Raw genomic sequence first — 461,373 nt, 5'->3', positions numbered from 1 at the left:
CCGGACATCTCCAAGATGCGGGCGCTCGGCTGGGCGCCGACCGTGGACCTCGACGAGGGCCTCAGGCGCACGGTGGCCTGGTATCGCGAACACCGAGACGACGTCCCCGCCAACGAGCTGATGTAGGTCCGTCAGCTCGAGCGGACGAATTGCGCGATATCCCCGTACTGCGAATGGCTGTGCGTGCCCGCCAGCGGGTTACTGCCGAAGACGTATTCGACGTAGATCTTGTTGATGTGACGGGCAAGTGAGGGCGGGATCCCTTCGATCACTGCCTGCTCCAGCGTCTCGATATCCACTTTCAGCACGTCGATCTGTCCATGCCGGGCGATCACCTCTTCGAGAACCTTGCTCGAGTTCCGGCACATCACGGTCATCGTCTTACCGGTCGCCGCGCCCACCCCGCCGTAGCGTCCCGTCTCCTCCCAACCGAACTCCACCTCGCCTTCTTCGGGACCGACCGCCACCTGCTCCAGCGTGTAGCGGTCGGTGAACCGGACGAGATTGATGTGCAACCGTTCGACGTTGGCGGGCAGCGGTTCGAACAGATACGCATGCACCTGCGGGCCACGGGACAGGAAGTATGCGGCGGAAATACCGATGTTCGAGCCGAAGTCCACGACCACCTTGTCCTCGGCGTCGGCCGGGTAATCCTCCCGGCAGAAGATCTCGTTCACCGTGAGCACATCGTGCGGCGTGAAGCATCGAAGATCGAGCCACCCCGACGGTGTCTTCACCCTGGCGGTGAAGGGGTAGTCGCCGCGCCCCGTCAAGTACCGCCGAAACATGCCCGCGGGCTTCTCGTAGAGCCGCACCATGTTCAGCGCGGCGTGGTAATGCCGGCGGTCGAGGAGGGACTTGGCTACCGTGCCAACGTCGCGGCTACCAATTTGCACGTCGCCAGCATAGAGAACGTCAGCGACTTCGGCTCAATTAGCCCGAAGTCGGCCTACGGGGTTGCCTGCCCACAGTTCCGCGATCGAAAGACCCGCCCGCGCGAGCAGCCTGCGGGTCAGCGGCAAGCCGATGCCGATGACGGACGAGGGGTCCCCATCGATGCCGTCGACGAACCAGCCGCCGAGGCCGTCGAGTGTGAAACCGCCGGCCACTGCCGTCGGCTCGCCGCTGGCGACATAGGCATCGAGGTCGGCCGCCGACGGCCTGCCGAAGCGCACCGTGGTGACCGTGGCGTCCGCGGCGCGGCTGGCAACGGCGTTGTGCCGCAACCGGATCACGCAATGGCCGGTGTAGAGCTGACCCGAGGTGTCGGCCATCTGCTGCCAGCCCGCCCGCGCCTGGTCGGCGGTCGCCGGCTTACCGCGCAGCTGTCCGTCCCGGTACAGCATCGAATCACAGCCGATCACAACGCAATCCGCGCCCACCCGGGGGTCGAGCACCCGCATCACCGCGTCGGCCTTGGCCTCGGCCAGTGCGACGGTGACATCACGGGGAGTGGCGGCGGGATCGAGGGCTGCCGTCACGGCGTCCTCGTCCACCCCGGAGACAATGACCAGCGGGTCGATCCCGGCCTGGCGCAACACCGTGCGCCGGCCGGTCGAGGCCGACGCGAGCACCACCCGGGTCATTTCCGCATGTGCGTCCGCTCCAGCAGGGTCACCCGCTGCCAGCTGAAGGTGGTGTAGCGCAACCGGTCAACCGGGTGGCCCCACAGATTCTCTTCCTGCTCCCGCGGCTCGGCCGGTGCACCGGCCGAGCTCGCCAGCACCGCGATCAGCGCCGCCAGCTCCGCTTCGGTCGGCTGGCCCTTGACGATGTCGATGTGCGACTCGTACTTGTGCTCGTCTTCGCCGGTCACAGCTGCCTGGTCGGCCACTTCTGTTGAATTGTTCGCTCGGCTCACTTCTGTTGAATTGTTCGCTCGGCTCACTTCTGTTGAATTGTTCGCTCGGCTCACAGTGGGATGTTCCCGTGCTTCTTCGGCGGGATCTGGGTGATCTTGCGTTCCAACAACCGCAGGGCAGTGCCGACGTAACCGCGGGTGTGTGACGGCGGGATGACCGCGTCGACGTACCCGCGTTCCGCGGCGATGTACGGGTTGACGAGGGTGTCCTCGTAGTCCTGCTGTAGTTGCAGCCGCAACGCGTCGACGTCCTCACCCTTCTTGGCCGCCTCGTTCAGCTGCTGGCGGTAGACGAAGCCGACAGCGCCGGAGGCACCCATCACTGCGATCTGCGCCGTGGGCCATGCGACGCACACATCGGCACCCATGTCCTTGGACCCCATCACGCAGTACGCCCCGCCGTAGGCCTTGCGGGTGATGACCGTGATCTTGGCGACGGTGGCCTCGCCGTAGGCGTAGAGCAGCTTGGCGCCGCGCCGGATGATGCCGTTGTACTCCTGGTCGGTGCCGGGCAGGAAGCCGGGCACATCCACCAGCATGACGATCGGGATGTTGAAGCAGTCGCAGGTGCGCACGAACCGCGCCGCCTTCTCCGAGGCGTTGATGTCCAGGCAGCCGGCGAACTGGGTGGGCTGGTTGGCCACGATCCCCACCGGCCGGCCCTCGACCCGCCCGAAGCCGACCACGATGTTGGTCGCGTAGCCCGCCTGGACCTCGAGGAACTCGTCGTCGTCGAGGATTCGGGTGATGACCTCGTGCATGTCGTACGGCTGGTTCGGCGAATCCGGAATCAGCGTGTCCAACTCGACATCTTCGTCGTTGAGGTCGTCTTCGATGGACGCAGCTCGCGCCGCGACTTGGTAGCGCGGCGGATCGGCGTGGTTGTTGCTCGGCAGAAAGCTCAGTAGCTCCCGCACGTAGTCGAAGGCGTCCTGTTCGCCGGAGGCGACGTAGTGGGCGGTCCCGGACTTCGCCATATGGGTGTGCGCGCCGCCCAGCTCCTCCATCGTGACGTCCTCGCCCGTCACCGTCTTGATGACGTCCGGGCCGGTGATGAACATCTGGCTGGTCTGGTCGACCATGATCACGAAGTCGGTGAGAGCGGGGGAGTAGACGTGTCCGCCCGCCGCGGCGCCCATGATGAGTGATATCTGCGGGATGACGCCGGACGCCAGGATGTTGTTGCGGAAAATCTTGCTGTACAGCCCGAGCGACACCACACCCTCTTGGATGCGGGCGCCCGCTCCGTCATTGATGCCGATGAGCGGCCGGCCGGTCTTGAGCGCGAGCTCCTGGACCTTGACGATCTTCTCGCCGTAGACCTCGCCGAGACTGCCACCGAACACGGTGGCGTCCTGGCTGAAGATGCACACCTCGCGTCCGTCGATGGTGCCGTAGCCCGTCACCACGCCGTCGCCGAGCGGACGCTTGTCCTGGAGACCGAAGTTGGTGCTGCGGTGGCGGGCGAGGGCATCGAGTTCGACGAACGAATCCTCGTCGAGCAGTGCCAGGATGCGCTCCCGGGCGGTCAGCTTGCCCCGGGCGTGCGTTTTCTCGACCGCGGCCTCGCCGACCGGGTGCAAGGTCTCTTCGGTGCGTCTGCGCAGATCGGCCAGCTTGCCGGCGGTGGTGTGGATGTCGGTCTCGTGTGAGGAGGCCGGCAGCGACGGCTCGGTAACGCTAGTCATGGCGCGATCCTATCGGCCGGCCACCGACCGGGCGCGCCGCCGTCGGCCGGAATCGGCCAGGTATCCGTCTGATGTTTGCCATGACTTGTAACATCGCCCGGTTGCGGTTCTAATGGGAGGGCCTCCATCTGTCGACCATTGGGCGGAATGATTTGCCCCTGGCAAACGAATGACTTTCGGAAGGGTTAATCAGCGTGCGTGTTGACCGCAGAGATGACCGCCTCGACGGTCCGCGTGTGGCGATTGCGCACGACTACCTCACACAATGCGGTGGCGCGGAACGAGTCGTGCTGTCGATGAGCAGGGCATTCCCTGACGCGCCGATATATACCTTGCTGTACAACCCCGCCACGACATATCCGGAGTTCGCCGACCGTGATATTCGTGTCTCGGGACTGAACAAGGTCAGTCCCCTGCGAAAAAACCACCGCCCGGCTCTGCCGGTATTGCCATTTGCCGCGGAGTCAATATTTATCGATGCCGACGTGGTGCTGACCAGCACCAGCGGCTGGGCGCACGGATTTCGCACTCGCGGTCGCAAACTCGTGTACTGCCACTCGCCGGCCCGCTGGCTCTACCTTCCCGACACGTATCTCGGCGATCATGGCGGCTTGCTGAACCGCGCAGCGTTGCTGGCCACCTCCGGGCTCCTTCGGGCCTGGGACCGTCGGGCCACGCGGTCCTGCGATCGATATCTTGCGGTGTCATCGCTGATCAAAACGCGGATCTCGGACGTCTACGGCATCGATGCCGACGTGCTTCCGCCGCCGGTGGCGATGAAATCCAGCGACGCGGTCGCTCCCGTGCCGGAAGTCCAGCAATGGATCGGCGGGGATGCGACTGACTCCTTTTTCCTGGTTGTCTCGCGCTTGCTGCCCTACAAGAACGTCGATGCGATCGTGCAAGCCTTCGCCGGCAGTGATCGAAGGCTTGTCGTCGTGGGCCGTGGCCCGGAGGCCCCGCGTATCCAGCGAATGATGACGCCGAACGTGCTGATGGTGTCGGACCTGTCCGACGCCCAGATGGCATGGCTGTACAGATCGTGCCGGGCGATCATCGCGGCGAGCTATGAGGACTTCGGCCTCACACCGGTCGAGGCCGGCGTGTGGGGTCGGCCGACCGTGGCGTTGCGCTGGGGCGGATTTCTCGACACCGTTCACGAAGGCGTGTCCGGCATCTACTTCGACGAGCCCAGGCCCCGGTCGATTGCCGCGGCGCTGAACCAGTTCGACGACACGTCATTCGATCCCGACAAGATTCAGCGACACGTTGCGCAGTTCACCGAGGAGCGGTTCATTCAGTCGCTGTACGCCGCGGTGGACGAACTGGCGGCTCCGAGTTGTCAGTCTGCGGCGACGTGAGCGCCGGTGAGTACGCCTCATCGGCAATCCGCCAAGTCCGCCAAGGATGTCGTCGGCGCCACGGTTGATGCCGACCTACGACAGGAGCAAATGCGTGTACCCAAAGCCCAGCGAGGCCGACCCCGAAGACGTGGCGAGGAAGAAGCAGGCCGCACCGGGCCTCAAACTGCCGCCGGCTCCGGAATGGGTATTGGGCCCGGACAACCGGGTCGTCGACTACAAGATGCAGGATATGACCTTTGCGCGTAAGGCGCGCAATCGAATTGCCATGCTGCTGTTCAACATGGTCGTCACCTTCATTCCTTCGCACACTGTTCGGCAGACCTTTCTGCGCGCGTTCGGAGCGACGATCGGTAAAGATTCATCGATCATGCGCGGCACCACGGTGATCGATCCAGAGTTCTTGACGATCGGCGATTGCTCCGCGATCGGCTTCCGTTGTCTGTTGGATGCGCGCGCCGGGCTTTACATCGGCAACAACGTCACCATCGCCAGTGACGTGCACATCCTCGGCGGCGGCCACGATGTGCAACACCCGGACTTCTTGCCGGTTCCGATCCCGACCGTCATCGAGGACTACGTCTGGATTGCCAGCCGGGCGATGGTTCTTCCCAGCCTCATTCGCCGCGGTGCGGTCGTCGCCGCGCAGGCGCTTGTCAACAAGGACATCGGCGAACTCGAGATCGTCGGTGGCGTACCCGCCAAGGTGATCGGCAAGAGAAATCCGGACGCGTTGCAGTACAACGGGAAATACCGCCCACTGTTCTACTGATGGCTACCGCACTCGAGGACTACCGGTTGGTGTTCATCGGCCCCGCCGAGGGCCAAACGGCGGTAGGCGACTACTCGCAGAATTTTGTCGACGCAGTAACCCCGTCCTTCGGTGAGGTGGCCCAGCACCGCACCGGGGGCCCAGGCGCCGACAGTGTGGCCGATATCCGCCGTCACCGGAAGGCGGTCGCCGGACTCATCGCCTCGGGACCGCCAGGGCGCGTACTGGTGCACGCCGAGCTTTCCACCGCCGTTCTTGCGCCGTTCTGGTCCATTGCCGGTCTCAAAGGTGTGCCCGTGACCGCGACCGTGCACGATGCGCCGCAAGGTGTGTGGATGCCCGCGCGTACACGCTTCGTCGCCCGGTCACGTCTGCTCACCCACAGCATCCACTATCCGTTGCGTCCAGTTTCGCGGGCGGTGGAGGGACTGGTGAACGGCCGCCGGACCCTATTCGCGCTGACCGAGGCCGGGCGACGTTCCATTGCCGCAACGTACCCGCGCAGCACCGCCATCTATATTCCGCACATCGTCCGGCACCGGCCCACGATCCGGCCCGCCGAGGACAGGCCCAAGGCGGTGGGATTCTTCGGATTGGTCTACCGCGGCAAAGGATTCGAGCAGATCGCCCGGATACGGCAGCACCTGCCCGATGACATTCTCATCCGGGTCGCCGGCCGGGGTACGGAGACGCTGCCCGGCGCCGAGGGCGTCGAGATCGTCGGCCGCGTGGACGGCGCGGCGGAGGACGAGTTCTTCGGTTCCGTGCGCGCGATCGTCGTGCCGTACGGTAAGCGGCATTTCTACGCCGAGTCATTCGCCGCGTCGGGTGTGGTGGCGCATGCCACCGCCTACCGGACACCCGTCGTCGCCACCGACTACGGACCCCTGGCGGAACTCTCGCGGGAGACCGGAGCCGTGGTGGTCCGCACACATGGAGCCGATCCTGACATGGTCGCAAGGGATCTCGCTCACGCCGCCGCAGCGCTGATCAACGATCGGGACACGCTCGCCGAGTTCGGTGAGCATTCCGAACGAACACGTCAGGCGCGGTCGGGCCCGCGCATCGCCGAGCAGTTCGTCGCGGCATGGGAGCAGATGCTGGCCCGTCAACCGGAAGGGGTCTGATCTGTCCGCCACCGCCGCGGCGCCACGAAACCTCGGCAGGACTCTGCTTGCCGCCGTGTGGATGTACGGCGGTCGCGGGGTGGGCATGTTGTGGACGCTCGCACTCATCAGCCAGCTCAGCATCGGTGACTACGGCCTCTATGGCATGGGATTCGCGCTGGCCTCGATCATCGGGCCGCCGCTGGACAATCCTTTCTCCGTTCGCGCGGCCCGGGAGTCGCGGGATCGATTCCTGGTCGAGCGGACGACACGCTATTTGATGGGACTGAGCCTGATGGGCGCCGGAGTGGCGCTGGTGAACGTGAACTACGTCATATGGTTCGGCTTGTTCGTGGCCGGCGGCGAGATCATGTTCAAGTGCTATCAAAGCCAGGCCTTCCCGCGACGGACACCCCGAGAAGGTGTGGCGGATCGACACGGTGCAACGCACGACCGGCGTTGCCCTCGCCTGCGCCTACCTTTTCAGCGTCGAGAAACCCAGCCTGCACGTCGCAAGCCTGCTCTACTGCACACCGTATGCCGCGATGGCGTTGGTCGTCGGCGTGATGGTGGTGGGGCATCGTCCCGGCATGCCGGGGCCGCCCCGCTTGATAGCCGTACTCGTCGGCGAAACGCTCGGTCTGGCCGCCTATATGCAGGGCGACGTGTTGCTGCTGGGCTGGCTCACGAACAACACCACGGTGGGCTACTACACGCTCACCGTCGTCGTCACGCTTGCGATCGCCACCATCGGCCAGTCCTATGGCATGTCCTTCCACGAATCGCTGAGGGAGCACGACGGCGATCCGTCGGCCGGCCCTCCGTTGCGCAACACCCTGTTGATGGGGGGTATCGCCGGACTGCTGGTGGCGATCACCGGGGTGGTGCTGCTCATTTCGCCCGCGCCAACGGAATTGGCGGTGGCGATGCTTCTGATGGCGGTGTTCTGCGCGATGCGCACCGTCAGCCTGATCCTGCAGGTGGTGCTTTATACGCAGCGACGCGACATGGTGCGGTTGACCACCAACCTCGGCCTCGTTCCCGTCAAGCTGGCGTTGGTGGCGGCACTGGCATCCGCAGGGGCGGTCGGCGCGGCGATCGCCACCGTGGTGACCGATGCGGTTCTTCTCGCCATTTATGCAACTGCCGTCTACCGGAGGAAGGCCAAGAAATGACCAAGGTGATGTTCCTGTTGTCGAAGGACCCCGTGACCGAACACGGCGGTGACATCGAACTATCGCGGGTCGCAATGCGTTTGGCCGCTGAGAGTTTCGAGGTCTCCGCCATCACTTTGTCCCCCGAAGAGCCCGGCATGGTGGCGACCGAAGTGGTCGACGGTGGGCTGCCGCTCCTTCGGGTGTATCAGGGTCCCGTTCAGCCTCCCCGGCTGCTGGCGGGCGCGATCCGCAAGAATCGCAGCCTGGTGCATGTGCGTTTTGACACCGACGAGCTGCTGACCGCGATCGAGGACTCCGACGCCGACGTGTACGTCGCCGAACACAGCTTCATGGCCGAGACGTTCCTGCGCAGCAGTCGATACGGCAGAGCGGGTCTGGTGATCAACACCATCAACACCGAGTCGCAGGTGTGGCTGGCCACCCGGGGACTACTCGGGCGGATCGAGGCGCCCCGCCTGTTGCGCGACGAGTTGCGCACCGCGCGGGCGTCTGACGCCGTCGGGTGCTACGAGATCGAGGAAGCGGAGATGTACCGCCAGAACGGTGTCCGTGGTGCACGCTGGCTGGAGGTGACGCTGCCGCCGATCCCGCAGGTCGACGTGGCATCGACGGCTCGCCGGCTGGTGTTCATGGGTGCCCGCGATTGGCCGCCGAATCAGGAGGGATTTCTGCACGCACTACGGCTGTGGCCGCGTATCGCGGAGGGGATTCCCGGTGCGGAGCTGTGTGTCATCGGGGCGAAGAAGCCCGGCGCGAAGGACCCGGCGTACCCCGACGGCGCCCGCGATCTCGGTTTCGTCAAGGACCTGCCCGAATTCCTCGGCTCCTGCCGGGCGTTGATGGCGCCCATCAAGACCGGCGGCGGCGTGCGCGTGAAGCTGCTCGACTCGATCAGGATGGGTCTGCCGGTGATCGGAACAGGGCCGGCCGTCGGCTCGCTCAAATCCCTCTTCGACTTCACCACGTTCGACGACGATGACTCCTTCATCGCCGAGTGCAGGCGGCACCTGCTCGACAGGGATGCCGCGGTTGCGTTGGGCGACAAGCTGTACCAGCTCAACACCGAACACTGGCGTCAGCGCCGTCCGCATCAGGCTTTCGAAGCCCTGCTGCGCGCGGGTACTCGCGTCTAGCTGTGACTTTCCTGCGGGTGCGCCGCCAGTCGGCCCGCGGGCGGTAAGTCGATGGCGCGTCGGATCGGTGGAGCGACTTTCGGGGGCGGCTCGATTGACTGATAGCTGTAGACGAGAAATACCAGGAGAAGCGAGAACGTCATCGCAATCTGCGGCAACGAGGCGACCGGATGATCGAGTTGCAATGCCACGAAGCAGACGCCGATGAAAAGTCCGCCGTACATTGCGGCTGGATAAGTGGGGGAGCGCAAGAGGCGGTAGCTGACAACACAGCCGACCACCATCACTGCGACGAATGCGAGGCCGGTGAAGATACCGCCCCGGTAAACGGTCAGAAGTGGCGTATTGGAGACGTAATTGAGCGTGAAGGCCAATGCGCCGTCCTTCATTTCCGGCCGTCCCCAGCCCAGCCCGAACAGCCAGTGACCGGACATGATGTTGGGGAATTCCCGCAAGGCCTCCGCGCGCGCCCCAGCGCCGGTGTCATCGCTGCCGAACGACGAGAAGATTCGTATGCGGACGGTCGGCACGATCATCGCCACCGCGGCCAGGATGAGAAGCGTCCCGATCGCCAGCTGCCGATCGCGGGCCCGCATGGTGTGAAAGACAAGGACCAGGAGAAAGCCTGCCACGACCGTGAAAATGTCGGCGCGGCTGAGCGTCAGCAGGATGGCGAACAGCAATATGCCCGCCAGGCAGTAACGGCGCCAGCCCTCGAAGACGACGAGGCAGATCGCCAGCGCGATGACCATGCACAGGCCACCCGCGTTCGGGTCGATCCATGTGCCGCCGAGTCGCATATATCGAATCTGGCCTTGATCAGCAAAGACGAATCGTCCGAGCTCCTGCCCGGGTTTGTCCTGGTCGCGACCATAGCCGAAGATTCGAAACAGGCCCAGCGATTTCTGCTGCCGGTCGGCGACGACCATGAAGATTCCGAACAATGCGTTGGCCGTCGCCGCGTAGGTGAAAATCCGTCCAAATGTCTTCAAATTTCTCCGTGGTAATCGCAGCAATGCGATAACCGCGAGAGTCACCGTCGCCCATTTAGTGAATTCGACTATGCCGGCCAAACTCAAACCGCCCCCGACGACCGACACGGCCGCCACGAGCACCAGAACCAGCACAGCTACTTCCACACCCGACCAATGTGTCCTGGCGGACGGATGCACCACGGCGGCCAGCACGGCTCCGAAGGCGAAAGCCAGGTAGACCGGCACGTGCACGCCGGGGAAGTACCCGAAGGGCAACGCTCCCAGGGCAAACGCTAGCCCCCAGTAGAACCACAGCGGATGCCGCATGCCGACATAGACGCCAACTACCAGCGCAAGCACGCCGAGCACGCCCATTGTCCCGATCCGGCCATGGTCCATCGCGAACCACACCAGCAACGGACAACCGACGATCAGGACTGCGTGTACGCTATGCTCGCGGAGCAGATCCCCGTAGGCCCTCACAACGCTCATGGTGCCAGCCCGGCCACCAAAACAGCAACCGCACGAGGGATCGTCGGGCTTGCTGCCCGCTAACTTGGTAGTCACCTGGAAGGCATGCCTTGGACGTAAAAGAATATCTGCGGATACTCCAGCGATACTGGTCTGTAATCGTGCTGCTCACGATCGTCGGAGTCGGCCTCGGATACGCGACGACGTTTTCCTTTGTGAACAGGCATCTGCCTTCGATGTTCTCAACGGAGTACGAATCGACTGCGACGCTATTTGCCGCCACCCAGAACGGGACGTCGGTCAGCGAGGCCTACCAGAACAACCTGTTCTCCCAAGAGCGTGTGGTTTCCTACGCGGCGCTCGCTACCAGCGAACAGGTCGCCGCACGCGCGGTCGATCAGTTGAAGGCGCCGATCTCCGCGGGTGAACTGCGAGGCAGGATCACCGCGACACCCGAGGAGAAGACGGTCCTTCTCAAGGTCGGTGTGAGAGACGCGGATCCGGTGCAGGCCCAGACGTACGCGAACGCGGTTGCCGACCAACTCGTCAGCGTGGTCAGCGAACTGGAGACGTCCCGCCGCGGCGGCACGCCCGGTGCGGGTGCCGTCGTCGTCGACGACGCCAACTATCCGACCAAGCCCATCGGTCTGGCGCTCTGGAAGCGCCTCGCCCTCGGCGGCGGCATCGGGTTGGTGCTCGGCGTCATCATCGCGATCTGTGTCGGTGCCCTGGACAAGCGGCTGCGGGGCCGCGAACCCGTTGAAAGCGCGACAGATTCGTTGACCCTCGGTGGCCTGCCGGTCGACCCTGTGCGCCGCACCACGGATGTCGTGGATCTCGCCGGAAACGGTCTGTATGCGGAGCGAATCCGTGAACTACGGACCAACCTGCGGTTCGCGACGGGCCCGTCGGGGGGTCGGCAGCCCCGGGTCATCGCGATCACCAGCCCCGAACGCGGAGAGGGCCGCACCACGACGGCGATCGATCTCGCTGCGGCGCTGGCCGAATCGGGCCGCTCGGTGGTATTGGTCGACGGTGACCTGCGTGCGCCGGCCTTGGCGGACCGGCTGCCGCTCAACGCTTCGATGCGCGCAGGCTCCGCCGAACGGGGTTTGAGCACGGTGCTGGTCGGTGAGAACCAAATACCGGAGGTGCTGATCCCAAACGTCCCGGTCGGCAACCACATGATTGCGCTACTTCCCGCCGGTCCGAAGGCGCCACGCCCCGGTGAATTGCTGGCCACCGACCGCGCTTCGACGGTGGTTCAGGATCTCGCCAAGGAGTTCGAATATGTCGTCGTCGACACTCCGCCGTTAGGGCCGTACTCGGACGCCGCGATCATCGGCGCGGCATCCGACGGGGTATTGATTCTGGCCAGGATCCGTCAAACCACGACAGGTGCGCTTCGTCGCGCACTGCAAAAGCTCGCCGCGGCGAATGTGACGCTGATCGGTAGCGCGGTCACCTTCGAACCGGTTGGGGTACTGGCCCGGCGGCGGCACAAAAAGCAAGTCAGCCACGATGCCGAACCGGCTACGTCGCAAGCCACGCCGGAAGCCGGCGTTTCCCCCGACGCCCAGGACGGAGACGATCGCACCAACGCGATGCCTGCGCCGCCAGAGAAGCTGGTGGCTTCCGGATCCCCGCCGCGCTCGTCACGGGTTCCACGCGGAAGTAAGTGATCTTGCGATTTCTCGTCGCGTGGCTGATCGCCACGGTGGGCGTCGTACTCGCTGGTTGTACGACAAGCCCACCGCCGCCGCCGCAGGCACCGGGTCCACCCCGGACCCTGGCGCCCGCGTACGCGGGCGCCCCCACACTGCCACCGCCGGACTTGACCGACACGGGCCCCGGCTCATTGGTCTCGGTCAAGCCGGTGGCCAGCCAGATCGTCTTCGATCAGGTGGACGCGGCTGCCGTCCGAGTGGTCTATCGATCAACGTCGGGTGACACCGGTGATCCGACCGAAGTATCCGGTGTGATCGCGGTGCCACCGGGCAAGCCTCCCAAGGGAGGTTGGCCCATTATGGCCTTCGGCCACGACATCACCGGACTGGCGAATCCGTGTGCGCCATCGCTCTCGACGGATCTCGCCGGCTACGCGGGCGTGGTTTCGGTGATCTTGAGCCGTGGATACGTCGTTGCCTTGACGGACTATCAGGGACTCGGGTTGCCCGGGGACAAACATTCGCTTGTAGACGTGGCCGCCCTCGGAAACAGCATGATCGACGTCGCGCGTGCCGCGCGGCACGTGTTCCCCGAGACGAGCACGCGCTGGGCGGCGTTCGGCCTGGGAGAGGGCGGGGTCGCGGCGTGGTCCGCCGCGGAGCGCGCCGAAGGCTACGGCGGCGGACTCGATCTCGTCGGCGCCGCGGCCGTCTCGCCGCTTGCCGACCTGTCTTCTCTTGCCGACGCGGCCGAGAACGGCACCCTGACCGTCGACCAGCAACGGCTCCAGATGCTCGTCGTGGAGAGCCTGGTCTCGTCGCGCGGATTCGACCCCGACGAATATCGATCGCCCGCCGCGAGGGAACGCTGGAACGTGCTCACCGATTGCGCGCCTGCCGATCCCGAGGCGGCGTTGCGCGCGCAGCAGGGCCTGCTGGCGGCCGACTTACGGCCGGCCAGCCCGGCCGCCACCGCGCAACTGCGCCAAGCGCTGGCCGACGCTTCGCTACCGCAGAAGACCGGATCGCCTCTCGCCGCACCGCTATTGGTGGTCTATGCCACCGATGATCCGTTGATTCCGGCTTCCTGGACGAACAGGGCGCTCGCGCGGGCCTGTGCGGAAGGCGATCCGATCGAGGTGTCGAGCATGATCGGCGACACGACCACCAAGACAGAGCAGGTGATGCAGGGGGCGCTGGACTGGCTGCAGGCCCGCTTCGACGGTCAGCGGGTAGCGAGCGTTTGTCGGGGGATCTCATGAGAGCACCCGCCGAAGCGCCGAGATTCTCGGATTACCTGCGGTTACTCGCCGGCTCGTGGATTGTCATCGTGCTGGTCACCGCGTTGTCTGCCGGTGCGGGCTGGCTGGTATGGCACAACGACCAGAAGTACGACGCGACCGCGCGGTTTCTCGTGGTGGCACCCGGAGGCGCGGAGCCCGCCGACGTGTATTACGGCAGCCTCAGCGCGATGGCGCCGAACCCCGACATACCAGCAGTTGGCGCGCAGCAGTCAGGTGACCATGCGGACCATCGACGAGCTGAAGCTGCGACTCACGGCCGAAGAACTCGCGAAAAACATCACCGTCGAGCCGACGAAGTCGGCGATACTCGAAATGCACGTCACCGCCACCGATCCCAACGAGGCCCGCGATACCGCGAATTCCATAGCGCGCAATCTGCTCCAGGTCTCGAACGAGATGGAGGGGCTCGACACCGGCGCAACCGATTTGGTGCTGATCGACTCCGCGAGCGGTGCGGTGGATACGAGGCCGTCCCGTTCGCGGCAGATGCTGTTGGCCGGCCTGATGGGACTGGCAATCAGCGTGGTGCTCGTGCTCGCCTACCGGCTGGCGACAGGCGATGTCATCGACCGCAAGCAGGTCGGCCACATCGTGGACGGGACGATGACGGGGAAGGGCAGAGCATGATCAGCAAGGCAACCCCGACGCGGCCGCGACAACGGTTTCGGCCCATGGCCCTTGCCGTCGCCGTCCTGCTCACCGGCATGAGCCTTGCCGCGTGCGGCGATGACGCGCCCGCGAGTCCCCCTCAGCCCGCAGCGCTCTCGGGCGTGGAATTGCAGGGGGACTTCAGTGGCTCCGGTCCCGGAACGCTGAAGTCTGCAAAAACTTTACCGACAATCGACCGGCGTCTGCGTGCGACGTCATCGGTGGCAGCGCGCGTCACCTACACCTCCACGTCGGGCATCGACAACAGCCAGACCACCGTCAGCGGAACCGTTTTCGCCCCCAAGGGTGCGCCACCCGAGGGCGGTTGGCCGATCATCGCGTTCGGTCATCCGACCACGGGGACCCAAGAAGGGTGTGCGCCGTCTCTGTCGCCGGACCTGTTGACCCTGTCCGTGGTTGTCACCGGTCTGGTGAAGGCGGGGTTTGTGGTGGCGGTGTCGGATTACCAAGGGCTCGGGGTGAACGGGACCTATCACCCCTACCTGGACGCCACCACGGAGGGCTACAACCTCATCGATTCCGTACGCGCGGCCCGCAAGCTGGTTCCGAATACGTCGACGCGCTGGGCCGCGACCGGCGGATCACAGGGCGGGCAGGCCGCCTGGGCGGCGAACGAGCTCGCGGATGACTACGGAAAAGGCCTGGAACTTGTTGGCACAGTGAGTTTTTCGGCGCCAATCGATATCAGCGGGTTCGCTGACGCCGCCGCGTCGGGTCAGTTGACGGAGGACCAGATACCCGTGCTGCAGAGCCTTCTTGCCTCGTTGAAGAACGAACGTCCCGACTTCGACCTCGACGACTACCGACGCGGCCTGGTCAAAGAGCAATGGGACGTGTTGTCGGTCTGTGATGGGCCGGAGACGGTGGAGCGTACCAAGCTGGTGGAGAAGCTCAGCGCGGATGATCTGCGGCCCGCCGGGCCGGCGGCGGTGGACGCGCTCCGTGGCGACCTGGCGCAGAGGAGTCTGCCGCAGCGGCCGGCCAGCGCACCGATGTTGGTCATCTACGGTGGCGACGACCAATTGATCGCGCCGGCCTGGACCGACGGTGCGCTCCGTCGGGCCTGCGAAATGGGTGACACCATCGATATTCTGATGCAGCCCAACAAGGGACATGCCGACGTCGACATCGGCACCGTGGTCCCCTGGCTCACCGACCGGTTCGCCGGCGTCCCTGCCCCCAACAGTTGCAGGTCGTTCCTGGCCCCTTCGCCGGCTGCGGCAGACGAAGGAGATCAGCCGTGAGCCTTGGGCACGATGAATACTGACGGGTGATGGCGCGCACGGTACGCGTGATGCGCCGGGCGGCGTTGTGGAGCTTGGCCGTCGCCGCTGTCCTCGTGATCACCATTGTGTCCGTTGTGGTGGTGCAGTGGCTCGGGCAATTCCTGCTCGACACGTCGAAGACGACCAACGAAAGCCCGACACCGATACGTGCGGCCGAGATCGGCGGCACCACGCCGGGTTCGCTGGTCAGCGCCATGACGATGCCGGCTTTCACGCGAACGGCCGACGGCAAACATCTGCAGGCCGCTCGGGTCGTCTACCGGTCGACCGAGGGAGATACCGGCGCGCGCACCGTCGTGTCCGGCAGCGTGTTCACCCCGCTCGGACCACCGCCGGCGGGCGGCTGGCCGGTGGTCGCCTACGGCCACGGCACAACCGGTATCGACAAACCCTGCGCGCCTTCGTTGTCGGACGCCCTGCTCGGGACGGGCAGTGTCGTGGCCGGCCTCACCGGTCAGGGCTACGCCGTCGCAGTACCCGATTATCAAGGCCTCGGCATCGACGGCGTACATCCATATTCCGACGCCCGCACAGCCGCGTTCAACATGATCGACGCGGTGCGAGCCCTGCGGCACACGTTCAAGAACGTATCCAACCGGTGGGCGGCCTTCGGCGGCTCGCAAGGGGGTGGCGCGGCATGGTCGGCCGACGAACAAGCCCGCGGGTACGCCCCGGAGCTGCAACTCGTTGGAGCAGTGGCGGTCTCACCGGCCGCCGACGTCTCCGGAATCGTCGACAAGGCCCAGCAGGGGACGCTGACATCCGACCAAGGTCCGGTGATGCAGCTTCTCGTGGAGTCGCTGGCCCGCTTGCACCAGGACCTCAACCGAGACGACTTCCGTCGGGGTGCGGCCCTGAAGTACTGGGACGTGCTGTCGGCGTGCTCGGGCGCGGCTGTGCACGACCGCACCGCCGCCGCCAACGCGCTCGGCCCCGATGATCTCAAGCCACGCTCGCCAGAAGCCGCCGAGCAGCTCCGGCAGCTGCTCCGGAAATGGGCCTTGCCGCAGGCGCCGTTGTCAGCGCCGTTGTCGGTGGTGTACGGCAACAAGGACACCTTGGTCGACCCGCAGTGGACCACCGATGCGATCGCACGTGCCTGTGCGCTGGGCGGAACGGTGGTGTGGGACCTGCAACCGGACAAGGGACATGGTGATGTGGATTTCTCCGCTCAGGTGACATGGTTGGCAGACCGGTTCACCGGGAAACCGGTGGCCAGTGAGTGCCCTTAGAAATCCCGATGGTGACGGCCCCCTCTGGCAGCAGTTGCTCATGGAGGCCAAATGCGTTGTGAAGCGGCGGATGGCGCCGCGCGGCACGCCCGTGGTGCCGCCCGAGTCGGGATACCTCGTGGTGCCCGTTCTGGGTCAATCCAACGCGCACGGAATGGGCCTGCCGCTCGATCCGGACGGCGAGGGCCGGCCGCATCCCCGGGTCCACCAATGGGCGATGTGTGGGCCGTCCAAGGGCACGGCGGTCGTTGCGGTGGACCCACTGCTGCACGATGTGCCGACGCGACGGGCCGGCTTCGGTGTCGCGTTCGGTAAGCATCTGGCCGACGCGACAGGGCGCCACGTGCTGTTGATACCCGCGGCGCGCGGAGACACGTCGTTCGCGCCGAAGAACGGCTACACATGGGATCCCGCCGACACCCGAACCCGGGTCAACCTGTATCGCAGGGCGGTCGGCGCGATCGACACCGCCCTAGCTTCGTTTCCCGGTAGCCGCCTGGCGGCGGTCCTCTGGCACCAAGGCGAGACCGACGTGCCGCTGACCAACGGGGCGGTCTATCGGGCCAAGCTGGATTTCCTCATCGACGACCTTCGGCGTCGCTACGGGCCAGATGTGCCGTTCCTGCTGGGGCAGATGGTCCACGAAGAGATGGAGATGAGCCATAAGGACTACTCCGTCATCAACGCCGTGCACGAGGACACGCCGAATCGCCACGCGCGGGTGGCATTCGTACCGGGGCCGCGGGGGATGTGCAACAGTGCGGCCGATCGGCACTACAACGCGGCCGGGTTGCGCGAACTCGCGCGATCGATGTGGGAACACTACCGCCGGTCATGCGGCGAGGACCTGCCGCGAGATGTCGTCTCATAGTCTGCGCACAGCCGCAATTGCCATCTTCTCGGCGACCGTGGCGCTCGTGTTGCTGTTCAACGTCGCCGGCTTCATCATGTTCAACAACGCCCGAGTCGACCCGTTGCAGCGGGCGGACGCGGTACTCGTACTCAGCGGGGAACACGACGGCAGAGAGGACTACGGCATATCGCTCGCCCGCAGTGTCGGGGCGTCGACCGTGGTCATTTCGAATACCTACCCCCGCGACGACGCGGTCATGCAACGCATCTGCTCCGCATCCGCCGAGGGCATCGAGGTCGTTTGCCTGCGGCCGTCGCCGGCGACGACGCGGGGCGAGGCCACGATGATGCGGCAGCTCGCGGTCAGGCGGTCATGGAGCAAGATCATCGTGACAAGTTGGCGCTATCACCTGCCGCGGGCCCGACTCGTGTTCCGGCAATGTTTTTCTGACCGCCCCGACGCCGTGGTGATGACCGCCGTACCCACAAGGTACCGAAACTCGCTACTGCGATGGGACTACGTTTATGCGTGGCAATACGCAGGATTCGTCAAGGCGCTCATGCTTGGCGAGTGCTCCTAACGAAGATTATGATCCATTCACTCAGCGAACTCTTGACAGCAGTGAGATAGTTAATGGACGACCCCCAGTAACGGCTCGATTGCGCAGCTCCAGCAAACGAAGGGTGATCAGGTAGTGACCGCGGCAGAGATTATCGTAGCGCCGCCCAGGAGGACCGTCCGGGAAGTTCGCCCGGTGGTACGGCCCACCTGGCAGAACCGCTACACCAAGGCCCTGCTTGTGTCTGATACTGCCGTGGTGATCGCCTCGGTCGCCGGGGCCCAGTGGCTGCGACTGCAAGGAGCGTATCAAGGCGTCAACGTCGCCTGGATTTACTACACCGTGGTGTCGATGGGTATCGCCGCGATCTGGCTGGCCTTCCTGGCCGCCTACCGCACCCGTTCGCCACGCATCGTCGGCGCCGGCGTAGAGGAGTATCGCCGAGTCTTCTCCGCGACGTTGGCCACCGTGGGCCTGATCGCGATGATTTTGATGATTCTCCGGCCGGAAATCGCCCGCGGGTACCTGGCGATCGCCCTGCCCGTTGGCTTGTTCGGCCTGTTGGTGGGCAGAAATCTGTGTCGGCGTGCACTTGCTCGGCGGCGTGCTGTGGGGCACTGCCTGACGTCGGTGCTCGCCGTCGGCGACGCGTATTCGGTGCGTAACCTCGTTCAGTCACTGGCGCGTGAGCGGGTCTATGGCTATGCGGTGGTGGGTGCCTGCCTCATCGGCCGCGCCAGGGGCGGAACACTGGACGTGCCCGGTGTCGGAGCGCTTCCTGTGCTGGGTGACGAGAACACCGTCGAGGAAGCACTGGCTCAGATGAGGGTGGACACGGTCGCTCTCACCTCCACCCAGCATCTCGGCCAGGAAGGCGTGCGCGAGATGTCGTGGCGCCTACACGACCTCGATGTCGACCTGGTGGTGTCGCCGGGCGTGGTCGACGTCGCGGGGCCGCGGCTCACGGTCCAACCGGTCGCCGGTCTGCCGCTGATCCATGTGGAGAAACCGCAGTACACCGGCGCGAAGCGCATTCAGAAGCGTGCCTTCGACGTGGTGTTGTCGCTGATGGTCCTGACCGCGGCCATGCCGGTGATGTTGGCCGCCGCCATCGCGATCAAGCTGACCAGCAGGGGTCCCGTCTTCTATCGCTCCGAGCGCATCGGACTGGACGGGCGCCCGTTCGAGATGATCAAATTCCGCACCATGGTGGTGGGCGCCGACCAACAGGTGGACAGCCTCACGGCGATCAACGAGAGCGTCGGCGGTGTGCTCTTCAAGATCAAGCAAGATCCACGGGTCACCAAGGTCGGTCGGTTCCTGCGGCGCTACAGCATCGACGAGTTGCCGCAGTTCTTCAACGTCCTCGGCCGCGACATGAGCGTCGTCGGACCGCGGCCGCCGCTGCAGGGCGAGGTCGCCAAGTACGACGACCAGGTGCGCCGCCGACTCCTCGTGTTGCCGGGCATCACGGGACTGTGGCAGGTCAGCGGCCGTTCGGACCTTTCCTGGGAAGACTCCGTGCGGCTCGACTTGTCCTACGTGGAGAACTGGTCGATCACGAACGATTTGCTGATAGCTATCAAAACGGCGCGAACAGTGTTCGGTGCAGCGGGTGCCTACTGATCGGTAGGTCGACCGGCTCAGTTTGCCGTGTACAGGCGGCTGGTGTGCCTCCCACTGCAGAATGCCGGGGACGGACTGAACCCGGTGTGGGCGTGGCCGTCGCTAAGGGGGCGTGGTGGCCCCCAGCCTGGCATTTCCCCGGCCGCGCGCGGCGCCCAACGGGCTGGTAGCGTGCACCTCCCAGGACGGCGTCCGTGCATTCGGCCACCAATTTGCTCTCAGCAAACATGTTGCGATCCAATGTTCGCGTCTACCGCATAAACAAACAAGATCAACTCCGCAAATCTCTCGGGCCGGCTGACAGGCCGTGGCGATTTCTCGAACGAGTTCCGACATATGCTCGGGGCATGTCCCGCGACATGCTTAGAACGCCACTGGACGCAGCCCTGTTGCGCATCGGCGCGATCGGGGCGGAGGGACCGTGGCGCCGCCTCGATGTGGTGGCGCAGACCGGATCAACCAACGCCGACCTGCTTGCCCGGGCCGCTACCGAGGACATCGACGGCTCGGTGCTGATCGCCGAACACCAGACCGAGGGCCGCGGGAGAAACGGACGGACGTGGACGACGGTGCCGCGGGCTCAGATCACCCTGTCGGTCGGCGTGAATGCGCATGGTGTGCCCGCCGACGCCTGGGGTTGGGTTCCGCTGGCCGCCGGGGTGGCACTGGTGGATGCCGTGGCCTCCGGAACCGGTGTCGAGTGCGGCCTGAAATGGCCGAACGATGCGCTGGTGGGCGGCAAGAAGCTTGCAGGCATTCTCGCCGAGGTTGCGCCGACGAAGTCCACCATCGTCGTCGGAGTTGGCCTGAACATCACCCTGAGCGCAGAGGATGCCCGCAATCCGTCGGCGACGTCGCTGCTGGACGTCGGCGTCTCGGCACCCGACCGCAATCGGCTGGTCGTCCTGCTGCTCAGCGAGTTGGGCAGTCGCTTCGAGGAATGGCGCGCGTCCGGTGGTCCGGGGCCGCGCCTCATCGCCGACTACCGGAAGCACTGCATCACGGTCGGCTCGCCGGTGCGGGCGATCCTGCCCGGCGGTCGCGAGGTGGTGGGTATCGCGCGATCGGTCGACAACCAGGGCAGGTTGTGCGTCGAGACCGATGGACGCACCGTGCCGATAGCGGCAGGCGACGTGACACATGTACGTCCGGCTCGGTAGCCCGGCCATTAAAGTCAGACCGTGAGCTACCCGGAGAACGTGCTGGCCGCCGACGAGCAGGTGGTGCTGCACCGCCACCCGCACTGGAAGCGACTGATCGGCCCGGTGCTGCTCCTGATGGTGGCCACCGCGTTGGCGGCGTTCGGCGCGGGTTTCGTCAATCAGACCGACTGGCAGCCCACGGCGCGCAACGTCGTATTGCTCGTCATCCTCGCGGTGTGGCTGGTGGTGATCGGGTGGCTCTCGGTCTGGCCGTTCCTGAATTGGTGGACAACGCATTTCGTGATCACTGACAGACGGGTGATGTTCCGTCACGGCCTGCTGACCCGATCCGGTATCGACATCCCGCTGGCGCGGATCAACAGCGTGGAGTTCCGGCACGGAATCCTTGACCGAATGCTGCGCACCGGGACGCTGATCATCGAATCAGCGTCGCAAGATCCCCTCGAGTTTCATGACATTCCGCGAGTGGAGCGGGTCCACTCGCTGCTGTATCACGAAGTCTTCGACACCCTTGGCTCGGAGGAATCGCCGAACTGAGCCAGTCGCCTGGCGCGGCGGGTGGTCGGGCGCAGCGGCGTCACGGTCCCGTCTTCCACAACCGGATCGCGTTGGTCCTCCATGGCCTCGGCCAGGCCGCCCGCGGTCAGCGATTCGACCGCCTTGTCCGGGTTGCGGGCGAACTCGTCGGGGAACACCCAGCGACGGAAGGCCCAGAACCGGAACGCCATCTGCAGCATGTTGCCGATCACGTAGGCGGCGACGAAGTCGGAGATGTTCTCCACGGTCAGGCTGACTTCCGGGACCCGCAGCATCAACACGTAGCTGGAGAACCACAGGGGCGCCATGGAGAGCAGCACGCCGACCCCACTGAAAGCGAAGAACATCAGCGCCTCGTGGTGACGCTCGCGCCCGCCTCGATCTCGGAAGCTCCATTCCCGGTTCAGGATGTAGGACGCGATGACCGCGACAATGCCCGCGATGATCTTGGCCGTGACGGGTTTGGGCTCCAGCACCGTGAGCTTGAGCGTGTAGAAAACCGCCGAGTCGATGATGAAGGTGGACGCGCCAACGATCGCGAATTTGATGAGTTCATGATGTCGTTCGAAGTACGGCCGGATCGGGCTGGGCAGCCGTGCGATCGTGGCATCGGTGAAGGACACAAGACGGGAGTCTACGGAACAACCTGGCCAACGCTTACTCCCGCAGGTCAAGGCACCCGACGCGGTGCCCGAGCGCCATGGCAACATAAGCGGGTGACCAGCACCTCGAACGGTCGTCCGGTGGTGACCATGATCGGCGGTGGTCAGCTGGCCAGGATGACCCATCAGGCCGCGATCGCGCTTGGGCAGACGCTACGGGTACTGGCGGTCAGTCCTGACGATCCGGCCGCCCAGGTGACACCCGACGTGGTGATCGGCGCGCACACCGACCTTGATGCGCTGCGCCTCGCCGCCGCAGGCGCGGATGCCTTGACCTTCGACCACGAACACGTGCCGACCGAATTACTGGAGAAGCTGGTCGGCGACGGGGTGAATGTCGCCCCGCCGCCGTCGGCGCTGATTCACGCCCAGGACAAGTTGGTGATGCGCCGCAGGCTAAAAGAGCTCGGCGCTCCCGTGCCGCGCTTCGCTGAGGTCACCGAGCTGGCCGACGTGGACGCGTTCGCCGCGCGGATCGAAGCGCCGATCGTGGTCAAGACCGCCCGCGGCGGCTATGACGGCCGCGGCGTGACGCTGGCCCGCGACCTGGCCGAGGCGCGCGACGTGGCCGGCCGGTACCTGGCCGACGGCGTGGCGGTTCTGGTCGAGGAAAAGGTGGCCATGCGCCGCGAACTGGCCGCGCTGGTGGCGCGTTCACCGTTCGGACAAGGCGCGGCGTGGCCGGTGGTGCAGACAGTGCAGCGGGACGGCATCTGTGTGGAGGTCATTGCGCCCGCGCCGGGCCTCGACGCGGAATTGGGCAGCGCCGCCGGGAGACTCGCGCTCCGACTAGCCTCCGAGCTGGGTGTGGTCGGAGTGCTGGCCGTCGAGCTGTTCGAAACCGTCGACGGCACGTTGCTTGTCAACGAGCTAGCGATGCGGCCGCACAACTCCGGACACTGGACCATGGACGGCTCACGTACCAGCCAGTTCGAACAGCACCTGCGGGCGGTGCTGGACTATCCGCTCGGCGACACCACGCCTATTGCGCCGGTTACGGCAATGGCCAATGTGCTTGGCGCGCAACAGACCCCGACTATGAGCATGGATGAGCGGCTGCATCATCTGTTCGCCCGGATGCCGGAAGCCAACGTTCACCTGTACGGCAAAGGCGAGCGGCCCGGCCGAAAGATCGGACATGTCAACGTCATCGGGGCGGCCGGTGGCTCGCTCGACGACCACGGATATGTCGCGGATGTCCGGGAACGCGCCACCCGCGCCGCACACTGGTTATCGCACGCCGAATGGACGGACGGGTGGCACGAGCATGGCCCATGAGCGCTTGCGCGATGAGCAGACGGCGTCATCGGCACCACAGCCGCGGGTTGGCGTGATCATGGGCAGCGACAGCGACTGGTCGGTGATGGAGGATGCGGCGCACGCGCTCGCCGAATTCGACGTTCCGTTCGAAGTCGGCGTCGTCTCCGCGCACCGGACCCCGGCACGCATGCTCGACTACGCGCGCACGGCCGCCGGCCGCGGTATCGAGGTGATCATCGCCGGCGCCGGCGGTGCGGCGCATCTGCCGGGCATGGTCGCCTCCGCAACCCCGCTTCCGGTGATCGGGGTGCCGGTGCCGTTGGCGAAGCTGGACGGATTGGACTCGCTGTTGTCGATCGTGCAGATGCCGGCCGGGGTTCCGGTGGCCACCGTGTCCATCGGCGGTGCCCGCAACGCGGGCCTGCTCGCCGTTCGCATCCTCGGTTCCTCCGACTCGCGGATGCGCGACCGGATCGAGGACTTCCAGCGCGCGCTGGAACGAATGGTGCTCGACAAGGACGCCGCGCTGCGTGATCGTCTCGTCGGCGATTGACGCGGCGTGGTGCGGGCGGCCCCTCCTCGGTGAGTGCTCGGGGCGGACCGCCGGCTCGTACCCGCCGGAGGGTAAAGTTACCGGCGAGTAGCAAGGAGACCCCATGGTTGGTTTGACGGGTAATTCGTCGTTCGATGCGTTCAAGCTCCCCGACGAGCATCAGGAGTTGCGCGCGGTGTTGCGCGATCTGTGCGAGAAGGAAATCGCCCCGTACGCGGCCGATGTCGACGAGAAGGCGCGCTATACCGATGAGGCGCTGGCGGCGTTGACCGCCTCGGGTTTTGCCGCCATCCACATTCCCGAGGAGTACGGCGGGCAGGGCGGGGATGCGGTGGCCGGCTGCCTGGTCATCGAAGAGGTCGCGCGGGTGTGCGCATCGTCGTCGCTGATCCCGATCTGCAACAAGCTGGGCACCATGGGCATGTTGATGCGGGGCAGCGACGAGCTCAAGAAGCAGGTGCTGCCATCGATCGCCTCGGGCGAAGCCGTCGCCTCGTACGCGCTGTCCGAGCGGGAAGCCGGCAGCGATGCCGCGTCGATGCGCACCCGTGCACGCGAGGATGGCGACGAGTGGGTGCTCAACGGCGCCAAGTGCTGGATCTCCAACGGCGGGCACTCGACGTGGTACACGGTGATGGCGGTGACCGACCCGGACAAGGGCTCGAACGGGATCTCGGCGTTCGTCGTGCACAAGGACGATCCGGGCTTCGTGGTCGGGGCCAAGGAGAAAAAGCTCGGCATCAAGGGGTCGCCGACCACCGAGCTGTATTTCGAGGACTGCCGCATCCCCGGCGACCGGATCATCGGCGACCCGGGCACCGGGTTCAAGACGGCGCTGGCCACCCTGGATCACACCCGCCCGACGATCGGTGCGCAGGCGGTGGGTATTGCGCAGGGCGCGCTGGATGCCGCGATCGGATATGTCAGGGAGCGCAAGCAATTCGGCAAGCCGATCGGCGACTTCCAGGCGGTGCAGTTCATGTTGGCCGATATGGCCATGAAGCTGGAGGCCGCCAGGCTGTTGGTATACACCGCGGCGGCGCGCGCCGAACGCGGCGAGCCCAACCTGGGCTTCCTTTCCGCGGCGTCGAAGTGCTACGCCTCCGATGTCGCGATGGAGGTCACCACCGACGCGGTCCAGCTGTTCGGTGGCTACGGCTACACCACCGACTTCCCGGTCGAACGCTTCATGCGCGACGCCAAGATCACCCAGATCTACGAGGGCACCAACCAGATCCAACGGGTCGTCATGTCCCGTGCCCTGCTGCGCTGACCGTCAGCCAGGCCGGGCCGACGCTCAGTTGAAGAGCGTCGGAATACCCTGCATCCCCGCTCCGGGATCGACACCGAGCACATTGGACAGAAGCGACGGGGCGACGTCGAGGACGTCGACCTCTTTGCGGGACGGTTCTGGGGAGATGCCCTGACCGTAGGCCAGCAGAATTCCCTCAGGGACGTGATAGGCGGTGTTGTCACCGCCGATACGTGCCCGGAAGCCGAGGCCGAGGTCGTTCAGCGCTCCCACTGCGCCGGGCTGCTGCCCGGCCGGCGTGTACTGCAGGCGGGTGGACTTGCCGGACTCCTCATCGGCCTTCTCGACCGCGAAGTTGTCGATGGCGAACGACAGTGTGCGGCCCTCGGGCCGGAACCGGGTGAACAGCGGACCGCCACCTTCGGCGACCACCGAAGCCAGGGGTCCGACCGCGGCCGCGGCGTCGGCTTCATCGGCGAAGATCAGCGACAGCATCGGATACATCGCCAGACCCAATTCGGCCGGCTTCAGGCCGAGTTGGGATACGAGCCGCTGGTGGTCCTCCAACACGAACAGACCACGATCGGTGAACCGGATCTCGATCGGGCCCTGCCCCATGCTGGCGGCGACGACAACCACCGTCTGCGGATGGGATGCCATGTACTTGTGGATGCGACCCAACTGCTGGTCGGTGAAATCCATCGCCGCGACGATGAAGCTGCCGTACACGTCGTCAGCGACGTAGTTGTGCTTCTCCGTGTAGCCCGGAATGGCATCGCCCCAGAATCGGTGCATCATGCTCGCGACATGGTTGGTGAAGAAGATGCTCAGCCGCGGTTCGATCTTGCGGTGTAACCGCCAGTAGAGGTCGAAGCTCGGCACCACCTGAAGCGACGGCCGAAATGCCTTGTAGCGCGGCTCTTTGCGTTCGCGAATCAGATGGGTGGCGAGGGTGGACGCGGACCGCGGAGTCAGGCCCTGCCGCACCAGGTCGACACCGGTCGCCAAGAACGTCTTCAGGTCGAGCGGCGCATCCGCCGAGAAACTGTTCTCACTTGTCATCGCGAGGTTGAACTGCTGGAACCGCTGCATCTGCGGCGGATAGGTCTTGCTGTCCTTGCTGAAGGTGTCCGGCACGTAGAAGCCGCCGTGGGCGAACTGCCGCGGCGGCCAACTCTGCAGCGGCCCGAAGAGACCGACGCTCAATCCGGCGTTCTCGGCCACATCCCAGATGGCCTCGCCGCGAAAGGTGGCCGGGTCCTGGCCCAGGTCGAATGAGTTGTGGTCATACGAGGAGGTGTGCAACGACGGCCAGGTGCGCCACGGCTGCAGGCCCTGCAGCTTTTCGGAGTCCTCGTGGATGGTGGTCAGCGATTGACCGCCATTGATCAAGGCTGCCAGGTTCGATTCCGGTCGCCGTTGGACGTAGTAGTCGACGACCTCCCACGGCACTTCATTGAGCTCGTAGAGGATGACATCCCGGTTACGGCTAGGCATCGTGGCGGCGCCCCCTTTAGGTCCTTCGAAGATGCGTGTCCGGCGGCGCCCCGCGGGCACCGCATACGATTTTGCCCGAACACGTTCACGCAAATGTGCGCGGCACCCGCCTCGTCATCGAGGCAGTCGTCAATCGGTCAAGGGACCAGTTTCGTGTACTCGGTGGCAAACTGCAAGTATGGTGAGCCGCGGACCGTCGAGGTTGTTCGGGTAGCGTCTTCGCATGGCCAGGCGGGCGGTGAGCATTCTGACGCGTCTGACCGTCTGCGTCGTCCTCGTCGGGGCTCTGTCCGCCGTGCAGCCCGGTGCCGTTGCCGCCCAGTTGGTGACTCCGGCCCAGGGCTACGGCTTCGGCCAGGGCGCCTCGATGCAGTGGATCAGCCCTGAGGACATCAGCCGCACCCTCGACGCAGTTTCGAAGACTTCGGCTTCCTGGCTCCGGGTCCTCGTCGACTGGAGCAGGATCGAGCCGGTCAAGGGTCAGTACGACTGGAGCCACCTCGACGACGTGGTCAACGGAGCGAGCGACCGCCATCTCGAGGTGCTCGGTGTCATCGCGTACACGCCGGATTGGGCACGAGCCCCGGATACCTACTTCACCGCGCCGCCCGTCAACCCCGCCGATTATGCCGCCTTCGCCGGAGAGGTGGCCCGCAGGTATGCGGATCGGGTGTCGAGCTGGGAGCTGTGGAACGAGCCGAATCTGCCTCTATTCTTTGGTTTCATGCCTCACAACGCCGCGCCCTACACCGGACTGCTCAAGGCCGCCTACCCGGCCATCAAGGCGGTGCAACCCAGCAGCACCGTGGTGGCGGCAGGGCTGAGCCGGTTGATCGGAGACGAGTCACCGCCGGCTTTCCTGGCCCAGATGTATGCGGCGGGCGCCAAGGGCTATTTCGACGCTGCGGCTGCGCACCCCTATGTATCCCCGGACGGGTTGGCCGCGGACCCCGAGAACGGCTGGTCGGACGTCGGCCGGATGAACGCGGTGATGGTCGCCAACGGCGATGGCGCCAAGAAAATATGGATGACCGAGATCGGTGCGCCGACCAGCGACAGCATCGAGGGCGTGACCCAGCAGGAGCAGGCCCGCCAGATCGTCGATGTGCTGGCCGCGGCGGCGGCCACCGGCTACAGCGGACCGGCGTTCATCTACAGCATCCGCGATGTCGACACCGCGAATCGGGGCGATCGCGAGGCCAATTACGGCGCGCTGCTGACGTCGGACTGGCAACCGAAGTTCGCCGCCGGCGTGTTGGCCAGGTAGCGCCGAAGTAGCTCTCGGCCGGCATACTCGACGAAGAACGCCATCCCGTCTCGAGGTGATAGGTGTTGTGGCAGTAGGTGATCCACCGGCCGGGATTGTCGGTGTCGAAGTCGACCCCGACGGTCTGCGCGGGCGGCACGAGCACGGTGTCGTTGCGCGCCTTCGGCACGTCCGCAGCCATCACCTGGAAGGTGTGGCCGGGTGGATGAAACGGGTGGAACATCATCGACTCGTTGATGAAGCGGATCCGCACCCGCTGTTCGCCTTCACCGCCACCTCCGGGGCCGGTGACAGGGTGGCGCTCGCCGGCGAGCAACTCGCCCAACACGGCGCGGACGTGGTGGTGACGCGCCCCGGACCGTCGCCCTCGCAGACGATCTCCGCGATCGGCTCACGATCGGCGCCGAACAGTGTCAACGTCTTCTGCATCCGACTGCTGCGCAAGCGTGGTCGATATCGTCGAGCGAGCGGGCGACCGGATCCGGCATGCTCATCCGCGGGTGACCTTCTCCATCTGCCTCCGCCGGTCCAGGGCCGTCGGATCGGGATTCGCCACCTGGACAAGCGAGGCACCGATCGCGAAAACCGCCGCCAGGTGGTCGATCAGCTCATCGGCGTCGTCCCAGCCGGCCATCGACATCACCCGGTCGCCGGCAGCGAAACCTTGCCTGGTCGCGGATGTTCGGGCGTCGGCGAGCACATCGGCGACCGATCTGCCGTCCAGCGCCAAGCCCGGGTTGCGCTCGGGCGAGATCTGATCGCCATGGACCCGCACCGCGGTGGCGTAGTCGGTCACGCCGACGGGCAGATCCGCCACGGGCTTGCCGAAGGGATCCAACGACAGTACCGCGATCTCGCCGGCGCCGACGGCATCGTCGGCTTCGGCGAGCCGGCCTGCGGTGCACAGCCCGAGGTCCGCGGACGTCCCGTCGAGCACGACTTCCGCACCGATCCACCAGATTCCGAACAGCACGGCGGCGGTCTGCCAGTGCGCCGGCAGCAGCACGGCAACGCGGGTGCCCGGCCCGGCGCCCAACTCGTCGCGCAGCAGGTTGCCGGTCTTGGCGGCCCAGTTGGCCAGCGTCACCGTCGAAAGCTCGATCCGCTCGCCGGTGGCGTCGTCGTAATAGGTGATCCGCGGCCCGGCGGGATCGGAGGCCATCAGCGGATCGAGTACCGCCGAACTGACTGTGGTCACGTCTAGTTCACGCAAGCGGGGTCGTTGGACCCTGCGGTGAGGATCGGCGATGGCGGAGGTGGTGCTGAATCGGCCGAATCATCCGATCCGGAGGCGACGGGGTCGGCCGTCGAGAGTGTCGGGTCGCTGCCGTCCAGTCCCGAACCCGGGCCGGTGTAGTCACCGGCCAGCACCACCCGGACCGAACCCGGCGTCACCGACGGATCGGCGACGACCGGCAGCCCGCCGAGCTCCTTGGAAACCGCCTGCGCCCCAAGGTCATCGGCCTTGGCGGCCTGCACCTGACTGCCATCCACGTGGCCACCCTCGTTGTTGCCGGTGCTGCCGGTCGCGAATCCCTTGGTGGTCAGCAGGTGCGATACCGCGGCGGCCAGGCCGTTGATGTCGGTGTCGTTGACGACGTCGGCTGTGGTGTTGCCCGGCGAGTAGGCCAATTCCTCGGTCTTGCCTTCGTCCTGGTCGTGCAGCAGACTCGCCACCCACTGCTTGACCTCGCGGGGGTCGACCCGCACCACGCTCTGCATGCCGTCGTCGCTCCAGCCGGCCTCCTCGAGAATGGGGATGGTCGCGAACGCCACGCTGCCGGCCGCCAGCGCCTGCAGCTGCTCGACGAAATCCATGATGTCCCAGCCGTCGGAGAGCACCACCGAACGCTGGACGGCGTCCTGTAGCCGGTTCAACGTGGCGGGGCTGGACAGCGTCTTGCCGGAGATGACCTCGTGCGCAAGCGATGCCATCACCGCCTGCTGTCTGGTCACCCGGTCGAGGTCGCCGCGGGGGAGGTCGTGGCGCTGCCGGACGAAGCTGAGCGCCTGCGGGCCGTTCAGTGTCTGCCAGCCCGCCGGGAAATCGGCGCCCGAAAGAGGTTCGTAAACGGCATCTTTCAGGCACACCTTGACACCGCCGAGGGCGTCGGTGATCAACGCGAAGCCGAGCAGTCCGATTTCGGCGTAGTGGTCCACCGTCACGCCGGTGAGGTTGGCGACGGTCTTGATGAGCGCCTCTCGACCGGCTTCGGCCGCCTGCGGCTCCGCCTGTGCGGGGTCGACGCCTTGCTGTTCGACGAGCTTCTTCAGCTTCTCCAAGTGCACCGAGCCGTAGACGCCGTTGATCTTCAACTTGCCCACGCCGGGGGCTTCTACATAAGAGTCGCGGGGAATGGAGATGGCGGTGGCGGATTTCCCGTTGTTGGGGATGCGCACCAGGATGATCGTGTCGGTGTTGGTCGAGACATCGTCGCCGGCCCGCAGCGTCGCCAGTTCCTCCTCGGAGAGGGGGTTGCCGTGGGCGTCGGTACGGCTGTCCATCCCGACCAGCAGGATGTCGATCGCACCGTCGTCGCCCCCTTCGCCGAGCGCGATCGACGAGATGTGGTTGATGCCGGATTCGAACGACCGGATCTTGCCCCACGCGACGCCGGTGCCGACCACGATGGCCAGGGCCACCGCCACGGCGATGACACGTGACATGCGAGCGGGCATCTGCCCAGGCTACTTGCGAGACGGGCGCAGACCGGGTAGCCGAGATCGGCGTGCCAGACTCGTCGGGTGTCTTCGCAGAATTCGGGCCGAATCGTCATCTCGGGCGCCGGCGGCATGCTCGGACGTGTCTTGGCAGATCAGGCGCGTCAACACGGACGTGACGTACTGGCGCTGACGTCGTCGCAGTGGGATATCACCGATGCCACGGCGGCCGAGCGTTTCATCGGGCGCGGCGACGTCGTGATCAACTGCGCGGCCTACACCAAGGTCGACGCCGCCGAGACCGATGAGCAGCGGGCCCACGCCGTCAACGTCGCCGGGCCCGAGAACATCGCGCAGGCGTGCGCCCGCGCCGGCGCCGAGCTCATCCACGTCTCGACCGACTACGTATTCAGTGGCGAATTCGAGGACGGCCAACCGCGTCCGTACGAGATCGACGACGAGACCGGTCCGTTGAGCGTGTACGGGCGCACGAAACTGGCGGGCGAATTCGCGGTGCTCGCCGCGCTGCCCGACGCGCATATCGTCAGGACGGCGTGGGTTTACCAAGGGGCCGACGGCGCCGATTTCGCCGCGGTGATGCGCCGGTTGGCGGCCGGCGATGGGCCGGTCGATGTGGTGGCCGACCAGGTCGGCTCGCCCACCTTCGTCGGTGATCTGGCCGGCGCGCTGCTGCAGGTCGCCGACGGAAACATCCGCGAACCGCTGTTACACGCCGCCAACGAGGGCGTGGCGAGCCGCTTCGACCAGGCCCGGGCGGTGTTCGAGGCGGTCGGTGCGGATCCGGAGCGCGTGCGCCCCATCGGCACCGACCGTCATCCCAGGCCCGCGCCGCGGCCCGCATACTCGGCGTTGTCGGGCCGGCAGTCCGCCGCGGCGGGATTGACACCGCTGCGGCCGTGGCGCGAGGCGTTGGCCGCGGCGCTTTCTTCAGCGGGGCCGTTAACCTCGACGCCGTGAGCGACGAACTGATGGTGGTGACAGTGACGTACTCACCCGGACTGCACCTAGATCGTTTCCTGGCCACCCTGTCGCATGCCACCGACCGGCCGGTGACGGTGATCATCGCCGACAACGGTTCGACCGACGGTGCTCCCGAGGAGGCGCTGGAGCGGTACCCGAACGTCCGGCTGCTGCGCACGGGCAGCAATCTCGGTTATGGCACCGCCGTGAACCGTGCGGTCGACGAATACCTCAGGGGTGGAGACCGCGCCTCGTACGCGGATTTCTTCGTGGTCGCCAACCCCGATGTGCAGTGGGGTCCGCGCAGCATCGACCTGCTGCTCGAGGCCGCTGCCCGCTGGCCCAGGGCCGGGTCGCTGGGGCCGCTCATCCATGATCCGGACGGTTCGGTGTACCCGTCGGCGCGGCACCTGCCGAGTCTGATCCGTGGCGGTATGCATGCGGTCGTCGGACCGGTATGGAAATCGAATCCGTGGACGGCTGCCTACCGCCAGGAACGGTTGACGCCCAGCGAACGTCCCGTCGACTGGCTGTCCGGCTCTTGCCTGTTGCTGCGCCGGGCGGCGTTCGATGAGGTGTCGGGCTTCGATGAGCGCTATTTCATGTACATGGAGGACGTCGACCTGGGTGATCGTCTCGGCAGGGCGGGCTGGCAGAACGTATACGTGCCGTCGGCGGAGATTTTGCACGACAAGGGACACGCGGCCGGCCGGGATCCGGCCCGCAACTTGGCGGCCCACCATCGGAGCACCTACACTTTCCTGGCAGATCGCCATGCCAGGTGGTGGCAGGCGCCTCTGCGATGGACGATCAGGGGCGCGCTCACCGCGCGCGCGAGCCTGGTGGTCCGGCACACTCGACGCAGGCGGGCGAAAGGACGGCTCTAGTGGTCAACCCGGCAGAGGTGGACGCCGTCATTCTGGTGGGTGGGCAGGGGACCCGGCTGCGGCCGTTGACGCTCTCGGCGCCCAAGCCGATGCTGCCGACCGCCGGCCTGCCGTTTCTGACCCATTTGCTGTCACGAATCGCCGAGGCCGGTATCGAACATGTCGTGCTGGGTACCGCCTACAAAGCGGGGGTCTTCGAGTCGGAGTTCGGCGACGGGTCAAAGCTCGGACTGCAGATCGACTACGTCGTCGAGGACGAGCCGATGGGTACCGGTGGCGGCATCGCGAACGTGGCGCGGAAGCTGCGTCACGACACCGTGATGGTGTTCAACGGCGACGTGCTGTCCGGCGCCGACCTGGGCGCGCTGCTGGGTTGCCACGAGCAGAACGGCGCCGACGTCACGCTGCACCTGGTTCGCGTCGGCGATCCCCGCGCCTTCGGCTGCGTGCCGACCAACACCGACGGCGTGGTGACCGCCTTCCTGGAGAAAACCCAGGATCCGCCCACCGACCAGGTCAACGCGGGTTGTTATGTGTTCAAGCGTGAGGTGATCGAAAACATCCCCACGGGCCGGCCGCTCTCGGTCGAGCGCGAGGTGTTCCCGCAACTGTTGTCGGACGGGGCGAAGGTGTGCGGCTACGTCGACGCGACGTATTGGCGCGATATGGGCACACCCGATGACTTCGTCCGCGGCTCGGCCGATCTGGTGCGCGGTATCGCGCCGTCGCCGGCACTCAGCGGGCAACGCGGGGAAAAGCTGGTTCACGACGGCGCGGCCGTGGCGCCGGGCGCGCTGCTGATCGGTGGCACGGTGGTCGGTCGCGGCGCCGAGATCGGCGCGGGCGCCCGCCTGGACGGCGCGGTGATCTTCGACGGCGCACAGGTCGGGGCGGGCGCGGTGATCGAACGCTCGATCATCGGGTTCGGCGCCCGCATCGGTCCGCGTGCGTTGATCCGCGACGGTGTCATCGGCGACGGCGCCGACATCGGGGCGCGGTGCGAGCTGCTGCGCGGGGCGCGGGTCTGGCCGGGAGTCACGATTCCCGACGGCGGCATCCGCTATTCGACCGACGTCTGAACACATCTCGCCGAGACAGAACCCAGGGTCGCCGAATCTGCCTGCGTGTTAGCGACGGGGAATGCGGTTTCGGCGAGATTGGGCGGCCGACGCGAGCTGGGTAAGTCCGAAATCGCTGTCGTCCGGCAGTGCGTCCAGCGGCCACCAACGCAAATCCAATGACTCGTCACTGCAAGCGATTTCGGCCTTCGCCGGGGCGTGGGCGATGAACTGCATGTCGAGATGGCGGGTGGGCACGCCCAGTGAACACGTCACCGGGTGGACGTGCAGCGCGGCCAGGTGTGGATCGACGGTCAGCTCGTCGATCCCCGATTCCTCGGTGGCTTCGCGCAGCGCGGCGGCTCGAATGTCCGTGTCGGTGGTCTCACAGTGGCCGCCGAGCTGAAGCCACCGCCCGACCCGCGGGTGCAGCGTCAACAGCGCCGCGGTGCCGGTGTGGTCGACGACGAGGGCCGACGCGGTGACGTGGCCCGGGACGCATTCCCGCAGGCAGGCATCGGGGCGCGCGGCCAGATACGACAGCACCGCGTGACGCAGCGTGTCCTGGCCCGGGTCGGGAGCGGGCCATTCGGTCAAGATGTCGACCGCCGAGCCGTGCAGACTCACTTGCGTACCAGTAGGCCGTCGGTCGGTACCGGTTCGCGCGGCCCGGACGGGCCCGCACCGTCGTCGGGATAACCGATGGCGATGGCGCCCAACGGCTCCCAGTCGGCGGGCAGCTCCAGCTCGTCACGGACCAAATCGGCGGCGAAGATCGTGGAGCCGATCCAGCAACTGCCCACTCCCCGGACCGCGAGTGCCACCAGCAGGGCTTGGACGGCCGCGCCCACCGCGACGGTGAACATGGTGTGCTCGGCGGCGGTGCGGGCCGGGTCCGGATAGCTGTGCGCACCCTCTGGAACCATGAATGGGATGACCAGTTCTGGTGCCTGGTAGAGGATTTCGCCGCGAGCGACCCGACGCTCGACGTTCTCTGCCGGCTTGCCGTCGCCAATCAGGTCGGCACGCCACCGGTCCTTCATCCGGTCGAGCAGCCGAACTCGCGCGGAGGTGTTCTGCACCCACACGAACCGCACGGGTCGGGTGTGATGCGGCGCCGGAGCGGTCAGCGCCTCGGCGACGGCGCTTTCGATCAGCTCCGGCGCTACCGTCTGCGGGCCGAAATTGCGCACCGAACGCCGCAGCAGCTGCGCCTGGCTTCGGCCGAGTGCCAGCGCCTCCTCGGTGCCCAGCCAGAACAAGTCGTCCTCGCCGGGCCGGAGCAACGTGCGCGCGTTGGATCCGTCGTCCCGCAGTCGCAGGCCCCGCACCACCGCGACCGGGATGTCGGTCAGCTTGCCCTTCACCAGATCGGCCGCCGCGGCGATCTCGTCGGCGACGGCGATCTCGGTGACGATCAGGTCGTTGCCGTGCCTGTCCTGAGCCCCCGCGTACCCGTGCAGCACACTCAGACCCGCCGCGCCGATCGCGAAGTCGGTCTGGCCGTTCCGCCAAGCCCGGCCCATCGTGTCGGTGATGACGACGCCGACCGTCACGCCGAGCCGGTCCAGGAGGTCGGCCCGCAGCGCAGCCGCGCTGGCATCGGGGTCGGTGGGCAGGAGGGCGAGTTCGGCGCTGTCGACGTTGGAACCATCGACGCCCGCCGCGGCCTGCACCAGCCCGAGCGCATTCTCGGTGATCAGGGTCCGTCCCTTGCGGGCGAGCACCCGGACAGCCTCGGCGTCGATCAGCTTGCGCCGTAGCGTGTCCCGCTCCTGCGGGTCGATCGGCGCATCGACGATGCGGCCTTCGCACTTGGAGACCACCTTGCTGGTGATCACGACGATGTCGTCGTCGCGTAGCCACGGTGCGGCACCGGCGAGGGCCGCCGAAAGGTCGTCACCGGGCCGGAACTCGGGCAGGCCGGTGACCGGAAGCAGTTCGACGGAGGCGGCGGATCCGTGTTCGGTCATGCTCGTCCCAACGTCAGTCCGGCTAGATCGAATCCGGCGCGCACCATTTCGGCGGTGGTCGCCGGATCCGTCATCAGCAGCGGGACCGCCCGCACGTCGACACCGTCGATACGCGCGTCGTCACCCTCGTGCACCAGCCAGCCGTCGAGGATGCCAGTGGCCGAGCGCGCACCGAAGTGCGCCCCGACGGCTTCGGAGGTGCTCGCGACACCGATGACCGACAGGCATTCGTCGGCCATGCCGCGCAAGGGCTTTCCGGCAACGATGGGGGAGTAGCCGATGACGGGGGCCGCGGTCGAGCGCAGCGCCCCGCGGATACCCGGGACGGCCAGGATCGAACCGATGCTCACCACCGGGTTGGACGGCGCGAGCAGCACCACATCGGCGGCCTCGATCGCCTCGGTGACGCCCGGACCCGCCGAGGAGGCCTCGGCGCCGACGAACGCGAAGCTATGGGTCGGCACCTTGGCGCGATAGCGCACCCACCACTCCTGGAAGTGAATCGCGCGCTGCTCGCCGTCGTCCGGATCGGTGATGACGACGTGGGTTTCGCTGCGTTCGTCACTGGCCGGCAGTAGTCGTGCGCCGGGCGACCAGCGGTCGCACAATGCCTCGGTCACCTGTGACAGCGGATAGCCGGCCCGCAGCATCTGACTGCGCACCAGGTGGGTGGCCAGGTCGCGGTCGCCGAGGCCGAACCAGTCGGGCTGCACACCGTAGGCGGCGAGTTCCTCTTTCGCGTGCCAGGTTTCGTCGCGGTGGCCCCAGCCGCGCTCCGGGTCGATCCCGCCGCCCAGGGTGTACATGCACGTGTCCAGATCCGGGCAGATCCGGACCCCGTACATCCACGCGTCGTCGCCGATGTTGACGATGGCGGTCAGATCGTTATCCGACTGTGTCCCTGCGCCGAACTGGCCGAGCCCCAACAGGCGCTGTACGCCCAGCAGGAAGCGCGCGCCCCCGACGCCGCCGACCAGTACCGTCACCTTCACACCGACCGACATTAGGCCGTACGCCTCCAGCGGGTTCACTCTGGTCACCATCGAGACACGCCGACGCGTCGACGCGCCGAATTCCTGTCACGGAATGATATGAATTTCTGTTCCAGCGCTTGACCCCGGCAGCTAACACGTGTGTAATCACTCCAGTGTCATTTCCTGGTTGGACGGCCGGTTTCGGTGGCGCAGACCGAGATTCGATCACATGTTCGAATTGAGATGGCCACACATCGCAATAGTGGGGCTCCGTTTAGGTATCTACGAAACCAGGTGAGGAGGCGGAACATGGCTTATGAGCACGTCGATTTCGATCGTCCGATCCCTTTTGAAAACCGGGCACTCGGCTCGGTCGGCACTGCACCGCACACCCATACCGGACCGACACCTTTGGGGGCCACCGGACGCCCTCAATTGAGTTTGGTTCCCGAGCGAATTGAGGTTGCTCCGGCAACTATCGATCCGGACGCCGAGGACCAATGGCAAGAGCGCGCTTTGTGCGCTCAAACCGACCCCGAGGCGTTTTTCCCCGAGAAGGGCGGCTCGACCCGCGAAGCCAAGCGAATCTGCCTGGGTTGCGAGGTGCGCGACAGATGCCTCGAATACGCGCTGGCCCATGACGAGCGCTTCGGCATCTGGGGTGGTCTGTCCGAGCGGGAGCGGCGCCGCCTCAAACGCGGCATCATCTGACGCTGGACGCTGGATCCCGCAAGCGCTCATTGCAGCGTGAGCGGCGTGTACGTTACTCGTCGTCGATCGTCGGGTCGATGACCGAAGGCTCGACGCCCAGATACGTGGCGACCTGAGCCACCAACACTTCATGCAGTAGCTCGGCGAGTTCGACGGTGTCCTTCGCCCGTCGCTCGATCGGCTTGCGGAACAATACAATTCGCGCTCTAGTCGCATTGCCTCGGACATCGACGCCTGCGGGGATCAGGCGGGCCAGTGCGATCGGCCCGTCGGCGATGACCTCCGGCGGCCACTGCACGCTGTCGGGGTCCTTCGGAGAGATCCGCGGGATCTCGTCGACAGCGACATCGAGGGTCGACACCCGGTCCTGCCATCGCCGCTCGATCGGTTCGTAGGCCTCCAGGACCGCCATGTCGAACAGCTCGGCACGGCTGCGCCAGCCCGGCACCGTCGGCGGCAGAAGCACGCCCCGCATCTCCCTGCCGTGGCGCGATCCCCGCATCTTTTGCTCGGCCACGTCCAAGATCGTAACGGTTGGAGATCGGGGTCGGAGTGGCTGCGCGTGTCCGGCGGCTCGCGGGGTTGGTGCGCGATAGCCTCTCGCTGTGAACGTTCCCCGTCGCTGCTGCAGGCCCGGGTGCCCTCACTACGCCGTCGCGACATTGACCTTCGTGTATTCGGATTCGACCGCCGTCGTGGGTCCGTTGGCCACAGTGTCCGAGCCGCATTCGTGGGACCTGTGTGTCATCCATGCCGGCCGGATCACCGCACCCCGCGGCTGGGAACTCGTTCGCCACGCAGGCCCGTTGCCCTCCCACCCGGACGAGGACGACCTGGTCGCGTTGGCCGACGCGGTGCGGGAGGGACGAGACGGCGCCGCACCGATCAACGGCGTCGTGGCAGGATTCTCCGATCCGGTCACCGGTGTGCACGGAGGCGCGTTGATGGCTCCGGCCGCGCCGCGACCGGAGACGAATGGTCGGCGACGCGGCCATCTGCGGGTGTTGCCGGACCCGACCGACTAGGCGTCTGGTCGGCGTGTGGCCGCCGGCCGACGGTTAGGCTGGCGCCAACGGTCCCCTTCGCAAGGAGCTCTATGTCACGGCCCGCCGCGGCTGTACACCGCGTCATCAAGGCGTATGACGTACGTGGTCTGGTCGGCGAGGAACTGGACGAGGCGTTCGTCGCCGACGTCGCCGGCGCATTCGCCCGGCTCGTTCGTGACCACGCCTCCCGGGTGGTGATCGGCTACGACATGCGATCGAGCTCGCCGTCCTTGGCGGCGGCGTTCGCCGAGGGCGTGGTCGCGCAGGGGCTGGACGTCGTCCGAATCGGACTGGCCTCGACGGATCAGCTGTATTTTGCGTCAGGGCTGCTGGACTGTCCGGGCGCGATGTTCACCGCCAGCCACAACCCCGCCTCCTACAACGGGATCAAGTTGTGCCGGGCGGGTGCGAAGCCGGTCGGCAAGGACACCGGCCTGGACACCATCAGTGCCGAGGTCATCGCCGGTGTGCCCGGATACGACGGGGCGCGCGGCTCGATCTCCGAACGCGATGTGCTCGCCGGCTACGGCGAGTTCCTGCGGTCGCTGGTCGACGTCACGCAGTTGCGCCCGCTGAGGGTTGCCGTCGACGCGGGGAACGGCATGGCCGGTCACACCGCGCCCGCCGTGCTCGGGCCGATATCGTCGGTCACTCTGCTGCCGCTGTACTTCCAGCTCGACGGCACGTTCCCCAACCATGAGGCCAACCCGTTGGAACCTGCCAACCTGGTCGATCTGCAGTCTCACACCGTCGACTCCGGCGCCGACATCGGGCTCGCCTTCGATGGCGACGCCGACCGGTGTTTTGTCGTCGATGAAACGGGGCATCCGATCTCCCCGTCTGCGGTGACCGCATTGGTGGCGGCGCGGGAGTTGAACAGGGAGATCGGCGCAACGGTGATCCACAACTTGATCACCTCGCGCGCGGTACCGGAACTGGTCGCCGAGCGGGGTGGTACTCCCGTCCGGGCCCGCGTCGGCCATTCCTATATCAAGGCACTGATGGCCGATACCGGCGCCATCTTCGGCGGCGAGCATTCCGCCCACTATTACTTCCGTGACTTCTGGGGCGCCGATTCGGGGATGCTGGCGGCGCTGTATGTGCTGGCGGCACTCGGGGAGCAGGACCGGCCGCTGTCGGAGCTGATGGCCGACTACCACCGCTATGAGTCTTCCGGCGAGCTCAACTTCACCGTCACCGACGCCGAGGGTTGTGTCGACGACGTCCTGTTGTCCTTCGGTGCTCGGATCCAGTCGATCGATCACCTGGACGGTGTCACCGTCGACCTGGGCGACGGCAGCTGGTTCAACTTGCGGATGTCCAATACCGAACCGTTGCTGCGCCTGAATGTCGAGGCCCGCAGCGCCGAAGAAGTCGACGAGATCGTCGGCGTGGTGGCCGGCCGAATCGCCGCCCGCAGTGAGGCGGCGACGTGAATGCCGGATCTCGCTCATCGGCTGCCATCGTCGACCTCGACGATGTCAACGGCTTGCTCGACGCCGACCGCGACGGCCTGTTACGGGCGGCGTCGATGGCGGGCGCGCAGGTGCGTGCCACCGCTGCCGCCGTGGACGAGGGAGACCTGGACGCACTGAAGTCCGACCAGCCGCCGCGCACGGTGATCTGGGTAGCCGGCCGCGGCAATGCCGAGTCGGCCGGGGCGATGCTGGCGGCGGCGCTGGGCGGGTCGACGGCGGCGCCGATCGTCGAGGCGTCCGAGGCGCCGCCGTGGATCGGTGCGCTCGATGTGCTGATCGTTGCCGGTGACGACCCCGGCGACCCCACACTGGTCGCCGCGGCGGCCACCGGTGTGCGGCGCGGGGCGCGCGTCGTGGTGGTCGCGCCCTACGAGGGCCCGCTTCGCGACGCGACCGCCGGACGCTCGGTCGCCCTGGCGCCCCGCGTCTGGGTCCGCGACGATTTCGGTCTGGTCCGCTACCTGGCCGCCGGCCTGGCCGTGCTGCAGATGGTGGATCCCGGCGCACGCGTGGATCTGGCAGCGCTGGCCGACGAGCTGGACGCGGAGGCGTTCCGCAACAGCGCAGCGCGCGAACTGTTCACCAACCCCGCCAAGTCTCTCGCCGAGCGCATGTCCGGCCGCGATGTCGTGCTCGCCGGTGACAACGGGGCGACGCTGACGCTGGCCCGGCACGCCGCGGCCGTGCTTCTGCGGGTGGGCCACCAGCCGGTCGCGGCGGTGGGGCTGGGCGACGTGATGGCCGCGCTGCGCAGCGGCATGGCTGCCACCACGTCCGGCGCCGATCCCGGACAGTCGATATTTCATGACGAGCAGATCGACGGCCCGTTGCCGAGACACATCCGCACGTTCGTGGTGACCACCGGCGACGAGCGAGCCGTGGTGGCTGCCCGGGTGAGCGGTTTCGGCGACGTCGACGTGATCAACGCCGACGATGTGCCGGAGACGATGGATGCGATGGATGGGACGGATGGGTCGCTGGCCGCCGCGACGCCCGTGATCGGGCGCCCGGAGCAACAACTGGCGATGCTGGCGGTGCGGTTGGAGATGACGGCCGTATACCTGCGACTGGTTCGAGGTTAGGCGAGTGCATCTGTTACGCGGTGCGGTGCGGACCTACGCATGGGGTTCGCGGACGGCGATTGCCGAGTTCACCGGACAACCCAGTCCCACAGCGCATCCCGAGGCGGAGCTGTGGTTCGGCGCGCACCCGGGAGATCCCGCCTGGCTGGAAACAGATGACGGCGAGCAGTCGCTGCTGGACGCGTTGCGCAAGGATCCGGAGGGGCAGCTGGGGCCGGCGGTGCGCAGCCGCTTCGGTGACACATTGCCGTTCCTGCTCAAGGTGCTCGCCGCCGACGAGCCGCTTTCTCTGCAGGCCCACCCCAGCGCCGCTCAGGCGGTGGAAGGCTTTGCGCGCGAGGAACAGCTGGGCATCGGGTTCTCGGCGCCGACGCGCAACTACCGAGACCGCAGTCACAAGCCCGAATTGCTTGTTGCACTAGGGCAATTCGAGGCACTGGCCGGCTTCCGTCCAGCGGCACAGAGCGTCGAACTGATGCGGGCGCTGGCGGTGGCCGACCTGGATCCGTTCGTCAACCTGCTCTCCGATCAGTCCGACGCGGACGGCCTGCGGGCGCTGTTCACCACCTGGATCACCGCGCCCCAGCCCGACCTCGACCTCTTGGTTCCGGCGGTGATCGAAGGGGCGATCAACTACCTCCGTTCGGGCGAGAAGAAATTCGCGGCCGAGGCCAAGACCGTGCTCGAACTCGGCGAGCGGTATCCCGGCGACGCGGGCGTGCTGGCTTCGATGCTGCTGAACCGGATCTCGCTCAGCCCGGGGGAGGCCATCTACCTGCCCGCCGGAAATCTGCACGCCTATCTGCAGGGCGTGGGTGTCGAGGTGATGGCCAACTCCGACAACGTGCTCCGCGGCGGACTGACCCCAAAGCACGTCGACGTGCCCGAACTGTTGCGAGTGCTGGACTTCACGCCTGCGATCGACATCGTGTTTCGTCCCGAAACCGCGAAGGACGGAACGGAACTCGTTTACCACACGCCGGCGCCGGAATTCGCGGTGTCGGTGCTGCACATCGCCGGTGACCAGGTGGGCCACGAGATCGACGCCCCTACTCCCCACGACGGCCCGCAGATCCTGCTGTGCACGGAGGGCTCGACGGTGGTGCACGCCAAGACGACCGCGGTGACACTCGAGCGCGGATCGGCAGCATGGGTGGCCGCTGACGACGGCCCGATCCGCCTACTCGCGCAGGATCCGACGAAGCTGTTCCGCGCGACGGTCGGCGTCTAAGCGGCGTCCGACTTCGCAGGCGCCTCGTGCTTCTTGCCGAACGGCAGCACGCTGACGATCGCCACGACGACGGCTCCGACGATCAAGCCGATGACGGCGGACGCCGCGGTGTTGACGAGCCAGGCCAGCAGCCCGCCGACGCCTTGGACGGCGTGATGGACGAACTCCTCGGCGTGGTGGACCAGTCCGTACGGGGCGTGCCAGCCGACTGTGTCGGTGCCGACCAGCAGGATGTGGCCGCCGACCCAGAGCATCGCGACGGTGCCGATGGCCGAGAGCGCCGACAGCAGTTTGGGCATCGCGGCGACCAGGCCGCGCCCGACCCGCTGCGCAAAACGTGACGAGCGCTGGGCCAGGCTCAGGCCGATGTCGTCCATCTTCACGATCAGCCCCACCACGCCGTACACCGCGGCGGTGATCACGATGGCGACGGCGACGAGGATGATCAGGCGCGGCCAGAACGACTGGTCGGCGACCTCGTTGAGCGCGATCACCATGATCTCGGCCGACAGGATGAAATCGGTGCGGATGGCGCCGGCCGTCATCTGGCGTTCGGCGTCGCCGCCCGCGGCGGTGGTGGGCGCCGCGTGTGCATCGTGGCCCCTCAAGCGACCCCACACCTTCTCGGCGCCCTCGTAGCAGAGGTAAGTGGCGCCGACCATCAGGATCGGGGTGAGCAGCCACGGCACGAACTGACTGAGCAGCAACGCGGCGGGCAGGATGAACAGAAGTTTGTTGCGCAGGGATCCGATCGCGATGCGCTTGATCATCGGCAGTTCGCGATCGGCGGTGATCCCGTGCACGTACTGGGGCGTCACCGCGGTGTCGTCGATCACGACGCCCGCCGCCTTGGCGGTCGCGCGTCCGGCGGCCGCGCCGATGTCGTCGACCGATGCAGCCGCAAGCCGAGCCAGCGCGGCGATGTCGTCGAGGAGCCCGAACAGACCCGCGCTCATCGCGTCCCCGTCATGGCAACGAACCTACCCGACGAGATCGCGGTCACGCGCCGTCGGATTCGCCGCGTGTGCTCCGCCAGCCACAACAGCATGTTGTGGCGGACCGTACGGCCGACCAGCCGTGCCGACGGCACCATGTACAGGCTGTCGAGCAAGCTGAAGCGGCGCAGGAACCATTCGGCCAGTACGGGATCCGTCTCCGCGGCGCCGAGGAACTGATCGAACAACCGGCCGACCGGCCGGTACCACCACGGCTTCGGCCCGCTGGCGCGGTGCAACACCAGGTCGCCGATCGCGTTCATCGTCCACACCGGATAGGTGGTCTTTGCGGCAGCGTTGTTGAACTCGGTCGGCAGGTCGGCACCAGGCGTCTCGAGCGCTCGACGCAGGTGACCCGCGTGCAGCGAGGTCATCGTCATGCCCTGGCCGAAAGTCGGGTTGAAGCTCGCCACCGCGTCACCGAAGGCGATGATGCCGCCAGGGAACGGGTCGAGTTTGTCGTAGCGACGCCAGCGGCTGGTGGGGTATTTGTGGAACGCGATGTCGCCGATGGGCTCGCCGCGGCGCACCGCGGCCGCGATATGTGCGGGCAGGATCGCGTCGGCGAGCGCACACATTCCCGAAAAGTCATGCGGTGGCTCGACTTTGGCCACGCCGAAGGTCGTCAGCCCCCAGGTGCCGTCCTCGTAGCAGAGCATGCCGAGGCCCAGCGGCTGGTGGTCAGAGGCGCCGGCCACGATGACCTTCTCGGCGATCAGGCCATCAGGGATGCGCAACTGATGGGTGGCGTATCCGATGCCAACCTCGACAGCGTCCTCGCGGGGACGTTCGAATCCCCACTGCGCCAGCCACACCGGCAACCGGGTGCCTCGGCCGGCCGCGTCGACGACGAGCTCGGCCTCCACCACTCCCGACTCGAGGACAACGCCGGTGACCCGTTGCCGCGCGGCGTCGAATCGCGGTTCGGTGACCGTGCCGTGCACGAAGTCGACATTGTCGATCGACGCGACCCGGCGCCGGATCTGCCATTCCAACTGGGGCCTGCTGGGTACGTAGGCGGTGAATTCGTCCTGCAGTCGATGCCGGGTGCCCAGGACATGGCCGGCGGCGCCGAAGTGGATGCAGTCCGGGCGGTTCTCCAGGATCGGCACACCGGCGGCGACCATGTCGTCGAGCAGACCGGGGAAGTGTGCCTCCAACTCCTGCGCACCCCGGGCCATCAGCAGGTGTACGTGTCTGCCCTGCGGGACGGCGGCACGGTTGGCCGGTCCCGCCGGCAGCTCGTCGCGCTCGTAGACCGTCACCCGGTCGTAGAAATCAGACAGTACCCGCGCGGCGCACAGTCCCCCGATGCCGGCGCCGATGACGACCGCGTGATGGCCCTGCCGCCCCATGAATACCGACAGTAGTGGGTATCCAAACCGACAACGGCGCCGCAGGCGCGGCCGGAGGTCAGCGAAAGGACGGTCCCGTGGGGCGGCGAACCAAGTCTGTCGAGCAGTCGATCCAGGACACCGACGAACCCGGCACCCGGCTCCGCAAGGATCTGACCTGGTGGGACCTGATCGTGTTCGGGGTGTCCGTGGTCATCGGCGCAGGCATCTTCACCATCACCGCCTCCACAGCGGGCACCATCACGGGCCCCGCCATCTCGATCTCGTTCGTCCTCGCGGCGGTCGCGTGTGGGCTGGCCGCCCTGTGCTACGCCGAGTTCGCGTCGACGGTGCCGGTGGCGGGCAGCGCATACACGTTCTCCTATGCCAGCTTCGGTGAGCTGGTCGCCTGGATCATCGGCTGGGACCTGGTGCTCGAGTTCGCGGTCGGCGCGGCGACCGTCGCCAAGAGCTGGTCGACGTACCTGGGCGAGGTGTTCGGATTCGCCGGGGGCGAAGTCCATATCGGCGGCCTCGGCGTCGATTGGGGAGCCGTGCTGATCGTCGCGGTCGTCACGACGCTGCTGGCCCTCGGCACCAAACTCTCCTCGAACGTCAGCGCGGTCATCACGCTCATCAAGGTCGCCGTCGTCATCCTGGTCATCATCCTCGGCGCCTTCTACATCAAGGCGGCCAACTACACGCCGTTCATCCCACCGGCCGAGTCGGGCGGGACCGGCGGGTCAGGGGAGCAGTCGCTGTTCTCCCTGCTGACCGGCGCGGGCAGCAGCCACTACGGCTGGTACGGGCTGCTGGCCGGCGCGTCGATCGTGTTCTTCGCGTTCATCGGTTTCGACGTGGTGGCCACGACCGCCGAAGAGACCAAGAACCCACAGCGCGATGTGCCACGCGGCATCATCGGCACCCTGGTGATCGTCACGGTCTTGTACGTCGCGGTCGCCGTCGTGCTGTCGGGCATGGTCCGGTACACCGAGCTGAAGAACGCGGGCGAGGACGCCAACCTCGCGACGGCGTTCACGGTCAACGGCGTCTCGTGGGCGGCCAAGGTGATCTCGATCGGAGCCCTCGCCGGTCTGACGACGGTGGTGATGGTCCTGATGCTCGGTCAGGTCAGGGTGCTGTTCGCGATGTCGCGCGATCGCCTGTTGCCCTATCAGCTGGCGAAGACGGGCACGCACGGCACGCCGGTACGGCTGACCATCCTGGTCGGGGCTCTGGTCGGCCTGGCGGCGGCGTTCTTCCCGATCACCAAGTTGGAGGAAATGGTCAACGTCGGCACGCTGTTCGCGTTCGTTCTGGTCTCGGCGGGCGTGATCGTGCTGCGACAGAGCAGGCCTGACCTGAAGCGCGCATTCCGCACACCGCTGGTGCCCTGGTTACCGATCGCGGCGATCCTCGCGTGTACGTGGCTCATGCTCAACCTCACCGCCCTGACCTGGATCCGGTTCCTGGTCTGGATGGCGCTCGGACTGCTCATCTATCTGGTTTACGGACGCCGTCATTCGGCGGTGGCCAACAGGGAACCCGAAGCCGTGCACTGACCTCGAGCGGCTCTGCGGCTTTACAAAGCACCTTATTATGTCTAGACAACGGACAAAGTCGCTCCTATAGTCAACCTCAGACGTCGTGACGGCACGCACTGAGGAGATGCAATGACCACCGAACTCTCCGAGATCGACATCGATCAGTGGCGCGACAAGAAGCGTCATCTGTGGCTGATGGGCCTGGTCGCGCCCACGGCGCTGTTCGTCGTGCTGCCCGTGGTGTGGGCGTTCAACCAGTGGGGCTGGCACGCCGCCGCGCAGACGCCGTTCTGGATCGGGCCGATCCTGCTGTACGTCGTGCTGCCGGCACTCGATCGGCGCTATGGCCCGGACGGGCAGAACCCGCCCGACGAGGTGATGGAGCGCCTGGAGAACGACAAGTACTACCGCTACTGCACCTACATCCACCTGCCCTTCCAGTACGCCAGCGTGGTCTTCGGCGCCTATCTGTTCACCGCATCGGAGGTGAGCTGGCTCGGCTTCGACGGATCCCTGGGGTGGCCCGCCAAGATCGGGCTCGCGCTGTCGGTCGGGATGCTCGGAGGGGTGGGCATCAACACCGCACACGAACTCGGCCACAAGAAGGACTCCCTCGAGCGGTGGCTGGCGAAGATCACGCTGGCGCAGACGTGGTACGGGCACTTCTACATCGAGCACAATCGCGGGCACCACGTACGGGTGGCCACTCCGGAGGATCCGGCGTCGGCGCGGTTCGGCGAGACGTTCTGGGAGTTCCTACCGCGCAGCGTGTGGGGGAGCCTGCGCTCGTCGTGGGAGCTGGAGGCACAACGGATGCGCCGATTGGGTAAGAGCCCGTACGACATTCGCAATGATGTGCTCAATGCGTGGCTGATGTCGGTGGTGTTCTGGGGCGCGCTGGTCGCGCTGTTCGGCCCGGTGTTGGTCCCTTACATGGTGATCCAGGCGGTGTTCGGCTTCACGCTGCTGGAGACGGTCAACTACCTGGAGCACTACGGTTTGCTCCGGCAGAAGACCCAAAGCGGCCGGTACGAGCGGTGCGCGCCGCAACACAGCTGGAACTCCGATCACATCGTGACCAACCTGTTCCTCTATCACCTGCAGCGGCACAGCGATCACCACGCCAACCCGACCCGCCGGTATCAGACGCTGCGCAGCATGTCCGGGGCGCCGAACCTGCCCAGCGGGTATGCGTCGATGATCGCGCTGACCTACGTTCCGGCGCTGTGGCGCAGGGTGATGGACCACCGGGTGCTCGAGCACTACGACGGCGACATCGCCCGGGTGAACCTGCATCCGCGGGTCCGCGACAAGGTTCTCGCGAAGTACACCGCCGACGAGCGCTTGCGCGTGGGGGTACTCCCCTCGCAAGCGGTGGTCCCACCCGCCCGAAGGGCAGGGGGAGAGAGGAGGACCGACGAGCGCTTGCGCCTGCGCGTGGAGCAGAGGACCGACCAAGGGGCAGCAGGAGTGTCCCGGTGACCGCCTACCGGTGCCCCGGCTGTGACTACATCTATGACGAGGTGAAAGGCGCGCCGCGCGAGGGATTTCCCGGGGGTACGCCGTGGCGCGACGTTCCCGAGGACTGGTGCTGCCCCGATTGTGCGGTGCGCGAGAAGGTCGACTTCGAAGAAATGGGAGTGAGGAATGGGAGTGAGGCAATGAGTATGAGTGACTACAAGCTGTTCGTCTGCGTGCAGTGCGGATTCGAGTACGACGAGGAAAAGGGCTGGCCGGAGGACGGTATCGCACCGGGCACCCGCTGGGATGAGATCCCCGAGGACTGGAGTTGCCCGGACTGCGGCGCGGCGAAATCGGACTTCGAGATGGTGGAAATCGCCCGGCCGTGACGGCGGCATCGGCCAGGGAAGCAACCGGAAAAGATAAGGTCGCGCGTGTGACCGGCCCTCGCGACCCGCGAACCGCGCAGCGCGTCCCCTACGCCGAGGCGCAGAGGGCGTTGCTGCGCGATTCGATCCTCGACGGCATGCGGGAGTTGCTACTCACCCGCGACTGGTCGTCGATCACACTCTCGGACGTGGCGCGTGCCGCAGGCATCAGTCGGCAGACGATCTACAACGAATTCGGGTCTCGGCAGGGTCTGGCGCAGGGGTACGCCCTGCGGCTGGCAGACCGCCTCGTCGACCAGATCGAGCGTGCCGTCAACGGCAACGTCGGCGACGTCTACGCCGCCTTCCTGCAGGGCTTCCGCGACTTCTTCACCGAGTCGGCCGCCGATCCGCTGGTGATTTCGCTGCTCACCGGTGGCACCAAGCCCGACCTGCTGCAGTTGATCACCACCGACAGTGCCCCGATCATCACCCGGAGTTCGGCGCGGCTGACCGAGTCGTTCATGCAGAGCTGGGTGCGCGCCAGCGAAGAGGACGCCGGAGTGCTGGCCCGCGCTATCGTCAGGTTGGCAATGAGTTATGTCTCGATGCCGCCCGAGGCCGACCACGACGTCGCCCGAGACCTAGCCCGTCTCATGACGCCGTTTGCGGAACGCTACGGTGTGATCGAGCAGAACTAGGGGCGACGGGGTCCGAGCCACCCGTGACCGACTCCACCTAATATGTAACAAGGCTAAGTAATGTGACGCGCGCACGAGAAGGAACCCCCATATGACGACGACTTCAACTGTTTCCGGGCAGGGGCTGACCGCTGATGTCTCGAACGGCATCGACTACAAGGTGGCCGATCTGTCCCTGGCCGATTACGGCCGCAAGGAGATCCGGCTGGCCGAGCACGAGATGCCCGGGCTGATGTCGTTGCGGCGCGAGTATCACGATGTGCAGCCGCTGAAGGGCGCACGGATCTCGGGTTCGCTGCACATGACCATTCAGACCGCGGTGCTGATCGAGACCCTGGTGTCCCTGGGCGCTGAAGTTCGATGGGCGTCGTGCAACATCTTCTCCACCCAGGACCACGCGGCTGCTGCCGTCGTCGTCGGCCCGCACGGCACCCCCGAAGAGCCCAAGGGTGTTCCGGTTTTCGCGTGGAAGGGCGAGTCCCTCGAGGAGTACTGGTGGGCCGCCGAGCAGATGCTGACGTGGCCTGGCGAGCCGGCCAACATGATTCTCGACGACGGTGGCGACGCCACCATGCTGGTTCTGCGCGGCGCGGAGTTCGAGAAGGCCGGCGTCGTGCCGCCCGAGGAGGACGACGACTCCGCCGAGTGGAAGGTCTTCCTCTCCCTGCTGCGTGCGCGCTTCGAGACCGACAAGACCAAGTGGACCAAGATCGCCGAGTCGGTCAAGGGCGTCACCGAGGAAACCACCACCGGTGTGCTGCGGCTCTACCAGTTCGCGGCCGCGGGCACGCTGGCCTTCCCGGCGATCAACGTCAACGACTCGGTGACCAAGTCCAAATTCGACAACAAGTACGGCACCCGGCATTCGCTGATCGACGGCATCAACCGCGGCACCGACGTGCTGATCGGCGGCAAGAAGGTGCTGATCTGTGGCTACGGTGACGTGGGCAAGGGTTGCGCCGAATCGCTGGCCGGCCAGGGCGCCCGGGTGTCGGTCACCGAGATCGATCCGATCAACGCGCTCCAGGCGCTGATGGACGGCTTCGACGTGCGCACGGTCGACGAGGCGATCGGCGAGGCCGACATCGTCATCACCGCCACCGGCAACAAGGACATCATCACCCTCGAGCACATGAAGGCGATGAAGGATCAGGCGATTCTGGGCAACATCGGCCACTTCGACGATGAGATCCAGATGGCCAAGCTCGAGCGCTCCGGTGCCAAGCGGCTCAACATCAAGCCGCAGGTCGATCAGTGGATTTTCGACGACGGCACGTCGATCATCGTGCTGAGCGAGGGCCGGCTGCTGAACCTGGGTAACGCCACCGGGCACCCCTCGTTCGTGATGAGCAACAGCTTCTCCAACCAGGTGATCGCCCAGATCGAGCTGTGGACCAAGAACGACGAGTACGACAACGAGGTCTACCGACTCGCCAAGCATCTCGACGAGAAGGTCGCGCGCATCCATGTCGAGGCGCTGGGTGGCACGCTCACCAAGCTCACCAAGGAGCAGGCCGAGTACATCAACGTCGACGTCGAGGGCCCGTACAAGCCGGAGCACTACCGCTACTGAGCTTCCTCGAGGTGGACGGCCCCCGGCGCAGCGTGTGTCGGGGGCCGTCTCTCGTCGGGAGCGCATGGCGTGGGTAACGCTGAATTCACTATGTGGGAAAGCGCAAACGCGCTCTGTTGAACGGCTTGGGGGACACGACCGTCGGAGCGGGTGTCGGCCTTTGGTCGCCGATGCCGTGCGGGGGCTCCCTTGCCCGGCACACCGTTCGAGGAGCGCCGAAATGTCCAAGCGTCTGATTGTGTGCTGCGATGGCACCTGGGAAACCACGAATGTTCGGGATCTGACGAACGTCGCGAAGATCGCGCTGGCGATCGCTCCGGAGGATTCGGCAGGGGTGGAGCAGCGTACCTACTACCAACCGGGCGTCGGAACCCGGTGGTTTAACAAATATGCGGGAGCGATCTTCGGCCTCGGTGTGTCACCGGATATTCGCAACGCGTACCGGTACATCGTCCAGAACTTCGACCCCGGCGATGAACTCTTCCTGTACGGGTTCAGCCGCGGCGCCTTCACCGCCCGCAGTCTTGCGGGCTTCATCCGGAACTCCGGTGTTCTCCGTCGCGAACACATCGACCGCCTGGATGAGGCTTACGCGCTGTATCGCAGCCGCAAGGACGCCGCGCATCCCAGAAGCGTCGAGGCCCAACTGTTCAGGCGTGCCTACTCGCATGAAACGCGCATCCGCTTCATCGGTGTCTGGGATACGGTTGGCGCCCTTGGCATTCCGCTCACCGGGCTGCCGTTGGTCGACCTGATCAACGACCAATCCCGGTTTCATGACACGGATCTCAGCTCAACCGTCGACGCCGCATTCCATGCGCTGGCGATCGACGAACACGCATCGCTCTTTCGGCCCACGCTGTGGACGCCGCAAAAGCATGCTCCCGCACATCAGCGAGTCGAACAGGTCTGGTTCGCCGGAAGCCACAGCGACGTCGGCGGCGGCATCCGCGGCCATGGTCTCAGTGACGTAGCTCTGGCCTGGATGGTCGAACGCAGCCGCGAATACGGTCTGGCGTTCAGTCCGGACGATGCGGCCGCCAGCGAGAAGTCCGGTGCCGCAACGGACATCTCTCCAAACCCTTTGGGTCGGCTGCATACCGGCCACGTCGGGATTTTCGGCCTTCTTCCGCAGCGATACGTCCGGCCCCTCGGCGCCGTCGACGCGGCGCACGAGTACCTCGCGTCGACCGCGCAGGAACGGCACCGACTCCTGCCGGACTACGCACCGCCGAACCTGGTTGCCTATCTGAAGCGCGGCGCTCGAGAGATGACGGTGCTGCCGACGACGCGCGTGCGACCTGTCACGGGCTTGGTGGCTGACCGCAGCGGTTCTTGATGTCGAGCAGCGGTTGCCGGATGCCGGCCATATCGGCTTTCTCGTCGGGATGAGAAGCCATGTAATCCTTGACCTTTGACGCGATCTGTTCCCGTGACAGAGCCTTCAGGCTGGACATGAAGTCGTTCAGGTCGGGGTGCGTGAACAAGTACGCCGACGTCGATGCGGACACTCCCGACCGGACTCCCTCGAGGTCGGCGGCGCTGCAATTCGGGGGATTGGCGGCGGGATCTTGATTGGCGTTCGCGATCGGCGCGGCAGCGAACAGAGCTGCGCCGACGATCCCGCCACTACAAATCGCGGCGGCGAGAGTTCGCGGGTTCACGGCAGGCAATTTCATGGCTCACAGTTTGCGGGCATCTGGTATACCGGCGTCCGATGTCAAGCGCATTCACAGATGACTCCGTTCGGCTTCACAGCTGGGTGTGGGCACAACGCGGCAGCACCCGCCGGATCGCGTCCCCGGCCCGGCACCGCGATCGTCGCCCGGTTGTCGGCGCCTGGTGCGGGCGGGGCCCGGTACGCTCGCCGCGTGCTCATCGTCATCGAGGGTGTCGACGGCGCCGGCAAGCGAACGCTGACAACCGGCCTGCGGACGGCCTTCGAGGCCGACGGGCGGTCCGTGGCGACGCTGGCGTTCCCGCGTTACGGGCGCTCGGTGTCGGCCGACCTGGCCGCCGAAGCGCTGCACGGCGGTCACGGCGACCTGTCGTCGTCGGTGTACGCGATGGCGGTGCTGTTCGCGCTCGACCGCGCGGACGCGCGTGAGGAGATCAACCGCCTGCTCGCCACCCATCCGGTGGTGATCCTCGATCGCTACGTCGCATCCAATGCCGCCTACAGCGCGGCGCGGCTGCACCAGGGCGTCGACGGTGAGGCGGTGTCGTGGGTGCGTGAGTTGGAGTACGAACGCCTGCGCCTGCCCGCGCCGGACTGGCAGGTGCTGCTGGACGTGCCGACGGAACTGGCCGCCGAGCGCGCCGTCAACCGCGCCAGCCAAGACGCCGACCGCGCCCGGGACGCCTACGAGCGCGACGACGGACTGCAGCGCCGGACCGGCGAGGTGTACGGGGAGCTGGCCGCGGGCGACTGGTGCGGGCGGTGGGTGGTCGCGGGCCCGGCCGTCGACGCCGCCGATCTGGCCGCGTCGCTGACTCACTAGCAGACTCGCGGGCGCGCTATCAGCGATTTGTCGCGATTCGGTGACACCATGGACACCATGAGGCAAAGGATCCTGGTCGTCGATGACGACCCTTCGTTGGCCGAGATGCTCACCATCGTGCTGCGGGGGGAGGGCTTCGACACCGCGGTGGTCGGCGACGGCACCCAGGCGCTCACCGCGGTGCGTGAACTTCGGCCCGATCTGGTGCTGCTCGACCTGATGCTGCCCGGCATGAACGGCATCGACGTATGCCGCGTGCTGCGCGCCGACTCCGGTGTACCGATCGTGATGTTGACGGCCAAGACCGACACCGTTGACGTGGTACTCGGTCTCGAATCGGGTGCCGATGACTACGTGATGAAGCCGTTCAAGCCCAAGGAGCTGGTGGCCCGTGTGCGCGCCCGGCTGCGCCGCAATGAAGACGAGCCCGCTGAGATGCTCTCGATCGGCGATATCGAGATCGACGTGCCCGCCCACAAGGTCACCCGGCAGGGCGAGCAGATCTCCCTCACTCCGCTGGAATTCGACCTATTGGTGGCGTTGGCGCGCAAACCGCGGCAGGTGTTTACTCGTGATGTGCTGCTCGAACAGGTGTGGGGGTACCGGCACCCCGCTGACACCCGTTTGGTGAACGTGCATGTCCAACGTTTGCGGGCCAAGGTTGAGAAAGACCCGGAGAATCCGCAGGTGGTTTTGACTGTCCGAGGAGTGGGATACAAGGCCGGACCCCCGTGATCTGGAGCTCGAGGCGACGCATTCATCGGCGTTCTGCACCACTTTTACGCGGATTGGGTGCGTTGGGTCGGGCGATGGGGCTTGCCTGGCGACGGTCGCTGCAGCTGCGCGTCGTCACGTTGACACTCGGCCTGTCGCTGGCCGTCATCCTGGTGCTCGGCTTCGTACTCACCAGCCAGATCACCGACCGCATCCTCGAGGTCAAGGTGCGCGCCGCGACTGAGGAAATCGAGCGAGCACGCAACACCGTCAGCGGCATCGTCGGCGGCGAGGAGACCCGTTCGCTCGACAGCAGCCTGCAACTGGCGCGTAACACGCTGATCGACCGCAAGGCCGACTCCGGCGCGGGGCTGGCGGGCGCCTTCGATGCGGTGCTGGTGGTTCCGGGCGACGGTCCACGCGCGGCGACCGCGGCGGGACCCGTGCAGCAGGTGCCGAAGGCGTTGCGGGATTTCGTGAAGGCGGGCCAGGTCAGCTATCAGTACGCGACCGTGCACACCGACGCCTTCTCCGGTCCGGCACTGATCATCGGCAGCCCGACCACATCTTCCGCGTCGACGGTGACCAATCTCGAGCTCTACCTGATTTTCCCGCTCAACAACGAGGAAAGCACCATCGCGCTGGTGCGCGGGACGATGGCGACCGGTGGTGTGGTGCTGCTCGGGCTGCTGGCCGCGATCGCCCTGTTGGTGGCCCGCCAGATCGTGCTGCCCGTGCGGTCGGCCTCGCGGATCGCGGAGCGGTTCGCCGAAGGGCATCTGACCGAACGCATGCCGGTGCGCGGCGAGGACGACATGGCCCGGCTGGCCGTCTCGTTCAACGACATGGCCGAAAGCCTGCACCGCCAGATCACCCAGCTGGAGGAGTTCGGCAACCTGCAACGGCGGTTCACCTCCGATGTGAGCCACGAACTGCGCACACCGCTGACCACGGTGCGGATGGCCGCCGACCTGATCTACGACCACAGCGAGGACCTCGACCCGGCACTGCGGCGCTCGACCGAGCTGATGGTCAGCGAACTGGACCGGTTCGAGACGCTGCTCAACGACCTGCTGGAAATCTCGCGCCACGACGCCGGCGTCGCCGAGTTGTCGGTCGAATCGGTGGATCTGCAGTCGACGGTGCAGAGCGCGCTTGACAACGTCGGGCACCTGGCCGACGACGCGGGCATCGAGCTGATCGTGGACATGCCCGCCGAGGGCGTGATCGCGGAGGTCGACCCGCGCCGGGTGGAACGGATCCTGCGCAACCTCATCGCCAACGCCATCGACCACGCCGAACGCAAGCCGGTGCGGATCCGGATGGCCGCCGACGAGGACACCGTCGCGGTCACCGTCCGCGACTACGGCGTCGGACTGCGGCCCGGCGAGGAGAAGCTGGTTTTCAGCCGGTTCTGGCGGTCGGACCCCTCGCGGGTGCGCCGCTCGGGCGGCACCGGCCTCGGGTTGGCCATCAGCATCGAGGACGCCCGACTGCACCAGGGCAGGCTCGAGGCGTGGGGTGAACCGGGCAAGGGGGCCTGTTTCCGGCTCACGCTTCCGCTGGTCCGCGGCCACAAGGTGACCACGAGCCCGTTGCCGATGAAACCCGTTGGCCCCGAACGGCCGCCGCGGCCGAGCTCCCGCGAACGCGCGCCGGCCCAGGAGAGCGTGTGAAGCGGGTCCTGGCGGCGTTGTCGCTGTTGGTGGTTGTTCTCTCCGGCTGTGCCGGTGTGCCGAGTTCGTCGGCGCCGCAGGCGATCGGAACGGTCGACCGGCCGGCACCGCCGAGCCTGCCGAAGCCGACGCCGGGAATGGACCCGGACGTGCTGCTGCGCGAATTCCTCAAGGCCACAGCCGATCCCGCGAACAGACATTTGGCGGCGCGGCAGTTCCTCACCGAATCCGCCTCACAGGCATGGGATGACGCCGGCAGCGCGCTGTTGATCGACAACGTCGTGTTCGTCGAAACGCGTGGACCCGACCGGGTGTCGGTGAGCATGCGCGCCGACATCCTCGGATCGTTGTCCGACGTCGGAGTGTTCGAGACGGGCGAGGGCGCGCTGCCCGACCCGGGGCCCATCGACCTGATCAAGACGCCTGGCGGGTGGCGCATCGACCGGCTGCCCAACGGCGTCTTCCTCGACTGGCAACAATTTCAGTCCACCTACAAACGCAACACGCTGTACTTCGCGGACCCCACCGGAAAAACTGTCGTGCCTGATCCGCGCTATGTCGCGGTGTCCGATTCCGACCAGCTGGCCACCGAATTGGTGAGCAAGCTCATCGCGGGTCCGCGCCCGGAGATGGCCAACACGGTGCGCAACCTGCTGGGGCCGCCGCTGAGGCTGCGCGGCCCCGTGACGCGTGCCGACGGAGGCAAAACCGGCGTGGGGCGTGGTTACGGTGGCGCCCGGATCGACCTGGAGAACCTGTCGACGACCGATCCGCACAGCCGGCAATTGCTTGCGGCGCAGCTCATCTGGACGTTGTCACGAGCCGGGATCAACGGGCCGTACGTCATCAACGCCGACGGTGCGGCATTGGACGACCGGTTCGCCGATGGATGGGAGACCTCCGATGTGGCGGCCACTGATCCCGGCGCGTTCGAGGGTGCCGCCGCCGGCCTGCACGCCTTGATCGGCGGATCATTGGTGTCACTCGACGGTCAGCGGGCTCCGCGGGTGGAAGGCTCGTTCGGCCAGATGCCCGACCAGGTGGCCGCATCGTTGTCGCGGACGGGGCAGGAGGCCGCGTCCATCGTGACGTTGCGGCCGGGTGCTCCCGACCAGGCGTCGTCGCTCTGGGTGGGGCCGCTCGGCGGCCCGGCCGCGCAGGCCATGGACGGCCGCGCGTTGTCACGGCCGAGCTGGTCACTCGACGATGCGATCTGGGTGGTCGTGGACGGCATCAACGTTGTGCGGGCCATCCAGGACGCGTCCGGTCAGCCGGCCCGCATCCCCGTCGACTCGACGGCTGTGTCGACACGATTTCCCGGCGTGATCACCGAGATGCAGCTGTCGCGTGACGCCACGCGCGCGGCAATGGTCATCGAGGGTCAGGTCATCCTCGCCGGAGTCGAGCAGACACCCGGCGGCGGGTTCGCGCTGACCTATCCGCGGCGGCTGGGCTTCGGGCTCGGCAACACGGTGGTGTCACTGTCCTGGCGCACCGGCGACGACATCGTCGTCAGCCGCACCGACCCACAGCATCCGGTGTCCTACGTCAACCTCGACGGCGTCAACTCCGACGGGCCGAGCCGCAATCTGCTGATGCCGGTCACGACGGTCGCCGCGAGCCCGTCGACGGTGTACGTGGCCGATGAACGCGGCGTGCTGCAGCTGGCCGGGTCGGCCGCCGAGGACGATCCGGCCTGGGCCGAGGTGCGCCCGCTGATGGCGCCCGGCGCCCTTCCGGTGCTGCCGGGCTGATCCGACCCACCACCGGCGGTCAGCGGACGAATCTGGTGCGGCGCAGTGTCACCGAAGGAACTTCGCCGAAACGCTCCGCGTGCGCGGTGGCGAACCGGCCGAGGTTGTTGAACCCCCATTGGCAGGCGATGGAGGCGACGGTGGCGACCGATGGGTCTGATTCCTCCAGAGCGCGGTGCGCGCGGCGGAGCCGAACCTCGCGCAGATACGCCATCGGCGACATGCCGAGATGCCGGCGGAAACTCTCCTGAAGGCTGCGGACGCTGACATGACTGCGCGCCGCAAGCGCGGACACCGTCAACGGCAGATGCGGCTCGGCCTCGATGACGTCGACCGCGACCTGAACCGTGCGAGGGGCGGCCGGTTTCGCTTCCGCCTCCACGGCGTCGCGGTGCGGGTGATCGGCGGCGAGCAGAAGCCCACGCACCAGGCCGTCGACGAACGGCAGCCCGACCATCGGGCGTGTGAGCACGCTGTCGGGCCGGAACAACTGCTCGGTGAACATCAGCAGCATGGCGACCCAGCTGCGCGCGGCGCCGGTCATGGTCGACATGACGGGGTGAAAGTCGATCTGGGATGTCACCGGCCGCTCGAGCGCCTCACTGAGCGCATCGTCGACGGCACCACGGTCGATCTTGGTGGCGATCATTCTGCTACCGGCCGCCCATCGGGCTGCAGCGTGACCCTGCGGCGAGTACACAGTCGTGCTTCCCGGCCCAGCAGTGAGAACCGACCCCCGAAGTACCGACTCCAGGTGACCGGACCGCAGCACGTTCACCCGATAGGCGCTGCAGATCTCGCCGCAATCAAGCGACATGTCGGAGCCCACCACGAGTTCGCCGATGGTGACCGGACCGACCTGGGCCACCCGATGCACGAGTGACAGCGAATCGGGGTCGCTCAACAGGTTGATGTGCGGCTCGTCGCAGCACAGCACCGCGAAGTCACCCAAATCAGAGGCGCTGACCCACGAGGGGCCGGCGTGGCACGTGCGGGCCTCGGTGAAGGCATCCATCTGCCGTTACCAACGTCGATCGGCGCGGCCGCATGCGGTGCACCGGATAACTGTGATCTAAGTCACAATCGATGGAGACTGGCCGGTCTTGGAGTTCCACCCGGTACTTCTGTACTACCCGACGGGGTCAGGGCGTTCGGCCCGGGGCCGGCTTACACGGATTGATGCGCACCATTGCCATCGAGAACAGTGCCCATGGAATCACCGCCAACGTCGTTGCTGCCCGGCATGATCGCCACGCCGAAGGTGATGGCGTTGTCCCAGGCCGATCAGGATGTATCCGCGCTGCAATTCTGAGCGATCGATTCGGCCGTCCCGAGGAGGTGGCCGATCTGGTGGCCTTTCTTTCCGGCGACGGCGCCGGGTACATCACCGCTCAAGAGATCGGTATCGACGGCGGCCTGGGACTCAACAGTCTGTTCGTCGGGCCCACCCAGTGACGTAGCCGCAACGGCGGCGGTCGTGCGCAATACGGCCGAAGCCGTGCGCTCACTGGCTATTGATGCCGCCAGTCTCCGACGTAGCTTGTCCACATGATGGCCTGCGCGCGGACGTTCATGTCGATCCAGCATCTACGAGACATGTTCTAGGACATGCGATTTGGCATTTCGACGTTTGTCACCGACGAAAGCATGGCTCCTGGTCCACTTGGGGCCGCGGTGGAAGAGCGTGGATTCCACTCCTTGATCGTCACTGAGCACTCACACATGCCGGTCGCCTACGATGCGCCGTATCCAGGGGCCGGTGACCCGCCCAGGGAATTTCACCGAACGCTCGACCCCTTCGTGGCCCTCGCCTCTGCGGCCGCGACGACGAGGACACTCACGCTGGCCACCGGCGTCGTCCTGCTGCCCCAACGCGATGTGATCTACACGGCCAAGGAAGTGGCCACCCTGGAACTGGTGTCCAACGGCCGGGTGGTCCTGGGGGTGGGGGTCGGCTGGAACCGTCACGAGATGCGCCACCACGGCCTCGATCCGACGACGCGAGGCGCCAAGCTCAACGAACAGATTCAGGCACTCAAACAGATATGGGCCTCGGATATCGCCGAATTTCACGGTGCTCACGTTGATTTCGGCCCCATGTACTCCTGGCCGAAGCCGGTGCGGCGGCCACATCCGCCGATCTACGTGGGCGGCACCAGCCGGGCGGCGATGCGGCGAGTCTGCACGCTCGGCGACGGTTGGCTACCCCCCGCCGGGTTGACGGTCGACGAGATTCTCACCGGCCGGCAATGGCTCGCCGACAACGGCCGCCCCGACGTCCCGATCACCGTCTACGGTGCCGGGCACGACACCGAGACATTGGCCGGATACGCGCACGCCGGCGTCGACGAAGCGGCCCTGGCGCTCGCGTCGCTTCCGGAGTCCGCGGCACTACGCGAGTTGGACGAACTTGCCCACCTGGCGGAATCACTCGGCACATGAGGGAGAGCAGCCTACGAATCACTACCGATGACTGCGTCGCTCACAAGGAGATCGCCATGCCGGATCAGAAGTCGGGCTGGGCCCTCAGCCCCGATGTCCATCACCGAATGACGGACATGATCTTCGGCTACTGGGTCAGTCAGACGATCCGGGCCTTCGTCGACCTTTCGGTAGCCGACCATCTGGCCGAGGGCCCGCTGACCACCGACGAGCTGGCCTCGCGAGAAGGCAGCGCCCCGCAGGCGACGTTTCGGTTGGTGCGGGCCGGTATCGCGCTGGGGCTGGTGACGGTCGACGCCACCGAACACGTTCACACCACTGCACTGCTGGACACGCTGCGGGCGGACGCCCCGAGATCGCTGCGCGGATTGGCCCTGGGTTTGACCAACCGGTCGCACTGGTTGCCCTGGGGCGAATTCGTGGCGGCCGTCCGAGACGGCTGCAGCCATTCACGTGATGCGCTCGGAATGACCCTCTACTCGTACCTTCAGCGCAATCCGTCCATCGCCGAAGAGTTCACCGCTGCAATGGAAGCCGCCACGACACTGTGCGCCCACGACGTCGTCGGCGGCATCTCGACGAGTGATGTGGCGGTGGCCGTCGATGTCGGGGGTTCGAGCGCCGCGCTTCTTCGACAGCTTCAGAGGGCGAATCCCAGACTTCGCGGAATCATCTTCAATCGACCGGACGTCGCTGAGGCGGTGACCGCAGAGCTCGAGCGGAGTGACCGTGCGGGATGCATTCATGTCATCGGAGGCGACTTCTTCGACTCGCTGCCCGTCGCCGATCTGTATCTCCTGAAGTTCATCCTGCATGACTGGGACGACGAAGCCTGTGTCCGGATCCTGAGACGCTGCCGTGAGGCCATGATCCCCGGGGGCCGCATCGCCATCATCGAAATGCTCATCGGAGATCGCGGCAATCCCGGCGTCGTGGCGCTGATGGACCTGAACATGCTCGCGGTCACCGGTGGCCGGGAACGCTCACTCGGCGAATATGACGCGCTGCTGTTCGCGGCAGGTCTGCGGCGCATCGCGGTCTGGCGAGCGGACTCCCCGCAGAGTGTCATCGAGGCGGTGGCGGTCTGAACCGGTCGCTGTTCAGCGGCTCGGAGGCGCGTCCGGGTTCCGGCCGGGGAAGCGTCCTGCGGTCGCTCGTCCGTCGGCGGCGGGTTGCTGCTGGTCATGTTGCCCGAGTTGTAGAAGATCGGGAATGATCCCGGCCAGCCCGCTTCCCGCGCTGATCAACGGCTGGGCCAATTCGACGATAGATCCGATCGAATCACCCGGCGTACTCGCTTGCTTTGGTTGCGCCAGTCCAGGACTGACGGACGGTGTCGTGGGTGTCTGCATGCCGGCGCCGGTTGGTGTGGAGACACCGAGCTGCCCACCGGGTGGCGTAAGGTCGATCGGCCCCAGCGCGTGCAGAGCGGCAACCGACGGTGTCCTACTGATGCCCGGGTCGCTAAACTGTGGCGTCAATGTCCCGGAGCTATCCGATGGCGTCGGTTCAGCCGGTCCAGGACTGACGGACCGTGTCGCGGGCGGCTCTGTGCCATCCGGGGTCGGTGTCGAGCTCGTCGGCGGTTCCAGCGGCGTCGACGTCGTCATCGGATCGAGCGGGTCAGTCTGGTGCCCGCAGGATCGAGCGGGGACACCGACGGGGTTTGCTTTGATGGCTGGTGTGGCTCTGATCTCCGGCTGGAGGGCGGCGTGTTTGGCCCTCGGAGCGTCGGGCGGGGCTCCCGACGGCGTTGCTTTGACGGCCTGCTTCGTTCCACTCCGCCGTTTGGCAGGTGGTCGATCCGAGGTGCTCGGGTCAACCAGGTCCGAATTCGTCCCCGGGCCGTTCGAGCCGCCGCCCGTATCCTGTTGTTCCAGCGTGTTCGCCGCTGTCCTCATGCCATCGGAATAGCCGTCGAGCAGACCGGATTTCGCATCAATCGAAGTGTGCACATAATCCACCTGCGCGATATACCCGGCGGCCCCGTCGGCGAACTGCTTACCCAGATGGTCATCACCCCATGGCGCACCGGCGCCGGCCAGCCCGTCGCTCAGCGATGCCAACACCTGCTTCAACCGCGAACTGGTTTCAGCGATGATCGGCCGCGGCCCTCAGCTCGTCCGGGCTGACACCTAGCGGCTCTGACATCGACTAGCTCCTCACGGTCGGCTCAGGTGAAAAGTCCTGTCTCGCTGGGCGGCCGGTCCACCGCGCCCACAGCGACTTCTTGCTCAACTCTGGACCACGAAGCCGGTTCTGACCACCGATGCGATGCGCGATATGAGATATGTCATTCGAATCGTCCGGTGCGGACAGGTCCCAGCTTCCGGTAAGCGATGATCTCGAGACGTAGGGTCGCCGCCTGCGTTGAACCAGGACTTCGCGTTGCCCGTTGTGGGGATGAAACACCGCCTACGGTGTTTGCTCACAGCCAGGAGTTGATGATGAAAATTCGTGGTCCGCTGGTAACTCTGGGTGCAGTCGCAGTGCTCGGGGTCGGCATCTTGCTGGTGAATATCTCCAAGCAGGATGACAGTGCGCCCGCCGTGGCGCAGTCGGCTGTCACAACGCTCACCGTCGCCGCGCCGCCGCCCCCACCGACCACTCCACCGCCGCCACAGTTTCCGGCCAAAGCCGACTACGTCGGCAAGATCCCGACTGCCACCGGCCACATCACGGTCGAGATCACCGTTCAGGGCGATAAGGCGGTCGGCTATGCCTGCGACGGCAACAGGGTCGAGTCGTGGCTGTGGGGCAGCGCCCGCGCCGGTGCGGTCAGCCTGACCAGCAAGGACAAGTCGAGCCGACTCGAGGGCCACCTGGCGGGGACCGCCATCGACGGCACACTGTGGATCGGCGAGAAGAAGTGGGACTTCACCGCGCCCATGACGCAGCCACCTGCCGGTCTGTACGTGTACCAGAACGCAGGCGTTCGCAACAGCTGGATCGTCGACCCGAGCGGGGGCGTGACCGGTGTGCAGCGCGCGGCCGACGGATCGACGGCGCCCGCCCCTCGGCTGACCAGCGACGGCATCGCGGTCGTCGACGGCATCTCCATCAAGGCGATTCGGGTGCAGGGGGACAGCGATGTCTGACGCCGATGCTCCCACTGTGGCCGTACCTGTGCGGTCGGCGCGCGGCGATGTCGCAGTACTGATCGCGGTCGCCTTCGGCGCGGCCATCGCCGTCGCTCTCGGCGTGTTCGGCAAAGTCCATGATCCACAGTATTTTTCGGTCAGCATCGCCGGATTCTCCAGTGGCCTGGCGGTGAAGTCGTGGTTGGCGACGGTGGCGATTGCGCTGGCGGTATTCCAGTTGGTGTCCGCATTCGCGATGTACAGGCTGATCCCGGGCGGGAAGGCGCCGTCGTGGATCGGCACCGCGCATGTCTGGTCGGGGCGGCTCGCGGTGCTGGTCAGCGTTCCCGTGGCGGTGCACTGCCTGTATGCGCTCGGATTCGAGTCCTACAACACCCGCGTGCTGTTCCACTCCCTTTTCGGGTGCTTCTTCTACGGGGCATTCGCGACAAAGATGGTGCTCCTCACGCGCAAAGGCCTTCGCGCCTGGGTCATTCCGGTCGCCGGTGGATTGGTGTTCTTCACGTTGGTCTACGTTTGGTTGACGTCGGCATTGTGGTTCTTCCAGACCAGCGGTATCACGTTCTGATCCAGCAGCCCAACGAAGAGAGGTCCAAGTGAACATCCAAGAGTTCCGTTTCCCACGACAGAAGATGATCATCGGCGCCGGACTCGGACTCGCCGCCACGCTGCTCGCCGCCTGCTCGTCCTACGGCAAGAAGTCCGACGCGACCGGCGAGGCGAGCACGTCCGCGGCGCAGACCCCTGGATCCTCCGCGGGTGCCGCGCCGGCGAAGAGCATCGCGAAGACGTCCCAGGTGCCCGTGGGCTCCGGCGTCATCCTGGGCGAAGTGGTGTTGACGCAACCGTCCGCCGGAGTGTTCAAAGGTTTCTCGTCGACCTGCACCCACAAGGGCTGCACCGTTGACAAGGTGGCGGACGGAACCATCGACTGCCCGTGCCATGGCAGCAAGTTCAACCTCGACGGCAGCGTGGCACACGGTCCTGCGACGAAGCCGCTGGAGCCGAAGAACGTGACGGTGCAGGGAGACGAGATCGTCTTGGCGTGACGGGGGTCAATCCGACATTGCGGCGACGATCTGGTCCGGAGTCAGGGGCAGGGCGCGTACCCGGATCCCGAGCGCGTCGGACACCGCGTTCGCGATCGCGGCGGCCGTCGGCCCCTGAGCGCATTCCCCGACGCCGAGTGATGCGTTTTCGGCACCGGGTAGGAACTCGACATCGACCGCGGGGACTTCGGAGAAACGCAGTATCGGATAGGTCTCCCAGGTGTCGCTGGTCACGGTGAACCGGTTGAACCTCACCCGTTCCTTCAGCGCCCAACTGGTGGCCTGGATCGCTCCTCCTTCGACCTGGTTCGCCGCACCGTCGGGATTGACGACCAGTCCGGCGTCGACGGCGACTGACAGACTGCGGACACGGATTTCCGCGACCGCCTCGACCTCGGCGACGACCGCGCAGTAAGCGCTGGAGTTCTTGTACCGCGCATACCCGATCCCGCGGCCGACCGCGTCCGACGGCCGTGTCCAGGCCGTCCAATCCGACTGCCGGGCAACATTTTCCACCACAGCCCTGGCCCGCGGGTCGGACAGGTGCGCCAGCCGGAACTCGACGGGATCGCGGCCGGCCTGTTCCGCGAGCTCATCCATGAACGACTCGGCGGCGAAGACGTTCAAGAACGCGCCGAGGGAGCGCAGCGCAGATGTCCGCAGTGGCATCGTCGTCAACAGGTGATTGACCACCTGAACGGACGGAAAGTCATATCCCGGCACCGCATTTCGGCTGGCGCCGCCGCCACGCTCCTGGGGTGGTTCACCGGCCGACCGGATCTCCTCACCGCCGGCGCGGTGGCTGGTGGCGAGGAAGGCTGTGGTCGGCGTCATGCCGGGACGGCTGATGAAGCTGCCGCTCCAGATCTCGTGCCGCCACGACAACACGTCGCCGTTCGCCCCGCAGTCGGCCGAGATCCGCGCCACGCCGGCAGGGCCGAGGGGAGACCAGCTCAACTCGTCGGGCCGCGACCACACCACCTGCACAGGTCGTTCCGGCACGGCGATGGCCAGAACCGCGGCGTCCATCGCGGCGTCGTCGGCGCCGTTGTGGCCGTAGCATCCCGGGCCTTCGACGTGACGGACCATGAGTTGGTCCGGCGTCATTCCCAGAGATCGCGCAATCTCGCGGCGCAGCACGTGCACGCCTTGGCTGTGTGTCCAGATCTCGAGACGGTCACCGCGCGCGACCGCAACCGCGCAGGATGGTCCGATCGACCCGTGCGCGAGGTACGGGCGGTGGTAGGACGCCGTGTGCGACCGGACGACACCGCCGTGTGGCGGCGAACCGACGTCCGCGATGACGGTGGTGTCCGTCGGCGCCGACGTGAGGAAGGCGGGCAGCCCGTCCTCATCGGGCAGCGTCGGATGCTCCTCCCAGTCGGCATCGCGGCGTAGCCGATCGGCCGCGCGCAACGCGACCTCCTCCCGGTGAGCAACGACGGCCAGGAATTCGCCGTCGTGCACCACGGTGATCACCCCCGGCAGCGCGAGCGCCGGTGCGGTGTCGACGTCGCGCAACGTCGCACCGCGCGACGGCGGTCGCACCACGCGGCCGTATGCCATGCCGTCCATCGCCAGGTCATGGACGTAACGGGGCCGGCCGGCGAGCTTGTCGGGCAGGTCGAACCGTGCGACGTTGGTGCCGACGACGTGGTAGGCCGATACGGCTTTTGGTGCCGCGTCACCACTGGCGGGCCTGTCCAGCAGGGTGTCGTCCGCCAATTCCCAGTAGCTGGTGGTCGCGCCGTCGGCGCAGCTGATCCGCCCGTCCTCGATCGTGAGGTCTTCCTTCGGCACGGCGAACTTGTCGGCCGCGATCGCGATGTACAGGTCCCGGACCTCGGCGCACACCTGCCGAAGTGCGGCACCGGAATGCTGGACGGACATGCTGCCGGCGGTGTAGCCCTCATCGGGGCTAAGATGCGTTGCCGCCGCCGTCATCCGGATGCGGACCACATCGACATCCAGCTCCTCGGCGGCGATCTGTCCGAGCGCCGTGAGCACGCCCTGGCCCAACTCCACCTTGCCGGAACGGATTTCGACGGTGCCGTCGCCGACGATCCGCAGCCAGTCGCCGAGGCGGGGATTGGCCGCCAGCGACGGCGGCAGAGCTCCGACGGTCACGAGGCGGCCGTGCGCATCTCGGCGGCGGCCTTCAACACGGCCCGCACCACCCGGTTGTGCGCGCCGCAGCGGCACAGGTTGCCGTCCAGTGCGGTGCGAACATCCGATTCGGACGGGTCGGGGTTCGTCGCGAGCAGGCTTGCCGCACTGACCACGATCCCCGACATGCAGTAGCCGCATTGCGCGGCCTGTTCCTCCACGATCGCGCGCGCCACCGGGTGCTGCCCGTCGTCGGTGCCGAGACCCTCGACGGTGGTCACCGTCTTGCCGGTCACCGACCACACCGGGGTGTCGCATGAGTACACGGGCTGGCCGTCGACCAACACAAGGCAGGCGCCGCACACGCCGATCCCGCAGCCGAAGCGGGTTCCCTTGAGGCCCAAGTGGTTGCGCAACACGTAGAGCAGGGCGGTGTCGTCCTCGGTGCGGACGTCCACCGGGCCGCCGTTCACCGTGACGGTGCGCATGGGTGGCGGGTCTTCACGTGGATGTGACATTGGGGATCCTCCCTTCCCGAAACGCCTCGACGAAGTGTCGATGGTCGTCGCGCACGTCGGCGGCGTACTTCAGGCCGAAAGACACCATGTCGGAGACGAACTCGTCCTCATCGTCTCCGATCGCCGCAACGATCGCATCTTCGGTCTGAAAGTCGACAAGCGATTGATCGCTGTCGGTGTCGCTGACGCAGTGCACCTTGGCCACCGCCTGTCCGAGTTGCTCGATCACTTCGGTGATCTCGTCCGGCTCGGTCAGCTCGCTCCAATCCAGATCGGCGTCGTACGGCGAGATCTCGCTGACCACATAGCCCACGCCGTCGATGTCGGTGTAGCCCAGAAGTGGGTCGGCATGTGCCTGCAGTGCGCGCTGCGACACGGCCGTGCGGTGCCCGTGGTGCTTGAAGTACCCGTGCACGTCGGGGTCGTCGACGATGCGACTGGGCGCGGCGACATTGCCCTGCTTCATCGACAGCACCACGTCGTTGTCCAGCGCCTGGTTGAACCCCTCGATCAGGACGGTGTACGCGGGCAGTCCCGCGCTCCCGATGCCCATTCCGGATTTGCCGATCACATCCTTGACGTCGTAGGTGATCCCGCGGAACCGCTTGGTCTCGGGGATGGTTTCGAGGTAGCGCCGGAAGGCGTCGAGCACCTTGTCGCGTTCCCCGTCGTCGAGGCGGCGCACCCCGGCCACCTCCCGAAAGCACCGGTTCCAATCGTCCACCGTGGTGATCCGGTCGAGCATCTGTTGGCGGGTCGACAGCCGCGCCGACTGCAGCGCCGTCAGCACGGCCCCCCGAGCGGTGTCCAGGTTGAGCGAGAACGTCGAGTCGTCGTCGACCTCGACGAACCAGCGCACCTGTCGCACGTAGGCGCGGACGAATGTCTCGATGAGCGTCGTGATCTCCTCGTCCGAGATCGCCTTCTGCCAGCAGATCAGCGCGATGCTCGCGGCGAAGCGCTGCAGGTCCCAGGTGAAGTGCCCGACAAACGCCTCGTCGAAGTCGTTGACGTCGAAGATGAGTTTCCCCGAGCCGTCCATGTAGGTCCCGAAGTTCTCGGCGTGCAGGTCGCCCTGGATCCACACGCGGGAGGTCCGCTCGTCGGCCCAACGGTCCTCGCGGTCGGCGACATCGGCATAGAAGACACAGGCACTGCCGCGGTAGAACGCGAACGGATCGGCGGCCATCTTGCGGAACTTGGTCCGAAACGCGCCGGGGTTCGCCTCCATCAGGCCGGAGAACGCGGCGACGAGGCACTCCACGATGAAGGACTCCCGATCATCGTTCGCGTCCGACGCGGCCATGTCGTCGAAACTACGCCCGCGCAGGTTCCGACATCACCTGTGGCACCCTGCGGCTCCACCGACGTGTCGGTCGCCGGTGTGACTCTGCTCATGTGCTCGATCTGGTCCTGCCGCTGGGGTGCGGTGGCTGCGGCGCGTCGTCGACGCGTTGGTGTGAAGCCTGCGCCCGCGAACTGATCGTGAGGGCCGATGCGCCGCAGGTGATCGCGCCGCGGTTGGATCCGGGTGTGCCCGTCTTGTCCCTGGGCCGCTATGCCGGCGCCCGCCGCGAAGCGATCGTGGCGGTCAAGGAGCGCGGTCGCGCCGACCTCGTCAATCCGCTCGCCGTTGCGCTGCGCACCGGGCTCGAGCGCCTGCTGGCCTGGGGTGTCGTCGACACCCCGCTCACCGTCGTTCCGGCGCCGACGCGCCGCTGGACGGCTCGGCGCCGGGGCGGTGACCCGGTCACCCGGATAGCAACCGCCGCCGCGGCTTCCCAGGGTGAGATCGCCGTGGTCCAGGCGCTGCGGATGCGCGCCTTCGCCCGCGACTCGGTCGGCCTGTCCAGCGTCGACCGTCAGCGCAACATCGCGGGTCGGGTCCGGGTGATCAAGCCCGTCGTCGGCGATGTCCTGCTCGTCGACGACATCGTCACCACGGGGGCGACGGCATGTGAATCCACCCGCGTCCTGCAAACGGCCGGCGCCCGGGTGCTCGCTGTGATGGCTGTCGCGCACGCCTGACCCGTCGCCGTGACGCGCCCGGCAATTTCTGCGGAATAAATCCAATCCGAAGAACTGGAAACAGGTCTTGAATTTTGGTGGCACGACCGGGTGAACACGGACTACCGTCGGCCCTAACAACCCGTGAATGCTTCACGGCGGCGCCGTCTCGATGACGCGCCACGATCGCCGACTCCAGCGGTAGGAGGTGAGTAGTCGACACCTTGCACCGGCGAGCGGCGCAACCCCGCATGCCCCGTCGGCGCGTATCCCTGACGACCCGGGCACGCTGAAGCGTGCGGACGCGAAAGAGAAACGAGTTGCCAAGCATGTCAACCCATTCCGTGGACTCTGACCGCACCATGGTTATCGAGGACGAAACGCCCGAAGCCGCGCCGAATGCCGAGGTGGTCGTGAAAGGCCGCAACGTGGAGGTGCCGGAACACTTTCGCATCTACGTCTCGGAGAAGCTGTCTCGGCTGGAACGTTTCGATCGCACCATCTACCTCTTCGACGTCGAACTCGATCACGAGCGCAACCGCCGCCAACGCAAGAACTGTCAGCACGTAGAGATCACCGCGCGCGGGCGTGGACCCGTTGTCCGTGGTGAGGCCTGTGCGGACAGCTTTTATGCCGCCCTGGAGTCGGCGGTTTGCAAACTCGAGAACCGCCTGCGTCGCAGTAAGGATCGTCGCAAGATCCACTACGGAGACAAGACCCCCGTGTCGCTCGCCGAGGCCACCGCCGCCGCTCCGGTGCCCGACACGGCGCCCGTGGACGACGCGCCGCCGCAGGTGGACGGGATGGAGGTCGACGACCACGAACCGGGGCGGATCGTGCGCACGAAGGAGCACGAGGCCAAGCCGATGACGGTCGACGACGCCCTCTACGAGATGGAACTCGTCGGCCACGACTTCTTCCTCTTCCACGACAAAGAGAGCGATAAGCCCTGCGTCGTGTATCGCCGTCACGCCTACGATTACGGTTTGATCCGCCTGGCCTGAACCAAGCGGGCTGATCGCCACCTGGCCTGAGGCGCTCCGACAGCGTCGACCAGGTATTTCGACGAGTCACTTACCATGGACCTCGTCGGATGCCTGACGAGAACCATCAACCCACAGGGGAATAGCGTGCTGTCGAATTTGCTTCGTCTCGGTGAAGGCCGCATGGTCAAGCGCCTCAAGGGGGTGGCCGACTACGTCAACACCCTGTCCGACGACGTCGAGAAACTCTCCGACGCCGAACTGCGGGCCAAGACCGACGAGTTCAGGAAGCGCATCGCCGATGGGGCCGACCTTGACGACCTGCTCCCCGAGGCGTTCGCGGTCGCTCGCGAGGCGGCCTGGCGGGTGCTCGACCAGCGCCACTTCGATGTCCAGGTGATGGGCGGCGCGGCGCTGCACTTCGGCAACGTCGCCGAGATGAAGACCGGTGAGGGCAAGACCCTGACCTGTGTCTTGCCGGCCTACCTCAACGCGCTCGGCGGTAAGGGGGTGCATGTCGTCACGGTCAACGACTACCTGGCCAAACGCGACGCGGAGTGGATGGGCCGGGTGCACCGATTCCTCGGCCTCGACGTCGGGGTGATCCTGTCGCAGATGACCCCCGAGGAGCGCCGGGTCGCCTACGCCTCCGACATCACCTACGGCACCAACAACGAGTTCGGCTTCGACTACTTGCGCGACAACATGGCCCACCGCATCGAAGACTGCGTGCAGCGCGGCCACAGCTTCGCGATCGTCGACGAGGTCGACTCGATTCTCATCGACGAGGCCCGCACCCCGCTGATCATCTCCGGTCCCGCCGACGGAGCGTCCAACTGGTACACCGAGTTCGCCCGGCTGGCGCCGATGATGGAGAAGGACGTCCACTACGAGGTGGACATCAAGAAGCGCACCATCGGCGTACACGAGCTGGGTGTCGAGCTGGTCGAGGACCAGCTGGGCATCGACAACCTCTATGAGGCGGCGAACTCACCTTTGGTCAGCTACCTCAACAACGCGCTGAAGGCCAAGGAGCTGTTCGCCCGCGACAAGGACTACATCGTCCGCGACGGTGAGGTGCTCATCGTCGACGACTTCACCGGCCGCGTGCTGATCGGCCGCCGCTACAACGAGGGCCTGCATCAGGCCATCGAGGCCAAGGAACACGTCGAGATCAAGGCCGAGAACCAGACGGTCGCGACGATCACCCTGCAGAACTACTTCCGGCTCTACGACAAGCTCGCGGGGATGACCGGCACGGCCCAGACCGAGGCCGCCGAGCTGCACGAGATCTACAAGCTCGGCGTCGTGACGATCCCCACCAACAAGCCGATGCAACGCGCCGACCAGGCCGATCTGATCTACAAGACCGAAGAGGCCAAGTACATCGCGGTCGTCGACGACGTCACCGAACGCTACGAGAAGGGCCAGCCGGTCCTGATCGGGACGACCAGCGTCGAGCGGTCGGAGTACCTGTCGCGGCAGTTCCAGAAGCGCCGCGTTCCGCACAACGTGCTGAACGCGAAGTACCACGAGCAGGAGGCGGGCATCATCGCCGAGGCCGGCAGGCGCGGCGCCATCACCGTGGCCACCAACATGGCCGGCCGCGGTACCGACATCGTGCTCGGCGGCAACGTCGACTTCCTGGCCGACAAGCGGCTGCGCGACCAGGGTCTGGACCCGGTCGAAACCCCCGACGAGTACGAAGCGGCCTGGCACCAGGTGCTGCCTCAGGTGAAGGCCGACGCGGCCGAGGAGGCCGAGGAGGTGATCCAGGCGGGCGGCCTCTATGTGCTCGGTACCGAGCGCCACGAGTCGCGTCGTATCGACAACCAGCTGCGCGGCCGCTCCGGCCGTCAGGGCGATCCCGGGGAGTCGCGGTTCTACCTGTCGCTCGCCGACGAGCTGATGCGACGGTTCAACGGCGCCACCTTGGAGTCGCTGCTGACCCGGCTGAACCTGCCCGACGACGTGCCGATCGAGGCCAAGATGGTCACCCGCGCCATCAAGAGCGCGCAGACCCAGGTCGAACAGCAGAACTTCGAGATCCGCAAGCACGTGCTGAAGTACGACGAGGTGATGAACCAGCAGCGCAAGGTGATCTACGCCGAGCGTCGCCGCATCCTCGAGGGCGAGAACCTCGACGAGCAGGCCCATCAGATGCTGATCGATGTCATCACCGCCTACGTCGACGGCGCCACCTCCGAGGGTTACGCCGAGGATTGGGATCTCGAGTCCCTGTGGACGGCGTTGAAATCGCTGTATCCGATCGGCATCAACCACCGCGACCTGTTCGACTCCGAGGCGGTCGGCGAGGCCGGTGAGCTGACGCGCGAGGAACTGCTCGAGGCGTTGACCGCCGACGCCGAGCGTGCCTACGCCGAACGCGAGAAGGAGCTCGAGCAACTCGCCGGCGAGGGTGCGATGCGGCAACTGGAACGCAACGTGCTGCTCAGCGTCATCGACCGCAAATGGCGTGAACACCTGTACGAGATGGACTACCTGCGCGAGGGCATCCAACTCCGCGCGCATGCGCAGCGCGACCCGGTGGTCGAGTATCAGCGCGAGGGCTACGACATGTTCGTCGGCATGCTAGACAGCGTGAAGGAAGAATCCGTCGGCTTCCTGTTCAACGTGACCGTCGAGGCGGTGCCCGCGTCACCGGCGGCCCAGGTCGCACCGATCGCCGCACCTTCCGGCCTGGCCGAGTTCGCGGCCGCCGCGGCGCAGGGCGGTCAGAACGATCAAGGCAACGGAACAGGCAATGGTTCTGGCCATGGCGCCGGCACGGTGGCCACCAAGGAACGGGACGAACCCGCTCCGGCGGCCCTGCGGGCCAAGGGAATCACCGACGACGCACCGCCGCTGACCTACAGCGGGCCGTCCGAGGACGGCTCGGCCCAGGTGCAGCGGTCGGGCGGTGGTCCCAAACACGCCGCACCGTCGTCGTCGGGTGGTGGGACGCGTCGCGAGCGGCGCGAGGCCGCGCGTCGAGCGAGCAAGGCGACCAAGACCCGGCGCGGCTAGGCAGGCTTCCACAGTCACAGCCGGCCGCCTCAGCCGATCTGCAGGGCGACAATCCGCCAGCCATCCCCGTGCCGCTCGACGCGTGCGGCGATGGCATGGACGCGCTGCGCCCTGGTGTACGTCGCGAACACCTCGCCGGCGGTGACGTTGGAATCGTCGACCAGTCTCAGCCGTACCCGGCGCAACGTGGCGGCCGCGGTGTGCGGGCGCCGTGCCAGGGCCACCACGGAATCGATGAGCACGGGGGCAAGCAGTGGCCGTAGCTGCGCGACGGGCCTGCGCCGGTCGATGACCTCCAGCACGCGGCGCAGTGCCGCGTCGGCGAACGCGACGGCGGCCCGGGGTGGCTGCGGCTCGCGTGCCGGATCCGCCGCAACCGGCCGGAGCGGTCGCGGTGTGCGGCGGTGCAGTGCGGCGGGCGACGGCGGCGGGCAGCCGGCCAGTGCCGCGCGCCGGGGGGCGTCGCTGACCGGTGGTGGCTCGTAGTCGATGATCGGCGAGGTCACCGGGGCGGGCGGGGACGGGGTGCGGGATCGGGTCATCGTGCTCTCCAGCGATTGGCGCGGGGGGAACCGGCATCTGCCGGAGAGTCGCAGACAGCTTCATGATCGCACGGGTGGCATGGCCCCCGTTGCACCCGTGATGCGAGTGGGCGGAAGCGGCCGCTAAATTGACGGTGGCTCAACTGAAAGCGACGAGCGAATCGAGCCAAGGGGGAGGGCGGGGCCGCAATGGTGACCCGGTTGTCGGCGTCGGATGCGGCGTTCTATCACCTGGAGGACACGTCGACACCGATGTATGTCGGTTCGCTGTCGATTCTGCGCAAGCCCCGGGCCGGGCTGAGTTACGACGCCCTGCTGGCCACCGTTGAACAACGACTCCCGCAAATCCCGCGCTACCGCCAGAAGGTGCGTGAAGTGGCGCTGGGCCTGGCGCGACCGGTGTGGATCGACGACCGCGATTTCGACATCACCTACCATGTCCGCCGCTCGGCGCTGCCTTCGCCGGGCAGCGACGCGCAACTGCACGAACTCATCGCCCGCCTGGGTGCGCGGCCGCTGGACAAATCGCGGCCGCTGTGGGAGATGTACCTGATCGAGGGGCTGGCCAAGAACCGCATCGCGATCTACACGAAGTCCCATCAGGCGCTGGTGAACGGTATGACGGCGGTGGAGATCGGCCATGTGATCGCCGACCGCACCCAGAAGCCACCCGAGTTCGGGGAGGACATCTGGATTCCCGGCCGTGAGCCCAGCGACCGCAGGCTCGTTCTCGGCGCACTCGGCGAATGGGTCACCCGCCCGGCCGAGCAGATCGTGGCCGTTCGTTCGGCGGTCACCGAGGTGGCGACGAGCGCGAGCCAGCTGATCCAGGTGGGACGCCGGACCGTCGACTTCGTCCGGACCGTCGCCCGCGGGACCGCGCCCAGCAGCCCGCTCAACACGACGGTGTCACGCAACCGCCGGTTCACCGTGGCCAGCGCCCGACTCGAGGACTATCGCCTGGTGCGGGCCCGCTATGACTGCGACGTCAACGACGTCGTGCTCTCGGTGATCGCGGGAGCGCTGCGCAACTGGCTGCTGTCGCGCGGGGAACCGGTGGGGCCGACCACGGCCGTGCGCGCGATGGCCCCGATGTCGGTCTATCCCGACGCACACCTCGACCAGAGCGGGCCCGGGCAGGCGATCAGCGAGGTGTCGCCGTTCATGGTGGATCTGCCGGTGGGGGAGGGCAACGCGGTGGTCCGGCTGTCGCAGATCGCACACGCCACCGAGGCGCATCCGACCGCGGCCAGCCTGGTCGACGCGCGGACCATCGTGACATTGTCGGGCTTTGCGCCACCAACATTGCATGCCATGGGAATTCGTGTCGCGACGAGTTTCTCGGCCCGGCTGTTCAATTTGCTGATCACGAATGTGCCTGGCGCGCAGAGTCAAATGTACGTGGCGGGCACGAAACTGCTCGAGACCTACGCCGTACCACCGCTGCTGAACAACCAGGTGCTCGCGATCGGCGTCACGTCCTACAACGGAATGGTGTACTTCGGCATCAACGCCGACCGGGATGCCATGAGCGATGTCGGTGTCTTCCCTGCGCTGTTGCGGGAATCGCTCGACGAGCTACTCGACGCCGCGCTGTAAATCCGCCGTAAAACTGTGCGTGTTTTCGTTATCTGGATTGACTGTGTCACGACGGCGGATATCGGATGGTCGAACCATGACAATCAACGAGAAAGCCGATGAGTCTGAAAAGGCCGGGGCTGAATCCGCCAAAGTCGACAGAAGAGCCCGGGCCGCCAAAGCCGGGAAAGCAGCGCTGAAATCTCCCTCCGAAGGTGTTGTCCCGCACCCGGTGCTGGACGTGCCGGTGCGGGAAGCGGCCTACACCCGGTCCACCGGAATGGACTGGGTGGTCTTCGGTGTCACCGCCGTGATCGCCATCGGTTTCCTGGGGTGGGGCTTCGTCAGCACCGAGTCGCTGGCCGGTGCGTCGAGCGGCGCACTGGCCTGGGTGATGGACAACACCGGCTGGCTGTTCGTGCTGACGGCGTCGGCGTTCGTGCTGTTCGTGCTGTGGCTGGCGCTCGGCCGATACGGCAACATCCCGCTGGGCCGCGATGACGAGGAACCCGAGTTCAACGGCGTCTCGTGGGTGGCGATGATGTTCAGCGCCGGCATGGGCATCGGGTTGATGTTCTTCGGGGTCGCCGAGCCGCTCACCCATTTTGCCACGCCGCCACCGGGAACCGGCCCCGAGGGCAATCCGGAGGCAGTCCAGACCGCCATGGCCACCACGCTGTTCCACTGGACACTGCACCCGTGGGCGATCTACGCAGTGGTCGGACTGGCCATCAGCTACGGCGTTTACCGCAAGGGCCGCGTGCAGCTCATCAGCGCGGCGTTCGAGCCGCTGCTCGGCTCTCGCGCGAACGGCCCGGCAGGCAAGGTCATCGACATGTTGGCGATCTTCGCGACGTTGTTCGGCTCGGCGGCTTCGCTCGGTCTGGGTGCCCTGCAGATTCGCAGCGGCCTTCAGATCGTCACCGGAATCGGCGGCACCGGTAATACCGTGCTGATCGTCATCATCACGATCCTCACCATCGCCTTCGTGCTGTCCGCGGTGTCGGGGATCGCGCGCGGCATCCAGTGGCTGTCCAACATCAACATGGTGCTGGCCATCACCCTGGCGATGTTCGTATTTGTGGTCGGCCCAACAATTTTCATTCTCAACGTGTTGCCCACCTCGATCGGCAGCTATCTGGCCGACCTGCCGATGATGTCGGCACGCACGGGTGCCGAAGGTTCCGATGTCGACACCTGGCTGCAGTCGTGGACCATCTTCTACTGGGCCTGGTGGGTGTCCTGGACGCCGTTCGTCGGCATGTTCATCGCCCGGATCTCGCGGGGGCGCACCATCCGGCAGTTCGTCGCAGGCGTTCTGCTGGTTCCGAGCCTGGTGTCGCTGGTGTGGTTCGGGGTCTTCGGGGGGGCGGCGATCAGCGTCCAGCAGGGCGGTGTCGACCTCGCCGGTGAGGGCAGCATCGAGGCGCAGCTGTTCAGTCTGCTCGACCAGTACCCGATCGCGACGATCGCCAGCATCCTCGTGATGGTGCTGGTGGCCATCTTCTTCGTCTCCGGAGCGGACGCCGCATCGATCGTGATGGGCGCGCTGTCCGAACGCGGCACCATCAAACCGAGTCGCGGCACGGTGATCTTCTGGGGTATCGCCATGGGAGCGGTCGCCGCGGTGATGCTTCTGGTCGGCGGTGAAGACGCCCTGAACGGCCTGCAGACCATCACCATCATCGCCGCGCTGCCGTTCGTGCTCGTCATGATCGGGATGGCCGTCGCGCTGGTGAAGGACCTTCGCCATGATCCGTTGGTGGTACGCAAGCGTTACGGCGCAGAAGCGGTGGACAGCGCGGTGATCCACGGCGTCACCGAACACGGCGACGACTTCATCATCTCGGTCGAGAAGGATCCCGCCGTCTCGGTGGAAAAGGATCCGGCCGCGGACTAGTTGTTCCAGCGGTTAACCTCGGCTGATGCACGTCTATGTACCCGCCACGCTGGCCATGCTGCAGAGGTTGGTCGAGGACCGATCGCTGCACGCCCTCAGCGGAACGGCGTTCGCGGTGACGCCGGCATTGCGGGAGGCCTACGCCGCGGGCGACGAGGATGAGTTGGCGGAGGTGGCGCTGCGCGACGCGGCGCTGGCATCGCTGCGGCTGCTGGCCGCGGAGGGGCCGTCCGAGTTGCCGCCCCGGCGCGCGGTGGTGGTCGCCGATGTCGAGGATCTCACCCTGCGGTCCGACCTCGACGACGCGGTGGTGCGGCTGGCCGGGCCGATCTCGTTCGATGATGTGGTCGCGGCATACGTGGACAACGCCGATGCGGAGTCCGCCGTGGCGCCCGCGATCGAGGCCGTCGACGCCGCCGACCTGGGTGACGAGGACGCCGAATTCGTCGTCGGCGACGCCCAGGACCACGACCTGGCCTGGTACGCGCCGCAGGAACTCCCGTTTCTGCTCCAATTGCTCTGAGGACTGGATACGGGACCGTAGGTTACGGTACCGTAGGTTGTAATCCTGCGGGTCGGAACACCGCATCAATGCACTGAGTGAGCAGGAGCAGTCGTGGCCAAGAACACCATCAAGGTCTCGGCCAAGGTCGCCGATACCGTGCGGCCGACAATCGCCGGCGCCAAGAAGCATCCGGGGTGGAACGCCGTGCGCACGATCGCCGGGCGGATCACCACGCCGCTACTGCCCGACGATTACCTCAAGCTCGCCAACCCGCTGTGGTCGGCACGCGAACTGCGCGGGCGCGTGGTCGAGATCCGCCGCGAAACCGTCGACTCCGCGACCTTGGTCATCAAGCCGGGCTGGGGATTTTCCTTCGACTATCAGCCGGGTCAGTACATCGGCATCGGGGTGCTCGTCGAGGGTCGCTGGCGGTGGCGCTCGTATTCGCTGACGTCGAGCCCGGTCACCGGGGCCGCCGAGCCGGCGAAATCAGGCATTCGGGACCGTCGAACCATCACCATCACGGTCAAGGCCATGCCCGAGGGCTTCTTGTCGTCCCATCTGGTCAGCGGGGTGGCGCCCGGCACGATCGTGAGGCTGGCCGCCCCACAGGGCAACTTCGTGATGCCCGATCCTGCGCCGGCCTCGGTGCTGTTCCTCACCGCCGGCTCGGGTATCACACCGGTGATTTCCATGCTCCGCACCCTGGCACGCCGCGAGCAGGTCACCGATGTTGTCCATCTGCATTCCGCCCCAACGGAATCCGATGTGCTGTTCGCTGCCGAGCTCGCCGAACTCGGGCGCAGGCACGGCGGGTACCGCCTGCGACTGCGCACGACGCGCACCGAGGGCCGGTTGGACTTCGCGCGGCTGGACGAGGAGGTGCCCGACTGGCGGGAGCGGCAGGCGTGGGCGTGTGGTCCCGAGGGCATGCTCAACGGCGCGGAGAAGTACTGGACGGCCGCCGGGATCGCCGACCGGCTTCACCTGGAGCGGTTTGCCGCGACCAAGGCCGCCACGCACGGTCAGGGCGGCACCGTTGAGTTCGCGCGCAGTGGCAAGACGTTGACCGTGGACGCCGCAACGTCGTTGATGGATGCCGGCGAACAGGTCGGGGTCCAGATGCCGTTCGGATGCCGGATGGGCATCTGCCAGTCCTGTGTGGTCGGTCTCCTCGACGGGCATGTGCGCGACCTGCGCAGCGGCGTCGAACACGAACCGGGTACCCGGATTCAGACGTGCATCTCCGCGGCATCGGGAGACTGCACACTCGACGTTTGAGGTTTACTGGCAGGTAACCTACGGAACCGTAGGTTACGGTAGAGTAGGAAGCCGAAGGGAGGCAGAACAATGGCAATTACCGACGTACCGGAATTCGCGCATCTGACCGATGCCGACATCGAGAGCCTGGCTGTCGAGCTGGACGCGATCCGCCAGGACATCGAGGACTCCCGCGGGGCGCGCGACTCGCGCTATATCCGCCGGACCATTGCAGCCCAGCGGGCGCTCGAGGTGGCCGGCCGGGTGATGTTGGCCGCGGGCTCGCGGCGGTCGGCGTGGTGGGCAGGCACGGTGACTCTGGGCATCTCCAAGATCATCGAGAACATGGAGATCGGCCACAACGTCATGCACGGCCAATGGGATTGGATGAACGATCCCGAGATTCACTCCTCGACGTGGGAGTGGGACATGAGTGGGTCGTCCAAGCACTGGCGCTTCACCCACAACTTCATGCATCACAAGTACACCAACATTCTCGGCATGGACGACGACGTGGGCTACGGCGTCATTCGAGTCACCCGGGACGCGAAGTGGAAGCCGTTCAATCTGTACGGCAACCTCCTCTTCAACACGCTTCTGGCGATCGGCTTCGAGTGGGGTGTCGGGCTTCAGCACCTGGAACTCGGCAAGATCTTCAAGAATCGTGACGACCGTGCCGCCACGCTGGTGCGCGTGCGCGAGTTCGGCGTCAAGGCCGGTCACCAGGTGGCCAAGGACTACATCGTCTGGCCCGTTCTGACGTCCCTGTCGCCCGGCGCGACGTACAAGTCGACGCTGCGGGCCAACGCGGTCGCCAATGTGATCCGCAACGTATGGGCCAACGCGGTGATCTTCTGTGGTCACTTCCCCGACGGTGCGGAGAAGTTCACCAAGACCGACATGGTGGGCGAGTCCAAGGGGCAGTGGTATCTGCGCCAGATGCTGGGCAGCGCCAACTTCGAGAACGGTCCGCTGTTGCGGTTCATGAGCGGCAATCTCTGCCATCAGATCGAGCACCACCTCTACCCGGATCTGCCGAGCAACCGGCTGCACGAGATCTCCATCCGGGTCAGGGAGATCTGCGACAAGTACGACCTGCCGTACACGACGGGCTCGTTCCTGGTGCAGTACGGCAAGACGTGGCGGACCATCGCCAAGCTGTCGCTGCCAGACAAGTACCTGCGCGACACTCGTGATGACGCACCGGAGACCCGCAGCGAGCGGATGTTCGACGAACTGGGGCCCGGCTTCGCTATGACCGATCCCGTCACCGGACGGCGGCGCGGGCTCAAGACCGCGATCGCCACTGTTCGCGGCTGGCGGCGCACCAAGCGTGCCGAGAAGCGCCAGGATCTCGCCGCTTAGCTCAGGCAGTCTCGGAAGCTTCGGAAGCGAAAAGCCCTCCCCGCCCGGGGAGGGCTTTTTCGTACCGCGCGCACGCCGTTCCCCTGACAGCGGTCTACCGCCGCTGATCAGACCCGACAACGACGAGACCCTCCCCAACCGGGGAGGGTCTCGACGGTTTCGCTCACTTAGGCCATCTGGGCGAATCAGTTGACGCCGACAACCTCCTGGGCGATCTCCGCCACCCGCGTCTGGGCGGCCGAGACGACACGCTGTCGATTCTTGTGCGCCTCTTCGTAGGCGATGATCGCGCGGATGTCGGCCGGGTCCGTCAGGTCTTTGACCGCGGCCACCGCGTCCGCAACGGTCAACTCATCGAAGTCGACGATCGGGAGTTCTTCGGCGTCGAGCACACCGCCTGTCGTCCGTGCGGCGTGCAGGGCGTCGGCGGCGCCGTCGGCACCTTCGGCACGAACCACTGTCTCGGCGCTGTGCAGTGCCGCGTCGCGCGATGCGGCAGCCGCCTTGACCGCCACGTCGCCGGCATGCTGGGCGCGGTGTACGAGATCGTCGAAGGCCGGGCTCGCCGACCGTACGGCTTCGGCGAACCGTTCGACGGCGCGTGACGACCAGTTCCTTGGCAGGTTGGCCAGCTTGACGGCGGTGCCGGCCGCGGCTTGCAGCGGTGTGCACCGCAATGCGGCAGGACCACCGAGGGCCTCCTCGGCCAGCACTGTCGTCAGCCAATTCACCGTCGCGGTGTGCGCGGTGATCAGGCGTTCGGCCAAGGCCTGCACGTCGGCGTTCTTCGCCGCCACGGCCAACGCCTTGATGTAGCGCGCCCGGTCGACAAGCTGGTCCTCCAGCGCCAGGTCACCCAGCAGTGCCTCGTCGAACGGTTGCGCCTGCTCGGTCAGCGCCTTGACGGCGGCCGCCGCGCGGCCGAGGAAGGGGGCGACGGTGTCGGGAAAGCCGCCCAGATCCCGGATCGCCTTCTCGATCGCCTGGGCGCGAATTCGGCCGTTTTCGGCGTTCTGTGTCAACTCGCGCCGCACGGCCTCGGTGAGGGCTTGGGCCATCCGGGTTTCGGCGATCTGGATCTCGGTGTGCGTCAGATCAAGCACGGTCCGCAACTGCGTGACGAGGGTCGCTTCGGTAGTGGTCGTGGTCATGACGGATTCGCTCCTTGTGCGTTGACGATTTTGGTCGGCACTCAAGGCACCTGTTTCGTCGGCTACCCCGAGTGCGGGGTGGGCTGAACGAATACCGCGTGTGACATGGGTCGCAATCCGCTGGCTGTCCCCCGATCGGGGAGGGGCGGTTCCTCCCGGAACGCGCCGATCTGCGGACATGCAACCCGACACGCAACGGGCAGGGCTGAGTTATCCGCGGAGACCGCCGGAGTTAAACGAAAATTCAACTCACACAGGAGATCTGAGACCAATGAGCAAGAACATCGCCCGCACCTTGACCTTGTCCGTCGGGTCGGTCGGCCTCATCGGCGGCGCCGCCCTCGCGATGGCGGGCGTGGCCAATGCGACGCCCACGCCGCCCCGGAGTCAGTGCCGGGCTGGCACGGTCACCACGGAGTCTGGCACGTGCAGAACGTGCAGCCGGGCTACCACCGCTGATCAAACACCGAACCCCTCCCGCAACGGGGAGGGGCTCAGTCGTCTGCGGCCGAATTCAGTCGGGGATGTAGTCGAACTTGTCGGGATCCGGGCCCCGCCGGCCCGCCTCGCCCTTGTTCAGCGACGTCAGCGCGTCCATATCGGCGGCGCCCAGTTCGAAGTCGAAGAGTTCCAGGTTCTCTTTGATCCGCTGTGGTGTGACGGATTTCGGGAAGACGATGTCACCGCGTTGGATGTGCCAGCGCAGCACCACCTGCGCGGGAGTCCTCTCGGCCGCCTTGGCGATACGCTCGACGATCGGGTCGTCGAGCACCGCGCCCTGCGCAATCGGCGACCACGCTTCGGTGGCGATGCCGTGCTTCTGACCGTAGGACCGAACTTCTTCGTTGCCGAAGTACGGGTGCACCTCGATCTGATTCACGGCCGGTACGGTGTCCGTTTCCCGGGCCAGGCGCTCCAGATGGGCGGTCTGGAAGTTCGACACCCCGATGCTGCGGGCACGCCCGTCTTTCTTGAACTCCTCGAGAACTTCCCACGTCGAGACGAAGTCGCCGTCGTACAGCGTCGGCAACGGCCAGTGGATCAGGAACAGGTCGACGTGGTCGAAACCGAGCGCTTCGAGCGTCCCGTCGAAGGCACGCCTGGCGTCATCAGGTTTGTGGTACCCGTTGTTCAACTTGCTGGTGATGTACACATCACCGCGGTCGATGCCGGCGTCCCGAATTCCACGGCCGACGCCTTCCTCGTTTCGGTACATCTCGGCGGTATCAATATGACGGTAACCGGCCTCCAGCGCCGTCTTGACCGCGTCGGCCGTCTCCTCCGGATCGATCTGGAAGACGCCGAACCCCATCTGCGGGATCTCGGTGCCGTCGTTCAACTCGATCGAGGGTACTTTGCTCACTCTCTTGCTCCTTCCGCCGCGTATCAGCATGCCCGATACCCAAGGCGGACAAACGCCGCGCGGTGCCGATTCCTTCCCCTGATCGGGGGATAGGTGATTCATCCGGTGGAGGGGCTGATCGCCCGACAGACCGGGGGGCAGTCTTGAGTCATCGCCGGAGAGTACCGGCGCAACACGAAAAACGAACTGACACAGGAGATCTGAGAATCATGACGATCAACATCGTCCGCACCTTCGCGTTGTCCGTCGTATCGGCCGGCATCGTCGGTGGTGCCGCGCTGGGGATGGCCGGGATGGCGAACGCTGCTACTGCGACGCAACCGAGCGGTCGGGGTACTCGTACTCGCCGCAGGTCAAGGCGCATCCGGCACTGGAAGCGATGCCGGGTTGGCACGGTCATCACGGTGTGTGGCGCGTCCAGAACGTGCAGCCGGCCTACCACCGCTGATCAGCCAACGACAACGAAGAGGCCCCTCCCAACCGGGGAGGGCCTCCGCGCGTCACCGCGCCTTGACTGAGGTGCAGTAATAGTTGTCACCGAAGGCCGCTTCGCCGTCGACCTCGGGAACCTTCGGCAGGCCGGCAGCAACGAGCAGATCCTGCAACCGGGTCTGGACCGAACTCCAGCCCCGGCCATCGAGATACTCGACGACGTCGTGTCGCTCATCCGAATAGCCGAGCTGCCCGAGCTCGATGTCGAATCCGTGTTCCTGCCAACGCTTCGTGACTTCATCCATGGCATCCCACAACTGGTTCCCATCTGTGGAGTTCGACATCACCGCCACCTCCGAAGCCAGCCGGCTGTCGTCGGCGCTCAGCGCGGTGATGTTGTCCAGCAGACGGTCCTGGGCAGCCGACGGGAGAAACGGCAGCAGCCCCTCAGCGGTCCACGCCGTCGGTTTCCCGGCGTCGAAGCCGGCCTCGCGCAGGGCGGCGGGCCAGTCCTGGCGAAGATCGATGGGAACCGTCTGCACCTGGGCGGTCGGCGAGGCGTTCAGCTGCGCCAGCGAGGTGGCTTTGAACGCGAGGACTTCCGGCTGATCGATTTCGAACACCACCGTGCCTGCCGGCCAGCCAAGCCGGTATCCGCGCGCATCGAGACCCGAGGCGAGGATGACGACCTGGCGGATGCCCGTAGCGGTCGCATCGGTCAGGAATTCGTCGAAGTACCGGGTCCGCACGGCGAGCAGGTCGGTCATCTGCTGCATCCCCCAGAACGAACCGGGAACGTCGACGTCGGCGGCGGCGAGTTCGCCGGTCGCCCACCGAGTGAAGAAGTCGACGCCGACAGCCCGCACCAGGGACTCGGCGAAGCGGTCATCGATCAGGCCGGCTCTGGTGGCGCGCGCCCTGCCTGCGGCGACCAACGTGGCGGTCGCGCCGACGCTTGTCGCCAGGTCCCACGTGTCGTCAGGTGTCCGTTCAGCACTCACTTAGTCGATTTAACTCTTAGCCTAGTTAACGAGCAATGTGCCGAAGGAGACTCTCAGGCTTCCCGCAGCGCCGCCAGGCTAGCTGACGCGTGTCACCGGGTTGGCTCCATGGCGACGGCCGATGACGTTCGACGCCGAGAACTCCAGGGTCCATAGGTTGCCGTGGTACGGACAATTTGCGGCCATGGCAGACACCAGATCGTCGACGGTCTCAGCGGCTCCCAACGCGGTAGCAAAGTCCTGAATGTACGAACGTTATTGGGCGATCATGGAATCGGCCGCGTAATCGTCACCGTCGGGGCCGCCGGGGGCCGGCGGTGACCATTTCGGGTTGCAGATTCTCGATCAAGTCGAGGTGCTCAGCCAGTCTTGCCACTCCGAGGGCGTGGAAAGGCCGAGCATCGCTGCTGGGCTGATATCTTCCTGTTTGACATCGATGATGTGCAAAGGTGATCTGTCGACGAAAACCATGTCGCCCTCGATCGGTTCGGGCAATGGCCCTCCCTTGAATGTGTTGGTCGATCACGCGTGTCGCGTGGTGTCGACGAAAGTCGGCGACACCGCGCGCGACGTACCGGCGGCAGCTAGGGTCAGACCGCCTCGTAGGGGACCGGCCGGTTCTCTCGAGCCCACAGTTTCTCGGCTTCCGAACTGGCCCGCGGCGGCACCAAACCCTGCACCTGCCACAAGTCAAACGGCGTTTCGTCGACGTGAATCTCCCAGTCGTATCCGCGATCCTTCACAAAGGGAGCGATCTTCGCTTCGACGCGCTTCATCGCCGCCCTGCGAAGTTCGGTGGTCGGCAGATGTCGGGCGATGTGTTCGCCCACGAGACGCACGAAGTTGTTCCGCGGCTCGGCGCCGATGAAGAAGTCGCCCTCGGGCATCTCGTGGAAAAGCACATTGACATAGAACTTCGGCAGGCCCGCGTCGACGTAGGGGCCCATCAGCGCGGCTGACAGGGCCTTCTTGTCCTCGGCGGAGTACGCGCCGACCGGAGTGTAGAGATGCCAGAGGGGCATGGGTTAGCTCCTTTGATTGGTGGTGTTCGGTTCTCACGCAAGCCTACGAATCCGATTAGTTAACGCAACCACTTGTGATATTGGAGCAGATTGGCACCGTGCTGTTAGACGGCTTTCTTCATATCCCTGAAATGATCGATCGCGGGCCGGGAATCGTTATGGCACATACTTTCAACGACGTAAGGCTTCTTCGGGGCATCTGATGCTCGCACTGACACAACTGAAGTTGACGTGACCGTCCGGCGGCCCGAAAGGCTCATCGCGCATCCTGGAGTCACTTGGGCGCCAACCCAACACATTCGATGTGGGATGTGCGGCACGCGACTGCTGAGCTCAACACGTGCCGGTCAAGGCGTCCCAGCCCGACTGCTGGTTGTAATCTGCAATCAGTGTCCGTGACGTCGAGACATCCGAGAATGAAGGTATCCGGTGGCTACAACTGGTCGCTCAATCTGTCCGATCAATCTGACCGTCGAACTGCTGGGCGATCGGTGGAGCATTATCGTGTTGCGCGACATCATGTTCGCCGATCGGCGCCACTTTCGCGTACTCCTTCAGAACTCCGAGGAGAAAATTGCCTCCAACATCCTCGCTTCTCGGCTGCGAAACCTCGTCGAGGGTGGCCTCCTGAGCGCGGCCGAAGACGACAGCCATAAGCAGAAAATTGTCTACAGCCTAAGTGAGGCGGCCATCGATTTTCTGCCCACGATGATCTCGATCGGCACCTGGGGCAACAAGCATCTGCCGGCCAGTCCGATTACCGGACCCTTTTTTACTTACGTACACGATCAAGGTCCTCGGATATGGCAAGAACTCGCCGACGATCTTCGACATCGCCACATTGGTGCTCCGGCGCCCAAGTCTTCTGCAGCGACGATGAACTCGATGATGGTTGCCTACGGTCGACAGCTTCGAGCGACCAGACGGCGCTCGTCGCCCGAGTAGCCAAAAATTCGCACTGCCAGCGGTTTCGCGTGGTGTGCGCTTGGTGATCAGGCTTCCCGCAGCGCCGCCAGTAGCCGGCGGGCGGCGGCGACGCGACCCGAGGCGGGTCCGGTCAAGGTGTCCAGAGCGCACTCCGGGTCGGCGGGCGGGCCCATATGTCCGCAGCCACGAGGGCAATCCGTGATCGTCTCGGCCAGATCGGAGAAGGCAAGCAGGACGTCGTCAGGCGCGATATGGGCCAGCCCGAACGATCGGATGCCGGGCGTGTCGATAACCCATCCGCCCAGGCTCAGCGGCAAAGCCACCGACTGCGACGACGTATGTCGGCCTTTCCCCACTCCCGATACATCGCCGGTGGCTCGATCGGCCTCTGGTACAAGACGATTCACGAGCGTGGACTTGCCGACACCGGAATGGCCGAGAAGCACCGTCACCCTATCTCTCAGCAGCGGGGCGACGACGTCGAGTGGGTCGTCGCGGCCCGCGATGGTGATCGTGAGGTCGAGGTCGGCGAACTGCTCGGCGAACGGTTCCGGAGGGGCGAGATCAGTTTTGGTCAGACACAGGATCGGCTCGAGCCCACCGGCGTAGGCGGCAATCAGCGTGCGCTCCACCAGGCCGGTGCGGGGCGGCGGGTCGGCCAGAGCAACCACGACGAGGAGTTGGTCGGCGTTGGCGACGATGACGCGTTCGGTGGGATCGGTGTCGTCGGCGGTGCGCCGCAACACGGTTCGCCGCTCACCGCGCCGGACGATGCGGGCCAGGGTGTCCGTTTTCCCGGACAGGTCTCCGACGATGCCGACGTCGTCGCCGACCACGATCGGCGTGCGGCCCAATTCACGCGCCCGCATCGCGGTGACGCGCTGGTCGGGATGGCGGCCCACCGCACAGCCCCACCGTCCGCGATCGACGGTGACCACCATGGCCTCGCGGGCGTCGGCGTGTTCGGGTCGGGTCTTGGTTCGCGGCCGCGAGCCTCGGCCGGGGCGGACCCGGACATCGGACTCGTCGTACTCGCGAGGGCTCAAGACCTTGGTTCACCCTCGGGTCCGGACTGGCCGGCGAGCATGTCCTCCCACATCCGCGGAAAGTCCGGCAGCGTCTTGGCGGTGGTACCGATGTCTTCCACCTCGACGCCGGGCACGCGCAGCCCGACGATGGCGCCCGCGGTGGCCATCCGGTGGTCGGCGTAGGACCGCCAGAGGCCACCGTGGAGCGGTTGCGCCGTGATCACCAACCCGTCGGGCGTCTCGGCGCATCGGCCGCCGAGGCCGTTGATCTCGGTCGACAGCGCCGCGAGCCGGTCGGTCTCGTGGCCGCGCAGGTGCGCCACGCCGCTCAGCCGTGAAACGGACCCCGGCGACGCCAGAGCCGCGAGCGCGGCCACGGCGGGTGTCAACTCGCCGACATCGTGCAGGTCCACTTCGAAGCCGCCGTAAATCTGGGCGCCCTGGACTTCGAGATAAGAATTGGCATGGCGCACAACCGAACCCAATTTTTCCAGGATCGCCATGATGGCATCCGCGGGCTGGGTGCTGACCAGCGGCCATCCCGTGACCCGTACCGTCCCGCCGCTGGCAACCGCCGCGGCGAGAAACGGCACGGCGTTGGACAGGTCCGGCTCGATGACCCACTTCCGGGCCGCGACCGAGCCTGGGGACACCCGCCACCGGTTGGCCTGAACATTGTCGATCTCGACGCCCGCGTCGCGCAGCATCGACACCGTCATAGCGACGTGTGGCGCCGACGGCACGGAGTCACCGGTGTGCACGATCGTCAGTCCGTCGGTGAAGGCGGCACCGGACAGCAGCAGCCCGGACACGAACTGCGACGAGGCCGACGCGTCGATCTCCACCGTGCCGCCGGTCACCGATCCGGCACCCCGGACGGCGAAGGGCAGACCGTCGCCGTCGATGTTCACGCCGAGCCCGCGCAGCGCGTTCAGCAGCGGAGCGATGGGCCGCACGCGGGCCTGTTCGTCGCCGTCGAAGGTGATGGTCCCGGTGCTCAGGGCGGCCACCGGCGGGACGAACCGCAGCACCGTGCCGGCCAGTCCGCAGTCGATGCGGGTCTCCGCCGCCGGGGCGATGGTGCCGCTGACGGTCAGCTCGGTGTCGTCTGTCCTGATGTGCTCCACGGTGACGCCCAGGGCGCGGATCGCGCCGATCATCAGATCGGTGTCACGGCTGCGCAGCGCGCCGCTGATGGTCGACGTACCGTGCGCGGTGGCCAGTGCCGCCAGTACCAGGGCGCGGTTGGTCTGCGATTTCGAGCCCGGCACGGTGACCGTGGCGTGCACCGGGCCGACCGTCGAGGGTGCCCGCCAGTTCAGTCCTTGCTCCTCGCGTTCCGAACTCACGGCCCCTATCCTGCCTTGTCGGCACTTTCTGCCACCATGGGTTCTATGTGTGGGCGATTTGCGGTGACCACCGATCCGGCGCTGCTGGCTGAGAAGATCCACGCCATCGACGAGAGCAACGCGGGCACGGCGGCAACGTCGTCGCAGAAGGACGCATCGAACGCGAACTACAACGTCGCGCCGACCACAACCATCAGCACGGTCGTCAAGCGCCACAGTGAGCCCGACGACGAATCGAGCCGGCGGGTGCGGTCGATGCGCTGGGGTCTGGTCCCGCCGTGGGCCAAGACGGGCGAGGATGGTGGACCCGACACCAAGGGCCCACTGCTCATCAACGCCAGGGCCGAGAAGGTCAGCACCTCGCCGGCATTTCGGAGTTCCGCCAACAACAAGCGGTGCCTGGTGCCGATGGACGGGTGGTACGAGTGGCGGCCCAACGGCGAAGCCGCCTCGGGCAAGAAAGCGCCGAAGACGCCCTTCTACATGTACGGCGGTGACGGTGAACTGCTGTACATGGCCGGGCTGTGGACCACATGGCGGCCCAAGAGCGCTCCCAAAGATGCTCCGCCGCTGCTGAGTTGCACGATCATCACCACCGACGCGGCCGGTCCGCTCGCCGAGATCCACGACCGGATGCCGCTGACCATCAGCCAATCAGACTGGGACCGATGGCTCGACCCCGACGCACCGATAGACGAGGGTCTGCTGCGTGGCCACGGCGATCTGGACCGCATCGAGATCCGTGAGGTGTCGCGGCTGGTGAACAGCATCCGCAACAACGGCCCCGAGCTGATCGAGCCTGCCGATCCGGAGCCCGAACAAGCCACCCTGCTTTGACGGAACCGCTGGCACCCTCCTGGCCGCTGCAGTCGGGCGCCGTCGTCGACGCCCTCGCCGCCGATCTGCGGTCCGCGGGTTACACCAATGATGGCGTCACCGACCTGCTGGGCGCCGATGCCGGCGTTGCCTTCAGCTCGGGACGGTGGTGGTCGGCGGTGCGCGCCACCGAGCGCGCGATACCGGAGCGGCAGCAGCTGGCCGTGCTGGTGCGGCTGTTCCTGCTCGGCGCCGACGAAACCCGCGACCGCCTCGCGCGGGCGCTGCCGACAGTCGGTGTGGATGCGCTGGTCACCAACGGCGTCGTCGAGACGACATCGACCGGAACGCTGCGTGCGGCGCTGGATATCCGTCCGCACAGCGACGGGGTGCGCGACTTCCTGGTGGTTTCCGATCTGGACGCCGCGCTTCGTCCCGGACCGGTGCGCCATGATCACGTCCTCGGTATCGGTGGTGCGTCGGTGTCGTTAGCCCACGCCGTGGTTCGCAGCCCGGTCGGTCGCGCGCTGGACCTCGGCACCGGCTGCGGCATCCAGGCGCTGCACCTGAATGCGCACTGTGATGCCGTCGTGGCCACCGACACCAACGAGCGGGCGCTCGCGGTGGCCGCGGTCACCGCCCGGTTCAACGGCATGTCATGGGATCTGCGCCGCGGCAGTCTGTTCGAGCCGGTGGACGGCGAGCGGTTCGACCTCATCGTGACCAACCCGCCGTTCGTGGTGGGTGCCGGAACGCTGGACTATCAGTACCGCGACTCGGGTATGGCTGGAGATGCGTTAAGCCGCAACATCGTCGAGCAGATCGGTGATCATCTCGAACCGGGCGGCGCGGCACAGATCATGGCCAATTGGATCGTGCGCGACGGACACGACTGGCGCGAGCGCGTGTCAGGCTGGCTGGCCGGTACCGGCCTGCACGCGTGGGTGGTGCAGCGTGAGTTCGCCGACCCGGTCAGCTACGTGTCGCTGTGGACAACCGACGCGGGGGAGCTCCCGGAGGAGGCGGCACGCCGCGGCGGGCGGTGGCTGGACTGGTTCGAGGCGGAGGGCATCGCAGGGGTGGGGATGGGCATGGTCACGCTGCGCGCCCCGCGTGGGGATGAGCGTCGCCCGCCCGATGTGGTGCTCGAGGAGATCGTCGGCGCCGACGAGGCGCTCACCGGCCCCGAGGTGGACGCGTTCTTCGTCCGTCGCGAATACCTGCACGACACCACCGACGACCAGTTGCTCGCCGCGCGGATATCCACCGCGCCGGTGCTTCTCGAAGAGCACGCGTTGCCTGGCCCCGACGGTTGGCAGACCGTCGGATCCGCGGTGCGCCGCCCGGGCGGCCCGGCCGCGGTCGTCGGCGTCGACGAGGTGTCCCGGGCGCTGTTCGCCGGCTGCCGCGGCGAGGTGCCACTGGGCACGTTGATCGACCTGCTCGCCGCATTCCATGGTGTCGACGCCGCTGCACTGGCCACCGCGGCGTTGCCCGTGGTCCGAGAAGCGATCGGACGCGGAATTCTCTACCAGGCGGACTGAGTCAGGCCCGCTACGTGTCACGATGACGAGGTGACCGGCACACCCGACCCGCCATCGTCGCTGACCGGCTATCCGGTGAGCGCTCCGCCGCTGCCTCGTCCGGTGTTCTTCGGCCAACACTGGGCTGACGCCGCCTTCATTCACTGGCCGGTGCACCCGGACCGCGTCGCGCAGCTCTACCCGCAGGGCACGCGCCCCGATGTCTTCGCCGACGGGCTGACGTACGTCGGCTTGGTGCCGTTCGCGGTGCGGCGCACCGCAGTGGGCGCGGCGCTGATGCTTCCGTATTTCGGCAGCTTCGCCGAGACCAACATCCGGCTGTACACGACGGACGACGCCGACCGCCACGGTGTGCTGTTCCGTTCGCTGGAGACATCCCGGCTTGCCGTGGTGCCGCTGACCCGGATCGGGCTCGGCGTGCCGTACACCTGGGCGAGAATGCGGATCGATCGCTCCGGTGACGTGATGACCTACGACAGCGTGCGCCGTTGGCCGCGCCGCGGTCTGCGCAGTCGACTGTCGATCCGCATCGGCCGTCGGGTGGACGCGACGCCGCTGGAAACGTGGTTGACCGCGCGCTGGGGTGCTCATACGCGCAAGGCGGGCCGCACCTGGTGGATTCCGAACGATCACGAGCCGTGGCCGCTGCACGCCGCCGACATCGTCGATCTGGAGGACGACCTACTCGCGGCGAGCGGTGTGGTGCCGGCCGGCGACCGCCTGCGCGCGCTGTTCTCACCGGGAGTGCACGTCCGGTTCGGGCGCCCCACGCCGGTGAACTGACTGAAGTCGGGTATGCGAATACTCGACATTCGGAGTGTCAACAGTGTGACGCTGCTACCCATGACCGATCTGCACGCCAAACCGCAGCTCACCACCATCGAAGTACGCAATCCCGCCAACGGGTCTGTCGTCGGCTCTGTCGCGATCGATTCTCCCGACACCGTTGCCGCCAAGGCACGCGAACTGCGCCTCTATCAACCGGAGTGGGCAGCGATAGGCGCCAGAGGCCGCAGGACCTGGCTGCAAAAGTTCCAGGACTGGATCCTCGACAACGCCGAGCACATCACTGATGTGGTGCAGTCGGAGACGGGTAAGCCGAGGGCCGAGGCGTCCATCGAAGCGCCCCTTTCCGCCGATCTGTTGAATTACTTTGCCCGCAACGCCGAGGCTTTCCTGGCCGACCGTCACCCCAAGCCACACAGCCCGCTGGCCAAGATGAAGCGACTCACCGCGGTGAATCATCCGTACCCGGTGGTCGGCCTGATCATCCCGTGGAACTTCCCGTTCATGAACGCCCCTGTCGACGGAATTCCGGCTCTCGCCGCCGGCGCTTCCCTGCTCCTCAAACCGTCGGAGGTCACCCCGCTCAGCGCGGTCGAATTCATCAGGGGTTGGACGGAAATCGGCGCTCCGCCGGTGATGGCTCTGGTCAATGGTTATGCCGAGACCGGTGCCGCCGTGATCGCCAACTCTGATTACGTGCACTTCACGGGGTCGACAGCGACGGGCCGCAAGGTCGCCGTGGCCTGTGCGGAGCGCCTGATCCCCTACAGCCTGGAACTCGGTGGCAAGGATCCCGCTCTGGTGTTGGCCGACGCCGACCTGGAGCGGGCGGCCAACGGCATCGCATGGGGCGGGATGTTCAATTCCGGTCAGGCGTGCGTCTCGGTCGAACGTGTTTACGTCGAGGCGCCGGTGTACGACGAGTTCGTCGTCAGGCTCACCGAGAAGGTGAGCCGGCTGCGCCAGGGCCAGGACGACCACCGCTACCGGTTCGACGTGGGAGCGATCGCCACCGTGGCGCAGCGCGAAATCGTGCGGCGTCACGTCGACGAAGCGGTCGCCGGCGGGGCGCGGGTGACCACCGGGGGCAAGCCGACCGGCGTCGGCACCTTCTTCCAGCCCACCGTGTTGGCCGACGTCGACCAGTCGATGTCGTGCATGAAGGAGGAGACGTTCGGCCCGACCTTGCCGGTGGTCAAGGTCGCCGACGAGGAGGAGGCCATCCGGCTGGCCAACGACTCGACGTACGGCCTGTCGGCGACGGTGTGGACCGGGGACAACGCGCGGGGCGAACGGGTGGCGCGTCGACTCGAGGCGGGCGCGGTCAACATCAACGATGCGATGGCCAACGGGTTCAGCTTCGCCCTGCCGATGCCCGGCTGGAAGAACTCCGGTATCGGCTCTCGCAACGGCGGCGCGGACGGGTTGCTGAAATACACACGTCCGCAAGCGATTACGACGCCACGGATTCCGACGCAGTCTCGTGAGCTGCTCTGGTACCCCTACTCGAAGGGCAAATTCCGCGTCACGATGGGCATCTTCCGGGTCGCCGCCGCCCACGGGTTGCGCCGCGTGGGCATTGCGCGGGGACGCCGCGGATGAAGTGTCGGGCGGCGATCCTGCGGGGAGTCGGTAAAGGACTGGGACATCGACGAGGTCACGCTCGACTGATGACAGCGGTTCCGAACTGGAGGTGATATGGTCCCGCGGCAATCATCGAGTTCGCCTGAGCGAGGTCGAGCGGCCGCCGGTCAAGGAGCGGAGTAGCCCGGTGGATTCGGGGTGTCGACCCACAGGTCGACCTGAAGCTGCCCGCCGGGAACGCAGTCGTAGACCGACAGATCGGTGACGCCGGATTCGACCAGGACGTCCTCGCACAGCAGGCTCTGCCCGGTGTAATCGCGGGCCGGCCGGGCGAGGACGGCGTAGGCCGCGTCGGCATACACCTCGGGCTTTCGCGCCTTGCCCATCGCCTCGTCGCCGCCGAGCAGGTTCTGCACGGCCGCGGTGGCGACCAGAGTGCGTGGCCACAGCGTGTTGGATGCGATTCCCTCGGCGCGCATTTCTTCGGCGATCCCCAACGCGCACAGCGTCATTCCATACTTGGCCATCATGTAGGGGGTGGGCTTGAGCCATTCGGATTCCAGCCGGACCGGCGGCGAGAGCGTCAGGATGTGGGGGTTCTCCCGGCCCTTCATATGTGGGATGCACGCCTGCGAGACGGTGTAGGTGCCGCGGACCTGGATGCCGTTCATCAGGTCGAACCGTTTGAGCGGCACCTCCTCGATGGAGCCGAGGTTGATCGCCGATGCGTTGTTCACGCAGATGTCGATGCCGCCGAACTGCGCGACAGCCTGACCGACCGCGTCGGCCACCGAGGCGCCGTCGCGGACGTCGCCGACGATCGGGAGCGCCTGGCCACCAGCCTCCTCGATTTCCTTGGCAGCGGTGTAGATCGTCCCCGGCAGCTTGGGGTGCGGCTCGGCGGTCTTGGCGACCAGCGCGATGTTGGCGCCGTCGGCCGCGGCTCGCTTGGCGATCGCCAGCCCGATGCCGCGGCTCGCGCCGGAGATGAACATGGTCTTGCCCGTGAGCGACATGGTCCACACCCTATGACGCGCGAATGTCGGCGGTCACCGCGTTCGTCAGCCCGATCAGGTCCTGCGGATGCACCGCGACGTCCCAGCCGCGTTTCCCCGCGCTGCACAACACTCGGTCCCAGCGCAGCGCCGAGGCGTCGACCACCGTGGGCAGCGGCTTGCGCTGCCCGAGGGGGGAGATTCCACCGATCACGTAACCGGTCGAGCGCTCGGCGGCCGCCCGGTCGGCCATCGTCGCCTTGGCCACGCCCAGCGCCGCAGCGGCGGTCTTCAACGACAGCTTGGTCCCGACCGGCAGCACCGCAACGGCCAGGCCCTTCGGCACCGCGATGACCAGGGTCTTGAACACCTGACCAGGGTCAACGCCCTGCGTTCGGGCGAGTTCCTCGGCGGCCTCCTCCCCATACGATTCGGCCCGGGGATCGTGTTTGTACTGAAGCACCTCATGGGGAACGCCGGCTGCCAGCAGGGCCGCGATAGCCGGAGTTGCTGCACGCGCCACGGGCCCAGCGTATGCGGGGAACAACCCCGGCCGGTCGCACTGTTACTGACGTCAGTAGTGGCCGCGGTAGGGCGTAGCCACCGGGGTCGTGTCGGTTTCAGCCTCTAGGATCGAAGGAGGGTCTAGGTGCCAACCCTGGCTATGGAACGTCCGGTGGCTTTGCCGGACCGCTACGGTGGTGCCGCAACAGAAGGGACGGTGTTCCCCACGATGACTGACATCGACGGGTCGGCGCCCGATACGGCGGCTGAGACGTCTGCCCTGGATAGAGCAGATGAGTCTGACGCAGATCTGACCGCTCGGTTCGAGCGCGACGCGATCCCACTGCTCGACCAGCTCTATGGCGGTGCGCTGCGGATGACGCGTAATCCGGCCGACGCCGAGGATTTGCTTCAGGAAACCATGGTGAAGGCTTACGCCGGTTTCCGGTCGTTTCGCGAGGGAACGAATTTGAAGGCATGGCTGTACCGGATTCTGACCAATACGTACATCAACAGTTACCGCAAGAAGCAGCGTCAGCCGTCGGAGTATCCGACCGAGGAGATCACGGATTGGCAGCTGGCCGCCAATGCCGAGCACTCATCGACCGGCCTGCGCTCTGCGGAGGTGGAAGCTCTCGAGGGGCTTCCGGATAGCGAAATCAAAGAAGCGCTCCAGGCGCTGCCGGAGGAATTCCGCATGGCGGTGTACTACGCCGACGTCGAAGGCTTCCCGTATAAGGAGATCGCCGAAATCATGGATACGCCGATCGGCACCGTCATGTCCCGGCTGCACCGCGGTCGGCGCCAGCTCCGCGAACTGCTGGCCGACGTGGCGAGGGAGCGCGGTTTCATACGAGGGCAGCAGCTCGACGCGCCCGAGGAGGTCTCGTCATGAGCGACGACGGAGCACGTTGGTCCCCGCCGGTCGGTCCCGTGGATCCCGAGCATCCCGAATGCGCGGCGGTGATTGCGGAGGTATGGACGCTTCTCGACGGCGAGTGCACCGCCGAGACTAGGGACAAACTGCGTCATCACCTCGAAGAATGCCCTGCGTGCCTGCGCCATTATGGCGTCGAGGAGCGGGTCAAGCGGTTGATCGCCACCAAATGCAGTGGCGAGAAGGCCCCGGAGAGCCTGCGCGAGCGGCTGCGGATCGAGATCAGCCGCACCACGATCATCCGCCGCGGTTAGCGCACTGCCTTCGAACCGGCGTTGGGCCGCTTTCCGTGGTTGGCCTTCGAGTGCTTGCGGTCGCGCTTCTTACGGCCACGCTTGGCCATGGTGATCCTCCGAGTCGTCAGCGGCTAGTGGGCCCGCCATCAGCGGGCGCGTTGACACCATTCTCGCATGGCCCGGCAACACGCCCCTCGCCCCGGGGTTGTGGTTCGATAGAGCAGCAGGCAGCACGAGCCGGAACACCGGCGGACGGAGCGGCCGGCGACATGAGACTCCGACGAAGTGGGGTGTAGATGGCCGAGGATGTTCGCGCCGAGATCGTGGCTAGTGTGCTCGAAGTTGTCGTGCACGAAGGCGACCAGATCGGTGAGGGCGACACCCTGGTGCTGCTGGAGTCGATGAAGATGGAGATTCCGGTGCTGGCCGAGGTGGCCGGCACCGTGAGCAAGGTGAGTGTGTCCGTTGGCGATGTCATCCAGGCGGGCGACCTCATCGCGGTGATCAGCTAGGCGCAGGTTTCTCGCCCCCAGCCGGAGTAAGAACCAATGTCAACCCTCGGTGATTTGCTCGCCGAGCACACCATGTTGCCCGGCAATGCCGTCGATCACCTGCACGCGGTGGTCGGTGAATGGCAGTTGCTGGCCGATCTGTCGTTTGCCGACTTCCTGATGTGGGTGTGCCGTGACGACGGAGTGCTGGTGTGCGTCGCGCAGGTTCGGCCGAATACGGCGCCGACCGTGCTGCTCGCCGACGCCGTCGGCACCATCACCGATGCCGGCGTCCTTCCGTTGGTCACAGCCGCGTTCGAGTCGGGCGCCATTGGTCGGGAAACCCCTATGGGACAACAGGATTCGCCCGGCCTGAACGTGGAGGCCGTTCCGGTGCGCTACGGAAACGAAGTGGTGGCGGTGCTGACCCATCAGACCGCGCTCGGCGCCCGCAAGGCCAGCCCGCTGGAGACCGCGTACTTGGATTGCGCAGGCGATCTGCTGCACATGCTTTCCGAGGGCACGTTTCCCAACGTCGGCGATGTAGCCATGTCCCGGTCGAGTCCACGCGTCGGGGACGGGTTCCTTCGGCTGGACGAGGCCGGGGTCGTCACGTTCGCCAGTCCCAACGCGATCTCGGCTTTTCATCGGATGGGCTTCACGGCCGAGTTGGAGGGGCACAACATGGTCGGCGTCACCCGGCCGCTGATCTCCGACCCCTTCGAGGCGCATGAACTGGCCAACCATGTCCGCGACTCGCTGGCAGGCGGGTCGAGCATGCGGATGGAGGTCGACGCCGGCGGCGCCACGATATTGCTGCGCACTCTGCCGCTGGTGGTGCACGGGGCGGCCGTCGGTGCCGCGCTGCTGATCCGCGATGTCACCGAGGTCAAGCGCCGGGACCGGGCGCTGCTGTCCAAGGATGCAACCATCCGTGAGATCCACCATCGCGTGAAGAACAATCTGCAGACCGTCGCGGCGCTGTTGCGCCTGCAGGCCCGCCGCACGAACAACGCCGAGGGGCGTGACGCGCTGATTGAATCGGTGCGACGGGTATCGTCCATCGCGCTCGTGCACGATGCGCTGTCGATGTCGGTGGATGAGGAGGTCAACCTCGACGAGGTGGTCGACCGGATCCTGCCGATCATGAACGACGTCGCCGTCCCGGACAACATGGACATGCCGATCCGCATCAACCGCGTCGGTGATCTGGGCGTACTCGACGCCGACCGGGCCACTGCGCTGATCATGGTGATCACCGAACTGGTGCAGAACGCCATCGAGCACGCCTTCGACGCCACCACCCAGCAGGGCAACGTGACGATCCGTGCCGAGCGGTCGGCCCGGTGGCTGGATGTGGTCGTGCACGACGACGGCCGTGGGCTACCCGAGGGGTTCAGTCTGGAGAAGTCCGACCGGTTGGGCCTGCAGATCGTGCGGACGTTGGTGTCGGCCGAATTGGACGGGTCGCTCGGCATGCACGACGTGCCTACCGGCGGCACGGATGTGGAGTTGCGGGTGCCCATCGGCAGGCGGGCACGGCTCGCGCAGTAGTCGTGCGCGACGCCTCAAATTGTGACCGAATACGCAGAATGACCTTCACTGACGCAATTCGGACAAAATTGTATTTGCACAGAGTTACGGCCCCGACATTTAGCCGGGGCCGTAACTCTGGGTTTGCTGGTTAGGGTCAGACCCCGCTGCGGGCCTTCGTCCGAGCATTGCGGCGCTTCAGCGCGCGCCGCTCGTCTTCGCTCATGCCACCCCACACGCCGGCGTCCTGGCCTGAATCCAAAGCCCAGGTGAGGCACTCCGTGGTCACCGGGCAGCGGTTACAGACAAGCTTCGCGTCAGCGATCTGCGCGAGCGCCGGGCCACTGTTTCCCACCGGGAAGAACAGTTCCGGATCCTCGTCACGACACACCGCCTTGTGGCGCCAATCCATTGTTCTAACTCCTTACCGTGTGCGCAGCAAGGCGCACGAGCTTTTCTTCGGCTGTTAACGCGTGCACACGAAATGTTTCTGCACTGTTGCATCCGATGTTTTCACAGACTGAACAGATGTCAATAGAACTAAGTTCACACGTGCGCTATCTCACTAACAGGGTCGGTTCGAAGACCCAGTACCCGTTTGTACTAGCCTGAACACAGCTACGCCCACATTTCATTCCAGTTTCTGCATCAGCGCAGGTCAGCTGCGGCAAGCGCGGGCGGTGCGACAACGCCCAGGGCATCCGGAACCGCTGTGAACGTCATGACGTTGCGCGGACCGAGGTAGTCGCCGTCGATCTGACACGCCGCCGGCGCGTCGCTTGTCACCCGCACCCACGGCAGATCGTCGTCGCGGATCAAGTGCTTGGCCGTGAGGCGCGGCGTGCGCGACATCATCTGCCGCACCAGGCGAAGGTTGGTCCATACGTTCATGCTCGTCGTCGCGAAGACGCCGAGGCCGGTCTCGAATGTGGTCGTTGGGTTGGTCCACACCGGACGTGTGTTGGCGTAGGTCCAAGGGCTGGAATTGGACACGAACGCGAAGTGCACACCGGCCACCGGGTCGCGATCGGGCAGGTGCAGTGTCAAGGTCGGCTCTTTGCGGGCGCTGGCCAGCACTTCGCGGGTTGCGACGCGGATATAGCGGGCGGCCGTCACACTGCGGCCCTTTTCCCGCTGCGCTTCGACGGCGGCGACCACCTCGCCGTCCACCCCCATGCCGGCGGTGAACACCGCCCAGCGTTCGCCGCAGTCCATCAAGCCGATGCGCCGCCAGCTTCTGCGCCGCCGATAGTCACTGAGCAGGTCGACAAGTTGGTTGGTGGCCTCGATCGGATCCGAGCTGATGCCCAGTGCGCGGGCGAACACGTTGGCCGAGCCGCCGGGGACCACTCCGACGGCCGGCGCCGGGCCGCGGCCGCCCGTCTCGCCGAGGATCCCGTTGGCGACTTCGTTCACCGTGCCGTCGCCGCCGTGCACGATCAGCACGTCCACGCCTTCGCGGGTCGCCTCGCGGCCGATCTCGATGGCGTGACCGCGGCGGTCGGTGTGCACCACGGTCAGCTTGACACGGCTCTCGAGGGCGTGCGCCAGCAGATCGCGACCGGCGGGGGTGGTCGACGTCGCGTTCGGGTTCACGATCAGCACGGCGCGCACGAGCAATGAGCCTAACCGTGCGCGCCGTGCCGTTTGTTCAGTGCGAACCGATCCGCGACGTGACCGTCGTCAGCCGTTCACCATAACCTTCGTCGATTCTGGCACCCTGCCGCCGAGCAGCGGGGTGGGGACTTACTTGGTTTCCCCGGCGGTGGCCGCCGACGCGCAGGCGATCACACAGACCACGGCGGTGAAGATGCCGATGACCACCCAGCCGCCTTCGCGGACACCGCCCGGGGCGCTTCGACGTTCGGATGGTCGGCCGCCGCGACGATGCGCCAGGCATGGCGATAGTCGGTGTATGCCTCGACAGCTTTCACGTACTCTCCCGCGGCGACGACCCAGCGGGCATAGAGGAGATCCCGGCCGACAAGATCTTCTACCTACAGCTCGCGGACGCGCCCGCGTTGAGCATGGACGTGTTGTCGTGGAGCCGCCACGACCGACTCTTCCCTGGCGAGGGCGCCTTCGATCTCGTGGGTTTCATCCCGCATGTGCTGGCCACCGGTTACGACGGCCCCCTGTCGCCGGAGGTCTTCAACGACACGTTCCGCCAGACCGACCCGGACCGCACCGGGGTGCACGCGCTGCGGTCGCTGCTCTTGCTGCAGGACAAGACCGCTGGTCACCATCCGGAGGGTTGGCGCCGCGACCTTGCCACGCTCACCGAGGCCAAGCCGCCCACTGGATTCGACTTCGTCGAAATCAAGGCCGAGGACACCAGCGAGGTGGAGGTACAACTGCAGCGTCTCGGTTACACATCCGGTGGTCGCCATCGCACCAAGCCGGTATCGTTGTGGGCGGCCGGGACCGCGCGAGTGGTGCTCAACGAGCAGCAGGGCCGCGACCAGATTCCTCATGTGGCCGCCGTCGGTCTTCAGGTGCCAGATGCGGCGGCGACCTCCCGTCGCGCAGCCGAACTGATGGCGCCAGCCGCCTACCGCAGGACTTACGCGACCGAGCAGGCCCTTGGCGCCGCCGTCGCCCCCCGACGGCACCGAGATGTTCTGGGTGACTGAACCGGCGTGGGTCGAAGAGTTCGAGAACGGCCTGCCCCCGGCGCCGACGCCGGTGCTTGGCATCGACCACGTCAATCTCTCGCAGCCCTGGCAGACGTTCGACGATGCGGTGTTGTTCCTGTCCAGCGTCTTCGGGTTTACGGCCGATGTGCCAACCGAGGTGCCGGGTCCTAACGGATTGGTGCGCAGCCAATCCACGCGCACCGCGGACGATTCGGTGCGATTGCTGCTCAACGTCGCGCCGCATGTGCTCGACGGCGCCGGCATGCCGCAGCATGTGGCGTTCGCGTGCTCCGACGTGATCGGGTCGGCCCGCGCCAGGGGCGCCGAGTTTCTGCTCGTTCCGGACAACTATTACGACTATCTGTTCGGCCGGTTCGGACTGGAGGAAGTGATGGTCGGCGAACTGCGCGATCTCGACCTCCCTTATGACAGGGACGCAGGCGGCGCGTTCGTCCACTTCTACACACGCACGGTCGGCACGGTTTTCTTCGAGTTCGTCGAGCGGCGGGGCCGCTACGACGGGTATGGCACCGACAACGCTCCGGTGCGCTGGCTGCCCAACGCGGCCACCGGGTCGGTACCGTACGGGCGTGACCGATCGGCGCGCCCGCGAGTACGTGTCGTGACGGTGCCGTCGCCCACCACCGTGCGCCAGGCCGCCGTCCTCGTGGCGCTCGAGGGCGTCGCGGGTCTGCTGGCTGCGGTGGTCTATGTGGTGAGCGCCTTCGGCGGTACAGACGAGCCAGGGCTCAACAAGTTCGGTACGGCCGCGTGGTTCGTGATCATCAGTGGCGGCGTACTCGTAGCGGGCTGGGCGTTGTGGACCGGCAGGCGCTGGGGCCGAGGCCTTTCCGTATTCGCGCAACTCCTGTTGCTGCCCGTGGCGTGGTATATGGCTGTGGGGTCTCACCAATGGCTCCTCGGGATACCAGTCGGGGTCGTAGCGCTGATCACGCTTGCGCTGTTGTTCAGCCCTTCTACCCTCCAATGGCTCGGCGCCTCGGACACTGACGGCAAATAGGTCTCGTCTTCGGTTACTTTCCTCGAATTCGGATTGCCGCGAAGGCATCGGCCTGCCACGTCTGATGTGTCCGTGGCCGCAACCGCACTCCTGCAATTGATTTGAGAAGTTGAATGCGTTGCGATCACCTTCGCCCAACCCGGCCTGAGCACACCGTCGGGGGACATCCGCCTGATGCCGGTCACCGACCGGCTCGTCCGGCTCGCCGGACAGCCTGAGTTTCGGCCGCAGTCCAGACCTATGTCGCGGGCAGCATTCCCTTCAGTACCGCCAGCGATGCGCCGCCACCACATCCTCCGGGAAGTTGCCCTGTGCCCAGGCATGGTCCGATGCACGCACAGCGGCGAAGGCGCCTAGGAACTCATCGCCAGTGCCTCGCGTATCCGGACGTGTCACACGGGAGACGGTCGACGCTCCTGGCCGTGAAGCTTGCCCGCGGCTCCCTGCCAAGCTCGCTTGAGGGCCGCATCTGGAGTTGCCGAAGCGCTAGCCAACATCCGATCGTGCACACGCGCAGCCCACTCAGATGTGTTGCGGATGCGACGGCGCCTCCCACGTTGCATGAAATCTCGAGGCTCGGACGTTATCGGAATTGTGCGATCGATCAGAGACCGCTAGAGCGTGAACGCCGCCGAGGCCATATCTGCGGTTGCGGAGCATGTCCGAACCGCCGAACTGGATTACCCCACTGAGAGTTTGACCGCAGACCGATTCGACACCGGTTGGTCGGTGTATGCCTCAGGTTCGGACAATGCAATGCGTCCGTTCGTGCGACCGACATTCCTGGTGAGCGATACCGGTGCGATCGAGCAGGTGTCGGTGCTCCCGCACGCGTCCGGGGTGTCGTCGCTGTCGTCGAACAGCACGCTGCCGATGTACCAGTTCGGCCGTACCTCGGCGGCTGACGGTCGCGGTGAGGTGAACAGTGAAGAAGAGGCAGCCGTTGCCTCAGAATTGCTTGACCTCATTGCCCAGCAGTTAACTTCCTTCGCGCCGGATGACTGGCTGTGGTGCAGGGCAGAGTTCGCCCTGACCGTTGTGGACGAAACAGCGTATGTCTGGTACGAGACCCCTGATGGCAGGCAATTGCAACTCGCCGAAGTTCCGGAGAACATCACCTCGCTGGTGCGTGAACAACGAGACATCAGCGGCGGGGCGCCGGCCGGACCCTGGTGGCGACTGGTTTTCGACATCAGCAACGAGGGCGAGACCGTCATCGGCTACGACTACGGCGACGATCCCTTCCCCGAAGACCAGCTACAGCCGGCCCAGAACTATCTGGACGACATCGCCGCCTACCCAAGGTCGTCGCTGCCTGTGTGGCTGGCCGCCTACCTTGCGGACCCTGACGTCCAGACGCGTGATGTCCCTACCGCTGAGGCGGCAGTGGCTGCTGACCTCGCGGCCGGTCGGGCAGCAACGCCGGCGGATGACATCGCACATGTTGCCGATATGTGGGCTAGGTGGGCCGTTCTGGGGGCGCTGCACATGGGCGTCGAATCCGAGGACGGACCGAGAGTCACGCCAGGATTGGGTTGGTATGAGTCTCAAACCCGCAGCGGGGCAACGTTGGTTCTCTTACCAGGCGACCGGGCCGTGTTGTCCGGAGGACGGTGGGAGTCGCCGCTGTTGGCGGCCGCCTATCTCGAGGATGAACCGTTACCGGATCTGTTCGCCGGTGCTCCGGTGTGGGTGAATGAGGCGGTGCTCAACATCCGTTGCCAGCATGGCTTGTTGAGCTTCTGTTACTGGTGGGCAGATGGACGTTGGTGGCGCGGCGCGACGGACACGGATGACGAGCTCGACATGGCGCTGCCACCTGTCTGGGCCGCTGAAGCTCAGACGCTGGCGGAAATGGTCGAAATCGCTGAATCTGCCGAAGAATCCGCCTGCGAATCATTGCTGACAGCCGCCATCGATGGCGCGATCACGGTGGACCAGGTAATCGCTGTTCTCGCGGGCGAACCGAATTGGGACCTCACTGCGGCACTGAACCAGTTCGCTGCGGCCGGTTTGATTCGGTGAGTACGGTGCGGGAGGCAGTAGCTGAACAGAGGCGAGCCGTCGCCGGTCAAGTCATTCGATGCTCTGTGAAGCCTTCTCGTATAGAGTGTGCATTGCACCACAAACTATGTCCTGCAATCGATGTGAACGGTTTAACTCTAGGTAAGAAATCACTCGAGAGAGGTTCGGTGAGATGGTCCTTTCGGTTGTTCCAGTAGGGCTGCAGGCTTTCTCCAGTGCGAACACTGCTGCAGGGGAGATGATCTCGGATGCGGGTTCGGCGGATGCGGGAGCGATGTTCAGTGCCGCCGTCGCAGCAGTTGGACCGATCGGCGCCAATTTCCTCCTTGCATACGCTCCCGCGCAGACCAACAACCTGTTCAGCACCCTCACGGTGGGCGCAGTTCACGGTGCGATTGGCGGAGCCACAAGCGCCTCGAACGCCGCGTATACAGCCGCCGACGACGTGTGATAGCGAATATCAATGGCCGTCGCGCAGCAATCAGCAGCGAACAGTCCATCAGCGCACACGATTTCACCACACCATCTGCAACAGGCGCAGCCTGGTTTTGACCCCGAGCAGGTCATCAATGCCCATGAGACGAACCTTGCGGACTATCTGAATCAGCCGGTTCAGGACATTCTGTCCCGCATCGGATTGCCACCGATACCCTCCCACGCCCTGCCGCAGGACGGTACGGACAGCCAAACGCGCTCAGGCGCAGCGAATCCCCTCGATCCGACGCAAATGATCAAGCCCGCCACCGATGCTCTGGGAACATTGGGGACGGGTCAGTTCAACAAAGGCGCCGACCCGACGCAGATGTTCCAGGGAATTGCGCAGGCGTTCGAGTCGGCTGCGGAGCCGCTGGCGCAGGGTGTGTCTCAACTTGCGAGTGTGTGGCAGGGGGTTGCCGGATCCGCGGCAGGAGCCGCGACCTCGGCAGCAATGGCCGACGGAAGCAAGGTGGCCAGCCAGTCGGCGAGTCTGGGCCAGAGCCTGTCCACGGTTGCCGCGACCGTCAGCCAGGCCCAGGCCCGACTGATCGCCATCATCAACGAGTTCATCGCAAAAATCATCGCGATCGGACCGAGCATCATCTTTCCCTGGGGAATGGCTCAGGCCATCCAAGCAGCGACTGAAGCTGTCACGGAAGCCGCGGAGGTGACCACCGAAGCGCAGGGAGCCATCGGTGAACAGGCGGCGCAGGTTGGAGCGGTGGGTGCGCCGGTTCCCATGTCCGCCTCAACGTCCATGCTGGCGGCGGCACCCGCAAGCGCGGCCGCCGCACCGGCAAGCCTGGCCGCCGCACCTGGTATCGGGGCGGCTACACAGTTTTTGGGCCCGTCGTTGGAAGTGGGGACAAGCCTGATCTCGCCGGTGATGGAGGGTGTGAGTGCCGCCACGCAGACGGCTCAGGCCGGCGCCGGAGAGCCTGGTGACCGCGACCCCAACGACCCAGCAACCGACCCTGCTCCCGTAAACAAGGCTGGGTTGGCAAAACCAGGCGGCGGCGCAGGGGCTGCGGGCGCGGCGAAAGGCGTGTCTTCAGGGTTGGCCAATTCGCAGTTGGCTCCTCAAATCCCAGCGGTGCCCAAGGCCGGTGCGGACGGTATGCCCTTGCAAGGCTCAACCGCAGCCGAATCCGCCGGAATGGGCGGTTCACCAATGACGGGCGGTCCGATGGGTGGCGCAGGAAAGGCGGGCGCCACGGATGGTCGTCACAACCCGGCGGCGTTCCTCCACACCTCGAACGATCAGATCGTCGGCGATCTCGGCAACGCTGCCCCGCCGGTGCTCGGTCAGATCGATCCAGCCGAACGCCCGGATATCGATTTGCGAATCTAAACAAGGAGTTTCAGCATGACGAACAATTCAGAATTCTCAATGCAGCCGTCCGATGTCATGGAGGCGGCCGGGCAACTCGATGCATTGGCCGACCGCATCGACAAGGTCATGGAGGTTGAAGCGCAAAACTTGACCGTTGTGGCTGCCGGGCGCGATGAGGTTTCTCAGCGAGTCGCAACGACTCTCAATGATGTGCATACGGGCTTTGTCCAGTCGGCGGGGCAGGGGTCCAACGAGGCGCGAGAGATCGCAGCGACCTTGCGGGCACACACACAAAATGTCCTGGACGCTGAAAGCGACTTCACTGTCTAGGCATTCATCACATATTGCGAGCTAGCCCGGGCACGGCACAGTCGGGCCGGGCTAGCTGCGTATTGACGCGCGGATGAGTTGTTGGCATGCGGTAGTGGGACCAATCTGGGGGTGACGCACAATTATGTTATACCGCAGTAAGTTTGAACCAAACACGATGCGTGCAGGTTATATGTGTACCTCGTGCGCGATGCGACAACCTCTACCCTGTTCAGTCGATTTGTCGTCTCTGACACGAAAAGTCACTCGTACGGTATCGAAATCGCTACGCCGTGCGCTTGTAACAAATCAGACTTAGACTTTCGGCGCCGAGCTTCCGCGGCGAGGCTGCGGCGTCGGCCTTAGAGCATTTGGTGTTCTTCGTGAAGGGAGGTCATCGCATGGGCTTCACTAATGTGGCATGGGAATCGCGCAGCACCGAGCAGCTAGCCCGAGACCTCACCGAGGGTCCAGGTCCGCGATCGGTCGGTCAAGCCGGTGCCGCCTGGGTCCGCGTTGCTGACGAAATAGTCTCTGTCGCTGAGGACTACGGCAACCTGCTCGAGCAGCTGCGGGCATCGTTCGCCAGCCGGGGGGCGGACGTCGTGGCCAACAAGCTCGAACAGTTCGGCGGATGGCTGCAGGCGATCAGTCTGAGTGCCGCCGCGAACGGTGAGCGAGCCGAAGAAGCAGCTACAGCGAACGGTGTTGCCGTCTTGGCCATGCCGAGTCTGCCCGAGGCGGTCCAGGAACGAGTCGCGCGCGACGTGATGGATTCGCTGGCTGCCTATAACGGCGCAATCCTCAACGGGCGCTTCGCTGAACTGGATGATGCGGCGTCGGTTAAGCAGGCCGACGCTGCATCAGTCATGTACCAATACGAAGAGTCGTGTAGCGCTTTCGCTACGCCGTGGGACCAACCGACTCCGCCTGATGTATGCAGAGGTGATTCCCTGCAAGCGGAGCGTCGTGCCAAAGCCGCTGATGACGACGCTGACGGCGCCGGTACCGCGGGGGGAGCCGTCAGTGCAGCCGCGGCGCCGACCCCACTCACGCCATTCACAGCCAACCAAGCGAAGTCCAGCGCCGATCGCAAGGCTCTGCGCCAGGTCACTTCTGGCGGCGCTGGAGGCAGCTCGAGCGGCGGGATGGACGGATATGGGCCGATGGGTGCGGGTGCCATGGCGCGAGCAGCCGGCGGACAGCGCGAACACGAATCAATCTTGCCTGCAGCAACACTCGATGGCAGCGGCGAGCCAGGTGCCGGATTGTCTGATGCATCGGCGTCCTGGCTGCCTGCCGCCCAGCAGAGCGACGCGGCATTCACAGTGTCCAGTGTCAGTTGGGGCCCGAGCACATCGATATTCGATGAACTCGGGCAACCTGACCACTCCGACGTACCCGCCTACGCCGAGGAGCCCGAGGCGACCCTGGAGCAGGTGTCCAGTCAGTGGGCGGCCCCGGCGGTAATCGGGATCGACAAGGGCTTGACGCTATGACCGCGACGCTGTCACATCACATCAGCCTGACCCACGACGAACTTCAGGCCGTGGCCGGGCAGATTGGCGTCTTCGATCTACCCACAGTGTTGAACGTCCGCCCGCGCTACGCCACGATCGCGGATCGAGAGGCGGCTTTCGAACGCGCCAGGCGCAATCTGGCGGCCCGCAACATGATCGCCAATGGCGAGGTGCACCCGGTTCTGAGCGTGGCGCTGGAAACCTTGCATCGGCCCGACCTCCAGTGGGCGATGAGGGTGGTGACACCAGACGGCACGGCGCGGGTGGCCGTTGCGCGGCGTGGCCCAACCGGCGTGCTGGCCCGTCGTATTTCGGAGGTCATTTCTCTACGGCCGTTGGGGGATGTCGTCGAAACGCTCTCGATGGCCACGGCATTGGTGAGTGAACTCCCGCACTCCAAGCCAGCCCCCGTGGAACCGTTCGCAGCCCCGCTGCCACAGCTTGCGGAATGCCTCTGCGGCACAGACGATCCCGTGGCCCTGTCGGACCGGATACGCAGTCTGGGCGCCGATCAGAAAACGGCGATGTCGCTGGGTGCCGCGCTGGCATCCCGGCAAGCGTTTGCCGAGATCGTCGTCTACGCCTTGGTTGCCGATGAGGACAGGATTTGTCGCGCGCCGGCGGCTGCGGGTGTGTTCTACACGAAACGTGGGCGAATCGTCGCTGCACCGAGCGCGTCGCCGACCGGGGAGATATGGACCACGGTGAAAGCGGGCACCGACCACGCAATCGTTCAAGCGATCACGCGGCTCGCCGAGCTGACAAATGCCGGAGGGGGTGACGGGTAGCGCCAACCAACGATCCATCGATTACCCTTGTGCAACAACCGATTACATGCACGATCATCTATTTAAGGAGGAAGCGCAATGCCAATCGTGGGTATAAGCATTGAACAAGCCAGGGCCGATTTGCAAAAGGTCACTGACGCTCAAGCCAACGCCAAGGACCTGAAGACCCAAATGGACAGCGTGGCGCAGGATCTGACCTCGACGGGGTGGCTGGGCCAGCAGTCGCAGAAGTATCAAAACGCTTCCAATGAGCTGATGGCGGACCTCGACACAGTGATAACCCACTTGGATTCGCTGGCAGAACAAGGGAAGTCAGACCTCAACCAGTACATCGCGCACGAAAGCTAAGGAGTAGATCAATGAGCGACGTTATCCACTACAACTTTGGTCAAATCGCTGACTCGTTGGGTGAGATTCAAACGCGGATCTCGCAGTTTCACCAGCTACAAGATGACGTAGCCCAGGTCGTCAATGCGATGGAAGACGCCTACAAGGGCTCCGCCCCCGAAGCCATGCAACAGCAAATGGCCGTTATCAAGACAAAGATGGACGACGCGGCACAGCAGCTCGACCAGTTGCAGGGCTCCGGGCACGAGCAGGCGGACAGCATGCAGCACCTCGACAAGCTTCTCGCTTCTCGTTATTAAGCAGGCGGGCCCGGGCTTGTCGGTGACAAGCCCGGGCATCCCTTCTCAGTACCCGAAAGAGAGTGCACAACAACGATGGCGACTTCCGATTCAGATGACGGCGATTCCGGCAACGGCGGCGGCGGCTCCGGTAACTCAGGTGGTTCCGGCAACTCAGGCGGCGGCAACGGAGGCAGCGGAGGCAACTCAGGCGGCGGCAATGGTGACAAGTCTGACGACTCAGGCGGGGGTGGCGACACCGGCAATCCAAACGGCACCTCGCTTACCGACTTGACGGGTGACCTCAAGAAATACGCGGATGCTGGGTCGCCCAACTTGAACTTCACGCCAGAGTCGCACAAGAAGCTTGTCTCTCTCATCACGACGTACAAAGGGCAGCTCGAACACACGCGGTCATATATGGATTCGATCGACGAAATGGGCAACGAGGGAGATCTCACCTCGGCACACGCGACTAAACGGAATCTGCTGTATGACATCAACGGCCCGGGCGGCGCGAAGGACATGATGCAGAAATGCATTGACTATCTTGAGGCGCTGGGAGACGCAGTAGGTAAGTCGGGCACCGCCATCGAGAATCACGGTTAGCGTGGGCGGTATCGCATGGAGCACATGGGCCCTTTGGATTACCAAACCCTGACACTCTCAGTTCGGCGATCCAAACGAAGAATGATTTGCTCGACGATATGAATGGCCCGAGGGATCAGGGACACGCTCGAAAAAATCCATCCAATATTTCGATGAGCTCGAAACTACCGTCAAGAAAGCCGCTGACAGCCTCATGCGCGCCGGCTAACGTCAGGATATCCAGCGATGACCGATGTATATGAACCGAATTACGGTGACCCAAACGAGTTCCCGGACGTCGGGCCCGATGGCAAGCCAAAACCTGGTCCGGTCACCTTCGGACATAACGCGGCGACCGATGATGGGACGTCGGATGATCCGCTGAAGGATGTCAACGGCAACACGGTTTATCACGTCAACCCCGATGGTTCACAAGGCGCGGTGTGGACTCAGGGTGAGCCGCGGCCCTTGGGTTGGAATCCGGATGGCGCTGACCCTACAGGGAGCGATGTCGCAGATGCGATCGAGGCAGTTGGGAATAATCCCGACGCCATAAAGGCCTGGCTGGGAGGTCGCAATTTCCACACCGACAAGATCCCGCCTCCGGACTTCACGCCGAATGTTGACGATGATTTCGATCCTCCGCCCAATGGGCTCGATGGCCTGGGCGCAGTGGGCGCAACCAAAAATCCGACCTCGGTGGTACCCGAAGTGCCGGAAAACTTCACCTTTGACAAGCTGCGCAACGCTTTCACAAATGTCGCGGTCGAGACGCCAATCGATCAACATTTCAGCGATTTGTGGATTCAGTTCGGTAACGACCTCGTGCACAACACACAAGACTTTGCGACTCAGTTCGTCGCCGTTGACGGTTGGGAGGGTGAGACCGCTCAGGCAGTGAAGAACAATGTGCTGGCGTTCACCGATCTGACCCAGGGCCCCATTTCTGATATGTCGAAAGGACTGCAAGCCCTAGGCATTCTCGAAGCCGGCTTTTCGCGGATGATGATGTGGATCGCGCTGGACATACACAACGACGCGATGCTGCTGGACGTGCTACTCCAGCATTACCCGCACCACGTCAATGACATCAACAGCCAATTCGATAGCCACGCGCAAAGCGTGATACGGACTGTTTACAACCCGGTGATCAAGGACATCGCGCAGGGCAATCCTTCGTTCGGCAAGGCGCCTCCGGTCAGTGTGGATCCCAACAATCCGAAGGGCGCGGGCGGCGCGGGCGGCGGTGGCGGCGGCGATGACGGCGGCATCGGTGACGCAATCAAGAAGGCTTTGGGTGGTGGTGGCGGCGGCGGCAAGGGCGGGGGTGACGACTTCGACCCCAACGCCATCGACAAAGACCTGAAGAATCTGTTCAACGGTGGCGGCGGCGGTGGCGGCGGCGGTGACACGTTTGACCCCAACTCTCTCGTGAATGCGCTGAAGAACCCGAATGGCGGCGGTGACACGTTTGACCCCAACTCTCTCGTGAATGCGCTGAAGAACCCGAATGGCGGCGGTGACAACTTTGACCCCAACGCGCTCTCGAACGCGTTGGGGAACGTGGGAGCCGGCGGCGGCGGGGGAGACGGGTTTGATCCCAACGCTCTGTCGAATGCGTTGACCAACCCCAACGGTGGCACGGTCGATCCCACCACTCTGGCGAGCCTGTTGAGCGACCCGAATTTGGCCAACCTCCCACCGGCCGCGCTGCAGGCCTTGGCAGCGAATCTCCCACCGGGGATGACGCCCGCAGATCTACAGGCGCTGACCGGTAACAACTTCTCGGCCCGGCCACCAGGCGCCGACAGCGGTTTGGGCGCCGACAGCGGATTGGGTGCTCTGAGCGGATTGAGTAGCGGTCTCAGTAGTGGTCTGAGCAATGCCCTGGGCGCAGTAAACAGCGCAGGAAATAATTCGGCAGGAACTGGCAAGAGCCTGCTGAGTAATCCCAACCAAAATGGCGCCGATGGCGCCGGGCAGGCTGCCGATGTTGCAGGCAAAGCCGCCGATGCCGCTCAGCAGGCACTGGGTGCGTTGCAAGGAAAGGGTGGAGATCCCCACGGAGCAGGGGGGTTTGACCCCAAGAATCTCAAAGCTCTCGACAGTGCCGGAGGCGGCGGTGGCGCCGGTCTCGGGGCGCGCAGTGGCGTGGCAGGCCTCGGACCGGCCGGGACACCAGTAGCCGCAATGTCGAAGGCAGGACTTCCCGCCATGGCGACAGGCGAGCGAGCGCTGGCAGGTTCGTCGGCTGGGGCAGGCGGAGCTGCTGGCGGCGGCAGCGGGAGCGGCGGCGGTGGCGGCGGTCAGCGTGGCGCGACGGGCAAAGAGCACAAGGCCAATAAGGCATTGCGCCGCAAGAAGAACGGCGAGGAGATATTCGGCGACATCGACGCCGTGGTGCCGGTGCTGGGCGCCGATGACGGCGAACCGCACACCGAAACCGACGAAACCGCTCAACAACCCGCGCGGACAACAGCCGCGGAGCGACGACACAGTCAGCCTCAACGCGACCCACGTCTCGTTCCAAATGTGATGCCGGGCCAAACAATCGGAGGCAGGTGACACCGTGACCCACTTCCGACACCACAACCAGCGTCTTGGCGAGCTCAATTACCACACGGAATTGCAACCGCTGGACACGATCGACCTGTACGACCTCAAGGTGCTTAACGAAATCCACGCCTACAACTTCTTGCCGTATCCGTTCATGCACACGCGGCCTGCAGATTTCGGCACCGTTGAAGACGTCGCCAAGCACTCCTCGGCGGTGCGCGAGAGGTACGCCGGTGGCGACTTGAAGCACCTCGACAAGTACATGGCGAGCTATGCGGGCGCAGACATCTGCGTGACGTTCAATATCCAGTACATTCCGAACGACACGCCAAGTGTGCGGATTGTGGCGCATCGGATGGACGAGCAAGGGTTCCTTGCCGAACAGAGGCCCGACGCCGACCTTGTTGACGTATACCAGCTTTCGCCGTACGAACTTGGGGCAGCCATATCCCAGAAAGCTCCTATCGACAAGCCGGGGCAACATGCCGCGATCGCCGTCAACGAGTACCTGTTGCCAGACCCGAATGTCTATGACAGTGGCGATTTCGCCGTCTCTGAAACGTTTGTCGCGAGAATGGAAGTCACCGTCCCACAAGAGGAGGTGACTGCCTATGCCACTGTGCAGAGCCATTGGCGTCGGCGGGCGAAGTGGGGACGTGATTGGGAGAAGGAGACCCTGGTGTGGATCCAGGTACGAGACGACGGTGACTACATCTTTGCGCCGGATATGGCGAGCGCTCAACCGATGACGAGGTCGCTGCTTCACGAACGAATCGACCGGCTCATCGCTGATGACGTGGCGATCCTGCGGGAGAAGCGTCGCACCGTGGCTGACGTCGCTAGGAATTAGATGCTTCGACGCAGAAGGAAGGCAGTGTAGTGGAAGACCAATTAGGTATAGAGGATCTCGGCGGCATGATGTCGCTGCTGCACGAGCAGATGCGAGATCTGGCAGCTCTGCAGGAGAAGCGTACGACGCTGGTAGCCAAGGCGACGGCTGCTGAGGGCGCGGTGGAGGTCACCGTAGACGTGCAGGGTGTGGTCTCCGAGATCGTGATCGAAGAAACCTATCTCGATGACAATGAGCTGGCCGACCTCGGCGGTCACATCGTCAGTGCGGTTCGAAAAGCAGCACAAGAGGTCGGCCGCCAGTCGGCCGCCCTGCTCGAACCGATGACTCAGCGCCGACAGACGATGCGGTCGATGACCGACATTGCCGGCGAAATGCCCGATTTCTCTGAGGTTATGTCGTTTTTCAATCCGCCCACCACCCCGCCGAGTGAGCCTCGAGTCGAAGACGACGAGGAGAATTCGGCGTATCCCAACGTAAGGAATGTCTGATGGCTAAAGAAGTAGCAGTGACCCCGGGCGGCTTGCGACAAGTTGCGAAAGAACTCAGCGATCGGTCCGCCGATGCGAACGTCGTGAAGGATCTGGCGTTGCACAATAAGGACTCAAACGGTACGCCGTGGGGCACGGATAAGATGGGCAAACAATTCGCCGAGGTATCCGGTGGCTACAAGGATCAGGTCAAATATACGACCGACATCCTCCAAAACCTCACGGACATTCTCGACTTCTATGCCGACGGATTGAACACCGCGGCCGACACCATGGAAAAACACTCTTAGGCGCAGTTGGTGTGCTCTGCCCTAATTTCCTAATTCACGGCGTGGTGGGTTTGTGACCATTCAGATGCCGCCTGAGCTGCAATGGTTGGCGGTGATCGCCGGCCAGGAGTGGCCGAATGGTGATGAAGACGCCATGTATCGTCTCGCCGACGACTGGAAGCAGTCTGCCGACAAGCTCGAAGCGCTACTTCCCGGGCTGGAACAGGTTCGCGACGACACGCTCGCGGTGCTCGTCGGTGACACGGCGACGGCCGCAAAAGCGCAGTTCGACGACCTGTTGGATGGTGACAACTCGATCGCCCACGAGGTCGATGCACTGAGGGCGCTGAGTTCGCAGGCGCATGACTTCGCCCAGCAACTCGAATACGCCAAGGTGAACATCATTGCCACGTTGGTGATGACGGCGCTCGAGATCGCTTATGCGATCGCGACCTCATATTTCGACTTCGGCATTTCTCTGAGTTGGATACCGGGCTTCGAGGCCGTCATGGAGCTGCGGTGGGTCCAGACAATTGTCAAGGCTCTGCGGGGGATTGACGAAGCTGTAAATGCCGGAAAAGGCGTTGTAACTATCCCCAAGCTCATCAAATATGGCGGGAAAGAGGCGTTTCAAGAACTCTGGCAAAGCGTGCTTCAGGAAGTCGCGGTCGAGGCATACCAGCATGACAAGCGGGGCACCGGCTTCAGTTTGGACAATATCAAGAAAGCCGCGATCGGTGGTGCTGTCGGTGGTGCGGTCGGTGGCGCACTTCACCATCCGATAAATCATATTGTCCCGCCGGCCAAGAACACAGTAATGAAAATGGTGAAAGGTGCCGCGACTCACTACGCCATTGGAGTACCGGGCAATATTGCCGGAGCGTTGGCTACCGGCAGTGACATCACTGCCTTATCAGTATTCGGCGGGGCAATACCCGGCGCGATGACTGGAGCGATCCACGGCCTGAAGGACAACAATCACGGCAACGCGCCCCCACCTCCGCAGGGCGGGTTCGATCACGATAAGCCTCTAATAGATGGCGGGCCGGGCAAGGATTCCTTCTCGACGGAGGGTTCAGACCTGGGGAACGAGCCACCGCCCAACTCGGGGGGTCCTTACGGCACCACCGGCGGGCAGACGTGGTCAGCGTCCGAAGAGACACTTGTCGGTGACGACGGCGGCGGTGGCAACTCGACCGGAGCGGACCGCAGCGGTGCCACCGCCAATGGTCAGAACTCGGGGACTGGCGCGCAGCGTGGTTCGGCGAGTGGGCAGGGCACGGCCAATGGTCAGAACTCGGGGACCGGGGCGCAGCGTGGTTCGGCGAATGGGCAGGGCACGGCCGATGGTCGGAACTCGGGGACTGGCGCGCAGCGTGGTTCGGCGAATGGGCAGGGCACGGCCGATGGTCAGAACTCGGGGACCGGCGCGCAGCGCGGTACCGGGAACGGGCAGGGTTCTGCGTCGGCCAATGGGCAAAATTCCGGGACCGGGGCGCAGAGTGGTTCTGCGACAGGGCAGGGCACGAGTACGGCCAATGGTCAGAACTCGGGGACCGGGGCGCTGAGTGGTTCGGCGAATGGGCAGGGTAATGCGTCGGCCAGCGGTCAGAACTCGGGCACGGGTGGGCAGGGTACTGCGTCGGCCGGCGGTCAGAACTCGGGCACGGGTGGGCAGGGTACTGCGTCGGCCAGCGGTCAGAACTCGGGCACGGGTGGGCAGGGTACTGCGTCGGCCAGCGGTCAGAACTCGGGGACCGGGGCCAAAAGTGGTTCTGCGACAGGGCAGGGCACGGGTGCGACTAACGGTCAGAGCGCCGGGGCCGGTTCGTCGACAAACGGCTCAGCGACAGGACAGCAGACTGGCGCTACGGCGCCGGCGCAGAGTAATGGATCGGGCACCCAAAGCACCGGCGCCCAAAACACCGGTACCTCGGGTGCATCAAACAATTCGAGTGCAAACCCAGGGCAGGCCAAAGGAGCTGTCGACGGGCAGCCGTCGACTCGATCGGGTCAGCGCGCCGACAGTTCTGGGCAGTCGGGGCCGCGACCGGCAGCCGCAGGAATCAGTGGTCGTGGTTCCACGGGCACGGGATCGGCGGCCACGCCGCAGGTCGGGGTCAGCCAAACCTCAGCTGCGGCCAATTCGACGTCGACATCCGAAAGCACTTCAGGTACACGGCAAGTAAGTCAAGCGTCGCAGGCCAGCCAAGCGCAATCAACATCAATCCCGCCGAAATCGACGAATCCGTTCCGATCGGCTGAGCCGTCAGCGGCATCCAAAGACGGTGCGGGCAAGCCGAATAAAGGCAAGTTGTCACCCCAGGAGACCCAACGACTGGTACAGGACGCCCTCGCAGAGTATCGCCAGTCCGGCCCGGATTCTGAGATCGTTTTCAACGGCGACAGCGATACCGACAAGAGGTTCAGCCTCACACGCGACACCACCGGTAAAGCGAAGGTCGAAGTCGACACCAAAGCCGTTGCGGGCAAGTCGACTAGACCCAGGTTGTCGCCGCAGGAGACCCAACGGCTTGTCCGAGAAGCCCTCGCGCAGCACAGTCAGTCTGAGCAGCCGGGATCTGATGTCAACGAACCGATTGATGCCAGCGTCGAGTCGCGATCGATCTCCAGCGAAGAGCGCGGCAGCGACGACGATGAGATCACCCCCCGCGGTGACAGCGACGTCGACCAAAAGTTCAACCTCAACCGTGGCAGCGACGATGATCTCGACGAATCCGCGCCTGATCGGCACCGATTGGCGCCAGTGAATGGCGACGGTGGTGTGGGCAGTGGTGATCGCTTCGCTGATGGCACGACCTGGCATCGGGATGCCAACGGCTGGTTTGTTGCCGGGCAGGGTGGTCACATCGATGTCGGGCCCAGTTTTGGTGGGGGGACTGTCGAGCTACCTGGTGGGGCGCGGGGGGTGTTTGACAGTAACGGTGTGCTGCAACATGTTGTCTTGGGTGATGGCACCAGTCATGACCGCGGGCTAGATGGGACCTGGTCGCGGGCCCGGGAGAACCCGGGCGAGGTGCAGGTGGTTAAGACGGGGCTTGGGGATGTTCTTGCTGGCGATAACGAGAAAGTGATCGACACCAAGACCGGGGACACGATCGCCTACCGTCAGATCAAGGATGACAACGGCCGCCGCCTGTCGCAGCCCAAGGTGCTGCTCCCGGATGGACAGGGGGGGTGGAAAGAAACCCCGGCGCCGGTGGACACGGTCCGTTATGAGGCGTGGCTAGCCGGTGCGAACAAGGCTCATGACACCGCGCGCACGATGTTCGATATTGCCGGGCGATCTGATGCGAGCATTCCCGAGCACGAGCGGTTGACCCATCTGGGTACCGAGGGGCTGAAACAGTTGCTGGGCGGCACGCCTGATGATATGAAAGCCGCCCTCTATGAGGCGGTGCGGCGCACCAAGGGTGTGACATTACGGTGGACGCAGCTGTCGGCCGGCAGTGCCATGGAGCGCGGTGATGTGGTGAATATGGCTGCCGGGGAAGGAAAGTCGTATTTGTTCTTGATGAGTAACGCGCTGGACGCGGCCAAGTTGGCTAAGGCCGGCGAGGGCGGGGCGGTGCACATGCACACCACCCGTGATGTGCTGGCTGAGCAGTTGGAACCCGATTTTCGGGCGGTAATGGAGCCGTTGGGGTATGCGGTGCACCGGTTGAATTCCGATCATCCCCCGCCGGCGCCTCAAGCGGGTCAACCCACAGTGTATTTGGGTACGAGTCAAGACGCGGCGTTTACGTTCCTCAAGCACGGGTCGGTGGGCGGGCGTTCGGGTGTGGGGCCAGGGTTTAACGCCGAGATCGACGAGATCGATGAGGCGCTGGTGTATTCCAACGGCCACTACATTTTGTCGGAGGGCACCGCTGCGGACGCGGCGCCGGCGGTGGCTGACCCGATCAAGGGGATGCGCAAGTTTTTGTCCGACAAGTTGGCCAGCGGGGAGCTGACCGAGGCTGATTTCGGGCGCGAACCCGACACGGTCGGTGGGCCAGCGCATTTGACCGAGGCCGGGGTCGCCAAAGCCACCGCACTGCTGAACCCGAACGGCAAGCTGGCGCCCGCCGAGGTTGATGGTCAGCTGGGCAAGCTGGGGATGGCTGCTGCGGCGCATTGGGAGTATGTCGAAGACGTCCACTACGTGATCGATGACAAGACCGGCAAGCTGTACATCATCGATCAGATGACCCACCAGGTTTTGTATGACCCGCGCACGTCGTCGGAGAGCCGGTGGAACGGCGGGTTGGCTCAGGCGCTGGAGGCCAAACACGGGCTCAGTGTGCGTCATGACTCCGACGGCGATAAGAAGGTGACCTCACAGGGCCTGTATGAGAAGTATTCGACGGTCGTCGGCGCGTCCGGGACGGCTAACGGGAAGAACGAGTTGTTCGCCAAGCAGGGATTGTCGTCGCAGATCGCCGATGTTCCGCGGTATTACACCTCGGGGTTGACCACCCACGAGATTGAGGTGAGCGCCAATCTGAAAGACAAGCTGACCACGATCGCCGACGATGTCCAACAGATGCAGGCTCTGGGGGACGCCGCGCGCCCGCAGTTGATTTTGGCCCACCGCAACGACTTGGTGAACCAGATCTCCGCGCAGCTGAATGAGCGCAATGTCGAGCACGTCAGTATCGACGCGAAGTGGTTTTTGAAGCAGGGCGTGGATCGCGATGAGGCATTCAAGGAGGTGGTGGCCCAAGCCGGAAAGCCGGGCAAGGTGTTGGTGATCAACATGCAGGGCGCGCGCGGGGTGGACATCCCCCTCGATGACGCGGCCAAGGCGCTGGGCGGTCTGCACGTGGTGGTGACCGGGCATTCGGCGGTGTCGAAAGACATCGACATTCAGGCCGAGAATCGCGCGGCGCGCAGCGGGGACCGCGGCAGTGTGAAGTACTACATTTCGCCCGATGATGACCTGTTCCGGTTGTCGAATAATCCGCAGGTCCAGCTGGCCGTAATCCAATACCGGGCGGCGCTGCACACCGGTGTCGACGTGACTGGCTCACAACAAGGGCTACGCGATGCAGTACCCGTCTCCCAAAACGACGCCGCACTGCGGATGGGAATCCGGCAAGGCCCGCTATCGCGCGCCCCGCCGTCCCACACCGATGACAGATCATCAGATGGTGCACACGACGCCGACAGCGAAGCGTCGAGTCGCCCCAAACCCGACTCTGACGAATCAGACAGCGACCAGCACTCGGTAGAGACACAACATCTTTCCGACGACGACGCATCTAATCGTGAGGATCACGGTGCTGAGCCTGGTCGAAGTGTTGACGCCTCCGAGGATGGCGGGCCTGCGCGTCTGCCTGGGCGTGACGGGGTTGTTGATCGTGCTGGTGGGGCTCAGTTGCGTGGGGAGGTGGGGCCTGGGCGTAGCGGTGCGTTGTCGGTGTCGGAGTTGAACGCGTTGATGGGTCCGGATTCGGTTGCGGCGTTGTTTGGGGATGGTCATGGTGATTTGACCGAGGTGCAGTGTGAGTTGTTGGCGGGGTGGTTGATTGGTGTGTTGCATCCCGATGGGGTGCGGGGTTCGACGGTTGACGACTCTGTGGTGGGTCGTGGTGGGGTGGCTGGTGCTCAGGGGCGGGTGCTTGCTGGTGGTGGGTGGGGTCGGGTTCGTGATTTGTCGGCGTTGATGAGTGCGGTTGAGGGTGAGCCGGGTTCGTCGGCGGTGGTGATGTTCAGTCGTGGTGGCGGCCAGGTGGGGCATGTGCAGGCGTTGTTTTCCACTGCTGGGCAGGGGTTGCAGTGGGTGGATCCGCAGCTTGGCGAGCACAAGGTTCTTGCGGCAAGAGACGCCAAGGGGTTGGCGAATATTCCGCCGGGGGTGGCGATGTCGGCGGTGGTGCTTGATCCGCGTGGGCGGGTGGTGTCACCGGATGAGTGGGCGACGACAAAGGTTCCTGTTCACGAAGCACTGCTGGATGCGCCACTGAACCATGAATTCGGCGCGACCGGACTGGGTGATCAGCCTGACGAGAGCTTCTTGGATTTGTCTCCGGAACCCGGCGGCGTTCGGCCCGATGAGAGTTTCTTGGATTTGTCGGGTTCAAGCACTCGGGGCCCGTTGTTGGTGGGTGGTGGGGCCGATCCGAGTTTCTTGAGTTTTTCTCCGGAGTCCAGTGGCGGGGATGGGCTTCCGAGTGTGGGTGGTTCTTCACCGGAGCCGGGCAGTCCGGTCGGATCGAGTGGCGACGACGTCGACCACGCCGGTAATGACGACATAGCCAGTTCCGTTTCGGGGCAAGGGCCAGATCACCTGAATGCGGGGCCGGGTCCGCGTTCTGCCCATGATGTGCAGGAAGCGGAGGGCGTCGATGTCGATGATTGGCGCAATGATCTGGCGGGTCATGTCGACTTGGGAGAAGTCGGCTCTCGGGCGCCGACACCGGACCGCGTCCCCAGCGCACAAATCGGCCCGCCAATCGATCCCGCTGACATCCACGGTGTGAACCCGAGTGCGGAAAACCGTGACGGTGCTCTGAAATATCGCAGAGACCGCAAGCCGTTGTACCGTTTCGACCGGCGTCCACCGGAGGTGGTTTTCAGACACGGGTTCACTCCGCCCAACCCGACTGATCTTGACTTGGGTGAGCACATCCAGTCGGGCAACTCCGGCTTCATATCCACAACACGCGACCCGAACTTTGACATCCTCGCTCCCACGGCGGCGCTCGGGATTCGGGTCTACCGGTACCGCATTGACGCGCTGGGCGGCATCGATATCAATGCGACGTTCGGCGGGGGCGGCCACACTCATGAGGCCGAGGTCGTGTTCGCCGGCGGCATTCGAACGGAGAACATCAGCGGAGTCGAAGAGATACTCACCGCCGTCGAACGGTCCGCAGACGAGGGTCCGCTCCGGCCGGGTGCGCGGTGGAATGTCACCTATGGCGAATTCGTCGAAAACCGTCACTTTGATCCAAACATGCCCAACGATGGCACCACGCCGCCGCCGGGGGGACAGAACGAATCTGGCGCACACCCCTCGGCGCACCAGCCGCCGTCGTCGATTCCACCATTCGTACGGCCGGGTCCGAACCCCACCGCCCTAAAGGGCGCTGGCCAGGGGGTCGGCAGCCATGGAGCCCGGCTCTTCAGGGACCCGGCTACAGATGAGCTCTGGCTCATCAAGGCTCCAGATCAGGGTGACGAATTCGTATCCGCTGTGCAGGAGGCCACCGCCCGCCTGCAGATAGCTGTGGGTATCCAGGCTCCGGAGACCTACGTCTTCCTTCAAGGCAAGGTGAGTGCTCAACGGTGGTTTGCGGATTCGCAACCGCTGGACACCGCCAACCTGTCGGCGCAGGATCTCGTCACGCTGCAAAAGCACCATGTCCTGGACTGGCTGATCAGCAATCATGACGCCCATCAGAAACAATTTCTGCGTATGCCGGACTCGACCATTGTCGGGATCGACAAGGATCAGGCGTTCCGATATTTCGGCCGTGACAGATTGGATTGGGATTTTCATCCCAACGCCGTCATCGGTGAGTTCGAAAGTGAACTCGACCCGGTCTACAACACCTTGTGGCGCGACTTCCATGAAGGCACAAGGCAGCTGAGTGATCCGCGTAGCGGCGAGCTCGCGGAGTTCATCACGCAGGTGCAAGCGATCCCGGATCACGATATCCGCGAGCTGTTTCGTCCATATGCCACGGGGGCTGCGGCTTCGGGCAAGCTCGCAACGTCCGACGAGGACGAGGACGATGAAAAACTGGGCCTGGGTCCGCAGCGGCTGCCTTCGAACGATGTCGAATCCTTCTTGTCTGCAATCGTGCAACGCAAGAACAACCTGGCAACCGACTTTGCCGCACTTTACGACCGAGCAACAGGCACACTTCCGCCGCTGAGCACGGATGTTCACACGCATGTTCCTGATTCAGCGCCGTCGACCCCCCATCCTCGCAGCGATGGCATGGCGCTTCTTCCGCCACTGCCAGACGAGCAACGTGCAGCGTGGAGTGCAGACCTCGATGAGCTTGCGGTCCATAGTGATCGGACGACGACCGGTAATGCTCGGCCAGAGGACATCACGGCCGGTCGGCTCGAGGCCTGGGATCGCTATTTCGACGCGTTCAACGCTCATCGGACCGCGCTTTCCCTCGGAGGGCCGGCAACCGTTTCGACCGAGCAGGAGCTGACTGCGGCACGCGACCAACTCGGCGATTGGGGTCTTGACCCCGACTCACTGACGGACGTTTATCGCGCGGGCGACGGCGAGGATCGGGTGACGCTCGAGGACGGTAGCCGACGTTTTGGCCGGTACGGCGGGGCCGGGGTGCTCCTACGTACGCAGAACCCAGACGGCTCCTGGGCTGTGCTGATGCAGCAGCGAGCGGGCGAGACCTATCGCGGTCAGTGGGGCCTACCGGGCGGGGCCCGCCACCTTCACGAGACCGCCACGCAGACAGCGCTTCGTGAGTTGCAGGAAGAGACCGGCGTTAAGGGCAGTGAGCTCAACGTGCGCGCGCAGAACATCACCGACACGGCGCGCGTTCGCGGCGGCTACGACTGGACGTATACGACGGTGATCGCCGATGTGCCACACCAGCTGCAGACCAGCGTCGATGACGAGAGCCTGCAGTTGCGGTGGGTCCCAGAAAGCGAAGTGGGCGATCTGTCGCCACTGCACCCAGGGTTCGCCGCCAGCTGGGCGGGGCTGCGGGCCGACATGGCCAATCATCCACCGATCGCTGCGGGACACGGCGATACGTCTGGCGGTGGGGAACGGCACGGCGCCTCCGAGGATGGCGGGCTTGCGCGTCTGCCTGGGCGTGACGGGGTTTTTGATCGTGCTGGTGGGGCTCAGTTGCGTGTGGAGGTGGGGCCTGGCCATCGCGGTGCGTTGTCGGTGTCGGAGTTGAACGCGTTGATGGCTTCGGATTCGGTTGCGGCGTTGTTTGGGGATGCTCATGTCGAGTTGACCGAGGTGCAGTGTGAGTTGTTGGCGGGGTGGTTGATTGGTGTGTTGCATCCCGAGGGGGTGCGGGGTTCGACGGTTGACGACTCTGTGGTGGGTCGTGGTGGGGTGGCTGGTGCTCAGGGGCGGGTGCTTGCTGGTGGTGGGTGGGGGCCGGTGCGTGATTTGTCGGCGTTGATGAGTGCGGTTGAGGATGAGCCGGGTTCGTCGGCGGTGGTGATGTTCAGTCGTGGTGGCGGCCAGGTGGGGCATGTGCAGGCGTTGTATTCCACTGCTGGGGAAGGGTTGCGGTGGGTGGATCCGCAGCGTTCGGGAGGGCGGGTCTTTGAGGCGGGTGCGAAAGACGATGAGGGGTTTGAGAAGGATTTGCCGCCTGGGGTAGCGATGTCGGCGGTGGTGCTCGATCCGCGCGGACGCGTGGTGTCACCGGATGCGTGGTCGACAACGGAGGTCCCGGTTCACGAGGCGCTGCTGGATGCGCCACTGAACCACGAATTCGGCGCTCATGCAGAAGAAGTCGAGTTCTATGGCGTCGGGCTCGAAAAAGCTGACGGCACCTCATTACATGTGAAGGCGCATGTTGCAACTTCGGTCGACGGTCTTATCAAGGTGTCCACCGACCTTCGCATGGTCTTCGTGGGAAACGATGGCAAGCATTACGCGGACCCGCCACCCGGTGTCGATCCGGACGATGCCGGTTACTGGGACGTGATTCTGGTACCAGAGGCCGTCACCGTACCTGGCCGCACACTAGACGATGACGTGACTCAGGATTCGCTCACGGCGGTTGAGGCGCGACGGTCGGATTTGATCGGGAGGCTGCAGCAGGCGGCGTCGAGCGAGCATGAAGCACTTCTGTCTGACGTGCTTGGCGATGAATACCGGGTTGAAGCCGGATTCGAAGGCACGTGGGTCACAAGTTACCCGGTCCGGGTGGCGGAAGCACCGATGCATTTCCAGTTCACCGAGGATGTGCCGCTCGCCGGTATCCACCCCTTCCTCGTCAACCTCGCAGAACATTCACGGCCGGGCAGCGGACTAGACGATCTGCGCAAAGGCATACAGTTCGGGCGCAAAGTTGCGGCAATAGTCGCGGCCCATCTGAGAGGGCAGCGAGACTCCGAGTTCGGCCGCAACGCTGCAGCCGCGCTGGCGGACGAGGATCTGGACCTGCTGCTGGATCCCACAGCGCGCGCTGTGATGGGAGTGATGGCGCTCGCTTACGTGATGGACTCCGGGTACGCGACCAAGCACACCACCGTCGATGATCGCAAGGTAACCAAGGACTACATGTGGGTTGTGCCCCGGGTACCCATGCGAGGCCTGGCTGAAGCCCTGGGTGGCGAGGTTCAAGAGGCCCTCGAGCATCGTGCAAGCGAGATCCACAAGCTGTTCGAATCCGACTTCCGCAGCGATCATCCCGACTTCCCCAAAGGCGGGCCGCTCCGGGAAATGGTGCTCGATCCGAAGGATGCGACCGAGATTCGCGTCGGATTCGTGCTTGATTCGGTTCTCAAAAGTCGTGAGCCATTGCCCGACGATCACCGCGACGAGCTGCGTAGGTTCGGAATAACCAGCGTCGGCTCCACGCCCACGCCGCGTGGCAACGGACGGCTACCGGTGGTGCCTCTGGAAGCTCGCAACCCTGGAAAGCCCCTATATGACGATCCGGTCTTGGGCTTCTACAGCGATGAAAAAATGTTGCAAGCCGCCGCCGACCAGCTCATAGAAACGACGCGCAACATCGACCGAGATGTCTCCGTCGCCCATGCGGTGCACCGTGATCCGCTCGGCAGGGCCGTCATTGATGCATTGACCGACAGGGTGCTTGGTCAGCAGGACAACGAGATCAATCCACTGCGGACGGCTATCGCTCACTACGTCGTCGAAAATCCGAATATGACAACCGCGTTGAAGCGGTTGCTTGCCCCGGCCAGCAGGCGGATCGGCACACAGCTGGTCCCGTGGGACGCAGCCATCGGCTTCGCCGAGGAGGCAAAGGCGCCGCTGGACCGGGGGCAGGAAGATCAGATCAGGGAATTCGCCGCTGATCTGGTCGACGAGGCGCAACGCCGGCAATCAGACGGCGGGCGCAGTCTGGTCATACACGTGCAGGGTGGCGGAAACGGAGGTCGCTTCAATCGGTCTCAGGCCGTGGTCACCGGCCAAACGCGTGCTGACATCACCCGCGAGAAGCTGCAGGAAGAGGTTTCAAAGCTACTCGACGAGCGCCGGCTTCCCCAAGGAATTGTGGAATTCCCCGACGCGGAGACGCGTGGCCATGCGGTCCCCGAGGGTGTCGTAGTGTCGTTCGGCGAAAAGACAGATGCCGCGGCACGACGAATGGTGGTCGTGCGGATCGAGGACGGACGTGAATTGCGGGCCGCACCGGAATCAGGTGGCCACCGCGACTCCGACGATGCCGCTGAGTCCCGGCGCGGTGTTGACGATTCGGATTCGTCGGATACGGCTTCGGAGTCGCATTCGAACGAAGACGCGGAGTCTATCCACTTTGAACCCGAACGCATGGCCGCTCGCCAAATACGCAGCACTTTCACGGGATCGGCGCCGCCGCCCGCGGAAGGTCGACTCGCGGATGGCATTTCGGGCACCGGTGAGTCGCGCAGGTCGGACGTCGAGGTGGACTTTGACGACGTTTACCTCAGCCGTGCTGAGTATGAGGCGAAATACCCGGATGATCGCGTCGAGATCCGTGACGTCGGTGCCAAGGTCGTTGTTCCGGACATCGAGCCAACGATGTCGCTGCCGTCAGAGGTGGACGTTCCGTTCGCGCTGGACAGGGGAGCAGCCGATGCCAATGATGCAAGCCCGATGCCGACAGATTCGCTGAGTCGAAATGCTGTTGGGCCGCTGACTGGCGAACCCTCAACCGAGGGCCAGCCGAGCGGCGACGAGGGACCGCCCGATGAGACCAACACCACGGATCCATCGGTCGACTCTGTCACCTCGGACGCGTTGCCGGACCATGCAGCACTTATCGACGCGGCGCTGCGGTTCAGGACAGCGGTCGCGGCCCAGCATCACGTTGAAGCGATGGAGGACCGATTCACCCGCGCCGAATCGAGGCAGATTTCAGCCTTGGGTGCCCTGAATCGGGCAGACCGCGCAGTGAAAGGCGCGACGGCATCGAATCCCTTGCCCCCAGACGCGAAGCGCACTGCTGAGCAGAAGTTGGTGTCGGCCGTAGCGTCGCACCGTGACGCACAACGAGAACTGGATGAGGCACGGCAGAGTTTGGTTGCAGCAGAGCGGCGGCTGGCTGATGCGCAGCAGGCGTTGCAGGGCTCGACCCGCACGGCGGGTGAACCTGGGCCAGCTGACACCGGACCGCGAACTGGCATTGCGGCGATCCGGCAGCCGTCAGGGAGTAAGCAGCGTGCCGTTGACACCGCTCAAATTAACGCGCATTGGTGGGCCGGTCTGTTAACCGCGCAACACGAGGCGTTGATCAGAACCCACCCCGCAGATGTTGGCAACGCCGAAGGAATCCCGCCCGCAGTGCGTGATCGTGCCAATCGTGCTGCGTTGCAGGCCCAGCTGGGTCGGCGTCGCCTGTTCGATTGGTTCAACCATGCGGCACTCAAGTCCCTTGCTTCTGAGTTGAACGGTCCTCACGGCGGAAGAATGAAGCTGCTGTCCTTCGATCCGAATGCCCGCGGCGGCGGCCGGCTGATGCTCAGTGTCGGTGGTGATCCATACCAGGGAACCGTCAGGTGGCGAGGGCCCGGCGAGGGCGGCAGCCTCCAGCATCGACTGGGTGAGGCGCTCAACGATGTCGGTACTTCCGACGATAGGGCGACCATCGTCTGGGCTGGCAATGAATTGATTGGGTACCCGCGCCCGCTGGTGCGGAGCCCGGTTCGCGCCGATCAGTTCGATATCGACCGCGCGGCGTTCGAGGCGGGGCAGATTTCAACAGGCCAGCCTGATGTGTTCGATCGCCTATTCAGACCGAGTAGCGATGACGATACCGAATCGACTTATACGACAGACGATTCGGATGATTCGGGTCTGCCGCCACTCCGCGACCAGTTGCGGGGGCCATTCACTCCGGTTGTGTCAGACACTGCGACCGATCTGGCGCGCTTCCAGTCTGCGGTTGTGGAAGGGCAAGACGGGCTTACTGACGGCGAGACGCAGGTCATCCGCAATGCGACACGGTCGGCCGAACCGGAACCAGAGCCGGAATCCAATCCGGAACCGGCTGAGAATAAAGGTAACTCGGTTGATCCGTCTGACGCTTCGGGCGTAGGTCGTGACGACGCGGCGCGTAACGCTCATCTGGCGCCGGAGGCGGCCGCGGAGTTGTGGTTGCACGACGTCGACTGGCGAGACAGTCATGGTCTTGACTGGTTGATGGCCCACGATGAGGCGTGGTTGGCGGCCCATGATGCGGCGTGGCTGGAGACGCGTTACGTACCGCCTCGCCGGTATCTCGATGCGCTGGACCGATGGGACGCCGGAGATCGCGGGTACGACGATCTGCAGACCCAATGGCAAGACCGTCTGCTCTTCCGCCAACTAGCACGTACCAATTTGGACCCACTCGGTGCACTCGAAGATCCCGACGAACCAGAAGAGTTCGATCGGATTCGACTTGACACTCTCCGCGTGCTTGCTGAAGCGACCGCCCACGACGCTTCGATGCTCGGCACAGGCGACGAGCGTGAGGGCGCGCCCCACAACGGTGATCCAGACCCTCAGTTGCCGGCCCGTATCGGCCCCAACCTCAATATCGGTGGCAGCGATGTGGTCGAGAAGTTCGACTCGGATAACGCAGCTTTCGACCACATCAAGCAGTTGGTGCTGAAGCACGGTGGTGAGAAAGCGTGGAGGAACAACAGGGAGCAGATCGAAGGACTGTACTCCGATGCGGTTCTCCGCGCGGAAGCCGGCGGCCTGTTGCGTGGCGGTCGGTCCGTCAAGCATGTCATCCGACTCGGCTTCCAAAAGAGCCTGAGCGTGGTTCTGTCTCTGGACGGCGCGGATCCGGAATCCGAATTGCATTTCAAGGAGCATGTGGCGAAGCTCGAATACGAGCACACCGCCGATAACACCAAGTCCACAGGCAGATCGGCCCTCGATCGCGGTGTCCTGACTGCGGGTGGTCAGGTCAACGCCAGCCATCCCAACACGAGCTTGAACGAGGCCGCGTTCGGGTCCCACACGAGCGACTCGATTCACAACGAGGTGCTGGCAGACCGCCAGATCAGTGGTGCTCAAACCGACGAGCCGAGTGTGCGCTTCCACGGCAAGGTCAAGGCCGTCGTCAACGCCGAGCTGAGGGTGCCCTGGCTCACACGCAAAATCAAACCTCTCGACATCGACTTCCAAACCGAGTTGGTCGTTCCGAAACGCGATGTCGATGATGACGGCAACGACGACATCGATGGCGACGCAACCGAACTCACTGGGCCGCCAAGCATTCTCGAAACGCGTGCGCTCACCGGCACCGATACCGTCACCAACCTGTGGCTGATGCCCGATGACGGAGACCAAGACCATTTGCACGATCGCAAAGGTAAGCGGCGGGCAGCTCAGGGTCCCGACGTGTGGTCGGTCTCCAACTTCGTCACCAGCGCCGACATGCGGAAGGCTTTCAAGAAGGCCTATGGCAGTGCACATATCAAGGCGCTCAACGAGACTGACAACTGGCTGACCGTTGAGCGCCTGCAAGCCAATTTGCCCGGAATGACGAACAAGCAGCCCTTGGTCTTGCACTTCGAGAACGTTCCCGGCGCGCGGCTGGAAGTGCACGCGTTTGTCGAACCGCTGAGCACTCCGTCCAAACCGCACCTTCAGGGCGAAGCTTCCAAGAGTCGGCTGGCCCAGTGGAAGCAGTTCATGCGGCTGACAGGCAAGACGAAAAAGACCGAATTCCATGCCGGCACGGAGATAGACACCTCACTGGTACGGCAGGAAGCCAGTACGTGGTCGTATGAAGTACCAGTCCCCGGCCGTGTACGTGCTCAGGACGCTACCAGCTCCGCCACCTTTGAAGGCGGGATGGATGGCAATTACATCCACGGGCGCACAAAGATCGACGTCGATAGTCGCCGGGTCCGCACCCGCAACACTGCCAAGCTTCCGGTGGGAGGGGAGAGCTGGCATGGACAGGTGCGGCTCCGCATTGAGATGCACGGTGCCAAGCCTCCGTCGCCGGCGTGGCGTGGAGCGTCGTTCAAGGGTCGCGCGGTGGTCGAGACACGAGCCCGTTTCGACGCGATGGTCGAAGGGTGGAGCAAGCCGCTCGCCTCCTATCTGAACGAGAAGGTGTGGGCGCCCCCGGCCCGGATCTGGGGTGACGACGAAGCGACGGGTATGGCCGGTATGGCCGGTATGGACAAAGTCTTCAACCTGGACCTCGGCGGTTTTCACGGCGCGATCGACTCGCTGGGCCGCCGGGCGTTCGGTGATGACTGGAAGAACGTCGCCAGGACGGTGAAGTCTTCACTTCACCTGAACGCAGTACGCGATGGCCTGGCCGCGATGACCCAAGGCGGTCCTCTGGTCAGCTCTCAGCTGTCGGGGCCGGGTTCGCACACCAAAGCCTCGCTCACAGCGGACTTCGATCGACTTACCTTTCAGCGGGTCATCACGCCGCTTTCCAGCCCGAGCACGGAATTTGTCGAAGGCTCGTCGAAGGTAGTCGAGCACAATAAGCAGACCACTCCACAGGTCGCGTTGGGCGGCCGCAATATCGACATCGACGGAGTCGAGTTCCTGATCGAGCCGATCGTGGGCACCCGCTGGACCACCCGCGATCGTGAAACCTTCGGAGAACAGCAACGTCACGTGGTGGCGTCCAAGGTCCAGCAGGAGATGGCCATCTTCACCGGCCAGGTGCTGATAAAGGCCGAAATGGTTGGATCACGAGCCACAACCCAACAGACCCTCCCCATGGCGGTGACGATCGGGATTCCCGTGTCCGAGCTTGGAGGCTCCCGCAAACATGACGACCATCTGCCACCCACGTTTGACAAGAAGAGCCCCACCGGCTTCATCGACAGGCCGCCGCCCAAGCGGGCTTCCGACCCCGTCGAGCCGCCGAAGCCCAGAGATCCCAATGCGCGTAAAGCATTCGGCCATACTGGTCGTTCACCGGATGGACCGGGCAAACTGCGCAAGGCCAGGCCGGCCAATGTGGCAGTGGCATCGCGTTTCGGTCGCGCCGCGGTGCAACGCCACAAGTTGGAGCCACGTGACGGCAAGCTGCGCAAGGAGAAGCCAGCTGAGGTTCACAGTCATTCGCTTCCGCCGGCCAACGGCAAGTTGCGCAAGCGCCCGCCGCCTAAACCCGAGAAGTATGTTTGGAACGCGCAGCGATTCCTGAAGGACATCAAGGACGGCCACGAGCCACCGCCAGCCCCTCCGCGCGTTACGCCGCAGTGGCAGTGGGACCTGCCGCCACGGAACCCGAATCCACCTGAGCCGCCTGCACATGCGTCGCAGAGCAGCTGGCACGCGTCCGACCTGATCGTCGGCCTCGACCGGGACACCGCCGTGCAGGAGGCCATCCGCCGCGACCTCGCTGCAGTGTTGCCCAGCGGGGCGCTCGAGCATGCGATGGAAGGGGTGTCGCGCCACTTCGGACCGCGCGTGCTTCGTGGTCGGCTCACTCACCAGTCAGGCAGGCAGCTGCGCCACGACGTCCCCGTGCCCGGCGGCAAGGTCACAATCAAGATCCGGTTCGACCGCGAGCCGGACGCCAAGCACGTTGGTCCGTCGGAGAGTCTCGAGGTCGACACATCCGCAGAGTTCGAATCGTCGTTCACGCATACCCACGGTCTACTCCGGCGCAATGTACTCGGTGGCCGCATCCAGGTTCCCACCCCGTGGGTGACGCTGAGTTCCCAGGTCACCCATTACTGGACGCAGCGTCCAAGCGCGGATCCCACCGTTGAAGGCGTTCATGGCATTTCGCACTTGAGCGACGTGCGCCACGCGAACCTCTCAGGTGAAGCCGACCACCGGCAGCCCAACAGGGTGCGGGTGACCGAGCCCCACGAGCTATTCCGACACCAGATCCGCTTCCACATCAGCTACGAACCGAGCCGGGGCGCCAAGCTGGTGTCGAAGGGCAAACAGCGGCTTTGGAACCGCAACCTCAAACCGATAGAGGAGGTTGGAAAAGAGTCGCAACCCGTTCGGCTCGGTGCAGTCTTCGCTTACCCCCGAAATACACCGAAACCCAAGGTCTCCAAGGTCCCCCAGCACGACCTCGACAATGCCGTCGCCGGTCCGAGCACTCGTCCCGATGAACCGACGTCCGAAGTCCAGCAGATACCTGCTCCTCACGATGAGCACGACATACAACCCCTGCGGCTCGAAATTGGTCAGGTCGTTCGCGAGGTACGGCCGCCGGTCGATGGGCCTGCCCCGGGCAGTGCGAAAGCGAGCATCGAAACCGACGAACGGACACCCGACGAAGGCCCGGTGGCTTCGCATCTGCTGAACTCCATGGCCGCCACCGGCGAGGCGGTCTTCGGCGCCGATTGGCCCGCGGTGCGCGCTGAACTCACCGAGGACCTGCAAGACGCCAGCATCGAGCGCCGACTCGGCGACTTCAGCCGAGGTGGGCACAAGGTCATCAAGCTGAAATCGGTGAAAGGCGGTGAGGTCGAGCTACGCGCTCACATCGACAACCTGCAGTTGTCGGATTCAGATGCACAAACCGAGATCTACAGCGGCCCTGGCAAATTCTTCAACGCACAGACCACCAACACCCAGTCGCACGAAACGCAGGGGCTGGTCCAGGCGCAGAGAGACCTCCTGCCCGGCGTGCCCCACGTCAACGTGACGGCTCAGGGTCAGATCAACGCCTCACTCGGCAAAGAGACGACCCATACCCACGTCTCTGCCGCCTCCTCCAACACGCTCTTCCGCAAGAAGGGCAGCAGCGTCACACACCTCGGCACGGCCACGGTTTCGGCAGCCATGAGCCGACCACCCGGACGATCCGAGGCCGCTGCGATCAGCGATACGGCATCCGCACAAATCACGTTCCTCACCCGTGAATTACCCAAGGATGAACAGGTTCACGGCTGGTTTGAATTGGCTGAGGGAAGCCGACTCAGCCCGGCGACCCTGGTTCGCAAGATTCTTGATGGTCGACAGTTCCGCGACGAAGCCATCCGAAACATAAGTGCCATGTTCGGCCTTCGGCAACACGAACTGAATGCCGTCACGCCTTACATAGAAGCATCCCTGCGTGATTCCGTATTGGAAGACAGCCTTACCGAAATGACGCGCAAGCAGGGCGGGTGGCGCAAGCTTCAATGGAAGGACATCCAGGACGGCCGAAAGGAACAGAGGCCAAAGAAACTCACAAAGCGCGTATGGGCAGGAGACTACCCGAAGACGACAGACGACGAGCGCATGAATGGCGTCACGCTCCTGACGCACGAGAAGTACTTGATCACCGCGAGCGCGAAGGTCGGACCATCCGTCTTCGTGGGGGTTGAACACGTTGGCGCCAACGCGTATCTGCAGAACGACGTGAGCCAGGGTAGGCAGACGCAACAATCGAGATCCCGCCAGGGGGGTGGACGGTTGCTGATCGGCCCACACCTGAAGATCCTGGGGATCGACTTTTCGGCGCTGCTGGGCGGCGGCGGATCTCGCCAATGGACCCGCGGTGTGATGTTCTCGGACAACTCACGAGTATTGGCCAGTGCCAAGGTCCCGCGCGCGTACGGCGTTTTCAACGTTGAGACTGAAATCACCCTGATCATGCGCCACGGCGGGGACACCGTCGAGTTGCCCCCACAGACGGTTCATGGGCAAGTCCTGATCCCGCTGTCCGAACTCGAGGCGGCAGCCAAGGCGGCACCGGTTCAGCCTGGTGCTGCGATGGCCGGGGAGGGTCGGCGGGTGGCCAGGCGTCGCGGCGTGTCCGCGAACGCAGTGCGTTTCAACGAGTTTGGTGATGTGAACGACCATCGTGCCGCGGAAATGGTGGCGGACGTCACTGCGCGTCTGACACAGGAGAAGACGCCGCGTCCTGTCGCGAGGGTGTGGGCGGCCTATGACGCGTTGCCGGCTGAATTGCAACGACATGATTGGCGCCGTCAAACACCGGCGATGCGCGACTTCCTGTACAACCAAGTTCTGACCGGCCATCCCTATGTGCGCCTGAAGGGTGGCGCGCCCGGCGGAAATTCAGAGGATCGGGCGGACACTGCCGGTGCGGGACCGTCGCAGCGGCAGCCTACCGCCGCGAACCCCTCCGCAACACCCCATCCGTGGCCGCAGCGCTTGGCGCTCACACTTCAGAACGAACTTCGGCAAGCCAGTGCCAGCGGAGAGGTCTCGCTTGGGCTCACTCATCTGAAGACTTTGCAGCGCCTCCCGCGTGAACAATTCCAGCTGGTGACCGATGTCCTCAGCGAGAAGCCCGACTACGCTGCGGCATTCGCGAAGCATGCGAAGACCATCGCGATCGTCATCAACGAATGGCCGAACGTCTTTGATCGACTCACCATAGGGCTCTCGTCCGACGAGCTACTAGACGCCGACCTTTCGTACTTCGTCAACCACTCCGACGCAAAGGGACTTTTCGACCGGCTGGAGAGCGACGCTGAGGCCCGCAAGTTGTTCTTGACCAACGATGGTTTGGCGGCATCGCGCGCACTGGGTCCCAAGTGGGGGGCGCTGCTCAACCAAGGTCGGTCGGTTTACGGATGGATGAGTGCGCTCATCAGTGAGCTGCCTGAGCTTGGTCCGGCGATCCGCGACAGCGTCGACCCCGACACGAGCGTGCAGAAGCTGAGAGACACGCCCGGACTGATCGACATGTTCAACACGATGCGGTGGAATCACACGATCGGCCCGGGCGGGTATCGGGTGGGTCCCGTGTGGAGCCGAGAGCAATACGCCAGCTTGTTCGCCGCCGAAAATGCCTGGCTGTTCGAGGGTTTGCGTCGTCATCCCGTGCTGGCGTGGGCGGTGGTGAACGTGGACGGGGTGTTGGAGGGGGTGCTCGGCGGCGGCAAGACCGGACTCGGACAGTGGGTCTCCGTGCTCGACGGTAATCGTGCGTTGGTCGACGTGCTGTTGGACAGCCCGGCGTTGAGCCGTCAGCTCAGTGGTGACCTACGACTGTTCGAGAAGGCGGCGAGCAACCCGGCGGTGGCCACGGTGTTGTCGGTTGATCCGCAGCACTTCGACAATCTGGCCGATGATGACCTGGCGGTGCGGTTCGCGGACGCGGTCGATCCGGATCCTCCGCCGGTGCCCGACGGTGTGCTCTCCTCCGCGGTGAGCCAAGCATTGGCGGCGCACGAGAACTTGCGTCTGGCCGCGCTCGGTGATCACCGTCAGGGAGATCCGCACCCCAAAGTCGTCGAGCAGACGTGGAAAGCCTTGACCGACCCAGCTCGCGCCGATCTGGTCAATGTGCTGGCCCAGCTGCCTGGGCTGTCACCGCACGAGTACCGGCACTTGCTGACCAGTGCTTCCTACGGCGGCGACCCCCGTTCAATGCTCGAAAATCAGGTCTTCGCCGACGATCTCGGCGACTCCGCCTCAGCTGGAGGCATCGGTCGTCGCACGGTGCAGGCGGTGCTGCCTCAGCTGGTTCCTGCGATGCTGCGAAGCGCTGGCCTGGCCCAGAACCTGGCGACCGAGGCAAACAGTGGTCGTCCGGGTGACGAGACCCGGCGGGTGCTCTGGGAGCGTGCGGCGTCCGGTTCCAAGATCGGCGAGGCGCTGCAGTGGAGCGCCAGACTGCGTTTCCAGATTAGTTCGGCCTTGTTCGAAACCCCTACCCGACAGATCCTGAAAACGTCGGAACTCATCGACGTCTTGGCCAGCGACGAGTCGGCCATCTCCCTGGCGCAGCCGTCGGCAGTTGCCTACTTCAACATGCTCACTGAGGTACCGGAGTTGGTTGCGGCGTTGACCGCCAATGACCACGTGTTGGCGCGGGTGATACGCGCCCACCCGGGTCTGCTGGATCTCGTTGAGAACCAATATGACCGAAGTTCACGAAACGAGGATTATCGGACGTTCGCCGATCCCCTCGTGAAACTTGCCGCCGGTGACGGGAACAACCTGAAGTTATTGTTCGCGAACCCGAATGTCAAGCTGACGGCCAATCATTGGCAACGCCTGCTGCATACGCCGGGATTCGTCGAGGCGTTGGCCGGTGATCGGGTCTTCGCCAAGTCAGTGACCCAGAATACGAAGCTGTTGGTGGATATCGCCGGCAGTGCGCTACCGGAGACGACCTCGCCGGCTCAACTGTTTGGACCTGGGGACTCGGAAGAGGCGGCGGCGACAGATGGGCACCGCCAGGAAAATTTGATCAAAATACGCAAGGCACGCCTGACCACCCTGATGGAGGGTCAGGAGCAGGTCCTGCTCGACGATGGTGTCGAGGTGGCACCCGGGGAGGCCACGCAGGTGGACTACCTGCTGAGAGCCGATGTCAAAAAGGCGGCCAAGCTGCTCGATGAGGTTGCCCCGACGGACACCCATGCCGATCTTCGGGGCAAATTGGTGGACGCCCGCAAATTCCTTTCGCAGCACCCGTCGATCCTCGGGCCGGCACGAAAGAGGCCGGGTCTGGCGCGGGCGGTGCTCAAGGCACCTGCGCTGGGCGATTTCCTGGCTGAAAGCCCCGAACTGGTGGCAATGCTCGACCGGCCGGATGCCGCCGTTGTCATCGAGACAATGAACGTGTCACCTGATGTGTTCACCGCACTGAAGAACCATCCGCCGTTGTACCGCAACTACGTGAGCGATGCCATCCACCGAGAGAATCTCCGGGTACGCGCCATAGCGGAGACGACGATCGCCAACCCCGCGTTCCCCACGCTGATCGACTCCCAGCAGCAGCTGGAAATGCACTTGCAGGGCGACGAGACGGCCTTACTGCTCGCCGAAAAGAGCCCTGCGATCACGGCGGCGCTGGCACGTGATGGCCTGGCCGCGGTCAAGACGTTATTGACCAGGACCGCGGGCGCGGACGGCTCCAGGCGGGTGAGTTTGGCGTCCCGGTTGCAAAACCGGAACGAGAGTGTTTTGGCTGCAGTAGCCAGCAGCTTGGCGTCTCTACAGTTCTTCTCCGGTGCTCGTGGCGGTACGGGTGATCCGATTGATGACCTGGCGAAAGTGCCTCGTCTGGCCGAGGTGTTCGCCGAGCGTGCTTTCGAGCTCACCCCCCGGCAGTACAGGGCGGTGTTGGTTGCGGTCGGAAAGTATCCCGAACTGGTCGACCAAGTCTTCGCCTCGGCGGAGATGGTGAAGTTGGTGGCCGAGAATTCGGGCCTGGCACCGGTGATGAATCGGGTCGTGGGGCTCGGTGCCGTGTTGGCCGTCGACGCCAATATGCGGCAGTGGTTGGAAACGTCTGATCGCACGGTCCTGAGTGCGATAGCTATTGGTGGCCCGAAGCTGTTGGGAGCGTTGCGGACTCAGCCGGCGCTGCTGACGTTCCTTGCCGGTGACGACGGCACGCGTCTGCGGCATCTGGCTTCGCATCCGTGGTTGATAGATGTGCTCCGCAAGAACCAGGTAATCGCGCTGGAATTGGCGAATACCTCGACCGTGTCAGGTCGTGGTGACCCGGACTTGTGGACCGTGCTGACAGAGCACCATGCGTTCGCCCTCACGTTGCGGCCGGCCGATCTTCGGGCGTTGATGCGCCGCCAATCACTGCTGACCGTGTTGTCGACTGTTTCGTCGGACGACGCAGCGGGCACGCCCTGGCGCGCGGTGTTGAGCAATGGCAACTTGCTCGAGTTGGCCAATGCTGAGCCGGATTTCGCGCGACTGTTGTTCACCGACGCCGAGGTTCGGACGCTCTATTTGCGCGATCAGCGAGTGTTCACCCTCGCCGCGCGTCGGGTGCAGACCGAGGGCGGCGTCCTCGACGTGGCCGGGCTGCGCCGCGCGGTGCAGGCCGAGGCAGCACTTGCTCAGCCCGCAGCCAAGCCGCCGGTCAACACGACTGAAGGCAGCGGTGAAACACCCACGGCCACGCCGCCGGCCAGCACCACGGATAGGCCGCCGCGAGGCGGTGGTGGCGGACGTAAGCGTGGGGGGCGGGGTGGCCGTACGGCCGCCGTGGCGGCCGGGACGGCCCGTCCTGCCGAGTCGACCCAGGAAGCTGGGTCGGTTGGGCTGGGCGGGTTGCCGAAGGTTGCCGCAGCGGATCAGAGACTGCTGGCCGGGCTCGGTGGGTCCGAGGATCTACGGCTGTTGTTGGAGAGCCCCGGTCTCGAAGAGGTGTTCAAGACATTGGTCGACGAGCCACATGTGTTGGCGCTGTTCGAGGCTCGGCCCGACATCGTGGCAGCGGTGATCGATGACCCACAGCGGATCGAGGCTTATCGGTTCGGCGCTCACGTCCGTGGCGATGGCGAGCGGGATTTCGAAACCGCCTTCGCGGACTTCATTTCCGAGCACGACTTGGAGTTGGAGGGCCCGGCGTTCGCGGCGGTGCATGATCAGGCGCGGGTGTCGTGGTCGAAGGTGCGTGAGCAGCATCAGGCCGAGCGGCTGAAGACTGAGCAGGAGCGTCAGTCTCGGATCGCGGATTTGAACGCCGGAGATGAACGAACGTGGCACTTCAGCGGTAAGGAAATCCGCTACGGGAAAGGTCTTGGCAACAAGGATTTCACCAATAAGCAATTGGAGGTACTCGGCGACGTTGCCCGCGGTCAGGGTGTGCGGGAGGCGCGTAATGGTCGCATTCGCCTTCATGCCCCATTGCACGCCCATCTCGACGGTGGTGACCAGGGAGTCACGTTCACCTATGTGCTCAATGCCGACGGCGAGGTCGAGCCCTTGGTTTATGCGGTCAGTAAGGGACGGAGCGACAACAAGTATCGGTGGGGTGGCGGCGTTTTCCGGGATGGGCCGGCACCGCTGCTCTGGATCGACGATCATCCGTCGTTTGTCGCTTCGGAGGCGCTGCTGGCTGACCGTCGCCTGAGTCCTGCGCCTGCGATGCAGGAGATCGCTCACACCGGCGATGAACCGGTTATTGACTCGTTGGCACCTGTGCGGCAAGCGATCCTGGATTACTATGTTCTCCGGCACAAAGAGTTGCCACCGGCGCCGGCCACGGCTTCCGGGTCGCGCGGCGGTAAGCGCAACACCGGAAAGAAACCCGCAGTGGATCCGCGCGCGGCCCAGGAACAAGCCGTGGCTGAGGCCGGCGCCAAGCTACGCGGATATGGTCTCGATGGGCTACTGCCTGACGCCGGATCCGCCACACGTGCGGGAGAAGGCCAGCCGACAGCGGATGCCGCCGGCCTCGTGACCCAGGTGTGGCGTGTGGATACGTCGCAATCGAATCCGCGTGGTACACAGAGGCTTCTGGCTGATCTGTGGAAGCAGTACTTGCTTGGCGATCACGTCAACGCGGTGAAGCTGGGGCAGTTGGCCCACCAGATCAAGCTGATATCGGCGGCATTGACATCCTATTTGCCCTCGCCGCTGTCGGGAGCGGTTGATCTGGCTTCGGATCAGCGTCAGACGGATCATGTGAAGTCGGCGCCATCAGTCAGTGATGTTCGTGTCGAAACGGCAACGAAGACATCTGGAGCCGATCACACGGACACTGAAAAGTCGGCTTCCGCGAAGCCGATGTCGCGGGGCGCGTTGTGGCGCCGTGAAATATTGGGTGACGGTGTCGAACCGCCGGCGATCACGAATCGTCGGACATTGACCGATGTCGTTGACAAGATCGTCGATGCCCACGCTGTGGGGAGGCGGCCCGATGATCCTCGGGATGACCTGGCTGCGTGCACGATTCTGCTGGGCGAGGCGATGCGGGCCTTGCATCCGGAGAGGTTTGCCGGAGCGGCCGGTGTTGGTAAGATCCTTGATGATTCGGTGATCGACGGTCGACCGGTGCGCCGATTGATAGGTGGTGCCGAGCCGACGCCGGTGGCGTCCTGGGATGAGGTGGATCGTCGGCTCGCCGAGGTGGCCGGTTCCCATGGGCGCGCCACGGCTTTGATTCTGGTTTCATATCCCGACGCTATGGGTCATGCGATAGGTGCGCATCGGTTCGCGGACAATACGGTCGCGTACTTCGATTTGCATGCGGCGCAGGGTAAGCGGGTGTCGGAGGCTCGACCGGACCTGAGCTTAGCGCGGGCCTCAGTGGTGATCCTCGATGGTGACGGTCGCGCGATTGTTCCGTCGTCGTCTGCACGGGACTCGCATCAGCGGGCGATGCTGGATCCGCTCATCGATCCCGCCGGCGACCGGCGGTACGGGCGCGGAGGTGTGGAGGCCGAGTACCACGGCGGGTACTTGAAGCTGCCACCCCGTTTGCAGAATCTTCATCCGGATCCGTCGCTGCACGCCAACGCGCTTGAAGAGCGTGTGCCGTGGTTGGCAAGGAACGAGAAGTACGGGATCACCGTGGTGTTCGATCGCGGTGGCTTCGACATCCTCGAAAGCGGCGGCGTAGCGATGCGTCCGATGGAGTCGATCGCATGGGCACCCATCGAGGAAGAAGACGTCGAGAAGGAAATTCTCGAGTTCGTGGCCGACCCCATTCCGGAGTTGCGTAATGATCCGAGAACGAATTCCAGGGCGGCGCTGGACTTTCTGCAGCAGAGGTTGAGCCGCCTCCGTGGTATATCGCGGCAAGTGGGCTTAGAAGGAATAGCGAGCGGGATACCGCTGCCGGAAATTCTCCCAAGTTCAGAGGGCTGGGAACTACACCCTGAGGCCCTCGACATCCAGTTCGTTCCCGCGTACGTCGGAAATCACGAGACGGTCGCTACACACAACACAAAGGGGGTCATCTTCGACGCGATACTTCCATTCATGCGCGACATCTCCCCGCGCATTGCATCCGAGTACAAGCAGGCTTTCCATACAGACGGCGACGCTTTCGCCAGCGTAATCGTCGGGTCGTACAAGAGGTGGTCCGCCGGTCAATCCGACAGCAACCCGTCTACCAGGTCCGAGCTTCATCGCCTGGAAACGGCGATGTGGCTGATGTCCGTACACGGAGCCGGACTTGCGATCTCCGCGATGCGGATGGACCTGAACGGTGGTAAGACCTACAGCGCCGTCGCGATGCGGCAGAGCCTGCGCACTATGCGTGCTGAGCTCTCCCCGCAGGTCCTGAAGTTCCTGGACGAAAATGCAGAAGAGATCAAGACCAAGTGGGAGCAACTGTTCCTTCGTCGCATGGCCAAGCTTGGTCAGGATTTCAGTGCCAACTACATCGGAGCACTCAACGACTACAGCGCTCGTCACCAAAGGACGCCGTGGTTTCACGAGGCGCCGACTCGACTTCCTGTCGGCCGAACAGTCCGGCCGGCGGATGCCGTGCGGTACGCGCACTTATGGGAGACGCACGGCAAGCACACCTTGAAGGTGGGCGACTATCTCGACACGGTGTTGCTGTATCACCCCAGAGAGACTGTCAACCAGTCGCAGGCATTCGGTGTCGACACGATCTTCGCGGACCTGGACCGTGAGAGAGGGGAGCACGAGGCAGCGCTGTATCTGCTGGAGTTGCGGGACGACGACAAAGACTTCGTCCATCCGGAAGAAGTGCCTCAACAGTACGACGTGCTCGCTCAGATGGTGCGTCAACGGGTAGCCGAGGCCGAAGCGCCCGTGGCTGGAAGTTCATCCTCGAATACCACCCCCGGCTCTAAACGAAGTTCGGCAGTCACGTCATCAGACCGGCCGTCGCGCAGCAGTGATCAGCGCCATGGTTCTCGACGGGGTTCGGCTGTCCGGACGTCGTCAGACGAGCCGTCGCGCAGTAGTCATCAGAGCCATGGCACGGATCGTCGCGGCTCCCGGCAACAGCAACTGGTCCCCGAATCCCGCCACGGCTCGAGTCGCCGGGTCTCTCACCGCAGGGTCCCGGAGCGAAATCATCGGCTGCCGATGTTGTGGGAGTTGGCGCAGGCGGCGAAGATCCAGGTCTTCTTTGAACGCAAGTCCGACAGGATGGAGGCTGGGTCGGATATGCAGAGTCGGCGGATCGCGAATCAGATCATTGCCCTGGCTAGCGGGTTCACCGGCCAGGGCGACCCGCGGCGGATGCGGGTTCGGATTGTCGGGTACGGCAATGGAGGTTTCACCGGCGACGCGACGGCACGCGGTGCGGAACGCGCCAGAGCTGTCGAGCGGGAGGTACGGAAGGCTCTTGGCGAGCGCGCACCGGCGCTCGTTCGAAACGTCATTTTCGAGCCGGTTACCGTCGGTCGCGGAGGCGAATCCGGCAGTGGCGCAGTCAGGCGCCGCGCCGACGTCTTCGTCGAGCAGGTGGTCACGGATGGCGTGGGGCGTCCCATTCCTCCATCGATGCACTATCTCGACGGGCTGCCCGCCCCCCACACGACCGCGGCAGGCCGGCTGAGCCCGCCTGGTCAACCGATGCCACTGAGCACCGTGCTGGACCGTCGCAACTGGTGGCGGCTGTACATCAATCCAGTGGATCACCCCATGGCCCAGATCAGTAACCCAAACGATCCGGGCGGCCTGTACGACACGCAGAGATCGCGCGGCTTCCAAGGGAACATGACCTCGGTATACGAGAGTCAGCTCGAGACCTCCGGGCGCACATTCACCAATCTGGACTGGACGCGGTACGAGAACCTGCACCAGCAGCTCACCTGGAACATGCGAGGTCGGTTCCAGACTGGCTCGGCATTCGTGGCCACCAGGCACCATTTCCGTGACGGGATGGTGCCCGACGCGGACACGCTGAACGAAACCATCGCCGGGCGACCGTTGATGGCTGCCGAAGGCACTCCGGCCGCTGCAACGGCGCTGAGCGTGTACTCGGACCCTGCGCTCGGTCCGGTAACGGTCAGCAGCAACTTCCAGGCGCGAGAGCTGCCCCGCGTGGTGAACGCGATCTTCGATACGTTCCGGGCCGATATCGCGGCCGCACGGACGGACCACGAACGGCTGCTCGCGATTGCCAGAGTGGTCCGCAACCTGCACACTTTGCACGTCTTCGGGGACGGCAACGGCAGGCTGAACGTCTTCCTGGTCTTGCCGAAGCTGATGATGGAGTACGGATTCACCCCCGTATCCGGTGATCCGCATGGCGCGAGCCGACAGCTCGACACCATCGCGAACCTGATGAATGAGCTGTTCACCGGTGCCTACTCCCTCGATCGAATTGCGACTGCGCTCTGGCATGGTCAATCGGTCGATGAAGCGACGCGTCTCGCGGCTTCGGCGGATGCGAAGCTTTTCAACGAGTTTGGTGGTGCGAACGATCATCGCGCTGCGGAGATGGTCGCTGATGTCCTTAAGCGTCTGGCGCGGAAGAAGACGCCGCGTCCTGAAGCTGACGTGTGGGAAGCCTACGCTATGCTGCCGATTCAGCTGGAGCGGCACAATTGGCGCGACCAGACCCCGACGATGGTCGACTTTCTATACAACCAGGTTCTTACTGGTGATCCCCTTGTCGGCTTTGGCGGTGGGGCGCCGAGCGGACATCCAGAGGATTCGGGCAGCGACGGCGCTGGACCGTCGGCAACAGCGAAAGGCAAACAGTCGGCGGCCTTCGAGTCTCATGAGGTCGAACTCCAAGTCAGCGTCAAAGCCCGCGAACGTTTCTCGGCGGCAGAGCCCGACGATGGAACGGAGGCGACCGGCAAGGGGAAAGCAAGACGGGTCGATCCAACTGACGATTTGGACGCCGATCCCAATTCTGCGGCGTGGCTGGCGGTTGATGGCCACCTACAGCCAAAGGCGGCCGCAGAGTTGTGGTTGCGCGATCCTGACTGGCGAGATACTCACGGGATCGCCTGGCTGACATCCCGTAACGATGCGTGGGTGGCAGCGCATGACGAGGCATGGTTGGCGGAACGCTATGTGCCGCCTCGGCGGTACCTTGATGCACTGGATCGTTGGGACGCCGGAGATCGCGGGTTTGGTGATCTTCAGACCCAATGGGAGGACCGCCTCCTCTTCCGCCAACTGCGCCGGTCGAACCTGGCACCACTTGATGCGCTTGAAGATCCCGATGCGCGAGGAGCTTTCGAGCAGATACGGATTTTGGCCTTCCGCACGCTCGCAGACGCGCTGGCCACCGACGAGGAGCTTGGCCTGAGCCCCAAGGGCGACCCTCGCGCTACTGGGGAGAACCACGATTCCCAATTCGACGAGATTGATCGCCCCGAGAGCGAAACCAACGAGCCCGAAGAGCTCGAGCTGTTGGCGCGCGCGGGGGCCTGGGATCAGATCGCAGCAGACCATGCGCCCGCGCGATCACCCGAAGAGCGGAAATTTCTCGCTTCGCTGGATCATTGGACTGAGATCGGTGACGAGAACGCGCGTGTTCGGTCGTGGCTGGAACAGCTTGCCTCGAAAACAACCGAATGGGCGAATGTTTCGCAGGGCGCACCGATTGAGCTCAGCACCGTAGTTGATCCTCAGAGTTGGTGGCGGCTGTATCTGAACAGCGACGATCACTTCGCTGCGCTGGCCGCACACCCGGACAATCCCGGCGCAGCCTATGAAGGTGTACCCGGCGGGTTTTCGCACGCGGCCATGGAAGCTGCATACAACCTGGTGCTCGATGATCGCGCTGTGCTCAGCCGGCCGATGGAATGGGCCTGGTACCGCTGGATGCGTGCCCTGGTGACCGGACCCAAGAGCGATGTGGTGCTGGGCGGCTTGGAGACCGCGGAAGAGAACCCCGAAATCACCTTCCAGCGAGCCGGTGCCACGCAGCTGGCACACGACATGGCAGACGAGCGCATCGGTGACCGCCATTTGACGGTCGTGCTGGACGAATCCGTAGATGAGGAACTCGAGGAGGTAGCTGCACGGGGCATTGTGATCGCCGTGAGTCGGGCCGGACAGATCGGCTTGGCGCCTGTGTACTCGTCTCGGGAATTGCCGGATTTGGTCAATGCGGTGTTCGCGCAATATGACTCCGACATCGCCGCAGCCACGTCAGAGCATGCGCGGCTACGTGCGATCGGACGGGCGGTGCGCACACTGCAGGTGCTCAAGGCATTTCCGGATAGTCACGGTTGGCTGAACACGCACCTCCTGCTGCCGAAACTGCTGCTGACAAACGGTTTTCGTCCGGTGATCGTACCCGCAGCAACCTACTTGTTCTCCGGCGGATTCTCGTTGGACCACATTGTGACAGCGTTGCGGTGGGGCCAAGACCGCGACCTGACCCGAAGCCACGACGATGATTTCGATTCTCTACCGTTGCGTGGATCTCGGGGACTGCTCGGCGAGGACCACCCTGCGACGACGGCCCTGAACTCCAATACTCCTGTGACGTTCGACGTCGACGGGCGGCACGAGACGCACCCAATCGTCGTCGACCTCAGTGAGTCAGTTCAGCGGTGGTTGGACACGATGGGCGTCGACACGACGCCGCGCGCTCCGCGCAGCGGGCCCCTCACCCTCAGCAAAGTGCTGGCACCTCAGCGGTGGTGGCGGCTGTACTTGGATGAGCGTGATCACGCGGACGCGCTGGAATACGACCCGTCAAATCCGGGCGGCTTGTATGACGGCGACGAATACGCTGGTTTCCAAGCAGATATGGAATCGGCGTACCGCTCGGTGCTCGATGATCCCGACGTGGTGCGACGAAAGATCGACTGGTCCGATTACGAGTGGATGTACCGGCGTGTCACCGCGCACACTCGCCAGTCCGCAGGTAAGGCGGGGTTCTTCGATACCCGCCGCGTACATCGAAACTACACGGCCGTCCACTCCGTCACGCTGACGGAGTTGGCCGATGACCTGAACGAGATCGTGGACGGGCGCCCGCTGGTGACGCGCGTGAACTGGGTGACCCCTCATGTCTTCCTGCGCCCCGACGTGCTGGCCGTAGCGTATCCCGACGGCGATGACTTGAAGCTCGCACTCCAGCTCGACCCTGATCGGCTACCGGGTATGGTGGACGAGGTTTTCGCGCGGTACTACGAAGAACTCGGTGAGGCCCGAACAGAGCACGAGCAGTTGCGCGCGATCGCGCGGGTGATGCGCACAATCAGCATCCTCCACCCGTTCCTGGACGGCAACGGTCGGCTTCACATGCATCTGTTGCTGCCAAGGCTGTTTCTCGCCAATGGATTTCAGCCGGTCGTCCTGCCCGCGTTGCTCTATCTCTTCAATGGTGGTTTCTCGCTGGATCAGATCACGACTGCGTTGCAGTGGGGGCAAGATCGCAGTCTGGTAGCGGGGTTGGACGACCTGCGAGGACGCGAGCCCTGGCATCACCGCGGCGGCGGGGATGGCACAAGCGCGGCGACTCCTGTTGCGAACGCCGAGACGTCGGAAGTCGAGCCTCATCCCTCGCCGAGTGCGCGACCGGAAACGCCAGCGACAACGGAGCCGGATCAGCCCCGTGTGATCGTTGATGCCGGCAACTCCGCGTCGCCACAGTCGCCGGCACGCCCGGTTAGTGATGAGGATACGCTCGACAAGACCGACGTCGGGCAAACGCTCAACGATCGCGCACCGAAGGTCGGCCTACCGCTTGCGGGACCCGGCCGCGAGCCCACAACCGCCCTCACGATCGTCCACGCCGAGGGCGTCATGGCGGTGCCGAAGTCGGGGGGCTCGACGGAACCCCATTCGTCGGCGACTGGCGGCGCCGAAGCAGTCGCGGTTTCCCGGGATGCGGATCCCGTGGGGATGTTTGGTAAGTCTGATTCTGGTGAGGTGTCAGACGCGGATCTGGCCTCGAGTCTGGCTGCTTATCAACAAGACTCGGCCAAATCGCCGGTATACGCCGGTGATGAAGGGCGGCCGACTGACCGGCCTGCCGGTAAAGACCCCGATTTGAGCTGGATTCCGTCTCAGTGGGAGGCGGTGAGGAGGGATGCGGAGTCAGACGACCCGACGGTGGCGAAGGCGGGGGAACAAGAGTTCAGGCGGCGCCTAGAGACTGTCTATCGGTGGTTGTCGCCGGCGCATCGGGCAGTGTCGCCGAGCGAGGCCGTCCTGACCGAGGATGAGTATCGGTTGGACTCGCATCACGATGCTCCGGGTGCGCAGGCTGCACTGCGTGTGTTGTATATGTGGCACCGCTCAGATGAGCTGACGGCGCAGCGTTTCGCGGATCGGCAGCGTGTGGTGCTGCGCCTTCGGGGTGGATCTTCCCCGGAAGGGTCCGATCCGGTTCGCGGTCAGCCGGCGCCGGACGGCGCCGCGACGCCGCTGCTAGAAGCGGGAACCGCGCACGTTGACAGTGAGATTCCGCTGTTCGATCAGGCCCGGTCGGCGGCTACTGCAGCGGAGTTGCACGCCCTGCTGGAGCAGTTGGAAACCTCGCCAACGCACGTGCTCCCGGAGGGAATGTCAAAGACCCTCGATCTGGTCCAGCTCGGTGCGATTGAGCTGAGTTCCGACGAGGTCGCAAGGTTCAAGCTCCTGAACATATCTGTGCCGTCGACGGTGCGGCATCTGCCCGTTTCGCTGTCGGCCACCGAGAACGCGCCGACCACGAGCGCAGAGAACGCGCCGATCGCGAGCCTGTGGGACGTCGTTAGCGGACTGGGTCGGCTCTGGCGCTCACGGCTGGACGGACTGGTGGCGGCCTACCACAAGATCGCGCCGGGTCTGTCCGCCGTGGTTGAGCGGCGGCCTCTGCGAAACTCGAAAGTTGCCGAGGCGCCGCTCATCTCATATCTCACCAAGTTTCAGCGCCGGGATGACGGGCAGCTTTCCAACGCGGCCGTAGTCGAGTTGTTGCGGAAACGACAATCCCGCCTTCATGAAGAGCTCGCGGACATCCGCAAGAACGGCGGGATTTCCGTCAGCGGTGTCGACGACGAAGGCCTGCGGACGTTGATCAGCGCCAAGCCTGAACTTCTCGTCGACATTCCCGAGCTACAGCTGTTCTTGGATCGCCCAAACCCAACGGAGAATCCTCGCTCTGACGGCAACCCGCAGTCGCCGTGGGTGCTCGACGAACTCGAGCACGCCGGGGTTCGGGTGACGTTCTATTCGATGGTTGGCGACGACACGCAGGCTCGCCGAGACCTTGTCGTACGGGCCTTATCGCTGCTGCGCACAGGCGGATACGTGCTCCCGCCCCGCCTGCATGTGCACTTACCTCGTTATCACCGGTCACTGGAGATCACTGGAAAGCCTTCAACACGTGGGCATGACGAGAGACTCGCCTGGTTCGAGGCACCTGATGAGATCGTCTTGACGTCAAGGCAGACCCAGGCCCGCCCACTTAATTACGCAAAGCAAACGCCCTACGCGGTCAATCACCGCTTGGAAGACGACGCCCTGGGCGCTGTTCTGCACGAGCTGGGGCACTGGCTGCACCTGCACAACTCCCCGCGAATTTTTGCCGATATTGGTCAGACCAATTTCCGAAATTCCTTGCTCGCCCTGGTCCGTAAGGTCAGTGGATACGCCCTGCACAGCCCGCGTGAGTTCGTCGCTGAGTACCTGGTGTCCAAGTTGTTAGGGCGCACGTTCTCACCACACGAGGATCGTCAGCTGGCGCAATTGAATCGGCGTCTGGGCGGGCCAGAGCCCACAGAAGCGGCTCAGCCGGTGGTGGCGCCGCCGCTGACGGGACACAAGCTTGAATTTGTCACTGCTTGGGTCCGCCAAACGCTTGGCGTAGCGCAAGTGACCGAGGGTCAGGTTGCGCGCGCCGAGCAGCGGCTGGCGCCGTTTGACCGGTGGCGCAATCTGCCGGCGACGTCCGGTTTGATAGCCGACGAGCTGCAAGGCCATATGAAACGGCTTGATAAGGAGGCGCGTCGAACTAAGCAGTTGTATGGCGCGCGTCCCTCGGACGTCGTGGAGGCATGGGCCACTCTCTCCGATGCCGATGAATCGTTTGATCACTCCGACATTGCTGCGCAGGTGACGCAGATCGGTGCCCTGCTGGCCGAACGGCGGACTGCCGGTCCGACGAATGCGGGCCCCCTGGCGATGCCCCGTTCGGAAGGCGCTGCCGGGCTGTCGGATTCGTCGGTGGCTGTGGATGGTGATAAGAGCGCGGAGTTGGCTGCGTTGCGGGACGCCGTCGAGCGGGTTGGGTCGGACGACAACCATGTTGACTGCGTGAATTTGTTGGTGGGGTTGCGTGATGAATTCCATCCCGCCGGTGTGTCTTCCGGTGTGGGTGGGGTGCGTGCGGGTGGCACGGTTGATGAATCGGCGATGGTGGATTCTGCGACGGCGGTGCGGTTGGTCGATGCCGGCGGGTGGTCGCGGGCGGCGGAGGTAGACGTCGGTGGGCCGGGGTCGGTGTGGGTGGGTATCGGTGATTGGGGGGTTGCGGAGGCTGCTGCGCGCGCGGCGGGGCCCGGTAGCACAGTCTTTGTGTTGATGAGCCGGCTGTCGGGTGAGGGACATGCTTTTGCGTTGCGGCACACCAATGATGGGCAGTTGTTCTGGATTGACGCGCAGCGTCCTGTGGGCCAGCAGTTGTTAAATGCCAGCGTTCGGCCGACGTCGCCTGAGCAGTGGGTGCGGGACGGCGGAGATCGCCTTGAATCCGCTTTTGCCACACGGATTTTGGTGGTGGACAGCGACGGGAGGGCTCGTCCGGAACTTGTTGTGACGGCGCCGGAGTCGGGTTCGACTGCTCGGGCGCTGATCGATGCGCCGACTGATTCTCGTTATGGCAGCCTGCGTAACGGTGGGGACACCTCGCGTGGTTGGACGACGGCGGACAAGGCCGACGCGCCGGCGTCCAATGCGGACAACCGTGTTGAGGCGACGTCGCAGCCGAGGCACGACACAGGGGCCACGCCGAACAGTTCGACGTCGCCTGCACCTGTCGGAACCGCGGATTCGCCGACAACCCACGCTGCTTCGAGCGTCCACCAGGCTGGGGTCGACAGGCCGACCGGTTCCCAGCAGGCCGCCGACGCTTCCCCCGCCGTTGCGAGTGAGGCGCCCGACCCGTCCCGGTCGCTGCCCGTCCGATTCGAAGACAAGCTTGTGCTGGGCGGCATGGACGTGATGGAGAAGTTCGCCTCCGGTAACCGAACTCTCGCAAACATCGAAGCCTTCGTGAGGCAGCAAAGTGGCGGGGAGGCAGCTTGGGAGAACCACAAGTCGCAGATCGAAGAGATGTTCAGCGACGATGCGCTTCGACCGGAGATCACGGGATTGTTACGCGGCGGACGTCCGATAATTTACGTAATCGACCTGGAGAGCGACGCAGTTCTTCCGTCGCCGAGTAACAGAACCCTGACGATCGAATTCAGGGTGGATGGCCGCCACACCGACTCTCGTCTGCGGTTCAAGAACACAGAGAAGGAATACGAGTTCGAAGGCATTGCCGACCCTTCGACCACCACCGCCTCGTTTGGCGGACGCCGTGACACGTCCTTCCTCGGCATCCGGGGCAACCTCGCCCAAATCCGCGACAGGATCGCCGACACGCCGTACTTCTTCAGAACGTGGGGCAACGACTCGAGGTTGACCGGCCAACGAACCGATCGACAAGTCAGTCGGCACAAAACGGTCGAGCCTGCAACGCGCTTCGAGGGAGATCTCCACACAACGACTACCTACCGTATAGACGGAGCGCAGAGCCACACCGACGACGTCCTCTACCGCATGCGGGTAGCCGTTCCGAGTCGTGACGTCGTACCGACTGCCGTAGCGACTTCCGATTCCCCTGCAATGCGGAGGGTATCGACAACTCGCGCGTTGACCGGTGCCACCCACGTCACCAACTTGTCGTTGATGCGCGATGACGACGCTGATGGCACTCATCCATCTGGATCGGAAGCGGGTCAGTCACGACGACAGCGGATAACGATCGAGGAGTTTCTGGCCAGCCAGCCGATGCTGGAGGCGTTTGTCAAGGCATACGGCGCCGACAGCGATTTGGCGCGAAGCGAAGTCGAGCAGTGGCTGGCTGTGGAGACGCTGCAGGCCAATCTGCCCGGGATGACGAACAAGCAGCCCATGGTCTATGAATTCCAGGGCATTCCAGGCGCCCGAATCGAGATCCATGCATTCGTCGAGCCGCTCGACACCCCCTCGGATACCAGTGCGTTGCGTCAATCGCCGTCGGCGGGACGCGTAGAGACTTCGCCTGATACGCAACCCGAGAAGCCGATTCTGGAGGTAACCGGGGAGACCAAGAAGTCCGAGTTCCACTTCGGAACAGAAACCGATATTGTCCGAACCCGGCAGGTCACACGCAGCATTGCGAAACAGAAGCCGACGCCTGGCCGGTACCGGCAGCACAACTGGGTTGAGGATGACGCCGGTGAAGATGATGGCGCCGAGGACGCAGCCCTAGAACTTTGGGCAGACGGCGAAGACGGAGCCTTCGAGGACGGAGCACTCGAGGACGGAGCCCTCGAGACAGGGGCGCCCGAGCTTGGTCCTCTCCAACCCGGTGCCGTGGTCACCGGACTGAACGGGGTCCGTACCGATACTCAGACCGAGGGCGACACAGACAATCGCCAGTACCGCAGTCGCATCAGTATGAAGCTTCCGGTCCCCGGGCAAGCTGCTAACGGTCAGGCGCGGTTGCGCTTCGAATTGCACGCGCCCCCGAGTGATGGGCACCAGGTTCAGGGCGCTGTACATGAGACGCGTGCGCAGTTCAGAGCGTTGATGGAGGGCCCGAAGCCAAAGCCAAAGTCTGGTAACCCCGAGACCGAGCCAAAATCCGGTAACCCGCAGACCAAGCCGAAATCCAATTACAAGGGCGAAGAGGTGTGGGCGCCCCCCGAACGGATTTGGGGTGACGGGCCGCAACCGGACCGCAATTCGGTGGACAAACCACCGACGTGGCCGACCTCTGCGCGCAGCGGTTTGCGCGGACTGGGCAGCATGGACCGGGTCATGAACCTGGATATCAGCGGATTCCGTGGCACGCTCGAGTCAATGGGCCGCAGAGTCTTCGGCTCGGGATGGACGCCTGACGTCCGGTCGAATGTGTTGGCGCGATACAACATCGACGCTCTGAGCAGTGCGTTGCCCGCCATGAGCCAACACAGCCCGCTGAGCCACCTCGACTTCGCCGGGGCCGGATCCAAAGCTTTCGTCACCGCCGACTTCGAGGAATTGACGTTCGACCGGGTGGTCGAGCCGCTGTCGAGCCCGAGTTATGAATTCACTGCCGGTAAGGCGACCGCTGTCAGCACAGCCAAACAACATTCGAGCCAGGGAGTGCTCGGCCGACGCGACGACAATCTCGGCAGACCGGTGTCTGAAATGAGCCACGGCCGCACACAGACCACCTACGGCGACGGCGACCGAATGCGCCGTCAGGAACGGGTCGCTGTTACCGCGAAGTTCGATCAGCCGATGGCGGTATTCAGTGGCTGGGTGCGTTTGGACGCCTGGATGACTAATTCCAACAAGACCGTTCACGAGTCTGGGTTGTTCTTCGTCGATATCGCAATTCCGCTCTCTGAATTGCGAGCGCCACAAATACACGAACACGTGTTGCCGCCGACCTTCACCCGAAGCCACCCCGGAGGTTTCGTTGAAAGACCGCGACTGAAGGTTGCCCCAGACCCGGTTGACAAAGCGCCGCTGCCAAGAAATCCGTTCTCCCCGAGAGCATTTGGGAGTGAAAATGGCCCGGGCTGGTTCGAAAAGGTCCTCGGCCTGCGGTTGTCTCCACCCGGCCTCGTTCGACCGGTCAGCGCTGGAGGCGACCAAGCAAGCAATAGCAGAACCCCATTGCTCAGCAGGCCTCAGAACAGCTACGGCACCTTCGCTCCCGTCTTCCGACCCGCGGCTTCGCACATTCTGCAGCTGCGGGGGGAGTGGAAAGACCCTGAGCCGCCGAGAAATCCGCCGCAACCTCCCGAGCGGGCCTCCCTGCCTTACTGGCATCCGTCCGACATGCTCGTGGGGCTCGATCCGCAGTCAGGTCTGCTGGAGGCGATGCGCGATGACCTCGCGCCAGCACTGGGAAGCGATCTCGACGCGGCGATTGCTGACCTGTCGCAGCATTACGGCCACGAGGTGTTGGCTGCGCGGCTGACCCACGAGTCGGGTACGGAATGGACTCACGGAGTTCCAGCGGGCGACGGCACGCTCACCGTCAAGGTGCGTCCTGTGCGCGAGCCCGGTGCAGACTTCGTCAGTCGGGCAGCGACATTCGAAGCGGATTTCGTCACCGAATCGCAGTCATCCGCGACGCACACCTACGCCAATCAGACGGATGAAGTCCGTGGGGTCCGAGACCAATTCAAGATCCCGCCCGTCTCCGTGACGGGCCAGGTGTTGACCACCCAGTCCGTCAAGCCCGGTGCGCCGGGCTTGAGATCGAGCGTTCCGCGGGTGGGAGACCCGCGTGGTGCGGCAATCGCAGGCGGCGGTGAGATCCGCGCACCGGAACGCGTGAAGACGACCGAGCCGCACAACTTGTTCCGGCAGCCGATCCGTTTCGACATCACCTACGAGTACTCGGGCACCGACCGGCCGGCGCTACCGCTCGCTCCCGCGCCGGTACGACTCGCCGGTGTCTTCGCGTATTCCGAAAATGATCCGACCACAACCGTCGACGCCTCGACCGGCGCCGTGACGACAAGGCCGCAGCTGAGCGCCACGCAAGTGGTCGCCAAGGTCTGGCCTCATCGATCATCGGACCCATCGGCAGACGATGAGCCCGGATCCAGCGTCCAACGACGCCTTGCTCCGCGCGGCGGAGCCGTGGGTGACCACATCTTGGATTCGATGGCCGCCGAAGGCATTGACGTTTTCGGGGACGACTGGCCCGCAGTGCGAGCCGAGCTGGCCGACTACATCGCGACGATGGATGTCCACCGCGCTCTGGGTCGGTTCAGTCGCGGCAGGACCACGACCATCAACTTGAAGTCGGTGGAGGGCGGCAAGGTCGTGGTCGGTGCCAACATCGACTCGTTGGCCAGCGCGGATTCTCCTGCGAGCAGTGAGTTCTACTACGGTGGCGTAGACATTCACAACGCCGGCGTATCGAGTGGTTCCCGACAGTCCGGGCAAGGCTACGTCCAGGGCCAGGTTGAACGGTCCCTCGCGGACATCCCTTTCATACCCGCGGCCGTGACCAACTATCTGTCGGAACTCCTCGGTGACTACGTGGCCGACGCAGCGGCTCTCCTATTCGGTCGCACGGACATCGGTGGCGGCTCCGAGACGCGAAACACTCGCGCCAATAACACAACTTCGGGTCGCTACCTTCGGCTGAAGGGCAAGCAGCTGACCCAGGTGGGGACGGCCACCGTCCACGCCGACATGAGTCGACCGCTCGGTCAGTCGGGAGAACGAATCCGCGGCGTCGGCGAAGCTCGAGTCAACGTCATCGTCCGGGAAACGCAGACAGGCACGCAAGCCCATGAACGACGCGTGCCGCGCGCCGGGATCGTTCAAAGGAGCCACGATCGGAGCCCGTCTGGCTACGGCGACGACGGCCTGCCGTTGCGCGGGCTCAGCGATGATTCCATCGTCGGCACGATCATGGGCGAATCGTTCCGTCGGCGAACCCTCGATGCGCTGAATGACGATCCCACTTCCGAGATATACCAACACGTTGCACGGGTCCTCACCGGCGCCCAACCACATTTGCGCCACATGCAGCTACGACAGCATCTGCCAGCTATGACCAGAGGTGAAGAGGTCGAGCTGCTGCGCCTCGGGTCGCTCCGTATCACGGGCACTGCCCGTGTTCGCCATCTCGGCCGCGCGCTGACCGAGTATTCAGGTGCATGGGTCAACGTGCTCAATGAGGTCAACCGGATTCAGACCACTCAGACGAGTACGACCTTCGACTTGGGCTGGCGGACGCTGCTCGGCCTTCAGGTCAAATCACCCGCATTCAAAGGCGTCGTGCTGGCGGGAGGTGGTATCGGTCGACGTTGGCGCTCCGGTGCGTCCCATTCCGAAGCCGCAAAAGTCGCTGCCCACGGCAAGTTCCAGCTCGGCTATGTTGCCTTCGACGCGACCTTCGATATCGAACTAACTGTCCACGACGGGGACGACAGCAAGGTGCTGCCGGAAGTGGATGTCCATGCGCCGCTGCTGATCCCGGAGTCGGAGACGCGGGTTGTAGACAGTGATGACGCGCATGCCGGGCTGATAATACAAACTGAAGTACCAGCCCCACGCGCTGGTGATCAATCTGTTTCGCAGGGAGCAACTTCCAAGCATGGGACGGTCATCCAGCATTCCGAATCGTCATCGGTGCCGGATCGGCGCACCGAAATCACAGAAACCAACGCGGTGTCGGTATCCCCGGCTGGTGACGGCACTTCGGCAGACCATGCCGAGACCGGGGGCGCCCACCGGGCGGCGAACGAAGATTCCGAGACTTCAGGCGAGGGGACGGCGATTTCTCCTGTCGCAGAACCCGATCCGGTCACCGGACCTCCAACCGATATCAAGAGCGTTGGTGTCGATCGCGCGACCGACACGACTGCGCCCACTCAGGGTGACATTTCGGTTGACGACGCTACTGTGGCCGGGCCGAGCCGTGTGCGGGCCGCGGGGCCGGCGGGTGAGCGGTTGGCGGTGCTCGGCAATGGGTGGTGCTTGTTGTATTCGGTGGTGATCAGTACTCCGCCGGAGCAGTGGCCTGCCGAGTGGGTGGGGTCGATGGATGCGCACAGCGCGCATGCGGCCATCGTGGCGGAGGCCCGTGCCGGCGGTTTGTGGGGCGGTGAGCCAGTCGGGGCCGGAAGGCAGGCGCTGGATCACGCCGTCGAGGCGTTGCAGGCACGGGTGATCTGGTCGTTGATGGCCGGCGGTCGGGACGGGGTGCCCAGCGATGTCGCGGCCACGGTTCGCGGTACCCAGGACGTTCGTCAACTGGATCGCTGGTTGGCCCGTGCCAGTGAGGCGCAGTTGCGGGCCAGGCTCACCGAGCTGGGACTGGCGGACGACCATGTGATCGAGGACGAGAACTGGCTGCCCGCAGGCGCGCTGCAGAGACGCTACATCGACGAGCGTATGCGGCAACTGACCACAGAGGGCGACGCGTCGACACGGCCATCAGTGGTGCGTGCGATAGTGCGGGCGCGAGCCGAGGCGGGTTTCGGTGCTCAGGGGCGTAATGATGGCAACGCGTTGAGTTTGCGTTCCCAGTTCGAGTATCTGCGGGACCGCGGGGTGGTGCCGACGGTGGGACAGTTGCGCCCTGCAGAGTTGTCGACGGCGGTGAGGGAGAGCAGCGCTCACCGGTTTACGGAGCAAGAGTACTCGGAACTGCTTGCGGCGGTGCAGGAGTGGTCGGGCGAGGGATGGAGAGGGCGCTACGGAGACACGTTTGCCGTCTTGATTGCCCACGCCCTGCAGGTTCAGGTGCAGGTGCACCGAAATGGCAGTCAGTCCTCCCCGGTGGGCCCCGAGGGTGCACGCAACATCAGCGTGTACTACAACGGCCACAACCATTACGAGGCCAGCCTGCCGCCCGCCTCCGAGCCGACAACCGAACTCCCCCGAGAAGAGCAGGCGGCAAACTCCAATAAGGCAATGAAAATTGCTGAAGGTGAAAATGATTCGACTTCCGGAGCGCCGTCTGATGTGACTGGCGGAGCTAGCGGGCATCGTGATGAAACCGGCTCGCCCCCGACCCGCCGCGCCGAGTCCACAAGTTCCGCTCACGTCGAGGATCGTGCGGATGCTGTTGGCGATCCTAGTGATTCGGTGAATGTGGATGCGATGGCCGAGCATCCCGTCGTTGATCAACGATCGGATTCCGGCGGTGGGGACACCGACCTCGAGGGCGCTGGCCCTGATCGCGCTCGCTATGCGCCACCCCCCAGCGGCCAAGAACCGGTGTCCCGATCCGGCCGTGCGCGCATCGCCGCTGCCATCACCAGCGCGACGACGACCACCGCCGCCACTACAGCACATGACGTGTCCGCCGGGCTCGCGCCACCGCCGCGGGGAAGCGCCGAGATTCAGCTCGATGATTTCGTCGGAGTTCCGCTGTCCGGGGTTCGACGCACGCCGCATATTGAATCGACGCTGGCCGCCGCGCTGGCGGTGTTGGAGGCATCGCGACCGGTGTCGACCATGCCGCACCCGCTGGCACTTGGTATGACGCCCGCTGACATCTCCGATCCGACCATCACGCCTGCTCACGTTTCAGCTGAGCTGGATGTACCGCCGGCAGGCAATAGCGAGAGCACGCTGCGGACTGTCGGTGCAGCAGCGCCCGCCGATGCGACATTGGCCGCGGGTGATCACGCCATGGATGAGAGCGCTGACATTCAGCGCGGCCGCCCTGGCCCTGACCCCAGCGATGGCGGCTGGAACATCACCAGGGCGACAACGACTCTGGATACCACGTATGAGCCCGCCTCAGCCGAGCTGGGGGTGCCACCGACGAGAAGCGCAGAGGTTCAACTAGAGGCATTCCGTGGCCATCTGCTCCCCGATGTTCACCGCCCGACCGATGTCGAAACCACGACGCCGACCACGCCGCCGGAATTGTCTCCGGACATGCTGGAAGTTCTGGATTTTGTTCAGTGGGGTGTCATCCAGCTGACCGATGCTGAGCGGCAGCGGTTCAAGGAGCTCGGAGTCTATGTGCCGCCGACGGTGCAGTGGCTGCCTCGTCGGCTTGCGGCCGCGGACGGCGCAGTCCCGTCATTGATGTACCGATCTGATGATTCGGATCCACATGAATCGGCGTACAACGAGATTGCGCCGGGGTTGGAACGGCGAGTCTCGCGTGACCATCCGAACCAATCCGGACTGCGCTATCACGACCCGGAACTCGACTTCCTGACAGGTTTTGAGCGTCAGCCCGATGGACGGCTGTCGGACGAGGCGTTGGTTGTATATCTGCGCCAGCAACAGTCGAACTTGCGGCAGGCACTGGTGAATTTGCGCTACCGCGGCGGTGTCACGCTTACCGGCTTTGACGACGACGACGCCATAACCGCCAATTCTTTCACCCCTGAGCAGCTTTCGGACCATCCGGAGCTATCGATGTTCCTGCAGCGTCGAGCCCACGACGGTGGATTGCATTCGGACGGCAATCCGGACTCGCCGTGGGAGGTGGAGGAGCAGGAGTACGCCGGGGTGCGCGTGCGGTTCTACTCCATGGCCAGTGATGACACCGCCGCGGGCCGCCGCGAGTTGGTCGCGCGAGCGTTGTTGCTGCTGCAAAAGAGCGGCGTGAACCTGCCGGGCCGCCGGAACGTGATCAATGTGCATCTGCCCCGGTATCACCGCGCCGTGTCCGTCCAGGCCGGCGACGCCGGATCGAACCCGAACCCGACAGTAAGGGTTCGACGCACCGCCGGCGCCATCACGATTGGGGCGCGCGAAGCTGAGTTCTTTGCGCCCGGCGATCTGGTTTTGACCTCGGGGTTGGTGGCGCCTCGTCCGCACGGAAACCCTCTCTGGAACCAGGCCCGCCTTGCCAACCGCATGGACGACGATGCTCTGGGCGTGGTGGCGGGGGCCTTGATGCAGTTGGCACACTGGTCGTCCTCACCCCACGAGTACGCCGATCTGAGCTTTACACGGTTGCGAATTGCCGCCAGCCGAATAGGGAACAGGCTCGGCGAACGTGCTGGCAAGAACGCGATGCACTACGCCGCCGAGTTCGGCTTGAACAACATCCTCGGAGAAAGGCACCAGCCAGAAGAACGTCGGACTCGCGGCCGATTTGATCGCCGCGCCGGCGACACCGAAGAGCTTCAGGAACTCAATCGCGACGTGGGTGGGCCTGCGCCGGGGCTGCCGGTGACCGCACCGACGCTGAGCGGTCAAATGCTCGAGGATGTAATCAGTGCGGTACGCCGAAACGTCGTATTAGGCTGGGTGACTGCCGAGCAGGTGCAGCATGCCGAGCAGACATTGTCGCCGCCCGGGGTCCGCTGGCTGCCTCTGCCGCATCGGGTCGGACTGATCATCGACAGACTGACCAACCACTTCGACCGGCTCTTTGAAGGCGTGCGCCAACACCCGGGCATGGGCAACCTGTTGTTCGAGTACGTGGCCGCGGAGTGGGCGGAGCTGTGGAAGACCGGAGCCACGTGGTCTGATGATCCATCGAACGTCGATCGGCAGGTGGCCCAGATTGTGGCGGCGATGGCCGCGCGGACCACCCCGCTCATCGAACGTCATTGGCGGCACGCTCGGACCGGCGACGGCGGACCAGATCCCTCAGGCTGGGCTGGAGTCTTTGACTCCGGGCCAGCGGCGCGCAGAACTCGAGCGGCTACTTCAAACTCCGTCCGCCTCGTGGAGTCTTCGTGAACAGCACCATGACGCCGATCCCGAAACCGGTGCCAAGCAGTCGAATTGGGCGGATCGGTGGACTTCGGGCGCAGCGGACGCTGCGCACGACCTGGATGTGCTGGTTCGCGCGATCCGGCCTGCGTCGGCGTTGAGCAGTGACGAGCTTGATGTTGTGGTTGAGCAGGTGCGCCAGCAGGTGGGGCTGGCGTGGGTGACTGCCGAGCAGGTCCGGCATGCCGAGCAGTCGTTGCAGTCTCAGCTTCGGTGGATGGATTTATCGACTCGGGCGGGTCTTGCCGGCATCAGGTTGGGTCAACACCTGGACCTGCTTGTTGCGGGGGTGCGCCAACACCCGCAGTTCCGTTACGTGGCTTTCGAGGACGTGGCCGCGGAGTGGGGGGAGTTGTGGAAGACCGGTGCCACGTCGGCGGATCTTCGCTCGGGTGTTGATGAGCAGGCGGCTCAGATTGTGGCGGCGATGGGCGCGCGGACCACCCCGCTCATCGAGCGTCATTGGCGCCACGACGGACCGGCGACGACGGAGCCGATTCAGTCGGATCGGCCGCCCAATGAACTGGATTCTTCTACTCCTGCCGGACGCAGCGAAGTCATTGGCGGGCGTGATCGGAGCCCAACACCAGAGCAGATGAGCTTGGGTGAACTGGCGGAAAAATGGGCCGATCGGTGGAGCTCGGGTGTGCCGTCGGCAGCTCGCGAGCTGGATGTGCTGATTCGGGCCGGTCGGCCCCTTGCCGGGACCCCTGCGGCCCTCCAGCTCATCGGTCCAGAGCCCGACGAGCACCACGATGAGCCCAGTTCCGTTGAAGAGTCCTCGGTTGGGCGGGTGGAGGCGGCGGTTGAGTCGTTGGGTCCGTGGGAGGGAGACCTGGCAGATTGCGTGGTTCGGGTCGATCGCGCTATCGCGAATCTGTTGGGTGGGGATGTGACGGCGATGAGTTCGCCACCGCGACATGATGTGGGGGCTGCGCGGTCTATCGACGGTGATATGCGGCCCGTTGACCGGCTGGCTGCGCGGTTGGGTGGGCGGTTCGAGCGGGTGGACGGTGTCGGTGGGCTTGCCAGCCTGCGCCGGGGTGCGGTGACTCCGGTGTGGGTGGACCGGCCGGGACAGCCGATGCACATGGTTCTGGTGTCGCGCCGGGAGCACGACGACGGCCTGGTGATGGTGGAGACGCAGTACCGCGGCTCTGCTGTTCCGATCGTTGATTTCGTTGAGCGGACAACTGCGGCGTCGTTGCGGGCAGGTGATGGGGGATTGCCTACGCAGCTTGAGGGTTCGTTGCGTGTGCTGGTTGATGATCGAGGGCGGTTGCTTCAGGTTGATCTGGGTGACCCGGCGCGGGTGGTGGTTACGGCGGGTGATGTTTCGGTGCACCCGGGATCGGGTGTGGCGGGGCTGTTGGATCCGCCGACAACCACCACACCCGGAATGGCGCAACCGAGGCGCCAAGACCGCGCACGTGGGGGAGTTCATGGGGCGGGCTCGGATGAGGCGCCGCTCGACGCGGCCGAGAATCCCGACGACTCATGGACGCCTGACAATGATCGCCTCGGTAGTGGCGCCGACGCGGCCCAAAAACGCCGTCGTTTAGAGGCTCTGGCCCGGCGACTGCACAGGCTCGGCACCACGGTTCTCGGCGACGACGAGCTCGTCACCGAAGGGCGTGGCGATTTCACCGGATGGACCTCATACGATGCCCGGAGCGCCGGTACTCGTGACACTTCCTGGTTCCAGGTCCTTGCCGACAATGCGCGCGTGCAATCCTGGCTGGAGTCACTTACCCCGGCTGACCCGCAAAATGTGCCGCCACGAAATCCAGTTCGGCTCAGTCAGGTATTGGATGCGCACCATTGGTGGCGGTTGTATGTGGACAGCGACGACCACGCCGCTGCGCAGCACAAGAACCAGGACGATCCCGGTTCGGCGTACAACCACATCCCCCAGGGATTTATTGGTGCTCGAATGGAAGCGGCCTACCGATCGGTGCTCGACAACCTCCAAGCGCTGACGCAGCCGATCCGATGGCGCGGGTACCTCTCGATGCATAGAGCGGCGACTGGCCACGACGGCAATATCTCGACAGGAGGCCGCGAGAACCCCGCTGCGCTGGATACCGGTACTACCGCGCTGGCCGACGACTGGGCAAATGAATCCGTCGGCGACCGATTCGTGGTGATGCCTGTCGCTTCACTCAGAGACGTCCATCGAGCCGAAAAACACAGCCTTGTCGTGGCCGTCGAGTTCGAAGGACGGCTCAGTCTGGTACCTGCATACTCGTCACGCGAGTTGCCGAAATTAGTGGATGAAGTCTTCATCCGCTATCACAATGACATCCGCGCCGCGACTTCTGAACAAGCACGACTACGTGCCATCGCCCAACTGGTGCGCACACTGCACGTGATGCAAGTCTTTCCCGATAGCCACCCTTGGATCAACGTCCACCTACTTCTGCAGAGGTTGTTGCTGGCCAACGGATTCCGCCCGGTCATCCTGCCTGCGACGTCATACATGTTCTCGGGCGGGTTCTCGTTGGAGCACATCGCCACAGCGTTGGCTTGGGGGCAAAACCACGATTTGACGACGTCTTTGGACGACACTTTCGGTCTGGTTCCGATGCGGCAGTCCCCGGGATGGCTGGGCCAAGCCGTACGCGCACCAGCACCGTCAAATTGGAATACGCCACGGTCGTTCGATCTTCCCGAGGCGCGCGAGACGGCTAAGGACATTCTCAACCGCAGCCGAGCGGTTCGTAGCTGGCTGGAACGCCTGGCCGCTGAGACGGAGCCGGAAGAGGGACCCGACCGCTGGGCACGATGGCTGCCGGTGGGAACGACGGCGAGCAGCATCTGGAACAGGTATTGGGATCCCGCGCCAGTTCCCGTGCCGCTCAGCGACGTGCTGCCCCGGGGAAGGTGGTGGCGGCTCTATTTGACTGCGGTCGATCACAAAGCAGCGCTGGAGAATGATCGGTCCAACCCGGGCGGACTCTATGACATCGATGAGTTAGCCGGCTATCAGGCAGATTTGGAGTCGGCGTACAGCTCGGTGCTGGACAACCCCAATGTCCTGAGAAGAAGACTTGACTGGGACGAATACAGCCGGATGTATGCGCGCGTCACCACGCACACATCGCAGTCCGCTGGTCGCTCCCCCTTCGGCGTAGGCGGTACTTCGGATCCGGGTCAGTACTTCTACCACTGGGTCACGCTGAACGAGCTGGCGGATGACGTGAGGGAGATAACGCTCGATGGGCGACCGCTGGTCACACTCGCCGAGCCCCACCAAAAGAATGACTTCATTGCGCGCGACGACCTAATCGCCGTGGCGTATCCGGTCGAAGACGGTGAGCTGCAGCTCGCCCTCAGATTCAAACCAGAGCGCTTGCCGGCGATGGTGAACGAGGCGTTCGGGCGGTACTACAAAGAACTCGATTTGGCGTATTCAGAACAGGCACGGTTGCGTGCGATCGCGCGGGTAATGCTCACTTTGAGCGTGCTGCACCCGTTCAAGGACGGCAACGGCCGACTGCATAAGCATCTTCTCTTGCAAAGATTGTTACTCGCCAACGGGTTTCGCCCAGTGATATTGCCTGCGGCGCATTACCTATTCAATGGCGGGTTTTCACTGGATCAGATCACGGCGGCGCTGCGGTGGGGACAAAGCCGCAATTTGGAAACCGGATTAGACGATCTGCGGGGATCCGAACCCTGGTTTAAATCCAGCAGCGATGTTTCTCGTGCGCCGTCCCCCGATGCGCCGGGGGAGGCGCCCGCAGACGAGCCTCCTCGCCCGGCGATCCCCGCCCTAGACGGATCTCATGCCGCTGACACAACGACTAGCCAAGCGACCGGACCCGATGACATCGGTTCCGCCGGACAGCACCCGAGGGTGGCCTGGCGGTCCGGTGAGCTCGTGGCGATGCCCGAGGATGGGTGGGATTTGTTGTACTCGGTGGTGGTCGGCACACCGCCCGAGCATTGGCCGGCCGCATGGGCGCCGGGGTCCGATGCCCGCCGCGCACATGCAGCCATAGTCGCGCAGGCCCGCACCGGTTCCTTGAGCGCGGACGGGCCTGGTAGAGCGGCGCTGGACCTGGCCAGCCAAGCACTGCATGGCCAGGTGTTGGACTTCGTCTTCGATCGCGGACGCGCCGGATTACCCGGCGACGTCGCAGCAGTCTTCCGGGGCCATCAGCCTGCGGGGGCACTGCAGAGCTGGGTGGCCAGCGCTTCCCGGACGGACCTGGTGAACCGGCTGGATGAATTAGGCGTGAATTCAAATGATTCGGTGCAGCAGCCGATTTGGTTGGGTAGCGATGGCTTGCATGCGCGCTACATCGAGGAGCGCGTCAGTCAGTTGACCCAGGATGGCGACGAGTCGGCGCAGCCACCGTTGCCGCCGATGAACCGTCGGGATGCGCGTCGTCAGGCGCGGTCGGAGGTGGGCCTCGGCGGGCACGGCCAAGTCGATGGCGATCCGCCGCGGGGCACGCTGGCTCAGTTCGTGTACTTGCAGAATCGCCATGCGGTGCCAATGGTCAGCCAACTCAACGAGGCGGAATTGCGTGCGGCAGTGCTTTCCGTCAGCCAGCATCGTTTCACATGGGATGAATACACAGACTTGCTTCTCGCGCTTGGTGATTGGTCAAACGAGCAGGTTGGCTGGCGCGGACCGTTCGGTGACACTTTTGCGTTGTTGGTGGCTCACACCCTCGGGGTGCAGGTGCACCAGGTCGGCCACGCGTTACCCCACGTGGGCCAAGAGGGCGGCCGCAGCATCAGGGTGTTTTACAGGAACGGAAACCACTACGACGCCAGCTTCCCCGCGCTTGAGGGCACCGCTACAGGGCAAACACGCCTCAGTCCCGATCGCGGCGAAGGCCTCCCTCGGGCAGGACTGCACGGCGCCCCAACAACCGCGGCAACGATTGCGAATGCCGCGGCCGTCCTGGACCCACCGCCTTCAGGAGACGCCCGACGTCGGCTGCAGGCCTTCACTGGCAATGCTGCGGCAGTGGATGGCGGATCGCGAACAACTGGTGGACCGCGTGTGAGAACGCGGGGTGGGGCGCCTCCGATACGGCAATCACCCCAGAGCGAAGGCGCTAACGGTGCCGGTCTGTCTCGGCACAGCACCGCAGGAGACGGTGTCTCGGGTGGCACCACGCCATCGCGATCTCCTGATTAGGGAGGGGTTCGGCCCCCGATCAACAGAACGGCATGGCCGCCGAGTGATGCCGATGTGGACCCAGGAATGGCCGCGGCGCTGTGGTCTCAGGACACGGACTGGCGCGACAGCCATGGGATCGAATGGCTTAGCGCGCATGATGAGTCGTGGTTGGCCCGCCGTGATGAGGCGTGGCTCGCAGCACGGTATGTCCCACCCAGGCGATACCGTGATGCGCTGCACCGGTGGGCCGACGAGGATGCCTGTTCCCGTGACGATAACGCGCAGACCCGGGTCGTGGTACCTCCCTTTGTCGGTGCATCGCGAGGCGGCGGCGCGGCCTCGGTGAGTTCGACCTCGCACGCCCACCCGTTGGACGGCGTTGTCGCGGGGTCGGTGCAAGCGCCGAGACCCACGCCCAACTCCGCCGTCGCTGTGGTTGGTGCGCTGGCGGTGTCATGTCGACGAGCCCAGTGTTTCATCGGTGGACTCAGATGACTCGGGGTTGGAGTACCTCGACGATCCCGTTGAGTGCGCGGATGTTGCAGGTCTGACGACGATCATTGAAAGCGCCGCTGGGGTGGAGCGGGTACGCCCGGCCAGCGACCCACATACCGATCCGATGGCGTGTGTGAGCTTGTTGAGTCAAGTTGCGGCGGTATTGTATCCGCGTCGGTGGCATGGCTGGCCTGCGCTGTCCTTCATATCGCAACAGGTCGGCACCGTGACGACTCGGTCCTGGGTGCGCGTCCGGTGGACCAGTTGACCGCTGGTACTGAACCGGGGCGTGTGACGTCGTGGTTTGATCGGGTCGATTGGTCGGATCACGCCGCGAGTGGACACACGGAATCTGCGACCTCCTCCAGTACGGCTCTGATTTTGCTGCAGCGCGGTGTGAGTGTGGGGCATGAGGGGGGTGTGCATCGGTTCGCCGACGGACACGTCGTGTTTTTCGACCTGCATGCCAATCCTGGTCGGCGGGTGTTGTCATGGGAGCGTGGCGATGCCGGTCGACTCGTGGGTGAGCAGAGTGCTGGGGTGAAAGTTTGCGTTGCGCACGGAGTCTGAGTTGGCGACGGTCAACCGGAGCCTGGGTGGGCGCGAGCCTGCTGAGACCGGGCGTCCGGCCGCGGCGCCGGAACTGCGTGGTCCGAAGCTTCACGAGATGGTCGATCTGGTACGCGAGGAGACGGGATCCGATCTGGTGAGCCCGGGGCAAGTCAAGTGGGCCGACCAGCGGCTGGAGCCATTCGATCGGTGGCTCAAAAGCCCCACTCGCGCCGCTGCTATTGGCCGCGAGATATACGCCCATCGAGACCGGCTCATTGCCGACGTGCGTGGACGTCGGATGCCGGAGCCCGTGTCGATCAACGACCTAGTGTCGGCGTGGGCGGATTTGGCGGATGCTGAGAGCTCGTTTCATGAGTCCGACATTGCCGAGCAGGTGTGGCAGATTCTTCTCGAGCTGAATGAGCGGCAGCGCACCGGCGGAGAATCCCGCGACATCAGCGCGATGTCCCCCGTCGCGGCCAGCGTAGAAATCAGGCTGAAAGGCAGACCGATTGCATCAAGATTGAACGCGGCCACATCCCTGAGCAGCGGGCCGAGGTCGGAGCGATCGAGGGACGCCGCTGAAGGAGCGGGCGCGACGCTGCGAGCGCCATCGTGGCGGCTCCTGACGGGTGCCAATGCGGTCGCAGTTAGATGATGTTGCGACACCAGCACCGATACCGGGAATGGCTGCGCGGTGCGCGATCGCGCCACGAGAGCGCACATCGAGATCGCCTACGACTGTAGCGGTGTGCTCAACGAGGGACGCCAGAACGTTGGCTTCGGCGGTACGGAAGGTACGCATCTTGGCATTGAGTTGCGAATCAGCGGCCAGCAGGCGCACTTGAGTCGACTCCACACCCGGCAGGGGAGTGGCGATGTTCGGGACTGCCGAGACGGCAGCGACAATGCTGGTGGCGGTGAAACCGGCGAGCAGATACGGGCGCGTAGCAAGTTGCACGATTCTCCTTGGTTCATAACTGATTACGAATCTGTTCGGGGGTACAGCGTCCTATCCGTTGCTTGCTATGCATGCTCCTTGACTGCTCGTAGCGCACAAGCGCACATCCGGCGGGCGTGTACAGCACCAAGTTGTATAGATGACCAATGGATCGATTTCTAGAACGTCAAACGACACAGAATGGGCATACCGATCCCGCCGGTGATTATGGCCCTTGTCACATGTCTGGGACGATCGACATGCAGCTCTCTGACCTTCGGCAGACCCGGATACAGGGTCCAAATATGCTGTGGTGCAGATTATTTACCAGTTCGCCCTTCGGCTGCCCAAGCGCGCACATGAACCTGGAACGGGCCGTCGGCAAGCAGTTCGGTGCATCGAGGCCGGAGTGCCTCGCGGCCCGAGTCGGTCAGTCCGGCAACGTAGTCGCCGGCGGACCCGACCCCGAGCGTGAGCGGGTGCCACCATTCGTCGAAGCGCGGTATCCGACCAAGACCGTAAGTGCTGTCGTCCGCAGCTGAGTCAGTCCAGCGGCAGTGAACAGTTCGGCCAGATGCCCCTCACGAGTCCCGGCCCGCTCGCCTTCGCCGTCCGACGTCGGGTCGACATCTCGCACCGCCGACCACAAGACGCTCAGCGGGCCCGCCTGACCGCCGTAGTCCCAGACAGTCGCCGCGACCGTCCTGCGTGCCACACGTCCCATCTCCCGTAATCCGGCCACTGGATCGGCCATGAAGTGCACGACCAGCTGTGCCAACGCGACGTCTACGCTTTGCTCGCCGAGCGGCAGCTTTTCTCTGCGGCTCCCTGCCGGACGTCGGCGCGCCAGGGCGCCGATGTCGCGTCGCTGCGACGAACGATGCCGCCCATTCGACGAAGGCGTCCGCAAGCGGCTCCGAGTACCGCCCCATGAACTGCCCATAAGCATCTGCCCCAACATCGATGCCCATCGTGTCAAGGCCGAGGCTCATTCGGTGCCCGCAGTCGCGAGAACTTCTCCGACACAGCACCGGCAAGATCAAGATAGGCCTGTAACGTCGCGGGTCTCAGTAGGCTGAAGTCGAAATCGGCGCCTTCGGCGAGGTGCGGCTCGAACGGAATCACGTGGATCGATCCGCACCGTGTCTCGAAGTGCTCGTAGACCTTGTCCAGTTTCAGGGTGGGCGAGCTCGGATGCGACTCGCTGAGTACCACTTGCGCTTCGCGGACCAGATCGGCGTGGTCATGCTGCTCGAGCCAGTCCAATGTCGCCGACGCACTGCGTGCGGCATCGATGGCCGGTGAACTCACCAACACAATGGCGTGCGCCAAATCCAGCACACCTGCCATGGCCGAGTGCATGATTCCGGTGCCGCAGTCGGTGAGGATCACGTTGTAGTAGCTGCGCAGAATTTCCACCGTGCGTCGGTAGTCCGCTTCACCGAAGATCTCCGCCACCGCCGGATCCTGTTCGCTCGCCAAGACTTCGAGCCGGCTTGTCGCCAATCGAGTGTGATGGCGCACATCGGCGTATCGCCTGATATTCGGATCGCGAAGTAGGTCTCGCACAGTGGACATCGTTGACGTGTCCGTCACGCGTTCGGCGAGGGTTCCGCGGTCAGGATTGGCGTCGATCGCGATCACACGATCGGCCCGAACCATGGCCAACGCCGAGCCCAACCCCAGAGTGGTCGTGGTCTTTCCGACACCTCCTTTGATAGAGAGCACCGCGATCCGGAAGTCGCCGACGATGGGCTGTCGAATCTGCTCGAGCAAGTCCTGAAGCTCACCCTCTTTGCGGGATACTCCGGGATTGAGCCGACCGCCGGTGACCCTATGTATCGCACGTCGCCAACCGGATGTCGGTACGTAGTGATCGCGAGCGAGGATTTCAGCGTCGTCGAGTGACGACGGTTCTTCAAACATCGGCCGCGCGGAGAAGTCATCGGGAGGTGGGTAGGATCGCGCGCCCAACTGATCAACAGCGTGGCGACCTCGGCGCGGCACGTCCCCGGCGGGTCGCGAGTCGTCGTCGACGGCCTGTTGCGCCGCATCGCGTGGTGGATAACCTGGCCAGCCCTGTCCCGGCGGAGCCATCCACGGCGGTGGCCCCTGCCAGCCGGGCGGCAGGGGAGGGGGCATCATCGGCGGCCAACCTGGTTGCGGCGCTTGCCAACCAACGGGTGGCGGCGGCATCCCGGCTGGCCATCCCGGAGGTGCCGACGGCACGGGACCATGTGCTTGCTCGTCACTGACCTCCGGCTCCCCATCGTCATCCGGAGAATCCGCGTCGGTCAGCCTTTCGACGAAATCAGGACTAGCATGTACCGGCCGGCGCATCGAGGTACCCGGTGTCTGCCAGGGGGGCGTTGCCATGCGTCGTGTCGAACGATGCCTACCCCGGGTCTCAGATAATGCGCCGTTGTCAGGTTCAGGCGGTTCAGGAGTGATCGATTCGTCGGCTTCAGTGCCGGTGCTATCGTCAGTGGCTGGCTCAGCGGCCTCGAGATCGACTGCCTCGAATTCGAATTCGTTGGTGCTGGCAGGCGGGTACTCGAGTTCGGGCTGTTTCTCCGTGTGGAAATCCTCATCCGGTTCGGCAGGCTCTGCTGCCACCCTCTTCGTCCGTCGGGCAGCGATCTGTGCCATCAATTTGGCCGCTCTGTCGTCGATGTCGTCCAGATCCGATCGTGGGGTGTGCGAATCATCGTCGGGCCACTTACTTGTCGCCACTGTCGTACCTCAATCCTTCTCGGCATTCATCATTGAGCCGGCCTCTTGATCACCGCGACCGCGATGGCGGCCAGTGCCATACATGTACCGATTGCGCCGAGCACGATATTGCGGATGCGGCGACTGCTCGGATCCTGAGTCGGCGGACCGGAAATCGGTTGGCCGGCGAGAGGAGCGTCCATGCTGGTGGCGGTCGGTAGCTGATAGGTCAACGCCGCGATCGGGTCGATGACGCCGTAGCCGGTCTCCGCGTTGGGACCCGCCTGGGGTGTATGAGCAGTTCGTTTGACGAGGTCCATCACCTGCGCTGCCGACAGGTCCGGGAACCGGGACCGAATCAGGGCGACGACGCCGGACACGAACGGAGCGGCAAACCCAGTGCCGTTGAGCGGTACCAGCCCGCCCTGTCCGTCCGGGAACGCGTTGACAAGCCCGAGACCACTGGGGTTCAGCGAGGACACTCTCTCGCCGGGTGCCGCTACGTCGACCCATGGGCCGTGGAGGGAGAACTCACTGGGTCTGGCATCGGGTGTAACGGCACCGACAGTCAGGACATAGTCGCCGAACCACGCCGGGCTGGCGATTGTGCGCGCCGTGCGCCAGCCGTCGGCTAGGGGGAGGTTCGGATCTCGGACTTCATTCTGCGCGCTGCACAATCCCTCCGAGCCGAGATCGCCTGCGGCGGCAACGACGACGACGTTTCGCTCGAATGCATACCGGACTGCTTGGCCGACTGCGGCGTCATCCAGGCCGGAACCAAATGGTGCGCAAGCCACCTCGGAGAGATTGATGACTGTCGCCCCCAGGTCAACGGCGTGGACGATCGCCAGCGCCAGTGTCTGTGTATTACCGTAACCCGGCGAGGTGGCGTTCGGGTCATGCTGCCTCGCACCGGTTCCCTGCGCCGAATAGGCACCGCTGGCCTGTCGTATCGACAGAATGGTTGCGTCGGGCGCCACTCCGGCGAATGCATCGTCGGGGCTGGAAGCAGCGGCGATCAGTCCGGCCACCAGTGTGCCGTGGGCATCGCAGTCCACCAAGCCGTCTGACGATGAGACGTAGTCGCCGCCGGGCTGGAGTCCTGGAAGCCGGGGATTGGGCATTACACCGGTATCGATCACCGCGATCTTCTGTCCGGCGCCGCGCGAAAATTGCCATGCGCCGGTGTAATCGAGCATCGAGTCGGCGATCGTCTGGTTCTTGAACTGGCTACCGGGAAACACCGCCCCCGCCCCGCAGACGGCCTTCTGTTCGGTTGGTCCCGGGGGTGCTACCGGGCCAATCGGTGGTGGGCCTGGCGGCACCTGCGGAGGCTCGATCGCCACTGCGCAGGCCGGGGCTATCGCCCCGCTTGCGGTGAACAGCATGACGAGCAGTAGCGACGCCCAGCGCATCACGTGATACCCAAACGCGCGTAGGCGCCCACTGCCCAGAGTGCCGACGGAATCACGGCGGCCGTGGCGAGATACGTCATGTAGTCAAGAGCAGTCCGGGCCCGCCTGGCTAGTCGTTCGGTCGGCGGCTTCGCCGCGACGACGGCGGATGCGACGGTCGCGACGAGGAGCACCGCGAATGCGACAGGTGGCATGGGTTGGCGACCCGACTGAGCCAACGCGCAAGCCAAGACGGTGACGGCGAACGCGGGTATGACCAAGGCCGCCCGCTCGACTGCCGTCGTCGCCCGTTGGGCGTAGATGCCCAATGCTGCCGCGCACACAGAGGCGAACACCACGCTGGGCCACTCGATTTCAGCCAACGACGTCATGACGATCGAAGCACCGACGGCAGCGGAGCTGGCCAGGCCGGCGTACATCCCTGCGCGTGTCAACGTTGTAGTCCGAACGCGCTCCCAAACGTTCGTTGTCGCAGCAGGTGAGTCTGCAACCGCCTGTTCGGGTTCGTCTTTTTCGTCTGGCGAGAAGGGGTCAGCTGACCGCCCTTTGTCACGCTGCTCTCCGGCTGATGGGCTGAGACGAGCTGATCGGGTTTTCAGCAGAGGTACGGCAAGGCAGCACAGCGTTGCGACGGCTGCGCTTGCGGCGCCGACGACGGGCGCGGGGACGCCAACAGCATGCGCGGCAAATACACCGGAACCGCTGGCGAAGAAGAGGCCGGCACCGAGGTAGCCCCAGTGGCCAGTGCCGATCGCCCGAAACACCGCGTAGCAGACAACCACCATTGCCGCGCTGCCGGCGGCCAATCCGTAGCTGCCGGTTCCCGACAGCGCAGCCCAGCCGACTCCCGAGAATATCGGGATCGCAGCCCATCCCATCACTGCTCCGATATCCGATTGCCCATAGGAGCGGTATGCCAATGCAGCCACACCAACCAGTGACAAGGCCACCACGACCGCGAGGCCCATCAAAGCCGGACGATTCGGGCGTAAGGCCTGACCGACCAGGAAATACACCCACATTGCGGACGCCAAGTACACACCGGCGAAAGCCATCCGCCGGGCGGCCGTTGCGCTCCAACTCGGATAGCCGGCTTTGTTAAGGCGCGCAGCTGCATCCACGACATCGTCGTAGAGGGTGGGCGGCGACAGAGCGCGCTCGGACGTCAGACGCAACAGTTCACCGTCGGCGATCTCCGCCTGGCGCAATGTGTTTGTGAGTTGCAGGGGTGCTTGTGCACTCAGCCGGATCAGTGACCAGACGGTGCGGTTGGCGTCTTTGGGAAATGCGCCCTCCGACAGATTTGCATCGGTGGTTTCGCGGGACCGCACCAGCCTCATCAGGTCCGGCAACAGGATGCCGATCGGCACATCCTGCGGAAGCGAGACGTCTACCTGAGTACGGGCGCCCAGGATTGACAGGCGCACTCGTTCCGGGGCGGCCGAGACTCTCTGAGAGCCGTTCAGGTCGGCCATTTCTCGCATGCCAGTCACTGGTCGGGCATGTGATTGAGTTGAATTACGTCACTTCCCAGGATCCGGGAGATGAGCATGCCGCGTCCCGCTGGCATTGGTTGAGCTCTGTAGCCGAAGATTGAGCCTTCTTCCTTCGATCCATTCATCACCAGGCCATTGCACGAGAGATCTTTGAGTCGCCCGATGATCGGATCCATCAACGCGCGTCCCGCCCCGCCGATTCGGCGGGCGATGACAACACGCAGGCCGATGTCCCGCGCCTGCGGCAGGTATTCGATCAACGGCTGGAGTGGGTTGCTCAGCGAGCCTCCGGAAACCAGGTCGTAATCGTCGATCAACACGTACAGATCCGGCCCGCTCCACCACGATCTTTCCTTGAGCTGCTGCTGTGTGATGTCGCTCGGTGGGAGACGCTCCTTCAACGCTTCCCCGAGCGAGGTCAGCAGCTCGGTGCACGACGGTGCTGCGGTGGCGTAGCCGCCGAGATAGTCGTTGTCGACTACTCCAAGAAGAGTGCGGCGAAAGTCGACGAGAATGATCTTGCACTCCTGCGGGGAGTTGTTTTCCATCAAGCCGGTGGCGATGTTGCGCAGGAGGCCGGTCTTGCCGCATTCGGCGTCACCGAACACCACCATATGGGGTTGGGTGTCGAAATCGATTACCACCGGTGCCAGATCTGCCTCACCGATACCGATCGCGACCTTCGCGCTCCCGGTAGCACCGGCCTCACGGGCGGCCTCGACGACTATGGTGCGGTCGATCTTGTGTGGCAGCATCCGGACTGGCTCGGCGCGGCGGTCACCATATTTTTGCCGCACCGCCTCACAGGCGTCTGCCACTCCTGCCGGCAGATCCTCGATATCGGAACTCGAATCGAGACGCGGTAACCCGACCAGGATGTGTAAGTGCTGGGCGTTCATTCCGCGGCCGGGACGTCCGACCGGGACGAGTTCTGCGAATCTGCGTCCGATTTCGCTGTCAATGGGATCTCCCATTCGCAGCTCGACACGGCTACCGAGCATGTCTTTCACCGCGGGGCGAATCTCCATCCAGCGGCTTGCGGTGACGGCAAGGTGGATGCCATACGAGAGGCCGCCGATAGCGATCGCCTGCAACGCAGGTTCGAGCATGTCGAAATCGCTTTTGATCGAGGCCCATCCGTCGACGACCAGTACGACGTCGCCGAACTTGTCCTGGCTGAGGGGGTCTCGTTCGGCCTCGTCCGGTGGCATCGCTGACAACCTGGCCTTGCGCTGACGGAAGTCGCGCATCGATTCAATTGCCAGGTCCCGGAACCGTACTTCACGATCACGCATCAGTCCTATGACCTCAGCCACGGTTCGACGAATCCTGTCGGCGTCCATGCGCCCGGCGACACTGCCGACGTGGGGCAGGTTCGCCAGGCTGGCCAGCGTGCCTCCACCAAAGTCGAGGCAGTAGAACTGTATCTGTTCGGGAGTGTGAGTAGCAGCGGCCGCCATGATCAGCGTGCGCATCGTGGTGGATTTGCCTGATTGCGGGCCCCCGACGACCGCGATGTTGCCGCTGGCGCCGGACAAGTCGACCAGCAACACATCTCGGCGCTGATCGTAGGGGCGGTCGACGACGCCGATCGGCAGCCGCAGTCCCCAGTTGAGGTTGTCTTGATTCTGCCAGATTCCCTCCGGCAGTAGTGCATTGACCGCAGGACTGGCGTCCAGCGGTGGTAACCACACTTCATGGGCGGGTCGGCCGTGTCCTCGTAACCGGCCGGCGACCACATCGAGCAGCGTGGTCTTTGTCGGTGAAGCCGACACTTCGGGCTCGTCGATCTCTTCGGCGTCGATGACCGGCACAACCGGTGCGGGGTCCTTCTCAACAGGCGTGGCGGTGAATAGTTTGGGTGCTAAAGCGCCCAGCTGCGAGGTCCTGCCTGTGCGCGGCGCGAGACGCGGCTTGACGTATTCCCCGGAGACGTACGACGCGTTGAAGCGGATTGGTTCGTCGGCGTCACATTTCAAGAATGCTGAGCCGGGAACGCTCGGCAAGTGATACGCGTCCGGTACACCGAGCACGCTACGTGACTCGCCTGCAGAGAAAGTCTTCAGGCCGATACGGTACGACAGGTGCGAGTCGAGGCCGCGGAGTTTGCCCTCCTCGAGACGTTGGGAGGCGAGCAGTAGATGAATATGCAGTGAACGGCCGAGCCTGCCGATCATGACGAATAGCTCGGCGAAGTCCGGCTTTTGCGAGAGTAGCTCGGAAAACTCGTCGACGACAATGAAGAGTGCGGGAAGAGGATCCAGCGCAGCACCGTTCGCACGTGCACGTTCGTACTCGGTGACGTTTGGGAAGTTGCCCGCTGCGCGCAGTAGCTCCTGTCGACGGTTCATTTCGCCTGCGAGCGCGTCGCGCATGCGGTCGACCATCGTGAGCTCGTCTTCGAGGTTGGTGATGATCGCGGCGATGTGGGGGACACCTTCCAGTCCGAGGAACGTCGCCCCGCCCTTGAAGTCCACCAGCACCAGGTTCAACATTTCCGGCGAGTGTGAAGTGATCATCGCCAGCACGAGGGTGCGCAGAAACTCCGACTTCCCCGAGCCGGTGGCGCCAATGCATAGCCCATGCGGACCCATGCCGCTTTCAGCTGATTCCTTGATGTCCAGTTCGAGAGGTTGGCCGGACGGGGTGTAGCCCACGGGTACTCGCAGGCGCCCGCGCGGGCTCGGCTTGCGCCACAGTGTCTCAGGAACGATCTCAGCGGCATCGGGAATCTTCAGCAATGCCATCAGGCCGGGATCGCTGGCACGGGTTTCAGATTCCAGGTTCACGATGTGGGCGGCGCCGCCGGGACGAAAACGACTGAAGGCCCGTGCGGTAGCTTCTGCCTCAACGAGTGTCATGCGGTCGGGGCTGGCAAAGCGTTCGGTGCCGGCAGCCGTGCGTGCCCCGATGGAATCGCCTTCGACTACTAGCTGAAGACCGCGCCCCGCCGCGGTGGCTGCTGGCGTGCCGTTGAGGTCGAGGACTGTGACACTGTCCAATCCGGCATCGGTGACAAGTCGTTCACTGCCGGTGACGTACCCATCATCGATGATGACAACCAGCTGCTTGACTCCCTGTGTCGGTTGGGCATTACGGGCGAACCGACCGCGTTCGGCGAGATCTGTGGCCAACGAACTTTCCAGGAGCTCCAGCGACGGGTAGAGCATGCGCATGGTCCCGCAACCGTCCTGTGTCGAAGCGTGCTGTGCGTGTGGCAGCCATTTGACCCAGTTCCAGCTCTCGCCATCGGGATCGGACGTCACCACCGCGACCTGAAGGTGGTCCGGGCCGTGAAATGCGCACAGCTCCAGAATCATCGAGCGAACCAATTGCTGACTCAGGTCACGGTCCCCGTTGAGCCAGATCGCTGGAAATGCGCGTAACGACACCGCTGTTGGCAGGGCATGAACCACCGAATGCGCGGTCACAAACCGTCGCAACGCGACGGTCGACACCGGCTCCAAGTCCTCGGGCGGACCGGTCTCGGGCGCCATGAGCCGGGTGGCCAGCCGGTGAGTGCCAACGCCAACCCGCACATGGCAGAAGTCGTGGTCGGTCGGACGACGCTCCCACATTCGGCGTGTGGCTGCTACTTCGATCAGAGTTCGTGGGTCCGGATGACTCCACTCCAGGGCGGCGCGTTGCGCCTCGGCGGTGTCGTTGGCGTCATTGCGCAGGGTGGCGAGGTAGCTGAAGAAGTCCTTGCGTTCTTCGTCCAACTCGGCTGCTGCTTTGCCGCCTCTGCCGCCGCCGCTGGCGAACATGCCTGCCATGGACATGATCATCATCATCGGGAAGATGAGAAAGGTGGGGTTACGGGTGGCGTCGCGGCCTCCCACCGTGAGCATCAAGGCGACCATGCCGACGACGGCGACCAACATGACAATCGGCAACAGCTTTGCCAACAGATTGCCAGGAATGATGCGCGGTACTTCAGGCGGAGACTGCAGTGTGACTTCGCCGCCGGGCATGCGTGGCGGCGCTACTCGAAGCCGCCGGGCGAACCCCTGCCTAGCCAAGCCGCCTCCCGCGTTGATGTGGACTTCAATGTCGACCCGATACGGCCTCCGCTCAACTGGCAAAACTCATTCGACGGCGCGAGTAGTCGATCACCTGAATATGACGCTGACCACATTCCCGGTGTGGTGCGCAGATGCGCTAGCGCAATCCTCACGTCCGGATGTCCAATCGGCGCATCGGTACTGTCGCAGCGTGACAATCGCGAAGCGGATCGGCGAGATCCGATGACGGCACCCGCGGCCCGGCCGGGGCTTGACGCCGAGCCCGAAGACGAACTCGAGTTGAGCAGGATCACCGTTCTTGTAGGGGGTTTGCTGGTCGACGTCGGGGTGCCATCGCGTGTGAGCATCTCGGCAGTCGTCAACGACGTCATCGATCTGGCAAACCAGCAGTTGATCAAGCGAGACGGTGAGCATGAGTTCGAAAACGCCGAAGGCAGAATGACTTTCGCCAGACTGACCGGAGTCGCACTCGACCCCGGTCGGTCACTGGCCGAGGCCGGCGTATTCGACGGTGAGCTGCTCGTCGTTCACGAGATCGGCGCGAATGAATCGTCGGTTTTGGTCGACGAATTGGAAGGCACGGCAGGCGCTGTGGGCAGGCACCTGGAATGGTTCACTGGACACGGCTGGATGGCGGGATGGTTCGCGCTCGGCATCGCGCTGTCGGTCACCGCGGCGGTACTGCTGCCCAACGTCACGGTTGCCTCGGTGGCGGGTGTTTCGAGCGCTGCGATCGCTGCCCTTGTGGTCGCGCTCGGTTGCGTTGCCGCAGCATGCATCCTCCCGTATCGATCCGGCGATCCCGGTGTTGCGGCCCTGCTGGCTGGCATTTCGATGCCGCTGACCTTCGGCGGAGTACTAAACATCCTGCCCGATGGTCATGGGGTGCAGGCACTTCCGATGGCATTTGCCGTGGTCGCCCTTTTCGCCCTTGTGCAGCTGTTGATCACTGGCCGGGGCCGGACGCTGTACAGCGGGGTGATTGCCGTCGCCGTTCTCGGCGCATCGGGCGCTTTGGCGCATGAGGTGTTTGGTCTGAGCGCGCGGTCTGTTGCAGCGGTCCTGACGACCGCTTCAGTGATTGTCGTCTATATGGCGCCGAGGGTCACCATTCTGCTGTCCAGTGTGCCCGTACCTCGGGTTCCGACGGCCGGCGAACCCCTCGGTGACATCGAAACCCAAGGCGGCACTGCGGTGGAGGGTGTGAACGCGATCGGCAAGCAAGTGATCCCCAATGAAGAGGGCATGACCGACCGAGTGTGGCAGGCGACCGAATATCTGACCGGAATCATGGCTGCCGCTGGGCTGACCGCGGCTGTCGGTTGTTATCTGGTGGCGGATGTCGACAACGGCTTTTACTGGCAGGGCACAGTGTTCGCGTTCGTTGTTGCGACGGTGCTCTGTCTGCGTGGACGTAGCCACCACGGGCTAGTTCAGTCGGCCGCGCTGATCGCATGCGGCTTGGCGATTCCGTTGGCAGTCATCGCGAAGACGGCAACCTTCGTCAACAGTTGGCAGGTCAACGCTGCAGTTACGCTGATTGCCTTGACGGTTGCAGTCGTCCTCTGCGGCATTATCGCTCCTGGTCTGGAGTTCTCGCCCACGATTCGGCGCCGCGTCGAGATCGTCGAATACATCGCCGTTGGCTTGGTGTTCCCTTTGGCATGCTGGATTCTCGGTATATACGCATATTTCCGGGGTCTGCGGATCTGATATCAGCTTGCCGGGGCGGCGATCTTGGCTCCGCCCGGATCGGCCGCCATCCCGTCATGGGCGATCATCGCCGCCTCTTGCGACAACCTTGGCCCCGCAGGCAAGAGAGATAGCACAGGCCACGGGGCGACTTGGGGAACGTCGCTCTCTCCGGGTTTCCGGACGCCGAGCGCCGAAGCCGTCGGGATATCGTTGATCTGGTACCGCACGCCGACGTCACTGACGTAGAACAATTGACCTGAAGCGCGGCTGCCCGGAGCATCGCCGGTCGCCTGCACGTATTCTCCGGTACCGGGTTTCACGTACACACTGTCGAGCCGGGGACCGTTACCGTCTGCAGACGCCAACCTCACGGGTTCGGCATCGCCCGGCATTGGAAGACGGTGACCTATCAGAAGTCGACCATCCGCCTCAGCGGCCCCGGCGCCGCGTTGCCACAACATGCACACCACCTCACTGGATTCCGCTCGAACGAAATTCGGCGACGTTGCGGGGTAGTGCTCCACCGGCAATGAGTGCACGATAGGGGCAGCGCTGATTACCGTAGGAGAAATACTCACCGGCTCCGTTGTGGCAGGCGAGCGCGGATTGCCGTACCGAATGATGTCCGCTGTCGCCTCGGACACAGGCTGCAATCCGTTCTGCAGTACGACGTAGGTGTGGCTCCCACGCGAATCAACAGTCCTCAGCATCGAACCCACTGGGTACATGGATGGGAGATAGCTGGTGGCTTCACCGGTTCCCTGAATCTGGATCGGTGTAATCGGCTCGACCATCGGGAAGGAGTTCAGAAGACCGGGTGACATCTCGCGGACCACGCCATCATCGAGTCGCAATGCGCCCCGCAAGACCGTATCGTCAGGATCGATTGGAGCGCGCACCCCGTCGTAGACGAGGTAGGTGATGTCACCACTCGCCGCAAGGATCATCTGGTCGGGAGATGCGGGGTGTATGTCGTTGCCGAGCGGAGGGTCGTTGGCCAATACCGTCGTCTCGATCGTGGAATCGCCGGCCTGTGGGTCAACGGAGGGCCGTCGTGTGGTGTCGCACACCGTCCACGAGGACATCGACATGTCGTCCCCGCCGTCGATACTGTTCGGAGCGCCGATGATGCCGACAGCCGGGCCGAGGGGGACGGTGTTGAGGAACTTGTCGTCGACTTGCTGTGGAGGATCAGCCTTTCCGGCGATCAATCGTGCCGACGCCAAGTTGAGCGCAGGGTGCAGATGATCACCGATCCGCACGAAGAGGCCGCCATTGGCCTTGCTCGTCATGATTGCCGAATGGCCGAAGTCCGGTGCGGGCTTGAAGAAGGCAAGCATGGTCGCCGCACCCGCGACGAGCATCGAGATGACCACGCCAACCAGAAGTGCGCGAATCTGACCGCGCATCGGGTCATGGATCATCCTAGAGTCGCCACGGATGAGTGCATGTTCCAGTCGACGGATGAGAAACCGATACCCGTTGACCTGTGCGCGCGTTGTGATTTGCGCTGGCATCCCTGTCCCCTATCGACGTCAGATGGATGGACGCGGTCACGATCAGCGTAACTGTAAAGGGGAGTGTGAGAACTCACCCGAACCAACGATATGCATCAGGACCACGAAAGGGCGATGGCGTTGACTCGTCGTGGAAGCTCCCGGCGCCTAACACCTTCCACGTCCTCGGCGTCGCCGGCATTTCCGGGATTCTCCACAACCGCGGCCATCATTCCGCAGGGGGTGGTACCGATCGCCGGCCTTCTGGCGTTGGAATGCTTTGGGACTCTGGGACTGGCGATTGCGCTGGTACTCGGTCAGCGCGGTTGGTATGGCGTTGCGGCCGGCGTCGGCGTTGCGTTGATCTTTGTGGTGCGCGTCCGAGGCCGGACAACCGCGAAGCTGCTACTGAACCGGTTTGGTTTCTGGTGGGCGCGACGCCAGCGGAGCGACACGGCGCCACACTTCGAGCCGTTCGACTTCCAGCTCAGCGACGGGTCGTTGATCGGGTTCCACTGGGACGGCAAGGTCCTCACGGCTTCAATGCGCATTCAAGAGAAGCCGCATGCCCTGACTGTGATGGATCGAACGGGAACAGTCTCAGGCGATGTGATTTCGGTCCGAATGCTGGCGGACTGCCTCCGTCAGTTCGACATAACGCTCGATTCCATCGACGTCATCAGCCAGGGTGCCAGATCGCGCGGTCACGGTCAGCTCGCGGCGACCTACGACGCCGTGCTGGGACCACTGCCCGCAATCGCCACCCGGTCAGTGTTGGTGACTGTTCGGTTGGACCCGACGCTGTGCCCGGAGGCGGTACGCAATCGCGGCGGTGGATGGGAGGGCATCTTACGAACCGCGGCCATCGCCACCAGGCGGGTTGCGAACAAGCTTTCGGACACCGGACTTCGACCCCAGATTCTCACGGCCCGCGAAGTGAGCCTGGCCACAGATGAATTGTTGGACGGATTGGGGCTTTCCGCCCTGGAAGAGCAGTGGTTGGTCTGCCGACGGGGACCGTTCCAGTTGCGCACCTTCGCGCTCAAGCCGGCGTTGTTCACGACAGCAGGTCTGGCTCGATTGTGGGCGGTACCGAGTTACTCGACGACCATGTGTGTTTCGCTGCGTCGCGACGAACGCACCGGTCTGGTAATGCTTCGCGGGCTGACACGATTCAGCAGGCACGGACGAGTTCGAGTTCCGTTGCGAGGACTCAATGAGTTGCGGGGCTCGCAATATGCGGCACTGGTGTGCAGTTTGCCAGTGCCGTCGCCAAGACGATCAATCAAGCAATGGCTGTTCGGGAAGCACGAAGACGCCATCAAAGACCTTGCACTGCCCGCCTACGGATGCGGTCAGTTGGTGGGCGCTGACGAGAACGGCCGAGCGGTGGCGCTGCCGCTGTTCGGGTCAAATGTTGGCCGCGTGGAGATGTACGGCACGTTGCACCTGGCTCAACAGGTGGTGCTGCGATCTTTGGCGCTCGGCGCGCGAATTCGGGTCCACACCAACCGAACAGACGGATGGCGTGCGATGGTCAGACAAGTCGGCGACGACAGTTTCCTACGTATCGGCGATCATGGCCGCGGCGCCACGTCCGAATTCTCGGTGGAGCTGTTCGACGGCGTCGCCGAACAGCCTCTCAGGACCGGAGTCACCACGATGGTCATCAATCCCTCGCAGGCCAGACCGTCACAGAAGCCTGACGTCACCATGCATCTGCTGGACGCGGATCGCGATACGGTGCACGTCGAAACGGATTCCGGATCTGCGACGGTGACGATGGTCACTACCGATGACGAAATACGTTACTTGCGATCATCATTCACCATGAGTGATTGAGATCCGGATCTTGCTCGCAGGTACATCCGGGCGGGAATCACGTGGACGATCAGGGAGCAGCCATGAAAGCAGATCTAAATCACACGTCTTACCCCGGCTACGGTGTGCCGGCTGGTAACTACAGTTGGTACGCGCCGGCGGCCGAGAATCCCACCGACGCTCCGAGCCGGATTGGTCGTTTGCTGTGGGGGATCGTAGCTATCCTCGGTGCCGCAACCTTCGGGGTAAGTGTCGGCTCACCACTGGGTACCGGGTTCTTGGTGCGCCTGGCCGTGCTCGCAGCGGTCATTGCCGCCGTCGGTCTTCTGCCGCGGCAACCCGGCCGGGGCTGGATCGTCGTCGCCTTCGCGGTCACCGGGTTGCTGGACGCCCTGGCCACGTGGGTCCCGGCGAGCAATTCAGATTGGGTGCTGCCTGTGGTTGTCGTGCTCAACGCGTTGCAAGCCTTGGCCGCGGTCGGAGCGCTTCTCAGCGAGACCGGCACAAGCCGCTCGCCATCAGTTGCCGCGCAGCCGTATGCGGCGTATGCCGATTTTGTTGCAGCCTATCAGGGTTATGTGGCCCAGTATCAGCAGTCGCCAACGCAGTACTACGCATCCGGGCAGGCGGCTGCAGATGCACAAGCCGAGGGGGAACTATCGGCCGAGCGCGCCGCCGATGCAGAACAGAAGTCAGAGGCGTTGCGCGCCAGATACGCCCAGTACGATCCATTCTCCGCTGGTGGAGGCGGTGCCGATAGATCCGTCGATGGATCAACATCGGATACGGCTCGAGATCCTGGCCTGCCAGGGGCAATCCGTGGGCGGAATCAGCCTCAGCGCACTCAGCGCGGACGCTCGGGCGAGAGGCCGTCGACCGAGCCTGGCCGCTGACCATTGTGGTCAGTGAAGACCAGTATCGCTGTCGCCGAACGCATCCGCCACTGAGGTGGCAAGGGTCATGTATGCCTGCCGCGCTTTGCGACTGATCAGGTCGAGGGAGATCTCGCCACCCTCGGCAAGGTGGCCGTCGTAGGGAATGACGACAACTGACCGCACGCGCGCCTGAAAGTAACCTGTCAACTTGTCCAGATTGATCGGCATTCCACCTGGACGAGCAGAACTGACAACGACTGATGCCGAAGAAGCCAGCCGGGCATGTCCGTGATGCCGCAGCCAATCGAGTGTCGCCAGGGCGCTGCGTGCAGAGTCGACCGCAGGCGACGCGACCACAACTAGTGCGTCAGCGGTGTCGAGGACGCCGTTCATCGCCGAATGCGTCAGCCCCGTTCCACAGTCCGTCAGGATGATGTTGTAGAAGCGGTCCAGGATCTTGTGTACAGCTCGATAGTCGGATTCCGAGAATGCTTCGGAAACAGCGGGATCGCGCTCTGAGGCGAGTAGCTCGAGCCGGCTGGAGCTCTGCGACGTGTGCCTGCGGATATCGGAATAACGATCGATGTGTTGATCAGCGAGCAGATCGCGGACTGTCGAAGGGGTTTCATTCGGTCCTCGCTGGGCGAGCGTCCCGAAGTCCGGATTGGCGTCGACCGCGATCACCCGGTCACCTCTCCACGAAGCGAAGGTGCCGCCCAATCCGATGGTCGTCGTGGTTTTGCCCACCCCGCCCTTGAGCGACATCACTGCAATGCATTTCGCTCCGCGGCCATGCCTGCTGATCCGGTCGGCAAATGACACGTCGATCGGCTCTGACGTCGACGCAGGAACTGTTCCACCGCTGATGTTGTTCAGCGTTTTACGCCAGCGGTGGCGCGCGAGTGGCTTCGAACGGCGGTGCAATCCGAGTTCCTTCGCGGCCGGCGTGTCCAACAGCTGCTTCCAGATCGGCGTATCGGGTTCGGCCGCGGTGAAGCTTGTGCCGATCGGTGCCGGTGGCGTCGACGGTCTGTAGTACAGTCCGCGAATCGGCCCCGTGACAGGATCACCCGACACGTCGGCTTCTTCGAAAGAGGTCATACGGCGTCAACTCCTGGCGGCCGGATGTGGTTTGGCGAATCCCCGTCAAGCCAAGTTGAGTGTCTGCAGAATGCTGCTCAGTGCCGCATTCACGTCGCTCGACTCGATGAGCCTCAAGGCATCCTCATCGAGGCTGTTCAGAGATTCTTCGTTGGTCTCGGTGAGTCGGAACGCCCGTTCCTCCTCAGCCGCCTCGATCACGTTACGGACAAAGCGGCCATTGCCGGCGAGGTCAATGCTGGTGCGGACGTTCCCCTCCCTGTCAGTGGACTTATCGTCGCAGAGGCGAGTGCACACCGCGACGAGCGCGTCATAGGCTTCAGACGTCAGTTCGGAATCGCGGTACCTGGCCGTCAACCGGGCGATATCGCCGAGCTCAGTTGGTGTGTACGAAGGAAAGCGAATTCGCTTGGTGAACCTCGACGAAAGACCTTCGTTGGATGAGAGGAAGCGGTCGATCTCGGCGTCGTAACCGGCGATGATCACCACCAGCCGGTCGCGGTCGTTCTCCATCCGCGCTAGCAGAGTGTCAACAGCTTCACGACCGAATGCGTCGCCGCCCGACAACCCCGTTTGGATCAAGGTATACGCCTCATCTATGAACAACACCCCGCCCAGCGCGGTATCGATCAACGCGTCGGTCTTGATCGCCGTGCTACCCAAGTGTTGACCGACGAAGTCCTGCCGTTTCGCCTCGACGACATTCAGCGTTTCCAAAAGTCCCAGACCGCAATAGGTCTGCGCCACTATACGCGCGATTGTCGTCTTACCTGTTCCCGGCGGACCAGTGAACGCCAGATGAAGACTTCTCGACGCCGTGCTGAATCCCTTGTCTTCGCGGAGTTTTGCCAACCGCACGGCCGACCGCAGTTTTGCCACCTGCATCTTGACGTCTGCGAGGCCGACCTGGCGGTCGAGTTGCTCTTGAGCGGCGCGTAAGTGCTCGTCTCCTCGCTCGGCCGCACCTACTGCGTCGACACTCGCCGCTGTCGGTGCGCTGGCTGGATCCCATTTGTCGACACGGGATTCGATGACTTCCTTCGTGGTGACGACGAGCCGATACTTGAGGTCACGCAAGGCCGAGTAGTTGGCTTCGAAGCCTGGGTCTTCGCTGTAGATGCGTTCGAAGATGCTACGAGCATCGTCTTCGTTACCCATCTCCCGCAAGGTCAACCCTTTGCAGAACTCGGCTGCCCGGCGGGCGGTCGGGATCGGGCCGCTGAGCGCCTGGTCAAGTCGGCGCAGTCCCTCACCGAACAACCCCATCTGCGCACAGGCCGAGCCCACCATGAGATGCGCACCAGCCGAGATGTACGCATCGGCGAACGATGCGGAATCGGCCAGTGCGGTAAGCACATCAGGCCAACGCTGGGTGGTGAAATGCAAGATTCCCCGGACATATGCGCAGATCTCATCGCCGGTAACGTCGTCGCCTGCGGCTACCAAGTCATCAAGGATCCGCTCGGCTTCATCGTAGTCCTGGCCTTGGATCAGACTAGCTGCATATGCCAACCTGATCTCGGTGATCGAGCTGAGGGTGTAGTCCAGATAGAGACCGGTTTCGAAGCGGCCCGTGAGTGAACGGGGGGGCAGCCCCAGTCGACGCTGTTCGCGGCCGAGTAACTTGCTGGTCCGGTACAGGTGGTGCACAACCTCGGGGGTGTTCTCGCCCGCGGCGGCGCGGCCGAGCCATGCATCACACATGTCTGGGTCGTATTCGGTTGCTCGCTTGAAGGCCAGCCCGGCGTACTCGATGTCGCGTTCGACCTCCAATCCGTCGAGCGGAATGCCCAGGGAAAGCACTCCCGCGTCGAATACGTCCTGCGCATCCACGTTGACACCACCCATCAAGCCGTCAACCTCTTTCATCGGGTATGAACCGCTGGAGCTGCTCCGCTCAAGCGGGATTCGCCGGACAGATCACCAGAGCCGGATTCTCTCCCTTGTATTAAGGTCGGAGTCAGACATTTTCGTTCGTTTCGAGTGAGGATTTGATCTTGGACATTACTGACCGTCTCATTTCCTGACGATATTCGGCGAGCCCGGACATCGCCATCCAAGCTTCGGCGAGTGTCGATGTCGCGTGCCGGTTGAACGCTGCTGCCGCTAGCGAGATTTGATGGTCTTCATCGCGATATGGGATCGAAGGGAGTGCCGACGGTTTGTCCACATACAACCGATGTCGCAGACTTCGTCGACACGCTCCAGCGGATCGCGAAGGGACCTTGGTCATTGACCCGGCGCTTGTTCAGGACCTGGTCTCCGTGCAGCGGCGTGAGAAACCTCTGGCGGCGCTCCCTACGTGTGAACAGCAGGTGCTCACATTCATGGCCGAGGGACGCACCAACGCCGGCATCGCGATGTGGTTTGGGGTGACGCAGGGGACAGTCGAGGAGCATGTCTCCAGCATTCTGCCGAAAATGGGCCCGCCGGAGACCGATGATGATCACCGCCGGGTCAGAGCGGTGATCACCTTCTTGGACGCTCAGTAAGTGGCTTGACCTTGATAATGGCGCCGTCCATATTTATCTCGCAGAGGGAGCAGCGATGTTCGACCTGGCCAACCCGCATATCGACTGGGTCGATATCGCCACTGGCATGGGTGTCGAGGCAACACGCGTCACGGGCGCCATGAGTCTGGCCGCGGCAGTCAAGTCCGCCTCCGCAGACCGCGGTCCGCGACTCATCGAGGCGGTCATGCGACCGTGTCGGCGAATTCCCAGCGATGCCTTGTGAATCAGCGTCGGCGTCCTTCTACTGTCCAGGCGCGCACGGCTACCTCGAACGGCCGTCGTGGAGCAGTTCGGCGCATCGAGCCTGAGCGCCTCCCGGACGGTATCGCCGAGTCCGGCGACATAGTCCCCCCGCTGGCCCCACTCCGAGCGTGAAGGGGTGCGACCACTCCTCGAAGCCCTCGTAGGCGACGGCGACTGTGAGCACCGTCGTGCGGATCTGCGTCAATCCTGCCGCGGCGAACAGTTCGGCCAAGTGCCCCTCACGAGTCCCGGCGCGCTCACCCTCGCCTTCCGACGTCGGGTCGATATCCCGGACCGCCGACCAGAAGACGCTCAGCGGGCCGGCGTTGCCGCCGTAGTCCCAGACCAGTGGCGGCCACAGTCCACACCGTTTCCGCGTCGCCGCGACGAATGACTCCGAAGGGTCGACTGCGCGCACACTCTCTGGGCCCAATCTGTCGGCACGTCGTTGGGTCAGGGGCCCAGCGCCGCAGCCCACATCGAGCGCCTCGCCGGAACGTACACTCGCCCATTGGACGAAAGCATCCGCGAGGGGCTCGGAGTACCGGCCCATGAACTGCCCATACGCATCCGCGCCAACGTCGAAGCCCATCCAATCGCGATAGGCCCGTGTCAGATATCGCCCGGCCAGAAGCCGCGGATACCTGCAACTCCGTGCGCGCCGCGGTTGAGGGTGTCTGGCAGATCCGCTGGGAAACCCCGCCCGAGGGGTATACAGGTAGCCGGCACTGCGAAACCAGTCACGGAAGCGGTGCCATCCCAACGGTTCTGCGTCTGGGTGAGTGGCCGTTCGTGCGACAGAGGAAAGCGTCACGAAATCAAGGCCGATTTCGACCGCCCGGTCGAGCTGGGCGATGTTGTGGCAGCTGCCTGAGACTGCTCGCCCGGGGACGATCGGGCGGGTCGTCATGGACATCAGCTGTGCTGATTTCAGGAGTACCCCGATTTCGGTCCTGGCGCTTTGAGTTCCCTGAACTCAGCATTCAGAAGGATCCTGACGATGCCCGCTCGCTGGTCGGGACGCCACGGTTTCTGCCAATCGCCGGACGAGTGGGACCGGCCACATCGGTAGGCGAAGCTGGATCATCGACGGTTCATCTCGTGACGAGGCAAGTGACGCTAGAAGCGCTGCGTAGCGCTGTGGCGGCACGTCTGCAGGTGTGATCCGGTACAGCCTCGGCCATCCAGCTTCTGTTTCAGCGGGGGTCGCTTTTTTTGTCACCACTCACTGATCGCTCCTCAAGCCTCTTTCGATCGATTCACTCCGCGATGCGTTATGACCTGAAGCGTGGGTTTGTTCGGCACGTGATGCCAGGCGGTACCCGCGCGAATGTATTAAGTTCGGAATTACAGATTTTCGTTCGCCCCGAGAGGGTCGCCCATGACCGACGAATGGCTGCGCTCACCGAGCGGGGGTATTCGCATCCAAGCCACTGAACGTGGCCTGCCAATCGCCGTCAAACTGGACGAGCGCGAGCTATCAAAGTCCCCAACGCAATTGGCGCGCGAGATACTTTTGCTGTGTCAGCTAAGCGCCACGCGTGCACAGGTCGCCCGGCGGCGCGAGCTGGTTGCTCGCGGCTTCAGTCCCTCAGTTATCCGCGGACTGAACTTGAGCACCGAAGAACAGTTGGCAAACGCGGAGAGAGAAGTGAGCGGCGCCGATCCGGACGCTCTCCCTGACACCTGGATGAATCCCGTATGAACAGTGGGCTCGCGGATTCGGTGATCGCCAACATCATCAAGCAACGCGACCTGATGACGGCGATGCATGAGCATTGCAAGTCCATATCGGCGCGGGTGACGAGCCGCGACAAAGCGGTCAGTGTCGAGGTGGACGGGCTCGGTGCGATGACGGGGCTTTGGTTGGGCGAGCACGCCTATCGCAACGGCGCTGACGCACTCGCCAAGCTGATAGTCGACACCGCCGACGCCGCAGCGAAAGTAGCTCTGGCGCGGCAGAACTACCTGCTCAAGGAGTTCACCGAACGGCTGAGTGCGCTGCAGCAGGCACCGCTCACCCGCCACGACGGCAGCATTTTCGAGCCCGATGCGCCGGAGAATCGGTGATGAACTGAGTCACTCCTCTGCCGAAAACTGAACTGCTCGACCACCTCCTGCGTCAATCTAAGCGAAACAGGGGGTGATGCATGAGTCGGCTGGTCGAGGACGATCCCGGTATCTGGCTACAGAAGTCGGCCCGCGAATGGCAGCGGGTTCAGGTCGCGGTATTGGGATTCGTCGGATTGTGCGGCATGCTTCGCGGGGATTCCGGCGAGGATCACCCACTGTGGCTACAGAAGTCTGGCGGGTTGGCCGCAGTGGCTGCGCTGGTGACGGCGATCCTGGCGGTAACGTTCATCGCGACCATCGCCCAGCCTTTCGGGACTCGGTCGATTTCGTTGGAAACCGCCCACCGTCGACTGCGGATCGGGATCGGCATCACCTTCGTCGCCTTGGGCCTCACGGTGATCTCGGCACTGAGCATGTGGTGGCCGCACGAAGGGAACAAACTCGCCGGCAGTTCGGGCGAGTATCTGGTCGTCATCACGAACTCTGGTTCGAACTGCGGCACCCTTGCTGGCAGCGCGCCCGGGTTGCTGGAACTAGAGGTCGCGGGGAAACTTCTGACATTGCCGCTCAGCCGCGTGGTGGCGATTCAATCCGTTACCACATGTTGATGTCATGACTGACGAGGGCAATGAAGGCGGTGCCCGGTACCGGCGATGTGTTACCCGTTTCCCACTGACCCCGGTTGGGGTCGGCGCTCAGGACTCGGCAAGCTCCAAGAGCGCCGACCCCGACACCCGGTAGGTGATCCACTCGTTCTGCTGCACGCCGCCGACCGCGTCATAGAGCGCGATGGCGTCGACGTTCCAGTCCAGCACCGCCCACGACAGCCTGGTGTACCCGCCCGCGACACATTCACGCGCCAGGGTGGCCAGTAACTTGCGGGCCAGCCCCCGACGGCGAAACCGCGGACGCACGTAGAGATCCTCGAGGTAGATACCCGCCACGCCGTCCCACGTAGAGAAGGTGTGGAACCAGAGCGCACCCGCGGCGGCCTCACCGTCCACCTCGACCATGTGTCCGAACACGGTCGGGTCTTCGCCGAAAAGTGCTTTCCGGAGATCGCTTTCGGTCACCGTGCACTGCTGCGCGGCATGTTCGAACTCGGCCAGCTCATGAATCATCGCGGTCAGCTCCGCCTCGTCGCCGGGTTCGGCGCAGCGAATGATCTCAGTCATGGCTCGACATCCAATGCGGTCAGGATCGTGTTGAATTTCGTTGTGGTCTCGGCGACTTCGTCGTCCGGATCGGATTCGGCGACGATGCCTCCGCCAGATCGGGCCTCGGCCGTGCGGCGATCTGCGGACAACTGTGCGCACCGGATCGACACCACCCAGCGGCCGTCGCCGCGCTGATCACACCACCCGACGGCACCCGCATAGAAACCACGGTCGCCCTCGAGGTCGTTGATCAGCCCCGATGCCGCATTGGCCGGCACGCCGCCCACGGCCGGTGTCGGATGCAGGGCGAGCGCCAAATCCAGCGCGGTGGTTGACTTTTCCCGTATCCGGGCGTGAATCAACGTGTACAAGTGCCATACGGCGGCCGTCTTGCTCAAACGGGGCTCGGAATCTATCTCGATATCGGTGCACAGCGGATCCAACGACTCGCGGATCGCGTCGACAACCAGTTGGTGCTCGTGGCGATTCTTCGCCGACGCGGCCAGCTGCGTGCCACTGGCCTCGTCGGCGACCGGATCGGCCATCCGGGGCGCGGAGCCCGCGAACGGCCCACACAACACCTCGTCGCCTTTCCGCGCGACCAGCAGTTCGGGGCTGGCACCGATCAGCGCCGACCCCGAGTATCCGCCGCCGGCGGCGGTCAGATCGACCAGGTATGTGTTGGCCCCGGGGTCGGCGGCGACCAGTCGCTCGACGATCGTCCGCGCATCCAGCGGGCCGTCCGCGACCAGCCGCAACGCCCTCGCCAGAACGACCTTCTGCAATCGGCCGGCCGGGTCCCTCAGCCGTTGCACCGCGGCCACGACCCGCGCGCGGTGCTCGTCGGGGTCCGGCATCGTCTCGGCGATGTGCACCGACGGCAGTTGTCGCTGCGGCCACGAGGGTAGGGCGTCGAGGAGCTGAACCGACTGCGGCCGGATCAGCGCCGCCGGCTTGGTGATGTCAAAGGGCAGAGCGCCCAGGATGATCGGCGCACTGTGCGATGCGAGCGCCGCCCGCGCGTCGGACAGTCTGGGAAATGAGGTGTGCACGCCGTCGGCGACCACCGCGCCTCCGCCGGAGGCGAGGATGAAGACCGGTTCGCGCGTCACGCGGGGAGACACGGGTGGCGGTGGCCCGTGAGTCCAAGCGCGACGACCTGGCGTATCCCGTGCTCGAAGCCGCACACGCCGATCGACGCGGCCACCATTGCAAATCGGATGCCCTCGGTGATGGGTAGCTCGGCCCAGCGCGTCATCATCGCGCGGGAGAAGTGCCCGTGTCCGACGAACAGCACGTCGCGGCTCTGCATCTGCTCGAGCGCGTAACCGATGGCGTGGTCAGCCCGGTCGCTGACCTGTTGCAGGTTCTCTCCGCCCGGGCAGCCGTGCGTCCATACCAGCCAATCGGGCACTTGCTCGCGGATCTGTGCCGTGGTGAGGCCTTCGTAGTCGCCGTAGTCCCATTCGGCCAACAGGGGAGACACCTCGTCGACACGCAACCCCGCCAGTTCCGCCGTCACCTGCGCGCGTCGTCGCGGGCTCGACACCACGAGGAGGTTGTCGAATTCCAGGACTGCCAACGCGTCGGCGGCGAGCTTGGCCTGCTCTCGCCCGGTTTCGGTGAGATCGAGTTCGGTGCGGCCGGTGTGCCTGCCGGATTTCGACCACTCGGTCTCACCATGACGAAGCAGAATCAGCCGGTGCCGCAAAACGCCCACAGTCAGTGATTCTGCCGCACGTACCGTCGCGATGTTCGCGCGCGTGCAACGATGAACACCGTGACGCGGGTACTTGCGGTCGCCAATCAAAAGGGTGGGGTTGCCAAGACGACGACGGTTGCGTCGTTGGGTGCGGCGATGGAGGAGATGGGTCGACGGGTGCTGCTCGTCGATCTCGACCCGCAGGGATGTCTGACGTTCTCGCTCGGACAGGATCCCGACAAGCTGGTGGTGTCGATTCACGAGGTGTTACTCGGTGAGGTCGAACCGGATGTGGCGCTTGTCGATACCTCGGAGGGAATGGCGCTGCTGCCGGCCAACATCGACCTGGCCGGTGCCGAGGCGATGCTGTTGATGCGGGCCGGCCGTGAGTACGCGCTCAAGCGTGCGCTCGCCAAGGTCGGTGGCACCTTCGATGTGGTGATCATCGACTGTCCACCGTCGCTCGGCGTGCTCACGCTCAACGGCCTGACCGCCGCCGACGACGTCATCGTGCCGCTGCAGTGTGAGACGTTGGCCCATCGCGGCGTCGGGCAGTTTCTCCGCACCATCACCGACGTGCAGCAGATCACCAATTCGGACCTGAAGTTGCTGGGCGCGCTGCCCACGCTGTACGACTCCCGCACCACCCACAGCCGCGACGTGCTGCTCGACGTCGCCGACCGCTACGACCTGCCGGTGCTCGCGCCGGCGATTCCGCGGACGGTGCGTTTCGCCGAAGCCAGCGCGTCGGGCGCGTCGGTGCTCGCCGGCCGGAAGAACAAGGGCGCCCACGCCTACCGCGAATTGGCCGAGGCGCTGCTCGAGCATTGGAAGAACGGCAAGGCACTGGCCACTTTCGCGCCGGAGGTTTAGCCCAACGCCACGAGTTCGTCGCCGCGCTGTTCCAACAGCGTCGACCCTGCCACCGCCGGAACCACAGCCGCCGTGCCGGGCGGCCGCTGCACCGGAATATGGCTTTCACCACGGCCGCTGGCCGGATCGAAAACGTCGTAGCCGCCGGTGACGGGGACGAGCAGCCGCCCGGCCATCATCACCGCGGGACCCACCGGAATGTTCCCGCCCGCCGCGGCGACGGTGTATCGGTAGCGAAGACCGTTGTCGGAAAACACCATGAGGCTGTCGCCGGTCCACCAGGTGATCAGGTCCCCGGCTCGCGACATCGTGGCGTTGGGCGAAGGAGGGGTGGCCACCAGCGTGCTGGCCACCGTGGTGCCTGTCTCGTCGACGACGTTGACGGTCGGCTTGGGGGTGGGCACGTACACGGCGGTGGTGGTCTCCGAGACGGCAACCACCCGGGCGCCCGACTCGGGGGTGACACCGGGCTGCGGCACCGACTTCTGGTCGGGCTGGTCTTCCTCGTCGGCCGGACGCAGCAGCGTCAGGCGCAGGTCGGGTTGCTTCGGGCACGACTCGAGCACCGACACAGCGGCAGAACTCGCCGCCGCCGACACCAGCCGGCAGATCGGAAAGGTGGGCACGCCCGGTTTGATTCGCGCGTCGAGCGCGCCGTAGGACAGCATCCGGACCATGTCCGAGCGCCACATCTCCATCCGGGTGTCGCCGGCCGACAGTACCGTCGTGCCATCGGAGGAGAGCTTGACTTCGGGGTCGGCGTAGCTACTGCGGCTCGCCCCGCGCATTCCCGTCTTGGCGTCGATCGTGCTGACCTGACCGCAACCACGGTCGTCGGGGTAGACCGCGACCACGTAGTTGTACACGTACGTCACACCGCACAGATCGAGGTCCCTGGAGTAGCTCCACAAGGTCGCGCCGCTCACCGGATCCCTGCCCTCGACGTCATGACCATTGCCGGTCACCACGGCACCCGCGACGACGACGGGCGCGCCGGTCCGCGGGCTGGGCGCGCTCCACAACTGCCGCAGCGACGTGGGCACGGATTTGGCGGGCGTCAAGGTGGGCACTGGCATTGCGGCCGGTCTGCTGATGGTCGCTCTGGCGTCGCTGGTCCACCAGATCAGCGCCGCGACGACAGCGACGACCACGACGATGGCCAGCGCCGCCACCACGTCAGCCCGGGTGCGGCGTTCGGGTTTCACCATTGCGTGGTGGCGACCCTCACCTAGCTGGCGGTGGTCGCCGCGGCCTTGCGCGGGCGACGGCGTCGGCGACGACGGGGTGAATCCGACGACTCGGATGCGCCGGATTCGGTTCCGTCCTGCGCAGCGGGCGTGGTCTGCTCGGCGGCATCGACATGTCCGTCGGCCGACTGACCGCCACGGGTGCGCCTACGGGCCCTGGTGTTGCGGCGGGCGGGCTTTTCGCCCTCGCCAGTGGTGACCCGCTTGGACTCCTTCCTGGCGGGTCCACTGCTGGCCCGTGCCGGGCCAACCTTGCCGGTGGCCTCCGTGGGGATGCTCAGCTCCTCGTACAGATGCGGAGAACTGGAATATGTCTCGGCGGGGTCGGGGCAGCCCAACCCGAGCGTCTTGTCGATCATCGTCCAGCGGGGAAGCTCGTCCCAGTCGACGAGGGTGACCGCGATGCCGGTCTTGCCCGCGCGGCCCGTGCGGCCGATGCGGTGCACGTAGGCCTGCTCGTCCTCGGGGATCTGGTAGTTGATGACGTGGGTGATGTCGTCGATGTCGATGCCGCGGGCGGCAACGTCGGTGGCGACCAGCACGTCGACATCACCGGTGCGGAAGGCCTTGAGGGCCTTTTCCCTGGCACCCTGGCCCAGGTCACCGTGCACGGCGCCGACCTTGAAGCCGCGCTCTGCCAATTCGTCGGCGACCTTCTGCGCGGTGCGCTTGGTGCGGGTGAAGATCATGGTCGCGCCGCGGCCGTCGGCCTGCAGAATGCGGGTGACGAGTTCTACTTTGTCCAGCGCGTGCGCCCGGTAGGCGAACTGCTCGGTGGTGTCGTGGGTGGCCGCCGAATGCGGGGCCTCCGCCCGGATATGGGTCGGCTGGTTCATAAAGGTGCGGGCCAGCGTGATGATCGGGTCCGGCATGGTCGCCGAGAACAGCATGGCCTGCCGCTCGACCGGGATCTGCTTCAGAATCCGTTCGATGTCGGGCAGGAAGCCGAGGTCGAGCATCTCGTCGGCCTCGTCGAGCACGAGCATCGACAGCCCGCCCAGCTGCAGGTGGCCCTGTTGGGCCAGGTCGAGCAGGCGCCCCGGCGTACCGACCACGACGTCGACACCCTTCTGGAGCGCTTCGATCTGCGGCTCGTAGGGCCGACCGCCATAGATCGAGGTGACGGTCAGCTTGCGATCGCCGGCGGTGAGGTACTTGGCCGCGGTGGCCAGATCGCCGAACACCTGCAGGCACAGTTCGCGGGTCGGCACGACGACCAGCGCCCGCGGGATTCCGCTGAGCGGCCGCTCGGTGTCGGTGGTGATCCGCTGCAGCATGGGCACGCCGAATGCCAGCGTCTTTCCCATGCCGGTGCGGGCCTGTCCGATGAGGTCTTCGCCGGCGAGGGCAAGCGGAAGTGTCAGTTCTTGGATGGCAAACGGATGTTCCTTGCCGTCTTCGGCGAGTGCGCGCACGATTTCGTCGCGAACTCCAAGTTTGGCAAAGGATAGATGGAGTGCAGTCATGCTGAGTAAACGTGGCCTTTCATGGTCAATTCTCGCGTCGTCTACGCGCGCACGAGTTTGACGAAAAAAGCTCCGCGGGGCCCAGTCCGTGAGGCGGCGGGCCAACTGCGTGCACACACATTTCTCGGTAGCGGCTGAGTCTGATGAGGTGGCCGTTTCGGTCACTTCGAGGCCACTGCCTAGGTTCATCATAGCGGGCGGGGTTTGCCCGGCGGTCGACGCGCCCGTCGGCGTCTACAGTTGGGCCATGAATGCCTCGAATCCGGCGCCGTCGGTTCCCGCCGAGCATCTGACCAATTCGGTGTCATCAGGCATGTCGATCGGCCATCCCGGTGTGAACGAATTGTTCGCCCTGCTGGCCTACGGCGAGGTGGCGGCGTTTTACCGGCTCACCGACGAGGCGCGGATGGCGCCGAATCTCCGCGGGCGAATCAACATGGCCAGCATGGCCGCCGCGGAGATGAACCACTACGAAGTACTCCGCGACGCCATGGAGCGCAGGGGAGTCGACGTGGTGCCCGCGATGACGAAATACGCTTCGGCACTGGAGAATTACCACCGGCTGACCACTCCGAGCACCTGGCTGGAGGCGCTGGTGAAAACCTACGTCGGTGATGCCATGGCGGCCGACTTCTATCTGGAGATCGCCGATTCGATGCCCGACGAGGTCGCCGACGTGGTGCGTGCGGTGCTTTCGGAGACCGGGCACTCGCAGTTCGTGGTGGCCGAGGTTCAGGCGGCCGTCACGGCCAGCGAAAGGCAGCGGCACCGTCTGGCGCTGTGGTCGCGGCGGCTGCTCGGTGAAGCCATCACCCAGGCCCAGTACGTGCTCGCCGACCACGACGAGTTGGTCGACCTGGTGATGACCGGCGGCGAGGGCCTGACGCAGATGACCGAGTTCTTCGATCGCCTTCAGCGCACCCACAGCGCGCGGATGCAGGAACTGGGTCTGGCCTGATCCCTACTTGGTGCAGGCGGTGATCATCGAGTTGCTGTTCTGCTGGGTGATCAGCGCGCCGCTGGCGTCGGTGATGCTGCAGTTGAGTTGACCGGTCAGGCTGGTCGCCGTGACCGAGGTGAGTTCCACCCCCGGGTCCAGTACCACGGTCTTCGTCCACGGCAGCGCCACGTTCAGCTCGGTCTGCAGCGCACCCTGCTGGTCGGTGTAGATGACGGTCACCAGGTCGAGCAGCGGCCGGTTGCCGAACACCCGGTACGTGACCGTGCGCGGCGCCATCGCGTCAGTGGGTGGTGCGGCGATCGGCGGTGCGACCGGCGGTGCGCTTGCCGTGGCGCTCGGAGTCGGCGTCACGGTGGTCACCGTTTCGGGCGGTAGGGTCGCGGATGGCGACGGGGTCGGAGCCGCCGGCGGTGCAGACGTGGTCGCCGCCGGCTGGGGGGTGGTGAGCGGGGGAGCGGTGGTCGACGACACCGATCCACTGTCGCCGCCCCCGAGGATGACCACGGTGCAGATCACCGCGACGAGCAGGATCGCGCCGGCCACACCGGCGACCCACATCCACCGACGATCGATCGGCTGATAGTCGTCGTAGTCCTCGAGGTCCTCGAGGTCCTGGTAATCGTCGTACGCGCCATCGTCATCAGACTCGACGAAGTCTTCGAAGTCGTCGTACGTCGTGTCAGCGGTGTCGTAGTGCAGGTCGTCGGCGGCGCCCGGGCTGTCGCCGCGGGTGCTGCGGATCTGCTCGGTCGGAGTCAGCGAATACGGTGAGTGCGCGGTAAAAGGCCTGTTCATGCGGCTATCCCTGAGTTTTCGGTCATTACGCGCCCGATGTTATCGAGACAGAAGTGACGAATGAGGTTGACGCGCGACGGTCTTGGTTACGGTCCAGACTCGGTTCGACGTCGGCGCCGAGACGCAATCGCCGGCGGTCCGATACCCGACGGCCGCAACTCGGACGGGTCTGACCGTTTCGCTACCCGCGAAGGGCCCGACGGGGCGCCGCGCCGGTGTCGTCCACTAGCCTTCTTACCGAAGTGCATTCGAACGGAAAGGGTTCAGCGTGGAGGTCAAGATCGGTATCGCAGACAGCCCACGCGAGTTGAGTTTCAACAGCGCGCAGACACCCACCGAGGTGGAGAAAATGATCGGTGACGCGCTGAGCAGCGACTCGGGCGTGCTGAGCCTGACCGACGAGAAAGGTCGACGCTTCCTGGTGCAGACCGCGAAGATCACCTACGTCGAGATCGGCGCCGCCGACGTGCGACGGGTCGGCTTCGGTGTCGGAGCGGTGGGAGCAGTGGGATCGGAAGCGATCAAGACCGGGTGAGCGGCACGTGCGACAGGCCGCCCCAGATGAACTGCACGGTGCCCTCCACGGCGTCCTCTTTGGAGACCGGCCGTTCGTTGTTGAGCCAGTAGCGCGCTGAGTCCACGCTGATGCTCACCAGCCCGACCGCGATCATCCGCGCCCGATGCGGCTCCAGCCCGGAATCGTGGCTGATCAGGTCAAACACCGCATCGGTGCACGCTTCGGTGGCGACTCTCACCTGAACCGCCACCTGAGGCTCGGTCACGTAATCGTTCTCGAAGATCAGCCGGTAACCCTGACCGTCGTGCTCGATGAAGTCGAAGAACGCCGCCACGGCGGCACGCACCCGCTGCCGGTTGTCGGTCGTGGTCCGCAGCGCTTGCCGCACGCCGGACACCAGGTTCTCGACGTGTTGCGCCAGCACCGCCAGGTAGAGCTCAAGCTTGGACGTAAAGTGTTGGTAGAGAACGGGTTTGCTTACGCCCGCCCGATCGGCGATTTCGTCCATGCCGGCGGCGTGGTAGCCGCGGTCGACGAAAACCTCGCTGGCAGCGGCGAGTAACTGTCCGCGACGCTCGTCGCGCGGCAGTCGGTTGCCACGCCGGTTCCCGCCGGAGGCGGCGCGCGGCAGCCTGTCGCCGGGGCCCGGCTGCGCGCCTCTCTTCTCGGCGGCGTTGGCGAGATCGCTCATTAAGTCCTCAAATTGCGATTGCCGGCTCGGCGCCGGTTGTTGACTGCGTTTCGCCACGACACTACTACCGTCGGCGGGTTATGCGGGACAGGTCGCCGACTCGGTGCAGAGGTGGCGCGCCGCCAAGTGCAAGTCCTTGCCTCTGTGCCATTCTGATTCGGTGACCTACGACTCGGGGCGTCGCGGGGGTAGTCGCGCACCCGCTCTGCGCAACGAGTGGCGAGAGCCGCTGCGTGCGCAGCGCGACCCCTTGACCGAAGACTCAGGTCGCGTCAGATCCAACCGCGACGAGCGCCGGCAATGGCGCAAGCAGAGTTGGCTGGGACGGTTCATCTCCACCTACGGCTGGCGCGCATATGCGCTGCCGATACTGGTCGCGGTCACCGCCGTCGTCGTCTACCAGACCGTCACCGGGGCCAGCGCGCCCGCGGCCAAGGAGGCCGAGGGCCCCGTGCAGGGACCGCCGACCATCGGCATGGCGAGCACCGCGATCATCGGTGCACCACCCAAGGGGCTCACCCAGTTCGACGCCAACCTGCCGACCGGGATCCTCCCCGACGGCGGTGTGTTCCCCGAGGCGGGCGCCAAGACGTGGCACGTCGTGCCCGGCACGACGCCGAAGGTGGGCGAGGGCACCGCCAAAACGTTCACCTACACCGTCGAGGTCGAGGACGGCGTGGACAATACCGCGTTCGGGGGCGACGACGGATTCGCCCGGATGGTCAGCGAAACGCTGGCCAACCCCAAGAGCTGGACCCACAATCCGCAGTTCGCGTTCACGCGTGTCGACAGCGGCGACCCCGACTTCCGCGTGTCACTGACATCTCCGATGACGGTGCGCGAGGGCTGCGGCTACGACATCCAGCTCGAGGCGTCGTGCTACAACCCGGCATACGCCGAAAGCCAGCCGCGGGTGTTCATCAACGAAGCCCGATGGGTGCGCGGTGCCGTGCCGTTCCAGGGCGACGTCGGCTCCTACCGCCAGTACGTGATCAACCACGAGGTCGGCCACGCCATCGGCTATCCGCACCACGAACCGTGCGCCGTCAACGGCGATCTCGCGCCCGTGATGATGCAGCAGACCTTCTCGACCAACAACAACGACGCGGCGCGCTTCGACCCGGACTCGGTCAAGCCCGACGGCAAGACCTGCCGATTCAACCCCTGGCCCTATCCCATCGCCTGAGCGCAGCCGAGGGAAGTAGCGTGGCCTCATTGCTGTTGATAGCGGTACCTGCTGTGATGGTCAGTAGTCGTGGAATCAAGGCGATCAAGGAGACACGGTGTCGACACCGTTGCCGCCGCTGGTAGAACCGGCGGCCGAACTAACACGTGACGAGGTCACGCGCTACAGCCGTCACCTCATCATCCCGGATGTCGGGATGATCGGGCAGAAGCGGATGAAGAATGCGCGGGTGCTGGTCATCGGTGCGGGCGGGCTGGGCTCGCCGGCGCTGCTGTACCTGGCCGCGGCCGGGGTGGGGACCATCGGGATCGTCGAATTCGACGAGGTCGACGAGTCCAACCTGCAGCGTCAGATCATTCACGGCCAGTCCGACATCGGCCGGCCGAAGGCGCGCAGCGCGCGGGATTCCGTCCTGGAGATCAACCCGCTGGTCGAGGTGCGGCTGCACGAGTTCCGGCTCGAGCCCGACAACGCCGTCGACCTGTTCAGGGAGTACGACCTGATCCTCGACGGCACCGACAACTTCGCGACGCGCTACCTCGTCAACGACGCCGCCGTCTTGGCGGGCAAGCCGTATATCTGGGGTTCGATCTATCGTTTCGAAGGTCAGGTGTCGGTGTTCTGGGAGGACGCCCCGGACGGACTCGGGTTGAACTATCGCGACCTGTACCCCGAACCGCCCCCACCGGGGATGGTGCCGTCGTGCGCCGAGGGCGGCGTGCTCGGCATCCTGTGCGCCTCCATCGCCTCGGTGATGGGCACCGAGGCGATCAAGCTGATCACCGGTATCGGCGAGCCGCTGCTGGGCCGGCTGATGGTCTACGACGCGCTCGACATGAGCTACCGCACGATCAGGATTCGCAAGGATCCGGCCACGCCCAAGATCACCGAGCTCATCGACTACGACGCGTTCTGCGGTGTGGTCTCCGAGGCGGCGGCCGAGGCCGCGGCGGACGCCACCGTCACCCCGCGCGAACTGCGCGAGCTGATGGATTCCGGGAAGCCGCTGGCACTGATCGACGTGCGCGAGGAGGTCGAGTGGGACATCAACCACATCGAGGGGGCCGAGCTGATCCCGAAGTCGACGATCGAGGCCGGCGACGGTCTGGCAAAGCTGCCGCACGACCGAACACCGGTGCTGTACTGCAAGACCGGCGTGCGCTCGGCCGAAGCGCTGGCCGTGGTGAAGAAGGCCGGCTTCTCCGATGCGGTGCATCTACAGGGCGGAATCGTGGCATGGGCGAAACAACTCGAGCCCGACATGGTGATGTACTAACGGCCCGTTTGCTCCATGGCCGCTTAGGCTGAGGTGGTGACTGCCGAACGACCGCCTGATCATGTGCTGGCGGCTTTCGGATTGAGCGGTGTGCGGCCGGTGGCGCTCGGCTCGAGCTGGGAAGGCGGCTGGCGCTGCGGCGAAGTCGTCCTTTCGATGATCGCCGATCATGCGCGTGCGGCGTGGTCGGCCAAGGTCCGAGAGACGTTGTTCGTGGACGGCGTGCGGCTGGCACGGCCGGTGCGGTCGACCGATGGACGCTACGTGGTGGCCGGCTGGCGCGCCGACACCTACGTCGCGGGCACCCCCGAACCACGCCACGACGAGGTGGTTTCGGCCGCGGTGCGCCTGCACGAGGCGACAGCCAAGCTGGAGCGGCCGCGGTTCCTGACCCAGCCGCCGGTCGCGCCGTGGGCAGATGTGGACGTCTTCATCGCCGCCGACCGCGCGGCATGGGAGGAACGGCCGCTGCACTCATTGCCGCCGGGTGCCCGGGTATCGCCCGGCTCGGCGGACGGACAGCGTTCGATCGAATTGATCAACCAGCTGGCGTCGTTGCGCAGGCCGACCAAGAGCCCGAGCCAGCTGGTGCACGGCGATCTTTACGGCACCGTGCTCTTCGCTGGCACTGCGGCACCAGGCATCACCGACATCACTCCCTATTGGCGGCCCGCGACATGGGCGGCCGGCGTTGTGGTCGTCGATGCCCTCTCGTGGGGCGAGGCCGACGACGGACTCATCGAACGCTGGAGTCCACTGCCCGAGTGGCCGCAGATGTTGCTGCGCGCCTTGATGTTCCGGCTGGCCGTGCATGCATTGCATCCGCGGTCGACCTCGGCCGCGTTTCCAGGTCTGGCTCGCACGGCGGCACTCGTCCGTCTGGTGCTGTAGCGGGCGAGCCTGCGCCGAAACAATATTCCGGGTCGTAAATCCGCCTGCTCGACGACCCTGGCGTTTGTCTCGTCGCTCAGAACTCGTGGCGCACTTGCGACAGCCGGATCCGGCCGTCGGTGGCGAGGACCCCTTCGGCGCGCAGCAGCTCCAATTGTTTGGTGGTCAGGTGGGGGGCCGGGCGGCCGGAGGCCCGGATGACGCGATGCCATGGCAGGTCCGACGAGTCCGTGCGCATGATCCAGCCGACGATCCGCGGACTGGAAAGCCCTGCCGCATCGGCGATGTCACCGTATGTCGAGACCCGCCCGGCGGGTATCGAGGCGACCAGTGCACGCACCGCCTCGACCTGCTCGTCGGTGATAACGGCCATCGCTATTCCCGGGTCAGCTGCGTGCGGATCAATTCCGCGGTGTCGGCGGGTCGGGCCTGGGGGACCATGTGATCGCAGTCCCACTCCAGGACTGTGAAGTCGTCGCCCAGGCGGTCGTGCAGCGCGGCGATCAGCTCATCGCGTGCGTATGGCGGATCGGTGCGGGTGGCCCGAACGAGCGTGGTCGGAGTGCCGGTGGGTGGCAACGCGATCGGCCTGGCCAGCTCGCTCCAGTACGACAGCATGGCCGGAATGCTGATCCGCCAGCCGGACCGGCCGTCGGGCAGTTCGATGAGATGCTCGTCGAGTTCTCGCTCGATTTCTTCGGCGTCGACCTCTGCCCATGACCCGTTGATCTTCTCGGCGCGCGCCTCGTCGCGATCGGTGTAGTCGGGCGAGGCGAACATGTCGTCGGCGATGTCACGCATCCATTCGCCGTCCAGACCGACCGCCGGATCGAGCAACACCAGCGAGGCGACCAGATCCGGTCGCGCGGCGGCCAGATTCAGCGCGAGCGCCCCGCCGAAGGAGTGCCCGACCACCACGACCGGGCCGTCGGCCTCGGCGTCGGCCAGGTCGGCCAGCGCCGCCACGTTCGCATCGATGGTCCACGGGGCCGCCCACGACGACCGCCCGTGTCCGATGAGGTCCGGCGCGACGACGGCGACCTCGGGCAGGTACCGGGTCGCCAGCGTCTGCCATCGCTGTCCGTGTCCGGTCACGCCATGAACGGCCAAAATCCCGGCGGGCCCGGCGGGCCCGTAGCGGTGCACGTGCAATCCCTGCGTGTCGACGGTCACGGTTAGATGCTGCCAGCAGCCGGTGGGCACCGAATGTCGGACCCCCGTGGTCTCATGCTGACATGTCCGCACCGCACACCGATCTCTCCACGACTGCGCTCACCGATCCCGGTATGCGGGGTGCGGTCCGTGTTCTCGGCGGGCCGGGAACCGGCAAGAGCAGCCTGCTGATTGAGACCGCGACCAAACACATCGGTGCCGGCATCGACCCGGAATCGGTTCTACTGCTGACGGGTTCGGCCCGGCTCAGCACGCACGCACGCGCGGCTATCACCTCCGCTCTGCTGTCGGCGGGCAGCCGCGCCGTCGTACGGGAACCGGTGGTCCGCACGCTGCATTCCTATGCGTTCGCGGTATTACGACTGGCTGCGCAGCGCAATGGGGACCCGCCACCACGGTTGATCACCAGTGCCGAGCAGGACGGCATCATCCGCGAATTGCTGGCCGGCGACGTCGAGGACGGCGACGATTCTCCGGTGGCGTGGCCGGCCGAGCTGCGGCCCGCGTTGAGCACGGTCGGTTTCGCGACCGAACTGAGGGGTCTGCTGGCCCGCTGCACCGAACGCGGTGTCGATCCCGTTGCGCTGCAACGCATCGGGCGCATCGCAGGTCGACGTGAATGGCTGGCCGCAGGACAGTTCGCCCAGGCCTACGAGCAGATCATGCTGCTGCGTTCGGCCGTAGGGATGGCCGCGCCGCAGGCCACGGTGCCCGCACTGGGCGCTGCCGAACTCGTCGGCGCCGCCCTCGAAGCGTTCGCGATGGACCCCGATCTGCTTGCCGCCGAACGGGAACGCATCGAACTTCTCCTCGTCGACGACGCGCAGCATCTTGATCCGCAGGCCGCGCGGCTAGTGGAGGTGCTGTCGGCAGGCGCCGGGCTCACCGTCATCGCCGGTGATCCCAAACAGTCCGTGTTCGGTTACCGGGGGGCCGATCCCGCGCTTCTGCGGGGGGACGTGCCGGCGATCACCTTGACGCGGTCCCATCGGTGCGCCCCGGGCATCGCTGATGCCATCGCGGGCATCGCACGCCGGCTGCCGGGCAGCGACCAAGTCCGCGCGTTGACCGGTGCCGGCGTGGAGGCGGGCTCGCTTGCGGTGCGGATCGCCGCGTCGCCGCATGCGGAGTCGGCTTTGATCGCCGATGCGCTACGGCGTGCGCATCTCGTCGATGAGGTGCCGTGGTCTCAGATGGCGGTGATCGTGCGGTCCGTCCCACGCGTGGGCTCGTCGCTGGGCCGTGTCCTGATGTCCGCGGGCGTACCCGTCGACTCGCCGTCACCCGGCGCGGTGCTCTCCGATCAGCCGGCGGTGCGGCGCGCTGCTGACGGTACTCGACGTCACCGAACAGGGTCTCGACGGCGGGAAGGCGCTCGCCCTGTTGACCGGGCCGATCGGCCGGGTCGACCCGGTATCCCTTCGTCAGCTGCGGCGGGCTTTGCGCCGCGCCGATTCCGGGAAGTCTCCGCGCGAGTTCGCCGAACTGCTGGTCGAGGCGCTCGATCACGGAACCGATCGGCTGGCCCCGGCATATGCGGGGCCGCTGCGCCGGGTGCGCGCGGTGCTGTCCGCGGCGCGCCGCAGTGCTGCTGCCGGTGATGATCCGCGCTACACGCTGTGGCAGGCCTGGCAGCGGTCCGGCCTGCAACGGCGCTGGCTGACGGCGAGCGAGCGCGGCGGCTCCGCCGGCGCCCAGGCCGATCGCGAGCTCGATGCCGTCACCGCACTGTTCGACGTCGCCGAGCAGTATGTCGCCCGCACCGCGGGGGCATCGCTCCGCGGCCTGGTCGACCACGTCACGGCGCTCACGCTGTCCGCGACGCCGCATGACCATCGCGCCGATACCGACGCGGTCACGCTTCTGAGCGCGCATTCGGCGCTTGGGCGAGAGTGGGAGTTCGTCGTGATCGCCGGACTGCAGGAAGGCCTGTGGCCCAACACTGTTCCGCGTGGCGGCGTACTGGGCACCCAACAGCTCGTCGACGTCATGGACGGCATCGTGGAACCGGGCGCTCAGGTCTTGTCCTCACGGGCGCCGCTGCTCGCCGAAGAGCGGCGGCTGCTCATCGCCGCGATGGGCCGGGCCCGAAACCGACTGCTGATCACCGCGGTCGACAGCGACTGCGGTGACGAGTCGATGCTCCCGTCATCGTTTTGCCACGAGTTGGCAGCGCTGCAGACCGACGAGGGGCCGGATCCCGTCGTGCCCATCCAGGCGCCGCGGGTGCTGGCACCGCAGGCACTGGTCGGGCGGCTTCGGGCGGTGGTGTGTGCACCGCCGGGCTCGGTCGACGACGAGTCGCGTGCCTGCGCGGCAGCTCAATTGGCACGCCTCGCCGCAGGCGGGGTATCCGGCGCTGCTCCGGAGCAGTGGTACGGCCTGACGCCACTGTCCAGTGACGAACCCCTCTGGTGCGGCGACGATCACGTCGTCACGTTGTCGCCCTCGACGCTGCAGACGTTGACCGATTGCCCGCTGCGCTGGCTGCTGGAGCGCCACGGGGGCACCGACGGCCGCGACGTGCGATCGGCGGTCGGGTCGCTGCTGCACGCCCTGGTCGCCGAATCAGGCAAATCCGAGAATCAGATGCTCAACGAACTCGAAAAGGTCTGGGAGAATTTGCCCTTCGATTCTCGGTGGTATTCGGACAACGAGTTGGTGCGGCACCGGTCGATGTTGTCGACGTTCGCGCAGTGGCGGGCTCGGAGCCGGCACGAGCTCACCGAGGTGGGCACCGAGATCGACGTCGACGGCGTGATCGGCGCGCAGGACGGCCCGGGTGTTCGGGTGCGCGGGCGTCTGGACCGGCTGGAACGCGACACCGAGGGGCGGCTGGTCGTGGTCGACGTGAAGACCGGTAAGAGCCCCGTCAGCAAGGACGACGCCCAACGCCACGCGCAGTTGGCGCTGTACCAGGTGGCGATCGCGGAAGGTCTACTGGCGCAGGGCGATGGTCCCGGCGGAGGCCGCCTGGTGTACCTCGGCAAGACCGGTGCCGGTGGCGCGACCGAGCGGGAACAGGACGCGCTGACCGCGGGCGCCCGCAGCGAGTGGCTGACCCGGGTGCAGCAGGCCGCAGCCGCGACCCAGGGCCCGGAGTTCGTCGCAAGGATCAACGACGGTTGCACGCACTGCCCGGTGCGGCCGATGTGCCCGGCCCAGGAGAAAACGGGTGGGCGGTCATGATGGCGCGTTACAGTCCGGCCGAACTCTCCGCCGCACTGGGCCTGTTCGCGCCGACGGAGGAGCAGGCGGCGGTGATCGCCGCACCGCCGGGACCGCTGGTGGTGATCGCGGGTGCCGGCGCGGGCAAGACCGAGACCATGGCCGCCCGCGTGGTCTGGCTGGTCGCCAACGGCTATGCATCGCCAGGCCAGGTGCTCGGACTGACATTCACGCGGAAGGCGGCCGGGCAGCTGCTGCGGCGCGTCCGCACCCGGCTGGCGCGGCTCGCGGGAGCGGGACTGGTGACCGACGGCAGCCCCACCGGTGTCGTCGACGATCCGGCGACGGTGAGCACTTACCACGCCTTCGCGGGCACTCTGTTGCGCGAGCACGGCCTGCTGCTGCCGGTCGAGCCCGGTACCCGGCTACTCAGTGAAACTGAGTTGTGGCAGCTGGCTTTCCGCGTCGTGTGTGAGCATCCTGAGCATCTCGACACCGAGAAGACACCGGCCGCCGTGACGGCCATGGTCCTTCGTCTGGCGGGCCAGCTGGCGGAGCACCTCGTCGACACCGATCAGTTGCGCGACACGCACGTCGAACTGGAGCGTCTCGTGCACAACCTGCCGGCCGGTCCCTATCAGCGCGACCGCGGGCCCAGCCAGTGGCTGCTGCGCATGCTGGCCACTCAGACCGAACGCACCTTGCTGGTCCCGCTCATCGATGCCGTGCACCACCGCATGCGTGAAGAGAAGGTGATGGACTTCGGCATGCAGATGGCCTCGGCGGCGCGACTGGCCGTGGGGTTTCCTCAAGTGGGTGAACAACTGCGGCAGCGCTATCGGGTGGTGCTGCTCGACGAGTATCAGGACACCGGCCACGCGCAACGCGTCGCGTTGTCTTCGCTGTTCGGCGGTGGGGCTGACGATGGCCTGGCCCTGACGGCGGTGGGTGATCCCATTCAGTCGATCTACGGCTGGCGCGGTGCATCGGCCACCAACCTGCCGCGCTTCACCACCGACTTCCCGCACTCCGACGGGACGCCTGCGCCGACCTTGGAGCTGCGTACCAGTTGGCGCAATCCGCCGCAGGCCCTGCACATCGCCAACGCTGTCTCCGCGGAGGCCCGGCGGCGGTCGGTCGCGGTGCGTGCGCTGCGCCCCCGGCCGGACGCCGGGCCGGGCGGCATCCACTGCGCACTGCTGCCGGACGTGGCGGTCGAACGGGATTGGGTCGCAGACCATCTGGCGCAGATCTACCACAAAGCCCGAGACAACGGCCAGTCCGCGCCCACCGCAGCCGTACTGGTGCGCCGCAACGCCGACGCGGCGCCGATGGCTGATGCGCTCACCGCGCGCGGAGTTCCGGTCGAGGTGGTCGGACTCGCCGGTCTACTCGCCATCCCGGAGGTCGCCGATGTGGTCGCCACGCTGCGATTGGTCGTCGACCCGACCGCAGGCGCGGCGGCGATGCGGGTGCTGGCCGGGCCGCGCTGGCGGTTGGGCGGTAAGGACATCGCCGCGTTGTGGCGCCGCGCCGTCGAACTCGACCGACCCGGCAGGACCGACGACACTTCGGCCACCGAGCGGATCGCCGCGCAGGCCGCACCCGATGCCGACGCCGCCTGCCTGGCCGACGCAATCTGTGACCTCGGCACTCCGGAGGCGTACTCCGCCGCCGGGCACCGCAGAATCGTCGGGCTCGGACGCGAATTGACCGCCCTGCGTACGCACCTCACCTACCCACTGCCCGATCTGGTGGCGGAGGTGCGGCGGATGCTTGGGGTCGATGCCGAAGCGCGGGCGGCCCAGCCGGTTTCGGCGGGATGGACCGGCACCGAACATCTCGACGCCTTCGCCGACGTGGTGGCCGATTTCGCCGGCCGCCCGTCGGCGACCGTCGAAGGACTGCTGGCGTTTCTCGACGCGGCCGAACAGGTGGAGAACGGTTTGGCGCCCGCCGACGTGCCGATCGCCAGTGATCGTGTCCAGATCCTCACGGTGCACGCGGCCAAGGGTCTGGAGTGGCAGGTGGTGGCGGTGCCCCACCTGAGTGCGCGGGTGTTTCCCTCCACCGCGTCGACACGAACCTGGCTCACCGACGCCGGAGATCTGCCCCCGCTGCTGCGCGGCGACCGGGCGACCGCCGCCGATCACGGTGTCCCGATTCTCGACACCTCCGACGTGAACGATCGAAAGCAACTGTCGGACAAAATTTTCGACCACAAGAGCAGCCTCGACCAGCGCCGTGTCGATGAGGAGCGCCGACTGCTTTACGTGGCGATCACCCGCGCCGAGGGCACGCTACTGCTATCCGGACATCATTGGGGTGCCGCCGAGCTGAAGGCGCGCGGACCGTCCGAGTTCCTCTGCGAACTCAAGGACATCATCGAGGAATCAGCGACCGGTGGCGATGCGTGCGGCGTCATCGAGCAGTGGGCGCCGCTACCCGCTGCCGGTGAGCCGAACCCGTTGCGGGACAAAGCAGTGGAGGCAGTCTGGCCCGCCGACCCGTCGGCTTCCCGCCGAAGCGACATCGACCGGGGCGCTGTGCTGGTGGCTCAGGCGATGTCGGGCGGTATCGAAGACGGCGTCGCCGACGTCGAAGGGTGGGCCGCCGACGTCGACGCCCTGCTGGCCGAACGCGAGCGTGTCGCCGAGCGTCCCGTCCCGCCGTTGCCGCTCCAGTTTTCCGTGAGCACGATGGTGCAACTTCGCCGTGACCCGGGAGCGGCTGCGCAGCGGCTGGGCAGGCGGCTCCCGGCGCGGCCGGATCCCCACGCCTTGCTGGGCACCGCCTTCCACGATTGGGTGCAACGGTTCTACCGCGCCGATCGGCTGTTCGACCTCGATGATCTACCGGGAGCCGTCGACCGCGACGCCGGGGACGGCGACGAACTGGCCGAGCTTCAGGCGGCGTTCGCGTTGTCCCCGTGGGCTGCCCGTACACCCGTCGACGTGGAGGTGCCGTTCGACATGGTCATCGGCGGCCGCGTGGTACGGGGTCGCATCGACGCGATCTTCGCCGATGACGACGGCGGTGCCACCGTCCTGGACTGGAAGACGGGTGAACCGCCGGATACGCCGGAAGCCGAGCAGCATGCGGCTGTTCAGCTGGCGGTATACCGGCTGGCATGGGCGGCGTTGCGGGACTGCCCGGTGGAATCGGTGCGGGCGGCGTTCCACTATGTGCGGTCCGGCCGGACGGTGATGCCCGAGTCGCTGCCCGGCGCCGATGACCTGCTCGCGTTGCTCGAGCAGCCAGCGGCCTAGGATTCGTCGGGCTCGGCAGGGGCGAGATTGTGCTCGGCGATGAGGATCTCGGCCGCCCGCTCTCCGATGACCACGCACGGCGCCTGGGTATTGCCGGTGGTCACGCGGGGCATGATCGAGCGGAGTCGGTCTATTCCGTACACCTTGAGGTCGCCGTCCACCACCGACATCGCGGCACGGCCCATTTCGGCGGTGCCGGTCTGATGCCAGTAGCTCGAGGCAGCGTCACGGATGAACCTCTCCAACTCCGCCCCTTCAAATTGCCCGGCATGACTTGGCGCTTGGTGAACGGCCGCAGCGCGGCCGAGTTACCGACCTCCCGATACAGTTCGACGCGCGCGATCGCGGCCTTGACGTCGTCGGGGTGGGACAACGTGTTGGCGTGGATCTCGCCGAGATCGAGTGGGGTGGGGACCGGTCAACCGGATTTCGCCGCGGCTTTTCGGCTGAATGAGACCACCGAAGAGGTTCCATCCCGCCGCCGGCGGATTGAAGCGGCTGGTGTTCTCGGCGCTGGATGACTTGGAAAACTCGGCCTGACACGTCTGTATGTCGGGGCAGTCCATCCCGGGGCCGCTGGTCCAGAAAAACGCGCCTCGACCGCGGTGTGGCGCGCCGGCATAGGACGTTCGTACTCCCACACGCAGTCGAAGCCGACATGGTCTTGCAGGTTTCGGCCCACACCGGACAGATGCTGGACCACGAGGATGCCATGCCGCTGAACTTCGGCCTGGTCACCGATACCCGATTGCATGAGCACCTTGGGTGTGTTGATCGCACCAGCGAGAGCACCACCTCATTGGCGGCACCGACCCGGTGCAGCGTTCCGTTGTGCGCGAACTCCACCCCGGTGGCCTTGCTGCCGTCGAGGGTCAACCGCGCACCAGCGCGCCGGTGAGAACGGTCAGGTTCGGCCGCTCCAAAAGGGAAAACATAAGAGCGGTAGACGCATTGACGGTAGCCGCCGCGGGCCCGGATATCGGCTATCGAGCTGCCACCTGAGCCCTCCATCATTCTGCCGTTCGGGTTGTCGAACGCGGGGATGCCCGCCGAGCAGGCGCCGTCGATCATGGCGGGTGCGATCGGGTGTGCGTCGGGTGCTGGTTGGACGAAGAGGAGGCCACCGGAACCGCGGTATTCGGGATTCGGCGCGCCATGCCAGTCCTCGATGCGGTGATAGATCCGCAGCACCGACTCATAGTTCCACCGGGCGTCACCGGCTTGGGCGGCGAAGAAGTCCCAATCGCTGCGGTGTCCGTGCGCCCACAACATCACATTGATGCTCGAACCCCCGCTGAGCACCTTCCCCATCGACAACGGCATCGATCGGCCGTTGACGTGCGGCCTGGGCTCGGCCCGAAAGTTCCAATCCCGTTCGGTGCCGGGATTGAGCGGCCACTGGTCGGCCTTCATGATGGCGGGCACGTCGTCGTCCCCGCCGGCCTCCAGCAGCAACACGCTGACATCTGGGTCCTCGGCGAGTCGACGGGCCCCCACCGATCCCGAGGAGCCCGACCCGCAGACCACGAAGTCGTAGCCCGTCCGCACCTGAGCACTGAGTTGGTCGACGAATTTCGTTGAGGGATGCTGTCCATCCGACTAGGCCTCGACTGGCTGCAGACCGAGTTTTGAACGCAGCCAGCCACCCATCTCGCCAATTGCCTGGTCGACTTCGGGTACTCGGCCGGCGCCGATGATGAATGAATGTTGGCCTGCGGGAACGGATCGCACGACGATGTCATTGCCTGCAGCGCCGGCACGACTGGCAAATTCCACCGCCTCGCCGGCGAGCAGCTCGTCGGTGCCGTGGTATACCGCGATCGGCGGCAGACCGGCGAGGTCGGCTTCGAGAAGGTTCACCCGCGGGTCGCTCCATTCCACGCCGGTGCCGTCCAGCCAGCACGACCGGAAGAATTCGAGCAGGGGGCGCGACAGGAGCTTGTCCAGTTCGGCGTTGCCGTCGATGGTTTCGTTGGTCAGCGTGGCGTCGAACAGAGCAGAGATGGCCAGGATGGCCCCGGGCAGCGGCGCGCCCTGATCGCGTAACCGCAGGGCAAGGCCTACCGCGAAATTGCCGCCGATCGAATTCCCGACGCTGGCGATGTTCTCGGCTCGGTAGCCCTGGGCGAGGAGCCAGGCATAGGCGCTGTTGACATCTTCGAGCTGGGCCGGGAACTTGTGCTCCGGCGAACGTCGGAAGTTCAGCACCAGCGAGCGAATGCCGGCCGCTTTGGCGATGTGCGCGGCGGCTTTGCGTTCTGAATGCATGGAAGTGACGACGCTGCCGCCCATGTGGTTGTGGAGAAGCGCGCGATCGGGGTCGCTTCCGGCCGGGATACACCACAGCGCTTCCACGCCGCCGGCGTCCACTTCGGCGTAGCTGACGTCTTCTGGCTCCTTCGTCGCCAGGTGCATCGTCTCGACGACGTCTCGGACAGTGGACAGGTCGAACTCGGGGTTCCCCGACCGGGCGCTCAGATCGGCGTAGAAGTTCGCGAACTCCACTGCTTGCTGGCTTGTCATGGGGCCGCCTCTCGAATATTAAAATATCGATCGTTATATATCGGACGCTATCCTACACTGACGATGTAGGCAACAGTGCGAATGGAAGGCAGAGTGAGATACCCGCCGGATCAGAAGGCCAAGGCGCGAAAAGCGCTCATCGACGCCAGGCACGATCACTGAAAACCTGTGGGTTCAACGGAGTTGGCGTGGACGCGCTCGCGGCGGCGGCGGGCGTGACATCAGGCGCGTTGTATTCGAACTTCCCCGAACCAGGAGGCCCTGCTGGAGGCGGTCATCGACGCATGCGTTGGCGAGCCCTTCCTCGCCCAGACCGAATCCGGGACACGCCCGCAACGTCGCGCACAGCGCGAGAGTCTTCTCGACGACTACCTCAGCGCCCACCACAGCGCCGACCCCGCCGGGGGGCTGTGCGATGCCCGCCTTGAGTGCCGACGTCTCTCGGGGCACAACCCGAAGTGAAGCAAGCCGACGAACATAAGCTCACCGCGCTGGTCGAGCGGATAGCCGACCTGCTCGACGGTGACCGCCCCCGAGCGGAGCCGACGTGCGTGGAGCACTGTGGCATGCCCGACGGCAGCAAGTCCCGAAGTGCGGCTGTCGAATCCGCGCGCAGAACGGCCGACGCGCTCGTAGAAACGAGCGACTGAAGCGCGCGGCCTACGAGGTGCGGTAGATCTTGTAGGCCTCGCTGACCATCGGGATCTGCAGCGGTAACCGGGCGAAGGCGCCTAGGCGCATGATCAACGGCTTGTTCTTCCACAGACGGCACATGTTGACGTTGGCCGGGAACACCGACGCGAACAACGCGATCGCGGCCAGCGCACCCAGACGACGGGTGCGCGGCGCCAGCAGGAGGCCCGCCGTTCCCAGCTCGGCCACTCCCGAGGCGTAGGTGTAGAAGCGCGCGCTGCCCGGCAACTCGGCCGGGACGATGCCGTCGAACGGCTTGGGCGCCACGAAATGCAGGGTCCCGACACCCAGCAGCATGGCCACCAAGCGGTACACCCGCGTGGCGCGGACAGTCTGCTGCAGTTCGGGTGGGGAAGAGGTCATGATTACATTGTGCGGGTGCGGCGGCGCGATGCGATGACAGGCCCTCGTGGCTAAGGGAAGACTGCGACGTCGGCTCAGCAGGTTCGACGAGTCGCTGGCCGATCGTCCCATTCACGCGATCACCGACCGGGTGCAGATTCCCAGCGAAGAGGTCAGCCCTGCCCGGCGTATCACCACCCGGGTCATCTACGCCACGGCGGCGCTGTTCGCCGCCGTGCTGATCGTCTACCTGGACCGCGATGGCTACCGCGACGTCCAGGACAACCAGCTGTCGTTCCTGGACTGCCTGTATTACGCGACGGTGTCGCTGTCGACGACCGGATACGGCGACATCACCCCGTTCAGTCCCGAGGCTCGCCTCGTCAACGTCTTGGTGATCACGCCGCTGCGCATCGCCTTCCTGATCGTGCTGATCGGTACGACGGTCGAGACGCTCACGACGCAGTCGCGGCAGGTCTACCAAATCCAGCGATGGAGGAGAAGAGTGCGCAACCACATCGTGGTCGTCGGTTACGGCACCAAGGGGAGGGCCGCGGCAGCGGCGATGGTCGGCGACGAGGTGGCGCCGGCCGACATCGTCGTCGTCGACGAGAACCCGGTCGCACTCGAGCGCGCCAAGAGTGCCGGGCTGGTCACCGTCCGCGGTAGCGCGACCGACTCCGAGGTGTTGCGGCTGGCCAGCGCGCAGCACGCCAAGGCGATCATCGTGGCGACCAACCGTGACGACACCGCCGTGCTGGTCACGCTGACCGCCCGCGAACTTGCACCCAAGGCGAAGATCATCGCCGCGGTCCGGGAGGCCGAGAATCAGCATTTGCTGGGCCAGTCCGGCGCCGACTCGACCGTGGTGACCTCCGAGACCGCCGGCCGCATGCTGGGCATAGCGGTGCAGACCCCGAGCGTTGTCGAGGTCATGGAAGATCTTCTGACCCCGGACGCCGGATTCGCCATCGCCGAACGGGAAGTCACCCCCAAGGAGGTGGGTGGTTCGCCGCGCCACCTCAACGACATCGTGCTCGGCGTGGTCCGCAACGGAAAGCTGCTCAGGACAGACGACCCCCAGGTCGACGCGGTGGAACTCGGCGACCGGCTGCTGTACGTGCGCAGCGCGGATGCCGACCGATGACATCAGGATTTCAGCTCCGCAAGGTCCCGCTGCTGTCCCGGGTCGGTGCCGACCGCGCCGACGCGCTGCGCACCGACGTCGACGCCGCTATCACCGGCTGGCCAGACGCCTTGGTGCTGCGGGTGGACCGGCGCAGTCAGGTTCTGATCGCGGGGGGCCAGGTCGTACTCGGCAAGGCCGCCAAGATGGGCGACAAACCGCCCGAGCACGCCGTCTTCCTGGGTCGGCTCGCCGATGGGCGACATGTGTGGGCGATTCGCGCCGCGCTGGAAGGCCCCGACGATCCGCACATCGAAACCGAGGTGCTCGACCTGCGCCGGGCCGGTCAGATCTTCGACGACGTCAGCGCGCAGCTGGTCGCGACCGCGACGGCTCTGCTGAACTGGCATGACAGCGCGCGATTCAGCGCGGTCGACGGCGCGCCGACGAAGCCCATCAAGGGCGGCTGGTCGAGGGTCAACGCGACCAACGGACACGAGGAGTTTCCCCGAATCGACCCGGCCGTGATCTGCCTGGTGCACGACGGCCACGACCGCGCCGTGCTCGCCCGCCAGACGGTGTGGCCCGAGCGCCTGTTCTCGCTGCTGGCCGGCTTCGTCGAGGCGGGTGAATCGTTCGAGGGGTGCGTCGTTCGCGAGATCGCCGAGGAGGTCGGGCTTACCGTGTCGAATGTCACCTACCTCGGCAGCCAGCCGTGGCCCTTCCCGCGCTCACTGATGGTCGGTTTCCACGCCATCGGCGACCCGGAGCAGGAGTTCTCGTTCAACGACGGCGAAATCGCCGAAGCCGGCTGGTTCACTCGGGCCGAGGTCCGCGACGCGCTCGCCGACGGCGACTGGAGCACCGATTCCCCGTCGCGGCTGCTGCTGCCCGGATCGATTTCGATCGCCCGCGAGATCATCGAATCGTGGGCGGCACTGGACTGATCAGCCGGCGAGCTTCGCCTTCACCTGGGCCCCACTCGGGTTGGTCAGGGTGGTGCCGTCGGCGAACTTCAGCGTCGGCACGGTTTGGTTGCCACCGTTGACCGATGCCACGAACTCGGCCGCAGCGGGGTCGGTTTCGATGTCTACCTCGGCGAACGGGATGCCTTCGGCCTTGAGAACCTTCTTCAGGCGGAAGCAGTAGCCGCACCACGAGGTGGTGTACATCGTCACGCCGGAAGACTTCGCAGCACTCATAGGCCGTTCAACATAACGGACGGCGCCAACATGCCCGCGGCCGCGCCCCGGATTTGTCGGCCCGCGCTGACATGATGGAGCGCATGCCGGTAGGGGCCCTTGGTTCGTCGCGACTTCTCGACGATCTCGACGACGAGCAGCGCGAAGCCGTCCTGGCGGCCCGCGGACCGGTGTGTGTACTGGCCGGTGCGGGCACCGGAAAGACCCGCACCATCACCCGCCGCATCGCCCATCTCGTCGCCTCCGGGCATGTCGCCGCGGGCCAGGTGCTGGCGGTGACGTTCACGGCGCGGGCAGCGGGGGAAATGCGCGGCCGACTCCGCGCCCTCGGCGAGGGAGGAGCCGGGGTGTCCGCGGAATCCGTGCAGGCCATGACGTTCCACGCGGCGGCCCGCCGCCAGCTGCAGTACTTCTGGCCGCGTGTGGTCGGCGACACCGGGTGGCAGTTGCTCGACACCAAGTTCTCGGTCGTTGCACAGGCCGCCAACCGCGCCGGCCTGTCGACGAGCACCGATGACGTGCGGGACCTCGCCGGTGAAATCGAATGGGCCAAGGCGTCTTTGATCAGTCCGGAGGGTTATGCCGGGGCCGTGGCGCAGATCGGCCGTGACATTCCGTTCGACGCCGCCAAGATCGTGGCGGTCTACGCCGGATACGAGAAACTCAAGGCCCGCACGGACGGTACGGCCCTGCTGGACTTCGACGACCTGCTGCTGCACACGGCCGCCGCGATCGAGAACGACGCTGCCGTCGCACAGGAGTTCCGCGACCGCTACCGCTGCTTTGTCGTCGACGAATACCAGGACGTCACCCCCCTGCAGCAGCGGGTGCTCGACGCGTGGCTGGGAAACCGTGACGACCTCACCGTGGTCGGTGACGCCAACCAGACCATCTACTCGTTCACCGGCGCCACCCCGCGATACCTGCTCGACTTCTCGCGCCGGTTTCCCGACGCGGCGGTGGTGCGCCTCGAGCGTGACTACCGTTCCACGCCCCAGGTGGTCTCGCTTGCGAACCGCGTCATCGCTGCCGCCAGGGGCCGGATGGCGGGCAGCAAGCTGCATCTGGTCGGCCAGCGTGACGCCGGTCCCGAACCGACCTTCGCCGAGCACGCTGACGAGGTGGCCGAGGCGACCGCGGTGGCCAAGAAGATCAAGAACCTGATCGAGTCCGGCACCGCGGCATCGGAGATCGCGGTGCTGTACCGGATCAACGCCCAGTCCGAGGTCTACGAGGAAGCGCTGACCGAAGCCGGCGTCGCCTTTCAAGTGCGCGGCGGGGAGGGCTTCTTCAGCCGTCAGGAGATTCGTCAGGCGCTGCTCGCTTTGCAGAGGGCGGCCGAACGCGGTGCCGCCGAGGAAGCCGCCGTCGTACCCGAGGTCGTCCGCGCGCTGCTCGAGCCGCTGGGACTGACGGCCGATCCACCCGCGGGTACCCGGGCCCGTGAGCGGTGGGAGGCACTCGTGGCGCTCGCCGAACTCGTCGACGAAGAAGTGGCGGCGCGGCCGTCGCTGGACCTTCGCGCCCTGGTCGCGGAATTGCGCCAGCGCGCCGACGCGCGACATCCCCCCGTCGTGCAGGGCGTCACGTTGGCCTCCTTGCACGCAGCCAAGGGCCTGGAATGGGATGCGGTGTTCCTGGTGGGACTGGCCGACAACACGCTGCCGATCTCACACGCGCTGGCGCACGGCCCCGACAGCGAGCCGGTCGAAGAGGAGCGTCGGCTGTTTTATGTCGGAATCACAAGGGCACGAGTACATTTGGCCCTCAGCTGGGCCTTGGCCCGTGCTCCGGGGGGCCGCCAGACCCGGCGGCCGTCGCGGTTTCTCAACGGCATCGCCCCGCACTCGCAGCGTGGGGACGCCCCGAACCGGCCGCGCCGAGCGCGGGGTGCCACGCCGCGCTGCCGCGTCTGCAACGACACGCTGACCACGCCCGCCTCGATCATGTTGCGTCGCTGCGAGACGTGTCCGTCCGACATCGACGAGGGGCTGCTCGCCGAGCTCAAGGACTGGCGGTTGCGCACGTCGAAGGAAATGAGCGTGCCGGCCTACGTCGTGTTCACCGACAACACGTTGATCGCGATTGCCGAGACATTGCCAGTCGACGACGCCGGGCTGGTCGCCATTCCCGGCATCGGTGCACGCAAGCTCGAACAGTTCGGCCCCGATGTGCTGGCCATGGTCAAGGGCCGCCAATCATCGTAAAAATCGCGCCAAAACCGCAGGTCAGAAAATCGTTTGTCAGTGCAGCCTGTTAGGCTTAGCCTCAAGATCACACCAGCTGTGTGTTTGTCATGGGAGAGGAGGGGCCCGAGATCATGTTGAGCATCAATGCGTTCACCGGCGTAGGCGTTGCCGGCATGTCGCGGACCCCGCACACCGCCGCCGCCGCGGCGCATCCCGCCTTCATGGTGCACGCCGCCGCGGGTGCCGCCGCCGCCATTCCGCCGCAGCCCAAGCGCCGCACCACCACCGCGACTGGACCGTCCGTGGATCGGGGCACTATCTAGAGAGCCCCGATTTAGCCCAAAGGCCACGGAACCGCAGTCAAGGATCCGTGGCCTTAAGTCATTCGGACACCGAAGACCTGGTCAGGGATCCATCAGAAGACAGATGGACGACGAACAACGACCAGGAAGCAGAGGTACGAGCCATGTCAGTTGCGATGAGCGCTCCGGCGAAGAGCGTCCCATCGAGGACATGTCGTCAAAGGCTGGCGGTGCCGTGTCACATCGGCGATCCGGACCTGTGGTTCGCCGAGAACCCCGTCGACCTCGAACGCGCCAAGGCGCTGTGTACGGATTGCCCGATCCGGCGCCAGTGCCTGGCCGCAGCGCTGGAACGCCAAGAACCGTGGGGCGTCTGGGGCGGCGAGATCATCGAAAGAGGCATGATCATCGCGCGCAAGCGCCCGCGGGGACGGCCGCGCAAGAACACCGAGGAAAATCCGGCAGCCGCGTAAGCGCTGCCGGGCATTCCCCGGCAGGGTGCTGCGTCCGTCAGGCCGCTTCGTCAGCGAAGCCCGGGATCAGTTCCGTGGCAAGTCTTTTGGTCGGGATGTGCGCGTCGAGCTGACACGAGATCGCGACATTCGACGCGATGACCCGCATCGGTATCGCCAGCTTGGCGGGAATGTCCATCTGTCGCGCGGCCTTGATCTGCGCCACCGACCTGTCCATGTTGACCGCGGTCATCTTCTGCAGCCATTTCCGCGTGTAGTGGAAGACCTCGACCTGGAGGGGTTCGACGTACTGGCGCATCATGTCGTCCATATCGCGCTTCGACACCTGCTCACCCTTTTGGATGAACCCGATTTTCTGCATGGTCGTCAGCAGGTTGTCATAGTCGTCGTTGAGCGCATAGCGCGTCGCCTGGCCGATTTCGACCGGGATGCCGCCGGGCATCGGTGCCACTGCACCGAAATCAATGACACCCATTTTGTCGTCGCGCAGCAGCATGAAGTTCCCGGGATGTGCGTCGCCGTGCATCATCTCGAGCCGCCGCGGCGCGTCGTAAGTCAGTTCGAACAGCCGGGTACCCATCAGATCGCGCTGTTCCTGGGTGCCGTCACGGATGATGTGGGACATCGGAATGCCCTCGATCCACTCCTGGACCACCACCTTGGGTGCACTGGCCACGATGTGGGGCACCACGAAATGCGCGTGGTTCTCGTAGGCCTTGGCGAAGGCCCGTTGATTGTCGGCCTCCAGCCGGTAGTCCAGCTCCATCTCGGTGCGCTCGATGAGCTCGTCCACCACGCCCTGCACATCGGCGCCAGGGGCCAGCTGCTTGGCCACGCTCACCATGCGCTGCATCGTTTTCAGGTCGGCGCGGAGCGCCTCGTCGGCGCCCGGGTACTGGATCTTGACCGCGACCTCGCGACCATCCGACCACACGGCCTTGTGCACCTGCCCGATGCTGGCCGACGCGACCGGGGTGTCGTCGAACTCGGTGAACCGCTCGCGCCACTTGGTGCCCAGCTGCGCGTCGAGTACCCGATGAACCCTTGCCGCGGGCATCGGCGGAGCCTCCCGCTGCAGCTTGGTCAGTGCCTCGCGGTAGGGCTTGCCGTACTGCTCTGGGATGGCCGCCTCCATGACCGAGAGCGCCTGGCCGACCTTCATCGCGCCGCCCTTGAGCTCACCGAGGACGGTGAACAGTTGCTGGGCGGCCTTGTCCATCAGCTCGGCGCTGACCTCGTCCTTGGACTTGCCGGTCAGCCGCTTGCCGAAGCCCAGCGCGGCCCGACCCGCCATGCCGACGGGCAGGCTCGCCAGCTTCGCGTTACGAGCGGCCCGGCCCCGTTTGATGTCCGTCACCAGACCATCATCCATGACGTTCCTGACCGCGCTCCAACGTCTTGGACACGATCGATGTCACCGGTTGCACTGCGGGCATCTGGGATGTCGTGACCAGCGGCGCGCGACCACGGCACCGACATCGACGTCGAATTCGAGCGTGGTGTCCAGCGTGGCCGGCGCCTGCTGGTGCCGGTCGGCGCCGGTGCCGGATACCGCATGGATCACCCGGTCGACCTGGTTGAGCGCCAGTGCAGCGGTCGCCAGCAGGGTGGCACGGTCGGCGGTACCGACCGAGTGGCGCAGTTGCGCCGCGACCGCCGGCCACGCCGCGTCTCGGTCACTGCGGTGCAGGTCCGCGCAGCCCAGGCAGCTCGTCACGCCCGGAATGACCAGTGGGCCAACCAGGCCCGATCCGTCGCGAACCCGGACCGGCAGGTGCGGGATGCCCGCGCCGTGTACCTCGCGCACCACCCGCGGGTCGGCCACCAGATTGTCCGACAGCACGACCAGATCCGTGTGCTGAGCGGAGGCGCCCGCGTGGGTCTGGCTGCTCTGGGTGATCCGGGCACCCGAACAACGCAGTGCACTGGCCAGCAGATCCGACAGCGGCCCACGGCCATGGATGCGGATGGACGCGGAGCGGCCACGCCTGTGCCCGACGATCCGGACCAGACCGCTGTCGACCAGCGAGGAAATCAGCGCGGTGATCGCGGAGTCGCCGGCCAGTCCGCGAAGGCCCGCCGCCGCCTTGAGGTCTGCCAGCGTGGCTCCCGACTGTATGGTGCGCAGCAGGTCGGCCAGCGTGGTGGCGGTCAACCCCGGCGGCGGCTGCACCAGTACCGCACGGCGCGGGTCCCAACCGACCTGGACTGCGCCATCGGGCCGTAGCAATACGGGCGTCGCCGGATCGAGCGCGTAGCGCGTCATTCGACGACTGTGCCATCGATCCCGATGAGCGCGGCCAGGTTATCCACAGGCCTCAGGCGGCGATGGCCTCGATCACGCTCTGGGGCGCGCCCGTCGTCCGCACCCCGGTCCGCCGCAGACCGGCCCGCTCCAGCAGCACGTCGAACTCCTCCAGCGACCGTTCGCGGCCATTGACGCACGCGAGCATGTTGAGGTCCATCATCGCCGCGGTGCCCGGGTTGTTGTCGTCACCGATGATCAACTCGATAATGGCGATCCGGCCGTCGGGTGCCATCGCCTCGCGGCACTTGCGCAGGATCTTGACGCAGCTCTCGTCATCCCAATCGTGAAGGATGAACTTGAGCAGATAGAGATCACCAGATGGCACCGACTCGAAGAAATCGCCACCGACGACGTCGGTCCTCGACGCGTAAGCGCTCTCTGCGATCATCGCTTTGGCGCTCTCCGCGATGTTGGGCCGGTCGAACACCACGCCCTGTAACTCGGCGTTGGCTTCCTGAAGCCGGGACAGGAGTGCGCCGTTGGCCCCGCCGACGTCGACGGCCCGTCGGATTCCGGTGGTGTCGATGGCGTCGGCGAGATTTTGACCCCACATCGCGGTGCCCGCCGACATCCCGGCAGAGAACTCTGCGGCCTGCGCCGGATGCTGCTCCAGATAGTCGAAAAAGCTCATCCCGAGCGCGTTCCGCGCCTGGCTGTGTCCGCTCCGCACCGACTCTCCAAAACTGTTCCAAGTCAGCCAGTGTGCGGAATTGGTCATGGCCATCACCCAGTTGCGGATCGAGCGGGGCGCATCGCTTCGCAACGTATCCAGCAGAGGTGTGCCGTGGAACCGGCCGTCGGAATCGGCGGTGACCAGTCCGAGCGTGACGCAGGCACGCATCAGTCGGTAGGTGGTGGCGGGCGCGCTGCTTTCCCGTTCGGCGACCTCGGCAGCGGTCAGCGGCCCCTCGGCGAGGTGGTCGGGTATCGACAGTTCGATAGTGGTGCGGATGGTCTGGCTGACCATGTACCCCCGCGCCATGGCCATCATTTGCTGATGCAGGTCGGTGTTGTGGTCGCCGTCAGATTGGCTCTGCGAAATTGCCTTCTCCTCTCGAGCGGAACGGGATCGGTTCACCGCGATTGAGAGAAACGGCGCTTGCGACGGAAATGGTTCAACCGCGAGGTCGGGTCATTCCTTGGAGTCGCCGGTGGGGCCGTCGGTAGCGCCCCCGCCTTCTTCGTCGCCCTTTTGCAGATCGGCGATCGCTCGATCGATCGCGTCGTCCATGCCGCTGGTGTCGCCGCCGACCATTCGGTCGATGAAGCCGGCGGGCTCATCGAGGTCCTCGGAGCGGGGCAGCAGGTCCGGGTGCTGCCAGACCGCGTCGCGCGCGTCGGCGCCGACGGCCTGCGTCAGCCGCTCCCACAGCACCGCGGCCTCACGCAACTTGCGCGGCCGCAGCTCAAGGCCGACCAGCGTCGCGAACGTCTGCTCGGCGGGCCCGCCAGTAGCGCGCCGCCTGCGGAGCGTCTCGCTCAGCGCTGCGGCGCCCGGGAGGCGCTCTCCCAGTGCGTCGGCGACAACGGTCTGCACCCAGCCGTCGATGAGCGCCAGCAGTGTCTCCAGCCGGTCCAGTGCTGCAGTCTGCTCCGGGGTGGCCTTGGGTTCGAAAATGCCCTGATTGAGCAGCTGCTCCATCTCCGAGGGATCGGCCAGCGACGCCGGATTGAACCCGCGCGCGAACTCCTCGATGCCGGTCATGTCGATCTTCATGCCGTTGGCGAAGCTTTCGACGGCGTTGAGTAGCTGGCTGGCCAGCCAGGGCACGTGGCTGAACAGCCGGTGGTGGGCGGCTTCGCGGGCCGCCAGGAAGGTCATGATCTCGCTGCGGGGCTGTTCGAGGCCCTCGGCCAGCGACTCGACGGCCTCCGGCATCAGCGCGGCGACCCCCTTCGGACCCAGTGGTAGCCCAATATCGGTGGAGGTCAATACTTCTCGTGACAACTTGCCGAGCGCCTGACCGAGCTGAGAACCGAAGGCCATGCCGCCCATCTGCGACATCATCGACAGCAACGGCCCGGCCATGCTCCTGGCTTCCTCGGGCAGTGCCGAAGCCCACGCTGTCGAGATCTGTTCGGCCACCGGATCGCACAGCCGTTTCCAGGTGTCCAAAGTGTTGTCGATCCAGTCGGTGGGCGTCCATGCCACCGCCTTGGTGGTGCCCGCGGGCAGTGGGGTGGCGCCGTCCAACCAGGTCTCGGCAAGCCGCACGGCATCCGCGATCGCGGCGCTCGTCTTCTCAGGAACCGGAGCGACGAACCCGATCGCGCTCGACGCCAGCTGGCGGGCGAGGTCGTAGTTCACTGGCCCGGACTGCTGGCCGCCGCCCATCACGTTGCCCGCGCCGCTGAACATCTCCCCGAGCTTGGTGAAGATCTGACCCAGCTCGGACATGTCGAAACCGGCGCCGCCCGTGCCGAACGGGTCAGAGCCCGAATCGGGGTCCTTTTTGCCCTTGTCGTGCTCGGGGTCGTCCCCGGAGGAGAAGCCGAAAGGCAGGTCAGCCATACCCCCAACGGTACTCACAGGTTGCCCGCACCGCGGGCAAGCGGGTCACGCTGTGAGTGAACCCCATCGCCAACATTTACTGTTGGCGGCGTGAACAGGCGGATTCTGACGCTGATGGTTGCCCTGGTGCCCATCCTGGCCTTCGGTGTGCTGCTGTCATTGGTGACGGTGCCGTACGTGTCCCTGGGCCCCGGTCCGACGTTCAACACCCTCGGTGAGGTGGACGGCAAGCAGGTCGTCGACATCGAGGGCGCCGATCTGCATCCGACCTCGGGACACCTCAACATGACCACGGTGTCCCAGCGCGACGCGCTGACCCTGGGCCAGTCGCTGGTGCTGTGGGCGTCGGGTCGTGAGCAGCTGGTTCCCCGGGATCTGGTTTATCCGCCCGACAAGTCGAAAGACGAGATCGACAAGGCCAACACGACCGACTTCAAGCAATCGGAGGACAGCGCCGAGTACGCGGCGCTCGGCTACCTGAAGTACCCGTCGGCGGTCACCGTGGAGACGGTCAGCGATTCGGGCCCCTCGGCGGGAAAGCTGAAGCCGGGCGACGCGATCGACGCCGTCAACGGCAAACCGGTGGCCAACCTCGACGAATTCACCGGCCTGCTGAAGACCACCAAACCCGGTGATTCACTGGTGATCGATTACCGGAGGAAAAACGCACCGGCGGGGATCGCGACCGTCACGCTGGGCACCAACCCGGACCGCGACTACGGATATCTGGGGGTGGCCGTCCTCGATGCGCCGTGGGCACCGTTCTCCATCCAGTTCAACCTGGCCAACATCGGCGGGCCGTCGGCCGGGCTGATGTTCAGCCTCGCGGTCGTCGACAAGCTCACCACCGGCGACCTCAACGACGGCAAGTTCGTCGCAGGCACGGGGACCATCTCCAGCGACGGAAAGGTCGGCTCGATCGGCGGCATCGCCCACAAGATGATGGCCGCGAAAGAGGCGGGTGCCACCGTGTTCCTGGTGCCCACCGACAACTGTGACGAGGCCAAAGACGCGCACGAGGACGGCCTGGAACTGGTCAAGGTGGATACCCTGGGCGCGGCGGTGGACGCCCTGCACGCGATTTCCGCCGGTGGCGAACCTCCCCGTTGTTGAGCCGACCCCGCACGGGCGATGCGTAGAGTTGTCTCACGTCAACACGACGTTGGAGAACCGCGAGACTGGAGTTAACGAGTGGGTATGCGGCCCGCGGCGAGAATGCCGAAGCTGACACGTCGTAGCCGGGTACTGATTGCAGTCGCCCTGGCCGTCGTGCTGCTGTTGCTGATCGGGCCACGCCTCGTCGACGCCTACGTCGACTGGCTGTGGTTCGGCGAACTCGGCTACCGTTCGGTGTTCACCACCAAGCTGGCCACCCGCCTCGTGGTGTTCCTGGCCGTCTGGCTGTTCATCTCCGCGATCGTGTTCGCCGGTCTGGCGCTGGCATATCGCAGCCGGCCGGTGTTCGTCCCCACCAACGGTCCCAATGACCCGGTCGCCCGCTACCGCACCGCGGTGATGTCGCGGCTGCGCCTGGTCGGCATCGGCGTTCCCGGTGTCATCGGTTTCTTCGCAGGCGTCGTTGCGCAGAGCTACTGGGTGCGCGTGCAGCTGTTCCTGCACGGCGGCAGCTTCGGAATCACCGACCCGCAGTTCGGTAAAGACCTCGGCTTCTACGCGTTCGACCTGCCCTTCTACCGGCTGGTGCTGAGCTACCTGTTCGTGGCGGCGTTCCTGGCGTTCATCGCAAACCTGCTGGGCCACTACCTGTTCGGTGGCATCCGGCTGTCCGGGCGCAGCGGGGCGCTGAGCCGCGCAGCCCGCATCCAGCTGATCACGCTGGTCGGCACGATGATGCTGTTGAAGGCGTTCGCGTACTGGCTGGATCGCTACGAGCTGCTCAGCCACACCCGCGGGGGCAAACCGTTCACCGGGGCGGGCTACACCGACATCAACGCCGTGTTGCCGGCCAAGCTCATCCTGATGGCCATCGCGGTGATCTGCGCCATCGCGGTTTTTTCCGCGATTGTGTTGCGTGACCTGCGGATCCCGGCGATCGGCGTGGTCTTGCTGCTGCTGTCGTCGCTGATCGTCGGTGCCGGCTGGCCGTTGATCGTCGAGCAGATCAGCGTCAAACCCAACGCGGCGCAGAAGGAAAGCGAATACATCAGCCGAAGTATCGCCGCGACCAGGCAGGCCTACGGGTTGACGGAAAAGGACGTCACGTACCGCAACTATCCGGGTAACGCCCCGGCTACCGCACAGCAGGTGGCCTCCGACCGCGCGACCACGTCCAACATCCGGCTTCTCGACCCGACCATCGTCGGCCCGGCGTTCACTCAGTTCCAGCAGGGAAAGAACTTCTACTTCTTCCCGGACCAGCTGGCGATCGACCGTTACAACGGTCCCGACGGCAACCTCCGTGACTACGTGGTGGCTGCGCGCGAGCTGAACCCGGACCGGCTGATCGACAACCAGCGTGACTGGATCAACCGGCACACCGTCTACACCCACGGCAACGGCTTCATCGCCTCACCCGCCAACACGGTGCGTGGTATTGCCAACGACCCCAACCAGAACGGCGGATACCCCGAGTTCCTGGCCAGCGTGGTGGGCGCAAACGGCAGCGTAATCTCGCCGGGTCCCGCGCCGTTGGATCAGCCGCGGGTCTACTTCGGCCCCGTGATCGCCGGCGCGGCGGCGGACTATGCGATCGTCGGCAAGAACGGTGCCGACCGCGAATACGACTACGAGACCAACACCGAGACCAAGAACTACACCTACGGCGGGGCCGGCGGTGTCCCGATCGGTAACTGGCTGACCCGCTCGGTGTTCGCCGCCAAGTTCGCTGAGCGGAATTTCTTGTTCTCCAACGTGATCGGGTCGAACAGCAAGATCTTGTTCAATCGCGACCCAACCGAGCGGGTAGAGGCCGTCGCCCCGTGGCTGACCGCCGACACCAGCGTGTATCCGGCGATCGTCAACAAGCGGATGGTGTGGATCGTCGATGGCTACACCACGCTGGACAATTACCCGTATTCGGACTTGACGACGTTGTCGAGCGCCACGGCCGATTCCAACGAGGTGGCCGTCAACCGGCTGGCGCCCGACAAGCAAGTCTCCTATATCCGCAACTCCGTCAAGGCGACCGTCGACGCATACGACGGCACCGTGACGCTGTACGCCCAGGACGAGCAGGATCCCGTGCTACAGGCGTGGATGAAGGTGTTCCCGGGCACGGTCAAACCCAAGAGCGACATCACGCCGGAATTGCAGCAGCATCTGCGCTACCCCGAGGACCTGTTCAAGGTACAGCGCTCGTTGCTGGCCGAATACCACGTCGACGATCCGGTGACGTTCTTCTCCACCTCAGATTTCTGGGATGTTCCGCTGGATCCGAACCCCACCGCGAGCAGCTACCAGCCGCCGTACTACATCGTCGCCACAGATCTTGCCAACGAAGACAATTCGGCGTCCTTCCAGCTGACGAGCGCGATGAACCGGTTCCGTCGTGACTTCCTGGCTGCCTATATCAGCGCGAGCTCGGATCCCGACACCTACGGCAAGATCACGGTGCTGACCATCCCGGGCCAGGTCAACGGTCCGAAGCTGGCCAACAACGCGATCACCACCGATACGGCGGTCAGCCAGGACCTCGGCGTCATCGGCCGTGACAATCAGAACCGGATCCGGTGGGGCAACCTGCTGACTCTTCCGCTCGCCGATGGTGGTCTGCTCTACGTCGAGCCGGTGTACGCCTCGCCGGGCGCCAGCGACGCGGCATCGTCGTATCCACGCCTGATCCGCGTGGCGATGATGTACAACGACAAGGTTGGATACGGCCCGACCGTGCGTGATGCGCTCAAAGAGATATTCGGTCCCGGGGCAGATGCCACGGCGACGGGTCCGGCGCCGACGGATCTGCCGAACGGCCCGCCGGCCGCCGCGCCATCCGACGGTCAGCCACCGGCGGCCCAGCCGCCGGCGAATCAGGCAATACCGGAGGTGCCGACGCCGGCTGCCGTGCCCCCGGGACCAGGCGGGCCGGTGCAGTTGTCGACGGCCAAAGCCGCCGCACTGCAAGAGGTGGAGACCGCGTTGAACGGTGTGCGCCAAGCCCAGCAGAGCGGTGACTTCGCCGACTACGGGCAGGCGCTGCAGCGTCTGGACGACGCGATGAACAAGTTCCGCAGCGCCAAGTAGTCAACAGCGCCGAGTAACCTGCGCCCCGCCGTGGCTCGATTGCCTCGGCCCGCGCAGCTACTGACGGCACCTGCCGACGGCCTTCGCCGTCCGTCGGCCACGTCGCCCGTTGCCGCCTGCGGTTGCCAGCAGGCATGATCGCCTTTTTCGGCCACACGACGGGTGTGCGTGGTCCAAAGTGGATAGGAAAGGTCTCGCTGGAACGGCGGCGGTATGGCGGTGAGCGACGTACGGACGACACGTCCGGCAGGGATGCCTCGACGGCAGCCGACTCGTGGCCAGATTGCGGTTGGCGCGATTATCCCGGTGCTGGCAATCGTCGCTGCGGTGTGGATCGGGCAAAGCTGGGGCGGTGCGTTCGCCACGCACCTCGTCGGCGATGTGGCTTCGCTGATGGGTGCGCTCATCGCCGCCGGATGCACCGGATGGGCGGCTCGATCGTCCGGGGCCCGCGAGCGCCGCGGCTGGCTCGTTCTCACCGCGGGTCTGTTGGTGTGGGCGCTCGGCGCGGCCGTCTGGAGCTACTTCGAGACCTGGTTGGGAATCGATCCGTTTCCCGGCCCGTCGACCGCGGACGTCGCGTTTCTGCTCTTTCCGGTCTGCGCGGTGGTGGCGTTGCTGTGGTTGTGGTTGCCCACCGCCATCAGCCGAAAGGCGCGAATCCGCCAGGTCCTCGACGGCCTGATCGTGACCATCTCGGTGATCATCCTGGCCTGGGTGGCTCTGCTCGAGCGCGTTTTCCACGCGGGCAACCATTCGAGCCTGACCATCGCCGTTTCGCTGACCTACTTGATCGTCGACGCCGCGGCCTTCGCGGTCGCGACCCTGGTGTTCGCCGGCGCGGTGCCGGCCCGCCGCCCGAGCCTGGTGTTCCTGGCCACGGGCGTAGGGCTGATGGCCGTCGCCGACTTCGCCCTGACCTACCTGGCGATGGTGGACGGGGCCCGCGCCGACCACATCATCGATCTGGCGCGCTTCGTCGCCTTCGGGTTGGTGGCGCTCGCGGCGCTGTCGGGTGTCCGCGAACCCCGCGGCCAGTCGCTGCCGATAGCACCGCGCGTGCGCCTGTGGCTGCCGTATCTGCCGCTGGTCTTCGCGGTCGGTATCTGGTTCGGTCGGGTGCTCCCCCAGATCGGTTTCGTATTGCTCATTCTGGCTTTTCTTCTGGTCACCATCACGCTGGTACGCCAGTTCGTCGTGCTCGACGAGAACCGGCACCTGCTGTCCGATGTCGCCGAACTGGCATACCACGACCAGCTGACGGGCCTGCCCAACCGGACGGAGTTCCTGGACCGACTCGAACGCGCGGTGCGCCGGCGTGAGGCGGGCCCGCTGGCGGTGCTATGCCTGGATCTCGACAACTTCAAGACCGTGAACGACGACCTCGGCCATCCCGCGGGCGATGAATTGCTCGTCCGGGTCGCCGGACGGCTGTCGAACTGTCTGAGTGCGTCGGAGTCGGTGGCCAGGCTCGGCGGCGACGAGTTCGCAGTGCTCGTGGAGGCCTCGGTGGACCAGGCGCTGGCCGCAGCCGACCGGATCCTCGATGTTTTCGGCTCGCCCATCGTTCTGGACGGGGTCGCGGTAACGGTGCGGCCCAGCATCGGACTGACCCTGGCCACTGACGATCCGAGCCTGACGACCGTCGACGACCTGCTCAGGCAGGCCGATCTCGCGATGTACGCGGCGAAGCGCAGCGGCGGTGGATGTGTCCGGAGCTTCGTGCCGGGCCTGCCCAATCCGTGCGAGATGCCGGGACGCTCGGCACCCCCCGATCGGCCACCCACCGACGACATGCCGGTAGCCCAGGACCAGCCCACGTCTACACCGCGCGGGCAGCGACTGCCGTCGGCGGTCCGGTGGGCACTGGCTGTGCTGGCGATCGGTCTGGTCGTGTTCACGATTTCGACATTCCTCCGCGACCATCCGGGTCGCAGTGTGCTGCTTGACAGTTGGTTGTATGACACGTTGATGTTGGCGACGGCGGCGGTCGTCCTTGCCCGGGCGTGGCGAGTCCCCTACGAACGGTGGGCGTGGGCCCTGATCGGGGCGGGGATGGCCATCTCGGGCTTTGGCGACGTCGTGTATGCGCTGTGGGTACCCGAGGGTGCGTCGCCCTCGCTGGCCGATCCGCTCTATCTCGCGTTCTACCCGCTCGGTTACGCCGGACTACTGCTGCTGGTGCGGACAAACCTGCGGAGGGTGCCGACCGCGATCGTGCTCGATGGCCTCGTCGTCGGATGCACGGTCGCGGCAATATCCGCCGCGCTCACATTCGGCCCGATCAGGGCCGTTGCTGTCGGGTCACCGGCGACCGTCTACGTCGGATTGGCCTATGCGGCGGGCGATCTCGTGATGCTTGCCCTCGCAGGCGGTGTGCTCGCCCTCCTCGGCTGGCGCACCGACCTGCGGTGGGGATTGCTGGTGGCGGGATTCGTCGTGTGGGCGGTCGCCGACGCTTTCTACCTGTTCCGGACCGCCGAGGGTGCCTATGTGGAGGGCACCTGGATCGACGCGGGCTGGCCCGCGGCGTACCTGTTGTTGGCGTTGGCCAGCTGGAGCCCGTCGGCGACTGCGGTATTGCGCGCGAAACCGGGGCTCGGGTCCTTCGCGGCCCCGGTGATATGTGCCGTCCTGGCGCTCGGGGTGTCGGTCTCCGCCTTCGGGGATCGCCTGTCGGTGGCGCTCGCCGCCGTGACCCTGATCGCGGTCGCCGTCCGTTTCGCGGTGACGTTCCGCGACGTCAGCGCCATGGCACAAGGCCACCAGCAGGCCATGACAGACGAGCTGACCGGGCTGGCCAACCGCCGGGCACTGGCGACCGCGCTGACGGCAGCAGCGTTCGAGCGCGCGCCCGAAGGCAGCGAGCTGCCCCGGTCACGGCTCGGCCTGCTGCTGTTGGACGTCGACCAATTCGGCGAGATCAACGACTCGCTCGGCCGTGGTATCGGCGACGAGTTGCTACGTCGCATCGCGAACCGGTTGTCGAATTCAGTCCGTCAGGGAGACTTGCTCGTTCGCACGGGCGCAGACGAATTCGCTGTCCTGCTGACGGGACCGCTGGACCTGACCACTGCCAGGGCTCACGCGGGTTGTCTGGTCGAGGCGCTTCGTGAACCTTTCGCCCTCGACCACATCACCGTGCGGGCCGACGTTCGCGTCGCGATCGCGCTGTGCCCGGACCATTGCGCGCAGCCGGAACAACTGCTGAGCAGGGCCGAGGCCACCATCGTGCACCCGCGCACGTCGGTCGGCAGGATCGCTGTCTACCACCAGGCCGTCGACCTGCCCACGAACAGCGGTGACCGACTGGTCAAGGCGTTGCGGACCGCCCTGCACACCGACCAGCTGATCTGTCACTACCAGCCCAAGATCAGCGCCGCCGACGAGCAGGTCCACAGTGTCGAGGCGCTTGTGCGGTGGAATCACCCGACTCGCGGACTGCTGCTGCCCGACCAGTTCCTACCGGCCGCTGAGCGAGCGGGGCTGATGCGGCCGGTGACAACACGGGTGCTGGACATCGCGCTGGCGCAGATCCGGGCGTGGCGCGACGACGGTATCGCGCTGACCCTCGCTGTGAACCTCAGCACAACGAACCTGCTCGATCTCGACCTGGTGGGCACCATCACACGGCTGTTGCGCACCCATCAGATTCCTGTCGAGACGCTGATCCTCGAGATCACCGAGAGCACGCTGACGACGGATTCGCACCGCGCCCGCAACACCGTCGCCGCATTGCGACAACTCGGAATCCGGCTCTCGATCGATGATTACGGAACCGGTTGGTCATCGTTGGCGCGGCTCCAGGACTTGTCCGTCGACGAACTCAAGCTCGACCGGGTCTTTGTCGCACGGCTGGCCAACGACCCACGATCGATCGCGATCGTGCGGTCGACGGTGGCCCTTGCGCACAGCCTCGGTGCCGATCTGGTCGCCGAGGGCGTCGAGGACGTGGACACCCTCAATGCCCTGCGGATGTACGGCTGCAATATCACTCAAGGCCACGTCCACAGCCCGCCGCTGCCCGCCGATGTACTCAAGGAGTGGCTCGACAACCGGATGCACGACCCGCAATTTGGAGTCGGCGCCCGCGTTGGGTAACCTTGCGTTTACCGACGCGGGGTGGAGCAGCTCGGTAGCTCGCTGGGCTCATAACCCAGAGGTCGCAGGTTCGAATCCTGTCCCCGCTACTAAAGCAGTGGTCTCTGACCAGGGCAAATGGCCGCCAGTGCAAACTGGTGGTCATTTTGGTTTGGGAACGTTGAGAACGGTTTCGGGAACGACGCCCTGAGTTCCTGTACGACGTCGAACACCTCGTCACAAACAATCACGTAAGTGAAGGTCTGGCCGAACCGATCTACGTTCAACTGCCCGGTGCACCCCACACCGAGGCACGCGTAGTCCGCCGTGACCCTTTGACCGATCTGAGGGGCGTTCGCATAGATCCACAATCCACTACGCCGCTTGATATTCGTCCGAGGGCGCCCGGCTTGGCGAACTCTGTTCGCCTCCGAACGATTCGGTAGGACACTGGCCGGTCGCCCTGGACCACAACCAACTCACCTGTGCACTGGAAGCCGAGGCGGCGGGTGAGCCTCAGCTTGCGCTCGTTCCAGCTCTGCACGACTGCGCGCAACGTGACCCCGGGATGGTGGGCGGCGAGGCAATTGAGAACGGTTTGGCGGAATCGAGCACCGTTTCCGCGTCCGACTAGCTCGCGGTTCATTCCTATTCCGACGTCGAGAGTTGCTGGCTCCTCGTCCATGCCAGCGATTCGACCATTCGAGACTGTGATCGCTAGGTCGTCTCCCTAGTGGGCGCCGCTCGTGATACTCCAAGCCGCCTCTAGCGATCGCCTCGGATGACACTCAGCCGCGACACGCACGCACCGTGACCGATGAACTCGAGCCGCGGGGGAAGAATGAACACGGGCCGAGCAGGGTATCGACGCCTCGGCTTGATCGCACATGAGGAGGAGCACCGGTATGGCAGCGAAGGGGACCAAGATGGAAGCCGGGACGGAGAAGCCGACCACCCGCCGCGCACCGTCGAAGAAAGCTGCGGAGCAGGGGGACAAGCCAGCGAGGACGAAAAAGCCGGTCACCGGCAAGGCGACGAAGAGCGCCATGGTGCCGATGTTCTCGCACGAGATGATCGCCGAACGCGCCTACCATATCTCGCATTCCGGAGAAGGCGGGACAGACCAGGAGAATTGGCACCGTGCCGAGGCGGAACTGCGGCAGGGCGTATAGCGCGGAACGCAACGCTTCGGCTGAACCGATACCGGCGCGGCACCGTGGTGAACCGCCCGGCGCCGCGGCGTTAGGGTGCGCCTGGGCTTATCCCATCAGCTATCCAAAATTCCGGAGGCTGCGATCAGCCCGGCGAGCTCAGTGTCTTTGAGAGCAAGCACTATAACGCCCTTATTCGTAAACACTACGAGGTCGACGTCCGACCGCAGGCGGCTCATGCACATTAAGGGTTCCGAGCGTCGCGGATCTACCCTGGGTGAGGCCTCCTCGAAGTTGTGACGCCGATCGAGAGCTGGCGGTCGGTAGCTCTCGGCAGTCAGGGGTAACGTCCACGCGTTTGAGGATTGAGCGCGGTACTCACCCCAAGAGTCGGCGGCCACATGAACGCTACAAATCGCCTGCTACGGAATAAAGCACGTTTCGGCCCTGGAGGTCATCGTGCGGGCGGGCGGGCTCGCCGGGGTGGCACGCTTGCCGTCGCGGCCTTCGGTGGGGACCAGCAGCGGCTGCCAGTAGCGGCGGATGCCTTGTTCGATGCGATGGATCGTCTTGTCGGCGAGGGGCTTTTTGCGGTCACCGATTCGGGTACCGGTCAGTGACCAGTCGATGATGTCGGCGGCGGGCCGGAGGGCGGGCTCCACGGTCTGGTTGCGGCATTCGAGATGTAGGAGGCCTGGCGCTGATCTCGGCGTGCGCGGGAATGCCTATCCAAGCTTTCCGCAACCGCATCGCAACATCGTGTGGCTAGGGCCGGTCCTGGTGTTAGCCTGGCCACCCCGGCCCACACGGTAGGTGTTGTCGCAGCCAGTCGACCGCGATCAATCGGTTGCGGTGATGACTTTTTTAAACCCAACGTCGAAGAGCAGAGACGTCATCGTTGCGCCCAGCGGCACGGCGATCAACGGTGCACCGGATGGCCGACGTCGCTGGTTACACCGTCTGCAACCCGGGATTAGGCTGTCTCTATCGCAACGGAAATGACGCCGCGGCGTCGGGCTTTCGGTGCTTCACATAAATGCAGCCTTGAGAGGTTGGGATTGTCATGCACCGGCGGGGGAGCGTCGCGGCTATGATCGCGATGTTCGGGGTCCTGTGGGCGCCGTCGGTTGTGGCGTCGGCGGAGCCGACCACGCCCGGGAATGCCCAACAGACCATCGGAGAACTCAAGTCCGAGGGTTACAACGTCGTCATCGACCGCGTCGGCAGTGGACCACTCAACGACTGCACCGTTATCGATGTCCGAAATGCGCGGACCATCACCCAGACGATCGTCACCGGGCATGACACCAACCGTAAGGTCGAAACTGTCGTGCTGAGCAAGTCGATCACGGTTTCGCTCAACTGCGACACCTAACCCACCCGCCACTGCACCATTCTTGCTGCCCGCGGATTCGGGGCGCGTTCAACCTTCTCGGTGGCCTTGGCCGTTAGCCCATATGCGTAGCTTCGAGACTGTGCTGGGCCCCAAGGTTGACCGGTGGCTGATCTGCACCGTTGCCGGATTGATGGTGAGCATCGGGGCCACGCAGATATCCGCCACCGCCGACCCGGCTAGGTGCGGCAGGCCCGTCGGATCGGAGTGGGTTGCGCCGCCACCTTGGGCATCGTCGACCTGGTGTACGTGGCAGAACGACGGATCAGCCCGACGTATCTCATCGACGCCGTAGCCGAGGCGGGATGGCTTATTGCGTGGGCAACCAATAGGGTGTCCGCGCAAAACGTGCATTCCTAGAAAACAACACGGCTGGCGCGATCAGAACACCGCCGCGATGAGCCCCGTCTCCCGCGTCTTGACCGGGCTGACCAGGTACCCAATCGAATGCGATGCGGGCACAGGCAGGCAGGTAAGGGCACAGGAGTAGGGGTGTGCAGGCAGGGCACTAGGTGCAGGAAGCGGGCACAGGCAGGGCAGAGGAGTAGGTGCGCAGAGGGTGTGGGTGGGTGCCAGGCCACTGGGTTGGCCGGGTGTGTGGGTATCGCCCTCCGAATGGGGTATGTCCGCGTTGTCGCAGGCAGGATCCAGGAAGGGATACCCACCCCAGGCGGTATTGACCGACTCGAGCACCCCCCGGCGCGAGCGACCTGCGCAACGGGATCACTCCCGCGCATGCGCGCCTATTGCACGAACCAGTCGAGTGCTCGCCTCGCGCGGTCGGTGGGCACCACGTGGCCGTCCGGGAATTCCTCATAGACCACGCGATGGCCATCGCGCTGCAATCGAAGGTGCAGCCGGCGACTGGTCCGGTCGATGGGCAGCACCCGATCATAGACTCCGTGAGTGATGAAGATGTCCGGCTGCCCCACCGCTTCGCCTGGCGCCGCGAAGCCCGGCGAGAAGGCGATCACATGCGTGAAGAGGTCGCCGTTGGTCAACCCGACCGAGAGCGCATACGAGCCCCCGTCCGAGAAGCCGCCGACACCTAGGCGGGTCGGGTCGACGGTGTAGCGGGCGAACACGTGGGCAAGGGCCCGGTCGATGAACGTGACATCTGGCCCGAAGGAGCCCACGATCACGTCCCACGTCGTGTCACGACTGTCGGGCGCCAGCAGGAGCAGTCCAGCTTCATCGGCGAAGGGCAGTAGCGGGTCGATGCCGCCGCGGGCGTCGCCGCCGGCGCCGTGCAACAGCACCATGAATGGCGCCGGATTGGCCGGACGGTAGGTGGTGGGCACGTAGAGCAAGCCGTCACGCCCGCCGCCGAAGTTCAGCTTATGCAGCCCCGGCGGAGCCGGCGGCACGGTTGGCGGCTGTAACCGAGACTGCAACCGTCCGGCCGACCGATCAGCCGGCGCGGTTACGCGTCCGGCCTCCTCGCGGTGCGGGCGATCACCCGGCCCAAACGCGTCCATGCCGCATGCAACCGCGAGAAGAAGAAGAACGACGAGAGCCGCGCCGTTGCGGAACACCCATCCGTACTACCCTGCCACCGCGCCGCTATTCAGCGATTGTCTGGCCTCGGTGAACGCCAGATCGGGGATTCTGCGCGCCGTTGTCTTGCGCCTTCGATATCAGGTTCCCGTCGGGACGGCGAATCAGTCCGCCGCGTCGGCGGATGGATGCGTCGCGGCGGCGGCCGCTGTTATACCGTGCGGCGCTTCGACAGTCGGGGGGTGCGGCGCGAACGCTCAGTGGCGCTTCGCGACGCGGTGCGCAATGGCTGGGACCCGTCGGCAGTGCAGGCGGCGCTGCTCGGCGACCAGCCGACGCCGTGGTGAGCCGGGTCTCCGTTGCCGCCCGCGCGACACGCGATCGGCAGGGGCGTCCAGCGCGGCGCTGTGCGGCCGGATCCGGACGAACACGGGCCCGGCGGTGCAGCGCACATCCGAAGACACGAGCTCGCCGACTCGCGAGACCTCCCGCACGCCACCGTGACGACTCAACCAAGGAGAAGTAGGCCAATTGTCATCTGCACCCATTGCTCCCCGCTCTATCGCGGCATTCCGAAGGACGCAGTGTCGCGGTGACTGGTGCTGCGCGGGGAATCGGTTACTCCATCGCGCGCGGTTTCGCGGAGTCAGGCGCTGCGGTGTTCTTGATCGATCGCGACGACCGCGTCAAGCAGGCGGCTAAGGCACTTCGTGAGGACGGTTTCGACGCCCACGGTTCGCAAACGGACGTCACCGACGACGAGCAGACGGTATCTGCGTTCGCCGTGATCAACGAATCATGGGGCCGGCTCGACAGCCTGTCAACAACGCTGGAATCATCACCATCAATGAGCCTGAGAACACCAGTGTTTCGGACTTCAAAAGGGTCTGGACGTCAACACGACCGCAATGTTCCCTGCCACTCCACAGGCTCTCCCGCTGCACACGGCCGCCGGGGGCGGAAGTGTTCTCAACGCCGCGAGCGGCCCGGCCAGGCAGGGCTTCATCTACACACCTGCTTATGCGGCAAGCAAATTCGGCGTCGTCGGGCTGACCCAGTCACTCGCCAAGGAGCTCGCCAAGGACAACATTCGGGTTAACGCGTACTGCCCCGAGATCGTCAAGACCGACATGTGGGGATACAACGACCGTGAATGGGGCAGGCGGCTAGGCGACGACAAGCTGGGGGAGTTGATCGCCAAATGGATCGAAGACATCCCGCTGAAACCTCCCGCGAGCGAATCCTATGTCGCCAATGCGGTGCTATTCCTGGCTTCTGAGGCGGCGCAGTACATCACCGGACAGGCCGTCAACGTCGACGGTGGAATGTTCATGAACTGACACCAAAGTGGATGCTCGCGCGATGTGGCGTCGTGCGTCGCCGGATCCTGACCGACGATCAGAACCCGCGCCGAACCATCCAGCCGCCCCGGTGAAAGACCGGACCCCACTCAACACGAAAAGAATCCAGCGGATAAACCGACTCAAAATGTGAGAATTGACCGGAATCGCCGCCAAAGGGACGAGGTATCGCAAACTCGGGTGGCGTTCAGCGATCCAGTCGATTCCACTCAGCAAAAGCGCAACGACACCGGTGTGGTAGGAGTGACCGTAGTGGCAGCTCAGCACACGATGCGAAGGAACCCGCGGCCGGGTCTGCACCATAGGGACCATGGGCACCGCTGACACCACCGCGCACGTCGCCGCTATTGGGACGCTGGTGAGCATCGGCTATGAGGGGAAGACCGTCGTCGATCTCGTCGCCCAGCTGCTCGAACAGGGCGTGCGCGTGTTGGTGGACGTGCGCCTGACCCCGTTGAGTCGCAAGCCGGGGCTATCGAAGTCCAAGTTGGCCGAAGCCCTCGCGGCGGTCGGAATCAGCTATGTGCACCACCGCGCGCTGGGCAATCCGAAGGACAATCGCGCCGGGTTCCGCGCCGGCAAGCCGGAGTCCCGCGCCCGGTATCGCGGCGTCCTCGAGACCGCCGCGGCGACCGACGCACTGGCCCACGTGTCCGAGCTCCTGGACGGCGGCGTCGTCGCACTGCTGTGCTTCGATCAGGATCACGCGGCGTGCCACCGGGACATCGTGGTACGCCAGCTGATCATGGCGCGCCCGGACGCCGCCGTGGTGCACGTCTAGACAGGGCCTTTTCGAACTTTAGCCGGGAGCCAGCGCAAATCGGCGGTGCTGGTCAACGTCGAAGGTGCGGATCGGCAGCTTTCACCTGGTGCTCTTAACCGAGCCCAAAGCCACATGGTGCGGTCGGTGGCGTCGGTCCTCGCGATGGTGACTGTCTAGTACTTCGTTAGCGACTGATCACGCCCGCGTGGGACGCTCAGCGCGGCAAGGGGGAACCTACTACTGAGGGCAATTGAGGGTTACCGCACCGTCGGTAGCGCCGGGCAAAGCGCATGTATTGGGGAGGTGAGAGAGATGGTGCGCTCACCGCGGCAAACGGTGCCTTAGCGTGGCAGTGAAGGGTATCCCGGAGTATGGAAATACTTGATATTCGTAGATGCCCAGGCGCTGTGTGAGACCTAACGTGTGAAGTAGCCACCGCGCGTCGTCTTCGGTTGCAACGTCACTCACTCGCGCGCCGTGTGAGGTGACGATCTCCCACACCGTCAGGAGTCCTTGTCACACTCGTAGGCCCACTGTTCGCAGCGCCGCTGAGCCGAGTCCACGACCCAGGCCATGAATCCTGCGCTGGTAAGTACCCATACCCATGTCATCTGTGACTCACCTCACTTGCCGTTCGCCTAATCGTCGCGTGGTGGGGCATCCATGTCGTCACAGCTGACACCCAGAACGCCCGATGCCAGCTGCCATCTTCGACTGGTGGCTGGCTGGTAGTCCTGAACGTCGGCGTGAATGTGGCGACGCGTCGCGCCGAGATGAATGTCGCCCGCGCAAGACCGGGTACAAAGCCCCAAGCTCGATCGCCAACGAGGAGGAGCACCGATATGGCGAAGGAGACGAAGATAGAAGCGGTGGTGACGGGGAAGCCGACCACCCACGGCGCGATGTCGAGGAAGGCGGCGGCGCCGGAGATCACGCAGGAGATCATCGCCGAGCGCGCCTATCACATCTCCCAATCCGGAGACGGCGGGACTGATGAGGAGAACTGGCACCGGGCCGAGGCGGAGCTGCGGCAGGGCTCCTAGCGCTAGCACGGCCCGGCCGTCGCGGCGACCCATCCACTAATGCGCGAGGGCTTTTTCGGCGATGCCAAACGTCCGCCTGCGACATTTACGCCGATGTTCGAAGCGCCTTCGCGCGAGGCCCGACGCGCGGTTACGCCCTTGGCTGCGCGCTGCGCCGATTACAACGGCGCCTTGTGTCAAGCAGCCAATGACAACCTCCGATTCGCTCAATCTCGTCGATCTGCCACTCAAACTGGCCGCCGTCGCAACTCGTTGCGCAACACCGTTTGGCCGACCCCGCGTTCCCGTTCGGCATCCATCCCGATCCTTCTGCCCAGCTCTTTCGAGTGCCGCACCACCACCGAATACTGAAATCCCCTGTGGTGCAGAAGATGTCGACTCGCCGCTTCCAGGCGATGTGCGAACTGACTGATCGGTTTGCGTCTTGCCGCCATACGAGGTCGTGGCGTCGATTTCAGTAGTGGCGACGTAACGTTCTTCGGCGCCCAGCTTCGGCCCTGCAAGCAGCGGGTGCCGAGGCGCATGGATGTGGGCACCTTCAACGGCGAGCGGTTCGGCGTAATGGCCGGCGTCGCCTTGATGCGTTGATGATCGAGGATGCCTCGCGGACCATGAAGGACCGCCTCGGCCGCGTCGCCTACGTCTACACGGGTGTAAAGAACCTGAAGAAAGCCTCGGTGCACGCCGAGGTGTGCGTCGATGACCGGCTCTGGATTAGCGGCTCGACGCCGTGTGTGCTCGTCGCTAACGTCGGTGACCTGTTCGGCGGCATCACCCTGCTCCCTCGGGCCGATCCAGCCGACGGCCGTTTTGACATCGGCGTGCTGCATGCCGAACGGCTCAGCGACTGGGCGCGGCTTGCCGGCCGCGCGGTACGGGGCGAGGCCGATCAGTCCCGGTTCCTGTCGACTACGTCGGGCCGGCGCATCGACGTTCCCTTGTCCCCTCGCATGCCCTACGGACTCGATGGGGGCGCCCGGGGCACGACTAGACAACTGAAGGTCCGCATCAAGCAGCAGGCGATCACTGTCTGGATGCCCGACCCAGACAGCACCACCGATGAGCAACGCAGCCGCGGTGCCTGAGGCCACGAACACCGAAGGATGGAGCCACGCAGCGCGACGTCATGCCCCCGGTTGCGCAGCTCCGCCAACAGCACGCCGATCGGGAAAGAAGTGACCCATCGCAGGAGTCTGGTACGCGAGTATTCGTGCCAGCAAGGCCTTTCATGATTAGCCGGATGACCTGGCGAACCTTCCCAGCGGTGTTGGGTTTACTGGATGGGCAGCGCGCCGGTGACGAGGCCGAGGCCGCGGTGTGGCAGGCTGCCCGGATGTCGGGGTCGCCCCCAACAGTGCGCCGGGGGCGCGCCCTAGGTGCGCTAGGGGGTGAGCGCTGTCTGGGTAGAGGACCTCGTTTGCGTCGCAGGCTCGATGAGGTCAGTGATGATGGCGACGTGCGGGTCGTCGACGGCATAGGCCCGATAACTCTGGCTGTTGTCGAACAACGCCACGATTCCAAAGTCGGCTGTGTTCTCGCGCAGCCCGAGATCGCTTCCTGCCCGGAAGAACAGGAGCCCGGGGACGGTGGCGGCGTAGGTGTTGAGCGCGCTGGCTACGCGCGTGGCGTGCGCGTCGTCGATGCCGGGTTTCCAGGTGATGTGGACACTGTGAAGGACGGCGTCAGTGCTAGCGGCGGACGGCGGAAAGTCGGTCATGAAGATTCCTCGTTCAGAACTTGGACTGGTTCGGCGGCGGTGGCCGACGGGTCGGGTTCCTGGCCTGCCCACGCCTGGGTGAGAACCGTGTAGACGTCGGCCGGCGTGATGGGGCGGGGGTTGTCAGAGAGCGTGGCCGTTACTTGTCGCGCGACCTCGGTCGGATCGCCGTGGCGTAGCCCAAGATCGGACAAGGCCGTCGGCATCGGAAGCCTTTGCTGAAGCCGCCAGAGTGCCGTCCACGGGTCACCGTCGCCGAATGCGCCGGTCAGTCCCTCGACCATGTCGGGTGCAAAGGGCGCGTTGAAGGCCATCACGTGGGGGAGCACGATTGCGTGAGTCTGGGCATGAGGCAGATCGAAGCTGCCTCCTAGAACGTGGCACAACTTGTGATGCAAGGACATCGTGGTGGCACCAAGGACGGCGCCGCAAAGCCAGGCGCCGTAGAGCGCTTCGCTACGAGCGCCCAGATCGTGGGGATTGCGAACGATTCTCGGCAAGGCCGCGGCCACCGCGCGCGCACCCTCCCGTGCCATCAAGGACACGATGGGGGATCGGTCCGGTGCATACAAACCTTCCATTGCGTGAGCGATCGCGTTCATGCCGCTAGCGATGGAGATCGATACGGGGAGGTCGACGGTCAGTGTCGGGTCGTACAGGACCGCGCGCGGCAGGACCGCAGCGTCCCGACCCGTTGTCTTCACGCGGTTCTCGGTGACACCCCAGACGGGAGTCATCTCCGACCCGGCATACGTCGTCGGGATGGCGATCACGGGTGCCCCGGTTCTCAGGGCAAGTGCTTTAGCCAAACCAATCGCCGATCCACCTCCCACGGCGATGTAGCCGTCGCAACCGAGATTGCGGCACCGCCGCTCGGACTGATCGACCACCGCTACCGGTACATGCATGACGGCTTCACCCAACACGTCGATGACGGCGGATCCGATGGTGTCGGCGACTTTACGGGCCAACGCTGTCCGGCCTGGTGTGGAAATCACCACTGCCCGGCTCACTCCCAGCTCCCACACCTGTTCCCTGAGCGGTTGCAGCCCTCGTCCGAACACCACGCGCATCGGTTGCGCGGTGTGGGAGAACGAGTCAGCGAACATCTAGGCCGCCAACTTGATCGGGTGCCAGGACTAAATTCACTGTGGCTGAGAGGGTTCCGGGTTTGACGCCGAATCGTGGTGCGTCGGCGGCGTCGACGGTACTCAAGTATCCGATCAAGGATTGTTTGACGGCGAAGACCGCGTCGGAGTCCAGGTACGGACTCTCGGGTACGAAGATGTGCGTCGTCAGTGGGCGATGCTCTGCGGCGTTGGCGATGAAGTGGACGTGGGCGGGCCGGTAGGGATGTCGACGGGTCGCGTGGAGCAGCGTGCCCACCGGGCCGTCGGTGGGAATGGGATAGTGGCTCGGCTTCACCGTGCGAAACCAGAACCGACCCTGGGCGTCGGTGGTGAATAGGCCGCGCCCGTTTCCGGGAGGCTGGGTGTCGGGTTGCTGGACGTCGTAGAAGCCTTCCTCGTTGCACTGCCACACATCGACGGTGGCATGCGCGAGGGCTTGGCCGGTGGTGCTACGGACCGTTCCGGCAACCACCAATTCGTGAGGGCTTCCGACCTCGTCGATGGTGTCGCCGAGCTGGCGCCGTGGGGACTCGGTCATGTGAAATGGGCCGAGCACGGTGCTGTCCGTAGCCCCCGGTGCCTGCTGGTCGTTGATTGTCTCGACCAGCATCGATACCCCGAGAACATCGGATAGAAGGACGAATTCCTGTCGGACGGGGTCGCATTTCCGGCCAACTTCGGTCAGGAACCCGATCGCGGTCTCCCATTCCGCGAGGGAGGGTTCGATGTCTCGGACGAAGTCGTGCAGATGGTGCACCAGCGACGTCAGGATGGCCTTGGTTCTTGCATCCGGCGTGTTCTGAAAGGACCGGATCACCTCATCGGTGAGGGCGTGAGCGTCGTCTCCGACATGAGTGGTAGTCATACGGCAGTGTCCTCGATGTGAATCACCTGGGGTGTCTCGACGAAGTAGTGACCGATCGCCGCATCGAGCCGTCGGCCGTTGACCGATACCGCGAAGCGCTCGGTGTGATCTTCGACGGAATCCCACGCGACGCGCAGTAGGTACAAGCCCGGTCGGTCGACGCTGCGGACGATCTGAGCGGTCTTGCCGCCGTCGGCGTCGAGAAGGTACTTCTTGGCGTCGGCGAACGCCGCCTCGGATTCGACGACTTTATCGACGTCGACTGTGACATAAGCATATTCGTAAACCATGGCGTTCTTCCTTCGCGTGAATGTTGTCAGCGGCGGTTCAGGGTCGTCAGGCGCTCAGCAGGTGGTCGAGATTGAGAAATGTCCCCTGGTGATATACGAGAGGAAGCTCTTCTCGGAAGACCTGGAGACGGCGCACCTCGCCGACGATCTGGATGTGGTCGCCCAGGCATTGGGTGGAGTGCTTCGTGCATTCGAATACCACTGATGCCTCGGTGAGTATCGGGTCGCCGTCCTCGGAGGGGTTCCATTGGATGCCGGCGAAGCGGTCGGCGCCCTTGCCGGCGAATGATCTGCACCGCTCACCCATCCCGTGGCCGAGAATGTTGAATGCGAAGGTTGCCGAATCATGCATTAGGGGCCAGGTGGTCGACTGCTTGTCGACGAAGAACGTGACGAGCGCGGGTTCGAGCGACACCGACGCGAACGACCCGACCGTCAAGCCAACCGGTGTCGTTCCCACCGTCGTCGTCACGATGGCGACCGCGGTGGGAACGTGGCGCATCGACCGGCGGAACGCTGCTGGATCGACCGGTCCATGGGAGGTCGGGGGTGTGTTCGGGGCCATGGCGCTACACATCCATCGTGAGAGCGTCGTCGGCGCCGATCAGCAGGCGTCCGTAGACCTCCTTGCCGACCTCGGGTGTGACGTAGGCGTGGCGTCCTGCGATCTCGGCATCCCGCCAGATCTGGCTGAGCACATTGGCATCGGCGAACGATCCGGCACCGTTGGTGGTCATCAGGATGTCTATCCCGTCCTTGACGAGTTCGGCGATGATGCCGGTGTTGTTGCGGATACGTCCACGGGTGATCAGGTCGGGCAGCTCACCGCGGGCAGCTGCGTTGTCGATGTCGGCGGTCGCCTGCTGCATCAACAGCTCGGCCAGGTTGAATTTGGTGGCGGCGGCGGCCACGCCGAGTTGATGTGTCGGTGAGTTCTTGGCTGCCTTGTACTTCGTGTAGGCCACCATCTTGTTCGGAAGCTTCTGCAGGGTCAGCTCCATCGCGTGGCGGGCCAGCCCCAACTGCGCACCGACCAGGATCAACGCGGCGACGGCCATGAAGGCCATGTTGGAGTTGCGTTCGGTTGCCCTGTGTGGCGTGGCGTAGTCCGCTTCCCGCATGGCGACGAACCGCTGGACTCGGTGGTCGGGAACGAAGTGATCCTCGACGACGATGGTGTCGCTGCCCGAGCCCTTCATACCGGCAACGAACCAGGTCGGTTTGATGGTCCACGCCTCCTTGGGAATGAGCGCCAGCGCCCGGGGATCCTCGCCTTCCTCCACATCGAGCGCCAGACCGAGGACGCCCCAGTCCGCGGCGAACGATCCCGAGGAGTAGCCCCATTGGCCGCTGACCCTGTAGCCGCCGTCAACCCGCACCGCCTTGCTTCCGGGTGTGAATATCCCGCAGCACTTCGCGTCCGGGTTTGCCCCGAACACGTCATCCTGGGCCTCTTGTGAGAACGTGGTGGCAAACCACGTGCACACGTTGAGCAGCGCGACTGCCCATGCGGTGGATCCATCACCACGGGCGACCTCCGCGACCGTCTCCATGGCGGTGCGCAGGTTCTCTTCGTAACCGCCGTACCGACGTGGGACGAACACCTTGAACAGGCCCTGGGCTTCGAGCGCAGCCATTACCTCAGGGGCCACTTGCCGGTCGGCGGAACTCTGTTCGGCGTACTCGCGGATGAGCGGTATAAGTGCGCTGGCCTTTGCGACGACCTCGCGGTTCGGCCGTGACGCGTCGGTGCCGATCAAATCGACCGACGTCGTGGCTTCGAGTATCTGAGTCATGGAATTCTCCTCTATGCAGTGAGATACGTATGATCGGCGCCGCCAGGCGACCGGCGCCACTGCAGTTGACGATATTGAGAGTTGAGAGGCCCCAGAAATCCGCTTTACGCGATCGGGTGTCCGCTAGCGGAAACGCGTGGGGCCTCATGGCGGGTATCCCATTGAATGAGGTCGACGACGAAAGATTTAGTGCCCAGGTGGTGTTGAAGGTGATGTGAGCGCCCACCTGTCGGTTCCCGTCCAGGGCGATGCCAGCACGCACTGCATCACCGAGGACATCGACGAGTTCCGGACAAGTCTCAACAGCGTGTTCTACCCCGCACACGTCGACCTGATAGGCGGTCAGAACCGGGTCTCTTCCGCGGAGCTCTCCGCGGCCCGGTTGAAGTATCTGACCATTGGGCTGGCTCGGCCCGGGACCGAGGTCTCCGTCGATCCCGGTGATCTAGGCGCCTATCACGTAAACGTGCCAGTCTCGGGCGAGGTGGTCTCCTGGTGTGGTGAGCAGCAGATGGTCGCGACTGCTGAGCGCGCCGCCGTGTTCACGCCTCACCAGCACACGGTGCTTCCACGCTGGGGGGCAGACGCGACGCAGGTCTGCATCAAGATCGACCGCGCCGGACTGGAAAGCGAGTTGGCGCACATCTTGGGTCGCCCCGTCGACAAACACATTCGCTTCGACCTGGAGATGGATCTGACGAGTCCGGCCGGGGCTCGGTGGCTGTCGATCGTCAAGCTCCTCATCGAGACCCTCGACGATCCGCACGTCGTCGCGACCAACGGGCTTGCGTCACACGTCGAATACCTGGAGAAATCGTTGATCTCGGGTCTGCTCGTGCAGCAGCCGCACTCGATGACGTCACAGGTTTACGCGCCGGCCGAGGCCCGCAACCCCAGAGCAGTGCAGAAGGTTCTCGATCACATCGAGTCGGTGCCCGGGTCGCAGTTCACGATGGGCGATCTCGCCGTCGTCGCGGGGATCAGCTCACGCCAGTTACAGAACCTGTTCCACGAACAGTTCGGGATGTCGCCGATGACCTACGTGCGCCAGACGCGACTCGACGGAGTCCGTGCGGACCTGCAGCGTGGTGTCGACGGCACCAAGGTCAGTGACGTTGCGTTCAGCTGGGGCTTCAATCATCTAGGACGGTTTGCCCAGAACTACGAAGGCAAGTTCGGCGAGTCGCCGTCGCAGACGTTGCGTGCTGCCCTGACGTCGTAGGACCACCCCAGCCGCGAACCACGGTTGCTGACCGCCGGCGGTAACCTCTAATTGCGCTCGCGCGCTATGCATTTGACACTTGCATCTGACACCGTCCGACTGCGTGTCAGTCGCCAGGATGAAGCGCGTCCCGGACGAGACACGCCACAAGGGAACCCGAAGTACGAACCTCGATATTGGACTCGTCAGGTAACCATGGCTCCGTCGCGTGGAACGCGACGGTCATGGAAGGTTCGTGAATGACGGTCGCGGGTCTTCACGAGGGTGCCGGCGTGGAGACCGGCCGCGAAACGGCTCGACGGCATGCTCGATCCCGCCGATCTATCCGGTGGCGCAGCGAAGTTCCTCTCGCAACAGACCCTTGCATCGCGACCCCAGCCTTTGGACTCGTCACGACGACAACCAAGTCTGATCTCGTACAGCGAACGACCCCAACCCCGAATGCGCCTCAGAACTAGGGGGCTCGGCACCGAGTAAGGCATCGGCATCCCGCACGCCGCTACGAACCGCCTCGCGCGGCAACGCCCCTGACCCACTCACTTTGACGCACATCGGATTGTTGCATCTGTGTGGCGCGCGTTGTCGGCATCCACAGTGCCATTGGTCGACACCGCGAGCGCATATCGCATGGCCGTCCGCACAATCCGATGCCCGCACGGGTGATGAAACTTACTGACAAATTCTCGTATTCGATCTTGCCCTATTCCTGTTCGAGCACCGAAACCTGTACGCGAGCACCTACTCGGGTCGCCGTCCCCATCTGCCGACCACAGTCGGCAATGAGAACACCGCGTTCGCCGACGTGAAGGCCTCGCCCAGTCGCAGCTCGAGCGTGTCCAGACCGATCTCCTCCTCGGTCGCGACACCGGAGTTCACTATCGCGTCTTTCATCGCGCGCACAACACCGACCATGTACGCCACTGCGCGTGAGCTTCTCGGCGGCCAGTAGGCCCGTAACCCGAGGGTCCCGGCGTCCCGGAAGCCCGCCTGCTCGAAGAGCAGGGGAAAGCGCATCCCGACGAACAGGTCGGCGTGTGCGTATTCGAAGCCGGCCTTCAACCATTCCATCAGGCGTGAATACAGCTCGACCTCGGGCAGCGCGCGCACACCAACCACGTCGTAGTCGATGGCGATGAAGACACCGCCGGGACGCAGGTTGCGCATGTGGTGCGCAAGGATGTCGACAACGCCGCGCAGGTGCACCAGCAGCAGCCGGCAGACGGCGGCGTCGAACGGTTCCTCATTGAGGAGTGTGCGCGCGTCACCGTGGCGAAAGTCGACATTGCGGAAGCCGAACCCGTCCCGACGCTGCACGGCGACGGCGATCTGAGCGGGATCCTGCTCGATGCCCACCACGGATCCGTCGGACCCGACCATCTGGGCGACCTGAAATGCGAGGTCGCCCGGCGTGAGCCGAGGTCGAGGACCCGCATGCCAGGCCGGATGCCGCCGCGCTGAAGGAGCAGAGTCGTCGGTTCGGCGATCAGCGAGGCCTGTGTCTGCAGACGCGCGATCCAGTGTCGTCGCTGGCGAGAGCGTATCCGGGTTTGGTCATATTGCTAACTAACGCCAGGCATGCGGCTTTTATATCAACGACGTTAACACGAAATGGTCTCCGCCACCGCCCCGCCTGTCAGCAAGGCGAAAGGACCTATCCGGGAGTAGGTCGCCGGTGTGGGTTCGGTGACCGCGCCGCCTACCGTTGAATGCAGGCCGTCGGCTCCAATCACGATGTCGGCCTCGACGCGCGTGCCGTCGGTGAAGGTCAGCAGCACCAACGACGACTCGACGCCAGTACGCAGTTCGTCGTCAGCTGCGGCGAAGGCCGCCCGTCCGGAGCAGCGGCGTCGTGATGGTCGCCGTGCGCCGTGGGAAGGCCACGCACCGGCGAGTGGCTTGACAACCCAGAATCAGGATTCTTAGTATCTAGGTTATGCGATTGCCTGCGGGAGTCGAGTGGGCGGTGCACGCCCTGCTGAATCTTAGTTGGGCCGGAGGCGACCAACCAGTCTCGACCGCAACCTTGGCGTCGGGCCACGACCACCCGCCTCCCTACCTGAACAAGCAGCTGCAGCGATTGGTCAAGGCGGGCTTGCTTACATCGGAGCCGGGAGCGCAAGGTGGGTTCCGGCTGGCACGCGGCCTGGAGTCGATCACACTGTTGGACGTTGTGGACGCCATCGAAGGTAAGGATGGGTTGTTTCGCTGCAAGGAGATTCGTCAGTGCGGAACGATCGCCGCTTGCCATGGTGATGTCGACTACTCGCCCCCTTGCGCGGTAATGACCGCGATGGGGAGGGCCGAAAACGCTTGGCGTGCAGCGCTAGCCGCACAGACGCTGGCTGCTGTGCGAGCGGAAGCCGACGCGCACGCCCCGGAAGTGGCCGGCGCCGTACGCCGCGCATTCGGCCGCATGTAAATCGATCTTTTTTTGTAATCCAAAATGAGTACTAGTAGGAGGTTCGATCTAGATGATAAATATCCTGGTTCTGGGGGGTGGGTTCGCCGGTGTGTGGAGCGCCGCGAGTGCCGTCCGCGCTGCGCGCGACGGCGGCGTACACGCCTCTGAGTTGCGGGTGACGTTGGTCAGCGACGGCGACGACATGGTGATCCGCCCCAGGTTGTACGAGCGCGACCCAGCGCAGATGCGTGTGTCACTCGATCGGGTGCTTGGGCCCATCGGCGTCGAGCGGGTGAGCGCGACGGTGATCGGGATCGATACATCCGCACGCACGGTCGAGGCGGTCAGCAGCGAGGGACAGACGATTACGCTCCCGTATGACCGGTTGGTGCTGGCCACCGGTAGCCGCGCGCGGCAACCCAACTTGGCCGGGGCGAAGTTCCTGTTCGACGTTGACACCATCACAGCTGCGGATGCCCTCGAGCGCCATCTGGGCAAGCTTGCAGACCAACCAGATCGTGAAGGCCTCTTCAGCGCGGTCGTCATCGGCGCCGGATTCACCGGCTTGGAGGTCGCCACCGAACTGGGGTGCCGCCTACCCGAGTTGGCCGGCTCGGGTTCACGCGCGCGGGTCGTGCTGGTTGACCGCTCGCAAGCGGTGGGTCAGCAACTCGGCGATGGCCCGCGGCCTCAGATCATCGCCGCGCTTGACGCACTCGGGGTCGAAGTCCGGCTTGGGGCGACGGTGGAGGAGGTCACCGACTCCCAGGTACGACTCGCCGGCGGGGAAGTGATCGCGGCGTCGACGACTGTGTGGACCGCCGGCATGTTGGCCAGTCCGCTGACCGAACAGATTCCCGGCGAGCGAGACCCACTGGGCCGCTTGATCGTCGACGAGTTTCTGCGAGTCCCATCTGTACCGGAGGTGTATGCGGCCGGAGATACCGCCGCGGCGGCCGCAGAAGACGGCCACGTCGTCATGCAAAGTTGCCAGCACGCGGTACCGCTGGGCAAGTTCGCCGGGTACAACGCCGCCGCCGACCTACTCGGACTTCCGCAAGCACCCTTCGCCCCCACCCCGTACGCCACGTGCCTGGATCTCGGGGCCGCGGGTGCGGTGGCCACCAATGGCTGGGACCGGGAAGTGCAGATGACTGGCAACGAGGCAAAGACGTTGAAACAACAGATCAACGCTGAATGGATCTACCCACCACTCGACGACGCCGAAGCCATCCTGAAGCACGCCGACTACCACCAGACCTGGCCGACCGCCGAACTCTTCGGATGATCGGCCCTTCCCCGAGCGCGCCATTTGCCCGATGTCTCGTTGGGCAAGCAGGCTGCAGCGAGCGACCGGCGGCGTTGCACACGCATCGTGCTCGGTCGAACTCTGTCAAGATTGTCACTGTGCGTGAAGATTTCCCTGCGTGCGTGCCGCAATTGCGGGGTACTGCGCTGCTTGGGAACGGATTTGGGAACGAAATGCGGCGCAACGACCGTGATGGCATGGAACCTGACGCGATGACTTGGACGCGTAGTTCGTCGTGAGCTGCAAGCTTGGGACGCGGGAGGCGGCGTGAGACGGCGACCGGTTAGCTCGTAACCCAGAGGTCGCAGGTTCGAATCTTGTCCCCGCTACTAGAGAAAGTGGCCCTGACGGAGGCAAATGGCCCCCAGTCAAACTGGTGGCCATTTCACTTTGGGAACGTTGGGAACGGTTTTGGGAACGACGCCCTGGTTCGTCGCCCAGTATCGGGGCGTTCGCGGATGCCAAAGCGCCTGGATCAGAGCACAGAAGACCATTCGAGGCTGTGATCGCTAGGTCAGGTCCCTAGCGGCGCTTGACTGCTCGCCGGTCCGGTTTGGCTGCGTTTGTGCACAAATCGGTTCGACGGCGGCCCGCCTGCTCGATCCGCCGGCGTATGTGTCGACGATCTGCTCGGCGATGATCCGTACCGGTGTGTTGGTGTTTCGATGGCGGCCACACCCTCATTTCGAAGGCACGCACGGTGGCAACCGAAAGTGTTCATCAGAACGCCTTGGCTTGTCCCATCAGATCGCGGCTTGCCAGTTCAATGAGATGGGTGACGAGTGGGTCTGTCGGTGCGACGGCGCAAAGTTGGCCGTCTTGGATGAGCATGACGGCGGCGTGGTCCACGCCGTCGATGAGCTTGACCGCCGATGCGGTCACCCGGCCAAGGGCGGCCGCCCCATCGTCGCTGGCGGTGATGAAGTTCGGACTCAATGCCAGCCAAAAGCTGCATTAGCCGGTGTGTCACCTTTGCGATCGGTAAGCGAGACGGGAGCGCCGCCAGAGCGTCCCGATTTCGGGTCCACCTGACTCATTCAGCGGGAACACGCCAATACGGCTCAACGGGCCGTGACGGTGCCGGTCAGTTCAAGTGCGTGCCATGGGGTTGTCGGCGTTTCGGTCAAGGTGCCTGGCATCGCCGGCCTGACAGGGCGCAGTGAAGGCGAGAAGCCCGGTCGCAAACCTCGATACTGTCGAGCGGGAGTCCTACTGAGCGCCGTCAACGCTGCGCACCGCGTGTGTACGAAACCCAGGGGACAATGACTGGGGACATCACTGATGTCGATTTCACGTTGCAGCGGTCATAGTCAAGACACAGCTTGTTGCGGTCCCACCACCACCACTTCCGCGACATGATCGGCGAGCGAGTCGCCGGCCTGCTTCGGGATACTTGTGAGGAATGTGAGTTGAGCCTTGTCGTAGCCGGTTCCACTTCGGAAGACCCGGCATCGACTCAGGGTGGTGCGCTCTTCGTCCCGGCTGGGGCCGGACTGACCAAGTAGGTGTCTGGCGATGTTTACACGCTGAAGGCGACCGCTGAGACGACCAATGGTGCACTCGGATTCGTCGAAGCCTCCGTGCCACCCGACGGTGGCCCAGCAGCGCACGTCCATTTTGGCCCCGAAGAAGCATTCTACTTGATCTCCGGTGAACTCGAATTCCTCGATGGGGAATGGACTTTCACCGCTAGCACCGATGACTTCGTATTCGTGCCACGCGGTACTTGGCACCGCTTCACCAACGAGGGCCTGCACACAGCGAAACTGCTGTTCCTGTTCAACCCCGCCGGCGTAGAGGCGTCCTTCTCCGAAGGTGGCGACGACCCTGAACCCGGTGTCACGCCACCGCCTTGGGACATGGCCCGTTTTGCGCATCTACAGGAAGTCATGGACCGGCTCAACGTGGACACCCACTTCATACCTGAAACGGATTGACCGAGTTCGACCCGTCGGCACGATCCGGAACCTTAATCGTGGGTTCCGAGCGGCCAAGGCGATTTGACTGCAGTCGGTGAACTAGTCCGCCAGCATCATGGTTGGCCGACGAGGCGCTTGCCTGAGGGCTGCTTCTGGCGCTGCGGCCGGTGCGCAGGTATCCGGCACGTAACCGGGCGGCAAGAGCGGCAATAGATGGTCGTCGACATCGTGATCCTGCGACGCGTGGACTGGTGTGCTGGATCGGATTGATCCGTCGTGTGTCGAGTACAAGCCGTTGAGCCCCAACATGATCGCGACGACCACACTGACGACGGTGACGAGGCCGGCGGCAAGGTAAACCTTCGTCCGGATGTGTAGCCGGGTGCGCCGTGGCCGAGGTGCAGCCGCATACAGCCGGCTTGTATGACCGTCAGAGCCGTGAGATTCGTCCATAGCAGCGCCACGCGAGATCAACTCTGGCCCTTCACATATGTTCGTCCCGCAGTGCAGAAGCGAAATGTGGACGAATGCTGCAAGACATCTGCATGAGTCGACTCACTCATATCACCTGTGGCAATTCGGTTCTCGACGAAATGGCGAGTTTGGTATAGATCTTGCGCAGGTGATATTCGACGGTGCGTGGGCTGATGAACAATTGACCGCCGATTTCGGTGTTGGACAGCCCATCTCGGGCAAGTCGCGCGATCTGCGCTTCCCGAGAAGTCAGTTCCCCTGTGGACTCTTCGCCGGCAGCGGCCGCGCTGCCACCGGTCGCTTTCAGCTCCCGCAGGCTGCGCTTGGCGAACGCTTCGAAACCCATCGACACAAAAAGTTTGTGTGCGATCGCCAACTGCGCGCGGGCATGGATTCGGCGTCTGTGGCGGCGTAACCATTCGCCGTAGACGAGGTGTGCGCGGCCGAGGTCGGTGTGCGCTCGGGTTCGACTGAGGTGATCGATGGCCGCGGTGTAAAGAGTGTCGGCACGTGCGCTGGCGGTGAGGAGCGCCCGCGAGCGGGCCTCGATTCCGAGCGCCCAGTGGGTGCCGCTGGCCTGGGTGGCTTCGGCGAGGCGCTGAAGCGCATCTGCGGCGCGGTTCGGCTGGCCGTTTCGGGCGGACGCCTCGATGAGCTCAACCAAGGCCCAAAGGCTCAGCCCGACTTCGCGACGACTGCTGGCCCGTTCGGCGACGGGGATCGCTTCGGCGTACCGACCCGAAGCGTTGTAGTGCACGGCGGCGGCCCATTCGACGATGGTCAGGCCGCTGCCTTCCCCGCGGTGCTCAACGCTGTTCGCGCTGACATTCACCAGCGGCCCGATGTCCTCGACTCCTCGCCAGGCCGTCAGCACCACGGCACCGTAATTCAGCGGTTCACTGCGCGTGAGTTGTGTCAACGCTTGCGACTCGTCGTGCAGCATGGTGGCGGCGTCGAGCTTGCCGCTGCTGAGCTCGAGACCGACGCGGGCGCGCAGCGCGATCGGCAGCACGCTGAGTGCACCAATCTGGCGCGCGCGCTTGATCTGCCGCGCGGACAGCAGATCCCAGGCCTCGTCGTCCCACAACTCCATGGCCACCCGAGAAGCGAGCCATAGCCAGCGCAGGTGAGGTAAGTCGGCGATGTCTTCGCTGCGAAGTGCGCTCAATGCCTGCTGCAACCCTGGCGCCGCCGCCTTCGAGCCCTCGGTGATCAGCAGGGCGAGCCCGTCCAGCAGATGATCGAACGGGGTCGGCGGTGATGCACAGGGCTTCGTAACCCGCGCGCATCCGGCAATGCGTTGCAATGCGTCGTCTCCGGCCAGCCGGCCGGCGAACAGGGCCGCGACGAAAGCGTCGAGCAGCGTGTAGCGGGTCATCGCCGGGTCCAGACGACTGAACCGGTGGGCGGCCTTCAGCAGGAGCTCTGGCGCATCGCGGCCGCGATTCATCACGAAGGCGAGCCTGGCTCGGATCAGTTCCGCGTTGGCGCGGTTCAGTTTGTCAAGGCTTGCTGTCTCCGCGACGCGCAGCATGGCCGTGGCTGTGTCTGGATCTCCCGCGTCTTGCTTGGCCGTAGCGGCTGCCAACGCCCGTTCAGCGCGTCGGTTCAGATCGGTTGTCAGTTCGACCGATTTGGCCAGAAACGCGGCGGATGCGGCAATTCCTCCTCTCGCCTGGGCCAAGGAGGCCGACGCTACGAGTTCGTCGGCGATCGCATCGTCGGGGCCTGCCACTCCCAGGGCCCGATGCCATACCTGTCGGACCGGGTCCGATTCGGGTTCAATCACTTCGGCTAGCGCTCGATGGACACGCAGGCGTTTCTCGAGGGTTGCCGTGCGGTAGGCCGCCAACCGCGCAAGAGGATGACGAAACCGAACCCGTGCGCCGAATTCGAGTAACCCTGCGGAGACGGCCGCCGCACCAGCCTGCCGGTGAATACCTAACCGCTCGGCGGCGCGCCACACGGTGATCGCGTCGCCGGTCGACTCGGCGGCGGCCACCAGCGACAGTAGTTTCGACTCGGACGGAAGCGCGTCGAATTGCCGACGAAACGCTTCCTCGATGTCGGTCGACGGCCCTGACGCGGCCGGCATACCGAATCCGCCGGCAAGCTCGGCGGGTGACATCGCCTTGGGCAGTTCCAGCAGGGTCAACGGGACGCCTTGCGTTTCGGCGACGATGCGCTCGAGCACTTGCTCGTCGAGCGGTGCTCGCAGCGCGCACGTCAACAAGGCGCGGGCGTCATCATCGCGCAGCCCCGTCAGCTCCAGTTCGGGCAGTCCTTCTAGCTCAGGACCGGATCCGCTGGTGGCGAATATCATTGCGACCGGGTCGTCGCGCAACCGCCGGCCGACGAACGCAAGCGCTTGCGCTGATGCTTGGTCCAGCAGGTGCTCGTTATCGATGACACAGAGCAGGGGCTGCTCGGCGGAGGCTTCCGAGAACAGCCGTGACGTCGCCAGTCCGATCAATAACCGGTCGGGCACATCGCCGGTCGTCATGCCGAAGGTGAGTCTGAGCGCGTCCTGTTGGGGCTCTGGCAGCCGGTCCAGCTTGTCGATGATCGGTGTACACACCTGATGCAGCGCTGCGAACGCCAGCGCCGATTCTGATTCGGAACCGGTGGCCCTGATCACCTTGAACCCGCGCGCGGACGTGACGGCATAGTCCAGCAGTGCGGTTTTACCAACGCCCGGTACGCCTCGCAGCACCAGTACTCGGCTCGCACCGCGGCGCACCACGTCGAGCATTTCGTTGAGTTGCCCGCATTCACGGGTCCTACCCAGCAGCAACTGAATTCCACCTCCTTTCGGCCTATCGCGTTTTGACGCGTCACCGTTCAAATCATGACCAAATTTGCGGACCATATGCCGACCTACTGGGGCGCAGCGGTGGAAACTGGTGTGTCACTGGTGGTCTGGACTAGGGCTATTACGGATGCGCCGACTGGGCCGAGTCGTGGCAGTGTGGCGTTGCCCGATCGCCTATCGCACCTGCGCCCGATTGGGCCGACCCCCGGCATCGACGCCGGAGCCGATGTCCGTGTTCGAGGTGTCCGAGAAGATGCGGACTGAGGCGAATGGCGCCTGCGAGACCGCTAAGACAGAAAATTCGGTGAGCGCTACGCAGCGCCAAGGATGGAGTTGACTGCCAGTGATCGAGACTGAGCACGCTGTACGAAAAGCCGCCCGCACCAAAGCGTCTTCGCTGAAGTATTCAACCGGGTTCGGCAATGAGCACAACAGCGAGGCGCTGCCGGGGGCACTGCCGATTGGCCGCAATACGCCCCAACGGCCGCCCCACGGGTTGTACACCGAGCTTCTGTCCGGCACTGCTTTCACCGAGCTGCGGCAGAACACCCGCCGCACGTGGCTCTATCGGATCCGGCCCTCAACGCTGCACCCGCCGTTCGCGCGCATCGACAATGGGACCCTGCTGGCACCACCATTCAGTGAGAGCCCGGTGGACCCGAATCGGCGATACTGGGCACCCCGACCAGCACCGGTGGTCGGAACTGATTTCGTGTCAGGCCTTTGGACCTTGGGCGGCAATGGCGCCCCGGCGCTAAGACATGGCGCAGCGATACACCTCTACACCGCCGACACTTCAATGACGAACCGGGTGTTCAGTAATGCCGACGGTGAAATGCTGATCGTCCCCGAGCTGGGCAGTTTGCTGATATACACGGAACTCGGCGCGCTCAGTGTGGAGCCGGGCTCGATCGCCATCGTGCCGCGGGCGATCAAGTTCCGCGTCGAGATTCAGGCGGGTGACGACCCCGAGGCGTCCGGGTTCGTCCGCGGCTACGTGTGCGAGAACTTCGGTACGGCGTTTTCTCTCCCCGAACTCGGGTTCATGGGCCAGAGCGGAATGTCGAACCCGCGCGACTTCCGGGCGCCGGTCGCCGAATACGAGGAGACAGCGGGACCCGTTGAGGTGGTCCACAAGCTCGCAGGAAGTCTATGGAGCTCGACGTACGATCACTCACCGCTCGACGTGGTCGCGTGGCACGGGTCCAGCGTCCCTTACGTTTACAATCTTCGAGACTTCCAGGTGCTGGGCAGCGTTACCTTCGACCACGCCGACCCATCCCGCTACACGGTGCTGACTTCAGCCACCGCCACACCAGGACTTGGAAATGTGGATTTCTCCGCTGTGGTTCCCGAGTGGCTGGCGAACGAGGACACTTTCCGCCCACCGTACTTCCACCGCAATGTCAGCTCGGAACTCGTCGGCGTCGTCGAGGCCTCCGCAACTGTCCCCGGCTACCAGCGCGGCATGGTCGCACTGACCAACATGCTGAGCGCACACGGCATCGGCGCAGCCGCCTGGGAACTGGCAACGAACGCCGACCCAGTTGCGCCGATCAAAACCGACGGCATAATCATCATGTTCGAGACCCAGTGGCCCATCGCCGTCACTGCGCAAGCTGCCGCGGCCGTCGGCGTCACCGATGAAACGCGCAGCGACGCGCAGAAGCTGGAAAGCCACTTCCGACCTGATGCCAGGACGCCGCGATGAACAGGCTTCTGCACCAAGGGCGCCAGTGTCCACCCGAGGGAGGATGGGCACCACGTGCTGGTAGACCACTCGGTTGAGACCTTGCTGGGGTCGGTGCGAGTGCAGGTTGGCGGCAGCGGCGACGCGATGTTGTTCTGGCCGAGCCTGCTCATGACGGGTGACATGTGGGCAGCGCAGGCCGACCACTTCGGCACTGGCCATCAAGTAATCCTCGTCGATCCGCCCGGCTTCGGTGAAAGCCAGAAGCTCACGAAGACTTTCACTTTCGAAGAATGCGCCCGCTGCATCGCCGACATTCTCGACGGCCTCGGCGTGAAGCGCGCGCATTTCATCGGCAACTCGTGGGGCGGCATGATCGGCGGCACGTTCGCAGCCACCTACCCCGATCGCGTGGGCAGTACGGTGCTGCTGAACGGCACGGCGTCGGCTGCGGGCATCTGGCAGAAACTCGAGTACGGCTTCATGCTGCGGATGGCCGGGCTGCTCGGCGGGATCCGGCCGCCGCTGACCCGTTCGGTGCTCAAGGGGTTCCTCGGGCCGACGACGTTTCGCACCCGGCCCGATGTCGTGGCATTCGTGCGCGACTCGGTGCAGCGATTCGACCTGCGGTCGGGCGGGTGGGCGGTTCATAGTGTGGTGCCGCGACGGCCGGATCAACGGGCGCTTCTGGCCACGGTCAAGACGCCCGTGCTGGTGGTCGCCGGCGTCGAAGACGCGACGTTTTCCGTTGAGGAGACGATGGCGATGGCCGAGGCGATTCCCGGCGCGGCCGTGTCCGTGCTCGAAGGGGTCGCCCACCTGGCCGCGCTCGAGGACCCGGCCCGCATCAATTCGTTGATCACCGAGTTCCTCGCGACGGGTCGCGTCGTTGCACATTAGCCGCGGTGAGCAGAGCGACCGCACCGACTGCTCCTGACGAAACGCGCGACACTGGCGTTCTTCAGTATCCGATCGAGGGAAGGTAGGGGCCACGCGGCTGCCCATACAGCCCAGTGACATCAAGTTGAGCAGGTAGACGATTTGGAGTCGTTGTTCGCGACACCAGCGCAATAGCTCGTCGTTGGCGAGGGGCACCAGAAATTCAGTCCAGGTGAAGGTGTCCGTGCAACAGTAGTGTCCTCACGTCAGGCGGCGCGGTGGCCGCGCAAGCCCTCTACACGCCTCGCAAGGGTGGCTGACAAAATGAATACAGCTGTGCGCAGGGAACGTCGGCCTTCAAGATGGCCGACGGTCGACGATGAGTCGACGTGAAGACATGACTATTGAACCCGGTACATCCAGATGAGGTTGCTCTTGAGTTCGCCGTCCGAGGTCCACTGGTACTGGCGCGCCACCCCCTGGCCTTGATAGTTGCGGATGAAGTCGAGCATGGCCGGCCGTGTGAAGTGGCCGGAGTCGATGGCCCTGAGCATGATCGTGGCGAGATCATAACTTTCGGCACTGTAGGTACCGGGCGGCTGGCTGAACATGCGGCTGTATGCATCGGCGAAGGGGCCTGCTGATGGAGCGCACGGGCAGGACAGGATTGCGCCGGCCGATGACTCACCGGCTTGTTTGACGAATTCGACGTCGTTGGCAGCGTCTCCGGTGGCGAAGGTAGCGGTTACGTTCGCCGTTCTCAATTGTGCAACCAGCAGTGCCGCCTCGGCGTAATACCCGCCGTAGAAGATTGCGTCCGGCGCCGCGGCCGAGAGTTGGGCCACCGCGGCAGAAAAGTCCTTATCGCCCCTCTTCACTTCGACGTTGCAGGCAGAGTCGGCAGCTCCGAGCGTTTGACGTACCGCTTGAGCCAGTCCTAGGCCGTAGTCGGTGCTGTCGTCGACGACGCATACCTTCTTGTCACCCAACGCTTTCGTCAGATAGTTGGCGACCGACGGCCCCTGCACCGCATCGTTGGCCAAACCGCGAAAAAATGTCTTCCAGCCCTCGTTCGCCAGGGTGACGTTGGTCGCCGAGGGCGTGATCGCAGCCAAATCCGCCTGATCGAACAATGCACCGGTGGCCTTGGTCTCTCCCGAGTTCCCTGGGCCGATCACACCGATGATGGCGGGGTCGTCGATCATTTGCGGTGCGATTTCGACCGCCTTCTGTGGGTCACCCTCGCTGTCAAAGGATTTCAGCTGCACCACGCAGTTCGGGTTGTGCGCGTTATGTTGGGCCACAGCTAAAGCGACACCGTCTCTGACATTGATTCCCAAGGCGGCATCCGGGCCGGTGAGTGCGGCCGTCATGGCGATCGACAATGGCGGGCATGCCGCATTGCCGCCCCCGCCGGGATCAGCCGGAACGACACTGACTGGCTTGGAGGCCTGACTGCCCTGTTCGTCGATCTGCGCAATACCGACGATTTTCAGCTCGGTATGCGAAGCATCAGGCACAGACTGCTGGCAGCCGGTCAGCGCCGTAAGGAGAATCGTCGAGCTCAACGCCACTATCGACCTCGCCGCTACAGCTGACATCGTCACCTCCACATAGTGTCTCAACGTCTTCGCTTGTCCCGCATTATTGACAAGGCCTGGCGGGCAGAAATCGATGCCGATTTTTGGGTGGAGAAGATCCCCGCCTGCGCCGACTTGCTGACAAGATGCACTGGGCGGTCGTCGGCGACTAGCACAACGCCTGTCCCGCTTGTCGGTGTACGCCGCGGGTTCGTGTTCACTTCGCGGCAGGCCCCACATTGCAGGCGGCTCGAGGACCAGGGAATCCGTGAGCACCCCAGTCCCTACCCCAGCGTCCGGCTTCCTTCTTCTGCGACACAGGAGCTCTCGCTTGCCGTGCTCGGTCACCAGGTTGACCCGGGTAGCTGCCCGGGACTATCTCTTCGCCGAGCTGGTCACTTCGGACGGTGTCCAGCCCAGTTTGGGTCCGAGTTTTTCGGCCATATCAGTGGTCATCTGCAGATAGTCGTCTTCCTCGAAGTCGAACGGCAGCGCGAAGGCCGCGTCGTCGGCCCGTTGGAAACCGGCGTGTGCCTGCAACTGGTCGGCGAGCTCGTCACAGGTTCCGACGAGGTCGGGGGAGAACAGCACCTGCCGGGGTCCGTGGGACGCCCGGGTCCGGTCGAGCCGCGCGTCTGCATAGGCTCGGTATTTTCGAACCTGCGCCGGCGACGCCGAATCAGTGGGGATCACAACCAGGCTCATCGTCACCGTGGCTCGATGTGGTGCCGGGTGTTTCGACCGGAACTCGTCGATCAACTCCGCCTGTATGCCTGCCGAATCGCTGCCCTGTGTGCCGTCTCGACTGACGAGGTTGCTGAGGAGGAAATTGCACCCCCGCTCACCAGCCCACCTGGCCGATGACTTGCTTATCGCGCCGTACCACACGCGGTCGGCCAAGCCCGGCGACTGCGGTTGCACGGTGTGCATGAACTGGTCGATGCCCACCGTCCCCTCGAAGTCGCTGACCGGTTCACCGCGCAGGCAGTCCAATAGCCGCACCACCCGGTCTTTGGAGAAGTCCTCGACGTCGTGCGTACCGGGATACAACTTGGTTTTGTAGTGCTCGTAGAGGTGCGGCACACCCACGGACACTCCGGCATTGATGCGACCACCGGAGAGAAGGTCGACGGTGGCGAGATCCTCTGCCAGGCGCACCGGGTTCTCCAGGCCCAACGGGATAACCGCGGTGCCGATCTGTATTCGGGTGGTGCGCTGAGTCGCTGCGGCCATCACGGCGACCGGCGAGGAAATGCCGGCCTGCAGGTGCCGCTGACGCACCCATACGGTGTCGAAACCCAGCGTCTCGGCCTGCTCGATGAGCCTCAGCGTCTGTTCATGTCCGGGTCTGGGATCAGCTGGGTCGAACCGGCCGATGGTCAAAAAACCCAATCTGGTTAATGGCGTGGTGCGCATGGCCATGACCTTCTTTCAGTGGTCGATGAGGTCGACACTATCGTCGGTCATACATGACCCTCCGGATCATGCTGTCTACCAGTGTTACTCGAGACGGCCTCATTGGAAGTGGCAATTGCAGGGGTAACTGCGATCAACACCAGGGTGCGAACTGGGGATGTCACGGATGCCCAGTGCGGTAATGGTTGGCGAAACTGACGGGATTGATCTCGCTGATCGCATGGAGACTATATGGGCATGACATCCGTGGCCCGCCGGCATACCATGCCGCCGAAAGCAGTCGTCGAGTATTTCCAGCGATACCTTAGGGTATACGAAATATTCTGTTAAGAAGGAGAGTTCATGATTGGCTGCGTCAAACCGGCCTGGGCAACAAACGATTAGGAAGTTCGGCTTCTCACACATTGGATAACTCCCGGTGCCCGCAGCGTTGAAGGACGTGAACCAGTTGATTCGGCGGACCGAATCACGATGCGTCTCCGCGACTTTAGGGCGTTGGATCTTCGCCGAGTCGACGATGTCCGTGCAGTCAGCAATAAGCGTTCCGCGGCAAGAATGTCGATGGGCGACCGACGGGATCGGAGCTAGACAAGTGAGACAAACGCGAGCCAGGTTTTCGCGCCCAATCTTCTTGCGCGATCTGGAGTCCACGGCCATCGCACTCGGAGCGCCGTACTCGATACCCGTCGCCAACAGGGTCATTGACGCCTATGCCGGAAGTTTCCGAGAGGGCGCCGTGCTGTGGCGGGCTACGAGCCGACCAGGTGACGCGATCAACTACCGCTTCTATGAACGTCACCCGACCGACACAATCGGAAAGGCCATCAGGGCCGGACTGCTCGACGAACACAGCAGGATGGCGGCGTTGGCCAGGCAATGGAGCGCGCGGTATCCCGAAGCGGTGGAACTCTGCGACTTCGATAGTGAGCGCGGGCTATCAAAGACCTGGATCTATCTGGGTTCGGAACGGCCCCTTTCCGACATCCTGCGCGTGGCCGATACACCTGAGCCCGTGCGTCGTACGGGCCGCAAGCTTCGCCGGCTTGGTTTGGAGTCGGTGAGACACACGGCGGTCAACTATCTCGATAACACCATGAATTGGTACTTTCCCGTGGCCGGACCGCTGGATCAGCTGCGGTGTTCTCAGCTTGTTGCGCTAGCCGACGGCGAGCCACCGTCGCGATCGGTCTTCGGGGATATGAGTCGGTTCATACCGTCGGAGAGATTCACCTTTTCTGTCACGCTGACCGAACACGGTGAGGTGAAGCGAGTTGGCTTCTACGCCCTGAAATTGCCCAGCGGAAAGTGGCCGGCCATCAGCGGTCGGCTGATGAAGTTCTTTCAGACAGCACCATCCCGCGACATCGAGGAGATGAACGCACTGGCTTGGTCATTCGGCCGCGGTGGCGACAACTACATGAAGGCTGAACGTAGCTACAGTGGCCGGTTGGTCGAACTCATGAGGCAGTGGAACTCCCCGATGACCGCTACGACTGCTGAACTCGTTGGAGCCGAATGACTATGACATGTGATGGAACAAGCGAGGCGATTGACAGAACCGGGTCTGCGCCGCGCATTAGACCTTAGGAAGCACCGCCGGACGACGGCTATGCACTCGGTCGCACAGAAGTCGAGTACGAGCGGCTTGCGTTGCAGTCAAAGATCATCGAGCCGATCACGGCCCGGTTGCTCGATGCAGCTGGTGTCGGTCCGGGCATGCGTGTGCTGGATATCGGCACTGGCGTCGGCGATGTAGGCATACTCGCAGCAGAAAAAGTCGGTTGCTATGGGGAAGTCGTCGGAATCGACTGCGATCCCCAGGTGCTGCGCATCGCGAGGCGACGGGCGGCTGAGAGGCGCTACGCGAATGCGTCCTTTCAGGTCGGCACCGAAACACAACACGAAACCAGTGACGCTATGACTTCGTCACGGCCCGTCTCGTGTTGTGCCATCAGCCCGATCCAGTTCAGTTTCTGCGCACCGCCGCGTCGCTCGTGCGACCAGGTGGAGTGCTCGCCATCCATGACTCCGTTCTGCACGCGCCCCCGTTCTCGCAACCCCAATCGTCGGAATGGGATTACGCTATGAGTCTCGCGGCGCAGGTCCTAGGGGTCGTTCTGCCAAATCCCGACGCCGGCGCTCAAATGTTCGAGTTGTTTCGACGCGCGGGTTTGTCTGAGCCATCGGTTTCGTGCGAACTTCCGGTGGACGGCGGTGAGTCGTCGCCGTTCTACGAATGGTGTGTGCGGCAACTCTGCGCAGCTTGTTGCCTCACGGCGAAAGGCTTGGCGTCTATTCCGGGCGAGACCTGGAGAATCTGGCGCAGCGAATTCGTGAAAGCGTAGTTGCGGCCGGTGCGCAGATCGCTGGGCCACACCAATATTGCGGCTGGGCACAGATGTGATCGCAACAGCGGACGAGAACTTGAAGCTGAGTTCGCTAGGGTATTCCTAGGGTTGCCACGGATGCACTGAAAGCGGTGTGGCCTGCACTCTGACAGAGGCAGAGATGAATCGCCCCGGAGCTGGGGCTCAATCATGGGGGTCGATCAGCGCCTGGATGATCGTCGCGGCTCATCTCAGGCTGCTGCTGTGCGCCGGCATTGTCCCGCGCCCTCGATCGACGACTCGAGGTGTTCAAACATCTGGCAATTGGGACCCACACGACGAAAGAGTTTGATAGCGATGCAAATCACCCTGATGGGTTTGTTGGACAGTCGCCCGGATCGTTCGGCTGTCGACATCTACATTGACGAGCTCACCGCGGCTCGCGACCAAGGTTTCCGCCGGATGTGGACCACGCAATTGATGTGGGAACCGGATCTGCTGACGGTGATGGCCGCCGCGGTGGGGCAGGTCGACGGAATCGAGGTCGGAACGGCCGTGCTTCCGGTACAGGTTCAGCATCCGACACTGCTGGCGCAGCGCGCCCTTGTCGTCAACCAGGTCGCCGGCGGGCGGCTGCACCTGGGGCTGGGGGTGAATCATCCCGGTATCACCGAAGAGATGTGGGGGATACCGTTCGCGAAGCCGGTGCGGCTGATGCGCGAGTACCTCGACGGGTTGCTTCCGCTGTTGGACGGCAAGCCCGCAGATGCGGTCGGCGAACTGGTCACCACCCGCGCGACATTGCAGATCCCGGGGGCACCGGCACCGCAGGTGTACCTGGCGGCTCTGGGCCCGCAGATGTTGAAGCTGGCCGGGCGGCGTACCACGGGCACGGTGACGTTGTTGACGGGCCCCAAGACGTTGAGCGAACACATCGGGCCGACGTTGCGTGAGGCCGCGGAGGCCGCGGGTCGACCGGCGGGAGCGGCGCGGGTGGTCGCGGTGTTGCCGGTGAGTGTGACCGACGATGTTGATCCCGCGCGGGCGCTGGCAGCCGAGGAGTTCGCCATGCACGGGCAGTTGCCGTCCTATCGGGCGGTGCTGGATCGTGAGGGTTTCGCCGGACCTGAAGACGCCGCCCTGATCGGGGATGAAGCCACGGTGCTGGACCGCATCGCCGAGCTACGTGCAGGCGGAGTCGACGAGCTGGCGGCATATCCCCTTGGCGAGTCAGCCGAAATGCTTGATCGCACAAGAGCGCTTCTGCGCACCTGTCTGTAGACGTCCGTCACATCCTTCAGGATGCTGGCGACTCCGGCTAGCTCAGCGGTATTCGCGACAACGCGGCTCGTGACGAGATACCCAGCTTGCTGTACACCTTGCGCAGGTGGTATTCGACGGTGCGCGGGCTGATGAACAGCCGACCACCGATATCGGAGTTGGACAGTCCATCTCTGGCCATCCGGGCTATCTGGCCTTCTTGGGCGGTCAACTCAGGCGCCGGATGCTCCGCGGTCGCCGCGGGAGCGCCACCTGCGGCGCGCAATTCCCGCGCGCAGCGTTCTGCGAACCCGTCTAACCCGTTGGCGGCGAACATCTCATGTGCGACACGCAGATGCTCGCGCGCATCCAGGCGTCGTTTCTGGCGGCGTAGCCATTCCCCATACAGGAGATGCGCCCTGGCCAGATCCACCCGCGCACGCGTTTGGCTGAGCCGTTTGATCGCCTCCCGGTACAACGAGTCGGCCTCGGAGTCTCCGCTGACCAACGCGCGTGAGCGGGCGGCCAGTCCCAGCGCCCACTCGGTGCCGCTGACTGTAGCGGCCGTCGTCAGCCGATCGAGTGCTGCGGCGGCACGGACGCCGTCTCCATTGCGGACGTCGGCTTCGATCAGTTCGGGCACCGACCACATCGAGAGGCCGATTTCTTCGGGATGGCCGCAGGCCCGGGCCGCCGCATCGGCAGCCTCCGCGTATGACCCGATCCCGTTGTACATCACCGCCAATGCCCAGTCGATAACCGTCAGCCCGACGCCTTCCTCGCGCTGCTCGAGGTCTGCGCGGCTGGCATCGACACGCGTGCGGACGTCATCACTGTGGCCTCGCCAGGCCGCGAGCACCAGGGCGCCGTAGCCTTGTGGCTCGCCACTGATGATTTGCGTGAGCGATTCCATCTCATCGGCCAGCATGGTGGCCGCCTCGAGTCGGCCCGCAGTCAGTTCGACCACGAAGCGACTCCGAAGCGCAACGGGTAACACATTCAACGCGCCGACTTCGCGAGCCAATTCGATTTGCAGACCAGACAATTCGTACAGGGTCGCGTCGTCCCACATTTCCATCGCGACTCGCGAGGCCAGCCACAGCCACCGCACCTGCGTGGACGGCGAATCGCAGGCCACGGTCCGGAAAGTTTCCAGGACCCGTTCAACGTTCGCGGCTGCGGCGCGGTGGCCCTCGGTGATCAGCAAGCCGAGACCGTCAACAAGGAAGTCCAATACGGTGGACTCCGTCGCGCGGTGGGGCACCTGGCGCGCCGCCTCTGCCACCTGAACCAGGCCGGTGTCACCGGCCAGGCGGCCCGCGAACATGGCCGCGATGAATGCGTCGAGGATGGTTTGCCGGGCAAGCTTTGCGTCGAGCGGCCCGAGCCGGCGCGCCGCCTTCAGCAGTGACACCGTCGCGTCGCGGCGACGGTTCGTCGCGAAGGCCCCCCGCGCGCGGACCAGGTCGACGCGAGCGAGGTCGAGATCGTCGAGCGGCGCAGCCTGCGCGATGCCCAGCAGCACGCTGGCGGCCTCCGGGTCGCCGGCGTCCTGTTTGGCACCGGCTGCGGCCACGGCACGGCGGCCGCGCTGCGCGACGTCTTGGGTGAGCGCGACCGATTTCTCCAGGAAGGCGGCGCCGGCGGCAAGTCCGCCGCGAGCCTGGGCCACCGACGCTGACTCTTCGAGCTCGGCAGCGATCTCGTCGTCTGGCCCGGGGCTGCCGAAGGCCCGATGCCACGCGCGCCGAGCCGGATCGAGTTCGGGATCGATCGCCTGCGCAAGCGCCCGATGTGCACGCTGGCGTTCAGCCGGTGAGGCCCCCCGGTAGGCGGCCGACCGCGCCAGCGCGTGGCGAAAGTTCACGCGTGTGGAGATGTCGAGCAGTCCGGCGGTAACCGCCGGTGTCACCGCCTCATGCTCGATCCCGAGTTGCTCGGCCGCCCGCCACACCAGCGACGCATCACCGGTGGCCTCCGCGGCGGCCACAACTGCGAGTTCGCGTGTCTGCGTAGGCAGAGCGTCGAACCGCTGGCAGAAGCCGGCCTCGATCCGCGTGGCTACCCCGGCGCTGCCAGGCACACCGAAGCCGCCGGCGAGTTCTGCCGGCGTCATGCTCTTGGGCAGCTCCAACAGTGCGAGGGGATTTCCCCTTGTCTCGGCGATGATCCGGGTGGCCACGTGCGGGTCGAGCGGCCCTGAAAGGGCCGACTGGAGAAGGGCCCGTGCATCCTCGTCCCGCAGGCCGGTGACGTGCAGTTCAGGAAGGCCGGTGAGTTCGGCGGTGAGTTCTGAGGTGGTGAAGACCATTGCGACAGGCTCGGCCAACAGCCGGCGAGTCACGAAGCCCAGCGCCTGGCCGGAGGCATGGTCGAGCCATTGGCTGTTGTCGAGGACGCAGAGCAGGGGGCGTTCGCCCGACGCCTCGGAGAACAACCCGAGAACTCCTAGGCTGACGAGGAAGCATTCCGGGCTGGGGCCCGTCGTCAGGCCGATCGCGACGCTGAGCGCTTCGCGTTGCGGCTCTGGCAGTCGCGGCAGGTACTCCAATAACGGTGCGGTGAGCTGCTGCAGGGCCGCAAAGGGGAGTCCGCGTTCTGACTCGGATCCACCTGCTCGCAGCACGGTGAAATCCTGGGCGTGGTCGACAAGGTAGTTCAGCAGGGCGGACTTCCCGATGCCTGGCTCCCCGAGGATGATCAGCGGTTGACTCTCACCCCGGCGCACGGCGCCGAGCAAGTCTTTCAGCACGCCCAACTCACGGGCACGCCCGCGCAACATAACGGCACCTTAACGCTTGACCAGCGGCATCACACCGGGTTGTCACGAGGTGCCTGCCGGCGGAACTGCTGGGCGGCGGCTATGACAGGACTGTGCGCTACTGCACTGGGCAGGCGCCGGATGAGCACGGATATCAACCCGCGGATCGGGCGACAATCGTACTTGCACGCTTCCGCCGTCCCCCCGGTGGACCTACCAACCGCGGTCAGTGTCGTAAATTCGGCCGTGGCCCTTCGGCCCCAATCCGTTGGCCGGCAGTCGGGCTCGGCTCATATCAACACGGCCGGCCCGACCGGCGCTGCCCAAACGCATTGCGTCCCTTCATCGATTCGTTGACGATGTAGTCGGCGACGTTCGAATCAGACACCGTTCGTCGCGAGGGGGAAATGCACACCCGCTTCTGAAGTCGTATGCCCCTAGTGGCGCGGCGACGAAAACTGAAATCCCCGGCCAAAGCCGTGCCCTTCTGGGGGTGTCTTTGAAAGACTGACGGACATGGGCAATAACAGTGTGAGGATCGGCGGGGCCACTGTTACCCGAGTGGTCGAGCTGGAACTCGAATTGCCCCGCGCGCTCTTCCCTGATACCCCCGCGCCCGTGTGGCAGGAGAACGCCGATCTGTTGGTGTCTGAGTTCTGGCGTCCTGACACCGACACGTGGCGCATCGCTGTACAGACCTGGGTGGTCGAGGTCGACGGACTGACCGTGGTCGTCGACACCGGCCTCGGAAACGACCGCGACCGCCCCCAGATGCCGGCAGCCCACCAGCTGAGCACAGGCTTTCTGGACGCGGTGCGGTCCGCTGGTTTCGATCCAGCCGGCGTCGACGTCGTGATCAACACCCACATCCACACCGACCACGTCGGCTGGAACACCATGCTGGTCGGTGATCAGTGGGCGCCGACCTTCCCGAACGCGCGTTATCTGGTTCCTGAGGCCGACTACCGGTACTTCCACCCCGACAACGCCGACCAGCTGCCGCCGGCCCGCACCGAGGAGGAGCGCGCGCGACTGAATGGGATCCAGATTGTGTTCAACGACAGCATCATTCCGGTCGAATCGGCTGGACAGCTCGAAACATGGTCTCAGGATCGCCAGCTCAGCGAATCACTGCGGCTGCGCCCGGCGCCGGGCCACACCCCGGGGTCGTCGGTGCTGTGGCTGGACGCGGGATCGCCCTCGGTCTTCGTCGGCGACCTGACGCACTCGCCCCTGCAGCTTATTCGGCCCGATGATCCGTGCGCGTTCGACTTGGACTACCGCGCCGCGACGGCGACTCGCAAGCAGGTCCTCACCGAGGCATCGCACATGAGTGCCATCGTGCTGCCCGCGCACTACCCCGGTCGGGGCGGCGCCTCCATCGCGACGCACGCCGACGGGTTCACGGTGGGCGACTGGCTGGAGCTGTCCTCTATCTGACGCACTCAACGCTAGTGGCGTGTATTGAGCCTCAATACTTTTCGTACAGACGCCGAGCGTCGACGCCTGCGAAGCATGTGAACCGGCCTTTGTGGGATGGGATCAACTCTTGTTCCTCTCGGCTTCGACGCGCTCGCGCACGGCAGGGGCCACCTCTTCGGCGAAGAGTGCGAGGGCAGTGGCTGACGCGGCCTGGAAGAGCAAATAGACGCTGATGCCGTGGGTGAGCGTCAACTCGGCGAGTTGCTCAGCGCACGTACTGGGCGGTCCTTGTAGGAAGCCCGTGGCGCCGGTGCCGAAGTCGACCGCGATGTTGTAGGCGCGGCGCACCGCAGACGGCGATCTTCCAGCCGCGAGGGCCGCCCCATCGATCAGCTGATTACTGGTCGCCAAATCCTCCGGGCCGCAGAAGGGAGAGCTGACTATCCACCCGTCGGCGACTCGACCGGTGAGCGAGAGCATTCGCGGCTTGTAGGCCCCGATCCGAATTGGGATTTCGCTGGGCACTGGGCTTGGCGCGGCGCCGGGTAGGCGGTAATGCTCACCGTGGACGTCCGCGCTCGGGGTTCGGGCTCCATACGGTTCGGATGACCTGCACGGCTTCCTCGAGGGCTTGCACCGACTGGCCCGCGCTCAGTCGCGGCCCTCCCTCGGCGACGATGTCGTCCCACAGCGCGCCGGTCCCGAGCCCGAGTTCGAATCGCCCGTGACTGGTCAGGGACAACGCCAGCGCGGTACGGGTCAATGAGATCAACGGCCGCAGCGGCAGATTCGCCACATTGCAGAGCAGCCTGACTCGGCTGGTGCGTGCGGCCAAAGCGGCGAGCAGGGTGAAGGTATCGAGCCGGTGAGGCCAGTAAGGATGGTCGGCGAGGCTGACAATGTCGAGCCCCACTCGCTCGGCCACATCGGCCAAGCCGAGGGCCGTGAGCGGACGGTCGACGGGAGCTTCAAGCATGGCGCCGAACACCATGGGGGGTCAGTCATTCCGAATGATCTCCTAAATGCTCTGTGGTGATGGTTTTGCTTTCCTGTTGGCCCGGCGAATTGAAGGCCCGCAAGCCTCCCGCCTCGCGATTCGCATCGTGTGACAATACTTTGACCTATCGCGTTGGATCGGTCAGCAAGCTTCGACTGAAATGCTAGGAACGCGACTGGGGTCATCACGGATGCGCTCGCCGGGTCGCTGCAGGGACTGTGGACGGTGACGCCGATGTCGCCGGACGACCAGAGAAGGGAGCCGAATGGTGAGCGTGCTCGATACCCACAGTGCCGCAGACGATTCGTGTCAACCAGCACTTGATGCCGACGCTGAGCTTTTCGACGGCCGAGAGATGGTCATGGTCCATCAGGTCATGCGTCGAGAGTTCGGTCTCCTGCCCGGCGCTGTCGCCGGCATCGCACCTGAGGAGCAAGGCAGCGGCGGAGCAGAAGCGATCGCGCGGCATATCGCCTGGCTGATCAAGTTCTTGCATCAACACCACAGCAGTGAAGATCACGTTCTATGGCCGCTGCTGGTCCAACGTTGCGGCCAGGAAACGCTGACGGCTCGAATGCAATCCGAACATCAGGAATTGGCCTCATGCCTGGACACGGTGGTGCAGGCCCTGCAAGTCTGGGACGACGAACGCACGGCCGCTTCCCGCGATGCGCTCGAACACGCGCTGCGACAGGTCATTACGCCGCTGAATGCACATCTCAACGACGAAGAGCAGCACGCTGTCCCGTTGCTGGAGCGCTACGTCGGAGCCGAAGAGGTCAGACGCGCCGTCGAGGCAGGGCTTGCCCAATTCACGCCAGACGAAGTGACCCTCGTCATCGGCATGCTGATGTATGAGGGTGATCCCGAGATGATCGACCACGTTCTGGAAGCCATGCCGCCTGACATCGGTGCCGCTCTCCGGGTGGCTGGTCCCCGTGCGTTCGCCAGGCACAGCGAACAGGTGCACGGCACCCCTACACCGCCGCGCAGCACCGAGTTGGCCGGTAGCGCCGGGACTCAGTGATCGCCAACGACGTTGCAAGCGAGGCGATTGGTTGTCATGCCGGTTGCCGGAACGGATCCGCTTCACACATGACCAGTGTGGCCGGTCCCAGAAGCGTGTATCGCTTCCTCGCGGGTGTGACCTGCACTTGTTAGCCATTGTCAGATAGGTCGAGACAGCAGTGCATCCGTGCAGTGCATCCGTGGCTCCGATAGTGCCGACCCCGGTCGGGCTTTCTGAACAGGTCGCCCGCTGAGGCATGCAACCGCCGATTAATGCCATTGGTAGATGCTCGGGTTGAGCGTGGCGATGAAGGGAAGGTCGCGGTAGCGATCGGCGTAGCCGAGGCCGTATCCAACGACGAACTCGTCGGGGATGTCGAACCCGACATAGGCCAGGTCCAACGCGGCCCAAGGTTTACGTAACAGTGCACATGCTTGAAGTGAGCGCGGCTTTCTGGTGGCGAGGTTGCTCATCAGCCAAGACAGTGTGCGGCCGGTGTCGGCGATGTCCTCGATGATCAGCACGTCTCGGTTAGTGATATCCAGACGCGGGTCTTCGTGGACGTCGACGACCTCCGATGACGACATCGCGGAGCCGTAGGAGCTCATCGCTATCCAGTCGAGTTGGGTAGGCAGGGGAATCGCTCTAGCCAAGTCGCTAGCGAACATGACGGCGCCTTTAAGCACGGCCAGCAGCAGCAAGTCCTGCCCGTGGAGGGCAACGGTGTGGCGGTAGTGGCGAGCGAGTGACTGTCCGAGTTCCGCTACGCGAGAGCCTATCTGGGCCGCCGAGATGAGGGTCGACGTGATCTCGCCCGGATACATTTCGACCGACTCCGCAGACATCACCGAAGCGTCGCATGTCAATTACTTTACTACCAAGGTGATCTCGGCAACACCACTATCGCCGCCGACCTTCATCGCAACCGTGGTCACCGAACCGTACTTCGGCGCGCGCACATCAGTCGTCGGCGATCGAAAGAACGACTGAGTGGTGCGCTAGCGGCAGTAGGAGTGGGTCGCGTACGCGAGCGCGGGCTGATACAGCGCATCGAGTCTGCGTGCCGTGACTACCGCATCGGCGGATCCCGTTTTCGTAGAGGTCCTTATCGAAGTTGATGATGATCCGGATCGATGCCGAAGCATAGATGCTGCGCACGGCGACCGCCCGTCCGATCGCCACAGGTGCAACCAGGGCAAGGCTAGGGACAACACTGATTCGCCCACACGGTCGGACGAAGACCATTGCCTTGGACTGCGACGCCGCATGTCGCGCTCGCAGAAATGAGGAGCATTCGATGAGTATTGCTCTGCCGAAACCCGATCCGGCATACCAGGAGACGGTGCCCTGTTGTGCCTGTCGGCGCTGGCATTACCAAATGGGTGTCGGGTGACGGCGTAACCGTCAGACCAGCTCTATGGACTAGGGCCGTGTTCGCCGGAGATGGCCTGCAACACAACCGTATCGATCCACAGAACACGCCATGTCACATCCCCTCGATTCGCCGCAGGCGCGCCAGGACATCCGCCTGGACATCACTGATCTGTACGTCTTCCGCGGAGCAGCCGTGCACCTTTCAGCTCGAGATTGATATGGCGGAAGCTCGGGCTTGCGCCGTTGTCAGCGGCGATCATCGTTCGACGAGGACGCGCTACTTGGAGTAACGCGTGGGACATTGAAATATGCTTACTGCCTCGATATTGCGCTGCTCAGCCACTTAATCCAGGGGTGCCTGTCAGTACATCCGTGACAGATGCTGTCGCGCGCTTCTTTCGCGGCGGAGACTTCTTCGGCCGTCAAGCGCCGGCTCGACCGGTCGACGGTGAGGAGCTGCTAGGATCCGAAGCACCACAGTGCCAGCCCGCGGTGTATAGCGGAATCCAGCACCCGCCGGTGCTTTCCCAGTGCTATCGGCATGGCGTGACTTTGCGCCGGGGTCTATATGCGCGAGCCATTACCCGCGCTGAGGATGTCGTCAACCACCGCTTGGGCGGCGGTGTAACTCCCCGGCCGACCACTCTGCTGCCGAAGTCAGCGACCACCGTCCCGCTTCTTTGGCCTCGAATGTGGCCACGATGAATTCCCCGTTGTTCAGCAGGGGTTGCGCTGTGCCGACGAGAACGCCCAATGTCAACCGAATCAGGGTGCCGTGTGCGACGACGATGAGTGACTCGCCAGGGTAGCGCTCGACCAGATGGGTCAGCGCTCGTGCCCCGCGTTCGCCGACCTGGGTCCGCGCCTCCGAACCAGGAATCGATTCCTCCCGTGGCCACCGGCGGCGGACCTCGGTTTGGAGCATTCCTTCGGCCACGCCGCCGTGTTGCTCGGTGATCGCCGCGTTGACAAGAGGGTCGGACAGTTCGAGACGAGCAGCCACTGCGGCTGCGGTCTGGAGTGCTCTCTGTAGCGGTGAGGCAATGATGCGATCCCAGCAATGGTGCGCCGCTAAACGGTCGGCGGCCTGTGCCGCCTGGCGATGTCCGAAGTCGTTCAAGGGTGCATCGGTTGTGCCTTGCCAACGCAATTGAAGATTGAGGTCGGTCTGACCGTGCCGTACGAGCGCGATGTTCGTCACTGGCGATGAGGAAGATTTGTGTTGCGGGATTGCCCTACGCGTCCCGACGCCGCGTTCCCTGCTCGCGTCAATTGGTCACCAAGCCGCCATCCACGATGAGATTCGCACCGTTCATACCGCCGTTGTCGAGCAGAAACTCGACCGCGTCGGCAACTTCATCCATCGTGACCAGACGTCCGATAGGCGTTCGCGCGATATGCGGGTGGATGTCTCGTACGTCCAGCCACTTCGGGCTGTCACCGACGACGCCGGGATGGATGGCGTTGACCCGATGCGGCGCCATCTCTCCCGCGAGCGTGTTGACCATCGTGGCGATACCGCCGTTGAAGGTAGTTACCACAGTCGATCCCGGATACGGGCGATCCTTCGCCAATCCGCCAAACAACACCACCGACGCATCTACTGTGAACCGGTCGCGCAGAGCCCGAATCGTCGCCGTGTACCCCACCAATTTAACCGTCATAGCCTCCACGGCCTGCGCAATGTCGTACTGCGCGAACGTGTTGAAGTACTGGGGAACAGCGCTGATGACGAGATGATCGACTTCGGTCACAGCCGTCAGCGCGTCGACGATCGTGTGGGGCTGTGTCAAGTCGATAGCGAGTCCGGTTGTCTTGCCCCCGATCTCAACTGCCACAGTGTCCGCCTTGGGCGAGTCCCGGCTGGTGACGAAGACGTTCTCACCTCGATCGGCGGCCCGCTGGGCGAGGTGACGCCCGATGCCACTACTGCCACCTACGAAGACTGATGTGCGCAATTCACTACTCTCTACTTGGTATCGGCTGGAATTCATTTCCGGCGTTGCGTCGGCGAGCGGGTCGTCCGGTCTCCGGGAATCACGAGAAGTCGCAGCCCGGATTCGGCACGCCCTCTGACGTGGGCGCTCCTGCTGGGTCGATGTAGAGCACCTCGAGCACGACCGGTGTGGAGCCCAGGTTGCGGCCGATGTGTACGTGAGCCGCACCGGTGGGGTCCGTGATCGGTTGCCCCGCGTTGTAGACGCCGTCCTGACGGCATCTGGAATCGTTGTGCATCAGGGTGCCCGTCTTGACGATGCCGAAGATCACACCCTGGTGGGTGTGCCAGCCGGTGCTGCCGAATGGGGCAATGGTGATGTCGCTGACGATGTAGTCCTTGCCATCGACGGTTTGTTTAGATAGCGCGGCAGCGCTTACCCCCGCCGTCGGCGTCGCAGAGGCGGGCGCAGGCGACAACGCAGGGGCGACCGACAAGAGCGCCGCGACGGCCATCGGGGCAACATGTCGCAACGAGCCGGCGTTCCTGTAATCTCGAATGTGCTTCAACGGCTTTCCTTTGGAATCTGACCTTAAGTGGCATATGAATTCTCCAATCAACGTGTAGACAACTGGGATCACAGGCTCAACAAGGCGCTGGCGGAGCTCACATCACCGCCGCGACGCCGAGAACGAGAAGAGTCAGCAGCAGCAAGGTAGCCGTGATGAGTGACTGGACAATTCTTCTCTGGTAGAAGATCGGTGTGGGCGGGGCCCACCGGCCTCGCCCACCGGAGGGATGCGGCGTCACAAGCGATCCCTCAGGGCAGTACGCGTGCTTGGCGCGTCCCAGTGCCGTCGACTGCTGTCTCTTTGAAGTGTCATTTTTACCTAAGTTCTGCTTTTGCGCCTTGACGTGCCGCCGTGCCTGGCTGGATCCATGATCAGAGCCATGAGCGGCTATCGCCAAAACGTTGATTGGCTGGCAACTACAGCGATTGATTCGGTCCGTTGGTATTCCGTGCTGCCGATGGTCGGAGTCGGTAATACCACCGTGCCGGTCAATGCATGGCTACCGAATCCGTTGCGACCCCGGTACCGCCCCCAGTCCCGGTCCGGGATCATCTCAGAACAGGCGGCAGGCCGCTGCGGCTCGTGCGTCCAGCAACGCGGCGACCGGCGCCTAGGTTCGATATCGTGCGTTGACTGGCTGCAGAGCTTCGTAGAGTGCGCGAAAATGGCCGAACTTGTCGTCGTAGTAGCCGCGGTTTGCGGCCTGCGGCTCAAAGACGCGGTCGAACGTCACCAGGTCTCGCACCGCTTCCCGCAGCGTCGTCACCATACCGCAGCCGAGTCCGGCGAGTATGGCGGCGCCAAGCGCCGCAGCGTTGGGCACCGCGGCGCGGCGCAAGGCGAAGCCGAGTGTGTCGGCGCGGATTTGGCACCACACGTCCGCCCGAGAACCGCCACCACCGATGTTGGCCACTGATAGCGACACGCCCGACGATTTCTGCAGCGCCTCGAAAACCCACCGCGCCGAGAAGCTGACACCTTCCATGACACTGCGAGTCATCTCGGGGCTGCCGGCGCGAGAGTCCATTCGTGCGAATGCACCACGTGATGCCCCGTCCCAGACGGGTGCTCGTTCACCTTGTAGATGCGGCAGGAACAACGGCACGGCGTCAGAAGGTGACGCCTGGCTGGCGAGGAGGGTTGCTTGGGCAGGAGTCATGCCCAGTAGCGTCGAAAACCATTCCAGCGCAGCACCACCCGATTGCGTAGGCCCGGCGTGCAACACGATGTTCTCGTACGGCGGAAACAAGATGACGCCGGGCGTCGCAAACACAGCGGAGGACACGATTCCAAGGATCTCGCTGGTGCCGCTTTGGTACATCGCGTCACCGTCGTCGACAACGCCGACGCCGAACATTCCGGCCCACGCATCCATGGCGCCGACCACCACCGGTGTGCCCGCGCACGGCAGACCCTCGAGCACGCGGCCCGCGATGTGATGGAGGCCGTGCAGCGCTGGGAGCAGTTCGTGCGCACGCGGCACAAGGTCGAGCAGTTCTCCGACATAGCCGTTCGGGCCGGCGAGCCCCACGGCGGCGATGGCATCAGCCGTCACGGCACCGGTCAGGCGCAACACGCAATAGTCCTTGGGCAACAGCACGTGTCGTGTCTTCCCGTACACGTCCGGATGCATACGGGCCACGTAAACCATCCGTGCCAGGGCATGACTAGCATCGATCGGAATCGGTCCGCCGAACCACGCCGTCTTCTGCGCGGCACTCACTTGCGCATCCAAATCCGCGGCGTCATCCGCGCAGCGAGTGTCCTGCCAAGTGATCGCCGGGATCAGGGCGTCGTTGTTGGAGCCGACGAACACATGCGTGTTCACCTGCGAGCAGACACCGATGCCGACGAGCCCCGACAGGTCGTACCGGGATGCGCATTCCGTCAGCGCGGCGATGACCCCGCGGATCCAGTCGTCAGGATCCTGCTCCGCGCAGCCAGGGCCGGGCCGCGACATGGGCACCGGTTGCCGGACGGCGGCGAGCTGAGCACCCGCGGCGTCGATGAGGATCGCCTTGACGGCAGTGGTTCCGATATCTATGCCGAGCAGACATGTCGGCGCGTCCACGTCAGTGGCGCGCCGAGTCAGGCAGCGCCTCCAAGACGATCAGCGGAAACGTGCGGGTCGTCAGTATCTGATAGGTAAGGACCTCGGGCCAGTATTCGGCCAGCGCGCAGTGCAGGCGGTCCCATTCCGGCCCGTTCCGCAACACGGTCGGCTTCGTTGTGATTTTCTTGTCACCCACTTCGACGACGACCTCTGACATGGCAACGACGTTGGCCACCCACTCGGGCTCTTTGGCGGCTCCGCCGTTAGACCCCACCAACACGTAGGCGTCCCCGTCCTCGACGTATAGCAATGGGGTCACATACTGGTTACCGCTATGCCTTCCAACAGTGTGGAGCAGCAGCAGGTGAATGTCCTTGAAATGGCCGCCCATCGCATTGACCACGCGCCCTGCATTAGCCCTGAATTCCGCGACGACTTTGGCGTTGAGCTCATTCATGTTTGGCACCTTCAGGACACCCCTTCGGTGGATGCTTGGGTGCCCAGCACCAGTTCGGCGGCACGCTCGGCCAGTGCGTAGACAGTCGCCGCGGTGTTGGTCGAGGGCACCGTTGGAATAACGGAGGCGTCTGCGACACGCAGCCCATCGAGCCCGTGCACCCGCAGTTGCTCATCGACAACCGACAGGGCTGTGTCACCCATGGCGCAAGTACCGACCAGGTGGGTGTACGAGGTGGCGCTCTTCTTCACGAACGTCCGAAGCTGCCCATCGCTCACCAGTTCAGGGCCCGGTGAGACTTCCTCGGCGCGCCAGCCGTTCAGCGCCTCAGCCATGCCGATCTCACGGGCGATCTGTATACCCTTGATCATCGTCTGCATGTCGCGGTCGTCGCCGAAGTAGTTCGGATCGATGACGGGACGGTGCTCCGTTGCGGACAGGCGCACCGTACCCCGACTGAACGGCTGCACCATGCAGACGGCAATGGCGTAGCCGTCGGTCACACCGTCGAAGCCGACGAATTCCTTTGCGCTGGAGTCGGAAAAGATGAACTGCAGATCCGGTGGTCCGGTCTGCCCGGTGCGGACCAAACCCGTCACCTCACCGTGATTGTTTCGACCAGCCGGAACCGGCCGCCTGGCGCGGAACGTGACCATCACCCATGCATGGTCTTGCAGATTGCTACCCACACCGGGATGGTCCATTTGCACGGGAAGGTCCACGTCGCGCAGATGTGATTGAGGGCCGATCCCGGACATCATCAGCAACTGCGGTGATCCAATGGCGCCCGCCGCCAGAATCACCTCACCGGCTCGAACAATTATTGTGCGGTCTTCGTCCGTGATGCGGCACTCAACCCCGACGCAGCGGCTGCCTTCGAAGACCAGGCGGTGAACGACTGCGGTAGTCACCATCTCCACATTCGACCGCAGCAACGCCGACCACAAATACGCGTCGGCGGCGGACTGGCGGCGGCCGTTGACGATGTTCATATCGACCGGGCCGAAGCCCAACTCGGTTCCCCCGCTGATGTCCTTCGCACGGGAGAATCCCGACTCGATAGCAGCGGACAGCCCTGCGCTCTGTAGCTCGTTCAGTGGGTCGGCAGGTGCGACGGCCAGCGGGCCGTCGGTGCCGCGCAGTGCGGGATCGTGGCGGCGTGCGGTCTCAGTGCGCTTGAAGTACGGCAGCAGATCGTTGTAGGACCAGCCGTTGGCACCGGCCTCGGTCCAAGCGTCGTAGTTGGTGTGGTGCCCGCGCATGAAGATCATTCCGTTGATCAGTGAGGAGCCTCCGGCTCCACGTCCGCGCGGAACCGCAACGCTAGTCCCCGTTCCCGATTGGACCGTCGAGAACTCGCCCCAGTTCCATTCGGTCGTTGAGAGCGTGGGCCAAATCGTCGGGTCCCAACAGTAGGGGGGTGAGGTCGAACTTCCCGCTTCAAGCACAAGCACGCGGGCGTCACCACGCTGGGATAGCCGTGCTGCCAGTACAGAACCGGCGGCGCCGGCGCCGACGACGACGTAATCGTAAAAGGGTGCTGGGCTTGCCATGGTTGTCCTTTCTGCGCTTTCCGCGTTTGCGTCGAAGTCCTGCTTCGAATGCCACACCGGTGGCCGCCCAGCGTTCACACTCATTCGCGGCGGTAGTACCACGATGCCCGCGTGTTCTCAGAAGTGAATCCGTCACGCCCCCAGTCGATCCACTGGTGGCGGCGCACTCGGTAGACCTAGGGAGCGAAACTAGTGCCGTGACCGATTCGGTGGCAGGCGGCAGTGGGCAGCCTGGCTGTTGACTGCCACGCGGCAGGCGGCTGTGAACCGTGCAGCAGATGCTTCCACCCAGAATCGATCACAGGAGCGAGCAAGCAATGAGACAAGTGATGATCGCCGGCGCCGGACCCACCGGAATGATGCTGGCGTGCGAACTGCGCCGCGCGGGGGTGTCGGTGCGGCTGGTGGATCGCGCTGATCGCCGCCGCCCGGGCTCTCGCACCGCGGGCATCCATCCCCGCACATTGGAAGTGTTCGATCAGCGCGGCATGGTCGAGGAATTCCTGGCGGCCGGACGCCCTATCTTCGCTCCGCACTTCGCCGGCATCGCCGTTGACTGGTCGACGCTGCCCACTCGCTATCCCTACATGTTCGGCCTACTGCAATACATGACAGAAGCCATCCTGGAGCGCTGCACCGAACGGATGGGCGTGAACATCGAATGGTCCACCGAGGTGGTCGGCTTGGATCAGGACAGCGAGGGCGTCACCGTCGCACTCCGGGGCCCCCACGGCACGGTCAACGAACGCCTGCCCTACCTGGTCGGCTGCGATGGTGCGCGCAGCGTAGTCCGACGACTGTCTGACATCCCGTTCGATGGCTCCGACGGTGACTCGGTGACCCTGCTCGGCGACCTGGAAGTCGGTGAGACGCCGCCAGGCTGGCAAATCGTGCAGCGTCGCCCCGCCGGTGTGTTCAGCACGATGCCGCTTGGTGGGATGGTGGGACAGTCGTGGTGGCGCGTCATGGTGGCTGAGTATGGAGACGAACAGCCAGATGAGCCGATGACGCTCAACCGGTTACGCGAGGCCCTGATCCGAGTCGCGGGCAGCGACTTTGGCGTACACACACCGATCTGGTTGTCATCGTTCAGGGACGCGCGGCGACAGGCACGCCAATACCGGAGCGGGCGAGTGCTTTTGGCAGGAGACGCCGCCCATATCCATCCGCCGACAGGTGCTCAAGGGATGAATCTCGGTATTCAGGATGCGGTCAATCTAGGTTGGAAGCTCGCGTCGGTGGTGGACGGGCACGCATCGGAGGCATTACTCGACACTTACCATCAAGAGCGTCACGCAGTGGCGTCCGACGTCCTGGCGAACACGCGGGCGCAGGCCGCTTTGCTCGGACCCGGCGACGACGTCACCGCCATGCGGTCACAGTTGGCGTCCTTGCTGTGCGGCGCGCAAGCCAACGAACAGCTTGCCGCGGCGATGTCGGGCATGAACGTCTGCTACGTCCACGATGCGCCCAATCCTCTGATAGGCAGACGCATTCCCGATGCAGAGGTCATCACGCAGAAGGGGACCGTCCGAATGTTCAGTCTGCTACACACGCAGCGGACCGTCCTGCTGGACTTCGAAAACCTCCCGGAGCGGGCAACTGCGGCGTCCGAGACGATCGACTATGTCGGTGCGCAGAAGACGGTGCGGCAGTGGCGGCTGCCGGTGGTGGGGTGGGTCGATGTGCCTTCCGCGCTTCTCGTCCGACCGGACGGCCATGTCGCCTGGGTGTCGTCTGATACCGACTCACATGGCTTGACGGAGGCACTCGATGCCCTCAAAGGATCGACATACGCTTTCTCGACTACGGCAGGGCGGCCGAACACGCAGTGAAGCGGAGCATCTTGTTCGTCGGAAACGAGGTGCCGCCGCCGCCGATGGCGAGATGGACGGTGCCCTCGCTGGTGTCGAGCGAATAACCGTGAGAGTCAGCGGAATTCGGTGTCAGCGTGTCGGTGGGAAGCGTGCCCCGAATCGCGTGGGTGCGTTCGTAGTGGTGCTCGTGTCCGCAGACCACGACGTCGACGTTGTAGCGGTCGAACAGTGGCAGCCAGTTCGCCCGAATGCCGAGGTCTGCACCGTTGACGTGATTGGCGGTCGATACAGCGGTCTGGTGCATGCACACCACGGTCCAATCGATTGCCCGGTCTGCCCGAGTTCTGTCGAGTTCTTGTTCGGGTCAACGTCGTTGGGCGCCGCCTCAATAGCCGCTCACGTATGAGTTGCCCCCGTCCTGATAGCACACGTCGTCATTGGCCAGGTTGACCACCCGCACCGAGCCCGCGGTGAACGCGTACCACAGCCCGCGCAGTTCGGGATTCGAACCGTGGTCCGGCAACCCGAAGTAGGTCTGGTAGGCGGCGTAGCCGATCGGGCCGTTGGCCAACTCGTTCTCATGGTTTCCCGCCGCGGGCATCCACGGCCGGTAGCGAGCGGATCGGGAGTTGTTCTCGAACCAGTCCGACCACGTCCTGACCCGGTCGTGGCACAGGTCGCCGTAGACCAGGTGGAACAACGGTGCGGCACGCTCGATCGCCGCGGTGATGTCACCTGTCGACGGCGATCCGAGGTGATCGCTGCCGAAGGCGCTGGCCACCACGGCGTCCAGCATCGGGGTGGACTGAACGCCGAAGCCGGTGAAGCGTAGCGGTGCGCGGCCGCGCGGCGCGGTGCGTGCGGTGCCCAGTTCGGGATGGGCGCCGTCGTGGACGGCCGCGTAGATGTAGTCGGTGTCAGGGGCCAGACCGGTCAACCTGGTGTGGTGAACCCTGATCTCGGTGCCCGATGCGGCGTCGCGGTAGGTGACGGTGTCCGCGGCGGCGGTACGGCCGAACCCTTCGCCAGGCGTGCCGAGCATGACACGCGGGTTGTTCACCGCGGCGGCGGTATGCCACGACACCACGACCTCCGACGACGCATCAGAGCCGTACTGCAGGTGCAGGCCGCCGATGGGAGGCGGTCACTTCGGTCCGCGCGCTGGCACAGCGTCGCACCCGTCCGATCCCCTGTGGCGAGCCTGGTGGCTCCTGCTTCAACGCCAGCGCCGACGATCGCCGACGTTCCTCCGACAATTAATGTTCTACGACTGACATCCATATCCCCTTAACGACTCAACCGATTTAACCAACTCTGTTTCGGTCGATCTCCACGCTTCCGACGTACAGCGGAGTAAATGTTGGCCCTCCGCTTGTTGTTCGCCGCATGAATGAAATAGACGTCACCCGTCACGCGGGTGCTGTCGGCGGCGTGCCCGGCCTGGTGCTGCCAGCTGCGACGGAATCAGTGAGGCCGTTAGTCGTGCGGGTGCCCCAGCCGGCTATCGACGACCTCGAGCGCCGGCTGGCAGCCACCCGATGGCCGGATCGGGAAACTGCTGGCGGTTGGTCCCAGGGGGTTCCGCTAGATCGAGCTAAGCGGCTTGTTGACTACTGGCGAGATGGCTACGACTGGCGTCGTTTCGAGAGTCAGATCAATGCGCTGCCGCAGTTCCGCACCCGCATCGATGGACTAGGCATTCATTTCATTCACGTGCGCTCCGCACATCCCAACGCCCTTCCAATCATCTTGTCGCACGGTTGGCCCGGCACATTCGTCGAATATCTAGACACCATCGATCGGCTGGTCGATCCGCCGAAGTACGGCGGCACACCCGCTGACGCTTTCGATGTCGTGGTGCCGTCCTTGCCGGGGTACGGGCTGTCCGACCCACCGGCCGGACCAGGTTGGGACGCCGAACGCACTGCCCGAGCGTGGACCGCACTGATGACTCGGCTGGGTTACACCAAATGGTTTGCGCACGGGGGCGACTGGGGTTCAGCTGTTACGCATGCGCTGGCGCGACAACGACCCAGCGGCCTTCTCGCCGCGCACGTCACCATGCCCCGAGTGATTCCGCCGGTGCTGCCGGCGCAACTGACGCGAGACGAGCGGAGCTTCTTGGGCGAACTGGGCTCATTCAGCGCCGATGGCTTCGCCTACATGGCGATTCAAGAGACGCGGCCACAGACAATCGGTTACGGATTGACCGATTCCCCGGCTGCGCAGGCGACGTGGATCTACGAGAAGTTTCACGCATGGAGCCACAACGACGGCGAACCTGAGGACGCGCTCTCCCGGGACAGAATGCTCGACATCATCTCACTGTTTTGGTTTACCAATACGGCCACGTCGGCGGCACGCTGGTACTGGGAGATGGCCCATAGCGACAGTGATTACCCAGACGTCTGGGGCGGTCGAATCGAATTACCGATGGCTGCGACGATCTTTGGCGGTGACACCTTCCGCCCACCGAAGTCTTTTGCAGAGCAGGCGTGGCCGAACCTCTTCTACTGGAACGAAACCGACAGGGGTGGTCACTTCGCGGCCCTCGAACAACCGGCGCTGTTCGGCCAAGAAATGTGGACTGCCTTCCGCCACCAACGGACATGACGGTCGGAGGATATCGAGCTAACCGCATCTGACTCTTCGCCGAGGTGTGACTGGGGCCGTGACTGGGGCCGCGACGGATTCGCCGGTGGCCATTGAGGACGAAAGTGGTGGTCGTAGCCACGAACCGACCACACAGATGAGGACTTTTCAATGGCCACCGCGGTTGGCGCACCAGAGCCGGCCCTCGCCGAGGAACCGACCACCATCGAATTCGACGCTGATGGTGTGCTGCTGCGCGGCCTGTTCTTTCCCGCCGCCGGAGGCGATGGACAAGCACCGTGCGTCGTGATGGCCCACGGCTGGGCTGGCGAGGTCAGTCATTTCCTTCCGGATTTCGCTCGGGTCTACTCTGCGGCGGGGATCGCTTCGGTGGTCTTTGACTACCGCGGGTGGGGAGAATCCGATGTGGCTCCCGGAAAACCTCGCCACGAGAGTGATCCGTGGGAGCAAATCCGCGATTACCAACACGCCATAAGCTATGCGCAGAATCGCCCTGATGTGGACGCAGAGCGGATTGGAGTCTGGGGATTCAGCTACTCGGCTGGCCACGCGTTCGTCGGCGCTATCGACCGGCGAGTGAAAGCCGTCGTTGGGCAAGCTCCGGTAATCAGCGGACGCCGAAATTTCCAGGGGCTGGTTCGGGTCGATCTAGAAGCGGCGACCCACCGCGAGTTCGAGGCCGACCGCCGCGCTCATGCCGCTGATGAGTCGCCGACGGTCATCCCGGTCGTCGCAAAGGACCCTGCTCAGCCGGCGGCATTACCGGCCGTCGATGCGTACGAGTATTTCTGTGGTCTCGGCGGTGTGATCGAGCGTGACCCTGGATTCTCCAACGAGATAACTGTGCGAAGTATCGAGTACCTCTACGGCTACGAGCCCGGATGGTATGTGCCGCGCATCACGCCCACGCCGCTGCTGATGATCGTCGCGCGGCAGGACTCCCTTGCGCCGTCCGATGTGGCGCTGCACGCCTATGAGTCGGCCGCCCACCCAAGCACCTGGTCACGATCGATGGTGGGCATTTCGACCTGATTCGCGGCCCGGCGGCGCAGGTAGCGCAGGCTGCCGCCCGCGATAGGTCCGTCCAACATCTACGGGATGTTTCCACTACCGCACCATCGCTGGGTTAGTCCGAATTAGGGCTCGGACCAATCGAATTCGCATCACGACGTACCAAGGAGGCTCCATGTCAGTGCTCACCGAGCAGAGTACGCTGATCCGCCCGATCGGCTCACTAGAACGTCTCTTCTTCCGTTACAGCGAGCGCCATCCCGCGCACTTTCTGCTGGCTGCAGAGTTCGACGGAATCCTTGACGACGAGCAACTGCGGAGCGCATTGGACTCGGTCCAGCAGCGTCATCCGCTGTTGTCGGTCCACGTCGAGGATCATCCGTCGACGCGTCTCGGTTTCTATCGCGCGCCGGCGACCGCCCCCATACCGCTGACGGTGCACCACGGGCGCTCTGACTGGCAGCCGCTGGCGGCCGCGGAACTCGCAATGCCGTTTGACCGGTCCGTCGCTCCGCTGTTGCGCGCCACGCTGGCCACGACGCCCTCGGCGTCGGTCGTCATCCTGACGTTCGACCACACGATCGCCGATGGCATCTCCGCGGTTCATGTTCTCGATGATCTGATTGCTGCGCTCAACGGCCGCCAGCTGGTGAATCTGCCGGTTCCTCCCGCCATCGAGGATCTAATCGACCTTTCGCTGGAAGGCACTGCAACGACGGTAATTCCGGAGCCCGATGAGCGAATGGCGGAGCCGACAACGCAGCGGCCGTTCGACGGCAGTGCCCCCTTCTTGCACACCGTGGCGATGACCGAGGCCGACACGGCTCGGCTGGCTGTGCGGTGCCGCGCTGAACGCACCACGGTGCACGCGGCCATCCTTGTCGCAGCTTTCCGTGTTCGCGGTCAGCAGCTCGGTGACGCCTTCGTCCGAGCACTCAGCCCAATCGACATCCGTGAACTCACGCATGCCGGCACAGACTGCGCCGCATACTTCACCGGCACATGCACAGGTCTGCAGCCTGACGATGGAAGGTCGTTCTGGGACCAGGCCCGAGCGATGTCGGCCGACCTCGACGTCGCCCGCTCCGCCTTCGGTGTCATCGCTGGTTCGCAGGCGATCCGACAGGCCGTACCGGCAGACGCGACGGCCGATAACGCCGAACAGGTCTTCGGCAACGCCTTCGCGTGGGAGTTGTTGACCACCAACCTGGGTCGCCAAGACCTCACCGACACCGGCCCAATCGCACCGTCGGCGATCTGGGCACCGATCGTTCAGTCACACATGACAGACGAGTACGTCCTCTCGATCATCACCTACCGAGGCCGCCTGCGGATGGCCTGCACGGGGTACGCACCCACCGCTGATTACGCGCAGGCGGTAGTTGACACCTTGGTCACGGAATCGAAACAGCGAAGGGCAAGTTGAAATACCTGACGCGGGTGACGGGCCATTAGTGTGAAGTTCGGTATTTCGGCGTTCTCACTGATGAGGGCATCGGCGCCGGAGCGCTCGCGGCCGCTGTCGAGCAACGTGGGTTCAATTCCCTTTGTGTCACTGAGCACCGCACATTCCGGTCGCGCCGAAGGAGCCGGTTCCGGGGACGGGCAGGTGCCGCGCGAATATCACCGCACACTGGACCCGTTCGTAGCACTGGCCACCGCGGCCGCTATCACCGGCAGCCTTCGGCTGACCACTGGGATCCTGCTGCTGCCACAGCGTGACGTGATCTACACCGCCAAGGAGATCGCCAGCCTCGACCTGGTTTCCGGAGGTCGCCTCGACGTGGGTGTGGGCGTGGGCTGGAACCGCGACGAAATGCGCAACCACGGCCCCACTCCGGCGACTCGCGGGGGACAAGTTGAACGAGCAGCTGGCCGCGCTCAAACAAATCTGGACCCAGGACGAGGCTGAGTTCACGGTCGCTTCATCGATTTCGACCCGATCTTCTCCTGGCCCAAGCCGGTTCAGCGGCCACACCCTGGCGATCTATATCGGCGGTGAGAGCCATGCCGCCCTCGAACGGCTACGGACCCCTCGGCGACGGCTGGCTACCCCAGGCCGCGACAGCTCCCGAGAAACTCCGTGAGGTACGTCAGTGGTTGGCGGACAACAAGCGCACCGACGTGCCCTTCATGATCTGGGGCGCCGGGCGAGACAGGGCGACACTGGCCGGCTACGCCGAGGTGGGGGTGGACGAGGTGTCTTTCCTGATCCCGACCGTGCCGCAATCGGCTACGGTTCGCGACCTCGACGAACTAACCGACCTCGTGCGAAGCCTTTCATGACACCACCGAGCGCCCCTGCCGGCGCCAGTGATTCATTGACCTGCGGTGTCGGTCGCAGGCCCATCATCTGCGTGGCGCGATCAGTAGCGGCTTGCGGCCTAAACACCGCCGAGGAGTTGATGTTTCGCCACGCTAGAGCGCTGTCACCACCGACTTGGTCTCGAGGTAGTTTTCCAGCACCTGCGGGCCCATCTCACGGCCCCACCCGGACTGCTTGTAGCCGCCGAACGGCATCGCGGCATCGAAGACATGGTAGGTGTTGATCCACACGGTGCCCGCGCGCAACAGCTTGGCGGTGCGATGCGCCTTCGAGATGTCTCGGGTGAATACACCCGCCGCCAATCCGTAAGGGGTGCCGTTGGCCATCGGTACAACGTCCTCCGGGGTGTCGAACGGGATGGCACACACCACGGGCCCGAAGATCTCCTCACGCACAACCTTCATGTCCGGCCTCGTGTTCGTGAGAATCGTCGGCTGCACGAAGTAGCCGCGGTCGCCTTGGCGGCCGCCGCCGATCACAACCTCGGCGCCCTGCGAACGTCCGGATTCGAGGAACCCGAGCACTTTGGTGAACTGCTCGTCGGAAATCAGCGGCCCCATCTGGGAGTCGGGGTCGGTGCCCGCGGCGAGCTTGATCGACTTGCCAATCTCGGCCACGCCGGCGACGACGTCGTCGAAGGCCTCTCTCTGGATAAACAGACGCGAGCCTGCGTTGCAGGCCTGCCCCTGGTTGAAGAAGATGCTGCTCGCCGCAGCCGGGATCGCCGTGCTGAGATCGGCATCGGCGTACACCACGTTCGGCGACTTCCCGCCCAGCTCGAGCGAAACCTTCTTGACGTTGTTCCGCGCGGCCTGCACAACGAGCTTGCCGACCTCGGTGGAGCCGGTGAACGCAACTTTGTCGACATCGTCGTGCGCGGCCAGCGCCGCACCGGCGTCACCGAAGCCGGTGACGATGTTGACCACGCCGTCGGGCAGACCGGCCTGGTGCAGCAGCTCACCCAGTCGCAGCGCTGAGAGCGGAGTCTGCTCCGCGGGCTTGAGCACGATGGTGCAGCCGCATGCGAGCGCCGGCGCCAGCTTCCAGGCCGCCATCAGCAATGGAAAGTTCCACGGGATGATCTGGCCGACCACGCCGACCGGCTCGCGCATGGTGTACGCCAGATACTCCCCGGGAGCAGTGAGCGCGGATATCGGCACCGTGGTGCCGTGGATCTTGGTCGGCCAACCCGCCATATAGCGGAACAGATCGGCTGCCAATGGCACGTCGGCTGCTCGGGCGACTGCCAGGGGCTTGCCGTTGTCCAGCGATTCCAGCCTGGCCAGCTCGTCTGCGTGCTCCTCGATCAGTTCTGCGATCCGCCAGATGATCCGGCCGCGGTCAGAGGCGTTCATCCGCCGCCACGGTGAGTCGTCGTCGAACGCCCGGCGGGCAGCGCGCACCGCCCGATCGATGTCCTCCACCTTGCCATGCGCGACGTCGGCCAGCGTCTCCTCGGTAGCGGGGTTGATGGTCGCGAACGTCTGGCCGGAGGCCGCCGCGACCCATTGGCCGTCAATCAGCAGCTTATGAGGCGCCGCGGCGAAGATTTGGGCCTGATCCGACGTGGGAGATGCCAGGGACATAACCGATTTCCTTTCCTTGCGCGCAGCGCTGCGCCGTGCGTGCCAGTAGTGGGTTCTCGTTGTTTCGAAAGTCAGTGGCCAGCGCTCTGGCCGCCATCAATGTGCAGTATCTCGCCCGTCACGAAGGCTGCGCACTCGAGGTACAGCGCACCGTGGACCACGTCAGCGACAGTTCCTATGCGGTTCTGGGGATGCATCTGAGCGTACACACGGTGGGCGTCGACGCCGGCGTGCATCGGAGTGTCGATCACCCCCGGCGATATCGCATTGACCCTGATCCCTTGCGCCGCATACTCAATCGCGAGCGATTTGGTAGCGGCGACGATGCCGCCCTTGGTCAGCGCCGTCAGTACCGATGGGACCGCCGTCTGGCCCTGCTCGGCGAGCGTGGTAGTCACGTTGATGATGTGTCCGCCGTCGCCCTGTGCGAGCATTTGTGAAATCGCGGACTGGGTGGCGTGGAAGAAGCCGAACGTGTTCACAGAGGTGATCGATGCGAAGTCCTCGGATGAGTAATCGGTGAACGGCTTGGCAAGGAACACGCCGGCGTTGTTGATGAGCGTGTCCACCCGGCCGAATCGCGACAAGGCCGCGTCGACGAGTCGCTCCGCTGTGCGCGGATTGGCGATATCACCTGTCACAATGACTACTTGGGGACTGCTCGATTCGCCAATGGTGCGCGAGTTGGCGATCACTCGGTACCCGAGCTTGCAGTACGCGTCCACCAGAGTTGCACCGATACCACGTGATGCACCGGTAATGATCGCGACCTTGCCGATGTGCTGGTCCTGCATTCTTGTCCTTTCGAAAGGGCCGAGTCTCAAGCCGCCAATTCGCGCACGATGTCGACGGCCAATCCCGTCTTCGCGTCCTTGAACGCGGTGCCCGCCCACAAGCTGGTGCCATGCGGGTCACCGTTTCTCACCGCGGCGGCCAGTATCGGGCCGGTAATCCTTGCCACCGCCGGAAAGCCGATGATGGCGTCTCGGTCATGCTCGTCGATGAACCGGTTCCGCAAGGATCGCGCGTACCGCCCGGTGAACACTCCGGTGATCACCGTCTGGTCGAATTGAGGGTCGCGCAGTGCCGCCCGATGTACGGGGTTGGTTCCGGCTTCGTCGGCGAGTAGTAGCGCCGTTCCCACCTGCGCTGCCACCGCGCCGATCCCGGTCAGCCGTTTCACATCGTCTGCTGTCGAAATACCCCCGGCTGCCACCACGGGGCAACCAAGTCCAGCGGTCAGCGCCGCTATCAGGTCTTCGAGCGGGGCGATCGAAGGCATTACACATTGGTCGAACGTCGCCCTGTGCCCGCCGGCGCTTGGGCCCTGAGCGACCAGCCCGTCGACCCCGTAGTCGAGCGCGATCACCGCTTCCTCGAACTGGGTCACGGTGGCGAACGTCGAAATACCCGCCTCAGCCAACCGTCGACAGTCAGCGGCGGTGGGTGAACCGAACGTGAACGAGACGACTTCTGGGCGCAGGTCACACACCACCTCGAGCTTTGCGGCCCAGTCGTCGTCGTCATGCATCGGCTCGCCGGGTGCGACGCCGTAGTGTGCCGCAGTCCCGGATATAGCCTCGGCGAACGCACCGAACTGCTCGGCGTTGCCGTGGAAACGTTGAGGCACAAACAAATTCACCGCGATCGCGCCGGACGTCAGCCCTCGGGTCACAATAATGGCCTCCGCCAACTGCGTTGCGGACAACATGCCGCCCGCAAGGAAGCCGAGTCCACCAGCGTTGGACACCGCCGCCGCGAGCTGCGGCGTCGAGGGTCCACCAGCCATGGGTGCCCCAACGATGGGAATGCTCATGTCATTCAGGGAAAATCGGGCAACCACAACATACCTCCAATGCGTGACACCGCTCTGGGAGACCGGCGAGTGACCGCATGCGTGCTCACCGCGTTTCGTCCTTGCTCTGTCGGGTAGAAGCTCTGAAGACCAGCGTGCAGGCGTGCGCCGAGCCTCGAATCCGTAGTTGCCCTAGCCGGACCCCCAGTCGCGCAAAGACAGCATGCGGCGCGCAGCTGTCCTCTAGTCAATTGTCAGACAACAGAAGTCGCGCGGTGAGCTCTGTCACAGAATCGTCCGCCGGTAAGGCGCATGCTGCATGCGCCCAAAAGTAATACGACCGGTCGAAGCGCCGGCGCTTTCCATCATGCCGCTCCTCGCCTCGATGGACGCATCCGTGACAGCACTGGTCTGTCCCGTGTCCATCCCCGGTTCCGTACTGGTGTCCCTAGTAAGCGACTGACAGCAACGAAAAGCGGGTCATCATGGACTAGGGCAGTGGTGGCGGCCGGCCCAGATATACGCTGCAACTGCCGAATGCGCTTGTAGAGCAATAGAGTCAAGAAACATCGCCACTATGCGTGCGTTGCGGCCTACAGCGTCGGTTGATACCTGAACGCGATTTCAGGGTTTGTTCTCAGATAAGGGAGACATATTTATGTGCGGCATTACAGGATGGGTCGATTTCGCTCGCGACCTGGTTCAGGAGCGCGACGTGATCGGTGCGATGACGTTGACAATGGCCTGCCGCGGTCCCGATGCCTCGGGAGTGTGGTCGGAGCGACATGCGGCACTGGGGCATCGCCGGCTGTCAGTGATCGACCTTCCTGGGGGTGCACAACCGATGTCTGTGTCAACACCTCGTGGCGATGTCGTGATGGTGTACAGCGGCGAGGTCTACAACTTCACCGAACTGCGGACCGAGTTGGAGGCGGCCGGTGAGCGCTTCGATACCTCCAGCGACACGGAGGTGGTACTGCGCGGATATCTGTGTTGGGGCGAAGCTGTGGTCGATCACCTCAACGGAATGTACGCATTCGCAATATGGGATTCGCGCAAGCGCAAGCTCGTGATGATCCGCGACCGCATGGGCGTCAAACCGTTCTACTTCTATCCCACGCCCAACGGGGTGCTGTTCGGCTCAGAACCCAAAGCGATCCTGGCCAACCCGCTGGCGAAGCGGGTGGTCGATATCGAAGGCCTGCGCGAAATGCTGCTCCCGGTCAAAACTCCGAAGCTCGCCGTGTGGAAGGGGATGCGCGAGGTCGAGCCCGGCACCATCGTCACGGTCGACGAGCACGGCGTCCGCGATCGGGAGTATTGGCGGCTGGAATCATGGCTGCACACCGACGATCAGGACACCACAGTGGAAACGGTGCGCGGTCTGCTCGACGACATTGTGCACCGGCAGCTGGTCGCGGATGTGCCCCAATGTGTGCTGTTGTCCGGCGGGCTCGACTCAAGCGCCATCACTGCCTTATCAGCGCGTGAATTGGCTGAACCGGTTCGCAGCTTCTCGGTGGACTTCGCCGGACAGGCCGACAATTTCACGCCCGATGAGTTCCGGCCGAGCCTGGACGCCCCGTACGTGCGCGACCTGGTCAACCACGTCGGCTCCGACCATACCGACATCGTCCTTGACCCCAATGATCTTGCCGACCCTGACATCCGCCGCAAGGTGATCACCGCGCGTGACCTGCCGGTGAGGGTCCTCGGGGATATGGACGCCTCGTTGTACCTGCTGTTCAAGGCCATCCGCACGCAATCCACAGTGGCGCTGTCCGGGGAATCGGCCGACGAGATCTTCGGTGGCTATCGCCAGTTCCATGACCCGCTGATCCAGCGGACCGACGCATTCTCGTGGATCGCCATGGAAGACGGCACTCTGTTCGACACCGAGGCCAACTTGTATACGCACCAGGTGCGCACGGCGGCCGACCTGAAGACCTACCTGCATGATCGTTACACAGAGGCGGTCAGTGAGGTAGCCAGGGTCGACGGCGAAGACGACTTCACCCATCGGATGCGGGTGATGAACTACCTGCACCTGACCCGCTTCGTGCGGATCCTGCTCGACCGTAAGGACCGGATGAGCATGGCGGTGGGCCTGGAGGTGCGGGTGCCGTTCTGTGATCACCGATTGGTGGAATACGTGTACAACACGCCTTGGGTGATGAAGAGTTTCGATGGACGCGAGAAGAGCCTGTTGCGCGCCGCCACGCGCGATGTATTGCCCGAATCGATAGTGCAGCGCGTGAAGAGTCCGTATCCGTCCACCGCTGACCCGAAGTATGGAGCCGAAATTCAGCGGCAGACAAAGGATCTCCTGACAACGGACAACGACGCGCTGTTCGCCCTCGTCGACCGGTCAGTGCTGGAGGATCTGACGAACCTGGACTCCGAGACAATGCCGCCGGCGGCGAGGCACCGGATGGAGCAGGCCCTCGACCTCGCCGTCTGGCTCGACATCTATCAGCCCGAAGTCGTCCTGTGAAATTCGCCAACTGCCGATTACCTTTACATTTCGCCGAGCGGGTATGAGATCAGTTCCAGGCGGGCTCCGTCTGGATCTTGGAAGTAGATCGAGACGTCCTCGTGCTGGTGCAGCTCGACGCCTGCCGCGGTCAGCTTGTCGCGCAGATGTTTCCAACACTCGGGCTCGACACTGATCGCCACATGGTGCAGCCCGCCGAGCACTTCCTGGTAGGGGCCAAGATCCAGGCCGGGGAAGTCGAAGAACGCCAGGAGATTGTTGTTCCCAATGTCGAAGAAGAAGTGAGATGACCCACGGTAATCGCGGTTCTCAGCGATCGCAGTCAGCGGAAACTCAAGTAGCTCCTGGTAGAACTGCACCGTCCGCTCGACATCGCTACTCAGCAAAGCCATGTGATGTAGACCTCGCGCTGATGTTGCTGGGCGCGAGTCGGAGCCACGCAAGTATCGCTCGCAGACGCGGCGTCGCCGCAGCTCGAACTGTTTGGATCTTTCATGTTCTGAGAGTTCTTTCACACCAACGACGTTACGCTCGAAGTGATCGGCCACCGAGACATGTCATGGCCCTAAGACACCGTGTGACTCGGGTTGATCAACTACCGCGTAACACAACTGGTGACACAAATACAGAATCACGTTGGTTGTACTGATGCGCGACAGGATGGCGTCGTGATTACTGGAACTAGCGACCTTGGGCAAACACTCGCCGACTCACACCGAATCCAACTCCGCCCAGTCCACGAAGGAGACACCAATGACGACCGCAGTTGTGGCCCCGCAGGTTCCGGTCGCCGAGTTCCACGACCTGGCCGAGAAGACCGCGGTGATCACAGGCGGTACCAAAGGAATTGGTCACTCCCTTGTGGCGCGGTTTCTCGCCGGCGGGGCAACTGTGCTGACGGCAGGAAGATCGGACCCAAGTGATCTGCCCGATGGCGTGCATTATGTCCGTGCGGATTTGTCAACTCTCGAAGGAGCGCGGGTCCTCGCGCACAGCGCTACAACGTTGCTTGACCGGATAGACATTGTGGTCAACAACGCCGGCGCATCTACGCCGCATATGGGCGGTGTCCTCGATATCGACGACGACGAATGGCTTAACGATCTCAACATCAACTTCCTCGCCGCCGTGCGCCTGAACGCTGCGCTCCTACCGGGCATGTACTCCAGAGGTACGGGCGCCATCGTCAACATCTCCTCGGTGGCTACCCTGAGCCCAGCACCCGTGATGTTGCACTATGCCGCAGCCAAGGCGGCGTTGGCGACCTATACCCGCGGTCTCGCCGCGGAGGCCGGTCCGCGTGGTGTCCGAGTCAACACGGTGACGCCGGGCGCTGTGACGTCGCCGGGCGGTGATGCTGTTCGCTTAACTCTCAACGGGGCGTCGGGCGCAACCGAACCAAACAGCGCATCGGCCGTACCGCTCAACCGGCTCGGCACAGCCGGCGATATCGCGGAAGCTGTTGCGTTCCTTGCGTCGGACCGCGCGGCCTGGATCACTGCCTCGGAACTCGTCGTCGACGGCGGTCAATTTCAGACGGTATGACGCACGATCGGGTTTACTCTTACGGCACTTCACACGACCAGCGGTCAAGGAACGGCAGCCAATGCGCTCAAGCGAATACGACACCACGTTGTTCCGAAATGTCCGGATTTTCGATGGCCGCTCGCCCAGTTTGTCACCGACCTCTGACGTTCTTGTCCGTGGCGCCACCATCGAGCGCATCGCCACTGACCCAATCGGAGTAGCCCACGGCGAACGCCGGCAACAGATCGACGGCGACGGGCGAGTGCTCATGCCGGGCCTGATCGATGCTCACTGGCATGCCATGATGGCCAGCCTGCCGCTGACAACAGCTTCGACGGCCGATACCGGTTACCTGAACCTGGTTGCGGGTCAGCAGGCGAATCGCACGCTGCATCGCGGATTCACTACTGTTCGCGACGCCGGCGGGCCGGTGTTCGGCCTCAAGCAGGCGATTGACGACGGCATCATCGAAGGGCCACGGATATTTCCCTCAGGCGCGTTCATCACGCAGACATCCGGTCACGGCGACTTCCGGATGCGCCATGAGCTTTCGCACGGCAGCTGCGGCCACCTGAGCCATATCGAGTCAATGGGTGTATCGACGATCGCCGACGGCGTCGACGCGGTTCTGCGCGCCGTACGTGAGCAGCTCATGCTGGGCGCGACGCAGATCAAAATGATGGCCGGCGGCGGCGTGGCATCGTCTTACGACCCCGTTGACGTCACCCAGTACACCGACCCCGAGCTGCGCGCGGGCGTCGCGGCGGCCGAGAACTGGGGCACCTACGTCATGGTGCACGCGTTCACCCCTCGGGCGGTGCAGCAGTCGCTTCGGGCTGGGGTGCGATGCATCGAGCACGGCTTTCTGCTCGACGACGCGACCGCCGAGATGATCGCCGAGCGCGACGCGTGGTGGTGTCTGCAACCCCTGCTCGACGACGAGGACGCCATTCCGTTCCCCTATCCGGACCAGCGGGCGAAATTCTTACAAATCACGGCCGGGACTGATCATGCCTTCGGCTTGGCCAAAAAGCACGGCGTCAAGATTGCGTGGGGGACCGACATCCTGTTCGACGGGAAACTCGCCGATCGACAGGGCGCCATGCTGGCAAAAATGTCGCGCTGGTTTCCTGCGGCCGACGTTCTGCGGCTCGCCACCTCGGAAAACGCCGCGCTGTGCGCGATGTCGGGTGCCCGTAACCCGTACAAGGGTCGGCTTGGTGTCGTCGAGGAGGGGGCACTGGCAGATCTGCTTCTCGTCGACGGTGACCCCCTGGCAGACCTGGCCCTGCTGGCCGACCCCGACCGCTCTCTGGTGGTGATCATGAAGAACGGGAACATCTTCAAGGACAACACCGGCTCACAAAGTTGAGGTTTCGAACAGCTGTACGACGGGAAATTCCCCTGCATGAGCAATGAGGTGCCATTCGGGTGATCGCGGTGGTCGCGCACTCTGCGGCCATCAGCTCGAACCGGTCTACTTCGGTTGGCTGGCGGCAAAGTACGCCGTTTCAGGAACCCGATGTCCTTCTCCTGCTCGGCGACCTACTTGCGCAGCCGCGCCAGCTCAGCGCGCTCCACCGGCGTCAACGGCACGTCGTCCCGGGCTGCGGCAGCCTCCACACGGCGGCGCTCCTCAGCAACCCACCGTCCCAGCAGACCCACGATCACGCCAAGCCCGTGAGCGACCTCAGCGATCGTGCGGCCGGAATCGATCACCCGATGGGCGGCCTCGACCTTGTACTCGGTCGTGAAAGACCGGCGGGCTCGGGACATAGTGACATCCTTCCAGCGGGACCATTCATCCCGCTATCTCGATGTCCACCATTCGGGGGGAGCCTCACGGGCACGATGGCGCTGGTCGCGAAGGTCGCTGAGGCAGCCGCCCGAATCATCTCGGTCGAAATTCTGTAGGCCGTGGAGGTACTGCAGGTGCTTCGTTTGGAGGAAGGCGGCCACTGTCCGGTACCGCCGCAATCGGTCGGGCCTTTCTGCCGGCGATAGAACCCAAACTGCCCGGGCGGCACCAATGAGAGCTGTTCTGCATAAAGTGAGGTGTGCGAGTGAAACAGTTGGCGCGCTTCGAGATGTCGACGGATGGCGCTTAAATGGTCCGTTGCGGCCACGAGGCCCATCCAGGCGACCATAGATACGGGCATCGGCGGCCAATCCTGATCATCACTCGCGAGTTCACTAGCTGATTCCGGGGGCGGTATGCGGCGGCGACCCGCTCCTGCCATTTCGAGAGTGCCGGGAAGGTCTTCCAGATAGCTTCTTCCGACTCGTCCTCCGCAGACTTATCCGTCATGCAGTTGATGGCACCTCTCCATAGCGAGATCGAGGCCGCGTCGCCTGTGCCTGCTTCCAGTTTTGGCTTGAGGGTAAGCCGCGCCATCGGCGGATGGCAGCATTCGGCCTACTTACGTCCCCGGCTGTGCGTCTCCGAGTAACGTCGTCGTCGCCGTAGTGAGCGCACAAGCCCGATAAGGTGGGGCGCCCCTGTGATGTATACGGTGACTCCGACGCAGTTGCTGTGGACCAGCTTCGGCATCATCACGCCCGAGAAGGTGATTGAGCTCGGCGGCAATCTGGAGGGGATCACTGATTGGAAGCCCGCGGACAGGCCTGTTTACGACTCCGACTTCGCGTTGCCGCTGCGGTATGGAATACCGCTCACCCCATGGCATCGTCATGGATGCCATTCACATCCCCAACCCTGAACGCCACGCGAATTGCGTGAAGTCCACGAGCGGACAAAGCGATCGCATCAACATGCGTCAATCGGAGCGACGAGGGATTGCATCGATAAGTACCTCGCGCCCGGGTATCAGCAGGAGAGCGTAGAAATAGATTTAAGCGAGCGGTCGTCAGTTCAATCCTGACAGGGGGCTCCACCGAAATTGCGACCGCCTCTTTTGCAGCCCACTCCCCGGGATCGTCACAGTCAAGGCCAAGAACCCTGTGCCGTCCCCCTCACCGGTGTTCTTTCATTCGATCGCCAGGACGTCCCAGAACCTGCGCTGTGGCCGTCCGGTCTGACACAGTTCAAAATCGTTGTGCCACAAAGTTATCGATGCCTGTCCCATTCTTTCGAGGCGGATCACGCACCTTAAGGCTGGGCCAGTAAGGCGGTCGGTCGACGTCTGCGGTCAACCCACCTGAGAAATTGTTAGACGGTCGATCTAGCAAAGTTCGCGGCATGACAATCACGATCAAACAGTTGTAACCATGCAACAATGACCCTGGGTCGGGTCGCCCGCATTCGGACCCATGCATACTCGTTAGGTTGGGCGGCTCACGCCTCCATGATTCCCGTGTCAACCACTCAGCACCGTCGCGCGACAGTCTTTAGCTGCGGATCTTCGCTGTGGGCCCCAGTACAAAGCGAAAAAACGCTCTCAGCAGGCTCTAAGGTTATCCGGAACACGGAAGCGGTGGTTCCGGACTAGTTCCCCTGGCAATCTTTGGGTACGACCCTGAACTTTACGGTTGACCGCAGAAATAGCAAATGCCTACCATGGGCACAAGCAGGAGGGGAACGATCAAGTGGGGAGTTATCAGAGGGGAAGCTAACGGGGCTATCAAGCCATTGGCCCGTGCTGGTGCGGAGCCGAAAGGCTCCACTCCGGCCGGTGATGGTCGAAAGCGCCTTTATTGGCCTGTCACCGCGCGTCGGCGGCTGTCAGGCAGTGGGCGAGCGCGAATGCGCCCTGAGACGGTCAACATCAATCGCGTGGATCATGGAGTGGAAGCAGACGTAGTGGTTCAGGTACAGCGTACGACGGGCAGCGCGCGACACCTTTCCAGTGTCGGTCGCCAACACGACGTTCATGGAGACCGCGGCGAGTCTCGTCCCGTTGCATCAGCAGTCGACATCACGAGGCGAATCGGTGGGATGGCGCCACGGGGACCACTAGGGGATCAAGCCTTCAACGGTTGGCAGCTGATACATCACGTAAATCCATCAGCTGACATTGCTGTGACGGAATGGAAGGTGGATTGCCTAGTGCCACATCCTGACCCAAAATGTCTCATTATCGACGACTGCACACTGCACCGCGAAAACCTCGCTGCAGTTTTTGTCAGGCATGGGCGTTCGAGGCCGGCGGTGGCGTGGGATGTGCCTTCGCTGTTCACTGCTTTACGTGACGCCATCCCGGACATCGTTCTCGTCAACATGGACATCCGCGATAGCGTGGCAATGCTTCGTCTGGTGAAGCAGCACTGCCTGGAATGCAAGGTGATCGTCGTCGCAGTCGACGAGGACGACGAGTCGGAGATTATCAAATGTGCTGAAGCGGGTGTTGACGGGTACCATCTGAAGACGGAAACTTTGGACGACCTGCTGGCCCTCATGTCGCGAGTCGCTAGTGGCGAATCCCTCTGTTCTCCAAGAGTTTCCGCAATTCTCTTGAAGAGGCTTTCTGCGCTCGCCGCGCAACGGAACACGAAATCAGACGAAGTACCACTGACCACCCGCGAGATCCAGATCCTCGGGATGCTGGAGACGGGATTATCGAATCGCGATATCGCCGACCAGCTGTGTATCGCGCTGCACACTGTCAAGAACCACGTACACAGCGTGCTCGGAAAGCTCGGAGTGAGTTCTCGGGCGGAGGCAGCTGCGTTGTCTCGCTCGACACACCACGCTGTGCACGAAACGAGGTCAGAGTACGAGCCACCTATTCGCATGTCTGCAAGACTGGAGAAAAGGAGTAGACCGCACGTCGGAGGTAAACGTTCGGGACGCGCTTATTAACTGAGCGCCGACGAAAGATTGAGATCCTGAAGTCGACATGTGACGGCGCCGTGACGGCTCTTCTGTTGCGGGATCAACGAGCTTTCGATTTGTTCGACGAAAAACATCGGCAGCTCCGATTTTCTTCCGTCTAGAGCAGACGCGTGCATCGAGCGGATCTAGCTAAGCTATCGGCCCATGTCCTTTGCGGGCCTTTGCCTGGGATGATACGAGCTGCAGCTGGCGGTCGAATTTAATCTGGTCGAAGCCAACTTTCCTCCGTGTTGCTCCGTGGGATGGCCATCGTCGGTCACACAAAGGCATCGCCTGCTTCCGGACTAGTTCTTTTTCGCTCGACCTAGACCTTGCCAACGCGGGATCAGAAACACATCTATGACGTGCCGCGAACCCGCATCAGCGTCTCGATTCGGGTTCGGAGCCATACCGGACAGCGCATGTCGTCCAAGTGATGTCAGAACGCACAACTTGAGGCCGAGACGTCGGAGCACGTCAGTTCACCCTACGCAGCTATCGGAGATGCGCTGAACCTGCGGTGTACTAGATCCCGACCCATCGAAAGTTAGTTCCAATGGCCCATGTACGACGCTGTTGCGGCACTCGATAGTGAGTGGGTGCTCCAACAATTAGCTCTGCGCCGTGACTGCTCGCTAGCGACCGACCTGCCCCCTAGAGCTCAACGCCGGGTTCTCCGGTGGAGCGGGACATCTGAAGGCACTGGTTATGAATTTCGGTAGGACAAAGCGCTGAGCTTCCGGGGGAATGATCGGAGATCGAAATAACTTGGGGGGCCTCGACCATATGACTCTCGACGTGTTGGACGTGGATACGTCAGCCGTGACGGTTGACCCGGAGCCACGTCGACACAATCGAATGCACCAACTGTTCGAGCATAGCTGCGCGTCGGATCCGACACGCGTAGCGATTGATCACGACGGTGGAATTCTTACCTATGGAGAGCTCGATAAACGGGCGAACCAATTGGCCCATCACCTACGCCGACGAGGTGTGAAAGCCGGTGCACGGGTTGCGGTGTTCCTGCCTCGGTCCGTGTTGACGTATGTGTCCTTGCTGGCAGTGGGGAAGTCCGGTGCGACGCTGGTGCCGCTCGATCCGGCTGCGCCACAAGATCGCGTCGCTTACATCCTCAGCGACGCCGGTGTCGACGCGGTGGTTACGTCGTCGGAATTGGCTCCGTTGACGCAGGGAGCGCCCTGCATCGTGGTCGAATCTGACACGGAGGCGGACACTATCGCTGACGCCCCCGTGACAACGCCCGATCTGGACCCGGCCACTCCCGACGACGTGGCGTACATCATGTACACCTCGGGATCGAGCGGTCGTCCGAAGGGAGTGATGGTCACACACGCCAGCATCTGCAATTTCCTGTCGGTGGTGCCCGAGGTGTACGACGTCCGGGCAGACGACCGGGTTTATCAGGGAATGACGATTTCGTTCGATTTTTCGATCGAGGAGATCTGGCCGACATGGGTTCGCGGCGCCGCACTGGTGGTGGGACCCACTGACTCCCGTCGGCTGGGCGCTGAGCTAGCCGATTTCCTCGAGCAACGGTCCGTCACTGTTCTGTATTGCGTACCAACGCTTCTGGCGACTTTACCGCGTATGTTGCCGAGGATCCGATCGGTCCTCGTCGGCGGAGAAGCGTGCCCGTCGCAGCTGGTGACCCGGTGGGCACAACCCGGACGGCGGATGCTCAACACCTATGGACCCACCGAGGCGACGGTCACCGCGACTGTGGCGGAGCTGGTGCCGGGCCGTACTGTCACCATCGGACGGCCCCTGCCGACATACTCGGTCGTGTTACTGGACGAGCAGCGTCGTCCAGTCCCGGATGGCGAGATCGGCGAAATCTGCATTGGCGGTCCTGGGGTTGCCGTCGGGTACGTGGGTAGACCGGATCTGACCGCCGACCGCTTCATCGAACATGAGCTCGCACCCCGAGGGGGCCGGCTGTACCGCACCGGTGACCTTGGTCGCGTCGATGCGAATGGTGAGATCGAGTATCACGGCCGCGCCGACGCCGAAGTGAAAATCCGGGGGCACCGCATTGATCTCGGCGAAGTCGAATCGGTGCTGATGGAAGACCCGATGGTCGCTGAGGCGGTTGTCAATGCCGTCGTCGCCGAGAACGGGGCGGCCGCGGAAGCCTTGGCGGCTTATGTGGTGTGCGCTGCGGAGATCGACCACAACGAGCTGGCGCAGCGACTCCACGGGAGAATGCGGCAGAAACTTCCGCCTTACATGGTCGCGGCGACAGTGGATGTGCTGCCGGACCTGCCGACCATGCCGAGCGGGAAGGTCGACCGTAAGAGACTTCCCGCACCCGTCGGCATCCGCTTCACGGGTACCGGACCCGTGATGGCCGCGGTGACCGAGACCGAGGAACGTGTCGTGGCCGCCTGGGCGCAGACCCTCGACGTACCACCTGAGTCGATTTCTGTGGAGGCCCACTTCTTCCGAGACCTCGGCGGTCACTCACTACTCGCAGCGCGAGCTGTATCTCGGCTACGTGAGGCCGGGTTCGTGTCAGCGGCCTTACGTGACGTATACGAGCATCCGAGTGTTCGCGCCTTGGCGACGTATCTGTCGAATGTGACACCGGCCGTTGTCTCGGGACGACCGGAACCGTTGCGGCATTCAACGCCGGTCGTGGCGGTCGCTGGGTGTGCGCAGGCGCTTGTGCTTTACCTACTGCTCTTCGTGATTACGGTGCCGGTCGCCTTCGTTTACACGGTCAACGACGGCTATGCCTCGGTGTTGGTGCTCATAGAGCTGATGGCCGCGATCCTCATCACCTATGTTGCGGTGAGGTGGGTTCTGCCGTTGATGTTCGTGAGGCCCCTCTTGGCGGGAATCCGGCCTGGCCGTTATCCGCTGTGGGGAGTGACGTATCTCCGGATCTGGTCCGCCAGCCTGTTACTTGCCATCGCGCCGCTGCCTGTGCTGAGCGGTTCACCACTCGCCCCGGGTTACTTGCGGTTGCTGGGGGCGAAGATCGGGCGTGACGTCCACCTGGGTTCGAGCTCGTTGGGCATGCCGACGATGCTGCGCATCGGTGACGGCGCTTCCGTCGGTTACGGAGCCACTCTGCGGCCGTGGCGGGTGCAGGACGGTTGGGTGCTCGTCGAGCCGATCACAGTCGGGGCCGGCGCCTTCATCGGTGCTCATGCCGTGCTTGATCCGGGCTCCACACTCGAAGCCGGTGCGGCCCTCGGCGAACAATCGATGCTTCAGGCGGGCGAAAATGTGCCATCGGGTGACCGGTGGGCGGGGTCACCGGCCGTCCCGGTACAGGCGCTTTCGGCCGCCGTAGAAAAGGTCTTACAGACCGGGGCGAGTACGACATCATGGTCTGTACGACTGCTCGTTGCGGTTCTCGTCGGTCTTACGGTCCTCGAACTCGCGGTCATTGCCATGATCGCGCCATCTGTCATCGTCGTCTGGGCGGCGCTCCTGCATTGGGGGATCCTCGCCGGATTGCTCGTCACCCTACTCGCCGGCCCAATCTTCGTCGTCACGGTGTGTTTGATCGTCGCCACTGGCAAACGGCTGATTCTTCCAGCAATGTCTGCAGGTCTGTACCCGGCCCGCTCGGGCCTCGGGGTCCGGAAGTGGATTGCGGACAAGCTGCTCGAGATCAGCCTGACCTACACGAACTCCCTGTACGCCACTCTTTACACAGTGCCATGGCTGCGCCTGCTAGGAGCGAAAATCGGTCGAGGCTCGGAGATTTCGACCGCCGCCCATCTTGACCCCGACCTGCTCCAGCTCGATGAAGAAACATTCATCGCGGACATGGCGAGTGTCGGCGCTGCCACATTCGCCCATGGGTACTTGATGGTCGGGCCGACGGTGGTTGGTCGGCGGTCATTCATCGGCAACGCCGCAGTAGTGCCTGCCGGGGCGTCGATCGGCGAAAATAGTCTGCTCGGCGTCGGTACGGTTCCGCCCACGGGTGGTGTCCCGCCCGGGACATCGTGGCTTGGGTCACCTGCGATGTACTTGCCCGCGCGGCAGGACAGCGGCAATTTCCCCGAATCGGAGACCTATCGACCGTCGAGAGAACTGATAAAGCACCGGCTTGCAATCGAATTCGTGCGAGCTACCCTGCCCGCTTCACTGCTCGGCATCAGCACCTACATGTTCCTCTGGGTGCTGTCCGAACTGGCACGCGGGCGGGATCTGCCTATTCCCGCAGTGCTGTCGCCGCTGATCGCCGCGGGGTGCGCGGCCGCAGTGATCGGCTATTGCGCTGCGGTGAAGCGCAACCTCATTGGTACCTACGTGCCCAGGGTAGAGCCACTCTGGAGCAAGTACGTTCGTCGATCAGAACTGGTAACCGGACTGTACGAGACGGCAGCCGTCCCTGTCGGATTGGGATTGCTGATGGGCACACCGATGCTTCCGCCGGTGCTGCGCTGGTTCGGCATGCGCGTCGGTCGGCGGGCATGGATTGGGACTACGTACATGACGGAATTCGACCTCGTTGACATCGGAGACGATGCCGCGATCGGCGTAGACGCATCGCTGCAGACACATCTGTTCGAGGACCGCGTGATGAAGATGTCTAACGTCACCATCGGTGCGCGCGCAAGCGTTGGCAACCGCACAATTGTGTTGTATGACAGCGTTATTCATCGTGATGTCGCGCTGGATTCATTGTCACTGCTGATGAAGGGCGAGCACCTCGCAGTCGCAACTCACTGGGGCGGAATACCTGCGCAACACCACGGCGACACGGCAGTTGCTGGGCCGGTCACCCAGCGGCGGCATCAACTCCATCGACAACGACGGGATCACCGCGGCGAGACGCACCCGCGCATCACGTCGGCCACCGGTGCCAAAACGGTAGGACACCCTATGGCCGCCCGCGCCGAGCAGTCGACACCCCTTGACGAGCGCTCTGTTTCGTGCTGACAGATGACCATGTTCAGTGAGCGGGAGGGAAATTGATAAATCAAAATTTATTGATGTCGGACACCCGTCATTACCGTATCGATTACGAGATCAATCCGTACATGTCAGTCGGTTCGCAACCGGACGCCGCGTGGGCGGCCACCGAACATGAATCGATCGTCACCGCTCACCGTCGAGCCGGCCGTACCGTCGAGTACCTTTCCTCGGCGCCGGAGTGCCCCGACATGGTGTACACCGCTAACACGGCGGTGGTGATCGGCGACCGCGCTGTGCTTGGTCAGCCGCCAGGTCCGCGCCGCCCGGAGATCCCTTACGCCAAGGCGTGGCTGGAAAAGCGTGGTTACGACGTCATCGAAGCCCCGTACCCTTTCAGCGGGCAAGGAGACGCACTGCCCTGCGGCCCGATGCTCCTCGCCGGTTCCGGGCAACGCACGGATCTTCGAATGCACGCCATGCTCGAGGACCATCTCGGCGTGCAAGTCGTTCCGCTGTGTACCTCTGGCCCCCTGTGGTACGACCTTGATCTTGCGGTCGCGGTGATCGATGCGCCCGACACCATCGCTTACTGCCCGGAGGCGCTCGACGAGGCCAGTGTGAACACTCTGCACGGGCTCGGCCTTGACCTCATCAAGGTGACCGTCGAGGAAGCCGCCAATTTCGCGTTGAACCTGATCAGCGACGGCACTACCGTGACGATGACCACTGGCGCGCCGATGCTCGCCGCCGATCTGCGCGACCGAGGGCTGCACGTCGTGGAACTCGACACCACCGAACTGCGGAAGGGCGGGGGCGGAGTGCGATGCACTGCGCTTACCCTCGGTACGAAGTAGGCCGCCAGATGACAGCGCTCGATCAGCTCATCGCCAGGCGAGGCCGTCTGAAGGTGCCATGGGACCGCCATACAAGTGCCCCTGCACGCCGTTCTCCGAGCCGGCTCGCACTGGTCTACCGAGGCCCCGCATCTCTACCGGGATGCCCCGAGGCTGTTGCTGAACTGCTGTCCGCGAGCGCGCTCGGCTTGCGGGTCGACTTCGTCGGCCCCGACGAAGCCCGGCGGCTTTCTGCCGCATCGCTTGCCGGCGCGATTGTGTACGCGCAACCCGGTGGCGCCGACCTCGATGATGCGTACCGCCACATGCGTCCACACCGCAAGACCATTCGGCAATTCGTCTCAAACGGAGGACGCTATCTCGGATTCTGCCTGGGCGGTTATCTCGCAGGATCCTCTCCAGGTTTCGATCTGCTTCCGGGCGACAGCGAGCAGTACATCGGTTCGACGCTCTCGACCGTTCACACAGATCAGGACACGGTGGTAGAAGTGAGCTGGCGAGGACGTCGACGGCGGCTGTACTTCCAGGACGGCCCGCTATTTCGATTCGATGCCGGTGCCGAGGTCGGAGTGCTGGCAACGTATCCCAATCACACCGTGGCGGCGGCGGTGACGCGCTTCGGTCGCGGCCGTGTCGGTGTGGTCGGCCCTCACCCTGAGGCAGAGGCTGATTGGTTCACTGATTCTCATCTTCTTGATCCGGCTTGTTACCAGCCGGACCCGGCGGTTGCCCGAGGACGCGACCTCGGTCTCGATCTCCTCGATGAGGTGATGCGACCGTGACGGCCACAGTCATCGCTCCGCCGCCCACCACGGCTCCGGCCATAGCGAAATCGCTCAGCTCCCCCGTTGCCCGCAAAAGGACCGTCCGGCTCGAGGGAGTTGACGCCGCGCGTGGACTTGCGTTGATCGGGATGATGGTTATTCACGTCCTACCCGACGCGAATCCGGCGACCGGCGGTCCGGCATGGACGTACGTCATCTCGGCAGGGAATGCGTCGGCGTTGTTCGCACTGCTCGCCGGTGTCTCCATTGCGTTCACTACCGGCCGTGCACGGGTCGGTCGAGATCGGGCGATGGCGACGGTGGCGTCGCTCACCTCACGGGCCATCGTCATCGCCGTCATCGGCTTCGCGCTTGGCTACACCGACGCGGAATTGGCCACGGTGATTCTGCCCTATTACGCCGTGATGTTCCTGTTCGCCATCCCTTTGGTTTTCCTCCCCACGTGTGGGATTGCGCTGGCCGGGGCGGCGGTTGTCGCCGGAGCTCCGCCATTGACGTTCCTGTTGCTGCCGCACCTACCACCCCCAACGGAATCGACGTTTAACGCCGGCTTCGGGGATGCCGTATCGAGACCGCTGGGCCTGCTGTCGCAATTGGTTGTGACCGGAGAGTTTCCGGCGCTTACATGGGTGGCGTACGTGTGCGCGGGTCTGGTCATCGGTCGGCTTACGCTGTCGTCCGCCCGCACCGCGTCCCGAATGCTCGTCGCCGGTTCCTTCGCGGCGGCTTTCGCGCAAGTGGCTTCCAGCGTATTGCTTTATCAGTATGGCGGTCTGCAACACATCTGGGGCGCCGCGGACACGGGCGCCGCCAGCCAAACGATGGATGTTCTGCACTTCGGGGGCGACGGGGTCCTGCCCGGAACAACGTGGTGGTGGCTGGCGCTAGTCGAACCCCACAGCGGAACACCGCTCGATCTACTGGCAACGATCGGTATCGCAACAATGGTTCTCGCTGCGATGTTGCTGACCGACCATGTGAGGCAGCCGATCGCCGACCGTGTGATCGGGCTGGCCAAAATGCCGCTTGCTGCCGCCGGAAAGATGACCCTCACCTTCTACACCTTGCACGTCATGTTCATCAACTCCATTCACGACACGTACATTCCTACAACGAGTTTCATTCTGCAGGTGGTGGCGGCGTTGGTGCTCGGCGTGGCATGGCAGGCCAGTGCCGGTCGTGGCCCTCTGGAGGCGCTAACGGCGGCGGCGACCCGTCGCGCACGTCGGATGGCCACTCACATGGGCGCAGCATCATCGCCTCGGCGCCCTGCCACCGAAACGGGAGAGGCTTAATATGATCACCCGACGCAAGTTCCTCACGGGCGCTTCGGCCGTCACTGCTCTGGTAGTGGGCGCCAGTGTTGGAACCTTCGCAGGAAATCTCTCTGCGTCACCTGCACGTGCTGCGGTGTATCGAGGGCGTGGCGCCGGCTCGTGTGACGGCTGTAGCGAAGCAGTCGCCCGCCTACTGGGCAGTAGTCCCACGGCATTCGACGTAGAATTCATCGGACCGGGTGAAAGCCGACAGGTGACCCCCGAAACACTCAGTGAGATGCTGATTTACGCGCAGCCTGGCGGCGGCGACGTGGCAGCGGCCTGGCCTCACATACGTGCCGATGCCGACCATATCCGGAGCTACGTGGACAACGGCGGGAATTACATCGGGATTTGTCTCGGTGCCTACCTGGCCGGCTCTAACCCCGGGTTCAACCTTTTCCCCGGCGAGGTGTATCGCTACATCGACTCACCGGACGCCGAGGTGAGCTCTGCTGACTACACCACAGTCGAAACCGATTGGGGTGGGCAGCGTCAGGAGATGTACTTCCAGGACGGAGCCGCTTTCGCGTTGGCTTCGAAGGCACCGGCAACGGTACTGGCAACGTATCCAGGCGGCGAACCTGCCGCCGTCATCGCATCTTTCGGTCGCGGTCGGGTTGGTCTCATCGGCCCGCACCCTGAGGCGGACCGTGGATGGTTCGACTCGTCGGTGCCCGATCCGAGCGCTGCGATACACCCCGAACTGGGCCATCGACTGATCGAGCAGACCATCTACCTGTGATGATGCCCTCTCGGGCGAGGCAATCGCCGCGCACGGTAACGATTCGAACGCCACCGCGGTAAGAGTGACTGCCGGGCATCGGCCCAACGTGTTGGAAGGTCCCCCAACGGATCTCGTAGATCCGTGGGCTTAAATCACTCCGCCCCACCGCGCGATGACTACTCGGAGCCGTATATCGGCGCGTTCCCAGAGGGTGGTGAAAGCGTGTCCAGCAAAGTTTTCGCGTCAGATTTCCCTTGTTCCCTGGTGTCATCTGTCTCCGTGTAGCTGCCTTGAGCAATGTGTGTCGCCTTGGTCCGGAAGGGCTCGATCATCCACTGCTCTGTGCATGCGCAAGCCATTGACTCACAAGATATTTCCGGCGGCAATGAAATTTCCATCGAGCCTCCATGGGTACATGAATCAATTCACGTATCCATCGTGACGACGACTTGTCCCAACGCGTGGCGAATCGTCTTGACGATGTTTCAGCAAAGAGATAATCTGACACCATAGATTTGAGCCGTGCGGCCCAGCATCAGCCGGACCGCTCAAATCAGGGGGAGCCACGACTTTCGTAGACGCCCACTGATCTGGGGAGGCGATGGTGGTTAGTCAGGCGTATGGTTCGGCATTCGGCCGGTCGCTGACACCGCCGGCGACACAGCCATCTGACGGGCGTGGCGGCTTCGATATCATCCTGATGGCGGGAGGCCTTGCCCTCACAGCGTCGCTCGTAGTTTCCGCCCTCGATGGGACGCAGCCGACCTTCTTCACAGAGCGTCCAATGATCGGGCCGTACCAGGACAATGTCGGCTCAGGTGAGTCTGTGCTGGGTTCGGACGATGAACAAGAGGATGAACAAGAAGTATTGGCTTCCTCACAGCTGGCTGAGGATGTGCTGAAAGTGCTGTCCGAACAGCACAGTCCTTTTATGTCGGAGTTCGTTGACTTCGTGAAGAACGGATTTTCTGCACCTGCCGCGACGGGAAGCGCCTCTACGACAGGTGTGTCGCGAAGCACCGGAATGCTGAGCGTAATGTTCACGCCTTCCCAAACCATGGGTCCCGTATTCGCATACAGCAGGGGGGGCGGCGGTGGTGCGTCGTCCGTCGGAGTTCCGCCGCCGCTGACCGTCGAGTGGCCGTCATGGCTACCCTTGCCGCCGTGGCTGATATTGACGCCGCCGCCGGAGCCAGCACCAATGCCGCTGGCGCCGGCGCCACCGTCGTGGCTGACCTTGCCGCCGCCACCGTCATTCGCAGCATCACCTCTGGCGCCGCCGTCGCGGCCCGAATTGGCGCCGCCTTCGTGGCTGAAATTGGCGCCGCCGTCGTGGCAGACATTCGCGCCGCCGCCTCCGCCCCCTCCGCCAACGTATTCGGTCAAGGCGATGCCGGTAGAGGTAAAGCCGTCGATGTCAGCGGCGGTGCCGCCCAAACCGCCGTCACCGTCGGCGGTGCGGGCGTCGGTAGACGTCCCACCGCCACCTCCGTCGCCAAAACCGAAGATCAACACTCCAGAGTCCAAGCCAACAAACACAAACTACCCGACGAGGAGCTCGGGTAGCACGGACTCCGGCAAGAGGTTCAAGGTGGGAAAGACCGAAACCGACGTTGAAAATAAGGCGTCTCAACCCAGAGGCGGCGTAAAGGCGGCGAACACCGGGAGCAATCGGCCTGACGGCGCGACCAGTACCCGCGGATCGGACAGGCACTCGAATAATCAGCGCAAAGGACGACACGGGGACGACGACGAATAGCTAACCGTAGTCGGGCGATCCCTGCAACGTCGCACCCCCGCGCCATACTTGGCCCCATAGAACGGCGAATGGCCGATCTGGTCGACATCTCGCCGCGGTGGACATCCTCGACGCTCGCGATCGGGCGAAGCCATTGAACGCGCGACGCCACCTGCAACTCTGCCGGCAGGCCGGCACTGGCGGCCAGCTCCTTGAGCGTATCGATTTTGACGATGACTCCGGACTTCCAGCCACTTATTCGAATGCGTTGTCCCGATGCAAACCCGCGAAATATGGCGGAGGCTCACTGCGGGTCGTGGGCATCTCGTGAATCGTGCGGAGAAGGTTCGACGCCACTCAGCTGCCCTAAGGTCTGGTTCAGCGCCTGCTGCCATAGGAGCCGCGTCGTTCTGCCTCAATAGGCGGGAAGCGGTGAGCACCGGGAGGCGCTGTTTGCTCAACACCTCAGTTGCGGCCGGCGACCACCTTGAAACAGGCTGCCAGACGCACCAAATCGAGCCCGTTCCCGGGTCGAGTGATACCCAAGGCGTTTGAAGTGAACCATTATCAACGGTCGGATGCTCTGCTGGCGCCCACGGGGTGTGATAAGTGCTGCCGCGCAAGACCCAGTTCGCTCGCCGTCAGTCTGTGGTGTGGGCCCACGCCCGGATCCAACCAGCCTCAAGGAGCGCGTCGAGAAGATATGTCTTGCTAATAAAACCTTTTGCGACATACAGGGCTTCGATCGCGCCCAGCGTCAGCGCTGAACCGACGCCAATGCGGCGAGCTTGGCGGATACTCGCTGGGTCAGCGATGGTGGCTAGCTGCGCCGCTCCAATGCATACCATTAAGCCTGCGACGGTGTAGACAAGCCAGCGATCGGCTTTGGGACCTAGTGGTGTGTCCTGCTTTTAGCTGACTTTTTCGAGTGTGATCCGGCCGCGTGCGACTTTGGCCAGGATGGACTCGGCGGTGGCGGTCCACACGTAGGGTTTGGGGTCGTTGTTGTGGGCGTCGATGTATTCCTGGATGGAGGCGACGAGGTCCGGCACTGAGTGGAAGACCCCGCGCCGCAACGCTTTGTCGGTCAGTTCCCGGAACCAGCGTTCGACGAGGTTGAGCCAGGACGACGATGTCGGGGTGAAGTGGAGGTGGAACCGGGGGTGTTTATCCAGCCACTGGCGGACATCGTCGTGGGTGTGGGTGGCGTAGTTGTCCAGGATCAGGTGGATCTGCAGGTCCTTGGGGACCTGCCGGTCGATGCTCTTGAGGAATTTCAACCATTCCTGATGCCGGTGCCGGGGCATGCACTGGCTGATGATCATGCCGGTCAGCACGTTCAGAGCGGCGAACAGGGTGGTGGTGCGGTGGCGCTTGTAGTCGTGGGTCATCGTCTCGCCCCGCCCCTTGACCATCGGCAGCGATGCCTGGGTGCGGTCGAGCGCCTGCACCGAGGACTTCTCATCGGCGCACAAGACGATGGCCTTCTCGGGGGGATTCAGATAGAGCCCCACGACATCGACCAGCTTCTCCTCGAAGTTCGGATCGTTGGACAGCTTGAACGTCTCGACCCGGTGCGGTTTGAGGCCCCGGGCCGACCACACCTGCTGCACAGTCGATTTCGACACCCCGGTAGCCGCGGCCATGGTCCGGCAGCTCCAATGGGTTTCGCCCTCGGGACGGTAGTTCAGTGTCAGATCCACGATCTCATCGATCTTGTCCTGGGGGATCGTCTTCTTGCGACCCCGGCCCTCGCGGACTTGGGCGGACTTGACCAGCCCCTCCTCGGCGAACCGGGCGCGCCAGCTGCTGACCGACCCCGGCGACACCGACAACGATTCCGCGATCGCCGTGTTCGCCCGACCGTCGGCCGCCATCAACAACGCCCGCGCGCGGACCACCTCGCGATGCGGCGCGGACTGCGACCGCGCCACCGACTCGAGAACCTCACGCTGCCCTGTAGACACCGACAGAGCCGGAACGGGTTGCCTCATGGCGTGAAGCCTACCAAGGAATCATCAATTAATTACAGGACACACCACTAGCACCGCCTTGAAGCTGCCAATATGCACAATCGGCCAAAGACCACCGACCGTATTGAAAGCCCCCTGCAGCCGCGCTATCACCAATGCCCTGCGGACCTTCATCACCGCCATAGTATGCGTCGCTGCAAACGCCGCGGCATACGTCGGTCACGAGCAGAGTTGGGGCTGTCAGATAAACGGTGGATCTGATCTTGGCATTGGTTAGTTGCCAGTCGGAGTGATCCGGCCGTTGAAGGTGATCGCGAACGCATTTAGTGCGGGCTTCCACCTCATTGCCCATCGTGCCTTACCGCGGCCGGTGGGGTCTAGGGATCGGGTCACCAGGTAGAGACACTTCATCGCGGCCTGTTCGGTCGGGAAGTGCCCGCGGGCCCGAATCGCCCGCCGATAGCGAGCATTCAGTGATTCGATCGCATTGGTGCTGCAGATGACACGGCGGATCTCGACGTCGTAGTCCAGGAACGGCACGAACTCGCTCCAGGCGTTCTCCCATAGTTGGGTGATCGCCGGATACTGAGCACCCCATTTCTCGGTGAACTCGGTGAAGCGTTCCTTGGCCGCCGCCTCAGTAGCTGCGGTGTACACCGGGCGGATGTCCCTGGCGATGTGGTCCCAATACTTGCGCGACGCATAACGAAACGTATTGCGCAGCAGATGAATCACGCACGTCTGGACCACCGCCCGCGACCACACCGTATTGATCGCGTCGGGCAGCCCTTTGAGGCCGTCACAGACCACGATGCACACATCGACAGTGCCGCGGTTCTTGATCTCAGTGAGCACTGAGAGCCAGAACTTCGCACCCTCGCCACCGTCGCCGGCCCACAGCCCGAGGATGTCGCGCTCCCCGGCGCAGGTCACCCCGATCGCGACGTAGATGGGCCGGTTGGTGACCTGGCCATCGCGGACCTTGACGAAGATTGCGTCGATGAACACCACCGGATACACCGATTCCAACGGCCGGTTGCACCATTCGGCCAACTCCTCAATCACCTTGTCGGTAATCCGGGAGATGGTGTCCTTGGAGACGGTGGCCCCATAGACGTCATCAAAGTGCGCCGCGATCTCCCCGGTGGTCAGACCCTTGGCCGTCAGCGACAACACGATCTCATCGATGCCGGTCAACCTGCGTTGCCGCTTCTTGACGATCACCGGATCGAAGGTGCTGTTGGTGTCCCGCGGCACGTCGAGCTCAACCTGGCCGATCTCGGTGAACACCGTCTTCGATCGAGTGCCATTGCGGGAGTTTCCGCTGCCGCGCCCCGCGGAGTCATGCTTGTCGTAGCCGAGGTGCTCGGTCATCTCGGCACCTAGCGCGGTCTCGAGGACATTCTTGGTCAGTTGATTGAGCAGGCCGTTCGGACCTACCAGTTCCACACCTTGTTCTTTGGCCTGCGCGAGCAACTGCTCGGCGAGCTGCTTGTGATCCACATCGATCGCCACGGATTTCAGTGTTTCGGACATCATCAGTCCTTCCCGCCAAGCTCACGCCCGGCGTGTCAGACCAAGACCAGATCAACCGCTATTCAGACAGTCCCGCAGAGTTTCAGTGTGCTGGACGGTGAGTGGGTCTGCCTAAATTGCCCTCTCCTTGTGGTGCATGTCGGCGGCGGCTGAAAATTGACCCTTTGGCGGCAGGGTGGGTTCTAGGGGCGGTCGCAACAGTTGATGGTCTGGTGAGGTTAGCAGCGCGGTGAAAAGTTCAGTGGGAGTGCGGTCTCCGAGGACGCGGCGGGGCCTGTTGTTGATCTCGTATTCGACAGCCCGTAGGTGGTCGGGTGTGTAGGTGTTCAGGCTGGTGCCTTTTGGGAAGTACTGTCGCAGCAGACCGTTAGCGTTCTCGTTGCTGCCACGCTGCCAGGGTGAGCGGGAGTCGCAGAAGTAGACCGCTACGCCTAGGTCTGCGGTGATGTCGGTGTGCCTTGCCATTTCGATGCCCTGATCCCAGGTGATCGATCGGATCAATGTGGTGGGCAACCCGCTCATGGTCGTGGAAATCGCGATGCGCAAGGTATCGGCGTCGCGAGTGGGAAGGTGCATCAGCCGGATCATGCGGGTCTGCCGCTCGACGAGGGTGCCGATCACCGAGCGTTGATTCTTGCCGACGATGAGGTCACCCTCCCAGTGGCCTGGCTGGCCGCGGTCGGCCGGATCGAATGGCCGCTGATGGATCGACAACATCGGATGGGCGAACCGCGGACGACGCCGGCCAGGCCGCTGGTGAGCGCGGCGATGACTTCGGCCCGTGCGCAACGGGCCGCGGTGTGGTGACCTGACCTGCGGCGAGCGAATCAAGCGTGATTGGGGCTGGTAGACCGCTTGATAGATACTTTCGTGGCACAACCACATCGACTGATCCTCGGCGTACTTGCGCCGCAGATGCCGAGCGATCTGTTGCGGGCTCCAACGTTGGGCGAGCAGCTCGGCGATCAGTTCGCATAGGACGGGGTTGTTGTCGATCCGCCGCCGATGACGACGCGCTCTGCGTTGGACTGCCCAGCCGTGAGCTTCAAACGGCCGGTAGGTGCCGTCGCGGCGGCTGTTGCGGCGCAACTCCCTCGATATGGTCGATGGTGCCCGGCCAAGCTCGGCGGCGATCCCCCGGATACTGAGCCCCGAGCGGCGTAGGTCGGCTATGTCGATCCGCTCTTGTTCGGACAAATACCGATCGCTGATTTGGCGCACAGTCAAACGATCAAGCGCGGGCACGAATCCGACGGCTTCGCCACGCCGATAGGTTTTGTAACCTCGCGCCCAGTTGTTTGCTGAGGTACGGGACACCTCGACTTCGCGCCCCGCCGCCGAGATAGACCAGCCCCGGGCACGTAGCTCCATAAACCGCTGACGCTTGGCCGATTGGGGCCGGCGGCCCGGGCCTTTCTTCACGCGACGCGACGATGACAACACAACCTCCAGAATCTAGAGAAGTGTTGCGACCGCCCCTAGAAACCACCTTGCCGCGCCGGGGTCAGATTTCACGTGCCGCCGACAGTGCAGAGTCTCCCGCATCCAAAGCCGCCGGCGTGAAATGCAGTCGCAGCGACCCCACCTTGGCGATTCGCCACCCACCATGGCGTCCCATCCGCGAAGGAATCCTCATTTAGAGGAAGCCTCCGAACGTAACCGCTGCCATTTGGGCAACTTCAGCTGTCCTTGATCGCGATGTCCACTTGAGTCGGCGTAGCACCGTCGGCCGCCGATGTTGTACGCGTAGCGATCAGGTCGCTAGTTATAAGTCGAATGGAGCCTTGCTAACCGAGCGGCGTCGTCGTCGGTTCCACGGCGCTCTCTCGGGCGATGGCCTTGACCCGATGGAGAGGGTCTCGGACAGGACAACGCCGTGTCCCGGTTCTCATCGTGGGGCTGCGGGCCGTCCCGCTGGTAGCCGATGGTGATGATCACATGAGGTCTGGCTGTTCCCTGGGGGAATAAGTAGCCCATGGGTGTGGAGAGGGAGTGCAGCGTCGTCGGAGGTGGCCCGGCCGGTCTGAGTGCTGCGCTGGTGTTGGGCCGGGCGCGTCGGCGAACGTTGGTGATCGACGCCGAGGCGCAGAGCAACCGAGTGTCCCCGGTTATCGGAGGGCTGCTGGGGTCTGACCAGGGCCCACCGGCAGAGTTGTATGCCGCCGGGCCACAGGAGTTGTCGTCGTATCCGAGCGTGGAGTATCGGCGAGGCAACGTTGCCGGTGGCCGCCGTGTCGACAATGGCTTCCTGCTCGAGGTGGATAGCGGCGAGCATATCCACGCGCACCGGGTGCTGCTGGCGACCGGCATGCAGTATTGCCCGCCCAAGCTGCCCGGGCTGGCCGAGCTGTGGGGGACATCGGTATTTCAGTGCCCGTTCTGCCACGGCTGGGAGATGCGCGGTCAGCGGTTGGCGTCGCTGGCCACGGGGGATGAGGCGGTGCATTCGGCACTGATGCTGCGGGGGTGGACCGATGACGTCGTGTTGTTGACCGACGGGCGTAGTGATCTAACGTCTGCCGACGAGCACGCGCTGCGGTCGGCCAACGTAACTGTTGATGATCGTCGGGTCGTCGAATTACATGGCTCCGGCCGTCATTTGACCGAGATTGCCTTCACCGACCGCACGCGGATGGCACGCGACGGGCTGCTGGTGGAGGCGCCGCTGCGGCAGCGGTCACGGCTCGCCGAGCAGCTGGGCGCGACGTGCGGCCCTGGACCGGTAGCGGCGGACGCCGTTGCCGTCGACCAGATTCATCGAACGAACGCGGACGGGGTGTTCGCAGCGGGTGACGTCTGCACCGAGCAGCCGCACCTGGCGGGCGCGATCGCCGCGGGCTCGCAGGCGGCGATGATGATCGTGCAGAGCCTGCTGGCCGATGAGTGTGTTCCCGCATGGCGAAGTCATCGACGATCGGCCACCAGCGGTCGGGTGTATTCGCGCATGCGTTGACCGATGGTGCGATCCGCGTGGCCACGGGCCAGGTTGGCGAGCATCCGGCAACATTTGACGAGTCGTATGTCGCCGCGGTACTCGTAGAGGCGGTGGTGATTGAACCAGTGAACCCATGCGGCGGTGACCACCTCGACATCCTCGGTGGTGCGCTACGGCTTGCGGGGTTTGATCAGTTCGCCGACACATCCGTAATAAGCGACCGATCGCGGATCTCAATTCGCAGCCAAGGCACCCCGGAGAGCGGGGCGAACATTCCCGGTTAGCGACCACAGCGCAAGGCGATCTAGCCACACCCGGCCCTCCTGGGCCGACAACAGTCTTACGGAGGGTGATCTGATGGGCCCTGAACCGCTCCGCGGTCGGCACCCTCGTCGAGCGGACCAGCCGACTCACCGCGCTGCTACATCTGCCGCGTAAGGGCGGCTACCGCACAGCCACAGCGGTCAAGAAACGGGCCAGCGCTCTCGGGGTACGGATCGGAATCGGTACGCGACGCGCTTGCGGCTGCGCTGACACCATTACCGAAAAATCTGAGCAGGTCAGTGACGTGGGACCGGGGCAAGGAAGTGGCGCGTCACGCCGAGCTGACTGCAGCAACCAGCATCAGAGTGTACTTCTGCGATCCCTCCCACTCAGCCACTGACGGCTAAGACGGGCAGGTCAGGTACAGCGGCCCCGACACCTCACGAAAGACCCAGCAGGCCAGTCATTTGCGGGCCTGCTGGGTCCGGAGAGCCGTTACTTACTTATTTTCCGTGGTGGCCATCGTGCGCGCCGCGACCGGCATGGGAGCCGCCGCGACCGCTCGCGCCGACGCCCTTGTTAGCATCGGAACCGCCCGCATGCGAGGACGCACCAGCCGCGCGGTGTTTAGCCACGGACGTGCCGGACTGCGCCGTGCTCTTCACCGCCGACAAGCCCGTAGTACTGTGCCCGGCATTCGACGCCGTCGACGTTGAAGAAACCGTCGACGTGGAAGGGGCACTCGCCTTCCCAGTGTCAACCTTGGCGCTATCAGCCGTCGTCGTCTCACCCTTGGTGGTGTCAGCCGACGCCGTGTCACCCTGGGAGGCGCCCGGTTGGGTGGTGTGGCCGTGCGGGGCGTCAGTTTTTGTGGTGTCGCCCTTGACAACCGGATTGGCGTGCACTGCACCTTGCTTGGTCAGCGATTTCGTTGCCGCGCTGGCCGAGGACCCTGTGCCAGCCACAGCGCTGCTAGCAGGTGCTTGCGCAGCAGCAGCACTACCAGAACCGAGCGAGTCTCGAATCGCCGCGACATCCTCCTGCACACGCGCCATCGCGTCGGCGAAGTCTGCCCGAAGGCTCGCCTCGATGCTGTCCATGCCCATTTTGATGGCCCCCGGGAAGTCGGTTTGCCCCGTGGACAGCGCGAAATCAGCATTACTGATGTCGAGAATCACGTCGGCCATGGCTTGGTTCGCGTCGCCGAGAACATCCAACCCAATGTTGACGACAAGCGCTGGGGCGGCGATGATCCCGATTATGCCACCCGCGGCCGCGGTCGATGCCGCGGTCGATACTGCTGCGGAACGCGGTTGCACCACAGCGGCACCCGCCGCGGGCTGAGTGCCCCGGCTGGCGTGCACGGCGCGGGCAGCGTTGGCTAGCACGCTGAGAGTTTCCGTCTTTGCGTCGGGTGTACTCGCAGCGGCTGCCGCTGGCTGCGCAGCTGGTGATGCAGACGCCGAATCGCCATGCGCCATCTGCTGGACCTTCTCAGCGTCGGCCACAGTCTTGACCACCAAACCCGCGACCGCCATCTGGGCTTTCGGCAACGCTGTCTCAGCGCTTGACAGTGCGACACTCGCCGATGAGAAGTTCGGAAGATGGATGTGCCCCTGCGCTGCCATGAGACCGATCATCGCCGGTCCCGCCATCGCGGTAGCCAACCCAGCCGCCACATACGACCGCGCCGATATGCTCGTCACACATACTCCTCGATTGTTTTGGTTTCATTACGAATTCGAGATGGGAGCCAAACGCTGCCTCGAAATCCGATCTCTGCAGTCTTAAAATGTTGTTTGTCCCAAGCGTTTCCACAACGTAGACCACGACTGTCACTTAAGTTAACATTGCCAGCCTGAGCGATACGCGGAACACAGTGTCAGCTGCTCATGCTGTACCGGTGTGTAATCTTCACCACGGATGCATCACCGCCTAGGGCCGAAGCAGTTTCCGAAGTGGAGGGGAAACGCATCTCAGGACCGCCCCCGCCACGTGGCACGGATGGCTGCTCTTGCGGCCGCAGGTGGGAAGGCTGCACTGGCTGTCTTGCCGGGTGTCGCAAACACGGACACCCGAGTAGCGGGCCGACTCCGGACAAGTCCTGCAGCGTCGCTCAGAAGACTGCGGACACCAATTTGAGCACGTGGTATGGATTCTGGAGGAGAGCAAGGACTTTGGGCAGGTGAACGGTTCTCCGGATGCTCCTTCGTCAACATGCTCGCCGGATTATGCGGTGAGGCAACCAGCCATAAAGCGCCCTCGCATCCCAGCCTGCCCAACTACATCGGCATGACATCCGATTCCACGCAGGGGATTACCGAAGATGCGGAACCGTCGGCCTACCCGCTCAACGCGGACAGGATCTTTTCCCAGCTCAACGGCGACTGGCGGCCCCTCAACGAGTCGATGCGGACCAACTGCGATCAGCAGAGCGACGGCATTTACCTGGCGCGGCACAACCCGGCCACGTACTACTGACCGGCAGGGTTTCCCGGCCGTGTGCCGGAAGAATGATCACGCTTGACACGCCATCGAACGTGACGCCCGACCTCAGCGCGAAATCGACCGTCATCACCCCCAACGTGTGCGATGACATGCACACCGCCTGCTCCGGTAATGGCACGCCCATTGAAATACAGGTCGGCGGCACGTCCAGTGAAATGCAGACCGGAGGCAAGTACCTGTCCACCCTCATGCCGATGCTGATCAACAGCCCCCAGTACAAGTCGGGTAACACAGTCATCTTCGTCGCTTGGGAGGAGGGCGTCAGCACGGACAACCAGGTCCTCACCGAGGTGTGGCCGCCACCGCAAGTAGGCCACGCCACGGTCGAGATTCGCGGGCGCAGGTACCCGTGGTGGATGCGATGGGCACAATCCCCTCTGTGGGCAGCGTGGGTGGTCTTGTCTGCCTGGTCCGACCTGGCGGGCACGCTCGAAGCGGGCCGCCGGTTGGGCTGGAATTCGCGGCAGCCATCGGGCGTCTGCTGTCGACCGGGTGACTCTCGAGTGCATCCACGGCCGGGTTCCTGCGCCGCAGCGCCTAGCCCCCTAGCCTAGGTCCTGGACTCGACTAGCTCGGGCAGGATCTCGGCGAGTTGGTCCACCGACATGAGGTGCGTAACCCTGTCGAAACCGACCAGGGCACTGAGCGATTGATTGTTTCGCGTGATCGGCATTTCTGTTTGGCTTCGTTGCGTTGAGACTTCCCGAGGAACTGCAATCACCCCCTTCGGTGCGCGCTCGTCGGAAACCCGAGCCCTCTTGTGCGCGATTGGCGCTTCATGTCAATAGCACTAACACGGATGTGATGAACGAGACAAAAGATGCTGATGTGACTGGTGAGACAAATGTTAATGCAAGAGACAACTGCGATCTACGCTGTGGAAGCGACCGGGACAGAAGACATTTCAAGAATGCAGAGGGCCGGATTCGAGGAACCGTCCGGCTCCCACCTCGAAAGGAATTGGAAATGAAGACATCTCAGAGCCGCCACGGCCGGGCGGCACGGATGGCGGTTGTTGCGGCTGCAAGTGTGATCAGCATCCTGGCTGTCATGCCGGGCGTCGCAAACGCCAGCCCGCATAACCCGCCGACCCCGGACAAGCCGTGCGGGGTCTCGCAGAAAGACGCCAGCACCAAATACGACCACGTGGTGTTTATCTTGATGGAGAACAAGCCCTTGGCGCAGGTGGAGGGTTCTCCCGATGCCCCCTATATGAACAAGCTCGCCGGGTTATGCGGTGCGGGACACAACGACCACGGGACCACCCATCCCAGCCTGCCCAACTACATCAAACTGACATCCGGTTCAGACCAGGGAATCACCGACGACTCGAACCCGTCGGCACACCCGCTCAACGTGGACAGCATCTTCTCCCAGCTCAACGGTGACTGGCGTGGCCTCGACGAGTCGATGAAGACCAACTGCGAGCAGCAGAACGACGGCCATTACGCGGTGCGGCACAACCCGGCCGTATACTACGTGAAGGATAATTTCTCGGCCGTGTGCCAGCAGAAGGACATCCCATTTGCCTTGGGTGCCCACACGACGCCGGACCTCAGCGCGAAATTCACCTTCATCACTCCGGACACCTGCGATGACATGCACGACAACTGCGCCGGCACCGGCACGTCCGGTGAGGTGCAGACCGGAGACAAGTACCTGTCCACCCTCATCCCGGCACTTATCAACACAAAGGAGTACCAGGCGGAAAACACCGCCATCTTCATCACCTTTGACGAGGGCGCAGGCACTAACAACTCAGTTTTCACCGAGGTGATCGCACCGACGGTCGTCCCGGGCACCAAGGCGGACGATCCCTTCACGGATTACTCGCTGCTTCGCACCGCCGAGGACGAGCTCAGCCTTCCGCCGCTCGGCGCTGCGGCGACGGCGACCAGCATGCGCGACGCGTTCAGCATCTGATCCCGGCGCACCAGTAGCGGCGGGGCGACGACAGTCGCCCCGCCGCTCATGCGTCCGAGGCAGGGAGCGCATGTATCCGCCGGCGACACCCCGGACAAGTGCGACACTTTTGTGGTTCAGGACGTCTCATGCCGATCGAGGCGACGGCACGTGGATCAACACAAGCGTGACGAGTGCAAGCACGACATTGCGGAATGCGGGGCGGAGTCCGTGTTTTCAGCTGATCGCCACATCTGAAACTACTCTCCGCCATACCGATGAATCCACTTAAAGAACAGCAGGACAACCATTAACTGTCCGATGTGAAAAGGCCGCGCGCACTTGGCTTGTCCATTGTCCGTTCGAGGACCCACAACACCTCCGCGCCAACCAGTCCAATGGCCGCGGCCAACTCCCAGATTAGCAATCTACAAGTCTCGGCAGGGTGTCGTTGTATGCTGAACGTGTCCGAACGGCAAGCGAACTCGGTATTTCGTTGTGCTTGTTATGGCCGAAGGATCCGGTGATTCCCGTACATCTTAGACGAATAATCGGCAACTGGAGCCGCGCCACCAAACGGCGGGGAGACACGGCGAAGACTGCTGCGGGCTGATGGTCTGGCGGCGTGAGCGAAAGCGACGCGCCACGGAAGGATGCCGTTCGCCCACATGGTCGACTTCGTCCGCTACCTTGAAGGTAAACCCCTCGCCGGCGCAGACACGCTCCTCGCTGTTCCCGATCGCCAGTGAGAAGCGGCCGCAGAGGTATTGCCGATCCCCAGTCGCCTTCGCAAGTTGCAAATCGCGGAACGCCCCGCCCCTGAACCGCCAAAGCCGCCGAGGCGCTATTGCGGCGAGAACGCATTCCGACAGACCAACCGTGCAGCATCGAGGATTGCCTGAGTAGCGCCGCATTCAGGACGCGCTCGAAGCCAACTTGATGCGACGCCGACATCACCCGAAATTAGCGACAAGGTGGGATTGGCCGCTCGAAGGCTTTACCCACCCCCAGAATTGGCAACTGACGGAGTGTCTGACTTGCACCGTCCAGGCGCACTATCGCTTCGTCTATACCCTCGAGAAGAACAGGTACGGTGAGCCGACTTGCCGCGCCTGCTACTGGCGCGGCTGGGCGAACCACTCGCGACATCTCCAAGGAGCATGGGCGAACATACAACCCGTTCCCTTGGAGAAGCCAGGGCGATCGCTGAGGAACATGGGTTCGACTACCTCGGGCCCCTAACGGCTCCATCCCTTCCGGACGATCCCCACCACACACGCTGCCTTAGGTGCGGCAAGATGAGCGCTGAACGTGTGGGCGACATCGAGTTTGGCTGCCCAAGCACCTAAACCACCGACGCAATGTTCGTTGATTGGGAGAGTTATGACCACTGACCAGACACGTCCGGACCGGGGCCCTACGGGATATCAACGCCGCCGGTAAGTAAAAGGGTGTCGTATTGGGCACTTGCCGCGGCAGTGGGAATTGCGCTCGGGGCTCCGGCTTGGTCATCCCGCGAGCCGTCGCGGACGATTCGGTGTGTACTTCAGTGAGCTCAATACGGGTGTGCGCGCGCGGCCAGATTCTGTGTATTGCAAGACGGTCGACCCGCCGCGGGCAGTCCAGATGCACGTCACGGGGTTTTTCGTGCACGGGCGTAAAGCTGCCTTGGCGATGCAGCACAAGGGATCCCTACCCTTGCATATGGCCAGACGATGGCGTTGGGGCCATTCAAATGCTTGTCAGAGCAGAACGGCGTCACCTGCACGGTTGCCGCTGGCCGCGGATTCAGGATCTCGACTAGCCTCGATGTTTCGTGAAGGTGGCGGGTTGACTGGCGTGTAATGCACGGAAGTGCCTGTCCTGCTTGAGAAAATTGGCTTGTCTAGGGTCAATTCGCTGCAAGCGGGAAGGCACTCCGTAGGTGAAGGGTAGCCGGTGTGGTCAGTTTCGGGTGGAGTCGGGTCGCCAGTCGCTGATTTCGTCGACTGGTGGGTCACTGCTGTTGCAGACTGCGCAGGTCAGCAGCCTTGCTCGGGAGTTGTCCACGGCGTTGGAGCCCGGGCGGGCGGTGCGTTCGATCCACGATCCGGGTAAGACGGTGCTGGATGTGGCCGTCGCGATCACCCTTGGTGGTGACTGTCTGGCGGATGCGGCGTTGGTGCGGGCTCAGCCGGAATTGTTCGGTGTCGTGGCCTCTGATCCGACGATCAGTCGGCTCGTCGATGCGCTCGGTGATGACTCGGGCGCGGCGATCGCCGCGATCCGGCGGGCGCGGGCGGCCGCCCGCGAGGCGGTGTGGCAGCGGCGTGCCCGATCGCTTCTGCTGGTGAGGTGGTCGTCGATCTGGACGCCACCTTGATCGGGGCGCACTCGGAGAAGGAAGGTGCGACGCCGAACTTCAAGCGGGGATTCGGGTTTCATCCGATGCTGGCGTTCGTCGATCACGGCGTTGGCGGCACCGGGGAGCCGCTGGCCGCGATGCTGCGTCCCGGGCGGGCCAATGCCAGCGACGTCGCCGATCAGATCGCGGTACTCGATGCCGCGTTGGCCCAGTTGCCCGAAGCGGTGCGTCCCCGGGTGCTGGTGCGCGGGGACGCTGGTTCGGGGGTCAAGGAGTTCCTCTGGCACATCCACCACCTGGGCTTGTCCTACTCGGTCGGTGTCTACGGTCGCCAACCGGTGCTCGACGCCTTGGCCGCGCTACCGCGTCAGGTCTGGCGCCGAGCACTGGATGCCGACGGGCGTGCCCGCCAGGGCGCCCAGGTTGCCGAGCTGACCCGCTGGCTACCGGCGACCTTTGTCGGCCGGCCGCCCGGGATGCGGGTGATCGCCCGCCGGGAATGGCCCCATCCCGGTGCCCAGCTGCGCATCACCGATGCCCATGGCTGGCGCATCACCCTGTTCGCCACCAACACCACCGGTGGCCGTCTTGCTGACCTTGAGGTCCGCCACCGGATGCGTGCTCGCGCCGAGGACCGCATCCGCACTCTCAAAGACACCGGCCTGACCAACCTGCCGCTGCAGGCGTTCGGCACGAACGAGATCTGGCTCGAGCTGGCCGCCCTGGCCTAGGAACTGATGACCTGCACACAACTGCTGGCCTGGCCCGACCACCCTGCCCGCAGCCGGGAACCCAAACGACTACACCTGCGCCTGCTCAGCGTGGCCGCACGAATCATCACCACCGCACGCCGCCGCATCCTGCGCCTGAATGGCGATGGCCCTGGTCAGAGCTGCTGATCAGCGGTCAACGAAACATCGCAGCCCTCAACTGAATGCACAGCATCACTCCTTCGACCGAGGACCCTGGAGAACCCCCACGCCCAAATCACCCCACCGAAGAAAACCGACCCAATCCACCACGACCAGTCACCTCACGAAACATCGAGGCTAGGGGTATTGCAACGGCTGGCTAAGGCGTGTGCGACTTACCGAGACAGGTCAACATCACCCCGCAGATCACCTGCAACACAACGACAGCAACCCGCGCAACTGACGTAACAGACTCTCGTGACCTCGGCCTTCATGCAGACCACGGGTAACTTACTGGACGCGTCGGCACTATCTGCGAGGTCGGAAGGTTGTCGCGCTCGAGACCGAGACCCGTGCCCGTATACATCATCCCCGCCGTTCTAGTGGTGTGTCCTGTAATTAATTGATGATTCCTTGGTAGGCTTCACGCCATGAGGCAACCCGTTCCGGCTCTGTCGGTGTCTACAGGGCAGCGTGAGGTTCTCGAGTCGGTGGCGCGGTCGCAGTCCGCGCCGCATCGCGAGGTGGTCCGCGCGCGGGCGTTGTTGATGGCGGCCGACGGTCGGGCGAACACGGCGATCGCGGAATCGTTGTCGGTGTCGCCGGGGTCGGTCAGCAGCTGGCGCGCCCGGTTCGCCGAGGAGGGGCTGGTCAAGTTCGCCCAAGTCCGCGAGGGCCGGGGTCGCAAGAAGACGATCCCCCAGGACAAGATCGATGAGATCGTGGATCTGACACTGAACTACCGTCCCGAGGGCGAAACCCATTGGAGCTGCCGGACCATGGCCGCGGCTACCGGGGTGTCGAAATCGACTGTGCAGCAGGTGTGGTCGGCCCGGGGCCTCAAACCGCACCGGGTCGAGACGTTCAAGCTGTCCAACGATCCGAACTTCGAGGAGAAGCTGGTCGATGTCGTGGGGCTCTATCTGAATCCCCCCGAGAAGGCCATCGTCTTGTGCGCCGATGAGAAGTCCTCGGTGCAGGCGCTCGACCGCACCCAGGCATCGCTGCCGATGGTCAAGGGGCGGGGCGAGACGATGACCCACGACTACAAGCGCCACGGCACCACCACCCTGTTCGCCGCTCTGAACGTGCTGACCGGCATGATCATCAGCCAGTGCATGCCCCGGCACCGGCATCAGGAATGGTTGAAATTCCTCAAGAGCATCGACCGGCAGGTCCCCAAGGACCTGCAGATCCACCTGATCCTGGACAACTACGCCACCCACACCCACGACGATGTCCGCCAGTGGCTGGATAAACACCCCCGGTTCCACCTCCACTTCACCCCGACATCGTCGTCCTGGCTCAACCTCGTCGAACGCTGGTTCCGGGAACTGACCGACAAAGCGTTGCGGCGCGGGGTCTTCCACTCAGTGCCGGACCTCGTCGCCTCCATCCAGGAATACATCGACGCCCACAACAACGACCCCAAACCCTACGTGTGGACCGCCACCGCCGAGTCCATCCTGGCCAAAGTCGCACGCGGCCGGATCACACTCGAAAAAGTCAGCTAAAAGCAGGACACACCACTAGGTGGCGGCCGCGTCGACTTCAGGCGAGGCCGATGTGAATGGCTGTTGACGACTTCCGTTGCTGCAGAGCGCTCGTCACGGATCGCGGCGTACGCGCGGCAGCAATGAAAATCCCCTCGCGCGAACTGAACTGTTCACCTGAAACGACGCCACCTCTCGGGTGCTCGGGTGTTCGCGGTCGCCGCATAGCCGTACGACGGGCAGTCGTGCTGGCCGCTGGCTCGGCCGCCGATGGAACGGACTGCGGGCGAGGCTGGTCCAAGCCTGGGGTCGCCAGCCTCGGGTGGCATTCAGTCGGCCGCGTTGAGTTGATCGCGCGCTCGCGTGCGTCACGACGAGGCTCAACTCTCGCGCTTCTGAAAATGACACGAAGTTGAGACGAAGCTGGAATGACATCTTCGAGAGCTATACTGCTGCTTACGCTGCGGTGTAGCCGGCAACCCCTCAGAAATTGGTATCGGCGCAGAGTCACCGCTGGTGTGTAGGAGTTCCGGTGTGGTCGCACGCCGGAATGATCTGCACCGGAGAGACCGACAACGACTACGTGAAGCTGACGTTCGCCAAGGGCGCCACGTTGGCGGACCCGTCCGGCCGCTTCAACTCCAGCCTCGAAGGCAACACCAGGCGTGCCGTCGACATTCGCGCGGATGACGCACTCGATGAGTCGGCGTTCAAGGCGCTGATTCGCCGGGGTGGCACCGAACACGTGCTAGGTGCGTAAGGGGGGCAGAAGGCTGGTTGACGCATAACGGTATGCGGCCTACCGTAATGAGTCATGACCGCGGTGACTAATGACAGCTCGGGGGTGAGGCCGCGGCTCGGATCTGGCTTGATCTTCGCGCTGTCGTCCTCTGCAGCGTTCGGCCTCTCGGGCCCGTTGGCCAAGGGTCTGGTCGAGGCGGGCTGGACCGCAGGCTCCGCGGTCACCGCCCGCCTGCTGATCGCTGCCGCCGTCATGCTGCTACCGGCCGTGATCTCGCTGCGCGGAAGGCGGGGGCTGGTGCGGAAGAACCTCGGGCTGATCGTCGCGTATGGCGCGTTCGCGGTCACGGGGTGCCAGCTGGCGTACTTCAACGCGGTCAACTACATGGAGGTCGGGGTCGCGCTGCTGATCGAGTTCACTGCGCCCGTGGCGGTGATCGGCTGGTTGTGGTTTCGGCACGGGCAGCGCCCCGGCAGACTCACCATGGTTGGCGCGGTGATCGCCGCGGTGGGCCTCGTCCTCGTCCTGAATCTGGTCGCGGGAGCCCACGTCGAGCCGATCGGGGTGCTCTGGGCGCTTGGTGCGATGACCGGCGCCGCGGTCTACTGGCTGATCTCCGCCGACGAGGGGAACGGCCTGCCGCCGATGGTCCTCGCGGCGGGCGGCCTGACCTTCGGTGGAATCCTGCTGCTGATCGCCGGACTCATCGGCATCATCCCGTTCGCCGCACCGCGAACCGATGTCGCCTTCGTCGGTGCGACGGTGCCGTGGTGGGTTCCGATCGTCGCGCTCGGAATCGTCACGGCCGCCGTGGCGTACGTGCTCGGCATCGAGGCCAGTCGCCGGCTCGGTTCACGTCTCGCGTCGTTCGTCGGTCTTGCCGAGGTGCTCTCGGCGCTGACCTTCGCGTGGCTGCTACTGGACGAGGCGCCCGCGCCCGTTCAACTCGCCGGGGGAGTGCTGATCCTGGTGGGCGTCATCGTGGTCAGGCTCGGGGAGCCGCAAGTGGCACACCGGGATTGCGCGGTGGAGCCGGCCTGATGGTATTCCGTTCAGCACCAGCCGATTTGATGCCGGTGGTAACGTCCTAACATGCTGTTGACCCATGACACCGAGATGGGAATGCGGGCAGCGGTCACCCTCGTCAACTCAGCGGAGGAGCCGGACACGCTCGTCACCGTCGAACAGCTGGCGAACTTCTACAGGACGTTCGAGTACACGGGTCGGTTCGACGGCGATCAGGCTGAGCTGAGCGCAGTCCGAGCGTTGCGGCCCGTGCTCCGTGCCTTGCTGACGAGCACTCGTGACGAGGCAGTGGACATGGTGAACCGGCTTCTCGACGAAGCCGACGCGCGCCCCCGCCTGGTGCGCCACGGAAATGCCGACTGGCACCTGCATGCCGTCACCCCCAAGCAATCCTTCGCCACCCGCATCGTCGTCGAAACCGCCATGGCGATGATCGACGTCATCCGGCTCGACGAGATGAGTCGGCTGAGCGTCTGTGCGGATCCTGGTTGCGAGGGCATGGTGTTCGACCTGTCGCGGAACCGTTCCCGTAGGTTCTGCAGCACGGCATGCGGCAATCGGACGGCGGTGGCGGCATACCGGGCACGCCATAACACGGTGCCTGGCGCAGCTCCTTGACCTCTTTAGCGGCGTCGGTGTCCATTCCGCCGTAGGTGCTGTACAAGGTGGCCGGCGACATGCCCAGTGGCGAGTCCCCGAGCATGAGTCAACCCGGTTTTAGAGCTGGTCGCTGATCCCGCTCACCGCGGCCAAGGCATCGGCTGCGAGCTGGTCTGATACGCCGAACGCTGGAGTCGCAAGCAAGGCTCGACACGATGCGGCTCGAGGTGCTGGTGCCGCAGCAGTGGTCTCATCCGAGCAAGGAGTTCCTGGTGCCATGGTGTACCCGCGTCGGCTACCGCCCGGTGTGGACCGGGCAGTTCGAGGAGTGCTATATCCCGAGCTCGCGCCGGCTCTTGCGACACCCTGCGACTTTGTCATCTGTCACAAAGAGCTTGCCGACCTTGCCGTCCCGTGAGGATCGGGACAAGGTCATTGTTAGTCGGGGCCCCTCAACACTCACTTCCAACCGAGGGCGGATAAGCGCACACTTGGCTTTGGCGGGTTTTCGTGAAGCAGAACGCGGATCAGAGCCTCGCCCCGAGTTCGCTCTAACCGATTCCACACTGCCTTAGACCGGGGAAGTCGTCTCAATGAGTGCCGCGCGTCAGTTGTCACATGAAACCCTGAGCCACGATTTATACCGGCTCCCCATCGAGTTGGGCCAGTTGGCCTAAACCATGCCCGGCGGGCCCGGGTCATCGCAGCGTGGTGGCAGCGAGGAGGCTGTCGATGTCTGAGATTCGCGGTATCGACGGTATGTCGCGGCCTCTTGAGGCGAAGGACATCCGCGGGCTGGCCGGCACGTTGAGCGGTCCGGTTCTGGAGCCTGTTGATCCGGGTTACGACGAATCGCGACGGATCTTCAACGGGATGATCGATCGCAGGCCGGCCCTGATTGCCCGCTGCGTGGACGCCGCCGATGTGGTCACTTCCGTCAACTTTGCCCGCGCCACCGGCGTCGTTGTGTCGGTGCGAGGCGGTGATCACAGCACGGCAGGCAACGCGGTGTGTGAGGGCGGGATGATGATTGATCTCTCGCTGATGAAGGGGCTGAGGGTCGATCCCGAGGCCCGCACCGCCCACGCCGAACCTGGCTTGCGGTGGGCGGAGTTCGACGCCGCCACCCAACGGGACGGGTTGGCGACGACCGGCGGAACCAACTCCGATACCGGAATTGCCGGCCTGACCTTGGGAGGGGGTCTCGGCTGGCTGGCCGGTCGCTACGGGTTGGCCTGCGCCAATCTCCTCGAAGCGGAGGTTGTGACGGCGGATGGACAGCTGTTGCGAGCCTCTCAGAGTGAGAACCCTGATCTGTTCTGGGCGTTGCGGGGGGGCAGCGGCAACTTCGGGGTCGTCACGACCTTTACATTCCAGCTCCATCCCGTCGGACCGATGGTGGTGGCCGGCCTGGTGGCGCACCCGATGGAGCGGGCCGTCGATGTGCTGCGTTTCTACCGGCAGTTCGTGGAGACGATCCCTGACGAGATCAACACCATCGCCGGATTTCTCACCACCCCCGACGGCGTCAAGGTGGTGGTCGTGGCGGCGTGCCATTGCGGTGGCATCGACGAGGGGGAGCAGGCGCTGCGGCCCCTGCGCGAGTTCGGTGCACCCATACTGGATGAGATCGGCCCGGTGCCGTACACCACGTTTCAGCAGGCGCTCGACGCGAGCTTCCCCAGGGGTCGCCGCTACTACTGGAAGTCGACTCTGGTTCGCGAGCTGTCCGATGGCGCGATCTCGCAGCTGATCGAGCTGTTCGACTCCGTTCCGTCGCCGATGACTGCGATCCTGCTTCAACAACTGGGCAACGCGGCGAACCGCATCCCACCCACAGCAACCGCATTCGCCAACCGCGACGCCCGCTGGGACGGCGTGCTTCTCACCAGCTGGGAGGACCCCGCCGAGGACGCCACCCAGATCGAGTGGACGCGCGAGGCGTGGCGTTCGCTGCGACCGTTCTCGACTGGCGGGGTGTACGTGAACGGTGTTGCTGACGGCGACGCCGAAGAAATCAGTGGCGCGTTCGGCAGCCACTATGCGCGATTGGCAAATCTCAAGGCGAAGTACGACCCGACGAACCTGTTCCGCGGGAACGCCAACATCACCCCGAAGCCGACCGGGAGCCTCGGCTAAGTGCATGTGCCTCGTGGGCGATCGACAACAACACGCTGAGCGTGTTGATGCCGTAGCGATCCACCCCCGGAGACTTGGGGCGCGGGTCCAGCACTTTATCCAGCAGTCGCGCCTCGCCTCGATTACTGCGAAGGGCGCAGTGCCGCACCAAGCTTGGGAAGGGATTTGGGAACGAAATGCGGCGCAGGTGCCGAAATGGCGTGGAACGTGACGTGATGACTTGGACGCGCAATTCGTCGTGGGCTGCAAGCTTGGGACGCGGGAGGGGGCGTGAGACGGCGACTGGTTAGCTCAAACCCAGAGGTCGCAGGAGGGTCCGAGAAGATCGGAGGGGTTGAAGGCCGTCAACGAGTTGCCCGACGCTCCGCCCCCGTGGACGATGATCGCGATGCGGGCACGACGAACGCGACGATCTCCAGTGCCACCAGGATTCCCAGCACCTTGACGCTGAGGTCGCCGCCCAATGTCACGAGACAGGTCACCGTGGCGGGTGCGATGAACAGGATCACCCAGGAGGGAAGCTCGACTCCGAGCTTGTCGGCTATCAGAGATCAGGCGAAGACCCAGAATTGGGACCATAGCGCGGACTGCAAGGTGCCGTAGAACAAGATGGCGAGGGCGGCCCCGGCGGTCGCGGTCCGCGTGCCAAGGTCCTGGGCGATGTAGGCGACGAAGCCGCCGGCGTTGGTGATGTGGCGGCTCATTGCGACGTAATCAACCGAGAACACCACGAACAGCAGTGCCCCCAACAGGTAGACCATGAGCGCCGTGGCGCCTTGGGCGGAGAACACGATCGGTGATGCGCCCACGAGGGCCGCCATCGGAGCCATCGCGGCGACGACGAAGATGATCGCCCCCGCCCCGAGGTGTCCGGGCCGCAGGCCCGCCCGGTCAGAGGGCGACGGTGAAAGCGGCTGTGCGCCAGGATCTTCGCTGGAGGGTAATGCTTCGCGGTTGGACATTGACGACTCCGGGGTAGGGGGTGTGGAGCGAGGGTTTCTGGGCGGCTGTGGGAGCGGGTTGCGGTTCAGTGAGCGTGGATGGCCGACCGGGCCGGGCCTCGCTGATCGCGGGTGTGCGTTCGAATTCCTGGGCGCACGAGCCCATCGTGATGTTGACCAGCTCTCCGGTCACCTGATCGAGGGCGAACTGGATGCCGACCGTCCGATGTGCCGCCAAGTCGATGAGGACCATCCCCTCGATACCGAGGTTCTTCTCCAACCACGCGAACAGACAGGTGTTGTTGCGCAGCTTCCAGTAGGTAGAGCTTTCGGTGTCTCCGCAGCCCAGTTCGGTGCCTCCGACGCAGAACCAGGTGAACAGGTTCTCGTTGAGGTACACGTGGTCGTAGACGTCGCTGCTGCTGTAGGCGTAGCGCACGCGGCGGCCGATGAGTTCGTCGGTGACGGTGTGCGCGTCGTCCTGGGACGCTGCGGTGCCCGCGATCGTTCCCTGGAACCAACGTTGCCGCGCCAGATGGGGATCGGGCATCAGCCCCAGTTGGGCGATCGCACCGGTCACATGCCCGCCGGTGAGGTCGAGCGCGGCGCTGATGACGACGGGATGGTCTTCGACGGATCGTTGGCACGTCACCGGTACCACCCATCGACTCCGCGACGGACAGTTCGGATCCCGCGACCAGATGTGGAAACACATCAGCGCCCACATCACCTCACCAGACATCGACCCTGAAGTGGGGTCTGCTGCACGGATAGGTGACACCCGAGATCGCTTGCCCAGGATGGACGAGCTGAAAGGATGTCACCATGGCAAGGCCGTATCCGAAAGAGTTCCGCGACGACGTGGTGCGTCGCCCGCAACCGTGAGGACGGTGTGACGATCGAGCAGATCGCCGCCGATTTCGGAGTGCACCCCGTGACGCTGTCAAGTGGCTACGGCAGGCCGATATCGCCGGCGGTGCCGTACCGGAAGGACGACTGGGGAATCGGTCGAGCTGCGGGAATTGCGTCGCCGAAACCGGCTGCTGGAGCAGGAGAATGAGGTGCTGCGCCGGGCGGCGGGCGTGCAGGCTTACCGCGCCAACGCCTTGTTCGACGTCCACCGCGGCGACCCGGAGTTCGGCTACCGCTTCCTGGTCGCCGAGGCCGACGACGCTGGGCAGCCGATGGCCGAGCACACTGCCTGGCGGATCTGTTCCAGCAATGGCTGGTGGAGTGCGTTCAGGAAGCGCAAACGGGGTAAAAACGGGAAGGTCGGCCCACCTGTGCACGACGATCTGGTGGGCCGGAACCTCACCGCTGATGCGTCAAATCAGTTGTGGCTGGCTGACATTACTGAACACCGCACCGCTTGGGTTCCAGTAGTCGTTGCAACACTTCACGAAGGGTGGCGATGTTGTCGGGACCGAAGTACAGCAAGGAACAGAAGGCGCAGTTCTTTGAGCTGCTCGACAGAGATGGCAGTGTAAGGGCGGCCGCTGATGCGGCAGGGGTGAACGTCCATGCGGCATATAGCTGGGTCCGACAGGCCGGGCTGGTGATGCAGCGGCGTGCACCACGCAGGTACACCGAACAGGAGAAGGCCGAGTTTCTACGGCTGGTAGCGGAGCGGCTAAACATCTCGACCGCTGCTCGCGACACGGGGATTCATCGCCCCACGGCGTACGCCTGGGCGCGTAAGGCCGGGATCTTCACCAGTGAGGCCCGCAAGGTCAATCCGCGCCGGGAGGAGTTTCTGCGGCTTCGCTCCGAGGGGCTCACGCGGCGCGAAGCCGCCAGGAAGGTCGGTGCCGTAAACCGTTCGGCTACCGACTGGGACAAAGGCATCACGATCATCCATCGTGGCCGGGTCTACCCGGATGGTCGCATTGTGCGCGCTACCCGGAGCCGACAATCACAACCATGAAGCCTGCACGTCCCAAGCGCCACATCGGCGGCACCGTCGACTTGAACCGGGTTGAAAAGGTTATTGATCCGCGTTACTTGAGCCTGCTCGAGCGCGAGCACCTCAAGGACCTACACTCGACGGGTATCTCGATCCGCAAGATCGCGGCCGCGATGCAGCGGGCGCCGTCGACGATCAGCCGAGAATTGAAGCGCAACACCGTGTCCAAGTCCGGGTACCTTCCACACACCGCGCATCGGTTGTCCGCGCAGCGCCGGATTCGCGAGCGCCCGCTGAAAGTGCTTGCCAGCACTGAGCTGCTGGCCTACGTCAAGGCCAAACTGAAGAAGAAGTGGTCGCCGGAGCAGATCAGCAATCGGCTGTCCAGAGACTTCCCTGACCGGCCGGAGATGCAGGTGCGCACCGAGACGATCTATCAGGCGATCTACGTGCATGCCCGCGCTGAGCTCAAGCGCGAGTTGGTGAGCGGGTTGCGTCGCGGTCGCGGAGTCCGTAAGCCGCAGAGAAGATCCGATGCGCGTCGGCCCCGGTTCGTCGACCCGATGAAACCAATCAGTGAGCGACCGGCCGAGGTTGGCGATCGCGCCATCCCGGGCCATTGGGAGGGCGACCTCATCATCGGCGCCAACCAAGGATCAGCGATCGCCACTTTGGTTGAACGGTCCAGCCGCTTTGTGATGCTCGGGCTGGTTGGGCGCGACCGCAGCGCCGAGATTGTTCGTGACACCCTCATCACGACCGTTTCCCGGCTGCCCGAAACGCTGCGCGGCACGCTGACCTGGGACCAAGGCGCCGAGATGTCAGAGCATCGCGCATTCACCGTCGCGACCAACATGGATGTCTATTTCTGTGAGCCGGCGTCTCCCTGGCAACGCGGCAGCAACGAGAACACGAACGGGTTGCTGCGCCAGTACTTCCCGAAGGGACTTGACCTGTCGCATCAGTCCGTCGAGCATCTTGAGGCGGTCGCCGACGAACTCAACACCAGGCCACGAAAGTCACTCGATTGGCAGACCCCAACGGAACGTCTTGCTGCTTTAATGAACGCGTCATAATGCCGACCGTTGCAACGACTGCTGGAATTCAAGCCGGCGAAGGCAAGCTCTACGTCTGTGCGATCAAGGATGTGTTCTCCAACCGCATCGTCGGCTACAGCATTGATTCCCGGATGGAATCTCGGCTAGCCATTACGGCGTTGGTCAGTGCAGTCGCTCGACGCGGTGACTGTCGCCGGGCGCGTGCTTCACAGCGACCGCGGCAGCCAGTTTCGGAGCCGGAAATTCCTCCATGCCCTCGGCCGCTACGACATGGTCGGGTCGATGGGACGCGTCGGCGCTGCGGGTGACAACGTAGCGATGGAGAGCTTCTTCAGCCTGCTGCAGAACAACGTCTTGGATTTCGTCACAATCCACCATTACGTCACAACGAAACGTGGACATCGGACTAGAGGCTAGTGGCACTAAGATGTTGGGATATCGAAGAACTGGCCGTCACAACCATCTGTTTAACACGTCACTAAAGTCATTGATGCAACAAGCACATGCATATAGTGTTAAGGCGAGCCGAAGCAGGTCCCGCAGATGAGATACGGATCAGTACAAAGGAGAATTGCATGCGCGTACGCACAACGGGATGCCACCACATGGCTTTCGTCACGAACAACATGGACGAGACGGTTAAGTTCTACAACGGGATCCTCGGATTCCCCGTCGTCGTTACACTGAGCTTGCCCAATCCTGACCCCTTTCCTGGCGCAGTACCGGGTAATCTTGGTGGCAGTCGGCACTACTTCTTTCGCATCAGCGAACAAGACACGATCGCGTTCTTCGAGTTCCCGGATGTCGTTATACCAGCGGATAACTCACTCTTGGGCGCCGGCAACCATCTCGCGATGACGGTACCGTCCGAGGGTGAACTACAGAAGGCCAAGAACCACCTCGAGGAGAACGGTATCAAGATCAAGTCGGATCTTGATCACGGCTTCTGCCACTCGCTTTACTTCGATGATCCCGTCAACAACATCGCGCTGGAGTTCGCGACGTGGACTCACGCGTGTGACGAGGAGGAACCATTCCTGCAAGATCCCAATCCGGTGCCAGCAGCGATGGAGGCAATCGGCGCAGAGCGTTACCGTCGCTATCAGCTCAGCTACACCCCCGATGGTCACGGCGGGGAACGCTGAAAGCAGGGTCGGCACGGCCCCGGTCGGTTGCGACTGACTAACTTTGGCGGGCAGCCTGGGGGACCCTGTGGAACAACGGATTGTTCTGCAGGGTCCCCGACTTCTTGGCTGCAAGCTCCAACCCCCCGTCAGTCTGCACTCCCAACACCCCCGCCGGCAGGTCGGGTGCCACCGCGTCCGCCGACTATCACTGACCACACCGCGGCAGTGTCTGATCGCGACTACGACCACCGTTACGGCAGTGTTGGAATCCGAGTTGGTATGAGCGCGCGGCTTCGGCCTGCCGCGTGGTGTCGAGCTGGCCGGCACCGCAAGCAGCGGCAGGCCGGTGCTCACGGCGGCCGCCTTGCCTAGTCCGATCGCGCTTCCACCACCGATCGTGATCGGGATGTCAACGTCACGGTCGTGCGCCGCATCGGTCGCGCGCTGTGCGAGCGCCGCCGCGCATGCTGTCGGATTTGCCTCCAGGCCAGCGCCATACGCCCTGAGGGCATTTCCTGCGCCTGCTACGTCGCCGGCGCGTGGCGATTCAACGCGATCAGCATCGTGCGATTTCTCCCCAGCAGATCCAGCTCTCGTCCCAAGTTGCTGAATGAACCCCATGAACAAGATTCGTCCGGACTGTGTCTCCCTGCAAAGGCGGCTAGCATGCCGGTGACTTCAACAAAGGGTTTCGCAGGACATCGGGGCTCGCGAAATTCCCGCCGCGCGGCCGCACGGCAATGCCACCGTTGTCGTAGGCCATCAGTGGCGGCCCCTTTCGTGCAAGGTGAGTCTCGAGTGCGCCGGTTCAACGTGGGCTGGAATGGCAATCATCTGCGTCGAGGAGCGATCGCAAGATCTCTACATCCACCATCCCGGCGAGATCAGGCCGGGCCGCCCACCGGTCGGTGAGCGTCGCGAGATCGGGACTTGGGCAGACCTGGTCGAGTTCGACTGCGAAGCCCAGGCTCCGCGCAAATTCGCGAATCAGATCGGGTGTCTTGCCAGGACTGCCCACGTTGCGCCCAGCCGCGACGTTTCGTCCGATCTTGGGCGCTAGGCATGCCACCAGGGCGCCATGGTTGCTTCCGTGGACCGCACCCAGTTCTTCAGCGAGCAGCTGAGCCGACCCCGGGCCGGTAGCTTCAAGAGCGCGGCCAGCGAGATGCGCGCCCTGAAATGATTCAATCCGGTCGTCTTCGTGCGCCCGTCCATCGACCAACCGTGGAAGTGTCTTCCACAGCAAGTTCAGACCACGTTCGGCGTCACAGGCCTTGCCGCTACTCCCACTGGCCAGGACTTCGAGGCACGCGCCGATGGCGCTCATTCCGCTCGAGGCCAGCACTGGCCTTGGCACCGTTACCAGGAGGTTGGGATCATAAACGACTGCGCGGACTGCCGCCCGCGTTGACCAACCAGACTCCTTGCCGAGCTCGGTGGTGACAAGGTAACGCGTGGTCATGTGAGCGCCACTCAAGGTGGTAGGAACCGCGATCCATGGAAGGCCTAGCGCCAACGCTATGACCTTGGCGTATCCAGCGCTCGAGCCGCCCCCGATAGCAATCACGGCGTCCGCGTGTACCTCTTGGGCGCATGCCACGGCGAGGTTCGCTTGCCAGGCTGGAACGTGCGTGACCGCATCGTTGAACGAGCCACTGACCCGACCGCTAAGTAGGGTTTTGATTCGATCGGCCAGCGACGTATTGCCGTGGCCCAGGACCACGAGTGGACTGTAGAAACCGAAGTCGTCGACAATGCGGGGTAGTTCCTCGATTACCCCCGCCCCGGAGACCACATGTGGTGAGTGTGGTGGTTGCTTGTCGTCGGCCGTTGCCGCCATTGCTACTCATGCTCCTCGGTCACGCGGGTCGCCGGACGGCCCCGTCGGCCCGTGATCAAGGACATCATCCGGTGCATCGAATTCCTCTAGCTGGAGTTGGCGCACCCGCGGGTGTACGCGTCCGAGCAAGGCTGTGCCCTCAATACCCCGAGCTGTCTATTGCTGGCTTGTCAAGTTCAAGCGCTTACTGCGCTCACACTAGCGCGAGCTGATTGCCGCGTCAACGAATATGGGGGGCCTGCGCCCTAGGATGACGCCTCCCTTACGCGCTAAGAACGATATTCGACGCACAACGGAGCACCACGCGTCTGTGACGAAACGTTAACCTTCGATGCCTTCGCGGGCGGCTGTAAGGCTGCTATTGAAAGGATGCGACCGTGACGTAATGTGGTTGAGTGGATCTTTCGTCACAACCGCACCGAACGGTCGTCTCTACTTGCTTGTCATGCCAGAAGGCGCTCGAAGTGCGTCAGCGGGGCCGCCCACCTCGGTACTGCTCACAGGCATGCCGGCAAGAGGCTTACAGAGACCGTCAGCGCAACCCCGTGTCGAAGGAGTCCGGCCCGAAGAACGAGCGACTTCCCGAAGGGCCTAAAGTGCCCCACTTGAGTAGGCGCCAATTGCGAGCCTGGCGTGGGTTTCTCGAGACGCGGGCTGCTCTGCTTCCAGCCTTGGAGGCGGACTTGAGGAATCGAACGACTTTATCGTTGAGCGAGTTTGACGTCCTTTACCAACTCTGGCGCAGGCCTGAACACACTTTGAGGATGACCGATCTGGCCCGCGCAGTATTGGTAACTCCGAGCGGAATTACCCGCATCGTGTCTCGTCTCGAACGCCGGGGCATCGTTGAAAGGAACAGCGCGTCTGGAAGGCAGGCCGTGACCACCCGGTTGACGGCGCTTGGCGAGAAGGAACTGCAATCTGCAATGGACGTCCACTTTGCCGGCGTGCATAGGTTATTCATCCGGCACCTGACCAGCTCCGACGTTGACCGCCTAGATGAGCTGTGGGAGCTGATCACCGGCGCGTGCTCGCAATGATCACCTGGCTAGGTCTCGTGATTCGCGAAGGCCAAACGCCTGAAGCCCACGAGGTTGGCTTGGTTGCATCCATGCATCGTGTCCCTTTAGCCAGTTGAGCGCACTACCGCTTGACCGCGGCCAGTCGCCGGCGGACCGCCTGCCCGCTGGGTTAGTCACGGGTCCCCGGGCTCGTGCTGTGCGCGGCTCGGAGGTATACCTGGACTCCAGAGTCACTGGACCGAGCGCCTAGGTCTCGCCCTCGGATGCTAAGGACCGCCGCCACCTCAATTTCGCCATAGCCGGGGACCAAGCTCAGGCGAGGCGGCGATCAGACCTGCAGCGCATAACTCAGGTGAGTCCATGGCCGTGACGAAAGTGTCTCTGCACGGATTAAGTCACACGTATCGTTTAACGATGGGTACCGTGATAACGCCGTGCTGCCTTGGATTTGACGATCCATTGGCAACTTGCAGCATATTCACAGTTGTTGACAAGACAACTCGGGCGCGCTTAATCTCACCGGCGTCACTCACCGGCGGAGGGGCGAGACAGTCACTTCAATTCACATCAACTGCTGGCTCGGCGGTTTCCCCATTGATGCCAGCTCGCCCGCGTAAACGGTGGCGGCGCTTCCCATTAAGTCGGTCAGGGGGCAGTGCGTTGGTTGCGAGTAGGTCAGCGCGTTCGCGTGCCCTCCACGCAACCCCTCAGTGTTTCCCGACGGGACTTCTGGCAACTCGTGGCCTGCCCGAGGCCGAGGCAACGAAAGTGAGAACGAAAGCACATGCATAAAGAGGACGGCGTGGCCATTATCGGTGCCGGGCCAGTAGGTCTGATTGTCGCGCACGAACTGCTCCGCAGGAACGTGCCTATTCGCCTTGTCGAGAAGCGGCCGGGACCGTCACACACGACCCGGGCCTTCACGCTTCACGCGCGTTCGATGGAAATGTTCGAGCATATTGGCGTCGCTCACCGCTTGGAAGAGGTGTCGCTGCCATGTCCCGGCAACGTCTACCACTTCGAAGGGCTCTCTGACGACGAAAAGCCGAGGACGGACTTCAGGAAGCTGTCGACACGATACCCCTTCTACTACAAAATCAACCAAAATGATTTCGAGCAGGTCCTTCGCGAGCATCTTCGCGCTCAATACGGAGTCATCCCCGAATACGGCAGCGAATTAACCGACCTCAGCCAGGATGCCGAAGCGGTGAAAATATCAATTGCTGATAGTCGAAGCGGTCGAACGGAAATGGTGGCCTTCGATTGGGTCGTCGGCTGCGACGGCGTTCGCAGTCGAGTTCGAGACAAAGTCGGGATTCCCTTTCACGGCGAGCGACTCGGCGTCATGGCCATGATGGATGTTGAGATTGCGGACTTCCGATATGACGACAGCTGGGTGAATTACTTCATCGGTGACTCGGTCTTCATGTTGGTCACTCGGCTGCCCGGCAATTTGTGGCGCGTCTATCTGAGCGATGCGGGCGCGATGACCCAGTCGGATGACCCACGACGATCATTTCAGGAAGTCGCGGATGCCATCGGAATCGGAATGCGGATCGGTGAGCCACAATGGGCCTCACAATGGGAGATTCGAGATTGCCAGGCAGAGTATTACCGGAAGGGGCGCGTTCTGGTCTGTGGCGACGCCTCACACGTTCACTCCCCGGCGGGTGGCCAAGGAATGAACGGATGCATGCAAGACGCATTCAACCTCGGATGGAAGCTGGCGTCCGTTTTCGGTCGCGTAGCACCGGACTCACTGCTCGACACGTATGAAACCGAGCGGCGACCGATCGGCGCTCAGATCACCGCGGGCGCGAAAGCGACACATGACCTCATGATGGCGTTTGGTGAAGGCATGGCCGACCGGATCGCGATTACCCGTCAACCGGGATGGCAGGATCGCACAGTGGGTCTGATTTCGGGGTTGGCGCACAACTATCGAGACACCGTCGTCGTACCGCCTGTAGAGCGTGTGCCTGGACCACAAGCAGGCGACCGGGCTCCCGATGCTCAGTTGACTGTCGATCCAAGCAAGCGGCTCTATGACGTCCTGCGCCATCCTGGGTTCACACTGTTGCTGGTGCCTCGCACGGGCCGACCAGCCGATGTTGATCTGGCGCGGGATGCCGCGACTGCTGCCGTAGAACGCTACGGTCACCAGGTGCAACCCGTGCTTGTTGCACCGGCCGGGGGGCAGGGTTTCGACCAGGATCACACGGTGGCGGACCAGCTCGGTGAACTGGCCCAGCGCTATGCGATCGACTCTGACGACGCTCGCGTTGTTCTGATTCGACCCGATTTGTACGTCGGCGCCCACAGCGTCCTCGAGGATGCCGGTCGAGTCGTTGATTTCATCGAGACATGGCTGACTTCAGCGCAATCCACGAAAACGCTGCTTTGATCCAGTGAACCCTGGCGGCGCCACAAGAAACGCGTACCCGGCGCTACCGGAGAGTTCGCCAGCCCGCACGGTGCACTGAATTGATTCCCCGCCACGCGGTCCATGTCGCAACGTCGAATGGTCGCGTCCGTCAGCACGATGATCGGCTCACCGGAGCGCTCAATGCCATCGACAAGACAGTTGGCAAGCGCAATTGGCCGGCGGCGGCTCCCTCTGCGCGGGATGTCCGCCGCGGTCACGCTTCGTAGTGATGCCACCCCCGGCGGGGTGGTCGGGCTGCTCAGTGGCGTGAGCGATATGCGCTGCTGTGCGCCCACTGGCGCCGCATCGCCACCCGCAATGACAAGTACGCCTGATAGTCCTCGGCGCACTCACAGTCGCCGCCGCTCGTCACCTGCCACCGCATCGAAAAGCTAACACGCTCAGAGGGTGACGACCTCGTAGCCGCCGAGTTGGCCAGCCAGTACGTGCCGCCGATCCCCGCCGGAGGCGAGCGTGTGCTCGATGGCCGTCAGCCGCGCCGCGTAGTGCCCCACTGGACACTCGGCCGTCATCCCGATACCGCCGTGCAACTGGATGGCCTCCTGGCTGATGTGCCTGCCGGGCAGCCCGATTGCAGTTTGGCCCGCGCCGCGAGCACGGGTCGAGGTCGCCGTCGGCGATCGACCTGGCAATCTACATGCTCATGCTGGGCGCAGTTCGAGTGAGGGGCGTACATATCGACGGCGCGCTGCGTGAGCGTCTGGAACTTTCAGGGTGACACCGAACTGTCTGCGGCTCTTGAGGTAATCCGTCGTCAGCCGCAGCCACCTCTCCCATCGCGCCGAGCGCATCGGCGCACAGCGCGGAGTGAACCCGCACCAGTGCCCAGGAGATCGCCTCGGACGCGCCGCCACCGTCGCCCAGCGGTTCGTCCGCGGCGCTGTCGAGCTCACCGGCATGCGCCGGCGGCTGGACTGTTGCTGACGAGATCTTGGGTGTTCTTCGATGACCGGGCGGTACTAGGCGTCGAGGACGGGCTGAGCGCCGTCGCGGGCGGCCTCGATGCGCTCGACATACCCGTCGGCCGGTTCGGGTCTAGTGACGACGGTCAGGCGGCAGCTTCATAGGCTGACACGCTTCCATCACCGCGATAATCGATTCCGTCCCCGGGCGGGCAGCCACCACCCGCACGATGGCGGTGTCCAAGCCTTCGGCCAGACGGCGGAAAGCGGTGGCGGCGCCGGAGGCGGGCCCGAAGTACCCCACGAGTTCGGCCAACTCTATCGGGAACGCGTCGATCAGTTCCTCGTCGGAGGCACCGCGATCGCGGCGATCCTCCAGTTCGGTCAACGCCGCGTCGAAGCCCATCCGCGCGAAGTGTCCTCGGTATCCCAACACCTTGTTCGCTCCAGGGGGAGCCAGGGCGTACCCCATGAGTGCCTTGGTGTAGGCGCGGCGGGCCGCCTCGATGTCATCATCCACACAGATGCGGATGTACTCGATCATGGTGATCTCGCTCGGATCGCGACCGGCTGCCTGCGCACCCTGCGTCACGGTCGCGCGGCTGACCGCCACCTGCTCGGGCGTGCACCAGTTCAGGGCGGCGCCATCCGCCGCCTCGCCGGCGAGGGACAACATTTTTGGGCCGAGGGCACCTATGGCTACTGGCACTCGCGGCGGCGGCGTGCCGAGATTGATGCCGTGCAAAGCGAAGGCCTTGCCCTCGTGTTCCACCGTCTCGCCGGCAAGCAGGGCGCGCAGCGTCACCAGCCACTCGCGCATGGCGCCGATAGGCCGCAGGCCGTCGTCCAGGCCGAGCGAGCGCCGGAAGGCCGGACTTTGAATAGCGCCGGAGCCGATTCCCAGGACAAATCTGCCGCCGCTAATCTCAGCGACCGTGGCCGCAGCGGATGCCAAGGCTGTCGGAGACCAGTAGCCGATGGGGATCACCGAGATGCCGGTCCCGATACCACCCGCCACCACCTCGGCGGTCGCCACCGACCACTGCGCACAGACGTGTAGTGAATCGCGGCTGATGGCAGCGTTGGTCCAAATGCTTTGGTAGCCAAGATCAGCGGCGTATCTGCCGAGTTCGCGATACTGACCCCAGGACAGTCCCAGGCCCCGATCAAGCCCGACAGCGATCTCCATGTCACCCTTCCCTATCTGTCACCCGCTATGCACCTTCGTTCATCCCCCTCAACGGCAAAGTGTGCCAGCCAGAACGCACGCACGAGACTACCTTCTGCTGCTGAGCGCGATGGGCACCGCGAACATCTTCTGGCTGCAGGCGGCGATCACCATCGACGCCATGGCCTACATGGCCCGCACCGTGCCAGAGACCAAGGGGCGCAGCCTGACCGAGATCGAGGAGGAGCTAGCCGAGCGGATGAGCAGCGCCGCGTCACTCGGCAATGTAGGACATGAATTCCTGGTGCGGTGTGCGCTGCCTGTCCCATTGCCTCCACTGCGGCAGAGCCGTTGGGCGTGTGGGGTTTCGGCAGTGGTAAGTATCAAGCGGTGTTTGGCGCGGGAGATGCGAACGAAGAAGACGGCGCGTTCCTCGTCGAGCTGGGCCCAGAAGGTCTCTTCCTCCACGGCTAAGAAGATCACCAGTTCGAATTCCAGGCCCTTGGCCTTGTGCACTGTGAGCAGTCGGATGGCGTCGGCCTCGGCCAGTCCTCGCAGCGCCCGCGCTGGTGAGCAGCCGGCGTCGAGGTTGTACTGGTAATGGATGAGGCCGGCGTTGATGAGGTCGGTCGCCCGGGTGCCATAGCCGTATTCGGGCGACCACCCGCGCAACGCGTCGATTCCGACGAGCTTGATTTAGCTGTCGATGATCCCGTGTACCGAGTCCATTCGGCTGCAGTCGATCTCGCCGAAGTCAATCCGTGCGGAGACGTCGCGCAGGTATTCGGTCACGCGGGCGAGCACGGCTTCGGTGTCTGCGCTGTTGCCCGCGAGTCGTTCGGTGCTGGCTAGCAGGCGCCGGTAGGAGTCGGGTCATGATGCGTTGTTTGGTGTCGCCTAGCGCGGTGATGCGGGCCTGCCCCCGGCGAAAAGGTACCGGATGAGGGCGTAATGGTTGGCCGTGCAGTCCTGGAACTAATCGGGAAGCACGTAGGTGTAGGTCTGCCGCACGGAGGCCCGCACAGTGGGCTCGTGTTCAACGATTGTCAGGGCCAGCGGAAGGAAGTCGTCGAAGCGGATCGTGCGGTGCTGTACGCGGGCGGCGGCCACGGTGTAGTCGGGGTCGAGCGCGTTAATGCCGGTCAGCACGACACGGTTGCGGTCGATTACGCGTTTGGCGAAGGCGTGGAAGGTGTGGCTGTCCAGGCGTGCGCCAGATCGGGTCCGCAGCGCTCGCTGACGCGTCGCGCCAGGTTGCGTGCGGCATCAACCTTGAACGAAATGGCCAGTATCGGTTTGGGATAGCGGCAGGCTGGTGTGCATCAGGAAGTCGGCTCGTAGGGCCAGCAGCTCGGTCTTACCGGCGCCGGGCCGGCGGTGACCGCGGTGTTGCGGATGGTTTCGCGTACCGCGGTGTCGGCGTCAGGTTCCAGGTCGATCCCGCCGGCGGGTGTCCACATGCGGGCACGGTGGCCAGCAGTTCGCCGACACGGATCACCAACCGCCGCAGGGCGGCCGCGGTCCCGTCGCGCAGCTCGTCATCGGACAGGGCCGTCGGTCCGAAGGACTGGAAGTCACACACCGCAGCCGAACGAACTTCATTGGGTGGAACCCCTCGAGTGTCGGGAACCTCTCGCCATGTGGACTGCCCGCAGCGCTTCTCGGTGCTCGACACGACCACCGGTTCCACGGCGATCTTGGCCGGACGGCGATCGAGCCAGTGAAGCGTTGCTGTGGGCGTCAATGAGGTACGTCCCTGCCGCCGTGCCGTGGATCGAAACAGCGGGGACAGATCAACCCGGTTTTAGAGTTGGTCGCTGATCCCGCTCACCGCGGCCAAGGCATCGGCTGCGAGCTGGTCTGATACGCCGAACGCTGGAGTCGCAAGCAAGGCTCGACACGATGCGGCTCGAGGTGCTGGTGCCGCAGCAGTGGTCTCATCCGAGCAAGGAGTTCCTGATGCCATGGTGTACCCGCGTCGGCTACCGCCCGGTGTGGACCGGGCAGTTCGAGGAGTGCTATATCCCGAGCTCGCGCCGGCTCTTGCGACACCCTGCGACTTTGTCATCTGTCACAAAGAGCTTGCCGACCTTGCCGTCCCGTGAGGATCGGGACAATGGTCATTGTTAGTCGGGTTTCGGGACGGACCGCCATGGATCGAGGGATTCGACCGCTCAACGTCACGCTGCTGACGCTTGTGGTCACGGCCACCATCAGTGGCGTCGTGGCGTTCGGGGCTGGATTCCCGGGCCCCGGGCGGTGGGTCGTCGCCGTGCATGGGGCATCCGGATTGGGGCTGCTGCTGCTTGCCCCGGCCAAGATCGGCGTCGCGCGGCGGGGGCTTCGGCGGCCCGGACGATGGCGGAAGGTGATCAGCCTGACGTTCACCGTGCTTGTGCTGGCGGCGATCGGCAGTGGGCTGCTGCACGCGGTCGGCGGATGGCGGCCCTACCTTGGGCTACTCCCGATGCAGCTTCATGTCGGTGCGGCGGTGGGGGCGGTGGTGCTGCTGGTTGCGCACGTGGTGATGCATCATCGGAGCGCCCGTCGCCGGTGGCGGCCATTGCTGCGCCGCACCGACCTGACACGGCGGCGAGCGCTGCTCGGCACTAGCGTCGTCGCGGGATCGGCGGCGCTGTGGGTTATCGCACCCGGGTTGCCGCGTCGCGAGACCGGATCGCACGAGGTCGGCTCGGGGAACATCGCGAACGTTCCCGTCACGCAGTGGATGTTCGACCCGGCGCCGGACATCTCGGCTGCGGCCTGGCGTCTCCGAACCCCGGACAGATCGTTTGACTTAGCGGCCATCGCTGCGCTCCCGCAGAGCACCGTGCGCGCCGTGCTCGACTGCACGGGCGGCTGGTTCACCGAGCAGGAGTGGCGCGGGGTGCCGCTCTCAGCGCTCGGGTTGCGGCAGGGGGCGTCGATCGAGGTCGTGTCGACGACCGGCTACCGCCGCCGCTTCCCCGCCCGCGAAGCCGGCACGCTGCTGCTGGCGACGCAGGCCTCTGGCCGTCCGCTCTCGGCCGGCCACGGTGGTCCGGCCCGGCTCGTCGCGCCGGGGCGGCGCGGGTTCTGGTGGGTGAAGTGGGTGGCATCCATCGAAGTTGTCGACGAACCGTGGTGGTGGCAGCCGCCGTTTCCCCTGCAATGACCCTCATCCCGGTGACCGGCGAGGTGTTCCTCAATATTTGAATCGGCGCAATGGTTCGTCGACCTGTCCCTGGCACCGCCAAACTCTGCACAATCGACGGCGCACGGATGCCACCGTTCCAGCGCGCGATTCGGCAGGCCTGGCTGACCGACCAGATCCGCGCCGTGCACACGGCGTCTCGGGGCACTTACGGTGCGCGGCGGGTGCACGCCGAGTTGACTCTCGGCCTTGGTTTGGCGGTGCGGCACGGCCAGGTGGAGATGTTGATGGCCCGCGCGGTGATCAAGGGATGCTCGGCACGCGCCGGCCCAGGCCTCGGCACGAGACGCCAACGGCGGTCGATCTTGTCACCCCCGGCCCGACTGCGGGCGGCCGGCACGCTGACGCTCCGCGTCGATCGCCCGGTGGTCGGGATCGCACCGACGACAAATCGGAGCCGGCACCGAGGCAGTGGGCACACTCGGGATCACCACCGTGGCCGACGGGATCCGGCTCGTCGACCGGTCGGTATACGTGTTCGACGACGACATGCTGCTGGCGGGGACGTTGCGCGTTGCCGTTGAGTGTGTTTGGTGACACGCCTGGGTCGGATTCCGGCGAAGTGCCAGGTAGGAGCGTGTCTGTTGTGAGATCCTGCGGGGGTGTCCGCTGACCGGGCGGCTGCTCCTTCGGGGGTGGTGACGTTTTTGTTCACCGACATTGAGGGTTCGACCCGTCGGTGGGAGGCCGATGCGAAGTCGCCAAGGCCACCTACCGCGACATCCTGGAACGGCGGGCTCGGGAGAACGCCGTCGACTTCATCCATGGCGTGGGCACCGCGCTCACGCCCACTGCCTTCTTCGAGACGTTCATGGTGAAAAGTTGTAGGACCATTGTCGACTCGGGCACCAGGGTTGATGTGAACACCGGCATCGTCGCAGCGAGTCGGCTCCAGGCCGTGACCGGGTCCAGGGTCGATATCGCCGAGATGGTGGCAAAGATTCCACGGCGCTGGCCCGATGTGCATGAGCAGCGCGCCTGGCGTGTGTTCGCCGACCGCACCGGCATCGGCTGGACTGTCACTGGTCACCGTTTCAGCAATGGGCAGTTCGGATTACGTAGATGAACGTCATCCTGTTCGTGTTCGCCGGCCGCAAGCAGAACATGGAACTCCAGCTCCCGCTAGTCAGGCGCATCATTACTGAGCATCCCAATGTCCAATATCACGTGTGGAATCTGTCGCGTAATGACGACGACAATCTTTACGTCCGAGCTATCGAGGGTGAACGCATCACCGTCTTGAATGACTATTTTGGCATCGCCCCGTGGCTGGGGTTCAATGCCGTATATCGTCACTACGCTTACAACCCCAAGTACCGGGATCACCTATTCGTGAAGGTGGATGATGATGTCGTTTTCATTGAAACGGGCCGGTTCGGGGAGTTCGTTGACGCCGTGAACGGCAATCGCGCGTCAGTGGTGACCGCGAAAGTCGTCAACAACGGGGCATGCACGCCCACCGAGCCGGGGTTGTGGAGCGGCTTCGAAGCCCTTTCCTTGCCGTTGTTGGATGTTCACCTCAGCGGTGAGTACGCCGTGATGAGCCACACCTACATGTTCAAGCACTGGCGCGAAATGGTCGGCCAACCAGTTAAACTCATCAAGACCCGCGACTGGTTGTCGATCAACACGATTGGCTATGACTGGCGTATGGTCCGCAAAATAGTGCGCCGCGTCGGAACGCCATCGCCGGGGGATATCGCGGGCCGCAGCTTCACCCCCAGAATCAAGATCGGCGATGAGGGCATGGTGAACATGCTGCCGCGCTTGATTTTTCAAGGGTTTCTGACCGCTCATCTTTCATTTGGTCCACAGCACGCCCATCTGACCGATGCCCAGTTGTCACTGTGGCGGAAGCGTTACGCCGCAATCGGAGAGCAGTATCTCGACGCATGAATGTCGCCATCGTTATCCCTTTCAGAGACCGCGGTAATGACCCACTGCGCCCGGCCAATCTGAGGCGCGTCATCGAGCATTGGGACGGCTGCGATGTGCCTGTCTGGCTCAGCGACGACGGGCGGGTGGGAGACGCACAGTTCAACAGGTCGCAGGCCTACAATCGCGGCGCCCGGTTCGTAGATGCGGATGTGGTCGTGTTCGCAGAGGCCGACATGCTGGTGTCCTACAGCCAGATACGGCAGGCCGTCGCGATGGCGGCAGCGGCCCAGGGTCTGGTGGTGCCGTTCATCCAGTACCGCTACCTCACACCCGAAGACTCCGGCCGGATCCGCGCGCACGACATCGAGCCCGGCGACTGCATCCCGGAATCCACCATGGACAACGGTGAGAGCATCGGCGCCATCAACGTCGTCAGTCGCGAGACGCTGTCCGCGATCGGCCAGTGGGATGAGGTCTTCGAGGGGGCCTGGTACGACGACGTGGCGATGAAGATCGCCTTCGAGGTGTGCGCAGGCCCCACCCGGTGGGTCGATGGGTCAGCCTGGCACCTTTGGCATAAACCAGGTTTGGATGGGTCGCATCTAACCGCAGAAGACAAGGCCGCGACTGCCCACAATAAAGCGCGAGCAGAGCTGTATCGACAGGCCACCGCCCCCGAGCGTATCCGCGAGCTGACGGCGGGTGGGCACTAGCGTCGCCTGGGTGTCGATGAAGGTGCAAAGTTTGGTCATGTCCAGCGCCAGCCCGGTCCGGTCGAGCCCGAACTCGGTGACCATGCGACGGGAAAGCCGGGTCTCGATCTCGCGCAGCTGCCCGTCGCAGAGGCGGTCCATCGGGTCTAAGAACCGACGGTGATCCACCCCGGCTCGGTTCAGCCGCACCCACCGCGGGGTTGCTATGAGGGCATGCGGTGAAGCTACTGCTATCCAGCGGGGACTGCGTCGGCTATCGCGGATCGGCCTGAACGCCGACCTTCGGGTGCTGAAAGTGCTTGCCGCGCAGACTGACAAGCGGCTAGACGGGATTAGACGCGGGCGAGTTCGCCGCCTTCCAGCCTGCTCAGCCGCCACTCGCCACCGCCGAGCAGTTCCAGATGCTCCACGTGATGCTGGCCGACAGTGCTGCGGTGGGTGACACTGACCAGGACGGTGCCCGGGAGCTCGGTGCGCACCATGTCGTACAGCATGAACTCCAAGCCCTCGTCGAGCGCGGACGTCGCCTCGTCGAGGAATGCGACCTTGGGTTTGGTCAACATGATCCGGGCGAAGGCGATGCGCTGCTGCTCGCCGGGTGAAAGCACCTTGGCCCAGTCGGCCACTTCGGAGAGAAGCTTGGCGCACTGCGGCAGCGCCACCTTGTTCAGCACCCGGAAGAGTTCCTCATCGGGAATCTCGCCGGGCTCCTTGGGGTAGGACACCACCGCACGCAGGTCACCGAGCGGTACATACGGCATCTGCGAGAGGAACATCGTCTCGTTGGTGCCGGCGGGGCAGCGCAGCGTGCCGGTGGTGTACGGCCACAGCTGGGCCAGGCTGCGCAGCAGCGTCGTCTTGCCGGCGCCCGACCTGCCGGTGATGATCAACGTGTCGCCGAGGTTCAGGCGCAGATCCAGCGGCCGGATCAACTGCTCGCCGGCCGGGGTGCGCACCTCTACGTCGTCGAGTTCGACCAGGCAGTCCCTGCTCGGCGTGACGGTCAGCGACGGCAGCGCGCGGCCATCCTCATTCGCGACCACCAGGCCGTGCAGGCGGATGATCGACGCGCGCCAGCCGGCGAAGCTGTCGTAGGCGTTACGGAAGAACGAAAGCCCATTCTGGATGTTGCCGAACGCCGTCGCGCTCTGCGTGACGTCGCCGAACTTGATCTGCCCGGCGAACAACCGGGGCGCTTGGATCAGCCACGGCGGCAGGACGATGATCTGACTGATTGAAAAGTTCCAGCCGAAGAAACGCATCATGCGGTTGATGTAGCGCTTGTAGTTCGACACCACCGGTTGGAATCGCCGATGCAGCTGCAACCGCTCCGCGGCTTCGCCGCGGTAGAAAGCGACCGACTCGGCGGCGTCCCGCATCCGCACCAGGGCGTAGCGGAACGCGGCGTTGTACTTCTCGTTGTTGAAGCTCAGCCAGATGATCGGGCGGCCGATCCAGAATGCGACGATGGACGCGAGGATGACGTACGCGAAACCGATCCAGAACATCGCCCTGGGCATGGTGACGCCGAACAGCGTCAAGTTCCCGGACAGGTGCCACAGGATCGCGGTGAACGAGATCACCGAGACGACGGCGTCGATCGCGCCGAACAGCAGCGTGCTTCCGGTGGTGTTGTTCGGGGTGTTGGGCAGCGGCCCGACTCCGGCGGTGAAGATGTCGATATCGGACTGGATGCGCTGGTCAGGGTTGTCGATCCGCTCGTCGATGAAGCGCCCGCGGTAATACGCCTGGCCGGTCAACCAATCACCGGTCAGCCGGTCGGTGAGCCAGACCCGCCAGGCCAGCATGAACCGCTGCATCATGAACAGGTCGAGCATGACGCGGGCGACGTGCACGGCGGCCAGGATCGAGAAGATGCCCAGCGAGGTATAAAAGCCGTGCTTGCCAGACTCTTTGACCGCTTCGTCGCCTGCGCCGATGCCGGTGAACGCGGCCTGCGCCGCCGACATCATGTCGTTGCCCTGATAACTGAACAACACGTTGAGGCGCACCCCGACGATCACCGACAGCAGCAGTGCCGCCAGCCAAAGCCACACCTTGACGCTGTGCGGGCCGGTGAAGAAGGCGCCGGTGATGCGCCAAAACTGCCGGCCCCACGTCGTATAGCGAGCAATCAGCACCAGCACCACCAGGGTGCACACCGCGGCGATCGCCCACGCCCTGGCGATCCATATCGCCGAATCGAACAGCGCGCGCCCCCAATCGATCGAGAACGTAAACAGAACGATCACCAGTGACTTCTCCTACCCCGGGGTTCTCCCGTATTGCGCAACGCTGCGGCGGAGCCACCGCAGCGACCGCTCGCGACGACGCCGCGCAGCTTTCAGCGGAACGTCGCCTTCAGGTGGCGCACCAGCTCGTCGGTGTCGACGACGCCGCGCGCGGCGATACCGAGGTAGCCGTCGGGACGAATGACGAACACGGACGTGCCAGAGACATCGTAGTTGGGCGCGCAGTCACCGTTGGCGTCGCGGATCAGGGGCAGCACGTACCTGCCATGTCCGCGTCCGGTGCCGCGACCAGGTAGACGTCCATCTGCCCGTGCGCGGCCTGCAGCACAGCATCGGCGGCCGTTTCCAGGCCCGCGACGTCGTCCGCGCCGGCGGCGTTGCCGGCACAGAGCAGGGTGGTGTGATCGCGGCCCAGCAGGGTGTACAACCGCATGGGGTCGCTGACCGCCTGGCGGGTCAGCCCGCTGGCGTCGAGCGCGCGACCGTTCCGTCAGGCCCGACGATCGGGCTGTCCGCGTAGGAGATCAGCAGTTGCGCCTCTCGACGGATGACGAAGCTGGGATCCGTTGAGTCCGAACCGCTTCCTCGCGGGCACTGCGAACCGTGCGGCCGACCATTGCGGCATGGACATTTTCAAGACCGCACGTGACGCGGCCGTCGCCGCCCAGCGGAACCCGGTCCTGTGGCCAGGCGCTGACCAGCGGTTCACCGGTTACGGCGTAATGGGGCTGACGTTTCGCAGCGGACACTATCTGGCGATGCGGCACATACCCGCGTCATCGATCGGCCTCGAGTAGAGAACCAGATATCGCCTCGAAATGGGATGGACCGCACTCGTTGCGGGTAACCGTGCCCGACATGCTCGATTGGCGAATCGAGCTAGGATCACCCCCGCTACGGTGATGATGACCGCATTGTTACACCGGCTATCCCAATCGCCCGGCGCACCAATGCTTTCAGCGGGTGGTGAATGCGGTCGCCGCAGCGCTGTTGCGGGCTGGACGCGTCGGTATGCGCGGCACAGCCTCGTCGGGCGCGCTGAGCTTTGAAACCGGAAGTCGTGCCTGGTGAAGGTAGCGCGCCTCGACGATGGGGCTTCGTAAAACTGCGCGCGCCAGCACTGTTACGCCGCGTAACACGCGGATGCATATCCGAAGTACACCGAGCGGTTGACGAGGATCGCGGAGTGCCTTGCACAGATCAAGAACCACGTCAGTGTGCTGCTGAGAATGCCAGCCGAGATCACCAAGTGGCGTGTTCCCGCTGAATGAGTCCACCTGATCTGCCCCCGCTGTTTCGAGGCCTGGTTATGCGGCTTGAGGGATCGAATAGGTGGACGTCCAGAGCGTTTCGAACTCTGTTGGGCTGATGTTACCGAGGTAGCTGTGACGGCGTTCGGCGTTGTAGAAGTTGTCGATGTAATCGGCCATGGCGGCGGCCAACTCGATGGTGGTGGCCCATCTGCGGGTATTGAGCAACTCGACCTGCATCCGTGCGGAGAACGACTCCATGGCAGCGTTATATCGAAGCAGTCGATGTCCAGACGCTCAGCGCTGGGCTACATGACGCCGGCCGAGTCCTCTACATACTGCAAGTGCACCCACACCCCGGTTTGCCTGCAACATCAACTAAATCTGGATCAAACCAACCCGACTCTAAAAACAACTCTAAAAACGGGTGAAATCTGCAACGGGGACTCGCCAAGACCCCCCGCGAGCCGGTGGCGAGAGCGACTTTTCGGCGGCGAATTTGAGCTCATGGGGTATGCCGGCAGGCTTGGGCACGATCTTCCCCTTCGGCTCGGCGCGCGTCATAATCGGAGCGTCTAAAACGGGGTAATTTGCGAGTGAATCTCTCTGACGCGGTGGAGAGGGGGCGAGGGCGATGGATATCCAAGCCTTGAAGTCCACATTTCATGGTGAGCTGTTCGAGCCTGCGAGCGCCGGCTATGATGACGCCCGGCAGATCTGGAACGCGAGCGTCGACAAACGTCCCAGACTGATTGCCCGTTGCTCCGGCGTCGCCGATGTGGTTGCCGCGGTGAACTTCGGGCGCGCGAACAATCTCCTCACGGCGATCCGCGGCGGCGGCCATAACGTCGGTGGTCGCGCGCTCTGTGACGATGGTCTTGTCATAGACCTTTCCCGCATGCGCGCCGTACATGTCGATTCGGCAAATCAGAGCGTTCGCGTGCAGGGTGGCGCGACCCTCGGTGATCTGGATCGCGAAACCCACGTCTTCGGCCTTGCGGTCCCGTGCGGCATCGTGCCCAACACCGGTATCGGGGGCCTCACCCTGGGCGGTGGCGTGGGCTGGCTGCTTCGCAAGCACGGCATGTCGATCGACAATCTGTTGTCCTGCCAGACGGTTATCGCAGACGGTCAAGTGCTCGGCGCCAGCGCTGGCGAGAACGAGGACCTCTTCTGGGGTCTTCGCGGCGGCGGTGGGAATTTCGGCGTTGTCACCTCGTTCGAATTCAAAGCGCACCAGGTTCATACCGTCCTGGGCGGACTCTTGCTCTATCCTCGAGACGACGCCGTCGATGTCATTCGTCATTTTCGTGACTTCATCGCAGCCGCTCCTGACGAACTGACGGCGTACGCCGCGCTCCTGCATGGTCCCGATGGTGCGCCGCTCGTCGCGGTGATTCCCTGCTACTGCGGGGCGATCGCGGCCGGGGAACGTGTGCTGCAACCGCTCCGCTCGTTTGGCAAACCGGTTCTTGATGCGATCCAACCGATGCCGTTCCCTGTGATGCAAGCCCTGCTTGCGCCCTCGTTCCCGGACGGCACTCACAACTACTGGAAGTCCACCCTGCAAAGACAGCTGTCGGATGACGCCGTCGCGGCCATTGTCGACCATGCAAACCGTATGGTTTCGCCACTCTCGGCAGTCGTTCTCGAATATTATGGCGGCGCCTTCAGTCGGATTCCCAGAGACGCCACCGCTTTTCCACATCGCGATCTTCCGTGGGACATTTTGTTCATGGCGCAGTGGACCGATCCGGACGAGACGCGCGACCACCGGGATTGGGCCCGCGCGGGTGAAGAAGTGCTTCGGCCCTTCTCTGCGAACGCGCATCTTCTGTCTGCGCTCGACGTCGAAGCCGAAGAGGTCATTTACAGTGCCTTCGGCGACAACCTTCCGCGCCTGGCCGCCGTCAAGGGCAAATACGATCCAGCGAATTTCTTTCGAGCCAACCACAACATCAGACCGCAGCTGGCACAGGCAGGCGCGTTCGAATAAGAAACGTGTACCTCGATGTGCCCCTCGGCGACGTCGCGAATAGGCGCGACTAGCTACCGCTCGCCGTACGATCTCTGCGTGGGGAGGAGGGCCATGGCGCTCATCGATACGCAACAGACGATGGATGCATATTTCCGCGACCTGCTCGATCGGGGCGACTACTCGAGGCACTACAGCGACGACGTGGTGGTCGAAGTCCGTGGAACAGACCAGCTGTATCAGGGCCGTGAAGCCGCGAAGAACTGGGTCGAAGGTATTCACGCAGTTGGCGAGATCAAGGTGCGCAACGCGTTGATGGGCGAGACGCACGCGGTCGCTGAGGCCGAGCTCGTCCGTAAGGATGGAATCTCGGTGCCCTACTCGGTGATTTACGACGTGGCCGCTGGCAAGATCACCGCACTGCGGCTCTACTTCACTGGCCCCGCTCAGCCGTAGCTGCCGACACCCTTGCAGCCCGGGGCGCACAGGCTCTGGTGGGCCGAACGACGTGCTCGTGTCCAGCACGCTGCGCGTCCTCGCGATCGGGGCGGGGCTCGAATTCGACGACCGCGGGCTCGCTAGCTCAAACGCGTGCCCGGCGAATGGCATCTCTTCACCGTCACTACGTAACGGCCTGCGACACACAGTAAACGGTGCGGGCTGGTTACGTTCGGCTACGTGGTCGTTGTTGAGTCGGCGTTCGGCGGTGATGGTATCGGCGCGGTTCTGGACGATGGGGCGGGGTCGCACCCGAAACGCCAGTCCGGCGGCGAGCAGGCATGCCGCCGCGCCGACGACCGACGATCGTCGGCGACACCGACCGGGGTTGTCAGCGCCGCAGTGACCTACTTCTTCTAGTTGGGGGCGGGCAATCCTAGCGGTTCGGTAAGCTCGCCGCGCACGCGCTGCGCGTTGGTGATCTTGGGTTGCCGTTCACTGCTTGGTGGCCACGAATGTCTCATGGCCACAGTTTGTAGTGACTACGCCGTCGCGGATGTCGGTCCGGCCGCCTCCGGTGGAGAAAATGCCCCGTATCGTCTCGTTTTCATTGCTGGTCGAGAAGGATGCATCGGCGTTCAGGGAACCGGTATGTGGTGATCCATAACTGCTTATAGTCAGCGTGCTGCCCTGATGGGTAAAGGTCGTGGTGCCGTCAGAAACCTTCCCCGCAATATCATTCCCGCCGCAGACGTAACTGAGGTAGTGCCACAGGTAGGTGCCTTCGAGATGACCTGGAACCAAACCGTCCGGACGGTGAGTCGATCTCGCGTCGCTACCGAACTGAACCGATTCCTGCCCATATGCCCATCACGCACGGTCCGCGGATCGCGTCGGCGATTACTATGACCCCGTGGCGGAGGTCATCGTCTGCGGCGCGGGTGCGGCCGGGCTGGCAGCCGCGGCAACCCTGACCCGTGCAGGCGTCGGAACGATCGTGCTCGAACGAAGCGACTGGGTGGGCGCGAGCTGGCGAGCCCGTTACGACGGACTGCGGCTCAACACGCCCGCGTGGATGTCGACGATGCCGGGGTATCGTGCGAGCCACCGTCGTTACGGAGAATATCCGGCCCGTGACGACTGGGTCCGGTACCTCCAGGACTACGTAGACCATCATCGGATCGATGTGCGGTTCGGCACGCCGGTTCACAAGGTGAGTGCGTCGCATGGTGGCTGGCGAGTGGAAACCAGTGACGATGCGCTACAGGCACGCTTCGTCGTCATCGCGACCGGCCACGACCACGCCCCTGACCTCCCGGACTGGCCGGGGCGCCCCGGATACGCGGGTGAGCTGATTCATTCCAGCGCCTACCGCAACCCGAGGCCGTACCGTGGCCGCGACGTTCTGGTGGTTGGGCCTAATGTGACAGGCTCCGAGGTTGCGAACCAGCTAGCCAGGGGCGGTGCGGCGCGCGTTCGCGTCGCGTGCCGGACCGTGCCGAACCTTGTTGCCCGCAAGTTCCTGGGCGTGACCGTCAATGTCCCCGGGCTCGCCTTGAACCACCTCCCGTTACGCGTAGCCGACGAGGTTGCATGGCTAATGCAGCGAACCTTGTTCGGCCGCCTCGACCGGTACGGGCTCCCACGGTCGCCCGAAGGGGTCGCGACCACGATGGCGCGTCGGCACCAAGCACCGGCGTACGACGACGGGTTCGTCGAGGAGCTCAGGGCCGGGCGCATCGAGATTGTCGCCGCGGTCGTCGGCTTCGACCGAAGTGATGTCGTGCTGGCGGACGGTGCCCGCATACAGCCCGATGCGGTAATCGCGGCGACCGGCTACCGCCGTGGCCTCGACGAGTTGGTCGGCCACCTGGGTGTCCTCGATTCCAACGGCGTTCCGCTGGTGAGTGGGGGGCAGGAGCATCCCTCGGCAGCGGGCCTCTTCTTCATTGGTTACCGAGTCGACCTCAGCGGTCAGCTGCGACTCATGCGGATCGATGCTCGTGCGATCGCCAAAGCGGTTCGACGCCAGCGCGCCGCCTGAGACGTAGTTGTGGAGTGGATCGACTGTTTGACACTTTCATGACGGCGGCCGTCAGCGCGTCACGTACAAGTGACTACTGGCAAGCGCGTAGGGCCGTATTTCGTCATCATGGCGGGTCGTGGTCGTGCCAAAGCTGTTCCGTCGCCTCGTCGACTACCTCCACCTTGGGGACGAGTCGATGGCCGGCTTCCCCGCCTTCCTCGATCAAGCCGCCGACAAGTTCTTCATCCTGTCCACAGGACACTCAACCAATGGGCTGGACGCCATTGCTGGCAGCGTGCGCTTCATCGACACCGATAAGTTCCCGCTACTTGACACAAGACGACCGCATCGAAATCGCCGACGGGCTCGCTGCTGGGGAGCCGGTGAAGGCGATTGCCGAGCGGATCCTCCGGACCTTCCAAAGTGTGTATCGCGGGATCGCCAGAAATCGGAAGCCGGACGGGACCTACCAGAGCCCTGGTATTCCCACGCCCAGGCTTATCAGCGTCACCGCCGGCCGAAACGCGTCGCCGCCGATGAAGGGCTGCGATTGGCGGTGGCAAAGAAGCTGGCGAAGAAGTGGTGTCCTGCCCCGATCAGTCGCTGGCTGCGGCGCCGATATCGTCGTCGGCCGGCGTGGCATCTGTGCACTGTGGCGATCTACGAGGGTGTTTACCGAGTTGTGTCAGCGCGCCGTCACGAGACCGCCCACGCCCGCGCCGGTCGGCGGCCGCGACGCTAGTGGAACGAAAGATGTGTCTAACACTGCTGATTCGACTGCCGGATGGACACTCTGCACAGCAAGTCGGGATGCCCTGATCGCAATGTTCACCCAACTTCCGCTCAAGCTGCGCAGAACCCTGACCTGGGACCAGGGCAACGAAATGTTTCTTCACGAACGTATCGAGGAGGCAACAGGGCTGAAGATCTACTTCGCCGATCCGCACTCACCTTGGCAGCGCGGCAGCAACGAGAACTCCAACGGGCTTGTGCGCCAAGACTTACCGAAGGGTACCGACCGCAGCGTCTGGAGCGACGACCAACTCCGGCAGATCACCGACGAACTCAACGACCGCCCACGATTGTGGCTGAAGGACAACACCGCGGCCCAACTTCTGCGACGATGGGAGCGCCAGTCCATACTTCGCTGATTCGCAACGGTGACTGGAATCCGCTCGGGTTACCCGACCGGAATTTGCCTCTCCTGTCACGACAAGTGCGGCCAGGCTTAACCATTCGGGGGCGGTTCATCGCAGCTCCCGTCGCGCGACTCAGATCGGCGAGCTCAGAGCTGCGATGAACCGCGCCCTCGGGTTACCGTGCTTCGGGTGCTGTGGGCGCCGAGCTCATGCCCGCCGGGACGCCGTCTCGGCGGACACGGCCCATCGCGACGCCCAGGCCGATCATCGCTACCGCCAAGCCCAGGTGTAACCAGTTGTCGGCGTCGTTGACCGGGACGAAATTCATTGAGCTGTCGTGATCGATGACCATTCCGTAGAGAAACAGCAGCAGGTAGATGACCCCGCCGCCGATGAGGTATCCGCGAGCGGCGTTAAAGGTACGCGCCACTAGCACCCCGGCTACACCAAAGGCCAGGTGCACGATGTTGTGCAGCACCGACACATGGAAAATGCCCAGCAGCGCGGCGTGGGAATGGTGGCCGGCGAAGGTCAGCTGGTCGTAGTTCGTGGTGACGCCGGGAACAAATCCCAGCGCTCCCACCAGCAGAAAAGCTATACCGACGGCTAGGGCGGCTTTCTGCACTGGTGAGCGCATTGTGGAAGCGAATTTGGCGCCTCGGTCAGGAGCGGAGTAATCCGATGTGGGCATCGTGGGCCTTTCTTCGGTGATGGATTGGTCGACGATTCCCAGGGGCTGCAGGCCCGACCACGCGCATGGGTACCCTCCGGGTGACCGCCGAAACATGCTGCGCGTTACCCGGGTGATTGCCCGCTATGGACCTAGTGGAAGGCACCGTGGATGGACGCGTCCGAAGGCAACCACAGCAGGTGAGCGGTACGGCTTTGGTCTGCCCGGAAAGCGGCAGGGCTGGCGGACGACAAATGGGCGCGCGTGCCGTGCGGGCAAGAACCCGTTCCTCGACGAGTGGTGGCCTGGGGAGGTTTGGACGTTGCGATGTCGCTCGGGGGCTTTCGCAGGCCCAGGACCGAATCACCGGGGCGTGATCAGGTTGGCGTCTAGATGAGTATCGGTGATCACAAGCAGTGCGGGGAGACCGAATACAAGTGCGGCGATCGCCGCGACTATCCACACCATCGACAACGCGGCTCTCAAGCGCTTAGACACACGGTCCGACATTAGCCCGTTGAGCGTCAAAGCCAATAGGCTCGCTGTAACGCCGTTCGGAATCCATGGATTACGGCACGGGGCGGCAGGGGCTCAGACGTTATTTTCAGTCCGCACTTGACTGTTCGATCCTGCCGAGGACGAGTTGATCGCCGTCCGGAGCGCCAGTCACACCAGCGCCACGTCGTACACCGGAGTGACAAGTAACGCACAGGCAGTTCCCTTGGCACCCCAACCGTTCGCGAACACGCCGGACAACGATCCGACACTCGGCCCCGACTGCGGTGGAGGCGCTTGCTTCTGAACTTGACTGCCGAACGCGACGCCCCTCACACCGACGATGCCCCCACCGCCGGCCAGGTAACCGAAGGCACGTCGCTGGCCATGGGCAAGATGCACCGTTTCCGTTGTGCGGGTGTCGAAATGCTCGACGCCCGTTTCTCAGGAAGGACGAAGGTTCAGGCCCCCACAACCTCGTGCTCGCTGGGGCCGGTCGGCCGACGGTTGTCAACGCCGGTTTGTCTAAATCGACATTCGACAGGCGCTTCTGGCGCCGGAGATTCGATTTGCTTGCTGAATTCGCTGGGTTTGCGCTGCGACTACGAGGGTATTGCGGTTAGCGATCGCAGCGGCCATTCCGGTCAGGGTCCGACCTCTGCCGCCGAGCAGAGAGCGGCACCGCAAATCCATGAGTGGGGCTCACGAGCCTCGTAAGCCGCATGCCCTGATCAATTGAGGGAGAACAATGTCAGTGAAAATCGTGTCAGTAACTTCAGTACTCGCAGCCTGCGTCGCGGGTGCCGCGATCGCGTTCGGGCCGGCCGCATCGGCTGAAGAGCCCGACGATTGCGCGTTGGGCGGTACTGCCATGGTGTGCAACCCCCCAGCGTTCCGGCGCCGCCGCAAGGGGATACCGGTGGTCGGGGCCCAGGCGGGACGAATAATCAGAACGGCGCCTACGGGCCGGCGGGCGACGCTCCTCCGGTCGGGGGCGGTCAGTAGGTCGTCGTGGCACAGTCGCGGGGACGCAGCGTGATTTAGCGTCTCCGTAGCTTGTCGTAGGAGCGACATCAGGCAATGGAGCACATGGCCTTGGCGAAGGCCCAGAGGCGCCGTTACCACCACCACCCGTCGTCCGTTGCTCATTTCCGCTGCGCCCGACGCCACCTGAGAACCGAGTTGACCGATTCGTCTCCGGACTGGATGGCTGCGGTGGTGCCCAAATGCAGCGTGTCATCTTCGACTCTTACTCGGCGCGGCTGTGTTTAGCCGATTCAGTTGGGAAACAGCGAGACGAATATCGAGCTTCCTCATCGATGTCGAATCAGGCGCCTCGCGAGGCCTCCCAGCTGGCTGGGGTGACGGGCAGCGTCCGCTTGTGTCCACTTACTACGCAAAGGGGGTCTCCTTCGTCCGTCCGGAACTCGTTGGTGAGGTCCGCTACAGCGAACGCACCCCCGATGACCACCTTCGCCATCCGAGTTGGCGAGGCTTGCGCCCGGACAAGGAACCCGACGAAGTCGTGTGGGAGTAGCTGCCTCCGATGACCTGTGCGCGAGAAGCATCGATAACCTCCTGCCTGCCCCTGGTCGCCAGGACGTCAGCCAATTCGTTGTCGGCCACGCCCGAATGTCCCTTTACCGAGAACCACTCGACCCGGTGGCGCGCGCAACCATCTGAAGCTCGGCCCTGCGCCGGGCACGCCGGAACTTGCCGGCTGCAAAAGATCGGCGATAGTCCAGAGCCGACTTGTCTTGGCCCTTCTTCAAGGTTTCGCTTCAGCGTCAGCGGTAACTACTTCGGCCGTATGGTGCACAGCATCTTCGCAGGAAGGCAGTCGCAGCATGATGGGACTAGGACTGCTAGTGGTGTGTCCTGTAATTAATTGATGATTCCTTGGTAGGCTTCACGCCATGAGGCAACCCGTTCCGGCTCTGTCGGTGTCTACAGGGCAGCGTGAGGTTCTCGAGTCGGTGGCGCGGTCGCAGTCCGCGCCGCATCGCGAGGTGGTCCGCGCGCGGGCGTTGTTGATGGCGGCCGACGGTCGGGCGAACACGGCGATCGCGGAATCGTTGTCGGTGTCGCCGGGGTCGGTCAGCAGCTGGCGCGCCCGGTTCGCCGAGGAGGGGCTGGTCAAGTTCGCCCAAGTCCGCGAGGGCCGGGGTCGCAAGAAGACGATCCCCCAGGACAAGATCGATGAGATCGTGGATCTGACACTGAACTACCGTCCCGAGGGCGAAACCCATTGGAGCTGCCGGACCATGGCCGCGGCTACCGGGGTGTCGAAATCGACTGTGCAGCAGGTGTGGTCGGCCCGGGGCCTCAAACCGCACCGGGTCGAGACGTTCAAGCTGTCCAACGATCCGAACTTCGAGGAGAAGCTGGTCGATGTCGTGGGGCTCTATCTGAATCCCCCCGAGAAGGCCATCGTCTTGTGCGCCGATGAGAAGTCCTCGGTGCAGGCGCTCGACCGCACCCAGGCATCGCTGCCGATGGTCAAGGGGCGGGGCGAGACGATGACCCACGACTACAAGCGCCACCGCACCACCACCCTGTTCGCCGCTCTGAACGTGCTGACCGGCATGATCATCAGCCAGTGCATGCCCCGGCACCGGCATCAGGAATGGTTGAAATTCCTCAAGAGCATCGACCGGCAGGTCCCCAAGGACCTGCAGATCCACCTGATCCTGGACAACTACGCCACCCACACCCACGACGATGTCCGCCAGTGGCTGGATAAACACCCCCGGTTCCACCTCCACTTCACCCCGACATCGTCGTCCTGGCTCAACCTCGTCGAACGCTGGTTCCGGGAACTGACCGACAAAGCGTTGCGGCGCGGGGTCTTCCACTCAGTGCCGGACCTCGTCGCCTCCATCCAGGAATACATCGACGCCCACAACAACGACCCCAAACCCTACGTGTGGACCGCCACCGCCGAGTCCATCCTGGCCAAAGTCGCACGCGGCCGGATCACACTCGAAAAAGTCAGCTAAAAGCAGGACACACCACTAGGTAGTAGCGGCTTCGGTGTGTCAGCCAGTCGGCATGGGGGAGGCAGAAACCGACGGCCCGGCATCGCCATCGCGGTGTCCGATCACCGTCGGTGCCCGCCCTCTCAACGAGATGACCTCCAACACGTTCCGTCTGTCGGGGCTGCACATGGTCGCGGCGCTCCTGGCGCTGGGGGATATGTGCACATCATGGAAGGCACGACGGCATGGGCGACCATCATCTCGTCGAATTAATCGGTCCTATTTTTGCAATACCACGTCGTCAAGCAGTTTCACCGCAGCGTCCCCGGGTATCACCTGAGCCCTTTCGGTATAACACTAGGAGTTGCCATGGCCCGTGCCACCATATTTCACCAGATGCATGACCTCGGCCTGGGCGCGTGGTTCGGCGGCACACTGGCCAACGCCGTCGCGCTCAATCCGGCCGCCTCCGCTGGCGGTTACTCCTCGCGCGTCGGTGCGGTCGCCAACGCCGGATGGGATCGTTGGACGCCGGTGAACGCGGCCGCGATCGGCCTTCACCTGATCGGTGCCGCCGGGCTGCTCAAGCACGACCTCGGTCGGGCCGCAGCGCAAAAAGGTGTGCCGGCTATGGCCGTCACCAAGACGGCCCTCACCGTCGCCGCGGTGGGCGTGACGGCCTACAGCCGGCTCCTGGGAAAGAAGGTATCCCAGCATAAGGATGTTCCAGCTTCCGACGGCACCACTCCCAATGCCGCCACCCCACCAGAAGTCGCCAACGCGTAGAAACAGCTCGCGGTCCTTCAGTGGATGGTGCCCGCGCTGACCGGAAGTATCGCGGCCATCGGCGCCTATGCGGCCGAGCAGTACCGACCCGAAGAGGTGACCAAAGGTCTGGTTCAGCGCCTGCTGCCTTAGGAGCCGCGTCGTTCTGCTTCGATAGGCGGGAAGCGGTGAGCACCGGGAGGTGCTGTTTGCTCAACACCTCAGTTGCGGCCGGCGACCACCTTGAAACAGACTGCCAGACGCAACCCAATCGAGTCCGTTCCCGGGTCGAGTGATACCTAAGGCGTTTGGAGTGAACCGTTATTTTCAACGGTCGGATGCTCTGCTGGCGCCCACGGGGGGTGATAAGTGCTGCCGCGCAACACCCAGTTCGCTCGCCGTCAGTCCCCGTGGTGTGGGCCCACTCCCGGATCCAACCAGCCTCAAGGAGCGCGTTGAGACGATATGTCGTGCTAATAGGACCTTTTGCGACATACAGGACATCGATCGCGCCCAGCGTCAGCGCTGAACCGACTCCAACGCGGCGAGCTTGACGGATGCTCGCTGGGACAGGCGATGCAGTCCGCCACGCAAGCGCTGCTGCAGGCCGACCTGGAGCGGGCCGAACACGTCATCACCGACCATGGTCAGATCACCGCGCGCTTAGTGCGTTTGGAAGAGGACGCATTCACCTTGCTGGCCCTACAAGCACCGGTGGCCGGCGAGCTGCGCGCCGTCATCGCCGCGATGAAGAATGTCGCCGACGTCGAACGCATGGCCGCTCTGGCACTACACGTTGCCAAAACCGCCCGTCGACGCCATCCAGCCCACGCGCTTCCCGAGGACGTCAACGGATACTTCGCCGAGATGGGTCGCATTGCCGTCGAAATCGGCGATACTACAAAACGCGTTGTGCTTGAGCGTGATTCACATCAGGCGACAGACGTGCGAAACGACGACGACGCCATGGATGACCTGCACCGCCATTTGTTCACGGTGCTGATGGACCGCGAATGGACACACGGAGTTCCCGCCGCTGTCGACGTCACCCTGCTGGGCCGCTACTACGAACGTTTCGCCGACCACGCCGTCGAGATCGCCCGCCGCGTCATCTACCAAGCCACCGGCACCACCGACATCCCCGACTAATGGAGAGTCGATTCGCGTGGTGTTTACGGGCTTGAGGTGCTTGCGCGGGGGATGCTGATGGTGGAGCCGCTGGCCGGTGAGCACCGTCTCTCACCGCAATGAGCGCTGATCACACAACCGGCGAACTGCTTGCCGATCGTCGATGGTGAGAGGGCTTTGTGACCTTCGGTGCGCGTTCGGTGTGCTGTCCAGTGCCCGTCAGAAGGTGCTCACTGATGATGTCGTCGCCAGGGCGGTATTTGCCAGCAGCGTCTCTTGTTCGAGAAAACTTTCAGACGCTTCGGCAGGATGAACACACTGAGTTCTCCAGCGCCAGGTGCTGCCCGCAACTGGGGCAGCTGAAGCCGGGCATGGGCAAATTCGGTCAGTGAACGACTTTGGGCCTCCAGCGGTCGTGGCGCCACCCAAGTCTGCCGACGCGCCACCGGCCTCGCACCCCTGGGCGGACACCCGTCGCAACCCAGGCAGGGAACGTTCTCTCTCACGACTCACACGGAAGCCTCCTAAATGAAGCGCGAACACCCGATGACCGGGAGCGGCTGGGTTCGAGCCTGACCGCGCTGGGGCTTGGGCGATGCCGCCGGGACGCAGTTGGCGCCGTCGCGGCTGTGTGGCGGCCGCGCCGGCTCTTTCAGAACCGACGCGGCCTGGACGGGCGAGGTTACCGGTCACCTCCCCCGTCCTGAGGATGCCGGTACCCCCTCATCGGTGGACGAAACGCGGATGGGTGTTGAAGCGGTTGGGCTGCAGCATATTTCACGCGCAAGACAATTTGCCGCGGCAGACCGGGTCGGCGATGTCGTGTCGAGGCGCCGCCTCGCCTCCAGGACTCTGGCTTGTAACCGCGCTACGGTCCTCGGCTGCTGGGTCTGCGTTGCGGAAGTTGGTCACGGATGCGAGAGGCGATGTCGCGAAGCTTGACGTTCTCCCGCTCGACCGCTCTGAGCAACGCGAACGCCTCGTCGGCACTGCCGCCGTAACGGGTGCGGAGCACTCCTTTGGCTTGGTGGTCGAAAACCGCGATGTAGCTGTGTGCATGACAATGCACCTGAAGTAAGCACTCGTATCGCCATTGCGGTCGGCGCCTCGGCCCGGCATCACCGCACCTTCCGCATCGACGTAGCTCTGCACAAGTACGCCTTCGAGGTAAGTGATGACGACTGCGTCGGCATAGTCGTGTGGACGACCGCGTGTCGGTGTGTTGGACACGGTGACGGCACCTGTGGGCCGGACACCATGCAAAGTGTGTGCCGGCCGGGCGGCGATGAGGGCGGGTTGTTGGTTGATCCCTGGCCCGTCGCCTAGTGCTCACCCTCAGGATGCTGGGCTTCGACCGGGGACCCTTTCGGATGGTGGCACGACTACTTGTGCCTGAACAAGCTCGGTATCGGCGGTTTGCGAACACGCCCGCAGCGACGTTGCCTTCGTTAAGTTTGGCGCGGGGGATCTGGAAGATCGTTCGGGGAGGGGAGGGCGAATGAACCTCGAGAAGGTGGTCTTCGGATTCTTTGTGCTGTTCGCCGCCACGCTGAACTTCGGCTTCTTCATCGGCGACATCGGCGACTCCGCGTTGCACAACAGTTACGAGCTCTACGCGGCGGTGGTCGTCAACCTCATCGCGACCGTGCTCAAGTTCGGTGACCGCACGCAGATCGGGGCCGTGCACCTTGCCACGAGCCTGGTCGCCGACCTCCAGCTGATTGCCGCAGCGCTCGTCTGGGGATTCGCCTCCTACGTCGCCGCCGAGGGCCTGACCCGGGAGGCGACCGCCAGTGTGGTCTCCCTGTCCGGCGGCGCGCTGATGGCGAACATTGTGTCGGTGGTGCTGTTGGTGGTCGAGACCGTATCGTTTCAGCGCCGTTAGGGGAATCAGCCGTGAGTAACCCGCTGCTGCTGTTCTGGTACCGGTTGTTCGCCACCGAGCCGGTGCGCCGGTCGCCGCGCTGGCGGGTGCCGATGTCCAGCTCCCGGAAGGCCTCGGCCACAATCTTTTTGGTCATGCGCCGGATGCGGGTGCCGCTGATCGTCCTGATCGTGATCTTCGCAATCAGTACCCTGGGTCTCACGCTGATCCCCGGCCAGGATGCGCAGGGTCGCCCGTGGCGCATGGGCTTCTTCGACGCCTTCTATGTCATGAGCTTCACCGCCTCCACGATCGGCTTCGGCGAGATCCCGTACCCGTTCACCTACAACCAGCGGATGTGGTTGACGATCTCGATTTACCTCACGGTGGTGGGCTGGGCGTACGCCATCGGGTCGCTTCTGGCCCTGCTGCAGGAACGCGGCTTCCGGCAGGCGCTGGCCCTGCAGCACTTCACGCGCAAGGTCGAGCGGATGCGGGAACCGTTCCTGCTCATCGTCGGCTACGGGCGCACCGGCGAACTCCTCGCCCGCTCACTGGACGCGCTGGGCCGGCGCTTCGTAGTGATCGACCGGGACGACGGGCGCATCGACGACCTCGACCTCGACTCCTATCATGCGGACGTGCCCGGCCTTGTCGCCGATGCTAGCGACCCCGGGCACCTTGCCGTTGCGGGCTTGGACCTCCCTTCTTGCGAGGGGGTGCTCGCGCTGACCGACGACGACGAGGCCAACCTCGCCGTCGTGCAGGCGGCGGCGCTGCTGCGGCCGGATCTCCCCGTGATCACCCGGGCGGTCTCACCGACCACAGCCGAGCGGATGCGCGCCTTCGGTACTCCCACGGTCGTCAACCCGTTCGACCGGTTTGGCGACCACCTCCGCGTAGCGCTGCGTGCACCCGCGTCCTATCAGCTCATGACCTGGCTGGAGAGCGGTCCCGGCGCTGCGTTGCCGCCCCGAGGATCACCGCCGTCACACGGACACTGGGTGATCTGCGGGTACGGCCGCTTCGGGCGGGAGGTCACTGAGGACCTGCAGGCGGAGGGTCTCGACGTCACCGTGGTGGAGCCCTCGGACATGGCGGAGCACCACCCGGACGCCATCGTCGGTTACGGCTATGAACCGAGCGTGTTGGGCCGCGCCGGTATCGAACACGCGGTTGGCTTCGTCGCAGGCACGGACAACGACACCACTAACCTCTCGCTGATCGCGGCGGCCCGGCGGGCCAACCCGACGCTGTTTGTCGCGGCCCGGCAGAACAAGGCGGCCAGTGCGCCGCTGTTCGGAGCTGTCGAGGTGGACTCGATGCTCGTACCCGCAGACGTCGTCGCACATGAGGTGTATGCCCAGCTGTCCACACCCCTGATGTGGCGGTTCCTGCAAGAGGTGCCCAGGCGCGAAGACGCCTGGGCCGCCGCCGTCGTCAGCCGCCTGACGCAGCTGTGCGGCGAACACCTGCAAGCGGTATGGAAGGTGCGGCTGACGGCAACGGAGGCCCCGGCACTGCAGGCGTGGCTCGCCGAGGGCGGGGCCCTTCTGGGGGATCTGCTGCGTAACCCGGACGACCGCGACGAGCCCCTGCACGCGGTCCCGCTGCTGCTCGCCCGTGCCGGCGAGGGTGACAACGGCGCTCACGTCGAGGTCGCCCCTGACGACGACTTCGAGCTGGCCCCCGCAGATGAGCTGCTGCTCGTCGGCTGGCCGTCCGCGCGTCGCCTGCTTGACGCCACTGTCCTGGTCGACGCCACCCGAGAGTACGTCGTGCACGGACGGCATGTGCCCTCCAGTTGGGTCTGGCGCAAGCTCACCCGCAGACCCGCCTGAGTTTCCACCGCCGGGAGATCGGCCCATCTGGGACGCGGACCAAGGCGCGCCTTGCTTTCCTCTACGAAATCGCCGCCTGCCACCAAAGACCGTCGCGGCGTCGGCTAGAGAGCGGACGACCCTGACCAGCTTGGTCGAACTGTATCGACGTGCTTTGTCTTCGCGTCTGAGTTTGTCGATGATCCGGTAATACGTTGGTTGGACAACTTCCGCCCGAGCGGCCACCCATCCGGGCTTCACGGCATGTTGTCGACGCGGCAAGCACTCTTGCGGGCGCGGTTATGGACCAACGCCGCGGCGTCGTCGACAGACCGGCGAACGCACTTGAGCGTGCAGAACACCCCAGTAGCCCGGCCCGCGCCACGGTGGCACTTTGGGCCGCTTGCCCTCGTGTCATAGGCCAAGAAACCGCGTCTTCCGGAAGCGTCGATCCGCGGGCAGACACAGGGGAGCAAAGATGGAAATTGCCGCTTTCATTTGCTTCATGGTCCTTTGATTGCGTTGCCGGACATTTTCATGGTCCGGTAACCGGCACGCGGGCTGAGCACCACGGCGTAGACGCGTGGGTACGGAAGACGCCCCGGCGCCCGCAATGTTCAACTCGAGCGCAGCGGCCTCAGGCTCGACGGGCTTGTCGGGAACGGTTAGGGGTGTGGACACCGCAACTGCCTTCGTTGATTGCTGGTACCAACAGAGCGGCCATATGTAGGTCACGAACACGATTTTCAGGCCCATAACCAGCTAGGCCTGACCGACGAGGGCGGCACGACCGGTGCGGACCTGCCCGCGATCCGCAGCAGGCGGCGCGCGGTGACTTTGCTGTGACGACGCGCGGCGCCCGAGTGCAGATGGTCTGAGCTCAGGGGGTAGTTTCACGATCGTTCATCTGCGCGCGCACGTCGGCTCGTGCAACAGCCTCCGGCAGTTCGATGCCGGTGCGCTGCTTGTACTGCTCGATCATTGATGCGACCGCCTCGTCTTCGGTCAGACCCGCCGGTATTTCGGTCCTCACGTCATATTGCTGGGCCTCGCGGCAAACCGCATCGTCAAAGGCATCGTTGAATTCCACCATTGGCCTGTCTTTCATCGTCGGGTCCAGCGGGCGATCTCATCATGCTGTTGGATGACGACAGGCAGGTCAACACTGTTCGGCCGATGAAGACCTCGCTCGGGGACGTCATCGCGCGGCCAACTTGGGGTCGCAAAGCGGCGATACAAAGCAACTGGCGGTCGCAGGTCACAAGTCGTGTCGCTGATCCGAACCGGTGTGCCGCAGTCGAATTCAATCGACTCGTGATCAACGGCTTTCCCCACTTCAAAGCAGGATGCCGCGAAGGCTGCGGCTTTCATTTGCTTCGCGCCCGCTTCCGCTGCTCCCCAGTAAGGCTGACGTGGCAGGAGTGACAAAACTATTGCGACATCGGCCGGATCACTGAGTAGCTCGATCCGTCCGGTCCATTGCGCCACTCCTGTGATGGTGTATCCCAATCCCACGCGCGTAACCTTTCGCCTTAAGACCACGGAGATGTTAGGGGAGTCGTTGGTGAGATTCCTTGGCCCGCAGCATAATCCTCGTGTAACAGCGAGTTTCTTCACGGCATAATGTCGGTTCGGGCCGACTTCTGCGATATCGCCGGCGGCGACACGGTCGCGGTGTGGGGTGCCGGCGCCGTCGGGCTGATGGCCGCGCGCAGCGCCCTGCTCAACGGTGCGGGCCGGGTGATATCCATCGACAGGATTCCCGAACGCCTCGCTCTCGCCGAGCAACTCGGCGCCGAAGTCATCAACTACGCCGAGGTCGACAGCGTGCAGGAGGTGCTGGGAGAAGCGACGGGCGGCCGCGGTCCCGACGCGGTCATCGAAGCCGTCGGCATGGAGGCACACAGCACCGGCGCCCAAGAAGTCTACGACCGCGCCAAGCAACTCCTGCGGATGGAAACCGACCGCGCCGCTCCGCTGCGCGAAGCGATACTGGCCTGCCGGAAGGGCGGAGTCGTCTCGGTGCTGGGAGTCTATGGGGTCACCGACAAATTCCCGATGGGTGTCCTGATGAACAAGGGACTCACGCTGCGCACCGCGCAACAGCACGGCCAGCGCTACATCCCGCAGTTCTTCGACTACGTCGAACAGGGCGACCTCGACCCGTCGATTCTGATCACCCACGACCTGCCCCTCGAAGAGGGCGCGCGTGCCTACGACATGTTCAAGAACAAAACCGACGGCTGTATCCGGGTTGCCTTGCGGCCCTAGCCTTCACGTCGGCGGATACGGCAGGCCGAACTCGTCGGCCAACAGGCTCTGCACGATGATCATCGCCGCCTGCGAACCCGCCGCGACCGCGCCCGCCAGGTGCGGCTGCTGGGCGCAGGTGTCCCCGGCCGCAAACACGCCGCCCGCGCTGGTGCGGTGGATGTCATCGATACCGATCGCGTCGACTGCCAGCGCTCCGGGCGCACATGCCGCCCCGAGCTGCTCGGCAAGCGGTGCGCGCTGGCGCAGCGGAGTTTCGACGAGCAATCCGTCGCGCGCCAGTCGGGTGCCGTCGGCGAAGGCGACGTCAGTCAGTTCGCCGTCGTGACCGATCAATTCGACGATGCGGCGGTCATCGACGATCACGTCGGCCGAGCGCAGGGCGTCGACGTCGGCGTGCGACAGATCGGATCGCCCGTCGGTCAGAGCCACGACGTCGTCACTCCACCCCCGCAGCAGCAGCGCCGCGTGCACGGCCTCCTCACCGGCGGCAAGCACCGCCAGCCGTTTATCGCGCATCTCCCAGCCGTGACAGAACGGGCACTGAAACACCGAGGTGCCCCATAATTCGGGCAGTCCTGGTATCTGCGGCGGACAGTACAGCATGCCGGTCGCGAGCAGCACTCGTCGGGCGCGGATCGATCCACCGTCATCCACCTCGAGAACGAAACCGCTGTCGCAGCGATGGCCACGTCGCACCTGCCCGCGGCGATAGTCGACGCTCGGATACCACGACAACTCCCGTCGGCCGGCGGCATACAACTCCGCCGGCGGGCGCCGGTCATAACCGAGGAAACCTCCGATGACCGGTGACGCGCGGTTGCTCTGCTCTTCGGCGTCGATCACCACCGTTCGCCGACGCGCCCGGCCCAACACCAGCGCGGCACTCAACCCGGCCGCCCCGCCCCCGACGACCACGCAGTCCCACTCTTCAGGCATGACCTTTGATTCCCGGCGTCGTGGCCGTCAAACTTGGATGTCCGAATTAGTCGGGGGACCGGGCCGAGGACACCTCGGCGTTGGTGACGCAGGTGGCGTTCAATTTCTGTGGGATCCGCGTTGAGAATTTTGGCGAACGCCGTTTTGGCATCATCAAGGACTGCCATTTCGGTGTGGGTCTGAAATGCCGACACCACGCCATCAAAGACGCCTTTCACCAAGTTGCCCAGCACTCTAACGCCTACGGCAGCCTTCTCGTCAGCAGCCATCCGAGCAGCAGAGCAAGGGCAACCATGATGGCCAGCTCTAATGCATCTGCCAGCCCCACCGGAGTTCACCTGCCTGCGTTCATTCTACGAGGTCAAGGGCTGTTCAGCGGGTGAGGACGCCACCTCCCGTGGGATCGACGCTCACATTGCGGCAGCTGCCCGTCACCGCGCGGCGCGCGACGCCAACCTCGCGCGGGTCAGCAAAGGTGACGTCGCGCCAGGGGTAACCCCCGGCGCTGCGCAGCGGACACCCACGGGCCGAGGGCGCCTCGACCTCGCGCGGGTCAGAGGATCAATCACCTAGGCCATTCCTCGTTGCCGATTCTGGTCGTCCCCCGTCGGGCGTCAAGGTTTGTTCTCCTCGCTGCACTGCAGGGACCCACCTTGACTCTCCTCCTCGACGACGACAGGGCGGCGCGGCAAGGAACGAGGAATGGACAAGATCGCCTTAGCAAACCGTGCTGTGTGCAATGCGAGTGACGCCTAACATCACCTACTCTTGATCCGAACAGGGACAGTCGACCTAGCAACCACATCGAGCGTTGCAGCCCCGGTTGCTGCGTCGGCTGCCACCGGCATGCCCAGACCGGCAAGCGGCAGGCCCACCGGCACTTCGCAATCTCGTGGGAACGCTGTTGAACGGACAGGATGGTTCGGGCGTGTCGATAAGTACAGATGTTTACGCGTGTTGCTAGCGTCCGGTCCGCTGGAAGGCGAGGTGAGCGGCTCATGAGGGGTCAGGCGTTGGCGGAGGCGGCATGAGGACGGGACCGGTCAGGGCCAGCTCCGAGTGGCTGAGGTTGCGGGAGCCCGCCGACGCGGCCGCCCGGGCGTGCGAGCTCGCCGAGAAGGTCCGGTCGTACCTGCCGACCCACGGCGTGGCGACCATCCACGACCTCGGTTGTGGCACCGGGTCGATGGCCCGCTGGCTCGCGGTGCGGCTTCCCGGACCCCAACACTGGGTGATGTACGACCGGGACGACGAGCTGCTCACCCTCGCCGCCGCAAACCCGCCCGACACGGCCCCCGACGGGGCGCCGGTCACTATGGTGACGCGTCGGCGCGACATTACGCGGATGGAGCTCGTGGAGCTGGCGGGCGCAGCGCTCATCACCGCCTCGGCGCTGCTGGACATGATGACAGCCGAAGAGCTCGAACGACTCGTCGTCACCTCTGCCGGGGCGGACTGTCCGGTGCTGATCGCCCTCAGCGTCACAGGCCGTGTCGAGATCACGCCGGCCGAGCCGTTCGACCAAAGCGTCACAGACGCGTTCAACGCCCACCAGCGACGCACCACAAGCGCCGGAAGGCTGCTCGGTCCCGACGCGGTCGGCGCCGCGGTTGACGGCTTCACCCAGTTGGGCCTCGAAGTCCTGGTCCGCCCGAGCCCGTGGCGGCTCGGCGCCGGTCACGCCGCTCTCGCGGCCGCCTGGTTCACTGGCTGGCTGGCCGGAGCATGTGAGCAGCGACCTGAGCTGCGGGCGCATGCTCGGTCGTACGCAACGCGACGCCTGGCCGAGGCATCCGCCGGCGACCTGTCTGTCACCGTGCACCACCAGGATGTGTTGGTGCGGCCGAGATGACAGCTCAGAAGTCGGCAGTCGCACCGCTCGCTCCCGAGGACGTCGCCGGTGAAGCACACGCCGTGGATCCGGACCAGCGGCGGGACCTCCCGTCCGCAGACACCACCGCCGCCGGCCAGGCCGAGGGCGAGCTGCTCGCGGCCGTCGGCGAGCCAGTCGAACGTGTAGGCCCGCGCGGTCGTGCCGAATCCGTCAGCGAACCGCGGCAGCAGCATGACCTAAATACCGATCATCACCGCGAGCAGGTACATCGTGTCCGCCATCAGTCCTGGTCGAAACGATCCGAGAGCGCGTAGCGCAGGAGTACCACGTCGCCGAGCCGGTGCACCTCCGCGAGTTTCGCACGGTGGTCAGGGTTCCACGGGTAGCTTCCATCGCCCACGAACCGCTTCGCCCGTGAGTCGCCCACGAAGAAAGGCGCCACGACCAGGTGCAGCTCGTCCGCAAGACCGGCCGTGAGGAACTGGGTGAGGACCTTCCCGCCCCCCTCGACCATCAGCCGCCTGACACCGCGGGCGCGCAGGTCCTCGCTGATCCGACACATTTCGATCGGCCAACCGCCGTCGACGACCGTGGCGACCGCCCCGAGCCGGCACCGAGCCTCCACCACGGCGTCGGTGAGACAGTAGACCAGCTTCTCGATGTCACCGGTGACGAAGAAGGCTGCGCACGGGTCCAGCTCAGCGCGACTGGTGACGGTCACTTTGATCGGGGTTGGCGGCAGGCCGTGGGCGACGCGCTCGGCCCGCCGCGATGACGCCCGCACCAGCAGCCGGGGGTTGTCGTTGCGGACGGTTCCGGCGCCAACGAGGATCGCGTCGCTATCCGCTCGCACGGCGTCGACCCGGTCAAGGTCGGCATCGTTGGACAACACGAGACGTTCGTCGGTCGCGGTGTCGATGTAGCCGTCGATCGACATGCCGCAGCTGAGCAGTGTGTACGGGCGTTCAGGCATGTACGACACCCTCGACTCGCGCCGCCTGTGCCCCAGTCGGCTCGCACGCGCCGTCCCGACGGCGCGCTCGCCCGGCCACCAGCATGACGGCACCAGGCAGGGCGGCGACGAGCGCGAGCACGCCGTACACCACCGCAACGGTGACGCCCTGAGCAGCGCTCAGCCCGACCGCGCCGAACACCCACGCGGCCGCCCCCTCGCGCGGGCCCCAGCCGGCGATGTTCGCCGGTACAGCCGAGGCCAGCAGCACGATCATTGCGAGTGGAAGCAGCCGACCCGCCGGCAGCTCCGTCCCGCTCACCTGCACCGCGACCACGAACACCGCGATGTGGCCCATCACGGCGACGACGGAGGTGAGCACGATGCCCGGCCAGGCGCGCCTCGAGAGGACCGAGCCCCGGAGGTCGCTGGTGACGGCGCGCGCGATCCGGGTCGGAAGGTGCCCTGGCCTGCCCTGTAGCAGCACGACGACCAGCACGATGCCGGCGATGGCCGCGACCATCCAGACGACGACGAGACGAAGAGAGGCCCCCGGCAGGGGCAGCAGGAGCACGACGGCTACCGTCAGCAACACCTGCACTGCCTGCCCCGACACACGCTCCCACGCGACCGACCGCAGGCCCCGCCCCAGATCGCCGACGGCACGCCCGTGGAGCACGCCCCGGTGCACGTCGCCCAGCACCCCGCCAGGAAGCGTGGAGTTGAGGAACTGGGATCGGTAGTAGGCACTCACCGCAGTCCGCAGAGATACATCGACGCCAAGTCCGCCCGCGACAAGGCTCCACCGCCACGCACAGCACACCGTGGTCAGCGACGTGATCGCCACAGCAGCGGCAAGCGCCCAGGCCGTCGTCAGTCTGAGCCCGTCCACGAAGGGGCCGGCGCCCACCCGCCAGACCAGAACCGCGAGGATCGCAGCGCCGCCCAACATGCGCGCCCAGGTCCAGATGCTTCGGCTGATGGCGATGCCTCCGAACTCCTCGTTGTATCCCCCAACAGTGGCACGGGGGCCACCTGGCTGCTGGTTTATCCGGTCAACCGGCGACTTCGGACAGCACGGCCGACAGCTCGCGCGAGGTCTGCGCCCAGTCCGAAAGTCTCTGTCGCCGGGACCGGGCCGCCGCGCGGAGCCGCTCGCGCTCCCGCGGGTCACCAAGCCACCAGCTCAATGTCTGCCCGAGAGTCTGCGGGTCGCCGGGCGGGACCAACAGGCCGGGCCGGCTGCCGTCGGCTGCGTGGCCGAGGGCCTCGGGTACGCCACCGACCTCTCCGGCGATGACCGGAAGCCCGCGGGCAAGCGCCTCGGTGACGACCATGCCGTAAGTTTCTCCGCGCGAGGCCAGCACCAGGACGTCCGCCTCTGCGTACGCGCGGTCGAGCTCGTCGTCCGTGAGCGGGCCCGTGAAGCACACACGATCACCGAGGCCCCTGTCTTCGGCCAGCCGTCGCAGCCGTCCGACGAATTCCACGTCGAGGTCGAGCGCGCCGACGCAGACGCATCGCCAGGCAGGGTCGTCGACCGTGGCCAATGCGTCGAGCAGGAGATCATGGCCCTTGAGCGGGGTGACGCCTCCGACGCAGAGCAGCCGCCCGCCAGACGGGGTACCCGCCGCCACTCCGGCTGCGTCGACACCTGGCGGCACGACGTACACGGGATTGCCGGGAAGCGAGTAGTGGTCGCTCAACCACTGTCGGGTCCACTCGCTCGTGGCCACGATCGCGGACGCCACCGACAGTGCTGCGACCTCGCGCGGCTCGTCCCGCGGCATGTGCAAGAGTACGACGAGGCGCAGCCGGCCGGCTTCCGGCTCGAGCACCTCCGGCACCACCGACGCGACCAGGCCGTCGACGAGAACCACTGAGCCAGAAGGCACCTGAGCCAGCGCCGCAGCAACGGCCGCCCGGGCCGGCGCATCGGGCAGGGGCCACCGGCCGTGCACGGCGTGCTCGTGGACCGACCAGCCAAGCGCAGCAAGCCCGCGACAGGCCCGGCGGTCGTACACGTTGCCGCCGCTCGGCCGCCGTGGGTCGTCGATCCCGTCGGGGACCACGACGTGCATCTCGTTCACAACGATCTTTCGTAACTCGCCCGCGCGATGTGCGACTCGCGCAGCGTCACCTTGATCCGGGCCAGCCCACTCGCGGAGTTCCCAAGCTCGCCGCCCTCGACACGGCCGGCGAGCCGGTCCGCGATCAGCCTCGCGAGGACCTCGGTGGTTGTGTTGCGCCCCGCGAGCTCCGGCACCTCGTCGAGGTTGCGGTAGTTGAGGTCCGCCAGGACGCCACGCAGCCCCTCAGTGGCCGCGCCGATATCCACCACGATGTCGTCGGAGTCGAGCTCGACCCGGGAGAAGGTCGCGTCCACGATGTACGTCGCTCCGTGCAGGCGCTGCGCGGGCCCGAACACCTCGCCGCGGAGGCTGTGCGCGATCATCACGTGGTCGCGGACGGTGACGCTGAACATCGGTCCTACCCTTCGTCGTAGGTCAGCGTGTGGCAGAGCGCGCGGAGCCTGCCGTCGGACAGTCGGGCCATCACGTCGGGCAGCTCGTCGAACGTGGATGTGCCGGTGAGCAGCGCGTCGAAGGCCGGATCCCGAAGCAGGTCCAGCGCGAGCGCGCGTCGCTCAGCCGTGGTACGCCGTCCGCGCCGGGCCGCCGCGACATCGCCGACCTGGCTGGCCCGGATGCCGAGGCGTCCGGAGTGAAAGGCCCCACCGAGGAACAGCTGGACCGACTGGTCGCCGTACCAGCTGAGGTCGACCACCGTCTCGTCCGCGGCGAGCAGGGCCAGGGACAGCTGCAGCCCGGCTGACGTCGCGCTGGCGTGGAACACCAGGTCCTGACCGCCGAGGGCGTCCTCGGGCAGGGCGAAATCGACGCCGAGGGAGGCCGCGATGTGCGCACGCGTGTCGTCCACGTCGACGAGCGTCACCTGCGTTCCCGGCACCCCACCAGCCAGCCGGGCGACGCAGCACCCGACCATGCCCGCGCCCACGACCGTGATCCGGTCGCCGACCAGCGGCGCGGCGTCCCACAAGGCGTTGACCGCAGTCTCCGCCGTGCCGGCGAGGACGGCACGCTCCGGCGGGACCTCGTCGGGGACCACCGCAACGGCGTCGGCTGGCACGACGTACGCCGTCTGATGGGGGAAGAGACAGAAGACAGTGCGCCCCCGCAGCTCGTCGGGACCGCGGTCGACGACGCCGACGTTGAGGTAGCCGTACTTCACCGGGCCCGGGAAGTCGCCCTCCTGAAACGGTGCCCGCATCACGTCGTACTGGCTCTGCGGGACTCCGCCACGGAACACTAGCCCCTCAGTGCCGCGGCTCACCCCGGACCGCAGCGTGCGCACCAGCACCTCGCCCGGACCCGGCTCCGGCAGCGCGACCGTGCGAATCTCGCCCCGGCCCGGTTCGCGGATCCAGAACGCGCGCGCTTCCGTCGGCACCCGCACCCTCCTCTTCCCGCCCGGATGAATCGAAGCGTCGCCTTTACCGTATGACTGTTCGTACCCCTGCGATACGAAGGCACGGTGCGTCGGATGGGTCGAGTGCGTACCTGGGTCCCGACTGGCCCGCTCACCGGCTTCGTCTGCCTGCTCGCGCTCTTCGGTGTCCTCGCGGCGACTACCGGCCTCGGCGCGTCCGGCTGGTTGGCCGGTGTCGCCTGCGGAGCCGGCCTTGCCGCCCTGCTTGCTCGCGCGATGACGTGTCACCGCCAGGTCAGACTGGGGCCGGCGGACAGGGTGACCCTGGCTCGCGCCGTCCTCGCCTGTGGGGTCGGGGCGCTCATGGTCGATTCGTTCGGGCGCCAGGCGCCTGCGGCGATCCTCGTGGCGATATCGACGGTGGCGCTGGTACTCGACGGTGTCGACGGCCGGGTCGCTCGGCGCACCGGCACCGCCTCGGCGTTCGGGGCCCGCTTCGACATGGAGGTGGACGCCTTCTTGATCCTGGTCCTGAGCGTGTACGTCGCACGTGAGTCGGGCTGGTGGGTGCTCGCGATAGGGCTGGCCCGGTATGTGTTCGTGGCCGCCGGTTGGGTGCTGCCGTGGCTGCGCGGTCCGCTGCCGCCCCGGCAGTGGGCCAGGGTGGTCGCCGCGATCGTGGGTGTCGTGCTGACCGTCGCGGCGTCCGACATCCTGCCCGATGCCATGACCACCGCGATGCTCCTCGTCGCGCTGGGCCTGCTCATCGAGTCGTTCGGCCGTAGCGTCTGGGGGCTCTGGGTCTCAGAGCATCTCTCCCAAATCTGCCGCCGCAGCCACGGCGCCGCATCGCGACCAAACGGTGTTCTTGGCCCTCGATGCGTCACGCCGCGCTCTGGCACCTTCCCCTTGCCGGATCGGGCGCGGACACCACGGCTGCTTCCCGGCATCCTTTCGAGACGCATCCTCACCGGGAGCCCATCCCGGGCTCGCGCCACCGTGACCTCGGCCCTGGCCCTGCTCCTGGTCTGGGCTGCGCTCGTCGTGCCCGACCGCGTCGAGGACCTGACGCCGAGTGCCTTCCTCCGGATCCCGGTAGAGGGCCTACTCTTCGTCGTCCTCGTCCTGGTGCTGCCAAAGGTCGCACGGATCCTCGCGCTCTTCGGCGGGCTCGGACTCGGTGCACTGACGATTGTGCGGCTGCTCGACATGGGCTTCCACTTCGCCTTCGACCGCCCGTTCCACCCCCTCTACGACACGGCGTATGCCGGCTCCGCGGTCGGGCTGCTCGGTGACTCGATGGGCCGCGCGGGTGCCCTCGTCGTCGACATCGGAGCCGGGCTGCTCACCGTCGCGCTGATCGCCTTGCTGCCGCTGTCCGCGGTGCGCCTCACCCGGCTCGCGGCGACCCACCGGCTGCCGTCGATCCAGATGCTCGCCCTTCTGATCGCGATCGCGATGGTCACCACGTTGTCCGGTGCCCGGCTGGGGCCGGCTGGACCAATCGCCTCCACCGCGTCGGCCCGGCTCGCCTACAACCACGCCACGCAGGTCCGTGACGACCTCCGCGGCCAGGGGGAGTTCGCGCGGGCGCTCGAGCAGGATCCTTTCCGCAACACGGCGGATGACGACCTGTTGACCGGACTGCGGGGCAAGGACGTTCTCCTGATCTTCGTCGAGAGCTACGGACGCACGGCGCTCGACTTCCCCGTGATTGAATCTGCGCTCGGGGCCGGGGAATGGCGGCTGCAAAACGCCGGGTTCTCATCGCGGAGCGGCTTCCTCACCTCGTCGACATTCGGGGGCCTTAGCTGGCTCGCTCACATCACCCTGCAGTCCGGTCTGCGGGTGGACAACCAGCGGTGGTACGACCACCTCGTCACCGTCGACCGGCTCACTCTCACCGATGCGTTCGGTCGTGCCGGCTGGAGAACCGTCGCCGACATTCCAGCCGGCAAGGAGGACTGGCCGGCGGCGACGACGTACTACCACTACGACCAGGTCTACGACCGCCGGAACCTGGGATATGCCGGGCCGCGGTTCAGCTATGCCTCGATGCCGGATCAGTACACCCTGGCCGCGCTCCAGCGCCTGGAGCTTGAGCGGCCGAACCGGGCACCCGTCATGGCCGAGATCGACCTGGTCTCCAGCCATACCCCGTGGGCGCCGCTGCCCCGGCTCGTCGACTGGAGCCGGGTCGGCGACGGCTCGGTCTTCGACCCGATGCCGGCCGAGGGCGAGTCACCGGAGGAGGTGTGGCGGGACCCCGACCTGGTCAAGGCCGCCTACGCCAAGTCCATCGCCTACTCACTCGACGCGGTGACCTCGTTCGTGCAGCAGCTCCACGACCAGGATCTGATGCTCGTAGTCCTGGGCGATCATCAACCGGCGAGCATCGTCGGCGGTGCAGGGGTGAGCCACGACGTGCCGGTGAGCATCATCGCCGCCGACCCGGCGGTCATGGATCGCGTGGCGGATTGGGGCTGGCAGAAGGGGCTGCGGCCGGACGCCGGCGCACCGGTCTGGCCGATGGATGCCTTCCGGGACAGATTCCTCACCGCGTACAGCCCCCCGCCGCCCGCGCTCTCGTCCCCGGCGCATCACTAAATGCGCCGAACCCATGATCAGCGCCCAGGGAGTCACCACACCGCCGCCGCTGGCCGTGCTACCAGTTCGCAAGTGTACGAAGGAATCCCATCACCTTGCGCCAACGTGCTCGGCGTGGTTGGCGCCAGATACGATCCCGTCCAAAACGAAGAGTCCTGCGCACTACTGGACTCCCTGGTCGATGAGGGCCGAGCACATTACGAAACAGCCGGCGCTCCGCGAGGGGGCGAGACCTTTGTCACGATGCGGCTACCCGAGGCGCTGACGGTGCGCGGCATGCTCGGCAGACCGGTTGCAGCGCGCTGCAGATGGACGGACAGGCCACCGCCCAGACCCGCGAGAAACCGAAAATGCGATTCACCCCGGTTTCGCAACTGGGCCAACGACACCGCGTGACGCTGGCCTAGCTGAAAGAGGACGCGAGATCGAATCGTCCACTCTTGGAGTCTGATCCGACACGGCCGGGCCTATGTCGACTCAAGCGCATTTTTCACTGCGTACCGCCTTTCGATTCGCGAAACCTCAAGGTTCGCCTATGGATTCGCGCACGCGAAGCGGCATCGCGAAAATGGAGATCGGGCGGAAGCTATCCCAACCACCCGTCATCGCTCACCACCTCTGCCGCGCCCCCAAACCGCCAGACACTCGTCCGTAAAGAGTGACGCGCCTCCGCGCACCAGTTCCGCCACCGCCAAGACTGACACTGGCCCGCGGCGCCGGTGTGGGATTCCCCTCCGGAAACGAATCGGAATCCGCTACGTCGGTTTCCGCATCACGCCGGACCGGAGTCGGTGCGGATTCGGACACACGTCATCGCGATGAGCTGCGCGCCGCAGCCGTCCCGGCAATACGTGCGGGCTACGTGATCGAGGCGCCGTCTGAACCCTGTACTCCCCGGGAGGCGGGCGGTTTTTCGACTCGCTTAAGTTGTGGGCGTGGCAGCTCGCGCAGTCCTGGTTACCCCACTGTCAGGGCCGCTGGCCAGATTCGGGAAAGCAGGGGCGAGCGCCCTTGCGCTCTGGGCCGACCGTTCCGGAGTAAGTCTGGAGGTCATCGACGCTCACCCCTCTGCGGCGTCCGCGATACGGGCCGCCGAAGCTAGCGGGCCCGACGTGGTGTTCGGGCCTTACGGATCGGGGCCCGCGCTCGCGGCCGCGGCCGCCAGCAACGGGGTCGTCTGGAACCACGGTGGCGCCACCGCCCAGCTGGCCCGGCCGGCATATCCGCGTGTCGTCAACATGGAGTCGCCCGCTTACCGCTATCTCGCCGCAGTGCTCGAAACCCTTGTCGCCGAAGGTCTCGTTGAGGGGTCGGAGGTGGTAATAATGCACGTCGACACAGGGTTCGGCCGCGAGGTGGCCGAAGGGGCAGCGGTGGCGGCGCGGCGACTCGGTCTCCTGCGGCAGTCGGTCACTTTTCGGCCAGGCCGGGCGAGAGACGTGCTGGCGCAAGTTCCGGCGGGCGATGTGCTCTTATCGGCCGGTTCCTTCGACGATGACGTCGCCATCGCGCAGTGGGCCAGCCAATATCGTTGGCGTGCAGTTGGATCGGTCGCCGCGGGGGTCGGTGAGCTCCGGAACGCCATCGGTGATCGCGTTGAGCGGCTTTACGGACCGTGCCAGTGGTTCCACGACGGGACAGATGATCCCGCGGACGGACCCAACAGCGAGTGGTTCAGCCAGTGTTACCGTGACGCGAACGGTACTGAGCCACCGTATCCGGCTGCTGCGGCCTTCGCCGCGGGTGTCGTTTGGCATCGCTGCGTGAAGGAAGCCGGCACCGTTGAATCCTTGCCGGTGCTGGCCGCGTCACAACGAGTCGATACCACCACCTTGTTCGGTCGGTTTCGTGTCCACCCGGTCACCGGCGTGCAAACCGGGCACCAGATTCGCGTCGTTCAGTGGCGAGACGGACAGCGGATACTGGTTGATCGGCCGCGTCGTCGGACGTGAGCGTCAAAGATACATCAGCTCGTGCATGGGCCGGTATCTCGGCGGCGGGTCATGCCTCAGCTAGCTAACACCGCGCTGCCGCACTTCACCCCGGCGTCACCCCGGCGACTGCGGCTGCCTCAACGGCAGTGACAGCAGGCTTGCGGCTAGTACCAGTAGCGCCGCCCGCCGACTGGACGACCCGACTGGCCCAGGATCAGCAGCACCACACCGATGATCAGGACGATCCAGCCGATCGTGGCGAATCGCCGACCATCTCTTCGACCCGCGGCGATCGCCGCGATCCGGCGGGCGCGGGCGGCCGCCCGCGAGACGGTGTGGCAGCGGCGTTGCCCGATCGCTTCTGTGTCTCACGCTAACGCCCGTACCAATGTGTTCGCTCGTCGGCTGATCGTTGAGCGTGTCGCCGCCGGTTGGCCGGCCGCGCACGTGGCTGATTCGCGAGCAACGGTGTACAAGTGGCTGCAGCGGTATGCCGAGGGCGGGATGCCGGCTGGGCGATCGTTCGTCACGAGCCATCGGGTTGAGCAGAAGGTCTTCACCGCCCGGCGACGCCGTAAGCGCAGCGCTGTGGTGCTCGCCGCCGAACTGATCTGAATCCGTCGACGGTGGGACGGATCCTTGGCACGCCACCAGGTGCCACCTCTGAGTGCGATCGACCCGATCACCGGCGAGGCGGTGCGCTCATCGCGGCGCAGCCCCCACCGCTACCAACACCCCACGCCGGGGGTACCAACACCCCACGCCGGGGGCAATGGTCCATGTCGACGTCAAGATGCTCGGCGGCATCCCCTCAGGCGGGGATGGCGGCTGCACGACCGTGCCGCTGCGGTCTCAGTTGCCAACCGGTACAAGAAGTTCAAGATCGGCTACGACTACGTCCACACCGCGATCGATGACTACACCCGGCTGGCCGATAGCGAAGTTCTCCCCGACAAGAAGGACCCGACCTGCGCTGGCTTTCTGCACCGCGCAATGGTCTGGTTCGCCGCCCACGGCGTGCGTGTGTGTCGGCTAGTGACCGACAACGCGTTGGTCTACCGGCGCGGCACCAACTGGGGCTGGGTGTGTTCGGCCTGGCAGCTCAAAGTGGGCCTACCCCTGGACCAGCAACAGCCTGCGTACACGCGGTCTTGACCAATTCCTTCACCGCTATAACACTCGACGAGGCCACTCCGCCCTAGGCGGACGACCACCAATCAGCCGGCTCGCCGCCTGACAACAACGTGTCAGGTCACGACACAGCAGTGTCCCCGCACCTTGTCGACAGGGCGTACTCGAGCCAACACCCCGGTGCGGTAGCCATTCCGATATGAGTCGAGCCAGGGCCGAACATCGAACACCGTACGTCCACGTTCCGTCGTGCACGGCGAGATCCGCCCCGGCGCGGGGATAAGGGTGGGCTAGTGCACGTTGTTCGTTGGCGGCCCGCCGCCCGCATCAATGCGAGTCCAGGTTCAAGTCCACGGCCCTGCGCGACTTGGCAAGCCTCTGGTTGAACACGTCATGCAGCGGGTAGGTAGTCCCATGATCGAAGGACCCCGCCCCTTGTTAGCTCCAACAGGTGGTCCGGTATCGGACCGTAGCCGTAGTCGTCACGTGCGCGGCTGTTCAGGTGGCCGGGTCCGAGATCCCCTGAGGCCTGGTAACTCTCGTCTTCTGGCGATAATGGCCGACCGTCCGGCTGTCGAGCCACGGGCTGGCGTCGACCACGCTCGCACGACGCGACGAGTGGTGAACCAGCGCCGGGCCGATCTCGTGCTCATCAGTGAAGACCCCGACCGCTTCGTCCAGGGAGGGATCATGCTCCAACTTCGGTGGAAAAAGATGATGGGGGGTCTATTGCGTTGGGGCTGCGCTGCAGGTGTGTGCGTGCTCGCAGCGGGCCTGCTGATGTGTGCCGGGCGCGCGGTAGCTGTTGCCGATCCCAGTTCCAGCGGTACTGCTGCGCACGGTGATCACAAAACCGATGCTTCAGGCCAGCAGCCCGCCGCCGCCAAAACGCCGAAGGACGCGCCCGGCGGCACGGACACCAAGGATGCTGGCTCGCTTGACTCGGGCAGCCAACCAGACCAGCAGCATTCCACTGCCAGGAAAAAGCCGAAGGACGAGCCCGGCGGCACGGACACCAACGACGGGACAAAAGACGGCTCGAACCGCGGTGCCACGGTTTCTGATCCGGGCGACGCGGTGGCGAACGAGGTCGCCCCGGTTCCTGGTGCGGTGGCGCCGGTCTCTGATCCGGTCGACGCGGTTACGGACGAGGTCGCCCCGGTTCCTGGTGCGGTGGCGCCGGTTGCCGAGGTGGTCGGGCCACCTTCTGCGGTACGCACGGCGGTTCAGGAAATGCTGACCTCGGTTGCTGGTGCGGTCGTCCCGCTCACGCAGCTACAGTGCGACCTTTATTCCTTCTTGTTGGGCATCGCCCAGGGGGCGTCGGTTTCTGATATCGGCGCATTGGTTCACGACATGCTCAGCTCGGTTGTCGGTGCGGTCGTCGTGCTAGCGCAACTGCCCTCCGATCTTTTTTCCTTCTTGCTGGGCATCGCCGGGGTGCGGCCCGTCGTGGGCGGACTGGTAGGCAGCCACGACCTAAGGCTCTCGGCGGCCGCGGGTGCGTCGGTGGTGTCGCGATTGCCGATGAGTCTGACGCCCTTTTGGGGCCGCCCCTTGCCGGTGCCTCGCGCCTGCCGGTCATTGGCGAGGCGACTGGCGCTGCAACGCTCGATGTGTTAGCGCTGGGCCGTGCGTCAGGAGTGTCCGGGATCGCACCCCTAGCACCCGCTGCCGCGCCCTCGATCGGTGCGGGCTCATCTTTCCGGCATGTGTTCGGCGAACTTCTGCTACCCCTTTCACTGTGGGCGCTGATCCTTGGCGCTTTGCCGGGCGTCGGCGGCCTTGTGATCTTTTTCTCGACCGGGACGCGCCTGGGATACCGCCAGGCCAAAGCCGGTTTCGCCTTACGTACAGCGGGCATAGCGTCCTTCGCCCGTTCGGGGGCCGTTCCGTTAGGTCTCGTTCGTTCGGGGTCGTTGGATGTCATCCATCCGAGGGCATTGCGCGTCGTCCGTCGCGGGGCGCTAAGCGCCGAACATCGTCTGAATAAGGTTGCCTAGCAGCCGGTTCACCCGGGCGATCATCAATTGGTGGTACTGCATCGCTTGCGCCCAGCGGCGGCCAACAACGATGTGGCACAAAGGTTCTACGAGCCAGCGGGCTTCACCACCACATTCGTCCAGATGCACCGGCGGCTCGGCCCTCATTAGAAGCCCCAATGTCACTACCTTCGCCGCAGGACGCACCCCTTCAACTGACGACGACCCCACCCAACGGCGACGTGCCCAGTCTGAACACCAACCGGTCTAGCGGACCATCACCCCTCCTCTGGTGGCGGGTCGATGTACTCGTCGCTTAGGGTCTCCTCTATTGCGGCGGCGTAGGCGTACCGTCTGACTATGTTTGCCGGATAGCCCTAGTCGGCGTCGTGTTAATGGTTGGTGCGCCGGTCGCGCACGCTGACAGCCAGGATGATCGGTACTTGGCGGCGTTGGCTGGCCAAGACATCACAGGTCCGCCGGACCAGTTCATAGCTGACGGTCACTCTGCATGTGACAACTACGGCACACCCGCTCTGGTCGGACAGATGCTCGGATTGGAAGGGCGTGGGTTAACGAATATGCAGGCGCCGAAGCTGCTGGTGACCGGGGTACGCGGCCTACTGCCCGGAGAAGAGTCCGCTCGGTCCGCTCAGCTAAGGCGCTCGACTGTGATGGGCGAGCTGGTGTTGACGACGGCGAGGCTTAAGCCCAGACGGTGAGGCGCTCCAGTGTGCTTCACACCGGAACATGATGACCACGAGGTTGCCTTATTTGGGCAAAGATCGGGCATTCGTACGTCATGGGGGCATCGACTGTTCTTGTTGCGTTAGCTGGAGTTGGCTCATTGTTGGCTGCGGTTGCAGCGGGGGTGGTCATAGTTGTGGGTCGACGCGGCCACGAGTCGCGGCTGTCGCAGCGCGCGCGGCGGTTCCTTGAATGGCTGCGTGACGACCTTTAGTTCATCGTGAACCCACGGTCCTCCGATACCTCTCCGATACCACGGAGCCACCTGACGGGCGGGATGTCCGTCAGCGACGGCGTACTGGGCACCATGTGGTCAGGGTTTTGGGTGAACCAGGACCTTCTGGTACCTGTAGCGACCACACCGCGCCCACGTCCACGTCCATCCCTTAATGGCCATGACGGCATCCTCCTTGTGTCGATGCGCGGTCGCGGTTATCGGTCAGGTGCGGCCCTGAAGGTCATCCCTCGCCGCCGAGTTCGGTTTGGTCCCGCTCGGTCTCGGCGGTGTCCTGGGTCATCACCGACTCGTCGAGCCACTTCTGGATATCGCCGCCGAGGCGGTCCGCGGACAGGTGGGCGAAGTCGAGGGCCTGTACCGCCATCGCTGCCAAGACATTCATGGCCCGTCCGCTGCGGTGGATCTCCGCCATCAGCGCACCCAGCGCCTGATTGTCTTCAGTGCACAACGCCGACAGGTAGCGGCGGGCATCCGCGAACTCCTGGTCGACGTGGGCCATCTTCCTCAGGTACTCGTCGGGCGACGGCAGGTCGTCGGGTGTGTCGGTCATGGGTTTCTCTTTCGGTGGTGGACCAATCCCATTTTGGGGTTCGATTGTCCCGGTCATTACTTTGTGGGCCTATTGTCCCGGCACGCGCAGTTCGCCCGGCAGGACCAATACGGGTTCAGCGCCCGTCAGAGTGGAGCACGTGGGCAAGCATCCGGAGCCTACAAGCTGTGTCCCAACGTCGGGCAGCCCCGGCGAACGTGTTGACCAGGCACGGCGTACTTGGTCTCCGAAAATGAGCACGTTCGGCGCAGCTGCGCGAAACGAAACCGCTGCTCACAGCATTGAGTCCCGAGCATTCGAGTGCCAAACCACTTCAGGACGTCGTGGGATTGACCCGGCCGGCCGCCCATGTTCGGCTGAGATCGTTGTCGGCGAACAATTGCTGGGTCGTTGGGTGCGCCTGGCGCGGGAAGCGGCCGCAGCTGGCGATACTGGCGCGGTGCTCGATGCTGATGAACGCGCAGAGCTAAAGCGACTGCGCCGGGAAAATGCCGAATTACGTTTGGACCGTGAAGTTTTTGAAAAACCCGCGCCTTCTCCGCCTCCGAGCACAACCGGTAGAGGCCTACCGGGTGATCGAGGCGGAGAAGGCCACCTGCACGGTCAGGCGGATGTGCGATCTACTGCAGGTGTCACGCTAAGGGGTTCTACAAGTGGCGGGTGCGTCGCGACCGGGGTCCCAGTCCGTTGCCGCGGCGACGCGGCGAACTCGACGCCCATGTGGCGGCGCCGCACGCGGCTTCCGACGGCGTGTACGGGGCGCCACGGGTCCTGGCTGACTTGCGTGCCGACGGGCGCCGGGTGTCGCGTAAGACGGTCGCCGCCCCGCGGCGATTTCGCGCCGGCCACCACGGTGGTCGACCTGGACGCGCCGGTGCCGACCGACCTGGTCAGACGCCGGTTCGACAGCGGTGCGCTGGTTCGGGTATGGACGTCGGATATCACGTATCTGCATACCGGGCAGGGCTTGGCTGTATTTGTGCGCGGTGCGTGACGGCTGTTCGCGGCGGGTGATCGGTTGGGCTATCGATGAGCACCTGCGCACCGATCTGGTCGAGGCCGCGCTGTCGATGGCGGTCACGATGCGCGGCGAGGTGGCCCAGAAGGTGATTCTGCACGCCGACCGTGGCTGTCAATACACCTCAGCGCAGCTGGCCCGATTCGGCCGCCGGCACAACTTGGCCCGCTCGGTCGGCCGTACCGGTGTGTGCTGGGATAACGCTGCGGCCGAGTCCTTCTAGGCGACAATGAAAGTCGAGTTCTATGATCGATACCTGTGGCCCAGCCGGGCAGCCGCTATGCTCGCCGTCGGCGACTGGATCGAGCGGGTCTACAACCGGCGCAGACACCACTCAGCCCTGGTGCGGTCGTAGCGTGTGTTGTGTCGCCATTGGCACCGGTCATCTTTTAGGAGATGAAGCGACTCGTGAGACAAACTGCTGTGCAGTCGTCGTGAGACAGATTGGGAACGTCCAGGTCAGCCGGTCGAGCAGATGAAGTTGAACACGAGAACCAATATCCGCCGGTGCCGGCGTATTCGGACCGCCAACCGAGCTTGAGTCGAACACGGCAGAGGGCAGCGCTACTTGGACTGACCGGAACCGGTTGTGGCGCGGGCACACACGTTGACACACGTCAGACAACGGCCTCATGATCGGCGGGTATTTGCTGGTGAAAGTATGGTGGGCGAAGTGAATGTCCGTCGGCGCGTACTGGCGGCCGTATAGGTGCAGGCTTGCTTACGTCAACGCATAGCGGGCCTCGCTTGGCGTGCTCGTCGGACGGGACAAATGGCGGGCGTCGTAGACTTGCTGGCGATGATCGTTTCGAAACGCAGATCGTCGTCATGGCATCTGAATCGGATGCCGTTTCTTGGTTGCGTCTTGGTGGTCGCTTCGTGTTCGGCGCACATTGCGTCCGAGACCGCACGGGCTCCTCTTGTGCGTTCGGCTTCAATACGAACTGGCGGATGCGGTCGGACCTACGGCGTCAACGTTGCTGTCACCAGTGTGCGAGCCCGCAACGTCAAATTCGACATCACGGTCGACGACCAACCAAAGCCCTGATATGACCCTGTCTCCACCACCACGCGCCGAGGTCTACTTGGTGGAGAACCGCCTCAACCCGATCTCAACGCGAGCCGCGCTCGAACTCACCGATGACAATTTGCGCTGCACAGTCAAGGAGTACTCGAAGTGGGTCGAGAAGGCCTTGGGGATGTCAGATCTCAGGTCTCGGCTTCAAGCAGGCGAGGCGGTTGCCGCGTTCGATTTCCGGCGTGATCAGCTGAAAATCAAGTGGCTCAAGCGATTTCTGAAAGCGGGGTTTTCCGTTAGTGAAGGCAGCTCGCGCCGTTGGCTGGTGTCCCTCGTTTATCCCACTGGAATCATGGCATTGGTGGAGGTGGTGGACGGCTGGGACGTTCACAACGAATGGCGGCGGGCTCTGCCTCCGACCTGACACCCAGGTTCCGAAACCAACCACGACCCCGCAGCACGCGTCAAACTGGGGACCGGATCTAACTACATAAGATGCGACTTCGGCGCCTCGCCGAGAGCGATCGTGCACGTCAAGGTCGTATCACGATAGTGGGGTCGCCTGGCGGCACTCGGCACAATCGCGATGGACGTTGCTCGTTCGGTTTCGAACCACGTCGCGGCGCGCTCTGCTGAAGTGGACAATTTCTTGGTCGTTTCGGACACCACCGCAGTCAGCCATTCGACTGCGGTGCCCACCCTAGGAGACACCGCAGCAGTGACCGCAAATACCGGTAAAGCTCCATTCAATTCCGCGCCGCATTGGTCGGCGGGGGAGTGGTGCGGGGAGGTAGCTGATAGGTCATGAACCGTAACCGACGGACTCTTGTGGAAGTTCGATCAGAGGAGGCGATTTATGTCGATGTTGGGGGTCGTGCTTGATCCAGCGACGGTGATCGGCGCGGTGGATCCACGCAAGGTGTTTATCCGGGTGTGGGTGAGTAATGGGAAGCGTGCGCGCACGCCCTCCGATCTGGTTCATGAACTCCCGAGGGCCCACTTCCTCGCCGAGTCCGTCCCCATCGGACCAACGTTGCGGGAGATTCCGTTCCAGCTGTTGATGGGCGAGGGTCACCCCGAAGTCCCCGCGTGGGTTTCCCCCGCACCGGTTGTCGCGACACCAGAACAGATCGACCGGGTGGCCGAAATTCTCGTGGGCGCCACCAACCCCATCATCATCACCGAACACGGTGGGCGAACCGACAATGACCGCACCGCGTTGACAAACATCGCCGAGGCGCTTTCGGCCCCCGTTTTCGAATTCTGGAATCCCGCCTATCACAATTTTCCGCGGTCACACCGGCTGTACGGGGCGGGACCGGTGGAAGCGGTGCTGGGAGAAGCCGACGCCGTCCTGCTGGCCGGGTGCAACGGGCCATGGCATCCGCCCTATGCGGGCCTACGTCCGGGATGTGCTGTCGTCCACCTCGAGCAGGACCTGCTGCGCCCGCGCGCCGCCTATTGGGGCTACCCCACCACAGAGGCGGTCGCGGAGACCTCTCGCTCAATCTGGCTGCGCTCGCGGCCAATCTGCAAACGCGATCGGCATCACGGCCCGAAGCTGTGGATCGGTGGGCCGGCTACACGCAAAGCATCCGCGCCGCGGGCATCGAAGAAGCCGGTGAGTTGTCTTCGCAGGCGACCGATTTCGTGTCCGCCGCCGAGCTGTTCGGCGCGTTGCACGACGCACGGCCCGAGGACGCAATCTGTGCCGATGAGATCACGTCCCAAGTGCCGCAGATGATTCAATTCCTCTACGCCCGCAAACCTTTCCAGCAGTATCGCGGGTGGGCAGGAGCACTGGGTACTGGGCTGCCCGCCAGGGCTCAATGCCGCGGTTGATTTGTCCACCCGGTTGCGCGTACATCAGCATCAGTCATAAGGAGGGATCGAATGTCTTACATCGTCGATAGTCACCACATCACGATGTCGGTGAACGGAGCCCGGGAGGACGTTGATTTCCACGTCAAGGTGCTCGGGCTGCGGCTGATCAAACGAACCGTGCTGTTTGACGGGACGATCCCGATCTATCACCTGTATTACAGCAACGCCGACGGCGACCCGGGCGCGGTGCTCACCACGTTCCCTTTTGGCCAGGCCGGGATCTACGGCCGACGTGGCACCAACCAGGCACGTGAGGTATTGCTCGCTGTTCCTGCGGGTTCACTGAACTACTGGTCCTCCCGGTTGCACGAGCGGGCCGCGGACTCCGGGACGCGACCGTGTTCGATCGCCGCCGTGTGTTGTTCCGGCATCCGTGCGGCATTGAGTACCAGCTGGTCGAGGTTGACGACGACCCTCGTCGCGGTTGCAGCGGCAACGGGATACCAGAGGAGTACGCCATCCACGGCATTTACGGCGTCGGTGTACACGTGACGGGGCCGGACACCGCCGTCGAGTTCGCCGCCAATCACCTCGGTGCCCGCGAGGGCTTGACCGAAGGTGACCGGTTCGCGTTGGAGGCCGGCAAGGCCGGCGGTCGAGCTGGTTGTCAATTGCACAGATGAGCCAGGGACGTGGATCTACGGCGCGGGAACCATCCACCACTTCGCTTGGAATGCAGACACTCTCGAGAATCAGGATGACCTGAAATTCGAGATCGAGGCTGCGGGCTATACAGATATGTCGGAACTCCGAGACCGCAAGTACTTCAAGTCGGTCTACGTCAGGTCGCCCGGCGGTGCCCTCTTCGAACTGGCCGTGACACACAACGAAGGCGGCTGGGACTGCGACGAGTCGCCGACGGAGCTGGGCAACCGATTCCAGCTGCCGGAGCAGTTCGAGGCACGCCGCGAGGAAATCCTCGGCCGCCTCGAGCCGATCGGGCTCTGAGGTACAGCGTCCGAGGGAGGACGGCCGCGGTTAGCTGACGGCTCAAACGCCTGCGTCACCAATTTCGATCATTCACGCGGACTTGCCATTCGGGGGCGCGACGAACTTACGCCCGCTATACCCCGGTGCTACGCAATATCACCGATGGTCTGCCCGCCGTGCGGATCGCATAGTCGACCCGTTTCGATTCCCCAGGAGCCCACCATGAACAGACCCAACCACACCAGACGCACCCGGATGCATACGTGAGCCGGGTCGAGGCGGGACCAATCTCGCTGACAAGTGCCGAAACCGCCGATCTCGCAGTGGAGTCGCAGGCCCCGTGTTGCTGCCGGACGACGACCGTTACGCCGCCGAATGTGCCACGTTCAACCTCCTGACCCCGGTACGGCCCGCCGTCGCGGTAGGAGCGACTGGTGTGGCCGATGTCCAGGCCGCGGTCCGGTTCGCCGCTCAACGGGATCTCCCGATAGCGGTCGTGGCGACTGGGCATCAAATGGTCGGCCCTGCCGAGGGGTCGGTGTTGATCAACATGTCCCGGATGAACACGCGATATGTCCATGCGCGACGCCACATTGCCCGCGTTGAGGGTGGCGTTCGATGGCAGCAGGTACTAGGCCTCACTGATAGGTACGGGCTCGCTGCGCTCAGCGGCTCCTCGCCCACCGTGGGCGTTGTCGGCTATCACCTCGGCGGCGGCGCAAGTCCGGTCCTCGGCCGCACCTACGGCTACGCCGCCGATCACGTACAAGCGATCGAGATCGTCACCGCCGACGGTCAGCTGCGCTGGGTCACCGCCGGTTCTGAGCCGGATCTGTTCTGCGCGCTGCGCGGCGGCAAGAGCAACTTCGGCGTGGTCACCACCCTGGAGTTCACGCTCTTTCCTGTCAGGTGCGTCTACGGGGGCGGCCTGGTGTTCGCCGGCGAGCACGCGTCGCGGGTGTTGCACGCATGGCGGCAGTGGGTGCCCCATCTGCCAGAACAGATGAGTTCCTCCATCGCGTTCCTGCGGCAGCCCCCGCTGCCGACGGTGCTGGAGCCGATGCCGGGGCGGTTCGTCATTCAGGTGCGGTTCTCCTCGCTCGGGCCGCCCGTGGAGGCCGAAAGCGTGCTGGCCCCGTTGCGCGGGGTCGCGCCGACGATGCTGGACACCATCGAAGCGATGCGTTATCGCGACGCCGATTCGATGTTCTTGGCTCCGCCGGTGCCCATCTCGTGGGTCGGACGCTCCACAGGGTTGCAACGCTTTCCGACCGAGGCCGCCGACGCGCTGCTGTCCGTGCTCGGGCCCGATTCGGGCAGCCAGTTGGCCTTCGTCGAGTTGCGCGCCCTCGGCGGCGGGCTGGAGCGTCCGCCTGCGGTACCGAATGCGGTTCCCGGTCGAAACGCGCGCTGGTCGCTCTCCGCCTCGGCTTGCAGCCGCCCCGACCTCGTTCCCCTGTTCGAGGAGCAGCTGACCACCTTGGTCGACACGATGGCGCCATGGGCGCAGGACGAGATGATGCCCAACCTCCTCAGCGCCCGGCAGGGCACCACACCGCTGGACCTCCGCGCCGTATACGGGCCACAGCGCTACGACCGGCTCGCCGCGATCAAGAAACGGTACGACCCAGACAACCTGTTCCGCGTCAACCACAACATCGTGCGCACCGAGGATTGCACGAGAACTTCTCGCCCATAACCCGATTCAGTACAAACTCAACAGACGACAACAGATGACATCCGATGGCGAATTCGTGCGGGTTGAACGCGAAGACGTCCTACCTGGCCCGGGCCGAGAAGCGTATCGGCGTCGCGGCATGTGGCGTATGTCACGGCGTCGACGTGACGAACCTGCGAGCGGTGATGCAAGGGCGATTTCGCACGGTCAATCACTACCAGTCCCCCCAGCCAAAATCGCGAGTCTCGATAGTCACTGAGACCGCCGCCCTGACATCCATCAAGTTCTGACGACCCCAGAGTAAGGAAGCTCAGATGAACACACCCGCAGCGGATGATGCCGGCAAGGTGCTGGCTGACCCGACGGCGTACGCCGATGACGAGCGCCTGCACACGGCGCTGCGGTACCTGCGCGCAACCAATCCGGTTACGTGGGTGGACCATTCGCCGTATCGGCCGTTCTGGGCGATCACCAAGCACGCCGACATCATGGCCATCGAGTGACAACGACCGGTTCATCAGCGCGCCGCGCCCAATACTCACGCCTGCCGATGCTGATGATCTGCTCAAGGCTCAGCAGGAGGCCGGGATCGGTCTGCGCACTCTGGTCCACATGGACGACCCTCACCACCGCAAGGTGCGCGCCATCGGTGCGGACTGGTTCCGCCCGAAGGCCATGCGCGATCTCAAGGTGCGCGTCGACGAACTGGCCAAGCGGTATGTGGACCGCATGCGCGAGGTCGGTCCCGAATGCGACTTCGTCGAAGAGGTCACCGTGAACTTCCCTCTCTATGTGATTCTTTCGTTGATGGGTATGCCCGAGTCGGACTTCGGCCGCATGCACAAGCTCACCCAGGAGATGTTCGGCGGTGACGACGAGGAGCACCAGCGTGGCGAGACCACCGAGGACATGCTCGCGGTGCTCGCCGACTTCTTCAACTACTTCTCGGCGCTCACGGCGTCACGGCGCGAACATCCGACGGCGGACCTGGCGTCGGCGATCGCCAACGGCCGCATCGACGGCGAACCACTGACGGACATGGACACGGTGTCGTACTACGTGATCATCGCCAGCGCCGGACACGACACCACCAAGGACGCGATCTCCGGCGGACTGCACGCGCTCATCGAAAACCCCGGCGAATGGCCCGACTGGGGCAGAACCCGGACCTGATGCCGACCGCGGTGGAGGAGATGATCCGGTGGACCACCCCGGTCCAAGGAATTCATGCGCACCGCCGCCGAGGACACCACAGTGCGTGGCGTGCCCATCGCAAAAGGGCAATCGGTCGTGCACGGTGACATCTTCCCGGCGTGGTGCCATTGAGCATCATGCGTAGGCCTTCGGGCGTGGGCTCAACATCGAACCCGTAATGCATTGGTCGTAGAGCTGGAGATAAGCCGCGGCCATGACGCCCGGAGCGAACCGGCGTTCTGCCGCTGCGCGGCAATGGGCGGGATCGAGCCTGTCGATATCTGGGATCAGCTCTGCCAACGCGGATTCATCGCCGGCCTCGGCGAGTAATCCGGTGCCGGGTTCGACAAGTTCGGGCAGACAGCCACGGCGGTAGCCGACCACAGGTGTGCCAAGCGCCAGTGATTCGATGACTGCGGTACCGCCCGGTTCCTCCCAGCACAGCGGAAACAGCGTTGCGCGCGCGGTCGAGACAAGGTCGTCACGCTCAATGCCGGTCACATTCCCGATCCACCGCACAAGGTCACCGTCGATGTGCGGGGCGACTTCTGCGCGCCAATAACGGACATCGGCATATCGATCAGCATTCGGGTCGGCGTCGAGATGCTCCGGCGCGGTGAAGGGTCCGATCGGTCCGGCCAGCACCAGCTCCCACCCATACCGCTGTGCCAGCCGCGCGGCGATGTGTTGCCCCTTTCTACGGTTGATTCGCGCGACGAGAACTAGATGGCCCTTTTTGGCCGGGGCAGGCCGACGTGTGGCGTGGTGTGCCAGCGGGGTGGCCAGATAGACGTGCCCGAGACTATGGTGACGAAGCGTTTCGGACGCGCGCTGCAGCTGCGCGGCGGAGACACCGTTGACGTAAAAGCAATCGTGGTTGCCGAACCCGCTGTAGAAGGCGCGGTGTTTCGTGAGGTCCCAATGCAAGGTATGCAGCACTGTCGGCCGATCGGTGCCCATGGCCGCGAGCATGCTGGGCCCCAAGACCTCCATATGGTCGTGAACCAGGTCGATATCCGAACGGCATCGCAACTCGGCGACGATGCGCTGCAAGTGCGCGGCTGCGACACCGACGACGTCGTTGTAGGGCTCGGTGAGGTGGGCGAACTGCGGCTCGTCGAATACGTGTATCTGTTCGTCGACGTCGATGGTGCTCTGACCGACGGTGGCCAGGATGACGCGCACGCCGCGTCGGCGTAGCTCCGGAATCAGCGTTGCGATGATGTTCTCGATTCCGCCGTAGCCGACCGGCGGAACCGTCAGCCACGGTCCAGCATTGATCAAGACCGTCGGAGTCATGGCCGCTGGTTCTCGAGCGGCCAGGAACCGGCGCTAGGAGCGGCGGCGAGCAAGTCGCCAGCGGCGCGGACATCAGCCAGAGGCGGTCTCTCCTGCACAGCGACGTCGTAGACCATCAGCTGGTGGTGCACGGGTGTCGTCGTGTCGTGGCGAAACTGTGTGAGCCATCTCGATGTCGGCGCTTCGGTGACACCGCGGTGCTCGCGCTGGAGTCGCACGCTGGCGGTTTGCAAGATCTGAGCCGCCATGCGCGCCAACGCTTCGATGTCGTGGTGACGATGGGTGCGCGTGCCCAGATCGACCTGGGCGAGCGCGTCCAATCCGACAAGGTTGACCAGATCAATCAGCATGGCGAATTCCACGCCGTAGCCGGTGGCGAACGGAATCTTTTCCAGAACGTCTCGGTAACCCCCGTACTCGCCTGCCAGGGGCTGTACAAAGCCAGCCAACCGCGGCCAGAACATGTTGATCAGGGGCCGGGCGACAAGTTCGCTGACCCGACCGCCACCGCCGGGGACGGTGACCTGATCGGTCGTCAATGGGCGCAGGTAGTGCGCCTTGACGAACACCACGTCCGCTTCACACAGCAGAGGGCCGAGCAGTCCGACGATGAACTGCGTAGTGAAGTCGCGTAGGTCCGAGTCGACGAAGAGCACGATGTCGCCGGTGCTGGCAGCCAGCCCCTTCCACAACGCATCGCCCTTGCCGCCCATTCGCGGTTGGTCAGGCAGTATCTGGTCCTGGTGATACACGGTTGCCCCGGCTGACGCCGCCACAGCGGCCGTCGCATCACGCGATCGGGAGTCGATGACGATGACCTCGTCGACCAGGCTGACGTCTTCGACGAGCCGGCGCCGCACCTGCGCGACGATTTCCCCGACGGTCTGCTCCTCGTCACGGGCGGGCAGCACCACGCTGATCCGCCTAGCGCCCTTGGCCCGTACGACCCGTTTTAGCGTCCACGACGCCCCGCGGGTGCTGCGCCGTGGCAACCAGTGCCACACCTCGGGGTCCACCCCGACCGGAATCTGTTCGTCGCTGTCGCGCATGGCACTCGAAGTACCCCTTACGTCACCGTCAAAATCCACCCCAAAGGGTGGCGTATTTGCGGCGGGTCGGGGTATCCGTAGGCCGTCGCCGGCCCGGGAGAACGGACTTTGGATCACTGCAAGGTTGGATTCGTGGGAGCCGGTGGCGTTGCTATGCGCCACGCGCGCCATCTCACCGAGCTGAGGGATGTACGGATCGTCGCCGCAACAGACCCGAATATGACGGCTGCACGATCATTCGCCGAGGTGACGGGCGCCGCCGTGGTTTCGGACCTGGAAGCACTTCTCAACACATCACCGGATGCGGTGTATGTCTGTGTTCCGCCCCATGCCCATGGCCCCATCGAGGAACAGGTACTCGGTGCAGGCAGCGCGTTGTTCGTCGAGAAGCCGTTGGCCCTGGATCTGCCGACCGCCGAGCACATCGCCGACACAGCGCGCAAGGCCGGCGTCGTAACCGCGGTCGGTCATCACTGGCGTTATTCGCCGGCCGTCGATCTCGTCCGGGAGCTTCTCGATGGCCGACCCGTTCGGCTGGCGGTGGGTTCATGGATCGACCGCGTGCCGCCGGTGCCGTGGTGGAGCACGCGGGCGCTGTCGGGCGGTCAGATCGTCGAGCAAGCGGTGCATGTACTGGATCTGATTCGGCTGCTGTGCGGCGACGTCGTCGAGGTCAACGCGTACGCCAACGCCGCACCGCCGGGCACCCCGGACGCCGATGTCGACGGAGCCACCGTCGCGATCCTGAAGTTGCAATCCGGAGCGGTGGGAACTGTCGCCGCCGCATGCTGCGTGGATTGGAAGCATCAGACGGGTCTTGAACTGCACGCCGACGGCCTGTCGGTGATGATTCATGAAGACGGCATCATCGCGCGGACGGCACAAGGACCCGTGCGGCGCAGCCTGCAACCCGATGATGCCAAGATAGCCGCAGATCGCGCGTTCATCGACGCCGTGGTCGGCAACAGGGCGGCCCGAAGCGGGATTCTGGTGGACTACGAAGAAGCATTGCGGACCCACCAATTAGCCTGCGCCATAGCGGGTTCGGCTGTCCACAACCGCCCTGTGAGGCTCCATGGCTGACCGCAGCTTCACTGTCGTGGTCGAGCGCTGCGGCATGGTCACACTGCGTGATGAACCGTTATCGCAGCATGTGCACGATGGCCAATTCGACGTAGCGACAATGTTCAGTGGGTTGTCGACAGGGACGGACCTCAGCTGGGTGAAGGGCACCAACCCCGCCCTGCACCGCAGGTGGGATCCAGAGTTGGGCCTGTTCATGCCAGGCGCCCCAGACGTGGCTTATCCGATCGACAAGTTCGGTTACATGCAGGTCGGCCGGGTCACGAAGAGTGCGACTCCTGCCGTGCGGCCAGGCGACGTCGTGGCCATGACCTACGGCCACCGCAGTGTTTACCGCGCCGATGCGCTGACCGACCGTTTCGTCAAACTACCGAAGTCACTCGAACCGGTGCTGGGCATCTACGCCGCACACATGGGACCGATCTGCGCAAACGCTTTGTTGCATGCTGCCGCCGACATCCACGGCACCGATGTACGCGGTCTCGCCGATGGGGTGCGCGGTCGCCGGATCGCGATCACCGGTGCCGGCGTCGTGGGCCTGTTGACCGCGTTGTTCGCCCGCCTGCACGGCGCAGAATCCATAGTGCTTGTCGAGCCCACGCCGTCACGCCGCCAAGTCGTAGCCGACCTCGGACTGGAGGTTATCGACCCTGACGATGTCGACCCGGCCGTCGCGTTGAAAAGCCGATGGCGTCACGGGCCCGGGGACCGTGGAGCCGATGTCGTGTTCCAATGCCGCGGTCAGGCCAGGGCTTTGGCTCTCGCCTTACGCATAGTGCGTCCCCAGGGCACGATCATCGACTTGGCGTTCTACCCGGGGGGATGCGAGGAGGTACGACTGGGGGAGGAGTTTCACCACAACGGACTGAGCCTGCGCTGCGCACAGATCGGACGGGTGCCGCGCGGAACCAGCCATCTGTGGGACCGCGATCGCCTCAGCACCGAGACATTGGCGCTTCTGGCCGCCTATGGTCGGGACATCGTCAGGCATGTCATCACCGACTACGCGTCCCTGTCCGCGGCGCCGCAGACTCTGATTCGACTGGCCAGTAACCGGCACGACGCCCTTCAAGTTGTATTTACCTGAGCGGACATGGCCCATCGATGCTCGATGACACGTAAGTAACCGTCCGGTTATAGGACATCACCCCCGCTCCAATCGGCGAGTGTTCGTAGTTAGGCGCCTAATTCGGTGCAGCCGCGGCGATATTGCGAGACAAAGAAAGCAGACAAATCCGAGGGACGAGCTCAGGCCGGGCTCAGCTGCGGGTCCACTGTTCAGTCTGAGTGAGCCACAGGAGATATCCCAGGCTGGGCAGGACGATGACGCCGGCCAGGGCGACCACGATCAACAACGCCTGAAGGGTTGCGGCGGCGCCGGCGGCTTGGCTGATCGTCAGCGTGTCGACGAGCATCCATGGGTACTGTCCGACGCCCCAACCGGTGATCACCGATGCGACCGCCGCAGCGGCCGGGAGCCGTGCCGTCCCGAAGCGCCGATGGGAGACCAGCACAAGGGTGGCTACACCGGCCACGAGTGCGACGGCCAGGACCGGAAACGCCTGGTTGCGTAGTCCGGCGGCCAATGTCGGAGCGTCGTGGCTGACGGGATACAGCCCGGCGAACACGGTGAGGCCGGTCACGCCGCCAATGGCGAGGGTGCGCGCACGCAGGCTGTCGGCCAGCGAGGTGTCCCCTGAGCGGGACGCGTCGGCGGTGAGGAACACCCCGGCGAGAAACACGCACGAGGCTACGGCCAGGCAGCCGCCGACCAAGGAGGTCGGATTGAGCCACGAATCCAGTCGGTTGCCGTATCCCTGCGCCGGCACGCGGCCCGACGCGATAGCGCCGGCGACGGTGCCGAGGAAGAACGGGCTAATCAACGACGAGCCCGCGAACACGGCGCCGAACAGCCGCGCTTGGGGCAGGGTGGCCGCGTACTTCCGAAAAGCGAAAGTCGCTCCGCGCAGCACGATTCCGGCTAGAGCGAGCGCCATCGGGATGAACAGCGTGGACATCGCCGCGGCGAACGCGGTCGGGAAACCGGTCCACCAGATGACCAGGATGTAGATCAACCACACATGGTTGGCCTCCCATACCGGGCCGATGCTGTGATCGATCAGGGTGCGTACCCGCGCGCCGCGCTGCGCGTCGCCTGCGGTCAGGTCGTAGAAGCCCGAGCCGAAGTCGGCGCCGCCTAGCACGGCGTAGATGACGACGCCGAGAAACATGGCCATGGCCACCAGCGTGGCCATACCTACCTCACCGACTCCGTACGCGGCGGTCCGTACGGGCTCGGCAGATCGACCTCGCCCGTCCTCCAGCGACGCGCCATTGATGTCAGCACCACCACCGCGCCCACGGTCATACCGACGTAGATGATCAGCACCGCGATGTAACTCCACCACAAGCCGCTGCTCATACTCGCGGCGTCGGTGGTGCGCAGCACCCGCCACACCGTCCACGGTTGGCGGCCTACTTCGGTTGCAACCCAACCAGATTCGACGGCGAGGATGGCAAGGGGTCCCGCTACGACGGCGACACGAAGAAACCAGCCATTCGAGGACAGATCACGCCCACGCCAACGAGCCAGCCAGTAGACCACCGCCATGGCCGCCAGTAGCGTCCCGATCCCCACCATGGACTGAAAGGCCAGGTGGGTGACGTTGACCGGCGGCCATTCCGATGGCGGCACACCGTCCAGTCCGGGCACCGGGGCATCCCAGGAATTACGGGCGATGACCGAGCCCAGTCGTGGGATGGTCAGCGCCCAACGGACCTCGCCGTCGACCAACACGCCACCGAGCCGCAACGGCGCAGGGCCCTCGGTGGTCTGGGCGAGTTCGAACGCGGCCAGTTTCGCCGGTTGCGAGTCGTGGATCCGCATTCCGAGGACGTGGCCGATGAACGGCTGTGCGACGGCCGCGACGGACGCGAACGCGAACGGCACGGTGAACCCGAGGCGGTGGTGGGCGTCGACGCGCCCGCGCAGCATCCCGAACGCATAAACCCCCGCGACGACCAGGCCGACGAGCATGAACGCCGCCACCCACATGTGCAGAAACTGCAACCACACACCGTCGTTGAACATCGCCCGCCACGGGTTGATGTCGACCACCTCGCCATCGCGGATCCGAAAACCAGTGGGAATGTTCATCCACGCGTTGACAGATATGACGCAGAAGGTGCCGACGACGCCGGAGACTCCCATCGGAATCAGCATCGCCAAATGGCGGCGCGGCGGCATACGGTCCCAGCCGTAGAGGTAGATCCCCAGAAAGATGGCCTCGACAAAGAAGGACAACCCTTCGAACGCGAACGGAAGGCCGAGGACGTCGCCGAAGCGGCCCATCAGGCCGGGCCACAACAGGCCCATCTCGAAGCTGAGCACGGTTCCCGAGACCGCGCCGATCGCGAACAGCACCGCAGACACCTTCCCCCACCGTCGCGCCAAGTCGAGGGCCACCGTGTCGGCGCGCACGATGCCGCGCCGGTGCACCACGAAGATCATCGTCGGAAAGGCCACCCCGAAACACGCCAGCACGATGTGCCAGCCCAGTGACACCGCCATCTGCTGGCGCGCAGGCAACAACCCGGGCGGTTCTCCGCTCGAGGCCAGCACCAGCAGTGCGTCGTTCAATCCCATCGGTGCACGAACTACCCTGCCACCTGCCGGACAAACCCGACGAAGTGACGTCGGGCAGAGCGCCAGACTGGGCACTGTCAGAACATCGGCGGATTTGATCTTGGTCTGCCACGCCGAGCGGGACTGTCTGAATAGCGGTTGATCTGGTCTTGGTCTGACACGCCGGGCGTGAGCTTGGCGGGAAGGACTGATGATGTCCGAAACACTGAAATCCGTGGCGATCGATGTGGATCACAAGCAGCTCGCCGAGCAGTTGCTCGCGCAGGCCAAAGAACAAGGTGTGGAACTGGTAGGTCCGAACGGCCTGCTCAGTCAACTGACCAAGAATGTCCTCGAGACCGCGCTAGGTGCCGAGATGACCGAGCACCTCGGCTACGACAAGCATGACTCCGCGGGGCGCGGCAGCGGAAACTCCCGCAATGGCACTCGATCGAAGACGGTGTTCACCGAGATCGGCCAGGTTGAGCTCGACGTGCCGCGGGACACCAACAGCACCTTCGATCCGGTGATCGTCAAGAAGCGGCAACGCAGGTTGACCGGCATCGATGAGATCGTGTTGTCGCTGACGGCCAAGGGTCTGACCACCGGGGAGATCGCGGCGCACTTTGATGACGTCTATGGGGCCACCGTCTCCAAGGACACCATCTCCCGGATTACCGACAAGGTGATTGAGGAGTTGGCCGAATGGTGCAACCGGCCGTTGGAATCGGTGTATCCGGTGGTGTTCATCGACGCAATCTTCGTCAAGGTCCGCGATGGCCAGGTCACCAACCGGCCCATCTACGTCGCGATCGGGGTGACCTGCGCCGGGGAGCGCGACATCCTCGGGCTGTGGGCCGGCGACGGTGGCGAGGGTGCGAAGTTCTGGCTCTCAGTGCTCACTGAGATCAAGAACCGCGGCACTGTCGATGTGTGCATCGTGGTCTGTGACGGCCTCAAAGGGCTGCCCGACGCGATCAATACGGTGTGGTCGCGGGCGGTGGTCCAGACGTGCGTGATTCATCTGCTGCGCAATACGTTTCGTTATGCGTCGCGCAAGTATTGGGACCACATCGCCAGGGACATCCGCCCGGTGTACACCGCAGCTACTGAGGCGGCGGCCAAGGAACGCTTCACCGAGTTCACCGAGAAATGGGGTGCTCAGTATCCGGCGATCACCCAACTATGGGAGAACGCCTGGAGCGAGTTCGTGCCGTTCCTGGACTACGACGTCGAGATCCGCCGTGTCATCTGCAGCACCAATGCGATCGAATCACTGAATGCTCGCTATCGGCGGGCGATTCGGGCCCGCGGGCACTTCCCGACCGAACAGGCCGCGATGAAGTGTCTCTACCTGGTGACCCGATCCCTAGACCCCACCGGCCGCGGTAAGGCACGATGGGCAATGAGGTGGAAGCCCGCACTAAATGCGTTCGCGATCACCTTCAACGGCCGGATCACTCCGACTGGCAACTAACCAATGCCAAGATCAGATCCACCGTTTATCTGACAGCCCCCGCCGAGCGTGAGCGTGGCGGGAATGACTGCCATGCCGGAAGCACTCGTTTCCGTGGCGATGGGGGATTGGATCATCGCAGCGGGCTGAGCAGTGCTGCCGCAGGCGAAGGAACAAGGGCTCGAGTTGACCGGGCCCAACGGTTTGCTCAACCAGTCGGCGGTCGATCCGTCGACGGCACCACCAATTACTTTTACGGTAGGCGTATTGGTCGGGGCCCAAGTCACTCACTTCTCCGTGATCGGAGTGACAGTCGGTTTGAGACGTGGGCAAAGTGAATTCGTGGGTTGACCGGCTACACGAGATCTGCGACGGAGGTGGTCGGACATCATTCAGGATGCCACGCGGTCTAGGAGCCGTAGCTGAGCGTGATGGTGCCGTCGCGGTTGACGTTGGTGCCCGGCGGCGGGTCTTGTTTGACGACTCGATTTTTATTTCCGTCGGGGCCTGGGATGTCGCCGCCGTTGAGTAGGGCTCCTATATGTCCGAGGCCTTGTAGGAAGGGCACGACTTCGACATAGGTCATGCCGATCAGGTTCGGCATCGGCATTTGGTTGGCCAGCGACACCTTCAGGGTGATCGCCGATTGGACGGAAAGGTTGGTCCCGGCAGGGGGATCGATCGACACGACTTGCCCAGCGGGAAGGTTACTGTTGACGGGTCCGGTGAGGATGATCTGGAAGCCCGCGGTCTTGAGGTTCGCGGTGGCCTGAGCGACGGTCTGCCCGGACACGTCGGGTACGCGCCGTGCTTCGGGGCCGCTGCTCACATGGATGGTGACGGTGTTGGTGACGGCCGAGGTCTGGCCGGCTGGCGGATCGGTAGCGGTCACCAGATTCTGCGGTGTTGTCGCCGAGGCAGTCGGCAATGGCTTGGGGTGATTGAATCCGGCGTCGGCGAGTATGCGCACGCAATCGTTGACGGGCAGATTCGCACAGTTCGGCACCTGACGCTGGTCGGGTCCGGAGGACACGGTGACGGTGATTTCGTCGCCGCCGGCAAGGGCGGTATCAGCGCCCGGTTCGGTGCTGATGACGTAGCCGATCGGCACCGAGGGGTCGGGGCGTTGTACGGGGCCGCGGATCTTGAATCCGTGGCTCTGTAGCGTCGCGATGGCGTCCTGTTGCGTCTGGCCGTGGACATCGGGCACCCGCACCGGATGGCTCCCGTGGCCGACGGCGTTCACCCCGATAGCGACCGCAACGCCGAGGACCGCGAGCACGGCAATCGTGATCAGCCACGGTCGGAGCGATCCGCCTGGCCGGGAGTCGGGGTAGCTGCCGAAGCGGTGCGAGCGACCGCGCGGGGCGTCCAGGGCGTTACGGTCGGCGTCGGTAAACACTTTGGGAGCTTCGGGTGTTTGGCCGCTGTGTACGCGGATCAGGTCAGCGTGCATGTCCGCGGCGCTTTGGTAGCGATTTTCGGGGTTTTTTGCCAGGGCTTTAAGCACTACCGCGTCCAGCTCAGGGGAGAGGCCGTCGCGGCGGTTGGAGGGCGGCACCGGATCTTGGCGCACATGCTGGTAGGCGACGGCAACGGGGGTGTCCCCGACGAAAGGTGGCTCGCCGGTGAGGATTTCGTAGAGGACGCAGCCCAGCGAGTAGATATCGGAGCGGGCGTCGACGGTCTCACCGCTGGCCTGCTCGGGTGAGATGTACTGGGCAGTGCCGATGACAGTGGCGGTTTGGGTCAGTCTGTTGGTGCTGTCGGTCAGGGCGCGGGCGATACCGAAGTCCATCACTTTCACCGCGCCGGTTTTGTCGATCATGATGTTGGCCGGTTTGATATCGCGGTGGATGATGGCGTGGTTGTGGCTGAAGTTCAGCGCCTGACAGGCATCGGCGATGACCTCGATGGCGTGGGCGGGTTCCATCGGGCCGTCGTGGGCCACGATGTCTCGCAGTGTGGCGCCGTCGATGTATTCCATGACGATGTAGGGCAGCGTGCCGGTGGCGGTCTCGGCTTCGCCGGTGTCGTATACCGCGACGATGGCTGGGTGGCTTAGTGCCGCGGCGTTCTGCGCCTCGCGGCGAAACCGCAGATAGAAGGTGGGGTCTCGGGCCAGGTCCGCGCGCAGCACCTTGATCGCCACGTCGCGGTGCAGCCGGTTGTCACGGGCAAGGCGAACCTCTGACATGCCGCCGAACCCCAGGATTTCGCCGAGTTCGTAGCGGTCGGACAAAATCTGGGGGGTGCTCATCGCAAACCGATCGATTCTCATCGCACCGGGTAGGCATCGGCACGGCTGAACACCCCTACGACGGTGACCCGCCGATGCTGGTCGTCGACTTGGTAGCTCACACGGTAGGTGCCGCGGCGAGCATGGTGGCGGTCAGCCAACGGTGGCCGTAGCCGCCGGCCGGCACGGTGCGGGTGCTCCAGCAGCGGGCCGGTGATGAACTGATATGCCGCCAACGCCACCGCGTCCGAAAGTACCTCCGCCAGCTGCCTTCTCACAGCCGGCGCAACGAGTAACTCGTATGGATGTCGGGTCATGGCCCGATTTGACGTGCTCGCATGGCCGCGGCAAGCGCGTCCTCGTTTTCTGCTTCGCCGCGAGCCAATTCCGCGTCAGCCTCGCGCAGCGCCCGTAACGCAGCCGTATCAGACAACACCGCAATCGTTTCCTCAAGCGATTCCAGATCCTCCACGGCAAGAAGCACCGCAGTCGGACGTCCATGGACAGTGACCGTGATCCGCTCATGTTGCCCACCCACCCGAGCCACCAACTCCGAGAGATGGGCCTTCGCGTCGGCCAGCGAACAAATTTCAGTCATGGTCACAAGTATGACCAATTGGCGACACTGTCCTCAAGCTCGTCGCGACCCAGGATGGCGACCATGTAGTAGTCCGCGGCCACGGTGCCCGAATCGATGAGGTCTCCCAGATCCTTCACGGGTGGCCGGTCGACCCCATATTGAACAGGCGGCATCGGTTCTGCATCGATTGCGCACCGTGGGGACTATCTGCGCCGACTGCCGTTCGTCCCTCTCCTCCTGCCGCTAGGAATGGGTCACCATGACGAATGTCGTGGTATACCCCTCTGTAGGACGCAAGTCGGCTCGGCGCCTTGGGACCTGACGATGGATGGCGACGGCAGAGATGAGGCAGAGGCAGCTTGTGGTTGTGCCGTCGATCGCTGCTTGGGTCGCCGGCGTGACGGTTGGCTGTCGTTGGTCTCGTTTGCGTGTATCCAGGTTCTCCACGTCCTCTGCGCCGACGTCCGTGTTGGCCGCGCGCGCCGAGATCGCGGGCAACCTACTCGAGTTCAACAGAAGCCGAGCGATATCGGGCAAGTGAGGCGAAACGGTCCTCCGGGGAGGCTGCACTAGGTGCAACGGGCGGAAGTCGGTCCCCTTCAATCCCTGCAGCAACCGGCGCTGAGTACGATGAGCAAACTTGCACGCGCCTCCAGTTCGCATCGCTTTTGCATCGTTGGTTACCCATGCCGCTGATGGGCATTCGCTCAGAGGGGCCGTTGAGCGGTTGTTTCTAGGCCTCACTGATAGCGGGATGCCGGGATACAACCCTGACGTTAAGCAGCTAGCGCGGCCCGGATCTTCCCCACACTTCGAACCGCGTTCCTTGCGGCCGCTGTTCAATACAGTGTTGATCATGATGGCGGGCGACGAGTTTGACGGAACGCGGGTCGAATAGGCACTGGCGGGCGGCACTTCACAGCGGGTGGGCTGGTATGTCTTCTACTTCGCCGATGAGCGCTGGGGAATGGTCGCCCGAGGTCAAAATCATCCACGGCTACGAGCCGCTGAGATGATCGACGTCGCTCGATCGTGTTGGTCCGCGACAACGCCACACTTTGGTGAGGCTCCTGATCACCACCCAGGGAACCATGGTGTTGGCGCCGACCGCCGATATCGAGTCGCGTCCCATTTTGGCCGTGCCGACGCCAGCGTGGTGGTCGGCGGGTGCGGTTTGCTGACTGGTTGCGTCGCCAAAAATGCTCTGCACCACCAATTTTGGTCGGTCGCGCGGCCGTAAACGCCGTCGCTCCGCGTGGACCGCGGTGTAGCATCCGACCTGTGAGGCGATGTGACCGGGGCCTCACCTCGATCTCGACAGGGAGTGCCTCGATGGCGACAGCGACCAAGGTGCATGTGCTCGACTGCGGCGCGATGAGCTGCGACCTGACCTGGCTGCTGCTCAAACCCGGTAGAAGCATCCGTCCGCGGGCGGAGAAGGATCGACCGGTCGAGTGGTACCCATGCACCAGTCACGCGGTGGTGGTGGAGACACCGGAGGGCACGTTGCTTTGGGATACCAGCATCCCTCGGGACTGGGAGACCCGCTGGGTACCAACTGGGCTGCAGGAGTTCTTCCCGTACGACCAGGTTTCCGAGGAGCAGTATTTGGATTCCCGGCTGCGCCAACTGGATCTCGCCCCGGGTGACCTGGACTACGTCGTGCTGTCCCATCTGCACTTCGATCACGCCGGCAACATCCGCCCGTTCGTGGGTGCAGGGCCGCGATTGGTGGTCAACGAAAAGGAGAAGGACTGGGCGTTCGGGTACGACGGTGCGTTCAACGGCGCGCACCTGAAGTCCGACTACGACGGCATAGACTTCGAAACCGTTTCCGGCGACGTAGAATTCTTGCCCGGGGTGAGCCTCATCGAGGCACCCGGGCACACGCCGGGAACAATGGCGATGAAGGTGGACCTGCCCGAAACCGGCACCATCATCTTCACCTCGGACGCAATCTACATGGGCGATTCCTACGGGCCGCCCGCGACTCCCGCCGCAATCGTCAATGACTTGTCGGCCTGGTACTCGTCGGTGGAGAAGATCCGTGGTATCGCGGAGAAATCAGATGCAATGGTCGTTTTCGGCCACGACGCGGAGCAACTGCGGTCCATGCGGCGGGCTCCCGACGGGTACTACGCGTGAGGAGCTGAGATGGCCACAAACGTGCCGGCGAATCCGGAAGCGATTTTCACCTACGGGGCACCACAGCTCAAGTTCGGTCCCGGCGCCAGCGATGAGATCGGATATGACCTGAGCCAGTACGGCGCCCGCCGGGTGCTGGTCATCACCGACCCCGGCGTCGCGGCCACCGGCAACCCGGCGCGAATTGCTGACCAGATGACCAAGTTTGGCATCGAGGCGCAAGTATTCGACGAGGTCCACGTCGAACCGACCGACACGAGTCTGGCGGCCGCGGTCACCCACGCCCGGGACTCCGGGCCGTGGGACGCGTTCGTCGCCGTCGGCGGCGGCTCCAGCATCGACACCGCCAAGGCGATCAACCTGATGCTGACGAACCCCGGCGAGTTGATGGACTACATCAACGTCCCGGTGGGCAACGGCGCATCGCCGGTCAATCCCCTCTGCCCGCTCGTCGCGGTGCCGACCACCACGGGTACCGGCGCGGAGAGCACGACTGTGTGCGTGCTGGACGTGCTGTCACTGCATGTGAAGACGGGTATCAGCCACCCCCGGCTGCGGCCAACGCTGGCGGTGATTGATCCGCAACTGACGGTGTCCCAGCCCGCCGGCGTGACCGCGTCGGCAGGCATGGACATCCTGTGCCACGCATTGGAGAGCTACACCGCGCGCTGGTATACGAGCTTTGAACACAAGCGCCCCGAGCAGCGGGTGCCCTACTGCGGCTCTAATCCGATCTCCGACATGTGGTCGGAGAAGGCGCTCCGGTTACTGGCCGGCGCTTTCCGCACCGCCGTGCGAGAGGGGGACGACCTGCAGGCACGCACCGACATGGCGGTCGCCGCGACCTTCGCCGGCATGGGCTTCGGCAATGCGGGGGTACACATCCCCCACGCGAACGGCTACCCGATTGCAGGCCGGGTCAAGGACTTTCACCCCAAAGACTATCCAGGCCAGGAGCCGCTGGTGCCGCACGGCATGTCGGTTGCACTCACCGCACCCGAGGCCTTCCGGTTCACGTTCGACGCCGCGCCGGACCGGCACGTCCGCGCCGCTGAATTGCTGGCCCCAGATGCCGACCGGCCCGACGATGCCGCCGAGTACCTGCCGTCGGTGATGATCAGTCTGATGCGCGACATCGACATACCTAATGGCGTTGCCGCCGTCGGATATCACCACAGCGACATCGCCGACCTGGTGGAGGGCACGATGAAGCAGCAACGCCTGCTGGCGACCAGCCCGAAGGCAGTCACCGAGGACGACCTCGCCGGAGTGTTCAGCCGGTCAATGGAGCTCTGGTAGCGCGGTGGCCATCTATCTGCTGCGCTGCGGCGACGGGCATGACTTCGAGGTGATCCAGTCGTTCACCGCGGCACTGCCGACGTGCCCCGAATGCGGTGCTGCGACAACAAAGATTCCCGTCCCGTTCGGAATCGGCGGCCGGGCGGCCCGGTCCCTTCCGCCGCCGCCGGAGACGATGCCGCAGACCTGGCGCGCGACCTATCACGGCAACCGCGAGTACGTCACCGAACTACGCAAGACCGCGGATCGGCGCAGGGGAATGGAGGACCGGCACCCGGAACTCGCCAGTGACCGGCGACCCGTCCTTGCGCACGAAGGCAAGTATGCGGCGACACCGCTGCGGGCCGGTGACGCCCCGGCGCCGGAAAATCGGTGCACCAGTTAGCTCATCGCTAGGGTGAACCTCACCGAGCGCCGATTCAAGAACTCACCGAGACTAGCGCTTACGCCGCAGCGTGTTCACCAGATTGCCGAACTCACCGTTGCGATCACCATTTTGGGCCCCGCACTGGAACATCAGCCCCAGACCTTCGTGGGGGGAACCACCGATGAAGAAATCATCGCCATAGTCCAACGCGGCCGCACCACCCTCAACAAGGTCAACACGCAGATTCGGTGTCCGTCGAGATGGCCCGGCACACGATTCATATGTCGAAAGCAATGGGGAGGCTTATCGGCCCGCCCAGGCCGACTAGCGGTTTCCACGGCGCCGGACCGTTGCGGCGGGGATTCGAGATCCGGTGGGTGACTGTCTTGAGGGCTTCGGCGATTTCCACTCGTGCCAGGTTGGCGCCCAGGCAGTAGTGGACGCCTGCGCCGAATGTGAGGAGTGGTGGCAGTCCCTGGCGGGTGATATCCAAGCGGTTGGCGTCTTCGTAGATCGCGGGATCACGGTTGGCCGCGGCGGTATTCGCGAGGATGACGGTGCCGGTTGGGATGACAACGCCGGCGAGCTCGACGTCCTCGGCGGCGATGCGCAGGGCGGTGCTCGAGGTCGGGGAGTGGCGCATCGTCTCATTGACTGCGGCCAAAGCGAGGTCGGGGTTCTCGCTGAGCAGCTTCCATTGGTCAGGGTGATCGAGCAGGACGTCGATGGACGCGGCGACCTGGTTGCGGGTGGTCTCGGTCCCGGCGAGCAGGAGGCCGCCAGCGAGCATACGAAGTTCCTCGGCGTCAAGACGGCCATCGTCGTGCTCGGCGCGGATGAGGTCGGAGAGCAGGTCGTCGGCGAGAGTGTGGCGGCGTTGGTCCACCATGTCGTCGACATAGTCGTCGAGTTCGCCCCACGCGCGCATGACGTCTCGCTGCAGGTCGGGGGTGAAGGTGTAGCCGAAGCCTTCAGCGATGTCGTCGGCCCACCGCGCGAACCGCTCCCAATCTGCGGCGGGTACGCCGAGCAGTGCACTGATGATGGGTACGGGGTAGGGACGGGCAATGTCTGTGACGACGTCGCAGTGGCCCTGATGACTGAGGGGCTCGACGATGGTATCGATGATACCGACGATCGTTGCGTTGAGGCGCTCGACCGCGCGGGGGGTGAATGCCTTGGACACGAGACTACGGATGCGCTGGTGTTGGTGGCCCTCCATGGCCAACAGCGAACTGACGACCTTGTCCCAGAGCGGTCCCGAGGTGACGCCTTGGACGGCGAGGTGCAGGCCGCGCGGGGTCTTGAAGCGGCTGTCACAGAGCACCGACCGTACGAGGTCGTATGAAAGCACTTCTGGCCCAAAGGGGCCCACTGCGATAGGTGCTTGTTGTCGGGCCGCCAGAAGTTGCGGATATACCTGCGCGGGCGGGGTGGCGACGTCGTAGTTCAATGTCGGCAGGGCGGCGTCGAACACGCTCGTACTTTCGGCGGTGGTCATTACTCGGTCTCCTCAGTGCGGACCATCGGGCTGACGCGGCAGGCGCCTTAACTCTGGCCGGTACTCGCGTCCGGTGGCGTCGGTCTTGGGATCAATGATCATTCGAAATGCATTGTCGCCGGTTTCCACCATGCATACTTCGGCGGTGACGGCGCTGCGGAAGCTGTTCTTTCGGAACGCATTCTAGCTCAGCCGCGGATCGGCGCAGATGTTCATCTACCAGGAGAGCGCGTCAGCTGGCCCCTTCAATGCGGCAGCGGAGGCCGTTGGTGGATCTGCCATTCGCAGGTCGGGGTGGAGATATAACGCGTAAGGAAGGTGTTCTATTTCGCTTGGCCCTCCTGTCTCATGTGATGCGCGGTGAGCCGTTCTCGGCAAGCAGTGCCGTGCAAACCGCGTTAGCTCCCGGCACCTGCGGCGTCTGGTCGGTTAACGGCCGCAGCGGTAAAGGGTTCAAGTCCCCTTGGCCCCGAGCAGTTTTGGGCGTCAGCTTGCAGACGCCTCTTCCTTGCCGCTTCCAGCAACGCCACGCACGACACATCGCCGGGCAGCGCGAAAACCGCGGCGGCAACCAAACTGGGACGAGGAAGAGCCATACTTCTAAGCGCGCACGCTCGTGCCCCGATAGGGACGCCGGTGCCACCGCCGTAACCTCTCAGAGCTCAAAAGCGGTGTAATTAGAGGGCCGCCTGCGCTGCACCCTTCCACGCCCGGAAACCATCACATCGGCTCATGGCTCGTATGTTCGCGATTGTCGGAGATCTCGGCGGCCGGAAGGTTCGATTTTCGGAGTAGGGTAATGCGCTTCGTCGAGGATGATGCTGGCCGTGCTCGGACCGGTCGCCGTGCGGGTCTACGTCGCCATCCCAGTCGTCCCAGGCTTCGTGGCGTCTGCTGTGGGGGGTGATGGTGCGTCGCGTCGCCGCAGTTCGAGCAGCAACGCTACTTCCCCGCGTCGACCGCGTCGAAAACCTCCAGCGAGTGTTTGAAGGCCCATGAACTCCCCGTTGACGGTGTCGGATGCCGCGTCGGGATCTTGGCGACTGACAACGCGGTACATCTGAGTAAGCGCGGCTCGTGCGCTGTCGCTGGTGCCACCGGAGTCCTGTTTCTCCCATTCGGGTCCTTCGACGGCAGTCGTGTACTTCCGCAAGAGATCGCGTATTCGTTGCTGCTCGGCCGGCGGCATCGCGACCGTCTGGCGGTACATGGTGGTCAGAGTGGACGCTTCACCAAAGGCCGAACAGTCCCAACTCGCCCACAGTCACCTCTCTGCCTTCGGCAAGGCTAGCCCCTTCGGGGCGAAGCGTCCGCTGACCTACCAGCCTCGGCGTTCGTATCCGGCGTACCTGAGTTTGGGCGCCGGTTCGGGTCGTCCCCGAACTCCCCAAGCAAACCGTCAATGAGGTCGACCGCCGTCGCGGCTTGCCAGAGCGGACTCGGAACACCCAGAAATCGGTAATTCGGTTCGCCGCCGCACCATTCAGCGATAGCGACGAAACGAAAGGATCGTCGAGGCTCTGCATCCGGTCGACAGCAGGGAGACCGGGTATCGGCGGCTACGGCATCGACGTTCCACCGTCGGACCAAGAAACGGCAGAACGAGCTAACCCCTGCCGTCACAATCGTCGCCGATCGCCGGGCAAGGATCGAGCAGGCCAAGGGCATGTTGATGCCTATCTAGGCTCTGGGTCCACAAGTCGCCTTCGAGTTGCTCAAGCGGCGATCTCAAGGGACCAACATGAAACTGCAACTGCTCGCCCGGCAAGTAGTCGCCGCTTCTCCAACCTCATGCAGCGCACCGCTACACCGACGCGGTCAAGGTCACCGGCGTTTATTAGGAAAGCAGCGAGTTGTCCATTCGCGAAACAGTGCGAGAGTATTTTGCATAGTGGAGCGAACTTTTGGCCTTCTTTCCGTTATTTTTTATGTGTCCGGCCGACATCTGAGCCCAGTTGCTCACCGGGCTCTATAAAACAATCCAGTTTCTCCAAAGCGATCCCGAGCGGGTCGCCGGGTGCTGAACGCGGACTCGGATACTTGACGCCGTCCGACGACGGTGACGATCCGTTCGCCGGGTGGAGCCGACTCTAGCGGCCGAATCCGGTGCCGTAGCATCGATCTGGCGGGCGGCTACCCTTCGGCGTCTGCCTTCTCGATGCAGGCGCGACGATGTAGTAATAGTGGCGCTTCGAGATTCGTTCAGCAAGATTCTCGAAGTTCTCGAATGACCGCCGATAGTGACGCCTCCGACGGAGTTCTTGTACGAAGGCTCGAACTGGCGCCAGTACTCGCTCAGTCACTGAGAGCGATGCCGAGGCCCTGGTCGCACAGCCAGTCCTGATCACAGTCAACAGGGATATAAGGAGTAGCCCTAGGGACAGGTGACGTGTTGCTCTGCCGGGATTCACCCTGCGAGCAAAGGGTCACGGGGTCGGGCCCACTGGCTGAAATGCAGTCCGCTGCAGCCGGTGGCGCGGCGGCAAGAGTGGAAACCAGAGCGGCGGACGCTACGAGCATCGCGGGGAGAAAAATGGGCCTAATCCGCATTGCTATATCCTTCCCGCGGTCGAGGTCTTCATCGCAGGTTACTGCTGTTTTGCACAAAAAGTCGCGGTAATTCTGCTTAGCTTGTTTTTGTCGCCAACCGTCACCGGTTACGGCAGTTTGATCACATGTTGAAGGAGCCAGCCATGTTGTCCCCAGCACGTCCCGCGCGCCGCGCGGCAATCTGTGCGATCGGTACTGGCGCAATATCCGGCGCGATGCTTTTCGGTGCCGCCGCCGCGACGGCCGACCCGCCACCGCCAGTTCCACCACCGTGTACGGCCGCCGAAATGGCGCTCGTGGTGTCAGGCGTCACGTTCGACACGTCGAACTACCTAACCCTGCACCCCAACGTGAACGACTTCTTCACCAGCCTCAAAGGCCAACCGAGGGATCAGATCAGGGCTCAGGTACAGACCTATCTAGACGCCAATCCCCAAGTTCGGGACGAGCTTCAGACCATCCGGCAACCCTCGGTCGACTTCCGCCAACGCTGTGGGGTTCCGCAGACTCCCTGACCGCTTCGGCGATGTGGTTTGTGAGGCAAGACCATTCGGTCGCCGGGTAACCTTGCACACGGCCGGTCGACGCCCGACGATCGCGCTCGCCCCGCATCGGCAGCAAGCGATGCTGCGCCGCTACGCCGGTGGCAACCCATCCGCATGCCGGAGTCGTGCCGGGGCGAACCGCCCTAACGCACTCCTTGAGCACCGCTGACTGCGGTTAAGTCGCGCACCGGGAGTGAGGCTTGCGTTAGCCGGCCGATTCGTAGGGTCGGTGACTTCGGGCCACTAGCTCAAGCGGCTCCCGACGTCGTCTACTTATCCTTTTTGCTCGTCCTGTCCGCGCCCGGCTTTGGCGCCCGCCCGTTATGCCCGCCGGCGACTCTGCTGACGGCATCTCTGAACTTCTTGATCGACGTCGTGATCCGATGGCCGACCGGCTTGGTGACCGGCCCACCCGGGGAAGCGGCCTTCGGGGTCTGCGGGCTGTTGAGCGCCGCCTTCGCGGTGCGAACGGTACTGCCTTGGCCGCTCGTCGCGGCCGGCCGACCCGCCGAAGCGGCCTTCGGGGTCTGGGCGCTGTTGAGGGTTGCGTTCGCGGTGGGCACGGTACTGCTTTGGCCGCTCGTCGCGGCCGCCCCACCGAAGGGGTTGTTGTTGATCGCGATGCCGGGATTTGTCTGCGTGACGTTTAGACCGTCCTGAAAGACAGAACCGGCAAGCGCCAGCGGACCGGGGCCTGCCGCGACTGTATTGGTTCTGCCGAAGATGTTGAACCCGGCGTTCAGGTTGCCAGGCCCGCCGGCGCTGATGGTGTTGTCGCCTCCGCCGCCGTTGAAGGCCGCGTTCAGGTTGCCTGTTGCGGACAGGTTATTGCCGCCGCTGAACAGGTTGAGGCTCAAGTTCAGGTTGCTGCCGAGGCCACCTACGAACAGCTGGTTGCCGTTGCCGACAATGTTCCTCGCCCCATTGTAAAATCCGCCTATCGACGTGACGGTGTTGTTGCTGCCCAAGAAATTGGTGGCCAAGTTTGAATAACCGATCTGTGTCGTGATTAGGTTTGTATCGCCGAACAGGTTTCGAGCAAAGCTCCCGAAGCCGCCTTGGATCTCGATGGTGTTGTTGCTGCCGAAGAGGTTTCGGGCCGTGTTTACGGCGCCGGCTTGAATTGTGAGGCGGTTGCCGCTGCCGAACAGGTTTCGGGCCCAGTTTGCATAACCGCCTGACACCGTGATGATGGTGTTGTCGCCGAGTACGTTTCGGGCCCAGTTTCCGTAGCCGCCCTGTGTCGTGACGATGTTCCCACTGCCCAGAATATTGGTGGCGGTGTTCGCCACGCTGCCCTCTGTTGTGACGGTGTTGTTGTTGCCGCCGATGTTTGTCGCAAAGTTCAATAGGCCGCCTGGTGCCGTGACGGTGTTGTTGTCGCCGAAGAGGCTGGTGGCCAAGTTCAAGATAGACCCCGCGCTTGTGGCTGCGGTGGAGTTCGTGCCGACGACGAAAGCCGCGCCGAACAACCCGTCGGCGTGGGCGACCGCTCCGTCGCCGATACCGATGGCGACACTGAACAAGGTGCTGGTGCAGTCGAGGCTGTTGCCGATACCGAAGAAGGACGCACAGGTCGCGTTCGCTGGTGGGGCTGACCCTAATCCGGCGCTTGCGACTAGTCCGCTTGTCACGGCGCCGGCGACGAGGGCCCCCGCGATCTTACGGGGTGATTTCCCGCGGCTGTGTGCAATCATTTGCTGCTCCATCCACGACAAAACGTGTCGATACCGCTAGTCACGATGCCACGCTGACGCTGATGGGGAGCGGGTTCGGCAAACATAGAAGCGTTCGCTTCCGCTGCCTTGCCCGGATGAAGTGCTGCCACGACCTTTGTCGAGGCTTCGTGGCGATCATGAGCCGCCAGGAACCTGACCAGCGGTGCGAGGTCCTCTGGATGCTCGCAGAGAAAGGTGGCGTGCTGCACCGCTTGGAATAAGAAAAGCACTTCATCCAGCAGTCGCGCGTCGCCTCGATTACGGCGAAGGGGCCCAGCGCCGGCACCAAGCGTGGGCACGGATTCGGGAACGAAACGCGGCGCACTGCCGCGCTGGCATGGAACGTGACGTGATGACTTGGACGCAATTCGTCGTGACCTACACGTTGAGCGGGAGGCGGCGTGAGACGGCGACTGGTTAGCTCATAACCCAGAGGTCGCAGGTTCGAATACCGTCCCCGCTACTAAAGAAAGTGTCCTTGACCATGCCGAACGGCCGCCAGTACAAGCCGGCGGCCTGTCGGAAGCGTTCGAGTAGGCGGTGGATGTGCTGTCGGGACAGTCTGCATGTTTGTGCCGCGGCAGTGATGGTGAGGTTTCCTACTGACGAGGGCCAACACAACCACACGGGCTTTCGACTGGACCACGACTGTCGCCCATGACGCGACTCATCGACTGCCGTTCCAGGTGTTGCCCGTGACCCGATTCACGTGTCACTTGTGTCGCGACTTCACACACCCTTAGCTCGACTCGACGAAATAGATTCCAGCGTTACTCGCCCTCAACCGCGACGCGCAGCTCTTCGGCCCATTCGCTGTAAGGCCGGATCGCGTAAGCGCGTGTGTCCACCGAGCTGCCGAGCTTCTGGATGATCGGTAGCGACTCGAGCGCCTGGTCAAGCGATGTGTGGTCCGGCACGTCGAGCACGGCGAAGACGCTGCGCTGGCCGACGACTTTCCACAGGTTGGTTACTGCCCCGGCATCGACCGCACTCTGTGCCGCGCGGGCTTCCTCGAGCCAGATCGTGAAGAGTTCTTCTCGGCTCATGTCGACTGGCTGGTGAATATCGAACTGGACGAAGTACTGCACCATGTCCTCCTTAACTTCGCTGTCAGGCGGGAGAGCTTTCCGCGACCCTTTGACGTCGCTTGTCCTATGTAACCAGTTGAACCACACTGCGCCCGCCACTCGACCCGGTGCCCGCGCGCAGGCCGCGTGGAGCTGTTAAACCGCCGCCTCACGCACGGGGGCTTCCACGGCATGTTGTCGCCGCCGGCAAGCACATTGCAGGCGTTGCGGACGAACGCCTCGGCCCACGACAAGAACACCTCGGTAGTCCTGCCAGCGCCGCGGTTGAACTTTGGGCCACTTGCCGTCGTGTCATAGGTCAAGAAACCCCGTCTTCCGAAAGTCTCGATCCGTGGCCAGACACTGGGGGAGCAGATGGAAATCGCCGCTTTCGTTTGCTTGATGGTCCTATTGATTGCGCTGCCGGCCATTTTCATGGTCCGGTAACCGGCAGGCGGAGTTAGCACCACGGCGCAAACGCGTCGGTGTGGAAGACGTCGCCCGGCGGCCACACGTTCAACTCGAGCGCAGGGCGACGGGCTTCTCGGGAAGGTTGTCGATCACCGGCGGGGCGCGCTGGGAGCAAGTCCTTCGCTGCCGACCCGCCCGACAAGGCCAGGCCGCTGTCCCGGCCAGACGGGTAGTCAGATGGGAGTTTGGGGCGCACAATGAGGTGTTCGGCTGAAACCTGGGGAGCCGCGATGAGCGAGCAGCGGTACGACTTTTTCGGTGAGATCTTCCAGCGGTACTTCCGACCTGCGATCGGCGCATATCCGCAAATGGGTGGCGCACTCGTTCAGCGGTGGCTGACGCTGACTGACGACGTCCCGGACCGACTGGCCCAAACGCGGCGCGCCGCGATGGCATGGGGCAAAGCTGAGACCCCGAACGCCAGGATCAGTTCGGAACTCTTCGTGATCACCCAGCATGGACTGATGTATGCCGCTGGGTTGAACGAGTTGCACCGGGCGTTGTATTACCTGGCCACGCCGCCGGGATTGTTCGATCCCTTCGTCGATCAGGTCGACACCGCCGAACTGCGCGACGGCGAGGTGGTCGTGGTGGATAGTGGGTTCGGCCGTGATCTCGCGTCGGCTCGTCCGATGGATGCCGCACTGCGCCGGATCCTCGATGAGCACTCCGCGTTGCGGGTGGATCTGCCCGCGTAGCGATTTCGTCGCCGCGGCCTTTCTGGCCCGGCGTTTTTAGCGGTCTTCTTCGCGGGGTCTCGTCGTCGGTGAGGATGCGGGGGAGCACCGTGCGGTGCGGCGGATCATCGTGGTGGTGGGCACGCGATCGCGCAGTGCGTGCCCAGTGTCAACCAAACGCCGGGCGCGGCTGTGACCGCCGCGGGTGCAATCCTCTACCGCTTTGGCGAATTGGTTGTTCAGGAGGCGCCGAAATCGTGGGCCTCGTCGTATCCATAGTCCCCGCCGGCGCCAAGGTTCACCTCTGGCGAATCGACACGATGTGGCGCACGAGCTGCAGCCAGCGGCCCGGCCGGCATGTCGTGTGCTTCGTCGTACTCATAGTCGTCTCCCGGGGGGATTTTCGGGCTCTCGGCTCCGAGATCGCCTGCGGGCCGGTTCTCTTCCATGTCCAGCCTCCGTCGGTGGGTGCTCGACTGGGTGCCGAGCGGTCGCCGCACCTCATTATCGCCGCGACTGAGGACTGGTGCCATGGTTGCTGTCGTTGTGAACGGATTTGTGAACGAAACGCCGCGCAACGACCGTGGTGGTGGGGTCAACTCCGGTTGAAGAGTGACCCGGGGGTCCGGTTGAACTTTGACCCGCCCGGGTTGGTTAGTCGTTGGTTTTGGCCGCTGGAACGCGGCCAGGTCTCTGTCTTTGAGGCGATAGCTGTCTCCCTTCAGTGGGTGATTTCGGCGTGGTTGGCGAAGCGCTTATTCAAACGCGTCTTGCCCGTTCCTGGTGGATCGAGGAACGCCACGTTTCCCTTGGCGGGGATGAAGTCCAGCGTGCGCAGGTACTAGGTAGACGTTCTCGGATGCCACGTTGCCGTCGCTGCTCGCCGCCGCGGTCGTAGCGGTCACGGGCGATCTCCTCACCCGGCGACAGCAACTCGCACATCGGGATGTCGGCGGTGAGTCGCTCAGTCAAGACCTCACCGACGGGGGTCTGACCGGCGCTGAGCCGGTCGGCGCGACGGATAACGCGAACAGCTGACCCCATTCGTGACGTACTGCCGATTGTGCGGCGCTGAAGGTTTGAACGGCTTGAGCGCCGCCATCAGCGAGATTGACGAGGGCCCAAGCCATTTGGAATGCCGGGCACCCGTGGCGTTGCGCGGCGCCGAGCAGATCGTGAAACGCTGCCTCCGAAGAGCACCGACGAAGGCCGATTAGTATGCCGAGGGCGGTATCGAAGATGCGGCGGCCCTCCGAGTCGCGAGAGAGCTGGGCGGGAACCCATTCAGTTGTCATGTCTTACGTACCTCCTGTCGAGCCACTACCGATGCCCGTCACCGACACGGCCCGAACGATCCCATGATTTGCGCGCTTGTTCAGCGGTGGCTACACCCCTGCGCACTTCGAGATGCCAATGTGATTACCTCGGTACTAAGCCGTGCCCGGGACCGGGCGCCGTCGTGGCCGGCCGGTAGGTGCCGTTTGACGTCTTCGCTGTTGCCGGGCGAAGCTGCACTCGTCCGCCTGAGAAGGCGTCTGCTCGGGTCATATGCGATGCCGTCAAAGTAATGGCGCTGCTGCCTACTGTCGGTCCACTGCGACGACGGCGGCCTGCCAAAGCCTGGGCTAATTGCGGCCAACACATCCCTCCCTGTAGTAGATGTTGTCCGCTGTGCTGTCGGGCCTAACGAGATCCATCGCGGCAACCTATTTCTGCGCGGCTGCCCGCTAACAGGTAGTGAGCAATAGGTGCGGACCCGTATACGAGATTGCGGCTGGCATGGACGACATCCGGTCCGCCGACCGCCATTCTCAAAGTGATAGGCGTCACACGGCAAGGGCGGGACATGTTGCAAATGCAGCCGACGGGAAGGCAACGAGAGGAGCGGGTCCGCGCCTCGCGCAGCGGCCTGACGACACCCCGGCGCGTGCTGGGCGGTGCCCGTGCGGCAGTTCGGACGATGGGGCGTGCCGCGATGGTGCAGGCGAGCGAGGCCGCGATGTTGTTGTCGGCAGCCGCGATGACACCGCTGCGCCTAGTCGGCGGTGGCTTCGACGACACAAGCAGACCTTCGACTCCGGTGGAGTCTTCCACCGTATCCACGACGCGTCCCGTGTTGCTCGTCCACGGGTTCGCCGGCACAAAGTCAAGCTGGTCCCTGGTCGCCCACACCCTAAGCGCCCGAGGCCTGACAGTCGAAGCGATGAGCTACCCGCCGCTCGGCACGTCGGTGGAGCAGCTGGCGGAGCGGCTGGTCGCCGAGGTCGAAAGAATTCTGGGTAGAACCGGTGCAGACAAGGTGCACCTGGTCGGACACAGTCTGGGCGGTGTGGTCATCGCGCAGGCCATCGGTGACCGTCGGCTGAGCGGCCGCGTTGGCACAGTCATCACCTTGGGGTCGCCGTTCGGCGGGTCGCCGTGGGCGGGAATGCTGCCGTTTGTCGAGATCGTCCGGGCGCTGCGACCGGGTTCGCCGGTGTTGCGCCAGGTCGCCTCCGCGCCAATGCCTGACGGAGTGCGGTGGCTGTCAGTGACCGCCGCGCTCGACTTCATCGTGCCCGGGATGCGCGCGGTGCCTGCGCAGGCCCAGGTGGAGACCATCATGTTCGATGGTGTTGGCCATCTCGGGATGCTCCTGAATCGGCAGGTAATCGGTTGCATAGCAGCCGCATTGTGTGCACAGGAGCCGACCACCGCCGCTGAAGCGCCGATAATTCTGTTGCAAAGCGCCTCATGACAATGGGCAATCGAGATGAACCGACGACCCCAAATCGTCGGTCGCAAGTTGATTCGTGTGCCTGCAACAGCGCAATGTCAAGTGACGCTTGAAGTGACGCCACCTCGTCGACGATTCGTCACTGAGGGCATCGACACGGTGCAGAAGCTGCAAGGTGAGCCAAGCGTTGCGGTTTGGACCTTATGCGGTCCAACCCGTTGCTGGCCGGCGCGAGCATCCCGATGTCACCCCGATAGTCGTCGGCTTCGTCGTGGCGACTTGAGGGCCAGCGCTTTCAGGCGAGCCGTCACGGTTGCAGGGTAAACGGGGACTAAGTCCCCGCCAGCGCCTCCTGGTAGGCGTCGACCATTCGGTTCGTCATCTCCAGGATCTCGGTCTCCGTGCTAATCAGCGGCGGCGCCATCATGACCGTGTCAGCGACGGCACGCACCAAGACACCGCGACGTTGCGCGGCCTCCACGAGCGCTTCGCCGAAGGCACCGACACCGCCGCGCTGCTCATTGGCAGCCGCGAATTGCACCGCCGCCATAAATCCGTGCCCGCGCACTTCGAGAACCCGCTCTTTGCCGCGCAGTTTCGCCAACTCGCCGTTGAAGATCGGCGCGGTACGCCGCACGTGTCCGGGAATGTCCTCCTCGAGGAGGATGGCCAACGACTCACGCGCCACGGCGGCAGACATGGGATGTCCTGCATAGGTGGAGCCATGGTGGAAGTCGCCGATGGTCCGCGACCCTTCGGTAATGGTGTCATGAACCCGTTGCCCGACAAGCACGGCTGATATCGGCGCGTATGCGGACGACAAGCCCTTTGCCAAGGTGATCATATCCGGTTTCAGGCCGAACTCCTCGGTGCCGAACATCGACCCCGTCCGGCCGAAGCCGGTGATCACCTCATCGGCGATAAACAGAATATCGTGGCGGGACAGCACTTCTCGCACCCGCTCGTAATAGCCAGGTGTCGGGACGATAACGCCGCCCGCACCGAGGATCGGTTCACCGATGAACGCCGCGATCGTGTCAGGGCCCTCGGTCTCGATAACCTGCTCCAGCCGGGAGATCAAGGCATCAACATTCCCGGTCGGGCATGGCACCTTGACGAATTGTGGTAAAGGAAGCTGGAATCCGTCGTAGAACATATCAATGCCTGTCGCCGAAGCGCCTGCGACCGTCATCCCGTGATAGCCCAGCTCATGCGAAATGATCTTCACCCGGCGTTCACGTCCGAGACACCGATGGTAGTACCAGCTCATCTTGATCGAGCTGTCGACCGCCTCGGCGCCCGAACTCGCGAAGAAGGCACGTCCCATCGGGATGGGAGAGACCCTGACGAGATCCTCGGCGAGTGCCAGCGCGACATCGTTCGTGCGGTGGGTCATGGAGACGTAGAACGGCAGCTTCTTCATCTGCCGAGCAGCCGCCTCGACAAGGCGTGGCTGCGAATATCCGAGGTTGGTGCACAGCACCCCGGACATCGCGTCCAGATATTCGTGACCGGCACTGTCCCAAACGGTTACGCCCTCGCCACGCACGATGACGTGGGGCTCAGTGGTCAGGAACGGGGGGGTATGTGGCTCGAGCATCGAGACATGAGAAGGTGCCATGCCGCCCATGTTTAGCCCTCATCGCGGAGCACTTCAAAGGACTGTTCCGCTGAGAGGAACGGCGAAACCAGGTCGGTCGCATCTCCGACCGGACGGGATGGACAAGCCCGTCTCCTGCGTTTATGCACTGACCGACGAAGTCGAAATGCACTGCAGCCGTACGTGACCTCGACGTCACCGAGGGAGCGGAAGCAGAGCGTTTCGTCGACGGCTGTGGTCGCTACACGGGACCTTGCAGCAGAGGTGCAAAGTCCATACGCCGAGAGCGCGATGGTGACGGCCGCAATTTCATGTCCGGCAAGTGGCAACAGTGTCGCTGTCGCCGATCACCAACCCGGCGTCCGACCGCAAACTCGTCGCCGCGTCAATCAACGGCACTGCGAAAGCCACCGCCATCGATGCCGTCACGATGGGCTCCCCGCAGATCGGGGGCAGGTCTGCTGCCATCTTTTGTGGCTCACGATGACGTACGACCACGGCCGCTCCTTCGACTGCGGCAACGCTCATTGACTGGGGTTGGGGCGGCGAGGCGGCAACTCAGGTCGCCCGTTGAGCGACGAACAAGGGTGTAGCGCCGATACGAAGCATCGCTAGTTACCGGTCGTGGGCAGGGCTTCCGGTCCGAAGCGCAGCTGCACCGTGGGGTTTCACCGCTGGCATGTCTCGGCATGTCCTTTTGCGGCCCTCGTGCAGAAGCGGTAGGCGATCTCGGCGTTTGGTCGGTCGGTGAGGCGGCCTCGAGCAGGCGGCGATCGCGTCGCGCGTTGTCCATCGCAGCAAACGTGCTAGCCAAAACGGAACGCGTTTATCATGGAAAACCCCTCTGAAGCGGATACCGTGGGTAAGTGACACGCAGCCTGGATCTCCTGGTCACCACGGTCGCCACTCGGTTGATGTCGGCGAACGCGGCCAACGTGGCTGCGGTCAGTCAGCAGGTGCTGGCCGAACTGGTGACGCATTTCGAGGTCGATGTCAGCTTTCTGCGACACAACGATCACAGCATTGGCGCAACCATGTTAGTGGCGGAATGGCCGCTGCGACCGGTAATTCCGGACCCTGACCCGCTCGGCATCATTTACTTCGCCGACGCTGATCCCGTGTTCGCCTATGCCGAGAACGCCAAGGAACCCATCGTGTTGCGTCCGGAGCCGGCCACCAAGGATTACCAGCGCACCATCGCTGAGGGTAGCGGTGTGCCTGCCACCTCGCTGGCGTCGGTGCCGCTGCTCTCCGGCGATGTCACGACGGGAACGCTTGGGTTTGTGAAGTTCGGCGACCGAGAGTGGCGCACCGAGGAACTCAATGCGCTGCAGGTGATCGCGTCGCTGTTGGCCCAAGTTCAGGCACGCATCGTGGCCGAGGCTGAGCTGCGCTATCTCGCCGATCACGATGGTTTGACCGGGCTGCATAATCGCCGATTTCTCCTTGCGCACCTTGACGACCGACTGAAGGCCGGGCAACCGGGACCCGTGTCGGTGGTGTTCTTCGACCTAGACCGGCTCAAGACGATCAACGATTACCTCGGCCACTCCGCGGGCGACCGATTTATCAAGGTCTTCGCTGAACGGCTTCGGGAGGGCGCGGGGGCGCCCAACTTGATCGCGCGACTGGGCGGCGCTGAGTTCGTGGTGGTCCCGTCATCGCCGATGGATGCCGCCGCGGCGCAATTGCTTGCAGTGAAAATGCAGGCGCTTCTGCGGGAGGGGATTTCCGTCGGGGGCGAGATGCTCATGCGCACTGTCAGTATCGGCGTGGCCTCAGGCTCTCCGGGGCGCGATGTCGCCTGGGATCTCCTGCGCCACGCGGATCAGGCCGTTCTGTCGGGAAAGGGCTCAGGGGGCAACACGATAACCGTTTTTTCGGAAGAGATGTCGTTGAAGAGCGAGTTGCGCAACGACATTGAGCTGCACTTGCAGGGTGTCGTCGACAGCGGGGCGTTGATGTTGCAGTACCTGCCTGAGATAGATATGCGGACCGGGGAGGTCGTGGCGGCCGAAGCGCTGGTCCGTTGGCTTCATCCCACGCGTGGACTGCTGCCGCCGAACTCGTTCATCGGAGTTGCCGAGTCGATCAATCTGGCGGGCGAGTTGGGCCGCTGGGTGATGCGGACGGCATGCGCCGAGTTCAACAAATGGCGTTCACGTGGCGTGGGGCGGGACGCCGTGCTTCGCCTCAATGTGTCACCGGTGCAATTGGTCGCCGATGGCTTCGTCGGCTCCGTTGCGGGCATCATCGACGAGTTCGGCATCGACAGTGCATCGGTGTGCCTGGAGTTCACCGAGAGTGTCGTGGTCCAGGACATCGAGACGACACGGATGACGCTGTCCGGGCTCAAAGAGGTCGGCGTGCAGATCGCCCTCGACGACTTCGGCACCGGTTACAGCGTCTTGTCGCACCTCAAGTCGTTACCGGTCGACTCGCTGAAAATCGACAGGGGATTCGTACGTGAGTTGGGCTCCAACACAGGTGATCTCGCCATCGTCCGGGCCATTATTGCATTGGCCGAAGCGTTCGGCCTTCAGCTGGTGGCGGAAGGGGTCGAGACCGAGGTCGCTGCGGTCACGCTGATGAGGCATGGGTGTTATCGGGCGCAGGGATTTCTGCTGTCTCGCCCGATCTCAGGCGATGCGATGGAGTCCCTGCTCGCGCAGCGGTGGATACCCATGGATCTCGCCCCGCCCCGTACCCGTTGACCGTTCGGCTAGGCCGATATGGTTGGGGGACTGACGGCGGCCGCCGCAAACAGCAAACGACGCCACCTGGTGTTGCCTTCCGGCAGGGTGGAATGCGTCATCCCTCGGCCGCACCGGTGTGCTCAGACCACGTGTTGAGTGAATCATGCTGGACGACAACGGAATTCAACAGTGGAGTGGATTTCCTGCAACCGGCACTTTGACGACCTGTGGCGGGATACAATCGGCGCCGACGTCGCCCGATACGATGAGCCCGGCCGAGTAAACGAAGACCAGCGTACTTAGATAGCAAAGCAACCTAGATCGGTGTCCACCACGTAGTAAGTCCACCACTAAGGAGTGACTGCCATGCCAGTGGCCCCATTCAACGACATCACCGCGACCTACACGCGCCTTCACTCCTGGATGTACGAGACGCTGGTGGCACCGGCCGTCTACGGATCACGAGCCGTCATCGACGAGCGCTTTCTCGCACACCTGCCGTCGGGGGCCCACATCTTGGACGTAGGGTCGGGCGGCGCTCTGTTCACGAAGTACATCGCAGATCAGCGCCCTGATGTACATATCGTCGGGCTCGACCTGTCCGCCCCACAGATCGAGCGCGCCAGCAAACGCATGCGCGCTTACACCGATCGTGTCCGCTTCCAACTGGGTGACGCGATGCAGCTACCCTTCACTGACCGCACCTTCGACGGTGTGATCAGTTATGGCTCGATCAAACACTGGCCGTCGCGCGATGTGGGCCTCGCCGAATGCGTTCGGGTTCTCAAGCCGGGAGGCCCGCTGCTGGTCACCGACGCGGATCGCAGTACGACCTTCGAAGATGCCGAAAAGTTCGTCTCCCTCTACCCGATGCCGCGCTTCCTGCGTGGCCTCAACCTCGCGATCTTCCACACCTGGATCGCCGGGCGCTCCATCGATCTGGAAGACGCCCGTGTCCTCGCCAGCCGCCTCAGTCTCGTCGACAGAGACGCCTGCCGCATCGACAATTTTCCCATCATCATGATCTCTGGCCGCCGGGCTCCTGAGGCGGTCAGCGGCGCCGATGATGGCGACGCTGCTAATCCCGACGGCGGCACCACGGAGGGCTGACGACACTACCCCGCCAAGGGATTTGCGAGGGGCATCACCACAGGAGGGTGGCGGCCGAAGACGATAGCAACCGATTACCCGGAGCGCCAACAACGTTGGCGCCTACTCGCAGTTATCGGTCCCGTGTGCTTGCGAGGTCGCGATGGGCGTCGTGACGTTCGCGGATACCGCACGTGCGCGTCCCCAGTTTGAGACCAGTTAGCGGGCCACTCGGCGCGCCATGACCGCGGCTTCCAAAACGTGCGTACGCACGACGGCTTCGGCTCGGTCCCCGTCGCGGGCCAGCACCGCCGCGATGAGTTCGGTGTGCTGCTGGGATGAGCGGTCCAGCTCTTCGGGTGTGTAGGCGGCAGCGAGTCGCAAGTTGAAGTGAAACAGCCGGTTCTCTGTGATCAGTTTGATGAGCCGCTGGTTTCCGCACGCGGAGTTGATCTGGTCATGGAACGCGTCGTTGGCGCTGACCCGTTCCTCGGCGGACGCCCGGTCGACGGCCGTGTGCGCCAAGGCGATCGCTTGGAGCTGTTCGTCGCTGGCTCGTTCGCAGCACAGCCGTGCCGCGTAGCCTTCGTTGGCCGCGCGGACCTCGTAGATCTCCTTGATCTCGTCGGCTGTGTGCTCGTAGACGTACCAGCGTCGACGCCGACTGATGATCAAACCATTGGCAGCCAGTCTCAGCAGTGACTCGCGTACCGGAGTGCGGGATACCCCCAGCCGTTCGGCAAGGTCAGTCTCGACCAAGGCTTCGTTGGGTCGCAGCACGCCGTGCACGATGTCCCACCGAATCTGGTCGTAGACGTCAGGTCTTGTGGCGGGTGAGGCCCCGACAGCATCCGCGCTCACGCTGCTCACCTCACGAGATCAGTAGATGGGTCTGGTTCGGTCGCCTTGCAGGGCACGATGCCAAGCCGGCACCTGCGGCACGACCTCGATCATGTGCGGTACCTCCACGTCAAGATACAGCGGAAGGCCGTCGGTAAGCGCTTGCGAAACGTATGCCCGCAATTCGGCGAGTGAGCGGGGCCGCTCTGCCCGCAGGCCGCAGGCCCGCGCCACGCCGACCGCGTCGATGGGTCCAGGGTCGACCCCGAAGTATCGCTCACCCTGGTAGAGGTGTTGCAGCATCTTGATCCAGCCCAGGCTGTGGTTGGTGAGCTGGACCGCGATCACAGGCAGCTGAAAACGGGCGATGGTCTCGAGCTCGCCACAGCTCATCGCGAAGCTGCCATCGGCGGTCAAGGCAAGGACTGTGCGCCCGGGCTGCGCGAGGCTGACACCCACCGCGGCGGGCAGCGCGAAACCCATCGGGCCATGACCGCGCGGGATCACGATGCTGCGGCCGGCTCGTCGGACTGGGTAGCGGTCCGCCACCGCCGGCGTCGGCGCGCCCGGGTCGGCAACCACGATCGGCTCGACCGCCGCAAGCGTGTGGGCAAGGGTGTCGAGCACGTCATCGACATGGAGCTTGCCGGGGCCTGGGTCAGGACGCAGGATCTCAGGTTGCGGCTCGCGCCGACGGGCGACGTCGGCCCGACGCTGCTCGACGGCCTCGGTGCCCCGTGCGGGCAGTGCCGCGAGCAGCTGCTGCAGCACGGTCCGCGCGTCGCCGGCGAGGGTGAGCGCGTTCGGATAGTTGCGGGCGATCCGGGCGGGTTCGACGTCGACGCCGATAATCTGGGCCGTCCGCGGAGGCGCGGTGTAGGAATCCGTATCGGTGGCGTTGGCCCGAGATCCGACCACGACCACCACATCGGCTGCGCGGAGGTACTCGATTGCCAGCTTGGCGCCACCATTGTTGCCCGTCACGCCGAGCGCCCACGGATTCGCATCGGGGATGACACCCTTACCGTGGATGGACGTCGCGACGCCCGCCCCGAGGTGTTCCGAAATGGTGGCGAGATCGTCATAAGCGCGCGAGTAGTGCACACCCGACCCCACCAGGAACGCCGGCCTTCGCGCCGCCGCGAGGAGGTCCGCAGACCGCTGGACGTCGTCCTTGCGCGCCGTCGGGCGCATCCGTGGTACGGCGACCGAGCCGGTGGCCACGTCGAAGTCGGCCGAGACCTCCTCGTCGAGGACGTCCTCGGGAACGACGACCGCCACGGGTCCGGGGCGGCCCGAGGTGGCGACGTCGAGTGCATCGCGAACGGCGGTGGGAATCTCACTCGCCGATTCAGGATGGAAGACCTGTTTGGTCACGGCACTGAACAGGGCCCGCTGATCGATCTCGGTGAGAGCGCCCGTCCCTCGCGAGTTGCGATGGATGTCGCTGGTGACCACCAGCAGCGGCGTCCCCGACGCGTATGCCTCTCCAAGGCCGCCGACGACGTAGGTGGTGCCACCGCCCGACGAGACCTCGACCACGCCGACCTGGCCACGAACACGTGCGTAGGCATCGGCCATGGCGGCCGCGTGACGTTCATCGCGCGCGAGCACATGCCGGATCTGGTCAGACCGTCGCGACAACGCATCGTAGAAAACGACCCCCGTGTCGCCCGGGACGCCGAAGAGATGTTCGACACCGGAACGGATCAGTGCTTCAACGAGGAGGTCGCCACCTCTCACTGAGGCCTCGGGGGAGTGCTGCGCGTCGGGGCGTAACCGAGGTCGACCGCGATATGTGGGGGATTCATAGGTTGCCCTCATTTCGAAAAGTTCGTCTACAGGCCTTGACGCTCCGCATACAGCTTAGAATACTAGTTCGTATACTGAAAAGGGAGACGTCATGGCGCACATCACATCCCCGAACAATGCCGGCGGTAATAGAACGGGCTCGTTGGCGCTAACCGAGGACCGCGGCCTGGCAAGAAAGGCAGCGGTAGCCGGCTTCGTCGGTACATCGCTCGAGTGGTACGACTACTTCCTCTACGGCAGCGCCGCTGCGCTCGTCTTTCCGACCCTGTTCTTCAACGGGATGGGCACGGGAGGCGCCACGCTGGCCTCGTTGGCGAGCTTCGGAGTGTCGTTCCTGTTCCGCCCGCTGGGCGGCTTTGTTTTCGGCCACCTCGGTGACCGGATCGGACGCAAGAAGACGCTGATCATGACGCTGATGGTGATGGGTGGCGGCTCATTTCTCATCGGTTGCCTGCCCACCGCAGCGACGATCGGGGTGCTCGCGCCCATCCTGCTGGTAGTCCTGCGTGCCGTTCAAGGCATCGGCCTTGGCGGTGAGTGGGGCGGCGCAGCAACCTTAGTGGTGGAGTGCGCGCCCCAAAATCGCCGCGGCCTGTACGGCTCGTCGATGCAGATGGGCGTACCTGCCGGACAACTCGGGTCCGCGGGCATGGTGGCGCTGTTCGCCCTCCTTCCGGAAGCCGAGTTCCTGAGTTGGGGCTGGCGCGTGCCGTTCCTGCTCAGTGCCCTGCTGGTGGTCGTCGGTATGTGGGTACGGAGCAAGCTCGATGAGACTCCGCAGTTCCGCGCGGTTGAGGAGACCGACAAGAAGCAGCGGATGCCGATCAAGGAGGTTCTTGCAGGGCATTGGCGGTCCGTCGGGCTGTTGATCTTCGTCCAAGCGGGTGCGACCATCGCCTACTACCTGCTGACGGTGTACGTGCTCGTCTACGTCACCGAGCACCTCGGTCTCCCGAAGTCGTGGGCTCTGACCGGCGTGCTTCTCGGTGCCGCGGTGGAGTTGGTGATGATCCCTGTCTGGGCCCGGCTGTCCGACAAGATCGGGCGTCGCCCGGTCTATGCGCTCGGCACACTCATGCTGGCAATATGGGCATTCCCGTTCTTTGCCCTACTCGACACCGGATCGCAATGGCTGATCTGTTTGGCAGTCGTCCTCGGACTCGGCGTCGGACACGCACCCACGGCCGCGCTCAACGGAAGTGTTTACGCCGAACAGTTCCCGGCACGCCTGCGTTACTCCGGCAGTTCGATCTCCTATCAGATGTCGAGCGTGGTTGCGGGCGCCCCCGCGGCGATCGTGGCGGCCTGGCTGGTCCAGACCACCGGAACGTCGCGCGCGGTCTCCATCTACGTACTCGTCGGCGCTGTGCTGTCGCTGATCGCACTGGCACTGTTGCGCGAGACCCGACAACGCGAGCTCGAGCTCTGAGAAAGGAAGCGCATGCAGAAGCTGGCCGCAGGCGCCAGGATCACGAACCTGGATGTCGGTGTGATGATGCTCGAGAACACCTTGCCGCGGCCGGCAGGTGACGTCGGCAATGCAAGAACATTCCCATATCCGGTCGCCTACGACGTCATCGCCGAAGCGGAGACGACCCGCGTCGTCGAGGACAAAGCCGTCGGATTGCTTGGCAACGCGTTGACGACCGGCCGTCGACTCGTGGCGCTCGGCGTCGGCGCCGTTGCAACGTGCTGCGGATTCCTCGCCATCTACCAGCGCGAGCTCGCCGAGCATCTCGACGTCCCGGTCGCCACATCCAGCCTCCTGCAGATACCTCTTGTGCTGCAAACACTTCGACCCGACCAGAGCGTGGCAGTGCTGACCGTCAATGGCGGCACCCTCACGAGTGAGCATCTGCGTGCCGTCGGTGTCGATGAACGCCAGCTCGCGAGGGTGAGGATCTTCGGTCTGGAGGGCACCGAGCACTTCTACCCGATGATCATCGGTAAAATCACCGAGTTGGACGTCCACCGTGCCTGCACTGAGGTCGTCGATGCCGCGTCTCGCGCTGTACGGCAGGACAATACGATCGGTGCGTTCGTGTTCGAGTGCACGAACCTGCCGCCATACGCCGGCGCAGTCCGACGGGCCACAGGACTCCCGGTATGGGACGCCACCAGTTTGATCAACTGGCTGCAATCGGGTGTCACCGCCGACGATCCGTGGTCGACCGCTTCGGAAGCGCCGGAGGGCCGATGAACGCATCGGCAGCGGTGAAAGGACCTGTCGTCATCATCGGCGGCGGCGTGGTCGGCTGCTCACTCGCATTCCACCTGACCAAGTACGGGCGCGCGGATGTCACGGTCCTAGAAGAAGGCCTGATCGGTGAGGGGTCGACCGCCAAGGCCACCGGCGGAATCCGCCAACAGTTCTCCAGCCGCCTCAACGCCGATATCTGTCACGAAGCGGTCCATTACTTTGAGAATTTCGCGGATCTCGTCGGAGAGCCGTTCCTGTTCCGACAGCACGGATACCTGTTCCTCCTGGGCACCGCGGCCCAGCGCCAACAATTCGAGCGCGACACCGCGATGCAGCAGGACCTGTCGATCAACGTGGCTCTCTTGGAAAACGACCAGATCGCCGACGTGGTGGAAGGTATCGAAACCGCCGATCTGCACGGCGCCGCGTACACACCTAACGATGGGTCGGGGTCACCCACCGACGCCACCGCGGCGTTCGCCCGGCAAGCCCGGTTGCGGGGCGCTTCGATCAACCAGAACACCCGCGCCGTCGAGGTCGAACGTGACCCGAACGGCGCCGTACGTGCTGTGCGCACCAGCACCGGAGACCGCGTCGAGGCTGGGACGGTCGTCAACTGCGCGGGCCCGTGGGCGCCACAGGTCGGTCGGCTGGTGGGACTCGACCTGCCCGTCGAGCCGCACCCACGGCAGGCGTTCGGCATCCAACCGATGCCGCAACTCCGGGCGGCGATGCCGTTGATCGTGGATCTGGCCTCCGGCGCCTACGTGCATCCGGAAACCAGCGGGGGCATCGTGGGCGGCAACGACAGAGATACGCCGCCCAGTGACGAGGCGGTCGTGCGCTGGGAACTCGCCGAGGGTGTCATCGATGCCCTCGTGCACCGCATTCCGTGGATGGAGAACGCGAGAATCAACTCGGGTTGGTGCGGTCTTCGTGAGATGACACCAGACGACCACGCCATCGTCGGCCCGTGCGAGATCGACGGCTGGTGGAATGTGGTGGGCTTCTCCGGCCACGGGTTCATGCAGGCGCCGGTAATCGGCGATCACGTCGCGCGATGGATGCTCGGATATGACAACCATCGCGACTTCACCGAATTGTCGCTCGACCGGTTCGAATCCGGCGAGCTGCGCCGCGAGTCCACGGTCTTCTAATCGATGTGGTCCAACCGGTTACCGGTGTCCGCCCGCCCGCAGTCCTGCTGACACCGCCGCTGCGAACGCATCGGTCTCCGCCGAGTGCCTGCTCTTCAGCCAGAGGGCCGATGTCCGCCAAGCCAGCGGTCCGCCGTGCAATGGCCGCCACACGATTCCGGCCGGCAACTCGGTCCACGGCTCTTCGTTGAAATGCACGCCTCTGCCCGCCAGGATCAGGCCGTGGGTGAAGTGCGGGTTGCGTGCATGCACGATGGCCGCAGGCAGATAGCCGGTGTCGCGGCAGGTCTGGAGGAAATGGTCGTACAGCGGCGGGGCCATCTGGCGCGGGAAGATGATCAGTGGATCGCCTTGAAGGTCCCGTAGCCGGACCGACGTCTGGGACGCCAACGGGTGGGACGAATTCAGCGTTACCCCTAATGCTTTCGACGCGACAGGGCCCGACTCGAAGCCCACGCTGTCCAGCGGGTGTCGGACGACCGCGACGTCGAGTTCGCCGTCGCGCAACCGCTCCATCTGCTCAACCGTGGTGAGCTCGTGCAGGTTCAACAGCACGTCCGGGGCCGCCGATGCAAAGATTTCGACTATGACCTGAAGCGCCCGTGGGTTGGTATCCGGAGGCACCGCCGCCTGCAGCACCCCCGAGGCGCCTGGCCGGATCCGACGCATGGACTCCTGTGCATCCGCCACACCGTCGAGCACCTTTCGCGCGTGCTCGAGCAACAGCGCCCCGGCCTCGGATAGTTCGACGCCCGTTCGCCGCCGATGAAACAGTCGGACGCCGAGTTCGGTTTCAAGGTCCTTTATTCGCTGAGACAGTGGCGGCTGAGCCATGTGCAGGCGCTGCGCTGCCCGGCCGAAATGCAGCTCCTCGCTGACCGCCACGAAGTACTTGAGGTGGTGAATGTCCACTCCGCACCATATCAGTTTGGTATCAAGATGAGTGGTTTTTGATGTTGGACGGGTGGGCTCTCACCGAGGTGTGATCAAAACATGTCCCAGCACGTGTTGTTCGAAAAGTACGATGCCACAGCCGTAATCACCCTGAACCGCCCCGAGAAACTCAATGCGTGGACCGAGTCGATGCGCGACGAGATCATCGGCCATCTGGACGACCTGAAGGCGAACCCGGATATCCGTACCGTCGTCATCACCGGCAGTGGCGAGGGCTTCTGCGCAGGGCAGGACTTGGCCGAAACGGCGTCGATGAGCCCCGACGATCACGCCGCCGCGGAGGCCTGGATCGACGGCTTCGACCGGCTCTATCGCGCGATACGCGATCTCGATCAAATCACCATCGCCGCCGTCAACGGCATCGCGGCCGGCTCGGGATTTCAGTTCGCGGTGCTGGCCGACCTACGCGTAGGCGACTCGAAAGTCCGGATGGGCCAACCCGAGGTGCTCTCCGGCATCCCGAGCATCACCGGAATCTGGGCGATGTGGAGCATCCTGGGTAGATCCAAGACCTCGCAGTTCGCCCTCACCGGCGAACTGGTGGATGCGGCCGAGGCCCAGCGTCTGGGCCTGTTGAACTACGTGGCGGACGACGGTGCCGTGCTGGACTACGCGAAGGATCTGGCTGCCAGGCTGAGCACCCTGCCCCCTGGCGCTGTGCGTTTGACCAAGAACCGGCTGCGCCGTCTCGAGGAGGACACCCTCAGCGACGCAATTATCGAAGCCAAGCGCGTCCACCGCGAGGCCTACGGCACCGGTGAACCGCAACGCGAAATGACCCGATTCCTGGCCGGCCGGACCCGTTGAGGGTTAACGTGCCTACCCCCAGTTCGCTTGGCGAAGATTGCTACCCGGCGATGGTCGCCGCCCACAGGTGGGATGTGCCGGAGTTCTACAACATGGCCGTTGACATCGTCGACCGACACCCGCGCAACAAGCGCGCCCTGATCGTGGACTCCGCCGTAGAGGGTCGGCGCGAGGTTGAGTGGGGCGAAATCCAGGATCGCTCGAGACAGATCTCCACCGCCCTTCAGGAAGCCGGGATTCAGAAGGGCCACAGGGTGGCGGTACTCCTGCCCCAACGGGCCGACACCCCGGCCGCTTACCTCGGTGTGCTGCGGACCGGAGCCATCCTGGTCACGATGTCGCTGCTATGGGCCCCCGAGCCAATCCGCCACCGGCTCAAAGACAGTGGTGTCTCGGTGGTCATTGCCGAACGCTCCACCAGGGAATTGTTCGAAGACTACGACGGAACCTTCATCGACATTGACGGTCCGGCCATCGCCGAACGACCCGCGGTGTTCGATGACATCCAGACCGGGGCCGACGATCCCGCACTCATCTTCTACACGTCGGGCACCACCGGAAGGGCCAAGGGAATCGTGCATGCCCACCGAACACTGTTGGGCCACAATGAGTTCAATTGTTGTCACCAGATCGGCGCGGACGATGTCTTCTATGGGGCCGGGGACTGGGCTTGGTCCATGGCGAAGCTGATGGGACCGTTGCGGCTCGGAGCGACACAACTGGTGTTCCGGCCCGCCGGTGGCTTTGAACCTGCGGCGCTTCTGGAGAGCATGAGCCGCAATGAGGTCACCAGCGCGCTGGTCAATCCGACATTCTTACGTAAGATGCGTGAAGAGGTTCCCGACGCCGGCGCTCGGTTCCCGCTGTCCCTGCGGACGGTGTGCTCCTCGAACGAGCCCCTGACCCCGGACCTGATCGACTGGTTCCGAACACAATTCGGCGTGATTGTGCTGGATTACTACGGCTCCACCGAGTCCTATCCACTGCTTGGAAACTTTCCGGGAGTTCCAGTGAAACCGGGCTCCATGGGCCGCCCACTACCGGGGTGGGACGTTCGCCTGTTGGACGATGATGAACAGGAAGTGGCGTTGGGGCAGACTGGGGAGATCTGTCTGCGAGCGCGGTCAAACCCACAGTATCCCTTGGGCTACTGGAATATGCCGGAGGCGTCGGCTGCCACATTCGGCGGCGGTTGGTATCACACCAAAGATCAGGCCTATGCCGACAACGACGGCTACTTCTGGTTTCTGGGCAGAACCGATGACGTCATCAAGACCTCCGGTTACCGCGTTGGTCCTTACGAGCTCGAAGCTGTCATTCGCGAGCTCGAGCCGGTAAAGGACGTATCAGTGACCGGCCTGCCCGATGAACTTCGCGGTCAGTCCATCAAAGCGTGGGTCGAACTGGCGCCGGGGCACACCGGAGATGCAGAGCTGAGCGAAGCTATTGTTTCGCACGCGAAACAGAAATTCTCCCGCTTCGCGTATCCGAGGTTCATCGAATACGTCGCCGAGCTGCCGAGGTCGGCGACCGGCAAAGTCCAGCGGGCACAGCTTCGTGCACTTAGCACCTCTAGCATGGCGACGGGGCTCTTCCAAAGGAGCTGAAGATATTTCGGGACAGCCGACCACAGGTAAATGGATACTACTGGCAACCGCCATATTTGATAACGCCGTATTCGTCGGGCGACTGGACGCTGTCGTTTCCGGAGTTGAAAGTAGCCAGAATCCAGGCTATTGAGGTTGTGAGGGTCTCTCACGAGACGAAGGTCGCCGCGTTGTCGCGTTCGGCCAGGGCGGGATCGAAGCGCCCCTGAACACTCCAGATCGGTGCGTGCGAGTAGTCAGTACCTTGCGATACAACGGGTGAACTGATCACGGTCCGATCATTGTCGATTGAGTTGGTGACGAAGCCGGTCGCCGGACTCGAGTAGGCGGCTCTTGAGGTCGTCGAGATCTACACCGATGAGGCGGTGCTCGCGTTTGCGCCACCTCCCGGCGACGATCACCGCCTCGATGTTGCCGACGCCGGCGTGCAGTGCCGTGGCAACCGGATCATGTGCGGGCCAGAGGTTCAGGGCGCGGGCGTCGACGGCCACCACGTCCGCCTGCATCCCGGGTTCGATCCGGCCGACCCGGTCGTCCAAACCGAGCGCGCGGGCTCCGTCGACGGTCGCCCAGGACAGCGCCTGTTTGCAGGTCACCGTCGGTGCGGTGGCCGCGGCGCCGGTGATATGGCGAATGCACTCGTGGTCGAGCCCCCGCTGGTGGGCCAGTGCAACGCGCGCCGCCGTGAGAAGCTCTCCGCCGATGGCTGTTTCGGTGTCGATGCCCAGCGACGGCGCCGTTCCGTAACGCAGAAGCAGTGCGGTGATCGGTTGTCCGTGGCCGTGCCCGAGTTCGTTCTCGGGTGTGATGGTGAATGAGGCACCCGCATCGATCAGGAGCTTGATCCAGTGCTCGGTGAGTCCAGCACCGTGCACGATGTTGGTGGTGGGTCCGAAGAGCCCAGTCCGGCGGACGGCGTCCCACGCGGCGGCAGGCGCACCGCCGCTTTGGTGCATCGACGCCACGATGCCGCGCTCTGCCGCGGCGCGGAAGTCCGCCACCGCGACCTCGGGAGCCGACAGTTGCGGACCGAGAATGGCCATTCCCACCGTCACCAGGGACGTGTTCGCTGACGTGATGCCGATGAGGCGGTCGACTTCGTCGAGTGGGTGGGTGACGGCGGGGGCGCGCTCCGGTGAGCCGTGCAGGAAGACAGCGCGGATGCCCGCACCCTGCAGCGCCGCCACCGCGGCGTCACTGTGTTCGGGCGTGGCATTGTTGTGACACCAGTCGCCGAGAGTGGTTGTGCCGCAGTTAATTTGATTGAGCGCACCCACCAGGTTGCTGATGTGGACGTCGTCCGGGCGGTAGTGCGGCGCGATGCGGCCGCGCACATGAGTGAAGTACTGCGACAGTGTCCACTCGGCGCCGATCGATCGCAGAGCTGTTTGCCAGGTGTGCAGGTGTGCATTGATCAAGCCGGGCATGACGATGCGGCCGCGCAGGTCGACGACGTCAGCGCCCGCCGACTCGAGGCCGCTGCCCGTCTCGGTGATGACGTCGTCCTCGATCAGCACGTCGATACGTTCGCTGTCGGGGCGGCCGGGCGCCATGGTGATTACCTGCGCACCGCGCAGCAGTATCCGGGTCACCGGTCGATGTTAAAGACGCACTGCGCATGCCGGCGCTCGGTGCGTGACGAATAGCCGCACCTGGCACCAGGCGCGCTGGGGCTACGTGGTCGCAGAAGCGCTGAACAGGGGAGCCTTCGGTGTTGCGCCGGAAGCGAGACGTGAATGCGCCCGTGACGCCGGTGCGAACGGACCGACATCATTTACAGCTTCGTCAAGGCGAAGGAATCGGGGGCACTCTGCGGGCAGGCGGCGGGATCCGTCGAAACGCCGCTGACTTGGCCGGCCAGCGTCGTCGCATCCCACGACCACGTCTGTACTTCCGAGTGGCGCGTGCCGTCGGGGCAGCTCTGGCCGTCTGGCCGATTGACCGTCATGGTCGAACGATCACCCGCAAGCTGCGCCTCGCCGCTCCACCCGGTTGAACTGACGATGTGCGCCACACACCCGGCCGCCGGCGGGCACGTCGAAGTAGCGATCCAGGAGGTATGGCCTCCAGAGGCGCCGCTGAGGTTCAACGAAAAGGTCCCGCTCAAATTGTCAGCCCATGCCGGGCTAGCAAATCCCGGTGATAATCCGGCGGCGATTAAGGCTGCGGCCAGCGTACGGCTGACGGTCATGGTGCTCCTCCTTGCAGTTGCCAATATCCTCTCGGGGACTTGGGATCTTCGCAGCAGAACGACAGCCATGCCCCAATATCGGCACTATTTTTACGCTGCGACATCATGCGTCACAGTCGCCTTTCAGCAAATTCGCAGAATTGACTGAGGAGGCCCGTTTCGAGATGGGCGCGGAGACTGAGCCTCGGTGACGGCGCGTCTGGCGGACGAACGCCGCCCATCCGGAATGTCTTTCACTGGGAAGGCAGATGCGGACGCGGACAGCTGGTCCCAGAACCATGACCCGGCTCGGCGTCGGCCTCGCCAGCAGACCCGCGGGCGGTCCCTCGGCGGTGAGGTCTCTCGCGGCCAAAACGTGGGCTCAGAGTGCGAACTACGAGTCGTCTGTCACGAGGTGGCCCGATGACCCATTATGGCTTTGCCGGCACCCTGAGGTCGTAGACGACAACGGATCCGGCCTTGGCCGGTGCGAAGTGAGCCTTGACCCACTCGGTGATGTCGGCATGCTGTTGACTCCCGGCTTTCCGGGGGCCGGGTCCGTTCTTCGCGACGATGTAGTACGCAATCCGGTGTTGAGCGACGTAGTCCTGGAACTGCTGCAAACTCGGCGCTGGGTCGGTGCCCAGGAATCCGCCGATGGCCATGACGGCGGTGTTGGTGGATAACTCCAGGCCGGCAGCGGGGGACGAGCGAAGGACCGCCGCCGACCATTCGGTGTGGGTGGTACGCAACAAGGCGTCCAGTTGAGGGTTGTCGACGGACAGCCAGGACGCCATGGCCTCGTTGCCCGATCGAGCCGCAGCTTCGGGTCCCACGATTGCCAGCGGTCCATTGTGCGGCTGGCCGATGGTGGCAAGCGCGTAGGCGGCCGAACCCGCGAGCCCGCCCACCAGTCCCATCATCAGCGCCAGGGCAGCCCACCGCTGACGAGCCTGCGAGGACAAGCAGACCAGCAGCGTGACCGACGCTGCGACAGTCACGAACAGAACGATCCAGCGCAGCGGCGGCAACCAGCCCTGATTGCGGCCAAGTATCCACCAGCTCCAGACGCCCGTCACCAACAGCATTGCCGCAAGCCCTGTCCGGCCGCATTTGGATGCGCGGCTCTGCCACGTCTGATGGACGCCGATCGAAAACGTGCCCGCCATTGCCGCGGCCAACGACATGCAGTAATACGGCGGGATCTGAGTGTGCATGAAGCTGAGCACCAGTCCATCGACCAGGAGCCAGCCGCCGAACAGCACCGCGCCGGCTCGCACCGGATCGGTCCGCGGAGAGCGGCCCCGTGAGACGATCACCAGCACCACGGCCAGCAATGCCGCCGGCAGCAGCCAACCGATCTCGAAGCCGAACTCGCCCGAGAACAACCGCGGTGCGCCCTGCACCTGGTTGTGCGTGCCGAATGGAGAGTTGAGACGAACCTCGGCGCCGGCCGACGTGCCGATCACGTGATCAGAAGCCAGAAGCCGGTGATTGTGTCCCAATACGCGGCCGAATCCGTTGTAGCCCAGCACGAGATTCATGAAGTTGTTGTCGGTCGAGCCGGCAATGTAGGGCCGTGACGAGGCGGGCCAGAGCAGGGTGAGCAGAACGAACCACCCCGCGGAGACAACGAAGGCCGCCGCGGCGCCGGCCAGGTGAAGCAGGCGTCGGCGCCATCGAATCGGCGCTGCGATCAGGTAGGCCAGACCGATTGCCGGCACCACCATCAGACCCTCGAGCATCTTGGCCAGGAACGCGAAACCCAGAGCGACGCCCGCGAGCGCGATCCACTTGGCGCTGCCGCGGTCCAGTGCCCGCACGGTGCAGTAGGCGCTTGCGGTCATCAGCAGCAGCATTACTGCATCGGGGTTGTTGTAGCGAAACATCAACGCCGCCACAGGGGTGAGGGCCAGGACCGCACCCGCCAACAGCGCGGCGTTCGGTCCGCTGATGCGCCGCACCGCTGCATACAGCAATGCGACGGACGCCACACCCATCAGCGCCTCGGGTATGAGCATGCTGGCGCTGCTGAAGCCGAAGATCTGCCCCGACATCGCCATCACCCACTGCGAAACGGGCGGCTTGTCGACGGTGATGAAGTTGTGGGAATCAAGCGAGCCGAACAGCAGTGCCTCCCAGTTCGTCGAACCGGCCTGTGCCGCACCGGCGTAGAACTGGTTGCCCATCCCATTGATCGTGATGTCCCACAGATAGATAACAGCCGTGGCCAGCAACAGAAACGCCAAACCAACGCGTTCCCATGCCTTGTTGCTGAGGCGATACGAATGACGGGTTGGAGAGTTGCCACTCGCGTTGGGAGTCAAGTACAACGTCGACGTCACAGCACCATTTAGTCATGTGAACCTGTGTGATGCTGAAAGCGCTGGGACGGCCTGATCCGACGCTGCCCGAAGGCGCTCGGGGTCTATGTCGCGGCTACGCCATGGCGGTGATCGCGAACGCGTCGTAGGCGTCGTTGATGGCCGCGAAGTCGTCGCGCTTGGTGAGGTGGACACGGAGCATCACCACATCGTCGAAGGTCGCTGCGCCGGGGTCGGGGATGGCGGCCGTCTTGTCGGTCATGTCATATTTCTGACAGATTGTCCCGGTGGGGGTCCCAGCCGAGTTCGTCGGAAATCGCCTCCGCGGCAGCGCGAACCTGCGGCAGGGTGGCCAGTACCTGTTCGTGGTTGAGGAGCATGTCGGGCACCGACATCGATACCGCGGCGGCCACGGTGCCGGTGCCGTCACGGATCGGCACCGCAATACAGTTCACGAAGCTCTCGTGTTCCTCATGGTCCTCGGCGTAGCCCTGCGCGGCAACCAGTTCCACCTCGGCGAGATAGCGTTCGGGAGAGTCGATGGTGCGCTCGGTGAACTTGGTGTACACGATCTGTTCGGCGATCCGCCGCCACTCCGACCGGGGCCGGCCGGCTACCAGAACCTTGCCGACGGCGGTGCAGTGCAGAGGAGCGGGACGGCCCACCCGCGAGTACATCCGCACGCTCTGGGTCGCGTCCAACTTGTCGATGTAGACGGCCTCGGGTGTCTCGTAGACCGCGAGGTGGATGGTTTGGCCGGTGCCGGCGTTCAGCGCGCTCAGGTGTGGGCGCGCCAGGGTCCGCACATCGCGCTGCTCGAGCGCTCGGTTAGACAGCTCGAACAACCGCGAAGCCAGCAGATAACGGTGATCGGCGTCATGCCGGACGAAGCGCTCGGACTCCATCGTGCGAAGTAACCGCAACACCGTTGACTTGTGCACGTCGAGTTGTGCCGCAAGCTGTTCCAGCGACTTCGGGCCTTCACCGAGGGCGCCCAGGATCGTGAGTGCGCGAGACAGCGACTGGCTCATGCGATTCGCTTCGCAAGCTCGCTCGCGACCTCCAGGCGCGTCCATTCGGCCACGCCGACCGCGAGTAGTTCCTCGAGCCGGTGCAGCGGTGGCAGGTGGGCGATGTCGCCATGACCCGTCAATGCCGCTGCGGCGCAGAGATGACCGAGCCGAATTCGTTCCTCGTGCCCAAGCCCGTGCAGAAGTCCGGCCAGGAAGCCGCCGGCAAAGGCATCACCTGCGCCGATCTTCTCGACGACAGTCAGATGTAAGGCAGGCACATCGACTCGCTCCGCTCCGTGGAAACCGGTTACGGTGTGCGCGTCGTTCTTGACGATCAGGTGCTCGGGTTGGGGGAACAGCGCCCGCAGTGCCGTGGGGTCGTGGGTGCCGAAGACGGCGAGTGACTCGTCGGCACCCATGAAAACGATGTCGCTACCGCGGGTAGCCCGCCCCAGCACCTCGGCTGCTTCCACCGCCCTGCCAGCCCACAGCGCAGGCCGGTAGTTCAGATCGAAGCTGACTAGGCGACCGCGCCTGGGCATCGAGACCAGCGAGTCGGTCAGCTGTGTTGCCGATCGTGACAGTGCGGGGGTGATTCCGGTGACGTGTACCAGTGCCGATCCGTCGAGCCACCGCACAGCCGTCGGCGTTGCGAGGTCGGCCGGCGAGAACGCGCTCGCCGCGGATCCACTGCGGAAGTAGAGCATGCGACTCTCGCCCACGGCCAAGTCGCCGGCTGCACCCGAACCGCCGCCGCGTTCCTTGACGTAGAGGCCGGTGGGCCGCACGGGGTCGGTGACCACGGTGGACACATCGACGCCCCGCTCGTCGAGATGCCGGACCAGATAACGGCCGAATCCGTCATCGCCCACCCGGGAGATCCATCCGGCCGCGATGTCCAACTGGGCGAGAACCGTCGCGACGTTGGCCTCCGCGCCGCCGGCGGTGCGCTCGAAAGACTCGGAATCCTCTAGTGGTCCCGGCTCTGCCACCAGCACCGCGAGCCCTTCCCCAATCGTGACCGCCCGGGGGCGCAGCGCTGTCGGCGAAGTCACATCGGGCTCCTCAAGTGCTTGCGGTCACAGATTCTCTGATGCAGAATAACTGCCATCGCACATAAGGCGCAACAAACGTTGCAAATTACGCAACGCCTGCGGGAGGAGCCGGCCGTGATCGACCACGTAGCCGTTGCCGCGCTCGAGGACCTCGTCCTGGGCCCGCAACACAAGGGGCTTCCCGCGGCGGCGTGGGGCAGCACGGTTCGCGAATTCCTGCGCACCGGGCCGTCCCTGGATCAGATGTCCACGCCCCTGCTGACGGTGGATCGCGCCGCGGTGGAATCGAACGTGACGGTGATGGCGGACTGGGCGGACTCGGCGGGCGTACTGCTGGCCCCACACGGGAAGACGACGATGGCACCGCAGGTGTGGGCAAAGCAACTGAATGCCGGCGCCTGGGGCATCACGTTGGCCACACCATGGCAGGTGCAGCTGGCCCGGTCGTTCGGAGTCGACCGGATCATGCTCGCCAATTCGATCGTGGACCCCTCTGCATTGACCTGGCTGGCCGCGGAGTTGGACCGCGATCCTTCGTTCGACTTCTTCAGCTGGGTGGACAGCGTCCAGACCGTCGAGCTGATGGATCACCTACTCGCCCCACGGCCGAGTGAACGGCCCGTCAAGGTACTGGTGGAACTCGGTGCTCCGCACGGACGCACCGGGGCGCGGACGCTCGAGTCGGCACGGGCCGTCGCCGCGGCGGTGCACCACTCGGCGCGGCTCACGTTGGCGGGCGTCGGCGGTTACGAGGGGGCACTCAGCCACGATCGCAGGCCCGCCGGCCTCGACACCGTCCGAGGCTATCTTGACCAACTCGGCCGGTTGCACCGCCAGCTCGCCGACGACGGACGTTACGGCACTGCGGCTTTGATCACCGCCGGTGGCAGCGCCTACCCGGACCTCGTGATCGAGCAGTTGGCGCATCTGGCCGACGAACGGGGCGAGCACGGTTTGCCCACGTCGGTCGTGCTTCGGTCGGGTGCGTACGCGATTCATGACGACGGTTTCTACGCCGGCATCTCGCCACTGAGTCCCGGCCGGACCGACCGCCCGCTGCGGTCGGCGATGCACGGGTGGGCACGCACCGTTTCTCGACCCGAAGCGGAACTGGCCCTGCTCGACGCCGGCAAGCGTGACCTACCGTTCGACGAAGGGCTGCCGATACCTCAGCGCATAGCGGGTGCCGGTAGCGCAACACTCGATCACTCCGCCGAGATCACTGCGCTCAACGACCAGCACGCGTTTCTTCGTCTACCCGCGCGCGGCGCCGATGACATTCCCGTCGGCACCGTCGTCCGGTTGGGGCTGTCACATCCATGCACGGCATTCGACAAGTGGCGGTTGATCCCGATGATCGACAACGCCGATGCGGTACAACCCCGCATCGTCGACCTCATTCACACGTTCTTCTAGCTTCTAGGCGGCGCGAAAACTCATGACCGACTTGCTTATCCGAGACGTCGATGTGATCGACGGCACCGGATCGGACCGATACCGGGCGGACGTCGTGGTACACGACGGCCGGATCGCGGATATCGTCGGCCCCCGAACAATCGCGGGAGCGGACCGAATCATCGAACCGAGTCCGGGCGTCGTGTTGTCGCCGGGATTCATCGATCTGCACGCCCATTCCGATTTGCGGCTGCTCACCGACCCCGGCCACTTCCCGAAGATCAGTCAAGGCGTGACCACCGAGGTCATCGGCCAGGACGGAATCGCCTACGCGCCGATCGACGACGCCGCGCTGGCCGTGGTCCGCCGCCAGATCGCCGGCTGGAACGGCAATCCGACGGACCTGGACTTCTCGTGGCGGAGTGTCGCAGAGTATCTCGATCGGCTCGATGAGGGAATCACGCCCAATGCCGCGTACCTGGTGCCCCAAGGCACACTGCGACTTCTCGCGGTCGGTGCCGATCAACGCCCCGCCACGCCCGCCGAGATCCGGCACATGCAAGAACTTCTCGCGCAGGCCCTCCGCGAGGGTGCCGTCGGCATGTCCAGCGGATTGACCTACACGCCCGGCATGTACGCGGACACCGCAGAGCTCGCGGCGCTGTGCGAGGTCGTCGCCGAGATCGGCGGCTTCTACGCCCCGCACACCCGGTCGTACGGAGCGGGTGCGCTGGAGGCATACGCGGAGATGATCGAACTCGCGCGCGGCACCGGCTGCCCCCTGCACCTGACCCACGCGACGATGAACTTCAGCGTCAACCGCGGACGCGCACAAGAGTTTCTGGAGATGGTCGACGCCGGCATCTCCGACGGATGCGATATCACGCTCGATACGTACCCCTATCTGCCCGGCTCGACCACACTGTCCGCTCTGCTGCCGAGCTGGGCGATGTCCGGCGGACCGGATGCGGCGCTGGAGCGCATCCAGGATCCCGACGTCCGCACGCGAATCACCGAAGACGTCAACGTAAACGGCTCCGACGGGTGTCACGGCGTGACCGTCGAATGGGACACCATCCAGATCAGCGGCGTGGCCAACAGCGAGCTTGACGAATATGTCGGAAGCACGATCCAGGCGATCGCCGCAGGCCGTAATGTTCCCCCGGTCGAGGTCTTCTTCGAGCTGCTCGGGCGTGACCAGTTGGCCACCACCATCCTGCAGCATGTCGGGCACGAAGAGAATGTCCGCGCAATCATGGTGCACCCCAAACACATGGGTGGCAGCGACGCCATTCTGGTCGGTGCCAGACCGCATCCGAGGGCATGGGGCACCTTTCCGCGGTATCTGGGCCATTACGTCCGTGAGGTCGGCCTGTTGAGCCTGGAAGACTGCGTCAACCATCTGACCGGGCGTGCCGCAGAACGGCTTCGGCTCGCCGACCGCGGGATCGTGCGGGTCGGCTATGCCGCGGATCTCGTGCTCTTCGACCCCGCGGTCGTCACCGACACCGCCACGTTCGAGAACCCGAAGCAGCAGGCGCGCGGAATCAGCCATGTCCTGGTGAACGGCGAGTGCGCGATCGACAACGGCGAGCCCACCGGACGACTCGCCGGCCGCACACTGCGGATGAACCCGTCAAGGAATCAGACCATATGAGTACGTCTGTCTCGGCCGCCATGGCGACCATCCTGCAAGACCGGGCACTGGCCGTTGTTCGCGCCACGGAGATCCCCGATCCCGTGGCACTGTCGAATACTCTTGCGCGGGCCGGCATTCGCGCTGTCGAGCTGACGTTCACCACACCGGGCGTCCTCGACTACCTGAACGCCGCCGCGTCCTCGGATGCGGTGCTGGGGATGGGCACCGTGTGCACCGCGGATCAGGCCAAGGCAGCCATCGCTGCGGGCGCGCAATTCCTCGTCACGCCCGGGGTCCGGCCAGAGGTCGCGAAAGCCGCTTCAGACAGCAATATTCCGGTGATCATGGGTGCCCTCACGCCCACCGAGATCCTCGTCGCGCTCGATCTGGGCGCCGCTGCGGTGAAGATCTTTCCGGCCGGCGCCTTCAGTCCACGGTACTTCAAGGACCTACGGGGGCCGTTTCCCGAGGTGTCGCTGATCCCCTCCGGCGGGGTCAATGCAGGCAATGCCGCCGAATTCCTCGCACACGGCGCCGTCGCGGTCACGGCGGGAACCGACGTCGTTCCACCACAGGCCGTCGGATCCGGCGACTGGACCGATATCGCCTCTCGCGCTGCCGTGTTCGTGCAATTACTGAGCTAGTCCACACCACCGAAAGGCCCTGCTATGAGTTCCACGATCGACTGGCTCAGAACGTCGACGCCAGGACTGCTGATTCTCTGCGGACTCGCGATCGCGATCCTGCTGTTCGCCATCATCAAGGTCAAGCTGGAACCGTTCATCGCGCTGCTCCTCACCGGCCTCGGACTTGCGCTGGCCGCCGGATTACCCGTGAAGGACATCGTCGGCACCGCGATCAAGAGCGGCGATTCGATACTGGAGACCGGTTTCGGGTCCATCCTCGGACACATCGCGGTGATCATCGGACTCGGAACCGTCCTGGGCGCCATCCTCGAACGGTCGGGCGGCGCCGACGTCTTGATGACCAAGCTGCTCGGGATATTCGGCGAACGCGGCGCGCCGGTCGCGATGGGCCTGCTCGGTCTGATCTTCGGCATCCCGGTATTCTTCGACATCGGAATCTTCGTGCTGGCGCCGCTGGTCTATGTGGCCGCCAAGCGCGGCGGCAAGTCGCTGGTGCTCTACGCGATGCCGATGGTTGCGGGCCTTTCGATGACCCATGCGTTCCTGCCGCCGCACCCTGGACCGGTTGCCCTCGGGGGCCTGCTGGAGATCAGCCTGGGGTGGCTGATTCTGATGGGATTCGTTTGCGGTATACCAGGTTTCATTGCTGCGGGAATCCTGTGGGGCACTTACATCGGCAGGCGGATGATGGTCGAGGTGCCGCCCGAGTTCATCGTCGAGGAGAACCGGGACGCCGACGGCGCAGGTGGGACGCCCACCGGCGGGGGCGTCGGCACCGTGAAGGAGACGGCGGCCAAGACGGACCAGGCTGTCAAGACCAGTCCACCGTCGGTTGGTCTCATCGCGGCGATCATCGCCATACCCCTGGTTCTGATACTCGGGGCGACGTTCGGCACCCAGCTCCTCGATGAGGGACCGTTGCTCTCGGTGCTCACCTTCCTCGGTACACCCGCAGTTGCGCTGCTCATCGCCGTGCTGGTCGCCTTCTATGTGCTCGGTGTCCGTCGCGGCGCGAGCGTGCAGGAGCTCAGCGTCCTCACCGGCGAGTCCTTGCGTCCCGTCGGCATGCTGTTGTTGGTCGTCGGTGCCGGTGCGTTCTTCGGCAAGGTCATCTCCGCCACCGGAATTGGCACCGCCCTGGCCGACACGATGTCCGCGGCTGGTCTGCCGGTGATCGTCTTGGCCTACATCATCAGCTGTGGGCTGCGCATCGCACAGGGCTCGGCGACCGTCGCCATCGTCACCACCGGTGGCATCGTGGCTCCACTGGTCACCGGGGGCGATTACTCCCAGATGGCGGTGGCCCTGATCGCGATGGCGATCGCGGCCGGTTCGATCATCCTCAGTCACGTCAATGACGGCGGCTTCTGGATCATCTCGAAATTCTTCAACCTGTCGGTGAAGCAGACGCTGCAAACGTGGACGGTGCTGGAGACGGTGCTGTCGGTGGTGAGCTTCGCGGTGGCGGCGGGGTTGTTCGCAGTCTTCGGCTGACGGCAGCTCGGCGGTGGAGGCCGATCTGATCACGCGCCACGATCATCTCGGAAACATTCGTGATCACCCAACGCGGACTGATGTATGCCGCCGGGTTGAGCGAGTCGCGCCCGGCGCTGGATTACCTATCTCTTCGGCGGACCTTCTCGGCGGGGCATCTCTCCGTCGGTGTCCTCGCGCCCGGAGCGCCGCGCCTTCACACTGGCTTCGAGCTTGGCGAGCAGGAGCATCAGATCCACGGTTTCGTCGAGCTCGTGCCACGATTCGGGAGCGCAGCGCTTCCGCACGGTGTGCGGGCTGCGGCGGATCGCGAGGCATTGACGGCCAGCGTGTGAAGGCGTCGGTCTTCAACCCTTAAATGGGGTCGGTGGTTAATGCGTTCAGTGTTCGGGTTATCCCGCGCTCGAGGGCGGCGATGATGCTGGGGCGTAGTTCTGCCGCCGGAATGATTGAGTGGACTGAACCGACCTGGCGGGCCCGTTCCACGTTGTGGACGGCTTCAAATTCTGCTGCTACCTCGCCGAGCTTGTCCGAGCGTACCGTGGTGCGGGTGGCGGCGAGCTTTACTTGCAGGCGGGCGCTTGTGGCGTCGTCCGTGCATGCGGCGAGCTGGGCTTCGAGGTCGCGCACTGCTGGGTCTGCGGCGGTACGTTTGTTCACGTCTCGGGTGAACACCACTGCGGCTGCGGGTGCGCCACCGATGACTGAGGAGAACGATCCCTCGATGGCGAGTACTTCCATGTTCTCGTTGAGCGCTTGGGAGAACACCACGAACGCGCCGCCGTGATAGCGCGAGACCACGACGAACACGATCGGTCCGTCGAAGTTGACGATGGCCCGGCCGATTTCGGCGCCGTACTCGAGTTGGATGTTGCGCAGCGACTCGGGTGAACCGTCGAAGCCTGACAGGTTTGCCAGCACTACGAGGGGTCGGCTTTTGCTTGCGGCGTTGATCGCGCGCGCGGTCTTTTTTGAGGATTGCGGGAACAGGGTGCCTGAAGTCCATTGGTCGGGCCCGTCGGCGGGGACCCAACCCTTGCGCGGGATGACTCGCGACTCGATGCCGATGACGGACACCGGAATGCCGGCGATGTGGGCGTCGAACACCACGGAGGTGTCGGCGTCGGCCATGTCGGCCCACCGCTCCAGTGCTGGATGGTCTTGGTCGATGACCGCACGCATGACCGTGCGAATGTCGAACGGTTTCTTGCGGTCTTTGTTGGTGCTGGCCGAGAAGATGTCGCCGACGGTGGTGAAGTCGCTGCAGGGATGGTCGTGCGGGAAGGCGCGGACGTCGCGGTCGACCGGGTCGGATGTGTCGGCGCGGCGTGGGAAGCGTTCTCCGGCAGCGACATAGGCGTGGTCGTAGTGGGCGAACAGTATGTCGCAGGCGGCCTGAAGGTTCGGCGCCCAGTACTGGGCCTGCCCGTTGGGTCCCATCACGCGGTCATAGCCGCCGATGCCGAAGTTGTCCTCGGCCGAGACCCCGCCGGAGTAATCGAGGGATTGCTTGCCGGTGAGGACCATCGCGCTGTCGGGTGTCATCACCAGAATGCCTTTGGTGTGCATCGGCATCGTGGCTTCGGCATTCCAATACGGCTGCGCGCCGACGTTGATTCCGGCGACGATGACGTTGATCTCACCGCCGTTCTGGGTGAAGGTGATGATTCGCCGCAGCGCACGCGATACCCAGTCCATGTTCTCGGTGCCGCTGTCCATCGAAATGGTGGCGCCGGAGGACAAGGCGAACCACTCGACGGGCACCGACAGCTTCTCGGCGAGATCGAGCGCGGCAACCACCCGGGCGCATTCGGCTTCGGCCACCGTGCCCAGCGCTTTGGTCGGGTCACCGAACAACGCGACGCGTGTCATTCCCTCGGGGTGGCGCGGCGTTGGTCGCGACACCGTGCCGACGATGAGCCCGGCGGTGTTGCGTCCGTATGGACGGTCCACCGGTCCAAATTCACCCGATTCGTCGAGGTCATATTCGACGAACCGGCCTTCGGGGCCGGTGAGACCGGGGAGCAGTTCGTAGGGGTAGACCACGCCGCGAGCCTGGGAACGCTGCACCTTCTGCGCGTATCCGTCGAGCGGGCGCAACGGATCGGTCGGCGGCGCGGTCACATTCGCGACGATCCCGGCGCCGGGGCTGGAGGAGAAGCGGATCGCCACTCGCCGCGGCTGTGACGTCTCATCGTCGTTGATGCTGGCCAGGATGGTGATGTCTTCCAGTCCGGCGTTGACCGCCAGCGGTGCCAGGCGTTGGGCGATCGCGGGGAAACGGTTTGCGGGGATGTCGAGCACCGGCCATACGTAAAGCGCGACGCGGTTGTTGTCGAGCCGCTTGCTGCCGCGCTGGGCCTGCACCCGGCGTATGCCGTCCAGACACGCGGCCAGGGTGCGCTCGATGGCCGGGATCCCGATTATCTGGCCGGCTTCGTCTCGATGGGGGGTCACGTCACGAACCTCGGCCAGCGCGATGAGGCGCTCATCGGACGGATTCTCCTTGGCCGTCACGTGGAAGAGGTAGGTGCCTGCCGCGGCGGGCAACCGAGTGCCGTTGAAGTTCTTCAGCCGCCACAAATCCAGGCGTTGCCCGGTGAGCGGATGCATGTCGCGGATCGTCGGGTCCTCGGCCATGCCACCTTCTGGGGCCGGGCGGAATGTCACCTGATGCAGGTCGCGGCCGACCACCGTCACGCTCACCCGGCGCCAACCGGTCGCGCTGGGATGCTCGGCAAGAACATCGCGTAACTCAGCGGAGAGTCGGTCGCTGTCGGTGGGCGCGTTCGGCCAGGACAGATAGATGTCGGCAACCAGGTTGTCCCCCTTGGGTCCGGCGATCGCGTCGACGGCGCGCAGCGTTGCCGACAACCGCTCGCGATCGGTCACAGTGGAAACCAGATGCAGCCGCTGTCCGGCCAATTCGTAACTGCCGGTGACGAACTGGCCACCGGCCTGTTCGACGACCTGGACGTTTTCGAGCGCGCGGATCTCGTAGTACTGACGCGTGACGACCTCCAGCAGCGGGCCGGGATCAGAAATGCGTTGCGCCAGAAGATCGATCAACAGCGCCGGCGTCGCGACCAGGGCATCGATGCGCCCCGCGTAGTCCGGCGCGTCCGGATTGTCGGCGAGATACTGCAGGGCGTCGCGCACGCCGTCGTGAATCTGCTCGCGCGCCGTGCGGATCTGCGGCTCGTCGAACAAACGGAACCGCAGATTACGGGCGACGTCGCCGATAACCGGATAGCGCACCTGCGTCGCGATGATCAGGCGCTCCAGCACCTCACCGACCGCACTGGTCGAAGCCGGTGAGACGTCGTCGGCGCTAAGCCAGCGCCCCAGCAGCGCGGTGATCACCGCAACCTGGTTCTCCATCCGCTGCAACGCCAGGAACAGCCGGTAGACCGCGTCTTCCAACTCCGGTCCGGGGTCCAGCGCCTCGACGTCGTAATCACCCAACGCGCGCACGATCTTGATCCGAAACGACTCTGGCAGCCCCTCCACGTCGGCGTCGAGCGAATGCAGGAACGAATGGAAGTGCTCGCGGGGGCTGTGGACGCGCTCGTCGGTGTCCTCTTCGTCCAGAGTGGGCCGGTTGCGCGAAATCTCGCAGATATCGGCGAAGGTGTCCAGCAGTCCGAGTTCGGCCTGGACCAATTCCGGGTCATCGAAGGGCAGGCTGCCACGAAGGGCCTGATACTCGGCGAGCAGCAGGCGGGCGCGGTCCCCGCTCATGTCATAGCCCAGGATCGACGCGCGCAGTTCCCCCAGCCGCGCCAGAGCCTCAGCACGCGGGTTGGTGTCCTCGATTCTGGGCTGGCTACGGAACCGAACCCGGGGCGCGGCCTGAGCCGCCGCGCTCTCACCGGCCTGATCGAAGCGCAGCAATGCCGCACCCGCATCGACCTGATTGTTGACCGTAGCCAAGATCTCACGAACGCGTCCCGCGGCCGGTGCCCGCAGCGCGGTTTCCATCTTCATGCTCTCCAAGACCACCAGCGTGGCACCGGCCTCAACGTCATCGCCCACCGCCACCGGCATGGCCACCACCACCGCCGGAGACCCGGCACGCACCAGACCCGCCTCGTCCTGGCTGATCCGGTGGCTCACGCCGTCCACCTCAACCAGGAACCCGGTCGGGCCCGCGACCGCGACAAGGTGGAAACGCTGATCGCCAAGACTGAGGCGACTCTCGAATTCGCCGAGCCGTTCGACCTCCACGACAAGACCGCCGCCGTCACCGGCCACCCGGTAGGCGTGGGGACCGATCTGTCCGACGGTCAACTGGTAGGCCTGACCCTGATAGTTGAGCTCAACCTTCTGGCCGATGGCATGGCTGGCCCGCGGTCGACCACCCCGTGCCGAGGCCAAGAAACCGCCACGTTCGCGGCTCTCCTCGGCTTCATAGGCCTCGACCGCGGCCGCGATGAGCGCGATGTCGGCCACCGGCGTCGGCCCGCTCGCCGTCCCAGCACCGGTGCGGTCCAGCCAGCCGGTGTCGGCCGAGGCAGAAATGACCTCATCGCGGTCGAGGAGCTCAACCAGGAACGACTTGTTGGTCGTGCCGCCGTCGATGACCACAGTGGTCTCGCGCAGGGCGGTGCGCAGCCGCGCCATCGCTTCGTTCCGGTCGCGACCCCAGGCGATGATCTTGGCCACCATCGAGTCATAATCAGGGGGAATCACATCACCTTGCGCAACGCCCGTATCCACCCGAATACCCGAACCGAGCGGGAACTTCAACAGCCGCACCGTGCCCGGGGCCGGCGCAAACCCGTTATCAGCATCCTCGGCGTTGAGCCGGGCCTCCACCGCATGGCCGAACTCAGCCGGACACTCCCCGACCAGCGAACCGCCGCCAGCGACGAAGATCTGCAGCTTGACCAGATCAATACCCGTGGTCACTTCGGTGATCGGATGCTCAACCTGCAACCGGGTATTGACCTCGAGGAACGTGAAGGATTTCTGATCCGGCTGGTACAGATATTCCACCGTGCCAGCACCACGGTATCCAGCAGTGCGGACCAGTTCAGCCGACACCCTACGCAGCTGATCGGCCTGCTCCCTGGTCAACAGCGGAGAGGCCGACTCCTCGATCACCTTCTGGTTCCGGCGTTGAATAGAGCAGTCACGCACTCCAGGAGCCCACACATTGCCGTAGTTGTCGGCGATGACCTGAACCTCGACATGGCGGGCATCGGTGACCAGGCGCTCGAGGAACACCACCGGGTCGCCGAACGAGCGCTCAGCCTCACCCTGCGTGCGCTCCAGCGCCACTTCGAGTTCCTCAGGGGAGAACACCTTACGGATGCCGCGCCCGCCGCCACCACTACGGGCCTTGACGATCAGCGGATAACCGATGCCCTCGGCATGCCGGCGGGCCTCCTCACAGGTCCCGACCGGGCCACCGCTCCACGGAGCCAGCGGAACACCCACCTTCTCAGCCAACAACTTGGCCTCGACCTTATCGCCCAACGTCCGCATCGCCGCAGGACCCGGCCCGATAAACGTAAGATTCAACCGCACACACAGCTCTGCGAACGCAATGTCTTCAGCAACAAAACCCCAACCCACCCACACCGCATCGGCCCTGGACTCCACCAGAACGCGCTCCAGCGCGCCGTGATCGAGATAAGCAATGCCCGCCGATACGCTGCGCAACATCACGCCTTCGTCAGCCTGACGGACAAACATCGCCCGACGCTCCGCCTCGGTATACAAAGCGATCGTCGATATACCGCAGCCATACTCGGCATTCAATTCACGCACCGCACGAATCAGGCGGACCGCAGCCTCACCCCGATTAACCACCGCGATACGGCGGGGGAACGTGATTGTCAACTCCTCGGCGCGAGACATTGGCTTATCCGAACGCAAGGGCCGCGTCGGACCCGGTGGTTATGGGGAGCGCTTCAGCATCGGTGGCCGACTCGCGAATCGGCTCCGCCTGATCGGCGGGCGCGACGACGGCAGGATCAATTCGCAGAATCGCATAGCCGGCAACCGCGCCAGCGCCGAACCCCGGGGCGAAGACCCGGCTGGGCGCGGTGATCACACCGTCGCGGACCGCGTCGTCGATCGCCAGCGGAATGCTCGCCGATGAGGCGTTGCCCACCCGTTCGATGTTGAAATACAGCTGATCTGCGGACAGACCGGCGGCCGTCGCGAGGTCGATCACCATGGTCTTGTTCGCCTGGTGCGGGACGATCAAGTCGATGCTGGCCAGAAGCGATTCTGCGACTCCATCCGGGTCGGGCAGGGCCCTGATGTCGTCAAGCATCTGCCTGAGATAGCGCCCGGCGAGGGCTTTCACCTCGGGGCCGAAGACGGTGACATTGTTGGCGAACGCGGGGTTGGGCCACAAGATCGAATTGACCTGGCTCACCGGACCGCTGGCATACGTCTGCATGTATTCGATATCCGGCGGTGCGCCGTCGGGTGCGACGCCGAGGACAATGGCGGAGGCGCCGTCGCCGAAGATCATCCGGGACGGCCGAACGTTCCCGATCTTGTCGGAGAACTTTTCCGCGCAGACCACAAGGACCGGCCGCTGCACCAATTGCAGCACTCTCGCGGCCTCGGCCAGCCCGTAGCTGAGGCCGGCACACGCGGCGACGAGGTCGAACGAACAGTGCGTCTGCTGGATGCCCAACGCGCCGGAAAGCCAGGTCGCAACCGACGGCAGCAGCCGAGAGCTGGTGCAGGTGCACACGATTACTGCCCCGATCTGGGCTGGACCCACCTCAGCGTGCGCCAGCGCCGAGCGGGCGGCTCGCAACGAGAGGTCCTCGAGGGTCTCCGACGTGTAACGACGCTGTTCGATACCCGTCTTGGCGACGATGTCGTCGGCGGACATGGGGGACCAGTTGTAGGCGCTGTTGCGGATGAGGTCCTCGTTGGTGCACACCAGATCGCCGTGCGCTGCGGCGATGGCCATGATGCGGAGTTGTACCGCCAGGTCATGGCGCACGTCGATCGCCGGGTACGGGCGAATCGGCTCGCAAACCGGGGGGGACGCCGGGTGGGCCTTCTTCGGGGCGGGCGCCGAAGCGATGCGGGACAGGAAATGTTGGACCTCGCTGTCTCGCGGATGAAACACCACCACGTAGTCGTCGTCGTGCAACTCTTCGACAGGGACCAGAGTGGCCTTGTCACGATCCCATGGGTACTGGTTGTGCAGGACCATCGACCAGCGGCGTAGCGCCTCCAGCTCGGCCACATCCTCATTGCAGTCGACGATCTCGGTGTAGCTGTACCGGCGGAAATCGGGGTCGTATTCAGAAAGCCGCAGAGTTTGATTACTGGGATCAGAGAGCAGATCGGCAACCGTGGGTACGACGGCCGACAGCTTCGTCGCGTGGTTCCGACGATGGCCGAACACATCGAAGAGGATCTCGAAGATGCTGTCCTCGACCTCGGCGTCCCACTGCGCCGCAAGACCGGGATAGGCGGATATCACCGCGGTCACCTTCGTTTCACGATCCTCCCACGGCGTCAGGATCGGTACGAAGACGTCGTCGCGGCTACGCGGCACATCGGACCACCGGGTGGGCTGGACGTCGTACATCGTTATTTTGAAACGATTGGCCCAGAACAGGTTCAGCGCCATATCGCGCATCAGCTCGAACTTGCTGTTGTAGGCGCCGGTCTTGATCCGCTCAAGGATGTCCGTCCCTGTGGGCGCCTTGGCGTCGAAGTCGCGCCGGACTACCGCATCTAGCTGCTCCAGGCTTTCGAAAGTGGAGAAGTCGAGATCAGGAAAACAATTCGACGGAAAGACGATTTTGCCATGCTTGTTGATTTCATAGGAATGCATTTGCGATCACCTGTTCGCTGCGAAGTATCGGAGTGTGAAGTAACGCGAGGCGACAGAGAGGCAACCGAAATATCTCACATGTCAAGACCGCCGTTCACCCCCCAAACCTGTCCGGTGATGTAGCTCGAGGCATCCGCAGCCAGGAAATGCACGACTCGTGCGACCTCCCACGGTTGGGCGAGCCGGCTCATGGGAATGCCGCCCTTGATTCGGTCGAGGATCTTCTCGGGGATGGACTCGACCATCTCCGTCGCCACGAACCCCGGAGTGACTGCGTTGACCGTGACGCCGATACCGTTGTCCGCCAGCTTGCCCGCGCGCCCCATCTGGAAACAGGCTTCGCGTGCCAGTGTCTTCGTCAGGCCGAACAGCCCGGCCTTGGAAGCCGCATAGTTCGCCTGACCTATCGCACCTGTCTCACCGATCACAGAGGAGACCATGACGATTCGGCCGCTGCCGCGCTCGAGCATGTGCGCCAACGCGGCCTGGGCAAGGAAGAACGCCCCGGACAGATTGACTCCGATGACCTTGTTCCATTCGTCTTCGGTCATCTTGGCCACCGTCTTGTCAATCGTGATGCCGGCGTTGTTGATCAGGATGTCCAGGCGGCCGTGCTGGTCGATGACCTCCTGGATTGTTCGCCGGCAGTCGTCCCCGCAGCCGACATCGCCCTGATGGACGCTGACCTCGGTGCCGTTACCGGCTGCCGACAACTCGGCGAGGAACTTCTGCGCCTGCTCAGTGTTCCTGCCATACCCAGCAGCTACCGTTGCGCCCTGACTGGCCAGGCTCTTACTGATCGCCGCACCGATTCCCCGGGTACCACCCGTCACGAAGGCAACGCGCCCGCGGAGCTTGTCTCCCCGACGCACCTCCGATCGCGATACGCCGGTGTCCTCAACCGCAGTCGTCGCCGTCATACTGGCCCCTTGTCCATGCTCACCCTGTAGAGGTCATTCTCATCGACAGAAACCTTCCCGAGCCATGGTTCCCGCTGGGCAAGATTGTGGGTACTGACCGCCCGTGCAGAGCGTGACGGTTCAAGCGTGTGGAACAGGTCGGCCCCGGAGAACAGTGCGCGCCACCCAGCGGCCGTCGCCGCGCCGATGACACCGGCCGACTGCGCCGACTCAGTCCGACGGCTCATCGGTCGAGTACCACTCGTACACTCCGTCCTCGCGAGTTCGTCGTTCAATCAGTCCCTGCCACCGCAGGTAGGCCAGATGTGCGAGCGTCTCAGCCATCGCCAGATTCCATTGAAACTTCAAGAGGGCCTTGGCGACCTGAACTTCGGCGATCTCTCGGACGGTGCAAGGGTGGCTGCGGATCATCGCATGGATGGCGTCGAGCCGCCGTTGCTTGTTGCGCATTATGGCGTCGACTCGGCGTCTGCCGTCGGCGAACGCGCGGCCGTGTCCCGGCATCACCAGCATCGGGCCGCGCTCGGCGACGAGCTTCAGGGATGCCAGATAGCTGCGGAGAGGATCCTTGTCGAATCCGCGCTCAAATGTGACAGGCGGAGTGACGGCCGGGAGCAAGTGGTCGCCCGAGAAGAGCAGCTTGTCAGTCGGTGACCACAGGCAGATATGGCCGAGTGAGTGGCCTGGAGTGTGGAGGACTTCCCACTGTCTAGTGCCGATAGAGAGGACCTCACCCCCGTTCAGTCGGGTGGAGGCTTCGACGACGGAATGGAGGTACGGCAGCCAGGCGACGAGGGTGTCGGCGAAGGCGGCCACCTCGTTCTTGCGCACACCGTGGTCACTGTAGGTATCGCGCTTTCGCGCCTGGGCGGTCTCAGGATGCCGGTACTTTTCGCAGTCCAGGTCTGTCATGGCGTGCATGAGCAGTTCCGCGCCGGTCAGTTCCATGAGTCTGCCGGCCATACCGTAATGGTCGATATGCGCGTGGGTGACGATGATGCGTGCGATGTCGTCGACCACGTAGCCTCGGGTGTGGAGCGCGTGACGCAGTACGGACAGCCCGTCGTCGGGCTCGCCGGGATGCCACATGCCGCAGTCCACCAGGGTCACGTCGTCGCCGTCTTCGATGATGTAGACGTTGACGCTTTCGATGTGGTTTATCCCGACGGGCATCGTGGCCAACCCGATGCCGTCGGGTTGGGTTTGGCCACGCAATTCCGGCGCGGTCGTCACCATGTTCGGTTCACTCGTGCATCCGTTCGAGGAGCGTGAACCAGATGGTGAGCTCCACGTCGAACACCGGGCCCGAGTCGGTGAAATCGCCGCTGATCTTGGTGACCTCGAACCGAGTGAACCCCTCAAGCGTGGTGTACGCGCGGTCTATCGCCTCATGGATGGATGCCTCGATCGTGGGCCCTGATCCGGCGATGTTGATGGACTTCCGCACCGCCATCGTGACTCCTGAGGGGTAATAGTCATTGGCTCCGTGGGTCCATGGTGTCTTGGTGTCGACGCCCATGCGGGTTCTTTCCCGCTGATCGGGAGACGGTTCGCGGGAAAACTCACCGGGCCGGTCGGCTCCTGCGGGGCAGCCGCGTTGACGGCGCGCTGACGGCACGTCGATGATGCCCCCATGGCCATGGAGTTGAAGGTGGACACGGAAGCGGCGGAAGTCGGGTTCGACGCCGGCCGGCTCGAGCGGATCGACCGACACTTTGCCCGGTACGTCGAGGAAGGTCAGCTGCCCGGCTGGCTGATCGCGGTCACCCGCCGCGGCAAGGTCGTCCACCTGTCGCGGTGTGGGCACGCCGACGTCGAGGCCGGGCGACCGGTCGAGGTCGACACCCTGTGGCGCCTTTTCTCGATGACCAAGCCGATCACCTCGGTCGCGGCGATGATGCTCTTCGAAGAGGGCGCCTTCGACCTCACCGATCCAATAGCCCGGTGGTTACCCGAATTCGCCGAACCACGGGTTTACGTCAAAGGCCCCGCCCTCAACCCGCTCACCGAGCCGGCGGTCGAGCCGATCCGATTGTGGCACCTGCTCACCCATACCTCGGGACTGACCTACGGGTTCCACCACGCACATGCTGTCGATGAGATGTACCGCGCCGCCGGGTTCGAATGGGGCACGCCCGCAGGCCTTGATCTGGCGGATTGCGTCGAGCGATGGGCGCAGTTGCCACTGGTATTCCAGCCGGGCAGCGAATGGAACTACTCGGTCTCGTCGGATGTGCTCGGCAGGTTGGTCGAAGTGGTGTCCGGGCAACCGCTCGATGAGTTCTTCCTGCAGCGGATCTTCTCGCCGCTCGGCATGGACGACACATCGTTCGGTGCCGACGGCGAGGATCTCGCTGCGCTGTACGTGCCGCAGCCACGCACACGAAAGGCGATCCGGCACGACGCGTTCGGCGCGGTCGGCCACGGCCGTCCGGCGTGCCTGTCGGGCGGCGGCGGCTTGGTGTCCACCGCGCCGGACTACCACCGGTTCACCCAACTCCTATTGCGCCGAGGCGAATTGGACGGAGTGAGGTTGCTGAGCCCCCGCAGCGTGGCGCTGATGACGAGCAACCACCTTCCCGGTGACGTGGATCTGGAGGCCTATGGGCGGCCGCTGTTCGCGGAGATGCCGTTCAACGGCTTCGGGTTCGGGCTCGGCTTCTCGGTGTTGAAGGATGCGGTGAAGGCCAAGACGTTGTCGAGTCCGGGCGAGTTCGCGTGGGGCGGGGCGGCCAGTACCGCCTTCTGGGTCGACCCGGCCGAGGAGCTGACGACGCTGTTCTTCACCCAACTGCTGCCCTCCAGTACCCATCCCATCCGCCAACACCTGCGCCAGCTCGTCTACCAGGCCCTCGTAGCCTGATCTGCTCGTTGCCGACCACTCGAAGCGAGTCAGTGGACATGACCGAGGACACAGTCGGCCGACGCCGTGATGGAACCGACAGCAATAAAATTCGCTACTCACGGGTTGCTGATATGGAACGCAGAGAGAATTTATCGTCCGGCCTGGAAGGTTCCGATGCTCACCGATATCGCGGCCGTGGTCATGTCGATTGCTGTCCTGGTCGCCTTGTGTTTGGCGCTGTACGGATGGTTCAGGCTGTCGATCAGCCGGTTCAACAGCGTGGCTGCCAAGGACGTACTGAGCGCGTGGGATGCCGAACTGGCGAGGTTGTCGGCGGAGGACCGTGAACGGCTGCGCGTGCAGCCGCCGGTCGAGGTGCTGGAAGCCCTCGTAGCCATGCCGTGCCAGCGGTCGCGTCGATTCCAGCTGAGTTACACCCGGTAGGCCCGGGCGATGACAAATAGCAACGGCGGCGGCCTGACGGTCGCTTGATCTATGTCGCATCCCGTCGACATACTCAACGGGTGAGTTCCACTGTGCGGAACACCTCATTACAGGACGACGACTCGTCGACGTCGGTGGTTCGCCGACTCGCGGCCGTGCTCAACGCGTTCCGTGCCCGAGACGTGTATCTGGGCGTCAACGAAATCGCCCGCCGTACCGAACTGCCGAAATCGACGGTGTCCCGACTGGTCAAGGAGATGCACGAAGAGGGCTTCCTCGAGCGCAAAGCCCAGAAAGTCGGGCTGGGGTTGCAGATGTTCGAGTGGGGAGAGCGCGCCTCTCGGCGGCGTTCAGTGCGCCAGGTGGCGCTGCCTTTCATGGCTGATCTGCGGGAAGCAACGCGCCAGACGATTCACCTTGCGGTGTTGGACGGCACCGAGGTGGTCTACGTCGAGATACTGCACCGTGAAGACGCTCCGCGTCTGCCGTCGAAGGTGGGCGGCCGGCTACCCGCTCACGCAACGGGCGTGGGGAAAGCGCTGCTGTCCGTTTCGGATCCGGATGTGATCGACCGAGCGATCGCCGCCGGACTCGTGGCCGTGGGACCCCGGACAATCCGGAACGCTGATGTCCTGAGGCAACAGCTTCGGCGGGCGGCAGTCAACGGGATCGCGTATGAACACGAGGAATCCGCCGCCGGGGTCGTGTGTGTCGCGAGCGCCATTCTTGATGCCGAAAACGTTCCTGTCGCTGCGATTTCGGCGTCGGGGTGGGCCGGGAAGGTCGACATCCGACGGGTCGCCCCAGCCGTCCACACCGCTGCGCTGAGTGTGTCCCGCGTTCTCGCGAGTCGCGATATCTGAGCCGCACGTTCATCCAGTGGATCGCATCGCCAATCGTGGAGGTATCCGGACTGAGACGTGCTAATACGAACCCGGGTGCAAGGGCGCATCCAGGAGGCCAGCATGCATGTCCGTTTCGTCACTCCTGCGGGAGTCGATTTGTATGACGTCGCGGACCTACGCACGCTGCTCGCGCGGACGGACGGGTTGGTCTGGGTCGACGTACCGGTGTGGGACGAGCTGGCCGAGCACACGTTGAGCACGGTTTTCGGGTTCCACCCGCTCGCGGTCCGGGACTCGGCAAATCGGAATCAGGTGCCCAAGATCCATCGCTACGACGACCATCTGTTCCTGGTGCTGCACGCACCGCAGCCCGGCGCCGGCGGCCATGTGCACTATGTCGAGCTCGACCAGTTCATCGGCGACCGGTACCTTGTCACCGTCCACGGCCCGCTCAACCCAGCGGTCGACCCGGCTGCGGCAATGGTCGAGGTGGACACGGTACTTTCGCGACTCTCAAGCGGCAAGCTCAAGCCGGACAAGGCATTCGAGCTATCCTATGCGTTGCTCACGGCATTGACCGGGCGCCTTCGCGCGTACACCGCGGAGTTGACCAAGGATGTCTGGGCGCTCGAGCAACGCGTCACCGGCGATCACTTCGGCGATCCGGAATCGTTTCTCGATGAGATGTTCCGGGCGCGGCACGGTCTGCTCACGGTCAGCACCATGTCCGCGCTGAGCCGCGAGGTGTACAGCCGGATGGTGACCATCACGGCCTGCGGCCCGGGCCACGGGCAATCGCTGCTCCTGGACGCTGTCGATCAGTTCCACCATCTGTCGGTGATGGCGGAAACGCAAAAGGCATACCTGCATGGAACGATCGAGTTCTATCAGGCGCGGACGAACACGAAGATGACCATCGCGGCCGAACGGCTCGCGGTGATCGCCGCAGTCACGCTGCCGATCACGGCACTGTCCTCGGTGCTGGGCATGAACCTGATCGTCAACGGTGAGACGCATTGGATCCTGCTCGCTATCACACTGGCCATCATGCTGGCCATGTCGACGACACTGCTGGTCTGGGCGAAGCGCAAGGGCTGGTTCTAGCGGCGAACGTGCGGGTGCGCTGGAGCGCAATAGCCGAATTGGGACATGAGCTAGTCTCACGACGTGGATCAAGACAGACCACAGAGTCTGCTGGGGGCGATCATCCGCGAACAGCGCGAGCTCGCGGCGTTGCCACTGCGTCAGCTGGCCAAGTCTGTCGGAATTTCCAACCCGTATCTCTCCCAGATCGAACGGGGATTGAGGGCACCCTCTGAGGCGGTGGTCGAGGCACTGGCCGCATCGCTGGATCTGTCGGTCGAAGAGCTCTACCGGCGCGCGGGTTATGTCGAGCCGGCGACCTCAACCGATGATCAAACCCACTCCGATCTCGCGGATGCGATCGCGGCGGCACCCGAACTCACGCCGGCCCAACGTCGGGCGATGGCGGAGATCCACCGAAGTTTCATCGACGCAAACCGGGTACGCAAGACATCGGGGAACCACGGCGCCGAATAGCGAGAATGAAACGCACGCAATGCATCTCGTGATAAGAGCGGGCCCGCCGGCCCTGGTCGCCGCCGAAAGTTTTCCCGAGTGCGGTATTCGTGAGCCGGATCACAAATAGCTGTGTTAGCAGGTTTCGTGCTAACGTAGCTAGCAGCCGGCCTGCAGAGGGCCATGGTACGAACAGGAGGAACGACAATGACCACAGCCACAGAATCAACCATCAAACCCCTCGACATTGATTTCGAGGCGGCCACCGAGCGGATTCGCGAACTGAATGAGAAGGTTTTCGCCGCGGCAAAGCAAACCGGGACCATCTCGCTCGATACGTACGAGCAGACGGTGAACAGCGTGCTGGATTTCGGCCAGAAGGTCGCCGACTCCACCAAGGTGGACTGGGTTTCGGCCCTCGCTAAGTCGCAGGCCGCGGTTATCACCGAGGTGACGAACGCCTACACGAAGGCCGCGCGCGACCTGCTGAAGTGATTCCATCGAACGTGCACCGGCACTTCCGGCGGCTCGAAGAGCATCTGTTCCGATTGCCGCCGGAAAGCCGCTGTTCGTCTATATTCCCCGAGGGTTGTCGCGTGCCGGCCAGTCTGCCCACGTTGATCGCCGGCCAGTTCGCTTGGGCGCCAATCGAAATATGGGCATCGATCGCTGCCGGTGCCTTGCCGTGTTGGCCGAGACGGCGCAGTGTCGCGGTGGTCTGAGCGGGGGTACATGTGGGCGCTTGCCGACTTGCTGTCGACTCCAGCCGAGTACATATCGCGTGAGTTGGTCGACGCTGGACACCTCGGCCCTTTCGTGGGAGCGCCGCACTGTCCGAGCACTGAACGCCGATCGCCGCACGCGTGCGGACGTGTGCTCAGCACGGCTCCTGAATCGGGAAAATTGCCGGACGAGAACATGTTCGGAGTTGAGTCGCGTTCACCTCGGTCGGGCGGCGCTAGTCCAGCGCGGGTTTCCAACTGCGGGCCGGGTGGTGTCCCGTTGCGTGAAACTCAGTCGCCAGTTGGCGCGAGAGACTACGACACGCAACGGATAGCGCGCCTGCGGCCGGCTTCAATTCGCTGCCCAGATCCCGGACGGCGAGTTCGATGGCGGCGGCGACGCGGCCTCCGCCGTAGAAGATCGGCATCGCAATGGCCGCTTTGCCGCATTCCAGTTCATTGCGCGAGGTAGCGACCTGCGTGAGCCTGATGACCGAGAGTTTCCGCCGCAGGACGTCGGGCGAGGTGATGGTATGGCGGGTGAGCGCGGGCAATCCCGCCGCGATGACATGGTCAACGACGCCTGGTGGAGAGAAGGCGAGCAGCGCCTTACCCGAGGCGGCGGCATGTGCGGGTACGACAGCGTGCAGAAGGCCCTCGGCGTGCACGCGTTCGGAGAACCGGTTGGTCCGCGGCTGCAATGTCAGCACCTCTGAGTCACGCAGAATGCCCAGCCGCACCTCGCTGCGGGTGGCCCTTGACACTTCGTGCAACACCGGCAGCGCCCGCATCACGATCTGCGTAGTCGAGCAGACGCCCGACTCGGAGTATTTGCTGGCGATCATTCGTAAAGGCAAGCCGATCCGATAACTGCGTTCCTCGGTGCGTTCGAGAAGACGCCAGGCGACCAATTCCGAGGCGAGGCGATGCGCGGTCGACGTCGGCAGCGCCGCGGAAGCGGCGATCTCGGTCAACGTGTGCACGTCACCATCGGCGAACACCATCAAAATCGCAGTGACCTTGTTGGTCACCGACCGTCCGGGATCGGTCGAGTTTCCCGCCATGCGGCACTCCTCATCTGTTACACAGAGGTTCCCAGTTAGCGGCGGTTCTAAGCGAGCGAAGTGTTCCGGAGAGCGGAACACAAGAGGGAAGGGGCTGAGGCATCGGCAGCTGGCGCGCTCGACTCGCCCCGTACATCTGGGTTCGCTCGCGAATCGCCAACGGTAGAGCGACGGATGCAAGTTCGATCATCGCCGTCGAGGCTCGACCATGATCAGACTGATGCTGCGTGCGCGCACGTAGACGGGAAAGACATGTCGGAATTCACCAAGACCCTGCAGGTGTTGCTTATTCCCCCCGAGCAGCACGAGGAGTTGGAGCGGCTCGCGGTCAGTCGCGGGCTTTCGACGTCGACGGTGGCGCGCGAGGCAATCCATCGTCTGGTCCGGCCTGAGGCCGCAACCGCGCTCAGCCAAGGATCGCCGACTGGTCCAGGACTGCCAGATCTACCCTTGACCCTCTCGCCTGCGGGCCGGGTGGCCGTCTCGGTGTCCCGTTGCGTGAAACTCGGTGGCCAGTTGGCGCGAGAGACTGTGACACGCAACGGATAGCGCGTCTGCGGCCGGCTTGGATTCGCTGCCCAGATCTCGGACGGCGAGTTCGATGGCGGCGGCGACGCGGCCTCCGCCGTAGAAGATCGGCATCGCAATGGCCGCTTTGCCGCACTCGAGTTCGTTGCGTGACGTCGCGACCTGCGTGAGCCGGATGACCGAAAGACGCTGGCGCAGGACATCGGGTGAGGTGATGGTGTGCCGGGTGAACGCGGGCAACCCATCGGCGATGACGCGGTTGACTATCCCTGGTGGAGAGAAGGCGAGCAGTGCTTTGCCCGCCGCCGCCGCGTGAGCCGGTAGGAGACCGTGGAGGAGTTTCGCGGCGCGCGTGCTTCCGGTGGCGTCCGGTGATTGCGGCCGCAACGTGAGGACTTGTGAGCCACGCAGTACGCCCAGCCGCACCTCGCTGCGGGTGGCTCGTGACAGGTCATCGAGCATCGGCAGGGCCCGCGTCACGGTCTGTGCGTACGAGAAGACTTCGGACTGCGCGTACTCGCTGGCGATTATTCGCAACGGCAAACCGATTCGGTAGTGGCGCTCCTCGGTTCGCTCGAGGAGACGCCAGGCGACCAGTTCTGAGGCCAGACGGTGCGCGGTCGATGTAGGTAGATGTGCTGAGCTGGCAATCTCGGTCAGCGTGTGTACGCCATCGTCGGTGAATACCATCAAGATCGCGGTCACCTTGCTGGTGACAGATCGTCCAGCATCGGTGGAATTTCCTGCCACGGCCAGTCCTCATCTGTTGGAGACGAGGTTCGCATGTGGAGGTGGGGGTGCCTCGTATTCGCTCCCATTGCCTGAGAGTGCTCACTGAGAAGCCTAGCCTGCATTGACGACGACGTGGCATTAACGGCGGCGGGACGGACCGATCGTATGTAGCAAGGAGTCCCAGACGGCCTCCGTCGCAGCCATCTTCATGGGCTGACCTCGGTCGTCCACCTTGCCTTGCATATCGCCGATGATCGTCATGCCGATGCCGGCGGCGAGCGCCAGGAACAGGCTGAACCGGAGCGAAGCGCGCATCACCTCGGTGTGCTGGCGTCGTGCCTGGCGCTACGCCACGATCCCGATGATCAGGGCCGCGCCGGAGGGCATCGCCCGCAGGTATGTGTGAGAGATCCGACCACGGGGACCTTATTGCTCAACACCGAGGAAGAAGGCGAGCACGCCTCCATCGCCAGTGTCGTCGACCCGAATTGCAGACAGCGAACAACAAACCGTCCATCGCCGTCACCGCCGATGTTCGGCGGAGCGGACCGTAGGCTGCTGCGCTGACATGGGCGAGCCGAGCAGGGAATCCGCTGTGCGCCAGAGGATTTTCTCGGCATCGTCTGCATCAAGACCGAGTGACAACACAGTCGCGACTGGATCGGTGTCGCCTAACTCGAACGGGTGGTCGGTGCCGAGGAGGACCCGATCGACGCCCATGTCCGATACGAGGTGAGATAGCAGCGTTGGGTCGAATACCGCGGTGTCGTAGTACAGCCGCTTACAGAATTCGCTCGGTGGGATCTCAGTGGTGTGAGCGACGTCCTTGCGCTTCCAGCCCAGGTCGAGTCGACCACGCAGCCATGGCAGGCAGCCGCCACCGTGCGCCAGACACATGGACAGGTCGAAACGTTCGAACACTCGGCCATAGATCATGCGGGCGATGCTGATCGCCGTCTCCGCCGGGTAGCCGACGAGCTGGGGGAGATAGAAATCGCGCTGCCGGTGTGCGTCAGGAACCCCACTGGGGTGGACGAAGATGAACGCGTTTCGCTCGGCCAGCAGCGCCCAAAGATCCTCGTTCACTGGGTCATCGAGCTCCCTGCCGCCACCGCGAGTGCCGATGGCGACGCCGGGAAATCCGAGGTCGTCGAGGCAGCGGCGGGCCTCATCCGCGGCCTCAGGGATGCCGAGTGGGACCGACCCGAGGCCGTACAGCCGGCCGGCTCCCTCGGCGACGTAACCGGCGAGTTCGTCGTTGCCCCGCGAGATGGTTGTGGTGACAAGCTTTCCGTCTTCGGAACTGGAGCAGTACAGGAATGGTGGCATGGACACCGTATGCGCCCACACCGCGATGTCGTCCATCTCGGCCAGCCGGGTGTGAGGGTCGTACTGGGAGCGGGCGAGGGGGAGCGGCGTGTTCTTACCGACACCGCTCACCGACGGATCGAGCAGGACTATGCCGTCGGAGATCCTCGACAGGTCCGACAGTCCGGCGCGCTCGAGCCACTCGAGCAGCGGCAGTGGCATCGCATGGTTGTGCACATCGATCGCCGTGGGACGGGTGCTGTCTGGACCGGCCGGTGGGCCGTCGTTGGACTCGTGTGTGCGCATCCAATTCCCTTCACATCCCTCGCTTCGAAGTCCATGGTGGTCGTGCGAGCCCGTCCGGGGCACGGCCTTCTTGCTGGGTGGAACTTCGTCGCCAAGACCTATCGCCCCCTCATGGGGGATGCCAGACTCCGCTTGAGCCCTTGTCAACACCCACGCTCTGCCGGCTCACGCAGTTCGCAACGCTGCCCCTGTGCCGTCAAGAGTTACGGACAACGGAAACCACCCAAGGAGGACGCGAATGACTCAGACACCGAACTTCACCCCGGATGTCGAGGCCGCAGCGGAGCGCATCAAGAAGACGAGTGATCGGGTGCTCGCGTTGAGCAAGGAAAACGGCCTCGTATGGCTGGAGGCTTACGAGAAGATGCTCAACGGTGTGCTCAAGCTGGAGGAAGACACCGCAAAGGAGCTCAATTCCGACTGGGTCGAAACGCTGGTGTCAACGCAGGCCGACCTCATGCGTGAAACGTCGCAGGCATACCTCGGCGCTCTGAAGGATCGTCTGAAGTAGTTGAGGTTCTTCGCCGCACCGCGCACGACGTAGAAGCGCTCTCGAGGAGGCGTCGCCTGGATGCCAGCCCGGCAATACGCACGCGTCCCAAGGTCGTCGTGGTCGGCGGTGGCTTCGGTGGCGTGAACGTCAGCAGAGTTCTGGCGAAATCCGATGTCGACGTGACGATAATCGACCGGACAAGCCATCACCTTTTCCAGCCGTTGCTCTATCAGGTTGCGACCGGCATCCTGCCCGAGGGCTTGATAGCGCCGGCATTGCGCCGCGTCGTGCAGAAACAAAAGAACACCAAGGTGGTGCTCGGCCAAGTCGTGGACCTCGACCTGCAAACGCGAAGCGTTTCGGCACTTGCGCCGGACGGAGCGCGAATAACGCTTCCGTACGACACCCTGGTGGTCGCGGCCGGTGCAACCCATGCGTATTTCGGGCACGACGAGTGGGCCGAATTCGCGCCCGGAATGAAGACGCTGGAGGATGCTCGGCACCTCCGGAATCACATCTTGGGTTCGTTCGAAATGGCCGAGCTGGCAACTGACCGGGCGGAACGCGACGCTTTTCTTTCGTTTGTCGTGGTGGGGGCGGGACCGACAGGTGTCGAGGTCGTCGGCCAGATTGCCGAGCTCGCGCATGGTGTCCTGCCCGGCGATTACCGTGAGATCGATACGCGTCAGGCGAGGATTGTGCTCATCGAGGCCGGTCCAGCGGTTCTAGGTCCGTTCGACGAGCGCCTTCAGCGATACACCACGCGGACGCTCGAACGGATGGGTGTCGAAGTGCGGTGCGCCACGAAGGCCACCGAGATAGACGCCGACGGCATCACCGTACGGAACGACGATGGTGAAGAGCGCATCGAAGCCAGGACCAAAGTGTGGGCCGCAGGTGTCCAGGCGTCCCCGCTCGCGAAAATACTCGCCTCGTCGACCGGTGCCGAGACCGATCGAGCCGGCCGCATCCAGGTCGAACCCGACTGCACGTTCATTCACGTCTTGTATCTGATTGGCTGGGGCAACCGGTTCGGCACCCTCTACTCGTGGGGCCGCTCGCTCTGGTTCACGAAGAACCGAGCGCACCGCACGATAACGCTCGATCAGGCGATCGACGAGATCGGTGTTCAGGGTTCGGCGGCGGCCGGCACGCTTTCATCCGAGAACGGCGCGCGGCAACCATCGACGACGTAGTGAAAGATCAGCGGCTCGAGGCCGTGCGAACCATGGGCGTGAAGCCGCCATTCTG

358 protein-coding genes, 1 tRNA gene and 31 pseudogenes (2 of these 390 cut by a window edge) are annotated in these 461,373 nt (G+C 64.4%); 224 read left to right on the top strand and 166 right to left on the bottom strand.

Going from position 1 to position 461,373, the window contains the following annotated elements; translation table 11 throughout:
- Window positions 1-126 carry the end of an NAD-dependent epimerase/dehydratase family protein gene (locus ACVWWN_RS33885; protein WP_457147747.1) on the top strand. The gene continues 855 nt to the left of window position 1, outside the view, so the window shows 126 of its 981 coding nt (coding positions 856-981); its start codon lies off the left edge, out of view; it ends in the stop codon at window positions 124-126.
- A 5-nt stretch (window positions 127-131) separates the two neighbouring features.
- Here ACVWWN_RS33885 and ACVWWN_RS33880 read toward each other — a convergent pair whose 3' ends face one another.
- The 4 genes from ACVWWN_RS33880 to ACVWWN_RS33865 form a co-directional block, all read right to left on the bottom strand.
- A complete protein-coding gene (locus ACVWWN_RS33880) occupies window positions 132-896 on the bottom strand; it encodes an FkbM family methyltransferase (RefSeq protein ID WP_457147746.1) in 765 nt (254 codons plus the stop codon).
- A 33-nt stretch (window positions 897-929) separates the two neighbouring features.
- Window positions 930-1,586: a Maf family protein gene (locus ACVWWN_RS33875; protein ID WP_457147745.1), complete on the bottom strand. Its 657-nt coding sequence runs from the start codon at window positions 1,584-1,586 to the stop codon at window positions 930-932.
- Window positions 1,583-1,816 carry an acyl-CoA carboxylase subunit epsilon gene (locus ACVWWN_RS33870; protein WP_457147744.1) on the bottom strand — a complete coding sequence of 78 codons (234 nt, stop codon included), beginning with the start codon at window positions 1,814-1,816 and terminating at the stop codon, window positions 1,583-1,585. The genes ACVWWN_RS33875 and ACVWWN_RS33870 overlap by 4 nt, the downstream gene beginning before the upstream one ends.
- A gap of 95 nt (window positions 1,817-1,911) precedes the next feature.
- On the bottom strand, window positions 1,912-3,549 hold the full coding sequence (locus tag ACVWWN_RS33865; protein WP_457147743.1) for an acyl-CoA carboxylase subunit beta: 1,638 nt from the start codon (window positions 3,547-3,549) through the stop codon (window positions 1,912-1,914).
- Between the two features lie 236 nt (window positions 3,550-3,785).
- On the opposite strand from ACVWWN_RS33865, the gene ACVWWN_RS33860 reads away from it, so the two are divergent.
- The 5 genes from ACVWWN_RS33860 (at window position 3,786) to ACVWWN_RS33840 (ending at window position 9,099) form a co-directional block, all read left to right on the top strand.
- Window positions 3,786-4,910 (top strand): glycosyltransferase, encoded by a 1,125-nt coding sequence (locus ACVWWN_RS33860; RefSeq protein WP_457147742.1) that lies wholly within the window; start codon window positions 3,786-3,788, stop codon window positions 4,908-4,910.
- Window positions 4,911-5,004: 94 nt separating this feature from the next.
- Window positions 5,005-5,682: an acyltransferase gene (locus tag ACVWWN_RS33855; RefSeq protein WP_457147741.1), complete on the top strand. Its 678-nt coding sequence runs from the start codon at window positions 5,005-5,007 to the stop codon at window positions 5,680-5,682.
- Window positions 5,682-6,809, top strand: a complete 1,128-nt coding sequence (locus tag ACVWWN_RS33850; protein WP_457147740.1) for a glycosyltransferase — start codon at window positions 5,682-5,684, stop codon at window positions 6,807-6,809. Before ACVWWN_RS33855 ends, ACVWWN_RS33850 begins: the two co-directional genes overlap by 1 nt.
- Before the next feature lie 419 nt (window positions 6,810-7,228).
- Window positions 7,229-7,963: a hypothetical protein gene (locus ACVWWN_RS33845; RefSeq protein ID WP_457147739.1), complete on the top strand. Its 735-nt coding sequence runs from the start codon at window positions 7,229-7,231 to the stop codon at window positions 7,961-7,963.
- On the top strand, window positions 7,960-9,099 hold the full coding sequence (locus ACVWWN_RS33840; RefSeq protein WP_457147738.1) for a glycosyltransferase: 1,140 nt from the start codon (window positions 7,960-7,962) through the stop codon (window positions 9,097-9,099). The genes ACVWWN_RS33845 and ACVWWN_RS33840 overlap by 4 nt, the downstream gene beginning before the upstream one ends.
- Here the strand turns inward: ACVWWN_RS33840 and ACVWWN_RS33835 are convergent.
- On the bottom strand, window positions 9,096-10,565 hold the full coding sequence (locus ACVWWN_RS33835; protein WP_457147737.1) for an O-antigen ligase family protein: 1,470 nt from the start codon (window positions 10,563-10,565) through the stop codon (window positions 9,096-9,098). The genes ACVWWN_RS33840 and ACVWWN_RS33835 overlap by 4 nt on opposite strands.
- Window positions 10,566-10,705: 140 nt before the next feature.
- Here ACVWWN_RS33835 and ACVWWN_RS33830 point away from each other — a divergent pair, with 140 nt between their 5' ends.
- The 10 genes from ACVWWN_RS33830 (at window position 10,706) to ACVWWN_RS33785 (ending at window position 21,440) form a co-directional block, all read left to right on the top strand.
- Complete coding sequence (locus tag ACVWWN_RS33830; protein ID WP_457147736.1) at window positions 10,706-12,226, top strand: AAA family ATPase; 1,521 nt, start codon at window positions 10,706-10,708, stop codon at window positions 12,224-12,226.
- Window positions 12,227-12,570: 344 nt separating this feature from the next.
- Window positions 12,571-13,473 carry a lipase family protein gene (locus ACVWWN_RS33825; protein ID WP_457147735.1) on the top strand — a complete coding sequence of 301 codons (903 nt, stop codon included), beginning with the start codon at window positions 12,571-12,573 and terminating at the stop codon, window positions 13,471-13,473.
- A 255-nt stretch (window positions 13,474-13,728) separates the two neighbouring features.
- Window positions 13,729-14,142 (top strand): hypothetical protein, encoded by a 414-nt coding sequence (locus ACVWWN_RS33820; protein WP_457147734.1) that lies wholly within the window; start codon window positions 13,729-13,731, stop codon window positions 14,140-14,142.
- Window positions 14,143-14,186: 44 nt separating this feature from the next.
- Window positions 14,187-15,428 carry a lipase family protein gene (locus ACVWWN_RS33815; protein ID WP_457147733.1) on the top strand — a complete coding sequence of 414 codons (1,242 nt, stop codon included), beginning with the start codon at window positions 14,187-14,189 and terminating at the stop codon, window positions 15,426-15,428.
- A 29-nt stretch (window positions 15,429-15,457) separates the two neighbouring features.
- The gene (locus ACVWWN_RS33810) at window positions 15,458-16,702 is read left to right on the top strand and encodes a lipase family protein (protein ID WP_457147732.1); all 1,245 of its coding nucleotides are present in this window, start codon (window positions 15,458-15,460) and stop codon (window positions 16,700-16,702) included.
- A 40-nt stretch (window positions 16,703-16,742) separates the two neighbouring features.
- A complete protein-coding gene (locus ACVWWN_RS33805) occupies window positions 16,743-17,573 on the top strand; it encodes a sialate O-acetylesterase (protein ID WP_457147731.1) in 831 nt (276 codons plus the stop codon).
- Window positions 17,560-18,135: a YdcF family protein gene (locus ACVWWN_RS33800; RefSeq protein WP_457147730.1), complete on the top strand. Its 576-nt coding sequence runs from the start codon at window positions 17,560-17,562 to the stop codon at window positions 18,133-18,135. Before ACVWWN_RS33805 ends, ACVWWN_RS33800 begins: the two co-directional genes overlap by 14 nt.
- A 174-nt stretch (window positions 18,136-18,309) precedes the next feature.
- Window positions 18,310-19,740 carry a sugar transferase gene (locus ACVWWN_RS33795; RefSeq protein ID WP_457147729.1) on the top strand — a complete coding sequence of 477 codons (1,431 nt, stop codon included), beginning with the start codon at window positions 18,310-18,312 and terminating at the stop codon, window positions 19,738-19,740.
- 347 nt (window positions 19,741-20,087) lie between these two features.
- The gene (locus tag ACVWWN_RS33790) at window positions 20,088-20,900 is read left to right on the top strand and encodes a biotin--[acetyl-CoA-carboxylase] ligase (protein WP_457147728.1); all 813 of its coding nucleotides are present in this window, start codon (window positions 20,088-20,090) and stop codon (window positions 20,898-20,900) included.
- 21 nt (window positions 20,901-20,921) lie between these two features.
- Window positions 20,922-21,440: a PH domain-containing protein gene (locus ACVWWN_RS33785; protein WP_457147727.1), complete on the top strand. Its 519-nt coding sequence runs from the start codon at window positions 20,922-20,924 to the stop codon at window positions 21,438-21,440.
- Here the strand turns inward: ACVWWN_RS33785 and ACVWWN_RS33780 are convergent.
- On the bottom strand, window positions 21,395-22,063 hold the full coding sequence (locus tag ACVWWN_RS33780; protein ID WP_457147726.1) for a GtrA family protein: 669 nt from the start codon (window positions 22,061-22,063) through the stop codon (window positions 21,395-21,397). The genes ACVWWN_RS33785 and ACVWWN_RS33780 overlap by 46 nt on opposite strands.
- A gap of 129 nt (window positions 22,064-22,192) precedes the next feature.
- On the opposite strand from ACVWWN_RS33780, the gene ACVWWN_RS33775 reads away from it, so the two are divergent.
- The 3 genes from ACVWWN_RS33775 to ACVWWN_RS33765 all read left to right on the top strand — a co-directional run bounded on the left by ACVWWN_RS33775 (window position 22,193) and on the right by ACVWWN_RS33765 (window position 25,188).
- Window positions 22,193-23,380, top strand: a complete 1,188-nt coding sequence (locus ACVWWN_RS33775; protein ID WP_457149383.1) for a 5-(carboxyamino)imidazole ribonucleotide synthase — start codon at window positions 22,193-22,195, stop codon at window positions 23,378-23,380.
- The gene (purE, locus tag ACVWWN_RS33770; RefSeq protein WP_457147725.1) at window positions 23,370-23,915 is read left to right on the top strand and encodes a 5-(carboxyamino)imidazole ribonucleotide mutase; all 546 of its coding nucleotides are present in this window, start codon (window positions 23,370-23,372) and stop codon (window positions 23,913-23,915) included. The genes ACVWWN_RS33775 and purE overlap by 11 nt, the downstream gene beginning before the upstream one ends.
- A gap of 103 nt (window positions 23,916-24,018) precedes the next feature.
- Window positions 24,019-25,188, top strand: coding sequence for an acyl-CoA dehydrogenase (locus ACVWWN_RS33765; protein ID WP_457147724.1), 1,170 nt, complete (start codon window positions 24,019-24,021; stop codon window positions 25,186-25,188).
- A 24-nt stretch (window positions 25,189-25,212) separates the two neighbouring features.
- Here ACVWWN_RS33765 and ACVWWN_RS33760 read toward each other — a convergent pair whose 3' ends face one another.
- Window positions 25,213-26,664 carry a hypothetical protein gene (locus tag ACVWWN_RS33760; protein ID WP_457147723.1) on the bottom strand — a complete coding sequence of 484 codons (1,452 nt, stop codon included), beginning with the start codon at window positions 26,662-26,664 and terminating at the stop codon, window positions 25,213-25,215.
- A gap of 223 nt (window positions 26,665-26,887) precedes the next feature.
- Between ACVWWN_RS33760 and ACVWWN_RS33755 the strand changes: the two genes are divergently transcribed.
- The gene (locus ACVWWN_RS33755; RefSeq protein WP_457147722.1) at window positions 26,888-27,931 is read left to right on the top strand and encodes a beta-galactosidase; all 1,044 of its coding nucleotides are present in this window, start codon (window positions 26,888-26,890) and stop codon (window positions 27,929-27,931) included.
- Here the strand turns inward: ACVWWN_RS33755 and ACVWWN_RS33750 are convergent.
- The 3 genes from ACVWWN_RS33750 to ACVWWN_RS33740 form a co-directional block, all read right to left on the bottom strand.
- Window positions 27,813-28,154: a multicopper oxidase domain-containing protein gene (locus ACVWWN_RS33750; protein ID WP_457149382.1), complete on the bottom strand. Its 342-nt coding sequence runs from the start codon at window positions 28,152-28,154 to the stop codon at window positions 27,813-27,815. The genes ACVWWN_RS33755 and ACVWWN_RS33750 overlap by 119 nt on opposite strands.
- A 267-nt stretch (window positions 28,155-28,421) precedes the next feature.
- On the bottom strand, window positions 28,422-29,129 hold the full coding sequence (locus tag ACVWWN_RS33745) for a TIGR03089 family protein (RefSeq protein WP_457147721.1): 708 nt from the start codon (window positions 29,127-29,129) through the stop codon (window positions 28,422-28,424).
- 2 nt (window positions 29,130-29,131) lie between these two features.
- Window positions 29,132-30,610, bottom strand: a complete 1,479-nt coding sequence (locus ACVWWN_RS33740) for an LCP family protein (protein ID WP_457147720.1) — start codon at window positions 30,608-30,610, stop codon at window positions 29,132-29,134.
- A gap of 66 nt (window positions 30,611-30,676) precedes the next feature.
- Between ACVWWN_RS33740 and rfbD the strand changes: the two genes are divergently transcribed.
- Genes rfbD through manB form a run of 3 tightly spaced genes read left to right on the top strand, consistent with a single transcriptional unit; the run spans window position 30,677 to window position 33,539 of the window.
- Window positions 30,677-31,570, top strand: a complete 894-nt coding sequence (gene rfbD, locus ACVWWN_RS33735; protein ID WP_457147719.1) for a dTDP-4-dehydrorhamnose reductase — start codon at window positions 30,677-30,679, stop codon at window positions 31,568-31,570.
- A complete protein-coding gene (locus ACVWWN_RS33730) occupies window positions 31,567-32,460 on the top strand; it encodes a glycosyltransferase family 2 protein (protein WP_457147718.1) in 894 nt (297 codons plus the stop codon). Before rfbD ends, ACVWWN_RS33730 begins: the two co-directional genes overlap by 4 nt.
- Window positions 32,460-33,539 carry a mannose-1-phosphate guanylyltransferase gene (manB, locus tag ACVWWN_RS33725; protein WP_457147717.1) on the top strand — a complete coding sequence of 360 codons (1,080 nt, stop codon included), beginning with the start codon at window positions 32,460-32,462 and terminating at the stop codon, window positions 33,537-33,539. The genes ACVWWN_RS33730 and manB overlap by 1 nt, the downstream gene beginning before the upstream one ends.
- A gap of 48 nt (window positions 33,540-33,587) precedes the next feature.
- Here the strand turns inward: manB and ACVWWN_RS33720 are convergent, their stop codons facing one another.
- The 3 genes from ACVWWN_RS33720 to cofD are packed head-to-tail and all read right to left on the bottom strand — an operon-like array spanning window position 33,588 to window position 36,483.
- Window positions 33,588-34,145, bottom strand: a complete 558-nt coding sequence (locus ACVWWN_RS33720) for an NUDIX hydrolase (RefSeq protein ID WP_457147716.1) — start codon at window positions 34,143-34,145, stop codon at window positions 33,588-33,590.
- Window positions 34,142-35,491, bottom strand: a complete 1,350-nt coding sequence (locus ACVWWN_RS33715; RefSeq protein ID WP_457147715.1) for a coenzyme F420-0:L-glutamate ligase — start codon at window positions 35,489-35,491, stop codon at window positions 34,142-34,144. Before ACVWWN_RS33715 ends, ACVWWN_RS33720 begins: the two co-directional genes overlap by 4 nt.
- A complete protein-coding gene (gene cofD, locus ACVWWN_RS33710) occupies window positions 35,488-36,483 on the bottom strand; it encodes a 2-phospho-L-lactate transferase (RefSeq protein WP_457149381.1) in 996 nt (331 codons plus the stop codon). The genes ACVWWN_RS33715 and cofD overlap by 4 nt, the downstream gene beginning before the upstream one ends.
- A gap of 423 nt (window positions 36,484-36,906) precedes the next feature.
- Between cofD and ACVWWN_RS33705 the strand changes: the two genes are divergently transcribed.
- Window positions 36,907-37,176 (top strand): WhiB family transcriptional regulator, encoded by a 270-nt coding sequence (locus ACVWWN_RS33705; protein WP_457149380.1) that lies wholly within the window; start codon window positions 36,907-36,909, stop codon window positions 37,174-37,176.
- 52 nt (window positions 37,177-37,228) lie between these two features.
- Here ACVWWN_RS33705 and ACVWWN_RS33700 read toward each other — a convergent pair whose 3' ends face one another.
- On the bottom strand, window positions 37,229-37,651 hold the full coding sequence (locus tag ACVWWN_RS33700; RefSeq protein ID WP_457149379.1) for a metallopeptidase family protein: 423 nt from the start codon (window positions 37,649-37,651) through the stop codon (window positions 37,229-37,231).
- A 130-nt stretch (window positions 37,652-37,781) separates the two neighbouring features.
- Between ACVWWN_RS33700 and ACVWWN_RS33695 the strand changes: the two genes are divergently transcribed.
- From ACVWWN_RS33695 to manA, 4 genes are all read left to right on the top strand, one after another.
- A complete protein-coding gene (locus tag ACVWWN_RS33695) occupies window positions 37,782-38,201 on the top strand; it encodes a DUF3499 domain-containing protein (protein WP_457147714.1) in 420 nt (139 codons plus the stop codon).
- Window positions 38,202-38,272: 71 nt separating this feature from the next.
- Window positions 38,273-39,658 carry a phosphomannomutase/phosphoglucomutase gene (locus ACVWWN_RS33690; protein ID WP_457147713.1) on the top strand — a complete coding sequence of 462 codons (1,386 nt, stop codon included), beginning with the start codon at window positions 38,273-38,275 and terminating at the stop codon, window positions 39,656-39,658.
- Complete coding sequence (locus tag ACVWWN_RS33685) at window positions 39,655-40,782, top strand: TobH protein (RefSeq protein WP_457147712.1); 1,128 nt, start codon at window positions 39,655-39,657, stop codon at window positions 40,780-40,782. The genes ACVWWN_RS33690 and ACVWWN_RS33685 overlap by 4 nt, the downstream gene beginning before the upstream one ends.
- 4 nt (window positions 40,783-40,786) lie before the next feature.
- Complete coding sequence (manA, locus tag ACVWWN_RS33680; RefSeq protein ID WP_457147711.1) at window positions 40,787-42,013, top strand: mannose-6-phosphate isomerase, class I; 1,227 nt, start codon at window positions 40,787-40,789, stop codon at window positions 42,011-42,013.
- Here the strand turns inward: manA and ACVWWN_RS33675 are convergent.
- Window positions 42,010-42,969 carry a DUF808 domain-containing protein gene (locus ACVWWN_RS33675; RefSeq protein ID WP_457147710.1) on the bottom strand — a complete coding sequence of 320 codons (960 nt, stop codon included), beginning with the start codon at window positions 42,967-42,969 and terminating at the stop codon, window positions 42,010-42,012. The genes manA and ACVWWN_RS33675 overlap by 4 nt on opposite strands.
- The gene (locus ACVWWN_RS33670; RefSeq protein WP_457147709.1) at window positions 42,966-44,363 is read right to left on the bottom strand and encodes an FAD-dependent oxidoreductase; all 1,398 of its coding nucleotides are present in this window, start codon (window positions 44,361-44,363) and stop codon (window positions 42,966-42,968) included. The genes ACVWWN_RS33675 and ACVWWN_RS33670 overlap by 4 nt, the downstream gene beginning before the upstream one ends.
- Window positions 44,364-44,440: 77 nt before the next feature.
- Between ACVWWN_RS33670 and ACVWWN_RS33665 the strand changes: the two genes are divergently transcribed.
- From ACVWWN_RS33665 to ACVWWN_RS33635, 7 genes and pseudogenes are all read left to right on the top strand, one after another.
- The gene (locus tag ACVWWN_RS33665) at window positions 44,441-45,904 is read left to right on the top strand and encodes an amino acid permease (protein ID WP_457147708.1); all 1,464 of its coding nucleotides are present in this window, start codon (window positions 44,441-44,443) and stop codon (window positions 45,902-45,904) included.
- A gap of 111 nt (window positions 45,905-46,015) precedes the next feature.
- A pseudogene (locus ACVWWN_RS33660) lies at window positions 46,016-47,221 on the top strand (alkane 1-monooxygenase); the annotation flags it as partial.
- Window positions 47,113-47,502 (top strand): annotated as a pseudogene (locus ACVWWN_RS33655) (rubredoxin); the annotation flags it as partial. The pseudogenes ACVWWN_RS33660 and ACVWWN_RS33655, both read left to right, overlap by 109 nt.
- A gap of 51 nt (window positions 47,503-47,553) precedes the next feature.
- Window positions 47,554-47,736 (top strand): rubredoxin, encoded by a 183-nt coding sequence (locus ACVWWN_RS33650; protein ID WP_457149378.1) that lies wholly within the window; start codon window positions 47,554-47,556, stop codon window positions 47,734-47,736.
- A 47-nt stretch (window positions 47,737-47,783) separates the two neighbouring features.
- Window positions 47,784-48,416 (top strand): TetR family transcriptional regulator AlkX, encoded by a 633-nt coding sequence (alkX, locus tag ACVWWN_RS33645; RefSeq protein WP_457147707.1) that lies wholly within the window; start codon window positions 47,784-47,786, stop codon window positions 48,414-48,416.
- 91 nt (window positions 48,417-48,507) lie between these two features.
- Window positions 48,508-49,989 (top strand): adenosylhomocysteinase, encoded by a 1,482-nt coding sequence (ahcY, locus tag ACVWWN_RS33640; RefSeq protein WP_457147706.1) that lies wholly within the window; start codon window positions 48,508-48,510, stop codon window positions 49,987-49,989.
- Window positions 49,990-50,209: 220 nt separating this feature from the next.
- Window positions 50,210-51,328 carry a DUF2235 domain-containing protein gene (locus tag ACVWWN_RS33635; RefSeq protein WP_457147705.1) on the top strand — a complete coding sequence of 373 codons (1,119 nt, stop codon included), beginning with the start codon at window positions 50,210-50,212 and terminating at the stop codon, window positions 51,326-51,328.
- Here the strand turns inward: ACVWWN_RS33635 and ACVWWN_RS33630 are convergent.
- Window positions 51,294-51,668 (bottom strand): heme-binding protein, encoded by a 375-nt coding sequence (locus ACVWWN_RS33630; protein ID WP_457147704.1) that lies wholly within the window; start codon window positions 51,666-51,668, stop codon window positions 51,294-51,296. The genes ACVWWN_RS33635 and ACVWWN_RS33630 overlap by 35 nt on opposite strands.
- 192 nt (window positions 51,669-51,860) lie before the next feature.
- Between ACVWWN_RS33630 and ACVWWN_RS33625 the strand changes: the two genes are divergently transcribed.
- From ACVWWN_RS33625 to lpqB, 4 genes are read left to right on the top strand one after another with little or no spacing between them, the layout of a single operon-like run.
- Window positions 51,861-52,490: a dTMP kinase gene (locus ACVWWN_RS33625; RefSeq protein WP_457149377.1), complete on the top strand. Its 630-nt coding sequence runs from the start codon at window positions 51,861-51,863 to the stop codon at window positions 52,488-52,490.
- A 48-nt stretch (window positions 52,491-52,538) separates the two neighbouring features.
- Entirely contained in the window at window positions 52,539-53,225 is a 687-nt protein-coding gene (gene mtrA, locus ACVWWN_RS33620; protein ID WP_457147703.1) for a two-component system response regulator MtrA, read from the top strand.
- Window positions 53,222-54,880: an MtrAB system histidine kinase MtrB gene (gene mtrB, locus ACVWWN_RS33615; protein ID WP_457147702.1), complete on the top strand. Its 1,659-nt coding sequence runs from the start codon at window positions 53,222-53,224 to the stop codon at window positions 54,878-54,880. The genes mtrA and mtrB overlap by 4 nt, the downstream gene beginning before the upstream one ends.
- Window positions 54,881-54,888: 8 nt before the next feature.
- On the top strand, window positions 54,889-56,634 hold the full coding sequence (gene lpqB / locus ACVWWN_RS33610) for an MtrAB system accessory lipoprotein LpqB (protein WP_457149376.1): 1,746 nt from the start codon (window positions 54,889-54,891) through the stop codon (window positions 56,632-56,634).
- A gap of 19 nt (window positions 56,635-56,653) precedes the next feature.
- Here the strand turns inward: lpqB and ACVWWN_RS33605 are convergent, their stop codons facing one another.
- Window positions 56,654-57,649 carry an AraC family transcriptional regulator gene (locus ACVWWN_RS33605; protein WP_457147701.1) on the bottom strand — a complete coding sequence of 332 codons (996 nt, stop codon included), beginning with the start codon at window positions 57,647-57,649 and terminating at the stop codon, window positions 56,654-56,656.
- 71 nt (window positions 57,650-57,720) lie between these two features.
- Between ACVWWN_RS33605 and ACVWWN_RS33600 the strand changes: the two genes are divergently transcribed.
- The 3 genes from ACVWWN_RS33600 (at window position 57,721) to ACVWWN_RS33590 (ending at window position 60,164) form a co-directional block, all read left to right on the top strand.
- The gene (locus tag ACVWWN_RS33600) at window positions 57,721-58,089 is read left to right on the top strand and encodes an SDR family oxidoreductase (RefSeq protein WP_457147700.1); all 369 of its coding nucleotides are present in this window, start codon (window positions 57,721-57,723) and stop codon (window positions 58,087-58,089) included.
- A gap of 153 nt (window positions 58,090-58,242) precedes the next feature.
- Complete coding sequence (locus tag ACVWWN_RS33595; RefSeq protein ID WP_457147699.1) at window positions 58,243-59,076, top strand: TIGR03619 family F420-dependent LLM class oxidoreductase; 834 nt, start codon at window positions 58,243-58,245, stop codon at window positions 59,074-59,076.
- Between the two features lie 56 nt (window positions 59,077-59,132).
- Window positions 59,133-60,164 carry a methyltransferase gene (locus tag ACVWWN_RS33590; protein ID WP_457147698.1) on the top strand — a complete coding sequence of 344 codons (1,032 nt, stop codon included), beginning with the start codon at window positions 59,133-59,135 and terminating at the stop codon, window positions 60,162-60,164.
- Between the two features lie 12 nt (window positions 60,165-60,176).
- On the opposite strand, the gene ACVWWN_RS33585 is transcribed toward ACVWWN_RS33590, so the two are convergent.
- Window positions 60,177-61,145 (bottom strand): hypothetical protein, encoded by a 969-nt coding sequence (locus ACVWWN_RS33585; RefSeq protein ID WP_457147697.1) that lies wholly within the window; start codon window positions 61,143-61,145, stop codon window positions 60,177-60,179.
- A gap of 378 nt (window positions 61,146-61,523) precedes the next feature.
- Between ACVWWN_RS33585 and ACVWWN_RS33580 the strand changes: the two genes are divergently transcribed.
- From ACVWWN_RS33580 to ACVWWN_RS33570, 3 genes are all read left to right on the top strand, one after another.
- The gene (locus ACVWWN_RS33580) at window positions 61,524-62,174 is read left to right on the top strand and encodes a hypothetical protein (RefSeq protein WP_457147696.1); all 651 of its coding nucleotides are present in this window, start codon (window positions 61,524-61,526) and stop codon (window positions 62,172-62,174) included.
- Window positions 62,167-62,745 (top strand): DUF6529 family protein, encoded by a 579-nt coding sequence (locus ACVWWN_RS33575; protein ID WP_457147695.1) that lies wholly within the window; start codon window positions 62,167-62,169, stop codon window positions 62,743-62,745. Before ACVWWN_RS33580 ends, ACVWWN_RS33575 begins: the two co-directional genes overlap by 8 nt.
- 64 nt (window positions 62,746-62,809) lie before the next feature.
- On the top strand, window positions 62,810-63,226 hold the full coding sequence (locus tag ACVWWN_RS33570; RefSeq protein ID WP_457149375.1) for a QcrA and Rieske domain-containing protein: 417 nt from the start codon (window positions 62,810-62,812) through the stop codon (window positions 63,224-63,226).
- Window positions 63,227-63,232: 6 nt separating this feature from the next.
- Here ACVWWN_RS33570 and ACVWWN_RS33565 read toward each other — a convergent pair whose 3' ends face one another.
- From ACVWWN_RS33565 to ACVWWN_RS33555, 3 genes are read right to left on the bottom strand one after another with little or no spacing between them, the layout of a single operon-like run.
- Window positions 63,233-65,353, bottom strand: coding sequence for a molybdopterin cofactor-binding domain-containing protein (locus ACVWWN_RS33565; protein WP_457147694.1), 2,121 nt, complete (start codon window positions 65,351-65,353; stop codon window positions 63,233-63,235).
- Complete coding sequence (locus ACVWWN_RS33560) at window positions 65,350-65,850, bottom strand: (2Fe-2S)-binding protein (protein WP_457147693.1); 501 nt, start codon at window positions 65,848-65,850, stop codon at window positions 65,350-65,352. Before ACVWWN_RS33560 ends, ACVWWN_RS33565 begins: the two co-directional genes overlap by 4 nt.
- Window positions 65,834-67,156 (bottom strand): DUF2252 domain-containing protein, encoded by a 1,323-nt coding sequence (locus ACVWWN_RS33555; RefSeq protein ID WP_457147692.1) that lies wholly within the window; start codon window positions 67,154-67,156, stop codon window positions 65,834-65,836. Before ACVWWN_RS33555 ends, ACVWWN_RS33560 begins: the two co-directional genes overlap by 17 nt.
- Window positions 67,157-67,248: 92 nt before the next feature.
- Between ACVWWN_RS33555 and ACVWWN_RS33550 the strand changes: the two genes are divergently transcribed.
- The 3 genes from ACVWWN_RS33550 to secA all read left to right on the top strand — a co-directional run bounded on the left by ACVWWN_RS33550 (window position 67,249) and on the right by secA (window position 71,867).
- Entirely contained in the window at window positions 67,249-67,878 is a 630-nt protein-coding gene (locus ACVWWN_RS33550; protein ID WP_457147691.1) for a ComF family protein, read from the top strand.
- Between the two features lie 341 nt (window positions 67,879-68,219).
- On the top strand, window positions 68,220-68,861 hold the full coding sequence (gene hpf / locus ACVWWN_RS33545; RefSeq protein WP_457147690.1) for a ribosome hibernation-promoting factor, HPF/YfiA family: 642 nt from the start codon (window positions 68,220-68,222) through the stop codon (window positions 68,859-68,861).
- Between the two features lie 126 nt (window positions 68,862-68,987).
- Entirely contained in the window at window positions 68,988-71,867 is a 2,880-nt protein-coding gene (gene secA / locus ACVWWN_RS33540; RefSeq protein WP_457147689.1) for a preprotein translocase subunit SecA, read from the top strand.
- A gap of 29 nt (window positions 71,868-71,896) precedes the next feature.
- On the opposite strand, the gene ACVWWN_RS33535 is transcribed toward secA, so the two are convergent.
- Complete coding sequence (locus ACVWWN_RS33535) at window positions 71,897-72,409, bottom strand: Rv3235 family protein (protein WP_457147688.1); 513 nt, start codon at window positions 72,407-72,409, stop codon at window positions 71,897-71,899.
- A gap of 189 nt (window positions 72,410-72,598) precedes the next feature.
- Here ACVWWN_RS33535 and ACVWWN_RS33530 point away from each other — a divergent pair, with 189 nt between their 5' ends.
- The 5 genes from ACVWWN_RS33530 (at window position 72,599) to ACVWWN_RS33510 (ending at window position 79,017) form a co-directional block, all read left to right on the top strand.
- Window positions 72,599-74,008, top strand: a complete 1,410-nt coding sequence (locus ACVWWN_RS33530) for a WS/DGAT/MGAT family O-acyltransferase (RefSeq protein ID WP_457147687.1) — start codon at window positions 72,599-72,601, stop codon at window positions 74,006-74,008.
- Between the two features lie 76 nt (window positions 74,009-74,084).
- Entirely contained in the window at window positions 74,085-75,887 is a 1,803-nt protein-coding gene (locus tag ACVWWN_RS33525) for a BCCT family transporter (protein ID WP_457147686.1), read from the top strand.
- A 22-nt stretch (window positions 75,888-75,909) separates the two neighbouring features.
- Entirely contained in the window at window positions 75,910-76,410 is a 501-nt protein-coding gene (locus ACVWWN_RS33520) for a DUF6912 family protein (protein ID WP_457149374.1), read from the top strand.
- Between the two features lie 93 nt (window positions 76,411-76,503).
- Complete coding sequence (locus ACVWWN_RS33515; RefSeq protein WP_457147685.1) at window positions 76,504-77,673, top strand: ferredoxin reductase; 1,170 nt, start codon at window positions 76,504-76,506, stop codon at window positions 77,671-77,673.
- A 69-nt stretch (window positions 77,674-77,742) separates the two neighbouring features.
- The gene (locus ACVWWN_RS33510; RefSeq protein WP_457147684.1) at window positions 77,743-79,017 is read left to right on the top strand and encodes a fatty acid desaturase family protein; all 1,275 of its coding nucleotides are present in this window, start codon (window positions 77,743-77,745) and stop codon (window positions 79,015-79,017) included.
- Window positions 79,018-79,202: 185 nt separating this feature from the next.
- Here ACVWWN_RS33510 and ACVWWN_RS33505 read toward each other — a convergent pair whose 3' ends face one another.
- The 5 genes from ACVWWN_RS33505 to ACVWWN_RS33485 form a co-directional block, all read right to left on the bottom strand.
- Window positions 79,203-80,168 (bottom strand): ferritin-like domain-containing protein, encoded by a 966-nt coding sequence (locus tag ACVWWN_RS33505; RefSeq protein ID WP_457147683.1) that lies wholly within the window; start codon window positions 80,166-80,168, stop codon window positions 79,203-79,205.
- A gap of 514 nt (window positions 80,169-80,682) precedes the next feature.
- Entirely contained in the window at window positions 80,683-81,531 is an 849-nt protein-coding gene (locus ACVWWN_RS33500; RefSeq protein WP_457147682.1) for an aldo/keto reductase, read from the bottom strand.
- 500 nt (window positions 81,532-82,031) lie between these two features.
- Window positions 82,032-82,964 carry a class I SAM-dependent methyltransferase gene (locus ACVWWN_RS33495; protein ID WP_457147681.1) on the bottom strand — a complete coding sequence of 311 codons (933 nt, stop codon included), beginning with the start codon at window positions 82,962-82,964 and terminating at the stop codon, window positions 82,032-82,034.
- 345 nt (window positions 82,965-83,309) lie between these two features.
- The gene (locus ACVWWN_RS33490; protein ID WP_457147680.1) at window positions 83,310-83,459 is read right to left on the bottom strand and encodes a hypothetical protein; all 150 of its coding nucleotides are present in this window, start codon (window positions 83,457-83,459) and stop codon (window positions 83,310-83,312) included.
- 95 nt (window positions 83,460-83,554) lie between these two features.
- A complete protein-coding gene (locus ACVWWN_RS33485; RefSeq protein ID WP_457147679.1) occupies window positions 83,555-83,986 on the bottom strand; it encodes a tautomerase family protein in 432 nt (143 codons plus the stop codon).
- Between the two features lie 429 nt (window positions 83,987-84,415).
- On the opposite strand from ACVWWN_RS33485, the gene ACVWWN_RS33480 reads away from it, so the two are divergent.
- Complete coding sequence (locus tag ACVWWN_RS33480; protein ID WP_457147678.1) at window positions 84,416-84,931, top strand: winged helix-turn-helix transcriptional regulator; 516 nt, start codon at window positions 84,416-84,418, stop codon at window positions 84,929-84,931.
- A 47-nt stretch (window positions 84,932-84,978) separates the two neighbouring features.
- Here the strand turns inward: ACVWWN_RS33480 and rsgA are convergent, their stop codons facing one another.
- A complete protein-coding gene (gene rsgA / locus ACVWWN_RS33475; RefSeq protein WP_457147677.1) occupies window positions 84,979-85,959 on the bottom strand; it encodes a ribosome small subunit-dependent GTPase A in 981 nt (326 codons plus the stop codon).
- A complete protein-coding gene (aroA, locus tag ACVWWN_RS33470) occupies window positions 85,956-87,263 on the bottom strand; it encodes a 3-phosphoshikimate 1-carboxyvinyltransferase (RefSeq protein WP_457149373.1) in 1,308 nt (435 codons plus the stop codon). Before aroA ends, rsgA begins: the two co-directional genes overlap by 4 nt.
- Window positions 87,264-87,335: 72 nt before the next feature.
- On the opposite strand from aroA, the gene ACVWWN_RS33465 reads away from it, so the two are divergent.
- Genes ACVWWN_RS33465 through ACVWWN_RS33450 form a run of 4 tightly spaced genes read left to right on the top strand, consistent with a single transcriptional unit; the run spans window position 87,336 to window position 92,038 of the window.
- Entirely contained in the window at window positions 87,336-88,127 is a 792-nt protein-coding gene (locus ACVWWN_RS33465; protein ID WP_457147676.1) for an SOS response-associated peptidase, read from the top strand.
- On the top strand, window positions 88,124-89,650 hold the full coding sequence (locus ACVWWN_RS33460) for a DUF7782 domain-containing protein (protein ID WP_457147675.1): 1,527 nt from the start codon (window positions 88,124-88,126) through the stop codon (window positions 89,648-89,650). Before ACVWWN_RS33465 ends, ACVWWN_RS33460 begins: the two co-directional genes overlap by 4 nt.
- Before the next feature lie 30 nt (window positions 89,651-89,680).
- The gene (locus ACVWWN_RS33455) at window positions 89,681-90,433 is read left to right on the top strand and encodes a YqjF family protein (protein ID WP_457147674.1); all 753 of its coding nucleotides are present in this window, start codon (window positions 89,681-89,683) and stop codon (window positions 90,431-90,433) included.
- 60 nt (window positions 90,434-90,493) lie between these two features.
- Window positions 90,494-92,038, top strand: coding sequence for an aldehyde dehydrogenase family protein (locus tag ACVWWN_RS33450; RefSeq protein ID WP_457147673.1), 1,545 nt, complete (start codon window positions 90,494-90,496; stop codon window positions 92,036-92,038).
- 149 nt (window positions 92,039-92,187) lie between these two features.
- On the opposite strand, the gene ACVWWN_RS33445 is transcribed toward ACVWWN_RS33450, so the two are convergent.
- A complete protein-coding gene (locus ACVWWN_RS33445; protein WP_457147672.1) occupies window positions 92,188-93,036 on the bottom strand; it encodes an SDR family oxidoreductase in 849 nt (282 codons plus the stop codon).
- Window positions 93,037-93,046: 10 nt separating this feature from the next.
- Window positions 93,047-93,538 carry a Cys-tRNA(Pro) deacylase gene (ybaK, locus tag ACVWWN_RS33440; RefSeq protein ID WP_457147671.1) on the bottom strand — a complete coding sequence of 164 codons (492 nt, stop codon included), beginning with the start codon at window positions 93,536-93,538 and terminating at the stop codon, window positions 93,047-93,049.
- Window positions 93,539-93,748: 210 nt separating this feature from the next.
- Between ybaK and ACVWWN_RS33435 the strand changes: the two genes are divergently transcribed.
- Both ACVWWN_RS33435 and rsrA read left to right on the top strand, forming a co-directional pair.
- A complete protein-coding gene (locus tag ACVWWN_RS33435; RefSeq protein WP_457149372.1) occupies window positions 93,749-94,414 on the top strand; it encodes a sigma-70 family RNA polymerase sigma factor in 666 nt (221 codons plus the stop codon).
- Window positions 94,411-94,710, top strand: a complete 300-nt coding sequence (gene rsrA, locus ACVWWN_RS33430; RefSeq protein WP_457147670.1) for a mycothiol system anti-sigma-R factor — start codon at window positions 94,411-94,413, stop codon at window positions 94,708-94,710. Before ACVWWN_RS33435 ends, rsrA begins: the two co-directional genes overlap by 4 nt.
- Here rsrA and ACVWWN_RS33425 read toward each other — a convergent pair.
- Window positions 94,707-94,799, bottom strand: a complete 93-nt coding sequence (locus ACVWWN_RS33425; protein ID WP_109749001.1) for a 50S ribosomal protein bL37 — start codon at window positions 94,797-94,799, stop codon at window positions 94,707-94,709. The genes rsrA and ACVWWN_RS33425 overlap by 4 nt on opposite strands.
- Before the next feature lie 189 nt (window positions 94,800-94,988).
- Between ACVWWN_RS33425 and ACVWWN_RS33420 the strand changes: the two genes are divergently transcribed.
- Both ACVWWN_RS33420 and ACVWWN_RS33415 read left to right on the top strand, forming a co-directional pair.
- Complete coding sequence (locus ACVWWN_RS33420; protein WP_006245864.1) at window positions 94,989-95,204, top strand: biotin/lipoyl-binding carrier protein; 216 nt, start codon at window positions 94,989-94,991, stop codon at window positions 95,202-95,204.
- A 36-nt stretch (window positions 95,205-95,240) separates the two neighbouring features.
- Window positions 95,241-96,737, top strand: coding sequence for a sensor histidine kinase (locus ACVWWN_RS33415; protein WP_457147669.1), 1,497 nt, complete (start codon window positions 95,241-95,243; stop codon window positions 96,735-96,737).
- Between the two features lie 136 nt (window positions 96,738-96,873).
- Here ACVWWN_RS33415 and whiB1 read toward each other — a convergent pair whose 3' ends face one another.
- Window positions 96,874-97,128 (bottom strand): transcriptional regulator WhiB1, encoded by a 255-nt coding sequence (whiB1, locus tag ACVWWN_RS33410; RefSeq protein ID WP_015305418.1) that lies wholly within the window; start codon window positions 97,126-97,128, stop codon window positions 96,874-96,876.
- Window positions 97,129-97,364: 236 nt separating this feature from the next.
- Window positions 97,365-98,330: a diacylglycerol/lipid kinase family protein gene (locus tag ACVWWN_RS33405; protein ID WP_457147668.1), complete on the bottom strand. Its 966-nt coding sequence runs from the start codon at window positions 98,328-98,330 to the stop codon at window positions 97,365-97,367.
- A 284-nt stretch (window positions 98,331-98,614) separates the two neighbouring features.
- On the opposite strand from ACVWWN_RS33405, the gene ACVWWN_RS33400 reads away from it, so the two are divergent.
- From ACVWWN_RS33400 to ACVWWN_RS33325, 16 genes and pseudogenes are all read left to right on the top strand, one after another.
- The gene (locus ACVWWN_RS33400) at window positions 98,615-99,349 is read left to right on the top strand and encodes a TIM barrel protein (RefSeq protein WP_457147667.1); all 735 of its coding nucleotides are present in this window, start codon (window positions 98,615-98,617) and stop codon (window positions 99,347-99,349) included.
- Window positions 99,350-99,974: 625 nt separating this feature from the next.
- A complete protein-coding gene (locus ACVWWN_RS33395) occupies window positions 99,975-100,373 on the top strand; it encodes a hypothetical protein (RefSeq protein ID WP_457149371.1) in 399 nt (132 codons plus the stop codon).
- 840 nt (window positions 100,374-101,213) lie between these two features.
- Window positions 101,214-102,398, top strand: a complete 1,185-nt coding sequence (locus ACVWWN_RS33390; protein WP_457147666.1) for a hypothetical protein — start codon at window positions 101,214-101,216, stop codon at window positions 102,396-102,398.
- A 172-nt stretch (window positions 102,399-102,570) separates the two neighbouring features.
- On the top strand, window positions 102,571-102,849 hold the full coding sequence (locus tag ACVWWN_RS33385) for a hypothetical protein (RefSeq protein WP_457147665.1): 279 nt from the start codon (window positions 102,571-102,573) through the stop codon (window positions 102,847-102,849).
- Between the two features lie 12 nt (window positions 102,850-102,861).
- Window positions 102,862-104,226 carry a hypothetical protein gene (locus ACVWWN_RS33380; protein WP_457147664.1) on the top strand — a complete coding sequence of 455 codons (1,365 nt, stop codon included), beginning with the start codon at window positions 102,862-102,864 and terminating at the stop codon, window positions 104,224-104,226.
- A 15-nt stretch (window positions 104,227-104,241) separates the two neighbouring features.
- Window positions 104,242-104,538 (top strand): PE family protein, encoded by a 297-nt coding sequence (locus tag ACVWWN_RS33375; protein WP_457147663.1) that lies wholly within the window; start codon window positions 104,242-104,244, stop codon window positions 104,536-104,538.
- 380 nt (window positions 104,539-104,918) lie between these two features.
- On the top strand, window positions 104,919-106,016 hold the full coding sequence (locus tag ACVWWN_RS33370) for a PPE domain-containing protein (protein WP_457147662.1): 1,098 nt from the start codon (window positions 104,919-104,921) through the stop codon (window positions 106,014-106,016).
- Window positions 106,013-106,825 carry an ESX secretion-associated protein EspG gene (locus tag ACVWWN_RS33365; RefSeq protein WP_457147661.1) on the top strand — a complete coding sequence of 271 codons (813 nt, stop codon included), beginning with the start codon at window positions 106,013-106,015 and terminating at the stop codon, window positions 106,823-106,825. Before ACVWWN_RS33370 ends, ACVWWN_RS33365 begins: the two co-directional genes overlap by 4 nt.
- 78 nt (window positions 106,826-106,903) lie before the next feature.
- Window positions 106,904-107,173: a hypothetical protein gene (locus tag ACVWWN_RS33360; protein ID WP_457147660.1), complete on the top strand. Its 270-nt coding sequence runs from the start codon at window positions 106,904-106,906 to the stop codon at window positions 107,171-107,173.
- 11 nt (window positions 107,174-107,184) lie between these two features.
- A complete protein-coding gene (locus ACVWWN_RS33355; RefSeq protein ID WP_457147659.1) occupies window positions 107,185-107,472 on the top strand; it encodes a WXG100 family type VII secretion target in 288 nt (95 codons plus the stop codon).
- A 75-nt stretch (window positions 107,473-107,547) separates the two neighbouring features.
- Window positions 107,548-108,060: a hypothetical protein gene (locus tag ACVWWN_RS33350; protein ID WP_457147658.1), complete on the top strand. Its 513-nt coding sequence runs from the start codon at window positions 107,548-107,550 to the stop codon at window positions 108,058-108,060.
- A gap of 225 nt (window positions 108,061-108,285) precedes the next feature.
- Window positions 108,286-110,604: a hypothetical protein gene (locus ACVWWN_RS33345; protein WP_457147657.1), complete on the top strand. Its 2,319-nt coding sequence runs from the start codon at window positions 108,286-108,288 to the stop codon at window positions 110,602-110,604.
- A gap of 4 nt (window positions 110,605-110,608) precedes the next feature.
- Window positions 110,609-111,445 carry a hypothetical protein gene (locus ACVWWN_RS33340; RefSeq protein WP_457147656.1) on the top strand — a complete coding sequence of 279 codons (837 nt, stop codon included), beginning with the start codon at window positions 110,609-110,611 and terminating at the stop codon, window positions 111,443-111,445.
- 29 nt (window positions 111,446-111,474) lie between these two features.
- Window positions 111,475-111,936, top strand: a complete 462-nt coding sequence (locus tag ACVWWN_RS33335; RefSeq protein ID WP_457147655.1) for a YbaB/EbfC family nucleoid-associated protein — start codon at window positions 111,475-111,477, stop codon at window positions 111,934-111,936.
- Window positions 111,936-112,226, top strand: coding sequence for a hypothetical protein (locus ACVWWN_RS33330; protein ID WP_457147654.1), 291 nt, complete (start codon window positions 111,936-111,938; stop codon window positions 112,224-112,226). The genes ACVWWN_RS33335 and ACVWWN_RS33330 overlap by 1 nt, the downstream gene beginning before the upstream one ends.
- Window positions 112,227-112,290: 64 nt before the next feature.
- A pseudogene (locus ACVWWN_RS33325) lies at window positions 112,291-112,611 on the top strand (WXG100-like domain-containing protein); the annotation flags it as partial.
- A gap of 48 nt (window positions 112,612-112,659) precedes the next feature.
- Here ACVWWN_RS33325 and ACVWWN_RS33320 read toward each other — a convergent pair.
- Together ACVWWN_RS33320 and ACVWWN_RS33315 are read right to left on the bottom strand one after the other, a co-directional pair.
- Window positions 112,660-113,052, bottom strand: a complete 393-nt coding sequence (locus tag ACVWWN_RS33320) for a hypothetical protein (protein ID WP_457149500.1) — start codon at window positions 113,050-113,052, stop codon at window positions 112,660-112,662.
- Window positions 113,053-114,522: 1,470 nt separating this feature from the next.
- Window positions 114,523-115,074, bottom strand: coding sequence for a hypothetical protein (locus ACVWWN_RS33315; RefSeq protein ID WP_457149499.1), 552 nt, complete (start codon window positions 115,072-115,074; stop codon window positions 114,523-114,525).
- A gap of 222 nt (window positions 115,075-115,296) precedes the next feature.
- Between ACVWWN_RS33315 and ACVWWN_RS33310 the strand changes: the two genes are divergently transcribed.
- Both ACVWWN_RS33310 and ACVWWN_RS33305 read left to right on the top strand, forming a co-directional pair.
- Window positions 115,297-156,312 carry a scabin-related ADP-ribosyltransferase gene (locus ACVWWN_RS33310; protein WP_457149498.1) on the top strand — a complete coding sequence of 13,672 codons (41,016 nt, stop codon included), beginning with the start codon at window positions 115,297-115,299 and terminating at the stop codon, window positions 156,310-156,312.
- Window positions 156,239-161,503, top strand: a complete 5,265-nt coding sequence (locus ACVWWN_RS33305) for a hypothetical protein (RefSeq protein ID WP_457147653.1) — start codon at window positions 156,239-156,241, stop codon at window positions 161,501-161,503. Before ACVWWN_RS33310 ends, ACVWWN_RS33305 begins: the two co-directional genes overlap by 74 nt.
- Window positions 161,504-163,902: 2,399 nt before the next feature.
- Here ACVWWN_RS33305 and ACVWWN_RS33300 read toward each other — a convergent pair.
- The 6 genes and pseudogenes from ACVWWN_RS33300 to eccCa all read right to left on the bottom strand — a co-directional run bounded on the left by ACVWWN_RS33300 (window position 163,903) and on the right by eccCa (window position 173,069).
- Window positions 163,903-164,226: a hypothetical protein gene (locus ACVWWN_RS33300; RefSeq protein WP_457149497.1), complete on the bottom strand. Its 324-nt coding sequence runs from the start codon at window positions 164,224-164,226 to the stop codon at window positions 163,903-163,905.
- 3 nt (window positions 164,227-164,229) lie between these two features.
- A pseudogene (locus ACVWWN_RS33295) lies at window positions 164,230-164,415 on the bottom strand (hypothetical protein); the annotation flags it as partial.
- Between the two features lie 32 nt (window positions 164,416-164,447).
- Window positions 164,448-165,752 (bottom strand): annotated as a pseudogene (locus ACVWWN_RS33290) (nucleotide-binding protein); the annotation flags it as partial.
- Between the two features lie 482 nt (window positions 165,753-166,234).
- Window positions 166,235-167,599: a type VII secretion-associated serine protease mycosin gene (mycP, locus tag ACVWWN_RS33285; protein WP_457147652.1), complete on the bottom strand. Its 1,365-nt coding sequence runs from the start codon at window positions 167,597-167,599 to the stop codon at window positions 166,235-166,237.
- Window positions 167,599-169,074, bottom strand: coding sequence for a type VII secretion integral membrane protein EccD (gene eccD / locus ACVWWN_RS33280; RefSeq protein ID WP_457147651.1), 1,476 nt, complete (start codon window positions 169,072-169,074; stop codon window positions 167,599-167,601). Before eccD (ACVWWN_RS33280) ends, mycP begins: the two co-directional genes overlap by 1 nt.
- A 14-nt stretch (window positions 169,075-169,088) precedes the next feature.
- The gene (eccCa, locus tag ACVWWN_RS33275) at window positions 169,089-173,069 is read right to left on the bottom strand and encodes a type VII secretion protein EccCa (protein ID WP_457147650.1); all 3,981 of its coding nucleotides are present in this window, start codon (window positions 173,067-173,069) and stop codon (window positions 169,089-169,091) included.
- 273 nt (window positions 173,070-173,342) lie between these two features.
- Here eccCa and eccD (ACVWWN_RS33270) point away from each other — a divergent pair, with 273 nt between their 5' ends.
- Entirely contained in the window at window positions 173,343-174,833 is a 1,491-nt protein-coding gene (gene eccD, locus ACVWWN_RS33270; protein ID WP_457147649.1) for a type VII secretion integral membrane protein EccD, read from the top strand.
- 2 nt (window positions 174,834-174,835) lie between these two features.
- Here the strand turns inward: eccD (ACVWWN_RS33270) and eccB are convergent, their stop codons facing one another.
- Complete coding sequence (gene eccB, locus ACVWWN_RS33265; protein WP_457147648.1) at window positions 174,836-176,332, bottom strand: type VII secretion protein EccB; 1,497 nt, start codon at window positions 176,330-176,332, stop codon at window positions 174,836-174,838.
- Between the two features lie 222 nt (window positions 176,333-176,554).
- On the opposite strand from eccB, the gene eccE reads away from it, so the two are divergent.
- Together eccE and ACVWWN_RS33255 are read left to right on the top strand one after the other, a co-directional pair.
- The gene (gene eccE, locus ACVWWN_RS33260; RefSeq protein ID WP_457147647.1) at window positions 176,555-178,153 is read left to right on the top strand and encodes a type VII secretion protein EccE; all 1,599 of its coding nucleotides are present in this window, start codon (window positions 176,555-176,557) and stop codon (window positions 178,151-178,153) included.
- Window positions 178,154-178,215: 62 nt separating this feature from the next.
- A complete protein-coding gene (locus tag ACVWWN_RS33255; RefSeq protein ID WP_457147646.1) occupies window positions 178,216-179,025 on the top strand; it encodes a DUF5336 domain-containing protein in 810 nt (269 codons plus the stop codon).
- A gap of 9 nt (window positions 179,026-179,034) precedes the next feature.
- On the opposite strand, the gene ACVWWN_RS33250 is transcribed toward ACVWWN_RS33255, so the two are convergent.
- Window positions 179,035-180,108 carry a MinD/ParA family ATP-binding protein gene (locus ACVWWN_RS33250; RefSeq protein WP_457147645.1) on the bottom strand — a complete coding sequence of 358 codons (1,074 nt, stop codon included), beginning with the start codon at window positions 180,106-180,108 and terminating at the stop codon, window positions 179,035-179,037.
- A gap of 45 nt (window positions 180,109-180,153) precedes the next feature.
- On the bottom strand, window positions 180,154-181,977 hold the full coding sequence (gene eccA / locus ACVWWN_RS33245; protein WP_457147644.1) for a type VII secretion AAA-ATPase EccA: 1,824 nt from the start codon (window positions 181,975-181,977) through the stop codon (window positions 180,154-180,156).
- A 356-nt stretch (window positions 181,978-182,333) separates the two neighbouring features.
- Here eccA and ACVWWN_RS33240 point away from each other — a divergent pair, with 356 nt between their 5' ends.
- Window positions 182,334-182,600, top strand: a complete 267-nt coding sequence (locus ACVWWN_RS33240; RefSeq protein WP_457147643.1) for a LuxR C-terminal-related transcriptional regulator — start codon at window positions 182,334-182,336, stop codon at window positions 182,598-182,600.
- Window positions 182,601-182,655: 55 nt separating this feature from the next.
- On the top strand, window positions 182,656-182,844 hold the full coding sequence (locus tag ACVWWN_RS33235) for a hypothetical protein (RefSeq protein WP_457147642.1): 189 nt from the start codon (window positions 182,656-182,658) through the stop codon (window positions 182,842-182,844).
- Between the two features lie 39 nt (window positions 182,845-182,883).
- On the opposite strand, the gene ACVWWN_RS33230 is transcribed toward ACVWWN_RS33235, so the two are convergent.
- Window positions 182,884-183,456: a class I SAM-dependent methyltransferase gene (locus ACVWWN_RS33230; RefSeq protein WP_457149496.1), complete on the bottom strand. Its 573-nt coding sequence runs from the start codon at window positions 183,454-183,456 to the stop codon at window positions 182,884-182,886.
- Window positions 183,457-183,600: 144 nt separating this feature from the next.
- Window positions 183,601-183,774: pseudogene (locus ACVWWN_RS33225) on the bottom strand (thiamine phosphate synthase); the annotation flags it as partial.
- Between the two features lie 471 nt (window positions 183,775-184,245).
- Between ACVWWN_RS33225 and ACVWWN_RS33220 the strand changes: the two are divergent.
- The 3 genes from ACVWWN_RS33220 to ACVWWN_RS33210 all read left to right on the top strand — a co-directional run bounded on the left by ACVWWN_RS33220 (window position 184,246) and on the right by ACVWWN_RS33210 (window position 185,545).
- Window positions 184,246-184,569 carry a DUF2694 family protein gene (locus tag ACVWWN_RS33220; protein WP_457147641.1) on the top strand — a complete coding sequence of 108 codons (324 nt, stop codon included), beginning with the start codon at window positions 184,246-184,248 and terminating at the stop codon, window positions 184,567-184,569.
- Window positions 184,566-184,934, top strand: a complete 369-nt coding sequence (locus tag ACVWWN_RS33215; RefSeq protein WP_457147640.1) for a YbaB/EbfC family nucleoid-associated protein — start codon at window positions 184,566-184,568, stop codon at window positions 184,932-184,934. Before ACVWWN_RS33220 ends, ACVWWN_RS33215 begins: the two co-directional genes overlap by 4 nt.
- An 80-nt stretch (window positions 184,935-185,014) precedes the next feature.
- Complete coding sequence (locus ACVWWN_RS33210; protein ID WP_457147639.1) at window positions 185,015-185,545, top strand: hypothetical protein; 531 nt, start codon at window positions 185,015-185,017, stop codon at window positions 185,543-185,545.
- A gap of 87 nt (window positions 185,546-185,632) precedes the next feature.
- Here the strand turns inward: ACVWWN_RS33210 and ACVWWN_RS33205 are convergent, their stop codons facing one another.
- The 3 genes from ACVWWN_RS33205 to ACVWWN_RS33195 are packed head-to-tail and all read right to left on the bottom strand — an operon-like array spanning window position 185,633 to window position 187,814.
- The gene (locus ACVWWN_RS33205) at window positions 185,633-186,112 is read right to left on the bottom strand and encodes an N-acetyltransferase family protein (protein ID WP_457147638.1); all 480 of its coding nucleotides are present in this window, start codon (window positions 186,110-186,112) and stop codon (window positions 185,633-185,635) included.
- Window positions 186,109-187,206, bottom strand: coding sequence for an isochorismate synthase (locus ACVWWN_RS33200; RefSeq protein ID WP_457147637.1), 1,098 nt, complete (start codon window positions 187,204-187,206; stop codon window positions 186,109-186,111). Before ACVWWN_RS33200 ends, ACVWWN_RS33205 begins: the two co-directional genes overlap by 4 nt.
- Window positions 187,203-187,814: an acid phosphatase gene (locus ACVWWN_RS33195; RefSeq protein ID WP_457147636.1), complete on the bottom strand. Its 612-nt coding sequence runs from the start codon at window positions 187,812-187,814 to the stop codon at window positions 187,203-187,205. Before ACVWWN_RS33195 ends, ACVWWN_RS33200 begins: the two co-directional genes overlap by 4 nt.
- Before the next feature lie 51 nt (window positions 187,815-187,865).
- Between ACVWWN_RS33195 and ACVWWN_RS33190 the strand changes: the two genes are divergently transcribed.
- Complete coding sequence (locus ACVWWN_RS33190; RefSeq protein ID WP_457147635.1) at window positions 187,866-188,669, top strand: ParA family protein; 804 nt, start codon at window positions 187,866-187,868, stop codon at window positions 188,667-188,669.
- On the opposite strand, the gene ACVWWN_RS33185 is transcribed toward ACVWWN_RS33190, so the two are convergent.
- A complete protein-coding gene (locus ACVWWN_RS33185; RefSeq protein ID WP_457147634.1) occupies window positions 188,666-189,877 on the bottom strand; it encodes an Rv3212 family protein in 1,212 nt (403 codons plus the stop codon). The genes ACVWWN_RS33190 and ACVWWN_RS33185 overlap by 4 nt on opposite strands.
- A 20-nt stretch (window positions 189,878-189,897) precedes the next feature.
- On the bottom strand, window positions 189,898-191,382 hold the full coding sequence (locus ACVWWN_RS33180) for a DEAD/DEAH box helicase (RefSeq protein WP_457147633.1): 1,485 nt from the start codon (window positions 191,380-191,382) through the stop codon (window positions 189,898-189,900).
- Between the two features lie 247 nt (window positions 191,383-191,629).
- On the opposite strand from ACVWWN_RS33180, the gene ACVWWN_RS33175 reads away from it, so the two are divergent.
- Complete coding sequence (locus ACVWWN_RS33175) at window positions 191,630-192,340, top strand: ferritin-like fold-containing protein (RefSeq protein ID WP_457147632.1); 711 nt, start codon at window positions 191,630-191,632, stop codon at window positions 192,338-192,340.
- A 3-nt stretch (window positions 192,341-192,343) separates the two neighbouring features.
- Here ACVWWN_RS33175 and ACVWWN_RS33170 read toward each other — a convergent pair whose 3' ends face one another.
- Window positions 192,344-193,138 carry an MmpS family transport accessory protein gene (locus ACVWWN_RS33170; RefSeq protein WP_457147631.1) on the bottom strand — a complete coding sequence of 265 codons (795 nt, stop codon included), beginning with the start codon at window positions 193,136-193,138 and terminating at the stop codon, window positions 192,344-192,346.
- 268 nt (window positions 193,139-193,406) lie between these two features.
- Between ACVWWN_RS33170 and ACVWWN_RS33165 the strand changes: the two genes are divergently transcribed.
- Entirely contained in the window at window positions 193,407-193,673 is a 267-nt protein-coding gene (locus ACVWWN_RS33165; protein WP_457147630.1) for a DUF3107 domain-containing protein, read from the top strand.
- Here the strand turns inward: ACVWWN_RS33165 and ACVWWN_RS33160 are convergent.
- Window positions 193,660-194,346, bottom strand: coding sequence for a TetR/AcrR family transcriptional regulator (locus ACVWWN_RS33160; RefSeq protein WP_457147629.1), 687 nt, complete (start codon window positions 194,344-194,346; stop codon window positions 193,660-193,662). The two genes, ACVWWN_RS33165 and ACVWWN_RS33160, sit on opposite strands and share 14 nt — an antisense overlap.
- Window positions 194,347-194,506: 160 nt before the next feature.
- On the opposite strand from ACVWWN_RS33160, the gene ACVWWN_RS33155 reads away from it, so the two are divergent.
- The 3 genes from ACVWWN_RS33155 to ACVWWN_RS33145 all read left to right on the top strand — a co-directional run bounded on the left by ACVWWN_RS33155 (window position 194,507) and on the right by ACVWWN_RS33145 (window position 197,699).
- Window positions 194,507-195,532, top strand: coding sequence for a DUF3152 domain-containing protein (locus ACVWWN_RS33155; RefSeq protein ID WP_457147628.1), 1,026 nt, complete (start codon window positions 194,507-194,509; stop codon window positions 195,530-195,532).
- A 97-nt stretch (window positions 195,533-195,629) separates the two neighbouring features.
- Window positions 195,630-196,808, top strand: coding sequence for an adenylyltransferase/sulfurtransferase MoeZ (moeZ, locus tag ACVWWN_RS33150; protein WP_457147627.1), 1,179 nt, complete (start codon window positions 195,630-195,632; stop codon window positions 196,806-196,808).
- A 36-nt stretch (window positions 196,809-196,844) separates the two neighbouring features.
- Complete coding sequence (locus tag ACVWWN_RS33145) at window positions 196,845-197,699, top strand: TIGR02569 family protein (protein WP_457147626.1); 855 nt, start codon at window positions 196,845-196,847, stop codon at window positions 197,697-197,699.
- 76 nt (window positions 197,700-197,775) lie between these two features.
- On the opposite strand, the gene ACVWWN_RS33140 is transcribed toward ACVWWN_RS33145, so the two are convergent.
- On the bottom strand, window positions 197,776-198,072 hold the full coding sequence (locus ACVWWN_RS33140; RefSeq protein WP_457147625.1) for an MGMT family protein: 297 nt from the start codon (window positions 198,070-198,072) through the stop codon (window positions 197,776-197,778).
- 2 nt (window positions 198,073-198,074) lie between these two features.
- Window positions 198,075-198,872, bottom strand: a complete 798-nt coding sequence (locus tag ACVWWN_RS33135; protein ID WP_457147624.1) for an alpha/beta fold hydrolase — start codon at window positions 198,870-198,872, stop codon at window positions 198,075-198,077.
- 62 nt (window positions 198,873-198,934) lie between these two features.
- Between ACVWWN_RS33135 and ACVWWN_RS33130 the strand changes: the two are divergent.
- Window positions 198,935-202,061 (top strand): annotated as a pseudogene (locus tag ACVWWN_RS33130) (ATP-dependent helicase).
- The gene (locus ACVWWN_RS33125) at window positions 202,058-205,309 is read left to right on the top strand and encodes an ATP-dependent helicase (protein WP_457149370.1); all 3,252 of its coding nucleotides are present in this window, start codon (window positions 202,058-202,060) and stop codon (window positions 205,307-205,309) included. Before ACVWWN_RS33130 ends, ACVWWN_RS33125 begins: the two are co-directional and overlap by 4 nt.
- On the opposite strand, the gene ACVWWN_RS33120 is transcribed toward ACVWWN_RS33125, so the two are convergent.
- The 3 genes and pseudogenes from ACVWWN_RS33120 to ACVWWN_RS33110 form a co-directional block, all read right to left on the bottom strand.
- Window positions 205,306-205,554 (bottom strand): GMC oxidoreductase, encoded by a 249-nt coding sequence (locus tag ACVWWN_RS33120; protein WP_457147623.1) that lies wholly within the window; start codon window positions 205,552-205,554, stop codon window positions 205,306-205,308. The two genes, ACVWWN_RS33125 and ACVWWN_RS33120, sit on opposite strands and share 4 nt — an antisense overlap.
- A 173-nt stretch (window positions 205,555-205,727) precedes the next feature.
- Window positions 205,728-206,806, bottom strand: a pseudogene (locus ACVWWN_RS33115) (GMC family oxidoreductase).
- A 102-nt stretch (window positions 206,807-206,908) separates the two neighbouring features.
- Window positions 206,909-207,832: an alpha/beta hydrolase gene (locus ACVWWN_RS33110; RefSeq protein ID WP_457147622.1), complete on the bottom strand. Its 924-nt coding sequence runs from the start codon at window positions 207,830-207,832 to the stop codon at window positions 206,909-206,911.
- A gap of 188 nt (window positions 207,833-208,020) precedes the next feature.
- On the opposite strand from ACVWWN_RS33110, the gene ACVWWN_RS33105 reads away from it, so the two are divergent.
- The gene (locus ACVWWN_RS33105) at window positions 208,021-208,260 is read left to right on the top strand and encodes a hypothetical protein (protein WP_457147621.1); all 240 of its coding nucleotides are present in this window, start codon (window positions 208,021-208,023) and stop codon (window positions 208,258-208,260) included.
- Window positions 208,261-208,492: 232 nt separating this feature from the next.
- On the opposite strand, the gene ACVWWN_RS33100 is transcribed toward ACVWWN_RS33105, so the two are convergent.
- Window positions 208,493-208,888, bottom strand: coding sequence for a DoxX family protein (locus tag ACVWWN_RS33100; protein ID WP_457147620.1), 396 nt, complete (start codon window positions 208,886-208,888; stop codon window positions 208,493-208,495).
- 46 nt (window positions 208,889-208,934) lie between these two features.
- Between ACVWWN_RS33100 and ACVWWN_RS33095 the strand changes: the two genes are divergently transcribed.
- Window positions 208,935-210,014, top strand: coding sequence for a potassium channel family protein (locus ACVWWN_RS33095; RefSeq protein WP_457147619.1), 1,080 nt, complete (start codon window positions 208,935-208,937; stop codon window positions 210,012-210,014).
- Complete coding sequence (gene nudC, locus ACVWWN_RS33090; protein ID WP_457147618.1) at window positions 210,011-210,940, top strand: NAD(+) diphosphatase; 930 nt, start codon at window positions 210,011-210,013, stop codon at window positions 210,938-210,940. The genes ACVWWN_RS33095 and nudC overlap by 4 nt, the downstream gene beginning before the upstream one ends.
- Here nudC and ACVWWN_RS33085 read toward each other — a convergent pair whose 3' ends face one another.
- Window positions 210,941-211,195, bottom strand: a complete 255-nt coding sequence (locus ACVWWN_RS33085; protein ID WP_457147617.1) for a mycoredoxin — start codon at window positions 211,193-211,195, stop codon at window positions 210,941-210,943.
- Between the two features lie 83 nt (window positions 211,196-211,278).
- On the opposite strand from ACVWWN_RS33085, the gene ACVWWN_RS33080 reads away from it, so the two are divergent.
- From ACVWWN_RS33080 to ACVWWN_RS33070, 3 genes are all read left to right on the top strand, one after another.
- The gene (locus tag ACVWWN_RS33080; RefSeq protein WP_457147616.1) at window positions 211,279-213,402 is read left to right on the top strand and encodes an ATP-dependent DNA helicase UvrD2; all 2,124 of its coding nucleotides are present in this window, start codon (window positions 211,279-211,281) and stop codon (window positions 213,400-213,402) included.
- Window positions 213,403-213,491: 89 nt separating this feature from the next.
- Window positions 213,492-213,707 carry a hypothetical protein gene (locus tag ACVWWN_RS33075; RefSeq protein ID WP_457147615.1) on the top strand — a complete coding sequence of 72 codons (216 nt, stop codon included), beginning with the start codon at window positions 213,492-213,494 and terminating at the stop codon, window positions 213,705-213,707.
- A gap of 143 nt (window positions 213,708-213,850) precedes the next feature.
- Window positions 213,851-214,159 carry a WhiB family transcriptional regulator gene (locus ACVWWN_RS33070; protein WP_457147614.1) on the top strand — a complete coding sequence of 103 codons (309 nt, stop codon included), beginning with the start codon at window positions 213,851-213,853 and terminating at the stop codon, window positions 214,157-214,159.
- A gap of 37 nt (window positions 214,160-214,196) precedes the next feature.
- On the opposite strand, the gene ACVWWN_RS33065 is transcribed toward ACVWWN_RS33070, so the two are convergent.
- The 4 genes from ACVWWN_RS33065 to ACVWWN_RS33050 are packed head-to-tail and all read right to left on the bottom strand — an operon-like array spanning window position 214,197 to window position 218,997.
- A complete protein-coding gene (locus ACVWWN_RS33065; RefSeq protein WP_457147613.1) occupies window positions 214,197-215,531 on the bottom strand; it encodes a macrolide-binding ATPase MABP-1 in 1,335 nt (444 codons plus the stop codon).
- Between the two features lie 42 nt (window positions 215,532-215,573).
- Window positions 215,574-216,425: a TOMM precursor leader peptide-binding protein gene (locus ACVWWN_RS33060; protein ID WP_457147612.1), complete on the bottom strand. Its 852-nt coding sequence runs from the start codon at window positions 216,423-216,425 to the stop codon at window positions 215,574-215,576.
- Between the two features lie 52 nt (window positions 216,426-216,477).
- Complete coding sequence (locus tag ACVWWN_RS33055) at window positions 216,478-217,545, bottom strand: methyltransferase (RefSeq protein ID WP_457147611.1); 1,068 nt, start codon at window positions 217,543-217,545, stop codon at window positions 216,478-216,480.
- 54 nt (window positions 217,546-217,599) lie between these two features.
- Window positions 217,600-218,997, bottom strand: coding sequence for a zinc-dependent metalloprotease (locus ACVWWN_RS33050; RefSeq protein WP_457147610.1), 1,398 nt, complete (start codon window positions 218,995-218,997; stop codon window positions 217,600-217,602).
- Between the two features lie 72 nt (window positions 218,998-219,069).
- Here ACVWWN_RS33050 and ACVWWN_RS33045 point away from each other — a divergent pair, with 72 nt between their 5' ends.
- From ACVWWN_RS33045 to ACVWWN_RS33025, 5 genes are all read left to right on the top strand, one after another.
- Window positions 219,070-220,092, top strand: coding sequence for a YlbL family protein (locus ACVWWN_RS33045; protein ID WP_457147609.1), 1,023 nt, complete (start codon window positions 219,070-219,072; stop codon window positions 220,090-220,092).
- Between the two features lie 78 nt (window positions 220,093-220,170).
- The gene (locus ACVWWN_RS33040; RefSeq protein ID WP_457147608.1) at window positions 220,171-223,179 is read left to right on the top strand and encodes a UPF0182 family protein; all 3,009 of its coding nucleotides are present in this window, start codon (window positions 220,171-220,173) and stop codon (window positions 223,177-223,179) included.
- Window positions 223,180-223,431: 252 nt separating this feature from the next.
- Entirely contained in the window at window positions 223,432-227,280 is a 3,849-nt protein-coding gene (locus ACVWWN_RS33035; protein ID WP_457149369.1) for a diguanylate cyclase domain-containing protein, read from the top strand.
- 15 nt (window positions 227,281-227,295) lie between these two features.
- A tRNA-Met gene (locus tag ACVWWN_RS33030) sits at window positions 227,296-227,369 on the top strand.
- Window positions 227,370-228,164: 795 nt separating this feature from the next.
- The gene (locus ACVWWN_RS33025; protein ID WP_457147607.1) at window positions 228,165-228,431 is read left to right on the top strand and encodes a DUF2934 domain-containing protein; all 267 of its coding nucleotides are present in this window, start codon (window positions 228,165-228,167) and stop codon (window positions 228,429-228,431) included.
- Window positions 228,432-228,832: 401 nt separating this feature from the next.
- On the opposite strand, the gene ACVWWN_RS33020 is transcribed toward ACVWWN_RS33025, so the two are convergent.
- The gene (locus ACVWWN_RS33020) at window positions 228,833-229,072 is read right to left on the bottom strand and encodes a hypothetical protein (RefSeq protein ID WP_457147606.1); all 240 of its coding nucleotides are present in this window, start codon (window positions 229,070-229,072) and stop codon (window positions 228,833-228,835) included.
- A gap of 428 nt (window positions 229,073-229,500) precedes the next feature.
- Between ACVWWN_RS33020 and ACVWWN_RS33015 the strand changes: the two genes are divergently transcribed.
- Window positions 229,501-229,785, top strand: coding sequence for a hypothetical protein (locus ACVWWN_RS33015; RefSeq protein ID WP_457147605.1), 285 nt, complete (start codon window positions 229,501-229,503; stop codon window positions 229,783-229,785).
- Between the two features lie 761 nt (window positions 229,786-230,546).
- Here ACVWWN_RS33015 and ACVWWN_RS33010 read toward each other — a convergent pair.
- Window positions 230,547-231,170, bottom strand: a complete 624-nt coding sequence (locus tag ACVWWN_RS33010; protein ID WP_457147604.1) for an alpha/beta hydrolase — start codon at window positions 231,168-231,170, stop codon at window positions 230,547-230,549.
- Window positions 231,171-231,892: 722 nt separating this feature from the next.
- Here ACVWWN_RS33010 and ACVWWN_RS33005 point away from each other — a divergent pair.
- From ACVWWN_RS33005 to ACVWWN_RS32985, 5 genes and pseudogenes are all read left to right on the top strand, one after another.
- Window positions 231,893-232,120 (top strand): annotated as a pseudogene (locus ACVWWN_RS33005) (SDR family NAD(P)-dependent oxidoreductase); the annotation flags it as partial.
- 67 nt (window positions 232,121-232,187) lie between these two features.
- On the top strand, window positions 232,188-232,640 hold the full coding sequence (locus tag ACVWWN_RS33000; RefSeq protein WP_457149368.1) for an SDR family oxidoreductase: 453 nt from the start codon (window positions 232,188-232,190) through the stop codon (window positions 232,638-232,640).
- Between the two features lie 331 nt (window positions 232,641-232,971).
- Entirely contained in the window at window positions 232,972-233,442 is a 471-nt protein-coding gene (locus ACVWWN_RS32995; RefSeq protein WP_457147603.1) for a DUF488 domain-containing protein, read from the top strand.
- An 824-nt stretch (window positions 233,443-234,266) separates the two neighbouring features.
- A complete protein-coding gene (locus ACVWWN_RS32990; protein ID WP_457147602.1) occupies window positions 234,267-234,467 on the top strand; it encodes a hypothetical protein in 201 nt (66 codons plus the stop codon).
- 587 nt (window positions 234,468-235,054) lie between these two features.
- Window positions 235,055-235,552, top strand: a complete 498-nt coding sequence (locus ACVWWN_RS32985; protein WP_457147601.1) for a diacylglycerol/lipid kinase family protein — start codon at window positions 235,055-235,057, stop codon at window positions 235,550-235,552.
- 296 nt (window positions 235,553-235,848) lie between these two features.
- Here ACVWWN_RS32985 and ACVWWN_RS32980 read toward each other — a convergent pair whose 3' ends face one another.
- The 6 genes from ACVWWN_RS32980 to ACVWWN_RS32955 are packed head-to-tail and all read right to left on the bottom strand — an operon-like array spanning window position 235,849 to window position 240,265.
- Window positions 235,849-236,184 carry a Dabb family protein gene (locus ACVWWN_RS32980; protein WP_457147600.1) on the bottom strand — a complete coding sequence of 112 codons (336 nt, stop codon included), beginning with the start codon at window positions 236,182-236,184 and terminating at the stop codon, window positions 235,849-235,851.
- Window positions 236,181-237,293, bottom strand: a complete 1,113-nt coding sequence (locus tag ACVWWN_RS32975) for a maleylacetate reductase (protein WP_457147599.1) — start codon at window positions 237,291-237,293, stop codon at window positions 236,181-236,183. Before ACVWWN_RS32975 ends, ACVWWN_RS32980 begins: the two co-directional genes overlap by 4 nt.
- Window positions 237,283-238,179 carry a dioxygenase family protein gene (locus tag ACVWWN_RS32970; RefSeq protein ID WP_457147598.1) on the bottom strand — a complete coding sequence of 299 codons (897 nt, stop codon included), beginning with the start codon at window positions 238,177-238,179 and terminating at the stop codon, window positions 237,283-237,285. Before ACVWWN_RS32970 ends, ACVWWN_RS32975 begins: the two co-directional genes overlap by 11 nt.
- Window positions 238,176-238,469, bottom strand: a complete 294-nt coding sequence (locus ACVWWN_RS32965; protein WP_457147597.1) for an antibiotic biosynthesis monooxygenase family protein — start codon at window positions 238,467-238,469, stop codon at window positions 238,176-238,178. Before ACVWWN_RS32965 ends, ACVWWN_RS32970 begins: the two co-directional genes overlap by 4 nt.
- A gap of 46 nt (window positions 238,470-238,515) precedes the next feature.
- Window positions 238,516-239,034, bottom strand: coding sequence for a flavin reductase family protein (locus ACVWWN_RS32960; RefSeq protein WP_457147596.1), 519 nt, complete (start codon window positions 239,032-239,034; stop codon window positions 238,516-238,518).
- A gap of 4 nt (window positions 239,035-239,038) precedes the next feature.
- Window positions 239,039-240,265, bottom strand: coding sequence for an acyl-CoA dehydrogenase family protein (locus ACVWWN_RS32955; protein WP_457147595.1), 1,227 nt, complete (start codon window positions 240,263-240,265; stop codon window positions 239,039-239,041).
- Between the two features lie 214 nt (window positions 240,266-240,479).
- On the opposite strand from ACVWWN_RS32955, the gene ACVWWN_RS32950 reads away from it, so the two are divergent.
- Entirely contained in the window at window positions 240,480-241,487 is a 1,008-nt protein-coding gene (locus tag ACVWWN_RS32950) for an AraC family transcriptional regulator (protein WP_457147594.1), read from the top strand.
- A 738-nt stretch (window positions 241,488-242,225) separates the two neighbouring features.
- Here ACVWWN_RS32950 and ACVWWN_RS32945 read toward each other — a convergent pair.
- Together ACVWWN_RS32945 and ACVWWN_RS32940 are read right to left on the bottom strand one after the other, a co-directional pair.
- Window positions 242,226-243,005 carry a methyltransferase domain-containing protein gene (locus tag ACVWWN_RS32945; RefSeq protein ID WP_457149367.1) on the bottom strand — a complete coding sequence of 260 codons (780 nt, stop codon included), beginning with the start codon at window positions 243,003-243,005 and terminating at the stop codon, window positions 242,226-242,228.
- 80 nt (window positions 243,006-243,085) lie between these two features.
- On the bottom strand, window positions 243,086-243,265 hold the full coding sequence (locus tag ACVWWN_RS32940; protein WP_457147593.1) for a hypothetical protein: 180 nt from the start codon (window positions 243,263-243,265) through the stop codon (window positions 243,086-243,088).
- Window positions 243,266-243,420: 155 nt separating this feature from the next.
- On the opposite strand from ACVWWN_RS32940, the gene ACVWWN_RS32935 reads away from it, so the two are divergent.
- The 4 genes from ACVWWN_RS32935 to ACVWWN_RS32920 all read left to right on the top strand — a co-directional run bounded on the left by ACVWWN_RS32935 (window position 243,421) and on the right by ACVWWN_RS32920 (window position 247,134).
- Complete coding sequence (locus ACVWWN_RS32935) at window positions 243,421-243,906, top strand: RrF2 family transcriptional regulator (protein WP_457147592.1); 486 nt, start codon at window positions 243,421-243,423, stop codon at window positions 243,904-243,906.
- Between the two features lie 52 nt (window positions 243,907-243,958).
- Window positions 243,959-245,176 carry an NAD(P)/FAD-dependent oxidoreductase gene (locus ACVWWN_RS32930; protein ID WP_457147591.1) on the top strand — a complete coding sequence of 406 codons (1,218 nt, stop codon included), beginning with the start codon at window positions 243,959-243,961 and terminating at the stop codon, window positions 245,174-245,176.
- Window positions 245,177-245,846: 670 nt separating this feature from the next.
- On the top strand, window positions 245,847-246,155 hold the full coding sequence (locus ACVWWN_RS32925) for a DUF1570 domain-containing protein (RefSeq protein ID WP_457147590.1): 309 nt from the start codon (window positions 245,847-245,849) through the stop codon (window positions 246,153-246,155).
- A 547-nt stretch (window positions 246,156-246,702) separates the two neighbouring features.
- Window positions 246,703-247,134, top strand: a complete 432-nt coding sequence (locus tag ACVWWN_RS32920; RefSeq protein ID WP_457147589.1) for a cupin domain-containing protein — start codon at window positions 246,703-246,705, stop codon at window positions 247,132-247,134.
- A 541-nt stretch (window positions 247,135-247,675) separates the two neighbouring features.
- Here ACVWWN_RS32920 and ACVWWN_RS32915 read toward each other — a convergent pair.
- Entirely contained in the window at window positions 247,676-250,384 is a 2,709-nt protein-coding gene (locus ACVWWN_RS32915) for an AAA family ATPase (protein WP_457147588.1), read from the bottom strand.
- Between the two features lie 361 nt (window positions 250,385-250,745).
- Here ACVWWN_RS32915 and ACVWWN_RS32910 point away from each other — a divergent pair, with 361 nt between their 5' ends.
- Window positions 250,746-252,113: a homogentisate 1,2-dioxygenase gene (locus tag ACVWWN_RS32910; RefSeq protein ID WP_457147587.1), complete on the top strand. Its 1,368-nt coding sequence runs from the start codon at window positions 250,746-250,748 to the stop codon at window positions 252,111-252,113.
- Between the two features lie 126 nt (window positions 252,114-252,239).
- On the top strand, window positions 252,240-252,992 hold the full coding sequence (locus ACVWWN_RS32905) for an alpha/beta fold hydrolase (RefSeq protein ID WP_457149366.1): 753 nt from the start codon (window positions 252,240-252,242) through the stop codon (window positions 252,990-252,992).
- A 380-nt stretch (window positions 252,993-253,372) separates the two neighbouring features.
- Here the strand turns inward: ACVWWN_RS32905 and ACVWWN_RS32900 are convergent, their stop codons facing one another.
- Window positions 253,373-254,572, bottom strand: a complete 1,200-nt coding sequence (locus ACVWWN_RS32900) for a branched-chain amino acid ABC transporter substrate-binding protein (protein ID WP_457149365.1) — start codon at window positions 254,570-254,572, stop codon at window positions 253,373-253,375.
- A 354-nt stretch (window positions 254,573-254,926) separates the two neighbouring features.
- Window positions 254,927-255,973 carry an LLM class flavin-dependent oxidoreductase gene (locus ACVWWN_RS32895; RefSeq protein ID WP_457147586.1) on the bottom strand — a complete coding sequence of 349 codons (1,047 nt, stop codon included), beginning with the start codon at window positions 255,971-255,973 and terminating at the stop codon, window positions 254,927-254,929.
- A 586-nt stretch (window positions 255,974-256,559) separates the two neighbouring features.
- Between ACVWWN_RS32895 and ACVWWN_RS32890 the strand changes: the two genes are divergently transcribed.
- From ACVWWN_RS32890 to ACVWWN_RS32875, 4 genes and pseudogenes are all read left to right on the top strand, one after another.
- Window positions 256,560-257,486, top strand: coding sequence for an aromatic prenyltransferase (locus ACVWWN_RS32890; protein ID WP_457147585.1), 927 nt, complete (start codon window positions 256,560-256,562; stop codon window positions 257,484-257,486).
- A gap of 131 nt (window positions 257,487-257,617) precedes the next feature.
- Window positions 257,618-257,869: pseudogene (locus ACVWWN_RS32885) on the top strand (SAM-dependent methyltransferase); the annotation flags it as partial.
- A gap of 23 nt (window positions 257,870-257,892) precedes the next feature.
- Window positions 257,893-258,312: pseudogene (locus ACVWWN_RS32880) on the top strand (hypothetical protein); the annotation flags it as partial.
- A 339-nt stretch (window positions 258,313-258,651) separates the two neighbouring features.
- Window positions 258,652-259,575, top strand: a complete 924-nt coding sequence (locus ACVWWN_RS32875; RefSeq protein ID WP_457147584.1) for a TIGR03564 family F420-dependent LLM class oxidoreductase — start codon at window positions 258,652-258,654, stop codon at window positions 259,573-259,575.
- Between the two features lie 37 nt (window positions 259,576-259,612).
- On the opposite strand, the gene ACVWWN_RS32870 is transcribed toward ACVWWN_RS32875, so the two are convergent.
- The gene (locus ACVWWN_RS32870) at window positions 259,613-262,336 is read right to left on the bottom strand and encodes an AAA family ATPase (RefSeq protein WP_457147583.1); all 2,724 of its coding nucleotides are present in this window, start codon (window positions 262,334-262,336) and stop codon (window positions 259,613-259,615) included.
- 495 nt (window positions 262,337-262,831) lie between these two features.
- Between ACVWWN_RS32870 and ACVWWN_RS32865 the strand changes: the two genes are divergently transcribed.
- A complete protein-coding gene (locus ACVWWN_RS32865) occupies window positions 262,832-263,755 on the top strand; it encodes an MBL fold metallo-hydrolase (RefSeq protein WP_457147582.1) in 924 nt (307 codons plus the stop codon).
- A gap of 102 nt (window positions 263,756-263,857) precedes the next feature.
- Here the strand turns inward: ACVWWN_RS32865 and ACVWWN_RS32860 are convergent, their stop codons facing one another.
- Window positions 263,858-264,262, bottom strand: a complete 405-nt coding sequence (locus tag ACVWWN_RS32860; protein ID WP_457147581.1) for an LLM class flavin-dependent oxidoreductase — start codon at window positions 264,260-264,262, stop codon at window positions 263,858-263,860.
- Between the two features lie 34 nt (window positions 264,263-264,296).
- Window positions 264,297-264,713: an LLM class flavin-dependent oxidoreductase gene (locus ACVWWN_RS32855; RefSeq protein ID WP_457147580.1), complete on the bottom strand. Its 417-nt coding sequence runs from the start codon at window positions 264,711-264,713 to the stop codon at window positions 264,297-264,299.
- Between the two features lie 286 nt (window positions 264,714-264,999).
- On the opposite strand from ACVWWN_RS32855, the gene ACVWWN_RS32850 reads away from it, so the two are divergent.
- Window positions 265,000-265,761, top strand: a complete 762-nt coding sequence (locus tag ACVWWN_RS32850) for a hemerythrin domain-containing protein (RefSeq protein WP_457147579.1) — start codon at window positions 265,000-265,002, stop codon at window positions 265,759-265,761.
- Between the two features lie 251 nt (window positions 265,762-266,012).
- Here the strand turns inward: ACVWWN_RS32850 and hpt are convergent, their stop codons facing one another.
- From hpt to ACVWWN_RS32815, 7 genes are all read right to left on the bottom strand, one after another.
- Window positions 266,013-266,588: a hypoxanthine phosphoribosyltransferase gene (hpt, locus tag ACVWWN_RS32845; protein WP_457147578.1), complete on the bottom strand. Its 576-nt coding sequence runs from the start codon at window positions 266,586-266,588 to the stop codon at window positions 266,013-266,015.
- Window positions 266,589-267,718: 1,130 nt separating this feature from the next.
- Window positions 267,719-268,318, bottom strand: coding sequence for a histidine phosphatase family protein (locus ACVWWN_RS32840; RefSeq protein ID WP_457147577.1), 600 nt, complete (start codon window positions 268,316-268,318; stop codon window positions 267,719-267,721).
- Window positions 268,319-268,385: 67 nt separating this feature from the next.
- Complete coding sequence (locus ACVWWN_RS32835) at window positions 268,386-269,111, bottom strand: SDR family NAD(P)-dependent oxidoreductase (RefSeq protein ID WP_457147576.1); 726 nt, start codon at window positions 269,109-269,111, stop codon at window positions 268,386-268,388.
- A gap of 43 nt (window positions 269,112-269,154) precedes the next feature.
- Window positions 269,155-269,568 carry a cupin domain-containing protein gene (locus ACVWWN_RS32830; RefSeq protein ID WP_457147575.1) on the bottom strand — a complete coding sequence of 138 codons (414 nt, stop codon included), beginning with the start codon at window positions 269,566-269,568 and terminating at the stop codon, window positions 269,155-269,157.
- Window positions 269,569-270,235: 667 nt separating this feature from the next.
- Entirely contained in the window at window positions 270,236-271,696 is a 1,461-nt protein-coding gene (locus ACVWWN_RS32825) for a xylulokinase (protein ID WP_457147574.1), read from the bottom strand.
- Between the two features lies 1 nt (window position 271,697).
- Window positions 271,698-272,135, bottom strand: coding sequence for a nitroreductase/quinone reductase family protein (locus ACVWWN_RS32820; RefSeq protein ID WP_457147573.1), 438 nt, complete (start codon window positions 272,133-272,135; stop codon window positions 271,698-271,700).
- Between the two features lie 11 nt (window positions 272,136-272,146).
- Window positions 272,147-273,688, bottom strand: coding sequence for a GMC family oxidoreductase (locus ACVWWN_RS32815; RefSeq protein WP_457147572.1), 1,542 nt, complete (start codon window positions 273,686-273,688; stop codon window positions 272,147-272,149).
- A 317-nt stretch (window positions 273,689-274,005) separates the two neighbouring features.
- Here ACVWWN_RS32815 and ACVWWN_RS32810 point away from each other — a divergent pair, with 317 nt between their 5' ends.
- Window positions 274,006-275,523 carry an FAD-dependent monooxygenase gene (locus ACVWWN_RS32810; protein WP_457147571.1) on the top strand — a complete coding sequence of 506 codons (1,518 nt, stop codon included), beginning with the start codon at window positions 274,006-274,008 and terminating at the stop codon, window positions 275,521-275,523.
- 4 nt (window positions 275,524-275,527) lie between these two features.
- Here ACVWWN_RS32810 and ACVWWN_RS32805 read toward each other — a convergent pair.
- Window positions 275,528-276,786, bottom strand: a pseudogene (locus ACVWWN_RS32805) (fibronectin type III domain-containing protein); the annotation flags it as partial.
- A gap of 150 nt (window positions 276,787-276,936) precedes the next feature.
- Between ACVWWN_RS32805 and ACVWWN_RS32800 the strand changes: the two are divergent.
- The 4 genes and pseudogenes from ACVWWN_RS32800 to ACVWWN_RS32785 all read left to right on the top strand — a co-directional run bounded on the left by ACVWWN_RS32800 (window position 276,937) and on the right by ACVWWN_RS32785 (window position 281,415).
- The gene (locus tag ACVWWN_RS32800) at window positions 276,937-278,118 is read left to right on the top strand and encodes an epoxide hydrolase family protein (RefSeq protein WP_457147570.1); all 1,182 of its coding nucleotides are present in this window, start codon (window positions 276,937-276,939) and stop codon (window positions 278,116-278,118) included.
- A 225-nt stretch (window positions 278,119-278,343) separates the two neighbouring features.
- Window positions 278,344-279,150, top strand: a complete 807-nt coding sequence (locus ACVWWN_RS32795) for an alpha/beta hydrolase (protein WP_457147569.1) — start codon at window positions 278,344-278,346, stop codon at window positions 279,148-279,150.
- Between the two features lie 154 nt (window positions 279,151-279,304).
- Window positions 279,305-280,555, top strand: coding sequence for a condensation domain-containing protein (locus tag ACVWWN_RS32790; protein WP_457147568.1), 1,251 nt, complete (start codon window positions 279,305-279,307; stop codon window positions 280,553-280,555).
- Window positions 280,556-280,623: 68 nt separating this feature from the next.
- Window positions 280,624-281,415: pseudogene (locus tag ACVWWN_RS32785) on the top strand (LLM class F420-dependent oxidoreductase).
- Window positions 281,416-281,547: 132 nt separating this feature from the next.
- On the opposite strand, the gene ACVWWN_RS32780 reads toward ACVWWN_RS32785, so the two are convergent.
- The 3 genes from ACVWWN_RS32780 to ACVWWN_RS32770 all read right to left on the bottom strand — a co-directional run bounded on the left by ACVWWN_RS32780 (window position 281,548) and on the right by ACVWWN_RS32770 (window position 284,857).
- Window positions 281,548-283,041: an aldehyde dehydrogenase family protein gene (locus ACVWWN_RS32780; protein ID WP_457147567.1), complete on the bottom strand. Its 1,494-nt coding sequence runs from the start codon at window positions 283,039-283,041 to the stop codon at window positions 281,548-281,550.
- A gap of 71 nt (window positions 283,042-283,112) precedes the next feature.
- Window positions 283,113-283,934 carry an SDR family NAD(P)-dependent oxidoreductase gene (locus ACVWWN_RS32775; protein WP_457147566.1) on the bottom strand — a complete coding sequence of 274 codons (822 nt, stop codon included), beginning with the start codon at window positions 283,932-283,934 and terminating at the stop codon, window positions 283,113-283,115.
- Window positions 283,862-284,857, bottom strand: a complete 996-nt coding sequence (locus ACVWWN_RS32770; RefSeq protein WP_457147565.1) for an NAD(P)H-dependent flavin oxidoreductase — start codon at window positions 284,855-284,857, stop codon at window positions 283,862-283,864. The genes ACVWWN_RS32775 and ACVWWN_RS32770 overlap by 73 nt, the downstream gene beginning before the upstream one ends.
- Before the next feature lie 637 nt (window positions 284,858-285,494).
- On the opposite strand from ACVWWN_RS32770, the gene asnB reads away from it, so the two are divergent.
- Window positions 285,495-287,330 (top strand): asparagine synthase (glutamine-hydrolyzing), encoded by a 1,836-nt coding sequence (gene asnB / locus ACVWWN_RS32765; protein ID WP_457147564.1) that lies wholly within the window; start codon window positions 285,495-285,497, stop codon window positions 287,328-287,330.
- A 23-nt stretch (window positions 287,331-287,353) separates the two neighbouring features.
- Here the strand turns inward: asnB and ACVWWN_RS32760 are convergent, their stop codons facing one another.
- On the bottom strand, window positions 287,354-287,845 hold the full coding sequence (locus ACVWWN_RS32760) for a VOC family protein (protein ID WP_457149364.1): 492 nt from the start codon (window positions 287,843-287,845) through the stop codon (window positions 287,354-287,356).
- A gap of 238 nt (window positions 287,846-288,083) precedes the next feature.
- On the opposite strand from ACVWWN_RS32760, the gene ACVWWN_RS32755 reads away from it, so the two are divergent.
- A complete protein-coding gene (locus ACVWWN_RS32755; protein ID WP_457147563.1) occupies window positions 288,084-288,875 on the top strand; it encodes an oxidoreductase in 792 nt (263 codons plus the stop codon).
- Between the two features lie 61 nt (window positions 288,876-288,936).
- Entirely contained in the window at window positions 288,937-290,229 is a 1,293-nt protein-coding gene (locus ACVWWN_RS32750) for an amidohydrolase family protein (protein ID WP_457147562.1), read from the top strand.
- Between the two features lie 173 nt (window positions 290,230-290,402).
- On the opposite strand, the gene ACVWWN_RS32745 is transcribed toward ACVWWN_RS32750, so the two are convergent.
- Window positions 290,403-290,633: a transposase gene (locus tag ACVWWN_RS32745; protein ID WP_457147561.1), complete on the bottom strand. Its 231-nt coding sequence runs from the start codon at window positions 290,631-290,633 to the stop codon at window positions 290,403-290,405.
- 737 nt (window positions 290,634-291,370) lie between these two features.
- On the opposite strand from ACVWWN_RS32745, the gene ACVWWN_RS32740 reads away from it, so the two are divergent.
- The 8 genes from ACVWWN_RS32740 (at window position 291,371) to ACVWWN_RS32705 (ending at window position 303,775) form a co-directional block, all read left to right on the top strand.
- Window positions 291,371-291,577: a hypothetical protein gene (locus ACVWWN_RS32740; RefSeq protein WP_457147560.1), complete on the top strand. Its 207-nt coding sequence runs from the start codon at window positions 291,371-291,373 to the stop codon at window positions 291,575-291,577.
- Window positions 291,578-292,863: 1,286 nt separating this feature from the next.
- Complete coding sequence (locus ACVWWN_RS32735; RefSeq protein ID WP_457147559.1) at window positions 292,864-293,616, top strand: LuxR C-terminal-related transcriptional regulator; 753 nt, start codon at window positions 292,864-292,866, stop codon at window positions 293,614-293,616.
- 870 nt (window positions 293,617-294,486) lie between these two features.
- Window positions 294,487-298,551 (top strand): Pls/PosA family non-ribosomal peptide synthetase, encoded by a 4,065-nt coding sequence (locus ACVWWN_RS32730; protein WP_457147558.1) that lies wholly within the window; start codon window positions 294,487-294,489, stop codon window positions 298,549-298,551.
- Window positions 298,552-298,604: 53 nt separating this feature from the next.
- Window positions 298,605-299,381, top strand: coding sequence for a dimethylarginine dimethylaminohydrolase family protein (locus ACVWWN_RS32725; protein ID WP_457147557.1), 777 nt, complete (start codon window positions 298,605-298,607; stop codon window positions 299,379-299,381).
- Between the two features lie 8 nt (window positions 299,382-299,389).
- The gene (locus tag ACVWWN_RS32720) at window positions 299,390-300,163 is read left to right on the top strand and encodes a BPL-N domain-containing protein (protein WP_457147556.1); all 774 of its coding nucleotides are present in this window, start codon (window positions 299,390-299,392) and stop codon (window positions 300,161-300,163) included.
- Window positions 300,160-301,461: a heparan-alpha-glucosaminide N-acetyltransferase domain-containing protein gene (locus ACVWWN_RS32715; protein WP_457147555.1), complete on the top strand. Its 1,302-nt coding sequence runs from the start codon at window positions 300,160-300,162 to the stop codon at window positions 301,459-301,461. The genes ACVWWN_RS32720 and ACVWWN_RS32715 overlap by 4 nt, the downstream gene beginning before the upstream one ends.
- 1 nt (window position 301,462) lies before the next feature.
- A complete protein-coding gene (locus ACVWWN_RS32710) occupies window positions 301,463-302,227 on the top strand; it encodes a BPL-N domain-containing protein (RefSeq protein ID WP_457147554.1) in 765 nt (254 codons plus the stop codon).
- A 1,146-nt stretch (window positions 302,228-303,373) separates the two neighbouring features.
- Window positions 303,374-303,775, top strand: a complete 402-nt coding sequence (locus ACVWWN_RS32705) for a hypothetical protein (protein WP_457147553.1) — start codon at window positions 303,374-303,376, stop codon at window positions 303,773-303,775.
- A gap of 1,083 nt (window positions 303,776-304,858) precedes the next feature.
- Here the strand turns inward: ACVWWN_RS32705 and ACVWWN_RS32700 are convergent.
- The 3 genes and pseudogenes from ACVWWN_RS32700 to ACVWWN_RS32690 all read right to left on the bottom strand — a co-directional run.
- Window positions 304,859-305,941 carry an IS630 family transposase gene (locus ACVWWN_RS32700; protein ID WP_457147552.1) on the bottom strand — a complete coding sequence of 361 codons (1,083 nt, stop codon included), beginning with the start codon at window positions 305,939-305,941 and terminating at the stop codon, window positions 304,859-304,861.
- 252 nt (window positions 305,942-306,193) lie between these two features.
- The gene (locus tag ACVWWN_RS32695; RefSeq protein WP_457147551.1) at window positions 306,194-307,456 is read right to left on the bottom strand and encodes an IS256 family transposase; all 1,263 of its coding nucleotides are present in this window, start codon (window positions 307,454-307,456) and stop codon (window positions 306,194-306,196) included.
- Window positions 307,457-307,648: 192 nt separating this feature from the next.
- Window positions 307,649-308,899: pseudogene (locus ACVWWN_RS32690) on the bottom strand (IS30 family transposase); the annotation flags it as partial.
- A 532-nt stretch (window positions 308,900-309,431) separates the two neighbouring features.
- On the opposite strand from ACVWWN_RS32690, the gene ACVWWN_RS32685 reads away from it, so the two are divergent.
- Together ACVWWN_RS32685 and ACVWWN_RS32680 are read left to right on the top strand one after the other, a co-directional pair.
- Window positions 309,432-310,409, top strand: a complete 978-nt coding sequence (locus tag ACVWWN_RS32685) for an NAD(P)/FAD-dependent oxidoreductase (RefSeq protein WP_457147550.1) — start codon at window positions 309,432-309,434, stop codon at window positions 310,407-310,409.
- A gap of 346 nt (window positions 310,410-310,755) precedes the next feature.
- Window positions 310,756-311,038 (top strand): annotated as a pseudogene (locus ACVWWN_RS32680) (transposase); the annotation flags it as partial.
- 120 nt (window positions 311,039-311,158) lie between these two features.
- Here ACVWWN_RS32680 and ACVWWN_RS32675 read toward each other — a convergent pair.
- Window positions 311,159-311,977, bottom strand: a complete 819-nt coding sequence (locus ACVWWN_RS32675) for a hypothetical protein (RefSeq protein WP_457147549.1) — start codon at window positions 311,975-311,977, stop codon at window positions 311,159-311,161.
- Window positions 311,978-312,806: 829 nt separating this feature from the next.
- Between ACVWWN_RS32675 and ACVWWN_RS32670 the strand changes: the two genes are divergently transcribed.
- The 9 genes and pseudogenes from ACVWWN_RS32670 (at window position 312,807) to ACVWWN_RS32630 (ending at window position 324,320) form a co-directional block, all read left to right on the top strand.
- Window positions 312,807-313,136 (top strand): hypothetical protein, encoded by a 330-nt coding sequence (locus tag ACVWWN_RS32670; protein WP_457147548.1) that lies wholly within the window; start codon window positions 312,807-312,809, stop codon window positions 313,134-313,136.
- Window positions 313,137-313,195: 59 nt separating this feature from the next.
- Window positions 313,196-313,717 carry a hypothetical protein gene (locus ACVWWN_RS32665; RefSeq protein ID WP_457147547.1) on the top strand — a complete coding sequence of 174 codons (522 nt, stop codon included), beginning with the start codon at window positions 313,196-313,198 and terminating at the stop codon, window positions 313,715-313,717.
- A gap of 412 nt (window positions 313,718-314,129) precedes the next feature.
- A complete protein-coding gene (locus tag ACVWWN_RS32660; RefSeq protein ID WP_457149363.1) occupies window positions 314,130-315,086 on the top strand; it encodes an alkaline phosphatase family protein in 957 nt (318 codons plus the stop codon).
- Window positions 315,087-316,989: 1,903 nt separating this feature from the next.
- Window positions 316,990-318,343: pseudogene (locus tag ACVWWN_RS32655) on the top strand (IS1380 family transposase).
- Between the two features lie 408 nt (window positions 318,344-318,751).
- Window positions 318,752-319,834: an IS630 family transposase gene (locus ACVWWN_RS32650; protein ID WP_457142590.1), complete on the top strand. Its 1,083-nt coding sequence runs from the start codon at window positions 318,752-318,754 to the stop codon at window positions 319,832-319,834.
- 502 nt (window positions 319,835-320,336) lie between these two features.
- Window positions 320,337-320,573, top strand: a pseudogene (locus tag ACVWWN_RS32645) (DUF1801 domain-containing protein); the annotation flags it as partial.
- Between the two features lie 54 nt (window positions 320,574-320,627).
- Window positions 320,628-321,596, top strand: a complete 969-nt coding sequence (locus ACVWWN_RS32640; protein WP_457147546.1) for an EamA family transporter — start codon at window positions 320,628-320,630, stop codon at window positions 321,594-321,596.
- A 51-nt stretch (window positions 321,597-321,647) separates the two neighbouring features.
- Entirely contained in the window at window positions 321,648-322,199 is a 552-nt protein-coding gene (locus ACVWWN_RS32635; RefSeq protein ID WP_457147545.1) for a CGNR zinc finger domain-containing protein, read from the top strand.
- A gap of 714 nt (window positions 322,200-322,913) precedes the next feature.
- Window positions 322,914-324,320: an FAD-binding oxidoreductase gene (locus ACVWWN_RS32630; RefSeq protein ID WP_457147544.1), complete on the top strand. Its 1,407-nt coding sequence runs from the start codon at window positions 322,914-322,916 to the stop codon at window positions 324,318-324,320.
- Between the two features lie 344 nt (window positions 324,321-324,664).
- Here ACVWWN_RS32630 and ACVWWN_RS32625 read toward each other — a convergent pair whose 3' ends face one another.
- The 3 genes from ACVWWN_RS32625 to ACVWWN_RS32615 form a co-directional block, all read right to left on the bottom strand.
- Window positions 324,665-324,790 (bottom strand): hypothetical protein, encoded by a 126-nt coding sequence (locus tag ACVWWN_RS32625; protein WP_457147543.1) that lies wholly within the window; start codon window positions 324,788-324,790, stop codon window positions 324,665-324,667.
- A gap of 81 nt (window positions 324,791-324,871) precedes the next feature.
- Complete coding sequence (locus ACVWWN_RS32620) at window positions 324,872-325,141, bottom strand: hypothetical protein (RefSeq protein WP_457147542.1); 270 nt, start codon at window positions 325,139-325,141, stop codon at window positions 324,872-324,874.
- Window positions 325,142-325,211: 70 nt separating this feature from the next.
- Window positions 325,212-325,913, bottom strand: coding sequence for a MoaF C-terminal domain-containing protein (locus tag ACVWWN_RS32615; RefSeq protein ID WP_457147541.1), 702 nt, complete (start codon window positions 325,911-325,913; stop codon window positions 325,212-325,214).
- Window positions 325,914-326,819: 906 nt separating this feature from the next.
- On the opposite strand from ACVWWN_RS32615, the pseudogene ACVWWN_RS32610 reads away from it, so the two are divergent.
- The 3 genes and pseudogenes from ACVWWN_RS32610 to ACVWWN_RS32600 all read left to right on the top strand — a co-directional run bounded on the left by ACVWWN_RS32610 (window position 326,820) and on the right by ACVWWN_RS32600 (window position 329,367).
- Window positions 326,820-328,240 (top strand): annotated as a pseudogene (locus ACVWWN_RS32610) (IS30 family transposase).
- Window positions 328,241-328,278: 38 nt separating this feature from the next.
- Window positions 328,279-328,582: pseudogene (locus ACVWWN_RS32605) on the top strand (transposase); the annotation flags it as partial.
- A 215-nt stretch (window positions 328,583-328,797) separates the two neighbouring features.
- Complete coding sequence (locus ACVWWN_RS32600) at window positions 328,798-329,367, top strand: VOC family protein (protein WP_457147540.1); 570 nt, start codon at window positions 328,798-328,800, stop codon at window positions 329,365-329,367.
- Window positions 329,368-330,157: 790 nt separating this feature from the next.
- On the opposite strand, the gene ACVWWN_RS32595 is transcribed toward ACVWWN_RS32600, so the two are convergent.
- Complete coding sequence (locus ACVWWN_RS32595; RefSeq protein ID WP_457147539.1) at window positions 330,158-331,189, bottom strand: iron-containing alcohol dehydrogenase; 1,032 nt, start codon at window positions 331,187-331,189, stop codon at window positions 330,158-330,160.
- A gap of 395 nt (window positions 331,190-331,584) precedes the next feature.
- On the opposite strand from ACVWWN_RS32595, the gene ACVWWN_RS32590 reads away from it, so the two are divergent.
- Complete coding sequence (locus ACVWWN_RS32590) at window positions 331,585-332,229, top strand: MarR family winged helix-turn-helix transcriptional regulator (protein WP_457147538.1); 645 nt, start codon at window positions 331,585-331,587, stop codon at window positions 332,227-332,229.
- Window positions 332,230-332,995: 766 nt separating this feature from the next.
- On the top strand, window positions 332,996-334,615 hold the full coding sequence (locus ACVWWN_RS32585; protein ID WP_457147537.1) for an FAD-dependent monooxygenase: 1,620 nt from the start codon (window positions 332,996-332,998) through the stop codon (window positions 334,613-334,615).
- Window positions 334,616-335,037: 422 nt separating this feature from the next.
- Here ACVWWN_RS32585 and ACVWWN_RS32580 read toward each other — a convergent pair.
- The 5 genes and pseudogenes from ACVWWN_RS32580 to ACVWWN_RS32560 all read right to left on the bottom strand — a co-directional run.
- Window positions 335,038-335,548 (bottom strand): annotated as a pseudogene (locus ACVWWN_RS32580) (acyl-CoA dehydrogenase family protein); the annotation flags it as partial.
- Window positions 335,549-335,692: 144 nt separating this feature from the next.
- The gene (locus tag ACVWWN_RS32575; protein ID WP_457147536.1) at window positions 335,693-336,748 is read right to left on the bottom strand and encodes an LLM class flavin-dependent oxidoreductase; all 1,056 of its coding nucleotides are present in this window, start codon (window positions 336,746-336,748) and stop codon (window positions 335,693-335,695) included.
- Window positions 336,749-336,913: 165 nt separating this feature from the next.
- The gene (locus tag ACVWWN_RS32570; protein WP_457147535.1) at window positions 336,914-337,399 is read right to left on the bottom strand and encodes a 3'-5' exonuclease; all 486 of its coding nucleotides are present in this window, start codon (window positions 337,397-337,399) and stop codon (window positions 336,914-336,916) included.
- A gap of 303 nt (window positions 337,400-337,702) precedes the next feature.
- Complete coding sequence (locus ACVWWN_RS32565; RefSeq protein ID WP_457147534.1) at window positions 337,703-337,876, bottom strand: hypothetical protein; 174 nt, start codon at window positions 337,874-337,876, stop codon at window positions 337,703-337,705.
- Window positions 337,877-338,084: 208 nt separating this feature from the next.
- A complete protein-coding gene (locus ACVWWN_RS32560; protein WP_457147533.1) occupies window positions 338,085-338,471 on the bottom strand; it encodes a hypothetical protein in 387 nt (128 codons plus the stop codon).
- Between the two features lie 372 nt (window positions 338,472-338,843).
- On the opposite strand from ACVWWN_RS32560, the gene ACVWWN_RS32555 reads away from it, so the two are divergent.
- The 6 genes and pseudogenes from ACVWWN_RS32555 (at window position 338,844) to ACVWWN_RS32530 (ending at window position 342,511) form a co-directional block, all read left to right on the top strand.
- Window positions 338,844-339,881, top strand: coding sequence for a molybdopterin-dependent oxidoreductase (locus ACVWWN_RS32555; protein WP_457147532.1), 1,038 nt, complete (start codon window positions 338,844-338,846; stop codon window positions 339,879-339,881).
- A 50-nt stretch (window positions 339,882-339,931) separates the two neighbouring features.
- A pseudogene (locus ACVWWN_RS32550) lies at window positions 339,932-340,159 on the top strand (IS3 family transposase); the annotation flags it as partial.
- 172 nt (window positions 340,160-340,331) lie between these two features.
- Window positions 340,332-340,457, top strand: coding sequence for a hypothetical protein (locus tag ACVWWN_RS32545; protein ID WP_457149495.1), 126 nt, complete (start codon window positions 340,332-340,334; stop codon window positions 340,455-340,457).
- A 142-nt stretch (window positions 340,458-340,599) separates the two neighbouring features.
- Window positions 340,600-340,986 (top strand): hypothetical protein, encoded by a 387-nt coding sequence (locus ACVWWN_RS32540; RefSeq protein WP_457149494.1) that lies wholly within the window; start codon window positions 340,600-340,602, stop codon window positions 340,984-340,986.
- A complete protein-coding gene (locus ACVWWN_RS32535) occupies window positions 340,983-341,816 on the top strand; it encodes a hypothetical protein (RefSeq protein ID WP_457147531.1) in 834 nt (277 codons plus the stop codon). Before ACVWWN_RS32540 ends, ACVWWN_RS32535 begins: the two co-directional genes overlap by 4 nt.
- Window positions 341,813-342,511, top strand: a complete 699-nt coding sequence (locus tag ACVWWN_RS32530; RefSeq protein ID WP_457147530.1) for a glycosyltransferase family 2 protein — start codon at window positions 341,813-341,815, stop codon at window positions 342,509-342,511. The genes ACVWWN_RS32535 and ACVWWN_RS32530 overlap by 4 nt, the downstream gene beginning before the upstream one ends.
- A gap of 9 nt (window positions 342,512-342,520) precedes the next feature.
- Here ACVWWN_RS32530 and ACVWWN_RS32525 read toward each other — a convergent pair.
- From ACVWWN_RS32525 to ACVWWN_RS32510, 4 genes and pseudogenes are all read right to left on the bottom strand, one after another.
- Window positions 342,521-342,724: pseudogene (locus ACVWWN_RS32525) on the bottom strand (IS1634 family transposase); the annotation flags it as partial.
- A gap of 119 nt (window positions 342,725-342,843) precedes the next feature.
- Window positions 342,844-344,760, bottom strand: coding sequence for an ABC transporter ATP-binding protein/permease (locus ACVWWN_RS32520; RefSeq protein ID WP_457149362.1), 1,917 nt, complete (start codon window positions 344,758-344,760; stop codon window positions 342,844-342,846).
- 95 nt (window positions 344,761-344,855) lie between these two features.
- On the bottom strand, window positions 344,856-345,020 hold the full coding sequence (locus tag ACVWWN_RS32515) for a hypothetical protein (protein ID WP_457147529.1): 165 nt from the start codon (window positions 345,018-345,020) through the stop codon (window positions 344,856-344,858).
- Window positions 345,008-345,196 (bottom strand): hypothetical protein, encoded by a 189-nt coding sequence (locus tag ACVWWN_RS32510; protein WP_457147528.1) that lies wholly within the window; start codon window positions 345,194-345,196, stop codon window positions 345,008-345,010. Before ACVWWN_RS32510 ends, ACVWWN_RS32515 begins: the two co-directional genes overlap by 13 nt.
- Window positions 345,197-345,386: 190 nt before the next feature.
- Between ACVWWN_RS32510 and ACVWWN_RS32505 the strand changes: the two genes are divergently transcribed.
- A complete protein-coding gene (locus ACVWWN_RS32505; protein WP_457147527.1) occupies window positions 345,387-345,560 on the top strand; it encodes a hypothetical protein in 174 nt (57 codons plus the stop codon).
- A gap of 510 nt (window positions 345,561-346,070) precedes the next feature.
- Here ACVWWN_RS32505 and ACVWWN_RS32500 read toward each other — a convergent pair.
- The gene (locus tag ACVWWN_RS32500) at window positions 346,071-346,274 is read right to left on the bottom strand and encodes an IS3 family transposase (RefSeq protein WP_457147526.1); all 204 of its coding nucleotides are present in this window, start codon (window positions 346,272-346,274) and stop codon (window positions 346,071-346,073) included.
- Between the two features lie 373 nt (window positions 346,275-346,647).
- Here ACVWWN_RS32500 and ACVWWN_RS32495 point away from each other — a divergent pair, with 373 nt between their 5' ends.
- The 5 genes from ACVWWN_RS32495 to ACVWWN_RS32475 all read left to right on the top strand — a co-directional run bounded on the left by ACVWWN_RS32495 (window position 346,648) and on the right by ACVWWN_RS32475 (window position 351,603).
- Window positions 346,648-348,009: an FAD-binding oxidoreductase gene (locus ACVWWN_RS32495; protein WP_457147525.1), complete on the top strand. Its 1,362-nt coding sequence runs from the start codon at window positions 346,648-346,650 to the stop codon at window positions 348,007-348,009.
- Between the two features lie 93 nt (window positions 348,010-348,102).
- Window positions 348,103-348,444: a nuclear transport factor 2 family protein gene (locus ACVWWN_RS32490; RefSeq protein ID WP_457147524.1), complete on the top strand. Its 342-nt coding sequence runs from the start codon at window positions 348,103-348,105 to the stop codon at window positions 348,442-348,444.
- 222 nt (window positions 348,445-348,666) lie between these two features.
- Window positions 348,667-348,846: a hypothetical protein gene (locus ACVWWN_RS32485; protein ID WP_457147523.1), complete on the top strand. Its 180-nt coding sequence runs from the start codon at window positions 348,667-348,669 to the stop codon at window positions 348,844-348,846.
- 493 nt (window positions 348,847-349,339) lie between these two features.
- Entirely contained in the window at window positions 349,340-350,470 is a 1,131-nt protein-coding gene (locus ACVWWN_RS32480; RefSeq protein ID WP_457147522.1) for a flavin-containing monooxygenase, read from the top strand.
- A 38-nt stretch (window positions 350,471-350,508) separates the two neighbouring features.
- Entirely contained in the window at window positions 350,509-351,603 is a 1,095-nt protein-coding gene (locus tag ACVWWN_RS32475; RefSeq protein WP_457147521.1) for an IS30 family transposase, read from the top strand.
- A 163-nt stretch (window positions 351,604-351,766) separates the two neighbouring features.
- On the opposite strand, the gene ACVWWN_RS32470 is transcribed toward ACVWWN_RS32475, so the two are convergent.
- From ACVWWN_RS32470 to ACVWWN_RS32460, 3 genes are all read right to left on the bottom strand, one after another.
- A complete protein-coding gene (locus tag ACVWWN_RS32470) occupies window positions 351,767-352,228 on the bottom strand; it encodes a DUF4383 domain-containing protein (RefSeq protein WP_457147520.1) in 462 nt (153 codons plus the stop codon).
- Between the two features lie 396 nt (window positions 352,229-352,624).
- The gene (locus ACVWWN_RS32465) at window positions 352,625-352,759 is read right to left on the bottom strand and encodes a hypothetical protein (RefSeq protein WP_457147519.1); all 135 of its coding nucleotides are present in this window, start codon (window positions 352,757-352,759) and stop codon (window positions 352,625-352,627) included.
- A gap of 168 nt (window positions 352,760-352,927) precedes the next feature.
- A complete protein-coding gene (locus ACVWWN_RS32460) occupies window positions 352,928-353,158 on the bottom strand; it encodes a hypothetical protein (protein ID WP_457147518.1) in 231 nt (76 codons plus the stop codon).
- 994 nt (window positions 353,159-354,152) lie between these two features.
- Between ACVWWN_RS32460 and ACVWWN_RS32455 the strand changes: the two are divergent.
- Window positions 354,153-354,293, top strand: a pseudogene (locus ACVWWN_RS32455) (ATP dependent DNA ligase); the annotation flags it as partial.
- A 23-nt stretch (window positions 354,294-354,316) separates the two neighbouring features.
- On the opposite strand, the pseudogene ACVWWN_RS32450 reads toward ACVWWN_RS32455, so the two are convergent.
- A pseudogene (locus ACVWWN_RS32450) lies at window positions 354,317-354,445 on the bottom strand (RNase H family protein); the annotation flags it as partial.
- Window positions 354,446-354,672: 227 nt separating this feature from the next.
- Between ACVWWN_RS32450 and ACVWWN_RS32445 the strand changes: the two are divergent.
- The 3 genes from ACVWWN_RS32445 to phoU all read left to right on the top strand — a co-directional run bounded on the left by ACVWWN_RS32445 (window position 354,673) and on the right by phoU (window position 357,648).
- The gene (locus ACVWWN_RS32445) at window positions 354,673-355,755 is read left to right on the top strand and encodes an IS630 family transposase (RefSeq protein ID WP_457147517.1); all 1,083 of its coding nucleotides are present in this window, start codon (window positions 354,673-354,675) and stop codon (window positions 355,753-355,755) included.
- 348 nt (window positions 355,756-356,103) lie between these two features.
- Complete coding sequence (locus ACVWWN_RS32440) at window positions 356,104-356,520, top strand: hypothetical protein (protein ID WP_457147516.1); 417 nt, start codon at window positions 356,104-356,106, stop codon at window positions 356,518-356,520.
- Between the two features lie 555 nt (window positions 356,521-357,075).
- On the top strand, window positions 357,076-357,648 hold the full coding sequence (gene phoU / locus ACVWWN_RS32435) for a phosphate signaling complex protein PhoU (protein WP_457147515.1): 573 nt from the start codon (window positions 357,076-357,078) through the stop codon (window positions 357,646-357,648).
- 847 nt (window positions 357,649-358,495) lie between these two features.
- On the opposite strand, the gene ACVWWN_RS32430 is transcribed toward phoU, so the two are convergent.
- Window positions 358,496-358,642 (bottom strand): ANTAR domain-containing protein, encoded by a 147-nt coding sequence (locus ACVWWN_RS32430; protein ID WP_457147514.1) that lies wholly within the window; start codon window positions 358,640-358,642, stop codon window positions 358,496-358,498.
- Window positions 358,643-359,125: 483 nt separating this feature from the next.
- On the opposite strand from ACVWWN_RS32430, the gene ACVWWN_RS32425 reads away from it, so the two are divergent.
- Window positions 359,126-359,512: a DUF6394 family protein gene (locus ACVWWN_RS32425; RefSeq protein WP_457147513.1), complete on the top strand. Its 387-nt coding sequence runs from the start codon at window positions 359,126-359,128 to the stop codon at window positions 359,510-359,512.
- Between the two features lie 11 nt (window positions 359,513-359,523).
- Window positions 359,524-361,332, top strand: coding sequence for an NAD-binding protein (locus ACVWWN_RS32420; RefSeq protein WP_457147512.1), 1,809 nt, complete (start codon window positions 359,524-359,526; stop codon window positions 361,330-361,332).
- A gap of 859 nt (window positions 361,333-362,191) precedes the next feature.
- On the opposite strand, the gene ACVWWN_RS32415 is transcribed toward ACVWWN_RS32420, so the two are convergent.
- Complete coding sequence (locus tag ACVWWN_RS32415) at window positions 362,192-362,404, bottom strand: hypothetical protein (protein ID WP_457147511.1); 213 nt, start codon at window positions 362,402-362,404, stop codon at window positions 362,192-362,194.
- An 11-nt stretch (window positions 362,405-362,415) separates the two neighbouring features.
- The gene (locus tag ACVWWN_RS32410) at window positions 362,416-362,826 is read right to left on the bottom strand and encodes a hypothetical protein (RefSeq protein WP_457147510.1); all 411 of its coding nucleotides are present in this window, start codon (window positions 362,824-362,826) and stop codon (window positions 362,416-362,418) included.
- Between the two features lie 120 nt (window positions 362,827-362,946).
- Between ACVWWN_RS32410 and ACVWWN_RS32405 the strand changes: the two are divergent.
- Window positions 362,947-363,582, top strand: a pseudogene (locus tag ACVWWN_RS32405) (zinc-binding dehydrogenase); the annotation flags it as partial.
- 3 nt (window positions 363,583-363,585) lie between these two features.
- On the opposite strand, the gene ACVWWN_RS32400 reads toward ACVWWN_RS32405, so the two are convergent.
- Window positions 363,586-364,521 carry an NAD(P)/FAD-dependent oxidoreductase gene (locus ACVWWN_RS32400; RefSeq protein ID WP_457147509.1) on the bottom strand — a complete coding sequence of 312 codons (936 nt, stop codon included), beginning with the start codon at window positions 364,519-364,521 and terminating at the stop codon, window positions 363,586-363,588.
- Window positions 364,522-364,613: 92 nt separating this feature from the next.
- Between ACVWWN_RS32400 and ACVWWN_RS32395 the strand changes: the two genes are divergently transcribed.
- Window positions 364,614-364,904, top strand: coding sequence for a hypothetical protein (locus ACVWWN_RS32395; protein WP_457147508.1), 291 nt, complete (start codon window positions 364,614-364,616; stop codon window positions 364,902-364,904).
- Window positions 364,905-365,548: 644 nt separating this feature from the next.
- The gene (locus tag ACVWWN_RS32390; RefSeq protein WP_457147507.1) at window positions 365,549-366,373 is read left to right on the top strand and encodes an SAM-dependent methyltransferase; all 825 of its coding nucleotides are present in this window, start codon (window positions 365,549-365,551) and stop codon (window positions 366,371-366,373) included.
- A 23-nt stretch (window positions 366,374-366,396) separates the two neighbouring features.
- Here ACVWWN_RS32390 and ACVWWN_RS32385 read toward each other — a convergent pair.
- The 6 genes and pseudogenes from ACVWWN_RS32385 to ACVWWN_RS32360 all read right to left on the bottom strand — a co-directional run.
- Window positions 366,397-366,588, bottom strand: a pseudogene (locus ACVWWN_RS32385) (hypothetical protein); the annotation flags it as partial.
- A gap of 47 nt (window positions 366,589-366,635) precedes the next feature.
- A complete protein-coding gene (locus tag ACVWWN_RS32380) occupies window positions 366,636-367,328 on the bottom strand; it encodes a RibD family protein (protein WP_457147506.1) in 693 nt (230 codons plus the stop codon).
- A complete protein-coding gene (locus tag ACVWWN_RS32375) occupies window positions 367,321-368,259 on the bottom strand; it encodes a lysylphosphatidylglycerol synthase transmembrane domain-containing protein (RefSeq protein ID WP_457147505.1) in 939 nt (312 codons plus the stop codon). Before ACVWWN_RS32375 ends, ACVWWN_RS32380 begins: the two co-directional genes overlap by 8 nt.
- A 103-nt stretch (window positions 368,260-368,362) precedes the next feature.
- Window positions 368,363-369,388, bottom strand: coding sequence for a glycosyltransferase family 4 protein (locus ACVWWN_RS32370; RefSeq protein WP_457149361.1), 1,026 nt, complete (start codon window positions 369,386-369,388; stop codon window positions 368,363-368,365).
- 5 nt (window positions 369,389-369,393) lie between these two features.
- Window positions 369,394-369,792, bottom strand: coding sequence for a 6-pyruvoyl trahydropterin synthase family protein (locus tag ACVWWN_RS32365; protein ID WP_457147504.1), 399 nt, complete (start codon window positions 369,790-369,792; stop codon window positions 369,394-369,396).
- 5 nt (window positions 369,793-369,797) lie between these two features.
- The gene (locus tag ACVWWN_RS32360) at window positions 369,798-370,778 is read right to left on the bottom strand and encodes a dehydrogenase (protein WP_457147503.1); all 981 of its coding nucleotides are present in this window, start codon (window positions 370,776-370,778) and stop codon (window positions 369,798-369,800) included.
- Window positions 370,779-370,880: 102 nt separating this feature from the next.
- Between ACVWWN_RS32360 and ACVWWN_RS32355 the strand changes: the two genes are divergently transcribed.
- The 3 genes from ACVWWN_RS32355 (at window position 370,881) to ACVWWN_RS32345 (ending at window position 375,316) form a co-directional block, all read left to right on the top strand.
- Complete coding sequence (locus ACVWWN_RS32355) at window positions 370,881-373,364, top strand: CDP-alcohol phosphatidyltransferase family protein (RefSeq protein ID WP_457147502.1); 2,484 nt, start codon at window positions 370,881-370,883, stop codon at window positions 373,362-373,364.
- Window positions 373,365-373,760 (top strand): DUF932 domain-containing protein, encoded by a 396-nt coding sequence (locus ACVWWN_RS32350; protein ID WP_457147501.1) that lies wholly within the window; start codon window positions 373,365-373,367, stop codon window positions 373,758-373,760.
- Between the two features lie 539 nt (window positions 373,761-374,299).
- Window positions 374,300-375,316: an ABC transporter substrate-binding protein gene (locus tag ACVWWN_RS32345; RefSeq protein WP_457147500.1), complete on the top strand. Its 1,017-nt coding sequence runs from the start codon at window positions 374,300-374,302 to the stop codon at window positions 375,314-375,316.
- 146 nt (window positions 375,317-375,462) lie between these two features.
- Here the strand turns inward: ACVWWN_RS32345 and ACVWWN_RS32340 are convergent.
- Window positions 375,463-375,555, bottom strand: a pseudogene (locus ACVWWN_RS32340) (DUF6131 family protein); the annotation flags it as partial.
- Between ACVWWN_RS32340 and ACVWWN_RS32335 the strand changes: the two are divergent.
- The 3 genes from ACVWWN_RS32335 (at window position 375,530) to ACVWWN_RS32325 (ending at window position 378,052) form a co-directional block, all read left to right on the top strand.
- Window positions 375,530-375,913 (top strand): hypothetical protein, encoded by a 384-nt coding sequence (locus ACVWWN_RS32335; RefSeq protein ID WP_457147499.1) that lies wholly within the window; start codon window positions 375,530-375,532, stop codon window positions 375,911-375,913. The pseudogene ACVWWN_RS32340 and the gene ACVWWN_RS32335 overlap by 26 nt on opposite strands.
- Window positions 375,914-375,937: 24 nt before the next feature.
- Window positions 375,938-376,453 (top strand): hypothetical protein, encoded by a 516-nt coding sequence (locus ACVWWN_RS32330; protein WP_457147498.1) that lies wholly within the window; start codon window positions 375,938-375,940, stop codon window positions 376,451-376,453.
- 594 nt (window positions 376,454-377,047) lie between these two features.
- Window positions 377,048-378,052, top strand: coding sequence for a hypothetical protein (locus ACVWWN_RS32325; RefSeq protein WP_457147497.1), 1,005 nt, complete (start codon window positions 377,048-377,050; stop codon window positions 378,050-378,052).
- A gap of 344 nt (window positions 378,053-378,396) precedes the next feature.
- Here the strand turns inward: ACVWWN_RS32325 and ACVWWN_RS32320 are convergent, their stop codons facing one another.
- Window positions 378,397-378,561, bottom strand: a complete 165-nt coding sequence (locus tag ACVWWN_RS32320; RefSeq protein WP_457147496.1) for a hypothetical protein — start codon at window positions 378,559-378,561, stop codon at window positions 378,397-378,399.
- Between the two features lie 1,055 nt (window positions 378,562-379,616).
- Window positions 379,617-379,946, bottom strand: coding sequence for a hypothetical protein (locus ACVWWN_RS32315; protein WP_457147495.1), 330 nt, complete (start codon window positions 379,944-379,946; stop codon window positions 379,617-379,619).
- 660 nt (window positions 379,947-380,606) lie between these two features.
- Here ACVWWN_RS32315 and ACVWWN_RS32310 point away from each other — a divergent pair.
- From ACVWWN_RS32310 to ACVWWN_RS32270, 9 genes and pseudogenes are all read left to right on the top strand, one after another.
- On the top strand, window positions 380,607-380,960 hold the full coding sequence (locus ACVWWN_RS32310; protein ID WP_457147494.1) for an IS3 family transposase: 354 nt from the start codon (window positions 380,607-380,609) through the stop codon (window positions 380,958-380,960).
- Window positions 380,858-381,187, top strand: a complete 330-nt coding sequence (locus ACVWWN_RS32305; protein WP_457147493.1) for a DDE-type integrase/transposase/recombinase — start codon at window positions 380,858-380,860, stop codon at window positions 381,185-381,187. Before ACVWWN_RS32310 ends, ACVWWN_RS32305 begins: the two co-directional genes overlap by 103 nt.
- A gap of 865 nt (window positions 381,188-382,052) precedes the next feature.
- Window positions 382,053-382,406: a hypothetical protein gene (locus ACVWWN_RS32300; RefSeq protein ID WP_457147492.1), complete on the top strand. Its 354-nt coding sequence runs from the start codon at window positions 382,053-382,055 to the stop codon at window positions 382,404-382,406.
- A gap of 432 nt (window positions 382,407-382,838) precedes the next feature.
- Window positions 382,839-383,726 carry a hypothetical protein gene (locus ACVWWN_RS32295; RefSeq protein ID WP_457147491.1) on the top strand — a complete coding sequence of 296 codons (888 nt, stop codon included), beginning with the start codon at window positions 382,839-382,841 and terminating at the stop codon, window positions 383,724-383,726.
- A gap of 149 nt (window positions 383,727-383,875) precedes the next feature.
- Window positions 383,876-384,358: a hypothetical protein gene (locus tag ACVWWN_RS32290; RefSeq protein WP_457147490.1), complete on the top strand. Its 483-nt coding sequence runs from the start codon at window positions 383,876-383,878 to the stop codon at window positions 384,356-384,358.
- Window positions 384,355-384,489 (top strand): hypothetical protein, encoded by a 135-nt coding sequence (locus ACVWWN_RS32285; RefSeq protein ID WP_457149493.1) that lies wholly within the window; start codon window positions 384,355-384,357, stop codon window positions 384,487-384,489. Before ACVWWN_RS32290 ends, ACVWWN_RS32285 begins: the two co-directional genes overlap by 4 nt.
- Window positions 384,425-384,814 (top strand): VOC family protein, encoded by a 390-nt coding sequence (locus tag ACVWWN_RS32280; RefSeq protein ID WP_457147489.1) that lies wholly within the window; start codon window positions 384,425-384,427, stop codon window positions 384,812-384,814. The genes ACVWWN_RS32285 and ACVWWN_RS32280 overlap by 65 nt, the downstream gene beginning before the upstream one ends.
- A 322-nt stretch (window positions 384,815-385,136) precedes the next feature.
- The gene (locus ACVWWN_RS32275) at window positions 385,137-386,495 is read left to right on the top strand and encodes an FAD-binding oxidoreductase (RefSeq protein ID WP_457147488.1); all 1,359 of its coding nucleotides are present in this window, start codon (window positions 385,137-385,139) and stop codon (window positions 386,493-386,495) included.
- Between the two features lie 293 nt (window positions 386,496-386,788).
- A pseudogene (locus ACVWWN_RS32270) lies at window positions 386,789-387,767 on the top strand (cytochrome P450); the annotation flags it as partial.
- A 36-nt stretch (window positions 387,768-387,803) separates the two neighbouring features.
- Here the strand turns inward: ACVWWN_RS32270 and ACVWWN_RS32265 are convergent.
- The gene (locus ACVWWN_RS32265) at window positions 387,804-388,967 is read right to left on the bottom strand and encodes a glycosyltransferase (protein WP_457147487.1); all 1,164 of its coding nucleotides are present in this window, start codon (window positions 388,965-388,967) and stop codon (window positions 387,804-387,806) included.
- Entirely contained in the window at window positions 388,964-390,016 is a 1,053-nt protein-coding gene (locus ACVWWN_RS32260) for a glucosyl-3-phosphoglycerate synthase (protein WP_457147486.1), read from the bottom strand. The genes ACVWWN_RS32265 and ACVWWN_RS32260 overlap by 4 nt, the downstream gene beginning before the upstream one ends.
- Before the next feature lie 132 nt (window positions 390,017-390,148).
- Here ACVWWN_RS32260 and ACVWWN_RS32255 point away from each other — a divergent pair, with 132 nt between their 5' ends.
- Both ACVWWN_RS32255 and ACVWWN_RS32250 read left to right on the top strand, forming a co-directional pair.
- Window positions 390,149-391,099, top strand: a complete 951-nt coding sequence (locus ACVWWN_RS32255) for a Gfo/Idh/MocA family protein (RefSeq protein WP_457147485.1) — start codon at window positions 390,149-390,151, stop codon at window positions 391,097-391,099.
- Window positions 391,092-392,186 carry a zinc-dependent alcohol dehydrogenase gene (locus tag ACVWWN_RS32250; protein WP_457147484.1) on the top strand — a complete coding sequence of 365 codons (1,095 nt, stop codon included), beginning with the start codon at window positions 391,092-391,094 and terminating at the stop codon, window positions 392,184-392,186. The genes ACVWWN_RS32255 and ACVWWN_RS32250 overlap by 8 nt, the downstream gene beginning before the upstream one ends.
- A 172-nt stretch (window positions 392,187-392,358) precedes the next feature.
- Here the strand turns inward: ACVWWN_RS32250 and ACVWWN_RS32245 are convergent, their stop codons facing one another.
- Window positions 392,359-393,354: a cytochrome d ubiquinol oxidase subunit II gene (locus ACVWWN_RS32245; protein WP_457147483.1), complete on the bottom strand. Its 996-nt coding sequence runs from the start codon at window positions 393,352-393,354 to the stop codon at window positions 392,359-392,361.
- A gap of 2 nt (window positions 393,355-393,356) precedes the next feature.
- Window positions 393,357-394,745 (bottom strand): cytochrome ubiquinol oxidase subunit I, encoded by a 1,389-nt coding sequence (locus tag ACVWWN_RS32240; RefSeq protein ID WP_457147482.1) that lies wholly within the window; start codon window positions 394,743-394,745, stop codon window positions 393,357-393,359.
- Window positions 394,746-394,938: 193 nt separating this feature from the next.
- Between ACVWWN_RS32240 and ACVWWN_RS32235 the strand changes: the two genes are divergently transcribed.
- On the top strand, window positions 394,939-396,201 hold the full coding sequence (locus ACVWWN_RS32235) for an IS256 family transposase (protein ID WP_457147481.1): 1,263 nt from the start codon (window positions 394,939-394,941) through the stop codon (window positions 396,199-396,201).
- Between the two features lie 388 nt (window positions 396,202-396,589).
- Here the strand turns inward: ACVWWN_RS32235 and pknB are convergent, their stop codons facing one another.
- From pknB to ACVWWN_RS32220, 3 genes are read right to left on the bottom strand one after another with little or no spacing between them, the layout of a single operon-like run.
- Complete coding sequence (gene pknB, locus ACVWWN_RS32230; protein WP_457147480.1) at window positions 396,590-398,440, bottom strand: Stk1 family PASTA domain-containing Ser/Thr kinase; 1,851 nt, start codon at window positions 398,438-398,440, stop codon at window positions 396,590-396,592.
- A gap of 17 nt (window positions 398,441-398,457) precedes the next feature.
- Window positions 398,458-398,736 (bottom strand): type II toxin-antitoxin system RelE family toxin, encoded by a 279-nt coding sequence (locus tag ACVWWN_RS32225; RefSeq protein ID WP_457147479.1) that lies wholly within the window; start codon window positions 398,734-398,736, stop codon window positions 398,458-398,460.
- Entirely contained in the window at window positions 398,733-399,017 is a 285-nt protein-coding gene (locus ACVWWN_RS32220; RefSeq protein WP_457149360.1) for a type II toxin-antitoxin system Phd/YefM family antitoxin, read from the bottom strand. Before ACVWWN_RS32220 ends, ACVWWN_RS32225 begins: the two co-directional genes overlap by 4 nt.
- Window positions 399,018-399,900: 883 nt before the next feature.
- On the opposite strand from ACVWWN_RS32220, the pseudogene ACVWWN_RS32215 reads away from it, so the two are divergent.
- The 4 genes and pseudogenes from ACVWWN_RS32215 to ACVWWN_RS32200 all read left to right on the top strand — a co-directional run.
- Window positions 399,901-400,006 (top strand): annotated as a pseudogene (locus ACVWWN_RS32215) (antitermination regulator); the annotation flags it as partial.
- Between the two features lie 325 nt (window positions 400,007-400,331).
- The gene (locus ACVWWN_RS32210) at window positions 400,332-401,144 is read left to right on the top strand and encodes an N-acyl homoserine lactonase family protein (RefSeq protein WP_457147478.1); all 813 of its coding nucleotides are present in this window, start codon (window positions 400,332-400,334) and stop codon (window positions 401,142-401,144) included.
- A 9-nt stretch (window positions 401,145-401,153) separates the two neighbouring features.
- Complete coding sequence (locus ACVWWN_RS32205) at window positions 401,154-402,443, top strand: hydroxyacid-oxoacid transhydrogenase (protein ID WP_457147477.1); 1,290 nt, start codon at window positions 401,154-401,156, stop codon at window positions 402,441-402,443.
- A gap of 4 nt (window positions 402,444-402,447) precedes the next feature.
- Window positions 402,448-402,828 carry an FmdB family zinc ribbon protein gene (locus ACVWWN_RS32200; RefSeq protein WP_457147476.1) on the top strand — a complete coding sequence of 127 codons (381 nt, stop codon included), beginning with the start codon at window positions 402,448-402,450 and terminating at the stop codon, window positions 402,826-402,828.
- 51 nt (window positions 402,829-402,879) lie between these two features.
- Here the strand turns inward: ACVWWN_RS32200 and ACVWWN_RS32195 are convergent, their stop codons facing one another.
- The 3 genes from ACVWWN_RS32195 to ACVWWN_RS32185 form a co-directional block, all read right to left on the bottom strand.
- Window positions 402,880-403,017: a hypothetical protein gene (locus ACVWWN_RS32195; protein ID WP_457147475.1), complete on the bottom strand. Its 138-nt coding sequence runs from the start codon at window positions 403,015-403,017 to the stop codon at window positions 402,880-402,882.
- Between the two features lie 70 nt (window positions 403,018-403,087).
- Window positions 403,088-404,311: a cytochrome P450 gene (locus ACVWWN_RS32190; protein ID WP_457147474.1), complete on the bottom strand. Its 1,224-nt coding sequence runs from the start codon at window positions 404,309-404,311 to the stop codon at window positions 403,088-403,090.
- 853 nt (window positions 404,312-405,164) lie between these two features.
- The gene (locus ACVWWN_RS32185) at window positions 405,165-405,575 is read right to left on the bottom strand and encodes a bestrophin-like domain (protein ID WP_457149359.1); all 411 of its coding nucleotides are present in this window, start codon (window positions 405,573-405,575) and stop codon (window positions 405,165-405,167) included.
- A gap of 1,429 nt (window positions 405,576-407,004) precedes the next feature.
- Between ACVWWN_RS32185 and ACVWWN_RS32180 the strand changes: the two genes are divergently transcribed.
- The gene (locus ACVWWN_RS32180; RefSeq protein ID WP_457147473.1) at window positions 407,005-407,376 is read left to right on the top strand and encodes a heme-binding protein; all 372 of its coding nucleotides are present in this window, start codon (window positions 407,005-407,007) and stop codon (window positions 407,374-407,376) included.
- Window positions 407,377-407,675: 299 nt separating this feature from the next.
- Here the strand turns inward: ACVWWN_RS32180 and ACVWWN_RS32175 are convergent, their stop codons facing one another.
- Both ACVWWN_RS32175 and ACVWWN_RS32170 read right to left on the bottom strand, forming a co-directional pair.
- Entirely contained in the window at window positions 407,676-409,103 is a 1,428-nt protein-coding gene (locus ACVWWN_RS32175; protein WP_457147472.1) for a beta strand repeat-containing protein, read from the bottom strand.
- A gap of 791 nt (window positions 409,104-409,894) precedes the next feature.
- Window positions 409,895-410,215: a muconolactone Delta-isomerase family protein gene (locus ACVWWN_RS32170; RefSeq protein ID WP_457147471.1), complete on the bottom strand. Its 321-nt coding sequence runs from the start codon at window positions 410,213-410,215 to the stop codon at window positions 409,895-409,897.
- Between the two features lie 677 nt (window positions 410,216-410,892).
- Here ACVWWN_RS32170 and ACVWWN_RS32165 point away from each other — a divergent pair.
- Window positions 410,893-411,360, top strand: coding sequence for a glucose-6-phosphate dehydrogenase (locus tag ACVWWN_RS32165; protein WP_457147470.1), 468 nt, complete (start codon window positions 410,893-410,895; stop codon window positions 411,358-411,360).
- A 218-nt stretch (window positions 411,361-411,578) separates the two neighbouring features.
- Here ACVWWN_RS32165 and ACVWWN_RS32160 read toward each other — a convergent pair whose 3' ends face one another.
- Together ACVWWN_RS32160 and ACVWWN_RS32155 are read right to left on the bottom strand one after the other, a co-directional pair.
- Window positions 411,579-411,788 carry a hypothetical protein gene (locus ACVWWN_RS32160; RefSeq protein ID WP_457147469.1) on the bottom strand — a complete coding sequence of 70 codons (210 nt, stop codon included), beginning with the start codon at window positions 411,786-411,788 and terminating at the stop codon, window positions 411,579-411,581.
- A 272-nt stretch (window positions 411,789-412,060) separates the two neighbouring features.
- Window positions 412,061-412,141 carry a hypothetical protein gene (locus ACVWWN_RS32155; RefSeq protein ID WP_457149358.1) on the bottom strand — a complete coding sequence of 27 codons (81 nt, stop codon included), beginning with the start codon at window positions 412,139-412,141 and terminating at the stop codon, window positions 412,061-412,063.
- A 65-nt stretch (window positions 412,142-412,206) separates the two neighbouring features.
- Here ACVWWN_RS32155 and ACVWWN_RS32150 point away from each other — a divergent pair, with 65 nt between their 5' ends.
- Window positions 412,207-412,377: a hypothetical protein gene (locus tag ACVWWN_RS32150; protein WP_457149492.1), complete on the top strand. Its 171-nt coding sequence runs from the start codon at window positions 412,207-412,209 to the stop codon at window positions 412,375-412,377.
- Here ACVWWN_RS32150 and ACVWWN_RS32145 read toward each other — a convergent pair.
- Window positions 412,308-412,634: an ANTAR domain-containing protein gene (locus ACVWWN_RS32145; protein WP_457147468.1), complete on the bottom strand. Its 327-nt coding sequence runs from the start codon at window positions 412,632-412,634 to the stop codon at window positions 412,308-412,310. The two genes, ACVWWN_RS32150 and ACVWWN_RS32145, sit on opposite strands and share 70 nt — an antisense overlap.
- A 551-nt stretch (window positions 412,635-413,185) precedes the next feature.
- On the opposite strand from ACVWWN_RS32145, the gene ACVWWN_RS32140 reads away from it, so the two are divergent.
- Window positions 413,186-414,076 carry an esterase/lipase family protein gene (locus tag ACVWWN_RS32140; RefSeq protein WP_457147467.1) on the top strand — a complete coding sequence of 297 codons (891 nt, stop codon included), beginning with the start codon at window positions 413,186-413,188 and terminating at the stop codon, window positions 414,074-414,076.
- Window positions 414,077-414,386: 310 nt separating this feature from the next.
- Here ACVWWN_RS32140 and ACVWWN_RS32135 read toward each other — a convergent pair whose 3' ends face one another.
- Window positions 414,387-415,655: an aminotransferase family protein gene (locus ACVWWN_RS32135; RefSeq protein WP_457147466.1), complete on the bottom strand. Its 1,269-nt coding sequence runs from the start codon at window positions 415,653-415,655 to the stop codon at window positions 414,387-414,389.
- Window positions 415,656-416,569: 914 nt separating this feature from the next.
- On the opposite strand from ACVWWN_RS32135, the gene ACVWWN_RS32130 reads away from it, so the two are divergent.
- Both ACVWWN_RS32130 and ACVWWN_RS32125 read left to right on the top strand, forming a co-directional pair.
- Window positions 416,570-418,369 (top strand): putative bifunctional diguanylate cyclase/phosphodiesterase, encoded by a 1,800-nt coding sequence (locus ACVWWN_RS32130; protein WP_457149357.1) that lies wholly within the window; start codon window positions 416,570-416,572, stop codon window positions 418,367-418,369.
- A gap of 348 nt (window positions 418,370-418,717) precedes the next feature.
- Window positions 418,718-419,461, top strand: coding sequence for a class I SAM-dependent methyltransferase (locus tag ACVWWN_RS32125; RefSeq protein WP_457147465.1), 744 nt, complete (start codon window positions 418,718-418,720; stop codon window positions 419,459-419,461).
- 198 nt (window positions 419,462-419,659) lie between these two features.
- On the opposite strand, the gene ACVWWN_RS32120 is transcribed toward ACVWWN_RS32125, so the two are convergent.
- Together ACVWWN_RS32120 and ACVWWN_RS32115 are read right to left on the bottom strand one after the other, a co-directional pair.
- Window positions 419,660-420,301, bottom strand: coding sequence for a GntR family transcriptional regulator (locus ACVWWN_RS32120; RefSeq protein WP_457147464.1), 642 nt, complete (start codon window positions 420,299-420,301; stop codon window positions 419,660-419,662).
- Between the two features lie 18 nt (window positions 420,302-420,319).
- Entirely contained in the window at window positions 420,320-422,104 is a 1,785-nt protein-coding gene (locus ACVWWN_RS32115; protein ID WP_457147463.1) for a thiamine pyrophosphate-binding protein, read from the bottom strand.
- 79 nt (window positions 422,105-422,183) lie between these two features.
- On the opposite strand from ACVWWN_RS32115, the gene ACVWWN_RS32110 reads away from it, so the two are divergent.
- From ACVWWN_RS32110 to ACVWWN_RS32100, 3 genes are read left to right on the top strand one after another with little or no spacing between them, the layout of a single operon-like run.
- A complete protein-coding gene (locus ACVWWN_RS32110) occupies window positions 422,184-423,521 on the top strand; it encodes an MFS transporter (RefSeq protein ID WP_457147462.1) in 1,338 nt (445 codons plus the stop codon).
- Between the two features lie 12 nt (window positions 423,522-423,533).
- Window positions 423,534-424,292: a hypothetical protein gene (locus tag ACVWWN_RS32105; protein WP_457147461.1), complete on the top strand. Its 759-nt coding sequence runs from the start codon at window positions 423,534-423,536 to the stop codon at window positions 424,290-424,292.
- The gene (locus ACVWWN_RS32100; protein ID WP_457147460.1) at window positions 424,289-425,449 is read left to right on the top strand and encodes an NAD(P)/FAD-dependent oxidoreductase; all 1,161 of its coding nucleotides are present in this window, start codon (window positions 424,289-424,291) and stop codon (window positions 425,447-425,449) included. The genes ACVWWN_RS32105 and ACVWWN_RS32100 overlap by 4 nt, the downstream gene beginning before the upstream one ends.
- Window positions 425,450-425,467: 18 nt before the next feature.
- Here ACVWWN_RS32100 and ACVWWN_RS32095 read toward each other — a convergent pair whose 3' ends face one another.
- On the bottom strand, window positions 425,468-426,361 hold the full coding sequence (locus ACVWWN_RS32095; RefSeq protein ID WP_457147459.1) for a LysR substrate-binding domain-containing protein: 894 nt from the start codon (window positions 426,359-426,361) through the stop codon (window positions 425,468-425,470).
- A gap of 81 nt (window positions 426,362-426,442) precedes the next feature.
- Here ACVWWN_RS32095 and ACVWWN_RS32090 point away from each other — a divergent pair, with 81 nt between their 5' ends.
- Both ACVWWN_RS32090 and ACVWWN_RS32085 read left to right on the top strand, forming a co-directional pair.
- On the top strand, window positions 426,443-427,210 hold the full coding sequence (locus ACVWWN_RS32090; RefSeq protein ID WP_457147458.1) for an enoyl-CoA hydratase/isomerase family protein: 768 nt from the start codon (window positions 426,443-426,445) through the stop codon (window positions 427,208-427,210).
- Window positions 427,211-427,260: 50 nt separating this feature from the next.
- A complete protein-coding gene (locus ACVWWN_RS32085; protein ID WP_457149356.1) occupies window positions 427,261-428,817 on the top strand; it encodes an acyl-CoA synthetase in 1,557 nt (518 codons plus the stop codon).
- Between the two features lie 278 nt (window positions 428,818-429,095).
- Here ACVWWN_RS32085 and ACVWWN_RS32080 read toward each other — a convergent pair whose 3' ends face one another.
- From ACVWWN_RS32080 to ACVWWN_RS32055, 6 genes are all read right to left on the bottom strand, one after another.
- On the bottom strand, window positions 429,096-430,409 hold the full coding sequence (locus ACVWWN_RS32080; protein WP_457147457.1) for an amidohydrolase family protein: 1,314 nt from the start codon (window positions 430,407-430,409) through the stop codon (window positions 429,096-429,098).
- 182 nt (window positions 430,410-430,591) lie between these two features.
- Window positions 430,592-430,765: a hypothetical protein gene (locus tag ACVWWN_RS32075; RefSeq protein WP_457147456.1), complete on the bottom strand. Its 174-nt coding sequence runs from the start codon at window positions 430,763-430,765 to the stop codon at window positions 430,592-430,594.
- Between the two features lie 653 nt (window positions 430,766-431,418).
- The gene (locus ACVWWN_RS32070; protein WP_457147455.1) at window positions 431,419-433,236 is read right to left on the bottom strand and encodes an ArnT family glycosyltransferase; all 1,818 of its coding nucleotides are present in this window, start codon (window positions 433,234-433,236) and stop codon (window positions 431,419-431,421) included.
- Between the two features lie 190 nt (window positions 433,237-433,426).
- Window positions 433,427-433,573 (bottom strand): RidA family protein, encoded by a 147-nt coding sequence (locus tag ACVWWN_RS32065; RefSeq protein ID WP_457147454.1) that lies wholly within the window; start codon window positions 433,571-433,573, stop codon window positions 433,427-433,429.
- A 1-nt stretch (window position 433,574) separates the two neighbouring features.
- Window positions 433,575-434,342, bottom strand: coding sequence for an IclR family transcriptional regulator (locus ACVWWN_RS32060; RefSeq protein WP_457147453.1), 768 nt, complete (start codon window positions 434,340-434,342; stop codon window positions 433,575-433,577).
- Window positions 434,339-435,379, bottom strand: coding sequence for a sugar kinase (locus ACVWWN_RS32055; protein ID WP_457147452.1), 1,041 nt, complete (start codon window positions 435,377-435,379; stop codon window positions 434,339-434,341). Before ACVWWN_RS32055 ends, ACVWWN_RS32060 begins: the two co-directional genes overlap by 4 nt.
- Before the next feature lie 114 nt (window positions 435,380-435,493).
- Between ACVWWN_RS32055 and ACVWWN_RS32050 the strand changes: the two genes are divergently transcribed.
- The 4 genes from ACVWWN_RS32050 to ACVWWN_RS32035 are packed head-to-tail and all read left to right on the top strand — an operon-like array spanning window position 435,494 to window position 440,554.
- The gene (locus tag ACVWWN_RS32050; RefSeq protein ID WP_457147451.1) at window positions 435,494-436,795 is read left to right on the top strand and encodes an alanine racemase; all 1,302 of its coding nucleotides are present in this window, start codon (window positions 435,494-435,496) and stop codon (window positions 436,793-436,795) included.
- 22 nt (window positions 436,796-436,817) lie between these two features.
- On the top strand, window positions 436,818-438,431 hold the full coding sequence (locus tag ACVWWN_RS32045) for an N-acyl-D-amino-acid deacylase family protein (protein WP_457147450.1): 1,614 nt from the start codon (window positions 436,818-436,820) through the stop codon (window positions 438,429-438,431).
- Window positions 438,428-439,057: a bifunctional 4-hydroxy-2-oxoglutarate aldolase/2-dehydro-3-deoxy-phosphogluconate aldolase gene (locus ACVWWN_RS32040; RefSeq protein WP_457147449.1), complete on the top strand. Its 630-nt coding sequence runs from the start codon at window positions 438,428-438,430 to the stop codon at window positions 439,055-439,057. Before ACVWWN_RS32045 ends, ACVWWN_RS32040 begins: the two co-directional genes overlap by 4 nt.
- A gap of 24 nt (window positions 439,058-439,081) precedes the next feature.
- Window positions 439,082-440,554 carry a GntP family permease gene (locus ACVWWN_RS32035; protein ID WP_457147448.1) on the top strand — a complete coding sequence of 491 codons (1,473 nt, stop codon included), beginning with the start codon at window positions 439,082-439,084 and terminating at the stop codon, window positions 440,552-440,554.
- Between the two features lie 128 nt (window positions 440,555-440,682).
- Here the strand turns inward: ACVWWN_RS32035 and ACVWWN_RS32030 are convergent.
- The 6 genes and pseudogenes from ACVWWN_RS32030 to ACVWWN_RS32005 all read right to left on the bottom strand — a co-directional run.
- Window positions 440,683-440,808 (bottom strand): annotated as a pseudogene (locus ACVWWN_RS32030) (Ku protein); the annotation flags it as partial.
- A 100-nt stretch (window positions 440,809-440,908) separates the two neighbouring features.
- On the bottom strand, window positions 440,909-446,419 hold the full coding sequence (locus tag ACVWWN_RS32025; RefSeq protein ID WP_457147447.1) for an ATP-binding protein: 5,511 nt from the start codon (window positions 446,417-446,419) through the stop codon (window positions 440,909-440,911).
- Between the two features lie 4 nt (window positions 446,420-446,423).
- Window positions 446,424-448,376: a 3-oxoacyl-ACP synthase III family protein gene (locus tag ACVWWN_RS32020; protein ID WP_457147446.1), complete on the bottom strand. Its 1,953-nt coding sequence runs from the start codon at window positions 448,374-448,376 to the stop codon at window positions 446,424-446,426.
- Between the two features lie 74 nt (window positions 448,377-448,450).
- Window positions 448,451-449,296, bottom strand: a complete 846-nt coding sequence (gene fabG / locus ACVWWN_RS32015; protein ID WP_457147445.1) for a 3-oxoacyl-ACP reductase FabG — start codon at window positions 449,294-449,296, stop codon at window positions 448,451-448,453.
- A 210-nt stretch (window positions 449,297-449,506) separates the two neighbouring features.
- Window positions 449,507-450,532 carry an MBL fold metallo-hydrolase gene (locus ACVWWN_RS32010; RefSeq protein ID WP_457147444.1) on the bottom strand — a complete coding sequence of 342 codons (1,026 nt, stop codon included), beginning with the start codon at window positions 450,530-450,532 and terminating at the stop codon, window positions 449,507-449,509.
- 7 nt (window positions 450,533-450,539) lie between these two features.
- Window positions 450,540-450,815, bottom strand: a complete 276-nt coding sequence (locus tag ACVWWN_RS32005; RefSeq protein WP_457147443.1) for a dodecin domain-containing protein — start codon at window positions 450,813-450,815, stop codon at window positions 450,540-450,542.
- Window positions 450,816-450,929: 114 nt separating this feature from the next.
- On the opposite strand from ACVWWN_RS32005, the gene ACVWWN_RS32000 reads away from it, so the two are divergent.
- From ACVWWN_RS32000 to ACVWWN_RS31975, 6 genes are all read left to right on the top strand, one after another.
- A complete protein-coding gene (locus ACVWWN_RS32000) occupies window positions 450,930-452,159 on the top strand; it encodes a serine hydrolase domain-containing protein (RefSeq protein WP_457147442.1) in 1,230 nt (409 codons plus the stop codon).
- A 156-nt stretch (window positions 452,160-452,315) separates the two neighbouring features.
- Window positions 452,316-452,585 carry a hypothetical protein gene (locus tag ACVWWN_RS31995; RefSeq protein WP_457147441.1) on the top strand — a complete coding sequence of 90 codons (270 nt, stop codon included), beginning with the start codon at window positions 452,316-452,318 and terminating at the stop codon, window positions 452,583-452,585.
- An 80-nt stretch (window positions 452,586-452,665) separates the two neighbouring features.
- Window positions 452,666-453,448 (top strand): IclR family transcriptional regulator, encoded by a 783-nt coding sequence (locus tag ACVWWN_RS31990; RefSeq protein ID WP_457147440.1) that lies wholly within the window; start codon window positions 452,666-452,668, stop codon window positions 453,446-453,448.
- A gap of 102 nt (window positions 453,449-453,550) precedes the next feature.
- The gene (locus tag ACVWWN_RS31985) at window positions 453,551-454,534 is read left to right on the top strand and encodes a magnesium transporter CorA family protein (protein ID WP_457147439.1); all 984 of its coding nucleotides are present in this window, start codon (window positions 453,551-453,553) and stop codon (window positions 454,532-454,534) included.
- Between the two features lie 63 nt (window positions 454,535-454,597).
- Window positions 454,598-454,990, top strand: a complete 393-nt coding sequence (locus ACVWWN_RS31980; RefSeq protein WP_457147438.1) for a helix-turn-helix domain-containing protein — start codon at window positions 454,598-454,600, stop codon at window positions 454,988-454,990.
- A gap of 186 nt (window positions 454,991-455,176) precedes the next feature.
- Window positions 455,177-455,464 carry a hypothetical protein gene (locus ACVWWN_RS31975; RefSeq protein ID WP_457147437.1) on the top strand — a complete coding sequence of 96 codons (288 nt, stop codon included), beginning with the start codon at window positions 455,177-455,179 and terminating at the stop codon, window positions 455,462-455,464.
- A gap of 463 nt (window positions 455,465-455,927) precedes the next feature.
- On the opposite strand, the gene ACVWWN_RS31970 is transcribed toward ACVWWN_RS31975, so the two are convergent.
- The 4 genes and pseudogenes from ACVWWN_RS31970 to ACVWWN_RS31955 all read right to left on the bottom strand — a co-directional run bounded on the left by ACVWWN_RS31970 (window position 455,928) and on the right by ACVWWN_RS31955 (window position 459,629).
- Entirely contained in the window at window positions 455,928-456,755 is an 828-nt protein-coding gene (locus tag ACVWWN_RS31970; RefSeq protein ID WP_457147436.1) for an IclR family transcriptional regulator, read from the bottom strand.
- A gap of 444 nt (window positions 456,756-457,199) precedes the next feature.
- On the bottom strand, window positions 457,200-458,033 hold the full coding sequence (locus tag ACVWWN_RS31965; protein ID WP_457147435.1) for an IclR family transcriptional regulator domain-containing protein: 834 nt from the start codon (window positions 458,031-458,033) through the stop codon (window positions 457,200-457,202).
- 120 nt (window positions 458,034-458,153) lie between these two features.
- Window positions 458,154-458,339, bottom strand: a pseudogene (locus ACVWWN_RS31960) (cytochrome ubiquinol oxidase subunit I); the annotation flags it as partial.
- A 198-nt stretch (window positions 458,340-458,537) separates the two neighbouring features.
- Window positions 458,538-459,629 (bottom strand): amidohydrolase family protein, encoded by a 1,092-nt coding sequence (locus tag ACVWWN_RS31955; RefSeq protein ID WP_457147434.1) that lies wholly within the window; start codon window positions 459,627-459,629, stop codon window positions 458,538-458,540.
- Window positions 459,630-459,867: 238 nt separating this feature from the next.
- Here ACVWWN_RS31955 and ACVWWN_RS31950 point away from each other — a divergent pair, with 238 nt between their 5' ends.
- Together ACVWWN_RS31950 and ACVWWN_RS31945 are read left to right on the top strand one after the other, a co-directional pair.
- On the top strand, window positions 459,868-460,140 hold the full coding sequence (locus ACVWWN_RS31950) for a hypothetical protein (RefSeq protein ID WP_457147433.1): 273 nt from the start codon (window positions 459,868-459,870) through the stop codon (window positions 460,138-460,140).
- A gap of 98 nt (window positions 460,141-460,238) precedes the next feature.
- Window positions 460,239-461,318 carry an NAD(P)/FAD-dependent oxidoreductase gene (locus ACVWWN_RS31945; RefSeq protein WP_457147432.1) on the top strand — a complete coding sequence of 360 codons (1,080 nt, stop codon included), beginning with the start codon at window positions 460,239-460,241 and terminating at the stop codon, window positions 461,316-461,318.
- Between the two features lie 7 nt (window positions 461,319-461,325).
- Here ACVWWN_RS31945 and ACVWWN_RS31940 read toward each other — a convergent pair whose 3' ends face one another.
- On the bottom strand, window positions 461,326-461,373 hold the 3' portion of the coding sequence (locus ACVWWN_RS31940; protein WP_457147431.1) for an IclR family transcriptional regulator. It continues 759 nt past the right edge of the window; only the last 48 of its 807 coding nucleotides appear in the window; its start codon lies off the right edge, out of view; the stop codon is at window positions 461,326-461,328.

The organism is Mycobacterium sp. URHB0021 (assembly GCF_054057895.1).
Note: the sequence above shows the minus strand (reverse complement) of the source record. Positions and strands in the feature narration are given on the sequence as shown.

What these genes read in the sequence shown, in the direction of transcription:
- ACVWWN_RS33875 (WP_457147745.1), bottom strand. Translation starts at nt 1,586, where the DNA reads ATGACCCGGGTGGTGCTCGCGTCGGCCTCGACCGGCCGGCGCACGGTG.
- ACVWWN_RS33865 (WP_457147743.1), bottom strand. Translation starts at nt 3,549, where the DNA reads ATGACTAGCGTTACCGAGCCGTCGCTGCCGGCCTCCTCACACGAGACC.
- ACVWWN_RS33850 (WP_457147740.1), top strand. Translation starts at nt 5,682, where the DNA reads ATGGCTACCGCACTCGAGGACTACCGGTTGGTGTTCATCGGCCCCGCC.
- ACVWWN_RS33840 (WP_457147738.1), top strand. Translation starts at nt 7,960, where the DNA reads ATGACCAAGGTGATGTTCCTGTTGTCGAAGGACCCCGTGACCGAACAC.
- ACVWWN_RS33835 (WP_457147737.1), bottom strand. Translation starts at nt 10,565, where the DNA reads ATGAGCGTTGTGAGGGCCTACGGGGATCTGCTCCGCGAGCATAGCGTA.
- ACVWWN_RS33825 (WP_457147735.1), top strand. Translation starts at nt 12,571, where the DNA reads ATGGCCTTCGGCCACGACATCACCGGACTGGCGAATCCGTGTGCGCCA.
- ACVWWN_RS33815 (WP_457147733.1), top strand. Translation starts at nt 14,187, where the DNA reads ATGGCCCTTGCCGTCGCCGTCCTGCTCACCGGCATGAGCCTTGCCGCG.
- ACVWWN_RS33810 (WP_457147732.1), top strand. Translation starts at nt 15,458, where the DNA reads ATGGCGCGCACGGTACGCGTGATGCGCCGGGCGGCGTTGTGGAGCTTG.
- ACVWWN_RS33805 (WP_457147731.1), top strand. Translation starts at nt 16,743, where the DNA reads ATGGAGGCCAAATGCGTTGTGAAGCGGCGGATGGCGCCGCGCGGCACG.
- ACVWWN_RS33800 (WP_457147730.1), top strand. Translation starts at nt 17,560, where the DNA reads ATGTCGTCTCATAGTCTGCGCACAGCCGCAATTGCCATCTTCTCGGCG.
- ACVWWN_RS33790 (WP_457147728.1), top strand. Translation starts at nt 20,088, where the DNA reads ATGTCCCGCGACATGCTTAGAACGCCACTGGACGCAGCCCTGTTGCGC.
- ACVWWN_RS33775 (WP_457149383.1), top strand. Translation starts at nt 22,193, where the DNA reads ATGATCGGCGGTGGTCAGCTGGCCAGGATGACCCATCAGGCCGCGATC.
- purE (WP_457147725.1), top strand. Translation starts at nt 23,370, where the DNA reads ATGGCCCATGAGCGCTTGCGCGATGAGCAGACGGCGTCATCGGCACCA.
- ACVWWN_RS33765 (WP_457147724.1), top strand. Translation starts at nt 24,019, where the DNA reads ATGGTTGGTTTGACGGGTAATTCGTCGTTCGATGCGTTCAAGCTCCCC.
- ACVWWN_RS33760 (WP_457147723.1), bottom strand. Translation starts at nt 26,664, where the DNA reads ATGCCTAGCCGTAACCGGGATGTCATCCTCTACGAGCTCAATGAAGTG.
- ACVWWN_RS33755 (WP_457147722.1), top strand. Translation starts at nt 26,888, where the DNA reads ATGGCCAGGCGGGCGGTGAGCATTCTGACGCGTCTGACCGTCTGCGTC.
- ACVWWN_RS33750 (WP_457149382.1), bottom strand. Translation starts at nt 28,154, where the DNA reads ATGTTCCACCCGTTTCATCCACCCGGCCACACCTTCCAGGTGATGGCT.
- ACVWWN_RS33740 (WP_457147720.1), bottom strand. Translation starts at nt 30,610, where the DNA reads ATGCCCGCTCGCATGTCACGTGTCATCGCCGTGGCGGTGGCCCTGGCC.
- ACVWWN_RS33715 (WP_457147715.1), bottom strand. Translation starts at nt 35,491, where the DNA reads ATGACCGAACACGGATCCGCCGCCTCCGTCGAACTGCTTCCGGTCACC.
- ACVWWN_RS33700 (WP_457149379.1), bottom strand. Translation starts at nt 37,651, where the DNA reads ATGCGGGGCGTGCTTCTGCCGCCGACGGTGCCGGGCTGGCGCAGCCGT.
- ACVWWN_RS33690 (WP_457147713.1), top strand. Translation starts at nt 38,273, where the DNA reads ATGTCACGGCCCGCCGCGGCTGTACACCGCGTCATCAAGGCGTATGAC.
- ACVWWN_RS33675 (WP_457147710.1), bottom strand. Translation starts at nt 42,969, where the DNA reads ATGAGCGCGGGTCTGTTCGGGCTCCTCGACGACATCGCCGCGCTGGCT.
- ACVWWN_RS33670 (WP_457147709.1), bottom strand. Translation starts at nt 44,363, where the DNA reads ATGGGGCGGCAGGGCCATCACGCGGTCGTCATCGGCGCCGGCATCGGG.
- ACVWWN_RS33650 (WP_457149378.1), top strand. Translation starts at nt 47,554, where the DNA reads ATGAGTGACTACAAGCTGTTCGTCTGCGTGCAGTGCGGATTCGAGTAC.
- ahcY (WP_457147706.1), top strand. Translation starts at nt 48,508, where the DNA reads ATGACGACGACTTCAACTGTTTCCGGGCAGGGGCTGACCGCTGATGTC.
- ACVWWN_RS33635 (WP_457147705.1), top strand. Translation starts at nt 50,210, where the DNA reads ATGTCCAAGCGTCTGATTGTGTGCTGCGATGGCACCTGGGAAACCACG.
- ACVWWN_RS33630 (WP_457147704.1), bottom strand. Translation starts at nt 51,668, where the DNA reads ATGAAATTGCCTGCCGTGAACCCGCGAACTCTCGCCGCCGCGATTTGT.
- mtrA (WP_457147703.1), top strand. Translation starts at nt 52,539, where the DNA reads ATGGACACCATGAGGCAAAGGATCCTGGTCGTCGATGACGACCCTTCG.
- ACVWWN_RS33605 (WP_457147701.1), bottom strand. Translation starts at nt 57,649, where the DNA reads ATGGATGCCTTCACCGAGGCCCGCACGTGCCACGCCGGCCCCTCGTGG.
- ACVWWN_RS33600 (WP_457147700.1), top strand. Translation starts at nt 57,721, where the DNA reads ATGGAGACTGGCCGGTCTTGGAGTTCCACCCGGTACTTCTGTACTACC.
- ACVWWN_RS33595 (WP_457147699.1), top strand. Translation starts at nt 58,243, where the DNA reads ATGCGATTTGGCATTTCGACGTTTGTCACCGACGAAAGCATGGCTCCT.
- ACVWWN_RS33590 (WP_457147698.1), top strand. Translation starts at nt 59,133, where the DNA reads ATGCCGGATCAGAAGTCGGGCTGGGCCCTCAGCCCCGATGTCCATCAC.
- ACVWWN_RS33580 (WP_457147696.1), top strand. Translation starts at nt 61,524, where the DNA reads ATGAAAATTCGTGGTCCGCTGGTAACTCTGGGTGCAGTCGCAGTGCTC.
- ACVWWN_RS33575 (WP_457147695.1), top strand. Translation starts at nt 62,167, where the DNA reads ATGTCTGACGCCGATGCTCCCACTGTGGCCGTACCTGTGCGGTCGGCG.
- ACVWWN_RS33570 (WP_457149375.1), top strand. Translation starts at nt 62,810, where the DNA reads ATGATCATCGGCGCCGGACTCGGACTCGCCGCCACGCTGCTCGCCGCC.
- ACVWWN_RS33560 (WP_457147693.1), bottom strand. Translation starts at nt 65,850, where the DNA reads ATGTCACATCCACGTGAAGACCCGCCACCCATGCGCACCGTCACGGTG.
- ACVWWN_RS33555 (WP_457147692.1), bottom strand. Translation starts at nt 67,156, where the DNA reads ATGGCCGCGTCGGACGCGAACGATGATCGGGAGTCCTTCATCGTGGAG.
- hpf (WP_457147690.1), top strand. Translation starts at nt 68,220, where the DNA reads ATGGTTATCGAGGACGAAACGCCCGAAGCCGCGCCGAATGCCGAGGTG.
- ACVWWN_RS33535 (WP_457147688.1), bottom strand. Translation starts at nt 72,409, where the DNA reads ATGACCCGATCCCGCACCCCGTCCCCGCCCGCCCCGGTGACCTCGCCG.
- ACVWWN_RS33530 (WP_457147687.1), top strand. Translation starts at nt 72,599, where the DNA reads ATGGTGACCCGGTTGTCGGCGTCGGATGCGGCGTTCTATCACCTGGAG.
- ACVWWN_RS33525 (WP_457147686.1), top strand. Translation starts at nt 74,085, where the DNA reads ATGACAATCAACGAGAAAGCCGATGAGTCTGAAAAGGCCGGGGCTGAA.
- ACVWWN_RS33510 (WP_457147684.1), top strand. Translation starts at nt 77,743, where the DNA reads ATGGCAATTACCGACGTACCGGAATTCGCGCATCTGACCGATGCCGAC.
- ACVWWN_RS33505 (WP_457147683.1), bottom strand. Translation starts at nt 80,168, where the DNA reads ATGACCACGACCACTACCGAAGCGACCCTCGTCACGCAGTTGCGGACC.
- ACVWWN_RS33485 (WP_457147679.1), bottom strand. Translation starts at nt 83,986, where the DNA reads ATGCCCCTCTGGCATCTCTACACTCCGGTCGGCGCGTACTCCGCCGAG.
- ACVWWN_RS33465 (WP_457147676.1), top strand. Translation starts at nt 87,336, where the DNA reads ATGTGTGGGCGATTTGCGGTGACCACCGATCCGGCGCTGCTGGCTGAG.
- ACVWWN_RS33450 (WP_457147673.1), top strand. Translation starts at nt 90,494, where the DNA reads ATGACCGATCTGCACGCCAAACCGCAGCTCACCACCATCGAAGTACGC.
- ACVWWN_RS33445 (WP_457147672.1), bottom strand. Translation starts at nt 93,036, where the DNA reads ATGTCGCTCACGGGCAAGACCATGTTCATCTCCGGCGCGAGCCGCGGC.
- ACVWWN_RS33435 (WP_457149372.1), top strand. Translation starts at nt 93,749, where the DNA reads ATGACTGACATCGACGGGTCGGCGCCCGATACGGCGGCTGAGACGTCT.
- rsrA (WP_457147670.1), top strand. Translation starts at nt 94,411, where the DNA reads ATGAGCGACGACGGAGCACGTTGGTCCCCGCCGGTCGGTCCCGTGGAT.
- ACVWWN_RS33425 (WP_109749001.1), bottom strand. Translation starts at nt 94,799, where the DNA reads ATGGCCAAGCGTGGCCGTAAGAAGCGCGACCGCAAGCACTCGAAGGCC.
- ACVWWN_RS33420 (WP_006245864.1), top strand. Translation starts at nt 94,989, where the DNA reads ATGGCCGAGGATGTTCGCGCCGAGATCGTGGCTAGTGTGCTCGAAGTT.
- ACVWWN_RS33415 (WP_457147669.1), top strand. Translation starts at nt 95,241, where the DNA reads ATGTCAACCCTCGGTGATTTGCTCGCCGAGCACACCATGTTGCCCGGC.
- whiB1 (WP_015305418.1), bottom strand. Translation starts at nt 97,128, where the DNA reads ATGGATTGGCGCCACAAGGCGGTGTGTCGTGACGAGGATCCGGAACTG.
- ACVWWN_RS33400 (WP_457147667.1), top strand. Translation starts at nt 98,615, where the DNA reads ATGGCGATAGTCGGTGTATGCCTCGACAGCTTTCACGTACTCTCCCGC.
- ACVWWN_RS33385 (WP_457147665.1), top strand. Translation starts at nt 102,571, where the DNA reads ATGGTCCTTTCGGTTGTTCCAGTAGGGCTGCAGGCTTTCTCCAGTGCG.
- ACVWWN_RS33380 (WP_457147664.1), top strand. Translation starts at nt 102,862, where the DNA reads ATGGCCGTCGCGCAGCAATCAGCAGCGAACAGTCCATCAGCGCACACG.
- ACVWWN_RS33375 (WP_457147663.1), top strand. Translation starts at nt 104,242, where the DNA reads ATGACGAACAATTCAGAATTCTCAATGCAGCCGTCCGATGTCATGGAG.
- ACVWWN_RS33370 (WP_457147662.1), top strand. Translation starts at nt 104,919, where the DNA reads ATGGGCTTCACTAATGTGGCATGGGAATCGCGCAGCACCGAGCAGCTA.
- ACVWWN_RS33365 (WP_457147661.1), top strand. Translation starts at nt 106,013, where the DNA reads ATGACCGCGACGCTGTCACATCACATCAGCCTGACCCACGACGAACTT.
- ACVWWN_RS33360 (WP_457147660.1), top strand. Translation starts at nt 106,904, where the DNA reads ATGCCAATCGTGGGTATAAGCATTGAACAAGCCAGGGCCGATTTGCAA.
- ACVWWN_RS33355 (WP_457147659.1), top strand. Translation starts at nt 107,185, where the DNA reads ATGAGCGACGTTATCCACTACAACTTTGGTCAAATCGCTGACTCGTTG.
- ACVWWN_RS33350 (WP_457147658.1), top strand. Translation starts at nt 107,548, where the DNA reads ATGGCGACTTCCGATTCAGATGACGGCGATTCCGGCAACGGCGGCGGC.
- ACVWWN_RS33345 (WP_457147657.1), top strand. Translation starts at nt 108,286, where the DNA reads ATGACCGATGTATATGAACCGAATTACGGTGACCCAAACGAGTTCCCG.
- ACVWWN_RS33330 (WP_457147654.1), top strand. Translation starts at nt 111,936, where the DNA reads ATGGCTAAAGAAGTAGCAGTGACCCCGGGCGGCTTGCGACAAGTTGCG.
- ACVWWN_RS33300 (WP_457149497.1), bottom strand. Translation starts at nt 164,226, where the DNA reads ATGGCCGATCCAGTGGCCGGATTACGGGAGATGGGACGTGTGGCACGC.
- mycP (WP_457147652.1), bottom strand. Translation starts at nt 167,599, where the DNA reads ATGCGCTGGGCGTCGCTACTGCTCGTCATGCTGTTCACCGCAAGCGGG.
- eccD (WP_457147651.1), bottom strand. Translation starts at nt 169,074, where the DNA reads ATGGCCGACCTGAACGGCTCTCAGAGAGTCTCGGCCGCCCCGGAACGA.
- eccCa (WP_457147650.1), bottom strand. Translation starts at nt 173,069, where the DNA reads ATGCCCGGCGGCGAAGTCACACTGCAGTCTCCGCCTGAAGTACCGCGC.
- eccD (WP_457147649.1), top strand. Translation starts at nt 173,343, where the DNA reads ATGACGGCACCCGCGGCCCGGCCGGGGCTTGACGCCGAGCCCGAAGAC.
- eccB (WP_457147648.1), bottom strand. Translation starts at nt 176,332, where the DNA reads ATGCCAGCGCAAATCACAACGCGCGCACAGGTCAACGGGTATCGGTTT.
- ACVWWN_RS33255 (WP_457147646.1), top strand. Translation starts at nt 178,216, where the DNA reads ATGAAAGCAGATCTAAATCACACGTCTTACCCCGGCTACGGTGTGCCG.
- ACVWWN_RS33250 (WP_457147645.1), bottom strand. Translation starts at nt 180,108, where the DNA reads ATGACCTCTTTCGAAGAAGCCGACGTGTCGGGTGATCCTGTCACGGGG.
- eccA (WP_457147644.1), bottom strand. Translation starts at nt 181,977, where the DNA reads ATGAAAGAGGTTGACGGCTTGATGGGTGGTGTCAACGTGGATGCGCAG.
- ACVWWN_RS33235 (WP_457147642.1), top strand. Translation starts at nt 182,656, where the DNA reads ATGTTCGACCTGGCCAACCCGCATATCGACTGGGTCGATATCGCCACT.
- ACVWWN_RS33230 (WP_457149496.1), bottom strand. Translation starts at nt 183,456, where the DNA reads ATGGGCTTCGACGTTGGCGCGGATGCGTATGGGCAGTTCATGGGCCGG.
- ACVWWN_RS33220 (WP_457147641.1), top strand. Translation starts at nt 184,246, where the DNA reads ATGACCGACGAATGGCTGCGCTCACCGAGCGGGGGTATTCGCATCCAA.
- ACVWWN_RS33215 (WP_457147640.1), top strand. Translation starts at nt 184,566, where the DNA reads ATGAACAGTGGGCTCGCGGATTCGGTGATCGCCAACATCATCAAGCAA.
- ACVWWN_RS33210 (WP_457147639.1), top strand. Translation starts at nt 185,015, where the DNA reads ATGAGTCGGCTGGTCGAGGACGATCCCGGTATCTGGCTACAGAAGTCG.
- ACVWWN_RS33205 (WP_457147638.1), bottom strand. Translation starts at nt 186,112, where the DNA reads ATGACTGAGATCATTCGCTGCGCCGAACCCGGCGACGAGGCGGAGCTG.
- ACVWWN_RS33190 (WP_457147635.1), top strand. Translation starts at nt 187,866, where the DNA reads ATGAACACCGTGACGCGGGTACTTGCGGTCGCCAATCAAAAGGGTGGG.
- ACVWWN_RS33185 (WP_457147634.1), bottom strand. Translation starts at nt 189,877, where the DNA reads ATGGTGAAACCCGAACGCCGCACCCGGGCTGACGTGGTGGCGGCGCTG.
- ACVWWN_RS33180 (WP_457147633.1), bottom strand. Translation starts at nt 191,382, where the DNA reads ATGACTGCACTCCATCTATCCTTTGCCAAACTTGGAGTTCGCGACGAA.
- ACVWWN_RS33175 (WP_457147632.1), top strand. Translation starts at nt 191,630, where the DNA reads ATGAATGCCTCGAATCCGGCGCCGTCGGTTCCCGCCGAGCATCTGACC.
- ACVWWN_RS33170 (WP_457147631.1), bottom strand. Translation starts at nt 193,138, where the DNA reads ATGAACAGGCCTTTTACCGCGCACTCACCGTATTCGCTGACTCCGACC.
- ACVWWN_RS33160 (WP_457147629.1), bottom strand. Translation starts at nt 194,346, where the DNA reads ATGAGCGATCTCGCCAACGCCGCCGAGAAGAGAGGCGCGCAGCCGGGC.
- ACVWWN_RS33140 (WP_457147625.1), bottom strand. Translation starts at nt 198,072, where the DNA reads ATGGCCGTTATCACCGACGAGCAGGTCGAGGCGGTGCGTGCACTGGTC.
- ACVWWN_RS33125 (WP_457149370.1), top strand. Translation starts at nt 202,058, where the DNA reads ATGATGGCGCGTTACAGTCCGGCCGAACTCTCCGCCGCACTGGGCCTG.
- ACVWWN_RS33110 (WP_457147622.1), bottom strand. Translation starts at nt 207,832, where the DNA reads ATGACAAGCCAGCAAGCAGTGGAGTTCGCGAACTTCTACGCCGATCTG.
- ACVWWN_RS33100 (WP_457147620.1), bottom strand. Translation starts at nt 208,888, where the DNA reads ATGACCTCTTCCCCACCCGAACTGCAGCAGACTGTCCGCGCCACGCGG.
- nudC (WP_457147618.1), top strand. Translation starts at nt 210,011, where the DNA reads ATGACATCAGGATTTCAGCTCCGCAAGGTCCCGCTGCTGTCCCGGGTC.
- ACVWWN_RS33085 (WP_457147617.1), bottom strand. Translation starts at nt 211,195, where the DNA reads ATGAGTGCTGCGAAGTCTTCCGGCGTGACGATGTACACCACCTCGTGG.
- ACVWWN_RS33080 (WP_457147616.1), top strand. Translation starts at nt 211,279, where the DNA reads ATGCCGGTAGGGGCCCTTGGTTCGTCGCGACTTCTCGACGATCTCGAC.
- ACVWWN_RS33075 (WP_457147615.1), top strand. Translation starts at nt 213,492, where the DNA reads ATGGGAGAGGAGGGGCCCGAGATCATGTTGAGCATCAATGCGTTCACC.
- ACVWWN_RS33070 (WP_457147614.1), top strand. Translation starts at nt 213,851, where the DNA reads ATGTCAGTTGCGATGAGCGCTCCGGCGAAGAGCGTCCCATCGAGGACA.
- ACVWWN_RS33065 (WP_457147613.1), bottom strand. Translation starts at nt 215,531, where the DNA reads ATGGATGATGGTCTGGTGACGGACATCAAACGGGGCCGGGCCGCTCGT.
- ACVWWN_RS33060 (WP_457147612.1), bottom strand. Translation starts at nt 216,425, where the DNA reads ATGACGCGCTACGCGCTCGATCCGGCGACGCCCGTATTGCTACGGCCC.
- ACVWWN_RS33035 (WP_457149369.1), top strand. Translation starts at nt 223,432, where the DNA reads ATGCCTCGACGGCAGCCGACTCGTGGCCAGATTGCGGTTGGCGCGATT.
- ACVWWN_RS33025 (WP_457147607.1), top strand. Translation starts at nt 228,165, where the DNA reads ATGGCAGCGAAGGGGACCAAGATGGAAGCCGGGACGGAGAAGCCGACC.
- ACVWWN_RS33015 (WP_457147605.1), top strand. Translation starts at nt 229,501, where the DNA reads ATGATCGCGATGTTCGGGGTCCTGTGGGCGCCGTCGGTTGTGGCGTCG.
- ACVWWN_RS32995 (WP_457147603.1), top strand. Translation starts at nt 232,972, where the DNA reads ATGGGCACCGCTGACACCACCGCGCACGTCGCCGCTATTGGGACGCTG.
- ACVWWN_RS32990 (WP_457147602.1), top strand. Translation starts at nt 234,267, where the DNA reads ATGGCGAAGGAGACGAAGATAGAAGCGGTGGTGACGGGGAAGCCGACC.
- ACVWWN_RS32985 (WP_457147601.1), top strand. Translation starts at nt 235,055, where the DNA reads ATGATCGAGGATGCCTCGCGGACCATGAAGGACCGCCTCGGCCGCGTC.
- ACVWWN_RS32980 (WP_457147600.1), bottom strand. Translation starts at nt 236,184, where the DNA reads ATGACCGACTTTCCGCCGTCCGCCGCTAGCACTGACGCCGTCCTTCAC.
- ACVWWN_RS32975 (WP_457147599.1), bottom strand. Translation starts at nt 237,293, where the DNA reads ATGTTCGCTGACTCGTTCTCCCACACCGCGCAACCGATGCGCGTGGTG.
- ACVWWN_RS32970 (WP_457147598.1), bottom strand. Translation starts at nt 238,179, where the DNA reads ATGACTACCACTCATGTCGGAGACGACGCTCACGCCCTCACCGATGAG.
- ACVWWN_RS32965 (WP_457147597.1), bottom strand. Translation starts at nt 238,469, where the DNA reads ATGGTTTACGAATATGCTTATGTCACAGTCGACGTCGATAAAGTCGTC.
- ACVWWN_RS32960 (WP_457147596.1), bottom strand. Translation starts at nt 239,034, where the DNA reads ATGGCCCCGAACACACCCCCGACCTCCCATGGACCGGTCGATCCAGCA.
- ACVWWN_RS32955 (WP_457147595.1), bottom strand. Translation starts at nt 240,265, where the DNA reads ATGACTCAGATACTCGAAGCCACGACGTCGGTCGATTTGATCGGCACC.
- ACVWWN_RS32935 (WP_457147592.1), top strand. Translation starts at nt 243,421, where the DNA reads ATGCGATTGCCTGCGGGAGTCGAGTGGGCGGTGCACGCCCTGCTGAAT.
- ACVWWN_RS32930 (WP_457147591.1), top strand. Translation starts at nt 243,959, where the DNA reads ATGATAAATATCCTGGTTCTGGGGGGTGGGTTCGCCGGTGTGTGGAGC.
- ACVWWN_RS32905 (WP_457149366.1), top strand. Translation starts at nt 252,240, where the DNA reads ATGTTGTTCTGGCCGAGCCTGCTCATGACGGGTGACATGTGGGCAGCG.
- ACVWWN_RS32900 (WP_457149365.1), bottom strand. Translation starts at nt 254,572, where the DNA reads ATGTCAGCTGTAGCGGCGAGGTCGATAGTGGCGTTGAGCTCGACGATT.
- ACVWWN_RS32895 (WP_457147586.1), bottom strand. Translation starts at nt 255,973, where the DNA reads ATGGCCATGCGCACCACGCCATTAACCAGATTGGGTTTTTTGACCATC.
- ACVWWN_RS32875 (WP_457147584.1), top strand. Translation starts at nt 258,652, where the DNA reads ATGCAAATCACCCTGATGGGTTTGTTGGACAGTCGCCCGGATCGTTCG.
- ACVWWN_RS32870 (WP_457147583.1), bottom strand. Translation starts at nt 262,336, where the DNA reads ATGTTGCGCGGGCGTGCCCGTGAGTTGGGCGTGCTGAAAGACTTGCTC.
- ACVWWN_RS32865 (WP_457147582.1), top strand. Translation starts at nt 262,832, where the DNA reads ATGGGCAATAACAGTGTGAGGATCGGCGGGGCCACTGTTACCCGAGTG.
- ACVWWN_RS32855 (WP_457147580.1), bottom strand. Translation starts at nt 264,713, where the DNA reads ATGCTTGAAGCTCCCGTCGACCGTCCGCTCACGGCCCTCGGCTTGGCC.
- ACVWWN_RS32850 (WP_457147579.1), top strand. Translation starts at nt 265,000, where the DNA reads ATGGTGAGCGTGCTCGATACCCACAGTGCCGCAGACGATTCGTGTCAA.
- hpt (WP_457147578.1), bottom strand. Translation starts at nt 266,588, where the DNA reads ATGTCTGCGGAGTCGGTCGAAATGTATCCGGGCGAGATCACGTCGACC.
- ACVWWN_RS32835 (WP_457147576.1), bottom strand. Translation starts at nt 269,111, where the DNA reads ATGAATTCCAGCCGATACCAAGTAGAGAGTAGTGAATTGCGCACATCA.
- ACVWWN_RS32830 (WP_457147575.1), bottom strand. Translation starts at nt 269,568, where the DNA reads ATGGCCGTCGCGGCGCTCTTGTCGGTCGCCCCTGCGTTGTCGCCTGCG.
- ACVWWN_RS32820 (WP_457147573.1), bottom strand. Translation starts at nt 272,135, where the DNA reads ATGAATGAGCTCAACGCCAAAGTCGTCGCGGAATTCAGGGCTAATGCA.
- ACVWWN_RS32815 (WP_457147572.1), bottom strand. Translation starts at nt 273,688, where the DNA reads ATGGCAAGCCCAGCACCCTTTTACGATTACGTCGTCGTCGGCGCCGGC.
- ACVWWN_RS32810 (WP_457147571.1), top strand. Translation starts at nt 274,006, where the DNA reads ATGAGACAAGTGATGATCGCCGGCGCCGGACCCACCGGAATGATGCTG.
- ACVWWN_RS32790 (WP_457147568.1), top strand. Translation starts at nt 279,305, where the DNA reads ATGTCAGTGCTCACCGAGCAGAGTACGCTGATCCGCCCGATCGGCTCA.
- ACVWWN_RS32780 (WP_457147567.1), bottom strand. Translation starts at nt 283,041, where the DNA reads ATGTCCCTGGCATCTCCCACGTCGGATCAGGCCCAAATCTTCGCCGCG.
- ACVWWN_RS32770 (WP_457147565.1), bottom strand. Translation starts at nt 284,857, where the DNA reads ATGAGCATTCCCATCGTTGGGGCACCCATGGCTGGTGGACCCTCGACG.
- asnB (WP_457147564.1), top strand. Translation starts at nt 285,495, where the DNA reads ATGTGCGGCATTACAGGATGGGTCGATTTCGCTCGCGACCTGGTTCAG.
- ACVWWN_RS32755 (WP_457147563.1), top strand. Translation starts at nt 288,084, where the DNA reads ATGACGACCGCAGTTGTGGCCCCGCAGGTTCCGGTCGCCGAGTTCCAC.
- ACVWWN_RS32750 (WP_457147562.1), top strand. Translation starts at nt 288,937, where the DNA reads ATGCGCTCAAGCGAATACGACACCACGTTGTTCCGAAATGTCCGGATT.
- ACVWWN_RS32745 (WP_457147561.1), bottom strand. Translation starts at nt 290,633, where the DNA reads ATGTCCCGAGCCCGCCGGTCTTTCACGACCGAGTACAAGGTCGAGGCC.
- ACVWWN_RS32730 (WP_457147558.1), top strand. Translation starts at nt 294,487, where the DNA reads ATGCACCAACTGTTCGAGCATAGCTGCGCGTCGGATCCGACACGCGTA.
- ACVWWN_RS32725 (WP_457147557.1), top strand. Translation starts at nt 298,605, where the DNA reads ATGTCGGACACCCGTCATTACCGTATCGATTACGAGATCAATCCGTAC.
- ACVWWN_RS32720 (WP_457147556.1), top strand. Translation starts at nt 299,390, where the DNA reads ATGACAGCGCTCGATCAGCTCATCGCCAGGCGAGGCCGTCTGAAGGTG.
- ACVWWN_RS32710 (WP_457147554.1), top strand. Translation starts at nt 301,463, where the DNA reads ATGATCACCCGACGCAAGTTCCTCACGGGCGCTTCGGCCGTCACTGCT.
- ACVWWN_RS32700 (WP_457147552.1), bottom strand. Translation starts at nt 305,941, where the DNA reads ATGAGGCAACCCGTTCCGGCTCTGTCGGTGTCTACAGGGCAGCGTGAG.
- ACVWWN_RS32695 (WP_457147551.1), bottom strand. Translation starts at nt 307,456, where the DNA reads ATGTCCGAAACACTGAAATCCGTGGCGATCGATGTGGATCACAAGCAG.
- ACVWWN_RS32685 (WP_457147550.1), top strand. Translation starts at nt 309,432, where the DNA reads ATGGGTGTGGAGAGGGAGTGCAGCGTCGTCGGAGGTGGCCCGGCCGGT.
- ACVWWN_RS32670 (WP_457147548.1), top strand. Translation starts at nt 312,807, where the DNA reads ATGGATTCTGGAGGAGAGCAAGGACTTTGGGCAGGTGAACGGTTCTCC.
- ACVWWN_RS32660 (WP_457149363.1), top strand. Translation starts at nt 314,130, where the DNA reads ATGAAGACATCTCAGAGCCGCCACGGCCGGGCGGCACGGATGGCGGTT.
- ACVWWN_RS32650 (WP_457142590.1), top strand. Translation starts at nt 318,752, where the DNA reads ATGAGGCAACCCGTTCCGGCTCTGTCGGTGTCTACAGGGCAGCGTGAG.
- ACVWWN_RS32640 (WP_457147546.1), top strand. Translation starts at nt 320,628, where the DNA reads ATGACCGCGGTGACTAATGACAGCTCGGGGGTGAGGCCGCGGCTCGGA.
- ACVWWN_RS32635 (WP_457147545.1), top strand. Translation starts at nt 321,648, where the DNA reads ATGCTGTTGACCCATGACACCGAGATGGGAATGCGGGCAGCGGTCACC.
- ACVWWN_RS32630 (WP_457147544.1), top strand. Translation starts at nt 322,914, where the DNA reads ATGTCTGAGATTCGCGGTATCGACGGTATGTCGCGGCCTCTTGAGGCG.
- ACVWWN_RS32620 (WP_457147542.1), bottom strand. Translation starts at nt 325,141, where the DNA reads ATGGCGGCCCTCGTGGGCGCATCACCGATCGTGTTCTCCGCCCAAGGC.
- ACVWWN_RS32600 (WP_457147540.1), top strand. Translation starts at nt 328,798, where the DNA reads ATGCGCGTACGCACAACGGGATGCCACCACATGGCTTTCGTCACGAAC.
- ACVWWN_RS32595 (WP_457147539.1), bottom strand. Translation starts at nt 331,189, where the DNA reads ATGGCGGCAACGGCCGACGACAAGCAACCACCACACTCACCACATGTG.
- ACVWWN_RS32585 (WP_457147537.1), top strand. Translation starts at nt 332,996, where the DNA reads ATGCATAAAGAGGACGGCGTGGCCATTATCGGTGCCGGGCCAGTAGGT.
- ACVWWN_RS32575 (WP_457147536.1), bottom strand. Translation starts at nt 336,748, where the DNA reads ATGGAGATCGCTGTCGGGCTTGATCGGGGCCTGGGACTGTCCTGGGGT.
- ACVWWN_RS32555 (WP_457147532.1), top strand. Translation starts at nt 338,844, where the DNA reads ATGGTCATTGTTAGTCGGGTTTCGGGACGGACCGCCATGGATCGAGGG.
- ACVWWN_RS32535 (WP_457147531.1), top strand. Translation starts at nt 340,983, where the DNA reads ATGAACGTCATCCTGTTCGTGTTCGCCGGCCGCAAGCAGAACATGGAA.
- ACVWWN_RS32530 (WP_457147530.1), top strand. Translation starts at nt 341,813, where the DNA reads ATGAATGTCGCCATCGTTATCCCTTTCAGAGACCGCGGTAATGACCCA.
- ACVWWN_RS32510 (WP_457147528.1), bottom strand. Translation starts at nt 345,196, where the DNA reads ATGCGGTTGTACACCCTGCTGGGCCGCGATCACACCACCCTGCTCTGT.
- ACVWWN_RS32505 (WP_457147527.1), top strand. Translation starts at nt 345,387, where the DNA reads ATGGACATTTTCAAGACCGCACGTGACGCGGCCGTCGCCGCCCAGCGG.
- ACVWWN_RS32500 (WP_457147526.1), bottom strand. Translation starts at nt 346,274, where the DNA reads ATGGAGTCGTTCTCCGCACGGATGCAGGTCGAGTTGCTCAATACCCGC.
- ACVWWN_RS32495 (WP_457147525.1), top strand. Translation starts at nt 346,648, where the DNA reads ATGGATATCCAAGCCTTGAAGTCCACATTTCATGGTGAGCTGTTCGAG.
- ACVWWN_RS32490 (WP_457147524.1), top strand. Translation starts at nt 348,103, where the DNA reads ATGGCGCTCATCGATACGCAACAGACGATGGATGCATATTTCCGCGAC.
- ACVWWN_RS32475 (WP_457147521.1), top strand. Translation starts at nt 350,509, where the DNA reads ATGACGGCGGCCGTCAGCGCGTCACGTACAAGTGACTACTGGCAAGCG.
- ACVWWN_RS32470 (WP_457147520.1), bottom strand. Translation starts at nt 352,228, where the DNA reads ATGCGCTCACCAGTGCAGAAAGCCGCCCTAGCCGTCGGTATAGCTTTT.
- ACVWWN_RS32445 (WP_457147517.1), top strand. Translation starts at nt 354,673, where the DNA reads ATGAGGCAACCCGTTCCGGCTCTGTCGGTGTCTACAGGGCAGCGTGAG.
- ACVWWN_RS32440 (WP_457147516.1), top strand. Translation starts at nt 356,104, where the DNA reads ATGGCCCGTGCCACCATATTTCACCAGATGCATGACCTCGGCCTGGGC.
- phoU (WP_457147515.1), top strand. Translation starts at nt 357,076, where the DNA reads ATGCAGTCCGCCACGCAAGCGCTGCTGCAGGCCGACCTGGAGCGGGCC.
- ACVWWN_RS32425 (WP_457147513.1), top strand. Translation starts at nt 359,126, where the DNA reads ATGAACCTCGAGAAGGTGGTCTTCGGATTCTTTGTGCTGTTCGCCGCC.
- ACVWWN_RS32415 (WP_457147511.1), bottom strand. Translation starts at nt 362,404, where the DNA reads ATGGTGGAATTCAACGATGCCTTTGACGATGCGGTTTGCCGCGAGGCC.
- ACVWWN_RS32400 (WP_457147509.1), bottom strand. Translation starts at nt 364,521, where the DNA reads ATGCCTGAAGAGTGGGACTGCGTGGTCGTCGGGGGCGGGGCGGCCGGG.
- ACVWWN_RS32390 (WP_457147507.1), top strand. Translation starts at nt 365,549, where the DNA reads ATGAGGACGGGACCGGTCAGGGCCAGCTCCGAGTGGCTGAGGTTGCGG.
- ACVWWN_RS32380 (WP_457147506.1), bottom strand. Translation starts at nt 367,328, where the DNA reads ATGCCTGAACGCCCGTACACACTGCTCAGCTGCGGCATGTCGATCGAC.
- ACVWWN_RS32375 (WP_457147505.1), bottom strand. Translation starts at nt 368,259, where the DNA reads ATGTTGGGCGGCGCTGCGATCCTCGCGGTTCTGGTCTGGCGGGTGGGC.
- ACVWWN_RS32370 (WP_457149361.1), bottom strand. Translation starts at nt 369,388, where the DNA reads ATGCACGTCGTGGTCCCCGACGGGATCGACGACCCACGGCGGCCGAGC.
- ACVWWN_RS32365 (WP_457147504.1), bottom strand. Translation starts at nt 369,792, where the DNA reads ATGTTCAGCGTCACCGTCCGCGACCACGTGATGATCGCGCACAGCCTC.
- ACVWWN_RS32350 (WP_457147501.1), top strand. Translation starts at nt 373,365, where the DNA reads ATGCGCCGAACCCATGATCAGCGCCCAGGGAGTCACCACACCGCCGCC.
- ACVWWN_RS32335 (WP_457147499.1), top strand. Translation starts at nt 375,530, where the DNA reads ATGATCAGGACGATCCAGCCGATCGTGGCGAATCGCCGACCATCTCTT.
- ACVWWN_RS32315 (WP_457147495.1), bottom strand. Translation starts at nt 379,946, where the DNA reads ATGACCGACACACCCGACGACCTGCCGTCGCCCGACGAGTACCTGAGG.
- ACVWWN_RS32295 (WP_457147491.1), top strand. Translation starts at nt 382,839, where the DNA reads ATGTCGATGTTGGGGGTCGTGCTTGATCCAGCGACGGTGATCGGCGCG.
- ACVWWN_RS32290 (WP_457147490.1), top strand. Translation starts at nt 383,876, where the DNA reads ATGTCTTACATCGTCGATAGTCACCACATCACGATGTCGGTGAACGGA.
- ACVWWN_RS32265 (WP_457147487.1), bottom strand. Translation starts at nt 388,967, where the DNA reads ATGACTCCGACGGTCTTGATCAATGCTGGACCGTGGCTGACGGTTCCG.
- ACVWWN_RS32260 (WP_457147486.1), bottom strand. Translation starts at nt 390,016, where the DNA reads ATGCGCGACAGCGACGAACAGATTCCGGTCGGGGTGGACCCCGAGGTG.
- ACVWWN_RS32250 (WP_457147484.1), top strand. Translation starts at nt 391,092, where the DNA reads ATGGCTGACCGCAGCTTCACTGTCGTGGTCGAGCGCTGCGGCATGGTC.
- ACVWWN_RS32245 (WP_457147483.1), bottom strand. Translation starts at nt 393,354, where the DNA reads ATGGCCACGCTGGTGGCCATGGCCATGTTTCTCGGCGTCGTCATCTAC.
- ACVWWN_RS32240 (WP_457147482.1), bottom strand. Translation starts at nt 394,745, where the DNA reads ATGGGATTGAACGACGCACTGCTGGTGCTGGCCTCGAGCGGAGAACCG.
- ACVWWN_RS32235 (WP_457147481.1), top strand. Translation starts at nt 394,939, where the DNA reads ATGTCCGAAACACTGAAATCCGTGGCGATCGATGTGGATCACAAGCAG.
- pknB (WP_457147480.1), bottom strand. Translation starts at nt 398,440, where the DNA reads ATGAGCACCCCCCAGATTTTGTCCGACCGCTACGAACTCGGCGAAATC.
- ACVWWN_RS32225 (WP_457147479.1), bottom strand. Translation starts at nt 398,736, where the DNA reads ATGACCCGACATCCATACGAGTTACTCGTTGCGCCGGCTGTGAGAAGG.
- ACVWWN_RS32220 (WP_457149360.1), bottom strand. Translation starts at nt 399,017, where the DNA reads ATGACTGAAATTTGTTCGCTGGCCGACGCGAAGGCCCATCTCTCGGAG.
- ACVWWN_RS32210 (WP_457147478.1), top strand. Translation starts at nt 400,332, where the DNA reads ATGGCGACAGCGACCAAGGTGCATGTGCTCGACTGCGGCGCGATGAGC.
- ACVWWN_RS32205 (WP_457147477.1), top strand. Translation starts at nt 401,154, where the DNA reads ATGGCCACAAACGTGCCGGCGAATCCGGAAGCGATTTTCACCTACGGG.
- ACVWWN_RS32190 (WP_457147474.1), bottom strand. Translation starts at nt 404,311, where the DNA reads ATGACCACCGCCGAAAGTACGAGCGTGTTCGACGCCGCCCTGCCGACA.
- ACVWWN_RS32180 (WP_457147473.1), top strand. Translation starts at nt 407,005, where the DNA reads ATGTTGTCCCCAGCACGTCCCGCGCGCCGCGCGGCAATCTGTGCGATC.
- ACVWWN_RS32175 (WP_457147472.1), bottom strand. Translation starts at nt 409,103, where the DNA reads ATGATTGCACACAGCCGCGGGAAATCACCCCGTAAGATCGCGGGGGCC.
- ACVWWN_RS32170 (WP_457147471.1), bottom strand. Translation starts at nt 410,215, where the DNA reads ATGGTGCAGTACTTCGTCCAGTTCGATATTCACCAGCCAGTCGACATG.
- ACVWWN_RS32165 (WP_457147470.1), top strand. Translation starts at nt 410,893, where the DNA reads ATGAGCGAGCAGCGGTACGACTTTTTCGGTGAGATCTTCCAGCGGTAC.
- ACVWWN_RS32160 (WP_457147469.1), bottom strand. Translation starts at nt 411,788, where the DNA reads ATGGAAGAGAACCGGCCCGCAGGCGATCTCGGAGCCGAGAGCCCGAAA.
- ACVWWN_RS32145 (WP_457147468.1), bottom strand. Translation starts at nt 412,634, where the DNA reads ATGACAACTGAATGGGTTCCCGCCCAGCTCTCTCGCGACTCGGAGGGC.
- ACVWWN_RS32140 (WP_457147467.1), top strand. Translation starts at nt 413,186, where the DNA reads ATGTTGCAAATGCAGCCGACGGGAAGGCAACGAGAGGAGCGGGTCCGC.
- ACVWWN_RS32135 (WP_457147466.1), bottom strand. Translation starts at nt 415,655, where the DNA reads ATGCTCGAGCCACATACCCCCCCGTTCCTGACCACTGAGCCCCACGTC.
- ACVWWN_RS32130 (WP_457149357.1), top strand. Translation starts at nt 416,570, where the DNA reads ATGTCGGCGAACGCGGCCAACGTGGCTGCGGTCAGTCAGCAGGTGCTG.
- ACVWWN_RS32125 (WP_457147465.1), top strand. Translation starts at nt 418,718, where the DNA reads ATGCCAGTGGCCCCATTCAACGACATCACCGCGACCTACACGCGCCTT.
- ACVWWN_RS32115 (WP_457147463.1), bottom strand. Translation starts at nt 422,104, where the DNA reads ATGAGGGCAACCTATGAATCCCCCACATATCGCGGTCGACCTCGGTTA.
- ACVWWN_RS32110 (WP_457147462.1), top strand. Translation starts at nt 422,184, where the DNA reads ATGGCGCACATCACATCCCCGAACAATGCCGGCGGTAATAGAACGGGC.
- ACVWWN_RS32105 (WP_457147461.1), top strand. Translation starts at nt 423,534, where the DNA reads ATGCAGAAGCTGGCCGCAGGCGCCAGGATCACGAACCTGGATGTCGGT.
- ACVWWN_RS32100 (WP_457147460.1), top strand. Translation starts at nt 424,289, where the DNA reads ATGAACGCATCGGCAGCGGTGAAAGGACCTGTCGTCATCATCGGCGGC.
- ACVWWN_RS32090 (WP_457147458.1), top strand. Translation starts at nt 426,443, where the DNA reads ATGTCCCAGCACGTGTTGTTCGAAAAGTACGATGCCACAGCCGTAATC.
- ACVWWN_RS32085 (WP_457149356.1), top strand. Translation starts at nt 427,261, where the DNA reads ATGGTCGCCGCCCACAGGTGGGATGTGCCGGAGTTCTACAACATGGCC.
- ACVWWN_RS32075 (WP_457147456.1), bottom strand. Translation starts at nt 430,765, where the DNA reads ATGACGGTCAATCGGCCAGACGGCCAGAGCTGCCCCGACGGCACGCGC.
- ACVWWN_RS32065 (WP_457147454.1), bottom strand. Translation starts at nt 433,573, where the DNA reads ATGACCGACAAGACGGCCGCCATCCCCGACCCCGGCGCAGCGACCTTC.
- ACVWWN_RS32060 (WP_457147453.1), bottom strand. Translation starts at nt 434,342, where the DNA reads ATGAGCCAGTCGCTGTCTCGCGCACTCACGATCCTGGGCGCCCTCGGT.
- ACVWWN_RS32045 (WP_457147450.1), top strand. Translation starts at nt 436,818, where the DNA reads ATGACCGACTTGCTTATCCGAGACGTCGATGTGATCGACGGCACCGGA.
- ACVWWN_RS32040 (WP_457147449.1), top strand. Translation starts at nt 438,428, where the DNA reads ATGAGTACGTCTGTCTCGGCCGCCATGGCGACCATCCTGCAAGACCGG.
- ACVWWN_RS32035 (WP_457147448.1), top strand. Translation starts at nt 439,082, where the DNA reads ATGAGTTCCACGATCGACTGGCTCAGAACGTCGACGCCAGGACTGCTG.
- ACVWWN_RS32025 (WP_457147447.1), bottom strand. Translation starts at nt 446,419, where the DNA reads ATGTCTCGCGCCGAGGAGTTGACAATCACGTTCCCCCGCCGTATCGCG.
- ACVWWN_RS32020 (WP_457147446.1), bottom strand. Translation starts at nt 448,376, where the DNA reads ATGCATTCCTATGAAATCAACAAGCATGGCAAAATCGTCTTTCCGTCG.
- fabG (WP_457147445.1), bottom strand. Translation starts at nt 449,296, where the DNA reads ATGACGGCGACGACTGCGGTTGAGGACACCGGCGTATCGCGATCGGAG.
- ACVWWN_RS32010 (WP_457147444.1), bottom strand. Translation starts at nt 450,532, where the DNA reads ATGGTGACGACCGCGCCGGAATTGCGTGGCCAAACCCAACCCGACGGC.
- ACVWWN_RS32005 (WP_457147443.1), bottom strand. Translation starts at nt 450,815, where the DNA reads ATGGGCGTCGACACCAAGACACCATGGACCCACGGAGCCAATGACTAT.
- ACVWWN_RS32000 (WP_457147442.1), top strand. Translation starts at nt 450,930, where the DNA reads ATGGCCATGGAGTTGAAGGTGGACACGGAAGCGGCGGAAGTCGGGTTC.
- ACVWWN_RS31995 (WP_457147441.1), top strand. Translation starts at nt 452,316, where the DNA reads ATGCTCACCGATATCGCGGCCGTGGTCATGTCGATTGCTGTCCTGGTC.
- ACVWWN_RS31985 (WP_457147439.1), top strand. Translation starts at nt 453,551, where the DNA reads ATGCATGTCCGTTTCGTCACTCCTGCGGGAGTCGATTTGTATGACGTC.
- ACVWWN_RS31975 (WP_457147437.1), top strand. Translation starts at nt 455,177, where the DNA reads ATGACCACAGCCACAGAATCAACCATCAAACCCCTCGACATTGATTTC.
- ACVWWN_RS31970 (WP_457147436.1), bottom strand. Translation starts at nt 456,755, where the DNA reads ATGGCGGGAAACTCGACCGATCCCGGACGGTCGGTGACCAACAAGGTC.
- ACVWWN_RS31955 (WP_457147434.1), bottom strand. Translation starts at nt 459,629, where the DNA reads ATGCGCACACACGAGTCCAACGACGGCCCACCGGCCGGTCCAGACAGC.
- ACVWWN_RS31950 (WP_457147433.1), top strand. Translation starts at nt 459,868, where the DNA reads ATGACTCAGACACCGAACTTCACCCCGGATGTCGAGGCCGCAGCGGAG.